The sequence below is a fragment of the Shewanella psychromarinicola genome, assembly GCF_003855155.1.
Classification (GTDB): domain Bacteria; phylum Pseudomonadota; class Gammaproteobacteria; order Enterobacterales; family Shewanellaceae; genus Shewanella; species Shewanella psychromarinicola.
Window position 1 is genome coordinate 2,249,186 of sequence record NZ_CP034073.1, and the last position, 461,373, is coordinate 2,710,558.

The window sequence follows — 461,373 nt, forward strand, 5'->3', positions numbered from 1 at the left end:
TAAAAATTGTTTTTATCCTCAGTTATCCTCTTGCCTAGCTAAAAAAATCCGTGTAGTGTGTGAAAAAATGAACACGTAAATGATAAGTTCATCACTATTCTTTGCTTAAGGTGAGATATGTCTCAGTCAGGTCTTCCTCTTATTGGGGTAGTAGCGTGCAATCAGCAAATTGGTCTGCATCCATTTAACATTGTGGGTGAAAAATATTTGTTGAGTGTGGTCAATGGCGCGAAAGGGTTCCCTTTGGTGATCCCATCACTTGGTGTCGATTTGCCCATTGACGCTATTCTTGCTCGTCTCGACGGTATCCTTTTTACGGGCTCACCATCGAATGTTGAACCTCACCATTACCAAGGTCCTATTAGTGAGGACGGCACTCATCACGATCCTAAGCGTGATGCAACAACCTTACCGCTGATAAAAGCCGCCATTGATGCAGGGATCCCCGTATTCGGTATTTGTCGTGGTTTTCAAGAGATGAACGTGGTGTTCGGCGGCAGTTTGTATCAGAAGCTACATGACGTTGGTAAATATATTGAACACAGTGAAGATAAGAAAGCCCCATTAGATGTGCAGTATGGTATTTCGCATCAAGTTAATCTCGTTGCGGGTGGGCTCCTTCACGATGCATGGGGCTGTGACACTGCAGAGGTTAACTCTGTTCATACTCAAGGCGTGGAGCGCCTAGGTGAGGGGTTGCAGCCAGAAGCATTTGCTCCAGACGGATTAGTGGAAGCATTTTCTGTTAAAGATGCTAAAAATTTTGCATTAGGTGTCCAATGGCATCCTGAATGGAAAGTAACCGAAAATGCATTCTATACTGCAATTTTCGAAGCATTCGGACAGGCCTGTAGACATCATGCGGCAACACAAGTGAGATAAAAATGGATAAGTTAATCGCTTTTTTAAAAGACAAAAAAATTACCGAAGTAGAATGTGTTATTAGTGATATGACAGGGATTGCGCGCGGCAAAATTGCCCCAGTGGATAAGTTTGTCTCAGAAAAAGGCATGCGTTTACCTGAGAGCGTATTACTGCAAACGGTCACAGGTGATTTCATTAATGAGGATGTTTATTATCAACTTCTTGATGATGCTGATATCGATTTTGTCTGCGTACCAGACGAAAATGCGGTGTTTATGTTGCCATGGACCGTTGAGGCTACTGCCCAGGTCATCCATGATTGTTATGATCGTATGGGCAATCCCATTGAATTATCACCGCGTAACGTGCTGAAGAAAGTCCTTAAGCTTTATGAAGATAAAGGTTGGCAACCGGTTATTGCACCAGAAATGGAGTTTTATCTCACCAAACGTTCTGACGATCATGACTTACCGCTTAAGCCGCCTATTGGGCGTTCTGGTCGCCCAGAAGCAGGACGTCAGTCTTTCTCTATCGACGCCGCTAACGAATACGATCCACTGTTTGAAGACATGTATGATTGGTGTGAAATCCAAGGGTTAGATATTGATACCTTGATCCATGAAGACGGTCCCGCGCAAATGGAGATTAACTTCAGCCACGGTAATGCATTGTCATTAGCCGATCAGGTGTTCATTTTTAAGCGTACATTGAAAGAAGCAGCCTTAAAACATGATGTTTGTGCCACCTTTATGGCTAAGCCCGTTACCGATGAGCCTGGCAGTGCCATGCACATTCACCAAAGCGTGCTTGATATTAAAACCGGTAAAAACATTTTCACCAAAGAAGATGGCACTCAAAGTAAATTATTCCTTAGTTATATTGCAGGGTTACAGCAGTACATTCCTGAATTGTTACCGTTAATGGCGCCAAGTCCTAACTCTTTCCGTCGCTTTTTGCCAGGCACCTCTGCGCCAGTAAATCTTGAATGGGGTGTTGAAAATCGCACCTGTGGTTTACGTATTCCTGAATCATCGCCACAAAATCGTCGTATTGAAAACCGTATCCCGGGTGCAGATGCTAACTGTTATCTCTCGATTGCTGCCAGCTTATTATGTGGTTATATCGGTATGGTTGATGACTTAAAACCTTCTACACCTGTGACAGGTAAGTCGAACGATAGCCGAACAAATAATGACAACTGCTTACCTTTGACCTTAGAAGAAGCCTTAGTGGCCATGCAAAGCAGCGATGCCTGTATTGAGTATTTAGGTCAATCCTTTACCACGGGTTTTGTGGCGGTAAAACAAGCGGAGCTTGAAAACTTTAGACGGGTGGTGAGTTCGTGGGAACGTGAGTTCTTATTACTAACAGTGTAATGATGGTTGAGCTCGTTGGCTCACACTATGAATGTTTGTGGATAACAGCAGATAGCAGATACATACGGGTTTGCTATCTGCTTGAAAGGATATAAGTATGACAAACCCATTATCGACAGATGCGATGAAGCAGCAGCACAAGCTTGAGCGTCTGCAAACTGCAGACAAACAGCATTTTATTCACCCATTTACCGACTCAAAGGGGTTAGCCCAAAAGGGAACCCGGGTGATAGAGCGGGCAGATGGGGTGTATTTGTGGGATGTCATGGGTCATAAACTGCTGGATGCCATGGCGGGTTTATGGTGTGTCAATGTGGGCTATGGTCGGCAGTCTATTGTGGATGCCGCCAGCCAACAAATGCAGAAATTGCCTTTTTATAATAGTTTTTTTCAATGCTCCCATCCTCCTGCTATTGAGTTAGCTCAAAAAATTGCTTCGCTAGCACCGGCTCACATGAATAATGTCTTTTTTACGGGGTCTGGTTCTGAGTCAAACGACACCAATTTACGCATGGTGAGGCGTTACTGGGATTTAAAAGGCAAGCCGAGCAAGAAAACCATCATCAGTCGGGTGAATGCTTATCATGGTTCAACCGTTGCGGGTGCCAGTTTAGGCGGCATGTCGGGCATGCATGAACAGGGGGATTTACCTATTCCTGGTGTGGTGCATATCGCGCAACCTTATTGGTATGCCGAAGGTAAAGATTTATCTGTGGAAGCGTTTGGATTGCAAACTGCACAGGAATTAGAAGCTAAAATTATTGAATTAGGCGAAGACAATGTAGCGGCTTTTATTGCTGAGCCTTTTCAAGGTGCGGGTGGAGTCATTATTCCACCGTCAACTTATTGGCCTGAAATAAAACGTATTTTAGCCAAATACGATATTTTATTTATTCTTGATGAAGTGATTAGCGGTTTTGGTCGCACGGGTAAATGGTTTGCGTCAGAGTATTTTGATTTACAACCGGATCTTATTTCTATCGCTAAAGGCATGACGTCGGGTTACATGCCAATGGGCGGGGTGATTGTGGCAGACAAAGTGGCTGACGTAATCAAACAAGATGGTGGCGAGTTTACCCATGGTTTTACCTATTCTGGCCATCCAGTTGCCGCGGCGGCGGCATTGGAGAATATTGCGATTATTGAGCGAGAAAAATTAGTTGAACGTGTGGCTAATGATACTTCGCCTTATTTACAGTCGCGCTTACAACAATTAGCTCAACACCCATTAGTGGGTGAGGTGCGCGGCCTCGGCTTGGTTGCGGCCATCGAGTTAGTTAAAGACAAATCGTTACGGCAGCGGTTTGATGCCAACGTAGGCGTGGGAACCTATTGCCGCGATGCGTGTATCACCCACGGTTTAGTGATGCGTTCAGTCGGCGACACCATGATTATTTCGCCGCCGTTGACCATCAGTCATGCTGAAATTGACGAGCTAGTCACTAAAGCGACGCATGCGCTAGATGATACTTATCAGTATGTAAAAGCGCTTAAATAAGGTTCAGTAACTGAATGGTAATTGTTTTATCGTGATTGTTTAACCCAATGCATTGCAAGGATCTAATCATTGAAAATGTGTTGATAACATTCATATTGAAGGGAAAAGCGATGTTGTTGTAACCATACCGATGCATAGTTAAGTTGTAGCATTGGATAATTTCTTTCATTAGAAAGAAGATTTTACACGCTGGTAAGGCTAGCGAAAAAAACGAATGTCAGTGTCATGCTGACCATTATCCAACAAGGAGAAAGTATGAAGCTACTAACAAAACTATCCACATTGGCCTTAATTACAGCAGGCGTGTTTGCCAGCACTGCTATTCAGGCCGAGGAAGTGGTTAAAATGTACAATTGGTCGGATTATATTGCCGAAGATACCCTAGCCAATTTTGAAAAAGAAACCGGTATCCGTGTTATTTATGATGTGTTTGATAGTAATGAAGTACTTGAAGCAAAATTACTTTCTGGTCACAGCGGCTATGACATAGTGGTGCCGTCTAATCACTTTTTAGCTAAGCAAGTTAAAGCGGGTGCTTTTCAAAAGTTAGATCGCGCTAAGCTGACGAATTATGCCAACTTAAAGCCTGATTTAATGAAGCAGTTACAAAAAGCGGATCCGGATAACGAGCACGCTATCCCTTACCTATGGGGCACCAACGGTATCGGCTATAACATCGACAAAGTCAAAGCCGTATTAGGTGAAGATGCGCCATTTGATTCTTTAGAGCTTATTTTTAATCCAAAATATGCAGAGAAAATCGCCTCGTGTGGTTTTTCGATGTTAGATTCTGCCGACGATATGTTACCTCAAGCACTGATTTATTTAGGCTTAGATCCTAATAGTAAAAACCCTGCGGATTATCAAAAGGCCGCCGAAGTATTGGAAAAAGTGCGTCCTTACATCACTTACTTTCATTCATCGCGTTATATTTCAGATTTAGCTAACGGTGATATCTGTGTCGCGTTTGGTTTCTCTGGTGACGTGTTCCAAGCTGCCGCACGTGCTGATGAAGCGGGTAACGGCAATAAGATTGGTTACTCTATTCCAAAAGAGGGCGCCAACTTATGGTTTGATATGTTAGCCATTCCAAAAGATGCCACTAACGTAGATAACGCCCATAAACTGATTAACTATCTACTTCGCCCTGAAGTGATTGCCCCTATCAGTAACTATGTTGCTTACGCTAACCCTAACGTTCCCGCGCAAGCGCTAGTTGATGAAGCAATCCGTAACGATCCAGCCATTTATCCACCACAATCAGTGATTGATAAATTATACATTGGTGATATTCGTCCATTAAAAATTCAGCGTGTAGTCACACGTGCTTGGACCAAAGTGAAGTCAGGTCAATAATCTAACTCACTAGCACCAGGGCGAGAAGCCTCGCCCTGTTTTTATAGCAGTATTGATGTATTTATTGGCTCATTTAGCCACTTAACAGTTTGTTACGCGTGCCCTAAAACAGGCTGTTCTGTTGCGGTACGCATACTCCAAAAAGGCGGAGCAGTATTATGGTAAACACCTCGGGCGTCACCAATAAACCCACTACAAAGACGCAAGATAAAGTACTGCTTAGGATTGATCGCGTAAGCAAACTTTTCGATGATGTGCGTGCGGTAGATGATGTATCGCTTACCATTAACAGTGGCGAAATATTTGCGCTGCTGGGCGGTTCAGGTTCTGGTAAATCAACCTTACTGCGCATCTTAGCGGGTTTTGAAAAGCCAAGCGAAGGACGTATTTTTCTTGATGGTGTCGACATTACTGATATGCCACCTTATGAGCGTCCGATTAATATGATGTTCCAGTCGTACGCCTTATTTCCGCACATGACAGTTGAGCAAAATATTGCATTTGGACTCAAGCAAGACAAAATGCCCAAAGCCGATATTGAAGTGCGCGTCAAAGATATGCTGAAACTGGTGCACATGGAAAAATACGGTAAACGTAAACCGCATCAGTTATCGGGTGGACAACGTCAGCGTGTCGCTTTGGCTCGCTCGTTAGCAAAACGTCCCAAATTACTATTACTCGATGAACCCATGGGCGCGTTAGATAAAAAGCTGCGTACTCAAATGCAGTTAGAAGTGGTCGATATTTTAGAAGCGGTAGGCGTAACGTGCGTAATGGTGACCCATGACCAGGAAGAAGCCATGACCATGGCCGGACGCATTTCGATTATGCATGACGGTTGGATTGCCCAAACTGGCAGTCCAATGGATATTTACGAGGCGCCAGCTAGCCGCATGGTGGCTGAATTTATTGGTACGGTTAATTTATTTGAAGGTGAAATCATTGAAGATGAAGTCGATCACGCGATTATTAAGTCGCCGACCTTATCGCAGCAATTTTATATTGGCCACGGTATTTCAACCAGCCTAGAAAATAAAAATGTATTTTTGGCCTTACGCCCAGAAAAAACCATTATTAGCCGTCAGAAGCCCGAACGTGAATATAACTGGGCTCATGGCGTCGTTCACGACATTGCCTACCTTGGTGGCTTGTCGGTGTATTACATTAAGTTAGAAAACAACCAAATCGTTCAATGCTCAATGATTAACCGTGAACGCCGCTCCGATAACCCTACATGGGGAGACGAGGTTTACATCAGTTGGGAAGACACCAGCGGGGTTGTATTAAACTCATGAAGAATCCACTGAAGCTATTCAAAGGTCGACATCTCACCATGGGTATTCCTTACCTGTGGTTGTTGCTGTTTTTTGCCTTACCGTTTGCCATTGTATTAAAGCTGAGCTTTTCGACTGCAGCGATTGCCATTCCACCTTACGAGCCAACGTTTAATTATGTTGATGAGGCGCTCAACATATTTGTCAATCTGGGTAACTATTTATTGTTACTTCAAGATTCGATGTATTATATGGCTTACCTCTCATCATTAAAAATTGCCTTTATTGCGACCCTTGGGTGTTTAGTCCTTGGTTTTCCCATGGCTTACGCGATTGCCCGCGCCCCGGTAAAAATACAGGCGGTATTGCTGCTTCTGGTGATGTTACCGTCGTGGACTTCATTTTTGATCCGCGTTTATGCCTGGATGGGTATTTTAAGTAACAACGGTTTAATTAATAATGCCTTGACCTGGTTAGGGGTAATTTCAGAACCGATTCAAATGCTCAATACTAATTTTGCGGTGTACATAGGTATTATCTACGCTTACCTGCCGTTTATGATTTTGCCACTTTATGCCACCTTGGTGAAATTAGATTTAAGCTTAATTGAAGCGGCTTCAGACTTAGGCTCCAGCAGTATTAATACCTTCTGGAAAATTACCCTGCCATTATCTATGGGAGGGGTCATAGCCGGCTCTATGTTGGTATTTATTCCTGCAGTAGGTGAGTTCGTTATTCCTGAATTGCTCGGTGGCCCTGACTCATTAATGATTGGTAAAGTGCTGTGGCAAGAATTCTTTAATAACCGCGACTGGCCAGTCGCTTCATCATTAGCGATTGTGATGCTGGCGTTACTGATTATCCCGATAACCTTATTCCATCGTTATCAATCACGTAATATGGAGAACGCGGTATGAAGAAGTTAAGTTTCTCTAAAGTGATGTTGTGGGTGGGTTTACTGTTTTTATATGCACCAATGCTTATTTTGGTCATTTATTCATTTAATGACTCTAAATTAGTGACTGTGTGGGGTGGTTTTTCTGCTAAATGGTATGGTGAGTTATTTGAGGATCAGCAAATACTCAATGCCGTCTGGACCAGTTTACGCATCGCCTTTTACAGCTCTACCATGGCGGTGATTATTGGTACGATGGCGGCCTTTGTGATGACTCGTTTTCGTCGGTCATGGGCTAAGTTAACCTTGTCTAACATGATCACCGCGCCTTTGGTTATGCCTGAAGTGATCACCGGTTTATCCTTGTTACTACTATTTGTACAAATGTCAGAGACCTTTGGCTGGCCTACTGAACGTGGCATGTTTACGGTGTGGATTGCCCATTCCACTTTCTGTGCCGCTTATGTGGCGGTGGTGGTGTCGTCAAGACTGCGGGAAGTGGATTTGTCGATTGAAGAAGCTGCAATGGATTTGGGGGCAACGCGATTAAAAACCTTCTTTTTGATCACTATCCCTATGATAGCGCCATCACTTATCGCCGGCTGGTTATTATCATTTAGCTTGTCATTAGATGACTTAGTGATTGCCAGCTTTACCTCAGGGCCGGGTTCTACAACCTTGCCTATGGTGGTGTTTTCGTCAGTGCGTTTAGGGGTTTCACCTAAGATTAACGCGCTAGCGACGATTATTATTTTAGCCGTGTCTTTGGTGGCCTTCTTGTCTTGGTATTTCGCGCGTCGGTCGGAGATAAAAGCTAAAGAAGCGATGGAATAACAGCGCTGAATAAACAGACTATAGAAGCCACGCTGATGTCAGTGTGGCTTTTTATTTTTCAGAATTGATTTAAGGTATTCTGGCGATATGAGTGTTTAATATATTCAACAAAGTGTCAAAAATTATATGATAAATGCTAGTGTTTAAATTTGCTTAAGTGTAGGATGAGTGAGTTGTATTACGCTTTAAACCTATAAAGGAAGTGCTATGCCTGCCACACCTCATGCTAGTTCATATTATGCTGCATCGGCTAATGATAAAGTTGAGCGTCCTCGCTTAGAATCTACAATTGAAACAGATGTTTGCATTATCGGCGCTGGATATACTGGCTTGTCTTCTGCGTTACATTTATTAGAAAGCGGCATGAAAGTGGTGGTGCTTGAAGCGGCAAGAATTGGCTGGGGAGCCTCCGGTCGAAACGGCGGCCAAATAGTCAATTCTTTTAGTCGTGATATTGATTCTATTGAAGGCGTTGTCGGCAAAGAGCAAGCTAAGTTATTTGGTCAAATGGCGTTCGAAGGTGGTCAGATTATCCGTGACCGTATTGCCAAATACAACATTGATTGCGACTTAAAAGACGGTGGTGTTTTTGCCGCCATGAATGCCAAGCAAATGGGCCATTTGCAGAGTCAAAAATCATTGTGGGAAGCTCATGGTCATAACAACCAATTGGAGTTACTCGACCAAGATGGCATTCGCAACGTAGTCAATACTGATATTTATGTCGGTGGTTTACTCGATAGAAGCGGTGGACATATTCACCCGCTAAACCTTGCTTTAGGTGAAGCCCGTGCAGTGGAATCCCTCGGTGGACTAATTTTTGAAGATTCAGCGGTCATTAAAGTGGATGACGGTGCATCGCCGGTTGTACACACAGCACAAGGCCAAGTTAACTGTAAATATGTGGTGGTTGCTGGTAATGCGTATTTAGGTAAATTATTGCCAGAGCTACAAGCTAAATCCATGCCTTGTGGCACTCAAGTGATTACCACTGAGCCATTATCCGATGAAATGGCGGCGAGTCTACTGCCGCAAGATTATTGCGTTGAAGACTGTAACTACCTATTAGATTATTACCGACTTACTGGTGATAAACGCCTTATTTTTGGTGGTGGCGTGGTTTATGGTGCTCGCGATCCGGCCAACATTGAAGCCTTGATTATGCCTAAGTTATTAAAGACCTTCCCGCAATTGAAAGGGGTTAAGGTTGATTATGCGTGGACCGGTAACTTTTTAATGACCTTGTCGCGCCTTCCCCAAGTGGGCCGCATTGGTGACAATATTTATTACTCCCAAGGTTGTAGCGGTCATGGTGTTACCTATACTCATTTAGCGGGTAAGCTCATAGCCGAAATGCTCAATGGCCAGGCCACACGGTTTGATGCCTTTGCGGCGTTACCTCATTACCCTTTCCCGGGTGGACATGCACTACGAGTGCCATTTAGTGCGCTAGGTGCGTGGTATTACACCCTTAGAGATAAATTTGGTATTTAACCTACGTCGAGTGCGGGTAGATAGAGTACGAATAGGTTGAGTACAGCGAGTCAGTTTAGGAGAATATTGTGGAATTGAACGATCCAAGTTTATTACGTCAACAGTGCTACATTAATGGGCAATGGCGTAATGCCGATAATGGCCAAACTATTGCGATAGCCAATCCAGCAACCCATGAAGTCATTGGCCATGTCCCAGTGATGGGCAGTGCTGAAACGCTTGCGGCAATCGATGCTGCACAAGCAGCACTCCCTGCCTGGCGTGCATTAACGGCTAAGGATCGTGGCCAAAAGTTGCGTCGTTGGTTTGAGTTAATCCATCAACATAGCGATGACTTAGCGTTGTTGATGACCACAGAGCAAGGTAAACCGCTTGCTGAAGCCAAAGGTGAAGTGGGTTACGCAGCATCCTTTATTGAATGGTTTGCAGAAGAAGCCAAACGCATTTATGGCGTGACGATCCCTGGGCATCAAGCGGATAAACGCATTACGGTGATCAAACAACCTGTAGGGGTTACCGCGGCAATTACACCATGGAACTTTCCTGCGGCAATGATTACCCGTAAAGCGGCTCCAGCGTTGGCGGCGGGTTGTACTATGGTCGTGAAACCTGCGCCACAAACGCCGTTTACTGCACTGGCTTTAGCCGAACTAGCTGAACGTGCTGGTATTCCTGCCGGTGTATTGAGCGTGGTGACCGGTGACTCAATCGCCATTGGTAAAGCCATGTGTGAAAGCCCTATTGTGCGTAAGTTGTCGTTTACGGGCTCAACGCCAGTAGGCATTAAACTGATGGAGCAATGCGCTCCTACGTTAAAGAAATTGTCACTTGAACTGGGTGGTAATGCGCCATTTATTGTGTTCAACGATGCCGATATAAATGCCGCTGTTGAAGGCGCAATGATCGCCAAATATCGCAATGCCGGTCAAACCTGTGTCTGTGCTAATCGCATTTATGTGCAAGCGGGCGTTTATGATGAGTTTGCTAAACGTTTGGCCGTGGCGGTGACTCAGCTCAAAGTAGGTTTAGGTACTGACGCTGGCGTGACAACAGGGCCATTAATTAACGCAGATGCAGTGGCAAAGGTGCAGCGTCATTTAGATGATGCAGTAGCAAAAGGCGCGCAGATTATTGCCGGTGGCAAACCTCATGCTTTAGGTGGCTATTTCTTCGAGCCGACCATATTAACGGGCGTGAATCGTGAGATGTTAGTGGCAACCGAAGAAACCTTTGGTCCGTTGGCCCCCTTGTTTAAGTTTGATGAAGTGGATGATGTGATTAAGCAGGCTAATGACACTGAATTTGGCTTAGCGGCGTATTTTTATGGCCGTGATATTTCGCTAGTGTACAAGGTCGCTGAAGCTTTGGAATACGGCATGGTGGGGGTTAACACCGGATTGATCTCGACAGAAGTGGCGCCTTTTGGCGGCATTAAATCATCTGGATTAGGCCGCGAAGGGTCTAAGTTTGGTATCGAAGAGTACCTTGAAATGAAATATATCTGCATGTCAGTTTAAGAGAGCAGGCTATGACTAAAACAAATGATGGACTAATGGCACGGCGCCAAGCGGCAGTGGCACAAGGTGTAGGGCAAATTCACCCAATCTTTACTGAACGTGCTCAAAACGCCACAGTATGGGATGTTGAAGGTCGTGAATATATTGATTTTGCCGGTGGTATTGCGGTACTTAATACTGGCCATTTGCATCCTAAAGTTAAAGCGGCTGTGGCAGCACAGTTAGATGCATTTTCACATACTTGTTTTATGGTTTTGGGTTACGAAAGTTACATTAGCGTATGTGAAAAACTTAACCATTTAGTGCCGGGTGATTTTGCTAAAAAAACGGCCCTATTTACCAGTGGTTCAGAAGCGGTTGAAAACGCGGTTAAAGTCGCTCGTGCTTATACTAAACGTGCAGGCGTTATTGCGTTTACTTCGGGTTATCATGGTCGAACCATCGCTGCGCTAGCATTAACCGGCAAAGTGGCACCTTATAGTAAAGGCATGGGCTTGATGTCTGCTAATGTGTTTCGGGCTGAGTTTCCATGTGAAATGCATGGCGTGTCTGAAGATGATTCGATGGCATCAATTGAACGCATTTTTAAAAATGATGCAGAGCCTGCAGACATCGCCGCCATTATTTTAGAACCGGTGCAAGGTGAGGGTGGTTTTTACGCGGTTACACCATCATTTATGAAACGCTTACGTCAATTGTGCGACAACCATGGCATTGTATTGATTGCCGATGAAGTCCAAACCGGCGCGGGACGTACAGGTACCTTTTTTGCCATGGAGCAAATGGGCGTTGCTGCAGATATTACTACGTTTGCTAAGTCGATTGCCGGTGGTTTCCCACTGTCTGGTATTACCGGTAAAGCCGAAGTGATGGATGCCGTCACTGCCGGTGGTTTAGGTGGCACTTATGGTGGTAGTCCTATTGCTTGCGCTGCTGCATTAGCGGTGATCGAAGTGTTTGAAGAAGAGCAATTGCTTGCCAGAGCCAATGATGTTGGTGCCATGTTGAAGTCTGTTTTAGGCGATATGCAGGCTAAATACTCGCAGATTGCTGAAGTGCGTGGATTAGGTGCGATGATTGCTGTCGAGTTGATGGAAGATGGTGAGCCTGCGCCTCAGTACAGTGCTAAGATTTTAGCCGAAGCCCGTAACCGTGGACTGATTTTACTGTCTTGCGGCACTTACGGTAACGTTATCCGCGTATTGGTACCGTTAACGGCTCCTGATGAGCAAATCCATGCTGGGCTTGCCATTATGGATGCGACATTTAATAGTGTCTTCAATTAAATTTATCCTGATCTAGTCGTTTCGATAACATCCCGCATTAAGCGGGATTTTTTTTAATCCATGGTTTGGTTGAATATTGAGGGTTGTTGGCGATCGTTCACGACCACAAAGCATTAGGTCGGCAGATATTGCCAAACATACTCGTGAGAGTTTTAATCGACAATATGGCGAAATTAAAAGTGGCGTCACCGCGGTCAATCAAATGAGTGCCACCGCGCTTGAAGTGGCTAAAGCCTCTAAGCAAACTGTGATGGAAACGGCAATGGAAACAGTAATAAAAACAGTAATGGAAACAGGGTCAATGATGGTCAATGTGACAGAGGTCAGACGCGTTTAAGCCAAGCCATGGTGTTTGTTGAAGGTATGTCGACTGATTCGGCTCAAGCTCAATAAGCTGTGGGCATGGTATCCCACAGCAGCGCCAATATTAGCCGTATTGTAGAGGAGATTAGTGCTATTGCTGAGCAGACTAACCTATTAGCGTTAAACGCAGCTATTGAGGCTGCCAGAGTGGGAGAATAGTATCAAAGGTGGCTTATAGGCCACCTTTTCTATTATCATCTTGGCTTAGATAGTTATTACGAAGACATTATGGCCGAATTTATTGCTCCTCCCTGCGATGGGATCATTGAAGTATTATACCAAGATGAACATCTACTGCTGATCAATAAGCCGACAGGATTATTGAGTCTCTCAGGTAAAAATCCATTAAACAAGGATTCTGTACACTACCGTTTAGTGCAAGATCACCCCTCGGCAACGTTAGTGCACCGACTCGACTTCGGCACCTCTGGCATCATGCTGGTGGCACTCAATAAAGTGGTCAATGGATTATTAACTAAGCAGTTTCAGCAGCGCACTATTACCAAAAGCTATACCGCAGTGTTATATGGTGACTTGCTTAATGATTGCGGTGATATTGAATTACCAATAGCCAAAGACAGTGATCATTTCCCGTTAATGAAAATTTGCCACGACAGCGGCAAACCGGCTCACAGTCAATACCAGGTTATTGAGCGACATCAACAAGGATTATCGACGCGGGTGACATTTACCCCAATCACAGGGCGAACCCATCAATTACGTTTACACAGTCAGCAAATTGGTCATCCTATTTTAGGTTGTGATTTGTACCATAATGAACATTCGCAGCAGATGTCGAGCAGATTGATGTTACATGCCAATGAATTATCGTTTACCCATCCTATGACGGAACAAAGGATTAATGCTGTTTGTCCAAGTCCATTTTAACGAGTTAGCTATTTAGTTATTTGGCTCTTTAGATAACAAACTGATTTGAGCCTGATGATAACTGATGCATAATCTATCTATTTTTCTTCTTACATAGGTGAATCAGCATGGTGATTTCATGGTTAGATGCGCTGGCTTTAACGGTATTTTTAGTCAGTTGGTTAGGCTATACCAGTTTTGCTCGTCGTAAAGCAAAAACCACCAATTGCATAGCGCGAGTGATGCATCAACAACGTATTCATTGGATGTCACAGGTGATTGCCAAAGAAATACGCGTGGCTGAAGCGGCGTTATTAGCTAATTTAGAACGCAACATTGCCTTTTTTGCTTCTACAACCTTACTGATACTTGCCGGGGTATTAACGCTTTTTTCTCAAGTTGAAAAGCTTGAAATTGTTATTGGTTCTATTCCCTTTACTGCATCACCTAACCATGCTCTGGTACAAGTCAAACTGGCTCTTTTAGCTGGGATTTTTGTGTTGGCTTTTTTCCAATTTACTTGGTCCATGCGTCAATATGGTTTTGTTAATATTATGATTGGTGCTGCGCCACTGGATAAAACCGGTACCGATAAAAATATGCTCGGCTATGCAAGGCAAATGGCGGTCGTACAAGATCAAGCTGCTCACTCATATAACTATGGCTTACGTTCTTATTATTATTCTATGGCAGCATTGTGTTGGTTTATGCATCCCGGGATGTTGATTTTTGCCAGTTTATTCGTGGTATATACCTTATATCAACGGGAATTTAATTCCCGCGCGGTGCAAGCTATTACTCTTGCACAAGCACATTTAGAGCAAGACCCTGCGTATAGGCTGAATGAATAAAGCGGAGTTACAACGAATTTCAGACACAAAAAAGCCCATTTTTCAATGGGCTTTTTTGTTTTCTAATTGGTGGCCCCTCCCAGACTCGAACTGGGGACCTGACGATTATGAGTCTGATTTCTCGCTAAACTCCAGTGAACCGCAATGTACTTTAACGTGCTATTTTTGATGTGTAACCATCTGATTTAAAGTTATTTAATTTTACGTCCTTTGTTCATTGTAATTCATTGCATATCTTGGTTATACTTTCAATCTGCTACATATTTGCTACACAGGAAGTGTAATGGCTATCTCATCAAAGATTAATGTGACATCGGTAAAGAGTTTAACTGTTGACGATAAACGGTTGAACGATACTGAGATAAAGGGCTTCCATGCTCGAATTTCAGCAAAGGGGGGGATTTCGTATTACCTCTTCTACCGTCACAATGGAAAGCAAGTAAATTACCTTTTGGGTAAGGGGAGTTCAATCACCCCAACTCAGGCTCGTGATATGGCAAAATCACAAGCTGGTAAAGTCGCATCGGGTATTAATGTTCAGTCAGACAAAAAAGTCGCCAAAGCAAAAGAGCTAGCCAAGAAGTTTAACAAGTTTTCAACCTATGTCGAAGATAAATATCACCCTTGGCTCATCGCCAACAGCACTCGAACAGCAGACCAAATTAAAAGTGTTTTACTCAACAATTTTAAAGAACTCGCTGATATGCAGTTATCAGAGATTTCGGCTTGGCACATTGAGCAATGGCGCTCTAAAGCCAAAAAGCTAAAAAAAGCTGAAGCAACGATTAACTATAATGTGAACACATTAAAAGGGGCTTTGAGTCGAGCTGTTGAGTGGGGAGTCATAGACTCTCATGAATTAGGCAAAGTGAAGGCTTATAAGCTCGATAACAACAGAACTCGATATTTAACGCCATTAGAAGAGCAAGCCCTGTTAAGCACCCTGACCGAACGTGACAAGCTAATAAAGTCAAAGCGTTTGAGTGCTAATGAACACAGGTTAAAGCGCGGCTATCCTCAGCAACCATCTCTTAGTCACCATACTTATGCAGATCACATCGAGCCAATAGTAATCCTTGCGATGAATACAGGTATGCGAAGAGGGGAGATCTTATCGCTCAAGTGGTCGAACATAGATTTTCCAGTAAAAGTGTTAACGATTAAGGGGGAATCGGCAAAGTCTGGTAAAACTAGACATATCCCTCTAAACAAAGCCGCTTTCAATGTGCTTACCAAGTGGCGTGAGCAAAACCCGTTTACAGCTTTTGTATTTGAAGGCAGTGAAGGGAAGGCGCTAACCGATTTTAAAAAAGGTTTTTCTAAGGTAGTTGCTGATGCAGAGTTACAGGACTTTCATTTTCATGATTTAAGGCATCACTTTGCAAGTCAATTAGTGATGAAGAGTGTTGATCTAAACACGGTGAGAGAGTTACTTGGCCATGCTGATATGACAATGACTTTAAGGTATGCTCATTTAGCACCAGAACATAAAGCGGCAGCGGTAAACTTGATTGGTTAATACAAGTAAGGGAATGACTTGAAAGCATATTATCGATTATCAGAATTGAATGAAACTTGTGGATTGTCTGATGCGGATATTCAGTATTTAAATACAGATACCGAAGTATCATTTTGCTTATACTGCAAATCAACATATGTGCTTATTGGCGGTTGGGTAAAGGGCAAGTTTAGTTGTTTTGGCCAAGCGAAGTATGCAGGGCTTATTTCGATGACGCAAAATCAACAAGTTGAACTGTTTGAAAACAGCAAAATATATGTGGGCAGTTCGACCATATTACAACAAAACAAAATGGCCCATTATTCGACCGTCTATCCGTTCACTGTTGAAATGCCAAATACCGTTATTGAAAAGTGGTTAGCGACTCCTTTTGATAAGATCCCCTTCGAATATATGCCTTTTTACTTTTACCCTCAAGAGCGTACAAGCATGTTAAAAGAGTTTGAAAACATGTGTAAGGGCATAGCAAGTAGCAGGGATACATCAACGCCCTATGAGCCTCCAAAACCTATTAAGACAGAGTTATTTCATCATAGCCAAAGCTTTACGCTAGACGATGCCTGCATCACTTCAGATGAGCTTAAGAAAGCTAATAGCTATTTTTCGCGCAATATTATGAGCAATTTAGAAGATGATGAGCCAAAACAGCTCGTGAATTCAACTCAAAAAAATAGCCGCCCTATAGACCTTTTATTGCAGACGATGCTTAAGCAATACCCTGATGCGCAAGCAAATCAGGTTTGGAATAAGCTAGGTGAAGACATTTTGAATGAGCCTAGATTGTTTGATACTGATGAGATTATAGATGAAATCGGCAATGACATATTGTACTGGTTTGACACAAGGTCAGAGCTTAAGCAGATGAAGAAAAAGAGCTTTTATAATTTAATTAGGGAATTGAAAAAAACTTAGTCCTAGCACTCCTAGAAGGACTCCTAGGACTCAAAACGCCTTTTATTGTCCTCCATGCACTTAAACGTACATGGAGGCACACATGCCAACAGCAATACCAACAGCAATACCAACAGCAGAAACCAAACGCGCACTATCAGAAATAGAAACAGCTGAATATATCGGTATGAGTCGCTCTTTCCTTCGTCAATCACGTATGGAAGGAAATCGCGAGAACAGAACCCCAGCTCCACCATTTATTAAAATCGGTCGTGCGGTTCGTTACCTAAAGGAAGATTTAGACCAATGGCTTGATGGCTTCTACCGTATGGAACACTTAGGGCAGCAGTGTGCCGTAGGTGGTAAACATGCCTAAGCTAACAAGAGAGCAGAAGCGTTTTTTAATCTGGTTATCGTTAACAGGTACTCATTTTGAAATTTGTCGGGAACTTGGTTACTCCTACCGACAAATGAACGGTCTTGAGCAGTATGTGAATAAACAAGGAGAGCGTTATAAGTTCGATACTAGAACACTCCAAAGGCTTATAGATGCAGATCTGGTTACCAGTGACATAATTTACCCCTTTGGAATAAAATATCAGCGTTATTACGTGACCGAAGAGGGTCGAGCATGTGCAACTTTGTTCAGGCTAGGAGCCTCTTAGCTTGAGCTATTGTAGAGAAAAAATCATCGTAAAGGCGATGAATGGTAATGATGACATTCTATCGCCTTATCTCTCTCGCGTTGATAATGCTGATGGTCGGTTTATCACCGCAAAATTATCGCCATTTTCTAAATTGATTCAAAGTACGATTCTTAAAGAGGCTTTTGATAAGCCTAGTGCCTACGAACGTAACAGGCATATTTTAGATACCAGTACCATGCTCTATAAATTACTGCCCAAAAAATTAACTCACATGTTTTTCTGTTTCGATGATGACATTAATATCAAAGCAAAAGCATGTGCTGACTATTGCAGAAGAATTGCTATCGACCCCAAAGCAATTGAATTTATCCGCCTTCATGATAATTTACCCATTAACGGGGATGTACTCATTAGCGAAGGTGTACCCGTTAATGGGAATGTACCCGTTAACGAATTTCCTACCGTAGATCCCGAACCAAACCGAACTATTACCGAAACCAGTTCGGGAAGTGGCCTAGCTAATCCCGAATTTAACCGAGCTATTACCGAAACCAGTTCGGGAAGTGACCTAGCTAATCCCGAATTTGACCGAGTTATTACCGAAACCATTTCGGGAATTGACCTAGCTAATTCCGAATTTGACCGAGTGATTACCGAAATCAGTTCGGGAATTGACCTAGCTAATTCCGAATTTGACCGAGTGACTACCGAAACTATTTCGGGAATTGACCTAGCTAATCCCGAATTTAACCGAGCTATTACCGAAATCAGTTCGGGAAGTGACCTAGCTAATCCCGAATTTGCCCGAGTTATTACCGAAATCAGTTCGGGAATTGACCTAGCTAATTCCGAATTTGACCGAGTGACTACCGAAACTATTTCGGTAATTGGCCTAGCTAATCCCGAATTTAACCGAGTTATTCCCGAAACCAGTTCGGGAAGTGATCTCGCTAATCCCGCATTAAACCTAACTATTCCCGAAACTAGCCCCGAAATTAACCGAGTCGATTCGGTTCGTTCAATTGGCGAGATGCCTACAGATAAGCAAAAAGTAGCGTATGAGTATTTATCTCGCTATGTAGCAACGTTTAATATTTTGCCTGTTAAGCCAAGCAAAACAGGTAAGCTTTCAGGTTGCATTAAACGCTATGCCGATAATCGCTGGTGGTTACGCAAGTTTCGCAAGCTGATAACTCAGGCAAATGAAAAAGCGGCAATACACCTAAACTTTGTTAATAGCAAAAGGCAGGTTTATGCCAGTAACATAACGACTAAAAACCGCATTGCTCAACGGTTGAGAAATGATGAGTTAATGAGTTCTAGCTTTATCATTAACGAGCTTGGTCAACGCTACTCTTTAAAGGACGTTTCAGACTTAAATGTCTCTAATCCAAAAATCAGAAAAGATGAACTGATTTGTCGTGCTAGAGGTTTTGAAAACCTTGCAAAAGAGGAGGGGCATGAGGCGTTGTTCATTACGATCACTTGCCCGTCTAAATATCATCGAGCCTTTTCTAAATCTGGCGCGCCTAATCCGAAATGGCAAGGGTTAATGCCTGATGAAGCTAACGGGTACTTAAACCACCAGTGGCAAAAAACACGGGCAGAATTTAATCGACAAAACATCAGTCCTTATGGATTTCGTGTGGTTGAACCGCAACATGACGGCACACCTCATTGGCACATGTTGTTTTTTATTGAAGGTGAAAAACTCGAAGATATGCAGAGTATCATTCGTCAGTATGCTTTAGAGGTTGATGGTGACGAAAAGGGCGCTTTAGATAACCGTTGTGACTTTAAGAAAATCGACCCCGCTAAAGGCTCTACTACAGGCTATATCCTGAAGTACATAGTTAAAAATATTGATGGTGAAGGCTTAGGAGAAGATAAATTCGGCAATGACTCACTGCTTGTTGCTCAACGTATTGATGCTTGGGCTTCTTGTTGGTGTATTCGCCAGTTCCAGCAAATAGGCGGTGCTAGTGTCTCTGTGTGGCGTGAGCTTAGAAGAATCCGTACAAAGCTATTTAAGACAGATAAGGAAAACCAAATCTCTGTGCTAGAACAAGCACGTTTTGCCGCAGATAACAGCGATTGGCAAGGCTACACAACGGTTATGGGAGGGATCTCGACCAAACTTAAGGATAGGCCGATTAAATTGCATTACGAACTGAATATTGATGAGGAAACGGGTGAGTGTTACCAGAGTTATTATGACGGTGAGCTTATTAGTAAAGTGAAAGGTTTATGGTTTGCAGGAAAAACCATTGTCACCAGGCTCTACCAATGGAGGATAGAGAAGGCTTAATATCTCTTGGTTAGGCTCTAAACCTAAATCAAAATGAGCAGAGAAGTCTTAGCCCTAAGTGCTGAAAGCTTAATCTATAAAAAGAACATCTCTCATCTGCAGTTTTAGCCAGAAACTAGGCTATATCACGAATCTATAGCTCGAATAGAAAGTACCCGAAACCTCTCTTTAATCTTTTGCTAGTCGCTTGCCAGAATGGCAAAGATGCTTTTACTTGGAGTTCTGTAAATAACTGTACTAAACGCTTCAATCAAACCAAGTTGCACACAACTTGGTTTTCTTCGATGGGGGGCATGAATTAATTTTTCAGAGGACATAAGACCCTGTTTGATTCGCTACAAAAGTTAGCTCAGATACGGCAAAGTTATCTGAGCTAACTTTTGACTTGATTAAAACCTCGGTGTCAAGCTACTTAAAACTGTGGAAGAGGTGGGGGAAGTGGCGGAAAGGTTTTAAACCATTCCTCATGCACTTTACAGTTTTCACTATTTGGTTCAGGTGATGCTTGTTTAATACGGACGTGTAAAGGCATGGCTACACAGTTACCAAAGACTAGTGCCTCACCAGGTACTGACTGTTTAATTTTGTTAGCAAAATCATCTGAGAAATAAGGTAGTATCGAATAAACATAGTTCATATCCACTTCGTTCTGAATGCGGTGAACAATGAAGTTAGAGCACTGTGATAATACGGTTCCAGATAGTTCAGATGGGCGCTGTGAAGATATCAATAAATACAGTGCGTACTTACGACCTTCTCGAGCTATCTGTTCAAAAATGTTCTCTCTCAGAAGATACTTTGAATCTTTTTTAATATAGCGATGGGCTTCATCCAAGACCAGATGGATTGGTTTCTCACGCCTTTCTGAACCTTTAAGCTTTTTCCGGTAAGAAAAATGCAGTCTAGATGTCACAGAAGTTAACGTTTCAAGTGCATCTCTGGAAAGTTCACTCGTATCAATAATAACCATGTTCGTCTGTGAAGGGACGGCACATTTTGACTGCCAAAGCCAATCAAGGTAATCCTCTATCTTCCTAACATTTGGAGGGTTTTTTCTCATGAATAAGCAATTATCGTTATCAAGGAAAAAATCCAGTCGAGTCATCATTGTGGATGTGTATTCTCTGATTCGACCGTTACCTTTAGCATCCTCCTCAAGTAGAGCCATATTTGCCGCTTGCTTTAGGAAACGGTAGTCGAAGAACTCCTCAGTAGTAGCTCTATAATCCATAACCTCACGTACATCATCATCGTTAACTTTTGTTCGAACTGTTTGGAGAGCCTTCCTAAGCTTGTCCTTATTTTCACCAAATGAAATAGTGCAACTCGTAAATAATTCTCGAAGGTCTTCAAAAATACCTTCTTCTCGGCAAGCAGCCTCTAAAGCCTCATCAAGTTTAATTAGCTCCGAAATTCCGTAGATTATACTCTTTGCTGCAGTAATGATCGCTGTTTCGCTATCACCTTGTGAGTGAAGGGTTTGGAGTAAATTGCAAATTTTAAATCTCAGGTAGTTGATTAACTTTTGACGCTCATCCCCTGCTCGCGTTGAGATCATGTAGAATTTATAGCTTTCTTGTAGCACCCTATCCCAGAAAGGACGCTGAGTGGCATCCGTTGCCATCAAGAAGGCACTCCATTCGTCAATATTCATCAGGAAGTGAGGAAGAAAAAAAGGTTCATAACCATCTTCGACAGTTTCAATATTTGGCTTAAGAAATCGTACACTTAAATTTGGGCATTTGTCATGATGTTCAAACGCATTTCGATACTCGCCATTCACATCAAAAATCAAAATCCTAGATCCGATTGCTGAGTTGTCTTTTTTCTTATGGATTTCCTGAATGATATGAGCAATAGTATTCGACTTGCCGCTGCCTGAGTTGCCTAGTACAGCTGAATGGATATTGAAAAACGAATTGATAGATATATCGATTGGGTAATTAATTAAGTTCTTGCTCTCCCCCAAATAAAAGCTTTGGTGAATTTTATCACACAGTTCATTGTTTCTACTGGTTTGAAGTATCAACTCCATATCTTCAAACGTTACTATATTTACTTCACTGTATATAGCGGGAAATATTCCGACCCCAAGATTAAACAGGCCTTTCCTCGAAATAGTGCCGATAGGCTTCAGGAGTACCTCTCTAGTGCTGTCAACGTCATAAGCAGCGCTATTAACTTGCATGTCAGTATCAAAAATAGAAACTACTTCACAGATAAGCTGTTCACCAATCGAGTTGGTAGTTTTTAGATAACTACCAATGTTACCGAAATAGTAGATAACACCAGCAAGGTTAACTGAGTTGCCCCGAACTTCAGTTGAGACCCTAACTTTAAATTGGTTAAAGTTAACTGAGGTGATTGTTCCAATTCTCATTTATCACCTCTTGCTAGCTTAAGTGACCGAATAAAGTCCTCAAGCAAGTCGCTGTCCCGGCCCTTATCTAGATCAGGTATCAGCTTGTTAACGATGTAGTCAAAGTAATGGATCTTTATGGCTTTTGCTTCTTCTTTAATCGTTGGTTCAAACTCTCCATAGATTTGGTAGATACGCCTATCAGTTAGTTTTGTGAGGTTTTCTGAAGGGGAATAATTTCCAAAAATAACTACGCTTAAACTTGGATTCGATGCGAGTGCTGCATAAATAGCATTGTTAATGTGCTCATCGCTAAAGCTATAGCCAATTACAATTAAGACCCCATGTTGGAGTAATAACTTGGTTTGAAACTCCCGAATCAAATCAGCATAAGGTGAACCTAAACTTTTGTTTTGTTTTAAGGGGGTAGGGTAGATAAGGACGTTATTTTTAGGAGGTGTCTGACATGGGGCAACATCGATCTCCTTGATATTGAAAAAGGAGTTATCATCAGACTCAACCCAACTAATCGAACCATGTAGTTTGTAGAGATAAACCATATTCTCTAGTGGTTCATACTTCTCCATACCAGAGTCAATCTTACGGGAAAATGTGTAAGAAAAACGAGCGGGATTAAAGGAACGAGATAGCCCACTACTAAAACCATTGTTGTAGTTTATGTTCAGAAAGCCAAGGGCTGTTTCGCTTAATAGATCATTATTAGTGGTAAATACATTCACTCTAGCAAGGTCCTTGTTTCTCAACGAGAGCTTTTGATAGAGTTTTTTATATAAACTGAATGATTTATCAGCGCCACTTGCATTACAGTCAATGTTAATGGATATATATATCTGGGACTCGATTAGATTGATTAAGTAATCATTAATGTCATCATTTTCCCCAACCCCTTTTAAATAGGAGCGCTTTGAGTACAGCGTTCCCAATATGTTCTCAAGATTTTTAGGTGAGTGCCTCTTAATATTCTGAAATCCATCTTTTAGTGATTGATGACTAAAACTACATTCATCTGCCGCTATACTAGCTTCCGTATCAAGACTATTTACCCTTCCCTCAACTTCTTTTATCAGCGGCTCCATTGCTGGTATGGCATCTGCACTCGCGCCAGCCCCTAAGAGAAAATGAAGATTTTTAATGTTAGTAAGATCAGACATCTTACTTCTGATTTTCTCAAGTCTATCCTCAAGCACATCAGATTCACTGAACAGCGAATCTTGACCTTGTTTGAAAGTTATAAGGTCATTTACGACTTGCTTTTGAGCCATATTTTCAGACATTGCTACGGGTTCCTTTTACTCAGAGCTAGTATCCATAAAATTTCATAATTGAGTTGTTAGACTTTTATTGAGGGTGAATAGCTTACTTCGCGCTTATACATCGTGATAGGTCTAGAGCCAAAGCGTCCGCGACCATGACCAAATAGCATCGCAATTACAACAAATAAAGATATTGTCGTGCTAGCTAGCACAAACCAATTTATAGTAAAACTTTCGCCAAAAGACCGTATTAAATTTTGTTCAATTAAATATTTGAGCCCTATAAGAAACCAAATCAATACAAATACCAGACTTACGATTTCGTTAATTTTAGATACTGAAAAAGTTTGCTGAGGATAAACCGTCTTATAGAGTGGGCCAGTAAATGCATCTTCTAGAAGGTCCACATGTACCTCCCAATGCCGTTGCCAAGACTTGCTGCCAATATTGGTAAGATGCCATGCTAAAGACAGAACGAAGCCAATACAGATTAGGAAATAGACTTCTACATGGTTGAACGAATCTGGCTTTATATAGTTATCAGATGAAATTAATGCAAAATAGCCTACGAATGTACTGGCGATAAATGCCCAAAAATAAGTGGCTCGTTTCCAATACATTTCAATCTCAAAATTTCTCGTTGCCCAAGCTTTCTCAAACGCTCTTTCTGCTTTCTTAGGACAAATATCAACTAATAAACTATTGTATTCCTCCTTAGACAGCTCAGAAAGCGCTGATGGTTTATTCGAATATATATAGTTGAAAACCCCCAAGGCTTCCTCCCCAAAAATTAACAAATTTCAGACAGAAATATTCTATCCTCATCTATTATCCATCTTGATAGCATCAGATTGGTTATTCAAGCTATATTAATAAGTTATGTCATTTTTTATATGAATTTGTCGTCTGGAAGTGCTTTGGTTTAGTATTTAGATTGTAATATTTTGGGGGGTAGTCAGAAAAATAGATACACAGCATAAGTAATGAACTTCTGATCTAATCTGCATGGAGGCAGAGCGCGCAGTGCGTCCTCTTTAGAGTTCTGTCACTATCGGCTGCTTTGTCGTGTTGAGATATGGGAGTTGATTCACTTTCCACAAGCTAGTGTGAGTAGGTAAATTTGCTACATATTTGCTACACAGAACTCCAGATACGAAAAAGCCGTAGTAGGTACTAACCTACTACGGCCTATCTGTATTGGTGGCCCCTCTGTGACTCGAACACAGGACCTGACGATTATGAGTCGTATGCTCTAACCAACTGAGCTAAGGGGCCGACTTAAGATAGTCGTCACTATCGAAAGCGTGTGCAGTATACGAAGTTTATTTGTGGTTGTCACCTCTGATTTTGCAAGAATTCTGTTGAAATGATTCAACTGGTTATCTGTTAATCAGTGCAACTAAATATCAAATAAAATTCTGGCAGATATTGGTCGCAGTTTAAGATGAAATAAATACTTTGATCACAGTTGTGGCTAATGGTTTTTTTTGGTCGAAAAATAATGGGTCAGGGATTATGTCATTCCTTATGGATCTCGGGTGTGAGCGAGTCTATAAAGTCAGTCCCAAATGCGAACCATTCTCAATGCCAGCGTATCGGCACAATGTTGCGAAAAAAAACAATACCCCTTCAATTAAGTAGTGCTGTAACGCATATTTTTGCATGTTCTGTGATGACGATGTGTGTACTTGGGCTTGCTTTGTTAAGTTTTGTGATCATGCGGGGCGACGGTGTTTTAAGATGCGGGTGGCGCTCACGTTAATCGTGCAAATTTCGAGCTGATTTAAAGGTTGAGACTAAGGTCTTAAGTATTTGCAGTATCTTGGGTTTATCTCTGTTAAAAAGGTAGTCAAGGTGTAATTGCGTCAGTCTGTAAACCCATGTACTGCCCCATAATAATGTCTTCTTAATAGCGAGAATGGTTATGGATGCAAGTGACAATTATTTTTATTGTTTTTAGACGAAAAATTGGCTTGAGCTTGAAATCAAGGTAACAACAACACAAGCACGAGTGTAGATTTGCGGTCTTAAATAGTGTGGGAATAAATGCTTGCATGATATCAGTAGAAATGAACATGCGGGAACGTCTGACCAAAAGCTCATCTTGGTTATGTCGAGGTCATCAAGTTTGATGCGTAGTCGGCATAAAGTTTTTTAGATGGGGTCTACTAGGACTCTGTTCACATAGAGATGACATGAATGGGGATACACACATGTTGCAATCTAATTTGAAAGTGCTTGCAGATAAGCTAGGCCAACTCCTTGAGCCTTCAAGAGTCAATACCGATTACATACGCCGCGTGGCATGGGGAACAGACGCTTCTTTCTACCAAAAACGTCCACAAATGGTAGTCCACACTAAAGATGAAGCTGAGGCGTCAAAAGTCTTGGCGCAATGTTATCAGAGCTCTACGCCTGTGACATTTAGAGCCGCAGGTACCGCGCTTTGTGGTCAGGCGATTTCTGATTCAGTTCTGATGGTCGCAGGTCTTCATTGGAATAATTTTAAGGTGTTAGAGGGCGGCAAAAAGGTACAAATGCAGCCCGGAGTGATTGGCTCTAGACTTAATGGTGCACTGGCACCTTTGGGATGGAAGTTTGGTCCCGATCCAGCCACGATTGCCTCGGCGATGGCCGGTGGTATTGTGGCTAATAATGCTTCTGGTATGAACTGTGGTACGCACCATAACTCTTATCAATTAATTGACTCTGCTCGAATTATATTTGCTGATGGTTCGATTTTAGACACCGCAAGCAAGCAAAGTCGTCAAGTGTTTAAAAAACATCACCCTGAGATGATCAAAGGCATTGAAGCCATTCGTGACGAAATCATGGCTGATAAAGAATTAGTTAGTCGTATCAAGCGTAAGTACTCGATTAAAAACGTGACTGGCTTTGGTATGAATTCATTTGTTGATCATCAAGACCCTATCGACATTATCTTACACTTGATGGTTGGCTCGGAAGGTGCGCTCGGCTTCTTATCAGAAATTACCATGAAAAGTGTGGTGAAAAACAAATTCTCTGCGTCGTCTATGGTTTATTTCGATTCACTTCGCGGTGCTTGTGAGGCGATTGTTGAGCTGCGACGAGATGCCTTCAAAGAGACCAACGCGGCGGAGTTGTTAGATAACTTCGCTCTGAAAGCTGTTGCCCAGTCTAAGTATGAAACACCAGACTTCTTAAACAATGTGCACAAAGATGTGACGGCCGTATTATTCGAGACCTTTGGCGATAACCAAAAGCAGATCGATGCCAACGTTGCTAAAATGTCAGCGATTATGGCAAAACATGGTTTGTATCATGACGTCGAGTTCACCCAAGATCCTGCTGTAATTACCAATATGTGGGCTATTCGTAAGGCGATTTTCCCGCTAGCAGGTTCAATGCGTCCGGTCGGCACGTCTTGTATTATCGAAGATATAGCCTTCCCAATTGAAGTGTTGCCGCAGGCAACCATAGATTTACAAAACTTATCTTTTGCCCATGGTTATGATGATGCGGTGATTTATGGTCACGCACTTGAAGGTAACTATCACGTTATCTTCGCACAAGACTTCTCCTCTAAAGCTGAAGTGGATCGTTTCGAAGGCTTTATGCAAGGGATGTGTGATCTTGTTGTGGGATATGACGGCTCGCTTAAGGCAGAGCATGGCACCGGATTTGGTATGGCTGCCTTCGTTGAAAAAGAATGGGGCACAGCAGTCTATGACTTGATGAAGCGAGTCAAGAATACGCTTGATCCAAACGGTATTTTAAACCCTGGCGTCATCATTAATGACGACCCACTTTGCCATGCTAAAGGCTTTAAGCCTATGCCAGCAGTGCATAGTATTGTGGATAAATGTATTGAGTGTGGATTTTGTGAACCGCATTGTGTGGCTCATGGTTTAACTCTATCTCCACGCCAACGTACCGCCGTTGCGCGCGTGATGAAAACATTAGAAGCCACGGGCAATGAGCCTGATGTCTTGGCTGATCTGAAAAAGAACTATCCTTACTTTGCTATTGACACCTGTGCTGCAGATGGCCTGTGTAAACTCGGTTGTCCAATGGCGATTGATACCGGTAAATATATGAAGGTATTGCGAGCCGAAGGGGCCAGCAATATGGATAAGAAAATTTCTGATTTCACTGCCGATCGTTTTGGCACTATGGAATCGGTCGCTCGATTTGCGTTAGGTGCCACCGATATTACCCGTAAAGTGATTGGCGAGTCTGGTATGGGCGCTATAACCAAAATCGTGCGTAAAGTTATGCCAGGTATGCCGGTGCCGTTATGGACTGAAGGGATGCCGACACGAGGCAAAGCCTTGCCAACTCGCAAAACCAATGGTGACATGAAAGCCGTGTACTTCCCTGCATGTTTGAACCGCATGATGGGCACTAGTGCTAAACATGACGATCAGCGCTCTTTACCCGAAACCATCGTGAGCCTATTTGAAAAGGCCAATATTGAGATAATTCTAGGTGAGAAAACCAAAGGTTTATGCTGTGGGCAACCTTGGGAGTCTTATGGTCATGATGATGCGGCCGACCGTAAGTCTGATGAACTCTCGGTGTGGTTGTTAAAAGCCTCTAATAATGGTGAGTATCCTATCCTAGTGGCAACCACTGCTTGTCTTGAGCGGATGCGCCGTGCTTGTGATAGCCGTTTGCAGATGTATGGCCCTGAAGAGTTTGCTTTTGAATTCATGGTTGACCGTATGCAAATAAACAAAGTTGTTGAAAAAGTAGCTGTTCACCCAACCTGTACCACGCGTAAGCTCGGTATGGCAGGCAAATTAACTGAACTTGCCAAGCTTTGCGCCACTGAAGTAGTGGTGCCAGAGAATGTAGGTTGTTGTGGTATGGCGGGCAACCGCGGTATGAATTACCCTGAGCTTAATGAACATGGACTTCGTCATTTAAAAGAAGAGACCAAAGATAAAGGTTGTACCCATGGTTACTCAGTATCTGCAACCTGTGATGTTGGTTTAACGACGCACTCGGGTATTCCATATAAAAACATCTTAACGCTTCTTGATAAAGCCGCGAGCAGAAAACAGCAATAAACCGCTGATTTCATCCTTGATTAGCCCACGCAATAGCGTGGGCTTTTTTTATCTTAAGTTTGCAGGAACAATTGAATTATCATCGCTCACGTCACTTGACGATCTCATCGATGGCATGTGTTGACCAACATGAACTAATGCGGATAGTTTTTTTAAAATATCATCGTTCAAGTCACTTGACTATCTGATTGATGGCATGCTTTGACCAACATGAACTAATGCGGATAGTTTTTTTAAAATGTCGTCAAGAGAGTGTTGTGAAGGCTATATCTTTGCATGGGCATAGGCATGAGCATTTAGGCTTAATCTGATAAGTCATTGTGCCGCGTAAATTATACCAGTTCCATTAATAATGTGCTCAATCAGAGTCACTCAGGTTTTTCAGTTTGAGGCGCATTGTTGAAATAATGGTTGTTCCCTTATAAAACAATGCAACAAAAAAATGGAAAGCCTGAGTGGCTCCCAAGGGCGGTTTTCTGCACCTTCTATACTGCTTAATATGATTTTGACGTACGACTGCATGGATGCAGGAGATAGAGCAACGCAGGAGCTGTTGCCGAGAACAACTATGCCTACAATCCTATTACTTGCCTAGAAGGCGCAGAATTCCCGCTGAATGACCAGATAATTATTAGAATTGGTATTAGATAAAAAATTACAACTAGCAGCTTAGTATGCAAATAAAAAAACCCAGCATATGCTGGGTTTTCATGATCATAGAAGACTAAACCGTCAGTTTACTCGTCTAGGAAAGACTTTAATATTTCAGAGCGAGAAGGGTGACGTAACTTACGTAACGCTTTGGCTTCAATTTGACGAATACGTTCACGTGTTACATCAAATTGCTTACCCACTTCTTCTAAGGTGTGGTCTGTATTCATATCGATACCAAAACGCATACGCAGTACTTTTGCTTCACGAGCGGTTAGGCCTGCTAAGACTTCGTGTGTGGCGTTCTTAAGACTTTCGCTAGTTGCTGAGTCTAGTGGTAACTCCAGCGTCGTGTCCTCGATAAAATCACCCAGATGCGAATCTTCATCGTCACCGATTGGGGTTTCCATTGAGATTGGCTCTTTAGCAATTTTCAGTACCTTACGAATTTTATCTTCAGGCATCATCATACGTTCTGCTAATTCTTCAGGAGACGGCTCTCGGCCCATTTCTTGAAGCATTTGACGAGAAATACGGTTTAACTTGTTGATCGTTTCGATCATGTGTACTGGAATACGAATAGTACGTGCTTGGTCAGCAATTGAACGGGTGATTGCCTGACGGATCCACCACGTTGCATACGTCGAAAACTTATAACCACGACGGTATTCGAACTTATCTACGGCCTTCATCAAACCAATGTTACCTTCTTGAATTAAATCCAAGAACTGTAAACCACGGTTGGTGTACTTTTTGGCAATAGAAATAACCAAACGTAAGTTAGCTTCAACCATTTCTTTTTTCGCACGACGAGCTTTCGCTTCACCGATAGACATGCGACGGTTAATGTCTTTAATGCCTGCGATGGTTAAGTCGGTTTCGACTTCAATAGCCCCCAACTTTGTCACACAACGCGTTACGTCATCGGTGATCATCCGCAAACCTTCAGCATAAGGCTTGGTGCTTGCTTTTTCTTTGTTAAACCAATCTAAGTTTGTTTCATTGCCGGTGAATGCTTTAATAAAGTTTTTCTTTGGCATCTTAGCTTGTTCAACACTAAGCTTAATGACTAACCGTTCTTGAATTCGTACGCGATCCATCATGCTGCGCATGCTTTTGACTAAACGGTCAAATTGTTTAGGGATTAAGCGGAATTCTTTGAATAATTCACCGATAACAAATAATGAGCCTATCGCTTCAGGATGATCACGGCCTTTTTCAGCAATAATACCTAAGCTTTTTTCGTAGGCTTCTCTGAGTTGAGTGAATTTTTCTTTGGCTTGTTCAGGATCAGGCCCTTTGTTGCCTTCTTCCTCTTCATCATCGTCGTCATCATCATCTTTTTTATTGTCAGCCAATTCAGAACCAACATTGGTGGCAGTAGGTGCGACGTCATCGTCGTCAGGATTGATAAATCCAGAGATAATATCAGACAAGCGCAATTCTTCAGCTTCATACTTATCGAATTGCTCTAAGATCATTGCGATCGCTTGAGGGTATTCACTGACAGAACTCTGTACAGTGTTAATACCTTCTTCAATACGTTTAGCAATAACAATTTCGCCTTCGCGGGTAAGTAGCTCTACCGTGCCCATTTCGCGCATGTACATGCGGACAGGGTCTGTGGTTCGGCCTAACTCACTTTCTACGGTTGCGAGAGCTGCCGCTGCTTCTTCTGCAGCATCTTCGTCTGTGTTGTCTTCCGACATCATCATGTCATCGGCATCTGGCGCTTGTTCAAAAACGCGGATACCCATGTCATTTATCATCTGGATAATATCTTCAATCTGATCGGAATCGACCATGTCTGCAGGTAAGTGGTCGTTCACTTCTGCATAGGTTAAGTAACCTTGCTCTTTACCTTTAGCGAGCAACAGTTTAAGTTGCGACTGCGGAGTGTGATCCATAGATATCATCCAATTTTGGGTAACTGTTAAAACGATAGGCCAGTTAGCTTTACTAAGTGGCGCGCAAATCGTCAATTATAGCTGTATGGGCTAACCTTAGCTAGTCCATGGCAATGTTTGTACGCACATTCTTGACGAATAAATTGCGTATTACTTCGCTATGCCTTTCATTATCGAAATCAGCTTTTTTAGCTGCATTTTTTCAACTTTCGTTAAAGCCTGTTTGAGACTCAATTCCTGATATCGTTGTTCAATATATTGGTTGTTTAACCAAATCAGGGTTTGCTTAAACTCTGGCAATACGTTTTCATCCGCCACTTGATGTTCCCATTGGGCTAGCTTAATTAGAGTGCTTTTTTTCTGATGCTCTCTATGCATTTCAAGTAGTTGTGCGCTGTTTAACGTTTGCTCTCGAGTTATATCTAACAAATGATTTAGCAATTCTATGCCGGTCATTTGTAATCGATCTAGTGCTGGCTGTTTTGCCAAACCAAAGCCTAAACTTGGGTTTTGGATCAGGAGGCCAATAGCCAATCTTAATGGCGTGCCACGACCTTGTAAGCCTTTCGCATTTAATGGTTTCTGTTTTGCAGAAAAACCTAACTTCTTTTTCAAGTCATCGGCACTGTTCATGCCTAACTTGTGTGCCAGATTTTCTAGCAATAAATTTTGTAGGACGGTATCTTGTACCTTTTCAATTAGCGAGATTGCTTGCTTGGCTAATGCCCCTTTATCTGTCCCGTGGTTAGCACTTAATGTGTCAAACAAAAACTCGGGTAGTAACATGGCTTTTTGCATTAAGGCTTCAAATGCTTCTTTACCAATTTTGCGGACCATAGTGTCTGGGTCTTCACCTTGCGGTAGAAACATAAACTTGACTTGATCACCCGGTTTTAACAGTGGCAATGCTGTTTCGAGTGCACGCCAAGCAGCTTCGCGGCCTGCACGGTCGCCGTCATAACAACAGACCACCTGTTTTGCACTACGCACTAAAAGCTGAAATTGTTCAGCAGTAGTCGAAGTCCCTAAAGATGCAACCGCATAATCAACCCCAAATTGGGCGAGTGCGACGACATCCATATATCCTTCAACAATTAACACATGCTGTGGATCACGGTGTTTTTGCTTTAACTCATATAAACCATAAAGTTCATTACCCTTATGAAATATGGGCGTTTCTGGCGAATTCAAGTACTTTGGGGTACCGTCACCCAAAACTCTACCGCCAAATCCCACAACACGACCGCGACGATCGCGTATTGGGAACATTAATCTGTCGCGAAAACGGTCATAGCGTTTACCGCTATCATTGGCAATAAGCATGCCTGCTGTCAGTAATTTATCTTGGGCGGGCAAATTTTGCCGGTAACGACCCAATAAACCATCCCAACCATCGGGGGCAAACCCGATACCAAATTGTTCAACAACGTCATTTGATAAACCTCTGAACTCTAGGTAATCAACAACTTTTTGTTTGTCTGTATGCTGCCTAAGTTGGCTTTGATAGAAGAGATTGGCTTCTTCCATCAGTTCATATAAATCGCGACTTAATCCTTGGTCGGGTCTTTTCCCTGTGCCTTGCTCCCGTGGTACGGCAAGACCAAGTTGACCTGCAAGCTCTTCAATGGCGTCAATAAATTCTAGTCGATCATATTCCATGACAAAATCAATGGCATTGCCATGAACACCGCAACCAAAACAATGATAAAACTGTTTATCTCTGCTGACGGTAAAAGAGGGTGATTTTTCGCTATGAAAAGGGCAGCAAGCCGAGTGATTCTTACCGGCTTTTTTCAACGGGACTTTACGATCAATTAGATCGACTATGTCTATTCGAGCTATTAGCTCATTGATAAAATCACGAGGTATCGCCATTGATTGCTGTTGTTCTCGAATTTACTTTATCAACTGATTAAAACAAACAAGCCGTGCAAGTGCACGGCTTATTCAACATTAAAACTTGATTACTTCAATTTAGCGCGGATCATTGTACCAATGGCACTCATATCTGCACGGCCTTGAACTTTAGATTTTAATGCTCCCATTACTTTACCCATATCCGCCATGGATGCCGCACCAACGTCAATGATCGTTGCATCGATAATCGCTGCAACTTCATCTTCGGTTAGCGGCGTAGGCAAAAAGTCTTCGATAACTCGAATTTGTTCTGCTTCTGCTGCGGCCAACTCCGGACGATTCGCGGCTTCATATTGAGCAATCGAATCTCGGCGTTGTTTTACCATTTTGGTTAATACAGCTATTGTCTGCTCATCAGTCAGAGTTTCGCGGGTATCCACTTCAATCTGCTTGATGGCAGAAAGCGCCATACGAATTGTTCCTAAGCGCACTTTTTCTTTAGCACGCATAGCATCTTTCATTTGGTCTTTTAGCTGATCGGTTAAGTTCATAATGAGATTAATATAAACGTACGCGACGTGCGTTTTCGCGAGAAAGCTTCTTTGCTAGACGCTTAACTGCAGCTGCTTTTGCACGCTTACGGGCAGTAGTAGGCTTCTCGTAGAATTCACGAGCACGCACGTCAGCTAGAATTCCAGCTTTTTCACAAGAGCGCTTGAAACGACGAAGAGCTACGTCGAATGGTTCGTTTTCACGTACTTTAATTATTGGCATACGCCATCACCCCTTAGGTGTAGTTATGCTGGATGACTAAATCGACTAAACATTTTTAGTGATTTAGCTCAAACCAAAGGCTATTCAAAATGGTGCGGAATTTTACACCGAGCGACGACCATTTGTAAACCCCTGATTGATTTTCTCTTTAGCTAAGGTGTAACAGTTTCATTTTTAAGATTTTATAAAACGTTATTGGCTTAAATAGTCGCCACTGGAGATAACAAATGCATATCATACAGCCGTTTGCGCCAATAGAGGTCTTGAATCTACTGGCTGTAGACTTGCTATTGACGCATAAATTCGTCTTGTTATCAGCCTAAAATTCAAGTTTGAGATCAAAATAGTCAATGTTAGCTCATTCAAAACAGTTTGTTGATCTCAAATCCCGAGCGGATCTCAAATACTGAGTTGAGATCAAATCCCGAGTTGAGATCAAATACTGAAACATTGGAGTATTTACGCTGAGACGGGTAGAATTAGCGTCCATATTTTTAATGAAGACGAGAGATTATGCGGGTTATCGGTATTGAGACATCTTGTGACGAGACTGGGGTTGCAGTCTATGACGATAAATTGGGCCTGTTGTCAGATGTGCTATATAGCCAAGTTAAATTGCACGCCGATTACGGTGGTGTTGTGCCTGAGCTTGCCTCTCGTGATCATGTTCGTAAAATTGTGCCATTAATTAAACAGGCTTTATCCGAAGCAAATTCGAGTGTAGATGATATCGATGGTGTGGCGTACACCAAGGGGCCTGGGTTAATGGGTGCATTGCTTGTTGGGGCTTGTGTGGGGCGTTCGTTGGCCTATGCGTGGAACAAGCCGGCAATCGGTGTACATCATATGGAAGGGCATTTATTAGCGCCCATGCTGGAAGATAACGCTCCAGAATTTCCTTTTTTAGCCTTATTAGTGTCTGGCGGCCATTCAATGCTAGTACAAGTTGAAGGCATTGGCCGGTATCAAGTGTTAGGTGAATCTCTTGATGATGCTGCAGGCGAAGCTTTCGATAAGACCGCCAAACTAATGGGTTTAGATTATCCGGGTGGTCCACGGTTAGCTAAATTAGCCCAAAAAGGCGTGCCTGCAGGGTATAAATTTCCGCGTCCGATGACGGATAGACCAGGATTAGATTTTAGTTTTTCTGGATTAAAAACATTTACGGCAAATACAATTGCTAAAGAGCCTGATGATGAACAGACACGTGCTAATATTGCTCGTGCATTTGAAGAAGCCGTTGTTGATACCCTAGCCATAAAATGTAAACGTGCCTTGAAACAGACGGGTTATACCCGTTTGGTGATTGCTGGTGGTGTGAGTGCTAATACGCGCTTACGAGAGTCATTGGCTGAGATGATGACTAGTTTAGGCGGTCAAGTGTATTATCCTCGTGGGAAGTTTTGTACCGACAATGGTGCGATGATTGCTTATGCTGGATTACAACGGTTACGTGCTGGACATATAGAAGAACTTGCCGTTAAAGGTCAACCTCGTTGGCCTTTGGATACGTTACCTGCGGTTGATTAACCGATAAGTTTATGCGACTGATTTAAATGATTGTTCTGATCTTCAAATCCATAGAAAACCTAATACTAGTTGGTATTGGGTTTTTTTATCGCTTTTTTTCGTGAGACTTTGCTTTCTTCACCATGACGTAAACGGCCAATATTGTCTTTGTGGCGGATTAAAATCAGGGTTGACAACATGGCGACCGGAAGAATAAAGCGTTCGTCTAACCACCAAGTATACAAGGGCGCTAAGGTGGCGGTTGCCATTGCTGCAACAGATGAATAACGTGTTAAAAGCAAAAATACAATCCAAGTCAGGATTAGGCATATTGCTAAATCACCACCAATGGGCGCCATCGCACCAAAGGCTGTCGCAACACCTTTACCCCCTTTGAAACCAAAAAATATCGGCAATATATGCCCTAAGCAGGCGCTGACAGCAATAAAACCTAATGATACGGCATCAAGTCCCATTTTGTAGCCCAGAAAAGAAGGCAGAGCGCCTTTGAGCATATCGAAAAAAAGTACCATAGCAGCAGAACTTACTCCACCAATGCGTAGCACATTAGTGGCACCGGGATTGCCAGAACCGCTGGTTCTTGGATCGGGTAAACCTCTTATTTTACAAACCAGTACGGCACTTGAGATCGAACCCGCTAGGTAGGCGGCAATGATCATCAAAATGGTGACGGTAACGGCGTTCAAATTGGTTTCCTTACTCTTCTTAGGGTATCATCGCGCATTCATTTGCAAGACAAGTGATTTTCAGTAACCACTAAAGCCGCCTTTGCGTTAACATTAAAGATTTGATTGATGTTAATTGCATAATAGCGCCTATCCTACTGCGTTAACTCATTAGGAAAAAGCTTAAATGTGGATTATTAAGCATATAATCGGTAATAAAGTTTGTTTAGAGTGATCTTGTGGTTTTTTTGCGTCGATTAAGGTAGGAATTTATATGGATAAAGTACTCATCCGTCAGTTAGCGATAGAGACCATTATTGGTATCTATGAGTGGGAAAAAAAACTTCATCAAACATTACTCATCGATTTAGATATGGCGTGGGATAATCGTCTTGCGGCTGCCAGTGATAATTACCAACATGCATTGTGTTATGAAACGGTATCAAATCGTTTAACGACGTTAATTACTGAAAATCCGATTGATCTGATTGAAACGGTTGCCGAAATGATCGCCCATTGCTTGCAAGATGAATTTAATGTGCCGTGGGTTAAAGTCGTGGTGATGAAACCTGGGGCAATACCCCATGCCGTTTCTGTCGGTGTTGAGATTGAACGCGGCAGTATTTAACCTGAACTCGGGATAACAAACGACTCTCAAACAGCCCTTTGCCTTCCTAACGGTGTTGAATCAACTTGCAATAGACTCACTATTGACGCGTTAATTCGCCTTGTTAGTAAAACAAATGGCAAGTTTGATAGATATAATGACTAAGATTTATCTTTATCATTATATTTTCATCTCTTATCCCGAGATCAGGTTATTTAAGTCTTATTTTCTTTTTATTGTTTAGCATTAGGTCAGTCAATGGCACGTATTTACATTAGCTTAGGCACGAATATTTCGCCTGCGCAACATCTTAGAGCCGGTTTGGTTGATTTACAGAAACATTTTGGCCCGTTACAGTTATCGCGCGTTTTTGAGAGTGAATCGGTAGGATTTAAAGGCACTAATTTTTTAAATATGGTGGCGGCCGCCGATACCGAGTTATCGATTACAGAGGTTGTGGCAACATTTAAACAAATTGAACAAGATAACGGCCGTATTAGAGGCGAGAAAAAATTTAGCCCAAGAAGTCTTGATATTGACTTGTTGCTGTATGACGATGTTATTTGTGAAATCCCCGTTGAATTACCCCGAGGCGAAATTTTGTTTAATGCGTTTGTATTATGGCCTTTGGCAGAGTTAGTTCCTAACTTATGTCATCCGGTGACGTTACAAACCTATCAAATACTTTGGCAGCATTACGATAAACAGTGTCAGCAATTATGGCCTATCGCATTTGAGTTCCCAGCAGAATTATTAGCGACTAATCCGTTAATAATTACTCGATAAGTTAATCTCTAACAAGGACAAATATGGAAACGTTTCAAGTTATTCTGCTGGCATTAATTCAAGGGCTTACAGAGTTTTTGCCGATTTCTAGCTCGGCACATTTAATTTTACCATCACAAATTTTAGGTTGGGCAGATCAAGGTTTATCATTTGATGTAGCGGTCAATACAGGCTCTTTATTTGCGGTGATTATTTATTTCCGTTACGAGATTATCGCACTGGCTAAGGCATGGTTTACCAGCTTAGCCAGCAAGCAACAAACTCAAGAAAGTAAACTGGCGTGGTGGATAATTTTGGCTACTATCCCCGCTGTGATTGTGGGATTTACCGCAAAAGAATTTATTGAAACGCATTTTAGAAATACCTTGGTTATCGCGATAACCACCATTTTCTTTGGCTTACTGTTGTGGCTAGCCGATAGAATGTCAAAAGCCCAGTTAAGTGAATTTCAAATGGGTTGGAAAAAGGCGCTATTAATTGGTATTGCTCAAGCAATGGCATTAATTCCAGGTACTTCACGTTCTGGTGCCACGATGACGGCAGCACTGATGTTAGGCTTGACGCGTGAAGCGGCTGCTCGATTTTCATTTCTCATGTCTGTACCCGTGAGCTTTGGGGCAGCGTTATTGGTGACTAAAGACTTAGTCAGTAGTCCAGACCCGATTGATTATCAAGCACTTGGTTTAGGGATTGTCGTATCATTTTTTGCTGCGTACTTATGTATCCATTTCTTTTTAAAGTTTATTAGCAAAATAGGTATGACACCGTTTGTGTTATATCGTCTTGCTCTTGGTGCAGTGTTGCTTGGATTGCTCTATATTTAAGATAAACACTTAAGCGACGTTTTTTTGCATCGCGGGTAGTCTTACCATACTAGGTATTTCTACCCGTTTTGTTTTACTCTCTTTCAATTAACTATCAGTGTAATTATGACTTTATCTTTATTATGTCCAGAGTGTTCGGCTTCACTAAAGCAACATCAAGCTTCATCGGGATTTTATTGTGAGAACAAACATCATTTTGATAAAAACCCTAAGGGCTACTGGCCACTGCTGAGCAACACTAAGGCCAAAACTAAGCCAAAAGTGGAGTCTCGCCAGCAAATGCGTGGGCGACATTTTTTATTGGAGTCAGGTTTGTTTGCACCGCTAATTAAACAACTTCAAACTGTGTTATTAGACTTGTGTGCAGCACGTGGCGAAACTCAGCTACAGCATATCGATTACCAATGTGCTGATGGTTATTATTTGCGCCAGCTTGTGCCTGAGTTAGCTCAAGCAAATGTATTATGTGAGCACTGGGGTATTACCGATGCTGAAAATGCTATCTTTGCAGCCGCTAAAGCTGAAACCCCGGCTAACTTATTATTGTTGGCACTAAAGAAATTACCTTTTGAATCACAATCTATCGATATTGTGACGGTACTTGATTCACCCTTGAAGGGTAAAGAGTGCATTCGTATTTTAAAAGATGATGGTCGTATTGTGTTATTGCAGCCAGGCATTCGCCATTTATGGCAAATCAAGCAGCAAGTGTATCCTGATTTAGTGGAAAAAACACTGCAGCTTAATTTACCCAATGATGTTGAAATTGATGCGCAACAACAAGTGACATTTACGCAGTCGGTGACCGGTGAGCAAGCAATAACATTACTCGACATGTCAGTATTTGGTTGGCGCGCGAATGATCAGCTAAAGCATCAAATTAAATCGACTGCCATTTCGGATTTAGAGTTTGATTGGCAGATTATAACGCTCAAAAAACGCTTATAAAAATGGCAAAATAGAGAACAAGCGTGAAAGCTGATGGAAAGCGATGACAAGCGATGAGAGCGATGAGAGCGTTTACAAGCCTAGGGACTAGGGCGCTTCGCTGCTAGATGCTATAAGAGCTAAGAAGGGTTGCGGGTATTGTGCGATGACAAGCGATAACGAGCGGTGAGAGCGTTTACAAGCCTAGGGGCTAGAGCGCTTCGCTGCTAGATGCTATAAGAGCTAATGCTAGGATTGAACGCTGTGTTAATGGTCAATCCAGATGATATCGGTGAGATTGTTTAAAAAGATTAAATGGTTGAACAATGTATAGATTAAATAGTGAAAAAGCTGGTGTGGAGAAGCTGTAGGTATTTAGATTTTTCGCTTGATACCGCTTGATACCGCTTGATACCGCTTGATACCGCTTGATACCGCTTGATACCGCTTGATACCGCTTGATACCGCTTGATACCGCTTGATACCGCTTACTAATTATTACTAGTGCTTGATACCACTTACTATTGCTTTTCTAAGTGGAGCACAAATAATTAAGGCTTGATGTTGAATGACTACTGCAAGTAGTGGTATCAACAATCAAGCCCTAATAATCAACCTATTAAATAAGCTAATTTATAATAGCAATTCTTACTTTTTGTAAGAAGAAGCCATGTTGTCTAAACGGTCATTAGCACGTTTAGCTTCGGCTTGTGCGTCCATAGAAGCAGCTTTAGCGCCTTTAACATCGGCAGATAGCATGCTTTGCTCAGACTTTAAAGAACCAACTTCTGCTGATAGTTGATCAACTTTGTTACCTAGATTTGCTACACTTTCTTCTAAAGCAGTAGTGTTAGCACAACCACCTAATAAAGCAGTCATCGCAACACCAGCAATCATCAGTACTTTCTTATTCATGGGTAAATCCCTTAATATAGGTTGTTAAATAGTGCAACGGCATGTGCCTTTGCAACGGCGTAATTATGTCACAGATTTTTTTATTTGCTATAGCCAAATAAAATATTGTTCATTTAAAATAGCGAAATAAATGAAAATTGCAAGTCTACTGGGCAAAAAGCATTATTATTTACTGATTTTATATAAATTTTAGTGATTTATTGCTTATTCCTCGCTAAAAAATGCATTTATCCGCTTTTATTCATAAAACGCTAAACAGGCGATCACTAATGAAATGCTAATTACTTAAGGTATTGTATTTTATATGTATTAATCGTTTCTATTCGTTTTAGCTGTAGTTGGTTTTTAATTTGTGAACCTTGGTAGCCCGCGGTAATAATCGACTGCACATCAACGTTGTTTGCTAACTGATAGCAATGTTGTAAATATTCAGCTTGTGGATAGTGTACTTGTTCGGATCCGCTGCGTCCTCTCATGTCGCCATGACAACATAATAATAGCTCTGTTAAGCGTTGAGGTTTACGCCAAAAATCACCTTTATCGAATATTTTTATGATGGTTTCAGCTCTTAGTTCAAATGCATTATGAACATTTTGGTGCTGATCACTGACTAATAGTGCTAGATCGCGATATTCATTGGGTACCCGTATTCGTTCACAAAGCTTTTTAATGACGCTTAAGCCTTTTTGGCCGTGACCATAATGTTTCGGCCAATCTTGTTTTGGCGTTAATGCTTTGCCTAAATCATGTACCAATGCGGCAAAACGTACGGCTTTATTGTCACTTAACAGGCTAGTTTGCTCGAGAACCATAAGGGTATGGATACCCGTATCTATTTCAGGGTGCCACTTTTCTGGTTGCGGTACCCCAAACAACGCATCGACTTCTGGAAATAATACCGCCAATGCTTGGCATTGCTTTAACACGTCGAAAAAGACCTGCGGACTTTGACTCGCTAATGCCTTGTCACATTCCTGCCATACCCGCTCCGGCGTGAGGTGATTGAGTTCATCGCTGTGGGCAATTTTTGTCATCAGTTGTAAGGTTTCGTTAGCAATAGTAAACCCTAAATGATGAAATCGAGCCGCGAAACGGGCCACGCGTAATACACGTAATGGGTCTTCGATAAATGCATCTGAAACATGGCGAAGTACTTTGGCGTTAATATCATCAATGCCATTGTAGGGGTCATATACGTTACCATCACTATCTTGTGCAATGGCATTGATGGTGAGATCGCGGCGCAGTAAATCTTCGGCGAGGGTGACACCTTTATTCGCATCACAGCTAAAACCTTGATAGCCGTTACCTGTTTTTCGTTCCGTTCTTGCTAATGCATATTCTTGTTGAGTTTTAGGATGCAAAAAAACCGGAAAGTCTTTACCGACTTGCTGATAGCCTTGTGCCAACATTTCTTCAATACTGCTGCCAACAACCACATAATCCTTGTCGACAACCGTTTGTTTAAGAAAAGTATCGCGCACTGCCCCGCCTACTAAATAAATCTTCATGGCGTACCACAACGTGTAATAATAAGTAGCTTAAATCTTATCAGAGTTAGATTTTTACAGCTAACTTTTGACAAGCTGTTGTACAAGCATTAACGTTAGTCGTCAGTTTCAAATAAGGATTTTTGGTCGAATGTATAAAGCCTTTTATGGATTAAACGATAATCCATTCTCTATCGCGCCTAACCCTCATTATATGTTCTTAAGCGATCGTCATCGCGAGGCCTTAGCACACTTAACTTATGGGCTAGGAGAAACCGGTGGGTTTGTGTTGTTGACGGGGGAAGTCGGTACAGGGAAAACAACCGTTTCACGTTGTTTGTTGCAGCAATTACCTGAAAATACCGACACCGCTTTTATTCTTAATCCTTCGTTAACAGAGCTCGAGCTTTTAGCTACGCTATGTGATGAACTCGCAATTCAATATGGCGACCACCCGACCTTAAAACAACTGACTGACTTACTCAGCAAGTACTTATTGGAGAATCATAAAAACGGTCGAAATACGGTATTAATTATTGATGAAGCCCAACATTTGCGTTCTGAAGTATTAGAGCAGCTGCGCTTGCTGACTAACTTAGAAACCAATACCAAAAAGTTGCTGCAAGTTATTTTAATTGGCCAACCAGAACTGCAGCAATTATTAAAGCGTCAAGATTTGCGTCAATTAGCCCAGCGTATTACGGCGCGATACCATTTATTACCCTTGGATCATGACGAAGTGGCACTGTATGTGTTGCATCGTTTAAAAGTGGCTGGTCGACAGGAACCTCTTTTTACCCAAAAAGCGATAAAAGTACTGCACAAGCATACCGGCGGCATACCAAGGTTGATCAATTTGTTGAGCGAACGGGCATTAATGGCTGGCTATGGTCAAGCTAAGGTGCCAATCGATCATAAAATGGTCAATCAAGCGGCGGTAGAAGTCTTGGGCCAAATCGATACACCCAACAACAAGCGTTGGCCTTTTGTGGTGGCGGTGGCACTAGTATTAGCGTTTGGATTGTCATTATATTTGTTCAATCGCTCGGCGATTGATAGTCGTTTTATGCCTAATACCGCTGATGCTGCGCAAACGCAAACGCAAGTTCAAACAAAAACGCAATCATCAGTCACTGCGAGTCTTACTCCTGCAGCGGTAAATCAAGTCACAGTACAACAACCTTCAGCAATCAATGCGCAGCAACAACTAATGCGCCAAGCTATGGCGCAAAGTACCAGTATCGAAAATGCCTTTGCTGGTTTATTTGGCTTGTGGAATAAGCAACCTATTATTGGCTTATCTGCTTGTCAGGCGGCGCAGCAGCAGGACTTAGCTTGTTATCAACAGCAGGGGAATTGGCACAGTATCATGCGCCTTAATTATCCTGCTGTCGTGTATTTGCAAGATGCACAAACCAATGTGTTTTATGGCGTAATGGTTGAACGTCAAGTGGATCAAATTTTATTGCAGCTTGGTGAGCAACAGTTTTGGGTGAGCAAAGATTGGTTCGATCGCCACTTTAGTGGCACGTTTGAAATTTTATGGCAACCTGATGCCGTTATTCCACGAGACATCAGCCAGTCTTCGAGCATGGCGCAAGTACAATGGTTAGAAAATAGCTTAGCACGAGTCAATAAACGTCCGGCACGATTGTTAACTCAATTTGATACTGAGCTTGAGCAGCAGTTGATGCATTTTCAACGTCAACATGGTCTTAAACCCGACGGGATTGCCGGGAATCAAACTTTGGTGCAGTTAAACTTGTATTTAAGCCAGCAAGGCCCGCGTTTGAGTGCTTCCGTGGAGCGCAGTTAATGTCGATTTTATTGGATGCGATTACCCGCAATAAACAGCAACAACAAACTAATATTGTTGATGTTGTTTCAACGCCGAGGGCCCATTATCCTTCACAGCCTAAGGTGTCGGCGACCACAAAAAAAATGACAGTGCTGACATTAGCTATTTCGTTGGGGATTGGTGGGGCGTGGAGCGTGAGTCTGTTATTGCAACCTGGGCCATCATCTATACAACTAGCGACATTACCCGTCATTAACCCTAATGTTGACCCGCAAGGGAGCCCCACGGATTTGGTGATGCCTGGCAATGGCAACATTGTTCAACCGTCGAGAGATCAGAGCGGTGATGCTCAGGCTCGTATTGATCAGGTTAGTGCAGATCAAAACCATATTGTTCAAGGCAATGATCAGGTTCGTTTGGCCGGCAAAGTGGCTTTGCCTATCGCACAACCTTATACTCCACGCGTCAACCAAACGGCTATGGGTGTCAATACTGATCCAAACTTCTTAGCTCCAAACGCTTTAGCGCCAAACTCCTTAGCATATAACGACACGGGTTCAAGCAATCAAGCGGTTGACCGTACCAATGTGAATCAGCAGCAAGTGAGTAATCGTGACATTCAAACTGTATCAGCCCAACAAATGCCTGATAGACGATATGAGCGCTCAAATACAGATTTTGCATCAAATCAGAGCCATGCGAACCGAAAAAGCCAAGCTGAAATAGAAGCGTTACGGCTACAAATTAATGCCGCGGCAAATGAAGTCGACTTTGCCTCAGTCAGCGCACCGAAAGTTGATCAAAGTAATAACTTGCTAGCCGCGTTTAAGACGGCCCTTAAAGACGTTGAATACGAACGGTCGGTTAATCAGCCAGTGACGCAGGAAGAACTGGATCCTATTCCTCGGCCTTCAAATCAACAAATTCCCAAATATGGCGATTTGCCTGCGAGTATTCAATTACAAGTGCCTGAGTTTAATATTAATGCTCATGTGTATTCATCAGAACCCAACAATCGTTGGTTAAATGTTGACGGGGTTGAATTACAGCAGGGTGACATGATTAGCAATAAACTGACGATTATTGAGATCCGGCCTAGGGACATAGTGTTAGAAATTAGCGGTGAACAATTTAGAGTGCCGGCAATTTAGACGCTGCTTTTAAGCAGTCTCAACATATCGGTTTCAACATAGCTGTCTCAAAATATGTATATCAACACCTCTATTTTAATTCGTTAATCTCAATAGATAAATAACACCAAGGCGCTTATCGCGCCTTGGTGTTATTGGTTGCATTAAACCGCAATGTTAGCCGTGAATATGATTGGCTAAAAATAAGGTTAATCCATAACCTATGCAGTAGCAAAATAGTAATGCTGGGACATATTTTAAGTAGCTTACGAATGTCAGTTCTTCTACTTTACTCATGGCGATAATGCCTGAGGCTGAGCCGATGATTAATAGCGAACCACCGACGCCGACGGAATAGGTTAATCCTAACCATTGTGCTGTCGTCAGCACGGGATCTGCTTTTAATAATGCTGCCGTTAATGGCACATTGTCTAATAGTGCAGAACCAACACCAGTGAAAAAGTTAGAAATACTAGGGTTATACATACCATAGACTTCGGTTAATAAATTAAGGGTGCCAATCTCTTTAAGCATACCGACGAGTAACAAGATACCTAAGAAGAACAATAGGGTGTCGAATTCAACCTGACGAATATACTCTAATACTTGCACTTCTTCCGTGTTGCTTTTATTGGTGCGCCCGACTAAGAACATCACTGATAAGCCGAATAAAAAGGTTAATACTGGGGGAATGCCAAACAATACGTTAAGTACCATGGTCAAGACGATGGTCGTGAAGAAAATCACCCCGATGACAATATCAACCGTATTGTAATTTTGCTCAATCGGAGTGGTGCTAACATGTCCTTCCGCTTTGAGTGAAAACAATATTGCTAGGATCATGACGCTAACACTTGCGGGAATAAACAAGATTAGTAATTCAGAAATATGCACTTTACCCGCAAGGAAAATCATCAAGGTCGTCACATCACCCGTGATTAATGCCACCCCACCGGAGTTGACAGCAAAAATAATTAACACCGCCATGCGGCGACGCATTTGCTTGTCTAAATTAAAGGTTGTCAGTAACCCCAATGACACCAATGTGGCAGTAACGTTGTCACAAAAAGTCGATAATACTAATGAAAATAATCCTACCTGCATCATCAACATTCTCACTGAGACTTGCTGCGGAAATATTTTCTGTACCAGTACTTGGATCATGCCTTTAGCATTAAGGTAGGCAACAAAGGTCATTGTTGACATTAAAAACAACCATAATGTGGCAATTTCTAATAAATTTTCATTGAGATTTTCACCCACGAGTTTACTTTTCTCTGGGCTCCCAGAGGCAATGAACAAGGTGATCCAAGCAATGCAGCCAAGGAACAGGGTGGTTTTTGCTTTGTTAATATGGGTAACTTCTTCGAACACGATACTGAGTAACGCAAGCACCGCAAGTGAGATAAGAAAGGTATGTAGCATGACTGCAATTCCAACTTTGTGTTGTAGGTAATCAACATCATTACCCTGAATTTTTGCTAACCTAATTCAGTCCCTAATTTTAAGGTTAAATTAAGCTTTTGTTTGGCGGGCCGATCACATCACATAACGAGCGATTTCGCAACTTAGATCACATTTATTTTGCGGGTAATAGACCAAAGTAGCGCATTGAAAAATGGATATATTTGCGCTTTAACGCCCAATTGGGCCATTTACTATTGTTCTGATAGTGAGCATGAGCCAACGTTTGGTTATTGTGATGGATGTAGGGTAAGTCATCTGTCGATAAACGAGTTGTTTATTTGGTTAATCAAAGACCCTCTTTAATTATTAATGAGTCACTAATAAGGCGTCATTAATGGGTCATTTTAACTATGGGAGGTAGATTACGAACACTATGCTTGTTTGTTTATTTATGAGTGTATTTAACACAGCACAAGCATATGACTAAGAGGTGAGAGATTAATGCGGACGTTGAAGCAAATAAAAAGGGATAAACAGCTTAGCTGCTTATCCCTTTTTTATCACGGCTTGTTAGCGGTGATAGATAGACTTATTTCATTGCGGCAAAAATACGATCAACGGCGGCTAAAGTATACTCAATCTCAGCGTCGCCGTGAGCCATTGACATAAAGCCCGCTTCATATGCACTTGGCGCCAAGTAAATACCTTCATCTAGCATGGCATGATAGAAATGACGGAAGTGTTCCATGTTGCATTTTGTTACTTGAGCAAACGACGTCATTGGCGCTTTGTCTTCAGTAAAGAATAAACCAAACATGCCGCCCACATAAGTGATGTTTAATGGAATACCGTGTTTATCTGCTGCGGCTTTAATACCTTCTGCTACACGTTTAGTTTTGTCTGCAAGCGCGTCATACAAACCGGGTTCACACAAGGCATCCATTTGGGCTAAACCTGCTGTCATCGCAATCGGGTTACCAGACAAAGTACCTGCTTGATAAACTGGGCCTGTCGGTGCAATAAACTGCATGACATCTTTACGGCCACCAAAAGCGCCTACGGGCATGCCGCCGCCAATCACTTTACCTAGTGTGGTCAAGTCTGGTGTAACGCCATAATGGCCCTGTGCGCCACTCATAGACACGCGAAAACCGGTCATTACTTCATCAATAACCAGTAACGCTCCGAATTCATCACAAATAGCACGTAAGCCTTGTAAAAATCCTTCAACCGGTGGAATGCAGTTCATGTTGCCGGCAACAGGCTCAAGGATGATACAAGCGATACTTTCTGGATTCTGTTCAAATATAGCGCGGACAGAATCAAGGTCGTTATAGGTAGCGGTTAATGTGTGCTTAGCAAAATCTTCTGGAATACCAGGAGAGCTTGGTTGCCCTAACGTTAATGCTCCAGAACCTGCTTTTACTAATAAGCAGTCAGCATGGCCGTGGTAGCAACCTTCAAATTTTAAAATATTGTCACGGTTAGTAAAGCCACGTGCTAAACGAATTGCACTCATAGTGGCTTCAGTACCAGAACTGACCATACGAACTTGTTCTATTGATGGCACCATAGAAATGACTTTTTCAGCCATTTTGACTTCAAGTTCAGTCGGCGCGCCAAATGATAGGCCATTTTCGACAGCGGCTAAAACCGCTTGGCGGATTTTAGGATGGTTATGGCCTAAAATCATTGGTCCCCATGAACCGACATAGTCGATATACTTTTTACCATCGGCATCAAAAATATAAGCGCCATCAGCTTTTTCAATGAACAAAGGTGAACCACCCACACCATTAAAAGCTCGTACAGGTGAGTTAACGCCACCAGGAATGGTTTTTTTAGCCTGTTCAAATAAAACTTCGGAACGGGTCATGTCTAATCCTTAATATTGTGTGCCAATTATCTATCGGCTTTACGTGAATACCAGTTTACTGGGCACTCATACTTGTCGAGTTGGTTTTCAACCCCAAGTGTTAATGCAAAAAGTGCCATGCGTATAAGTAAGCCGTTGTCGGCTTGTCTGAAAATAGCCAAACTTGGATGGCTGTTTAAATCATTGTCGAGTTCATTTGCTTGTGCGCGTGAGTCACGAGGTAATGGATGCATAATCACCGTATTTGATTTGCAATGCTGCGTATAAATATTGTGATTTAAGCGGAACTTACCGCGGTACTTATTGGCTTCTTCCTGTGAAGGAAAACGCTCTTCTTGAATGCGAGTCAGATACAAAATATCTGCTTGGTGCAAATTATCTTCAAGTTGTTCGGTTATTGTGATCTTATGGCCAGCATTTTCAATGTCGGCGATCACATAGTCAGGCATTGCTAGTTCACTTGGTGAGATCAATGTGAACTTAATGTCTTTATGCATGCAAAGTAAGCGTGATAGTGAATGTACTGTGCGGCCATATTTCAAATCACCCACCATCGCGATATGCATCCCGTCGATACTCATACCGGTTTGGCTTAGCTCTTTTTTGATGGTAAATAAATCGAGTAATGCTTGAGTTGGGTGTTCATTGGGACCATCGCCACCATTGATCACTGGCACGCGGCTGCCTTCGGCAAATTCTTTGACTGAGTATGCGTCGGGGTGACGCATGGCAATCACATCTGAGTAAGTTGATAGCACTCTAGCCGTGTCATACAAGGACTCACCTTTTGATAATGACGATGATGCCATTCCAGTCGTTTCTCGGACATGTCCGCCAAGCAAGTTGAAGGCACAGCCGAAGCTAACACGGGTCCGGGTGCTGGGTTCAAAAAACAGATTGCCTAAAATAGCACCGTCTAATACTTTGGTGCGTTTTTCACGCAAAGCATAAGGGGTCATTTTGTTCGCGACGTTAAAAATAGTGTCAATTGAATCCAGATCTAACTGGTTTACTGAAAGGATGTGTGAACCTTCGAACTGCGTCATCAGCCTGATTTCCAAAGTTTGGGGCAAAATATTCACCAGAACAGCATGCTATTTTACCATATTATTATATAGGGTTTTATAGAGTTTTGTGTAGGGTGGCTGAGGCAAAATTGTAGCAGAAAATAACCGCTAGATAAATATAATAACCGTGCTGAACTTAGAGATTCACTTGCTGCTATAAAGAACATTGTAAGGACTTTAGCCTGTGCGTTAACTCCGCTCACTCATAGGCTTTGTTATTGATTTCGCAGCGAATGAGCTTCACGATCTATGAAATGTTAAGTTAACCTTCACCCTAGCTCGGGATAATAAACGCTTATTCAAGCGCTCTTTGTGCCGCTATCTACTGGGTATTGCCTGTAATAGACACGCAATTGAAGCGTTAAAGTACCTTGTTAACAAATATGCCTGACTTGAAATAGACTGATTTCTATCATTTTATTCCATTGCTTTATTGCATCGCATATAGCAAGTAGAGGATAAACACGCTAATCGAGTATGAGTTTATATTTGCCCAGAACGAATTTCTTGCAATAAATTTGTCCAACTGATCACCCCAACGACGTGTTGATTATCACTGCGGTAGATATACACTTCACCTGTACGTTTAGGGGCCAATGCTTCATAGGCTTCATTTAAGGTGGCGCTGTCGGGCAATCCTAGCATTGGTTGGCGTGACAGTGTGGTTGTGTCTTCAGCTGATTGAATTTCAAGGCGGAGCATTTCGATGACGCCCTTTGCATTACGCACCAGGACAGGCCGACCCGCTGCACGTTTGAGTACTTCAAGCAGCAGTTCGTCATCATCGTTAACAATGACGAAGCGTTTATTCATTAACACCCTAACGCCTTTCTGTTGCAGTCCTTGATTCAGTGGTGCAACCTTGTAACCAAGCTCCATAATATCGAGTTGCTTTAAAAGCATCGAGTTGGTGTTAAAACCTTGGTATGCCACCAAATATGCCGGAATGGTAACAAACATGGCCGGTAAAATAATCGAGGCATCGTTGGTTAATTCAAGTAGCGCAACTAACGCAGCCAATGGCGCACTTAAGCAAACTCCCATCATGGCTGTCATGCCGATCACAGTATATAAACCAATATAAGGCGCAACTGATGGAAACAGTAAACTAATGATTAACGCTAATATCGCCCCGATTAATGCGCCAATACCATAGAGTGGACCGATAAGTCCGCCAGGAACCCCAAAGCCAATGGCGGCGACGGTGGCCAGCATTTTTGCTAATAACAGTGCGATTAAAAACAATAGGCTAGGATGTTCACTAATGGCTTCAGTAATGGCTAAATCACCAGAACCTAAAGCTTGTGGCATGACTAATCCCACCACCGTAGTGATGGCTCCAGCTATAAGCAGTCGATAAAGTAATGGCCAGTGCTGGCCAGTCGCGGTGACTTTGACGAGTGAAAAATTAAACAATGCAGCGGCACAGCCCAAAACTATGCCGCCAATTAACAAAATGGGATAGTGATCGAGTGGAATATGGATCACATTGATCAAGTCGTATTCGTGAATATTACCAAACACCAGTTGACTGGAGACGGCGCCGCAAATAGCGGAGATCATGATGGGGAAGAAATAGTGGATTTTGTATTCTCGAACAATGACTTCAAATACAAATAATACTGCCGCAAGTGGAGCATTGAAGATGGCCGCTATGCCGGCGGCGATTCCACTGGCGCACATAATGCGCACGCTATTATCTGGCAGCGAAAACTTCTCTGCTAGAACACTGGCGCTCACAGCGCCTAAGTGAATTGCCGGACCTTCTTTTCCGACAGAGAAATTGGTCATCAAGGCCATTAATGCTTGAAAAAACTGCCCTGGGGCAGACTGAAGCGGTACTTTACCGTAGTGCAGTTTAAATCGGTGCAATACGTAAGCAATTCCCATGCGTTGATAACGTTTGGACCCCAGTAGTGACAACAGCCAAATCAGTAATGCGCCGAGTATAGGTAAGTATGAACGCCAATCATAAAAAGTTGTGCCAATGTCTATGGCATCTGAATGCAGATATTGTTCTGCCCACACTAAGCTTAGGCGGAATAAGATAATCACCAATGAGGCTATGATGGCAAACAGCAATGCGAGGGCACAAAGTTGCACACTAATTTTGGCCTGAGATAATTTATCTCTAAATTCGTTATGCAGATATTTGCGCGTAGCGCGTTTGGCGTGAATAATAGCGGCTTTATTTATCTTAAATTGCACAGTTTGACTCTAGGGTCTGTTTATCTTTGAGGGTTATATATTGCAATTGTTTATTGATCTTTGGGAAGCGTACTTGTGTCATGCTATTACTCTCCATCAATAAGCGTTGAGTCAGTGCTAAAGGACAACAAACGTTGGCGGAAATTTCACTTGCAGCATCCTGGGCTGGACAATAAAAGTAAGATCACTATCACCTGTGGAGCCATATTAAACATATATGATTGACACAAAAGTTTTGCTTGATAGATGAAATAAGCCTAAGGCGAAGAAGCATTAGCAAGCATACTGTATTTTATTAGAAGGTTGTAACTTAATGTTAAATTATCACCGTTGGTTGGACAGACTGCAAGTTTTAGGACGTAAAAATCGGACATCGAGCATATACTTGATTAGTTTAATGCTAGTGTGCTTTTTACTGGGGGCGATAAGCTTTAATTTATGGCTTTCTTTTGCGCCAGAGGCAACACCCAATAGCGTTAGCGGTAAGCGTAAATTATTGCAAGAACTCGACACACAAGCACAAGCGCTTGCCAGTCGGAATTTAGCATTAAGTATTGCAGAAAATGCCAATAAAGAAATGCAACAGATGTTTAGTCGTCAATTAACTGAGCAAAAAGCGTTAGAAAAAGAATTAGCGTTTTATCGCAGCGTCATGGTGACGGATGCTGATGTTGAAGGCGTGGCGATTCATGGGGTGGAAATGTCCCAAGGGGTGCTGCCAGAACAATATCAATTACGATTAATTCTAACCCAGTTGCAAAAACGCAAAATGAAAGTTAAGGCCCGAGCTAACGTGATGTTGCTCGGTGTTCAAAATGACCACCCCGTCGAGCTATCACTAAGCAAGTTGGTGAATAATAAATTGGATTTCGAGTTTAATTATTTTCAAATTATGGATACTGATTTTGTCCTACCTGCAGGTTTTAATTTGCAAAGGATTTCCGTTAAAGTTAAGGTCTCCGCCAGCCGTGGCGTGAAAGGTGGTGAGATTGAGCAAACCTTTAATGTGCCGGAATTATTAATGGGTGAAAAAGAACTGCGGGTAATACTTGAACAAAATAGTCAGGTAAAGGATAATTCTCAGTAGAATCGAAGTAAGAGGTAGTAATGACTGAACATGTTGATGCAGCAATGCCGATCCAATTTACCGATGCGGCGGCGATAAAAGTAAAAGGGCTGTTGGAAGAAGAACAGAATCCTGAATTAAAGCTACGTGTGTATGTCACAGGTGGTGGTTGCTCTGGTTTTCAGTATGGATTTACATTCGATGAAAAAGTCAACGAAGGTGATTTCACCATTGAAAAACAAGGTGTGCAATTGGTTGTTGATCCTATGAGTCTTCAGTACCTTGTTGGTGGTGAAGTGGATTATACATCAGGTCTTGAAGGGTCACGTTTTTTCGTTAAAAACCCTAATGCCACCACCACATGTGGTTGTGGGGCGAGTTTCTCGGTGTAATAGATTTTATTGCGACGATAACTATTGCGACGATAAATTATTGCGACGATAAACATAGCCACAATAAACATAGTCACTAAAAATTGAGTGTAACCCTGTAATAAAAAGCCGTCTTTCGACGGCTTTTTGATTTCTGAACAATAATAATGAATTGGCTAACCTATGACTAGCTGCTCATAATATTAAGATTCATCCGCGGTTTAAACCACGCCTTCACTTTAGCATTAAAGCTAATCCAAACTTGTATTATCCCCAGTGCAATCAGTACCGAGTAGATCACCCAATCGGCCACTACGGTTTGAAAGAAACCAAAATCAAACGTGGTTGGACCGGCAACTAAATTATCAGGGTCATACATAATAATTGGCAGTACGCTGTATAACAAAAGTTGCAGCACACAATAAACCCGCAGTAAGTATAAGCCGGCTTTTTGGCGCCCGATAATTGCGAGTACCATCATCAAGGTCAAAATGCATAACATTGCACTTAACTCTGATATTGAATTTACGGCCATTAATCCGCTGATGGCCGCGAGGGTATAAATGATCATTAAGCCAATTAACCGTTTAGGTAAATGTGGCTTAACAGGGATCTTGGCTTCATCAACGTGGGTTGATCCAGAGCTGATATCTGTCATTACAATTAATGCTTTTGCTGTATCTTTGGTGAAACACGCTCGTTCACTTCAAACGGAGGTACCACGACACCTAAGTCTTCTTGAACCGGGAATACCGCGACAAATAAGTCATCATCTTCCATGCCGCTAACCCAACGTTCTTGAAACTCGTCTAGTGGAATGGCTAATGGTTCGCAGTCTTTCCATTCATCTACAGCCCAAAGCGTGGCCGTTTCTTCTGTTGGCCACATAGGGATGCAATCTTCATCTTCAGTGGTTAGCATCACGCAACCATCTTGATCTTGAAGTGTCCAGATGACTTTTTCAGATTTAATTTGCTCAACCATATAATCGTAACGACCTTCTGGCGTTAGATTCATTAGTTCAGATATACTTTTGTTTTTGTTGCTCATATTGACTCTCATCTTAAGTTACGGCTTTACTCAATTTCAAACGATTGAGCAAATTTGTGGGCATTATAACATTGAGGCCACAATTGCAAAAGTAAACCGCCCATATTGGTGTCTTTATCTGGCTTTAAAACGACCACCTAACACCGCAGGGCGTGAAGCACCTGTGACGGCCGGTAAATTGGCCGGTAAATCATGGTGATGACGCATCGCTAACCACGCAAAGGCAATCCCTTCAACCCATTTAGCATCAACACCTAAGGCGCTGGTGGTATCGACTTTATACCCCGGTACCAGAGTGGCGAGTCGTTGCATTAAGGCTTTATTTAACGCGCCACCGCCACAAACAAACAATTCACCCTTTGGTGCTAGCTTATTAATATCATTGGCAATACTGTGACAAGTTAAATCAAGTAAGGTTGATTGAATATCTTGTTGATCTAAATGACTGTAGTCGGCGAGTTGTTGCTCAAGCCAAGCTTGATTAAACAGCTCTTTGCCAGTGCTCTTAGGGTAGGCTAATGCGAAATAAGGGTGTAATAATAAGTGTTTGAGTAAGTCTGGATGACTGGTGCCAGAATCAGCCCAAGCGCCGCCTTCATCGAAAGATTGCCCTAGTGCTTGTTGGATAAATGCATCTATTAAGGTGTTACCTGGGCCAGTATCGAAGCCTAACACTTGGTCTTTATTGCCGGGTAAATAGGTCACATTGGCAATGCCGCCAATGTTTAAAATTACTCTTGAATGACCTGGCTGAGCAAACACTTGCTCATGAAATGCTGGCACCAAGGGGGCTCCTTGGCCGCCAAGGGCGATATCTTTACGTCTAAAGTCAGCAATAACATCGATATTAGTTTCAATGGCAATGGTATTTGGATCGCCAATTTGTAAAGTAAAGCCAATTTCTAAATTGGGCATGTGACGTACTGTTTGTCCGTGCGAACCAATCGCGATAACCTCAGCGGCAGTGACCGTCGTTTTGGCTAACAAGTTATTGACCGCTTGAGCGAACAGTTGGCCGACACTGCGATCGAGTCGACCTAAGCGGTTAATCTCGTCGGTTTCAGGTTGGCATAAATGCTGTAAGCCTTTTAATAAATGTTTAGGAATGGCTTCAGCATGACTGGCGATTAAGATTGGCTGCTTGGCCGAAAAATCGACCAATACGGCATCAACACTATCCATGCTTGTGCCTGACATTAGACCGATAAAATATTCTGGCTTAGACATGTGGTTTTTCTCTTGTAGCAGCGATCAAACAGACCATTAATTACTGGCTAATTGCTGTTGTTGATTTGATTTGAGTTGTGCCATCAATTGTTTGCTGAGTGCAGTGAATTTGTTTTTCTCTCTACGATCAATCGGCACCGATTTAGGTAAGTCAATCGTCCTTGGATTGCGATGTACGCCATTGACTATAAACTCATAATGTAAGTGAGCGCCGGTTACTCGACCTGTTTTACCCAAGGTTCCGATTATTTGACCTTGCTTAACCGTTTCACCACGGTTAACTTTGCGCTTGGTTAAATGCAAATACTTAGTGGTATAGGTTTCGTTGTGCTTAATAAACACATAGTTACCATTATACTGGTTATAACTCGACTCAATAACCCGCCCCTTACCCGCAGATTTAATGGGTGTCCCAATGGCCGCCACATAATCTACGCCTCTATGGGCTCTAACTTGCCCTGTGACAGGATGTAAACGGCGTGGATTAAAGTTAGAACTGACGTATTTAAAGTCCACTGGCGAGCGTAAAAATGCTTTGCGCATACTACTGCCATTCTCCGAGTAGTATTCACCATCGGTATAACGAACTGCAGTATAACGTTCACCTTGGTTAATAAACTCAGCGGCTAAAATATTGCCATTACGTAAAAATTGGCCATCGGCGTATTCTTGATCAAACAATAATGAAAAATGATCGCCTTTGCGGATATCGAGTGCAAAATCGACATCCCAACCAAAAATATTGGCTAACTCCATGATGTGGTTACCCGACAAGCCAGCATCGGCAGCGGCGTTCCAAAAGTTACTTTTAATCTTGGCGCTAATAAACGAGGTGCGATTTACAACGTCTTTAGTGTTAACGGTTTCTTTGTATTGGTCATTGTGTTGACTGATCACCAACGTCGACACTTGATCCATCCGATAAGTTAATTCTTGTAATTGACCTTGTGCATTTTTACTAATAGCGATCTCTTCGCCGGGCATAATTCTGAGTAGATTCTTTTTCGCTAGCGGCAATTGAGTAATGTCATAGACATCTTTAGGGCTGAGTCCTGCACGGCTAAATAGGCCGCCTAAGGTATCGCCTTTAACCACTTTATAGTATTCAACGCTATAGCCATCGTTAGCCGCTTGCTGTTTTAATTTGGTTTTTTGAGTAGCAACTTGCTGATCGATATCATTGATCATGCCATCAATATCCGATGTGCTGGTTTGCAACATAGCAAGATGTTGAGCAAAAACTTCATCGTCTGGGGTTTCAGCGGTGATCACATTTTCGCTGTCATTACTTGATATGAAATCAGCTGACTCATCTTGATCAATACTGCTGTCATTATTGACTGGTGTTGGCGCGTTAAAGGCTAGTTGAACAGCATAACGCTTATTCGTTTCTAAGGCGGAGTTGTCATCCGATTGACTCACCGATCGGCTTTGCTTAGATGCCTGAGCATCTTCCGATGGAAACATCAGAATAAATGTCGTTAAAATTACCAATAAAGACAATGTAACTTGATGTGCTTTTGGCAACAATGTGAATAAAGTAAGAAGCTTTGCCATTGACTCAGATACCAATTTTTCTTTCTTGTTATGATCTGCTAAGTGTACACGCTTTCATTTGCTGTGGCTAACAAGTAACATAGACCTCTTTATTTTTTGTGCAGGCCCTGGGAGTTGCGGTAGAGATGGCGAATTTAGATCAAGTATTGGCAGAGATCAAGCGTGGTACCGATGAGATATTACTTGAGGCGGATTTACTTGAGAAACTCAAAGAAGGGCGGCCATTACGCATCAAATTAGGTGCAGATCCTACCGCGCCTGATATCCACTTAGGTCACACGGTTATTTTGAACAAAATGCGTACCTTTCAGGAGTTAGGTCACGAAGTGATTTTCTTGATTGGTGATTTCACTGGTATGGTCGGTGACCCTAGCGGTAAAAACAGTACCCGTCCGCCACTGACTCGTGAGCAAGTGCTTGCTAACGCAGAAACTTATAAAGAACAGGTTTATAAAATTTTAGACCCAGCTAAGACTCGTATCGAATTTAATTCTAGCTGGTTAGAGCCGTTGGGTGCCGCAGGTATGATCCGCTTGGCTTCTCAACAAACCGTTGCCCGGATGATGGAACGTGACGACTTTAAAAAGCGTTATGCATCAGGTCAATCAATTGCGATTCATGAATTTATGTATCCTTTATTACAAGGTTATGACTCTGTCGCACTTAACGCGGATGTGGAGCTAGGCGGTACCGACCAAAAATTCAATTTATTGATGGGTCGTGAACTGCAAAAAGTGGCAGGCCAAAAGCCGCAAACCGTGATCATGATGCCTTTGCTTGAAGGCTTAGATGGCGTTAAAAAAATGTCTAAGTCGGCCCACAATTACATTGGTGTGAGCGAACCTGCCAACGAAATGTTTGGCAAGCTTATGTCAATTTCAGATGATTTAATGTGGCGCTATCTTGAGCTGTTGTCATTCCGTCCCTTAACTGAATTAGCTCAATTTAAGTTAGATGTTGAAAACGGCACTAACCCGCGTGATATCAAGATATTGTTAGCTAAAGAAATTATTGCTCGTTTCCATGACGAAGCACAAGCGCAAGCCGCTCATCAAGCGTTTATTGACCGTTTTCAAAAAGGCGCTATCCCAGATGACATCGAAGAAGTGGTATTAGAAGCCGGTGAAGGCTTAGCGATTGCTAACTTACTCAAAGATGCTGGCCTTGTTGGCTCGACATCTGATGGTATGCGGATGATCAAGCAAGGTGCGGTAAAAATGGACGGCGAAAAAATCGAAGACAGTCGCATCAGTTTTAATGCAGGTCTTGAAGCGGTATTCCAGGTCGGTAAGCGTAAATTTGCAAAAGTTATCTTGAAATAAGCTTAACGAAATAAATAAAAAAACGGCTTATCAATTAAGCCGTTTTTTTATGTCTCATACATGGCTGACCCTGTTTGATTTAAATGGTGACATTACTGAGATTCAAGTTGGTCAGACATGGTTTGATAATCCATTAAGTCCATTTGTTCTATCAAGCGTTCAGTATTATTATCAAATTTAAGTGTGGTCACACCTGGCACGGCTAAATCGATAATTTTACCGGGTTTTCCATATTGATCGCCAGGACCTCGTAATCTGTAACTGCCGATGATCACCACAAGAGAGCCAGTATTAAACATGTGTTCTACGTTTAAACGATACTCTAATACGCCTTCATGAGCGCGTTGTAAAAACGCAATAATATGACGCCCACCGGTATAAGTGGTATTGGCTGTTTTGTCGTAAAATACCGTGTCGCGAGAATAAAATCGACGCAAGACAGTATAGTCATGGTCGGTGAGTGCTTCCATGTATTGCATTGCGAGTTGTTGCTCTCGTGGCATATCGCCAATATTGGCTTTGCTAGGAAAGCTCAATAGCAAACAGCATAATATGAAGATTATTCGCACATTAAATTCTCTTTGTTTTCAAATCAAAAGCCGGTAAAGATAAGTGCCAGCGGATAGCACTCAGACGAATGATTAGCGTGCTGAACATAGCGAACAACACCGATGTCATGCTATCCATGCCGACAATGATGCTTAAGGTATAACAGATCCCTCCAACGATGGAAGCGGTTGCGTAAATTTCTATTCGCAATACCATTGGAATTTGCCGACATAACAAATCACGGATAACCCCCCCCCCAACAGCGGTTATGGAGCCCATTACCACAGCAACCATACTTGATAATCCTAGTGATAAGGCTTTTTCTGCACCAATGACGGTAAACACGGCTAAGCCTAGTGCATCTGCAATAGGTAAAGCATATGTAGGTATTCTATGGGGTTTACGCACTAAAATTAAGCACATTATGACCGTCGCAAGAATGACAATAATATAGTTAGGATCGCGTATCCAAAATACTGGTGTAGCGCCTATTAATGCATCGCGCATACTGCCACCGCCAATTGCAGTAACAAAAGCTAATACGATAACGCCGAATGGATCCATACGATATTTACCCGCCGCTAACACGCCCGCAATTGCAAATACAGAGGTACCACATAAATCTAAAAAGTAGATCCACTGATTCATTTACTTAACTCTTCGAGGTGAATAGTGAGTGCATCAACTGAAATCCGGATCTCGATTACCGATAAAATTAATGAATACAGTAACAATAATAGACTCAATCCAAAGACTATTGAGCCTATTTGATTAAAGCCGATATAAATCAGAATCATACATAAAACGCAAAACGCAAAGCTGCTGACACCGGTTTCTTGCATTTTACGGATGATAATAATGCGTTGGCGTAAGTTTTTAATTTGATCACCTTGCACAGGTTTTTTGTCATTGCTTAATTGACGGATCAATGCAGCCAATGAAAAAAATCGATTAGTGTAGGCCAGCAATAGCAATGAAATAGCCGGGAACAGCAAAGCTGGTGTCGTTAATGATACATGTAAATTGTTGAACAAAATGACATTCCTAAAAAGGTCTGCAAGCAGGTAAGAATCAATATCGAGTGACGATAAGTTTTTTGTTACCAAGATGTAAGCCGCATGTCGACATGATTGTCTCATGTTAACAACTGACTATGACATTAGGTCGTAACAGGTCTATATCAAACGGGCATAGATCCATTATCGCTAAATGATAGCCTGTTTAAAACAAGATTTATATGGTTTACATAAATCTTAATCCGGTCCAAATAAGCGGCAGTAGCAAGGTTAAGCTGATCCAAAAGAGGTTGGCCGTATGAGTTATCGTTATGGCTTGACTGATGTGGCGATGATCAGGCAAAGGGCCGGATTTTACCTTAGGTAAATCAACCCGAATGGATTTGCCGTTTTCAATAAATTGCTGTGGACCTCCAAGTTCTATTTTCAATAATTTAGCCGCCAATGCATAACTGCTGTAATAATTATTTAACTGATTTTTATCCGCTTGGGTCGATATTGGCTGCGATAAAATAGACCTAACACCCAGTTGACCAAACTGAATGGCTAATGAGCAATGCCATAACACGGTGGGAACAAAAAAAATCACTCGATTAAACTGACCGACAAAACGAGAAAAAATATGAAAATGTGGATGATACGGAGGCCAGCAATATTCTAATTGTCTTAACATTCGCACGACTAACGCCATCGTAGCCCCGCCCAAGCTGAAAAATAAGATAGTGGCTAAGGTGCCATAAATCGGAGTGGTAAACAGTTTTTCGATAGTGGTTTTGCTTAAACCCACTATCGATAGCACTTGGGTGTTTTGACTCACCCAAGGCGAGAGTAATTGCTTGGCCTCTTGTTTGTTGCCGGTGTTTATTGCAGCGACCACTTTTTCTGCCACGGGCTTAAAAGCAGAATCACATAAACAGAAATACAAAATGAGCAGTTCAAAAAACCATGGGTAAGCGGCAAAACTGAGTGAAAAACTGACGATAATCCCGCTAGGCACAATCAAAATCAACGTGGCTAAAATCCCGGCGGTAAGTTGTTGACTCATAGTTCGCTCAGGGTGATTCACTTTAGCGGCTATCAGTGTGGCTAAGCGGTTGAACCATAATAAGGGTTGCAGATCTCTGGGAATAGGGGCAAATCGTGCCAATATTAAGGCACAAAATAAAATACAACAGCTTTGCAGTAACCCACCATCTTGGCTAAGTAATTGAGGATTGAATAATTGATTGACCATAGGGACTCAATAGCTTGGCTGTTGTTGATCTATCGGACTTCGTTTGCTCTGCTCAGGTACTATGCAGATTATATAACCTGAGCAGAGCCTAGATGGATTATAGCTGTTGTAACAGTGCGATAACCATCATGGCAGAATGCAAACCCGCTTTTATAATGTAAGAGTCAAAATCAACCGGTGAGTCATTATTGGCATTGTCTGATAAAGAACGAATAACCACAAATGGGATCTTAAATTGGTGACAAACTTGCGCAATCGCCGCACCTTCCATTTCACAGGCCGCCATTGTTGGGAAGTTTTCGAGCATTACTTTAGTCCGCACCGGATCACAAATAAAACTGTCGCCAGTACAAATTAATCCTTCAATGGCGTTGACTTCACCTAACGACGCCACCGCTTTTTTAGCGGCAGTCACTAAGGTGCTATCGGGCATAAATGCTGCTGGTTGTTGTGCCATTTGACCCATTTCATAGCCAAAGGCAGTCACATCGACATCGTGATGGCGCACTTCCGATGAAATGACAATATCACCAATGGCAAGGGTATCAACAAAGCCGCCAGCAGAACCGGTATTAATCACATGAGTAGCGGCAAATTTTTCTATCAATAATGTGGTCGCGATGCTGGCAGCCACTTTACCGATCCCTGAACGTGTAACGATCACTTCTTTACCGGCAATGTTACCGCTAACAAATTCGATCCCAGCAATAGTACTATGCACTGGCGCGACGATGGCTTGGATTAAATGAACAACTTCTGGCTCCATTGCGCCAATAATACCGATTTTCATGAGTGAACCTTAACTGAATGAGCAAATACGAAAGGGCATTAATATATCACGAGCTCGATAAATTAGTGAAAACCCACAATGAATAGTTGGCGGACTGGTTGGCTATTTATACATTCATTCAGTTGTTGGGTTAAATTTCAGCCACGATACAACATTAGTATTGATTTACTTTGGCACAAGCAGTTACTTTTTCGTGGTGAAAGGCATCCACAATAATCCGCTTAGCCATGCGTTTTGTTTTGCATTGGGGTAATCCGTTAACCCAATATCAATTTGGTTATCGGTTTTGCTGGCATCACTAGTATAGGTGCCAAACAAGCGGTCCCACCAAATAATACTAAAACCAAAGTTAGTGTTACTTTCGGCCATAATTTGGCTGTGATGTATCCTATGGAGCGCTTGGGTCACAATGACATAACGAGCCACTTTTTCCAGTGGTTTGGGTAAACGGATGTTGGCGTGGTTAAAAATTGCAAATCCATTAAGCAAGATTTCAAACAGTATGACGGCCTCAGCAGATATCCCTAATAACATAATCGCCAGAGCTTTAATGCCAAGACTGGCGATGATTTCAAATGGATGAAAGCGCAGCGCGGTAGTGCTGTCGACCAGCCGATCTGCGTGATGCACTTTATGTAAGCGCCACAATAAAGGAATGCGATGAAATAGCCGATGTTGCCAGTAAATAAGCAGATCGAGTAACAGTAGGCTTATGGCAATATTTGCCCAATGCGGCAGGCTAATATAATGCAATACTCCCCATTGCTGCTGCGTGGTATACAGGGCAAAACCTGCTAAACCCAGTGGCAGTATTAATCTTGCCATCACAGAGGCAATGACTAATAAGCCAAAGTTGCCAAACCAGCGTGTTGCCATGGTGGCAGTTTGTGGGGTTTTAGCTAGGGTTCTTGCGGGGAATAGCAGTTCTAGACCCATCATCAATGCAAGAATTGTTATAAACACGCCTAATCGGATTGCCGCCATTTCATCTATCATATTCTAGGCTCCTCAATGGCCGTTTCCTTAACGGCAGGTTTGTTAGCTTCAATTTTCTTTGAGCCTGATTCTTTAACGGTATGATTCTTCAATGTGTGATAACCGCCATGTATACGAGTAAAAATGGTAATCGCGCCTAAAAATGCAAAACTGTATGCCAGTTCTGGGAAATAGGCTGGCCATAAACAAAAGGCGACAAAAAAGGCGATGGTTTCTGTGCCTTCGGTTAAGCCATTTAAATAATAGAAACTCTTATTGGCAAATTGTGGTCGAGGCAGATTAAGCTGCTCTGCTGGTATCGCAAAAGCCAAAAAACTTGAGCCGGTACCAATAAATACGGTTAATAAAACCGCTGCGGCTAGGGCATTTTCATTAGGGTTGGCTAAGGCAAATCCTAATGGGATGGCGGCGTAAAATACAAAGTCGACGCAAATATCTAAGAAACCGCCTGCTGCGCTGGTGTGTTTTTGATAGCGCGCGAGGGCGCCATCAAGGCCATCAATAATACGATTGAGGGCAATAAAAAATAATGCCGTATACCACTGCTGCATTACGAGAAACGGCACGGCCAGCATTCCTAAACCAAAACCGACTAATGTCAATTGGTCTGGGTGCACTTTTTGCTTAGCGAGTAACACCACTACCGGGGATAATATTTGTTTAATCACTGGCGTAATAAATTTATCTAACATGGGTCGTTTCCAATTAAGTTGTGGTTTATGTCAAATCAGTGGCTTATATAAATTTAGTTCATATCGTTAACCATAAGGTTAATGACATCAGTACCCTTTATCAAAGTGAAATCACTTTGCCTTGGGCGGCGTCCGCATCGGTTTGATCGTGCGTTACCATGATGGCGGGTAACTGATGTTGGCGTATTTGATCAAACACCAATTGTCTGGTTTCTTGGCGTAATTGACTGTCGAGTTTACTAAATGGCTCATCCAATAAAATGGCTTTAGGTTGACTCAGTAATACGCGTAACAATGCCACTCTTGCTTGTTGGCCGCCAGATAAACTTTGCACACTCCGTTGCTCTAACCCACCCAGACCCACTTGGGTTAATGCTTGGCTAATGGTAGTTTGTCGCTGTGCTTTAGGCCCTTTGGGCATAGCAAAACTAATGTTACCTGCCACGGTTAAATGTGGGAACAGCAAAGGGTCTTGGTACAATAAACCAATACGGCGTAAATGGCTGGCGGTATCAGTAATGTGTTGACCATTTAAGTACAGCTTTCCCGTAGCGTGAAAGCCTTTTGGTAACATACCGGTTAACCAGTTTAACAAGGTCGATTTACCGCTTCCAGACGGTCCCATGATGGTGAGGATTTCACCGCCTTGAATGGTTTCATTTAATGATAACAGCAACTGCTGTTGTCGATATAAGGTTAGATCATCAATGGATAGCGAAGGGACTTCCTCTGAGATCACCGTTGAACGAGTTTGCATTAGTTTCCTTATTCGCGATGTCTAAATAGCATTTTTGGCAGTAACCATGCCAGTAAAAAACCAAGGGCAGGGAGGGCCATTTGCACTAATGCATACACAGCACTGGTGCGACGACTGCCGCCATTGGCGAGCGAAACCGCTTCGGTAGTAATGGTATTAATGCGCCCACCCCCCGCCAGTAATGTGGGTAAATATTGACTAAAACTAATGGCTAATCCTAATGCGCAGGCAATCAAAATAGGCGCTAGCAACATAGGCAGTTTAATTTGCCAGAATATTTTTGCTTCGCTCGCCCCCAAACTGGCGGCGACGGTGCTAAAGCGTGGGTCTAAACGGCGGTAGCTACTGGACAGCGACAAAAACACATAAGGCAATACAAACAACAGATGCGCTAGCACCACATTGATGAAGCTGTGATGGCTGTTGATTTGCTCCAATAACCACACCAAACCAAATAGAAACGCAATGCTGGGGATAAGCAGGGGTAAATAAATGATCACACTGCTTAATCTCGACACCATTTTACCTGTGTATTGCTCAGCCTCCAGAGTAAATAAGGTCAAAATGATTGCCAAGCTGGTGGCACAAACACCAATCAAAACTGTGTCTAGTAATGGCGTGTGCATTTGTTGTAATGCCGACTGCCAATGTAAACTGACAAATTGTTGCGGCAATACCGTAGGGAAATGCCAGAAACCGGCAACAGACCATAACATCATGCCGATTAATGCCAAACCAATGGCACTGATTATCACCACAGTAAGCACATGAGTGATGTTTTGCATAATGGCGCCAGCATACTCACGTTGGCCGTTGATAAGCATGGTTTGGGAGGCTTTTTTTATTAGTTTTTCGAGCAGCCACCAACTCAGTAGCAAGAGTAATGTCAGTACAATTTGTAATATGGCGCCTGCTGACGCTTTTATTCGTAAGCTTAAGTCAACATCATGGAACCACTGCATAATGGCAACGGCAAGTGTCGGTGGGCTATTAGGACCCAAAATTAATGGAATTTCGACACTGGCACTGGCATAGGCGAGCACGGCCAATATCGGTAAGCGTAAAAACGGGTATAAGCTCGGTAACACCACTTTGAAAAAAGCGGTCATTGGGCAATAACCTAGGCTTAATGCCACTCGATGTTGAGCGCGCAAGGTATGACCTAATTCGGGTTGTGCTAATACCCCAAGTGCCATCAGTAATAGAAAGGGGAGTTCTTTTAGCGTCAGCCCAATAATAATGCTCAGGCCCATCGCATCGTGAGGATACAGCCAATCAGGCGGTGCATCCCATCCGCTTAGCCAAGGTGACACAATCCGAGATAACATGCCCGATGGGGTAATTAAAAAGCCAATTGCAATTGCGGCAGCCGCATGGGGGATGACTAAAATAGGCCCTAACAGTCGTTGAATATAGCCGAGCCAAGGGCTAGTAAAGTAACTGCCTAATATTAAAATGGTGATCACAAATGCCAGTAAGGTACTGATAAAACTGGTCGATACGCTGAGTAATGCCATATAGCCAAGACCCGGTGTTTGCCATAGATCGACAAAACCAGCCACGCTGAACTGAGTATGACCTAATACCGGAAACCAGCCAAAAGCAGGCAAAATAACGGCAATTAAGCCGCTCAGTACCGGGATCACCAATAACGCCATCATTAAATATGGACTGCTGCGCACTAAGGTTGTAAATCCACTGGTGGACGTCATCATCGCATTACCCCATAGCGTTGTAGCCACTGGGTTGCGATCACCTTGGTCCAGCTCGGATCCGGTTCGCCTAATGCTGGGCTACTCTCTTGATTAGCCATTTGGGCGCTAGGGTGTGACTGGGTTGGCGGCTGAAACGACGCTTGTTGCGCAGCCGGTAATGGCGATATTACGTATGGACTGCTGCGCACCAGTGTTTTAAATCCACTTGCGGATGTCATCATCGCATTACCCCATAGCGTTGTAGCCACTGGGTTGCGATCACCTTGGTCCAACTTGGGTCCGGTTCGCTCAATGCTGGGCTACTATCTTGGTTGGCGATAATGGCACTGGGGTGAGACTGGGTTGGCGGTTGAAACCAGGCTTGTTGCGTTGCTGGTAATGACGATATTACGTATGGACTGCTGCTCACCAGTGTTTTGAATCCACTTGCGGATGTCATCATCGCATTACCCCATAGCGTTGTAGCCACTGGGTTGCGATCACCTTGGTCCAACTTGGGTCCGGTTCGCTCAATGCTGGGCTACTATCTTGGTTGGCGATAATGGCACTGGGGTGAGACTGGGTTGGCGGTTGAAACCAAGCTTGTTGCGTTGCGGGTAGTTGCGATTGTGCGATGACACTGGTATCGCCCCATACGCTAGGTTGTTGTTTTTTCGCTTGAGCCTCTGGGCTGAGTAAAAAATTAACCGCCAGTTTAGCGCTGTCAATATGCGTCGCATTATATGGAATGGCAATAAAATGGATATTACTCAAGCTGCCATCACGCATGCGATAACTGCGGATGCTGTCTGGCAAGTCAAAGCGCGCCACTGCTGCTGGAACATCGGCGGCTGAAAAGGTAAATGCCAATGCCAATTCGCTATCACCCATTAAGCGGCGCAGCGCCATGCCGCTGGACATAAAGTGTTGGCCTTTACGCCATAAATTGGGATGTAATTTATCTAAATATTGCCAAAGCACAGGTAACAACAACGCTTGGCTTTGCGCTGTGGCAGGTTGATAAAGTAGATTTTTAATCGCCGCAGGTTGTGAACTATTGAGCACAATTAAGGCGTATTTTAAAAAGCTCATAGCCAAAAAGTCAGGCGGCTTAGGATAGGTAAATCGGCCTGGATGTTGTTGTGTCCACTGGCTTAACTGTGGCAATGTTTGTGGCGGCGTTTGGCTAACAAGATTGTCGTAATAAAAGGTTAACGCGGCTTTGCCCCAAGGTGCTTCCATGCCTAATGTAGGCACACCAAAGTCGCGGGTCATGGCAGGATTATTGTCTGGATCGGTTAAACTAAAGTTGGGTAATTGAGGCACCCAGTTAGGGGTGAGCAATTGATGTTTTGCCATCGCGGCAAAGTTCTCGCCATTAATCCACACGAGATCCACTTGACCATTATGGTCGTTAGCAGCGGATTTTTCTGCCAGTACGCGACTGACCGCTTCACTGGTGTCGGTCAGTTTTACATGATGTAATTTGATGTGATATTGCTGGTCAAGCTGATCCGCAACCCACTGAATATACCTATTGATTTGTGGATCGCCGCCCCAAGCATGAAAATACACCTCTTGATTTGCACCACGTGCTTCAATGTCTGACCATGCTGCTTGCTCATTGGTTTTGGCATAAGCCACACCAGCCCCAAAACTGGCGCATATAAAAAAGCCCAATGCGGTTGCTGCAACAATATGCAGTATAGCTTTAGGCCTTTTTATTAAAAAAATGATCTTATCGAGCGACATTAAGCGACCAATCATAATCTAAAAAATCGATATCCAATTGCTGCTTTTCTGCAGTAGTTTGAAGTGCTGGACTGAGCTTTAATGCGCTAGGATACAGTAATAAAAAGGCATCGATCGAATCCGCGCCGCCAAAGCCTTGGGTAAAATCTTCACCATACCATTTAAAAATGGCTGACAAATAGACCGTATCGCCTTTGGCGTAGTTTCGGCTGTTGTCGCTAAGAAAACGCTCAGTTTGTGCGTTTAGTTGCTGCTCAAGCTTGGCGCCTGTGTAAGCTTCTTCACGCAGCGCAGGGCAACCTATGCTGGCACAGTTTACCGCAAAATGAATTCTAGGCTCATTATATCGATCGCTACCGCGGATCAATTTATGTTCAATATCGTTGAGGCTGCGGGTTTTACCCAATAATGGGATAAAGCTTTTATCCCAAGGTGAGCTAAATAATCCGCCCAAGTCTTTGATGGAGTCGATATCAGGGTACTGGGTTAAGATAAGTTCAAGCGACCACGCGTTGTAAGCATTGATTAAAAATGCTAATTGTGACGATTTATCCCAAGCATCGAATTCAGTTTGAGTAATGTGACTGAGTTGTGTCAAATAGCCCTGCAATTTGGCATGGTCTTGTTGCATAGCAGAGTAATCTACCGCGCTACTGTGACCTTGGTTTATGGGTTGTACATGTTGGCTAACTAAGTACTGCCAGTCTTGGTGTAACGTCTGTTGCGCCGCTGCCGCTGCAACTTGGGTCGTAACCGATGGCTGCGATTCAGCGGCAAAACTCAGTGAGTTAAAAACAACAGCGAACATAACCACTGCAGTTGAAAATACCTTTACTATTTTATTCATCATGTTTTGCTCACTTACTGTTTGTGCCATTACTCTTGCCTATTCTGTGTGTACTCATTAATCAGTGTTGTCACACAATAGGCGTCAACTCATCTCTCTTTAGCTGACGCCATAATTTGTTAGCCTCTAAAGCATTGATGTTAATGGGCATATAGCTTCATCAACACTGTCTTTAAACCATTAACCACGACGCCATGTGTGGTATTTTTCTAACCAGCCCAGCACTGTTTCTGGCGCGTGGTTACGCTTCCATTCACCGGCGGCGGATTTGTTACCTTCAGCCCAAGTCGGGTAGCTGTGAATGGTGCCTAAAATTTTATTGAGTCCTAATCCGTGTTTCATTGCTAATACAAACTCAGCAATTAAGTCACCAGCATGCTCCGAGACAATGGTAACGCCTAAGATTTTGTCCTTGCCTTTAGGGGTGATCACCTTAATAAAACCGTCGGTCGCACTGTCGGTAATGGCTCGGTCTAATTCGGCAAAGTCAAACCGAGTGACTTCGTAATCAATGCCTTGCTGCTTGGCTTCGTATTCGTTAATACCGACACGGGCTACTTCTGGGTCGATAAAGGTGGTCCATGGGATGACGCGATAATCGACTTTAAACTTTTTAAATTGACCAAATAACGCATTCACTGCGGCATACCAGCCTTGATGAGCGGCCACATGGGTAAATTGGTACGGGCCAACAATGTCGCCTGCAGCGTAAATGTTGGGGTATAAGGTTTCTAAATATTCATTAGTAACAATGGTGCGATTGGTTTCGATGCCTAATGCTTCTAAACCGTAACCGTCTAAGCGGGCACTGCGACCGACGGCGCACAGAAGCTCATCGTATTCGATTGCCAGTTCTTGCTCTTGATGCTTGACGATAATGAATTTTTTATCATCACGCAGCTCACAACGCAGCGCTTGGTGCGAGGTTAAAATGTTGACGCCACTTTTTTGCAGCGCTTGGGTGGCAAATTCAGACACTTCAAGATCTTCTTTGATCATGATGCGATCGGCCATTTCAATTTGAGTCACTTTGGATCCTAAACGGGCAAAACTTTGGGCCAGTTCAGATCCAATTGGACCGCCGCCGAGGACCACTAATTTTTGTGGTGCGCTATCGAGTTTGGCAAATTCATCCCATAAAGTATCGCTGGTGACATAGCCGACTTCTTCAATGCCAGGTAACGGCGGCACAAACGGACGAGCACCCGTGGCAATCACAATACTGCGCGCGGTTAAGCGGCTGGTGTTGCCGTCTGGGTAGCTAATTTCTACGGTCCATGGGTCGACTAATTTAGCATAGCCTTTTACTACGTCGACACCTAAATTGGTGTAACGCTCAACGCTGTCGTGTGGGGCAATATCGGCCACGACTTGATGCACGCGTGCCATGACTTTTTTAAACGAAAACTCAGGGGTGATGTCTTCTAAACCATAATGATGGGCGTTTCTTATCTGCTGGGCTATCTTGGCGCTTTTAATGATCGCTTTACTCGGCACACAGCCATAGTTTAAGCAATCACCGCCCATTTCACCGGCTTCAATTAAGGTGACTTTGGCTTTCACTGCAGCGGCAATGTAGCTGGTGACAAGACCTCCTGCGCCGGCGCCAATCACAATCATGTTGCGATCAAATTTGGCGGGCTTGGTCCAGTTGCTGTATACGCGGCGTTTTTTGATCATATTAACAATCGCCTTAGCAATCAGTGGGAATAAACCTAATAGTGCAAATGACACAATCAGGTTAAATGATAAAATGTTCGCTAAACTGTCAATTTGTGCCAGTTGAGTTCCGGCATTAACATACACAAAGGTGCCCAAAAACATACCGACTTGGCTAACCCAGTAAAAGGTCCACGATTTAAACCCGGTGACGCCCATCAACAAGTTAATCACGAAGAACGGGAATATAGGCACTAAGCGTAAGGTGAATAAATAAAAGCCACCTTCTCTTTCAATGCCGGCATCAATGGCCGCTAAACGTTCAGGAAAGCGCTGCTTGATGGTATCTCGTAGCAAGTAACGTGACACTAAAAATGCCAGTAATGCACCAATACTTGAGGCAAATGAGGCAATAATTAATCCTTCAACTATGCCAAATAGTGCGCCTGAGGCAATGGTGAGAATGGCTGCACCAGGTAGAGACAATGCCGTCACTGCAACATACAGTAAAAAGAACCCGCCAATAACCAGCAGCGGCGATTGCTCGCGCAATTGGTCGAAATCATTCATTGAGCCTTTTAAGCCATCTAGGGTCAGTAACTGATGTAGGTCAAAATAGAAAAACAGACCCACTAATATTGTGGCAATGAGTAATAAAACAATTTTTTTAAACATAAACAATAGCCTTAAAATGAATGCTGTAAGGTAAGTGTGGCGTTAACCGGTAATTCAGGGAAAACCAAGGTCGAACCGAAATAACCGCCTTCAAATACTGGGCGCCAGTTCTGTTGATTAGTAATGTTATTCACGTCTAGCCTTAAACTTGTTTGCTCGCTAAAGTCATAGCGAGTGTTGATATTTAGCGTGTACTGATCGCGAATATACACAGTCGCTAAATAATCCAATGGGTAACTCTTGGTATATAGACCGGAGAAACCGGCTTTCCATTTCTCAGTAATGGACATTCCGCCATTAATTGTGAACGTTTGTTCAGGTAAGCCTTGTACACGGCGGTCAGACGGTGCAAATGAAGCGAAGTTTGGTGCGCCAATACCTGTGCCTTGAATGATATCGGGACGCGAGTTATCAAAGGTATCGGCCACTTGTACCGTATCTTGGCTACTGGCTGAATCATCATAACGAGCGTCTAAATAACTGTAGCCCGCGCTTAACCAAAATGGGTCGGCATCATAAAAGGCTTGGGCTTCAAAACCTTTAGTGCGAACGCCTGTGTTGCTGCCGTCACGATTTCGCAGACTGCGTTTTTGGTCAAACACTGCCCCGTCGATATACCAAGCACTGTCAGTGGGTGAATATTTAATGCCAATTTCAGTAAGGGTATTTTCGGTGGCAAAATTTTGGCTACTAATCTGGTTATTAGCGCCTAACGTCGTGCCGCCTGCCATGCTATTTGAGGTTGATTCGTTATAACTGGCGCTTGCATAGGTGGTGATATCGTCAGTAATGCGATAGCTCAAACTGATTTGCCCAGATTCAAGCATTTCACTTATCGAATCGCTGGCTGCAACTTGTTCTTGGGGGGCAATGGCATCGCGCGCATCTACATTATAAAAATCGGCACGATAACCTACGCTGGTTGAGAACTTATCGGTCCATTGGCTGTTATGTTGAATGGCTAGACCCGTTTGCCAACTGGTTGAGTCAGTGGTGTCAGATAATGAAAAATCGCCACTGCCATCTGCATTGGTATCGTATTGGGCGCCAGGTGACACAAACACACCAGGGCGCAGTTCAACTAGCCTTGCTTGCTGCTCAGCAGTAAGTGGAATACGGCGGTTTTCAATTGGACCGGTTAAGTCGATAGGTAAGTCAGCCTCGGTGGTAAATTGGCTGTAACCTAACACCTTGTTGTAGCGAATATCGACCGCAGTAATGGTGCTTTGGGCGTCATTCCACTCATAAGCCAGTTCCACTCTGTTTTGAGCGGTATCTGCACCATCAATGATTTCAACAAAACTGTTTTGAGCAATTTCTTCACGCTCTAAGTGTTGATAATAAGTGATGTTTTTAAGCGTGGCCTTATTACTTAGTTTACGCACATAAGTACTGTGGAGTAACAAGGTTTGCGCGTCATTGATATTGTCGGGATCGGTTAATACTTGGCTGCGATCTATCTCAACTAACCCGGTAGGCGATACGATGGCATTGGCGCCAGCAATAGTACTGCCATTAGGCTGTACACCTTGGCCAGTCACGTATAAACCGTTATCGATTAATGCTTGAGTCGGACGGTTAATCCCCGCGTTATCGGTAAACTCAACATCATAGTATTCGACATTAATGTCCCACGTGCTGACATCGTCCGGCAAAAATCTAAATGCGACAAAAATACTGTCGCTTTTAAAGCCTGAATAATCGTAGTAGCTGCCATTATCGATATGTTCTGCACTTAAGCGAACACCGCTTTGGTTGGCGACAATGTCGGTGCCAACATCTATTTGAGCTCGGTAATGATCCCAACTGCCGCCAGAGAGGGTGAGCTTAGTAAATTGCTCGTCAGTAGGCGCGACTTTAGAATGTATGTTAACAAATCCACCATTACGTTGGCTGGTGCCTAATAGCACTGGCGGCGCACCTTTTACCACATCAATTTGGTCGACTGCGTTAAATGACATAGGTACACCAAAGCCATTGTTGCCCGCTTGGCGACGCACACCATCTTGATATAACTCACCTAATTGGCCGCGAATTGTTGGCAAACTTGATGCACCAAAACCACTGGCAGAATAGCTATTAGGGCTGACCTTTTGAATGTCTGATAAGTCAGTAATATTAAGCTGGTCAATCATCTCACTTGTGATGGGGGTAACAGAGCGGGCAATATCTTTAAGTGCTATGCCATCGCCAAATGGGCCATCTACCGTGGTGTTTTTAGGTGATAATCCTTGGTCATTAATCGTTTTACCTGAAACGTGAATGACTTCTATTGACGTGTCTTCAGCCGCCATCGTAATCGATGAATACAAGGCGACGCTAATGGCTAGCGCAATAAGTGAGCGATTTTGGTGACGCTGAATAGACATAATATTTTCTGTAGTGATGAACATGGCTAAAGAGACCTTCTAATTAACGGTTTTATTTCAACGATGTTATGCCTATTTTTACAGTGTTAGACCTAAATGGCATAAATATATGTGCAACATAGTGCCGCTTGACTCGGTCAATTGGTGGCTGATGAAATTTTTCAATAAAAGATCAGTTTAGCCTATTAAAAGCTGATTAGTTTTAGATAGATACCACTTTATTTTATATTTTTAAGGAATTATGATGCAAACAGCACTTAGCGGCGATGTTCAACGTAAATTGCAATGGTCTTTACTCTCTTTACGTCTAGGCGTGTTTTTGGTGTTGCTAGTGTGGACAGTGGATAAGTTTGTTAATCCTGGTCATAGCATGAAGATATTTGAAAAATTCTATGGCATTGGTGGCATGAGTGACGTCGCAGCGTATATTTTGGGTGCACTACAATTATTATTGGTGTTTGCGTTTGTACTTGGGATTAAAAAACGGATCACTTATGGGGTGATCTTTCTCATGCACGGTGCTTCAACGTTATCGGCATTCAATCAATATTTTGATGCCTTTAATAATTTATTATTCTTTGCTGCATGGCCAATGTGGGCGGCGTGTTTCGCTTTGTATATGTTAAGAGAGCAAGATACCAAATTTACCGTAAAATAAGTTCCTAAATTACCTCAACTCGAGTTAAATCGTTTTATCGATATAAAAAGGCTGGCTAAATATTATTAGCCAGCCTTATTTATTGGGACACTCTGGAATTAAACGTTGAACTCCCCGCAAGATTAAACGTTAAAGTGCTTGGATCGATTAAGCTTTAAAGTAGCTGGAATTAGGCATTATTTAGCCTCACGATTACGAATAACCAAAAAGCTAAATAACACTACAATTACCATTTGTGTGGTTAACCCTTGCCACGTTGAGGCTATGCCTAACCAGCTAATCGACACATCAACAGGGAAAGGTGTCAGGTTAATGATGGCAGCTTCTTGTAACGCTGAAATCCCTTTTCCTGCCAAGATAAACGCTAAAATAAGCATGAAGTAAGAGCTGACGGCAAAAAAGCGTGCCAAGGGTAATTTCACCGAATATCGCATCATTAACCAAGCAATAACAGCCAAAATGGCCATGCCAGTTAACAAACCGTAGGCCAAATAAGTGACCTGCTCATTACTGCTGGCGGATCCAATGGCTTGTGTCAGTAACGATTGATAGAATAAAATGGTTTCAAATACTTCTCGATATACCGAAATAAAGGCCAATCCAGTCAGTCCCCATAAGGTTCCGGTGTTTAAATGACGATCGACATTCTTTTTAAGGTAACTTTGCCATTTTGAACCTTGAGTTTTACTGTGCATCCAATAGCCTACATAAAACAGTACTAACGCGGCTAACAGTGCTGCACCACCTTCCATTACCTCCCGAGATGCACCGCTAATGCTGATGAGGTTATCTGCCGCCCACCAGGTTAATACGCCAGCGGCTAATGCAGATATCCAACCAAAATGAACAAATTTAATAGCGTCATGACGTTCGGTTTTGATTAACACTGTCATTAAGGCAATGATCACCAATAGGGCTTCTAAGCCTTCGCGTAACAGGATAATTAACGCCGCCGAAAACATAGCGTTATTTGATAGTGATTGTCCGGTTAAGACAGTGTCGGCTTGATTGAGCTGTGTCAGTATGCTGCTCAACTGTTGATTTACCAGCGTGTTTTGACCTGTTGTTTTCAATAAGTTTCTAAAATTAAGCAGCTTGGTTTCGATTGATTTACGCAGACCACTGTCGTGAGCATCTAAATTGTTTTCAATTAATTCAAAACCATCTAAGTAAGCACTTACCGCCAAGGTTTGTGCTTGTGCTAATTCATTAGCTTGATAGGCTTTTACTGCTGCCTGCAAGTTTGTGCGCGTTACCGAAATAGGTGACTCTGCATGTTGGAATAGCAACTCAGGTTGTGAGCGTAATCGTTCTAGTTGACTGCGATCAATGCCGACATTTTGCTGAAGTAATTGTGTTGGATTACTATTGACCCATTGTTGTAATTCAATATTAGCATCTTGCTTAATGTGCTTCGTTGTGACAGCCGTTGGCTCAAAAGCTAAGCTGCCAACATAGAAAGTCAGAGACCAACGCTGTTGATCATTTAACTCACTAAAAGCACGCATAGCACTGCCATCTAAGCCATCAGAAATCGCATCAAAAAGTCCCAATAACGAACGATTTAATGCCCGTTCTTGGTCAGTAAAATTAGTCGGCTGAGGTGATAAGGATTTAGCGAGTGGCCCATTCCCTTGGCCTAAATCACCATGACAGCTTGAGCAATTTTCAATAAACAGTTGCTTAACATTATCTTTGGCTATCAGCTGTGATGGCAGTACTAAGGCGGGAGACTGGCTTAGTAACTGTTTGCGAATTTTTTGACTAAACTGTTGAATAACATCCAGTGATGATTTGTCTGCTATGGCTTGTTGTAATTGAAGTGCATCTGTCATTAACGAATTTGGCTTATCATTAGCGAGCAGGCTGGTTTTTTCTATGATGATACTGGCGAATTGCTGCATTTCAGCAAACTCATCGGCATTATTAATTTCTCCTGCGCTGATGGCTTCAGAATAATCCACACCAATGTATTCCGCTAATTGGAGAATTTGTCGTGTTTGTTTTAGGCGATCTTGAGATGTCTCTGGTGATATCTCTTGTGACGTGACTGCCGGACTTTGCGCCCATAATGAGGTTGAAAACACCGAACTAATGACAATTAGTAGGCACTTATTGAAGACTGAAGATGTAAGCTGTTGTCGCCATAACGTGATGCTGCTTAAGAAAGTATTCAAGGTATTGCCTTAATAGGAATGAAAGAATTATTCTGTAAACTAATTGAATAAATGATAATGATTAGCATTCTACTTTCTTGTTGGCGGCTTATCAATCATTCTGAAACTGTGCTGGTGAGGGCGGTTAGTGGCAACAAGGGTTATCTGCGAGATTATTGTGGATAGAAAATAATTTAATAATCAGTTTTTGGTTATTATTTATTTTTGAAACAGTGGGTTATGTTTTTTATGGGTGGGTGAGGTGATTCGCTTTGTGACGGATTGATAAACCGTAGTCAGTATCCATTATCACTGTTTAGTATAAGTAACCTCTACTTGAGATAATAACCGCTGATTAAATAGGCCTTTGTTCTGCTGTCGGCATTGACTAAAATAGACACCTAATTTTGCAGCTTGTTAGCAAAACGAATGACATGGTTGATATGACTATCCTGAACATATTTGACCGTTACCTAGTTTCCCTAGCTTTTATTGTGAGTTGAGATTAACTAGAATCAACAAGGCTATTATTATTTTTGAGCTACATCTGATATGTTTACATTATTGATTTTTATGTTTTTTTTGATAAAAAAGAGCGCTATTATGACGAGTTACACTATGGCAGGTAAATGATGAAAAACCCCATAAGCGTTACGTTGTATGAAGACCTTCGCCTGATTGACATAGGCATGGAATTATTCATTGAGATTCATTTTGCCAATGGTAAAACCGTGCAATCACGTTCGAGCATGATTGGATATCAACTGGAGCGTTTTATCTTGATTGAGTATCCAAATAAAGGTTTTTCTGAGGCTTATCAGTACATGCTAGCTAACGCTGAAATTGTTGTCAGAGCGATAACTAATAGTGGCTTTAAAGACATTATTGCTTTTAAGTCGACCATATTATCTGTGGTAAATCATCCGATTAAAATGTTGTGTCTTAGTGTGCCCAAAGCCATCACCAAGAAAAAGGTCAGAGATCAGCCCAGAGTCAATATAGAGCAAGCCGTGTTTGTTATTCACAACGAGAGTAAAGTTAGCGCTACCATGGTTGATTTTTCATTTTCGGGTTGTTTACTGACATTAGATGCTAACGCCGTGAGTATTGAGCAGGGCGAGCAAATGCATGTGGCTATTTCGATTAATACTGATCTTTCTGGCATCTTAACTGGCAGTGCGGTTAAAATTCAACATGTCGACGGTAAACTGCATGTTGGGATTAAATTCTCAGATGAACATCCTGAGTTAACCGACAATATTTTCAGTTATTGTTTGGTGAATTCGACCAAAAAATCGTGATCTAAAATGAGTCATTTTTGCAAAAAAAAGATGAAAAAAAGCGCATCAGAAGATGCGCAAAATTCACAAGCAAACACGTTATGGCGACTTTTATTATCAAGCTAACTTATTAACTTGTTAACCTTTGAACGCTACCCTTTAGCCCATTGCAGGCTAGAGGTTAGTAAGTCGTTAATTTAAATAATTTAAAATACCTAATGCAGCGTCTCGGCCTTCAGCTATTGCTGTAACAACTAAGTCAGAACCCCGCACCATATCACCACCGGCAAACACTTTAGCATTCGTGGTTTGGAAAGGATTATCATCTGTTTTATTAGCTTTAACTAATCCCCATTCGTTGGTTTCGATACCAAACTCACTAAACCAAGATGCAGGACTCGCTTGGAAGCCAAAGGCAATGATCAGCGCATCGGTTGCTAATACTTGCTCACTACCTGCAATGATTTCAGCGCGTTGACGTCCGCTGGCATCAGCTTCGCCCATTTTGGTTTCAACGCACTCAATACCGACCACATGACCATTTTCAGCTTTAATTGCCACAGGTTGACGATTAAATAAGAAATTGACCCCTTCTTCGCGGGCATTTTTTACTTCACGACGTGAACCGGGCATGTTGGCTTCGTCACGACGATAAGCACATGTGACACTTTTAGCACCTTGGCGCACTGCGGTACGTAAACAATCCATCGCAGTATCACCGCCGCCCAATACAACCACATTTTTACCTTCAAGGCTTAAATACGGTGTAGCGTCGTCTTGAGTGCCCATAATATGATGCGTATTACCGACAAGATATGGCAGCGCTTGGATCACGCCTTGCGCTTCTTCATTGGGCAGTTTCGCTTTCATGGCTGTGTAGGTACCCATACCAAGAAAGACAGAATCGTATTCGTCTAATAGACTCTGAAAGCTCACATCTTTACCAACGGTAATCCCCAATTTAAATTTAATCCCCATGCCTTCAAGTACTGAACGGCGAGTCGCCATAACCTCTTTATCAAGCTTAAAAGAAGGGATGCCATAAGTAAGCAACCCCCCAATTTGAGGATATTTATCATATACCACTGCTTGCACGCCATTGCGAGCCAACACATCAGCACAACCAAGACCTGCAGGACCGGCTCCAATAATGGCAACACGCTCTGTGCGTGGTGTCACCTTGGTCATGTCGGGGCGCCATCCTTGCGAGATAGCGGTATCGGTAATGTATTTTTCAACACTACCAATAGTGACAGCACCAAAGTCATCGTTTAAGGTACAGGCACCTTCACATAAACGGTCTTGTGGACACACTCGTCCACAAATTTCTGGCAGAGTATTGGTCTCATGTACCAAGTCTGCCGCTTCCATAATGCGACCTTCTTCTGCCAGTTTTAACCAGTTTGGAATGTAGTTATGCAGTGGGCATTTCCATTCACAATAAGGGTTACCACAGTCAAGACAACGGTCTGCTTGTTGCTTGACTTCAGGTTGCGTATACGGCTGATAAATTTCAATAAATTGTGTAGCACGTTTTTTTGCTTCATGTTTAATGGGGTCTACTCGACCCACTTCGATAAATTGAAAGTCATTGCTCATAATGTTACCCCGCCTTTACCACTAATTCCGGACTCTTCTGCTCAATTTTTAGCAGGTCGGCAACGGCAATATTCTTTGGTTTTACTAATACAAAACAATCCAACCAGTTTTCAAAATCACTTAATATCAGATTGGCATGCTCACTGCCTGTTTCAGCATAATGAGTTTCAATTAACGATTTTAAGTGTTGTTGGTGGATTTTTGATTCTATTTTATGAGTGTCGACCATTTCGGTGTTAACCCGGCGATTAAAACGACCAAATTGGTCGAATACATAGGCAAATCCGCCTGTCATCCCCGCGCCGAAGTTGACCCCCGTTTTACCTAAGATAACCACGATACCGCTAGTCATGTATTCGCAGCAATTATCACCAGAGCCTTCAACAACCGCGATGGCACCAGAATTACGAACCGCGAAACGCTCACCCGCTTGTCCCGCTGCAAACAATTTACCGCCCGTAGCACCATACAAACAAGTGTTGCCCATGATGGCGCTGCGTTCACTTTGGAACGGGCTACCAATAGGGGGGTGAATTACGATCTTACCGCCAGACATCCCTTTGCCAACATAGTCATTGGCATCGCCGCAGAGCTTAAGTTCAAGGCCTGGACTGTTCCACACGCCGAAGCTTTGACCTGCGCTACCACTAAAGGCAAGTGTTAACGGCTGTTTTGCCCCTGCCACGCCTACGGTAGTTGCAATATAGCCTGACAATGTTGCACCCACTGAACGATCGGTATTATTGATTTGATATTGACAAGAGAAAGGCTCTCCAGTATCAACCGCTTTACGACAATCTGCTAATAGGGTTTGGTTTAACTGACCTACGTCTGACGGTGGGTTAGTTTCTTTCCAAGTGAGTGACGAGTTTGGCTGCACTTTAGGTTTATATAAAATCGGCGCTAAATCTAAACCTCGTTGCTTATCTGTTTGACCTTCGAGCGTATATAACCAGTCACTACGTCCGATCAGATCGTCAAATTGTGTCACGCCTAATGCCGCCATCCATTCACGCACTTCTTGAGCCACAAACTCAAAGTAGGTCATCACACGTTCCGGTAAACCGTGGAAATGGTTTTCACGTAAGTTTTTATTTTGGGTTGCCACACCGGTTGCACAGTTATTGAGGTGACAAATACGTAAGTATTTACACCCTAACGCAATCATTGGCACCGTACCAAAACCAAAGCTTTCTGCCCCAAGTAAAGCGGCTTTAATCACGTCGGTACCCGTTTTTAAGCCACCATCAACTTGCAGACGAATTTTATGACGTAAGCCATTTTCTACCAGCGACTGATGCACTTCAGCTAAGCCTAGTTCCCAAGGTGACCCGGCATACTTAACCGAGGTAATTGGACTTGCGCCAGTACCGCCGTCGTAACCGGATATGGTGATCATATCGGCATAGGCTTTGGCGACACCCGTTGCAATGGTGCCAACACCCGGTTCAGAAACCAGCTTGACCGACACTAAGGCTTTTGGATTGATTTGTTTTAAATCGAAAATCAGCTGGGCTAAATCTTCAATTGAATAAATATCGTGGTGTGGCGGTGGTGAAATTAACGTTACGCCAGGACGAGCATGACGCAGCCCTGCAATTTCAACACTGACTTTATGACCAGGCAGCTGACCACCTTCACCAGGTTTAGCCCCTTGGGCCACTTTAATTTGCAGCACATCAGCGTTAACAAGATAGTGTGCTGTTACCCCAAATCGGCCAGATGCAATTTGTTTAATGGCAGAGTTACGCTCGCTATTGAAACGACGCGCATCTTCGCCACCTTCACCAGAGTTTGAGCGTCCACCAAGACGATTCATCGCAACGGCTAAGGCTTCATGAGCTTCAGGGCTTAAGGCACCAATACTCATGGCGGCACTGTCAAAGCGAGAGTAGAGCTTTTCAGCTCCTTCAACGGTGTCTTGTTCCACAGCGTCAAGTTGACCTTTGATGCCAATTAAGTCACGTAACGTTGCCACTGGGCGGTCATCAACTAAGTGAGTAAACTTTTTATACTCAGCATAGTTTTTGTCTTTAAGTGATGCTTGTAGGGTATTGACTACGTCTGGATTAAAACAGTGGTATTCACCGCCTTCAACATACTTTAGCAACCCACCTTGAGGTAACGGCATATGCGCGCGATACGCAGCAGTATGAAGTATCTTTTGGTCATCGGCGATATGGGTAAAGGTGACGCCTTCAATACGGCTAATGACGCCTTTAAAGCATAATTCAATGACATCACTGGCTAAACCCACGGCTTCAAATTGTTGACTACAACGGTATGACCCCACAGTGCTGATACCCATTTTAGACATGATTTTACGTAAGCCTTTTTCAATGCCAAAACGGAAGTTAAGCAATAAAGGCGTTACATCTTCTACTTGACGTGATTTCGCCATTGCAGAGATAGATTCATAGGCAAGGTAAGGGTAGATAGCTGTCGCGCCAAAACCTAGCAGCACCGCAAAGTGATGCGGGTCACGGGCAGATGCCGTTTCAACAATAATGTTGGTGTCGCAGCGTAAACTTTTATCCACTAAACGTGTCTGCACAGAACCCACAGCCATAGCGGCAGGGATGACTTGTGCATTTTCCGCTACTGCACGATCAGACAAGACTAATAATGTTGTGCCACTGCGCGCTAGGCGTTCTGCCTCATCCGTTATACGACGGATCGCCTGCTCTAGGGTTTCGTGGGTATCATAGTTTAAATCAACCATATTAGCGCGATAGTTGGTGCTATCTAAGCCAAGCAGTTGATTAAAGTCACTGAATAATAAAATCGGCGAATTAAACATCACTCGGTAAGCGTTGCCAGTGGTTTCGCTAAATAGATTTTGCTCGCGGCCTACACAAGTGGCTAATGACATCACGTGTTTTTCACGTAATGGGTCAATTGGTGGGTTGGTGACTTGAGCAAATTTCTGACGGAAATAATCATACAATGAACGCGATTTTTTCGACAATACTGCCATGGGAGTATCATCACCCATTGAGCCGACGGCTTCTTCACCTTTACTGGCGAGTACCCAAATAACTTGCTCTAATTCTTCACGAGTAAAACCAAACTGTTTTTGGTATTGCAGCAGTGTTTTAGCATCAAAGCCACTTGAACCTTGTTTGCTGGGAGGCATTTGCTCAGCAGGGATTAAAGTCTGACTATTTTTAGCCATCCATTCTTTATAAGGATGACGACGTTTTAAGTCGTTATCAATTTCAAAAGAGTGGTGCAAATGACCGTTCAAGGTGTCTAATACTAATAATTCACCCGGCCCAACACGGCCTTTTTCAATCACTTCATCGGCTGCGTAATCCCAAATGCCGACTTCAGAGGCTAAGGTTAAGATACGATCCTTGGTTATAACGTAACGAGAAGGGCGTAAGCCGTTGCGATCAACCGCACAGGCAGCATGACGACCATTAGTCATTACAATGCCAGCAGGGCCGTCCCACGGCTCCATGTGCATTGAGTTAAAATCATAGAAAGCTTTTAACTCGTCGTCCATCTCTGGGTTTGATTGCCATGCTGGTGGAATAAGTAAACGCATAGCTCGGTATAAATCCATCCCTCCTGATAACAGCATTTCGAGCATATTATCTAAAGAAGAGGAGTCTGAACCGGTTTCGTTAACAAAGGGTGCCGCTTGTTGTAAATCGGGCAATAAAGGCGAATTAAACTTATAGGCACGCGCTCTAGCCCATTGACGATTACCGGTAATGGTATTGATTTCACCGTTATGGGCAAGATATCGAAATGGTTGGGCTAATGGCCACTTGGGATGTGTGTTGGTTGAAAAGCGCTGGTGAAATAAACAAATGGCACTTTTCAAACGTATGTCTGCTAAGTCTGTGTAAAATGACGGCAGATCGGCTGGCATCATTAACCCTTTATAGACAATCACTTGCCCAGAAAGACTGGCAACGTAAAAGTCTTCATCATCAGTGATTTGCTGTTCAAGTCGGCGACGCGCCATGTACAAGCGACGTTCAAGATCTTTTTCCCGCCAGCCAACTGGCGCGTTGATCAATACTTGATAAATCTGTGGCAAGCTTTCCCGACCAATCTCCCCCAAAACATCAGGATTAATCGGAACTTTACGCCAACCAGCGACACTTAACGTTTCTCGTTGTAGTTCTTTTTCTAAGATAAGTTTGGCTTCATCAGCGCGTTGTTTATCTTGGCTGAGAAATAGCATACCCACGGCAAACTTTCGGCTCAAATGCCAATCATTTTCTGCCGCAATAGCTTTAAAAAAACCTGTAGGCATTTGCATTAATAGACCACAGCCATCACCTGTGCGTCCGTCCGCTGCAATACCACCACGATGCTTCATTCGATCGAGACCATGAATCGCAGTACGCACAATGCGGTGACTCGCGTCACCATCCATTTGTGCAATTAAACCAAATCCGCAATTGTCACGCTCAAAACTGGGATGATACAAGCTCATACAAAAACCCCCTAAACCTCTACTAGATACGACTCGGGGTAAATTCAAAGAATATCCATAGATATGCACCCGAACCATTCAAAATAAACTGAGATTGAATAAAGGTCAAACCAAAAAAATGCAACAAACTGAAATATAATTACTCATAAAACGTAATACCCTACCAACCTTACGTTAACGTAAACTGTGAGATATCACCTATAACCTTATGAATAAAAAGAATTTTAGAAAATGATAAAATGATCAGCTACTTTTTTGCAACAACAACAAAGAAGTGTTTTTGAAACAAAAAGAGTGAATTTTATTTCAAACACAGTCTTTGAGTAAAAAATTATTCTAAATGACTAAATATTCATATCGAGTGTTTTGTAAGTTGATTAAATGGTGTTAACTGTTTTTAGCGTTAGCGCACAAGTTTACTGCCAGCGCCAATAGATAAACTATTTTATTGATTTAGCACCAAGACAGGTGTGTATCGGTTGACTAAACTGGCGAACTTTAAAGTAATGTTGAGAGTAAATTTTGGGTTTAGATGACTACGTTAATACATTTGGTTTACATTGCAAGCAACGTTATGGCCAACGCATAAAAAAATTAACTATAGATGCCCAATTTACTTGTCCTAATCGAGATGGCACCTTAGGCGTAGGCGGTTGTACTTTTTGTAATGTGGCTTCATTTAGCGGAGAACAAGACAGTGCTCAACCCATTGCAGTGCAATTATCCGAAGGAAAAATACGTGCCCAGTCAGCCAAAAAAAGTGTGCTTCCCACTGAAGTAGCCCCAGCGTCGACAGCAAAATATATTGCTTATTTTCAGGCCTATACCAGCACTTACGATGAGTACAAAGTACTCAAGCAAAAATATGATCAAGCCGTTGAAGATACCGATATTGTCGGGCTTCATATTGGTACTCGTCCTGACTGTGTGCCTAATGAAGTACTTGATTTATTGGTTGAGTATCAACAACGAGGCATCGAGGTGTGGCTGGAGCTTGGTTTACAAACGGCCAATAATCAGACCTTAAAGCGGATTAATCGTGGCCATCAATTATGCCAATACCGTCAAACCGTTAAAAAGGCTCGTGCTAGAGGGATTAAAGTGTGCACCCATCTGATACTAGGCCTCCCAGGAGAAACTTCCGTGGACTACTTTAATAGCTTACAAACCGTATTAGGGATAGGTGTTGATGGGCTAAAACTGCACCCACTACATATTGTAGAAGGCAGTATTATGGCAAAACAATGGCGTTATAATCCCATGCCATTGATCGGTCTGGACGAGTATGCTTCAGAGGTCGCAAAACTGATCCGTCACACCCCAAAAGACATTATCTTCCATCGCGTGACCGCTTATGCAAAAAAACCAATGTTGCTTGCGCCTGATTGGTGTGCTTTTCGTTGGGATGGTCTTGTTGCGATTGTTAATGAGTTACGAGACTTTGGCGGCCAAGGTAGCGCTTTAATGTGTAGCCAAAGTAAAACGGTTTAGTGTTAGAGATATCGATAGATTGGTCGTGAGTCAGCTGAATACGATCAAAATAAAGGTCGGTTTTTATGACGTAATACAAGGGTGGTAACGATTATTTACTCATTATTGAATAAAACATTACCAATATGAGGTATTTTTAAACATTGGTAATACCAGTTGATCAGTTGTGTTAGTAAAATGTAATATTTATAATTAAATCGCAGCTAAATATTGGCAAGCCTTGCATAGGGTATTTTACTCGGTATCATATTTAAAATTCTAGAAAGTTATATTATTGATAGAGGTGCCTTTATGGCCACAACGCAGTTAGACTCAATATTGGATCTCAATACGCTTGAGCAATATATCAGTGCCATTGGTGCTGGAACGTTATTGAAAAGCGTAGTGTTATTCGAGCAGCTAATGCCTGAATATGTCAGTAGCCTAGTGAAAGCTGGCGATGCAAATGATAAAGATACGTTATGTGCAGAAGCCCATAAATTTAAAGGCGCTGCGGGATCTGTTGGCCTTAAACGCATTCAGCAATTCTCACAGTTATTACAGCACGGTGAAGAAACCCAATGGGACACTGAGCATAAAGTATGGCTTGCTGTAATTGTTGACCACGCCGCTGAAGATTTACAGCAATTGAAAGCCTATTTAGAAGCAAAAGCGTAATTGTCCGTTATGTAGGTAGCATAATGGATAGATATTAACCTCCATTAGTGCCTAAAAGCGCTTTTTTGAAATGCCTCTTATTAAAGAGGCATTTTTTATGGGCGTCTATTGACTATTACACATAGACGTCTTGTTATTTCGCCCGTTTTAATTCACTATTTGAATTAAAATAGATAAGGGCAATCGTTTATATGAAAAATCTTCCAAGCCTCAAAAACCTTTATTACTTGGTTCATTTACACCAAGAACAGAATTTTAATCGCGCAGCCAAAATGTGTTTTGTCAGTCAATCTACACTATCTAGCGGCATTCAAAATCTTGAAGAGCAACTGGGTTATCAGTTAATTGAACGCGACCATAAATCGTTTATGTTTACCGCCATCGGTGAACAGGTGGTGGAACGTGCTCGAAGTATTTTAACTAATGTTGATGATTTAGTAGAATTGGTTAAAAATCAAGGTGAACCTATGACCGGTGAGGTCCGCTTAGGGTGTATTCCGACTATCGCACCTTTTTTACTCAGTCGAGTGGTCAAGTTATGTCAGCAAGACTACCCTAAACTCAGTTTGTTATTAAAAGAAGACACAACTGAACGCTTATTAGGAGCGTTAGCAAAAGGGGAGTTAGATCTATTGATACTCGCTTTACCTGTCGACACAAGTGGTTTTCACAGCATGAAAGTCGGTATCGATCCATTTAAAATAGTAATGCATAAAGAGGTATCGCAACAATTTTTGCAACCGATTGATTATCAAAAAATGCCCGATGAAAGTATTTTTTTACTGCAAGCAGAACATTGTATTACCGGACACGCGATAACGGCTTGTCAGCTTGGTAATAGCGCTAAAATCAATCCATTTGCTGCCACGAGTTTGCACACTTTAGTGCAGATGGTAAACAGCAAACTGGGGACCACTTTTTTACCGCAAATGGCAATTGATACCGGGATTTTAACCGACACAGATCTTGTCGCAATGGATCCACCGGGTGAGGCACCCTATCGTGAGATTGGATTGGTTTGGCGACAAACGACTAGCCGGATTTCAACGTTTAGAACCTTAGGCCTAGCGATACAGCAAAAACTGCTCGCACAATCATTACCGAACAAACATTAACTAGGGTTGAGACATGGGATAAGTCGATAACAAAAGGTTTATTTACAGTCTCAATATCACACTGGCCAGTTGTTTTACTAACAAGGCGCACCCAGGGGTTAAAAGCCCCATCAACGGATATCTTTTACCCATAAGTCTATGCACAGAGCAGGGCTAAGAGCATTTGATAACCGTTTATTATGCCAAGTTGAGGTTAATTAACCTCAACGCGAGGGGATAGGTGGTGAATGTTATCGACATCAGCACAGTGGCAAGTCTTGTTTAGCAAACTTTCATTGTCTGCAAACAAGGTGCATTAACAAGCGTCTGTCGGTATAAGTGATTGCAGTAACCTAAACTCTCTTCACGCAACCTTGGGCCGTTTGATAACTGTTTATTATGCCGAGTTGAGGTTAATTAACCTCTATGTAAGGTGATAGGTGGGAAAATGTTAGCAACATCAGCACAGTGGTAGGTCTTGTTTAGCAAACTGTCATTGTCTGCAAACAAGGTGCATTAACAAGCGTCTGTCGGTTATAAGTGATGGCGGTAACGTAACCCTATTTACACAAGCTTAGGCCGTTTGATAACCGTTCAATGTCGCGAGTTGAGATTAACTCACCTTAACGAGGGGGATTGGACTGTATCGGGGCAACACCATAGACTTGAGTAGGAAGTTGCTTACCTTTAAGTATTATTGGGCCTAAGTCAGTGAGCTTATATTTGCTGTTTTGTTGCTCAAGCCGATGCACCACATCTCCTGATAACAACATCCTTTGACCTAATGGATTACATTGATCTTGTAGCCGCGCCAAGGTATTAAGGACATCACTAAAAAAGCTAATTTCTTGTTTATGTACGCCAACCACCGCGGCTACCACTTGACCACAATGTGCAGCAGATTTGAATTTAGGCACAAACCCATATTGCTGTTCAAAATACTGTCTTTGCCACTGTAACTGCTGACAAAACTCAAAATAGATATTCATGCACCTATCTTGTTTAATGCCTTGTTCTAACGGCCAGTGAATTAATACGGCATCGCCCATATAGCGGTAAATTTCAGCTTCATTATCTGTCACCGTGTCCGCGAGCAAACTGAAGCTATCTTGAATTAAACGACTAAAACGATAATCACCTAAGGTCTCTGCGTGGGCCGTGGATGACACCATATCAATAAATAAGAACAATTGTTGCTCGTAACGTGGTTTGTGGTATTTACCCAAGCCAATATTAAGTAATACTTTGGGGCCAACCAAGAGTGACATTTGTTCAATAAAAGCTAATCCGACCCGCACCACGACAAGATACACCACTAACGCCTGAAACGATGGGCTGTAAATAATGTGGACGGTGATCATTTGCCGTAACGTTAACATGTGGTTTTCAATCGCCCACATATTTAAAAACTGAGTGACATAGGCCAATGTGGTCGCGCCGAGTAGTAAAAATAACCCTTTAAACACGACGGAGAACAGATAAGGTAGGCGGCTGATGGCGCTAAAGTCTGCAATTAAATTCGACATCCAATGCAAACTGCCAAATATAAACCCCATAAATATTGCTAGTGTGGCTAAATCAGCGTTACCAATAGCCCATTCGGGCAACTGCGATGACTGTGAGTAGCGAAAAAAAACGAAAGAAGCCATTGCTACACACCAGGCAAAAATAGCGAACAATAATTTTTGAGTTTGACGGCGTGCTTTCACGGAGTATGTGGTTGCCTAAATGACCTAGTATATAAGGGTGGTAGTCTATAGAAGTTTTACTTACATGTGATAGTTTATTTGTGATTTAGATCAATAGAAGTGAAAAAATAAGTGCTCTAACGCAATCTTTTTCCAATATTGCTAACAATACCAAGGATTGTTATCGCAACAGATTATGAAAATGCATTGGTTAAAATCTGTTGAGTAAAATCAATTTTGAGATAAAACCCTCGGGGGTTTGATAATTGAATACTGCCGTCTTCGGCGATGCTTTCGGTGAGTATTTGACTATTAGCTGCTTTTGGACGTAATTGAAGTACTTCACCCTGACGCGCGGTAATTTTATCAACCTGACCTAGCGCAATGAGCTCCATTATCTCTTCCCAATCTTGTTGTAATTGTTTGGCTTGTTTAGTGTTGGGTTGCCACAGTATGGGGGTACCTATACGACGATCTCCCACCGGAATGCTTCGCTCCCCTTCAACCGGTATCCATAAAACCCGCTGCAGTTTATGATAAACCACACTGTTTTCCCAGGTCATACCCTGAATGTTTGTCAGTGGTGCGACTGTGACATAAGTGGTTTCAAGTGGTTTGCCTTTATGACCGATAGGGATTGTTTTGAGTTCAACCCCTAAATGGAGAAAGTCTTGCTCAGGTTTTGATCCCGCGAGCGCCCCTAATTCAGATTCAATAAGTTGGCCCACCCAACCTTTATCTCGGCGTAAATCCACCGGCACCAATATACGATTATCGGCTGCGATGTCAGCTAAACGAATACCTGCCATGTTGTGCGCTCTTTCCATTAATTCGCTAAGATTTAAGGGCGATGATTTAGCCATGAATGAGTCTTTGCCTCTGGGTAAATGGATTAGTCGACAATCAAAATCAACAGGTTATGCTATCAAGTAATATTCATCGATACCAAGTTTAGTTAATGTATAAAAAGGTCATAAATTTATACAAGGTTATTAATTTATAATAAGTTTAGTGAATTATCCACGAGCAGGTTATAAAGTAAACTATTATTGGTCACTTCAAACAGCTTGATTGAATTTAGTTCCAAGTTACTGTTTAATATTATATTTTTAATGTGTCGTTGTTTTTTTAATATACTTGTCCCGAGTTACACTCATTTTCCCCCTGTATTTCACACATACTTATCCACAGATTTAATGGATAACTGTCATAAAATGTGTCTTTAACTGATTAAAAACACCAAGTCAACGCAATAAAATGGCTTTTTAAGGGGTTTAATTTAAAATAAGCCTTGTTATTTGTGTATAACTTAAGTTGCTAAATGAGTGATTACCTATCTTAATTAGGCTTGTATGTTTTTTGTACGATAGTGGCGATCGGATATTTTGATAGTTTGTAAATATTTATAAATCATTGTTAATATAGTTTTATTTATAGTTATGTGCTGTTTTTCTTAAAAAAATCTCAATGGTTTTTTACCCTGTTATCAAGCCTCACTAAAGTTTCGAACAGAGATATCCACAGATTTTGTGGATAATCCACAGAGTGGCTTTAATCAATTGTTGATAATTCTGACTTATTAACATTGTTATTCAATTATCCACAGTAAATAGAGGTTTGCCGATAGGCATGCTTTGTGAAACAATCAGACGATATAAAAATTGCTATTTTCGGAGTCCATGTGATTGATAGCGACGGCTTTCGCGCAAATGTGGGCATCATTATCTGTAATAAATTTGGACAAGTTATGTGGGCCAGACGTTTTGGTCAGCATTCATGGCAGTTTCCACAAGGTGGGTTAGATGATGGCGAGTCACCAGAAGAAGCCATGTATCGAGAGCTTTACGAAGAAGTGGGACTCAGACCTGAACATGTTCAAATTCTAATGTCCACTCGTTCTTGGTTACGATATCGTTTACCTAAGCGTTTGGTTCGCCAAGAAAGCAAACCTGTTTGCATTGGCCAAAAACAGAAATGGTTTTTACTACAATTGAAAGGTCACGATAATACCATTAACTTGAATTCTTCTGGTCATCCTGAGTTTGATGATTGGCGTTGGGTCAGTTATTGGTATCCTGTTCGTCAGGTAGTGTCTTTTAAACGCGACGTATATAGAAAAGTAATGAAAGAGTTCGCATCGACGACATTAGCGCTACAAACGCGCGAGTTTAGTAAAAAACGAAGCAAACAACGGAGTTAACTGATTTCAAAGAGGATTGGAACAGTGTTAAATATGCTCAGGGATATCACTCAAGCTGTTGCCAGAGCAAGCAGCCTTGAAAGTGCATTAAATATATTAGTGTCACAAACTCGATTAGCAATGGAGACCCATTGCTGTTCTATTTATATCCTTGAAAAACAAAATCTTGTCTTATCGGCCACTGAAGGGTTACAACAATCTGCTGTGGGCAGAGTCAGCATGCCAATATCAGAAGGCTTAGTCGGCTTAGTTGCAGAACGTGAAGAAGCTATCAATCTCGCTGATGCACGTATTCATCCTCGTTTTAAATTATTTCCCGAAGCAGCAGAAGAAGAATATCGCGCATTTTTGGCTGTGCCGATTATTTTTCAAAAACAGCTTGTCGGCGTTATTGTCGTACAGCAACCTGAAGCCCGTCAGTTCAGTGAAAGCGAAGAAGCATTTTTAATGACCTTAGCCGCTCAACTCGCAGTGATTGTGCGCAGTTTGAAGCACAAAGCGTCAAATACCAGTGTACAACAACAAGTTGTTTTCAGTGGTATTAATGCATCTAGTGGTATTGCGATTGCTCATGGCCTGGTATTAGGTGGTGTTATTTCATTGGAACAAGCCGAGGTGGCTTGTGCCAATATTGATGTTGAGATTCAGCGCTTAAAGTCGGCTATGCAGCGTTGTAAAGACATCCTGTCGTCAATTTCGCAACGATTCGAACAAGAAAAATCGGCTGATGTTGCGTCTATTTTTACCGCATTTCAGTTACTGTTGGATGATTCTAGCCTTGGTGGCGAATATGCCCGTGAAGTCGCTTTAGGTTGGCAGGCTGAGTCTGCAGTAAGCCGGGTTTCATTACGCTATATCCAACAGTTTCTAGAGATGGAAGATCCTTATCTAAAAGAACGCGCAAGCGATATTCGCGAACTTGGGCAAAAGCTACTACGACAGCTTATAGAGCCAGGCAGGTTAGTATTAGAGCCTGAAAAACCGGTAATTTTAGTCGCCAAAGAGGTGGATGCCACTTTACTGGCTGAGTTTCCTCGTCAAAAGCTGGCGGGTATTGTTACTGAGCGTGGTGGCGTTAATGCCCATGCGGCCATTTTAGCGCGTGCGCTGGGTGTACCAGCCATTGTTGGTGTTGATGATGTTTTATCAGTAGATATTGATCAAAAGCTATTAGTTCTGAATGCCAATCGTGGTCAGTTATTGGTGTCGCCATCGCCTGCAGTGATTGAAGAGTACCAACTACTGATCGATGCAGATGTCGAAAAGCAAAAACAATTTTCTGCGGAGTTGAGTCTACCTTCTGTAACCACAGATGGTGAGCGGATACATTTATATCTCAATGCTGGACTATTGAGTGGTATTGATTCTGAAATCGCTGAATGTGCTGATGGTATTGGGCTGTATCGAACCGAAATCCCCTTTATGTTGCATCAACGCTTTCCAAGCGAAAGAGAGCAAATCAATGTATATCGTCAAGTATTAAGTGCAGCAGGTGATAGACCTGTTGTGATGCGTACTTTGGATGTAGGCGGCGATAAACCGTTGCCGTATTTTCCGATTAAAGAAGACAATCCGTTTTTAGGTTGGCGTGGTATTCGTTTATCTCTTGATCATCCTGAGTTATTTTTAGTGCAATTGCGTGCGATGTTGCAAGCCGCTGGCAATGGCAATCAATTGAAAATATTACTGCCAATGGTCAGTAATCTCGATGAAATAGATCAAACATTAAGTTATTTAGAGCAAGCGTTTACTGAACTAAACCAAGAATTAAATACCCGTTTGGTTAGGCCTCAAGTCGGCGTTATGCTTGAAGTACCCGCATTATTGTATCAGTTGCAAGATGTGGCGAAGCGGGTCGACTTCGTATCGGTTGGCAGTAACGATTTAACCCAATATTTACTGGCCGTCGATCGTAATAATCCTAGTGTGAGTTCACTATTTGATAGCTATCATCCTGGTATTCTTCGAGCCCTTAAACGAGCCGTCGATGAGTGTAAACAGTATGACTTGGATGTGAGTGTTTGTGGCGAACTTGCTGGTGAGCCTTATGGTGCATTACTTTTGGTGGCAATGGGTTATAACAAACTCAGTATGAACCAGGGCAGCTTAGCCAGAATAAATTTTTTACTTAGACGAGTATCAAAACAAGAATTAACTGAGTTGTTGGAGTCTATTTTACAACAGTCAACGGGTAACCAGGTTCGAGGGTTATTAGCACATTTCTTGCGAAAACATGATTTATCAGATTTAGTTAACATAGATTAGTCATACGATTGGAGCGGGTTGGGAAATGCTTAGATGATCTTTCGTATGGTTGATAATATAGTCAAACGTCATTTTTAAGGATGTCATCGTGGATAGTTTGCTGCAGGTATTTTTAATTTGCCTTGTTTTAGGTTCCGTAGTGGGTTTTTTAGCTGGGTTGTTAGGTATTGGTGGCGGGTTAATTATTGTGCCTGCACTCTTGTACATTTTGCCCTCAGTCGGGATCGATTCGACACAAATCACTCATGTTGCTATCGCTACATCACTGGCATCAATTATTTTAACCTCAATGTCTTCAGCTGCTGCGCATCACAAACGCGGTAATATACCTTGGGAATTGTTTAAGCCTATTTTCCCTGGCATTGTTATTGGATCGTTAGCATCGGCATTTGTTTCTGAACAAATTGCATCGGATGATTTACAACAGACTTTCGCTATTTTTGTCGTGTTAATGGCAGCACAAATGGCGTTTCCGTTTAAAGTCAAAACAGGTGGCAGTCTGCCTAGTTTTGCCGTGTTATTAACCATCTCAACGGCGATCGCGTTAATTGCTGGCTTAATGGGCATTGGTGGTGGGGTATTACTGGTGCCATTCTTGAGCTATTGCGGTTTACAAATGCGCCAAGCTGTGGGGTTTTCATCGGCTACCGGAATGCTTATCGCGGTATCCGGTACCATTGGCTATATCATTGCGGGCTTTGATGTCCCCAATTTACCTGAGGGTTCGGTAGGGTTTATTTATCTACCGGCATTAATCGGGATTATTATTAGCTCAATGCTGTGTGCGCCTATGGGCGTAAAAGCGGCAAGCACTTGGCCAACACCAGTATTGAAAAAGATCTTTGCTGGTTTGTTAGTCGTAGTGGGATTGAAACTGTTATTGAGTTAACCTCAGTCAGGTTATAGACACGCCTTTGTTCAAGTATTTGAGCAAAGGCGTTTTTTTATTAATTAATAACGCCGTTATTACACCGCGAAAGGATACTTAATGGCGTCGTGATGCTCGTAACCTTCAACGCTAAAATCAGCTAAGGTCACCCAGGTTTCAATGTCTTTTAGGGTTTTAATCTTTGGATTAATTATCAACTTAGGAGAGGCAAAGGGCTCACGTTTAAGCTGAATATCCCGCATTGAGACAAGTTGATCTTCGTAAATATGAGCGTTAACAATTTTATGGTATGCCTTACCGGGCTTATGACCCGTTATTTGGGCCATTAAAGCCAACAATACATAGACTTGTACCATGTTGAAATTCAATCCTAGCGGGACATCACAGCTTCTCTGGGTACTATTGAGATACAGGGTATCACCGAGTAATGAAAAGTGATGCTCGTACATGCATGGACGCAAGCAACCTAGGTCAAATGCGCCTGGGTGAAAGAAGGTTAAAATCTCAGCGCGATTGTCTATGCCATTAGTTAAATCATCGACGATTTGTTGCAGTAAATCGACGTGGCCACCATCATGTTTTGGAAATGCACGTCCTAAAGCGCCATAAATGAGCCCCATATCGTCGGGCCCTTTGCGGTTTGGGTTATCTAGCCAAGCTTGGTTTAGATTGGCATTGGCATCCCATGTTTTAGTGCCTAATGCTCTAAAATCGGCAGCATTTTGATAACCGCGTAAATAACCAAGGACCTCTGCGATGGCCGATTTCCAGAAGCTTTTACGTGTGGTGACTAACGGAAATTGATTGTTTGCAACATCATAAACGAGATCTGCATTTATCACGGTTAAGCATTTTTTGTTAGTGCGAGCATTATTGACCCATTCGCCTTCATCGACAATACGCTGGCACAGATCTAGATATTGTTTCATGTATTTAAATCCTTTTCTCTTTTCGAGATTATACCCAAATGATGGTTAATTAACACGACCTAATCTGTAGATAACGCGTTAATCAGAATTAAGCATCACCATGTCAGCATTACTTACAATAAGACGGGAAACCGTCTTATTGCAGCTTGTTACCTCGGTAATTCCGAGGTAACATCAAGAAAGAATCGATTATTATTGTTTGAGTTTTCTCTATAGACTGAGCGATTGTTTTTTAGGAGTGTTATATGGAACGTACAATTAAAAACTTCTTAAGCCAAGAGTCTGCTGGTGGCATTTTATTAATGATCGCAGTGGCATTGGCGATGATTTTCGCCAATTCACCTTTAGCTGACGTATATCAAGGTTTCTTAGGCACAGAAGTACAGCTTCGAGTAGGTGATCTTGACATCGATAAGCCACTTTTACTGTGGATTAACGATGGCTTGATGGCATTATTCTTTTTATTAATCGGCTTAGAAGTGAAGCGCGAACTACTTGAAGGGGCGTTGTCGAGTGTGGCAAAGGCATCCTTACCCGGCATTGCTGCTATCGGTGGCATGGTATTTCCGGCATTATTTTACTTGGCATTTAACTACTCTAACCCCGATACTCAGATCGGATGGGCTATTCCTGCTGCCACAGATATCGCCTTTGCTCTAGGTATTATGGCATTACTTGGCAGCCGAGTTCCGGTGGCGTTAAAAGTGTTTTTGTTGGCGCTGGCAATTATTGATGATCTCGGGGTGATTGTGATTATTGCGCTGTTTTACAGTACTGATTTATCCATGCTAAGTTTGATTATTGCCGCGGTGTCGATTGTGCTTATGATCGCACTGAACAGAAAAGGGGTCAGTTCGATCCTGCCTTACGGTTTACTTGGTTTTATTTTATGGGTTGCGGTATTGAAATCTGGAGTACATGCGACATTGGCCGGCGTAATTATTGCGTTTTGTATTCCACTTCGTGCTAAAGATGGTTCATCTCCTTCTGAGTCGCTAGAGCATAGCTTACACCCATGGAGCACCTTTATGATCCTGCCTGTGTTTGCTTTTGCTAATGCTGGTTTGTCATTAACGAATATGTCATTGAGTTCATTTGCGGAACCTATTACGCTAGGGATCATCATTGGTCTGTTGTTAGGTAAGCCTGCTGGGGTGCTTTTATTTAGTTATTTAGCGGTAAAACTGAAACTCGCTGAGTTACCTCCGGGAATTGGCTGGAGACACATTACGCCTGTTGCCGTTATGTGTGGGATCGGATTTACCATGTCGGTGTTTATTGCTTCCTTAGCATTTGAACATTCACCTGCTGCATTTGGTGACTATGCAAGGTTAGGGATTTTAACTGGGTCATTATTTGCGGCGGTGATTGGTTATTTTTGGTTGGCTAAGGTACTGCCTAAAAAGGAGAGTTATCATGAAAAAAGTGACTGTAATATCGGGTCTGTTTGTGACCATGATGTCGATGCCAACATTGGCTGATTCATTTAACGTGTGTCAGCAATCACCAGAATCATTAACCTGTCAAAGTTATCTTGAAGGTGTGGTTGATGGGGCATTAATGTATCGCAATGATGCGACCGCAAATCGAATTGATCCCAATGATTATGCCTCCAGAGCATTAAAGTTTCGGGCAGGGAAACGTTATCAAAAAGCGTATTTAAATTATTGTTCCAGCCATGTTCCGGTGAAGTCAGAAATCGTTTCGGCATTAGCGGAACAAGTCTCACTGAACAATGTTACTAACAGTGACGAACTGGAGTCAGTGATTAACAGCTTATTAGATTGTCGCCCTAGCCAACAGTAAGGTTTATGTATTGAACAATACGCCGCATAGACACTGCGTATTGTTCAATATTATTTTTAATCAATCATATTTGGTTGTAGTGATTTTGTTAGGTTATTTATTACTATGCAGCATTTAAATTATAACCATTTATATTATTTTTGGATGGTGCAAAAGAAAGGCTCTGTGACTAAAGCCGCTGAAGTATTATGCCTTGCTCCTCAGACGATTACGGGTCAGATACGCTCATTGGAACAAAGATTGAAAGGGGCGGTTTTTAAACGTGTAGGACGTAACTTGGAGGCCACTGAACTGGGCGAGTTAGTCTTTCGTTATGCCGATAAGATGTTTAGCCTTAGCTATGAAATGCTCGATATCCTTAATTATCAAAAAGATAATTCATTGTTGTTCGAGGTAGGGATTGCTGATGCATTGTCTAAGGCCTTAGTGAGTCGAGTGTTGTTAACCGTTATTCCTAACGATGGTTCGGTAAATTTAGCGTGTTATGAATCAACTCACGATAGCCTTATTGAGCGTTTACGTGAGCATAAACTGGATATGATTTTATCGGATTGTGCTGGCGCTTCATTGAAGTTTCCTGAGATTTTGTCGAAAAAACTAGGTGAGTGCGGTGTGAGCTTCTTCTCTGCTGAACCTATCTCATTACCGTTTCCTGATTGTCTTGAACAGCGAAAATTACTGATCCCGGGTAAACGAACGTCATTGGGACAACAATTACATGGTTGGTTCGCCGAAAAAAATCTTAATGTGAGTATTTTAGGCGAGTTTGACGATGCAGAAATGATGAAAGCTTTCGGTTATTTTAATCGAGGTATTTTTGTTGCGCCGTCTATTTATCGTCATGATATACTGTCACAAGGTATGGTATTACTTGGTGAAACAACCGATATAAAAGAAGAATACCATGTGATGTTCGCCGAGCGAATGATCCAACATCCGGCGGTAAAGTCATTGCTGGCAACGGATTTTAGTGATCTATTTGCTGGACGAGATCAGTCCATAAAAGATTTAGGCAACCGTATAACTAGCTTGTGATATTGACATCAGGAGATTTGTGTTGGAATTAATGAATATAGCGCGTGTACGCTGGGCATGTCGTCGCGGAATGTTAGAATTAGATGTGTTGCTTCAACCTTTTATTGAAGCCCAATATGAAGCAATGACAGACGAAAATAAAAATACTTTTATTCGTTTATTAGAATGTGAAGATCCTGAATTATTTGCTTGGTTTATGGGGCATGAACAATGCCAAGATCCACTGCTAGCTGATATGATAGTCAAAGTCCGTGGAAGAGCAGCACCTTAACCCGCCGATTGACTCCTTGCTCAACACGAGCACTCAAATGCAACAATTTGCGTTGAGTGCTTCGTTTTTACAGCGTGGGGCGTTAATCGTCTCATTAGCGGTTGTGTTAAGCAGTTTTTTAGCTTGGCCCAGTTATCCCTCCCTGATATACCAAATTATCCAAACGTTACTTTTTATTGCCACAATACTGATTTTCATTTTCGAATGGCGCAGAGTGTCTCGCTGGCGTTGCTTGTTGTCTCTGGGCAACAAACAGGCTGGCACCTTATTATATGGTGTTGAGGGTCAATCGGATAACGTCAAGCTTTGTAAAAAACCGTTTATTAGCCCATTACTGTGCATCATTTTTTTGCAGTACACTAAAACCGAAGAGCGTCGGCTATTGCTGGTGTGGAGTGATATGGTAGACGACACAGCATATCGTACTCTGTGTCGCCTGTTATTGAGCCAATAATTGAGCCATTCAGACTGGTTTAATCTTGATAGTGTTTAACGGCTTGGCTGCAATATTGTCGGTTTAGGATTATCGATTTGATCAGGATAATCTGCGTTATAATGTAGGCCTCGACTTTCTTTTCGCTCCATTGCACATCGAATAATCAACTCCGCGACTTGGACTAAATTACGCAGTTCTAATAGATTATTGCTGACTCGGAAGTTTGAATAATATTCTTCAATTTCTTGCTGAAGCATCAAACATCTTCTTAGTGCCCGCTCTAAACGTTTGTCTGTGCGCACTATGCCAACGTAATCCCACATAAAGAGCCGCAGCTCGTGCCAGTTATGGGCAATAACCACTTCTTCATCAGAGTTAGTCACCTGACTTTCATCCCACATCGGTATTGGACTAGGCATAGGAATCTTATGTAACAGACCTTCGATATCTTGTGATGCTGCACGGGCAAAGACTAAACACTCCAGTAATGAATTACTCGCCAGTCTATTGGCACCATGTAAGCCGGTGTAAGCCACCTCACCAATGGCATATAAGCCATTAATATCAGTTTGACCATGAAGATCCGTCATTACGCCGCCGCAGGTATAGTGTGCCGCTGGCACGGCAGGAATAGGATCTTTGGTAATATCGATTCCGAATGTTAGACAACGCTGATGGATGGTCGGGAAGTGCTTAATGATAAAGTCCGCCGGTTTGTGGCTTATGTCTAAATAGACACAGTCAGATCCTAAGCGTTTCATTTCATAATCAATGGCGCGGGCGACAATATCGCGAGGGGCGAGTTCACCTCGTTCGTCAAAGTCAGGCATAAAACGACTGCCATCAGGGCGACGTAAATACGCACCTTCACCGCGTAACGCTTCTGATAATAGGAAGTTTCGGGCGTTGGGGTGAAATAAACATGTCGGATGGAATTGATTAAATTCCATATTGGCGATGCGGCAACCCGCACGCCAGGCCATCGCAATACCATCACCGCTGGCAATATCGGGGTTAGAGGTGTATTGGTACACTTTTGAGCTGCCGCCAGTTGCTAACGCAACAAATTTTGCTCTGATGGTTTCAACATGTTCTTCATCACGATTCCATACATAAGCACCAAGCACCCTGTTACCTGGGCGAGCCAATTTGCGCGTGGTAATTAAGTCAATCGCATTGTAACGTTCTAGTACTTGTATGTTTGGGTGATCGATAGCTTGTTGTTGTAATGTAATTTGCACCGCTTTACCGGTGGCATCAGCAGCATGTAAAATGCGCCGGTGGCTATGTCCACCTTCACGGGTCAAGTGATAATGGGCTGTGCTATCGTCACCGGTAACGGTTTCTTCTTTATCAAATGCGACACCACAATTAATTAACCATTCCATTGCACTTTTTGCGTTTTCTGCGGTGTATGTCACTACAGATTTGTCGCATAATCCAGCTCCAGCGATTAAGGTGTCGTTTACATGTGATTCAATTGTGTCATCTTCATCAAAAACAGATGCAATTCCACCTTGGGCGTACAAGGTTGACCCTTCTGATAGTGGGCCTTTAGAAAGAAGAATTACTTTTGATTTTTCAGCAAGATGTAGTGCTAAAGTTAGTCCTGCAGCGCCGCTGCCGATGACCAAAATGTCAGATTGGTGTTCAACTGCTTGTTTCATCAGGTATCATGATATGGTTTAGTGGTTTGATCATAGTAAAACAAATTTCTTTAGCAGGGTACTTTTACAGCGTATTTTATTTGATTTTGCTTATATATTTTATTTATAAGTAAAATAAATTAACTTTTTTTAATTCAATATCGAACTTTCTTCATATCAGTAGGTCTATTTATATGAACAGGATTCGAGCGACTGAGTAATCAGTGTGACAGATTTAGGAGTAGTCAGCTCGGATGAGTGGACAATATAGTGATCAACAATTAGTTGAGCGAGTGCAGCAAGGCGATAAAAACGCATTTAACCTGCTAGTGCTGAAGTACCAAAATAAAGTGATGAGTTTAATTTCCAGATATGTGCGCAATCAAGCGGATGTTGCGGATGTGACACAAGAAGCCTTTATTAAAGCCTATAGAGCGTTAGCCAATTTTCGGGGTGAAAGTGCATTTTATACTTGGTTGTATCGCATTGCGGTAAACACTGCAAAAAACCATCTTACGTCGCAAGGGCGCAGAGCACCTGCAAACGATGTCGATATAGAAGATGCAGAATATTATGAAGGCAGTGATGCGTTAAAAGAGTTTGCATCACCAGAGCGATTACTAATGAAAGATCAAATGAGTAAAGTGATCTTTGATACGCTCGATACTCTGCCTGAAGAGTTAAAAATGGCCATATCGCTCAGAGAGCTAGAGGGAATGAGTTATGAAGATATTGCCAATATAATGGATTGTCCCGTCGGTACGGTAAGATCTCGAATCTTTCGTGCTCGAGAAGCAATCGACAAACAGCTCCAGCCTTTGCTGGAAAAGTAATAGCCTTAATCTTAGATAGGTGAATAATGCTTAAATCAAGTCAAGAGTGGGTATCTGCATCAGTTGATGGCGAAGTTGATGATAAAACATTGGCACAACTTTCTGCTGACGTTGATTCACATGATGAATGGCAACGCTATCACATGATAGGCGATGCAATGCGCGGTGAGACACCGGCAACCATTGACTTAGACCTTTTTGCTAGCATCGCAGCAGCAATTGAGCTTGAGCCAACAATTATAGCGCCTCAAGCCAAGCAGAGTGAATTAGCCGAGCAAGCTGGAACACAACAGCGAGCTGCATCGGGTTCAAACGTGGTACCATTTTTCAAACAGTTTGGCCAATATGCTATTGCTGCAACGGTTGCCATGGTTGCCATTGTTGGAGTACAAAACTATGATCAAAGTAATGATCCAGAGTCACCATTGCCAGTATTAATGACACGTCCTTTAGTGGGTAGTGTGTCTCCGGTAAGTTATCAAACTGGTGCAGTGAAAAATCAACAAAATTATTCTGATCAACAAGTGATAGAACAGCGTCGCCGTATTAATTCTTATATTCAAGATCACATGCTGCAACAACGTTTAAACCCAGGTGTTGCTGTTGATGATAATCGCGTGCAAGATGCTGCGGTAAATCCATAATCCATCGGCAGAAACCTTGTCTTACCATTTTAGGAGTTAGCTTGCGCCTTATCCTGCTAGCACTGTTAGTGTTAACCTTTCCAACACACGCTGAAGATGATTTATCTGCTAAAGCTTGGCTTAATAATATGAGCCAAGCAATGCGCGTTAAGCAATTTAAAACCTCTATTATTCAGCTACAAGCCGATCATATTCGTCCGCTTGTTTACATTCATGGCATTGTCGATAATAAAGAAATCGCATTACTTGAATACCTAAATGGCCCGCCTAAAAGTGCTGTTAGAGTGGGTAATACGGTTACGTTTATAGAACATGACCAATCGGCTTATAGCGTTCAAGCCCCTCGTATTCAGGGGATTTGGCCTGCTGCTTTAGCGGGAGACTTACACCAGCTCGAAAAAGGCTACCAATTTGTAAAAGGTGGCCGCGGACGTATTGCTGGACGCCCTGGGCAAATGATCCGTTTATTGGCTAATGATGATAATCGTTATGACGCTCAAGTGTGGATCGATATGGACACTTATCTGCCATTACGTTTTGATACCCTTAATAAAGACAAACAATTACTTGAACAAACCATGGTCATTGAGCTGATTGAATTAGCCGAGCCTGCGAAAATTTTAATTGAAGCCGCAAAGCAAGAGTGGCCAGCAGTAATGAACCAAGCGGAACGCACTGATGGCAAAAACTGGCAATTTACTTGGTTACCAGAAGGATTTGATGTCGTTGTTCGCGATCATCATCGGTTGATTGGTAGTCACGAGCCCGTTGAGTATGTTGCCTTAACAGACGGATTGGCTAATATTTCTGTTTATGTTGCGCGAGCGGGAGACAATCCAATGCCGAATGAATTACTTATTCGTAATGGGTTATCTATGGTCGTTGTTAAAGTCGGTACGCTTGAGGTGGTTGCTATTGGTAAAGTGCCTTCAGAGACCTTAGACAAAATTGCCAATAGTTTAGTGTTGAAATAAACCTTAGCTTATTGATTTGTAAGCCGTGACATGATGCTATTGTGTTGCGGCTTACGTGTTTTTATGATGAGCCATGAGCGATATAGCTTAGGCAATAACTGACTTAGCCAATGATGGTCATTGTGCTAAAATACCAACATATTTATTGGTCGAGTGTGTTAAATGAATAAGCATATATCTGAGTCATCTACTTCTTCAATGATGGAAGAAATTGCCCGCGTGGTTGATTATCAACAAGGCTGGGTCACCGTTGAAGTAGAATTAAAAAGTGCTTGTAATCATTGTGCCAGCAGTGAAAATTGCGGTACTTCAACCATCGCCAAGGCCTTTTCGGTTCATACTCAGCGTTTTTCATTACCCAGTGATAAACCTTGCCGTAGCGGTGATTTGCTTAAAATTGGCTTGCCTGAAAGTGTGATCATCAAGGCGGCTGCATTAGTCTATTTGTTGCCATTATTAGGCATGTTTCTATCGGCCATTATTGGGCATATGCTGGCCGCGGGTTTAGGGCTAAGTACCAATGGTTTTGCAATGGCTTTTGGGGCTTCAGGGGCGTTGGTAGCATGGTTTGTCGGCAAACACTTTGCTACCCAACTTGAAGCACTCGCTACGCCTGTGATCATCACCTATTTAGGCCAAGAAGTAGGGATTATTAGCGCGACTCGTTAGTCAGGGGTCATTAGTGATTGTTCATCAGATATTATGACGATATATTTTCGGTGCAGTTTGAATGATCATTAACGATAGGCATACTGCTCAATCGCACTAGCATTCTGCTCAATCGAACTAATTCTGCTCAATCGAACTAATTCTGCTCAATCGAACTAAGAGTATGCTGATCTAGCCATTAATCCCATCAAGAGATGCTTAAAAACTGCTTTTTATGACCAATAAATATACCCAAACAGATACTATTAATTAATCTGATTGGTATTACCCCCCTAATCAGGTACACTTTGTCACCTTAATTTTCATCATTTTAGTAGTAGTCATTGCAGCATAATGAAACACATTAGAAACTTCTCGATTATTGCCCATATCGACCATGGTAAATCAACTTTATCCGATCGCCTTATTCAGGTATGTGGCGGCTTAACTGACCGTGAAATGGCTGCACAGGTTTTAGATTCAATGGATCTAGAACGTGAGCGTGGCATTACGATTAAAGCCCAAAGTGTCACCCTAGATTACCATGCAAAAGATGGTAAAACTTATCTACTTAACTTCATTGATACACCTGGCCACGTAGACTTTTCTTATGAAGTTTCACGCTCTCTGGCTGCTTGTGAAGGTGCATTGTTAGTGGTTGATGCTGGTCAAGGCGTAGAAGCTCAGACATTAGCAAACTGCTATACCGCACTAGAGATGAATTTGGACGTTGTTCCAGTATTAAACAAAATTGACTTACCTCAGGCTGAACCTGACCGTGTCGCCGCTGAAATTGAAGATATTGTTGGTATTGCTGCCATCGATGCAGTGCGTTGCTCGGCAAAGACAGGGGTGGGTGTTGATTTAGTATTAGAAGAAATTATTGCCAAAATTCCACCTCCAGAGGGTGATGAGACTGCACCATTACAAGCGCTGATTGTCGACTCATGGTTTGATGCATATCAGGGTGTAGTGTCTTTAGTCCGTATTAAGAATGGCGTACTTAAGAAAGGTGACAAATTCAAAGTGATGTCCACAGGACAAAACTATAACGCCGATCGCATCGGGATTTTTACACCAAAAGAAAAAGACAAAACAGAGCTTCGTGCCGGTGAAGTGGGTTATGTGATTTCTGGTATTAAAGAAATTCATGGTGCGCCAGTGGGCGATACCTTGACCCATGCAAAAAATGGTGCAGATAAACCTCTACCTGGGTTTAAGCGCGTTAAGCCGCAGGTTTATGCCGGTGTATTCCCAATCTCTACCGATGAATATGAGAGCTTCCGCGATGCGTTGAATAAATTAAGTTTAAATGACGCATCACTGTTTTTTGAACCTGAAACATCCTCCGCGTTAGGTTTTGGTTTCCGTATCGGTTTCCTTGGTCTACTCCACATGGAGATTGTGCAGGAGCGCTTAGAGCGCGAATACGATCTCGATTTGATCACCACAGCTCCCACCGTAGTTTACGAAGTTATTATGAACAGTGGTGAAACTGTTTATGTTGATAATCCATCGGATTTACCTGCGCTGAACAACATCGAAGAAATTCGTGAACCGATTGTTGAAGCCAATATATTAGTGCCAAAAGAATACTTAGGTAACGTGATTACCTTGTGTATTGAAAAGCGTGGTTCACAAACTAATATGGTATATCACGGTAATCAAGTGGCGGTTACTTATCACTTACCGATGGCTGAAGTGGTCATGGATTTCTTTGACCGTCTTAAGTCAACGAGTCGTGGTTATGCATCATTAGAGTATAACTTTATTCACTTTGAACCTGCGGACATGGTGCGATTAGATATTTTAATCAACAGCGATCGTGTTGATGCGTTAGCGATGATTATTCACCGCAGTAATATTCGTCATCGTGGTTTAGCTTTGGTTGATAAGATGAAAGAGCTGATCCCTCGACAAATGTTTGATATTGCGATTCAGGCCGCTGTTGGCAGTCAGATTATCGCTCGTTCAAGCATTAAAGCGTTGCGTAAAGACGTTACCGCTAAGTGTTATGGTGGCGACGTTTCGCGCAAGAAAAAACTGCTTAACAAGCAGAAAGAAGGTAAAAAACGCATGAAGCAAGTCGGTAACGTAGAGGTGCCACAAGAGGCATTTTTAGCGGTTCTGAAGCTAAATAATTAATAATAATTAATTAAGTTAATGTGCAGAATAACGCCGCGTATTGCGGCGTTATCGTTATTTTCACGATATATTATGTAACACTCAACTGGGTGAATGTTTGTACGTTTATCACCATACTTGATTGAGTTATTCTAAGCCTTGGCTCAAGCCATATGGATCCAACACACCCAGCAGGAGATAAATTAGTAATGGCAGCCTATTTTTCGCTTATTTTAGTGCTCGTAACCTTAGTCAGCGGTCTTATTTGGTTAATTGATGTGGTTTTTTTCGCGCCTAAACGCCGTGAAAATTTATTAGTTGCACATGCCAATTCGACGGAGTTGAGTGCCGATGCCATCGATAAAATCATTCGTGAACCTGTGCTAGTTGAAACTGCGCATTCTATTTTTCCGGTGATCGCGTTTGTGATGATTTTACGGTCATTTATTTATGAGCCATTTCAAATCCCATCGGGTTCTATGATGCCAACATTGTTGGTGGGGGATTTTATTCTGGTAGAGAAGTTTAGTTATGGGTTACGCGATCCAGTATGGCGCAGTAAACTCGTTGAAATTGGTGAGCCAGAACGCGGCGATGTTTTTGTCTTTAAATACCCAGAAAACCCAAAAATTGACTATATAAAGCGTGTAGTCGGATTGCCGGGTGACAAAATTATTTACCGTAATAAACAGTTAATGATCCAAGGTCCGTGTGACACAGGCATCGATTGCCCAGCACCAAGAGTCATTGCTCATACTGAAATTAATCGGGGTGAGTTTAGCCAGGATAATGTGCCGCTTATTCGGTTAAGTGAGCAATTAGGCGACGTTAAGCATGATATTTTGATGAACCCGTCACGTCCTGATTTTAGACAACACTTTTATCCTCAAGCTGGCCTTCCTGTGGGTGAGTTTTTGGTGCCTAAAGGCATGTATTTTGCGATGGGTGATAATCGCGATAACAGTACCGATAGTCGTTTTTGGGGCTTTGTACCGGAAGAAAATCTTGTCGGAAAAGCTGTCGCCATTTGGATTAGTTTTGAATTTGATAGTAAGCCGAGTGATTGGTTACCGACGTGGGTACCGACCGGCGTGCGTTTTGATAGAGTAGGTGGAATACATTGATGGAACCCATTAAAAATTTGCCGCGTTTGTGCCGTACTTTAGGTTATGAATTTAGTAATATTGAATTACTTATCCAAGCACTAACACATCGTAGCGCAGCAAATAAACATAATGAGCGTTTAGAGTTTTTAGGCGATTCGATTTTGTCGATAGCCATTTCAGATGCCTTGTATCATCAGTTTCCAAAGGCGACTGAAGGTGATTTAAGCCGCATGCGCGCCACCTTGGTTAAAGGTGACACGCTGACATTAATTGCCATAGAATTCAAACTGGGTGATTATTTGTATTTAGGCCCAGGTGAGCTCAAAAGTGGTGGCTTTAGACGCGAATCTATTTTAGCTGATGCAGTAGAAGCCATTATTGGTGCGGTCTACCTCGATGCTGATATTGAAGTTTGCCGTAAGCTATTACTATCATGGTATAAAGAGCGTTTAGCTGAGATAAAACCGGGTATTAATCAAAAAGATCCGAAGACAATTTTGCAAGAACACCTACAAGGTTTTAAAAAGCCATTACCTGATTACCAAGTTGTAGCGGTAGACGGTGAAGCTCATGACCAAACCTTTACGGTAGAATGTCGAATTAGTGAATTAGATAAAGTTGTCACTGGTGTGGCAAGTTCAAGAAGAAAAGCTGAGCAGCTTGCTGCAGCTCAGGTATTGGAGCTACTGAATAAATGATCAAGAAAACAGACTTGCCAGCAGGTGATAGCCAAGAACCTAGCTTAGATGAACTGCTGGCAAGGATGAACCAAGCAGCACCAATCGCCACGGCGAAATACGATGTGACCTATTGTGGCATGGTAGCCATTGTCGGTCGTCCTAATGTGGGAAAATCGACTCTTTTAAACAAGTTACTTGGCCAAAAAGTCAGTATCACGTCGAAAAAACCCCAAACGACTCGTCATCGTATTATGGGCATTCATACTAATGGCCCAAGTCAAATTGTATTTATTGATACCCCAGGCCTGCACATTGAAGAAAAACGCGCGATTAACCGCTTAATGAATCGTGCTGCTGCCAGTTCATTAGCCGATGTTGCTATGGTTATTTTTGTTGTGGATGGCATGACGTGGACTGCCGATGATGAGATGGTGTTACAAAAAATCCAACATCGTAATGATGATCGTAAAATCATCTTAGCCATTAATAAAGTTGATAATATTAAAGATAAAGAATCATTATTCCCTTATTTAACTGAATTGGCTAAAAAGTTTGATTTTGATGAGATTTTGCCAATATCAGCCACCAAAGGCACCAACGTGCAGCGCATTTTAGATATGGCACGAGAATCATTACCTGCAGCGCCATTTTACTTCCCTGAAGATTATGTGACTGATCGCTCGCAACGATTTATGGCATCAGAAATTGTCCGTGAAAAACTGATGCGTTTTCTAGGCGACGAACTGCCATATGATGCGACAGTAGAAATTGAACAGTTTAAAATGATGGAAAATAGTGTTTACCAAATCAACGCGTTGATTTTAGTTGAACGTGAAGGCCAAAAACGTATGGTCATTGGTAATAAAGGTGAGCGAATTCGGACTATTGCCACTCAAGCCCGACTCGACATGGAAAAATTATTTGATAATAAAGTGTTTCTTGAGGTATGGGTGAAAGTGAAATCTGGCTGGGCTGATGACGAACGCGCATTGAGAAGTCTAGGTTATGGCGAAGACTAAATCGTCTTTAGTATTTTTGATTATTTGCTTTTAGGCATGGCCACCATGAAACGTGGCTATGTGCTTCATCATCGTCAATTTCGAGAATCGAGCGTGATTGTTAATTTGCTGGTCGAGGGCGTTGGACGTGTCGATGCCATCACTCGAGTCGGTTCAGGTAAACGGTCGATTAAAAGTATTTTACAACCTTTTCAACCGCTAATAATCCAATTTAGTGCTCAATCGGAAGCCAGAAACCTAGGTTTAAAAACCATTACCCAAATTGAATCAGCAGCACCAGCTATACCTTTAAGTGGTAATAGTCTGTATTCTGGTTTTTATCTAAACGAGTTATTGGTTCGTCTATTATCGGTGGAACACCAAGCTGAAGGGTTATTTTTAGACTATCACCGTGCGTTACTGGCGTTAGCCAAACAGTTTTGCTCAAGTCACCTGCGTTATTTTGAAATGGCACTGTTATTAGAGCTAGGTGCATTGCCATCTCTTGCCCATGACACTCAAGGTGACTCATTAGATTGCCGTTGTCACTATCGGTTTATTGCACAAAGTGGTTTTATCCCTGTGGTAACAACCCAAGCGTCATCTTTTTCTCATGGCAAAGGCTGTTTATCTGGCTCAATGTTGCTAGCATTGGCATCGCAAGATTTACAACCTGAACAGTTTAATCAAGCCAAAGGGTTAATGCGGTATTTACTGACGCCATTGCTGGGTAATAAGCCACTATTAAGTAGGCAATTGTTCGCTAAGAAAGCCGATTAGTATAGAGAATTTCGTAAACTGAATACGCAAACCGAGCACGATCTCATTCGTGTCTAAACCTTGGTGAGCATATGTCGTTATTGTGTTATTTATTACCTTAAGGAGCTCGATGTGAGCGGAATACTGTTAGGCATTAACATCGATCATATCGCGACACTGCGTCAGGCTCGCGGTACTCACTACCCCGATCCGGTGCACGCCGCGGCAGTGGCAGAGCATGCTGGTGCAGATGGCATTACTATACATCTACGTGAGGACCGACGTCATATTCAAGATCGTGATGTGTATTTGTTAGCAAAAACATTGAAAACGCGAATGAACTTTGAGTTTGCTGTCACGGAAGAAATGATCGCCATTGCCTGTGATATAAAACCTGCTTACGCTTGTTTAGTGCCAGAGAAGCGTGCAGAGCTGACGACTGAAGGTGGTCTTGATGTTGCTGGTCAGTTAGAGAAGGTTAGTTTAGCCGTCATCCGTTTAGCCGCAGCAGGCATTAAAGTGTCATTGTTTATCGATGCTGATAAAAGCCAGATTGATGCCGCCGTTGCTTCTGGTGCACCCTATATCGAAATTCATACGGGTTGTTATGCAGATGCCAAAACCGATGCACAACAGGCTGTTGAATTAGCTCGTATCATCGAAATGGCAAAGTATGCCCATAGCCAAGGATTGGTCGTCAATGCCGGTCATGGTTTGCATTACCATAATGTTAAAGCGATTGCGGCAATACCAGAGCTTTATGAGCTTAATATTGGTCATGCTGTCATAGCAAGGGCGGCAATTGATGGCTTAGACACTGCCGTTAGAGACATGAAAGCATTGATGCAAGCTGGGCGTAGAGGCGAGTAATGGCCATTGTGGGAATTGGGACTGATATTGTTGAGATAGAGCGCATTCGCGAGCAACAAACTCGCTTGGGTGACAAACTGGCCAAAAGGGTGTTAACGCAAGCTGAGTTAGCTGTGTATTGCGCTTCTACATTACCGGAGCGTTACCTTGCTAAGCGTTTTGCTGCTAAAGAAGCTGCTGCCAAAGCCTTAGGTACTGGGATTGGACGTGGCGTATCATTCCAGCATATTCACACCAGCAATGATGAATATGGTGCACCTTTGGTGACCTTCACTGAGGGGGCTGCCAAAAGGTTAGCTTTGTTAGGTGGTGTAAAAGGTCACTTGTCTATTGCTGATGAAAAACATTATGCCATCGCAACCGTCATTTTAGAGTCAGCTGATTAGCGCCATCGGCTGACTAACTATCGTTAACAATGAACCGCCTAGAAATTAACCATTCCCATAGCTGCCATCCGCAGTAATCTTAGTCAATCTTCAGCCCTAAATCTTCAGTGTTAAATCTTCAGTCTCAAATCTTCAGGGATAAATCTAAGCCTGCATCAAGGTTAAGCGACAAATGTTTTATGATGTTATTTACTCAGTAAATAAGCTAAATTAACATTAGTATCGAATAGGGACATTTATATGAGCTTGGATATTCGTGATAATCATAAAGATATGGAGCAATGATGAAATCGGCAGTAGAACAACTTTCAACTTATAAAAGTGTGCACTTAAACCCACAAAATATAAAGACGCATTTTGTTGGTGTGCCGATGATTGTTTGGTCGGCATTTCTAATGCTGGGGACACTTCGCTTTGCATGGCAAGATTATCAAGTCAGTCTAGCGATGATATTAGCTGTGGTGGTGTTGTGCTACTACATGGCGCTTCACATGCGCTTAGCACTTGGTCTAGTCTTGTTTATTTTGCCGGTGTTATATACCACCGAGCAGGTTGTTCATACTTCACACCCATTTATGATTGCCATGGGTATTTTTGTGATCGGTTGGATTATTCAGTTCATTGGCCATAAGTTTGAAAAAGCTAAGCCTGCTTTTATGGATGATCTCAATCAACTACTGATAGGACCATTTTTCTTGATGGCAGAATTGTATTTTATGCTAGGTTTGGAAAAAGAGTTAGCCGCCGAAATAACCCCAATAGCACATGAAAAACGCCGTGCGTTGGAGGCTAAACGTCATCGTTAGCGATGAGGCATTAACCGCAATAAAAAAGGCGCATGCTGCGCCTTTTTTATAAGTGATAACCTATTCGTTATCATCAATGAGCTGTAAATTACTCGGTAACACTCTGACTGTTTTAATCATATTATCCGCAACATCGATGACATCTATTTGATAATCAACTATGCGTAAACTAGTATTTGCTACTGGGATCTCTTCGAGGAATTCAATAATCAGACCGTTTAAGGTTTTGGGACCATCAATCGGCAAGTTCCATTTCATTTCTTTATTAAGATCACGAATGTTAATCGTGGCATCAATGATGAAACTACCATCTTGCTGGATATTAATGTCTTCACTGGCAGTGCTAAGCATCGAGGTTGTAAAGTCACCGACAATCTCTTCCAGAATATCTTCCAAGGTTACTAAACCCTGAATATCACCGTATTCATCGACAACAAGCCCAATGCGTTCTTTATTTTGTTGGAAATTAGTCAATTGTACGTTTAGTGGTGTGCCTTCAGGAATAAAGTACAATTCTTTGACCGCACGTAATAATGATGACTTGCTGAATTGTTCTTTTGATTGCAAGCGCAATGCATCACGTAAATGAATAAATCCTACAGCATCATCAATATTGTCTCGATACACCAGTACTCTGGTGTGCGGACTTTGCACCACTTGCTTATTAATCAACTTAAAATCGTCATTGACGTTAATGGCATAAATATCTGAGCGTGAAATCATAATGTCTTCGACAGTGACTTTTTCTAAATCTAAAATCGACAGTAACATTTCTTGGTGACGCTGTGGGATGAGCGCGCCGGCCTCATGCACAACGGTGCGCAGTTCTTCTTGGCTTAATGCATCATTTGTTTTGACGGTTTTTATACCCATCAAACGTAAAAATATCGTAGTAATTAGGTTGATTGCCTTCACTAATGGTGACAGCAAGATTAATAACCAACCTAATAGAATGCTCGAGGGGAATGCAATACGTTCAGGGTGCAAAGCGGCAAATGTTTTTGGTGTCACTTCAGCAAACACCAGTATCACAAGGGTCAATACACCGGTTGCAATCGCAACGCCCATATCGCCAAATAAACGCATTCCAATAATCGTTGCTATTGCCGATGCCAGAATATTAACCAGGTTATTACCGATGAGAATGAGCCCGATGAGTCGGTCAGGGCGATCAAGCATTTTTAACGCACGAATCGCGCCTTTGTGTCCATTAGCCGCAAGGTGTCGTAAGCGGTAACGGTTGAGGCTCATCATTGCAGTTTCCGAGCCGGAAAAGTATGCAGACATTACGATTAAAACCAAAAGGAATATAAGGAGTGCGCTGGTAGATATAGCGTCCAAAAAAGGGGCCCCATGAAGTGGTGTGAAATTGACCAACAGGCCGAATTGTCATTAATTTAACGGCCATTATTTATTATTGGCCGTTAGTGTCAAGTTATCTTGTTAATCTATCAATACAATAGAATAAGTTAATGAACTTATAAACGGTTAAAATTAGTTTAATATCAACTCTTTAACAATTCTCGCACCAAAATAAGCCAGTGAAAGTAAGCTAGCGCCAGAGAGACTATATATCACTGCGGTACGGATTCTACAGCCAACAGTATATTGTTGCCACAACATAATCGCGTAAACGATCCAAGCGATCATGGATAATATGGCCTTATGCCCTTTACCGTCGCCAAACATATCGTCTAAAAATATAAACCCAGTCACGAGTGACAAGCTCAATAAAATAAATCCAATAATGATGAGATGGTAAAGCTGTTTTTCTACCGTCATTAATGGCGGCATTGCAGGGCTCATCATCATCTGCTTTTTCTTAAGTTTATTTTGGATTAACCACAGTTGAATGGCGTACATTGCCGCTATCATCAAAGCACTGTAAGCCATGAGTGATAAAATAATATGAGCCAGAATTTCAGGGTGCAAATCAAAATGAATAATATATTGCGGTGGTAGTAACCATAAAAGCGCTACCGATAAAATTGAGCAGGCGTAAACAACGGGTACAACAATGATGACTTTAAGTTTCGGCATCGTAATGGTAAACGTTAATGCAATAATCCAGTTAACCAATGAAATCACATTGGTTAAACTAAAATTTTGTCCATCGACGGTAAAAATTGCATTTGAAAGTGCAAAACCATGCATGATAACGGCAATACCAGAAGCCACCATGACAGCTTTACGATTCGGCCCTTTTACGTGAAAAAGTCGGCTCGTCACTAAAACTAACGCTAAGCAGTAAAAAAGCATAGCTGCCGCTGAAAAAATAACCATTTAGAATCAACCTATCATAGTAGTTAATGCTGAAAAACTGCGCCCTGATGGTTGAACAATACTACCAAAGCATCACATTTTCATTATTTGTATTAGATTAACATGATCATGGCCTAATATGGCAGTGACCTAAGACGCAAAATTTAACAGTTTCCTGCCTTTAGGGGCAATTAATTTACGTAAAGTTGATTAGTGTTTAAGTTCTTCGTGTTGCAAGTATCGTAATTTAGAGTGGCTTGGGTATAATGGGCTCAATTATTGATATGCTTAAAGAGCCGCCAATGTTTGAAAATTTATCTGACAGACTGTCAAGCACACTAAAAAACATTAGTGGCCGTGGTCGCTTAACAGAAGACAACATTAAAGAAACCCTGCGTGAAGTGCGTATGGCGCTACTTGAGGCGGATGTCGCTTTGCCTGTTGTTAGGGATTTTGTTAACAGCGTAAAAGAACGCGCTGTAGGACAAGAGGTGTCAAAAAGCTTAAGCCCAGGGCAAGCTTTTATAAAAATTGTTCAAAACGAACTTGAAAAAGCCATGGGTGAGTCGAATGAAGCCCTCGACTTAGCGGCAATACCACCGGCTGTGATCATGATGGCGGGTCTTCAAGGCGCGGGTAAAACAACGTCGGTTGCCAAATTAGGTAAGTTTTTACGCACACGTCATAAGAAATCTGTACTTGTGGTGAGTGCTGACGTTTATCGTCCAGCGGCGATTAAACAGCTTGAAACATTAGCCGCAGAGGTTGAAGTTGAGTTCTTTCCGTCTGATGTTAGCCAAAAACCCGTTGATATTGCTAAAGCAGCAATAAGCTATGCAAAATTAAAATTCATTGATGTGGTGATTGTCGATACAGCGGGTCGTCTGCATGTTGATGAAGCCATGATGGATGAGATCAAACAGCTGCATGCCACTGTCAATCCTGTTGAGACGTTATTCGTAGTTGATGCGATGACGGGGCAAGACGCGGCTAATACGGCTAAAGTATTCAATGAAACGTTGCCTTTAACGGGTGTCATCTTGACCAAAGTTGATGGCGACGCTCGTGGTGGTGCTGCATTATCTATTCGCAGTATCACGGGTAAGCCGATTAAATTTCTAGGTGTCGGTGAAAAAACCGATGAATTAGAACCTTTCCATCCTGACCGAATTGCTTCACGCATTTTAGGTATGGGTGATGTACTGTCTTTAATTGAAGAAGTTGAACGTGGCGTCGATAAAGACAAAGCGATGAAATTGGCTTCAAAAGTGAAATCAGGTGGCAGTTTCGACTTAGAAGATTTTCGTGAGCAATTACAGCAAATGAAAAACATGGGCGGAATGATGAACATGATTGAGAAGTTTCCTGGTGTGGGGCAATTACCACCAGAGGCATTGGCTCAAGTTCAAGACGGTAAGATGACTGGACAAATGGAAGCCATCATTAATTCGATGACATTTAAAGAACGTAAAAATCCAGATTTGATTAAAGGATCTCGTAAACGTAGAATCGCCTTAGGTTCTGGGACTCAAATTCAAGATGTAAACCGCTTGTTGAAGCAATTTACCCAAATGCAGAAAATGATGAAAAAAATGTCTGCAAAAGGTGGAATGAAGAAGATGATGCGCGGAATGAGCGGAATGTTACCTCCAGGAATGAAGTTACCTGGTCGATAATATCAGCATCTTTCAAGTACAAAATTAGTTAATCTTAAATTCAATCAGTAGGTTAGGTTATGCTGTTGACTTTATTGCAACAAAACTGGTGAGTTAAAAAACATCAGATTTGGTTGCATTAGTTCAAAAGTCAGGTAAAATCTTCCCGCTTTCTTTCTGGAACTCTTCGCGAACACGGAGTTCCAGTTTTTATTTTTGCTTCTAGCAAATCATTAGAGGAATAAAACGCATGGTCACCATTCGTTTGGCTCGTGGCGGCGCAAAAAAGCGTCCATTTTATAATATCGTTGTTGCTGATAGCCGCAATGCTCGTGACGGTCGTTTCATCGAACGTGTAGGTTTCTTCAATCCATTGGCTCGTGGCCAAGAAGAAACGTTACGTTTAGATCTTGATCGTGTTGAGCACTGGGTTGCTACTGGCGCTGCAACATCTGAGCGTGTTGCAAAACTGATTAAAGACGCGCGTAAAGCTACTGCTTAATCGCGTATAAGGTATAGATAGATGAGTAGTAACCAAGAACTCGTTGTACTGGGTAAATTAGGCTCCAGTCATGGTATTAAAGGTTGGCTAAAAATCACTTCCTATACCGATTCTGTTGAAGGTATTTTCGATTATTCGCCTTGGCTAATAAAAGAACAAGGCGTTTGGCGTGAAGTTAAGGTCGCTCAGTGGCGTTTTCAAGGTAAAGCTGTTGTGGCTGAACTTGAAGGTGTCGCTACCAGAGAAGATGCGCAAATGCTCACGAATTGTGAAATTGCGATCAACCCTGAGCAAATGAAAGAACTCGATGATAGTGAATTCTATCATCGTGATCTTATTGGCTGCGAAGTGACCAATATAAACGGCTATAACATGGGTATTGTTGAGCAGATCGTGGAAACAGGATCAAACGACGTATTACTGGTTAAAGCTAATGCCAAAGATGCCTTCGGCAAAGCGGAACGTATGATCCCCTTTGTCCCTGAGCAGTTCATCAAACAGGTGGATCTGCAAGGGAAACAGATTTTAGTGGATTGGGATCCTGACTTCTAAGTCGAGGTACAACATATGTGGTTAGGGGTAATCACCCTGTTTCCAGAGATGTTTCGTGCTGTTACAGACTTTGGGGTCACGGGTCGAGCCGTGAAAAACGGCCTGCTTGAGTTGCAAACGTGGAATCCTCGAGATTTCACCCATGATAGACATAATACTGTGGATGACCGACCTTATGGTGGTGGACCTGGTATGTTGATGATGGTGCAGCCCTTGCGTGATGCTATCCATGCAGCTAAAGCAGCTGCAGGTGATAGGGCAAAAGTGATTTATCTGTCTCCTCAGGGACGCAAGCTGGATCAACAAGGCGTCACTGAGTTAGCTAAATCAGAACGTTTGATTTTAGTGTGTGGTCGATACGAAGGTGTTGATGAGCGCATTATTCAAACAGAAGTAGATGAAGAATGGTCAATCGGTGATTACGTACTTTCGGGTGGTGAATTACCGGCAATGACGTTAATCGATTCAGTGGCTCGTTTAGTACCCGGTGTACTAGGTAAGCAAGCGTCAGCAGAGCAAGATTCTTTCTCTGATGGTTTACTGGATTGCCCTCATTATACTCGCCCTGAACTATTGGATGGTCTTGACGTACCTGCAGTGCTATTAAGCGGTGACCACGAAAAAATTAGACTTTGGCGTCTACAACAAAGTATCGGAAGAACTTTTTTGAGGCGACCAGAATTATTTGAAAATCTAGCTCTGACTGACGAACAAACGACTTTATTAGCGCAGTTCGTGAATGAAACGGACAAGTCCGCATAGTCAATGCTCAGTTAATACTAGGATGGAGTAATTATGAACAACATCATTAAAATGCTCAACGATGAGCAAATGAAAACAGATGTACCTGAATTTGGTGCTGGTGATACAGTAGTGGTTCAAGTACGTGTAAGCGAAGGTGAGAAAGATCGTCTTCAAGCTTTTGAAGGTGTGGTAATCGCTAAGCGTAACCGTGGTTTGCATTCTGCATTCACAGTACGTAAAACCTCTAATGGCACAGGTGTTGAGCGTGCTTTCCAGACGCACAGCCCATTAATTGCTAGCATCGAAGTTAAGCGTCGCGGACGTGTACGTCGTGCGAAACTGTACTATTTACGTGAGCGTTCAGGTAAGTCTGCACGTATCCGTGAAAAATTGGCAACTAAAAAATAGTTACCGATACAGAATAAAGATGCAGTGTTCGCACAACAACCCGCCGAAAGGCGGGTTTTTGTTTGTGGCGCTTTTAAAAATGTAAAATCGAGAAAGCGAAAAAAGCGCCAGGAGCGGAAAATAAACTAGGCTACAGCTTAGTGCTTAAATAATTTGATTAATATATCAGTGATTAAGTGATTATTTACGCTTTGGCTAAATAAGCCTTGATCTCATTCATTGCTACAGGCATAGTTGCATCTAAGGTGTAATGGTGTAGCGTTACAAAGGTACAATTTGAACGATCCAATACCTAAAAAATAAATCTATTAGTGACCTTTGGTCAGTCGTCAAAAGAGAGTGATAAGTATGCAACAAGATACCATTAATAATGTGCACATTAGTTCAGAGCAAGTGCTAGTGACTCCTGCAGAGTTAAAGCAAGAACTTCCATTATCAACTCATGCTTATCAATATATTCTTAACGCGCGTAAGCAAGTGTCGGATATTGTTCACAAACGTGATAATCGTGTGCTTGTGGTGACAGGCCCTTGTTCTATTCACGATATTGCAGCGGCAAAAGAGTATGCATTAAAACTTAAAAAGTTACATGATGAACTCAGCGATGACTTTTACATCTTAATGCGAGTGTATTTTGAGAAACCGCGCACAACCGTTGGTTGGAAAGGGTTAATCAATGATCCTGATATGGATGAGTCATTCGATGTGGAAAAAGGACTCAGAATGGCCCGTGAGCTTATGATTTGGCTTGCAGAATTAGAGTTACCTATTGCGACCGAAGCACTTGATCCCATCAGTCCACAGTATTTATCTGAGTTGATTACGTGGTCTGCGATTGGCGCCAGAACCACAGAATCGCAAACTCACCGTGAAATGGCTTCAGGTCTGTCTATGCCTGTTGGTTTTAAAAATGGTACCGATGGTAAGTTAGAAGTGGCGATAAATGCACTTAAATCAGCCGCCAGTAGCCATCGCTTTATGGGGATTAATCAAGACGGTCAAGTTGCGTTACTGCAAACCGCCGGTAATCCTGACGGTCACATTATTTTACGTGGTGGCTTAACCCCTAATTATGATGCTGACAGTGTTGCTGTGAGCGAAGCTCAAATTCATAAAGCTAATCTCAGTGCGCGTTTAGTTGTTGATTGTAGCCATGGCAATTCATCAAAAGATCATCAACGTCAAAAAAACGTTTGTGAAGATGTATTTAACCAAATTGAAGCAGGTAATAAATCGATTATCGGTGTTATGCTGGAAAGTAACCTAAATGCTGGTAATCAAAGTGCAGACAAACCCCTTGCTGAACTTAAGTATGGTGTTTCTGTGACTGACGCATGCATTGACTGGGAAACTACTGAAATCATTTTAAAACAAGGCGCTAGCCAGTTGTCTGCAGTATTACCAACGCGTTTTGAGACGCTGCAGGTTGTCAACGGTTAATGGATAAACACATGAACGAAAAAACCACAGCAGGCTTAGAACATCTTCGTGATTTAATTGATGGCGTTGATCAACAATTACTGCATTTATTACGTAAACGCCTCGATTTAGTGGCACAGGTTGGTGCGGTAAAGCACTCGGCAGGTGTGCCCATCTATGCGCCACAGCGCGAAGCATCGATGTTAGCGAAACGTCGAGATGAAGCGCAAAGCATGAATATCTCGCCTCAATTAATCGAAGATATACTGCGTCGACTTATGCGTGAATCTTACCTAAATGAGAAAGATGTGGGGTTTAAGCAGATTAAGCAAGATCTTGGCCATGTAGTGGTGGTGGGTGGGCAGGGCAAACTTGGGCAGTTATTCAGCCAAATGTTAGTTCTCTCCGGTTATGAAGTGAAATGTATTGATAAAAATGATTGGCAAGATTCCGCCGCTATTTTTGATGGTGCTGGACTGGTCATTGTTACCGTACCTATTAATGTGACCTGCGAGGTGATCCGCGACAAGTTAACCCAATTGCCTGAAAATTGTATTCTGGCTGATCTCACTTCTATTAAAGAAGCCCCTTTAGCGGCAATGTTAGCCGCCCATAGCGGCCCTGTAGTGGGTTTGCATCCTATGTTTGGCCCCGATGTTGGTAGTCTGGCCAAACAGGTGGTGGTAGTGTGCCATGGCCGTCATCAAGATGCATATCAATGGTTGCTACAACAGATTGAGATTTGGGGTGCCCGTATTGTCGAAGCTGAAGCTGAACGTCATGATAAAGCCATGCAACTTGTGCAAGCTATGCGTCACTTTTCAACATTTGTATATGGCGTAAACCTGTGTAAAGAAGAAGCTGATATTGATAATTTATTACAGTTTAGCTCCCCTATTTATCGTTTAGAGTTAGCCATGGTTGGGCGTTTATTTGCTCAAGATCCCGAGCTTTATGCCGATATTATTTTTGCGCAACCTGGTAGCCAACACGCGATAAGTGATTATCTCGACAATTATCGTGATGCATTAATTATGTTACAAACTGGTAATAGGCAAGCCTTTGTGGAGCAATTCCAACGTGTCGCTGCATGGTTTGGTGATTTTGCGCCGCAGTTCCAACATGAAAGTCGCACCATGTTGCAATCGGTTAATGATATGAAAAGTAGTTAACCTCTGCTCGGGTTATAAACGCTTATCAAACAGCATTTTGCTCCGCTATTAACGCGTTAATGTGTCTTGTTAGTAGAACAAATAGCATGTTTGATATTGCCGACTTTAAAGAGACTCATTTTTATTAATTTAACCCATCTTTTATCCTAAATTGAGGTAAGTTAGGCTTAAATGAAGTATTATTAATGGGTGTAAATATTGCGAAATAATGACACAAAGCTTATGTTTAGCTACACGATAGCGTGAATAACGTCGTGTTAGATAGGTAATCTTAGTTACCTTTGGAGGATACCCCATGTCGATGATGCCATCGAATATGCTACCTATTCAACAGGTTGAAGATAATTCCTTAGGGCATTGTCTTTATGGTTTAATGAGTGCTTTTCCATTATTTTTTGTACCCGTATTATTGAGTCTTTGGCTTAATTTGATCCAGAAAAACGTTAATCCAGATTCCGTGCTGGGCAGCCATCTGCGTTGGCAACGCATGAGTATTATTGGTTTATGCCCATTTTTTATTGCGGGTTATTGGATCAGTCCATTATGGCTGAGTTTACCCATGTATATACTGGGTGTTAGCTGGTTTAGTTATCGTATTTTTAAAGGCTGGATTAGCCTTAATGATGGTATTGCTGTTTAAGCAAAGATGATGTGGACAAAAAATGCCGAGATAATATCTCGGCATTTTATTTTGTTGATTTAACCTCAACTTAGGGTAAGAGATGGGCTAAAGCGATAAAAAGGGTTTATTCAAGTTGGCAATATCAAATTTGTCCGTTGTTTTGATCGGCGCTTATTATCCCGAACTGAGGTTGATTTAATCTGTCTGGTATAAGTCATGGATCAGATCAGCATGGGACAATTGGTCTTGATGCAAAATGATAATGCCATCGCCTTTTAGCTGCTTAACGGCAATGGCATGAGTACTGATCAGTGCAGGGTTACTGCTAAAACTAGTATTAACGATAACAGGTAAATGACTGCGAGATTTCACTTCAACCAGTCCAGCTAAATCGAGGCTTAACTGCTCAGGGTGAGTGAAACTACGTACGCCTGACTCACACAAGCCTAGTTGTTGATTACCGTGGCTAAGGACAGTGTCAGCTGCTTGTAACCAATCATTGACACTCGCCATGGTGTTTCGTTCTAATATTACCGGTAAATTGACTGAACCTATTAAGGTTAGCATGTCTGGGTTATACATTTGTTTACCGCTTAAGATCAGCATGTCTGCTAATTGACTCGCAATAATAAATTCTTGTTCTTGATCTATCTGCATTATGCACAATAGACCAGCTTGCTTAATGACCTTTGCATGTTGTTTTAACTGTGGTTCATTGAGTTGTTGTTTCAAATCATTTAATACAATGGCTTGAAAACCTGATTCCTTGATGTTCTTAGCTTGGGTTGCCAGCTCGGTATTATCAATCGGTAAGTTGATTTGGTGCAATGCGCTAAATTGTCCAGCACCTATTTGTAAATGTTGGCAGAACAACTGAGTATCTTGTGATTTATAGTCGCGTGAATGTTTTGCTTGGCTGCTTGGCAAAGGTTTGAGCGGCTCTTGTTTTGAACTACCAGGTTCAATCAACAACTGAGCTTGCGATAATTGTGTCGGCTTAACGGTTTCACATGGATAGCAGCCTAATACTTTGATAAAACGGGTAAGGCGTTCTAGCTCTTTAATCGCTTGTTGTACCTCAGTAGTGGCTAAATTGCCATCGATATCGAGGTAAAACATTTCTTCCCATGGCGTACCAGGGATCGGGCGAGATTCTAATTTACTCATATTTAAATTATGTGCTTTCAGTACCAGTAACGCTTCCACTAGTGCTCCAGGTTTTTGTCCTGTCGCCATAATCAAGGTCGTTTTTGCCGGTAGCTGAGAGGGAACCGCTGAGGCTTTTCTGGCGACGACGATAAAACGACTTTGGTTAATTTTTTGGTTTGCCAAACCTTGTTCAATTGCAATCAGCTGGTATAAGGCTCCGCCTTCAGCACTGCCTATGGCCGCCACAGTATTGCTGTCCGCCTCGATAACTTTAGTCATGGCTTCAGCACTACTAGAACAATATTCGAGTTTAATATGGGGATGCTGGCTTAAGTAACGACTGCATTGGCTGATCGGCTGCGGATGAGCGTAAATAGTCTTGATATCAGTTAGTTTGCTGTCTGGCTTAGTGAGCAAGCAATGACTCACTTCTATTGTGGTTTCGCCCACAATCGATAGCGTTGTATGTTGCAGTACGTCATACACTTCATTGATAGATCCTGAAGAGGTATTTTCGATCGGCAAAAAACCATAATCGGCATGACCAGATTCGACGGCATTAACAATGTCATCAAAACTTTGGCAACCAAAATCAAGCATTTCTACTTGGCGGCGAGAGCAGTAACGGCTGGCCGCTAAGAAAGAATAAGACCCTCGCGCACCTAAGTAAGCAACGGTATATTGCTGCTTTTGAGTGTCAGGATTTGCTCTGCCGTGAAGATAAGTTTGTTGAAATAAAACTGAGTCTTCAATAATGCTTTGATAAAGGGAGATGACAAAGTGAGCATCGAGACCTTGTTCACGTCCTTGTTGCACTAGTCGCTCAAGCAGTTCTTTTTCTCGTTGCGTGTCTCGTATCGGTCTAACATCAATTTCTTTACTGCGTGCAACATTTAAGCTCAATTGGCGGCGTTTAGATAACAGCTCTAACAGCGCTTTATCAAGAACAGTGATCTGTTCGCGAGTTTGACTTAACTCTGGTGGTTTTTGCATATTGACCTCAATGTAACGCTACAAACTGACATATTGGAAGATACGGCAGTGTTAATAAGACAAAAAAGCCTCCCAGTTGGGAGGCTTTAGAATTTTCATTTTCGTTTTTACACAGAAAATCCGCCTCCGAAGGTGGGCTGAATAAAAAAGAAAATAAAAAGACTGAGTATTTGTTTGTTCATGGATTAAAAATAAAGCTCCGACAGACGACTGTCAATGTAAATTTATTCATCAAGGTATTAAGTATCTGATTATAGACAAAAGAAAGCGCACCCGAAGGTGCGCTGGTGAAAGATAAATAATATCAAGCGGCGTTTTCCTCCTTATAGACATACTCAAATTCGCTTTCTGTGTCATTTGGTAATGATACATTACGTTGAGCCTGGGGTTTATGGGTCAGGCGATTTAGCTGTTTTTCCAGCTTTTGTCCCATTGCAGTAATCGCTGCGTATAGGTTTTCTCTTTTTGCCTGGGCGAATAACTCTCCACTAGGTAATCCAACTGATGCCTCTATTTTAAACAACTGCTTTTCTTGGGTGATAATAACGTGCGGGTTAATTAAATGAATATCATGTCGACTTAATTTTTCTAATCGTCCTTCGATACGTTCGCGGATAAGGGCAGTGACTTCAAGTTGTTTGCTAGTGATTTTCAGCATATTTCGAACCTTCTTGTTGTTTGCTTAACTCCAGATTACCAAGATTAACCATGTGAATTGTGATCTATGTCACACTTTTGCCGACTGTAACGTTCGAGTGATGCATATTTGATCGCTTAGACATTTTGGACAAAAAAGACCTAAAATATGCTTGTAATGCTGTGTATATAGGCTCATATTTGAATGGATAAGTTAACACTTAATTAGTCTTCAAAGTCATTGTTACTATTTTGGTAACGACAGTACAAGGGTTAAGTCTGGCCTATTGCTGTTCACAACTGCACTAGATACACATTCTAAGTGGTATTTTTCCGCCATGACAAAAAGGTCTCTGAATTTTTTTTCATTCCTCTTTTCACTGTGTTCTTTCTCGGTAACCCCCCCTATATTTGTCCAGTCGTTAGTCAGATAAAGAAACAAAATCATCATTATGTCTATTAGTTTGTAAACTACTTGCTTTGTTTATTACTGATGAGTTTATAATTTGCCAGCAAAACAATAGTATTAAGCAGGTTATTAGTGAGTATAGAACAACAAAAAATAAAGGTATGGGATTTTCCTACACGCTTTTTTCATTGGGCAATGGTACTTTTACTCGGTGGCTTATGGTGGACAGCTGACGTGGGTGAGATGCAATGGCATCAAGTATTGGCTTATGTATTAATGGGCTTAATCGGATTTAGATTGATTTGGGGACTTGTTGGGAGTGAAACTTCTCAATTTAGACATTTTGTTGTCTTGCCTAAGCAAGTTATCAGCTACGTAAAAGCTCAACCAAAACCTTCGACACTGGGCCATAATCCATTAGGTGGTTATATGGTGGTCGTGTTGCTAAGCATTCTTGTGCTGCAATTAACCACAGGGCTATTTGCCACCGATGAAATCTTTACCGAAGGTCCATTGATGTATCTTGTGTCGTCTGATATTGCAGGGTGGTTAACATGGCTACATAAAACCAATTTTAATCTTATTCTAGCTTTGGCTGCGCTGCATATCATTGCCGTGATAGTGCATGTTTTTAAGGGCGACAATATACTTAAAGCCATGTTCAGTGGTTATAAACAAATCAACAAGCAGGTAACGTCACCAACATTACGCTCACCTTGGATGGCATTAGTGATTGTATTCGTTATCTTTGCATGTATTTGGTGGCTATTACTCGAACCTGTGGTCAGTTACTTATAAGTTCAGCTTTATTACCAGCCAATAAAACGCCCATATACATGGGCGTTAATCATTTTACTATTGAACTGAGTTGTGGTTACTCAAGCTAAACTTACCAATCAAATGAGTGACAGGCTAACTTAGCGCCTTGTCACGTTAGTCTTTTTTGTAGACATCGTGACACCCTTTACAGCTTTTGCCTGTGTTAGTAAACGCTTGTTTAATGTTGTTTTCATCAGTTGTTTTAGCTGCAACGGCTAAAGCCGCGGCATTATCTTGAAATGCTGTCATTTTGCTATCAAAATCGGCCTTATCTTGCCAAATTTTTGCTAGCGCTTCAGTATCGCCTTTATCAGAACCGGCAATAAAACCTTCATGAGGTATTTTAGACAGTGCTGCAACATTATCAGCACGAGCACTAAATACAGCTGCATCAAAAGGCTTTTTACCTTTTAGCATCGCACCCATATCACCAAAGTTATAAGCAATTAAGCCAAAAGCCGCTTGGCGATATTCAATGGCATCTGCAGTTTCTTCGAAATTGTTGGCAAACACTGCGGGGATCATCATTGCGGTTACTGCAACGGTTAGTAATATTTTTTTCATCGTTATCCTTCACTTTTTTGTGGATGGTACCGGTTCCATTAGCACTAAATACCCACTTAGTTATGCTAAATCTTATGCAACTGTGCTAATACTAAATGTTAGCTAAATTTTTAACACTAAGTTATGAGGGTATTTATCCTATTCTACACAATTTTATTATCACTTTGTGATATGTTTTATCAACAGCTTACAACAGCTCTATTCATTTTTTATGACACGTTGATCGGGAGTAGTTTTGCACATCGGCGTTATTCCTTGGTACAATTGTAATGTCTGGGCATTACTAAAAAGAGAAAAATAATGCGTGCCAATTGGAATTTAGTGGTAGAAAAAATATTAACCCATGCAAACGAAGATGATTTGTCTGTGTTGTTTCATTTATTATTAACTGAAGAAGAGCGGAGTGCGGTGTCTGGGCGTTTGCAGGTGTTTCAAACGTTATTAGCAGGGGAGTTGAGCCAGAGACAAATTGCTGCAGATCATCAAGTGAGTATTGCAACGATTACACGGTGTTCAAATTATTTAAAAAATATGCCGACAAATCAAAAAAACTTAGTCAAAAAATTGATTCTGGATTAGCTAAGATGCAAAGTCATAATCCTACCGCAATACCTTGCTAGTGACGATAATGCTAGAGCATCTTTAAGGTCCAGCTCAATAAACATGGTTAATACTGTAGTGTTTAAAAAAATGGGCTACGGCTCAACAAGAGATATGCATACCCCTTTGAGCCTATCGTATGCTGCGAACTACCAATCCAACACCAATCGACTTTAGTTACCCATAGTTGAGCTTAAGTCGCGAGTGATTAATTTATCAGGTGCTAATACCTTTGTTTTACCAAGCGACGCTATTTTCAAAGCGTCATCACAGTAACCGGTTATTGGCTAATGCCTCGCGGTAATCGGTGATGACGATAACTTAAACGACTTAAGAATAGGTATCCGCCATAGGTGGTTAAACACAAGGCAAAAAGTGTGCTGGAATTTTTTGGGTAGAAATTATAAAGACTCGCGGCTATCAATACATAAATAAATGGCAGTAATCCATAGAGTGTTTCAGGCATAAATCCTGATTTTCGCTTACGTTTAGGATCCGTGCGGCGATTTTTTGATCGTAAAGTATAGATATACGCGCCATATAAGTACACCACCACAGAAGCGATCAGTACATAATTGGGCTCAAGCAGGAAAATACTTACGCAGCCTATAATCATGTAAGTGAAAGGCAGCGATTCGTATAGCGGTTTAATTAACATAAGCACTCCGTCGCTATGTATTAATTCTTATATAGAGGTCAATTAATAAGGATTATGCTGCCTCTGTTGTCCCTAACGGCAGCATAATAAATCTTACTAGTTGATATGATTTATGCTCAGACTATAACCTAAACAAAAAGGCACTGCCTAGTAACTAGGCAGTGCCTTACAACGTTTCAATCTTTCTACTGACAAATAGACATTAAATATGGGACGTACAACTTGGTTGTCTATTTATCCGACGATGAGTTAACTACAGCCACAGCCGCCATTGCCATCACAGCCAGGTTTTTCTTCACCGCATGATTCATGGGCATCATCGTGTCCATGGCTACCACATCCGCCTTCAGCATGGATATGTCCATGAGATAGCTCATCTGCAGTGGCTTCTCTTACAGCGAGAACTTCAACACTAAAGTTAAGTGATTGGCCCGCTAGAGGGTGATTACCATCAACAACAATGACATCGTCTTTTACTTCAGTCACTTGAACCGGGCGTTGACCCATTTCAGTTTCAGCGATAAAACGCATACCTGGAACGATATCTTCGACATCACCAAATGCACTGACAGGAACTTCTTGCTTTAAGCTAGGATGATATTCGCCATAAGCTTGTTCCGCAGGGATCTTCGCCTCAATGCTTTCACCAGCAGTTTTACCTTCTAAAACTGATTCAAGTCCAGGAATTAAATTTTCAGTTCCATGTAAGTAAACCATTGGCTCACTTTCAAATGAACTTTCAACTAATAAACCTTGCTCATCAGATAAACGGTAATGAATAGTGACCGCCGCATGTTTTGTAATTTTCATATCGCCTCCAATTGTAATGTGATCATGATAGCGTATTTTGCTATCAGGCTGCGATGGATAACATCAGTTTTTGCTTATTGAATCACAGCTTTTTTTATTTTGTATTGTGCTGCATGTTTTATGGTACTGATGTTGAAATTAACTCATCTTAATTGTGGTACAAGTTGATAAGACTTTTAAATCATCTTGGTAACACATTTATCGGCAATACCTTAACTGTTACATGTTATTCAACCATCTGTATTTATTGTGCTTTATAGATTTTCGCGCCTTGATTGACGTTGACGTTAACGTTAATTGCTGATAGCGGTAATGGTTATTGATACTCAATTCTCATTTTAAATCTGTTGAATATTCAAAAATCAACTCAAGTTCTAAAATAACTGGTAAATAAAGCGTAAGGAGGGGTTGACAACCTTAGGTAAAAAAAGCAATTCTGTTAGCTGAAGTGGATCAGCTATTTAATCGGATTAAATAATATCGGCCGTTAACATTTAATAAAACAAAGAGAATCATCAAATGTTTACCCTCATGCTTGTTGTAATTACTACCATTACAACCACCACTATTACCATAGTGGGGGCGGGCTGATTTCACCCTAAAAGATTTGCATAACAAGCCCGCTTCTCATCACCTGAAGCGGGCTTTTTTGTTTTTAATTATAGTCATTTGATTTTAATTTAATGTTGTCACTAGTATGAGTGACAAGGAGAGCGACATGAAAGTAATGAAATTTGGTGGGACATCGCTGGCGAATTGGCCTCGCTTTTTGATGGCAGCAGACATTATTGCTGACACGGCTTCGACAGAATCAGTTGCTACGGTACTTTCAGCTCCGGCCACAGTGACTAATGCACTTTTAGAAATGGTCGATATAGCGGTTAAACAACAAGACTATCAACCCGTGTTAGACCATATTGACACTGTGTATAGCGAACTCTTTTCTGACGCAGCAGTATCACTTATAACGGCTCATCAGCATGGCTTACTGGTTGAAAAATTAGCTGCGCAGATGCAAGTTTGGAAAGACAAACTTTACGGCATTAAATTATTGGGCGAATGCCCTGATAGTGTTCGCGCAGAAATAGTGGTCACAGGTGAACGTTTATCTGCTGCATTAATGGAACAAGTTATGCTGGCAAAAGACATCACTTCAGCACAATTAGATCCAGTTGCGTTATTTTTAGCGCATGGACAGCCATTGGAATCGGTCGTCGATATTGCCGTGAGCAAACCTCGTTTTTCTGTTCTGCCTTTAGATCAGTATCGCGTGTGGGTTATGCCAGGTTTCACCGCTGCCGATGTTCATGGCAAAGTGGTGACATTAGGGCGTAATGGTTCTGATTATTCAGCTGCAGTGCTAGCCGCTTGTTTAGATGCCTCTAGTTGTGAAATTTGGACTGACGTTGATGGGGTTTACAATACTGACCCTCGTGTGGTCGCAGATGCTAAATTATTGTCACAATTAAGCTATCAAGAAGCCATGGAGTTATCTTATTTTGGTGCGAAAGTATTACACCCCAAAACCATTGGACCGATTGCTCAATATCATATTCCTTGTTATATCAAAAACAGTTTCAATCCATCGGCTCCCGGCACGCTAGTGTCTAATGACGATGATAAAACCGGTTTGCAAGTAAAGGCTATTTCAAATCTCGATAACCAAACCATGTTTAATGTCTCTGGTCCAGGTATGAAAGGCATGGTTGGCATGGCAAGTCGTACTTTAGCGGCCATATCTCGGAGTGGTATCTCGGTATCTCTTATCACTCAAAGTTCATCGGAATACAGTATCAGTTTTTGTGTGGCTACCCTCGATGCTAGCAAAGCTAAATGGGCTTTAGAGCAAGAGTTTGAACTTGAAATTAAAAGTGAATTACTTGAACCAATTGAGTTACGTGAAGGCTTGTCGATTGTGTCATTGATTGGTGATGGCATGAAAACCCACAAAGGCGTAGCGGCTAAGTTTTTTACTGCGTTAGCTAAAGCCAGTGTCAATATTGTTGCTATTGCGCAAGGATCATCAGAGCGCTCAATTTCAACGGTAATCCAGCAGAAAAAAACCAAACATGCTATTGGGGCATGTCATCAAGCCTTTTTTGATGTACAACAGTATCTTGATGTCTTTTTAGTGGGCAGTGGTAATGTTGGCGCGGGTTTATTAGAGCAAATTAAGCAGCAAAGCGCGATGTTAAAAGAGCAGCACATTAGTATTCGTGTTTGTTGTATCGCCAATTCACGTCAAATGCTGTTAAACAGTGACGGTCTTGAGCTTAGTGAGTGGCAATTATTATTGACCGAAAAAGGCCAACCGTATGATTTACCTAAGCTACTTGAGTGGGGGCAAGAGCAACAATTGCTTAATCCTGTATTGGTTGATTGTACTTCAAGCGAGCTAATCTCAGACCGTTATCTCGATGTAATGAATGCCGGTTTCCATGTCGTTACGCCAAACAAAAAGTCGAACACTCGTGATTATGCTTACTATCAAGCATTGCGTAAAACGGCATTAACTCAACGTCGTCAATTTTTGTATGAAACGACGGTAGGTGCAGGTTTACCCGTTATCGATAACCTTAAAAAACTGATGTATGCGGGTGATAAGCTACATAAGTTTAATGGTATTTTATCTGGGTCGTTATCGTATATTTTTGGTATGTTAGACGAAGGCATGAGCCTATCTCAAGCGACCGCGATTGCCCGCGATAAGTGTTTTACTGAGCCCGACCCCCGAGATGACCTCAGTGGTATGGATGTGGCGCGTAAGGTGTTAATTTTAGCCAGAGAAGTGGGTTTACCTTTAGAACTCGATGATATTAATGTTGAGTCTGTATTACCGGCTCATTTTGATGACTCAGGCGATGTAAACCAGTTTATGGCTAACCTTCCTTCATTGGATGCTGACATCTCTGCCCGAGTTGCGGCGGCAAAAGCCGAGGGAAGAGTACTGCGTTATGTAGGCCAAATCGAAGCGGGCTTATGTTATGTCCGAATTGTTGAGGTTGATGCAACCGACCCGCTATACAGCGTAAAAGGTGGCGAGAATGCGCTGGCGTTTTATAGCCGCTATTATCAGCCCATTCCTTTTGTGCTAAGGGGCTACGGTGCAGGCATCGACGTCACGGCAGCTGGCGCCTTCGCTGACGTATTAAGAACCCTAAATTGGACCCGTGAGGTGGGTCTATGAGTCAGGTGTTAAATATTAGTCAGAAAATGCTAACTGTTTATGCTCCTGCATCAATGGGTAATGTTGGCGTTGGCTTTGATTTGCTGGGTGCTGCATTAGCGCCAGTCGATGGGTCATTGTTGGGTGATAGGGTGATGATTAGCGGCGCTGAAGAAGGTGTTCATTTTAGCCAAGTCGGTCCGTGGGCACATAAGTTACCGGCAGATGGCAAGGACAATATCGTCTATCAATGTGCTGAGTTTTTCTTAGATAAACTTCAAAGACAAGATGGGGTAACCGTTTGTCTGGAAAAAAACCTTCCTGTAGGCAGTGGCTTAGGCTCAAGTGCTAGTTCAGTTGTTGCTGGACTATATGCGTTAAATGAATATTTTGGACTACCGTTTGACCAGCAAGCCTTATTAGGATTGATGGGTGAGTTTGAAGGTAAAATATCCGGTAGCGTACATTATGACAATGTGGCGCCTTGCTACTTAGGTGGCATGCAATTAATGCTTAATTCTCGTGACAAAGCCTGTGCCGTTATTCCTAGCTTTGATAATTGGTATTGGGTGGTCGCTTATCCTGGTATTTCATTATCTACTGCCAAAATGCGGGCATTATTACCTGAACAATATGATAAATCTGTTGCGATTGATTTCGGTCGTCACTTAAGTGCATTTGTTCACGCAAGTTATCAGCAAGATGCTGCACTGGCGATTGAAATGCTAAAAGATGTCCTGGCTGAACCTTATCGAGCGGCGTCGATCCCTGGCTATACCGATGCTCGAGCAGCGTTAACTGAATTAGGCATGCTGACGACAGGGATTTCTGGCAGTGGCCCAACACTGTTTAGTGTGACTGACGATTTAGCCACAGCAGAAAAAGCCAAAGATTGGTTAATGGAACATTATATTTCTGAGTCAGGTGGCTTTACTCATGTTTGTAAATTAGATCAGCTTGGCACGCGCTGCGTGTAACTCACACTCTTTGGTATTATGCATATTGAAATTTAAAAGGTAGTCGCAATGGAATTATATAATTTAAAGCACCCATCGCAGGTAGTTAACTTCAGTCAGGCTGTTCAGCTTGGTTTAGGCCAAGATCGCGGGCTATTTTTCCCGACATCAATCCCTGTATTGGCTGATATCGATGCATTATTGGCACTACCCTTTGCTGAGCGTAGCAAAAAAGTGTTGGGCGCTTGGTTAGCCGATGAGCTAGGGCAGGAAAGTGTTGATAAGCTAGTGGATAAGGCCTTTACCTTTGATGTGCCGCTAAGCAAGGTTGATGAGAAACGTGCCTGTTTAGAGCTTTTCCATGGGCCAACATTGGCCTTTAAAGATTTTGGCGCGCGGTTTATGGCCCAATGCATTGATTTACTTGCTGGAAATAAAAAACTGACTATTTTAACGGCGACATCTGGTGATACTGGTGCCGCAGTAGCAGATGCCTTCTATGGCCTAGATAACGTCAATGTGATGGTGCTATACCCAAAAGGTAAAATCAGCGAGCTGCAAGAAAAGATGTTTACCACCTTAGGCAAAAATATTCATACTGTGGCGGTAACAGCTGACTTTGATGCCTGTCAGGATTTAGTCAAACAAGCTTTTGATGATAGTGATGTTCGTGATGATTTAGCGTTAAACTCTGCTAATTCAATTAATATCAGCCGATTACTGGCGCAAATTTGTTACTACTTTGAAGCTGTCGCGCAAGCCAAACAAGCTGGCTATGATGAGATTGTCATGGCAGTACCCAGTGGTAACTTTGGTAACTTAACCGCGGGTTTATTTGCTAAAGCCATGGGCTTACCGATTAAACGCTTTATTGCTGCCACCAACAGTAATGACACTGTACCGCGTTACCTTGTGGAGGGAAAATGGCAACCGCATAAAACAGTGGCAACCATGTCAAATGCGATGGATGTGTCTGAGCCAAGTAATTGGCCTCGTGTTGAAGCTATCTGCGGGCAAATGGGCTGGCCATTGTCTTTGGTATCGGGTTTAGCGTTGTCGGAGGACGATACCTCGGCGGCGTTAGCAGAACTGTATCGTTTAGGTTATCAATCTGAACCTCATGCGGCCATCGCAGCCCATGCATTAACACTCGGTCTTGATGGCAACGAAAAAGGTATCTTTCTTGGTACCGCCCATCCTGCCAAGTTTAAGGATGTGGTTGACCGTGAGTTATCAATTAATTTGCCCTTGCCTCCTGAGTTGGCTGCGGTTGTAGAAAAAGATATTTTGTCAGCACAGTTACCCGCAGACTTTGAGCAACTCAAAGCACATATGTTTGCTGTATTGAAATAGTCTACTTTTTCAAATGTCTACCACTTTATATCAATTTAATCGATATAAGGTGGTAGATATATTTCAATATTATGATCTTGGTCATACCTCAAAAGGTTTATACCAGTGTAGATTAGTAAATAGTGCGTTATTGGCTATTATTTATAGATTGGCGTTTGTAAAAGAGATTACGGGAGAAGACTATGTTGCAACGTTTAATGCAAGATCATAAGCATATTGCCATTTTGTTGAATATTCTTTCCAATAAATTGACTCGATTGGCCGATGGTCAAGGCGTAAATTTTAATCTGGTTAGAGATATTGTTGAGTACATGCAGGGTTATGCTGAACACAGTCATCATCCATTAGAAGATATCATTTTTGATTATTACAGTAATAAAACTGGCCAAGCAAATTGTGGTCAGTTGTATAATGAACATCATCGTTTAGCTGAAACATCAGGCGCTTTAGTGTATAGCTTGAATATGATTTTATCTGATGTGGTGATTTCACGTGAAAAGCTGATTAACGATCTGCAAGAGTATATTGAGCTACAACAACGACATATGCAGTATGAAGAGCGAGAAGTGTTTCCCAATTTTATTAAGACGTTGGACGATAGTGATTGGCAAAAAATCACCGTCTTATGCCAGAAACGGTTAATTGAAGATCCATTATTTAATGACAATGATAAAACGATTTTTGAAGATTTACGTGACTATATTGAACATGCGGATAATAAATGATGCACTTATTCTTGTACTAGAGGGCTTTGATGTCCATTAATGGTCAAGCTGAATAAATCTTGTCAACAAAAAGAGCGCATTAAGCGCTCTTTTTGTTGATTTTATCGTTAAGCTTTCATTGTGATTGGACCCAATTAAAGCACTAATGTGTTGACATCAAAATCGAATGAATCGTCAATATCTTGCAATTCCTTGAGTAAACGCTGTTTATCCTTAATGGCTTCAATTTCACGCCATTTTCGTTTTTTTGACGAGCTTTTTGAACGGCTTGGTCTTTCAACAACTTCGTCTAGCGCACCACCATAGTCTAATCTATCCATGGTAACCTCCCTTGTTATTATGATGTCTCTGTAAATAGATATCATATTTCAACCATAGGGTGCAACATTTACGTTTCATTTGCGTTTCATTTGCATTACTAAATAGTTAAAGTTTAATGCGTTATATCGATGTTTTAGTTAGCCTTTAACGATATTTTTCAATATATATCCTGACAATAAAAAAACACCCCCAACAGTGTTAAAGGTGTTTTTGATAAATAAGTTTCCTATCGAGTGTGTTAAGTCTTAAAGCTGTCCCTGACGATACAGGTTGATTAACGCATTACTTGATGAGTCTAACTGTGTCGCTCCTTCTTTAGCGCCAATACGGTCTAATACGTCATTGCCTAGCTGTTTACCTAATTCAACTCCCCACTGATCAAATGAATTGATTTGCCATATAGCGCCTTGAACAAACGTTTTGTGCTCGTACAACGCAATTAACGCTCCTAATGTCGTTGGCGTTAGTTTGTTCATCAGTAGAGTATTGCTCGGTTTGTTACCTGACATTACTTTATGCTTGGCAATAAGCGCTATTTGAGCATCGTCCAACGGACTATTACTGAGTTCAGCAAGAGCTTCATCATAAGTTCGGCCTTGCATTAACGCTTGGGTTTGGCCAAAGCAATTTGATGCAAGTTGGTCATGATGTTTACCGAGCGGATTATGGCTTTGCAACGGCATGATAAAGTCTGCAGGAATAAGAGCGGTACCTTGATGCAACAACTGATGATATGCATGTTGACCATTAGTGCCTTCACCGCCCCAAATGACCGGGCCAGTGCTGTAATCAACATCTGTACCGTCCAGAGTCACTGATTTACCATTACTCTCCATGTCTAACTGCTGGAAATATGCAGGTAGTCCGCGCAGATTATGATCATAGGTCAAAATGACATGTGCTTGAGCACCATGGAAGTTGCCATATAATACCGACAACATCGCCATTATCACTGGCATGTTTTGCTCAATAGGCGTATTAACAAAATGCTCATCCATTTGATGAGCACCCTCTAACAAGGCTATAAAGTTATCCATGCCGATAAGCAGAGCAATAGGTAAACCAATGGCTGACCATAATGAGTAACGTCCGCCAACCCAATCCCACATTGGGAATATGTTGTTAGCGTCCATCCCAAACTCTGTTGCTTTAGCCACATTGGATGTCACAGCCACAAAGTGTTTGGCGACATCTTGTTGGCTTGCCCCTTGGGCTAAAAACCAATCTTTAGCGCTAAGGGTATTGGTTAGTGTCTCTTGGGTATCGAATGATTTTGACGACATCACAAACAATGTGGTTTCAGCATTGAGGTGGATTAATTTTTCACAAATAGAGCTCGCATCAACGTTAGCGACAAAATGACAGTTAAGCCCATCTCGCCAATAGGGTCTTAACGCTTGAGAAACAATTTTAGGTCCAAGAAATGAGCCTCCAATACCGATACTAACGATATCTGTAATCGCTTTACCGGTATAACCTTTCCAATCACCAGACTGAACCGAGCCAACAAATTTAGCCATTTTGGCTAATGTTTGCTGCACTTCAGGAACGATATTCGCGCCTTCAGCAATAATTGTTTGAGTGGCTTTACTGCGCAATGCTGTGTGTAAAACTGAGCGTTGTTCAGTATTGTTAATCACATCGCCATTGAACATTGCAGTAATCTTTTCACTCAGTTTTGCTTCTTTAGCGAGAGAGAATAGCAGCTTAAGTGTTTCATCGTTCACACGGTTTTTAGAGTAATCTAAAAACAGACCACAAGCCGCAACGCTCATTTGCTCAAAACGTTGTGGGTTTTGAGCAAACAATTCGCGCATGTGAGGAAGTTGACTTGTATGGTTTTTTAGCGCTTTCCAAGTCGTGCTTTGAGTCAGTGTCGTCACGAGTAAAGCCTCCAACTAGCTTAATTTTATTTTTAGCATAACTTCAAGTTTACTTTGGTCGATAGCAAAGTTACGAATACCTTCAGCTAATTTATCAACTGCCATTGGCTCTTCATTAAACGCCCAACGGAATTGTGCTTCAGTTAATGCTGTCGGAGCCGCATGTGTTGATGACGTCGCCACTAATTTTCGGCTAATTTCCACATCAGTATTGGCTAACTCTTCTAATAATGCAGGGCCAATCGTTAGACGGTCACAACCTGCTAATTCGATAATCTCACCTATGTTTCTAAAACTGGCACCCATCACAACCGTGCTATAACCATGCTGCTTGTAGTAGTTGTAAATTTCAGTTACAGAGACCACACCAGGATCCGTTTCAGCGGTGTAATCTTGGCCGGTGTCTTTTTTATACCAATCTAAAATGCGGCCAACAAAAGGCGAAATGAGGTAAGCACCAGCTTCTGCACACGCTCTTGCTTGAGCAAAGCTAAACAGTAATGTTAGGTTGCAGTTGATGCCTTCTTGTTCAAGTACTTTGGCAGCGCAAATTCCTTCCCAAGTGGAGGCTAGTTTAATGAGAATACGTGATTTATCAATTCCGGCTTCTTGGTATAATTTGATTAGCTTGTGCGCTTTGTCAATTGAGCGTTGTTTGTCAAAAGATAACCGAGCATCTACTTCTGTTGAAATACGGCCTGGGACTATTTTTAAAATTTCTATACCGATATTCACGGCTAGTTTATCACCAGCATCTTCAATTTGTTGTTCAATACTGTGGCTTTGCGTTTTGGCCCATTCAATTGCATTCTCAATCAGAAAAGCGTATTGCGGGATCTGAGAGGCTTTTAAAATAAGTGATGGGTTGGTTGTTGCGTCTTGAGGCTGGTACCGCTTAATCGCCTCTATGTCGCCGGTATCTGCAACGATGGTAGTGAATGACTTGAGTTGCGCGAGTGTACTGGTCATGTAAATTTCCTCTCGATAAGCAATGAATATAGATCAATGCCTTTATTAGAAGCGATTTTAGTGATTATTCCAACTTTATTTGTAAAAAAATTACCAAATATTAGGTAATTTTTACTTAATTAACGCCGGTATTGTTGCTAAATAGACAGAATGGGTCGCTTAATATGATTAATACTTCCAGTTCTAGTATCGCAACGTCAGTGATAGCCTCTGCTACACTGTTTTTTACGTTGTTCTTAAAATAAAAAAGTCGCTGCGAGCAGCGACTGTAAAGTATAGCGTATCAATATTAAAATTAACGTAATACTACGCGCTTTTCGGTACCCGTCACGATAGCTTCGATACGACGGTTTACACGGTTAGCTTCAGCTGAACTACCTTGAATAACAGGTTTAGTCACACCATAGCCAATTGAATCAATACGGCTAGTGTTGATCCCGTATTTTTGGTTTAGCGCTTTAGCAACTGAATCGGCACGACGCTCAGAAAGCTTCATGTTATATGCTGCTTTACCTACGTTAGACGCATGGCCTTCAATCGATACCGTGTGTTGTGGATTCTTGTTTAAGAAATTGGCTAATTTATTTAAATCGTCCAATGAACCCTTACGGATAACCGCTGAATCGTTAGCAAACAAAATGCCGCCTAAGTCATGCTTAGTGGTGATGTATTCATAAACACTACAACCTGTCGCATCAACTTTGTGGGTTAAAGGGGTATTCGGACATTTGTCCATGTTGTCTGTTACGCCATCTTTGTCAGCATCACCAGGTGCTGCGACAACCATCGGTGCTGCCACTGGAGCGGCTGCAGGAGCGCTAGTACCAAAACGGTAACTTAGTTCAAGACCCCAGTAGTTGCTTTCCATTGACAGTGTATTCCACTTTTCTTCGTCAAGGTTTTCATAACGACGGTACTTAGCTTGTAACTTTAGATTGTCAGTCACGTTATAACCAATACCAGCACCTAAGTAGGGTGCAATACCGCTATCACTGTAGTATTCAGTGTTGTATTCTTTTTTGTTAGAGATTAAATAGTTAAGTGCACCTGCTTCAGCAGATAAACTCCACTTGTCTGCCAGTGGGTAAAAACCAACAAAACCTAATGACATACCACGAGCACCAACATCATTACGCTTGTTTGAATAATCAGTCCATTCAGCACGGCCAAGGTCACGATAACCCAGTTCGATACCAACATAGTCGTTAAATAAATATCCACCAAATACATCCCATGCATATGGGTCATCTTCACCACACACTTTCATGGTTTTTTGATCGCAATTTGGTTCATAGTTGTTGACGCCTAAACCCCCACCAACGTACCAAGGTGTTAGTTGTTCTGCCGCAGATGCAGCAAAAGGTAATAGAGAGGTAAGTAATACTACTTTTAATGTGTTCTTCATCATATATACGTCCATTGTTATTTTACTCCAAAAATGCATGTAACGGAGTTGTTACTGTTATGCATTACTGACGCTTAATGTGGGGTTTCTTTGTATTTTTAGTCAGCGTCGCAATTATGGGTGGTAATGAGAGGTTTATCTATAGTAAGAAAGATTAATTTTTGGTCATAATTAATTTAATGGCGCTGTTGATAAATAGATGTTTCATTGAAAAAATTGCTAAAAAAGAAACTAAGTATGATTGAGTTTATATTTATAAAATATTGAATAATAATTGTTAAAATTATCTATGTTTTTTACGTTAGTTTCATACGGTCAACATAATTAGTTTTATACGGTCAACATAATTATTTTTTTGAATGGTAAAAGCAAAAATACGCCCTGAAGGCGTATTTTTGTTGTCTAAAGTGACTTCGTTTTAACGAGTCCACACCCAGTTTTCGATCTCTTCTGGGTCAACACCGTTTGCTTTGATATAGTTTTTGTGATCTACCAAGCGTTGTAACATGTCGGTAGTGATGGTCACATGTTGTGTTTCATCAATCACGCCTTGCTGGAACAACTTGTAAGCCATATCGATAACTAAGTGGTAGCGAGAGGTACCGTTACGTACGCCCATATCAAATGGAGTCGTCGTTGAACCTTCTTCTTCATAACCCTTAATACGGAAACGACGGTTACCTTTATAATCGAATACCAGTTTCTTGATGGTATTTGGGTAACCATGGTAGTTAAATACCACGCCTTTGTCTTGGGTGAACACTTCGTCCATCATCCAAGGCTTGCTTTGGAACTTAAGATTACCTAAACCGCTGCTGTGAAGTTCTGACACACTCACAAAACGGATACGCACTCTTGGTAGGATCTCACGGATGAGTACTAGTGAGGCCATACATTCTTGAGTTGCATAGTCGCCACAACCCGCTAATACCACATCTGGATTTTCATCAGAGGCAAAGTCCCACACCATAACGCCGTCTTTAGCTTGCTTACGGGCTTCATCCAGTGATAACCACTGTGGTAGTGACTTTTTACCGGCAACAATAATATTCAATTTGTCTCTGTCAGCATAAGCTTTTTCGGTATAGACCAAGGTGCTGTTAGCATCTGATGGTAAATAAGCAGAGATAATGTTTGGGTGCTTCTCTAACATAGCGCCTAGGAAAGACGGGTTCTGATGAGAATAACCGTTGTGATCTTGACGCTCTAGTAGCGATGATAATACGACGTTACATGCTGGAATTGGCTTACGGAAATGGATCCCTTGGCTTGCATGGACATATTTACAGTATTGGTCAGCCATTGATGACACTACCTGAGAGAAAGACTCGTAGGTAGGGAACATGCCATGGCGGCCCGTTACTGTGTAACCATGTAACATACCAAACAACAAGTTTTCAGATAATAATTCAATAACACGGCCGTCGCGAGACATATCTTGGTCCCAACTTTCTATCGGCCACTGCCATGAACGGTCAGTTTCTTCAAACACAGCTTGTAGTTGATTAGAATAAGTTTCATCAGGACTGAAGATACGTAGGTTTCGTTGATCACGGTTTAGCTTGAACGCATCACGCATCCACTCACCCATTTTCAACATTGAGAAACCACGTTGACCACGAGGCGTTTCTGAACCATAACCTAGTTTACTTAAGTCTGGATTAGCTAAAGCACGAACCACTTCACCGCCGTAGCTTAGACGTTGACGACCACAGCATAAATCTTTTGGTGGCATTAATGATAAAATGTCTTTATCAAATATTAATTCACCGCTTTCAGTAGTTTGTACTAGTTCGTCGAACTTATAGCTCGCTAACCACTTATCAAGTGCTTCAAGGTGCCCTTTATCTTTAGCACAATTGCTCACAATAACTTGGTGAGATTCGCAGTTACCTTCTAGTTTTTTACCCTCATATTCAGCGGTACCCGTCCAACCTTTTGAGGTTCTCATTAAAATAACCGGCCAGCGTGGTTTGACAACATCTTCGCCAGAACGGGCACGGCGTTGAATGTCATTGATCATGTCATAAGACAAGTCCATTGCCGCAGTCATTTGTTCAAAGATATCGGTTTCCATTTCATCATCAACGATGATTGGGTGATAACCAAGACCACGGAATTCTAAATCGAGTTCTTCATGGCTCATACGTCCCATACGGGTAGGGCCAGATATTTTGTAACCGTTAATATGCACGATTGGCAGTACAGCACCGTTGTGCTCTGGTGACACTAAACGGTTAGCATACCAAGACGCAGCTAATGGACCTGTTTCTGCTTCACCGTCACCGATTAAACAGGCGGCAATAAGATTTGGGTTATCTAATACAGAGCCCCAAGCAACTGAAAGTGAATAGCCAAGCTCACCACCTTCTAATATTTGACCTGGCGCTTCTGGGTTTGCATGTGATGGATAACCGTAAGCGGCGGAGAATTTTTTACAGATATCTTCGATACCTGTTTCTGTAAATGGAATGGTCTCTGGATAGAAATGACTTAATGAGCCTTCCATAAATAAGTTAGCTTGCACCGCTGGGAAACCATGTCCCGGGCCTACAAGATAAAGAAACTCACGCTTGTGCTTAACGATTAGACGGTTTACGTTAGCATAAACAAAGTTGATCCCCGGGCATGTGCCCCAATGGCCTAAAAGGCGTGGTTTAATGTCTGTGTGCTCTAAATGGCGTTTATAAAGCACGTTTTGCTTTAGGTAAATTTGTGACGTCGCAAGGAAGTTCGTTGCTCTAACGTATTTCTTCAGCGCGATTATTTCATGTGAGTCTGTCATAGTTGCCTCGTTCAAAGGGAAAAGCATTAATAATCTATCTTAAGAATACTGTATTTGTAATTTAGTTACAATAACGTGGCCTTTATCTAACTTTTGAATAATGAATTTCGCTTTAGAGCGCATTTTGAGAGGTTTGTAGTTAATTAGTTGAAATTTAACTACACTTTTACGAAATTTTAAACATAGAGCATTTAGATGAGAAATGATAAAGTGTGATGGAACTCACTTGTTGCATTTCAATTAAGGTTTTCTGCAGCGCAGAAAAATACATCTAGTCGTATATCGCTTACAAACAAGTGGCCTTAGTATTCTCAGTCCTTGATAATCAATACCTATTTATACGCCATAGGTTGGTTTTTTATGGCAAGTTAGCCAAGGTATTTGAGTTTATTTTTATCGTTAGACTCATAACAGTATAGATTCTGTTTTATTATGTGGCTTATATTCAGTGCAATAGCCTGGACTAAAATAATAATATTATTCACGGGGAAGATTAGACAATATGGCAATGTTAGAAACGATTATTAATTTTATGAATAGCTTGCTTTGGGGCAAGTTATTGGTTTATGGGCTGGTGGGAGCTGGATTGTTTTTTACCATTCGTCTCGGTTTTATTCAAGTAACACATTTTGTTCATGGTATTAAAGTATTGACGATTAGCCGTCGTCCAGGCAAGCATGGCTTATCATCATTTCAAGTTTTTTGTACCAGTATGGCGGCGCGCGTGGGGGCGGGCAATATGGCCGGTGTGGCCGTTGCAATTGGTACTGCAGGCCCTGGTGCGGTGTTTTGGATGTGGGCTATTGCGGTACTGGGTATGGCAACAGCAATGATTGAGTCGACACTTGCCCAAGTCTATAAAGTGACCGATAGTGATGGCCAGTACCGCGGTGGACCTGCATATTATATGGAGAAAGGTCTTGGCCAACGCTGGATGGGCGTGGTTTTCTCTTTATTGTTAATTGTAGCTTTTGGGTTAGTCTTTAATGCCGTTCAAGCCAACACCATTACTGGCGCGATGACTCAGGTTTTTGGTTTTGAGCCATTCGATGTCGGAATTGTTATTGTGCTCTGCAGTGCTTTTGTCATTGTTGGTGGCCTTAAGAAAGTAGCTAAAGTCTCTGAATTAATTGTGCCTGTTATGGCGATTGCTTACATCGCGATCGCATTGGTTGTAGTGGCAATGAATATTGAAAAGTTACCCGATATATTTATGCTGGTAATTAACAGTGCATTTGGCTGGCAAGAAGCCGCTGCTGGTGGTGTTGCCTATAGTGTTGCTCAAGCAATGCAAGCGGGTATTGCCCGAGGATTGTTTTCAAATGAGGCCGGAATGGGCAGTGCGGCAAACGTTGCGGCTAGTGCATCGCCAAACCCTAATCATCCAGCGTCACAAGGTTTTGTGCAAATGATGGGGGTTTTTGTCGATACTATTGTTATTTGTACCGCAACAGCCGCGATTATTTTATTGTCAGGAGATGCTGCAGCGAGTTCTGATGGTATAGCCAAAACCATTAGTGCCTTGACGAGTCATGTTGGCGAGTGGGGTGGTGCATTTATTGCTTTTGCCATTTTACTGTTCTGCTTTACTTCTATTATTGCTAACTATTCTTATGCAGAAACCAATGTGATGTTTTTGTTTGGCAATAGTAAAAAGGCCTTACCGTTATTTCGTGTCGTGGTGTTAGGCATGGTGATGTTTGGCTCGCTAGCCAAAATTAGCTTGGTGTGGGATTTAGCCGATGTCTCAATGGGATTAATGGCCATTGTTAACATTGTTGCACTGGTGTTGTTATCTGGTCTGGCGATCCGAGTCATTAATGATTATCGTGAGCAGATTGATGCCGGTATAGATCCTATTTTTGATACCAGTAAGTTTCCGGAGTTAGCCGATCAGCTAGAAGAAAATATTTGGCCTAATTCCAGTGAACCCGTTAATAAATAAGTTTTGTCTATTAACCTAATCGAAAAAACCATGCGAGTACGGCATGGTTTTTTTACATCAATTTAGTATGATAACAATATGATTTTATCTGGAGCAGACTTATGTTGGTTTTAGTTTCACCTGCGAAAACATTAGATTTCGAAAACCCACCTATTACCAATACTCATACTCAGCCGAGTTTGCTTAAACAAAGCCAAACATTGATGGATGTATGCCGTGCATTAACACCAATGGATATTGCCAGCTTAATGAAGGTGAGTGATAAAATCGCTGGACTTAATGCGGCTCGTTTTGCCGAGTGGCAGCCCCCATTTACGCTCGATAATGCCAAACAAGCTATTTTTGCGTTTAGAGGTGATGTATACACGGGGTTTGATGCAGATAATTTATCTGAGTCACAAATGGCTTCTAGTCAACAGCACCTGCGTATTTTATCTGGCTTATATGGTGTGCTTAAACCGTTAGATTTAATTCAACCTTATCGTTTAGAGATGGGAACAAAATTGACTAACGCTAAAGGCAGTAACTTATATGCTTTTTGGGGGGATATTATTACTAGTGAAGTGAATCAGGCGTTAAAAGAGCAGGGTGACGATATCATTGTCAATCTGGCCTCGAATGAGTACTTTAAATCTGTCAAAGTGAACCAGCTTAAAGGGCAGTTAATTACGCCAATGTTTAAAGATTTCAAAAGCGGTCAATTTAAAGTGATCAGTTTTTATGCTAAAAAAGCCCGTGGATTGATGGCTCGTTATATCGTTGATACCAAACCCGCTACTGTTGAGCAATTAACCGAGTTTGATCTTCAAGGTTATTATTACAGCAAAGCACAATCAACGGCGACAGAACCGGTGTTTTTACGCGATGAACAAAAGTAACTCATTTGAAAATAATAATATTAGGACAAAATGAGTACAATAAAAAAGCCCTTAAATAAGGGCTTTTTGAGTTATTAAGATAGGTTCTTTGTAGAGATAAAACGGATTAGTGCTGTTGTTTTTTCTGGGTAACTGGTCTTAAAGTAATTTCTGATTGCGCCATCATATAAGCAAATTGAGCATAAGCCGCCGCACTTTGTGCCAGTTTTTTTGGATCAATTTTATCCAATGTATCATTCGGCGTATGGTGATAATCAAAGTAATCAGTACCATCTTGATTTAACGACGCGACCGGAACGCCTAATGCTGGCAGCATAGACACATCTGGTCCGCCTGAGGCTTGGTTATTACCGAGTTCAACCCCGTTTAGCGTTATGGCTGAGTGTTGTTGTTTCACCTGTTCAAATGTGGCGGGGTTAACATTAAAATCAATTTTATAGACAGGTCCTGCGCCAAAATCAGATTCTGCAGCAATATAATGCTTGTCTAACTCATCAGCATGCTGCGCTGCATAGGCTTTACCACCGACCATACCGACTTCTTCTGCAGCGTATAATACCACTCGAATTGTGCGTGCTGGCTTTTGTGGTAAGTCTTGGATAAGTTTAGCTGCGGTGGTAACAATCGCGACACCTGCACCATCATCAATCGCACCTGTACCTTCATCCCATGAATCAAGATGAGCGCCGAGAAGGACTATTTCGTCTGGTTTACTGCTACCAGTGACTTCTGCGATAACATTATAAGAAGTGGCAATTCCTAAGTTTTCTGAGGTCATGTTCAAGGATAGCGTGATGTTAGGATCTCGCTTTAACATCGCATTAATTAAATCGGCATCGGGATTTGACATCGCCGCGGCGGGTATTTTAGGCGTCCCTTCTTCATAACGCATCATGCCAGTATGGGCCATTCTGTCATGATCGGTCCCAATAGAACGGATCACGATTGCCACTGCACCTTTTTGTGCGGCAACGATAGCACCACGGGAACGACCACCAACGGCTTCGCCATAACCTTTCCCAGTAATATGGCGTTCAGTTTTGTGGTCGATAAACACAATCTTGCCTTCGATGCGCCCAGGCGAGGCATTGGTTAGCTCTTCTAAGCTATCAAAACGTACTATGGAAGCTTTAAGACCGTTAATGGGCGTTGCGACACTGCCACCTAAGGCTGTGATCACCAACGGCTGTTCATAAGGAGATACTATGCTTGCGCGGGCGGTCCCTCTAGACCAAGCAGGCACTTGGACTGATTCTTTATAAACTCTATCAAATCCGAGTAACCACAGTTTTTCCATGGCCCAATCGACAGCGATAATATCTTTATCTGTTCCAGTCAATCGTGGACCCACTTCGACCGTCAGCGATTCAACAATGTCATAGCTCAAACTCGATGATAAGGCTTGTTTGGCTAACAGCAGACTGATTTGGGCATCATCTGACTGATTAATGATCAGATTATCGCCCACCGTTTTTGATGGTGAGGTTGCTTGGCAGCCAACAATAGCGACAAATACCGCTCCGACGAGAGTGGCTCTGTGATAGTTTTTCATGAGTTTCCTTTGATTATTATAGCTAAGTCTCATTTTTCACAACAATCTAGCAAAAAGTGTGCTTCATGTCCCGACTCTATTTGTAAGGGAACGCTATATTAGAGTGGGGATCGATGAGGAGAAGAGCGCGTGATGAATATAGAAAAAATGCAACATCAAGCAGATCATGCAGTCGTGTTGCTAAAAGCTTTAGCAAATGAACGTAGATTATTTATTTTGTGTCACCTTCTTAATGAAGGTGAAATGTGTGTTGGCGAAATGAATAAGAAGTTGGGCTTAAGCCAATCGGCTTTATCTCAACATTTGGCATGGCTTCGTAAAGACAATTTAGTCTGTACTAGGAAAGAAGCTCAAACTGTTTTCTATTCATTAAAAAGTGATGAGGTAAAAGAGTTAATTCAAGTATTGAACAATATGTACTGTTACTAAATTAACTCCGCAAACGTCTTAACTGATACATCTCATTAATGGTGTCTTAAGTTAAGGCGTTTAGTTTTATTAACGCTGTTATTAACCTTAATAATGTTGTGCGCGTTAATACCCAATAAATTCCAATACGTTTATACCTCATACTACCAATGTGTCAGTATGATAAATACTGTCAACGATCATCTCAAGCGCTTCATTTCAAATAGACATTGGCGAAAGTTTCCATTCTGTCTGCCGCCCACTCTGTACCCTTGCTTCCCTTGTTAAGTCGTTAGATCCTATAAAATCTTAGCCGCGAAGCTGTTCCTATCTCTGAGATGATAAGCGGTAGGGAACGATGACAAGCGATAACAAGCGATGGCAAGCGATGACAAGCGATGACAAGCGATAGCAAGCGATAGCAAGCGATACAAGCGATAGCAAGCGATACAAGCGTTGGCAAGCGTTGGCAAGCGGTGATAAGTGATAACAAGCGATGACAAGCGATGACAAGCGATGACAAGCGATGACAAGCGGTAGCAGGCGATACAAGCGATGGCAAGCGATGATAAGCGATGGCAAGCGTGGCAAGGGTGGCAAGCGGTGATAAGCGATAGCAAGGACAAGATCCTAGCAGTGTAGCGAGCTAGATCCTATAGAGAGGGTAAAATTTAGATATAAAAAAACCGGCCGAGGCCGGTTTTTTGGATCTTAATCTACAAAAAACTAAGCTGCAATAGCTTTGATTTTTGCGTTTAAGCGAGCCTTCTGACGAGCGGCTTTATTCTTGTGAATAATGCCTTTAGTCGCCATACGGTCAACAATTGGTTGTGCAGTAGCAAACGCTTCTGTAGCCGCTTTATGATCACCGCTTTTGATAGCAGCGATGACTCTTTTAACGTATGTACGTAACATAGAGCGACGACTAGCGTTATGCTGGCGACGCTTTTCAGACTGAAGCGCGCGCTTCTTTGCAGACTTGCTATTAGCCAAGGTGCAACTCCTAAAAACTGGATTTGATACTTTTAAGGCCGAGGAATATGCCTGCTTTTTGTCGTCTTGTCAACGACTATAGTTGAATAATAATCATAAAGATAAATTAATCCAACCTAGCATGCCAAACTTCAACCCAACTCGTGTAATATGTGGCGTAATTCTACCAGCTCTTCGGTCTGTGTGACAGCGTTAGAATAGAATATTTATTATAAATCCCATTAATTTCTTAGAAGTGACCGAGTGTCTGGGGGCTGTTTGAGCAAAAAATTATTTAAATCAGGTCTGATTGTCAGTGTTATGACGCTGATTTCCCGAGTATTAGGCTTAGTTCGCGATGTGGTAATTGCAAATTTAATGGGGGCGGGTAGTAGTGCGGATGTATTCTTTTTTGCCAATAAGATACCTAACTTTTTAAGACGTTTATTTGCTGAAGGGGCTTTTGCGCAAGCATTTGTGCCAGTACTGACTGAGTATCAGGAGAACATGACCCCAGAAGATACTCGTGAGTTAATCAGTAAGGTTGCTGGTACCTTAGGCGTACTAGTGACGATTGTGACTTTGTTTGGGGTCGTTTTTTCACCCGTATTAGCGGCCCTTTTTGGTGGAGGGTGGTTCGTCGATTGGCTCAATGACGGGCCTAATGCCGAAAAGTTCGAACTTGCTTCGGTTATGTTAAAAATTACTTTTCCCTATTTGTGGTTTATCACCTTTACGGCCTTAGCGGGCTCGATACTCAACACCCGTGGACGGTTTGCTGTATCAGCCTTTACGCCTGTATTTTTGAATGTTGCAATTATTGCGGTAGCTTTATGGTATGCGCACACCTTAGAAAATCCTGAAATTGGTTTAGCTTGGGGGGTCTTTTTTGGTGGTCTGATTCAGTTTTTGTTCCAAATCCCCTTTTTAATTCGTGAGAACGTGCTCGTTAAGCCAACGTGGGGATGGAATCATCCTGGTGTGGTAAAAATTAGAACCTTGATGATCCCAGCCTTATTTGGTGTGTCTGTTTCACAAATTAATTTATTGTTCGACACTTTTATAGCCAGTTTCTTGATGACGGGATCGATAAGTTGGTTGTATTACGCTGACCGCCTATTGGAGTTCCCTTTAGGATTATTTGGCATTGCTATTGCCACAGTGATTTTGCCTGCATTATCGCAAAAACATGTTAATGCCCAAGGCACTGGGTTTAATCAAACCATGGACTGGGGCGTTAAAGCCATTTTGCTATTAGGCACTCCGGCGATGTTAGGGTTAATTATTCTGGCCAAACCTATGCTGATGGTGTTGTTTATGCGCGGAGCCTTTAGTCTTAATGACGTTGAAATGGCGTCCTACAGCTTGGTTGCATACGGTTGTGGCTTATTGAGTTTTATGATGATTAAAGTGTTAGCGCCGGGATACTACTCGCGTCAAGACACTAAAACACCAGTTAAATATGGCATTATTGCCATGGTCAGCAATATGGTGTTTAACCTTATTTTTGCTATTCCATTTGGCTACGTGGGCTTAGCCATTGCGACATCAATGTCTGCACTATTAAATGCGAGTTTGTTATATCGCGGTTTACACAAAGCGGGCGTTTATCAAATGAGTCGACAAACGTTATTTTTCTCATTAAAAGTGATCATTTCTACAGCCTTAATGACCATTGCCATTATTTATTTTATGCCACAACAAAGCGTATGGCTTGAATGGCAAACCTTTGAACGTATGTTTATGTTGATTGAGCTTATTGTAGGCGGTGCAGTTATTTATTTGTTGAGTTTACTGGCATTGGGCGTTCGGCCTTGGAAAATTAAACGCCAGGGATAATTTCCTAAGGTGAACCACCGACCGAGGATCGGCAGGTTATCCTAAATCCTGTGTAATAATCTGAGCCTGAAACTCGCATCTAACATTGGTTTGGGTATATAATCTGCCGATTTGCTATAGGCAGTATTGAGCGTAATGGAATTAATCCGCGGTATACACAATATTTTACCTTCTCATCATGGTTGCGTTTTGACCATAGGGAATTTTGATGGTGTCCATCGTGGTCATGCGCAGGTGATCTGCTGCTTGGTTAGTAAAGCGCATCATTTTCAATTACCTGCAACAGTAATGACCTTTGAGCCTCAGCCACAAGAACGCTTTCGTGGTGCTGATGCTCCCGCTCGTCTCAGTCTTCTGCGCGATAAAATTAGATTACTCGATGAGCTTAAAATTGACCAGCTACTCTGTATCAATTTTACTGCCGCTTTTGCTAATCAACCTGCTGAAGCGTTTATTGAAGAGTTATTAGTCAAAAAACTCGGGGTTAAATATCTCGTCGTGGGTGATGACTTTTGCTTTGGTAAAGGCCGCGAAGGTACTTTTGACATGCTCGTTGCTGCAGGTAAGCAATTTGGTTTTACGGTTGTCAGTACACAAAGCTTTGTGGTTGGGTCGTCGCGAGTAAGTTCTACGGCTGTAAGAGAACAACTGGCGTTAGGGAATTTAGAACAAGCAAGACGTTTATTGGGACATCCGTTCATTTTAAGTGGTAGGGTTGCTCACGGACAAAAATTAGGCCGTACAATCGGTTTTCCAACGGCAAATATAGCATTAAAGCGTAACGTTGTGCCTGTTCGAGGGGTATTTGCTGTGCGTTTGTATTGGGATGGCAGCGATATTTATGACGGTGTGGCTAATGTAGGGTTCAGGCCCACTGTAAATGGCCAAACCTGCAGATTAGAAGTCCATTTGTTTGATTTTAGCGGTGATTTATACGGCAAACGAGTGGAAGTAGAATTAATAGCAAAAATCCGTGATGAGCAACCCTTTGAGTCATTGGATGCGCTAAAAAAACAAATTTTAAATGATGCAAATGAAGCTCGCGCTTTATTTAGCAACGATGCTAGCTGAAATGAATCAGCTTTAATAATGGTATGGGATCAATGAGCGACTATAAATTTACTTTGAATTTGCCGGAAACAGAGTTTCCGATGCGCGGTAATTTGGCAAATCGCGAGCCAGAAATGTTAACTCGCTGGACGCAAGATGGACTGTATCAACAGATCCGTGAAAGCCGAATTGGCCGTAAACCTTTCATACTGCATGATGGCCCTCCATACGCTAATGGCAGCATTCATATTGGTCACTCTGTTAATAAAATTCTTAAAGACATTATTATTAAGTCAAAAACCATGTCTGGTTTTGACGCACCCTATATCCCTGGTTGGGACTGTCATGGATTACCGATTGAGCTGAAAGTTGAGCAAAAAGTCGGTAAGCCTGGTGTCAAGATTTCTGCAGCGGAATTCCGTGAAGAATGTCGTAAATATGCTGCTATCCAAGTTGACGGTCAACGTGATGACTTCATTCGTTTAGGGGTATTAGGCGATTGGCAAAATCCTTATTTGACGATGGATTTTTCAACTGAAGCGAACATTGTTCGTTCACTGGCAAAAGTGATTGATAGCGGTCATTTGCACAAAGGTGTTAAGCCAGTGCATTGGTGTACCGACTGCGGTTCGGCACTCGCTGAAGCGGAAGTAGAATACGAAGATAGAAAATCTCCGGCTATTGATGTCGCTTTTGTGGCGGTTGATAGTCAAGCTGTTGCCGCTAAATTTGGCGTTGAAAATTATACTAAACCAGTAGCGATGGCAATTTGGACTACTACGCCGTGGACCATCCCTGCTAACCGTGCATTGTCGTTAAACGCCGAGTTAGATTACAGCTTGATTGAGTTTGTTAAAAACGGTGAAACCACAACATTGATTTTGGCTCAAGTGCTTGTTGAGTCATGTCTTGAACGTTACGGCGTTGAAAGCCATCAATTATTAGGCGAAGTTAAAGGGGCTGAGCTCGAGTTAATGCGCTTTAACCACCCATTCTATGCCTTTGATGTACCAGCTATTTTAGGTGACCATGTCACCACAGATGCGGGTACTGGTATTGTACATACCGCCCCAGGTCACGGTCAGGACGATTTTATTGTTGGCCTGAAATACGGTTTGGAAGTGGCCAACCCTGTTGGCGATAACGGTGTTTATAAAGCCGATACTGAGTTTTTTGCCGGTCAGCATGTCTTTAAAGCTAACGCCAATGTGGTTGAGCTGTTAAAAGAGAAAGGTGCGTTATTACTTCATGTTGCTTACCTTCACAGCTATCCACATTGCTGGCGCCATAAAACACCGATTATTTTCCGTGCGACACCACAGTGGTTTATCTCTATGGATAACCACGATCTGCGTTCGCAAGCATTACAAGAAATAAAGCAAACCAAATGGATCCCTGATTGGGGTCAAAGCCGTATTGAAAAAATGGTAGAAAACCGCCCAGACTGGTGTATTTCACGTCAGCGAACTTGGGGCGTACCGATCACATTATTTGTTCACCGCGAAACGGATGAGCTGCATCCCGACAGCGTGTCATTAATGGAACGAGTTGCGCATCGCATTGAACAGCAAGGTATTCAAGCTTGGTGGGATTTAGATGCAAGTGAATTGTTAGGTGATGAAGCAGATCAGTACCGTAAAGTCACTGATACATTGGACGTATGGTTTGACTCAGGCTCATCATTCTCTTCAGTTGTTGCTGCGCGTCCAGAGTTTCAAGGACATGAAATTGATTTGTATTTAGAAGGTAGCGATCAGCACCGCGGTTGGTTTATGTCATCATTAATGATTTCAACAGCGATGAATGGTAAAGCACCTTATAAGCAAGTATTGACTCATGGTTTTACCGTTGATGGTAAAGGCCGCAAGATGTCAAAATCTGTCGGTAATGTGATAGCCCCATTACAAGTGATCAATAAGCTCGGCGCTGACATTTTACGCTTATGGGTTGCTGCAACCGATTACAGTGGCGAAATGACAGTCTCTGACGAGATTTTAAATCGCAGCGCTGATGCGTACCGTCGTATTCGTAATACTGCCCGTTTCTTGTTAGCTAACTTAAATGGCTTTAACCCAGAAACTGACATGATCCCGTCTGAAGACATGGTCGCGTTAGACCGTTGGGTCGTGCGTCGTGCCGCTGCACTGCAACAAGAAATAATTGAAGCGTATGATCAATACAACTTCCATTTAGTGACTCAAAAGCTGATGCAGTTCTGTTCAGTAGAGTTAGGCAGTTTTTATCTTGATATTATTAAAGACCGCCAATACACAGCTAAGCAAGAAGGTCATGCTCGTCGGAGTTGCCAGTCAGCGCTTTATCATATTGCAGAAGCAATGGTACGTTGGATGACACCCATTTTAAGCTTTACTGCTGATGAACTATGGCAGTTGCTACCAGGTAAGCGTGAAAAGTATGTGTTTACCCAAGAATGGTACCAAGGTTTAGAAGCGGTGACACTTGACAGTGATTTAAGTGATGATTACTGGGAGAAACTATTAGCTGTCCGTAACGAAGTTAACAAAGTGCTTGAACAAGCTCGTCGTGATAAACGTATTGGTGGTTCATTAGAAGCGGAAGTGACATTGTTTGCTGATGCTGATTTAGCCGCTGAGTTAGCTAAAGTAGGTGATGAGTTACGTTTTGTACTGATCACCTCTAAAGCTGCTGTTGCCGATATGTCACAAGCGGGTAGTGACGCCATCGAAACTGAATTAAGCTCGCTTAAGTTAGTGGTTGCTAAAAGTGCGGCACACAAGTGCGAGCGTTGCTGGCACTATCGCGAAGAAGTTGGCACCATTGAAGATCACCCAACATTGTGTCAACGCTGTGTGACCAATATTGAAGGTGAAGGCGAACACCGCGACTTTGCTTAAGGAAGCATATACATGAGTTCTGTACCATTAACGTGGAAAGACAGTGGCTTGCGTTGGTATTGGGTAGCTGCATTGGTGTTTTTAGCCGATCAGCTCTCTAAACAATGGGTGCTTGCCAATTTTGATTTGTATGAGTCTATACAGCTTTTACCCTTTTTTAATTTCACTTATGTGCGAAACTACGGAGCGGCTTTCAGTTTTTTAAGTGACGCAGGGGGCTGGCAGCGGTGGTTGTTTACCGTTATTGCTCTCGGTTTTAGTACCTTGTTAACGATCTGGTTACGTAAGCAGTCTTATTCGCTATGGCGCAGCAACCTCGCTTTTACGTTAGTTATTGGCGGTGCATTAGGTAATTTGATTGATCGTTTAATGCATGGTTTCGTGGTTGATTTTATCGATTTTTACTGGAATACCAGTCATTATCCAGCGTTTAATATAGCCGATGCGGGGATCTTTATGGGTGCCGCATTGATCATTTGGGACTCATTTAGACCCGAGACAAAGCCATTGAAGGAGCAAGAGTAACTATGACAGATTTAACTAAACAAGATAGTCGTTCATTGTTGTGTCATATGAATATTGTACTGGAAGATGGATCTACAGCTGAAAGTACAAAATCATCAGGTAAACCTTCACGCTTAAACATTGGTGATGGTAGCTTAAGTCCGGCTTTTGAAGACCAGCTTAAAGACTTAAATGAAGGTGATAAGCACCAATTTACCTTAGCGGCAAAAGATGCATTTGGTGAATCCAATCCAGATGCGGTTCATTATATGGACAGAAGCCGCTTTCCTGCAGATATGGAGCTTGAAGAAGGCGTTATTGTCAGTTTTGGCGGTCCTGGTGGGAGTGAAATACCGGGTATTATTCGTGATACTGCTGGCGATTCAATTACCGTCGACTTAAACCATCCACTAGCAGGACGCACGATAACGTTTGAACTTGAAGTTGTCAGTGTCATCACTGAGTAAAAAAGGTATCACATGCTAAAAGTTGATCCAACGTCTCCTGAGCTTAATATTCTACTCGCCAACCCTCGCGGATTTTGCGCAGGGGTAGACCGCGCCATCAGTATTGTAGAACGTGCTTTAGAGTTATTTGAACCGCCAATTTATGTACGCCATGAAGTCGTACATAATCGTTATGTGGTCGAAAACCTAAAACAGCGAGGTGCTATTTTCGTTGATGAACTTGAGCAAGTACCAGACAATAGCATTGTTATTTTTAGCGCTCATGGTGTATCACAGACAGTAAGAAAAGAAGCAAAACACCGTGGTTTAAAAGTGTTTGATGCGACATGTCCTCTAGTGACCAAAGTACATTTACAAGTGACCCGTGCAAGTCGCAAGGGTGTTGAGTGCATTTTAATTGGTCATGAGGGACATCCAGAAGTTGAAGGCACCATGGGGCAATATGATAACCCTAACGGTGGTGTTTATCTTATTGAATCTCCTGAGGATGTGAATAATCTTCAGGTCAATAACCCAGATAACCTCTGTTTTGTCACTCAAACTACGCTTTCTGTCGATGACACCTTAGATATCATTACTGCACTAAAACAGCGTTTTCCTTCCATTGAAGGACCTCGTAAGGATGATATTTGCTACGCGACACAAAATCGCCAAGATGCGGTAAGAAGTATGTCTGCTGAAGTCGATTTATTGATTGTTGTCGGTTCCAAAAATAGTTCTAATTCAAATCGTTTACGTGAACTGGCTGAAAAGACCGGTACTCAATCTTATTTAGTTGATACCGCCGCCGATGTTGAAGCAATCTGGTTTAACGGGGTGAAGAAAGTGGCAGTAACAGCCGGGGCATCAGCGCCCGAAGTGCTAGTGCAACAAGTTGTTAACGCGATAGCGACACTTGCACCGAGTGTGATAACTGAAGTTGAAGGTCGTAAAGAAGACACTGTGTTTGCAGTTCCGGCGGAATTACGTTAATTAACGCCAATAAATGCTGTAAAACTTACCCGCATGCTATTCTAGTTTGCGGGTTTTTTGTACTAAAAAATAAACCGAGTATAGTGCTGATAAATCGATTAATCTATAAACTATAGTTAATATACAATATTGATACTATCTGATTACATTTAAGTCAGCTATGATAAGTTTGTTTTATAAAAGTTTGACTCATCTATGTTAAGTTTGTTTTATATAAATTTGTCTTGTAGTGTCAATCTAAATAAGAATAATAAAGATTTTAAAGGTAAAGATAGTTTGATTTTTATCTTTCGGGAGGTTTGAAGCTCATGTCGCCAAAAAGGAATGGATTTTCCTTAATCGAAGTTATGGTCTCACTGGTTATTCTAGTGATAGGCCTTATAGGTATTTTTAATCTTCATTTAGTTGCCAAGAAGGGCAGTTTCGAATCTTTTCAGCAAACTCAAGCGTCATATTATGTTAATGATATTATTAATCGTATGCGCATCAATAGCGGTCAACTTGCGACTTATGCTGGTACCTACACAGGTACAACGATTACATCAGCTACGTCTTGCGATGTTGCAGTTGGTGGTAATGTCAATTGTACTAATATTGAAACCAGAAACTGGGACCTGTACCAATGGGAACGGGCATTTTTAGGTGAAAATGAAAAATCCTCTGACAATAAAAATGTAGGTGGTTTAGATTCGCCTACGGCCTGTATTGATATCGACGCTAGCAATAATGTCACCGTAGTTATGACTTGGAAAGGCGTTAGATCTTCATCAGATGGTACTGCAGACAAAAGTGCTTTTATTAAAGGGTGTGGTTCTAGTAGCGATAGACGACGAGCATTGGTTGTCAATACGGCGATTATAATATGATAAAAGCATTTCATAGTCAGCGAGGCATGTCGCTAGTAGAGTTAATGGTCGCTATGTTAATCAGCTTATTTTTAACGGCTGGTCTTTTTACTATGTTTAATATGTCTTCCAGTAATGTAACAACAACTAGCCAATTTAATCAATTACAAGAAAATGGCCGAATCGCATTAGCGATTATGGAACGCGACTTAAGCCAGCTTGGTTTTATGGGTGACATTACGGGGACTGATTTTATTGTTGGCAGTAATACAACGTTATCTGGCACCGCAGTAACGGCTGATTGTGTGGGTGCAGGGTTAAATAATGCCAGTTTTCCTAATACACAACTTTCTCATTTCAGACGCTTGTGGGGATACGAGCAAGGCGTAAGTGCAGAATCATTAGCGTGTGTTTCACCTAATAACGCCACGGATGTCATCCAAATTAAACGCTTAATAGGGCCACCAGCAACAGTTCTCACCGCAACACGCTATTACGCAGCATCTGAGAAAAATGAAATCATATTTTTCAATGGCAGTGCCGCTGCCCCTGGGTTAGCGAATAGCCGCATTTGGGAATACCAGCATCATGTCTACTTTGTTCGTAATGACGGCACCACTCCCGTTTTAAGGCGTCGGACGTTATCAATAAATAACGGCATGAATAACGAAGAACAGCTCGTAGAAGGCATAGAAAATATGCGTATTTTATATGGTTTTGATAGTAATGGTGATGGCACAGCAGACAGTTATATGCCTGCGCAAAACGTAACAACGTTAATGTGGGATAATGAACAGTTTCAGCGTTTAGTTGCCTTAAGGGTATTTTTATTGGTTCGTTCAAGCGAAGAAGACAGAAGTTATACAAATGATAATACTTATAAGCTAGGTGACAAGACCATTGGACCACTTAATGATAACTTTCGTCGAAAAATAGTTTCAAGCACTATTGTTTTAGAAAATCCAATTTTAATCAACCAATAATATCACAGCTCATTTCGTAATTTTTTTGAGTGGATGCAGGAAAGGTAGGTAAATGATCACATCAATAAAGACGCAGCAGGGAATTGTGTTGTTTTTTTCGTTAATCGTCCTAGTGTTAATGACCTTGATTGGTGTGGCATTGGCAGTCAATTCGACCCAGTCATTGAGAATGGCTGGTGCGGGTTCAGAAAGAATTGAAGCGATGGCTTCAGCTAAAGGCGGACAAGATAAAGTTATTTTGGCAAATACAGGCAACACTTTCACAAGTATGACAGCTATTTCTCAAATAGTTGATAATGACTTAGGTGTTACAAATACCATAACACCATTGATTGTAGGAGATGTAGGTTGTCAACGAAATGTAAAAGGCAATTCAGTTGCTATACTTTGTCGTCGATTTGAAATTTCGAGCGCTTCAACATTTGGCCGCAATAATATGGGGCTAGTGACAGTGGTTGTTGGTATTGAACAAGAAGTTAACTGAAGGAGTTGGTCATGTTTTTTAAACAATTATTTTATACATTGCTATTTGCAATTTTGGCTTACTCATCCATCAGCTTCGCCGATGATACTGAGTTGTATGTGCTTGAGTCTACCGCTCGTACGGGTTCTAAACCGCAAGTACTGATTATTTTTGATACCTCCGGTAGTATGGATACAAGCTTTAATACAGATGATCCTTACGAACGCGGAAATGAAAATGTCAATAGTAATGGGCGTTTAAGGACGAATACTAAATTATTTTTTACGCGTAATACTAGTAGCATACCATTGGCATCCAGTAATCAATATTTTTTAAATAGTAAAAATGGCTGTAATGTCGGAGAAGGTTACTTAGAAAAATATGGTTTGTTTACTGGGTATATACGTGAACATAAATATATAGGTGAAAATGGTGAATGGTCTGAATTACCTTTAACTGATGGAACGAGTATTCAATATACCGATTGTTATGAAGATATTGCGGAAAGAGATTATATTAATCGTTCAGTAACTAATGGTTTTCCAGTTGATGGATTAGGTACATCAACATCTCCCCAAAGACATACACCTATTAATGGTTCTTCCTCTACTGCGCAAGTTGATGCTGCAATAACTACAGCAAAACTAACCAATTTTGGTATTGGTCAGCCCATTACTCTGTTTACCGAAAAATATGTGAATTGGCATCACAGTACAAAATCCAAACATGATTATTCGCGATCACAAGTAGCGAAACGCGTTATAGAAGATACTATTGTCACAACTCCCAGTGTTGATTTTGGTTTGTCAGTATTTAACTTCGATGAAGGCGGCCGTATCGTTTATGGTATTACGCCCAATAATGAGACAAATAAACCCAGTTTACTTTCAACAATTAGTTCACTTCCCGCAAACACTTGGACACCATTATGTGAAAGTCTTTATGAGGCTTATCATTATTTTGCAGGTAAAAGTGTTTTATATGGCAATGTAGACCCCTCTAGAACGCCTCATAGAGATACTACAATAGAATCTAGTGGAAGTTATATATCTCCATTTGTGGGTAAGCAATGCCAAGACAAAGCTTATGTTATTTATATTACTGATGGTGCGCCCACTAGAGACAGTGGCGCTGATGATTTAGTTAAAGATCTTTCTGGTATTTCTGATTCAGATAAATACTCTGGTAGTTTCTTGCCTGCTCTTGCTGGTTGGTTAAATAAAAATGATGTCAATACCAGCCTTGATGGCACTCAAACTGTTTCAACTTACACCATCGGTTTTGGTTCTGATGCAAATTCAGTCGCGGCTATTTTAAAAGAAACGGCATCACGTGGTGGTGGAGCAACTTACACAGCAGCTAATGCTCAAAAGTTACAAGAAGCATTACAATCGATTTTCTCTAATATTTTAGAAACTAACTCTAGTTTTACTTCGCCATCGATTGCCAGTAATAATTTTGATAGAACCCAAACATTAGACTCGGTTTACTACGCAATGTTTTTACCTAATGAAGGTCCTCGTTGGGTGGGTAACTTGAAAAAGTTCAAAGTGACTGGGTCGGGTGATATTGTAGATAAAAATGGTAATGACGCCATTGGTGATGATGGTAATTTGGCCTCGTCTGCATGTTCTTATTGGACATCGGATGCTGTCTGCAGTGCCACAAGCGGCGGCGGTGATGGTAATAATGTTGAAATCGGTGGTGCATTAACTAAGCTTCAATCAACGCCGAGTCGCACTTTATACGGGAACTTTGGTACAGGTGGCGCTATTGAAGCTTTCACTAAGTCAAAAGCTGCAATCAGTCTTGGCAGTGAAACAGCGTTAGCAACCTTTATGGGTGTCGATAAAACTGAACTCACCAAATTATTTGATTGGACGATTGGCATCGATGTTGATGATGAAGATAAAGATGGTTCAACAACAGATAAGCGCTCAGATATTATGGGTGATCCACTGCACTCTAAACCGTTAGCAATTAACTATGGTACTGCGGGCTCACCCGATATACGTATTTTGCTTGGTACTAATGCAGGCTTTTTACACATGTTTAAAGACAATGGTGCGAGTGTTGAAGAGTCATGGGCATTTATGCCGCAAGAACTATTACCTAACCTTCGTGAGTTAAGGGCAAACGTACCAACAGGAGTTCATTCTGTTTACGGTATGGATAGCCCACCTGTTGCATATGTAAAAAGAAATGCATCAGGTGCAATTGATAAAGCTTGGCTATTTGTTGGTATGCGCCGCGGGGGAAAATCGTATTATGCCCTTAACATCACCAACCCTGATTCTCCACAATTTATGTGGAAAGTTGATCCGAGCTCAACAGGGATGAGTGATATGGGTCAGTCTTGGGCAGAACCTGTGGTCACGTTTATCCCTGGCGTACCTGCAGGCAATACCTCCGCAGATACTGCCTCTCCAGTGGTTATTATTGGCGGTGGATATAACCCTTCAACTAAAGATGGTGCAGGGGTTGGTACTGATGACACTACCGGCCGCAGTGTTTATATTTTAAATGCTGAAACTGGAGCCCTAGTGTATCGATTTGGTACAGGCTCTAGTGGCACACAGTTACCTGGTATTGTTGATAGCATCCCAAATAGTATTGCAATATTAGACAGTAACGGTGATAGATTGACTGACAGATTATATGCAACTGACACAGGGGCTAATATTTGGCGTATGGATTTACCCAGTGCTTCACCGACGAGTTCTACTAGTCCGTGGACTGCATTTAAGTTTGCGAGTTTAGGCGGATCTACACAAGCAACCGATAAACGCTTTTTTGCCGAACCTGCAGTGGCGCAAACGATATTTAATAATATTTCTCAAGTGTCGGTTACTGACTCGTCTAATAATACAACCACGAGCTTAACGTATCAAAATATCCCTTATGATGCCGTTACGGTGGGCAGTGGTCATAGACCGCACCCTTTAGATACTACGCGTTCAGATAAGTTTTTTGTGTTACAAGACCGTAATGTAGTGACTAAATCGTTTACTGGCGCTACAGGTAAAGAGATCCCGGCTGTGTTAGCGTTAGTAAATCTTTATGATGTGTCTTCTACACCTCCTACAACCGAAGCGCAGAATATAGAATTTGGTCAAAAACGAGGTTGGTATTATAACTTTGCTGCGAAAGGGGAAAAAAGTTTATCGGCCTCTACAATCATTAATGGAAGAGTGTTCTTTACCTCTTATGTTCCAGGAGATAATACATCTGCGAACCAATGTTTAGCCATTGGTCAAGGGAGATTGTATGGCTTTGATTTACATAAAGGTACCCGTTCGTATACTCAAGAATATTTAGAAATGGGCGCACGAGTACCTGATACGCCTCAGTTAGTCATACCACCAAATGGTACATCAGATAGTTATATGTATTTAATTGGTATTGGCTCTGCTGGTGATGATATGGATAAAGTGGATGATGATGATGATGATGGCTGTGCTGCTGGTGATAATAAATGTATCCGTGGTGGGCCAGGCGTGAATAAAATTTATTATCATATTGATGAGTAGAAAAGAGTATAAATAATGAAGCAGTTACAGTCCGGATTTACATTAATTGAAGTGATGATCACTGTCGTGATAGTGGGCATTTTAGCTTCAATTGCTTATCCAAGTTATACTCAATTTGTCGCTAAAGGAGCTCGAGGTGATGGCTTGGCAGGTGTTATGCGTGTTGCTAATTTACAGGAACAATTTTATTTAGATCGTCGTAGCTTCACTACTGATATGACAGAACTTGGTTTGTCTGTAGATCCTTGGGTTGTTGAAAATACTTATTATAACGTCGATACAACCTTGAGTGGAGATGATTACACAGTGACAGCCACTGCCGTTGGTGTACAAGCGACTCGTGATAGTGCTTGTGCGACAATATCGTTAACCTCAACGGGTGCTAAGTCACCTACGGAGTGTTGGAAATGAGAACAGTAATACCTTTTGTTCTATTATCAATATTTATATCTGCTAATGCTTCATCTGCGGATGATGCAGTAACGACATTAACACCTTATAAGTGCCATATAGAAACGGCTAATGGTGCTAACATAGCATTGTTTGAGTGGGATAAAGCGCTCGTTATACAAGAACAGAGCGCTTTGCTTGCAGAGTATGTTCCAACTATCTCAGATGAGCGGCTTATGGTTAAAAGAGTGGTTGAGTGCATAGCGGAAGATAAAGTTTTTAAAGATGTATTAGTGCGTGAGCTTGATGCACAAAGAACGTATTAGTATCCTATTGAGAAGATAGTGCAAAAAGGCTTACTTATTTACATAAGTATGCCTTTTTTGTTAGCTAACTTGAACTTGGGAGAAGGGATGCATATGCTATTAAAAATCAATATGTTAAGCAGAATCCACTTTCAAGTTTGTTATTTTTTATACTAACAAGGCGAATTGACGCGTCAATAGTTAGTCTATTGTAAGTCGGTTCAACGCAGTTAGTAGGGCAAAGGGCTGCTTGAAAGGCGTTTATTATCCTTAACTCAGGTTAGCTACACGCCACTGTTGTAGTTACTTTTGAAATTCGCCCTGAGGAATTGATATTTAATGCTTCAGAAGAACTGCTCGTTACTTTGCCAGGGCAATATCTAAATACGCTACTGCCGCCATTAGTGCCCATACCATCAGGGTTAAAGCTATATCTTGAAAGATCTGATTTAATAAAGTCATTACTATTAAACGCATCCACTTTACGTAGAACCACATCAGCAATACCATTGGTTGTATCCATTGAGCCAAGAGTACCATTATCAATAAATACACTAAATCCTTTTGTCCAGTCACTCCCACACGACGTTGTTGTCATAGGACAGATAGAAACTCTGCTTCCGTAACTAACGGCTTGACTACGGGCAAATACAAACGAGGATTCAATGGTGCTGATAACACTTCTTGCTCTTATACCTTCATAAAGGCTGGTTAACGACGGCACGCCAATAGCTAACAGTATTGCAGCAACGGTAATGGTCACCATCAATTCTATTAGAGTAAAACCAGATTGTATTTTTTTCATGCGCAATTCCTCTGCTATATAAAACAGAGTATAACCAAGCGCAACATGAATGACAGTGTTTAATTGACTATTTGCAGACATCACTGCTAATCAATTCTTTATCAATAATCTTTATTATTTTATATTTTGTCATTTTACATTTTGTTAAAATTTACATTCTATATTTTTCTTGTTTGATACTCTTACCCTACCAGCTTGATTAACAATTACCGCTTTTGAATAAGGACTGTCAACAGAGCCTGGGCAATACGTTAATGTTCCATTAGTGCCTGAAGCTAATCCATCGGGTTGAAATCTAATCGCGGGACGATTGTAGTCAATGTAATCATTTTCATGAAAAGGAGATGTTTGTTGGAGTAAGCTATCACTGGCATCAAGTTGGTTTTTTTGCCCACGGTCAATAAATACACTTAACCCAATACTCCAATCCGATGAACACAAGTTGTCGACTAAAGGGCAAATTGTTACCCTCGAGCCATAACTGATTGCCATATTTCGGCCTAATTGAATGGTCTGTTGGATCACTTTAATATTACTACTTGCCCTGACTTGTTCAATTAATGCAGTAAATGAGGGAATTGCGATGAGTGAAATTAGTGTGGCAATCAGCATAGTTACTATTAACTCAATCAGACTAAAGCCTTTTATGTGATTAAAATGAGGCATACTGGTTCATCCTTAAACGTTGTCGGCTGCGTCCTGCAGTAAAACTTAATCTAGTATAGAAAATGAACAGCAAGTTTGCTGCGAAATATCTTTTCATAAATACGTAAAATAGCCGCGACAATTGGCTGCGCTTTCAAGTAAGATATTTGAATGATATTAGTAAGCATATAAACTGTAATCAGGACAAATGCTTAATCAACAACTTAGCCGATGACAGGAGTATTTAATGAAAAAAGTCGAAGCGATTATTAAGCCATTTAAACTTGATGATGTGCGTGAGTCACTTGCTGAAATTGGCATTACGGGTATGACAGTGTCTGAAGTCAAAGGTTTTGGCCGTCAAAAAGGTCATACCGAGCTTTATCGTGGCGCAGAATACATGGTGGATTTTTTACCAAAAGTAAAAATCGAACTGGTGATCCAAGATGACCTTCTTGAGCGAGCGATTGATGTTATTGTTGATATCGCCAGAACAGGAAAGATTGGTGATGGAAAAATATTTGTAACCGACGTTGAACGAGTCATTCGAATTCGTACCGGTGAAGAAAACGAAGAAGCAGTATAAGGCCTACAGGGCCTTTTTTTTCAATTGTACATTTTGTTTAGTTAACCTCAACTCTGGATAAGAGATGGGATAAATTGTTAAAAACGGCTTTATTTCAAGTCTACAACATCAAAATCGCCATGCGTTTGCTAGTAAGGCGTATTGACGTGTCAATAGCGGGCCCATTTTAAGTAGGTGCAACTTTGGCCGCGCAGCAAAGGGCTGTTTGATAACCGTTTATTATCCACAGTTAGGTTACATAGTCGCTGGCATAAGGTATCTCTGAGGTAATGTATGGTTCAACGAATTGTTATTGTGGGTGGCGGAGCTGCAGGGTTAGCATTGGCCTCCAAATTGGGACGGAAGTTTGGTAAAAGTCCGTTAATCGATATTAGTCTGATTGATAAAAATACCATCCATATTTGGAAACCCAAGTTACATGAAGTTGCCGTTGGTGTGATTGATCAATCAATTGAAGGCCTGCAATATCGAGATCACGGATTAAAGAATGGCTATCGATATATTCGAGGTGCCATTGAACAATGCGACCCAAGCACTAAGCAAATTCAACTTGCTCCAGTGTATAACGATGAAGGCGAGATGATCATTGCCGCGCGCAGTATTGAATACGATACTCTTGTGCTTGCATTAGGCGGGGTTTCAAATAGCTTTAATACACCGGGTGCTGAAAAACATTGTATTTTCTTAGACAGTTTAGACAGTGCAAATCTTTTTCACCATAAGCTTATGGATGCACTCTTACAGCTTAATGAAACACAAGACCAATTAGGTATCGGTATCGTAGGTGCCGGTGCAACAGGCGTCGAGCTGGCCGCTGAACTCCATCATGTTATTGAGTCTGTAAGGGAGTACGGTTATCAAAATATCTCCAAAGATCATTTAGATATAAACCTAATTGAAGCATCCACTAAAATCCTTCCCCAATTACCTGAACAAGTCAGTTCGAGGGCACAAACTGTACTGTCAAAATTAGGGGTAAAATTGCACTTAGGTGTGCAGGTTAAAGAAGTGACTAAAGAAGGCTTCGTTACTGCGACAGGTGAGACGATTAAAGCCAATATAAAAGTATGGGCAGCAGGTGTTAAAGGTCCAAAGGTCTTTGAAAATTTCACCCAATTACCTATTACGCCACGTAATCAAATCGATGTAGATGAGTGTATGCATGTTAAAGGCCTTAATGATATTTACGCCTTAGGTGACTGTGCTCAATTAATTTTACCATCAGGTAAACCCGTACCACCCAGAGCCCAAGCAGCTGCCCAAATGGCCGATCGCCTATATGACAATATTTGTTTAAAGATGAAGCTTCAACCAGAAAAACCTTTCGTTTATAAAGACTATGGTTCATTGGTATCGCTCAGTCGTTTTTCTGCGGTTGGAAATTTAATGGGTAACCTTCGTTCGGGAGACTTTTTTGTTGAAGGTCACGTTGCACGTTTGATGTATATCTCGCTTTACCAACGTCATTTAGCCAGTTTATATGGCTGGTTCTCCGCTTCTGTATACCGTATTGCGCAAAAGCTACTTCGCTGGCAACGTCCTAAACTGAAATTGCATTAGGTGATTACCCGGCTAATAAATCGATAATCAGCGCCCATTGTATTCTTTTTTATTGAATACAAAGCTTTTTTGGACAAGAATTGGTCACTTGGTGATTATTGACGCAATTTAGCCTAAATGTACTTGAATTTAAGATTTAACTTGGTAGTTTCAGTTATTAATTATTTGTTAACCTAAGGTATGACAATGATGTTGTACTTAAATCAGAGAAGATAATCAGTGCTTCAAGGAGCCAAGATGCCCAACGAAATTACATTATTAGAACAAACCAAACATGGTGATTTAAAACTGACTCCAAGTGATTTTTTACACGTGGCAGAACAGCACATTGTGCCTGTAACCTTACATGAAATTAATCGCGCTGCCACTGAATATCCTATCGTATTCGTTAAAAATAGTGACACAAACGAGTTTCAATCAGTTGCTATGCTAGGGTTAAAGCCTGGTCAGAATCTAAGTGTAAAAGACGGCAAATGGCAAGGCTTGTATATTCCTGCGGTTGTACGAGATTATCCTCTTGGCTTAGTCGTTAACCCAGACGTTAAAGATAAAGTGTGGATTGGCATTCGTGAAAATGCTAAAGAAGTGACTAAAGAAGACGGCCAAGCATTATTTGAAGAGGGTAAAGAAACCCCATTTTTAGAAGCGCGTAAGCAAGCATTGATTAGTCACTATGAACAAGATCAAGCTACACGGGGTATTTTGAGCTTTTTAGATGAAAAAGGCTTGTTGATTAATCAGACTCTAACTGTTGATGTCGCCGGTGAAAAACGTAATATTAATGGTTTATATCTTATTGATGAAGCTAAATTAAATGCACTAACCGATGAAGAGTTCATTGAGCTTAAAAAGCGTGGTTTACTCGGTCCTATATACGGTCATTTAGGCTCACTTAACCAAGTTAATCGCTTAGCTCGAATTGAAGCGCTGGGTCGATAGTGTCGTAAGGTTATATTAAAACAGGCACTCAATTGAGTGCCTGTTTTGTTTTAAGAAGCTAAAATGCAATAAATAGAGCGCTTAAATCGAATACATTTCAGATACAAAAAAGCCACTCATTGAGTGGCTTTTTTGTTTTTATGGTGCCGGCACCAAGAGTCGAACTCGGGACCTACTGATTACAAGTCAGTTGCTCTACCAGCTGAGCTATGCCGGCTAAATTGTGGTGCCCGAACCCGGAATCGAACCAGGGACACGAGGATTTTCAATCCTCTGCTCTACCGACTGAGCTATTCGGGCAACTAACTAAGTGTCAGTTAACTACTACAGACTAAGTATTAACTTGGTAATCAATACCTGTCTCGTCTGGAGTGCGCACATAGTATAGTGATGGTTTTTATCGTGCAAGTGGTTTTTCAAATGTTTTCACTCGTTCGGCTAGTTAATGTGCAAACGGGTGGTTTTTTATAAGTAATTGATGATTTTTAACGCGAAGGGGGGAATTAATATACTAAGGCCTGTTGATCTTTCAATGTTGTTTTTGCAGCGAATTGTAGCTCATTACTTAACATGAGCTACAAGGCAGGGGCTTTGTGGTGTAGTTATGCTACATAAAAAGCCGATAACGCAGTAGAAATGACCAACAAACGCTGCCCGAAGGGGTCGGCTAAAAACGTTTTACCCTTTGTTGAGTGAGTCTTTGATAAGCGAGTGTTGCTTAGATTGCTAGGCAGCAATCCACTCGCCTCGATTAAAACGTTTTTATCTCGAACAAAATTATCTCGAACAAAATTTAACCAGCGAAGATCAACAGGCCCTAGTCATGCAGTATATCGGTGAGCGTAACTGTGTCAGTTTCCTATAAAGAAAGGCAAAACCCAGCTAATAGCAGGCATAATCCATTTACTGATTTTCTTTAAGCCATTTTGAGGTTAACCATAGTCGTTAATAGCATTAAGAGGGGGGAGCGATATAAGACATCCTAAGTAAGATGCGTTTAAGCGCTGACTTTGCTTGGCTCTATAAGCTAAAAAGACAACTGTTATTACCTCATACTTAACGTTGAGTACTCGCTATTAACCTTGTATACCCCATATATAGAGTGTTCAATTCCCATTGTGGGTTCGTTTTCTATCCTAGTTAACCGGACTCGAACCAGTAACGGACAAGTGTATGCGTTGTTTCTTACTATAATGGGTATTTACCGCTCTTGTACCGACTTAAACGGTTAATCATCCTCACAGATAATATTGGTTAACAATTCATTTCTATTTTATCGAATGAATACTCCTATATTTAGCAGTTTTCTTTACTAAAAATGACGTTAATATGTTGTGAGTTTATTGAGGAAGGTAACATGTTAAAAAACACTTCAGCTGGCTATGGATTAATAACCATTTTGACCCATTGGTTGTCCGCCATCGCAGTTATTAGCCTTTTTAGTGTAGGTTATTGGATGGTTGATCTTACGTACTACAGTAGTTGGTACCAAACTGCGCCATATGTTCATAAAAGTATTGGTCTGCTGTTACTCGGATTAACCTTGTTAAGATTAGTGTGGCGAGCTATGTCACTAACGCCTAGTGCATTACCTAACCATCAGCCATGGGAAAAACGTATGGCAACCTGGGCACATGCTAGTCTTTATACGTTAATGCTGCTGATTATGTTTTCAGGAATTATGATTTCTACAGCAGATGGTAGGGATATTTGGATTTTTGACTGGTTTGCCGTGCCGTTTCCTAATGCTTTTATTGACGAACAAGCTGATATTGCCGGTGTTATACATCAATACCTTGCTTATAGCTTAATTGGCCTAGTTGTGTTGCATAGCGCAGGTGCGATTAAGCATCATATTATAGATAAAGATAATACTCTGAAAAGAATGCTTATTCCCAACCGTGTTCGTTAACAGTTGTATTGGTTAACAATCTAATTAATCGTCGGTTCAGCTAACGGTTATGTTCGATGATGATGACTCTATTTATTAACTCTACCTATTTACCATTAACGCTTAATTTAAAGGAATAAAAATCATGAAAAAACACCTTATTGCAGCCATAATCGGTTCAACGCTTATGTTACCCGTTGCAGCTAATGCGGCCGACTATGTTATCGACACCCAAGGTGCACATGCATCGATTCAATTTAGTGTTAACCATTTAGGTTATAGTTTTGTGGTAGGACGTTTTAATGAGTTTTCAGGTGACTTTAGCTTTGATGCTAACAAATTGGCTGATGCCAAACTGAACGTCAAAATTAACACTAACAGTGTTGATTCAAATCACGCCGAACGTGACAAGCATTTGCGCAGTGAAGACTTTTTAAATACCAGTAAATTCTCTCAAGCCACTTTTACGTCGACATCCATAGTGGATAAAGGTAATAACCAGTTTGTGATTAATGGTGATTTTACCTTAAATGGCGTGACCAAACCCCTAACCATAGATGCCGTTGCCATTGGTGAAGGTAAAGATCCATGGGGAGGTTACCGTGCAGGCTTTAGTGGTACAACGACATTTGCGATGAAAGACTTCGATGTCAAAATGGATTTAGGTCCTGCTTCTGCTAACGTTGAATTAGCATTAGTAGTGGAAGGCATTAAGCAATAATGAACACTATGAGTTCACTAACTGGCATCAGGTAGAGTAATAAATGAGCGCCCACCGACGCCACTTCGTGTCGAACAACGAGGTTTTTCGATGAAGGTGATATAATAAAGCCGCTTAGTAAAGCGGCTTTATTTTTAGGTAAAACAATTGATTATATTGACTGGTTACTCGTCTTCAGCTGGCGGAACATAGCCTTCAATTTCAACGTCTTTACCTTCAAATAAAAAATTAGTCATTTGCTCTTCAAGAAATTTACGGTCATCAACATTCATCATATTGAGTTTTTTCTCATTAATGAGCATGGTTTGCTTCTGTTGCCATAAGCCCCAAGCTTCTTTACTGATATTATCAAAAATGCGCTTACCCAATTCGCCAGGGTATAGCTGAAAATCTAAGCCGTCAGCGGATTTGTTTAAATGTTGACAGTGAACGGTGCGAGCCATGATGATCCCTTACTAACTTTAATTACGATAAAAATTAATGTGTCGCGAAAAGTACGGCTAAATTAGCCAAAATACGTTCTGTGGCAGCTGCCAACCCGACTTTCGCAGGTTGTTCTATGTTATACCAGAGTGCCGAGGTTTGTTCCATGATACCGCTAGCGAGATCTGGAGATAGTTCAACTAATACCGGGTGAATATCCAGATGAAAGTGACTGAATGTATGCCTAAATCCTGCAAGCCCTTGCTCTGACTCTGTCAAATTATGCAGGCTTAAATAATCATTTATTTCTGCTTGGTGCTCAAATTGCGGAAAACACCATAATCCCCCCCATATCCCCGCGGGTGGACGTTGAATAAGCTGAACTTTTACTGAATCTTCGCTGCTATCGACTAAAACCAGCATAAAAGCAGATTTTTCTGGAGTGATTTTTTTAGGTTTTTTACCTGGATATTGACTTTGAAGACCGCTTTGTTGAGCCACACAATCAATTGCCACAGGGCAAGCTGCGCAATTGGGTTTACTGCGGGTGCAAACACTTGAACCAATATCCATCATTGCTTGGTTAAATTTTTCAACATCTTTGACTGGCGTTAATGTGTCGGTTAATTGCCATAATTGCTGCTCAACGTTTTTTTGTCCAGGCCAGCCTTCAATAGCACCATGTCTGGCCAATACCCGTTTTACATTACCATCTAAAATAGGGTGGTGTTGTCCGAGCGATAAGGATAAGACTGCGCCAGCAGTCGATTTACCTATTCCAGATAAAGCCACTACATCATCAAACTGAGTAGGGAACTCGCCGTTAAAGGCATCGCGAATATGCTGAGCTGCTTTATGTAAATTACGTGCTCTGGCGTAATAGCCTAAGCCCGTCCACAAATGCAGCACCTCATCTTGATGAGCATTAGCAAGATCTATAACGCTAGGGAAACGCGCTATAAATTTTTGGAAATAGGGAATCACAGTTGCGACTTGAGTTTGCTGGAGCATGATCTCCGACACCCAAACACGGTAAGGCGTTTTATTGATCTGCCAAGGCAGTGATTTACGACCATGTAGGTCATACCAAGCGATGATACGCTCAGAAAATGGAGTCAGATTTTTCATGGGCGCAGTGTAGCCATAGGCATTTTATTACACAAGTAGCCAGGCTATTTTAAATCACTCGTTTACACCAAATTAGCGTAAACATGTGCAATCAGTTTAGGTATAATGGCCCACTGACTTTAAAAATGATCTGTTACAGATAACAATTGCGTAATGTGCAGCTAAAAAGTGGCTACCATGGCATTTAGCCACTAACCCATTTAATCACTCGCTATAACAGCACAAGAAGTACGCAGACAATGAGGCAAAGATGAGCGACGTTACCACAGCTGAATTTAACGAAGACGGTAAATACATTCGTAAAATCAGAAGTTTTGTTTTACGTGAAGGCCGTTTAACCAAAGGCCAATCTCAAGCAATTGAAGCACATTGGCCAGCAATGGGACTTGATTACACTCCACAACCGTTGGATTTAAACCAAGTGTTTGGTCGCGATGCTGATACCGTTCTAGAAATAGGTTTTGGTATGGGTGCATCATTAGTGCAAATGGCAAAAGCAGCCCCAGAACAAAATTTTATTGGCATAGAAGTCCATAAGCCTGGCATTGGTACGTGTCTTTCTGAGGCCGGTGCTGCTGAAGTTACTAACTTACGTGTATATCACCATGATGCAATGGAAGTGCTAGAGCACAGTATTCTTGATGGTTCACTTGCGCGGGTACAATTGTTTTTCCCCGATCCATGGCATAAAAAACGTCATAACAAGCGTCGGATTGTACAAGCTGAGTTTGTACAGCTAGTCCGTCGTAAGCTTAAAATTGGTGGTGTGTTTCACATGGCAACCGATTGGGAAAATTACAGCGAGCATATGTTAGACATAATGAATGCTGCTGAAGGTTATAATAATCAATCAACAACTGGTACAGTTGTCGAACGTCCAGACCACCGTCCGCTTACAAAGTTTGAAGCAAGAGGCCACAGACTTGGTCACGGCGTATGGGATATCATGTTTGAGCGTATCGCTTAATCACTACTACACTTTTTAGCAATCGGAGAATACACCATGGCGCAAAATCGCAGTCGACGTTTACGTAAAAAATTACGAGTTGATGAATTTCAAGAATTAGGTTTCGAAATGAACTGGACATTTAATGAGTCAGTTTCTGAACAAGATATCGATAGTTTGGTTGATCAGTTTATTGCTCAAGTGATTGAACCACGTCAATTAGGTTTCCACGGTGGTGGACACAAGCAATGGGAAGGCATTATGGCTACCCAAACTATCGGTAAATGTACTGATGAAGATATTGCAGCAGTCAATGCATTCTGGAAAGACAAGCCAGTTTCTGACCTTGAAGTCAGTGATTTATATGATATTTGGTGGGGTTAAGCTAAATTGCCAGAGCAATTATTACTTCAAGACGCTGTCGATAAAGTAAGATCGCTATTGGGTAAAGGTAAGGTGGCAGGATATATTCCTGCTCTTGCCTGCGTTGACCCCAACAAAATAGGTATTGCAGTTACCACCATTGACGGTCAAACAATTGGTGCGGGTGATTATCTTGAACCTTTTTCCATTCAAAGTATTTCTAAAGTCTTTAGCCTGACTCAGGCACTTAATTTATATACAGAAGAAGAAATCTGGAGTCGAGTGGGTAAAGAACCTTCTGGGCATTCATTTAACTCGCTTGTACAGGTTGAATTAGAGCGTGGCAAACCACGGAATCCATTTATTAATGCTGGCGCGTTAGTCATTGCGGACTTGTTGCAAGCACGCTTGGGTGCACCTAAACATCATATGCTTGAGGTGGTGCGTCAGTTGAGCCAAAATACCACATTAGCCTTCGACAAAGTGGTAGCAGATTCTGAGTATCAATTTAGTGCACGTAATGCTTCTATTGCCTATTTAATGAAGTCATTTGGTAATTTTAATGGCGACGTGAATACCGTACTTAAAAGCTATTTTCATTATTGTGCGTTAAGGATGAATTGTGCAGATTTGTCCCGGGCGATGTTTTATTTGGCCAATCGTGGTAAGACACTCGATGGCGATAGCTTAGTCTCACCAGTGCAAACTCGGCAGCTTAATGCATTACTCGCAACGTCTGGATTATACGATGGCGCAGGCGAGTTTGCTTACCGAGTGGGTATGCCGGGTAAAAGTGGCGTAGGCGGCGGTATTATTGCGATTATTCCTGGTGACATGTCTATCTGTGTGTGGTCGCCTGAACTCGACAATAATGGCAATTCATTGGCAGGTACAGCCTTACTTGAGCATTTAAGCCAGCAGTTAGGTCGTTCAATTTTTTAATTCCACATCACTTTTTTTAATTTCACATCACTACTCGTAAAATAGACTACTTTTTGGTTTATTTTACGAAGAGGGTGGTGTTTTTTGTTCATTTAGTAGATGTTAAATTTTAAATTTTATAAAAACCACTTATAAATCAAGCGACTATACTTGTTGGCATGACTAGTGCTTTATTGTGCTATAACTAATTATATTGAATAGATTTTATCGATATTCGTTTAACAAAAGGATTTTTATCATGACCAAACAGAAGTTAATTTGTGGTTTAGCGTTAACCAGCATGTTATTCACTGCAGGGGCATTGACTCCAGCCATGGCAAAAATGTCAATTAATGATGAAAAGTGTAACGTGACATTAAACTATGACGTGACCGTTGAACCGAAAAGTTTACAGGTCAGTGATAATGGCAGCGAGAAATATCGCGTTCAACTGGGTCAATTGTATGTCGACGGTAAAGAAGTCGCATTAAATGACAAGCAACGGCTGTTATTAACTCAATATTCTGATGAGCTATCTCGCCAAGTTCCTGAAGTGATTGATTTAGTCACCGACGTTGTGTCGATGGCATCTCAGGCTGTCAATATGGCGCTAACACCAATATTTGGCGATGCCACAGGCGTTCAGATTGATAAGATGATGACAGGTATTCAACAACGCATTGATACTATGGCTTATCAACAAGGTGATAAATTTTATTTAGGCTCAACTGAATCTTCAATGGAACATGCCTTTAATGAAGAGTTTGAGCAAGAAATAGAGCAAATGGTAACGAACTCAATGGGCTCATTAATGATGACATTAGGTAGCCAGATCATGTCTTCTGAAGGTGGTTCGTTTGAAGAGAAAATGAATACTTTTTCACAAAAAATGGACAACGTCGGTAAAGACATCGAGCAACAACTTGAGTCGCAATCTCAAGGTCTGGAGCAACGCGCGACTGAGGTTTGTGATAATTTTGAAGGATTATTAGTGTTAGAAAGTCGAGTGCGTAAAGCCATCCCAGAACTTGCACCTTACACCTTAGCTACGCTAGGCGATATAAAAGAGTAACCTTGTTCAAGCTGTCTTCCCGGACACCTGACCTTCCCCTGTGCTTTTTTAAAGACACAGGGGCTTTTTTTTTCCGCCTATTTTAGCTATTTTGCCGCTATAGCTAGTGTTGCTTTGTTCTGATAAAAAAATTGTCAATTATAAATATACAGCCCGACAGGCTTTTTTTGTTATACTAATAAAAACTATAACAAAATTGCACTCTATTTTTGGATGTGGTTATATTTCGGAGTAGTCATTTGTTTGTGTTGATTTACAGTATTGGTTTGTTTCGGTGCTCATTGAGCATCAACACTATTAATAACTGAATGTTGATATTGTGCTTAGCAAGGTTTAGTTACCAGCAATGGCAAACAGACATCTGAAATTTTTATTAATGTCGTAACCAGCTTAAGGCGACTTTCATGTTAGAACTGTTAGAACCTATCGCAATTTTTACTCATGTTGCACGTGCAGGAAGTTTTAGTGCTGCAGCCAGACGTCTTGGCATTTCTAAATCTAAAGTGAGCACTCAAGTTGCAGATCTTGAACATAAACTTGGCGTTCAACTTATTCAGCGTACAACACGCAGTTTAAGTCTTACCGAAGCCGGCAATCTATTATATCTTCAAGGCGAAGAACTACTTCGAGATGCAGAACAGGCAGTATCAAGTGTTCACAACTTAAATGATGCCACTCGTGGTGTATTGAAAGTCGGGATTTCGCAATCATTTGGTACTATGCATATTATTCCTGCTTTACCAGAATTTATGGCGAGACACCCAGATCTTGAACTACAAATCAGTTTGCTTGACCACAAAGTTGACGTTGTCAGCGAAGGTTTAGATCTGTTGTTAACCATGTCTGAGCAATTACCGCTGGGTATGGTGGCAAGGCCGTTAATGAAATGTCAGTTTTTGTTAGTCGCATCACCAGGCTATGTTGCCCAGCACGGAAACATTAGCCGGCCTGAACAATTGGTTGAACACAATTGTTTGGTGTATCAAGGCGAGTGGCATGAGCACAGTATGTGGCAATTTAAAAAGGGCGATGATTATTGTGAAATTGGCGTATCAGGCAATTTCCGTGTTGATAATGCGCCGGCATTAAAATCGGCCGCAGTGAGTGGTTTAGGTATTGTTTACTTAGCCAGTTATTTGCTGGAAGATGAAATTGCTGAAGGAACATTGGTTCCTTTGTTACCTGATTGGCAGTTGACCCATAATCTTCCATTACAAGCGGTGTATCCGCGTCGTAAACACCTGGCTCCAAAGGTGAGTGCGTTTATTGATTTTATTAAAACGCACATTAGTAGCCCACCTTATTGGGACGCTAAGTTTGAAAATTTGTACAAACAGCGTAAATAGCCTCAACTCTGGATAATAAACGGTTATCAAACAGCCCTGTGTTGTGCTAGCTGCATTGTATCGACTTACATTGGCTGGCACATAGTTATTGAGGCAGCGCTTAACGCGGCTCTTAACATAGCGATTAATACGTCAATCCGCCTTGTTAGCAAAACACATGGCAAGTTTGATACTGCAAACTTAAAAGACATCCGTTGTTAACTATATATTCCCACGCCTGTTTAGAGTCGATGCTAGGTAAAAGCGGAAACACTGTTTCCTTTTTAAAACAAAGCCAAAAATTATCTTGCAGTTTAATATTAAAGTTATATTTATCAGTTTATTAAGATTTTAATTTATTAGTTATTCATTAGGTAGCTAATCAAGGGGGCAGCGAAATACCAGAGTTAAGTTGTTGAAGTCTGTTCTGATATCAATACAATAGTTATTAGTTGATTCGAAATGATTTGAAGCATGCGTTTTCTGAGAAATGACCCCTTTTCAGTTAAGCGTACAAATCGGCAAGGTAGCAAATTTTGAATCAGTACTGGCAGTAGTTTTGAACTAATATAATGCCAGTCTTGAAACCATCATCCTAGTTTATTTGGTTACCCCAGACGTTGAGCTGGGGTTATTTTTTTGTGGCATGATGAAAGTAAAACCATAACCATAATCATAATCATAATCCAAGCTTGGTGCTTTACTTTATCCTGTACCAATAACCAACGCTAAATTACTGCGACTGAACCCGTTTAATCCACTTATTTACCTGCTCTGCAAGAATGTCTAATGGCAATGGCCCATTTTTCAAGATTGAGGTGTGAAATTCACGAAGATCAAACTTGGTGCCTAATTCTTTTTTGGCATGTTCACGTAGCTGAAGTATGTTAATCATTCCCACTTTATACGCGGTTGCTTGTGATGGCATAACAATATGGCGCTCGACCATTTTAATGGCATCAGATTGCGCATTTGGTGTGTTATCGACGTAATAGGCAATAGCTTGCTCACGAGTCCACTTTTTAGCGTGTATTCCAGTGTCAACGACTAAACGACATGCGCGCCACAGTTCCATTGATAGACGGCCAAAGTCTGAATAAGGATCTGCATATAAGCCCATTTCTTTAGGAAAATATTCAGAGTAAAGTCCCCAGCCTTCAGTATAAGCAGTGTAACTGCCAAATTTACGGAATTTTGGAATGCCTTGCAGTTCTTGTGCAATAGCAATTTGCATGTGATGACCAGGGATCCCTTCATGGTAGGCCAGAGCCTCCATTTGATATTTTGGCATCGCTTCCATTTTATATAAATTAGCGTAATAGGTGCCTGGACGAGATCCGTCTGGTGCTGGTTGATCGTAAAATGCTTTACCTGCCGACTTCTCTCTAAAAGCCTCCACCTTTCGTACCACTAAAGCGGCTTTAGGCTTAATGGTAAATACTTCATCTAAACGAGACTCCATAGTATCGATCAGAGACTTGGCTTGGGTGAGATATGCTGTTTTACCTTCATGAGTGTCAGGGTAATAAAACTGTTGGTCATCGCGCATGAAAACAAAAAACGCTGCTAAGTTGCCGTCAAAATGCACCTTTTTCATAATGACACGCATTTCATCATGAATACGCTTAACCTCGTTCAAGCCGAGTTCATGTATGGTGTCTGCTGTCATGTCAGTGGTGGTGGTGCGGGCGAGGGCATTATTGTAAAACGCTTCCCCGTCAGGCAGTTTCCAAACACCATCTTGAGTATCAGCAAGTGCTTCAAGTGACTTTGTATAGTTGATTAATTGCTCATAAGCAGGCTTTACCTTAGTAAGCAGAGCCTGTTTTACTTCGGCTAATAAGGCTTGTTTGTTGTCATCACTTATATCGAGTTTATTTATCTTACGGTTCGCGTCAGCCCATAACGCGCTGTCCTTTCCCGTATTGGCAAATGGGGCACCAGTAATAATATTTTTGCTATCAGAAATCACATATGAGAATACAAATTTTGGCGCGATAATATACTTTTCGGCACGAATTTCTAATGAGGTTTGTAATTGTGATAACAGTGTCGGTATGGCGTTTAAACGACTGATATACGCTTTTGCATCACTCTCATCTGTTATTTGATGTTGATTAATCAGCAACGAGGCCACCATTGAGTGAACACCGTTCATTTGGTTAATCGGATAGGTGTGATAACGCCATTTATCATCGCTAATACTGTGTTCTAAACTGGCTTTTAATAGTTCAAAACTGAGTGAGGCCTGTTCATCGAGCTTAGTCGCATCAAGGCGGTTTAATCTTGTCAGTTGCTGTTTACTGCGGGCTAAATTTGCATCGGCAGCGGCTTCTGATAAGTCATTCCACTTGCCATAATCTTGTTTGATCCCAAGGTAAGTTTGGTTAACTGGACTTGCCATAACATTTTCCATAAAAATGGCTTCAAACAATGCATTGGCTTTTGCTGATTCGGTTTGCTGGTTTGTTGTTGCTGTACTTTCTTGTGAGCTTAATTGCGGCATGTTATGCAGCTGTGCAATAGCTGATGTAGCGAATAAACTTGATAACGCAACAGCAATCAGAGTTGTTTTTGTTTTAATAGACATTGATATCATCCCAAAGTTATAAGGGCACATCCTAATCAAGCTTTAGCTAAAGGTGTAAATATAAATGTTAGAAAATGTGTATGTAAGGCAGAGGTAATGGCGCGGTTATGTCGCTATTTGGGTTTGCGACTCGCAGCATCTGGGTATAACAGTAAGCTGCGAGCCATATTTTTCTATTAAATCCAGTAATTAAATCTAGTGATTAAATCTAGTGATTAAATCTAGTGATTAAATAAACTGGGATAGCAAATCATTGACAAACATGTGGCCTTTTTGCGTTAAGTGCCAATGTGTTGTGGTCTCGGTCAATAATCCGCGTTCAATTGATTTTTGCATCCCTTGCTTGACCACATCTGCCGATTGCCCTGTTCGCTGCTCAAATTCAGTTTTAGGGATTGGCGTCATCAATCTAAGACGATTCATTAAATACTCTAATGGGCGATCGTCTTCAATCACCTCTGTGGTTTCAAAGGTATATTTATCTGCTGCGAGGTAGCCTTTGGGGTGCTTTATTTTAACGGTACGGACAATCCGATTTGAGTCGGGCAGGGTGATTTTACCGTGGGCCCCGCAACCGATGCCAAGGTAATCGCCAAATTGCCAATAGTTAAGATTATGGCGACATTGGAATCCAGGTTTTGCATAGGCTGATATTTCGTATTGCTCATAACCTAATGCGGCTAAACGTTGCTGACCTTGCTCGTAAATTTGCCACAGGTTCTCATCGTCTGGTAATTGTGGCGGTTTTGAATGAAACAAGGTGTTGGGTTCAATGGTGAGTTGATACCAAGAAAGATGCGGTGGGGCTAAGGCTGTTGCCGTGTCGATATCATGCATGGCTTCATCAAAGCTTTGGTTCGGTAAACCATGCATTAAATCGAGATTGAAACTTAAATAATCAGCTTGCTTGGCTTTTTCAGCCGCCACTTTCGCTTCATCTTCGTTGTGGATACGTCCGAGTAAATTAAGTTTTTCTTTGAGAAACTTTGCACTCCAATAGATAAGCGCGTGACACCCGCAGCACGGTAAGCACTAAAGTCATCGTGCTCTAATGTACCTGGGTTGGCTTCCATAGTGATTTCAATATTATCTTCAAAAGGGATCAATGCTTGCGCCCCTTCTAGTATGCGTTGAATTTGGCTCGCATCAAATAACGATGGCGTGCCACCGCCGATAAAGATGGTATGCACCTTTCTACCTTGAACATAAGCCAAGTCTTGTTTTAAATCGTCTAATAACGCATCGACATATTGTTGCTGTGGTAACTCACCATTTTGGCCGTGAGAGTTAAAATCGCAATAAGGGCATTTTTGTACACACCATGGGATATGGATATACAAGCTAAGGGGGGGCAATTGCAATGTCATTTATTGATTATCATCCGTAGTATTGTTCGATGAAATGATACCTTGCGCTTTCATTGCACTCACTAAAAGTTCAAGTGCTTTGCCTCGATGACTGTGGGCATTTTTCTGCTCACGAGTTAACTCTGCTGCCGAGCAATCAAAACCTTGCGGGATAAATATCGGGTCATAACCATGGCCTTGCTCGCCTTGTGGGGCATGGTTTATGGTTCCTTCCCATGAGGCTTGGCAAATAATGGGCGTTGGATCTTTTGCATGGCGCAAGTACACCAGCACACATTGAAAGCGGGCATTACGAAGCGTTTCACCTTGCAGTGCATCAAGTAATTTAAGGTAATTGCTGGTTTCAGTGGCACCGGGGCCAGAATAGCGTGCTGAATATATGCCTGGTTGGCCTTGTAATGCATCAACTTCAATACCCGAATCATCTGCAATAGCCGCTTTACCGGTAATTTGTGCGGCATGACGAGCTTTTATTATAGCGTTTTCAACAAACGTGGTGCCTGTCTCTGCAACCTCAGTCACGTTAAATTTATTCTGTGGTAATACTTCAATATTAAATGTTGTCAGCATTTGATCAAATTCGGCAAGTTTGCCTTTGTTGCCACTGGCAAGAACAATTTGTTGTTTCACTGGGGTATGCATAAGTTTTTTTTGAGATGAGGATAAATTTGCGGTCATTATACGCTAACAAGGTTGCGATGCGCTACGCTGCTAAGATCCTAGGCCGCTACGCGGATAGTGCGCTTCGCTTCTAGGGCGTGACTTCGTCACTGCTAGGGACAGCTTTCGCTGCTAAGATCCTAGGCCGCTACGCGGATAGTGCGCTTCGCTTCTAGGGCGTGACTTCGTCACTGCTAGGGACAGCTTTCGCTGCTAAGATCCTAGGCCGCTACGCGGATAGTGCGCTTCGCTTCTAGGACGTGACTGCGTCACTGCTAAGGACAGCTTCGCTGCTAAGATTCTAGGCCGCTAGGCGGATAGTGCGCTTCTAGGACGGACTGCGTGACTGCTAAGGACAGCTTCGCTGCTAAGATTGAGTCGCTGGGCGACTAGGCTGTTGATTTTATAGCCTCTAGCCGCGTAGCGTCCTAGCAGCGCAGCGCTCTAGGCTCTTTCGCTCGATATCGCTCGTTATCGAGATTTTAGGCCTTAATCTACATAGAACTTCTGTTTGAATTTCACCGAGGTATTTAATTGATTTTTGTACTTAATGGCAATGGTGAAATTGACATCTTGATCGTCGCGGTAAGGCACTTCTGCGATGTAATAGATGGATTCGCCTTCACGGATTTCTTTAAAATCAAGCGTCATGCGTGCATCAATTAAGTTATTGGCGATGCCTGAAATTTCGACCGAGACTGCGGGATGTCCTTCTTGGCTGGTATTTAGCACGGTAATATTGACTAATCCATTGTAACTGCTGCGTTCTATGCCGTAGGTTTTAGCTATTTCTGGGGTAATAAAGGTGCTACTAAGCGCCATGTAATGAATATCAAAATTACCCACTTGTTGCTTTTGTTCTGCGTGAGCATTGCCAATATTGCTGATTGCGATGACTGACAACAACAATATTTGTAACAGTGAGCGAGATAAACGCAATGATTGAAACATAATCTGTCCTTAGTGTGCTTGAGCAATAACGTTATTATAGATGAGTCGGCTATAAAAGCGCGGCTATTTCCGCTGGGATAACTTTGGGTTGGCATATTTTAATTTGCTTATGACGACCTTGTTCACCTTTGAGAATATGTACCTGACTTTTAGGGACTTTACAGGCTTTTGCGAGGTACTTAGACAAATAAGCATTTGCTTTACCGTCAATGGGTGGCGCTGTTATGGCTATTTTTAATTCGTTACCGTGTAAGCCGACAATTTGATCGCGGCTTGCTTTGGGTTGTACATAGACAAAAAGCAGCAAGTCTCCTTGCTGCTCATCGTTAATATAGCTTACTGGGTTCATTTTTTAACCTCAGCTCGAGATATTAAATTGTTGAAATGGGCTAATTTTAGTTTATTTACCCCAACTCTTAACCCGAGTTGAGGTTGTTTAATTCGACAACTAAATAATTGACCAAAAAGGAATATATTGTGCACACAGCATGTTAATGAAGTTCATTGCAATAAACACCACCAATACCGATAAATCCAAGCCACCCATTGCAGGTATTATTCTACGCACTGGCGCTAAAACCGGTTCTGTTAATTGCGCAATAACCATAACAATAGGGTTATTGTTTTGATTGAACCAGCTTAATACTGCACGAATAAGTAACATCCAAAAAAACAATACGCCCGCTTGTTTTATCACAGAGATAAATGAGAACAATAACAAGGTAAGAATGTCTACAGCAGCACCTGCAATCAAAGTAAGTACTAACATTTTAACTAACACGACAATCAGTGCCAGTAAGATTGATGAAGTATCGATACGTCCTATCGAAGGTAATAGTCGACGCATTGGTGCGATAATAGGCTGTGTCGCTTTAATCACAAATTGACTAAATGGATTGTAAAAATCCGCTCTTGCAAGCTGCAGCATAAAACGAAGAATGACGATCATTAGGTATAAGTCAAACACGGTGTTGACTAAAAAACTCATTGCATTCATGGATATTGCCTTACGTTTATGTAAATTAGTGCCTAAGTTAGTACCTAAATTAGTGCTTAAATAAATGCTTAAATTAACTGATCGCATATTTAACAGTTCAGTTAACTCAGCTGCAATATACCCGATTTTCACTCAGATTTCGTGCGTTTAAGCTGAGTTTTTACTAAAAACTATTTTAGCACTAAAGAGGTTAACGTTAAGTTAAATAATCATTCATCCCATAGCGTTAAAATGTTTTAGCCATCTCTTGGGCTCTGGCAACGCAGTTTGTCATGGCTTGGTCTACCAATTCAACTAAACCGCCTTGCTGGAGCGTTTCAACCGCTCTGGCTGTGGTGCCACCTTTTGACATAACATTCTGACGTAATTCTGTCACCGATAATTGTTGGTTTTGGATCACCATTTGCGCGGCACCTAAAGCGGCCTGTTCAGCAAGGAGTCTTGCTTTGTCCTCAGCCATGCCCATATTGACGCCAGAAGCGATCATTGACTCGATAAACAAGTAGAAATAAGCAGGAGAACTGCCCGCAAGCGCAATCACTTGATCTAATTCTGCTTCTTTATCAACCCAAACTACTTTGCCACCACTTTGCATTAATGTTTCGCAAATGGCCTTATGTTCGGCAGAAATACTGTCATCGGCATAAATACCCGTCATACCATAGCCAATTTGAGTTGGGGTATTAGGCATAGTGCGGATAAGCTTGATAGGTTGATTAAAATAGACCGGATAACGAGACGCCGGAATACCTGCAGCGATAGTGATGATTAACTTATCCGCTAAATCCAGTGAACTTAAGTCTTCACAAACAGATGCCATTAATTGAGGTTTTACGCTTAACACGATCACCTCTGCTGCTTTGGCTGCTGCGTGGTTATCATGGGAAACCTCAATAGCAAAATCTTGCTGCAACGCATCCAATTTACCTTTGCTTGGATTGGTAGCATGAATAAGATCACTAGGATAGCCATGTGTAACTAAGCCACTGATAATGCTACGAGTCATATTGCCCGCACCGATAAAACATACTTTTGCTTGAGTCATTAAGTCTGTATCCAATAAAAGAGTGAATTTATGTCCAATTGCTGTGTATGTTACCTAATTCAGCTCTAGGACGCTACGCTTCCAGGTTCTAGGGTCGCTACGCTGCTCGGTTCTAGTGTCGCTACGCTGCTAGGGCGGACTACGTCCTGCTAGGATCTAGGGCGTGACTTCGTCACTGCTAGGGTCGCTGCGCTGCTAGAACGGACTACGTCCTGCTAGGCCGCTGCGCGGATAGAGCGCTTCGCTTCTAGGGACAGCTTCGCTGCTAAGATTGAGTCGCTGCGCGACTAGGCTATTGATTGTATAGAATCTAGCCGCGTAGCGTCCTAGCAGCGCAGCGCTCTAGGCTGTTGCTATAGATTGTATAGAATCTAGCCGCGTAGCGTCCTAGCAGCGCAGCGTTCTAGGCTCTTGCTATAGATTGTATAGAATCTAGCCGCGTAGCGACCTAGCAGCGCAGCGTTCTAGGCTGTTGCTATAGATTGTATAGAATCTAGCCGCGTAGCGTCCTAGCAGCGCAGCGCTCTAGGCTGTTGATTTTATCTTTGACCAAAGATAGCACTGCCGATGCGCACCATGGTTGATCCGTTGGCGATGGCGATATCCATGTCACCGCTCATGCCCATAGACAGAGTGTCGACGCTAGGATATTGCTGTTTAAGCTGGTCAAAAAGTTGCTTTAATTGGCTAAATTCTTGTTGCTGAAGTTGTACATCATCAGTGGCGGTTGGGATCGCCATTAATCCGCGCAGTTTAAGGTGGGGTAAGGATGCGATAGTAAGTGCTAACGTGGCGACATCTGCAAAACTTGCAGAATTGATACCCGACTTAGACTCTTCCTGGCTAATATTGACTTGAATACACACGTTTAATGGCGACTTGTCGCTCGGCCGCTGTTCATGCAAACGTTGGGCTATTTTGCCGCGACTTAAGGTGTGCATCCAATCAAAATGCTCGGCGACAATTTTTGTTTTATTCGATTGCAGCGGGCCTATAAAATGCCATTCTATATCCGGGTAATCTGCCTGTAAGGCGTTAATCTTAGTTTCGCCTTCTTGGACATAGTTTTCCCCAAATAAACGCTGCCCCGCTTGATAAGCTGCAATAATGTCACTTATGGGTTTGGTTTTGCTCACCGCCAGTAGGTTTATCTCATCTGGAGAACGTGAACAATTTTGCGCCGCTTGATTAATTCTGCTCTGGGCGATTGATATTCTGTCTGCTATTGTTGTCATAATGTTGGTTTAATGGATGTCTCTACAATGGAAATCACTGAATTACTGGCCTTTAGTGTCAAACACAAAGCATCAGATCTACATCTTTCAGCAGGCGTATCCCCCATGATCCGTGTTGACGGTGAAGTGAGGAAAATTAATTTACCTGCGTTAGATCATCAAGGCGTTCATAGTCTTGTTTATGACATCATGAATGATAAACAACGTAAAGACTATGAAGAACACTTAGAAATCGATTTTTCATTCGAAGTCCCCAATCTAGCTCGCTTTCGTGTTAACGCATTTAATCAGTCTCGTGGTGCAGGCGCGGTATTTCGTACCATTCCTTCTGAAATTTTATCTCTTGAGCAACTTGGTGCACCAGAAATTTTTAAGAAAATTGCCAGTTACCCACGTGGATTGGTATTAGTGACAGGGCCAACGGGGTCGGGTAAATCGACCACATTGGCAGCGATGGTCGACTACGTTAATGAAAATCGACATGAACATATTTTAACCATTGAAGACCCGATAGAATTTGTCCATCAAAACAAACAATGCTTAATCAATCAGCGCGAAGTTCACAAACATACACATAGCTTTAATGCGGCGCTGAGAAGTGCACTGCGTGAAGACCCTGATGTTATTCTTGTGGGTGAAATGCGCGACCTTGAAACCATTCGTTTAGCCATGACGGCCGCAGAAACGGGTCACTTAGTGTTTGGTACTTTGCATACCACCTCGGCAGCCAAAACCATTGACCGTGTGGTCGATGTATTTCCTGAAGGTGAAAAGAGCATGGTACGCACCATGTTGTCAGAGTCACTTCAAGCCGTTATTTCGCAAACATTGATTAAGAAAATTGGTGGTGGCCGAGTGGCCGCACATGAAATTATGATGGGTACACCCGCGATCCGAAATCTTATTCGTGAAGACAAGGTCGCGCAAATGTATTCAGCCATTCAAACGGGTATGTCTCACGGCATGCAAACCCTTGATCAATGCCTGCAAAATTTGGTCAATCGTGGCTTAATTACCCGCGAAGATGCGATGCAGAAAAGTTCGAATAAACAAGCTAATTTCTAAGGAACTGGATCATGGATGTTCGTCCGTTTTTAAATATGATGGTTGAGAAAAAGGCGTCTGACTTATTTATCACCGCCGGTTTTCCACCGAGTGCCAAAATTGACGGTGAGTTACGTCAGCTATCTGAAGACCGATTAACACCAGAGCAATCGCTGATGTTTGTTGAGTCGTTAATGAGTGATATACAAAAGAAAGAGTTTCACGACAGCAGCGAATGCAACTTTGCTTTTGCGGCAAAAGATTTAGGCCGTTTTCGTGTCAGTGCCTTTTGGCAGCGAGAATCAGCCGGTTGTGTTATGCGCCGTATCGAAACCCAAATTCCAGAAGTGGATGACTTAAAACTTCCCGCCATTTTAAAAGATTTGGTCATGAGTAAACGTGGTCTTATCATCATGGTCGGCGGAACCGGTACCGGTAAGTCAACCTCGCTAGCTGCGCTGGTGGGCTACCGAAACGCTCATTCTCGGGGGCATATTCTGACCATTGAAGACCCGGTTGAATTTGTGCATAACCATCGTAAAAGTATTGTTACTCAACGAGAAGTGGGTATTGATACCGACTCATTTGATGCCGCGCTTAAAAGCTCACTGCGCCAAGCGCCAGATGTGATCTTAATTGGTGAAATTCGTACTCAAGAAACCATGGAATTTGCACTGTCGTTTGCCGAAACCGGTCATTTATGTATGGCGACGTTACATGCAAACAATGCCAACCAAGCACTCGATCGTATTATGCATTTGGTGCCAGAAAGTAAGCACAATCAGCTGCTATTTGATTTGTCATTAAATTTACGCGGTATTGTGGCGCAACAGCTTATTCCTAAATCAGACGGAACCGGACGACGAGCCGCCATTGAGGTGTTAATTAATACTCCACGTGTGGCCAGTTTGATTGCTAAAAACGAGTTGCATTTACTGAAAGAAACCATGGCTAAGTCTCGCGAGCAAGGCATGCAAACGTTTGACCAGGCATTGCTTGATTTATATCTAGAAGGTGAGATCAGTTACGCCGATGCATTACATCATGCCGACTCACCTAATGATTTGCGTTTAATGATTAAATTGCAAAACAACGAAGCGGCTTCATCGGGCGCCATGGAAGGCATTACACTCGATATGGACTAGTCGTGATATGAACAAAATGTTCAGATAGTAAGCCAGTTGGTGGTTTTTTAGAGGTCAAGCGTCACATAATGTGTGTTTTTTTGTTATAATCAACGTTGGATTGTCATTACAGATGCTGTAATGATAAAAGAGGGTTAAATTTTCAGCGATTAATCCACTTCGTGTAATTACATTATACGTTACTAATTTTTATCACGTTTTATAACAATATGTATCAAGGATGTATTATGCAGTTATGGCAAAAAGTCACTGTTTTATCTTCGCTAATCTTGTTTCCATTTTCGGCTTCGGCTGTAAAAGTTACTGATGAAGTCGATATTGGCGGCGCAGTAAGAATCAACTACGGTTGGAAAGATTACGATAATAACTCCAAACTTAAATTTGAACTGTTCCGTGCCGATGTCAACTATAAGAGTAAAGATGGCTTGTTCGCCTCAGCTCAGTACCGTTGGTACGAAAGCATGGATGTAGTGCATCATGCCTACATGGGTTATCAATTTGACGAAGCACAATCAGTACAAGTGGGTGTAACCCAAGTACCATTTGGCTTATTACCTTACGCAGCACATTCATTTTGGTTTGGTGCAACGTATTATCTTGGTTTTGAAGATGATTACGATGCAGGTATCCATTACAAAAATGAAAAAGATGGTTGGCGCTACGACCTAGCTTACTTTAGTAATGATGAATACGGTAATGGTGCGCGTGTCGATCGCTATTCATTTGACGTTGCTACAACGGATCAATCTCCATATGAAGAGTCAGGCCAAATAAACGCCCGAGTTGAGCGTGAATTTACTTCTGGTGACGTCACTCATAAGTTAGGTGGCTCATTACAGTTAAGCCAATTAGATTATATGGCTGATATCTCTAGCGTAGATGGTGAAGATGTCGATAGCCTTGCAGCTGCAGCTCATTGGCAACTTGACTGGAAAAAATGGCAATTACAGTTACAGTATATTCATTACGACTATGACGTAAAAGACAGTGAACGTATTACTCTTAGTGCGTTTCAGTTTCCATTCGAAATTGCTGCTGAAGCCGATGTTGCGACAGTTAACTTAGCTAAATCGTTTGATGTCGACTGGGGTCCAATCACTAATGTAAATTGTTACAACGATTACAGCCAAGTAATGGCATCAGGCGACGGGCTAGATGATTCTGTCCAAAACGTGACGGGTTGTGCCATCACTGCTGGTAAGTTTTATTCTTATGTCGACTGGATTGCCGGTAAAAATATGTGGTTTGTTAAAGGCCCAGGTGTGGGTATCGATAATGGCGACACAGCATGGCATTCTCGTTTGAACATCAATGTTGGTTTCTATTTCTAAACATTTTTGATCTCAATAAAAAAGTATTACGTACAATAGTGTGATATTTCATTAGGCACCGATAAAGTCATTTATCGGTGCCTTTTAACTTTGAGTCAAGGACAAACTAAAAATGATTAAATACCTAACAGCCATTGGCTTATTCACATTAAGTTCTGCTGCTTTTGCCACCAATTGTCCTGACTACCTCAATGTTGAAGCGCGAAAATTACACTCAACAGAAAACGTTAATTTATGTGAACTCACTCAAGGCAAAGCGGTGTTAATTGTTAACACGGCTTCCCATTGTGGCTTTACACCTCAATTTGAAGCACTTGAAACATTACATAAAGAGTATGCTGATAAAGGATTAGTGGTCATTGGCTTTCCTTCAGATGATTTTTTCCAAGAAGAAAAAGATGAAGCCAAAACCGCCGATGTTTGTTTTATTAATTATGGTGTCACCTTCACCATGGTGGCAACATCAGCCGTTAAAGGCAGCAGTGCTAACTCAGTATTTAAATACCTAGGCGACAACAGTGCTGAACCAAAATGGAATTTCTACAAATATGTTATCTCAGGTGATGGTCAAACCGTACAGCAATTTAATTCGCGGGTTAAACCTGATAGCGATGAACTGAAAAAAGCGATTGAATCAGTTTTGTAATCATTAACTCAAGTGAGTTATTTTACCGCATTCTTTAACTGAGCTCTTTCACTGAGCCCTTTCAATCAGCCGTCTAGCTTAAATAAATATTTACAGAGTGCGGGGTATTTTGATATAAAATCGATACCCAGCACTCTTTATGTTTTAAATGAATGCGATACAATTTTAATTTAACCTCATGAGTTATTCAGCGTGAGATATATTTGTCGATCCAAATCAATAACGGAGAAGATACTTTGGCTAGATTTTCAGGGCTAGATAAAGACACCGGCCATAAAGCACGTGGCAAAACTGGCGTATTACTATTAAATCTAGGTACACCAGATGCGCCAACGGCATCTGCTGTTCGCATTTATTTGGCTGAGTTTTTGGCAGACCCTCGAGTGGTGGAAATTCCAAAACTAATATGGATGATTATTCTTCACGGCATTATTTTGCGTATTCGTCCGGCTAAATCAGCAGCGTTATATCAAAAAGTATGGACCGATGCGGGTTCGCCTTTACTCGATATCAGCCAACGTCAACAAGCAAAACTAGCCAAACAATTACAAGCACAAGGCTACGATGCCAGTGTGCATTTGGCGATGCGTTATGGATCGCCATCAACGTCTAGCACCTTGCAAGCTATGCACAAACAAGGTGTAGACAACTTAGTGGTTTTGCCTTTGTATCCGCAGTATGCTGCGCCAACAACCGGGTCTGCGTTTGACGCTTTAGCCAAAGAACTGATGAAATGGCGTTATATTCCGGCACTGCATTTTATTAATACCTATCATGACAACACTGATCTTATCGATGCCCTTGCCGCATCCATTCAAAAAGACTTTGATGAACACGGTAAGCCACAAAAATTGGTGATGTCATATCATGGTATGCCAGAGCGAAATCTGCATTTAGGCGATCCCTATTACTGCTTCTGTTTGAAAACGACTCGTTTAGTGGTCGAAAAATTAGGCTTAAGTGAAGACGATTACGTCGCAACATTCCAGTCTCGCTTTGGCAAGGCTAAATGGTTACAACCTTATACCGACGCAACAATAGCCAGCCTACCAGCCAAAGGTATCACTGATATCGCCGTCATCTGCCCAGCATTTAGTGCCGATTGCCTAGAAACCTTAGAAGAAATCAAAGGCGAAAATCGTCACGTATTTGAAGATGCCGGCGGCAAAAACTTCAGATACATTGAATGTTTAAATGATAACGATGACCACATCAACATGATGGCCAATCTGGTAAAACCTTTCTTGTAATTATAGGGCGCTGCGCTGCTAGAACGGACTTCGTCCTGCTAGAACGGACTTCGTCCTGCTAGAACGGACTTCGTCCTGCTAGAACGGACTTCGTCCTGCTAGAACGGACTTCGTCCTGCTAGAACGGACTTCGTCCTGCTAGAACGGACTTCGTCCTGCTAGAACGGACTTCGTCCTGCTAAAGTCGCTTCGCTATGCTGTTTGCTTTTATAGCCTCTAGCCGCGAAGCGTCCTAGCAGCGCAGCGCTCTAGGCTCTTTTGCTCGCTACCGCCTTTCACTGCTCGCCTCTGCTTTTATGATTTGTTAAACTCAAATAATGTTTCGTCGTTAAAGAAATAATATGAGAATAGATCCCAATATCGCATTAGTTTATAGCACTGATAAAGGTCGTATTGATCAACCTAAACCACAAGCTGAAATTCCAACTGGTGACGGCATAGTGCGGATCCACAAAGATACTAAAGGTCGTAAAGGTAAGGGCGTGAGTGTGATAAAAGGGCTCGCATTAGATGACAAAACCTTAAAAGATCTTGCGCAAAAACTGAAGAAACAATGTGGCTGCGGTGGTACAGTAAAAGACTTCTGCATTGAAGTACAAACCGACAATCGCGAACAAATAAAATCCATATTAGAAAAGTTGAATTTCACAGTGAAATTAGCGGGTGGATGATACATATCGCTGAGACACGATTTGGGAGAGTATATGGATAGCTTCAAAGACCACTTTTTAATTGCCATGCCATCACTAGATGAGACATTTTTTGAACGTGCGGTGATCTACATTTGCGAGCATGATCAAAAGGGTGCCATGGGAATCATGGTTAACCGACCCATTGGCGTTGAAGTTGAAGATCTGCTTGAACAAATGGAATTATATTTATCGCCAGAGTTTTCATTCTCCTTAGACAATCAAGTACTCATAGGCGGCCCTGTGGCGCCCGAACGTGGTTTTGTGCTGCATACGCCTCAAAAACATTGGATCAATAGCACTGAGATCAGTGAAGAGATAATGTTAACTTCTTCACGGGATATATTAGCCGCGATTGGTTCAGATAAATCTCCCGAGCAATTCATTGTTGCCCTTGGCTACGCTGGTTGGAGTAAAGATCAGCTTGAACAAGAAATTGCAGACAATACCTGGTTAACGATTAAAGCCACACCAGAGTTACTTTTCAACATTGATCATGAACACCTGTGGCAAATGGCGACTCAACAACTTGGTTTTGATATTTGGCAAATGTCTAGTCAAATAGGCCATGCTTAAAAATAGCTCGCTACGCTTCTAAGATTTTAGGCTGCTTCGCTACAAGGGCGGACTACGTCCTGCTAGGATCTAGGGCGTGACTTCGTCACTGCTAGTGTCGCTACGCTTCTAGGGCGGACTACGTCCTGCTAGGATCTAGGGCGTGACTTCGTCACTGCTAGGCCGCTGCGCTGCTAGAACGGACTACGTCCTGCTAGGATCGCTACGCTTCTAGGGACAGCTTCGCTGCTAAGATTGAGTCGCTACGCGACTCGGCTGTTGATTTTATAGGCTCTAGCAGCGAAGCGTTCTAGGCTGTTGCTTTTAAAGCGATTAAACAAAGAGATAAACATGCAACCACAAACCGTTTTAGGGTTCGACTACGGCACCAAAAGTATTGGTGTCGCTATAGGTCAAGCCATTACTGCTAGTGCCACGCCTTTACTATCAATTAAAGCGGTTGATGGGATCCCTAATTGGGATGATATCGATAAATTATTAAAAGAATGGCAACCAGACCTTGTCGTCGTCGGCCTACCGTTAAATATGGATGGCACCGAACAAGAAATGACTCAACGAGCACGAAAATTTGCTAACCGAATTAACGGTCGTTTTGGGGTTAAAATTGCCACCCAAGATGAACGCTTAACCACTGCCGATGCTAAAGCTCGCTTATTCGAACTCGGTGGCTTTAAAGCGTTAACCAAAGGTCAAATTGATGCGGTTTCAGCGGTATTAATTATCGAAAGTTATTTTGAAAATCAATTTTAATCTAGATCCTAGGCCGCTAGGCGGATAGTGCGCTGCGCTTCTAGAGCGGACTTCGTCCTGCTAGGGACAGCTTCGCTGCTAAAATCCTAGGCCGCTACGCGGATAGTGCGCTGCGCTTATAGAGCGGACTTCGTCCTGCTAGGGACAGCTTCGCTGCTAGGATCCTAGGCCGCTACGCGGATAGTGCGCTGCGCTTCTAGAGCGGACTTCGTCCTGCTAGGGACAGCTTCGCTGCTAAGATTGAGCCGCTACGCGGCTAGGCTGTTGATTTTATAGAATCTAGCCGCGTAGCGTCCTAGCAGCGCAGCGTTCTAGGCTTTTTTCGCTCGCTACCGCTCTAGGCTTTTGGCTCGCTACCGCTCTAGGCTTTTTTGCTCGCTACCGCTTAATTCGCACCAACATGGTGCAACCGTTTGTCTTTGTTGCACAATTATCAGGCTTATTCTCCGCACTACTTTTCATATCATCACTTGACGTGTTTTAAATACGTTATATATATCAAAGGCTAAAGTCTATTTGTGCCATTAAGGTGCAAAGTCATTATGCTTGGCACATATCCTGAATCAATCCATAACTAAATCAATAACTAAATCGAATAAGTGTGAGGTCGCTTAGTTACTAGGGCGGACTTCGTCCTGCTAGGTCGCTACGCGGATAGAGCGCTGCGCTTCTAGGGACAGCTTCGCTGCTAAGATTAAGTCGCTGCGCGACTAGGCTGTTGATTTTATAGCCTCTAGCCGCGAAGCGTCCTAGCAGCGTAGCGTTCTCGGCTGTAGCTAAGATTGAGTGACTAGATTCTAGGCCGCTTCGCTACTATGCTTTAGTTTTTATAGAGTCTAGCCGCGAAGCGTCCTAGCAGCGCTCTAGGCATCGAGATCCTAGGCCGCTACGCGACTAGGCTGTTGATTGTATAGAATCTAGCCGCGAAGCGTCCTAGCAGCGCAGCGCTCTAGGCTGTTGATTTTATAGCGTCCTAGGCTTTAGCGAAGCGTTCATTGGTTAAAAGGGAGATGATATGACAACACGACCACTTATCTTTACTGACATAGATGGCACTTTACTTGACCATTATGACTATAGCTTTAGTCATGCAATAGACGTGATTGAAGCATTAAATGAACGGCATATTCCTATTATTGCCAATACCAGTAAAACCTTTGCCGAAATGGAAAAGCTCCAACAAACCATTGGTTTTAATTCACCGTTTATTTCAGAAAATGGTGCGGTAATTTATATCCCTATTGGTTACTTTGACCAACAGCCACAAGATACGTTTACCCAAGGATATTATTGGGTAAAAGAGTTTTGTCAGCCGCGAACATATTGGCTCGAATTGTTAACAGAGCATGCACCAGCCTTTGACGATGACTTTATTGGTTTTTCAACGTTGTCGGTTGAAGCGTTATGTGAAGTCACCGATCTGTCACCAGACAATGCCAAGCTGGCATTAATCAGGCACTACGGCGAACCACTACTTTGGCAGGGTGATGAAGCCAGTAAACAAGCCTTTATAGCGTTGATGACCGGTGTTGGTGCTCAAATGCTCCAGGGCGGACGATTTCTACATGTTGGCGGTGATACCGATAAAGGCAAGGCCATGAAATGGTTAGCCGATGTGTATGTCAAGCAATATCACGCACCTGTTATTACCATTGCACTGGGTGACAGTGGTAATGACACGGCCATGCTCGAAGCTGCCGATATTGCCATACAAATTAAGTCACCTGTTCATGACTTTCCTGTATTAGCGACAAAAAAACAAAGTATTAAAAGCAGTCTATACGGTCCTAAAGGGTGGGCTGAATGTATAACCCAAACGCTATTGTCGTCATCGGATGAATCACAGAAAAACCAACTAACATTTGGAGGGGCGTAATATGGCCGATTTTTATCAAAATGGCATTGTCACCACAATGCACAATTTAACCCGACGTACCCATGAAGAGCTTGAAACAGAGTTAATTAAGTTTTCAAAAACACGGCCATTAGGATTAATACTGCCCTCTCTTTATTCTGAGTTAGAAGGTGACGCGCTTAAAGATATTGTTAGTAAATTGAAAGAGGTACCCTACTTAAACGAAATTGTGATTGGATTAGACCGAGCCGATCTCAAGCAATATAAACATGCACTGCGCTTTTTTGGCGATTTACCCCAACATCACCGCATTTTGTGGAATGACGGCCCACGTTTACAAGCGCTGGATGCAAAACTGCAAACCTTAGGTTTAGCGCCTAAAGAATTGGGTAAAGGCCGTAATGTTTGGTATTGCATGGGCTATATTCTGGCCTCTGGAAAAACTGAATCGGTTGCCTTGCACGACTGCGATATTGTCACCTATGAAAAGTCATTGCTGGCACGTTTACTTTATCCTGTGGCCAACCCGAAGTTTAATTACGAGTTTAGTAAAGGCTATTATGCGCGTATTTCCAATGGGCAAATTAATGGCCGAGTGTCACGGCTGTTAGTCACTCCGTTGATTAAAGCGCTTAAAAAAGTGGTCGGTTATAACGAATATTTAGACTATATGGACAGTTTTCGTTATCCATTAGCGGGCGAGTTTTCATTTAGACGCGATGTACTCAACGACCTACGGATCCCAAGTGACTGGGGATTAGAAATTGGTGTGTTATCAGAAATGCAGCGCAATTATGCCCATAATCGTATTTGTCAGGTCGATATCGCCGACAATTACGATCATAAACATCAAGACCTATCATTAGATAACGAAGAAGAGGGTCTGTCTAAAATGTCGATTGATATCACCAAAGCCTTCTTTCGTAAACTTGCCACTCAAGGCAATACTTTTAGCACCGAATCGTTCCGAACCCTTAAGGCGACTTATTACCGTATCGCCCTAGATTATGTCGAAACCTATCATAACGATGCGATAATGAACGGCTTAACCACGGATATTCATTTAGAAGAAAAAGCCGTTGAAATGTTTGCCCAAAATATTGTAACGGCAGGGCAGCGCTTTTTAGATAACCCAATGGAAACCCCCTTTATGCCAACATGGAGTCGAGTAGTCAGTGCCATGCCAGATGTACTTGAGCAACTAAAAGCCGCCGTTGAAGCCGATCACGCCGAGTTTAGTTAACCGGATCACGACTTAATCGTTGGGATAATAATAGCCGGGATAATCGTTGGGGGTAATCGTCGAGTTAACCGTTGGGTTAACCGTTGGGTTAACCGTTGGGATAATAGCCGGGATAATAATCATCGAGTTAATAGCCGGGTTAATCGTTGGGTTAATAGCAGTGTAAATAGCTGCATCTAGATCTGGCCTATTGTAAGTCAATGCAATCAAACCTAACGAAGATGGCGGGGAGGATTGCTGAATAAGCAGCTGTTTAATGACGCTTTATCACCATAAGTCGAGGCTGGAACCTCGAACCTCGAACAACAAGGACACCTTATGTCAGTAATGGAAGTATTACAGCAAAAGCTGCAGCAACAACTTAGCTGCATTTACAATGATATCGACCTCGACATGAGCACCTCAGAGTTGGCGGTTCAACTCATCGACATCATGCGCATAACTGAGTATTGCCAAGTACCAGCACCTTTTGTTAATCATTGGTCTGAAAAAGACATCATTATGATCACTTATGCTGACAGTGTGCTCCAACAAGGTGAGCGTCCACTCACAACCCTGGCGCAATTTATCGACAGCTATTTAAGTTGCATCAATGCGGTGCATATATTACCGTTTTTTCCCTACAGCTCAGACGATGGTTTTTCCGTTATCGACTACTCAAGCATTAACGAAGGTCTAGGCTCGTGGGCAGACATTAGTGCCATTGCCAGCAAGCGACGATTAATGTCAGATCTAGTCATCAATCATTGTTCCAGCCGCAGTTTATGGTTTGAACATTTTTGTAAAGGTGAGGGCGTGGGTCATGACTATTTCTTTACCGCCGATCCGGAGGATGATTTAAGCGCGGTGGTTCGGCCCAGAACCTCAGCCCTACTCAGGCCAACTGAGACACCTAACGGCACTCAACATGTATGGTGTACGTTTAGCCACGACCAAGTCGATTTTGATTTTCGTAATCCACAAGTGTTAATTGAGTTTGTACGAATAATTCGGCAATATTTAGATGCTGGGATCAGTATTTTTCGCCTAGATGCGGTGGCTTTTTTATGGAAAATAGTGGGCAGTAAATCAATTAACTTACCGCAAACCCATGAAATAGTCCGTTTGTTGCGTACATTAATCGAGCATGCCCAACAAGACGCCATTATTATTACCGAAACCAATATCCCTAACACCCAAAACTTGACCTATTTTGGTAATGCTAACGAAGCACACAGCATTTATAACTTTTCACTGCCACCATTGTTAATCAACAGCCTTATTACCGGTAGTTGCTTGTACTTAAAGCGTTGGCTTATGAGCATGCCGCCCGCACAAGATGGCACAACCTACTTTAATTTTATTGCCTCCCACGATGGCATCGGCCTTCGTCCAGCAGAGGGGTTACTCGACGACGATGAGATAGATACACTCGTCGACACCATGCAACAATTCGGTGGCCAAATATCATCACGAACCACAGAAGATGGTCAGCAAAAACCATACGAAATGAACATAGCCCTGTTTGATGCGCTGCAAGGTACCACTAAAGGCAAAGACGCTTGGGGCATGCAACGTTTTGTGTGTGCCCATACCATTATGTTAGCGCTAGAAGGTATTCCAGGTATTTATATTCATAGTTTATTGGGAACCCGCAACGACTATGAAAAGCTGGCAAACACGTCACATAATCGTGCTATTAACCGTCATCGTTGGGATCTCAATCAATTAACTGAGCAGCTAAGTGATACCAATAGCGACCATAGCCAAGTGTTAACCGCGCTGACTCATTTAATTAATATTCGCACCCAGCAAAGTGCTTTTCATCCCAATGCCACCCAGTTCACCCTGCACTTAGGCTTACAATTATTTGGTTTCTGGCGTCAAAGTCGTAACCGTAAACAGAGCATCTTCTGCGTCAGTAACGTATCTGATCAAGTCACCACGCTACCCATTAATGAACTTAATCTTACTATTGCCGACTACTGGATAGATCTATTAACCGGCCAACAGATTGAAGACATCACCCAACCCATGCAACTGCAACCCTATCAAACAGTGTGGATCAGTAACTAGTGTCGCTGCGCTACTAGGGCTGACTTCGTCCTGCTAGGATCGCTGCGCTGCTAGGGCGTGACTTCGTCACTGCTAGGATCGCTACGCTGCTAGGGCGTGACTTCGTCACTGCTAGGATCGCTACGCTGCTAGGGCGTGACTTCGTCACTGCTAGGATCGCTACGCTGCTAGGGCGTGACTTCGTCACTGCTAGGATCGCTACGCTGCTAGGGCGTGACTTCGTCACTGCTAGGATCGCTACGCTGCTAGGGCGTGACTTCGTCACTGCTAGGATCGCTACGCTGCTAGGGCGTGACTTCGTCACTGCTAGGATCGCTACGCTGCTAGGGCGTGACTTCGTCACTGCTAGGATCGCTACGCTGCTAGGGCGTGACTTCGTCACTGCTAGGATCGCTACGCTGCTAGGGCGTGACTTCGTCACTGCTAGGATCGCTACGCTGCTAGGGCGTGACTTCGTCACTGCTAGGATCGCTACGCTGCTAGGGCGTGACTTCGTCACTGCTAGGATCGCTACGCTGTTAGGGCGGACTACGTCCTGCTAGGACAGCTTCGCTGCTAGGGCGTGACTTCGTCACTGCTAGGGACAGCTTCGCTGTTAAGATTTTATAGCATCTAGCCGCGAAGCGTCCTAGCAGCGAAGCGCTCTAGGCTGTTGCTATTGATTTTATAGCATCTAGCAGCGAAGCGCTCTAGGCTGTTGCTATTGATTTTATAGCATCTAGCAGCGAAGCGTCCTCGAAGACCGCAGGTCGTCCTAGCAGCCGCAGGCGCCCTATTCCTAGCATCTAGCCGCGAAGCGTCCTAGCAGCGCAGCGCTCTAGGCTCTTGGCTATTAGCAGGCTTTTGCTTTTTACAATGTCTTAGCTCATTATAAGCTTATAAGCATATACACATTGTTATTGGAGCCTGTATGAAAAAACTATTTATAGCCGTTGCGGTATTAGCGTTGAGCGCATGTAGTACCTTAAAATCGACTTCAGACTTCGATCCATCGGTATCATTTGATCAATACAAAACCTACTCATGGGTAGTGAAGAAAAATAACGATGCGGGTTATCATTTAGACGGACTCATGGATCAACGTATCCGCGCCGCTATTGAAAGCCAATTAAACCAAAAAGGTATCAGTAAAACAGACAAGCAAACCGCAGATTTATTGGTTAACTACATCACTAAAGTCGATAAAAAAATTAATATCGACACCTTTAACAGTCATTATGGCTATAACCCATATTACGGTCCTCGTTGGGGGTTAGGTGGTAGCATACAAACTGAAACCACAGTGCGCGAATATGAAGTTGGCACCTTAATGGTTGATTTAGTGGATAATAAAACCGGAAAATTGATTTGGCGTGGCACTGTTGCCGATACAGTACGAGAACAGAATACGCCGGAACAACGGATTCAAATCATCAACAAAGCTATTGATGCTGTAATGATGAATTATCCACCCAAGCCAACTCAGTAACCTCTAGGTCCTAGATTTTAGGTCCTAGGCCGCTACGCGGATAGTGTGCTTCGCTTCTAAGATCCTAGGCAGCTTCGCTGCTAAGATCCTAGGCCGCTACGCGGATAGTACGCTTCGCTTCTAGGACGGACTTCGTCCTGCTAGGGACAGCTTCGCTGCTAAGATCCTAGGCCGCTACGCGGATAGTGCGCTTCGCTTCTAGGGCGTGACTTCGTCACTGCTAGGGACAGCTTCGCTGCTAAGATCCTAGGCCGCTATGCGGATAGGCTCTGTGCTTTCAGCTTTTATAGCATCTAGCAGCGAAGCGTCCTCGAAGACCGCAGGTCGTCCTAGCAGCCGCAGGCGCTCTATTCCTAGCATCCTAGCAGCTCGGCGCTCTAGGCTTTTGCTAAGATTGTATAGCATCTAGCAGCGAAGCGTCCTCGAAGACCGCAGGTCGTCCTAGCAGCCGCAGGCGCCCTATTCCTAGCATCCTAGCAGCGCAGCGCTCTAGGCTTTTGCTAAGATTGTATAGCATCTAGCAGCGAAGCGTCCTCGAAGACCGCAGGTCGTCCTAGCAGCCGCAGGCGCTCTATTCCTAGCATCCTAGCAGCGCAGCGCTCTAGGCTTTTGCTAAGATTGTATAGCATCTAGCAGCGAAGCGTCCTCGAAGACCGCAGGTCGTCCTAGCAGCCGCAGGCGCCCTATTCCTAGCATCTAGCCGCGCAGCCCTTTCTAGAATAGACTCAACATGCCAGTGCGATGAAACATAAAATAAAATTAACCAAGCTGCGTGTATTAAAGACGTCAAGTGTACGTCGAATGATAAATCAATTAGTTACTCCAAGATTCAGATCACAATTGATAGTGTTTTTGCTTAATATAAAACCAATTAATGACTTAAACGCAGTATTTATAGGCATTAAGGCTTAAAAATCCATTCAAATAGGTCAAGATTTTTGCTACTATCTTTGGCCGTGAATGGGATGTCACATGTTCAGACTAATGAGCAAATTTAAACAAGCGAGTCATAATGAAATCTTGGTATTTACTGTATTGCAAAACGCGTCATGAAATACGTGCACAGCAAAATTTGGCGTTGCAACAAGTCGATAGTTATTTACCTATGATCACCCAGCAAAGAACGGTACGTAACAAGCAAAAAATGGTTACGGCGCCTCTTTTCCCTAGCTACCTGTTTATCTATTTCGATCCTCAAATCACTAGCGTGAGCAAAATCCACAATACCCGTGGCGCTAACCGCATTGTTGGTTGTCGAGAAGTGATGACGCCCATTGACGAAAGAATTATTTCAGCACTTAAACGACGAGTTCAAGATTATGTACCAGAAGAGGTAAAACCATTAGGCAAAGGCGATAAAGTCAAATTTGTCGACGGACCGTTTAAAGACCTTGAAGCCATATTCGATGAGAACAACCCAGATAAACGTTGCCATGTGTTATTTAACATTATGGGACAACAGAAACGAATTTTAGTCGAACTTACCAATTTACAAGCTACATCAAAAAATGACCCAGCAACTTAAATGGCTAAAGTAGCAGACAATCGCGATGTTTTTTGTAGGATATTGTCCATTCGTAAAATGAGTATGGGCAATTAACTGAACGATTTTAAGCTAGAGAGGTTGAATTTTAACCGTTCAGGCGATGTGGGTACTATTTTAGAAAAAATTACCACGGTTAGCGACTTTTACTCAAGCATCCAAGTCGATTTTTGAGTATAATCTTGCGCTCAATTATTGACTGCTATGGTGTTTAGCCAATAAAAATGAATATTTCGCATAGCGAAGGGCACTTTGGAAGCCGTAATCTATGGGCGGTAGCGTGCCTTTAAATCGATGACAGCCTAGAGCGCTTCGCTGCTAGGACGCTACGCGGCTAGAGGCTATAAAATCTTAGCAGCGAAGCTGTTCTTAGCAGGACGTAGTCCGCTCTCTGGCGAGCCTGCGAGTTCCTAGATACTAGCAGGACGAAGTCCGTCCTAGAACTTAGCAGGACGAAGTCCGCTCTAGAAGCGAAGCGCACTATCCGCGTAGCGGCCTAGAACCTTAATTACAATAATAATATTGGAGATACCTGGTGTTACATAAAACCAAAAACGCATTGATAGCAGGCATGACAGCCTTTATTATTTTAACCACCCAAGCGCAAGCCGTCACCCCAACGCCGCAAATGATTGAGCAGTTTAAACAATTGCCCAAAGCAGAGCAGGAGCGAGTGGCAAAACAGTATGGTATAGACCCTTCAATACTCTCAGGCAGTGCTAACAATTCAGCTGCTGTGACAAATCCTAATGTTGTTGAACCACGTCAAAATCAAACAAATGGACAATCAGCAACAACTAAAACAAGCGAGTTTGATTTTAATGAAGACAGCGATAAAGACGCTTTAAAACGTTTCGGTTATGAAATGTTCGAAGGTGAACCAACCACTTTTGCACCCGTAACCGATGTACCTGTTCCAAGTGAATATATGGTCGGTCCTGGCGATGTCATTAAGGTTCAGTTATACGGTAAAGAAAGTAACGAATACAGTTTAACCATTAATCGTGATGGCACAGTGCAAATTCCCGATTTAGGCCCAGTATCGGTTGCCGGATTAAGTTTTGCCGATTTACGTCAAGAACTGTCAAAACGCATACAGCAGCAAATGATCGGCATCGAATCGAATATCACTATGGGTGAATTACGCTCAATTCGCATTTTTATCGCCGGCGATGCCTACAAGCCAGGTTCGTACACAGTATCGAGTTTATCAACCATTACCCAAGCGCTATTTGTCGCCGGTGGTGTTAATGAAATCGGTAGCCTGCGTAATGTGCAAGTTAAGCGCAACGGTAAGTTAGTAGGCGCATTTGATTTATACGATTTACTGCTCCGTGGTGATGCCTCTGGCGACATTAACCTTCGTTCAGGTGACGTAGTATTCATTCCATCAATTGGTGGCTTAGTCAGCGTGGCGGGTGAAGTACAACGTCCGGCAATTTACGAGCTGAAAAAGCACGAAACCATTAGTGATGTTATCAACATGGCAGCGGGCATCAAGCAAGGTGCGTATCCTAAAAATAGCAGTATTGAGCGTTATAATGCCAATGGCTTAAAAACCATTATCAATGTCGATTTAACGTCTGCACAAGGCAACAACACCTTAGCTAAAGCGGGTGATTATATTCGGGTTAAAAATGCCTCTAATCAATATGAAGATGCTATCACCATTGTGGGTGCCGTCGTTCGTCCGGGTAAATACCAGTGGAAGCAACAGCGAATAAGCGATCTACTGCCGTCTATTTGGGGCGATTTATTATTATCTGCCGATTTAGATTACGGTTTGATTGTGCGTGAAATAAACAAACATGGCGACATCGAAACGCTGCAATTTGCCCCTGGCGAAGCCATTACGTCACCCAATTCTGTGCAAAACCTGCGCTTACAGCCTCGCGACAAGGTGATGATATTTAATGTTAATGATGATACTCAAAATCGCTTTGAATTAAATGCACTGGTTAAAAAACGGGTTAATAAAGTGGAATCCCTTAGAGGTGACTCATTACTGGATGCAGACCTTTTTAAAGCAGGATTTGAAACCTTAGACAGTACGGTAACAAGCAAATATACCAATCAAATAGCGGGCGTGGTATTAAATGTAGACACATCTGCAGAGCAAACGCTGGTTGGCAGTGAAGTGTCTCAGATGCTGTCAAATTTATTTGAGGACAGAGACTTAATTAAACTCAGTCATGTTATGTCACGCAAAGAATTATTGTACCCCATAGTGACCAAACTTACCCAGCAGGGTGATGCACAACAAGGCATGCAAATTGTCGCCATCAGCGGTAAAATTCGACACCCAGGGGTATACCCGTTAACAAACTCTGCAAAAGTTACCGACTTAATTAAAGCGGCTGGTGGTCTGTTAGAAGGTGCTTATACTGAGCGAGCAGAACTGACACGTACCCAAGCCACGGCAGCAATATCCGATATCATTCACAAGCAAATTAACCTTCATGCTGCCATTAATGGTAATCAACAAGAAAATATAGAACTTGAAGGTCGCGATATGGTGACTATTCTTACCACGCCAGAATGGCAAGAAAGAAAAGTTATCGAAGTCAAAGGTGAAGTTAAGTTCCCGGGTACCTATAACATCAGGCGCGGTGAGCGATTATCGGATGTTATCGCTAGAGCCGGTGGTTTTACCGAATACGCTTATCCTTATGCCGCGGTATTTGTCCGTGAATCCGTACGGATGCAAGAACAGCTTGAAATTAAAAAGTTAGCCAATCAACTACGCCGAGATCTGGCCACTCGTGGCATTTCAAACGATGGTTCAAGCATTAATTATTCCGAAGCACAGTTGATGTTAACTGACTTAGAAAACATCCAAGCAGTCGGTCGATTAGTTATAGACTTAAATGCACTTAAATTAGGTATTAAAGAAGCGGATGTTCAACTTGAAGACAGCGACGTATTGTACGTGCCAACCATTAAGCAAACCGTCGCCGTTATGGGCGAAGTTCAACACCCTACAACGCATCGATTTAAAGACGGCTTAACCTTAGACGATTACTTATTGATGTCTGGTGGCTCAAGAGAACGTGGCGATGAAGATAGAGTCTACGTCATCAAGGCCAATGGTTCGGTGATGATGCCGACTCACAATAGTTGGTTTAGCAATGAATCACAAATCTCCGCCGGTGATACTGTGATTATTCCGCTAGACACTGAGTACAAAGATAAATTAACCCTTTGGTCGCAAGTCACCCAGATTATTTATAACTCTGCTGTAGCCTTTGCTGCTATCTCAGGGATCTAGCCCGAAGGGCTAGATAGGACGGACTACGTCCTGCTAGGATCGCTTCGCTGCTAGGCCGCTACGCGGATAGTGCGCTTTGCTTCTAGGACAGCTACGCTGCTAAGGCGTGACTTCGTCACTGCTAGAGTCGCTTCGCTGCTAGGACGTGACTTCGTCACTGCTAGGATCGCTTCGCTTCTAGGGACAGCTTCGCTGCTAAGATTTTATAGCAGGCCGTAGGCCGCTCTAGCCGTGAAGCGTCCTAGCAGCGCAGCGCTCTAGGCTGTTTATTTTATAGCGTCCTAGACTCTAGAACCTAGATTTTCAACTTCAGAAGGAACTGATATGCGTTTCGAACAACTGGATGTGTGGAAAAGAGCTTCTAGATTGTCTTGTCAAATTTATCAGTTGACGGAATCAGTCAGTAACTGGGGTTTTAAAGATCAAATTACACGTTCAGGATTATCTGTTCCCTCAAACATCGCGGAGGGAGAGGAACGTGAAACCCTAAAAGAAAAGATAAGGTTTTTGTATTACGCAAAAGGGTCTCTAGGTGAGCTTGTAACTCAGTTATATATCGGAGCGGAAATCGAATACCTTGATAAACAAATGGCTATGTCGATGGTAAAAGAAGCTAAAGAGTTAGCCAAAATTTTAGGTGCTCTTATAAAACAAAAACAAGCACAGATTAAAGAAGATAACGCCGATTACCAAACAAAGTGACTAATACGCAAGCTTGTGCTTTCCGCTTGTATAGCAGCGAAGCGATCTAGCCGCGTAGCGTCCTAGAATCTAGGCTTTTGCTTTGCTTGTATAGCAGCGTAGCGCTCTAGCCGCGAAGCGTCCTAGAATCTAGGCTTTTGCTTTGCTTGTATAGCAGCGAAGCGATCTAGCCGCGTAGCGCCCTAGAATCTAGGCTTTTGCTTTTATGACATCTAGAAGCGAAGCGAGCTAACCAGTAAAAACTCAAAACTTAGCAGATATCTGCTGACATCTTTTGACCTTATAGCAGCGTAGCGCTCTAGCCGCGAAGCGTCCTAGAATCTAGGCTTTTGCTTTGCTTGTATAGCAGCGTAGCGCCCTAGCCGCGAAGCGTCCTAGAATCTAGGCTTTTGCTTTTATGGCACCTAGAAGCGAAGCGCACTGCTTCCCAACAGACAAGAAATGATGAATAACAAAAACAAACAATTAAATCCTGATGCACAATTTCAACCTTATGCCACTCAACCAATGGGAAGCGCTCAAGACGACGAAATCGATCTTCGTGAGCTTTTTTCTGTAATTTGGCAAGGTAAGTGGTTAATTATTGCCATCACTGCAGTGTTTGCTATTGGCTCAGTTATTTTTGCCATTAATCAGCCGAATATTTATAAGTCAGAAGCGCTATTAGCGCCTGCTGACTCAGAGCAAGGTGGCGGTGGTTTAGGTGCGCTGGCCGGACAGTTTGGTGGTCTAGCCAGTATGGCTGGCATCAACTTAGGTGGCGGTGGTGGTGTTGATAAAACCCAAATGGCAATTGAGGTGATGAAATCACGTCAATTTACCAGTGACTTTATTCAAAATCACAATATTTTGCCTGACTTAATGGCGGCTAAAAAATGGAACATAGCAGATAACAGCATCAGTTATGATGAAGATGTATACAACGCTGCCGACAATAAATGGTTACGTGAAGTTCAGCTGCCTTTTAAACCTGAGCCATCAATGCAAGAAGCTTACAAAGAGTTCAGTAAAATTATTGCCGTTAATGCGGCAAAAGATACTGGCATGGTTACTGTGTCAGTAGAGCATCTATCCCCTCAAGTTGCACAGCAATGGGTTAATTGGTTAGTTGCGGACATCAATAACGAAATGAAGCAACGTGATGTTGCTGAAGCCAATCGAAGTAAAGCTTTTTTACAAACACAGATACAACAAACGAATGTCGCGGATATACGCACAATTTTGTACAAATTAATAGAAGAACAAACAAAAACAATCATGTTTGCAGAAGTGCGTGATGAGTATGTGTTTAAAACCATCGATCCTGCGTTTGTTCCAGAAGAAAAAGCCAAACCGAAGCGCGCATTAATCTGTGTTCTAGGCACCATGCTAGGCGGAATGTTGGCTGTAATGTTAGTGTTAATTCGGTATTTTGTCAGAAAAGATTAACACTCTTTGCTTTTATAGTTTCTAGCAGCGAAGCGCTCTAGCAATCTAGGCTCAACTCTTTTTGCCGCCTATTGGGACGGTTTTCAAGAAAACCGTAAAACCTAGGCTTTATGCAGGTTAGCGAAGATTGACCTGTCTCAAAATGGATTAAAAGCGTCTCAGCTTGGTTCGAAAGGCTGAGATCTAAAATTGTAAATATTCAATTCACTTCGCCTAATAAAATCAATATTTAGGCTATTTAAAGTACATTCGGAAACATAAAAATGAAAATTCTAGTTACAGGCGGAGCAGGCTTTATTGGCTCTGCAGTAGTGCGTCATATCATCAATATTACCAAAGACAGCGTCATTAATGTTGATAAATTGACCTATGCCGGTAACCTTGAATCTTTGAAAAGTATCGAGTCAAATGACCGTTATGTTTTCGAACAAGTCGATATTTGTGATCGTGCTGAATTAGATCGGGTTTTTAGTACTCATAAACCTGATGCCGTTATGCATCTTGCAGCCGAATCTCATGTTGACCGTTCAATTACCGGGCCATCAGACTTTATTCAAACAAATATTGTTGGTACCTACACACTCCTTGAAGCGACAAGAGAGTATTGGAATACTTTAGCTGATGATGCTAAAAAAGCATTTCGTTTCCATCATATCTCAACAGACGAAGTATATGGCGATTTACCTCACCCAGATGAACAAGATGGTCAAAGTTGTAATGAAGCGCTGCCATTATTTACCGAAGAAACTTCTTATGCGCCAAGCAGTCCTTATTCAGCATCTAAAGCTTCAAGCGACCACTTAGTTAGAGCTTGGTTACGTACGTACGGTTTACCCACCATTGTAACGAACTGCTCTAACAACTACGGTCCGTATCACTTTCCTGAGAAGTTAATTCCTTTAGTAATTCTAAATGCGTTAGAAGGCAAGTCACTTCCAATCTACGGCAAAGGTGATCAAATACGTGATTGGCTCTATGTAGAAGACCATGCTCGTGCACTTTATAAAGTAGTGACCTCCGGTAAAGTCGGTGAGACTTACAATATTGGTGGTCACAACGAGAAACAAAATATTGAAGTGGTCAAAACTATTTGCAGTATTCTAGACACCCTAGTGCCTAAAGATGCGTTATACGCTGAGCAAATCACATATGTCACAGACCGCCCCGGTCACGACCGTCGTTATGCGATTGATGCCAGTAAAATGAGCAATGAGCTTAACTGGCAACCAGAAGAAACATTTGAAACGGGTTTACGTAAAACCATTGAATGGTATCTGACTAACCAGACATGGTGTCAACATGTGCAAGATGGTAGCTACCAACGCGAACGTTTAGGTATTTAGCCTGCTCTTACAATTTTTAGAGTCCAAGTTTTATTTTCTAGAACCTAGAACGCAGGACCTCTTCACCTAGGAACTTTTTATATATGAAAGGCATCATTTTAGCCGGTGGCTCAGGTACAAGATTACATCCAATAACAAAAGGCGTATCAAAGCAATTACTGCCTATTTATGACAAACCAATGATTTACTACCCATTATCGGTATTAATGCTGGCCGGCATTAACGAAATTCTCATCATTACTACGCCAGAAGAACAAGATGGATTCATCCGTTTATTAGGTGATGGCAGCCAGTTTGGCATTAACCTAACTTATGAAGTTCAACCATCACCAGATGGCCTTGCTCAAGCATTTATTATAGGTGAATCATTCATTGGTTCAGACGATGTATGCTTGGCATTGGGCGACAATATTTTCTTTGGTCAAGCATTTGGTAAACAATTAAAGCATGCAGTTCAAAACCTATCTGGAGCAACGGTATTTGGCTACCAAGTCATGGATCCAGAACGTTTTGGCGTAGTAGAGTTTGATGAAAAATTTAAAGCATTATCAATAGAGGAAAAACCGATAACACCTAAATCAAACTGGGCTGTTACAGGGCTATATTTTTACAATAATTCTGTTGTCAATATTGCTAAAAATGTTAAACCATCTATACGCGGTGAGCTTGAAATCACCTGTGTTAATCAAGCGTATTTAGAGCAAGGTAACCTAAACGTTGAGCAATTAGGTCGTGGTTTTGCATGGCTAGACACCGGTACTCATGACTCATTGTTAGAAGCATCACAATTTGTTCAGACGGTTGAAAAAAGACAAGGTTTCAAAATTGCTTGTTTAGAAGAAATAGCCTTATTACAGGGTTGGTTAACAAAACAGCAAGTACGCGATATTGCGCAAACCTTAGCTAAAACTGGTTATGGTCAATATTTATTGAACATCACAAAATAAATTCAAAAAGAAACCAATATGAATATTATTAAAACAAAAATTAAAGATTTGTTAATTATTGAACCCAAAGTATTTGGTGACGATAGAGGTTTCTTCTATGAAACATTTCAAGCTGAACGTTACAAAGCTGCGGGAATAGATGCTGACTTCGTCCAAGATAACCGCTCGCGCTCAAGCCAAGGTGTCCTGAGAGGTTTGCATTTTCAAAAAATGAAACCTCAAGGGAAGTTGGTCACGGTAACTGACGGTGAAGTCTTTGATGTTGCAGTAGATTTACGTCCAGGGTCTGAAACATTTGGACAACATGAAGCGATAATTTTAACGGGACAAAATAAACTCCAATTCTATGTCCCTCCAGGTTTTGCACATGGCTTTTGTGTTCTCAGTGATACCGCAGATTTCCAATATAAGTGTACAGATTATTATGATCCTACGGACGAGAGCGGGTTGTTATGGAGCGATCCTGTTTTAGCTATTGATTGGCCTACTATTGAGCCAATACTATCCGAGAAAGATATGCTTCAACCTACACTGTCTTCAATTAGAACTAAATTAATTAATGGCTGGAATTGCTAAATGGCATTATTTACAGTTTTTGGTGGTAGGGGATTTATAGGCTCTGCAATTGTGAGTCAATTAGAACAAGATGGGCATGCAGTACAAGTGCCAGAAAGAGGAGATAAAAGGATATACAAGGAAACACTGGGTACTGTCATTTACGCCGCAGGATCTGGTGACTGCGAGAATGATCCTGTAAATGTAGTCCAAGCCAACTTGAATCTTCTTAGTGAAATAATTAACAATTCTTATTTCGAAAAGCTAGTTTACCTTTCCTCCACTAGATTATATTTAAATCAATATGAAACTAATGAGGCGGTAGACTTAAATATATCAATAAATGATAATCGTAGATTATTTAATCTGACAAAAATAGCTGCTGAAGAACTTTGTTTGAAAAGCAAAAGAAATTTTTTAATTATTAGACCAAGTAATGTTTATGGTTTAGCTGTAGATAGTCCACTTTTCTTACCATCAATTGTTAGAAATGCATTACTTAACAATAATGTCGATATGTATGTAACCCCAGCATACAGTAAAGATTATGTTTATGTAGGTGATTTGGTTAGTGCCATTTTGAAGTTATTAGATAAAAGTATCACAGGAATTGTGAATATAGCTTCCGGTGAAAATACATCAGCAAAGGAAATTGCAAATATTCTTGAGTTACAAACTAATTGCAAGATTAATTGGTTGGTTAAAAATGATGTGGATTATTTTCACCCTATAGACATATCTAAAATTAAAAGTTTTATCAATTATGAACCAGTAAGTGTTGTTGATAATTTAAATAAAATGGTGTGTGACTTTAAGCTATACTTTGATAATAAGAATAGTTAAGGAATGAAATGGCTAGGAGTGAGCGAAAATTCGGTGTTGTTCTCACGTACGTAAATATCTTTCTTAATACATTTGTTATGCTAATTTATACACCTTTTATACTAAAATATTTAGGACAGTCTGAATACGGTTTGTATGCGTTAGCTATGAGTATCTTGACTTATCTGGCCTTGTTAGATTTTGGGTTTGGTAATGCAATAGTAGTTTTAACTTCAAAGTATATAATAAATAACGAACGAAAAAGTCAAGAAGTTTTATATAGTACAGTTTTCACATCCTATTTATTCATAAGTTTTTTATCTGTTATAGGAATGGTAGTTTTTTATTATCTTTCTGACACTATTTTTGCTAAGTCAATGAGTGAAAGTGAGGTTGGTATTTTTAAAATTTTAATATTAATACTTGCTTTCAACATAGCGATTTCAATACCTGGAAATATGTTTAGAACAATACTTACTGCTTATGAGAAATTCATATTTATAAATGGGTTAAGTATTATAAGAGCTTTAAGTATTCCTCTTCTAACTATAGTTGCTATATTTTTTGAATACCGAACGATAGCTATGATTGCTTCAGTTACAATAGTTAATTTGCTATTTCTGTTTGTTCAATATGTTTACTTTAGAAAACATGTCAGTATAAGTGTTGGTTTTGGACAGTTTGACGTTAAAGTATTTAAACTAGCATTTAGTTATTCTATATTTGTTTTTATCGCTACTATTGTTGACCAAGTTAATTGGAATTTTGGTCAATTGGTTGTTGGCGCTTATAGAGGTACTAGTGAAGTTGCTGTTTATTCAATAGCACTCTTGTTTAATACAACATTTATTATGTTATCTACAGCGGTTAGTAATGTGTTGTTACCAAAGGTTTCAAAAATGATTTCTGACGGAGCAACAGATAATGATTTGTCTCTGGAAATGATTAAAATTGGACGTCTCCAGTCATATATAGTTTTGTTAGTGTTATTCGGCTTTGCACTTTTTGGGAAAGTTTTTGTGGTTTTCTGGGCTGGAAAAGAATACGAAGATGCTTACTATTTAACTCTAATTATAATGGTCCCATTATCTATACCGCTTATGCAAAATTTGGGGTTAAGTATATTAAAGGCAAAAAATAAGTTTGTATTTAGAGCCATGTCTTCACTTATTATGTCTTTTTTTACAATTTTAATGTCGTTGTTGTTAACTAATGAATATGGTTATTGGGGGGTAGCAATTTCTATCTCTATAACATTCTTTTTATTAAATGGCGTTATAATGAATGTCTACTATAAATATATTGGCCTTAACATACTCAGTTTCTGGAAACAAATTTCGATAGTTATTTTAGTTATGCTCAGTGTATTTTTCTTGTTTTTTATGTATATCCAATTAATTGAAATAGATTCAATTTTTAAGTTGGTTTTTAACATTCCAATATTTATTTTTATTGTCTTTGTTACTTTATACCTGTGCGTGATGAATGAGTATGAAAAAGGGATTATTAAAAGTATTACCAACAAGACGTTTTTTTGATTGTTTATATTGAGTATGCTAAATGCTACACTGTATGCCTTTTAATTGTGGTTTATGTATTTTTAATTCAATAATTTAATTTTTAAGTTGTTACATAGAATGTGAGAGAAAGTAATGAATGTAAGAGAGTTTAATAAAAAACGGATTTACAGCGAAGTTAGCGGAGTTACTGCATTTGTTGAACCCAAAATAAAAATTAGACTCAACGATTTTGGATTATACGAAGAGTTGATTAATGCTCCTGAAGATTTTATATTAAACCCTTTAGTTGAAAAAGTCTCACCTTATTTAAATGCGACAAATAATGAAAGTTTTATAGCTGAAGAATTATATTCTAAAGTAGAGGACATTTGTTATGATAAACGAGTTGGATACTATGATTCCCTGTATGTTGGGCATGTAGTTGAAGGCGATTACCGTAAAAATGCTAGTTCAGGTGGGATGGGCACATGGATATTTAAGGCATTACTGGATGAAGGGGAAATTGATGGCGTCATCCATGTTAAGAATAATAGTGATAAAAACTCTAAAATATTATACAAGTACGAAATTTCTAGAACGGTCGAAGAAGTTTTAGAAGGAGCAAAAACAAAGTATTATCCAGTTGAGTTATCAGAAGTCCTTAACATAATAAAAGAAAACAAAGGGCGTTATGCAATCGTTGGTATTCCCAGTTTTATCAAAGCTATTAGACTTGTTTGTTTATATGACCCCATCATTAACGAAAGTATAGCTTTTACTGTAGGGTTAATATGTGGTCATCAGAAAAGCTCAAAGTTTTCCGAGTATATGGGGTGGCAAGTTGGTATAGAGCCTGGGAACTTGAAGGCAATAGACTTCAGGCATAAGCTCGCTGACAGACCCGCCGACTCTTATGCAATAAGTATGACTGGTTATATAAATGGTAAACTATCTACTGTAATTAAAGCCAAATCTGAGTTAGATGGACAAAATTGGGGTTTAGGTTATTTTAAACCATTAGCTTCAGATTTTACTGATGATGTTTTTAATGAGACCGCAGATATCGTTATCGGTGATGCTTGGCTTCCTGAATACACCTCAGATAGTGGTGGAAATAATATCGTTATTGTAAGGGACCAAGCTATAAGTAGGATTTTACTTAATTCAATAGAGACTAATAAATTAAGCATGAAGCCAGTCGGCGTTGATAAGATCTTTTCCTCTCAATCTGCGCATTATAGACATACTCATGATGAATTAGCTTATCGGTCACTTAGTCAGAAAAAGAAAAATATCTGGTTTCCTCAAAATCGTGTTTCGCAATCTAATGAAATAACTTATCTACGAGGTAAAGTACAAAACTTAAGGATGGATATAGCAGAACAGTCACATAGTATTTATCAAGAGGCTGTTAAGCGTAAAGATTTGAATTATTTTTCTAATAAAATGAATGGTTTGAATTTTAAATATAAACTAGTTTATTACGTAATGGCTATAAAAAACAAAGGATTCAAAGGCTTGTTGGATAAGGTCTTTAAAAGAGAAACCTAAAAATGTTTTTATTTAGCTCTTTAATAAAAAAGTTTTCTATTTTGGGTTATGATCGAATTTTTAAAATATCAATTTCTAATATTTAAGGTCTTAAAATGAAAGTTGCAGTAATCACTTTTCCTTTAATTAATAATTATGGTGGAATTATTCAAGCGTTTGCTATGATGAGGTTGTTAGAGGATTTAGGTCATGAACCTGTACTAGTTAATTTTCAATCAGAAAGTAAATTAAAGTCGATAAGTAAATTTATAATTAAGAAATATTTTTTATTTTTCATGAGTCGTTTCAAAAATGTTACACTTACTTTGAAAAATAAAGAACTAGCTAAGTTCGTCGATGTGTATATAAGTCCAAAAACTGACCCAATTTATAATAGCCAAGATCTTAAAGATTATTTTCGAAATAATAACTTTGATGCATGTGTAGTTGGTAGTGATCAAGTTTTTGCAAAAATGGGCTATACACACTTTGATAATGATTATTCACTTGGTTTTGTTAAAGATGATGTTATTAAACTATCTTATGCGGCCTCTTTTGGAGCAGATCGATATCAAGGTGATAGTCAACAGATAGAGTTCCATAAAAAAAACCTAAATAGATTCTCTGGTGTATCAGTAAGAGAAGAGAGTGGTGTTAACGTTTGTAAAGAAACTTTTTCCGTAGACTCAATACATGTTTTAGATCCTACAATGATGATATCGTCATCTTACTACTTAGATATAATCGCTGCAGATAAAACAGAACTTTCAAATAATAACGAATTATTTGCTTACGTTTTAGATTCTGATGAAGTTAAAACTAATGCCATTCAAAAATTTGCTAAGAATAAGAAATTGTCCATGAGACAAATAAATGATGGTAATGCTTCGGCTGACGTTATATCTATGGAAAAATGGATTGGCTCAATCTATAACGCAAAGCATGTCATTACAGATTCTTTTCACGGCTGTGTATTTTGTATTATTTTTAATAAGCCATTCCATTGTTATATTAACCGAAAGCGCGGTGCTGATAGATTTTTCTCTCTCTTGAAGATGTTTGGTCTTGAAAGTCGTATTATTGGTGATAATATCTCTGACGAAATTATAGATTGGAGTACAGTTAATGCTAAGTTAGAAGTAAATAAGTCTAAATCTCTAGCTTTTCTAACGATTCACTTAGTTTAGGGCGGGTGATTTTTTCTAAATATAATATTTTCATTTTAGTTGTATAATTTTTTATCTGCTATTAATATCCGTTTGATACGATGATTTAGCCTTGTAGGAGAGTTCTTTAAAGATGTATTGGTTTTTCTGGGCTTCTGTCTATTGTTGAAAATGAAGTTGTAGTTAATTCAAAGCTAAAATTGTAAAATACTCTTTTTGTTCTTCAGCCATTTTTAGAGTACTGTTACAGCATGTCACCAATTTTTGGCATATAAATTTCTTATTTTGATATCTATTTTGTGCACTTATTCGAACTGTTTTATTATTTTTTTAGGTAGTAATAATGATTACATACCATATTATTTTCATTTTGTTAATTCTGTTTTGGATCCTAGAACGCTTCAACCTACTGGTTTCAAGATATGTCCCTATTTTTTTCTCATTTATATTTGTTCTGCTTTTTACTAGCTTAAGGGGCGATGTAGGTCAAGATACTTCTAATTATTTAATTATGTTTAACTCTCCATTAGAATATAAGAGTCATGTAGAGTTAGGTTATTACTTGTTTTCTAGCTCTGTAAGTTATCTAGGGCTTAGTTTTAATTCTTTTTTATTTCTAATTGGTTTTTTTTCATTGTCATTTTATTATGTTTCTATATCAAAATTTGTGCCAACAGGTTTTGTTGTAATTGCTTTTTCAATTATATTCTGTGATATGTATATGTACTTTAATATTAGTGGTCTTAGGCAGGGTGTCGCCCTCTCTATTTGCTTATTAGCTGCATACTATGTCATTAATGGATATGTTATTAGGTTTTTTATTTTACTTTCATTGGCAATTCTTTTTCATAAGAGTGCATTTGTATTTATTCTAGCTTACCCAATATCTAAATTGAATGTTAAATATGATTCCAAGCATCTTTCGTTTCTGTTTTTAGGTGTTTTATTACTTTCCTATATCGTTAATTTTAAATTAGAAAGTATGGTTTTCCTTAATCAAATTAAGGGGGCTGCAATGTATTTGTCAGAGTCTTATAATGAGTTCTCATTTACTTCATATCTCATAGGTATCGTTCGTAGAGTTTACCCTATTATTTTGTCCATTATATTTTTCAGCAAGTTGAAAAGTGACAAAACTGCTTTGTTTGTATTTAATATTTATGTTTTTGGTTTCCTTGCGTATACTGTTGGCTATCCAGTTCTTCAAGATGTAACCGTAAGGCTTACTAGTTATTTCCTTATTTTTGAATCAGTTTTAGTCGTGCTCATATTGTCGAAGTTAAATCGTCACGCTAATGTATCATTATTGGCAATTGTTATTTTCTTACTTGTCTACCTGAAGATTATGGTATACGCAAATCTACCAGCTTTTGAGTACAAATATATTGAAGGTATACTTTGAACCTGTTCATTCCCTCTTATAAATAGTAATAAAAATGAAAAAAATAATTTTGTATATTAGTAGTATGAAGCCCGCTGGAGGTATTGAGCGAGTAGTCTCTACTTTAGCTAATGAGTTATGTAACGATTATGAAATAACTTTGCTTGTTAAAGACAATGGTGAATCTTTTTATTACTTAGATAAAAGGATTGAAGTATTAAGTTTAAATTGCGCACTAGACTTGAATATGAGGTCAAGATTTTCGAGAGGTTTAGGCTTATTGAGGAACTTGTTCGTTTCGGCATATAAGTTAAGGGCGCTATTTTATAGGTGCAATTTTGACTATATTTATGTCACAACTCCAGTATCTTTTTGGGAGTGTTTTCTTACAGGTAGATGCAACAATAAAATTATCGCATCTGAGCATGGAGCAAGAGTTAACTATAATATCATCTACAGGGCCCTTAAGGTTGGGTATAAATTTTCTCATTCTTATATGATACCAACGAAAACTGATTTTGATTATTATATGAACAGCGGGTATCCTGCTGTTTATATCCCACATCTTCGGCCTGCATTACCTTACTCTATTAGCAAGAATGACGTAAAAAAAGTAATTAATGTCGGAAGATTTACGGCTGATAAACAGCAGTTAGCTTTAATCAGAATGTGGTCCGAGTTAATAAAGGAAAAAGATCACATAGACGAGTGGGAATTGATTCTGGTTGGTACTGGTGAGTTAGAATATGAAATTATTTCTCTCGTTGAAGAACTGGATTTATCTAACTCTGTTAAGTTAGTGCCTCCTAGGAAAGATATTGAAACAATTTATTCGGATGCTTCTATTTTTGTACTGACATCAAGCAGTGAAGGTTTTGGAATGGTTGTCTTAGAGGCTTTGTCTTTCGGGTTGCCTGTAGTGAGTTTTGATTGTCCTTCTGGCCCCCGGGATATAATTGACGATAATCTTGATGGGTTACTCGTTGACTTGAATGATTTTGAAGGCTTTAAAATCAAACTATATTCTTTAATGTGTGATAAATCATTGAGAGAAAAAATGTCTCTTCATGGATTTTCTAAAGCAAGTGTTTGGAATCAAAGTAACATTTTATCAAAGTTTAAGGGTTTATTCTAAATGATCACTATCATCCTACCTGTGTATAATGCTTCGAAAACAATTTTAGCTACATTGGTATCCGTAAAAAACCAAGATATATCAGATATTAATGTAGAGTTGATAATCATAAATGACGGATCGACAGATGATAGTGAAAAGTTAATAACACAGTTTATATATGAAAATAAACATATGGATATAACTTATATATTTAAAGAAAATAGTGGGGTTTCGAGTTCTCGCAATTTAGGTATAAGTAAAGCTAAATATGATTGGGTTGCTTTCATCGATTCCGATGATGTCTGGGCTGATAATAAATTAGCTGAGCAGATACTCATTATCAACAATTCAGCATTCAATATAGACTTTATCGGTTGTGCTAGGAATGATGAAATCCTAAGTCTTTACGGTAATAAAATTAATAAATTACATAAGGCTTGTTATAAAGAGCTGTTGATTAAGATGTTTCCGCAAACTTCCACAGCAATGGTCAAGAAATCAGTATTAGATAGAGTTGGTGGTTATGATGAAACTATGACTCACTCTGAAGATGGTGATTTATGGATCAGGATTTGTTTTGAATATGATTTTTATTATATGTCAGAATCGTTAGTTGTAACCGGTGGTAATAAACATAATTTTGGTGAGTCTGGCTTATCAGCGAACTTATTGGCGATGGAAAAAGGTGTTCAGTATACTCTCTTGAAGTTGTATAATAGTAAAAAGATAAGTATATTTTTTTATGTTTTTTTGAGAGTTTTTTGTTATTTAAAATATGTTAGAAGATTACTTATTTCCTCTTATATTCGGAGGGTGAATAGTAAACCTAAAGGGGATTTATAATGGTGTACCCTAAATTTTTTTGGGCTTTTAGGTTATTTGTTTTATCTATTTATTATAAAAATATAAAGTTTCCTGGTTATTTAGGGAAACCTATAATATTACTCGGTATCAAAAATATTCGAATAGGTCGGAAGGTTAGGATATTCCCTAATTCAAGAATAGAAGTACATGGTGAGAATGCTTATATCAATATCAATGATAATGTTACTATAGGACAAGGTTTTCATGCTACTTCCGGTGGTGAATTGAATATAGGCTCTGATACTGTAATCACTGGGAACGTAGTTGTAACTAATATCGATCATGAATATAAGAACATCCATTTGTCTGTTCTTGAACAACCTAATCTAATTAGTTCGACCTCAATTGGCGAAGGTTGCTTTATTGGGTTCGGAGCAATAATACAAGCTGGTACAACTCTTGGTAAACATTGTGTTGTAGGTGCTAACTCGGTTGTTCGTGGTAAGTTTCCTGATTATTGTGTGATAGTTGGCATCCCGGCTAAAATTGTAAAACGATATAATATCGATAGTAATTCATGGGAACGGACGAATTCTAAAGGTGAGTTTATAAAGCATTAAGCTTAGTTTATTCATATTTTTAACACTTATTTATAATGGTAACCTTTTTTGTGGAAATTTTTATATTAATTACGAACTGTTATATGCGATGCTTACCTTATGTTAAAGAATAAAAAAGTTTTACTGATAGTTCCTTCTTTCTTCGGTTACGAGCTTGATATTGTTAAAGAAATGGTAGCGCTAGGTATCGAGGTTGACTATTTTGACGAAAGGCCTTTTAAGTCTTCCATTGCTAAAATAATAAATAGGCTAGACTTGAAGTTTATTATGCGGCGTTATATTAGTCGTTATTTTGAAAGTATACTGAAGCAAAGTGTTAATAAAAGATATGACTACCTATTGGTCATATCACCTGAAACGATAGGGACCAGTTTTGTAAGTGAACTCAAAGCTATTAACCCGAACATTATTTCTATTTTATACATGTGGGACTCATTTGGTAACAAAGCTAATGCAAGAAAATTGTTGCCATTTTTTGATCATATTATTTCATTTGATCCTGGTGATAAATCGATAAACACTGACATTCAGTTTTTACCTCTTTTTTTTAACAATGACTTCAATGCCAGCTATAATGAATTAATTCACGAACAGCTTTACTCAGTATCTTTTGTTGGCACAGTGCATAGTGATAGAGTTAAGTTAGTTAAACAGATTATGAAGCAGTTCGAAGATCGAGGAGTTAAAACATTTAGTTTTTATTATTGTCCTAGCAAACTGTTATTTATCCTAAAAAAACTGTTTACTAAAGAGTATGATTTTATATCTTATTCCGAGGTTTCTTTCAAGCCTATGTCAAAAACTGAAATAAAGACTATTTTTTTACAGTCTAACGCAGTCATCGATATTCAACATCCAGCCCAAAAGGGGTTGACGATGCGTTCTTTAGAAATGCTGGGCTTAGAAAAGAAACTTATAACGACTAACTGCGATGTTAGAAGTTATGATTTTTTTGATGAAAGAAATATTTTGGTGATTGACAGGATTAACCCTCATATTCCAGATGATTTTATTAACATGAAATATACGCCTCTTAGTCACGAGTCCCGCTTGAAGTATTCGCTACGTAGTTGGATTTATTCTGTTTTGAACATAACCTGAGGTTTTTGCAGTGAATAGTTATCTAACTTCTCATGAACCTGAACATATTTTGTTAACTGGGGCAACTGGCTTTATTGGTTCTCATGTAAATGAGCTACTAGACTATCGGTGCACTGTAGCGGTTCGAAAACCCGTTATTGAGTCAAAAAATAGTAAAACTATCATTTTGTCCAAAATTCTTGATACTGATTCAACGGTAAATTATTTTAAAGATATCAATGCAATAATCCACTTAGCTAGTATTGCACATAAAAAGCACATCGACTTCGAAGAGTTGCAGAGTGTCAATGTTGAAAATACTTTAAAATTAGCTAGAAATGCATTAAAACATAATGTGAAAAGGTTTGTCTTTGTCAGCTCTATTGGTGTCAATGGTTTGTCTACATTAGACAAGCCATTTTCAAATTTGAGTTTGCCGGAACCACACAATCCCTATGCTAAATCTAAGTTGGATGCTGAACTAGCTTTAAAAGAGTTAGCTCGTGAAACTGCTTTAGAGCTCGTAATTGTACGACCTACATTAGTTTACGGTGCACAAGCTCCTGGCAGCTTTGGTTCGTTAACCAAGCTTGTTCATCTATTACCATTCTTACCTTTTGGTTTGGCGAGTAATAAGCGAGACTTTATTTACGTTCAAAATTTGGCCAGCTTACTAATAACTTGTGCTAAGCATCCAAATGCAGCAGGTCATACTTTTTTAGCTTCTGATGGTGAAACTGTTTCTATTAAAGAGTTCACTAATGAGATAGCAGGGGGGTTAAATAAAAATTTAATTCAACTTCCTTTTCCTGTTAGTCTTATGAGGTTATCTGCTCGTTTAATGGGTAAATCCGCAATGGTGGAACAATTACTAGGTAATTTACAGGTGGATTCATCTAATGCTCAGGAAGTTTTAGGCTGGACTCCCCCTTACACAATGAAGCAAGCAATGGCTTCACTTTCTGAGAAAACAAAATGATTCGTGTATTAGATTTTTTTGCTGCATTCTTCGGTTTACTTCTTTTATGGCCTGTTTTACTGGTTGTTACCTTTATTGGCATGTTTGATACTGGTTCACCCATTTTTGTTCAAACTCGTGTAGGCAGAAATAAAAAACCGTTTAAATTGATAAAGTTTCGTACTATGTCGGTTGAAACACAATCAGTAGCTAGTCACTTAGCCAGTAATGCTTCGATTACAAAATTGGGGGATTTTCTGCGTAAAACTAAAATTGATGAGTTACCACAACTGATTAACGTGGTTAAAGGTGAAATGAGTTTAGTTGGTCCTCGTCCTAATCTTTTTAATCAAGAAGAGTTAATTAAAGAGCGTGATACATTAGGTGTTTATGATGTATTGCCTGGCGTGACGGGGTTAGCACAAGTTCAAAATATTGATATGTCAACGCCAAAGCTTTTAGCTCAAACAGACAAGCAGATGATTGATACGCTGAATATCAAAAACTATTTTAAATACATCTTGATGACGGTCACGGGTAGTGGTTCTGGCGATGCTGTAAAATAGGTCTATCTATTGGTGAACAGTTGCTAAGTGATTAACCTGATTAGGGTTGTTTGCCTTCACTGTGTCTCAATGTCACCGAAACAGTGAAAAAGGTGTCTCAGCGGCTTCTTTCATCATTTATCAAAAGGTTGTTGAGTCGTTATTTGCTATGATAGTTTTAACTGGCTTAACGCTATCATTAGCTTTACGCCTTATTGCACAGAGATAAAAGCATCTTGTGCTAAACTCACCCAGCTCATTTTTCCCGTAGTCTAGCCGTGTTGTAAGATGTAATACATTATGAAATTGATTAATTTGGAGCTAAAAATGGATTTTTTGCAACGTATATTTTCTTTACCCCGCAATCAAAAACGTTTGGTCAGTTTAACGATCGATTCGGTATTTTTAATTTGTGCTTTTTGGGGCGCCCTTTTAGTTCGACTTGATGATATCAGTGTATTGAGTAACAGTACCTTTTGGTCTGTTATTTTAGTTGTTATGCCGATCAGTTTAGTCGCCTTTGCTAAATTAGGTTTGTACCGTGCAGTGCTTCGTTACATGGGATTACAAGCCCTGGTAGCTATTTTAGTCGGTATTACTGTTTCAACTATTTCACTAGTGCTAGTGTCTTTTTATGCTGAAGCGAATATCCCCCGCACTGTTCCACTGATTTATGCTGCATTTTCACTTGTGTTTATTGGCGGTTCAAGAACGATCGTTCGATCTATTGTCGGTTCTGGAATGAAGCGCAGTGGCGAGGCGGTGATTATTTATGGTGCTGGCGTGAGTGGTAGGCAGTTATTGACCTCATTAGTACAAAGTCACGAATATTATCCATTTGCCTTTGTTGATGACGATGTGTGCTTGCATGGTACTGTTATTCAAGGTGTTCATGTTCATTCGCCTTCTATAATCCGTAAATTGATTAAACAAAAATCGGCAACTAAAGTGTTACTTGCTATGCCAAGTGCTAGTCGTGCAAAGCGCCAAGAGATACTCACTCGACTCGAACCGTTAGCCATCCAAATATTGACCATTCCCGCAATGGCCGATTTAGTTAATGGCACCAAGCTTTATAGTGATATTAAAGAAGTGGAAATTGATGACTTACTTGGCCGTGACGCAGTAAATCCTCGCGAAGACCTTTTGTCTGCCAATATTAAAGATAAAGTGGTCATGGTGACGGGTGCCGGTGGTTCAATTGGGTCTGAATTATGTCGACAGATTTTAAAGCAGTCGCCTAGAAAGTTAGTTCTTTTCGAGTTGTCTGAATTTGCCTTATATGCCATTGATCGTGAATTAAATGCCACAGCAAAAGAGCTCGGACTAGATGTTAGAATTTTACCTATTATGGGTTCTGTTCAGCGGGAAAATCGAGTACAAGCTGTTATGCAGTCGTTTGGGGTACAAACGGTTTATCATGCTGCTGCGTATAAACATGTACCTTTAGTTGAACATAATGTGGTTGAAGGCGTGCGTAACAATGTATTTGGTACGCTTTATACCGCTAGAGCGGCGATTGCAGCAAAGGTTGAGAAATTTGTGCTGGTTTCAACGGATAAAGCCGTGCGTCCGACCAACGTGATGGGTACGACTAAACGCATGGCAGAATTAGTATTACAGGCGTTATCTCGTGAGCAAAATAAAACGCGTTTTTGTATGGTGCGCTTTGGTAATGTGCTCGGTTCATCGGGTTCAGTGGTGCCTTTGTTTAGAACTCAAATCGCTAATGGGGGGCCGGTTACGGTCACACACCCTGAAATTACTCGTTTCTTTATGACCATACCTGAAGCTTCACAATTAGTTATTCAAGCTGGAGCCATGGGCAAGGGCGGCGATGTATTTGTGCTGGATATGGGTAAGTCAGTAAAGATTGTTGATTTAGCTGAAAAAATGATCCGCTTAAGTGGTTATGAAGTTCGCAGTGATAAAAACCCAGAAGGTGATATTTCAATCGAGTTTAGTGGTTTACGCCCTGGTGAGAAACTATACGAAGAACTGCTTATTGGTGATGATGTAACGGGTACTGAACATGAACGGATTATGACTGCAAATGAATTGTATTTAACATGGGCTGATTATTCGGTGATTTTAGATCGTTTAGATTTGGCTTGTCATGAATTTAATCATGAAGCTATTCGTGACATTTTACTCAAAACCCCTACAGGTTTTGCGCCTACTGATGGTATTTGTGATTTAGTTTATCAGCAAAAAGCTAAAAATCTTGCCGCTGCCAAAAAAGTCATTAGTTTTGCATCTTAAATTCTATTATGACTTTGATGCATTTAATTCATCGCTAATTAATCACTAACTATAGGGTTAGCCTGAATCTAAATATTAGATTTAGGCTCATTTTGACAAGGATTTTAAATGAAAGTTGTTATTCCTGTTGCTGGTCTTGGTACCCGTATGTTGCCAGCCACTAAAGCGATCCCAAAAGAAATGTTACCATTGGTTGATAAGCCGCTTATTCAATATATTGTCAATGAGTGTGTTGCTGCCGGTGTGAAAGAGATTGTGCTGGTGACTCATGCCAGTAAAAATGCCATTGAAAACCACTTTGATAAATCCTATGAGCTTGAGTCCACTTTAGAGAAGCGCGTAAAACGTCAGTTGCTTGAAGAAGTGCAAGCGATTTGTCCTAAAGACGTGACGATTATGCAAGTGCGTCAAGGTGAAGCCAAAGGCTTAGGTCACGCGGTGTTGTGTGCTTACCCATGTATTGGCAATAATGCATTTGCAGTTGTATTACCCGACGTGGTGTTAGATGAATATACCGCTAATCAAAAAACTGAAAACTTAGCTGCGATGATAGCGCGCTATCAAGCGACATTTGCCAGCCAAATTATGGTGGCCCCAGTACCTGAAGAAGATGTGAATAAATACGGGATTGCTGATTGTGGTGGTGTAGATATCGCCCCAGGTGATTCTGCTAAAATTAAAGCTATGGTTGAAAAACCTGATGTTGGTGAAGCACCGTCAAATTTAGCCGTAGTGGGCCGCTATGTGTTGTCTGAAAAGATTTGGCGTTTACTGGCGAAAACGCCTGCCGGAGCCGGAGATGAAATTCAGTTAACTGACGCCATTGATATGCTGATTGAGCAAGACACGGTTGAAGCTTTTAACATGACCGGTAAGTCGCACGATTGCGGTGACAAACTAGGCTATATGAATGCTTTTGTTGAATATGGTCTACGCGATGCAAAGCTAGGCGCAGACTTCAAACAAAGCGTTGAGAAGATGCTGCTTGATCAATAACACTTAATTATCATGTACTTTTAAACCAACTCTTGTGTAGTTGGTTTTTTGCTTTTTTGAATTGGCTAAAAGCCTAGAGGCTAGAGCGCTGCGCTGCTAGGACGCTTCGCGGCTAGAGGCTATAAAAGAAAACAGCATAGCGAAGCGACTCTAGCAGGACGAAGTCCGACTCTAGCAGCCGCAGGCACTCTATTCCTAGACCCTAGCAGGACGCAGTCCGCTCTCTGGCGAGCCTGCGAGTTCCTAGAATCTAGAACCTAGCAGTGACGAAGTCACGCCCTAGGTACTTAAATTTTTTATATTGGAGTTTTTATGTCTCGTAAGTATTTTGGCACCGATGGTGTGCGTGGGAAAGTAGGGACGTTTCCGATCACCCCTGATTTTGCAATGAAGTTGGGTTGGGCGGCGGGTAAGGTTTTAGCGTCTACTGGTACCCAAGAAGTGTTGGTTGGTAAAGATACCCGCAGTAGCGGTTATATGTTTGAATCGGCTATGCAGGCTGGGCTATCAGCTGCGGGCGTAAACGTGGCACTCGTTGGCCCTATGCCAACGCCAGCGGTGGCGTATTTAGCCTCGACCTTTAGAGCGGATGCGGGTGTGGTGATTAGTGCATCACATAATCCTTTTTATGATAACGGCATTAAGTTTTTTTCCAATGATGGCACTAAGCTAAATGATGAACAAGAGCTCGCCATTGAAGCGCTGTTAGAGCAAGCCCTTAATCATAATGCTATGCAGTGTGTGGCGTCTGAAGATTTGGGTAAAGTAAGGCGTATTAATGACGCGGCAGGTCGTTACATTGAGTTTTGCAAAGGGGTATTTGCTAAAGGCTTAACCTTAGCAGGGCTTAAAATTGTGGTGGATAGTGCTAATGGTGCGGCTTATCATATTGCGCCCAATGTGTACCGTGAGTTAGGTGCTGAGGTGATTAGCATTAATGATAAACCTAATGGGGTTAACATTAATGACCGTTGCGGCGCGACCCATTTAGACAGTTTGCAAACGGCTGTGATGGCACATGAAGCTGATTTAGGTATTGCGATGGACGGTGATGCTGATCGGGTTATGTTTGTTGATCACAATGGCCACATAGTAGACGGCGACCAAATTTTGTATATTTTAGCCAAATCGGCTAAACAGCAAGGCACAATGGCAGGCGGTGTGGTTGGCACGTTAATGTCTAACCTCGGCCTTGAGATTGCCTTAAAAGCACTGGATATTCCGTTTAAACGCGCCAAAGTGGGCGACCGTTATGTCGTTGAACAATTAAAACAGACTGGCTGGCGCATTGGCGGCGAAGGCTCTGGGCATATCTTACATCTTGACCATGCCTCTACGGGTGATGCGGTAGTGGCGTCGTTATTAGTGCTGCAAGCGGTATTACATTCCGAGCAATCGTTGGCCGAGATAGTATCGGGTATGAAAAAGTTACCTCAAGTACTGCTCAATGTTCGATTAACCGCTAACAATGCTGATGAGATATTAGCATCAGAAGCCGTAAAACAAGCAGTGATTGAAGCCGAAGCAATACTTGCCGAAAATGGCAGAGTATTATTACGTAAATCTGGCACCGAACCGCTTATTCGTGTAATGGTTGAATCAACCGATCCTGAAATGTCACTAGTACAAGCAGAGCATATCGCTAATGCAGTTCGCGCCTAACAAGAGCGGACAGCATTGTCTAGGCGCGCAGTTAAGCTATGACGTTAGCGTTTAGTTCGCGTCGGTTAGGTGATTAACCACCGCTATTTGATTATAAAAAAGCAGCAATCTATTTGCTGCTTTTTTAATGCTTGTAATGCCTCGTTTCAGTGATCACTTTTTAATGGCATTTAAAGTGTTTTTTAAGGCGTAAATTGAGTATACCGTTCGGTTACATTCGTTATTTTACATCTCAATTTATATGGGGTTTGATTCAGTCAATCAGATAGTTAAGGTTGATTGGGTATCGCAACCCATAAATAGACTATCCGTTTTTGACACACTTCATCCGCCTCAACGCCGTGATTTCCGTTATAATTATCCATTAAAGTTATGTCGGACTGATATTTAGGTCATTAAACAGATCTTGGAAGCATTTTAATGAAAATTCTAGTCACAGGTGGCGCTGGTTTTATCGGCTCTGCAGTAGTGCGCCATATCATCAATAGCACTCAAGATAACGTCATTAATGCTGATAAACTGACCTATGCAGGTAATCTTGAATCGTTAGCGAGTATAGCGTCAAGTGATCGATATGTTTTCGAGCAAGTCGATATTTGCGATCGTGCGGAATTAGACCGAGTGTTTAAACAGCATCAGCCAAATGCCGTAATGCACCTCGCAGCAGAATCTCATGTTGATCGCTCCATCACTGGTTCATCAGACTTTATCCAAACCAATATCGTTGGCACTTATATGCTGCTTGAGGCGACGAGAGAGTATTGGAATACCTTGTCATCTGACGCTAAGCAAGCATTTCGCTTTCATCATATATCTACCGATGAAGTGTTCGGTGATTTGCCTCACCCAGATGAGTTGCAAGGCCATAGTCCAAATGAAGCGTTAGCATTATTTACTGAAAACACTGCTTATGCGCCAAGTAGCCCTTATTCTGCATCAAAAGCATCAAGTGACCACCTAGTGAGAGCATGGTTACGCACCTACGGCTTACCTACTGTGGTGACTAATTGCTCTAACAACTACGGCCCTTATCACTTTCCTGAAAAATTGATCCCATTGGTGATCCTTAATGCGCTAGAAGGCAAGCCGCTTCCTATCTACGGTAAAGGTGATCAAATTCGTGATTGGCTTTACGTTGAGGATCATGCCCGCGCACTTTATAAAGTGGTCACCAGTGGCAAAGTCGGTGAGACCTATAATATTGGTGGGCATAACGAAAAGCAGAATTTAGAAGTGGTACAGACTATTTGCACCATCTTAGATGCTCTAGTGCCTAAAGACACGCCTTACGCTGAGCAAATCACTTATGTGACAGACCGCCCCGGCCATGATCGACGATATGCCGTTGATGCGAGTAAAATCAGTAATGAATTGAACTGGCAACCACAAGAAACTTTTGAAACGGGTTTACGTAAAACCATCGAGTGGTATTTAACGAATCAAGATTGGTGTCAACATGTCCAAGATGGAACTTACAAAGGCGAGCCGTTAGGCATTTAATCTCATTACTGCAATTATTGATCTGTTGTCCTAGATTTATGATCCAAAACCTAGGGCCTTTTCATCTAGGAACTTATTTACACATGAAAGGCATTATTTTAGCGGGCGGCTCAGGGACTCGTTTATACCCACTCACGAGAGGGGTATCCAAACAGTTATTGTCCGTGTATGACAAGCCAATGATCTACTATCCATTGTCAACATTAATGCTGGCTGGGATAAGAGACATATTGGTTATTACCACTCCAGAAGACAGCGAAAATTTTAAACGTTTACTCGGTGATGGTTCTGATTTCGGCATTCAGTTGAGTTATGCATTACAAGTATCACCAGACGGTTTAGCGCAGGCATTTTTAATTGGCGAAGAATTCATTGGACAAGACAGTGTTTGCTTGGTGTTAGGTGATAACATCTTTTATGGGCAATCCTTCAGTAAAATATTGCAGAATGCCGCTAGCAAGGACGGTGGCGCCACAATATTTGCCTATCAAGTTAAAGACCCTGAAAGATTTGGTGTGGTCGAGCTTGATGTCAATATGAACGCTATATCGATAGAGGAAAAGCCCGCTAAACCTAAATCAAATTATGTTGTGACGGGTTTATATTTCTACGACAACAGCGTTGTTGAAATGGCAAAACAAGTTAAGCCATCACATCGCGGCGAGTTAGAAATAACCACGTTAAATGAAATGTATTTAACCAAGGGTAACTTGAAGGTAGAGTTGCTTGGTCGTGGTTTTGCATGGTTAGACACAGGCACATATGATAGCTTGCACGAAGCGTCTTCTTTTGTGCGTACTATAGAGAATGTGCAAGGGCTTAAAGTGGCCTGTTTAGAAGAAATAGCCTGGCGCAACGGTTGGTTAAGTACGGATGTTCTTGCTAAATTGTCTGCACCGATGATAAGCAGCAACGATGGTCAATATTTAGCGAATTTAGCTGGTTCGGTTTACGAGGCTTAAGTATGAACATATTGGTCACAGGTAAAAATGGCCAAATTGCTAGGTGTTTAGTTAAGCAACTTAGTACTCTACCAGATGTCACCTTGTTTGCATTAGATCGTGATCAGCTTGATATAACAGACCCTATTAAGGTCAATAAGGTTATTGCTGAGTTTTCACCCAATATCATTATCAATGCAGCTGCTTATACCGCAGTTGATAACGCGGAACAAGAAAGCGCATTGGCCTATGCAGTTAATCGTGATGGCCCTAAATACCTAGCTGTTGCAGCGCATCAAATCAATGCCATTATTGTCCATATTTCGACCGATTATGTTTTTGCTGGTGACAGTCTTGCCGCTTATGTTGAGACTGATAACACCGAACCTCAAAGTGAGTCTGGCCGAAGTAAACTCGCTGGTGAACAAGCGGTTGCACGAGCGTGTTCGCGGCATATTATACTCAGAACCAGTTAGACATTTGCTGAGCATGGGCATAATTTTGTCAACACTATGCTGCGTCTTGCTAAAACCAAAGCGTCTATAGGGGTTGTTGCCGATCAGTTTGGCGGCCCAACCTATGCGGGTGATATTGCCAATGCCATAGTGACAATTGTGAAACAGCTCGTTGATGGTCATCAAGCCTACGGGATATACCATTATTCCGGTTTTCCTCATGTCAGCTGGCATGCTTTTGCGACAAAAATTTTTGACCTTGCGGTAGCGCAAGGCGTATTGAAACAGCCCATTCAAGTTACCCCTATCACAACGCTAGACTATCCCCTCCCCGCAAAGCGCCCAGCAAACTCACGTTTAAATTGTGATAAAATCAATCAAGAATTTGGTCTTGTGCAAAGTGATTGGCAAGCCGCATTAGTCAACATTGGAGAGTATTCACGATGAACGTCATCACTACACAAATTCCAGATGTGAAGATTATAGAGCCCACCGTGTTTGGCGATGATCGTGGCTTTTTTATGCAGACGTGGAGCCAGCAACAGTTTGAAGCACTCGTGACAGGCAAGCCTACCATTTTTGTACAGGATAACCATTCCAAGTCGAACAAGGGAACATTACGCGGTTTACATTATCAAACACAACACACTCAAGGAAAGCTGGTACGTGTCGTGGGCGGTGAAGTGTTTGATGTGAGCGTCGATATTCGTAAAGGCTCACCTACCTTTGGTCAATGGGTCGGTGTTTACTTATCTGCCGCCAATAAACGCCAGTTGTGGATCCCTGAAGGCTTTGCCCATGGTTTTTATGTAACAAGCGATCAGGCTGAGTTTATTTACAAATGTACTGATTATTATTGCCCTGGATCTGAAGAGAGTATTGCCTGGAATGACCCCGCTATTGGCATTCAATGGCCGTTAACTAACCCACCTTTATTATCAAATAGAGATGCTCACCAAAGTGTATTGCTCAAGCACGCACAATGTTTATAACATTGTGCTGCGCTTCTAGGGCGCTTCGCTGCTAGGACCTAGGGCCTATAACCTAGAACCTAGCAGGACGTAGTCCGCTCTCCGCTCTCTGACGAGCCTGCGAGTCCGTCTTCGGCACTTTTTTATTTTTGGAGTTTTTTAATGTCTCGTAAGTATTTTGGCACCGATGGTGTACGCGGTAAGGTGGGAACATTCCCTATTACGCCTGATTTTGCAACTGCCCATGCTTTTAAGTAGCCTACTAGCAGCTTTAGGCGCGGTAATGGCTTTATTACTAACGTGCGTTTTTTTACTTGCCATCACTGCCGTACTGGATGGGTTCAAGGTTAAGAGGATATTGGCCACCTCAAACTTGATTGGTTAAAAAATACGGACCGTTTGAGGCTTATATACCAAAGTATTGTACCAGACTCAATTTCAGGCAATTATTGTGGCACTGTCAGTTAAATCAGAGCATAAGTCGTCGAGGTAGTGGTTGGATTAATTCTCCGATGGAGCGATTCTTCAGAAGCTTGAAACGGAATGAATCTAACCACTAGCTCCACACTGCTAATCTAAAGCGGGTTCAGCCGTTAATTCGGCCACCCTTGTCTCGTTGTTGGAAGACAGAGTTTTTATCGCCCAAATACCAACAATAATAAACAGAAAAATTCCCACTTCAACACCAACAACAGCTCTAAAGCCATCATGCCATAACAGTATAATCTGCTCACTAAACATCAACCAATCAGCCAGTAAGGTCAGTATTAATACTGCAACTGTGGCAAAAATCACCTGTCCGAGATAACGCCTTTTACTATCCACTCTATAAGCCAATAACATGGTTGCCACTAAGCTGATAACAAAGGCATAGACCATCACGTCGGAGCGCATAGATATAGACGCTGGTATTATCCGCTCACACAAAAAGGCCACAGCGGTCGCCAAGACTAAACCACCACACCCACCCACCGATAAACCTCTTACAAACCTAATGCTGCGAGCCGATATGTTCTGCTGCAAGCTGCGTTTATCAAGCCATAGCATATTACCTGCCACTATCATCACGCAAATGGCGATAGACAATATGAAGTAAAGAATACGTACATCAACTCCGGCAAAGTCGCCAAAGTGCAGAGTGGCGATAATCTCACGCCCTTTACGAAATACGTTGTAGTTATTGATGTCTGTTTTATTCAGTAACTCGCCGGTTTTAACGCGATAGAAGAACTCATCATTTTGTGAAAAATGAGAGAGGTTTTCTCCTCGAATTTGGATGATGGCTGCCTCATCTCCGTAGTTATAAAAGATGACATTACTGATATTGAAGTCATCTCTTTGTCTCGTCTCGGCGATGATTTTGTAGGCCGGTGTCATATCCAGTGGCTGCTCTATGCGTTGTTCATCAAACAGAGTAAAACCCGCATCTTTAAATAAGCTATCTTGGTCTCCTTGATAGATAAAAATCACAAAAGCTATTTGGTAAACAATGGCTAAGTTAAATACTAAGCCACTTAAGGCATACATCAAGGTGAACGGCAGAGTCATCACTCCCACCACATTGTGTAAATCCAGCAATTTATCTCGGCGATTCTTATCTGTGCGGTACTGAAAAAAGTGACGGTACAATTTTTTCGCATGAATAAAAATGCCTGACGCTAGGGCAAAAAAGAAAAACAAACTGATAATCCCTACGATATAAGTGCCCGCCGGCAAGTTCAGGTTGTAGTGCAATTGATATAAAAAATCACCTAAGAAAAAATCTTCTTTATTCGCTACCGTTTTACCAGATTGGCTATCAACAAGTAGCGAAGCCACTTCACCGTGATCATCCTCATTACCCTCTTCGCGAACAAGGTCGAGATAGACTTTATAGTAAGGATCATAGTGGGACGGCATTTGCACCATCAAATGCTCTTGGTAATCAAAGGGGTACATCGCTAACTTTGCTTCAACTATCTGCTGCAATGGCATTGCTGGCTGTTGCATCGATACCGGAAATTGCGGTGCCACGGCCCATTGCTTGACCTCTTCATAAAATAGCGTGACAGCGCCAGCCCAAAAAATAAGAAACAATAACGGGGAGATAATTATCCCTATCCAACTATGTGACTCGGTTAAGTTTTTAATCACTTTATTCGGTGGTGTATTTGGCATTTTGGCATTTAAAGTTCGAGTATTCATTTTGGTTACTTCGTCAAAAATAGAAAGGTGTTAACCGCCACTGAAAGTAGTAGTAACTTAATGCAAGCAATACCAGAGCCTTTGGCGCTGTTATAGCTAAAGTAGTAAACCATTGCTCCAACCCAGATAAGGAATCCAGCAATCAAGCCAAGCAACAATTTTACATCCGTTGCGAATGGGGTTAACAGATATAAACTCAACATAATACTCACTGACAGTGCGAACCCGCCGAAGAATGCCGTTATTGATTTAGGCCACATCACTATCTAATTCCTAATAAAATAACACCTGAAAACAAACTAATTCCAAGCGTTCCAACGAGCATTAACTTGTGATTAATATGGGATGAAACAATCACCAATAGCAACCACATTGTCATAATGAGCAATACACTGTTCAGCGCCGCAACGACAAGCCCGTAGCGGTATGTAAAGCAATATGTTGCCAGTAATATACACATAGCAAACAATGACCAAGCAGGTAATTTTTTAATATTTTTTTTATTAAGCTTCTGTTTATTCGAAGATAAATAGCTCAGCAAGCAACCTATCCATAAAAGAGATATCCCGATAAAGATCATACAACCAACCAGTAAATACAAATGACAATGATTTGTATTTATTATCGTAAATACGTTACCGAATTACAAGTAGGTTGTGATACCATTTTGCACCAATGCAAACAATAACCATTACTATTTGAGTCATATAATATGTTTTCATCTAAATTAAATTCAATTACCAGTGCAATGCGCTTAGCCGTACTCGTTCCCGCTACGTTTGCTTGTTTGTCAGTTTCTGCTGATGAAGCAGGTGAAATCGACACCACTAATATTGAAAGGATCATGGTCACTGGGCAAAAGATTGCCAGAAGTGTCCAAGAAACAACCACCAGTGTGGCAGTGTTAACCGAGAAGCAGCTTGAGCAAGAGAATATTAATGACTTTCGTGAAGTGCTGATCAATACAGCCAATACTCATACTTCTGAAAATCGCAGTTTTAGTATTCGTGGTATTGATGGCTTTAATGTCTCTGGCGGCGGCAATAGTTTCTTAGCCAGTGTTTATGTAGATGGCGCTCCTCTGCCGGAGAGGATGATTTACGGTGGTGGATTTTCAACATGGGATGCTAAACAAATAGAAGTGCTGCGCGGGCCGCAATCAACATTGCAAGGTCGCAATGCTCTGGCTGGCGCGGTGATCATGACGACCCAAACACCCACTCAAGAGTGGGAAGGTAAATACCAACTTACTGCGGGTCAAAATGGCCAACAAGAGATTGGAGTCGCCATTGGCGGTGGTTTAATTGAAGATGAGCTCGCTTTTCGTTTTAGCGGTGAGAAAAAAGAAATTGATGGTTACAATGAAAACCTAACTCGTAATGAGACCGCTGATTTTCACGATGATGAAACCTATAGGCTCAAGTTTCTCTATCAACCTTTGGCGTTACCTGAATTTTCAGCTCAGCTAGGCTACACCTACGCCGATAGTACCTACGGTAATACCGCCATTGAAATAGCCGAAGGCGAAGATCCATTTAGCAATCGTCATAGCTTTAACAATGATGAAAGAAACGAAACCATTAACGCTAACATGCTGGTTTTGGAACTCAATTATGACTTGAACGATATCTGGAGCTTAGGCTCATATACCTCTTGGTCAGCTGTGGATACTGATTATAAATGGGATTCTGATTTTCTTGCTCTTGCAGGCAGCGTGTTCCCCGAAGATACTGGTAGTTCCACCTACTATAAAAACACCACTGACTCACTCAGCCAAGAACTTAGGCTTACTTTTGAATACGACAATTTAAGCGGTGTGATCGGCGGCTACTTCTTTAAAACAGAAATAGACGACAACACCAATGGCTTGAGTAACTTAAAGCTGAACCGCTTAGGTCTTACTAGCGATGTATTACAAGCTCGCTACGGGCTAAGTGAACCTATCGCCGATCTGGTTGTTGGCCAATATGCCGAATTTAATCCAGCCCACACTAGCCAGCTGTCATCATCGCAACAAACTATTTCAAGTTATGCATTGTTTGCCGATGGAGTTTGGAATGTCACCGATAAATGGGATATTTTTGCTGGTCTTCGTTTTGACCACGAAAGCCAAGAAACTCAAAACGGTGCAAAATATGTCATCTTAAATAAAGACAAAATGCCAGATCCTGCCAATTACATTGGCACTCCTTACGAGGCTATTTCGCCCCTTATCGCGGGCATCAACAAGATGTTTACCGATCTAGCAAGCAATGCCTCACAAATGACACCGCAGATAGATACCGACTTTAATACCGTGCTGCCTAAGATCGGCGTCAGTTATAACTGGTCAGAAGATTTAATCACTAGCGTGTCCTTCCAGAAAGGGTACCGCTCAGGTGGAGTCGGCATCAACGGCGCACGTGCTGAAGTATTTGAGTATGATCCCGAGTTTACCTACAACTATGAGTTTTCATTGCGTTCAACTTGGTTAAATGGCGACCTTGTGGCCAATGCCAACCTGTTCTATGTTGATTGGCGTGATCAGCAAGTCGCAGTGCAACTGTCGCCAAACCGTTACGACACCAAAACAGTCAACGCGGGCCAATCAAGTGTTAAAGGTTTTGAGGTCGAACTTAACTATCAACTGAATGACGAATTAGCTTTGTATGCCTCTTTCGGCCAAGCTAAAAGTGAATTTATTGATTTTGTCATCAGTATTCCTACTGAAACAGGTGCCATTGTTAACGATCTATCTGGTAGACAATTTACCGCGCCGGAATGGACTGGCAATGTGGGCGCGACCTACACTGCCGATAGCGGTATCTTTGCCAACTTAAATGCCAACTATGCCAGCGGTGCACCCAACCGTGTTAATCCATATCGTAATGGGCTCAAAGAGGGCGATGCGGAATTTGACCTACAAAATGACAGCCGTACCTTGGTTAATATGCAACTCGGTTATGAATGGCAAGATATCGGCCTTTACCTCCAAGGTAAGAACTTGTTTGATGAGGAATATATCACCACTAACTTTACCCGTACCCCGAGCCTAGGAGCCCCTAGACAAGTTGCGCTAACACTGCGCGGCCAGTTTAGTTTATAGCTTTAGTTTATAAGTAGCAGCTAGATGCAAAAAATAGCCAGCTAACATTACTGCAGACGCTTATTGGCAGCTGATATAGCTGCTACCATAAGTAAAAAGCGAACCTAAAAGGTTCGCTTTTTTTATGGCTAACGTTATAGATAGAGCGAGTGCTACAGAGAAACTAGCGACAAGATTAATCAGTTAGTTACAAATACATTTTGCCGATTGCTCACAAGGCGCTGCAGCGGCAATAGTGCACATACCACTGCTGTTACCAGTGCCAACGCACCAAGCATTACAATCGAATTTATCTGGGTGATGAGATAGACGCTCCCTAATGGAGCGTCAATACGCCGAGCTGATGTTAAGCAAGACAGTTACTTAAGGAGCGTGCACTATGAAAATTACCACTATTGCGATTGATTTGGCAAAGAATGTATTTCAAGTCATGGAGATGGATAGTCATGCAAAAAAGTCTTCAATGACTGTTTAAATCGAATTTAACTAACCGAATTTATGTTCCAATAATCCATTTGTGATGCGGTCTTCCAGGCATGTTCTTCATCCCATTATTTGAGGCGTAAGTTTATCGCTATGAGGCATAACGTTAAGTTCTGTCTGGCCAAGAGCAGTTAACTCGGCTGAGCGACAAGAACCGCAAGATAGTCCCTCAAATAAACACCAATGTTATTGTTAACAATGAAGAAATAGATTTTTAGTTAATGAGTATAATAATACTAGAACTATACTAACAAAAATTCGTAAGTTAGACATTAAGAGGTAATTGGGTTTAATCCATACTGCAACCGTCCCGTTTTTGATCTCTATCAGGATGTGCCCGTGTGGCTTATTTTGATAGAAAATCGATGGTTCCTTTCCATGTTTTCTTAAGTTTCGACAACACCTTCTGCATTATCGATTCTATAAGCGGGTGAATTACCCCGCGACTTCGCTTCGCTCTGATCACGGGGCTTCTGCAATCTAGCTTTTAACGACTAAGCTGCTTCTTTTTTCTCAGTTCCCACACCAAACTTTGATAGCTCAAAGACTTTCGTTTTAATCGATGTTTTCTGCTGAAATTTGGGGGTTACCCTGGCGACTATCCCAGTCGCCATTAAATCATTTTCGCCTGTGTTTTCGATAGACTTAGCTGCCGCTAAATCTCTGCACTGGACTAAACCGCAGCTTTCGCAGGCAAATTCTCGCACGATAAGGCCAAACTTGTGCGGGTGTTTGCATTGATAACAAATGCCTGTCGATTTCACAAACCGACCAATTTCATGGTAAATACCGCCATTCAATTCAACTTTGTATTTAGTCAGCGAAGTGATCATACCCATCGCGTTATCGTTCACCATATGACCGTTAAATTGCTGCATACCTTTCACGTTTAAATCCTCAAACACTATGATATCACTGGTCTTGGCTATCGAACATGATACTTCGTGAGCGAACGCTAGGCGTTGGCGTGAGATTTTTCCGTGAAGTGTATTTAAGCGGGATTTGGTTTTATGCCAGCGACTAGAGCCCTTTTCCCTTCGGCTCAACTGGACTTGAATTTGCTTTAGCTTTGTTGATGAACGTTTAAGAGCTTTTGGGTTTTTAACGTACCAACCGTTCGAACCTACAACCGTATGCTGACTGTTAATGTCGTAGCCTACAATTGAATGCAAGACCCGCTTCGCGGTCTTGCATTCAACCTCTTGGGTGAGCGATACATTCCATTTACCATGTGATAGTTGGACAGTAACCGTCTTGATTTCACTGACTAATTTACGGTGTAAAACAATCGGTACTTTGCCAATTTTCGGAATGCTGACCGCACCATTTTCGATGCGGATACAGTTCGAGTTATTTACACACCTAAAACTGTTATTGTGCAGTTTTTTCTGTTTGAAGCTGACTTTACACGTCGGGAATTTTTGCAACCGACTCTTAGAAAAGAGTTTTTCAAAGCCGTATCCAGATCCCTTGCCACTTGCTGTGCAGCCGCAGAATCAAAGGATTTTAACCAAGAGAACTCTTCGAATACCTTTAACTCTTTAATTAATTTTGACATTTCTGGATAGAACAAAAACGTTTTGTCGTACCTATAACGACGCAGATTTTCTGACAACAACAAATTCCACAACCCACGAGCATATGAGCCAAACTCAATGAGTTTGGCTTCCTGTTCTGCTGTCGGTTTGAGCCGAAAGTTATATCTGAGCGTTTTTTTCATATACTGTATAGACTACTGTATAGCTTGAGATTATCAAGTGGAATACCAAACTAATTCACACTGTAAGTATCTCATTGTGCTGCACTTAATACTGGTTGTTAAATATTGAAAGCAACTACTACATGGTGAAGTTGGCGAGTTTATGAAGAGAGCTGTTCTAGATATTTCGCAGAAGTCTGACTTTTCAGTTGAAGAGATCGAAATAGATAGGGATCACATACACATTCTTTTGAGGATTTCGCCAAGATATGCTGTTGGGCAGCATGTTAGAAGAATTAAGCAGCAAACCAACAGATTAATTTGGAGTAGATATCCGAACCTTAAAAAGCAATTTTGGTTGGAGAATACTTTTTGGTCTGATGGATATTTTGCTTGCTCAGTCGGCAATGCCTCCGCTGATACAATTCGAAAATATATTCAAGAGCAAGCTTAGTTTATCGATTCATCCCCGCGACTTTCGCTACGCTCGGATCACGGGGTTTGCTCGACAGATTAGATAAAAAATGCGCTAATGAAAGCGCATTTAATTAACGAACCTCACCCCGGGTTAAGATATGAGGTTAGTATGCCAACTAAATGATAAATTCATTCAGCCAAGTAAGTGAGTTAACTGAATGAGACATTTACTCACTTAGCCAGGTATTCATTTAGTCTTTTGTAGTGACTTAGTCCCGCACTAGCTTGGTTAAGTCTGCAGGACGGTAATAAACTGACTTTAAGACTTTGCCTTGGCGCACTACTTTACCTGCCATTTCGACGTCTTTAGCGCACTTAGCAATAATAAACTCACCTTTAGTACTACCGACAATCTCGACACTTTGTTTAGCGTAATGCGCAATGGTTTCGTCGAGTTCTTTCTGGTTGCGGCATAATTTACTCATGTTGCTTGAGTGCACTTCATCCCAGCATTGAATAAAATCAATTTGACGGTTTTTAGCGACGTTGAGTAATAAATCGATAATGTAACTGATCTCAAGGCGATCGCTTACTTGAGTGGCGCCTAGATGAACTAAGCGGCCCATTAACACATAAGCAGAGTCAACAATCGCATCGGCTTGTTCGATGCGAGAGTCGGCTTCAGCAAGCTCGGTCATTTCTTCAATAATCAATGAAGTGTGTAAGGTATCGGCTTTATCATCTAAGCTATTATGATCATTAACGGCTAAGTCAAAGGTACTGCGAAACTCAAAAATGTCGCGGTATAAATGGTCATAAATAGGTTGCGTTAATTGACTGAGTTGCATTGGATTACCTTAACAATAAATGTGGGCTAGTTTTAAAGAATTGACTAACATAATACAAAAAATTACCTAATGCTTATAGCCGTGGGGCAATAACTCTGTTTATGCACCAAAGGTATGACGTAGTTCTTGAGCTTTGTCTGCATGGTTTTTAATATTTAATGTCGCAATTTCAATAACTTTTAAGCTAGCAAGGTTACTATGGCTTAATTTAGTAATGGTATGGATATTATTGGTTATCTCTGCAGTGACCACTTTTTGTTGTTCTATAGCGACAGTGTTTTGCTGAGTAAATTTATTTATTTCACTCACACTTTGATAAATAGTTTCAAATTGTATTGAGGAAAATCCTATATCACTGGCACATTTTTCTGCTTCAAGTTTGCTAGCTTGCATTTGTTCGGTCCAATTACTGAGCATGGTGTGCATGGATTGAACGCTTTTAGAGATTAACTCCGTTGAGCGTTGAGTCCTACTTGATAAGGCCCGAACTTCATCCGCTACGACGGCAAACCCACGACCCTGTTCGCCAGCCCGTGCTGCTTCAATGGCTGCATTGAGTGCGAGTAAGTTGGTTTGCTCTGCAATGCTTTTAATTTCTAGCATGGCATTAGAGACATTTTCGGCTTCTTTATTTAATAAGTACGCATCGGATGCCGCTGCTGAAACGGATGTAGCTAAACACTCAATACTGTTGCGATTAGATTGCATTGCCGCTCTGCTATCAAGACACACCTGCTGTGCGTGATTAACATGATTTGATGTTGATATTGCATGTTGTGCCATCTCGGCGACAGTAGAGTTCATTTCATCAATGGCCGTGGCAATTTTATCTATTTTATTTTTTTGCTGTTCAATACTGTGGTTGGTTTCTTGTGCGGAGTCGACTAGTTCATTTGCGATATGGTTTAAGTTGTTACCTTGATCTTGAGATCGACCAAGAATGCCTTGCATTTTTGCTTGATTCAGAACTTGCTGGAATTCAAGCACTGAAATGCCGTCATTACCACAATAAACTAATCGACTGACTGAGTCATATTGTTGTTGATACAGGCTAATTTTCTGAGGTATTGAGAAAAGTTCTTCGGTAAATAATATGATGTTAATCAGTGATAAAGACATTATGATTGCCGCAATCGTCCAATTAAAAAGTAAACCGAACCCAATGCAAGCTGTCAAAGTGATCATTGCACCTAGCCATCTTTTTTGTTGGCTAGATATATTACAAGTGATGGTTTTACCTTGTTTTATTTGGCGATAAAGTTTTTGAGCACTAGTTATGTATTCTGGTTTGGCTTTAATGCGTACGGATTGATAACCCGTAATTTGGCCTTTTTCGTATAGAGGAGAGATAAAGGCATCTACCCAATAGTAGCTACCATCTTTACAGCGGTTTTTTACAATTCCACGCCAGGATTCACCCGCTTTGAGCTTATCCCACAATTCCTTAAAGGCTTCTGCTGGCATATCAGGATGTCGGACAAGATTGTGATTGTGAGTGACGATTTCTTGTTCACTGAAACCTGATATTCTAATGAATGTCTCATTGGCATAAGTAATGATTCCACGTTTATCTGTAATTGATACTAGCTCGTCATTGTTGTTAAGACTGACTTCTCGATCTATTACATCCTTGTGTCTCATTGTAATACTTCCATTATTATTAGTTTTTAAAAGGCAGATTGATTTTGAATTCCCTGACAATTATAAAGGATTACAAGATACGGGTCATGCTAATAATTAGGCGTAGTCACAACTGGATACAAAATAACTGGCGCTGTTGTAGGTAGATGTTGTCTACACTTAATGAGTGAAGCTAACTGATTGAGGGTAAAGGAAATGAAAGCAAAATTATTTGTGAGTAAACTTAACCAGATAACAAAAACATTTATCTCTATGACTCCAGCTCAGAGAGATGTTGTTCACCAGTCAAATCAAGTATTAGATACCGAAATCCCTACAGATGAGCTGATTCAACCACTTTTTTATGTTGTTATACGCTCTTATCTCCTCGAAAAAATGCTGAATAGTTTCACCATTACAAATGAAGTTGGGTTGGGTTGCGGGTAAGGTCTTAGCCTCAACCGGTACCAAAGAAGTGTTGATTGGTAAAGATACTCGCAGCAGTAGTTATATGTTTGAATCGGCTATGCAGGCAGGCTTGTCTGCTGCAGGTGTCAACGTGGCCTTTATTGGCCCTATGCCAACGCCGGCGGTGGCGTATTTAGCCTCGACCTTTAGAGCCGATGCCGGGGTGGTGATCAGTGCATCGCATAATCCTTTTTATGATAACGGCATTAAGTTTTTCTCAAATTCGGGCTCTAAGCTCAATGATCAGCAAGAGCTTGAAATTGAAGCGTTACTCGACCAAGCCCGCCGAATTAATGATGCTGCAGGTCGTTATATTGAGTTTTGTAAAGGTGTTTTTGCTAAAGATTTAACCTTAGCTGGCCTTAAAATTGTCGTAGATAGTGCTAACGGTGAGGCATATCATATTGCGCCGAATGTATATCGTGAATTAGGTGCTGAGGTGATTAGCATTAATGATAAGCCTAATGGCACTAACATTAATGAGCATTGCGGCGCGACTCATTTAGACAGTTTGCAAACAGCGGTTATGGTACATGAAGCTGATTTAGGCATTGCGATGGACGGTGATGCTGACCGAGCGAATGTGATTAACGACTCGGCTCTTAAAACGAGGTATTTTGTAAACTCGCTACTCTGATTAATGCCCATTGTCCCATCTGCCTACAGCAAGTGAGTGCGCTATAGTTTATCTATAATTACGCATCATAATACCTCTTATGATATACAATAACTAATCACTCTTGTGTTATTTTGGTTAGGGTGATATGTTTTTATATATAATTTTTCTTTAGTGATGCATTAAGACGTATTGAAATGAGCTATGTAACAGAGCAGATATTAGAAAGCCTTCGAGACGCTCGGGTACGTAAGGGGTTTAGCCAGAGAGAGCTGAGCGCTCGTTCGGGTGTACCGCAAAGCCATATATCGAAAATCGAGTCTGGTGGCGTTGATTTAAGAATGTCCAGTTTGATTGCACTTGCCCGTGTACTCGACCTAGAGTTATTTGTCGCACCTAAAAAGTCTGTTCCTGCCATCAAGTCGATCATTCGAAGTAGTAACGGTACTCATAATAACGGTCTTAGCGATGAAAGTGAGCAAATGTCGCCAGCATACCAGTTAGAGGAAGACGACGATGACTAATAACGTCTCTACGTTAAACGTTTTGCTCTATGGTGAAGCCATCGCAACGATCACTAATGTGGGCAATGACAGAACGCTATTTGCCTTTATGGATTCGTACATTAATGACGAATCACGGCCCGTGTTAGGGCTTGGCTTTAAAGATTCGCTAGGTGGCTTGCTGACCAACTTCAAACCTACCCAAACCAAGTTAACCCCATTTTTCTCTAATCTTTTGCCAGAAGAAACCATGCGTAATTACCTGGCAGAGCGTGCTGGTGTGAACCCTGCGCGGGAATTTTTTCTATTGTGGGTGCTAGGGCAGGATTTAGCTGGCGCGATCACGGTTGAATCGGCCGATGGTGAAGCGCTGCCGCCTAATGTGCATCAAGACATTGAAGGTGAAACGAAAATTGAAGCTCCAATGCGCTTTTCATTGGCGGGTGTGCAGTTGAAGTTTTCAGCCGTACAACAAGTAAACGGCGGTTTGACCATTCCTGCTACGGGCACCGGTGGCTCTTGGATTGTGAAATTGCCGTCGTCTCGATTTGAGGCTGTACCAGAAAATGAATATTCGATGATGGAATTGGCTCGAATGTTGGGAATGGAGGTGCCAGAGACTCAGCTACTTTCCATTGACCAGATTGCCAATATTCCAGAAGGCATTGGCAAATATGGCAGCTCTTTTAAAAATGCTCAGGCTTTTGCGATCAAGCGTTTTGACCGTGCAGATGGTCAAGCTGTGCATATTGAGGACTTTGCGCAAGTTTTTGGTGTCTATCCTCAAGATAAATACAAAAAAGCTAGTATGCGGAATATTGCTCAGGTTATCGGCATCGAAGGTCAAGACGAGGACATCGCAGAATTTACTCGCAGGTTAGTGTTCAATACGTTAATTGGCAATGCCGATATGCATTTGAAGAATTGGTCTGTGATTTATAAAGACAAGCGCACCGCATCGATTGCACCTGCTTATGACTTTGTCTCGACCATTCCTTATATCCCAGATGATAGTGCGTCGCTCAAGGTTAGCCGTAGCAAAAAATTCAGCGATTTCACGTTGGATGAGTTATCACACTTAGCCGCTAAGGCCATGCTGCCAGAAAAATTGGTGTTAGATACCGCCAAGCAAACCCTAGCAGGCTTCCATGAGGTATGGGCGAAAGAAAAAGCGCATTTACCACTTACCAAGTCGATGATTGAAGCAATCGAGACACACTTACGAAGCATACCGCTACGCTAAAATGAGAACCGACGCGTACAGAAATGCATAGGCGTCGGTCATATTGGGTTGAAGATTATGTTTAGTGACTTGTTTTGTCAATCATTGCCCCTGGTTGCCCCATTCCTTGGGGCGTTCGAGCTTCATCTATCCATCCTCTAAAGCTTGCGATATAAAGCTTTGCCCCATTGTCCCAACTACCCACAGTAAGTGAGCAAATGGTGGGTAGGCTAGTTTCTCCTGATTGGCTTTTTTGGCATACGGCTGCGTTTACCATCTGTAACCATCCCTTATATCGATCATATTTTAAGAAAGTTTTCCTCATTTATCCGCTGACGCAATTTGGGCGGTAAATCAGTCAGTGATCCATGCGCCATCGGCCAAGTTCAACAAACATTTTATGCCTTGCAAACTCAAGACAAGAAAACACTAAAGTGAATTAATAAGCTTGGCTGCTTGGCTGCTAGGTTCTAGGGCGCTGCTCGATTACGTCGTTCCGGTAACGCTGTTAAAGCCGGAACCCAGGTGTTCGCTTTTAATTGTTCAGGAGATGGGGCGCTGCAAAGGGGGAAATTGAAAGTAAACGGTGGTGACAATTACTGCGCCCTGTACGTAACTGTTACATACATTTAGTCACCAAGAACCTAGTCTGTAATGGTTGATGAAAACGGCATCATTCTTGATAATACACTCACTGAAATCAAAAAAACTTCAATACGGTACTCTGCATGACATTAATGACCATTATCGACAATTCTGAACTCAACACATCTAACAAACAGTGGCAAAAGCTCGACAAATTGTGGCAAGATGTTGAGAAAAAACAAGTGCGTAATCAACGCTATCGCGCAAAATTAGATGGTTTTTATGAAGAGTTTAAATCGCTAATCGAGTCAAAAGAGCATGTTGTGTGTGCTGCGACCGGAAAGTGGGTCCAACATTTACTAACGTTTGTGCCACGCAAAACGATTAAGGGTAACCAAAGGGTTGAACTTTATGGTTGGATTGAAGAAGAGCTCACTATACTTGAGGCCAACCCATTTAATCCCATTGGCACAACTGATTTGCGAGAGCTTTTTACATCGTTATTGATTGATTTTCAATCGGCTATGCCAAAGCAAACGGTGAGTGATGATGAACTTGAGGCTCTACGGGAAGATCTGTTTGGCATGTTCGGTGAGTAGTTGCCTTTAAGTGATGATGAGCTGACTGACATGATCCACAATCCTGAAGACTTTCAAGCTTATATTGAAGAAATGCTCAGCCAAAGACATAAGGCTGAAGCACAAGATGAAGGTGAGGATGAAGGTGAGTGGGATGAGCCCGCCTGGGGGAATATGGGAGATGACTTTTCATTCGAAAAGCGTGGATCTGACCAGACGATGAGCTCAGCGCTATTTGAAAATAAAGCGATGACGAAACTGTATCGACAACTCGCGAATCAACTTCATCCTGATAAGGAGCAAGATCTTGAGCAAAAAGCCTTAAAGAAGGACTTAATGCAGCTTCTTTCCCAGGCTAAAAAAGATAAAGATGCGCTCGCGTTGTTGATGATGGCACAGGAACATTTGCCCGAATATAAACTCATCGCTGATGAGGACATGATAAAGCGAGTTGAAGCCGCGTTATATTCAAAAATAGTGTCATTAAACCAAGAACATCAATTTATGCAGCATGGCAACGACATTAAATCGGAAATTTGGCGTCGTTTTGGCGGTGGCGGAAAGGCGTCGCGCGCAAAAACGTTGCAACAGTATGGCGATCTGCTGATCATTGAAGCTGAAGCATTATACGCTAAGATCAATAACGTCACGACGGTGCAAGCCCTGCGTGAACAGTTAAGTCAGCGAATGCATCAGCAGGAATTGAATGACATGATGAATTATGGAATGTTTGAAGGTTTTTTGGATTAGATTTTGTTTGTCGAGATGTCATCGCTGACGTTTTAAGCGTTTGGCATACTCACTTCATCTATTATGATGGGGTCTTAATCCAAGCCACTATCGACCCTTAACAGCATCGATAGTGGCTAAGGTTTTTTAGCCCAGTCCCTCGCTTTTCATCAATGAGTCAAATGCACTACCATCAAGGCGAGAAGCATTGGCAACATAGGGGGCGTAGACTTCAAACAGTAGTCGTGTGTCGCTGTGTCCTAACATGTGCGAAATGTAAAGCGGGTTCTCATGAGCCGCAATATGCAGCACTGCGGCGGTATGGCGTGTTTCATAAGGTCGACGGAGTTTTAAGCCTGCGGCTTTTAAGGTGGGGAACCACAATTTACGACTTATAAAATGCGTTGAAGGTGGTAAGCCTGTCGGCGCGATAAATACAAAGTTAGATCGTCCGGTTTTAACGGCTTGAATACGTTTAAACGCATCAAATACGGTGTCACACATCTTAAGCTCACGGCGTGATTTTGGTGTTTTTACATCACCCACTTCACCATTAACCCAATTTTGACGAACGCGAATTAATCGATGGTCAAAATCAATGTGGTCCCACTCTAAACCATGCACCTCACAGCTGCGCATGCCCGTCCAGAAGCGAATGATAAAATAGTCTTTCCATTTTTGTGGAACCTTCACAAGAAACTTGCGGACCTCATCGATGGTCATCGGATTCGATTCCGCTTTTTCTTCTTTGAAGGCCTTATAACGTCTCAGTGGATACTCAAACTTATACTCTTCTGCTGCTAAGCTGATAATGGCAACCAAAGGCCAGAGGATAAAATTAATTCGCCGATTAGACAACAAACGAGAACCGTCTTCTTTTACTCCTTCACTTAAGTCCTGACGGAAGTAATCCACCTGTGACAGCGATAGTTCGTTGACTAATGTATTGCCGAAGTGGGGGATAAGGTATTTATCCAATGCACTGCGCACCGTATCTCGATAGCTGTTTTTCCAGGTGGCTTTTTTTCGTTCAAACCACTGGTTCGCAAATTCATCAAAGAAGGGGTGTTGACGGTCGGGGTGAGTGGCGCGTTGCAGTTGTTCAAACTTGACCACTTTTTTACTCTTGGGGAAATAATCACGGTATTGAAAGGTGCCTAAATCAATTTCCGCATTCATTTGTTTGAGTGTGGCTTTGGCTGTCGCGAGGTTTTTAGGGGTGGCCATCAATTGACTGCCTTCACGAAAACGGCAGCCATAAAGATGAAAATCGAACTGAATACGCCCGTTGGGGCGAATACGAATATGGACCATGAAAGGCCTCCATTGATCTCAGATCGTTAAATAGATCTGTCCCTTACCAATGGAATTCGTTAGAATTTAGCCATCGGCTGGGCTTGGGTTAAAAGTCAGGGCAGCCGGTACGGGGGAGAGTGGTTGCCGCCACTCTCTCCCAACTGCTATTTAAGGGTAACTCAACTCACAAAACGTGCAAGTCAATCACCTCAGTGTGTCTTCCCAATAGGCTAAAAATATAGCTTATTAGTTAACCAGTTCTAGTTATATACCCAGTACTGTGTATTTGTCCAGTGTTTTATTGTACTTATTCAAACAACACATCAACATAATGCAGCACGCCCGTTTTATTCCGAAATCAAACATCCTTAAAACCAAATAAATCATCCTGGGTATGTGTATCGCCATCAGCATTCTGCTGTTTTAGCATGATCTCTAGTCTGGCTTTCGACTGCAGTACCAGTTCCATTTTCGGGGAAGCATATTCGATATCTGTGATACTTTGGTAAGGCTCGGCATTATCTCTGTCGTTATAAAACCCCAACTTTAGCCCTCCTTGCTCATTAATTAATACCGCGATTTTCATTTGTTCAGCATTGGTAATATCTTTAATTCGCACATGATTTAGCTGACTCAGATTGATGCTGTATAACGAGGGCTTGTGACAATCGATGTGTTTTGTGCGAATAAAACGGTTACTGCCGGTCTCTTCAACTAAGCTGGCAAGCATGACATAGTCTTTATCGATATAGAGTAGTGCTTGATTGGCTTTTTTGAGTGGCGTAATCGACAAATATTTTTTGAGATCTTCTTTAAAATCATAAATGTTGATGAAAATTTTTACCTCGACCCGATACGCTGTTTCTTTTTTTAATCGATATTCACGCAGTGATGCTAACGAGCTTGAGTTCACGCTGTGACCATCACTAAATATTGCGCGTTCATCATCTAGATAATACAGGATCTGTTCTGCATCAGTGTTATGACAGATCCGTTCTAGTTGTACCACGCTATCTTTGTTCAGCAATATGCCATGTGTTACTTCCATATTCTCTGGTAGCGCACAGGTCTGAATATTGTTGTCACGCTCAATACGGACTTTTTGTAGCTCTTTATTGAGCTCAAACACATCAAACGGCTGATGGGCCTCGGCGACGTCAAGGATCACCCTCGCCGAATCAGTAGGTAATGACTGGTAAGCTTGGTTTTTATGCTGTTCAAGAAAAGCAAGATGCTCCTCGATTGGCGGTTTAGCTTGAATGTATAGACGAGATACTTGTGCCATCAGGCCATTGAGTATCGGTAACTTTTGCTGTTTACCATACTCGACTTCGATAGTGATTGGGTTTCTATTTAACGTGTTATCTAGTTCAGCCCGCCACCATGTAACGAAGCTACTTGCACATAACGACCATTGACCTTTTTTGAGTCCCCAGTCACTGCTAAGTGGCAATTGAACCATAGAGGGGAAATCGCTCTGACCTCCGATTAAATAGCCCAGTTCTTTGTTCTCTATCACCACAGTGACATAAGGAATAGGATCTCTATCACTGATAGCGTTAACCAGGTGGCTAATGCCTTGTTTACGGTCTGCATTGAATTCAAGTTTTGGCATGGTGGGATCCTTTTAAGTCGTGATAGTTAATAGATCAGCAAAATACTGCGCTAGTGGGCGTTTGAATATTATTGCTGAAAATGGTGTGTGCAATATGATGTTAAGACTGGTGTCACCAACTGGTATAACGTTATGCAACACTGTGTCTTGCTTGCGAGCAAAGTGGCTTTTGATCAATTCAAGCTTATGACTGTTAAGGCTTTTTCGATTTTGCACTAAAGTCAATTTTGCATTGAATGATTTGAGAAACCCTTGATGACATAAGCTCTGAAATGCTTTAAGTGTTCGTTGGTTGCAGGGGCAATTAAATACAATATCTAGCTTGCCTGGCTCATCCGGTCTTGCTAAGTGTTCACTTATGAACGCTTCAGCAATCGTTGCTCCGCCTAAGTGCTTCATCGCGGTGCATTGCTTTTTATCCAACACTAACCCTTGGTGTTGCCCCAACAGCATCCACGCTTGGCTCAGGGACCTCATTGTAAGCTCTCCAGTTGTTAACTTGCGCATTGCTTGACCATTTATAAGATGAAATACTTGCCCGTTGTGCCATTGTCTTGGTGCGTTAGCAGTCCAAATTTTTAACCATTCATTGTCATCCCATTGCTGTTTAAGCATGGATGCTGGCTGTTTTGGGACGATTCTTTTTAGCAGTTGCGCTTCGCTATAGTAGGGGCGGTAACATTTTTTAGCTTGTTCAGGCAATGAGGCGTATTGAGGACTAAGTTCAGCAAGCACCCTGGATATATCATTTGAACCGGTTGGCATATCTAAAATGAAGCGTAATTCATCACGACTGTAGTGACATTTGTGTGGCTTAAATAGTGGAATGATCCGCTCAAGTCCATGTAAATAATGACGCCGTGTGGTTGCATAGTGGGCATGGCCAAATTGGGCGCTAATCACATCAAAAAGCAAGCAGTCGTTTATCTCGCTAAAATCACGCCCCTCTAGCCAAAAACTAAAGCGTGCTAAGCAGTTCTGTTTAGTCAGCATTGTTTGCATCGCTCTATCATCGAGCAAACAGGCCAAATGGTTATCTTCTCGCTCATAGGCCAAATGCAATCCTTGCAGATAGGTGAGTTCAACACCTGAATGGCGTAAATGATGAAAACGTACTTGCGTGCCAAACAGTCCTTTGAGCACCTGTGTTACCGGGTATAAATAATGACTTGCGCGTGACGCAATGGATTCACCACATAATGCCAATAGCGGTTGTGCGTGATCACTCTCTGCATGGATTTTAATGACAATACGTACAAGTTTGGCTGCCACTTCAGGCATGACAATATACACATGGCGAGTTTGTCGATTTTTAGTTCGGCCTTCAGCAGTTTTTGTGATGGTGAGCTGAAAATGGTTATTCTGATTGAAGGCTTGACGAATATCCCCCACACGAAGGCGTAATACCTCGCCACGACGTAACGCACCATAGAAGCCAAATAAGGCTGCGACACTGGCAAACAGTCGTTGCAGAGCGTGGCCATTTGATGAAGATAGTAAGTGCTCGATAACTAGGTGTAACTGAGCAACACTCAGCCGAAAGGGATCAACTCGAGCAGGTAAACTAGGCTTTTCAAATTGACTCAAATCAAGGTGATCGGTCAATGGCTGTTGGGACACACTGCGTAAAAACTGGTAGAAATGCCAGGCCTGAGAGTCTTTGTCATTAAGGGTTTCAAATGCTTGCTGCGCCCATAGTGCTAATTTATCGGGCTCGCAAGCCGCTTGATACGTTAACGGAGCAAGGTTTTTGTAAAAGTTGCTGTAGCGGTCGACTGTGTCTGCTGGTAGGTTGTCACGTTTAACTCCGCCCTCAATAAATAACGACTCGCAGAAATGAAACAGAAGCTTAGGCAAGATGTTATCTTGAGTCCAACTGGGCACTAATGGGATTACTGCGGATGCGTTTTTTTTACGGCGGTAAGATTTGATTAATTCTTTGTGTGGCCAATGAGGCTTCCCCGACTTTGAATGAATGGCATCTTGGTTTTCTTGTCGCTGAAATACGATAGGTTGGTAGAGTGATTTTTTGATTGTGAGTGGCAACGTTGGGCTGAAATGTTGAGGTAACGTCGCAACATGGCGTAGAGGATCTGAAATATCGCGCAACAGTTCGGCAGGTACTTGATAATGATGGTGCCACAATGACTGAAACGTTCGTTGCCACTTCGCTTCTGAGCGCGGAGCAAGATAATAAGGCTGCGCAGATAATGCACTATTTAATGCTTTTAAAAGGGCACTTTTTGTTGGTTCCTGAGTTTGCTGTAGCATATATTGTTGTAATAGCCGATAAGCAAACAGTGGCAGTGGTAACCGGGTAAAACTAGGCTGAGTGTCGTTAGCAAATGCCGCGATAGGCGCTGGGTGTGGCACCTTTAGGGTATATTGACCTTCAAAAAATGTGATTGGATCAGTACTACAGAGCACCGCTTGCCAGTAATTTAATGGCAGGGGCGCTACTTCTATGTAGAGCACGACCAGTAACCAAGCTAATTCACTCTGAGATCTACTTTTGGGGGCGGCGAGAAAGCGCTGGCGTTGCTGAGAGTAGCCTCGTAGTACTCTGCCAGCATCGTCGTTGAAGATTTGTATTTCACGCATCCACTCGAGTGCACGATCTTGACACCGCGCCTCTTCTTTTCGAGGCAGCACCCAATCACAGACTTCATAAAGAAATTGTAAGACTTGAGCTTTTGCTCGTTTGAGCCGACGTTGTCGCCCAGTTGGAATGTTGCTTATGGCATTATTTATTTGCTTGAGACTGACTTCACTGAGTTGACGTTGGCTGGCGTGTTGCTCAATCTGTAGACATACCCAATCGATATCGCTGCGTTTTTCTATCACTAGCCCCAAGTCATCATAGTAGCGCTGTAATGTACTGTAATTGAACATATCACTACTCCTCCATGATTGGCGCTAGCTGTAAAAAATCACTGATGCCGTTAAGGTGTTTTTTGAGTTTTCTTTGTGATGCTGGGAAATGCATATCACTGCCAAGGTGCTCACCGAAGGAGGAGTGTCCCATTAGTTGATCAACATCTTGAGTCGATAAGACTGGATCGAGTGATGCCCTTGCGTGCTGAGCAAAAAAATGCCGTAGTTGGTAGGGCACAACCTGAACACTTTGTATGCATTCAGACCAGTACTGCCTCATAAAATAACGCAGTGTCTTTGCTGTGAGAGGCTGCGGTTCACCCATTTCATTGATCTCAAACCACACCATTGGTGAGGGGGTAAACTTTGGGAAAAATTGATTGAGTTGGTGTTTGAGCTGTTCAAATCGCTGGATTGCTTGCTGCAGATAATCAGGGAGCATAATACTGCGCCAGCGTCCCTTGTCGCTAACAATAGCGTATTGAAAGTTAAAGCAGTAAGCCTGTTCAAGCGTAATCGCATGCGTCGGGCGAGCACCTGTTAATACGATGAACAGTAATGCGAGTTCATTCGCGCGAAAATTAACTAACTCACGTAAGGCGCTCGTGGTGTACTGCGGGCGTGTCAGCTGTCGCCCTTGTTGATGTAAATAACGGAAAAAATGCCTTACTTTATCCACCTCCAACATCCGCTGTGACCCAATAGCAAGTGCTGGCATTTTGACATAGGTTTTGGTTGCTTTAGTGAGATCGAGGTGAAACTCTGCAATGCGGCCCGCTACGAGTAAATGTTCAGGCAGAGGGTCATTTCTATGTAGCAGTGAACGTTCGTTAGCGGTGATGGGAAGCGGCACACTGAGCATCGGTTCGAGCTTCGGATCCATCAGTACTTGACGAAGTCTATCGAGATATCGGGTTTGTGCGTGAAAGATCTCGTAACGTAGCTGATCGCTGTCTTGGGATTGATAGGCACTGGCAGAGTGATGATGCAAGCCTGCTTCACCGAGCAATGTTCGTTTACTGAGTGTCGATAGGCTACTATCAAGATTGGCTAACGTTTTGAAGTAACCAAAAAGTCCATCACGGCGCATGCGGTATCGGCCTGATAATGAGGGTGGGGTTCGCCATTTTGTCGTTACCCAATCAATAAAAGCCTCTTTTTCATGAACGGATAGATCCCAATGCTCGATAGACTGGGTTAAGGCATGGCTAAAGTAAGCATTGAGCCCGTTCGGTAACGGCTGCCACTGCCATTTAATGCCATGTTGTGTGTCGTGTGCCAATGCATACTCGACCCATGAAATATTATTCATACGCACTCGCCGTAGCGCATTGGCTCTGCATGGTTCACTGCCAGTGAGAATGTCTATCGTGGGGATATCGTCAATAGTTTTGCAGTCCACAAGTTCGCCAGTGAGCCAAAGATAGACAAAATAAAACAAATGTCGATCGTAAGGGCTGATCTTTTTGTTAACGCTAGGGTGTCTTTGCGATTTTAATCGATGCAGAGCGGTAAGTAATGTTAACGCTACGCTCATCGACTCAGGGAAGACTCCACCGCTATTTCGTTGACGTGCTTTACGTTTGATAGCACTTAGTTTACTCATGCTTTGCCTTTGCTCTTATCATCATTGCGGGCTAGCTTCTTGTTGTCTAACCGTATTGCAGATGGCGATACCCCTGCAAATAGTGCTAAGCGGCTTTTCTTTGGCAGAGTATTGGCTGATATCGAATGGGTTGACTTAGCATTATTGAGTCTAGAAGCCAGCGTTTTTAGGTGTGAAGATTGATAGCTGTTTTGCAATGCTGGAAGGGTGAACATTAATGTCGTGATTGTTTGCTCGATGTTATCTGCTGAATGTTGGTATTCACATAAGCTCACTTTTTGTGATTGAGCACAGGGATGTTGTCTCAGTAGAGCAAACAATGGTTCGGGCGTTAAAAGTAGAAAATGCTCACGAGTTACAGATATGACATTCAGAGTTATTGTTTTCAGCAAGATATGTATTTCACGCTCATGAAGATGGTCAATCACGCCGGCGGGGGACGGCACCGTTATCTCCTCGCGGAGTAAACTTGCGACCAAAGGATGGTACTCAAGGGTAAAACTGTTAATTAAGCGCTGTTTTGTTTTCATATTTACCATATTTTTATTCTTCATGCGCATATAGATGACGCTTACCGAAATTAATTTTTCACGTCTCTTATTTACTGTCTATTTGTACAGTAATTATTGGTAATTACAATAGATATACTATTTATATTTATTAATAAATCCTTTACTATTCATGATATTACACAACAAAAATGTTGTTTTTTATTGTGTAATAAACGATTTAGGTGATTTTGATTCATATTTTGGCGAAAGATAAATTGATTGGGATGATGAATTTAAATTGATGTGGATGCACTTATAGATTGTCATTGAGCTTGTCGTGGAGAGTAAATTGATAGTATCCCCCGAACCAATTATTGGCATCTCTGAATGAAATGGCATTACACCTTTTTGATTTTAAAAGTCTAATACAACGAAAATTACCTGATCACATTGTGGAAAAAGCGGTTCCATCATAGTATTTTTTAACATTAGCAATCGTGGATTGCACCGTGCAAAAGCACAAATTTTTCAATACGAATAATTGATTACGGTATTTCTAGTCGAGGCATGATTATTCGCAAGATCCGCTAGAGCTGCGTTAAAGTCGATTTGACGACAAACAACAATTCACTGCACAACATAAAATCAAGGTCTCGACCTTTTTTGTTTTTGTTTGTCGATCTTGTGCACCAGTTTGCTTGGGAGTCTTTGACAGGCCTATGGTGATTGCAGACTATTAATTAGTTTCTTACTTAGGCTGTTGTTGAATAATGTTAACTTCTTGACCTTTTAAATACTGTGGATGATATGGCTGATATGGCTGATATGGATGATATGGTTGATCGGTAAGCAATGGAATGGACACAACCTCACCCATTCGTCCCATATGCTGACAATAGAGTAAACTAGCAGCAGGAGTCTTTTTTATAACCAGTGAGGTTTTTATGAAAAACACGATAAGAGTCGGTGTCGATTTAGCCAAGAACGTTTTCCACATTCATGCTGTTAATGAAAGTGAAGATATTATCTGGCAAGGAAAATATAATCGTACTAACTGGATGAAGGCCATTGTTAAGCGTGTACCGACAACGGCAGTCATTGGCATGGAAGCTGTGGCTCTGCAAATTATTGGGCTCGAGAGCTTCATCTATTTATCCTCTAAAGCTTGCGATATAAAGCTTTTCCCCATTGTCCCAACTACCCACAGTAAGTGAGCAAATGGTGGGTAGGCTAGTTTCTCCTGATTGGCTTTTTTGGCATACGCGGGGGTACGGCTGCGTTTACCATCGAAAAAGGCCAATACTCTGAACTAATAAAGTGATTCTTCATAACTCAGGCTACACGTTGGGCGTGCAAGCGCGATTAGCCCCTGTTTGCGTCCTAGGCTGACAATCACGAAGAACGTGAGCTTTAGCGTAAGCCCAGGGGCGAGTACCACAAATATCATCATGCAATATCGGGTAATTGCATAGCCTAAGCCATGTGGCTGTTCGAGTAAGGCAATGCCAATACCAATACACCAACCAAGGCCTGCCAGAATGGCTATTGGAAAGGTAATAGGTGCGAGTCGCATCATAAATTGCATGTTATATCCTTCCTAATTGGATCCGCAGCAGTGTTGGCTACGTTCGTTGGTAATCCCCCCTAAAAAAACCTATTCCACTAAGTGGACGTCTCTATACTTCAATATAAGGTATTTCAACTGCTTGAGCTTTTAAATACTCGGTTCTTGTAAGTATGTTGTCACTCAGTTGCTGAAAATACTTTATATCATTAGCAGAAAAATGAGATTGAGTTTTCAGACTTTCAATCAACGATTCAGTAGATAGTTGTTTTATCACTTTATTTGCCAATTCAGTCAATAACCTAGATAACAGTTTCTTATCGATACCACATGTTTCTGCGAAATCAGCCAGTTGATACGCGTGAATATCATTGGGGTCAAACTCATCTCCCATAGCCATCGCCAACATGTGTTTAAATTGAGGGAACAAAGCGATATTGACGAGATCATAAGCTGGAGTGAATCGTGCGTTATTTCTATCAAAGAATAGTGAAACGTTCTTGCCGTGACTGTCGTAGTTGCTGATCATTAAATTAAACAGTTGCCAGTTTATAAGCCATTGCTTACTTTCAATTGGCGAAGACATATGTTCAGTGAATTCAAATAGCTTTACTAAGCTAGCTCCATCTCGAATATGTTGAATATCTCTTCCGTCACCCAAGTTTCGCTCATATTTGTAGTCTCTTGGTAAATTCAATGCTTGGCAGCCATCGATAACATGACGTCTCATTACTTTGTTGGAGTTGGCAACATATTTGCGGTCAAATCGTTTTACGATGAGCGATGGGTGCGGTCCAAAATGTCTATACTCAACATCAGCAGTTGGCAATCCAACTGCACTAGAGAGCTTCATACAAAAGAATTCGTTCAAGACGAGATTAGGACAGTTTCTCTTTTCAAATTTTAAAATATGGGTAGAACAGAGTGAGCCATCACCAAAGCCAATAGTGCCTTTCTCATCAATAAAAACATTTAATTTATCTTGAACTCCGGCCACGCTGAGACGTGGCTTATCGTCCCATATGAGTAGGCCAAATTCTTCTTTATTGTCGAGTCTTGTAATTAACTCTTCTTCTTCAAGTATTCTAAAAGACGGCTGGTTGTGTTCTTCTTCTAATGACGGTAAAAATGTCACAGCGCCTGCTAAGTCATTTCCAATGGCACGGACTTGTGAATAAACATTTTTCTCTGAAATACCCAGATTTTCAGCCAATAGCTTTCTTGCTTCACCTTCAGGCAAGGCATTATCTAGAAAGTTGTAAGCGACTTCTGGTGAGTGTTGATTATCCAGTGATAAATGGGGTGAGATAGCAAAACCTTCGTTTTGCCACTGCGGTGAATAACTAAGTTTTAATAAGTTGGTAGTGTTATCTAAAGATAAATTTCCAATCACTTGATCAGCGTATTTGATGCCTAGCCTGTATGTGTAAGCTTTTGTCATATCTAAACCCAGTCATCGTGAGGTGATGATATCTTTTCTAAAGGGGTTAATTCTTTAGAGGTTAGCTTAATACCTAATCCGTTTAAAATAGAAAATACCGCTGATAAAGTGCAGTTTGAATTTCCGTTTTCAATACGTGATAAAGTATTAATACCAATTCCGCATAGCGCGGCACAGTCTGCTAATTTTAGGCCGAGTTCCGTTCTTTTTGCTTTGATGAGTTGGCCCAGAACTTCTGCATTATCTATGAATGCAGAGCTAGGCATTTTCGAAGCTGTTACTTTCTTAGCCATCAATCGAACCTTACTAAAAATTAATCACCGATTTCAGTGATTATAGAACGATTCCAGTAACTTTTAAATATATTCACCGATAAAGGTGATTATATTACTCTCGTGAAATGTATCATCAATAAATAACCGATAGTGGTGATTATTTGACTAGTTAACAAACAATCATCACAGCGGCAATCTATTTCAATGTTGATTTTTGTTGAGTTGCTTTAATATGTCTCTCATCTCAATTATACGCTGGGGCGAGTACGCTCCTGTTCTCATCACTGCAAATTCAGCGAGTGTTAATTCGAAAAGATTTGGATTATGCTCAATAATGTAACAACTACCGCTATGTGTTATTACCTCCAATTTTTCTCCTTTAATTTGTTTAGTCACTATTTTGGATGTCACTATTTGTTGGGACTCGCCAAATGACTTGTATTTCGATTTTTAAAATTGAAGGGAACTGACGTTTAATAAAGGTTCTAGAAGGTTTGGAGTTACCGTCATGACCCTGTTTGATAGTTACATGACGGTAAGTGAATGCTTGTAACCCTTTGTAAAGGTTAGTAATTTCCGCTCTATACTCTGGCTCTGAATGTGGTGCAGCTTTTGATTTTAGCTTTAATTCAATGTGTTATTGGTGTTTTATTTTGTGATAAATGCATTTAGTCACCACTTTAGTACCACTTTGATTGGTCTGTAAGCTGATATTCTTATGGGCAAACTCCCCCTTAGTATTTCTTTTTTATTCATTCATATTTTTTGAGTCAGTCTCTTTTATGGCAACACGCGTTAGTATGTAATCACATATTTAACGGCTGTAGCGTGTAAATATTACTTTAACGGTTATAGCGTGTAAAACTTGATCTACCTGCTATAGCGTGTAAAGTGTTATTGGAACTGTTTATATAGGTAAAGTGATTATGAAGGTGACGAACTCAAAGCAGCTTAGCGCGTATCTTAAAGATGCACGGCTGAATATGAAGCTATCGCAAAGTAAAGCGGCTAGTAAGGTCGGCATTCGTCAGGATACGGTTTCTAGTTTTGAGCAGAACCCTGACTCTACTAAAATAGAAACACTGTTTAAGATATTATCGGCATTAAACCTTGAGCTAGATATTAAAGTTAGAAATCCAGAGTTAGGGTGTGAGCTTGTAGATGATAACGCTATACCGACTGAGCAAGAATGGAAGGAGGAGTGGTAATGGCTATCCTTGATGTTTATATGAATGGTTACCTAGTCGGAGAGTTAACTAAATCGACCACAGGCTCCCATCTGTTTAAGTATGAACAGCAATGGTTAGATACCTCCAGTAGTCGTCCCATCTCTTTGTCTATGCCACTGCGTAAGCAAGCGTATAAAGGTGATGAGGTTTACAATTTCTTCGATAATCTACTCCCAGATAATATAGAGGTGAGAAACAGAATTGTTGCTCGCCACAATGCTAAATCGACCCAAGCGTTCGATTTATTGGCTAAAGTCGGCCAAGACAGTGTCGGTGCATTGCAACTTGTACCACATGATCAACAGCCGTTTGATATCAAAAAGATTGAGTCTAAACCCTTATCAGATAAAGAATTGGAAAGAGTGTTAAAGGGTTATCAGTCGGATATTCCATTAGGCATGTTAACCGATGAAGATGACTTTCGAATATCGATAGCAGGTGCCCAAGAAAAAACCGCCTTACTTAATCTAGATGGACAGTGGCGGCTTCCTATTAAGGCGACCCCGACAACGCACATCATTAAGCTGCCCATAGGTTCGATACCGAGTCATTCACATACTCTTGATATGTCTGACAGCGTTGAAAACGAATACTTATGTATGATGATTGTGAGGGAGTTTGGTTTAGATGTACCACAATGCTCTATCATTAAGGTGGGTGATGTTAAGGCGCTTGCTGTGGAACGCTTTGACCGTAGGCTCTCATCTGATGGTAAATGGATTATGCGTTTGCCCCAAGAGGACTTTTGCCAAGCATTAAACATTCCGCTAGCGAGAAAATATGAAAGCCACGGCGGCCCCGATATTGAGCAGATTATGTTGTCTTTATTAGGCTCCACCAATTCAGAGCAAGATCGAGTTAACTTCATGAAGTCTCAGGTGCTGTTTTGGCTATTAGCGGCAACCGATGGTCACGCTAAAAATTTCTCACTTTTTATTGAGGCGGGTGGCGGATATCGACTAACCTCTTTTTACGATATTTTATCTTTGTATCCTGTGCTCGGCGGTAAAGGGGTAAATATTTGCGATGCAAAGCTGGCTATGGGGCTCAAAGCGACAAGAGGTAAGAAGTACCAAATAGGACAGATCTTCCCAAGGCACTTTATTCAAACCGCAAAAGCCGTAGGTTTTGATCCTGCAACTATGGCGGACATCATGAATGAGATAGCCAATTCAGTTGACTCAGTCATCACTAAAGTTAACTCTCAGTTACCTCAAGATTTTCCAGTGCATATAAGAGATACGATTATTGATGGCTTAAAGGATAGATCTAGACGACTACTTAACTAGCAATTGGCTTCTTGTTGGTCTCGCTTAAATAACACTCATACATACTCATACATAATAGGTGCTTCATTTGCCTGCCTAATAAACCCCACCAGAGTGCTTATCAGAGCACAAAACAGCTCCCATCTGACTTACGCTTAAGCCATCCACGTGAGATGCCTCATCCTACAGCCTCAGATAATGGCGTCTCAATGGCTGATGTTTTGGCGGTTTTTAGTCTCACCGGTGTATGAGTGATGGTAAAAAGTTGATTTAAATCAGTGAATTAGTTTTTGGTTGGTCTCTCGGTAAAATAGGCCCAACCTATTCGCGCAAAGTAGTTTTAAATCAATCGTTTAGTTGTTTTTGTTGAATGTGGTTGGCGGTTTAATCGCCTATCCACTCAAAGAAAGTAAGCCACAATGTAATATCTCTGATGTCGATTTCAATGCGATTTCTGTTATGGCTTAAATCGATCTGAGGTGACTTAACGTCTGAATATTGGTTTCGTGTAAATCAGCGAGTTTACTTTGATAAGTATTTTAATACGATAGGCATTAAAAATCACCCTTTAGTAAACTTACGCAACAAACTTATAATGGTTATTTGCAACCCAATGTTGAGTAAACTAAGCCGATCGAATGTCTGTCTGCGTTAAAGGTTAGTCGGAGTAAAAAATTCAGTGAGTTTACTTTGGATGAATTATCGCATTTAGCGGCCAAAGCCATGTTGCCAGAAAAGCTGGTGCTGGATCCTGCCAAGCAAACAGTGGAAGGTTTCTAAGAAGTATGGACGAAAGAAAAAGTGCATTTGCCGCTGACCAAATCTATGATTGAAGTCATTGAAAAACCCTTGCGAGATCTGCCATTAGGCTAATAGAGGAAGATCCAACACAAGCCATTCAATGTCATGTAACACCCAACCTATGGCACAGTTACTTGTCGATCAATCCACAAGTTAACCGTTATTTTGTATTGGACTCATTTTCTGAACAAATCATGCATCTTCATGAGCTGTAAGAGGTTGAGCGGTCATCTCATTCTTACCTAAACCCATTAAAAGGATCACAGTTAGGCGTAACTTGACAGAGAATGCTGTCCCCCTCACATCTAGCTCAAAAATTGCTCTTCATAGGAGCAAACAATTCTAACCAACTCATCTAGCTCATTTCCCAGTTCGGTATTAGGTTCTGCATTCCATATTTGCTCAATTCGCTTCAAGGCTAGCTGATGCTTGGCAGAATTCGATATCTGGCATGTCGTCAAAATTTCTCTGATACCAATACACATATCTGAGCTTTCTTTGAGACAAATCGCTTTATCCTCATCTACAACGTCAAAAATATTATCGAATAGTAGCCCCTCGCAAGTACTTAAGTCTTGAGCGTTTGCTATCTTAATGTTTAAAGCGTTCATCGATATCGGCTTTTTACTCATGTTAGATATACCCAATATAAAATGTATTTATTACCAGTATAGTGACTTTGTGGCTGACCTCATTGTGCTACTTAACTAAAAGTGGCTAAGCCGGCTTGTAATGAATGAACCTTGTTATTAAACTCACAATAACCGTCATGTCTCATTAATTCAGTGCCATTCAGCACTTTTGCGGTGTTAACAATAATTGTCAATGTCGTCGATAGAGTCTCCAACAATAAGTGAGTGTCAGTTTGTTTTGGTTGGTGGTGGTCCAACCTAAGCATACCCACCCATTTGAATTGACTTTATATAATCGATCAACAATTTACCATCGCCACTAACACAAACCCCTAAAGCTGTGATATTACCGAATGCGGGTATAGGCTCTTGAGTAAACCAAGAGATGACCTTATTGGCATCACCTGAAAAACTCAGTAATACAGGGATCAGGTAATCTTGGTCATCAATTGTAAAATAACACTCAAGAAGTGCTTTGAGTTGTTGATATGAAGCTTCTTGGGTCGTTGTCATCAGTAGTTCCTTAACATGTTCATAATATGATGTTCGAAAGCGATGATACTGTCATGGTAAATACGAGTGCTACCATCATTGTTCTTTATCAATAACGGATAAGTCGATTTTGATTGGCCGTACCATATTTAGCTTTGACTTGCCTTAGCCATCCAGCATTAGCATAAAAATGTGCATATTTTATTAGTATTGTTTTGATTTAGAATGAACCCAGTCGCTCACTCTTCCTAATAAGCATTATTTTTAGCACTCAACATCAAACTCATTATCTTCCTACTTCTAAGCAGGCATTATACCTTTTATAAACTCAGCAAACGGCGCAACATTACTATCTATCGAGGCACTCTCCAGCGGATCAAGGTACTTGGTACGCTGAGTTACAGGAATAATTGTCCAATGATAACCTCCGAGCAAGAACATAAAGTTCATCAAAAACCTGCTAGTTCTTCCATTTCCATCTGGGAACGGGTGTATGTACCCCAAGAAGAAATGCCCCAGTACAAAATAAAAGGTGGGGACAAAGCCAAAAGATGGCGGTTAGCCCCTTTAAACGAAAAAACCCACAACAGAAGTCGTAGGCTTAATCTTTATCTTTATCTTTATCTTTATCTTTATCTTTATCTTATGACTTTGGTGGGCTGCCGAAGCAGGAATATCCAAAGTGCTCAGAGTCATATTAGTACAAAACTGACGGTATCGACAATATTAATCGATCTTAGGACTTTCAATGCCACATGAAGCAATAGAGCAAACGTTATCGATAAGTCGCTTTGCAACATATAGAAACGCTGTTTGTACTTCTCCAGGGAGAAAATATCAACCAAAACAGAAGATTAAAGTAGAAGTGGCAAACATTCCAGCCTATATGAAAGAACCACAACCGCTTCAAATAAACTATGATTTTTTGCCTGATGCAAACAGTGCAATGCATAAATGACTAAAACGTTAGTTGCCTTATCAATATCACATGTCCAATTAGCTGTACAACTTAAACGTATAAGGCTATACTTGTGCAATTAAATGTACATGTGGAGGTTCATATGAAGATCGTATCTTTTACTGAAGCTAGAAACAGTCTCAAAGCCGTTTTAGACGGTGTCGTTAATGATGCTGACACAACCGTAATAACTCGCCGTGACTCGGAAGATGCAGTGGTTATGTCTCTAGACTATTACAATAGTCTTATGGAGACAGTTCATTTACTTCGCTCGCCTGAAAATGCCGAGCATTTAAATCGTTCCATAGCGCAGTATCGTGCTGGTAAAACAACAGCACGAGAGTTAATTGATGAGTAGTCGCATGCGTTTACTTTCCTGGACTGACGATGCTTGGAATGACTATTTGTACTGGCAAACTCAAGACAAGAAAACACTAAAGCGAATTAATAAGCTGATCAATGATGTTAAACGTTCGCCATTTGAGGGCATAGGTAAACCAGAGCCACTAAAGGAAAACTTATCTGGCTTTTGGTCGCGTCGTATTGATGACACAAATAGGCTTGTTTATGCTGTTGATGATCACGCTATCACGCTAATTTCGTGTCGTTACCACTACTAAAATTAGCTTCATCGCTAAGCAACTAAATAACGTTGATAGCGGTAGGTTTTATCGTCATGATAAAATCGACCTTTTTTGACAGAGTCTTACTCTATACTAAAGCGAGTTTAGTGGATGGTAGCATTATCGTTAAAAAGCAGCGTGATCTAACATTTCTTATCTATTAAACCTTTATGTATCAGGTTAAATACAAGAAAGAAGCGGTTATGACAGTTAGTTCGCAGAGGAAACCCTGTTCTGGTTATGGAATACAAGAGGACCAATGTAAAAATACCAGAAAACCATAATTCTGTGGGGAGCGGCCTTTCCTGAAGCTTACCCGACGCTTTATTGCCCGTAATCATTAATCAAATGGTACGCCCCAACCTAGTGTTAAACTCCAGTTTGTCTGGTTAATAAAGAAGAGGTGAGTATCAGTGCCATTGCAGTTTATGCTTAATGACAGTGTGTATCCGCTAAACCTCACCTGTGATGTGGTTTAATTGATACGACTGATCGGCGGGAGTCGCTGGACGATGAAGCAAGCTGCACGAGAATTTAACAAATAGAAATCAAATTGACAACAAATCGTTTGGGTGAACGATTAGTATCAGTTATATTATTCGCCAAACAGGGAGTCTTAAATTGTATTCCACGAAGGTGTGGCCACTCTGTATTTAATCGGTGTTATTCCTATTTTTATAAACTTAACATGAACTTTTTGATGGGGCTTTCCCTTTCACTGTTCAGCTCGATCATATTAAGGAAGAGATATGAGAACGACAAAATGGATGCTAACTTCGTCATTCACCTCAATACTATTATTAGGATGTGGTGGAGGCAGCGGCGATGATGCAGGAACCACCAACTCGGGTGAACCATCAAACAATCCAATCAATACACAACTTACGCTCAATACCGTTGTGACGAATAAATGTAATGTACAATCGCCCAAAGCGGGTGTAGAAGTTCTTTTTCATAATGCACAAGGCGACGTGATTGCAGAGCATGTAACAGACTCAAATGGTCTGTTAACTACTGCATGGCCGAGTGATGCTAAACATATCACTACGGTTGCGCTGAATTATTTTACCCGCAATTATGGTTTTAGAACGTTGAGTATTGATACCATTATGGATACGAAAGGGGGAGATTTAGGTGTCATTCATTTCACTAATTTGAGCTATGCACCTGATTGTGGTTGCAAGGATGTCACATTTTTTGTTCAAAATTTGATTGAGTCCTCCCCTGATAGCAAACTTAATATCAACGGTGGACAGGGATATTTAACACCCTATACGGCAGATTACTTTCTTGAATGGTGTGATGTGCAAGGGCCCATAGATATTCAGTTAGTGGCAGCTGATCATCAATCGAGTCAAGCTGGACAGATTGACTTAACCAATCTGGATGAATACACCTTAAGTCTCAATGATTTTACTCATGAAGGAGTCATGGTTAACGATCCGATAAATAGCAGTGAAGATGATATACATGCTTATTCTTCAGGTGGCTGGGATAGCTATAACTACGCCAATGAGCCCATCTTTATTTATCCGACTATTGGAGGACATTATTACGTGTCATCTAATATAACTAAACAAATTAATGTTTACGACACTGTGGGTTATTCTGCCAATTCGGCCATTCGTAAGCTGGATCAGCAAGGTAATGCTTCAAGCGAAATGGTATTGGATGTTAATAACGCGTTTTCTACAGAGGCATATTCATTATATGAAACAATACGCAGCCAACAAGCCCCTTATCAATATGATTTTTCTAATGCCAGTGATGACATTGCTTTTGGTCAAATAGTCCTCGGTGGGAGAAACGGTGATGGTGGTGTAGTGTGGCGGTTGCATGGTGGGATCAGGGGAACCATACCTAACTTCAGTTTCACCCCCTCGCTGGACGCGAGTATTAACGTATTAGGTGATCGGTATATCCAATTTTTGGCGACAAGTTATGGTGATAAAAAAACGTTGGATGAATGGCGAAGGTTAGCGGTTGAACAAAGTCGAATGGCTGATCCTGATCTCAGTCCGTTATCAAAAGGAAGTGATGTAATGAATTTAGGCTTCTATGACGTTGAATATACTTATTAACGTCATAGTGCCTAAGCATTAAACCATTTATTGTAGTGTGTGCATAATCATTGAGCGCTATGCGAGGGATTGATGTCACAGTGAGTAATGGCCTCACTCCGTCCAACTGGGTTTTGATGTCCACTCGGCCTGACGTTAAGTCGCAGCAAAAATCTATTGCCGTGACTGAACGTCAGCCTTTTTCTGCGAAGCCACATGGCTTTCAGTCATCGATAAATGGGCTTACCAGAGTATAAAACAGATCCCATCTGACTTACGCTGAGGCCATCCACGTGAATGTCTCATCCAACAACCTCAGAAAAATGTGTCTCAATGGCTGATGTTTGAGTGGTTTTCAGTCTCACTGGTGTATGAGTACGGATAAAAAGCAAATAAAGTCAAATGGTAGAGGATGGTTGGGATATCGGTAAAATAGGCTCGAAATATTTTGTTAAGCTATTGATTTTAAGGTTTTTTGTTATTTCCCTTTTGGGGTAAGACGTTCTATTACGACGAGAGCTGCGCGGGCTGTTGCTTTGGCTCGGGAGACTCCTCACCTCTAGCGTTTTCAAGATCGATAAAGACGATTGATTGAGCATGTTCCATGTTAGCCTCAACACAACGAGCAGTGGCTATTTGCTTTTTACTGCCCACAAATGCACTTATTTAACGGGCTAAACGGTGTTCATTTGCGATTGTTTGACAGAATCTAGGTGACTTAAGGCGCTCTGTAGTCACAAACTGGTTTTAATTTTTTGAGTCGAAATCGTGTCAATAAATGATGTAATAGCTATTTAATGTGCTAATATTGTTTCAATAAATTGGTTTTACACTCATTATTGAACCGAAATGGATACATAATGTCTAAAGCAATTACGATTCAAATTAACTACGCTTTTGAGTGGCATGATGTTGCGACTATCGAGTTTGCTGAACACCTTGAGCCAAGCTTTTGTCGGCTGGACTATGAAATAGATCATGTGTTTGGACACTATAATGATTTTGCAGAAACAGCAGCCAGCGTTACTTTGCCAAACGACAGCATGCCCTATCGAAATCATAAAAACTGGTTTCGTTTTTTAGATGACATTATTCCCTCAGGCTCAAGTCGTAAATACTGGCTACGAACACTGCGCTTGCTCGATGAAGATAAGTTTACCAGGAATTTTATCTTGTTATCTCAAGGTACTATCGCACCGATAGGCAATATCAGGGTGAAGGAGTCGGTACCTAAAACGATGATTAACCCAATACCGGTAACGTTTAGCGTTGACGATGTTTGTAGGCTTGAAGTCGACTTTATCGAATACGCACAGGCCAATGGAGCCGCTGCTGGCGGTGCGTCTGGTGCAGGTGGTGCTGCGCCTAAATTACTTCTTCGTTGTGATCCAGATGACAGAGTGTGGATCGATACCTTTCAGGATAATCCAAGCAATCTAGACACCCGATACTTAGTCAAATTTCCAAGAGGAAGCGCAAGTATCGACCACGATATTTTAAGGGCTGAGTTTCACTTCTATCACGAACTTAAAGCACTTGGTTTCGATACTATACCCACTGATGAAATGCGCTTGATAGAGAGCGAGCGAGGTCCATCACTTTGGTTGCCGAGGTTTGATGTTGCAACAATAGGCAATAAACAGCAACTGCTTGGTATGGAGTCAGTTTACTCTGTGTTAGATATTGCTCCTGCTACTATGATGGAGCATGGCGAGGTGATCCGCGCTTTAATAGAAGTGTTTACTTTAAAAAACGATAACAGTGAAACAACAACGTTTCTCGATGCAGAGAATGGAATCGCAGCGTTTGTTATCGAGTGGGTTCGCAGGGACTTGCTTAATATTGCTTTTGGTAATTCCGATAATCACGGTCGTAATACGTCATTCATCAAGCAGAACAACTGTGTGTCCCTGGCGCCTATTTATGACTTTGCCCCCATGAAAGCCGATCCAGAAGTGATATCAAGGACTTTTGTATGGGGAGGAGGACTTGAATTAGGTGGACAATATGATTTTGTTAACATCGCCAATAGTCTTGCTGATCTTATTGAACCAAAAGCGCTTTTAGATGCATTGGCTCAGACAGCAATAGAATTACTTGATCTCAAGCAAAGGCTTGGAAACCGAGGTGTTCCCCAATCTATTCTCTCTTCCCCAAGTATGGGGTATGAACATTTAGAGAAGAAATTCAAAACTTGGAAATTACTATGACAGAAAAGGCCAAAATGCTAGCCCAAGATAATCGTCATGGCCGACTACCACTTGCTGCAAAGCGTCAAAAATTGCCGAGCTCTGTCAAAGATGAGCTTATGAAAAGTATTTGCATTGAGCTTATGACCAGTCAGATCACGACGGGTAAGGCTTTACAGAGATTGCGTACTGAAATGCTGTTCGCTAATCAAGAGCAATATGCCAAAATGGTTGGCATAACAAGGAAGGCATTATCTGAGATTGAAGGAGATAAATCGAAAGCTAGCGCTTTAGTGTTAGGCAAAGCACTTAGGGGGGTTGGGTTGGAGTTATTAGTCTTACCCAGAGATAAGTTTTTACAGGGTGAAATCATCGGTTATAAAAAGCGCAACTGACAGTTCTGGCGCAAAAGTATATCGAAATGATGATTTGTAGGAGTCCGGTGTAGAAGATGATTATGATATTCGTAAAGCGATAAGAGAGTTAGACAGCGCTGAAACTGAAGTAAAAAAAGCGCTGAGAGAAATCGAATAAATAAAATATTTAAACCCAACCCCCTTTAATGAGCTTTTTTCTGACGAACGTTTCCTATATCCCTAATCCCAAGGCCGCTAATAATGCGGCCTTGCTGCTTTATCGGTTGCCATTTAGATAAATAAAGCCCAGTATAAACGCAAGTTAATAACTATATTTGCGTTTATGAATGGTAGACCACTGGTTAATGGTGAACTGTATGATCCACTGATTAGCCGAAACTTTGGCCGAACAACTGAGCTAAAACATAGAAATAAATTACTCTTGCTAATGGCTGCTATTCTAGGCTTGAGAGAGCTTGAACTAACTCTGGTAACTGTAAGTGTCTTTATTGCACCTGACGGCTCATTTCACGAGTTTGCGGTACTTCCTGACACCATAACTCGTGACGGCGCAGAGCGGCCTATTGTGCTGGCTAACGATGAGCTAAAAAGGGCGTTCGAAAAGTATATTAAATGGCTGGTTGAATTGAGGATCAATACGATACCTCACAAGCACTACCGGAGCCTAAACCCAAACGCCCCGTTATTTGTCGATGACAATCTCAAGCCGTTCACTGTGCAAAATAGAGGGGAAAGCATCAGCCCACACGCAATGAACAGGCTGTTAGATCAGTTAATTAAAAATGCAGGGCTCTGGGATGCAGGTGTAAGGCGTCTATCACTTGTTAGAACGTGCGTTATTGAGTCATATAAAGCAGGAATGAGCACAAATGATATCATGATCACAACAGGCTTTAGTGATGATTCCATTAGCAAGATCCTCGCAATGGATTATACGGCTTTTAGTCCGATTGCAGAGTGGTTTATCAAAAGAAAAGCAACAAAACAAAAAAGGTTAGAATCCTTCAAGTTGAGAAGAAAGTGGATGATATGACAAATAAAGAACAAGGCGAATTTTCAAAGTATTGCAAAGCTAATTGTGGCCTAGATGCAACAGAAGTCGCAGATCTCGCCCAGGTTCCACGCCGTACCTTTTATGATTGGTGGAAGACCCGCCGCCGCGCCGTTGAATTGATAGTGTTGGGTTTGAAAATAGAACGTGATAGCAAATAGTGTGCAGTATTCGCTCAAAACAACGTTGCATGTGAGCGGAAATCGCTCATAATAGTTTTAAGTTAATCAGATAAGGCGTACAGATGAGTCCAGCAATTTACCTAGAAAGAGGGTTTAAGTTCTTCTTTTTTTCCAATGAAGAAGCAAGAATGCATGTTCATGTCGTAGGGCATGAAGGCGAGGCAAAGTTCTGGTTAGAACCTGAAATTGGCTTAGCCAGCAGCTACCACCTTTCAGTTAAAGAGCTTTCTAAACTTGAGCGCAGCGTTAAGGATCACGAAGATGAAATCAGAGCAGCTTGGAATAAACACTTTGGCTAAGGTCTTGGGAGTTACTCCCCATGGTCTTTGGCTGTTTGCTAAAGGGGAGGAGCACTTCTTAAGTTTTGAAGCCTTTCCTTGGTTTAAGGATGCGGCTGTAAGCGCCGTCTTTAATGTTGAAGAGCAAGGTCGAGATGGTTTTTGTTGGCCAGATCTTGATGTGGACTTATCTATGGACGGTATTAAACACCCTGATAAGTACCCATTGAAAGCCAAGCACTGACAAAGGAAACAGGCACATGGAAATTGAGGGGGTAATTAGCTCTTTACGCTCGACTGATAGGTATGTTGAAACCATATTTCTTGAAGGTGGGTGTTACCAATTTCACCAGTTTCTGGCCGCTCTGTTTCCTGAAGCCAAAGCCCTGATTAATGTGGGGCGAGATCACGTTGTTACTCTACTAAATGACACTTGCTATGACATTACTGGAAAGGTTGAAAGCGCTGGGTATCATGAGTTGTCAAGAGAGGATTTATCGCTTGTAGAGAGCTGGAGCTTTTCAAGGACAAGACATAGGGGATATTTCCTGAATAAAGTAGGGAGAGCATTGTGCTGCACTGCCTGCATTGTGCTGCACTGCCTGCATTAGATTACTCAACAGCCTCTTCTACTTTGTAGTTTTCTTTCCAATGCCTCGCGAGAGGCAGCATTAAAATGTGAAGAGCAAGCCACCATAAATACTTCGGAGCAGTTCCCCAATAGTTTGATGCAGGCATATACCCATGAGATAGCTGGTTTCTGAGATCTCCGTACATTTTATCTAACAGGATCACTTGCAGGTTACTTGTAATATCAGAGCCAAGCGTATCTATAATGGCTTGGTGTCCTAGCAATGCTTTTATGCTGCGTAATAACATGAAACCGATCGCTCAATAACATTGAAGACGATCACTTTTTTGTTTTCCAGTAGACCTAGAGTGTGAAAAACTGGGTTCAGCTAAACCAGCCGACTTGGGGGAGTCTGTAAGGCTGCCAGAATAAAAGCTATACCGTCACTAATAATGCGTCACTAGCTTATCGAAAAGAAACTGTTCAAAAATGCCTGTTTGCCCACCACTTGCCTATGGCTTTTACTCAATTTTAGTGGAGCTTCTTGGTTATGAGTACGAAAAACAGTGGTGTTTTCACTTTGCTGTTAGAGCTAAAAAATAGCCGTTTTGAAAGGCTTTATCGAGTAAATTTTCAATACCTTTTCTATTAATGGATACAATAGTGGCTATTTTTGCTTCTTTACCGCTACAATGGATATAACTGTATCCACTGAGTCGTTGCGGATGAATTTTACCTTACTTGATGATACCGATGTGAGCCAAGCCTATGCTGCTTATTTGCGTGAGTTACGCCAACGCGCAAAACTATCACGAACGGCATTGGCAGAACGCAGCTGCGTGCCTGCGTCCACCATTAAGAAATTCGAGCTGACAGGGCAAATTTCATTTCGCCAATTGCTGTTGCTTTGGCAGACTCTCGACTCATTGGATAGGCTTTATCAGCTCACGCAACCTAACAAAGAGCGCGTTGCTACCCCCATTAGCATTGATGAGGTCCTAAAAGATGAGTTTTAAACCCATTCAAAAACTCACCGTAACCCGCACGTTAAGCTCAGGTGAGCAGGTATCGGTAGGGGTCTTGGCTCAGAACCGGCAAGGCGTTTTTTTTCAGTATGCAGACAGCTATTTGCAGCAGTTTGGCAATTTATCGCCTTTTACTTTACAAGCTCATACGCAAGTTCAAGCAGCACCTAAACAACCGCATCAAGGTGTGCATGGCGTATTTGGGGATTGTTTGCCCGATGGTTGGGGCATGCTGTTACAAGATCGTATTTTTCGGCAAAAAGGGATTCTGCCTAATCAATTAACAGCGATGGACAGGCTGGCCTTTGTTGGTGATAAAGGCATGGGGGCGCTGTCTTTTTCTCCGGAGTCTGAGTTTTCAACCTCGACGCACGCTGATATTGATTTAGCAACCTTGGGCTTAGAAGCACAAACGCTGTTCGATTCTTCAATGTCAGGTTATATGGATGACAACAACGATGATTTAGATGGGCATACTCAACAAGTGTTGGCCGCATTAGTCGCTGGGGGGAGTTCGGGTGGAGCAAGACCAAAGGCGCAGATTTATATGCCTGCCGGGGAAACTCAGCATTGTCGAACCGTAGCCCAATCCGGTGATGAAGCTTGGCTGATTAAGTTTACCTCGAAAAATCTAGCGCTCGGTCATGAAGAAGGCTTGTGTGAGGCGGTCTATTTGCAAATGGCCGAGCAAGCAAAGTGCCAACCGCCAATTTGGCAACTTATTGAAGCACCAAATACAAGCGGTGCGCCTGCTTGGTTGGCGCTCAAGCGTTTTGATTACGTCACTGAACAGACCCATTTAAGCAGCAAGCGCAGTTCAGGCCGCTTGCATATGCACAGCGCCTGCGGGCTGCTGGATACAGACTTTCGAACGCCAAGTTTAGATTACATTGACTTGATCAAAGCCAGCCGTCAGCTGTGTAAATCTCCAGCCGCTGGGCAACTGCAATTTCGCCGCGCCATTTTTAATCTACTGTCGTCTAACCAAGACGACCACAGTAAAAACTGGGCGTTTTTGCAAGCTGATGATGGCCAATGGAATCCTGCACCTTTTTACGATGTTACGTACAGCCCACATCCATTTAACGAACACGCCACTGCATTCGGAGGTTATGGCAAAGCGCCACCGATTAAGGTGATGCAAAAACTTGCGAGCAGTGCAGGCTTTTCGAATTGGAGTGATGCAAGGCAAGTTATTGAAGAAGTTGCTGAAGCACTCAGCCAATTTACTTATCTTGCACAGCAACAAGGGACCAGTAAAACGACAGTATCTGCGATTGCTAAGACATTGGAGCAGCGCAAACAGGAAAACGCAGTGCTTTTTCTACAATAATAAGAAGGGACACAACAATGAAGCTTGGTCGTAACGATCTTTGCCATTGTGGCAGCGGTAAAAAATTTAAACGTTGTTGTATGAGCAGCCTCTCCAAACAACATGCCCAAGTCTTTGATGATGTCGACGCCATGCTGGCAATGAAACCAAATTTGAGCCTTGATGAACTCAACGCTGCTTTACAGCACAAAGTCCAGGATCGCAATAATCAACCTCATCCCGATTTTTGTGGTGTGACACCAACGCAAATGGCCAATTGGCTTTATGCGCCTTTCGATGAATTACAGTGGGTGACAATCAGCACACCATATGAGCTGTTGGCCAGCCCGGTGATGCGTTATCTAGCTCTCATTCTTGATGAGGCCATGGCGCAAGATGGATCATTCAAAGCCACGAGCAAAGGCAACTTACCGGCTAAATTGGTCAAACAGGCCAGTGAGTTATTGCCTGAGTTTGCCGTTGCTCAATTCGAGCGTCACATTAGTATCAGTGAGTTTGCAGGTAGTAACGAAGATAAGTTTAATGCTTTGCACTACACCAGAGTGCTAGCCGAAATTAGTGGCATTATTTATCGACGCAGCGGCCGCTACCATGTGAAAAAATCAGCGCAAAAACAGTATCAGGCCGAAGGTATACAAGCATTTTTCAAACCTATGTTAGAAGCTGCAATCAGCAAATATAACTGGGAGTATTTGGACGGTTTTGAATACGATATCGACTTGCGACCCTTTTGGTTGTTCATGCTGTGGCGTATTCAAAGCCACAACAGTGTGGATCAGCTGGTTGAAGAGGTTATGACGGCTTTCCCCGATTTACGACAGTCTTTCCCTACGGAAGATGACTTCTCGCCAGAAAGAAGTTTAAGCATACTCATTGAATCACGTTTTATTGAGCGATTTTTACAGTTTTGGGGATTTGTGACCATTGACCCAAGACGTTATTTAAACGCTGAACCCGTCGCCAGAGTGGTTCAGGTACAGCCTTTGTTAAAACACACCTTTCAATTCACCATTAACGCATAGCAAGGTCATCGTGAGCGAATATCAATACTATAAATTCGAGCTATTGGATGGGTACTTGGATGCTAAGGCACGCCAATCACTCAGAACCGTTTCAAGCCGCGCTGAGATCAGCGCTACGTCCTTTCAGGTGTATTACACCTACAGTGACTTAAAGGCAGAACCCGCTGAGCTGATGTTAACATACTTCGACATTGGTTTTTACTATGCCGATTGGGGCACAATCGATGCTTACATCAAGCTACCAGCAGGAACTCTTCCTGATGCGTTACTTGGTTTTTCACGTGATGGGTTTCATGTACACGAAAGTGAAGAATGGCAATTGCTGATTTTTTCCCTCGAGGAGTATTATGAATATTTTGACGATGAAAATGCTAACGACTTTTTCCAGTATTTAGCTGGTTTACGCAGCGAGTTAATCCAAGGTAATTGGCGCCTTGTGTACTTTATGTGGCTCAAAGCGTTAGATTGTAATGACGAACTTGAGGAAATACCTTTAATTCAATTCGATTTTGAGCATCTTAGTGAGGAATTACAGGCTTTTTCTGCGTTGTATGATATTTCCTTAGCTTGGGTTAAAGCACTTGCGATGGTACTGAACGAACAACCACGTCACCAAGCAAAACAAGCCCAATTTCAGTATGATGTGTGGCTGCATAATCTCACGGAAGCGGAGAAAAACACGCTATTAAGCACGCTTTTTGAACAAGGCCAGCTAACCCGTCATCAAGCCTTAGCGATGACGCGAAAAGAATCTGCCAACAAAGACGAAACCTATCAGTATTGGTTAACCCCCGACGTGATTTCTTCTTACTTTGAACAAGCTCAAAGCCAATTACAGCAGGAGCAAGCCGCAGCGCTCGCAAAAAAAATGGCGATTGAAAAAGCGGAAAAAGAGAAGATGTTGACGGATCTCTACAATCAGCGTGAGCGCTGCTGGCAGCAAACACAAGAGCAAGCGGATCGAACTTGCGCCAGTGGTTACGATGCGGCATCACGCGATTTGCATCAGCTGAACGAAGCCTATCAGTTCAAAGGGGATCGTCCTGCTTTTGAACAGAGTTTCAAATGCTTCATTGTGGCTAATAGTAGCCGTAAAGCGCTGTTAAACCGGCTCAAAGATCTACTTTAATAGGGCGTCCCGTTTCGCCCCTTTCTGTAGTACAAACATGTGATAGCCAAACTCGCCTAGTTAGCGTCAATCACCCTAAGCAGCAATACACCCACCTCGTCAGCAGCGGGTTTTGCGTTTGCCCGAGGTGAAGGTAAAAACTGGTTTTGGCCGCAGTACCATATTATGCCCCTGTTTATACAAAGAGAGAGGCCAACGGTGAATTTCCTCTTTGCTGAGCATCCTGTCTTTACTAGACTCAACGCCACGGGCATCATCTACTGTAAATGGATTATGCGTTTGCCCCAAGAGGACTTTTGCCAAGCATTAAACATTCCGCTAGCGAGAAAATATGAAAGCCACGGCGGTCCCGATATTGAGCAGATTATGTCATCTTTATTAGGCTCCACCAATTCAGAGCAAGATCGAGTTAACTTCATGAAGTCTCAGGTGCTGTTTTGGCTATTAGCGGCAACCGATGGTCACGCTAAAAATTTCTCACTTTTTATTGAGGCGGCAGGTGGGTATCGACTAACTGTGGTCGAGTAATAAAGTGCCATACCAAGTATTAAAGTATCATACTGGTTTCTCAGCGGTTCATTTCTAACGGATTTCCCCGAAGTTGTTATTTATCTAATATGTCGAGAAAACAGCCCTTTAACCATAAAGCCAGACTTTAACCATTGTTCCTAGGTTCATCTGGTGATACAGATGGTTCACTCAAAAGCGGTGAACAGCGTTTCATACGACCTCACGTCGCACGCCCCAATGTGAGCTACGGCTCAAGTTGTGTTTTTTGGGGGGGGTTACTGATTTTAAAATACAAAAAGTAATGGGTGATAAGAGGCAACACTTGACCTCATTGTCTTGCGCGAGCTACTCACCTCAGCTAGCCTTCAAGCACAAAAAGGCCGCTATTAAGTGGTTTTTTGTATCTTAATCCAATTACAATAGTTAATTTGATGTATCCTTTTTAAGATACAAAATCATAATTAGTATCTATAATCTCATACGCCTAACAAAATATGTATCTTAATTAAGATGCATTTACTGTTAATCTGTAATCAAAACAAATGCAATACAAAATATTACGTATCTATTATGTGATACTAATATCAAATTTGTGTCATCATATTGAAATACGCAAAATGGAAAGTGTATCTAATTTCGATTATGCTTAAGACATAAACAATGGAAAACGAGGTTACTATGTACTCTTTTCGAAGCAATCCGCACAAGCAACAACCCGTTAAGAAAACGGTTTTAAGACAGTACAGAGAACTGGTTGATGCAGTTAAGGGAACGCTAATCCCCTCAATACCTAAAGAGGGCTGGATTAGAACAGTAAGAAAAGCTCTGGATATGTCAGGCGCCCAGCTAGCAGATAGAGCTGGCATGACAAGAAATAGAATTTCAGTCCTTGAAAGGCGCGAGGCTGATGGCGACATAACTCTAAATCAGTTAAGGCAACTGGCTGAAGCTCTAGACTGTGACTTCTCATACACTCTAAAACCTAAAAAGGCTGTTTCTGACATAATGCAAGAGCGTGCGCTGATGATTGCGACAATAGAAGTAAAGAAAGCATCTAAAAATATGTTTCTAGAGGCGCAATCAGTTAGCAAAGAGAAAGAAAATATCTTAATAAATGAACTAGCCGAAGAAATTATGCGTGCCGGTGGGCGTAAGCTATGGGGTAAAAATATGGAAGACAAAGTATTTTGATTATTGATGAACCAGAAGCTGCTACACCGCTTGATCCAGATGATATGGAAGGGTTGAAACACCCACACGTAACAACAAGAGAACAACTTAACGAACTTGAACAATCCAATATACTAGCAGGCCAGCAATGGGTTAGTGGTATCTCTGGCCTAACGCTGGATTCTATTTTCTCGGCTGAGTTCGTTCTTGCCCTCCATCAGCACCTATTTGGTGATGTATGGACCTGGGCTGGGGCCACTCGAAACAAAGAGTTAAGCATTGGCTGTGATCCCTTCCAAATCAGGCCCAAGCTCCACAACTTTCTAGAAGATGCTAAGTGCTGGGTAAAGTTCAAACACTACTCACATCTAGAGCTCAGCGCTCGCATACAGCACAAGCTTGTTGAGATTCACCCTTTCCCAAATGGTAACGGCAGGCACTCGCGTATATTTACCGATGTTGTTCGCATGGTTTTACTAGAAGAGCCACCGCTTAACTGGGCAGAGGGCAACCTAGAGAAAGTGAGCGAAGAGCGCAAAGCTTATATCTCTTGCCTTAAGGAAGCTGACAAAGGTGATTTTGCTCCGTTCGTTAAATACCTAGAGAACCTTGGCAATTAACTTAAACAACAGACACAAAAATGTATGGTCCGCCTCGTTATTGCAAATGATATTGTCGATAACGAGGTTGGTTTGCGCTAATTTATTCGGAGTCTTCATTAGGTGCTTCACCACCCGCTCCACGATGAGTTCCGCGCTAGATTGTCCTCAAAAAGCCCAAAGCAGAAAATCGAAAATCGTTATCCAATGCCACCCTCTCAGATAACAAAGTAGCGTTTTCCACATAGTGGAAAATCGAAATTCGTTATCTCAGCACCTCACTCAGTTAACAAAATAGCGTTTTCCACATGTTGGAAAATCGAAATTTGTTATCTCACGACACCCTCTCAGTTAACAAAATAGCGTTTTCCACATAGTGGAAAATCGTTATCTCAGCACCTCACTCAGTTAACAAAATAGCGTTTTCAACATGCTGGAAAATCGAAAATCGTTAGCTCCGAAAAGGCGAACACCTATTGCTAATGTTCACTGGGTTACCCCATCGCCCTTGCTAACGGTATCAATGAGGTACTCTTTTAACTCAAACTAAGCCGATTTCAGCGTCTGTAAAATACTGCAATCCTTTATCTGATGGCTTTTACAGCAGCTCGCGAGTGCCGCTAATGATTGTTCTAGTAATGCCAACTCTCGCTGGGTTTGTTGAATGCGGGCAAGTTGTTCGGCAATGATATTGTCGACTAGTGCGCACGACGATTTTGGGTCTTGTTGTGTATCAACCAAGCGCTTGATGTCATCGAGTCCTATGTTTAATTCTCTGCATCGCCTTATAAACACCAATGTCTCAATGTCTTTTTGTTGGTAATGACGATAGCCATTACTGGTACGGATTGGCGGAGAGAGTAAACCAATTTGCTCATAATATCGGATGGTTTTAACCGATACCTGGGCAATTGATGCCAATTCACTTATTTTCATATTGACCTTCCAGTGGCTGTAACCTTTAAGCTTAAGCATATCATTTTCGGTAATGTGTTGTTAAAAGGAAGTTGTATGTTGAGTTATTCCGCGGCGTCATTAATTTTGTCGCTAGGTGTTATTGGGGTGAGTGAAGCCAGTGTGGTGGATGAGTCGATAAATACGTCTGGACAGAGTGCAAATCACAGTGAGAATGACAGTAAGAGCCACACTGAAAACCATGAACATTCTGAGCATGATGCCCCAAAAGCGGATGTCGATGAACACGAGCCTGAACACGAAGATGAAATGGAAACCATTGTCATACAAGCCACTCGCTCTGGGCGAATTGCCGATGAACAACCTATTCGAGTTGAGGTCATTAACCGCGAAGAGATTGAAGAAAAAGCAGCGATGAGACCGGGTAATATTTCTATGCTGGTGGCAGAAACGGGTGGGGTAAGATTACAAACAACTTCACCTGCGTTAGGCAGTGCTAATATTCGCCTACAAGGCTTGTATGGTCGTTATACCCAATTACTGGCCGATGGTCTACCGCTGTACGGTAATCAAGCAGGATCGATTGGTTTGTTGCAAGTGCCGCCGACTGATTTAAGTCGCGTTGAAATTATTAAAGGCTCGGCGTCATCACTTTATGGTGGTTCAGCACTCGGCGGGGTAATTAACCTTGTGTCTCGAACGCCTAGTGATGAATTAAGCGGTGAAGTGTTGGTCAATGCAACCACGCGCGATGGTCAGGATGTGACCACCTATTTTGAGTCACCATTGAGCGAGAATGTAAAAGGGTCGGTGACGGCAGGTGCTCATTATCAAGACAAGCAAGATATAGATAATGACGGCTGGATCGATCTGGCAGGTTATGAGCGATACACTGTACGTCCTCGATTATTTTGGGAAGGACAAGAAGGACAAACACTGTATGTGACTAGCGGGTTTATGACCGAGCAGCGTACTGGCGGTACTTTAGGTGATAATACGGTCGCTGATGGAACTTCGTTTGAGCAATCGCAAGATTCAGACAGGCTTGATGGCGGCCTTGTGTTTAGTATGCCGTTATTAGAGTCATTGACGTTTAATACTCGCGCATCGGCGATGGTACAAGATCATGTGCATGTTTATGGTGCCGATATAGAAGAAGATCAACACGAGAGTTATTTGCTTGAAAATAGCATCGCAGGTTATACCGATAACAGTGATTGGGTTGTTGGTTTAGCCTATCAGTCTGAAATCTTTGCCTCTGAGACTTTTCCTGAGTTTGATTATTCTTATAAAGTGCCGGGTGCATTTGCTCAACTTGATTATGAGCTGACAGACCAAATCACCACTTCTTACAGTGCGCGCATTGATGATCACAGTGAATATGGTACTCAATTTAGCCCAAGAGTGTCGGTGCTTTATCGCCCAAGTGACTTAACCATAAGAGGCTCTTATGGGGAAGGGTACTTTGCTCCTACACCGTTTGTTGAAGAGATTGAGGCTGCAGGATTATCAAGGTTAGCACCAATTGACAACTTACAAGAAGAGCGCGCTAAAACGGCATCGCTTGATGTTAGTTATACCTTTGATGATGTGGAAACTAGTTTGACCTTGTTTGGCTCGAATGTAGATAACGTCACGGGTTTACAGGCTTTCTCTGTCAATAACGATGGTTCCTTAGACGCTGTTAGGTTGGTTAATGCACCCGGCGAAAGTCAGATCCGTGGTTCTGAAGTGTTGCTGCGTTACTATTTAGGCGATGTTAAGTTGACCGCAAGTTACTTGTATCTAGATGCAACTGAAGTGTCACCCGACGGGGACGGCAGAAGAGCCATTGCCTTAACACCACGTCATTCTGGTGGTTTTGTCGCTATGTGGGAGCAACATGGCAATTTTAGAGCGGGCTTTGAAGCTTATTATACCGGCACTCAAAACGTTAACGATAACCCTTATATTGATGAAACCAATCCTTATTGGCATCTTGGTTTAATGGGCGAAATTACTGTTGGCAGAGTCAGTTGGTTTATTAACTTAGAAAACTTACTCGATGTAAAACAAACCGATGAACATCCTATGTTACTGCCTAATAGATCGCCAGGCGGCCAGTGGACTACTGATATCTGGTCACGTAATGATGGGTTTATTGCTAACGCAGGTGTCAGAGTTAAATTTGGTCATTAACTTGTCATCTCACCGGTGAACTGTTTTTGATTGCCGTTTGGTGTTGTTACGCTTTACCGATCTCAATCTCTGCCATGGGTAACAATGCTTGATATGCTGAGGCCAACGCTTGTTTAGCCTCATCATCGCCATGAACAATACGAATATGTTTAGGTTTGTGGTGCATGCGTTTAACAAAATTGATGAGGTTGTGTTGGTCTGCGTGAGCGGAGTAACCACTGATGGTGTGAATAGTGGCGTTAATATCAATCTTTTGTTCGTTGATATATACTCAAGTGAATTCAAACTGCAGGTTTTAATTTCTGAAAGTTATCATTAATTGTATCACCGAGTGTATCGGCAATATCGGGGAGGGTGATGCTAAAAAAGTCAGTGATTTTTCGTCGGAATTCTTTTGTCGTTGCGAAGTATTGCCCATTCCTCGCATGCTTATTCATTACCTTCCACAATCGTTCTATTGGGTTTAAATTTGGACTATAAGGTGGCAGGTAATGCAATGTTATATTCAGATTTTTAGCCTCTTTAACCACTAAGGCATTTCGATGGTATCCAGCGCCATCAAGCACCAAATGGATAACACCACTTGTTGAGTAACGCGCTCTAATTTGGTTTAAAAAATCGATGATGGATGCACCGTTAACCGTTTTGCTATATTGCTCAATGACCGCTTCTGTTAAGTGACCAAGTCGGATTGCACCAACCACGTTAATACGGGTTCGGCTTCCCGTCGTTTCTATCGGTTTATCAACGCCTTTTTTTATCCAGCCAGCGGTGATTTTTGTGGCTTGGGTCGGATGAACCGCATCCATAAATAATAACGGTTCATCAGGGGTTAACGAGGATTTTAGTTGCTCATAATATTCAATGAAAGCCGTTTGTTTGTCTTCATCAAATTTGTGAGGAACCCCTTTAGGGTTTTTATAGCTGAACTGATGTTTATGCAGCCATTTATTGAGGCCTGACACTGTGTACTTAATCTGAAATTGTTCTGAGATATAAGCGACTATTTGATGGCTATGCAAGTAGGTCACCTCACACAGGTGTGCAATCAAGAGTTCAGTTTGCTCTTGACTCAGATAACTTAAGGAGCCGCCACTATTACACGTGAGTTTTTGGTCGTGAGCATAGGCATCAATGTATCGAACTACGGTCGTTTCGTGAATACGTAACGCTTGGGCAATCATTGGCGTTGGCCAATTTTCATCGCGTAGTAAAATGGCTTTAATGCGATCACACTCACGCCTATCACTCGAGCTTTTATGTCGAGTTTCCAATGCTACTTTTTGTTCTGGCGAGAGTGTAATTTGTTTCATAGGGCTATGATGATCCCATTTGGGACAAAATCAAGCATTTTCAATGATCACGGGTATATATTACTTAGGTGAGCAAACTGCGTTTAAATCTCGCTTAGTGATTTTTAAACGCAACGCTAAAGGGCGAAAAGACAAAGTGGCTACAGGTGATAAAGCTAGACGGAGTAAACAGTCACGAACAAGTGCCGAGCGAGAAAAAGAGCCGTGGTTACTGGCAACATCGCTATGCAGTAGAAGAGATGCTGCTAAAAGAGTCGTTAAAATTTATTCGACGAGGATGCAGATAGAAGAGAGTTTTAGAGATGTTAAAACAGGGTTAAAACAGGGTTAAAAATGAATGATAGCGGAACAAGGATTCACCGTAAATTAGGCGTACTCCTGCTCATAGCTTGCTTATCACAATTTATACTTTACCTGCTTGGTTTGGCAGTAAAATCAGCTGATAAGCACAGGCAATATCAAGCTAACTCAATAAAGCATCGCAACGTGCTCTCAAACCAATTTATAGGATTAAGGGCCTACAAAGATAAGTCTTTGAGGCTACTGAAGTCTCACGGACTAGCAGGAATTAAGACGCTACAATCGTTAATCAAGGATCCACAAGCATGCTATTAAATTCGTGGGGATCCCTCAGGTTTTGAGTCAATTGATGTCGAGTAGTGGATAAGTTTTTCATTGAAGTTTCTCTTCATTTTAATTTCCTGTAACTAAAAAAGTAGAGGCGACAACAATCCTGACACAAGGGGGAGTTGTCTAATAATGAGTACTGGACTCTATGTAACCTGTGTCTTTAGCCATTCGATTGCTGTAACTAAGGTCATCGGTTTTGCAAAAAGATATCCCTGACCAATGTGGCATCCATGATGTAATAAAGTTTCCATTTGACCTTTTGTTTCAATACCCTCGGCTATTACAGAAAAACCGAATCTATTGGCAAGGTTAATAATAATATCAACGACACGGTAACTAGATTCTTCAGTTTCAATATTGGTTATAAACGACCGATCAATTTTTATTGATGTAGCCGCCAAGCGAGTAATATGCGCCAGAGATGAGTAACCAGTTCCAAAATCATCTATGCTGATTTTAATTCCAATGTCTCTTAGCTGTAATAATATAGGATTTATTTCATCATAATCTAACATGGCTTGAGATTCTGTTATTTCAATTTCAAGTAATGATGGGTCTACTAGACCGTTTTCGACAGTAGAAATAATGTTGCCTATATATAGGGGGTCTTTAAGGTCGTCACAGGTTGTGTTGAACGAAATAGGAAGATCATAACCTAAATCACTGAATAAATTGGCTATTTCTACTGACTTTGTGAAAACAAAACTGTCTAATTGGGTAATTAAACCCGACTTTTCAGCGATAGGAATGAAAACAGATGGAGGGATATTAGTATTTTCTGATTCCCACCTCAATAATGCTTCAAAACCTATAACCTTCATATTAGTCATATTAATTTTAGGTTGAATGACTACAAATAAGTCACCTTTCTTGATAGCATCTCGTAGATCAAACATCATCATTGATTCAGATTTAATATCTTCAAGGTATTCAGGGGTATAATGTATTATTGATTTAGATTTTTCCCTTGCGATATGAAGCGAACTAAGCCCGAGGTATAAAACTTTCTCTGGCGGAAAATCAATAAGGAAATTCATATTCATGCGGACTATTGTCAATTCTAAAATATGTGGTACACCATGAATAACTACAGGTTTACTGACTAGTGATTTAAGTGCGCTTTCTGAGGGTGAATCCACTTTAGTACAAATGACTGCAAAAGTATCTATTTCAATTCTAGAGATTAAGTATTTATCTGAAAATATTTCTTTAATAGCATTATATAACCCCTTAATTAATTCATCTGCATGCTCTTCTCCAAAAGTAAGTACTCTCGACGTAAAGTGATTAACATCAAATATTAGCAATTCACTTTTACCTTTATTTTTTTTACTCATAGATTTTATCTCCCTATGTAACCAATTTCGGTTATGGATTTTTAACATAGGATCTTGATAAGCCAGCTGACTTAAACGATTGATTAGCGATATATTAGTAAAACCACTACTTATATTTTCACCAAATACTTTGAGTAAATTAATATGATAACTTGATAATGGATTTTTACTTTGAACGAGGATAATAAAGTATTCAGCAAGATTATTATCACCTTCAAAATACAGTGCTGAATGATATTCATCAAACTGGTGAGTCTGCGTTTCTAGTGCTTTAGAACTGATTTTACCAAAGATTTCTTGGATTTCTTTGTCAAAAGGCAGACCTATAAAATTAGTAGAATCTTCAGTCGCTGCAGTCACAGTTGCCACGGCTAATGAAGCATCATCTGAACAGCTTTTCTTCAGCTTTGAAATACATACAATGCCTTGAGGTGTCGTATCAATAACTCGTCCAATTTCAGTTAACACAGTATGCGTGAATGATGATATATCATAAAGGCTGTTAAGGCCTCTTGCTGCATCTACAATCATCTGTAAGCCTAAACACGCTTGCTTAAGATCTCGAAGGGATTCCCAAGTTCTAATATGAGCGGTTAATACGGTAATTAAAAGTTCAAACTGAACTTCAGATTTATTCCAATATTCATCAATGTCGTATTGCTCCATAACGGATTTACGGGAAGTAGAATCTGGTTTTTCGGTTAATAAGATTATTCTAACGGATGCGTTCCCTTGCACGTTCCTAATTGTGTCAACTAGACGTATTCCTGAATCATCGTTCTCCATAATAGCATCAAGTAAAATAACAGCTATATCTTCATGCTTTACTAACATTTCAGCAGCTTTTTCAGTAGAATTCACAGTCAAAATTTGTACAGGTCTTGATTGTATAACTAGGCCTCTTAATCCATGCAAAAGCGCCTGTTGGTAACTAAGATCGCCTTCAACGCTCAATATCTTCCACGGTAAAAAGCCAACTTTATTTTCCTTACATTGTTTATCCGTTCCCGTTTCTGGTGCGAATAAAAATTCTTTTTTTGTTGTCATATATGTAATCCATTAACTTATGATAAATTTAATATAGATTACTTTTTATTATTTTTCTAGCTAGCAGATTAATAGGTACTTGAAATACTCTTGTTTAGACTCTAGAACGCTACAGTGAACGAAAACATTTTATCCCCGAATACTCTAAATAAAATAACAACTAATGTATACAACAAACCACAAGAAACAAACCAAGATAACCAAAAAATCTAGTTAACCTATTCGTCATGTGAAAATCTAGTTATTAAACCTTATTTTAATTTACCGTTGTTATATATCCAGAATACAAACTGGTAATATTAACCTTTGACCTTATACTCTCATACAACTCACCACGCCCTACAAAAGTAAAATATATTTAACTTAAACCTGTTGATCCTCTCTACGCATAATTTATCTGCGATAAATCTGAAGCCATAATTAGATCAAATGCCATAGATGCTATGTAGGCCATAAGTAATGATATGCTAAAAGAGCATTATCTACAGTTATTCAAGAAGCTGACATTACCTTATCCCACAAAGAAAATTTCGTATAAACAAACACTATGATTCATTAGGAATATTTTAGTGGCTATTTGCAAATAAAAAAATCTCTGATATATTTAAGTGGTAATGTTAACAATTTGATGCCAAGTTGTTAACAAAGCGTCATAAACAGTCTCGATGTAGTAATACTTTGGCAAACATACTATTTTTTACAAGAATATAACTGATACCGGGTCAAGGAGCGTTATGCGTACAGGAGTTCATATTTACCCGCCAGTGCTGGGGATCCTTGGTAGTATTCTTTTATTATCACTTTCTCAAATTACCTTGGGGATCGCTATCAGTGCACTACTCTTAGTTGGGTTAGGCCTGCTCTCTGGCCATTGGGTAGAACAATCATTCAGCTCAATTAATGCACAACTTATCGTGCAGCAATCTCACACTACAACTGAAATTAATTCTAAGAAAATCATGAGCAATATAGACAAGCTCTGTGTCGAAGTATTCCCTATTTGGAGCCGTCAGATTGAAACAACCAGAGCGCACACAGAAATTGCAACAACAGATCTTGCCAATAATTTTAGCTGTTTAGTTGATCGTTTAAGTCACGTTTTTCCCATTCATGACGATTTAAGCAACGATAAGCATGAAAAAAATTCTATTGAGAGTACTTTTACTGCCGCAGAACAATCTCTTCACAGCGTAATAGCCTCACTGCAAGCCACTCAACACGATAGAGCAGCCATTTTAAATGAAGTTCGTATGCTGACCACCTACACTGATCAATTAAAAAATATGGCATCTGAAGTCGATGCTATCGCAGGGCAAACTAACTTGCTAGCTCTCAATGCCGCCATCGAAGCGGCTAGAGCTGGTGAAACAGGGAGAGGCTTTGCCGTAGTAGCCGATGAAGTGCGAAAACTGTCATCATTATCGAGCGAAACTGGTAAAAATATGACTAAAAAAGTCAATGTCATAAATGCTGCAGTCAATAGTGCATTTTCCTTGGCGGAAAAAGCCTCCGAAGATGATGATGGCATAATGGCGAGGGCCGAGCATACAATAAAAGAAGTCTTATCTAGCTTTTCAGCCACTGTCGATGATTTAGCTAAATCTAAACAAGCCATGCAACAAGAAGGACAGCATATACAACAAGAAATAGCTGAAATGTTGGTCTCTTTGCAATTTCAAGATAGGACTAGCCAGATTTTAACTCAAGTTAATAAAAGTATTGAAGAGCTAAGCCTGACCATCAATCAAGCACATAATAACCTACAAATCGGACAAGAATTTACCGATAAAGATCTCAACCATTGGTTAACTAAAATGGAAAAAGGCTACGCAATGCTCGAACAGCGAAAAAATCATGGCTCAGATAAAAAGCAACTTCATGTAACTGAAAATATTACTTTCTTTTAATGCTGAAAGCACTGAGAACATTAGTATCAAAATAATAATAAGGATGTGGGAGATACAATGGCTAAAACAATATTGATAGTGGATGATTCAGCAAGTTTAAGGCTAGTAGTGAGTATTGCGCTTAAAGGAGCTGGTTATAAAACAGTGGAAGCCTGTGATGGCGTCGATGCCCTCAAAAAGCTAGCCAGCAACCAAATTAACTTAATTATTAGCGACGTTAACATGCCAAACATGGATGGCATTAGCATGATAAAAGAAGTTAAAAAACTTTCAGCTCATAAGTTTACTCCTATCATAATGTTAACAACTGAATCTCAGACCGGAAAAAAATCTGAAGGGCAAGCTGCTGGCGCCAGAGCTTGGGTAGTTAAACCTTTTCAACCTCAACAAATGATTGTGGCTGTAGCCAAGTTAATTTAATTCTTATAATTTAATAACCCAAGGTTTCATTACATAAATACTTTACGACCCCAGTGTTAATTAAAAGGACTTAACCACCATGCTAACATTTGCACAAACAGAAAAAGGATGCATTGCTCGTATTGAAGGGCCAATGACGATAAACAATGCAATGGAATTAAAAAACCAATTTATTAGCGCCTTAAGAGCTAGTCAGGACCTAGAGTTAGATTTAGCTGCCGTCACGGATATTGATACTGCAGGATTACAACTCCTGATAATGGCAAAGCAACAACAAATTTTCGTCCAGCATAATCTTACCTTAATACATCACAGTAAAACTGTATTTGAAGCCTTTGAAATACTGGGTTTAGTCAGTTGGTTTAATGATCCTATCGTCATAACTCGACAGTAGAACGACAACAAGAGACTAAGCACTGTAATTAAGGAATAGGGATATTGCGATGGATGAGCTCGAACAAGTATTAGGTCTGTATATTTCAGAAAGTAGAGAACTGCTAGACGAAATGGAATCCCTGTTACTTAATCTAGAACAAGAAGAAGATAAGAATGAAAGCCTCAGTGGTATTTTTCGTGCAGCCCATACAATTAAAGGATCGGCAGGTATTTTTTCGCTTGATGACGTTGTCAACTTCACTCACGGAGTCGAAAGTTTACTCGATAAAATGCGTGACGGTAAAATCAAACCTAATACGGAGCTCACATCTTTACTTTTAAATTGTAAAGACCATATTAGTTTACTCATAGATAACGTCGAGCATAAAACTAGTCAGACCAAATATGATGAGCTTAATGGTAAAGCTCTACTACAAACCTTAACTACCATGGGTGAACTAGGTAGCACCGACACTACACAGGAACAGCCTATTGTCAGTACCCAAATAACGGCTACAGCTGCAGTCGAAAGAGTCAATAGTCCAGAAGTTACAAGTGATAATTGGCATATTTCAGTTCGTTACCATCCAGACTCTTTCCGTTTTGGTATGGATCCGTTAGCCATTTTACGTTATCTAGCTACGCTAGGTAAGATAGAGTCTATTACCACTTTATTTCCAAATTTCCCCAGTGCCTTTGAGATGGATCCAGAAACCTGCTATCTAGGTTATGAGATCAACTTCAATAGTCAAGCTGACAAACTAGAGATTGAAGGGGCATTTGAGTTTATTCGCGACGATAGCCAAGTCCATATCCTGCCCCCTAGCAGTTGTATCAGTGACTATATTGCACTTATTAAAGCGTTACCTGAGCAAGATTTTCAATTAGGTGAAATTTTAGTGCAATCAGGTTCATTAACCCCTAATGAACTTGAATACGCTTTGGGACTTCAAAGAGATCTGAAGAGTCAGTCAATTAATATGCCTCTCGGGTCTATCGTCGTCAATAATGGCTTAACACCTCAACCCGTATTGGAATCGGCCATCGTCAAGCAAAATCAAATCAGAGAAGTCAAAACGATAGAAATTCAGTCTATTAGGGTAGATGCCGAAAAATTGGATCAGCTAATTAACCTGGTCGGTGAGCTAGTTATTGCCGGAGCAAGTTCTAGCCTTCATTCCCAGCATTCTGGAGATCGCATCTTGATTGAGTCTTTCTCAATACTAACTCGCCTAGTAGAAGAAGTACGAGACGCTGCATTGCAGCTACGTATGGTGCAAATCGGCGTCACCTTTAACCGTTTTCAGCGGGTGGTTCGTGATGTTGCTAAAGAGTTAGGTAAGGATATTGAGCTCGTGATCACTGGGGCCGAAACAGAATTAGATAAAACCGTTGTTGAAAAGATTAGCGACCCATTAATGCACTTGGTCCGGAACTCTATGGATCATGGAATTGAAGCGCCTGATGTTCGCATGGAAAAACAAAAGCCTCCTAAAGGTCGACTTTGCCTTAATGCTTATCACGATTCGGGCATGATAGTGATTGAAGTATCAGATGATGGTGCTGGTCTGAATCATGAAAAAATCCTCAAAAAAGCTCAAGATAGAGGCCTAATTAAGGATGGTGAAGCTATTGATATTAAAGAAATTAATAACCTTATTTTCGAACCAGGTTTCTCGACTGCTGATGCCGTGACTAACTTATCAGGCCGCGGTGTGGGTATGGATGTCGTCAAACGTAATATAACCGCCCTTCGCGGCACCGTTGAGGTGCAAAGTGCCTTTGGAAAGGGGGCGATTTTTAGCATCCGCCTGCCTTTAACCTTAGCTACTATTGAAGGCTTTCTCGTCGAGATTGAAAATTCGTCCTTTGTTATACCGTTAAATATGGTGCTTGAGTGTGTTGAATTAAACGAAACAAACTCAGATATTAACGCTAACTGCCAGCAAAGTTACATTAACCTCAGAGGAGAAGTCCTGCCTTTTATCCGCCTAAGGCGGATGTTTAACTTAGGGGGGAATACCCCAAATCGTGAAAATGTCATCGTTGTCTCTTACCTTGGCAGTAAGGTCGGTTTAGCTGTCGATAAACTTGTGGGTGAATTTCAAACGGTGATTAAACCTCTAGGTAATATATTTAGCCATATACAAGGCATAAGCGGTTCAACTGTCTTAGGTAGCGGTGAAGTCGCCCTTATCCTTGACGTCCCAAGTTTAGTACAAAAAATACTCACAATAGAATCAGCCAAAGCCGTTTACAGCCAAGTTTGATTTAGGATTTCTTCACTTTAAGGAATATATGGATGTTTAATAACATGAAACTAAGCATGCGCCTCGGTGTCACCTTTGCGCTTTTAATTGTCCTTATGCTAATCATCATAGGAATAAGCCTGAAAGAGTTATCGATGGTTAATGGCATTACCTATCGTATAGTTACTGACGACTGGCGAAAGACAGTACTAGCTAATGAAATCATAGGCTTAGCCAATGGAAATGTTAAAAACCGCTTAGAATTGCTCATTAATGACAGTCCAGAAGAACAAAAGCGCCTTCACGATGTACTAGCCAGCAATAAAATAAGTATAGATCAAAAAACCGCAGAACTTGATTTAATGATTAAGCTACCTGAAGGCAAGGCCAAAATGGCTGCACTCAAAGAGATGCGAGTTAATTTTCAGAACGAATTTAACACAGTGAATGGTCTCATTGAGAAAGGACTAAAGCTAGAAGCTATTGCTGTGATGCTCGATAAAGCAATGCCTATCCTTAATGCGTACTTAGCAGCAGCAGGTGAACTGGTCAATTTTCAAGGCTCTGTTTTAGAAGCGTCAAGTGACGTATCTCAGCAAAGCTATGAAGACGCTGTTTTAGCAATGGGAATTTCTGGAATATTTGTCTTCATTGTCGCTATCGGTGGCGCTGTTTTAGTTACTAAGTCTATTATAGGTCAACTCGGTGGCGAACCCAGCTACGTTACAGATGTAGTTAGCCGAATTGCCAAAGGCGACTTGCAAACTAAAGTCAATGTAGAACTTAACGACACGAGCAGCATGCTCTTTGCTGTCAATGTTATGGTGACTAAATTGTCTGACATCATCGCCAGTATACGCACCTCAGCGGATAACCTTTCAAGTGCTTCAGAGGAAGTATCGTCCACTGCACAGAGTATGAGTCAAGGAGCAAGTGAGCAGGCAGCAAGTGTAGAAGAAACATCTGCATCGATAGAGCAGATGTCAGCCTCAATTAGCCAGAATACCGAGAATGCCAAGGTGACTGATAGTATGTCATCAAAAGCTGCAAAGGAGGCTGATGAAGGCGGAATTGCAGTACAGAAAACTGTGAGCGCAATGAAATCAATTGCTGATAAAATAAGCATTATCGATGATATAGCCTACCAGACTAACCTATTAGCACTAAATGCTGCCATCGAGGCCGCTCGGGCTGGCGAGCATGGTAAAGGCTTTGCTGTCGTAGCAGCAGAAGTCAGGAAACTGGCAGAACGTAGCCAAGTTGCCGCACAGGAAATCGGAGGTGTTGCCACTAATAGTGTAGGCCTAGCAGAAAAGGCAGGTAAGTTACTGGATGAAATCGTTCCGTCTATCAAGAAAACTGCTGAGCTCGTCCAAGAGATTAGTGCTGCCTCGGAAGAACAATCCTCTGGAGCGGATCAAATTAACATAGCAATGGAGCAGCTTAGCCAAATTACTCAGCAAAGCGCTTCTGCATCTGAAGAGCTGGCTGCCACTGCTGAAGAGATGAGTAGCCAAGCAGAATTACTACAAGAGGTAATCAGCTTCTTTAAAGTCGATGTAGCCAATACGCCGAATACAATAAATAAAAGAATCCCCCCACAAAATCAAACTGAAACAGCTAAACCCCAGACCAAAACAAGAACGATAGCTAATAGTGAACTAAACTTTGTTCGTTTTTAGGAGGACATTATGAAATTTCCCAGTACAAAAACCAGCAACATGGAGCTTCCGGTCGAAGATGACAGACAATATCTGACCTTTAACCTAAAGGACGCGATGTATGCTATTGGAATCTTAAATATTAAGGAAATTTTAGAATATAGCAATGTTACCCCCGTCCCTATGATGCCCCATTTTATTAAGGGCGTAATTAATCTCAGAGGAGCCGTCGTGCCAGTTATCGATCTATCGGCTCGTTTTGGCAATAACCAGAATTGTATAGTAAAACGCACTTGTATCATTATTATTGAAGTGCTTAACGAAGAGGGAATGCAAGACATTGGTGTGATGGTCGATGCTGTGTCGGAGGTTATCGAGATAAGCCATAGTGATATAGTCCCTGCACCTGCATTCGGCGCACAAATAAGAGCCGATTTCATTCAAGGAATGGGTAAGATCAATGGTGATTTCGCGATTATTTTGCAAGTTGATAAAGTATTATCAGTAGAGGAGATCTCTATGATGAGTAACTTGGTCCACGAACAATCTACTGACACTAAACACGCCTTAGATCAAAGGATCATGTAAGGATTTTACCGGGATTAGCTGCATTTTCTAACCACAGCTAGTGAGCTTAAGCCAACTAGCTTGGTAGAAAATGGATCGCTGAGCTATGTTTGTTAACCTTGGTTTTATATATATGCCTTTATCGTCTCTATTGAAGCGACACCAGCTGTCAGTAAACAAGCTAGGAGTTCAAAAGTGAAGTCAGCTACCAATAAGCTAAAGACTGAGTGACTTGTAAAGTGACATACAGGATAGGTTTTAGGCTTACTTAAATCTTTTAGTCATTTTGGTACTACACATGATAGAGATATCGATGAAACGAAGTATATTCTCTCGGTCTGGCATGACCGTCCAGTATAAAGAATCCGCAACTATAAATAGCAAGAGGATTACACGCATTACGACAGTGCTATGCTGAAACTGACATGTAGTCATAGCTTATTTTAGGCGTTTTGGTTTCGAGGATAAATATGGATATTTTGCACCTCAGCGACAAAGAGTTTTCCCTATTCAAACACATGATTTACGATATTGCAGGTATCAATTTATCAGATAATAAAAAGGCTCTCGTCAAAAGCCGTCTGGCGAAACGGGTAAAATATTTTGGCCTTAATAGTTACCGTCAGTATTTTGATATGATACAAAATCAAACTCATAATGAATACCAAATCGCTATTGATTTGCTGACGACTCATGAAACTTTTTTCTTTCGTGAGCAAAAACACTTCGATTTCATAAAAGACATGATCATACCCACTTGGAATATGTGCCAACATCGTGTGTGGAGTGCTGCCAGCTCATCGGGAGAAGAAGCATTTTCACTTGCAATGGTGTTAGCCGAAAACTTAAGAAATAGAAATTGGGAGATTATCGGTACGGACATAAGTACGAAAATTTTAGAGCAAGCTCGTGGTGGCCATTATGCTATTGAAAGAAGCGGAAATATTCCAAAACACTATTTAAAGAAGTACTGCCTAAAAGGAGTAGGCCAAGAAGATGGGACCTTTATTATCTGCCCTGAGCTTAGAGGAAATGTGCAGTTTATTCATGCAAATTTAAAGAATAACTTAAGTCACCTAGGTAGTTTTGATATTATATTCCTTCGTAATGTACTAATTTACTTTGACGTAAAAACAAAGGAACAAATAGTATCTCAATTACTTAAGCAATTAAAACCCAACGGTTATTTTATCGTTGGGCACTCAGAAAGCCTAAGCGGAGTGGTCGATAACCTTAAAACCATTGTTCCTTCAGTGTATCAAAAACAATGAATACTTGCTCGGCTATGCCAACTATTAAACAAGTCACCCTACAACCAGGGGAGTTTCATTTCAGCCAAGGCCTGGTTAAAATAAATACCCTACTTGGCTCATGCGTTGCCATCACCCTGTGGCATCCTCAAAAGCATTTAGGGGGTATGTGTCACTATATGCTGCCTTGCAGTAGCCCATCAAAAAACCTGGAACTGGGATTTTTTGCTGATGGTGCTATTTTAATGTTTTTAAATGAAATTAAGAAACACCACACCCACCCACGGGACTATCAAGTAAAACTATTTGGTGGCAGCAATATGATTCATCAGCCTAATAGTAAACATCACTATTTCAATATAGCAGAAAAAAATATTACCGCGGGAATATCATTATTAGCTACACATGGATTTAACTTACAAAACATGGATTTAGGAGGGTCAGTTCACAGAAAAGTATCTTTAGAGTTATGGAATGGGGATGTATGGGTTAAACACGGTGATATTGAAGTGAGTAGAGAAACGCTATGAAAACAATAAAAGTGATGATAGTCGATGATTCAGCCATCGTTAGGCAAGTTCTACAAGCTGTACTAAACAAAGATCCTTGTATTGAAGTAATCAGTGCGGTCTCAGATCCTCTGTTTGCGATGACCCGTATGGCTATTCAATGGCCCGACGTCATAGTGCTTGATATTGAAATGCCTAGAATGGATGGTGTTACCTTCCTCAAAAAAATCATGGCTAAGCGCCCCACTCCCGTTGTGATCTGCTCAACACTAACAGATAAAGGGGCTGAGACAACAATGCAGGCCCTTTCGGCTGGAGCGGTTAGTATTGTGACTAAACCTAAAATTGGTCTGAAAAACTTTATTCAAGATGCTGCTAATGACATTACCAGTGCCGTAAAAGCTGCTGCTAAGGCAAATATGAGTAATATGCGTATGCCCAGGGCTGCAGTAAAAGTAAGGGAAAAACATGGCGTAGAAAATGTCATCCCAAGCGGTGCATCTGCCATGTCTAAAACCACTGAACATGTAGTTGCAATAGGAACATCAACCGGGGGGACTCAAGCTTTAGAGTTTATTTTAAAAGCCTTACCCACTAATTCTCCAGGTATTGTTATTGTCCAACATATGCCAGAAAAGTTTACAGCCACCTTTGCTGAGCGGCTCAATAACATTTGTGATATTCGTGTCAGAGAAGCTCGTCATCATGATCGGGTCTTATCTGGCCAAGCTCTCATTGCTCCAGGTGGAAAACATATGATGCTTAAACGCAGCGGCGCACAATATTTAGTCGAAATCATTGATGGACCCTTAGTCAATCGTCACAAGCCTTCGGTGGATGTATTGTTTAGATCGACAGCAAAATGCGCAGGTAAAAATGCCGTTGGTTTTATTTTAACGGGTATGGGAGATGATGGCGCAAGGGGGCTAAAAGATATGTGTGATGCTGGTGCATCGACTGTAGCTCAAGACGAACAATCTTGTGTCGTGTTTGGTATGCCTAAAGAAGCCATCGCATTAGGGGCCGCCAACAAGATATTATCTCTGAATCAAATCCCACAAGAAATTATGCGCTATGCTTATTTAAAGATCTAGAGTTTCTAACTTCAAAATTGTCAGGTGAACCGTAGGAGCTTAAACACCAAAGTGTTTCTGGATATCAGCCTGAACTGGCGGATAACCGTTCACTTTGCTGTAATAATAAATAAACGCGAGGTATTGGCCTTGCTTCACGTTAAATGCAGGGTTAATTTTTTTCTCTGACTGCCACACAGGCAGCTTAGAAAATTCATCAATGCTTGTGCTGCAATAATGTTTTGTTCACTGCCACACAGGCAGCTTAGAAATGATAAACTTCCGAAAAGCGTTGTAGTTTAGGTTCACTGCCACACAGGCAGCTTAGAAAGTGATTGTGGACACTAACACGCAACACCTCTGGTTCACTGCCACACAGGCAGCTTAGAAATTTTCTTTTCAACGCAGCAACGATAATCTATTGTTCACTGCCACACAGGCAGCTTAGAAACTGCCATCGCCACTATTTTCTGCTGATTTTAGGTTCACTGCCACACAGGCAGGTTAGAAAACAATCATACTGATTTTTAGAACCTGCTCGAAGTTCACTGCCACACAGGCAGCTTAGAAAAAATGGTGAAGAGTTAAACCAATAATGCACCCATTTACCACCAAGTCAAATTGTACCGATACTTGCTGATAAAGGGATATATATAGGGTCTGAATCGAGTATTTACAGAATATTAAAGAATAAAAAGCAGCTTCAGCATCGTTTAAAAAGCAAGTCTGCAAGAACGGTAATTAAGCCAAAGGCATTAACTGCAACCGGCCCCAATCAGGTGTATATACTCAAGTGAATTCAAACTGCAGTTTTTAATTTCTGAAAGTTATCATTAATTGTATCACCGAGTGTATCGGCAATATCGGGGAGGGTGATGCTAAAAAAGTCAGTGATTTTTCGTCGGAATTCTTTTGTCGTTGCGAAGTATTGCCCATTCCTCGCATGCTTATTCATTACCTTCCACAATCGTTCTATTGGGTTTAAATTTGGACTATAAGGTGGCAGGTAATGCAATGTTATATTCAGATTTTTAGCCTCTTTAACCACTAAGGCATTTCGATGGTATCCAGCGCCATCAAGCACCAAATGGATAACACCACTTGTTGAGTAACGCGCTCTAATTTGGTTTAAAAAATCGATGATGGATGCACCGTTAACCGTTTTGCTATATTGCTCAATGACCGCTTCTGTTAAGTGACCAAGTCGGATTGCACCAACCACGTTAATACGGGTTCGGCTTCCCGTCGTTTCTATCGGTTTATCAACGCCTTTTTTTATCCAGCCAGCGGTGATTTTTGTGGCTTGGGTCGGATGAACCGCATCCATAAATAATAACGGTTCATCAGGGGTTAACGAGGATTTTAGTTGCTCATAATATTCAATGAAAGCCGTTTGTTTGTCTTCATCAAATTTGTGAGGAACCCCTTTAGGGTTTTTATAGCTGAACTGATGTTTATGCAGCCATTTATTGAGGCCTGACACTGTGTACTTAATCTGAAATTGTTCTGAGATATAAGCGACTATTTGATGGCTATGCAAGTAGGTCACCTCACACAGGTGTGCAATCAAGAGTTCAGTTTGCTCTTGACTCAGATAACTTAAGGAGCCGCCACTATTACACGTGAGTTTTTGGTCGTGAGCATAGGCATCAATGTATCGAACTACGGTCGTTTCGTGAATACGTAACGCTTGGGCAATCATTGGCGTTGGCCAATTTTCATCGCGTAGTAAAATGGCTTTAATGCGATCACACTCACGCCTATCACTCGAGCTTTTATGTCGAGTTTCCAATGCTACTTTTTGTTCTGGCGAGAGTGTAATTTGTTTCATGGGGCTATGATGATCCCATTTGGGACAAAATTAAGCATTTTCAATGATCACGGGTATATACCCATGATCAATGAAGATGCTTGATTTTTTACCAATAAAGATCACCATACCCTCCCGCCTTACAGCCCTAATTTAAACCCAATAGAACGTTTGTGGAAGATAATGAATGAGCATGTGAGAAATAACAAATATTTTGCAACGGCGAAAGAATTCAGGGATAAAATTGATGAACTTTTTAGTCAAACACTTCCCCAGATAGGTGATATTTTAGGAAGTAGAATTAATGACCATTTTCAGGCGTTAAAACATGCACCTTGAAAAATGATGGGTATATACCCGTAGATTTAATTGATACCGTGCTGTTTCTGCACGATATCAAGTCCGAAAAAACTGATTGTTATCTCATAATTCGCTCGTACTAATTCGCTGATACTAATTTAGGCTGACAAAATTGTCGCCACGCAACATCTGGCTGCCAATTTTCCGCCCATAGAGGAATATCTTTAGCCATCATCGGCCTCGCAATCCCATACCCCTGCGCCAATTCACAGCCTAATTGCAATAGCGCAACACCATGGGCGATGGTTTCTACTCCCTCGGCAATAACGTCACGCTTAAATGTCTTGGCCAATACCACCACGCTCTCGACAATCGACAAGTCATCGGAGTCAATCAACATATCACACACAAAGGTCTGGTCTATCTTAATCAAACTCGCGGGCAAATGCCTGAGGTGACTCAATGAAGAATAACCCGTACCAAAATCATCTAATGCAAAATTAACCCCCAGCTTAATACAGGCGAGCATGGTCTCAGAAACCTGCAACAAATCACCTATCGCACTCGTTTCAAGGACTTCTAATTCTAAAGCGCTAGGAGCAACCTCGGGGAATGCGGCCAATAACTCAGCCAAGCGAGTGGCAAAATCATCACTCTGTAATTGAATCGCGCTAATGTTGACACTGACGGGAATATTCACCCCCAGTGTTTGCCACGCCTTAATTTGACTCAGTGCGGTGCCAATGACCCATTCGCCTAGCGCGATACCGAGAACATGCTCCTCAATGACAGGCAAAAACTCATTAGGGCCGATTAAACCACGCTCGGGGCATTGCCAACGAATTAACGCTTCAACGCCAATCATTTCCCCTGTTTTCATATTGACCTTAGGTTGGTAATAAAGTAAAAACTCATTCCCGTCCAATGCCTTACGTATGCGTTGCAACTCTTTATGCTGATTAACCATCTCCGTATTATGTGCAGAATCAAACAAGCGATAGCGGTTCTTTCCCTGTTGCTTTGCAACATACATGGCTTGATCGGCATGGCGTATGAGTTGGTCTGCATCGACGCCATCTTGCGGATAAATAGATACCCCAATACTGGCAGATACTTCCAACCTAACGCCCCCCACTACCACAGGATCCGATGCAGCCAGCAATAGTCGCTCTAAGATAGGCTCACAATCCGTCATTGTTTGTATATTTTCCATCACAGCGACAAACTCATCCCCGCCTATACGAGCCAGCGTATCTTCATTACGCAGGGCTTCCTTCATGCGAGATGAGACCACAATTAATAATTCATCACCAACGATATGACCGTAGGTATCATTAATTTTTTTGAATCTATCCAAATCAACAAAGGCGACTACTAATAATGAGTGTTGATGTTGGCTGTGCTTCATGGATTGGGTTAGACGGTCTGCCAATAATGTACGATTAGGTAAGTTTGTTAACATATCATAGTGAGCAATACGTTCTAATTGTCCTTGGTGATCTTTAATGGCGGTAATATCGTTGAATAGGGCAACGTAGTTTTGCTCCACGCCAATATCATCGAGTACCGAGCTTATGGTAAGTATCTGCGGATAAACCTCGCCATTCTTACGCATGTTCCAGACTTCACCTGTCCAATAGCCTTTTTGTCGCAAAGAGGCCCACATCTCTTTATAGAACTCTGGTAAATGAAGTCCCGATTTAAACATTCGCGGATTTAGTCCTATCACATCACCGCGTGAGTAGCCGGTAATATCACTAAAAGCATCATTAACGTCTATGATGATACCGTTGGTATCAGTGATGATGATCCCTTCTTTGGCGTAGGTAAATACGCTGGCGGCAAGTTTGCGCGCGTCTTCAGATTGCTTACTCTTGGTGATGTCTTGATGTGTGCCGGACATTCGCAATGGCTTGCCGTCGATTGTCCACTCAACTACCCGGCTACGATTGAGGATCCAGACCCAACTACCATTATTGTGCTGCATCCGAAATTCGCATGCTAAAGATTCAGTCTCACCCTTGAAACAATCCTCTATCAATTCATTGGTCTTATTGACATCATCAGGATGTAGCAGTGCCTCCCAAGTATCAACGCTAGTGGGTTCAAGCTTATTAAGACTGTAGCCCAACATCTCGGCCCAGCGTTCATTTAACACGTTTTTACCCGTTTCTACATTCCATTCCCAGGTGCCAATATTAGCGCCCCAAATCACTTCAGCATAACGCTGACTTTGCTCGCGAAATTTTTTCTCAGTCTCCTTTAAGGCTATTTGGTTGCGCCTATTTTGGGTAACATCTTGGATTAATGATATCACCCCTATAACGTCACCGCGGTCACCGATAATTGGCGTGTTATGCCATTCACAGATAATAGTTCGGCCATCTTTTGTCAAGTTGTTACTGATGTTTATTGAATCTTTATTGTTTTCTGACAATGACTTACAGACATTTTCAATATTATTTCTATTTTCTTCAGGCACCAATAAATCTAATAGCGAATGCCCTCTAGCTTCATCAGCAGAGTAGCCGAATATGGCTTCGGCTGATTTATTCAACTCAATACAATTTGAGTGTTGATCCCATGAAATGTACCCGAGCGGCGTATTTTGAACATGGTGGGACAGCATCGCCTCACTCGCCTGTAATTTCATCGCGGTTTTGTTGCGGTCGGTGACATCCCGAATGAAGCCCATGTAGCCCTGAATTTGGCCATCAACATCTTTAATCATAATTCGACTGGTTTCGCCAACAACAATACCGCCGTCCTTGTGGCGGTAATTAGCTTCATAAGGTTTGAGTTTCTCTCCTGCGGCGAGATTAAAATACATTCGACCTTGTCGCTCATATTCTTCATTGCTTGCATAAATAATCGATGTGGTATTCCCAACAAGCTCATCAGAGCGATACCCTAACAAGAGTTCCATTCCCTGATTTATCGATATAATTCGGCGATCTGGGTCCGCGAAAATGAAGCCGTCGGTTACACAATTAGAAATTGAGGTAAACCACCTTTCGTTATTAACGGATGCTGTTTTCGCTTTATCAAGAGCGCGCAATGTTTGTTCGCGTTCACCCAGCTCCCTTGGAAACCAACGCTTGAGGAGAAGCCAGATGACCAGCAAGCCAGCAGCAACATTGATTAATTGGGGAATAATGAGCCAAGAAGGTTGCGACAACAGCTCGTTGATAGCTTGCGGGATAAACCCGTACAGTGAGGTAAAATACAACCCCAAATAGACACTTTCAATGATGGTCCTGACGGCATCAATGCCAAGGATAACAAGAAGAACGGCAACCGTTCCGCCAACGGCCCCATCAAGGGTTGTTAATTTTCTACGTTTAAGCAGACAAATGCCGATAATAACCAACCATAAGGTGGTCAATATCCAATATGATATCGGGGTGATAAGTTCAATAATATTCATTCATATCTAATTAATTGACTTGCAGGCAAACAGGATAATTGCTGTTGGGAAAGATAAACAAGCGCATCACAGAGACGCGCTTGATTATCAATTAAGTATAGTTAAATTTTAAATTGATCAACCAACTCTTTTAGCTGCTCAGATAAAAGTGCAATCTCAGCAGTAGAGGCTCTTGTCTGGTTTGCAGCCACCGCATTTTCTTCGGCAATATGTTTTACATTAATCACATTTTCATTAATGCTTTCTGCAACAGAGCTTTGCTGCTCAGATGCACTTGCAATCTGAATATTCATGTCATTAATCACACTGATAGCCTGAGTAATTGCTTGTAATGCACGCCCCGTTTCATTGGCTTGATCCACACTCTCTGCCGCTTGAGTTCTCCCTTGGGTCATTACCGCTACCGTGCTTTGGGTTCCAGCCTGAAGCTGCTCAATCATATTTTGGATTTCTTGGGTAGACCCTTGGGTTCTCTGAGCAAGTGAGCGAACTTCGTCGGCCACGACGGCAAAGCCGCGTCCATGTTCGCCAGCACGGGCAGCTTCAATTGCAGCATTGAGAGCCAGTAAATTAGTCTGGTCGGCAATCCCTCGGATAACATCTAAGATTTTAACAATATTAAGGGTTGCGTGTTCGACTTCACCTAACTTCTCAGAAGATTCATTAACCCTGTCAGCAAGGTTATTGATTGCTAAAATCGTTTTTTCAACCACCTGGCTACCACTACTCGCGTCATTGTCTGCTTGATTAGCCGCACCAGCCGCATTACTAGCATTACTAGCAACATCATTAACTGTCGCAGCCATTTCGTTCATTGCTGTTGCAACCAAATCTGTTTCAGTCTGCTGGTTTACCACCCCTTGGCTTGACTGCTCTGTCACCACCGCCAACTCTTGTGAGGCGGATGCAAGCTCAATACTGGCGCCTGATATGGTCGCAATAATATTTCTCAGGTTAGTGGCTGTCCCTTGAATGGATGCAAGTAACTGCCCAGTTTCATCGCGGCTTGAACTTGTTACTTCGATGGTTAAGTCGCCCTTTGCTAGCTGATTAGCGGCCTTAACTGCCTGACTTATTGGACGAGTGATGGCGATAGTCAACAAATACGCCGCAATGGAGCCCATAAGAATGGCAACAAAAGACAGAATCAGAGTGAGGTTAATACTGTCATTAGTATTTGTTTTTATCTCTGAGCCCAATATATCTTGCTCTGCCATAACAGACAGTTTGACGTCGTCTACACTTTTCGCCACCTGCGGGCCAATTTTTTTCAGTGTATTATTAATCAGTTCGTTTTTGTCTTTGATAAGCTGATGAACGTCATTAAGGCCTCGTACATATTTCTGATGCGCCGTTAAAAATTCTGATAATAGTGATTGATGAGTAGGATTTGACAAGTATTGTTTGAGCTCGGTTGCTTTTTCTAACAGTTTAGTATCTATCGAGTTGATAGCAACACCATAATCTTGCTGAGTATTAGAGGTCAGAAACTTGCTAGCATACAAGCGTCCAAACAACAATTTCTCTTGAACATGAGAAGCGTGATAAATGATTTTGGCATCATTATCATCATAGGCCGACTTAATTATTGCAGCGATAGCCTCTCCCATCACCTCTCCCTGAGGCACGAGTTGGTCATTGAGTATGCTGTTTTGTTGTTCCGTTAATGACACGACGCTAGAAAAAGCATTTTTATACTTGGTTATCGATGTCTCAAGGCTCTTTATAATTTGCGCACGTTCTGGTTGTTGGATTTCCTTTCTACTCTTAACCAAGAAGGTATCCATTTTATCAAGGTAGGCTTTATATTGGGTTAAATTATTGTCATTTTGAGTGTCGAGATAGCTCAACACATTCATGCGAACCATTAACATATTCGCCTGCAAAAGCCCTGAAAAATTGGTTTCTCTCGCAAGACCTTCGTATCGAGTGATCCCTTCATCCGCTTTTTTAAGTGCGATAATACCCACACCGAGTACTACCGAAAGAAGAGCTAAAACCACAAAAAAACTTAAGCCTATTTTTAATCCTAATCGTAAATCCCTCAACATATATCCCCCCCTAATATCAATACATTGTAAACTAACATTTAAGTTTGCAGAACGATGTGCTGAATAAAAACCAATAAACTCAGTAAGTTACTCTAACATGTTGGTTTTTGTGATTTATCGAGTTTGATCACGTTGCATGTTAATAATGTTGAAATTGTGATAGATGTTTAGCTTTCTCATTTGTTAACGTTAATTTTTGATAGCAGGAACGACAATCGTCAGCGGGCAGCACATGCGAGTTGATACAACTTCATTTGCCGTTCAAAGAGCTGTTTGATAACGGTTTATTATTCCGAGTTAAGGTGAAATAAGCTGAGCTGCCCATAAGCTTTGAACTAAAAGCCCGAAGCGCACTCCACCGATTATCAAGGATCATCAATCGCATAGGACTTGGGCATAAATAATGTAGAGACTTTTTGTCAAATTTTTGTGCCGAGTTGGCACAAACACCTCAACTATCCAGACCTCAATTCAGCGAAATAAATCTTCACCTCTTGATATCGGTGTACAGATCCATGAAGCCACAATGAGATTTATCCGCTAAAAAGTGTCAGGATTTTTTACACTTTTAATTTTGTTTCGGGGATGTGGAAGGAAACATCCTCTGGTTGACTGTTCTGGGGTAGGTGCAAACCTTTATTGTTCCGAAAAAAAAGCGGTCCCATCATTGTGTTTTTAACATTAGTCTACGTGGATTGCACCGTGCAAAAGCAAAAAAATGCCGCAATACAAATAACTGATTGCGGCATTTTTATCTAATCTGTAGAGAAAACCCCGTGATCAGAGCGAAGCGAAGTCGCGGGGATGAATCGATAAACTAACCTTGCTCTTGAATATATTGACGGATCGTATCAACGGAAGCGCTGCTAGTTGAGCAAGCAAAATATCCATCAGACCAATAATTGTTCTCCAACCAAAATTGCTTTTTAAGGTTCGGATATCAACTCCAAATTAATCTGTTGGTTTGCTGCTTAATTCTTCTAACATGCTGCCCAACAGCATATCTCGGTGAAATCCTCACAAGAATATGGATGTGATCCCTATCTATTTCGACCTCTTCAACTGAAAAGTCAGACTTCTGCGAAATATCTAGAACAGCCCTTTTTGCACATTAGCCAACATCTCCTTGCAGTAGTTTCTTCCGATATTTAACGACGAGGATTAAATGTAGTGCTTGTAATGAGAATTAGTTTGATATTCCATTTGACAAACCCTATTCATACAGTAGTTTATACAGTATATGAAAAAGACGCTTAGATATAATTTTAGGATAAAACCAACGCCAGAGCAGGAAGCCAAACTTATTGAGTTTGGCTCATATGCCCGTGGCGTATGGAACTTGTTGCTATCTGAAAATATGCTTCGATATCAGTACGATAAAACGTTTGTGTTTTACCATGAAATGGCTGGGCTGATTAAAGACTTGAAAAAATTCGAAGAGTTTCATGGCTTAAAGCCTTCGATTCTGCGACCTCACAGCAAGTCGCTCGTGATCTTGAAGCAGGGTTGAAAAACTCATTCACGAAAGGTCGTACTCAACAATTTCCGACATTTAAGGTCAGTTTTAAACAGAAAAAACTGCACAACGACAGTTTTAGGTGTGTAAATAACTCGAACCGTATCCGCATCGAAAATGGTGCGGTCAGCATTCCGAAAATTGGCAACGTACCGATTGTTTTACACCGTAAATTAGTCAGTGAAATCAAGACTGTTACTGTCCAACTATCACATGGTAAATGGGAAGTTTCGCTGACTCAAGAGGTTGAATGCAAGACCGCGAAGCGGGTCTTGCATTCAATTGTAGGCTACGACATTAACAGTCAGCATACGGTTGTAGGTTCGAGCGGTTGGTACGTTAAAAACCCAAAAGCTTTTAAACGTTCATCAACAAAGCTAAAGCAAATTCAAGTCCAGTTGAGCCGAAGGAAAAAGGGCTCAAATCGCTGGCATAAAACCAAATCCCGCTTAAATACACTTCACGGAAAAATCTCACGCCAACGCCTAGCGTTCGCTCACGAAGTATCATGTTCGATAGCCAAGACCAGTGATATCATAGTGTTTGAGGATTTAAACGTGAAAGGTATGCAGCAATTTAACGGCCATATGGTGAACGATAACGTGATGGGTATGATCACTTCGCTGACTAAATACAAAGTTGAATTGAATGGCGGTATTTACCATGAAATTGGTCGGTTTGTGAAATCGTCAGGCATTTGTTATCAATGCAAGCACTCGCACAAGTTTGGCCTTAGCGTGCGAGAATTTGCCTGCGAAAGCTGCGGTTTAGTCCAGTGCAGAGATTTAGCAGCAGCTAAGTCTATCGAAAACACAGGCGAAAATGATTTAATGGCGGCTGGGATAGTCGCCAGGGTAACCCCCAAATTTCAGCAGAAAACATCGATTAAAACGAAAGTCTTTGAGCTATCAAAGTTTGGTGTGGGAACTGAGAAAAAAGAAGCAGCTTAGCCGTTAAAAGCTAGATTGCAGAAGCCCCGTGATCAGAGCGAAGCGAAGTCGCGGGGTAATTCACTGCGTTAATTATTCATATTTCGCAACAAGATTTTTAATCTTTGGATCTATCTCAGAGTGATGGTCGGAAAATTTTTCAGTTTTAAATCGGCGTCAATCACCTTTGACGGAGATTGTTGCTCGGCGGCTTTTGTCCTTAAGCTTACGAATTGGAGAGTATTGAAAGCTATTCTTTTCTTCAACATTAACCCAGTCTAGCGCTTTGACGGCATCTTTAATAACAGCAAAATATCAATGCCATTAATTGGTGGAAATATATTTATTGCGTACTCCAGAATTAAAATTAGCATGAGTGTAGTTTTTCTGGCTATATTGAGTTTAAGTCATGCGATGAGGTCAAAATTGGCGAGTTTCTTGTTAGGAATCTAAGTTAGGGGAGTTTGCTTTAAATGTACTGTAATCTTCCATGTGTTCTCCCGAACGCTTTTTCAAATAACGAGAAGTCCTCATAATCTGTTCGATCATTAATCGATTTACGGCGCATATTCATCATCATTGCGAGGATATCGTCTTTGCCATAGGCCTCAATCACCCGTTTGCGGATCAGTTCTTCTGACATAACTTCGATGAGAGCTTTTATAAATCACCTTCTTTCAATAATCGCTATCGTTTCAGCAACAGCAACAGCGGCAAAAAAGTCTGCGAGTCGCTTTACACAACTCTCGAACCGGTGCTTTTCAAGATGGTTGTCACATATTTACGCCAAAGTGGATATTGATGGTCTAAGAGCATTAGCCATGCCCGGGTGCACGAAACATTGTGAGACATATGTGAAACATAAATCAAAAGAAAATATGACACAACGATGTTCCATAACTATTTGGTAATAGGAAATAAAGTGATCACTTCGGATTTAGCTAGGGCACGAACTTCTCTTAATAGGGGGGGGGGTAGAAATATTAACAGCTCTCAATAGGCATTATTTTCATAGCTGGATTAATTTTAAGAAAAAGCGCAGTTTGGGACACGTTTACCGAGGTGTAAATACTTATGCTGCAGCCACTGAAATTTTCGTTCTGAGGCGAGCAATGTCACAACACATCCTATCTGTAGCCAGCTTAATTAAAAAAGATAAAGCGGCTATTGGGCTAACCTGGTTAATGTTAGCGCTAGAAAATATTTTAATGGCACTAATTCCTTTATTTATCGGCCTATCCATCGATGGTCTTCTTGTTAATGATTTAGGCCCCTTAGGATTATTTGCCATGACGATGGCTGGACTTATTTGCGTGAGTGTGCTCAGGCGGATGTACGATACTCGGGTGTACGGCGAGATGAAAGTAGAGCTAGGTAAAGATCTAGCCCCTAGACTGCATGGTATGCCTGTGTCCATTAGTAACACCCGCCATAGCCTAGCAAGGGAGTTGGTCGACTTTTTAGAAAACGACTTACCAGAAGTATTCTCCTCCCTTATCCAAATAACTATATCAGTAATAGTACTTGTCAGCGTCAATGCCTTACTGGGCTTTGCCTCTGGAGTACTACTTGTGAGCATGCTACTCATTTATGGCTTGGGTCATGGGCGTTTTTATCGTTACAACGCAGGGTTGAATTCTCAAATGGAGCAACAGGTCCATTTACTCAGCAAGCCTTCCTACAGGGAAGATCGTCAATACGGGGCATTTTTCCGCCATTTAAAACGGCTGAAGCGTTGGGAGGTGAAACTGTCAGATATGGAGGCCTGGATCTACGGTGCCATATTTTTACTGGTGGGTCTATTTATTTGCTGCAACCTTTGGGTTGGTGCCCGGCTACCTGGAATTTCATCGGGCCAATTGTTCACCATTATCAGCTATTCATGGGAGTTTGCCGAAGCGGGCATCGCACTGCCCATGGCACTGCAGAGTTGGACTAGACTTCAGGAAATCTCAAGCCGTCTAAATCAAGCTATTCAAGTACCTGCCAAGACCAATGCTGCCAACGCCATTAGTAACAAGGTCAGTAATGAGGAAACACCATGTCTATAACTCTCAAACCTAATACCTTCGGCTTGATAAAATGTCACTCAGGACTGTTTGTGGCCTTCGCTATTTTTATTTTCACTGTCTTGATTGTGTTATTGACAGAAGAGCCAGAGGCATACACTGAAGCAAATGTCATTTCCCTACCCAAGGTCTCTGTAGTTGTGGCTTTGTCTCAGGTATTTAATGCCCCTATAGAATTAGTGGGTATTACCCATTCTCGCTGGCATACGAATATAACGAGTGCTCTTGAAGGAAGCCTTGAATCCTCAGTGGATGCCCTTGAACCTGGGACTCGAATTAAAAAAGGTCAAGTGTTAATCCAATTGGCTCAACATGCCTACCAAGCAGATGTTGATTCTGCGCTTAGCCAAGTTGCCAATACTGAGCTTGAGCTAGTTAAAACTCGCTATGAGCAGCAAGTGGCTTTGCAGATGGGCGGCGCACTTAAGACAAAGTTTTCACGTTTAGAACCGCAAATAACCTTTGCAAAGGCAGAGGTAAACGCGGCAAAAAGTCACCTTTCCCATGTCAGGCAGCGTCTTAAAGACACTCAAATAACAGCGCCTTTCGATGCCATTATTTTGCAGCGAAATATCACCCCAGGGCAGAAGGTACAAATTGGTGAGCCTTTACTGACTATTGCTGCTGTGGACGTGCTCGATATTCAAGTGTCGCTCTCCCAAGGGCAGTGGCAAAAGCTGGTAGCGGTAGGATCTCAGCTTGAGCTAAATGCATTGATCACTCGCGCCGATGGTAATAGCTTGCCATTATCTTTACGGTATGTTGAACCCAAGCGAGACCCTGTTAGTCATCAATACAGCTTAGTGTTCACCCTCAATGGTACCTTTGTTGAAACAGGGTTATTACCAGAACAGCAAGTAAACCTTGTGGTTACAAGTGTAAAGCACTCTATGGCTTACTCTGCACCAGCCTCAGCCTTAACCCAAGATGGTCAAGTCTGGTTGATGGATGAAAACAACAGGATCAAGCCTGTTTCTGTGACGCTGTTATCCCAAAAAGGTGACCAGATTTGGTTTGATCTATTGGGTTATGAGTCGCAACAAAAGGCCATAGGTGTATTGCGCTACCCGATGTCTCATCTTATTGCTGGGCAACAAATATCGCCTGAATTGACAGATGGTGCCGCAATACTTGTAACATCTAGTCAGAAGCCTATGTCTGACAGCAGTATGCCAGCGAGGGTAAAATAATGAAGTGGCTAACCCATTGGTTTATCCATCATAAAATTGCCGCTAACTTATTGATGTTTTTGGTTATGGCGGCAGGGATTTTATCCCTGAACACTATTCGTGTTGAAAGCTTTCCGCAGATCCCAACGAGTCAGTTGAAAATCAGTGTCGTCTACCCAGGTGCTAGCCCTGAGCAAGTAGATGAAGGGGTGACCCAGCGAATAGAAAATGCCATTAGTGGCATTGCCGGCATAGGCAAAATAGCCAGTCAATCGAGCAGAGGCTTCGCCCTAATTCAAGTGAAGAAGACAACGGGAACAGATCTTACTGTTCTGATGGATGATATTCGAAATGCCGTTAATGGCATTGTCGGCTTGCCCCTTAGGGCTGAGCAGCCACAATTAACCCGCGATGAATACACCAATTTGGCTGCCTATGTGATGTTATACGGTGATGCCGATACCCAAGCAATGCAGCAGGCTGCCATTAAAGTTAATCAGGCGCTAAGACGTCATCCATTGATATCTCAAGTGACTGATTTAGGTAAATTAGAGCAAGAGCTTGTGGTAGAGCCAGATAGAGATACCTTAAGAAAGTATAAGCTCACTTTGGGGCAGCTTGCCGAGCAGATGCAGTCTTGGTCATTAGAGTATCGCAGCGGGTTATTGAAAACAGCCCAGGGCAATATTGTGCTTCGCGGTGACAATAATGCCGATACCTTACTTAAGCTTGCCGCCATACCCGTGATAGTGACAGACAATAGCCAAGTACTCTTAGGAGACATAGCCCAGATTAAACGGGGCTATGAAGAAGTCGATGGCATAGTGCGTTATCAAGGTAAGCCTGCTGTGTCTCTAATGGTTTCAACCAGTAAAAAAGATAACTTGCTCGATGTCAGCGATGCCATCCACCAAGTAGTGCAAGAGCTAAAAACGCAGCTGCCGCAAAATATTAAGCTAGATGTGATGGCGGATATGTCCCCTTATATCAAGGAGCAGTTGTCATTACTGGGCACTAACGCCTGGCAAGGGATATTAATAGTGCTGGTGCTGTTAGGTTTGTTTCTCAACATTCGAATCGCCTTCTGGGTCGCTCTAGGCATACCGATTTCATTGGCCGGAACTCTTTGGCTTATGGGACCGCTGGGCTACACAATCAATGACATCACACTGTTTGGCTTTATTCTAGTACTTGGGGTCTTAGTGGATGATGCGGTTGTGGTGGCAGAAAGCATTTATGAGAGCCAGCAGAACATGGCCGATCCTAAACTTGCCGCTGAAGAGGGAGTCAATAAAGTGGCAACGGCGACGGTTTTTGGTGTGCTGACTACTATTGCCGCTTTTAGCCCCATGCTGTGGATTGAAAATGAACTGGCGCGCATGCTAGCAGGTTTCTCAGCAGTTGTGATCTTAGCACTGATTTTCTCACTCATCGAAAGTAAGTTTATTTTGCCCCATCATTTGGCCAACATGAAACAAACCGATGACACAGGCCCTGTTGCAAAGCTTCGTCGTTATTGCTTGTCATACTTAGACACATTCTACGCAAACTATTATCAGCCGGTATTATCGAGCGCCTTGAATAATAAGTTTGCTAGCCTAGTTATTTTTTCAAGTGTGATGCTGTCTGCCTATGGTTTTATGGCAACAGGGGCCATTAAGAGCGCGTTTTTTCCCGATATTCCCAGTCGCTTCTTAAGTGCCGATATTATTATGAGACAAGATGCGCCACTGTCTCTGACGTTAGAAAATGTCAAAAAAGTTGAGCAAGGACTTATCGAGACGGAAAAAACATTAATGAGTCAATATCAGTTAGATGAATCTCCTATTATCAGGCGTTTAGTGTCTACCGAGGGGAGTCATAGAATCGAGTTGGTAGCAGAGCTTTCCTATAGCGCCCTAAGTCTGTTACCAGCGCAAGAAGTGCTCAGTGCTTGGCGTAAAGCCGTTGGCTCCTTAGAAGGCGCCTATGCTCAGCGTTACAAGGCCACAGATGATGTCGCCGGTAGCACAGCCTTAACCATCACAGCACCTACATCGGCCCTTGCCAAAGAAGTCAGTACTCAACTTAAGCAAAGTCTTGCCCTTATGCCGGGGGTGAATGATATTTATGATGATAATCAAGGGGGCAGGAGGGAAATACAATTTATGCTTAATGACTATGGCCGTCAACTTGGGCTGACTCAAGCAAAGCTTGCTGAAGTCGTTGGCGGCGGTTTTGGTGAACTTGAAGTGCAACGATTAATGAAAGATGCGGAAGAAGTGAGGCTACTTATCCGTTTTACTCAAACGGTGCGTAGCTCCTTGAGTCAGCTATTAGCCACGCCGATCCAGGTGAAACAAGGTAAATATGTGTTACTCGAAGACGTGGTCGAACAGAACACATCTCGTCAGAGTGATGTGCTATATCGCTTAAACCGCGAGAGAGTCGCGACCCTATATTGGCGTCAAAACCGCAGCATAAGCCCACCCGAAGCCGTGCTCGAAGGCTTAACTGAGCCGATAGCACAACTTATGTTAATCTATCCTGAGGTTAAAATTCGCGCTAGCGGTGAATTTGAAGAGTTAGCCGAAGTGCGAATTGGCTTTAAAAAAGCCATGTTACTGACCTTAATCCTTATTTTTGCCTTACTGGCTATTCCGCTGCAATCCTATGTGCAGCCTTTGATTATTATGGCGGTGATCCCCTTTGGTTTTGCCGGGGCGATAATAGGGCATGGTTTAATGGATTTACCCGTGAGTATCTTGTCATTATTTGGCATGATGGCCATGACAGGTATAGTGATTAACGACTCGCTGGTATTGATGACGCGCTTTAATCAAAATATCGAACAAGGCATGGCAAGTGTGGCAGCAGCGCTAGAGGCTGGAAGAAGCAGGCTCAGGGCTATTTTTCTTACCACAGTCACCACTGTGTGTGGCTTGCTGCCTTTGATGCTTGAAAGCTCAGAACAGGCCCAGTACCTGAAACCCGCCGCCGTTTCTTTAGTGTTCGGCGAACTATTGGCAACGCCTATCACTCTGATTTTATTGCCTATTTTATTGGTTATGTGTCAAAGAGATCCCAAAGGTTGCAACAATGATGCAGGGCAGCAAGCCGCGCTTGTATTTGATAAAGGTCCCCATTGAGTTGGAATTATCCATGAAAAATGAAAAACCATTCGTACTGCATGACTTAGCGCCGGAAGCCCATTTAGTGGCAAGCTTGCCGCCAAAATGGAAGCAGAGGTTTGAGTTCGCGATGGCGAGCATGGAGAAGATGCTTTTTGAGGGGAATAGTCTCACCTGGGAGGAGATTGCCAAACAAAGCGCGATTTCCCCCCACCATTTTCACCGCATGTTTGCCTTAGTGTTTAATGAGACACCGGGACAATACCTAAGCCGAAAACGCTTGGGTTGGGCTGTAGATTTAATGATAAGTGAGCCAACACTGACTGTGACAGAGGTCGCCTTGGAAGCGGGTTTTTCCTCTTCGCAGGCGTTAGCAAAGGCGCTAAAACGCAGCTTAGGGCTTACGGCAAAAGAGATTAAGCAAAAGCAAAATCAACTAGACTTCTTCGATGATTTGATGCGCCGTCTTGGGCAGCCTATGAAGATGTTACAGCAAAGCCTAGAAGAGAAAATGGCCGCTAAAATAGGGTTTGAAGTGCGAGAGTACCCTAGTCGCTCCCTAGTGACTAAGGGGCTAAGCACCAGCAGCATAACGAAAATGTACAAGGTATGGTGTGAAATTAAGCCTAAAGGCGAAGGATTAGCCATGGTGAACTTAATGCAGCTGAGCATTAAGGATCAACAAGTGGATGTGGGGCAGTTTGAAGTCGGCTATTTTTGCCAGCGGCCTGAACAAGCCAATCTCATTTTAGAGGCCGGCAGTTATCTATGTGGTAGGGTAAAAGTAAACAACTTCTCTGCCTATTTTTCGGCTTGGGATGCGCTTTTTATGTATTTATTAACCCATGATTTATTTATAGATGACAATACTAAATGTATAGAGGTTATAGAGAAACCAGAGAGTTTACTGTGGGAGGATACTGAGTTAATCATCAGTGTCCGCTTGATAAACTAGACCTCATTTTTCACAAGTATCTCATGGGTGGTTCGGACTACTGGCAATAACCAATCATGCTTAGCTCTTTTCTTGAAGATAGCATAGCTGCAATTTATTTCGGTGTAAGGGCTAAAACGCGATTTCCGAGAATAGTGCAGATATACCTACTTATCGTGCCAAAATGAGAAAAAAAGAATTTTTAATGTTATTCGATGAAATCAAAAAAGCTTAATCAGTGCGCCTAAAGTGGCACACAGAATTTAGCCACTTGATTAGAGGTCGACCACTACAGTTTCCTGGTGTTTCCGATTTTACCCATATTTATTGTAATGTGAACGGTAGAATTTAGACCTTTGACTTTAGCAAGTTTCTGACCAGAAATGTGTCTGAAGTCATCTTATTTTTTAGATGCCCTTTTTTGAAGCTGTTTACGATACATAGCACCAGTAACAAGCAGTAGTATAGGAAGTATACCCACTAATAATAAAGCTATTTTAAATACTATACCCCCAACATTTGCAGTATGAATGGGATAAATCCTTTGATACCAACGTAATCCAGCACCGATAAGATGAGTATCTTTTACTTTCTTAATTTCAGCCGTATTTGGATCTAAATAAACAAAATTTCGTCCATATTGGTGCCATTCATCAGCTTGCTTAAACCGTAAAACGACTAAGTCATCTGTACTTTGTCGAATATAAACCCGGGTTAGTTCAGCCCCTTTCATAGTTTCCAATTTACGGGCACTCGAAAGCCACTTATCCCACTGTTGATTTCCCAGTGCTCTAGGGCTACTTTTTGTTGCTAACGTCGCTTTAGTCATCACGGGATCATTAAACAACAGCTGTAATGTTTTAATACTTGGCTGCTTATAAAGCATGCCAATACTGGTTAATATTGGGATCAATAAGAATAAAAATCCAATACTAGCCATTACGGTATGCCATTGCCTAAATATGCGCAGATTAAACTGAAAGTTAACACGAAATAAACGTCTACTCCAATGTTTAGGCCACCAACTAATTAAGCCAGTAATAATGAGAAATAACGATAATAATGAGATAAAGTTAAGTAATTGATATCCGATATCATTGAGCAATAAATTCATATGCCATTGTTCTAAAACACTGATGAAATCAGATAAATAATAGCGAGTGACTATAAACAAGCCATTTTGATCCCAATAATCGATATCACCATTAGCATCAAAAGCTTGATAATAAGGTGCTTCGGCTGAAGGAAACATAATAGTTTGGTAGACTTTACTTGTTGTAATGGTATTAAGTACAGCAGCTTTGGAAACGCTACTACTTACTGAAGTGAGCATTTGAGGGTATTGCCAGTGCAAGAATGTGCTTTTAAATAATAAAAACGAACCACTGAGGCTGATTAATGCTAACCAGCCTCCAACAGTCCAAGCTAAAAACTTATGAAGCTTAACTTGTTTCATTTTTAAAAATTAAATTCATAGCTCAATGAGTAGTTACGTCCTTTACCTGAAAAGTAATAAGATGGATGCTTTCTGATCTGACTGAAATAGCCAACATAAAATTTATCCATTACGTTCTCTACGGCAAAGGTTAATCGACCATATTTTTGCAGATCATATTTTATAGAAGCATCAACAAGGGTATAACCGTCAAACTGCTGTTCTTTATCGTTGTTTTCTGAATCCATAAGCGTATTTACTTGAATACGAGTAGATACGTTATCTGTTGCATCAAAGTTTGCTGCAAACATGAATCTGTCAGGGGATATGTTTTTCAAATCCATATCACTGTCTACACTGCCATCACTATTACTGTCGACTTCACCTTTAATGGTTGAATAAAGTGCTTGCAGTGACAACTGCTCATTTAATTGATATTTAGCGGTAAATTCAGCACCGGTTATTTCAGTACGTTGACGAACCACATCATATGTTCCACCTGAATTTAAGGACAAATTAGCGCCATCTTTTGCTAATGAATAATAGGTTGAAGCCGTTACTCGCCATTGGTCATCGGTATAGTTAAGACCAATTTCGTAGTTATCAGTCACTACAGGTTTAACTGCAGGCATAGTATTAAAGTCAATATTAATATCGCCATTAAGAGGTTGACCTTGATCGCCAATCCAATTACCTCGTAGTACACGACCAATGTCAGGCAAACCAAAACCTTGATTAAAGCCAGCAAAAACATTCATCTCATCAGTTAATTCATAGACTGCGCCTAGGTTAAAAACCAACTCATTAAAATCTTGTTCGCCACCAATAATATCAACTTGCCCATGAGGGTTGCCATCTTCATCATACAAACCATAACTATAAAGTGTTTGATCATTCTCAACATCAACAGTGGTAGTTTCATAACGTAATCCACCGGTAAGTCTTAGAGCATCATTTACTAATATATCGCCTTGAGCGAATGGGGATACACCTAGGTAAGACATTTCAGGGGTAACCCCTAAACCTGTAGCCACTAAACGTTGCTGTGTGCTGTCATCTAATACGTCAATACCAAATACCCAGCTATCATCTAAGTTCAAAAGGTCAATTTGTGAATACGCCAGCTTCACTCCTTTTTTCGTTGAGGTAATAATGCCTTGATCTCTAATCACTGTTGGAGTGGCTCGCCAGCTTGCTTCCCCATAAATAGCGTCAAACTCCTGATAGAAAAACTGCACCGTTAAGCCGCCATCGGCTAGATTATCATGACTATAATTTATGTTATATGCCTCAACTTGGTTAGAAATTGGCTCGCCAGTAGAGGCTCCTTTTTCAACAGTACCGACAATGCCATCATTGAAGTTACCTTTAATTGGCACATAATTATTATTGCTTTCTAATTCATAGTGATTGGTTGAAAATTCGAGTCGTTGTTCACCAAAATTCACCCCCGTTTTAAGGAAGAAGTTGGTCGCGGTTGAATCTTGAGTTTCTCCTTGAATAGAGTTCATCCCTATCGGGTGACCATTTCCATCATAATAAATACCTTGATCATGCCAAGAAGCAGCAGCGACAATATCAAATTGTTCGTCAAAATGACGTAAGTTGTACCATGTTTTTGTACTGGTTGAATCGCTACTAAAACTGTCGTTAATACGCAGTCCAATTGTTTGCTTAAAATTATCACCTTCTTTAGCTGACATAGTAATGTAGTTAATCAAACCACCGGTAGCGCCCATACCATGAACAGCACTAGCACCATTAACGACTTCAATTCTCTCTAATGTAGAAGAATCCACTGGATAGCCATAACGATTACCATTCCTTAATGGGTTATTTTGTGGTACGCCATCGACTAAAATTAACGCTGTGCGGCCACGTAGATTTTCACCTTGATTAGACAGTTTTTGCCTAGAAGGAGTCATACTGGGAACAAGGTTGGCTAAAACGGATGTTAAATCATCGCTAATACTAATTTGTTTTGCGATGTCATCTTCGGTGATAACTGTTATCGCACCAGGAATTTTATCAACATCTTGTTGATAGCGAGTAGCCGTTATTACAATAGTTTCGCCAGCAAATTTTTGGGTATTTTCGGTGTCGATAGCTGAATTAGCAACCGCTTGGTTAACAGAAAGGGCAATAAGTGATAATGGCAATACAATTGCCAAAGAAAGAGATTTCATATCTAGCCTTAGTTAATTCTTATTTCATAGTAAAATTACCATTTCGCAGATGGTAATGGCTATCATTACCGTTTTCAATAGTGAATTTATATTTATAAAAATAAGATTGCTAAACTTCGATCAAGATCAACTATAAAAATGTTATATCGACAACATAGGCACGGCAAGAACATTAAAAATCATGCCTATGCATCTGACTCAGTTCTGGCATATTCTTAGTGAGCTTACGGCAGCATAGTTCAACTTCTATCTTGTAAACTGATTTAATGATCGCAACTCAATAATCAGGATGCAATCATGTCAACATTAGATCCCTTATCAACCCTCACAACAGCTTTTGAATGCTGGCGTAGCAACAGGAATAGTCGTCAAGCTCCAACCCCCAATACATTGCGTGAACACGCCGTCGGATTACTCGAACATTATTCATCTAGCAAAATAACATCCGCACTACGGATTAGTGGCGGCCAGCTTAAATAGTGGCGAAATAGCGTAAATCCTCAACTCAGTCCCCACCAGTTTGTGCACCTACCCATTTCAACATCATCTGCTCAAACCACTTTTAATGTAGTGATCCAATTTGCTCACGGAGATACGATGTCTTTATCAGGCGTTGATGATCCACAAACCCTTATTTCGCTGATCAGGGCGTTGAAATCATGATACATCTTACCTCTGAGACGCATATCTTAATCGCCATTGCACCTGTCGACTTTCGTCAGGGAATGGATGGTTTAGCGGCACTATGCCGTTATACATTAGCGGCTAACCCTCGCTCTGGCTCGGTGTTCGTCTTTATTAACCGCAATAAAACCATGGTACGTGCATTATCATATGATGGCAGCGGCTTTTGGTTGATGACCAAGCGGTTGTCAAAAGGCAAGTTTGTACATTGGCCAGGCTCAAAGCAAAAAATTGAACCGTTCATCGCCAAGCAGTTACGGCAGCTGTTGCTGAACTGCGATCCAATGTGGCAAAAACACGATCTTATTTAAGTCAAAAAAACAGCAATATTAGTGCTTGATTGTTAATGTTATCGGATCATAACCCTTCCCCCAGCAACCTCGATTTCAGCCTAAACGATGTGGATAAACCGTGAGTAAACCCTTTACCGATATTGATGGACCCGCACTTGAATCGTTGATATCGCGAGTCAGTGAGGCCAAAGAGAACAACCTCGCGTTAAGTCCAGAGGATTGTCAGTTATTACTTGATGCGTTGCTGACGTTAGCGAGCATGCAAGACCGGTTAGCCCACCATGATGTCACAGTGCATAAACTGCGAAAATTGTTGGGTATTGAAAAGTCATCTGAAAAGCTTGCCAGTGTACTTAAGCAAGCGAGAGCATCCGGTAAGAAAAGCAAAAACCGTCAACACGATGAAGGTGAAGGTTTTACACCTGTTAAGCCCGTCGTTATCGTTCACGCAATGACAGATGTGGCTAAAGGTGATACCTGTACGGAGTGCTTAACCGGTAAAGTGTATAAAACTGAGCCTGGTAGCTTACTGCGTATTACAGGGCAAAGCCCGTTCAAGCCTGAGCAGCATGTGATGGAGCGTCTTCGCTGTAATACTTGCGGTGCTTATTTCAGTGCGCCTCTGCCGGATGACGTCTTAGTCGATGGTGAAAGCCAGCAAAAATATGGTTACTCTGCGCGGTCATTGATGGCCATTTACAAATACTTTGCAGGATTGCCTTTTTATCGTCAGTGCAGTATTCAAAAGCTACTGGGGGTAAAAATTACCGCTTCAACGGTCTTTGACCAAGTTGAGCGGGTTTGTAATGATATTTACCCTGTGTACCAGCAGCTTTTTAATGTAGCCTCAGACGCCGAACATTATTATCTGGATGACACGACGCACCGCATTTTAGACGCTAAACCGGTCGAGAAAGCCGTCCGCAATAGCGATAAAATACGACTGCGTAGCGGTATTTATACCTCAGGGGTTATCGCCACACTGAAAGATAATAATACCATCGTCTTGTTTGAAACCAACATCGGCCACGCAGGTGAATTCATTGACAGCATTTTGCATAAACGCAGTCAGTTATGTGATAAGCCCGTCATCATGAGTGATGCATTACCGAGTAATCGTCCCACGGCAAGAGAGGCTACAATGTCACTGTGTAACAGCCACGCCAGACGACAATTTGTCGATGTGATTAATCATTTTCCTGAGGAAGTTGAGTATGTGCTCAAACGCTATGGAGAAATATGGGGGAATGATGATTTTGCTAAAAGCGAAAAACTATCCCCTGTGGCCAGGCTTGCTTATCATCAGGCTCACTCATTGCCCATCATGGAAGACATTAAATCATGGGGCGAAGCGCATATCGCCAACGAAACGGTCGAAGAAAATAGTGGTCTGGGCAAAGCAATCCGCTATTTCCTTAAACACTATGTTGGCCTCAGTTATTTTTGCAGCATGAAAGGCGTGAAAATCGATAATAACCGTATAGAATCGATGCTAAAAATCATCGTGCGAGACAGAAAAAATGCGATGTTCCACAAAACATTACTGGGGGCAACGATTGGTGATGTGGTTACCTCAGTTATCGCAACGGCAAGTGAAGCGGGTATTAATGTCTTTGATTACTTCACCACATTGCAGCAGGAAAGTGCGCAGGTAAAAGCCCACCCAGAAAATGACTTACCGTGGAATTATATCACCAAAAGTTAAGTCATTTAGATAAACCCCACCTAAACAGATTAACGTAGGCTTAACCGCCTAGGTCAAGCTGTGCCTGTAAATTGATGTTGTCACGCTATACTGCCGTAAGCTCACAGTACAATGGTCGAGAATGCTGCTTGTATGATGAACTACTCGTAGCTAAAGCTATCGAGTTTCCAAGACAAAAACTAAGTTAATGTCCCTTGTTGTAAGAAAGCTTGGTACACAGCGTGCCGCCTGATGGTGGTCTTACGTCGGCTTGTTTGCGTTAGCAAACAAGGTGACATTTCCGAAGAAACAGCCTCTAACTTTCCTGATTTTTTAACTGATGACAGTTCGCTCACCAGTGGCGGTGATACCGCCTTTTTCTTCCTGATTGCAGTATTCTTACGAGTTTTTGCTTTATCAGCAAACTTAGACTCTTTGATGTAAGGTACTGCACGTTGTGCTATTACTATCGCTGCATTTTCGTCAGCGTTAAATGTACCACACCCGTTTAGACAAACCAGCGTAGCTTGGTTTGGTCTGACGGTGTGTTTCTTTTTGCAAATGTGACACGTTCGTGACGTGTAAGCAGGGTTTATTGCTACGACGGCTTTGCCGTAGTCGTTCGCTTTGTACGTAATAAACATACCAAGCCTGCCGAGAGATACATTAAGTAAAGAGCGGTTTAGACCACTCTTTGCTCTACCATTATTCTTGATAAATTTACGACCTGTTGAGTCACGCTTAGGCTTCGCCTTGCGCGTCATATTGGTCAGCTTTAAATCTTCTAAGCTAATAATAGGTTTGGCTTGTATAACAATTTCTTTAGAAATTGTATGGCAAAAGTTCTCACGAACATTAGCTGTTTTGCTATCTAATTTAGAAATTTTAGTCGCTAAATTTTGTTGTGACTTAGACTCACAGCGGTGCTTGTTTTTATTTTTGTTTAAGCGTTTTTTACTCGCTAAAAGGCGCTGATAATGCGCTTTTTTCTTAGCGATAGCTTTCAGTTTAGCAACTTGTGCTGGATTATAAGCGTAGCGTGCGCCCTCACTTGTACAAGCAGGGAGAACAACACCACGGTCGATGCCCGTGATTTGCGCAAGCAAATCATCGTCATTGTATTCTACAAAGCCATTAAGTAATTCTTCGTTTGTGGGTGAGTCTACACCGTCGTTATACGAACCCGAGAAAGTAAACTTATTGCCTAATCTTGAGATCCTAAACTGTTTATAAAGTTGATCTGGTACGTAATCCAGTTGAATTGAAAACAACTTTTGCCGTTTCTTGGTCGCATTATCAAAGATGGTTAAGAGCGTTTTACTTTCGCCTAACGGCTCAAGCATAAACAGCTCTTTTGTGATCAAAGCACTGCGTTTTTTGCCGCGCCCCTTTTGCTTAGGAAACTTACGTAAACCTTTGCGTGAAGCTTCTACGTCAGCAAATACAAGGCTTGCTGCGTTACGCATTATCTGCACAGGAATTGCCTTTAAAAAAGGCAGTTCCTTATTTGTGCGTATGTGGCTGTAGGCTTGATTAATCTGGTCGCCCTTGCTTTCAGCAAGCAGACCAACATACTCTGATCTTTTTTGATTACGCATTACGTTAGAAGCACCGATCCACTGAGCAAAACAAGTAGCCTGACGGCTACTTGTTTTGTCAGAGATATTGATACTAAAACCGCGTATTGCCATGCGTAAGCTACCTTGTAATGTGTTTATAAACAGACTAGACTACTTTGCATAGCAAATCAAGCGTGAGGTTTATATGTACGAGTGGAGAACAGGACGCAGTTGCATCTATAAAAACCAAGTCCATCTAGTCTTTGTTGCGAAATACAGAAGAGCGGTTTTTACTTTAGAAATGGGAGAGCGTCTTCGAGAGGTGTTTTCCGAGACTTGCCTACAAATGCAATGTGAGTTAATGGAATACAGTTTTGAAGCTGACCACGTACACTTAATGGTGCAGGTACACCCCAAAGTGGCTGTATCAAATCTAGTTGGAAAACTAAAAGGTAAATCTAGTTATGTACTTCGCAGAGAGTTTTGGGAAAGTATTCGTACCAAACTTTGGGGTAGTAAATTTTGGTCACCAAGCTATTGTGTAGTTTCATGTGGTGGCGGAAATTTGGAACAGGTAGGTGCTTATATTGACAATCAGAAGAAGCCTCCCTCTGATAAATCCATTAAGCAAAGCAAAGCAATAAGCAAACAGTAAAGCTTCGCTTTACGCAAGGCTTAACTCGCAGCTAAAGCAAGCGAGAATGCGCCCTAAAAATGTTCAATAGCGCAATAGAATCAAGTATTTTGATATCTATCATCATACCAGTAACGATTTAATAAGAGGGGCTGTAAACATTTATTCTTCACCATTAATCTAGCAATCAAAAAGTTTCATCATTTTTCCACAATGGATAAAAATAACGACATTTATCCAGCGATTACTGACAGCGTTAGTACATATCAGACTGGCATCTAACAATCCTTCGGTAATCAGCTTGCCACAGCTGGCTTGGCTCAAATCAAGACAAAACCCAGAATATATAAACTCGTATTTTATTGTCTTTTTAAATCAAGTTATCGGTTTTCTCGATCTTTCGACAGCTATTTAACGACTGTTTTTTGAATAACAACTCAGTATATTAAAACGCTAGTATACCTATATTAGTATCTGGTCAATTTGGAGAGAGCAATGGAACTCAAGTCGACATGGCACGACCAAAGTACTGACAGCGTGGCGTCTTCGTTAGCGACAAACGTTAAAGAAGGTCTCAGTTTAGATGAGATTATTGAAAGGCGCGAGCAGTTTGGCCACAACAAAATTACTGAGCATAAAGGCACCGGTCCGCTGAAACGTTTTTTACTACAGTTTAATCAACCGCTTGTTTATATTTTACTGGCGGCATGCGTGGTTACCTTGCTGCTGCACGAGTGGGTTGACTCGGCCGTTATATTTGCAGTGGTTTTGGTTAACGCTATTATTGGCTTTGTACAAGAATCGAAGGCCTTAAATGCAATAAATTCACTTTCTAACTCGGTAAAGACAAAAACAACCGTATTACGCGCTGGCAAACGTCAAGAAATATTAGCTGAAGAATTGGTGCTAGGCGATGTTGTCATATTACAAGCAGGCGATAAAACACCTGCAGACCTTCGCTTAATCAAAATACGCGACTTAAAAATTGATGAATCGTCACTTACTGGCGAATCGTTACCGACCGAGAAAGACGTATCCACGTTATCTGAAAAATGCTTATTAGGCGATAGACGTAATATGGCCTTTTCTTCTACACTAGTGACCTACGGCACTGGCATAGGTGTTGTTGTGCACATCGGTGATAATACAGAAATCGGTAAAATTTCTGAAATGATTGCCACCACTGAAACGCTCGATACCCCACTTACCAAACGAATTGCGAGTTTTAGCCATGTGCTGCTTTATGCCATTCTTGGACTAGCGTCCCTCACCGTATTTATTGGCTGGCTCCACGGCAGACCCCTAATTGATACCTTTATGGCAGCGGTTGCACTTGCCGTAGGTGCGATTCCAGAAGGCCTGCCCGCTGCGGTGACTATCATGCTGGCAATTGGCGTATCTCGAATGGCAAAAAAAAACGCCGTAATACGCAACTTACCCGCGGTTGAGACTTTAGGCAGCACCACGGTAATTTGTTCCGACAAAACCGGTACCCTTACTAAAAACCAAATGACGGTTACCGATATATGGGCTGGAGGCCGCAGCTTTAGTGTTAGCGGAAGTGGTTATGATCCACACGGAGAATTTAATGACGGCGGTAAGGTAGCAACTTTGCCTACTATTTCAGCCGGATTCACCACCTTAAAAGCGGGTTTTTTATGTAATGATGCGCTAGTCAACGCTCCTGACCTTACGCTCGAAAAATCGCATCAGCAATGGACTATTACTGGTGACCCTACAGAAGCTGCTTTAATTGTTTCGGCTGCCAAGGCGGGTATTAACGAAAGCCAGCTTACGCAGAATCGTTTAGACATAATCCCTTTTCAATCAGAATATCAGTACATGGCAATTTTAAATGCTGAAGAAGAAGGTAATGTTGTTTACATGAAAGGCTCTATTGAGAGTATTTTACCAAAATGTATTTGTATGCTCGATCATAATGGTGAACAGGTTGAACTTGCCAATGATCGTATTCATCAGCAGGTGCAAGAAATGGCCAGTCGCGGCTTGCGCGTGCTGGCGTTTGCACGCAAGCGAGTAGACTCAAATAGCAGTAGTATTAGCCACGAATTTCTAGCTCAAAATTTAGAGTTTCTGGGATTACAAGCGATGATAGACCCGCCTCGTCCAGAAGCGATAGAGGCCGTAAAAGCCTGCTACCTTGCTGGTATTGATGTGAAAATGATCACCGGCGATCATGCTTTGACGGCTACTAGCATCGCTCATCAGCTTACTATTGTAGACAACGCTAGCGGCAATGCCACTATTACAGGTCAAGAGCTGGCACTGCTTACGCATGACGAACTGATGAAAGCCGCACTAACATTCAAAGTATTTGCTCGGGTCACTCCTGAAAATAAATTACAACTTGTAAAGGCCCTACAAGCGCAAGATCAAGTGGTTGCAATGACCGGCGATGGTGTAAATGATGCACCTGCATTGAGGCGTGCTGACATTGGCGTTGCCATGGCATTAAACGGCACGGAAGTAGCACGCGATGCGGCCGACATGATGCTTACCGATGACAACTTTGCAACCGTAAGAGATGCTGTAGAAGAAGGACGAGGCGTTTTTGATAACTTAAAAAAATTCATCGTATGGACGCTACCGACCAACGGCGGCGAAGGCTTAGTCATTCTTGTCGCTGTTATTTTAGGTGTATCGCTACCGCTGTTGCCCGTACATATTCTTTGGATAAATATGACGACGGCTATTTTCTTAGGCTTAATGCTTGCTTTTGAACCGAAAGAAAAAGGTATTATGCTGCGCCCACCTAATATCCCAAATGCGCCTATTATCGACAGTATATTATTATGGCGTATTGTGTTGGTGTCATCTTTATTGTGCATCACGGCTTTTGGTCTTTACGAATTAGAGTTGAGTCTGGGTGCCAGCGAAGAGCAAGCCCAAACCGTGGCGGTTGCCATGTTTGTGGTCGGCGAGGCCTTCTATCTATTGAACTGTCGCTCGTTTGAACGGTCGATTTTCTCAGTGGGTTTATTTAGCAATCCTTGGATTTGGTTTGGTATAATCATTATGGCAGTACTTCAGGGCTTGTTTACCTATTTGCCGATAATGAATGCATGGTTTAATTCTGCCCCAATAGACCTCTATTCATGGATTCGAGTGTTCTCCTGTGGTGCCCTTATATCCGTTATTGTGGGCGCCGAGAAGCGCTGGCGTTTTACAAAGAAACACCAAGTAACAACAGCGGTAACAGCAGGCTAAAATGTTAAATCATGCACAGATCATTAGCAGAGCAGTCGCGTTAGGTGCGAGGCAAGATAGGGCATGTGAAGTTTGGGTTATCAACAACAACCTTACCGCATTGGCGAGTAGAAGGTTCAATTGGCTCAGAGAAAAGGCTTGCAGCGATGAGGCCGGAGCCGTTGAATAAACTAAGCGAGAGCAAAAGAAAGGCAGTGACTGACCTTGGTAATGAGAATGAGTTTGCCTCATTACCACTATAGCTAACAGATGAGAGTATATCGCCTCGAGATCTGAGTTTTATTGTATATTGAAATCGGCTATATATGCTGCACCACCGAGGCAAAGCTCAACCGTGAAATAACAATAAAAAACCGATGAGCTACACGGCTAAAAAAGCGAATGAGGTGTGGAGTTGGGATACCAGCTGCTTACTGACAAGGTTTTTGGGTCAACACTATTATCGGTATATGACAGAAGATATATACAGCTATAAAGTGGTTGGGAAGTGCACCACAATGAAACAGGTGACCACACTGTAGGGCTACTAAACGTTGAGTTTGGACAGAAACATGGTTGAAGAGAAATTTGGTGTTGCATTCAGTTAACCGTGCGCCCGTGAAAAGCTTAACGATGCGAGCCAAGATATACGATTTAGGTGTTGTTACCTCTCGCAATCACCCTCGATGGCCATCAGAAGGTTTTAACAGAAAATGGTTAAAAGAATTTGTCAGTAGGTACAACAAATACTTCTTTTTTTGCTAAACTCTCAAATTCTTTGGTTAAAACTTTTTTGAAGAGTCGCCTTACGTAAATCTGATAATTTTTGACTGCCGGTTAAAAACATTGCCCAGCGTAACTGTTCTTCAACAATCGAAATTTTTTCGATAACAGCTTCTGTTGATATTAAGGCTGGAGCTAGAAATGGTTGAGCTAAAGCTGTCATCTTTGCTCCTAATCGAATACAAATAGCTATATGCAAGCCATTACGCACTCCACCTGAGCCAATGAAATTTAAGCTTGGGCACGCTGCATGCACTGCAGGCAGTATTTCAACCGTGTCCATACCCCATTCAAGAAAGGCACTCGCGATTTCTCGTTCTCGTTCAGATCCGTTTCGACTTAATTCAATACTTGCCCAGTTAGTACCGCCGCGTCCAGCAATTTCAATCCATTTAATACCAGCATCCATTAACTTTTTAACGCTATTAGGACCCATACCTGCACCCACTTCTTTAACGATGACAGGTACGTTAAGTTTGTCAGCACAGTGTTGAATCGCTTCTAATACCTTATTCCAATCCCGATCGCCATCTGGCTGTATTAGTTCCTGAAGAGGGTTGAGGTGGATGACTAGCGCATTTGCTTCGACCGAGTCCACCGCACGTTTTGCTAAGTCTAAGCCATGTTGCTGCAATTGAGTGGCACCTACGTTGCCAAGCACAATAGCTGAAGGAGCCCATCGCCTAACATTTTGTGGTAAACCGCGTTCCAGTGCCGCTCGTTGAGAGCCGAGTGACATTGGAATGTTACAAGTCTGAGCAGCTTCGGCGAGATGTTGATTAATCATCTCACCATTATCGCAACCACCTGTCATGGCGCCAATCATAAATGGCGCCGCCACGCGTCTGTCTAAAAAATCGCTGTTGAATTCGACATCTTGGAGAGATATTTGGGGGAGTGGATTAGGCTCAAATCGTATACGATCAAACCCAGCACCTTGGCTAGCCTGATGTGAAGACTGTAATGCAAGTGCAATATGGTCTGCTTTGCGGGTACTAATATCCGTCATAGTGGTCTTCCTCTAGTGTAGTATTGCCTATCAGCGTAATCGACAAGTAGCATGTGGGGTAAGGTGAGTGCTGCCAGACCTATAAAGGTAACCTTTATTAATGTAATAGAAGAGGGTTCTTGATAAGAGTAAAAAATAAATCCTGCTGCTAGCCAAGAGATTACGGTATATATTGCCGCCTCAACTGCACTGCGGCGTCGCTCAGTTACGTCTAAACTATGCCACAGACGAAGTGTATGACCTTTGCTGTGCCAGAGGCAAAAGTATAACGAGAAACTAATTAATGGCGGAAGTATAAAAACTAACCCTACTAGCACCAGCAGGTTAATTAACGATTTACGATATTTAACCTGCCAATAAGCGAAGAAACAGTAACCTATTAGGCTAAGTAACCAAGGAAAAAATAAGCTGGTGATGCAGTTCATCAATAGGCTAGCATTATCCGCACCAACCAGAATGGTAAAAATAGGCTCAACCAATATGGGATGAAGGTTGGGAATAACAATACCAACTAAACCGCCATGAGCAGCCCAAGGTAGTAAATCAGTGCCTATATCAACAATATCACTAGCACCAAAGTGCAGTGCTGATATTAATAAGAATACGCCGAGACTGGCCAGCGGGAATAACCACCAAAGCAGGGTAACTAAAGCGGCTAAAATAATATAAGTAAAGTGAAAAAGACACCATGATTGAATACCTGATGACCAACCAATACGACGCGCAACAGCACCATCTAGCCCGCCATGGGGTACGCCAAATAATAATACAGCGCAAATAGCGAGCATATCCCAGCTTGTCATTGACGAAAAATCTGTTTTAAAAATGATACTTTTGGCATAGCTAAAATGACTTTAGCCCAATCAATTAATGTAGCCGAACCGAGCATGAAGCGCGCAAAACCATCAGCATCTAACGCTTTTGCCGTGCGCATCATAATGGTAACGCCGAGCTCAGGGTGTGCCATCAATACTCCATTAAATATCTTATCCATATGGTTTAAAAATGGGTGAATAGGTGCAGGAACTGAAAAATCGCCACAACTGATACACTCAGCCAATTTACTTATCTGTTCCTGAATACTGGCAAATGCATAACCTGAGGAAAGCCTAACTGCTCCACTTGCAGCACCAATCGCTCCAGATTTTATATCTAATGGGTTTATTGATTGCATGGGAATAATACCCGTTTCTTCGGCTAATGTTTCCTCTATTTCAATTTCTTGCTCCTTAAGCCATTGGTAAATAGCTTGGCGATACCACTCTTTGTCTTCCAATTTTTTAGATATCATAGTCGACTCAATTAACAAGCGTCGATCTGAGAAAGGCAGAACATATATAAAGTGGAGCCCGCGAGATTGGTCTACGCGGAAATCCATTAAAGTTGCAATTTGGGGATCACTGATTGGGGCTTTTGTACGAATTTCCCAGCCTAAAAAATGCTGCTTTAAGCTGTCTTCAGAAACCTTTAGTGGTCGACTGTCATAAATTTTTTCAGCTTTATATTGTTGACCTCCGGCGCTAAATGAGCCACCTATTCCCTCAGTAAGAATATCTTCTGCCGTAGCACGAATTAAATCAACACCTTCGGCTAAATTCTTCTCACACTGTCCCATATATTTAGCTGAACTTAGGCTAATATAATGGAACTGGTCACTACTGTGGAGAACCTCAGTGTGGTGGTCAGTCACTCGCCACTGCTGCCAGCTACCTTTAATAGCGGTCTGAAATTGTGTTTTTTGGGCGTAATTAGCCCATAAGGCCCAGCTACAATCTCGCTCAATCGGCGTTCTGGGTTCTACAACAACCGCAGAGACATTGTTCAGCTTGGCAGCAAGACTTATGCCTGCACTGCCGCCGCCAATAATGGCGATATCAAGTTTGGTTATTTTATTCAAATTATTATGAAGACGCGACACCTTATACCCCCTTTAAATGTCGATGCAATTGCTTGTTATGAGACGGCACTTTTGTGGGTATTAAATCTACAATACTGCGCAAACTTAATAAGGCTTTCTTTGGCGTCGCGACATAAACTCTACCATGCCACCAACAAAAATCACGTTCCCTTAGTGATATACCAATTTGCCGATAAACGCGTAAGGCGACAGTAATTGAAAAACGCGACCGAAAGGGCAGCAATTGGATGCCAAGTAGAGCGCTTTCATAGTAATCCTCGGCAAGATCGAGTATACGCTTAATGGCTAAAGCGACAGGCTCATGACATGTGGCATTCATACCAGCAATTTCAGAAGCCGTTAAGTTTACCCAGCACGCCGGCAGGTAACGGCGTGCCATCTGAGCATCTTCTAAGACGTCTCGAGCAATATTGGTCAACTGCATTGCAATACCAAGGTCTATAGCAAAGCTTTCTGCACGTTGTTCTTTACAGTTTAGCACTCGGCACATCATAATCCCTACGGTCCCTGCAACGGCATAACAATAGCGCAGTAATTCTGCTTCACTCTCAAAAGTAGTTGGCGTTTGATCACTCAACATACCATCTAGTAATTCAGTTGCCGCTGTAAGAGGGATATTATGCTTGGCGGCCAGATTTAAAAAAGCGTCTATTTCAGAACTTGCAGGTTGATTATGGCCATTGAGGCAGGCGCGAATGTTCTCTAGTAATGCTTGACGGTCTGGAATATCTCCATCTGCTAAGTCGTCAACAAAGCGGCAAAATTTGTAAAGTTGCGCAGCACTGTTAGCTAAGTTGGAACCAAGAAATAGGCTGGCCCAATAAAATGATTTGCCATGACGAGCCATTAATTTTTTTGATGATATATTATCTGACTGCGAATTATCCATCATCTATCCGCCCGATCCAACTTCAACGCCTGTCAGTAATTCTTCTACTACTTTCGCAGAGCTTATAACACCGGGAAGACCTGCACCTGGGTGAGTACCGGCGCCGACAAAGTAAAGATTAGAAATAGCGCTATCGCGGTTATGAAATCGGAACCAAGCTGATTGGGTAAGTCGTGGTTCAATAGAGAAACCTGCACCATGCATAGAACGATAGTCCTTAGCAAAATCCTCTGGAGTCATCCAAAATACTTCCTCAATTACAGATGAGAGCTCAGGTAATATAGTCTCTTCTAGTGCCTTAACAATACGATCGCGCAATACTTCTGCTTGGGTGCTCCAATCTACGTTACCTTGTAAATTAGGTACCGGACATAAGACATAAAAAGATTCACATCCCTCTGGCGCAAAACTTTTATCTGTCGCAGTAGGGCGATGTACATACAAACTAAAATCTTCACTCATCTTTTTATCATCGAAAATTTCGGAGAGTAACTCTTTAAAACGAGGACCCATCCAAATGCTGTGATGAGCTACATCTGGATATAATTTTTTAGTACCAAAATAAAGCACATAAAGCCCCATGCTATACTGTTTCTTAATTTTGGGCAGGCTAAGTTTGATTTTAGGCAGTAGATGTCGATAGCAAGTCTCAGGATCTCCAGCAAAAACCACTAAGTCAGCATTAATTGTCTGGTTGTTATTCAGTCGAACTCCAGTAGCAGTATTGTTGGTAACAATAATTTCATCTACATCAGCATTGAGTAAAATATCGATACTCTGGCGCTCCATAAGTGCACCTAATTCATCAACCAACTTTCCGGTGCCACCCATACAGAAAAATACCCCCCAGCGGCGTTCTAGGTAATGAATTAAGGTGTAAATAGCTGTAGTTTTAAACGGGTTTCCACCCACCAATAAAGGATGTATTGAAAATGCTTGGCGTATCAAAGGATGCTTTAAATGATTATTTACCATCTGTGAAACAGTTTTGTAACATTCTAAGATCAGCAGAGCGGGGATCTGTCTGACCATATCCCAAACATGGGTAAAAGGCCTGTGAACAAGTTTTTTGAACGCTACGTCATAAACCTTTTTAGATTTATCTAGAAGCTTTAAATAGCCATCTGCGTCTTCGGGACTAAAGCGTCTTATCTCAGTTAGCGTATCTTCGATACTAGCGCAATAGTCAAATTGGCTGCCGTCGGCAAAATGAAAGCGATAGAAAGGATCCAAAGGAACAAATTCTAAGTGTTCCTCAATTTTTTCATCAAAGAGTTCAAATAACTCATCGAATAAAAAAGGTGCGGTTATAACCGTTGGACCCGCATCATGGCGATACCCACCACGCTCAAAGACCTGAGCCCTACCACCTAAACTATCGAGTCGCTCAAGTAATGTTACCTGATACCCTAAAGCTCTTAGCCTTAAAGCAGTAGCTATGCCAGCGAAACCTGCACCAATCACTACTGCTGTTTTATCGGTTACCTTTATTTTTGAATTCAACCGGACCACCCCTGATATTTAATCACTATTTTTTGTTTTACTGATGCAACCAATCCACAAGCCACTGGCTGAAGTTGGGTGGGCAACCGATTAACAAGCAGCTCTGCTTTTACTAACCAGTAATCAACAAATTCATTAGCTTGTAGAATCGCTTCACTCGAGGCGATACGTCGTTGCCAATGCGTTAATAACAAATTATCGCTGGACATGTACCAGGCATTAAAATTATCTCGACCTAGAGCTTCTTGAGCGAATAAGCTAATGACCAAGTTGGGTTTTCGCCCGTCTAGATCACTTGATCGATGGCTTGATGGCACAATATCATCGATGTCGTTACGACCTTGATAAGCAAGACCACAGAAACCCACTAGGGTTTCTAGAGATTTTAAACTGTCTAAATTGCTACTGAAGCCTGCGGCTAAAGCAGCTCCTTTAATTGGAGCAATTAGAAGCGGTGCTGTTTTACCTTTAGCAATTCGTTGCCACTCGTCTAATTCAGCACACTGACGCTGAGTGATATCTGATATTTGACCACTACATGTTTCCTGCATAGATTGGGCAAGTAGTCCGACAAGTGGACCGCCGTAACCACTATTTCTAGAAGCTAGCTCAAAAGCTTTAGCGACCATCCAATCACCCAAACATAAAGCCATATCAGAACCGAAATGCTTATTAATACTTTCTTGACCGCGCCGATGAGTACTAGAGTCGCTAATATCATCGTGTATTAGTGATGCGTTATGCAATAGCTCGCAAGCTGCTGCCCAATGTAAATTGTCATGCTCGTTTAGACCTAGTGCTGCACCACTTGATAATGCAAGCTGCGCTCGAAAAGATTTCCCTGGATTTTTAAAATGATATCTAGCTGCCTCAGTTAGACGACTGTTTGAATTTGGCATTTCATCCTTATAAAAGGCATCCAAGTTTTTCAATGTTAGAACATTATTTGTGTTTGTTGGGAACATTATTAGTACCCTTAAAATATGTAACCTATAAATGATTACTTTATTATTTTACTTTTTAAAAAGGAGAGTCAGAAATCGACTCTCCCAATTTTTTAGTCTATCTAGCTTGTTTTAATCGATGATGCTTGTTTTGAGTCTGTGTCAGCGACTGCCGCTGCCCAGATAACAACACCAAAAGCTATTTTGTTCCAGAAGTCGGCTACGTTATAAATAATATTCATAGTACCGGCGTCTGCGCCATTCGTGAAATAACCCACAAAATAACCTAGTGGATAAATAGCCCAACCAACTGTGACCAGAAGCGTCATTGTTTTATAGGCTTTTTGTACATGAGGATTTGCTAATCCAGCATTAATCCGGCTTGCTTCACCTTTAAATATTTCCCAGATTATGAAGCCCCAAGCTGCCATTGATGGCCAAAATGCTATTTTCGCACTCATTAATCCGGTTTCACCAGCGTAACCGAAGCCCAACATAACAATAGAACCGATAAGTAAACGCCAGAAAACACCAGCAGGAACTTTAGCAACTGCAGATAGAATCAAATAAAACTCTACCATCAGTAGTGGTACGGTCAACAACCAGTCAATGTATCGAAATGCTGTTGGTGATTCACCGGTAGCGACCCAAACATCGCGCATGTAAAAATAATGCACTGCCGCAATTAGCGTAACAAGCCCTGACACAGTCAGGGATGTTTTCCATTTGCCTGCCACGCGGTCGCGCTCAACAAAGAAAAAAGCTGTGGCAGCAACAAGTGCCATAGATATTAGCCAAAAAGACATACCGACTGTATCGCCGGAAGATAAGTTGTGTGTCATTTAAAACCTCTGCAAATAAAGCGTGAATATTATTTTTAGTGTCAAAATGTCCACTACAAGATGACATATGACACTTGTTTTTTATCTGTTTCAGAATCTATCTTTTAGATAAAAACTAAATATCTGACCTATAATTTCATTACCCTTAAAATATATTAAATCATCATACTTAAGTGGTATGAGCCTAAAGATGTGTTTCATACGGAAGAAGTGTTAAAAAAGTTTAACTTATAGAGTGATTATTTTTAACTTTGTATATTAATCTACATCAGTAAATATAAGTCATTGATAATATTTGTTAAAAAAATTACTTTAAGGGTTGGTTTGTTTAAGATAAATTGAAATTTTCATTAAAGCGGTTAATTTGGTCTAAAAAATATAAGTAATAGCATTAAAATAATGGCTATTTTTCGTAAATAGTGTAAAGCCTGATGCAATATAAGAAGGAAAAGCCGGTTATTCGTAAGCGGTCAATTAACTCCACATACCAATAAGAATAAGACTTTGTCATAGTACTTTCTCACAAAGGAGGCACTATGAATCAACCCTAAAAACATGACCACTGGACTCAAATGCTCACTGAGTTCAAACAAAGCCAATTACCCATCAAGCAATTTTATTCTGAACGGTAAATCAACTATCAAACGCTTCACAATTGGGTCAAAAACTCAATGCAAAAGAGACCAAGCAGCAGGTTCAGCCTATTGTCTTTGAACATGGTGGCACCAATGTTGTGGTGCTGTCATTGCCTAATGGTATTCGCGTTGAATTCCCTTCAACACTCAGTCAAACTCAAATTAACCATTGGGTTGCAGCGCGACTATGACACCGACAGGCAATGTTTATTTAGTGTCAAGTGTCACGGATATGCGAAAATCGATTGATGGATTATCATTAATTGTCTCGGACAGGGTGGCTATGACAACTTCGAGTACATTTCTATTTCGTCGCTACTTAAAAGCACTAAGAACAGATATGCTCGCGCTTTTGTTAAGAGTGAAGTAGATGAGTTCGATCTTACACATTTCATCGATTTTAATATGGGTATTATCATTCGAGCTCTGGAAAGTTTCACAACGTTTATGCAGAAGAAAATTGAACAGATTGAGAGAACTAGGTTGGACCTGTATAAGTCTCCATACTTTAGAGAGTTTAAACACGCACACATCACGATTATTAAGAAGGCACTCGAAGACGCAGGGCGGGAATTCACAGTTAAGGAATGGCAGACATAGTTCAATGTTACGGCAGCAGCTTCCAGAGGCTATCTGGATAAGTTAGTAGATCTGAACTTACTAATTAAGAGCAAAGAGAAAGGTAGTAGACAGTACAAATATTTAGCGTCACGAAATTTGAAAGAGAGGTTGAAAATTTATTGATGTAATCATACAACTGTGTGGTCGCACGCTAAATTCATCATACTTATGTGAGCTTACGGCAGCATAGTTCAACTTCTATCTTTTAAACCACATTCATATGTAGGTACGTAAGCCTGTTTTTTGAACAATGCTTAAATATCCACCAGTGAAATTACACCAAATTGATAAAGTCCATCCTTTAAATCTCGCTTCGGATGGGCTCGTTTACATAGCTTAGCGATCATATCAATGGATTCACGCAGTACTTCTTTAAGTGATACGCCCACGCTAATTTTTTCTACCATTAACGATAGCCAATGCGGGGCAGTTCGTGCCGTTTTTTGTGTCGATATCAAGCATGATTTCAATGCTTCTGTACTGTAAGCCATTAATCGCTTGAGCAAAACCGTAATAAAACTCGCATAAATAAGTATGGTGACAATAGGTTTATTCTCTGTACTGAATATCTTTAGGTTGCAATACGATTTTAACTCTTTAAAGAGTCATTATATTTGCCATCTCAGGCGATATAATTCAACAACATCTGAGGCTGGCACTGTTTCTCCGGCTAGATTGGTAACCAAATAGCCAATACGTTTTTTCTTTTTATACCAAAAGGCGATCACACGAAAATCAAAGTCATATCCCGACCAGCGGACGCTTAAATCTAGTGTGCTATTTTTATTCTTTAATTTTAACGTGTTAAGTTTTTTTCCCACGGCAGATTTTATGATTTTTCCTTGAACATTATAAGCTGCTTTAACGATAAGATTAATACTACAAGCAGCTTGAGTGATGGTATAACCGCCTTGTTGCTCAATGCTGATTATCTTTTTTCGATCAAAATAACCTGCATCCGTCAGTAATAACATACCGTTTAATGATGTAGCTTTGGGCGCGTGCGGCCTTTCTGTCTCGGTATCTGCACCGATGGATAAATAATCGATGCTGCCGCTTAATAGATCCATAGTAACGTGAAGTTCAATCGCAGCGGGGAAGCGCTTCTTAAAGCGGCCAGGATATGTTTCCTGTAAGCCATCATGTACTTGAAATGAACAACCATCATGTAATTTTATCTTTGAAAATAGGAACTTAGCGCCTGTTGGTAGTGATGTGAGCTTGAGTGATTGAAGTACCCATTGCTGCATTATGTTTTCAAAACAGCTTTTAAAAAACTCACTACATTGAGGCTTTTTGAGCTGATTATGAAAGAGTTTGTAGTTAATTGGCATACCACTAATACGTTGATAATTACGATGGATATCAGCTAGGTTAGTTTTTGATTGGCAGTCTAAAGTATTGGTGATTGAGAGTAATAACTTCAGGGGGTTGATCTGACGAGCACGCAGTATAAATTTCTTTTCTCTGGCTAAATGAAATAGTTTTTTAGCGTTAAAAATAGTGCTTATTTTTTCTGTTAATAATGTAAGGTTCGTCATCTTCGTGTTTCAGTTACTTTTTAGTTTTGGCGAACCAATAAGATCATAAATGAGGCACGAAGACACCTTTTTCATGCTAAATATTGATAAATATTCTGACCGACCCCTTAAGATCCTACATATGAATGTATCTTAAGTTATTAAAAAATAATAATAAAAAATCACATTGATAGTGATATTTATCACACTCTTTATTCTCTATCCCTAGCAGCCAATACTTCTGCATGACTGGCATAAATAGCCGTCATAGAGAGACTGATGTGCTTAAACTGGTGTTTCAAAGCAGCCAGAGACACTAAGCCATTTCCCACAACAAAATGAGCAATGGTTCGTCTCAGTGAGTGAGTTGAAAAATGCCAGTAAAATTTGCCATTTCCTCGCTCTCTAATAGGATTGTATTTAGAGGGCACAACTGGATTCAGCAAGCGATACACCTCATCCATTTCATCGGGTTCATATGTAATATCACGGTGTTTCGAATAAAACTTTAATAGTTCGCCAAGATTTGATGTATTTAACACCACATCTTTCAATTGACGGTAAATGTTGTTACCACCCCTGCCATCAAAGCGAAATCGTGGAGAGCAGTGAATATCTCCTTTTCTTGAGCGATATTGGTCATTAAGCACAGTTAAGACCTTCAGTGCCTTTTTACAGATGAGCGCACACGCCCACGCATCTTCTCTTGGTAATTTCTCCAACTTGCGAGTCCATGAGCGCAAGGTACAGAGCTTCAAACCGTCAAGGTCAATTTCTTTGTAAGACGTAGATTCCATTGCCTACAATTGATTGGTGTTGTGCAACAAAAACAGGGTAAATGTTCAGTACAATAATGTGGGGGGGGGGTGGCATTTACGTGTAAAGCTAAACTCATTGTTGGATAGAATAAGTTTGGATAACCCTAATTTAAGCAATGGTTGGACATCAATTAAAGTGTGCCTCCCCCTTGGCTAACCACAGGGTTTGACGTATTTTCAAATGAGATGAAGTAGTTGAATACACCTACCTCACAGACACTAAATTTTGATACGGTATCAAGTGATTCGTTTGAACAAACTAAGTACTTTTCAATCGTCCTACTCAACACACTTTTTGCGACGCTTGCGCAATATTCAGTTTCTACTGTTGCACCAAATTCGTCATGTAACCCATTGGGCGTTAAAAAAGATTTGCTATACACCATTGATTTCAGAATGTCATTGTTATGCGAGATAAAAACGTCATTGAGGTCGTCATAGCTTCCGCCCAAAAGTACGGGTTTACAGTTTGGCTTGGATTTCAAAAACATGAATGTGTTTAGCGATGTTGTTACACCCGTAAATGAAACGTCTTGGTTAATCATGTCTATTAGTTGACCATTGTATTTTCCGCTGTCAAAAAAAACTACATCTTCAGAAAAAATCAACTCAGAAATCAACTTAGTACTTTCTTCCATGCTACTGGAAGCCTCCACGTTCAATATATTTTTATTGGTTTCTTTTCTGACATAGCCGCCATAAGACTCTATACCAAAATTCGAAGCATAGTCAGAGTTAAGGTCTCGTCGAACAGTCATCTCAGATACCTCTAGGAGTCTAACCAGCTCTTTAATATGAATTTTATCTTGGTGGTCTAAACAAGACATCATTCTTCTTAGCCGCTCTAACCGCTTGGAAATCATTTTTCAGCCTTAAAATATATCTGCAATTCTCATTCATACAATACTGACATGTTAAATGTATTAACAAATGTGATCTATGGTTTTGTGACTGAACGCATTAAAATAATAAATTGTTATAATTATAACATTAATGAGTGACGTGTATCACGCCATATCACGCTTTTATGTGTATTATCTGTTGCCATAAACACAGTAAAGCGAACATAATATCACTTAATGTTCGTATGATAACAGTGCGGATTAAGATAATAATATATGTTTGAATAATAACATGGGGCGTGACATGAAGAAAATTGCAGTTATAGGTTCAACCAACGTAGATTTAATTACTTACGTTGATAGATTACCTAAAGAGGGTGAAACACTAGAAGCACCGGCTTTTCGTATTGGCCGTGGCGGTAAGGGGGCAAATCAAGCGGTGGCGATTGCTAAGCTGGGATCCAATGTGGTGATGCTCTCTAAAGTGGGTGACGATACATTCGCTGACACTTGCATTCAGAACTTTCAATCATACGGTATCGATACTAAGTATGTGATTAAAGTGCCTCATAGCAGCACGGGTGTAGCCCCCATATTCGTAAATACTACGACGTCACAAAACTCAATTCTTATTGTTAAGGGTGCAAATAACTTCCTTAAACCTGAAGATATCGACAGAGCCGAAAAAACCCTTAAAGATGTCGACTTGATTGTACTTCAATTAGAAGTTCCACTAGAAACTGTCTATTACGCAATCGATTTTGGTAACAAATACGGTATCAAGGTTCTGTTAAATCCTGCTCCTGCAGTGCCAGAACTATCAATTGATTACGCCTGTAAATGTGATTTTTTCATTCCAAACGAAACAGAACTAGAGATCTTAACCGGTAAACCTGTCTCTACCATCGACGAGATTAAACAAGCTTCGAAAGTACTGTTAGATAAAGGGCTAAAGAACCTTATTGTTACCTTGGGTTCACAAGGTTCTTTATGGTTCTCCAAAGACGGTATCGAAAAAATGATCGAGCCACTTAAGGTTGATGCGATGGATAGCAGCGGCGCAGGGGATGCATTTATTGGTTGTTTCTCTCATTTCTACTGCAATACCGGTGATGTAGAAACATCAATGAAAAAAGCATCGGTGTTCGCCGGGTTGAGCGTTACAGAAAAAGGCACACAGTCTTCATATCCAAGCATTGAACAATTCGACGAGTTTGTCGCAACGCATTGCTAATCAATCCCCAAATTCTAATAAAGATTGAGACCAATAACTAAATAACAAAGGAATGATATGTTTATTAAAAATAATACCAAACAACATAAAGATGGTTATTTGGATAAAACGCCTATTTTTCAATTTATCCTATTATCAATGGTGTTCCCATTATGGGCTGCGGCTGCGGCACTTAACGACATTCTTATTACTCAATTTAAGTCTATTTTTGAATTATCAAACTTCGCATCAGCATTAGTTCAATCAGCATTCTATGGTGGTTATTTTTTGATTGCGATTCCTGCATCTATGGTTATCAAGAAATCATCTTATAAATTAGCCATCTTAATTGGTTTAGTTCTGTATATTGGCGGTTGCATGATGTTCTATCCTGCATCAACGGCTGCCACCTATACAATGTTCCTTGCTGCAATTTTCTGTATTGCGATTGGTTTATCATTTCTGGAAACGTCTTGTAATACCTACTCTTCAATGATTGGAGAGCCACAACGTGCCACATTGCGTCTAAATATCTCTCAAACGTTTAATGCACTTGGTTATATCGTGGGCATACTCATGGGTAAATACTTGGTTTTTCAAGAAGGTGTAAACATTGGTGAAATGATGCAAACCCTATCTGGAACAGAGCTAGAACTGTTTAAACAGCAAGTGCTACAACACACGTTAACGCCTTACAAATGGCTGGTGGGTGTATTGGTGGTTATCTCTGTTTTGATTGCCATCACTGAGTTTCCTAGCTGTAAACCAAGAGCTGAAGGTAAAACTAAACAGCCCTCTTTTGGTGAAACAATTAAATATCTGTCAACTAACAAGCGCTTTAAAAATGGTATTGTTACTCAGTTTGCTTACGTAGGTATGCAAGTTGCTGTGTGGAGTTTTACCATTCGTCTAGCACTCGAAATGGGCAACATGACAGAGCGCGATGCGGCAAACTACTTGGCATACGCATTTGTGGCTTATTTCATCGGTAAATGTGTTGCCAACTACCTTATGACCAAAATAACACAAGAAAACGTGCTACTAGGTTATTCTGTTATCGGAATAGCGTGTCTGCTTTATGTGTCTTTTGCTCCAGACTTTAGTGCGGTATGGGTTGCTGTTTTTGTATCGGCTTTATTTGGTCCGGGTTGGGCGACTATCTTCGCGTCAACATTGCAATCGGTAGAAACAAAATATACCGAAACAGCCGGTGCGATTGTTGTTATGTCCATTATTGGTGGTGCTGTAATGCCTGCTATTCAAGGGTTACTTGCTGACCATGTGGGAATGCAGCAATCCTTTATCGTTAACGTCATTTGTTTCGGGGTGATTTTCTCTTACTTTGCCACTGAAAAGAAACACAAAGCAACGTTAGCACTGGCTAGACAACACGCGTAAAAAGTCAATAATGACCATCTGTAATAGGGTGGTCATTTTCTTTAAAGGAAAACATCATGTTTACTATTCCTCTACACAAAGATCATTTCAAAAAAGAAAAAACCAACGTTATCAAATCAGACGATTTTGAAATCAACACTTTTATTTATAATTCAGGCGTTCACGCTGTTGAGATGAAGAACAGTCAAGGCCATTTGGTTATTTTGCCTTTTATGGGGCAAATGATTTGGGACGCCGAGTTTCTGGGTGTTGATTTATGCATGAAAAATGCCTTTAACGAACCCAAGGTTGCCGATCAGATTGTTAATACTTACGGTTGCTACTCATTTCATGCGGGTTTACTTCGAATGGGTTGCCCAACACCACAAGATGATCATGTCCTTCACGGTGAATTCCCGTGCGCATCAATGGACTATGCCTGGTTAATGGTTGATGAAAATAGCATAACACTAGCGGGATCTTATGAATACATCATGGGCTTTGGTGATCATTACATCGCAACACCAACAGTGTTGCTCCAAAAAAACGCGGGTATTTTTGACATTACGATGACGGTCCAAAATCTTGCCACCACAAAAATGCCGTTACAATACATGTGTCATACTAACGCTGCTTTCTTCGAGGGAGCAGTGATGACGCAGAACATTCCAGATTCAGCGATTAAACTTCGTGAAAGTGTTCCTGCACACGTTCATCCAACCAAACAGTGGTCCGTTTACAATGATAGCTTGAAACATTCGGCACCGATCAGTGTGTTGGAGAACAAGGAAATGTATGATCCTGAAATTGTTTATTGTATGGACGACTTATCTACACATGTAGATATTGCTAAGTTCGAAATGATCATTTCAGACCACCATAAGCTTACAACTGAATTTAATACGGCAGAGTTTAATAGTGCAACACGCTGGATTCTGTTTAACGGTGACCAGTCTGTCGGTGCCAATGTTTTACCTGCAACCTGTCGTCCAGAAGGGTTTATATCAGCAACAGAAAAAGGCACGGTTATTTACTTAGAACCTAACGAAGTGCGGACTTTTAAAGTAACAAAAGCCATCGTTAAGATGTAATACATCAACGTTTTAATTGTATCAGCCTGAGGCTCTTGCTGTTCGACATAACCGCTCTTAGATAAACATTGAATTACCACCCTTATCACCAATCAAGAGGCCTAGATTACTCTAGGCCTCAATTCTCCGAGTCCCCCTGTGTCAGGATCTGACTCTTATACACAAATAAATTAGGCTTCAATTGAACTTTATTTATATCAGTCGATCAGATCAGTTATAACGAAAACACCGATTGAATTTAATTATGATGCTGATAAAAGACACTGAAGAATGGGCTAGTCATTTGTTTAAACATGCTGAATTAGGTGATGTACGGCGCACTAAACGCCTGATAAAAATAAGTCATCAAATGGCGAGTAACATAGGAAGTTATATTGTGAACGCGTCTGGCTCACAGGCCTCTATTGAAGGCGCATATCGCTTTCTTCGTAATGATAAAGTTGACGCTGATAACATCGCTACCGCCGGTTTGAATTCGCTGTTACCTGCACTAACACTGTCAAATACAATCCTTGCGCTAGAAGATACATCAACATTGTGTTACCGACACAATTTGACTAAAGAGCTCGGACATACTGGCGCATATAAACAAAGCTCTTCTAAAGGGATGTTAGCGCACACTGTCCTTATGGTCGATGCAGAAACAGAGCATACTATTGGCTTGGGTGCACAGCATCGTTGGTGCAGAAAGATGAAAACTTTGGTACTGCTAACGACAGAAAACGCCGCAAGTACGAAACGAAAGAAAGTTATAAATGGCAACGCTCGTCGGAAGAAATGAGTACCCGATTTGCAGATATGATGGATAATATCATAAGCGTTTGTGATCGAGAAGCTGATATGTTTGAGTATATTGATTATAAAACAACAAATAATCAACGGTTTGTAGTGAGAGCCAAGCATGAGCGGGTTGTGAATACAGACGGCGATAAACTAAGTCCCTACATTGAAAATCAATCTAGTGAAGCTTCATATTCGGTTAAGATAAAGCAAAAAGGAGGCCGAAAAGCACGCATTGCAAAAGTAGCCGTACGTTATGCTTACATTACTATTTATCCGCCTAAAAGTGAGCTTACGGCAGTATAGCGTGACAACATCAATTTACAGGCACAGCTTGACCTAGGCGGTTAAGCCTACGTTAATCTGTTTAGGTGGGGTTTATCTAAATGACTTAACTTTTGGTGATATAATTCCACGGTAAGTCATTTTCTGGGTGGGCTTTTACCTGCGCACTTTCCTGCTGTAATGTGGTGAAGTAATCAAAGACATTAATACCCGCTTCACTTGCCGTTGCGATAACTGAGGTAACCACATCACCAATCGTTGCCCCCAGTAATGTTTTGTGGAACATCGCATTTTTTCTGTCTCGCACGATGATTTTTAGCATCGATTCTATACGGTTATTATCGATTTTCACGCCTTTCATGCTGCAAAAATAACGGAGGCCAACATAGTGTTTAAGGAAATAGCGGATTGCTTTGCCCAGACCACTATTTTCTTCGACCGTTTCATTCGCGATATGCGCTTCGCCCCATGATTTAATGTCTTCCATGATGGGCAATGAGTGAGCCTGATGATAAGCAAGCCTAGCCACAGGGGATAGTTTTTCGCTTTTAGCAAAATCATCATTCCCCCATATTTCGCCATAGCGTTTGAGCACATACGCAACTTCCTCAGGAAAATGATTAATCACATCGACAAATTGTCGTCTGGCGTGGCTGTTACACAGTGACATTGTTGCCTCTCTTGCCGTGGGACGATTACTCGGTAATGCATCACTCATGATGACGGGCTTATCACATAACTGACTGCGTTTATGCAAAATGCTGTCAATGAATTCACCTGCGTGGCCGATGTTGGTTTCAAACAAGACGATGGTATTATTATCTTTCAGTGTGGCGATAACCCCAGAGGTATAAATACCGCTACGCAGTCGTGTTTTATCGCTATTGCGGACGGCTTTCTCGACCGGTTTAGCGTCCAAAATGCGGTGCGTCGTGTCATCCAGATAATAATGTTCGGCGTCTGAGGCTACATTAAAAAGCTGCTGGTACACAGGGTAAATATCATTACAAACCCGCTCAACTTGGTCAAAGACCGTTGAAGTGGTAATTTTTACCCCCAGTAGCTTTTGAATACTGCACTGACGATAAAAAGGCAATCCTGCAAAGTATTTATAAATGGCCATCAATGACCGCGCAGAGTAACCATACTTTTGCTGGCTTTCACCATCGACTAAGACGTCATCCGGCAGAGGCGCACTGAAATAAGCACCGCAAGTATTACAGCGAAGACGCTCCATCACATGCTGCTCAGGCTTGAACGGGCTTTGCCCTGTAATACGCAGTAAGCTACCAGGCTCAGTTTTATACACTTTACCGGTTAAGCACTCCGTACAGGTATCACCTTTAGCCACATCTGTCATTGCGTGAACGATAACGACGGGCTTAACAGGTGTAAAACCTTCACCTTCATCGTGTTGACGGTTTTTGCTTTTCTTACCGGATGCTCTCGCTTGCTTAAGTACGCTGGCAAGCTTTTCAGATGACTTTTCAATACCCAACAATTTTCGCAGTTTATGCACTGTGACATCATGGTGGGCTAACCGGTCTTGCATGCTCGCTAACGTCAGCAACGCATCAAGTAATAACTGACAATCCTCTGGACTTAACGCGAGGTTGTTCTCTTTGGCCTCACTGACTCGCGATATCAACGATTCAAGTGCGGGTCCATCAATATCGGTAAAGGGTTTACTCACGGTTTATCCACATCGTTTAGGCTGAAATCGAGGTTGCTGGGGGAAGGGTTATGATCCGATAACATTAACAATCAAGCACTAATATTGCTGTTTTTTTGACTTAAATAAGATCGTGTTTTTGCCACATTGGATCGCAGTTCAGCAACAGCTGCCGTAACTGTTTGGCGATGAACGGTTCAATATTTTGGCTTGAATCAGGCCAATGTAAAAACCTGCCTTTTGATAATCGTTTGGTCATCAACCAAAAACCGGTGCCGTCATACGATGATGCACGGACCATGGTTTTATTGCGGTTAATAAAGACGAACACCGAGCCAGAGCGAGGGTTAGCGGATAATTTATAGCGGCATAGTGCCGCTAAGCCATCAATCCCCTGACGAAAGTCGGCAGGTGCAATAGCGATTAATATATGCTTATCAGCAGTCAGATGTATCACGATTTCAACGCCCTGATCAGCGAAATAAGGGTCTGTGGATCGTCAATGCCTTATAAAGACATCGTATCTCCCTGAAAGAACTTGAGCTCTACGTTAAAAGTTGTTTGCGTAGACGGTGCTAAAATGGGTAGGTGCACAAACTGGGGGTTATTTACAGGAGGGCTAATGCTATTTCGCCACTGTTTAAGCTGGCTGCCACTTATCCGTAGCACGGATGTTATTTTGCTAGAAGAATAATGTTCGAGTAATCCAACGGCTTGTTCACGTAATGTATTTGGGGTTGGTACCTGACGGCCATTTCTGTTGCTACGCCAGCACTCAAAAGCAGTGGAGAGTGTCGATAATAGGTCTGAATTTGACATGATTGCATCCTGATTATTGAGTAGCGATCATTAAATCAGTTTACAAGATAGAAGTTGAACTATGCTGCCGTAAGCTCACTGCTTAGCGCCGGTGTTGATACCACGGTAATAGCGATGTGGCTTGGACATGAATCTACACAAACGACACAAAGATACTTACATGCTCATATGGCACTGAAGGAAGCGGCATTAGCGAAAGTAGCGCCATTTAATAAGCACAGTGATCTTCACTATAAACCGAGCGATAAGTTGTTAGGTTTTCTCACCAGCCTGTAGTTCTAGGATTAAACTATGCCGAATAGAAACTGGATCCTTACAGTTAAATGACAGTAATACCAGCACACTTATGAAATTGGGCAGCATGTGTTCGGCATAGTTTTTCTTTTGTTATAAACCGCCAAAGCCAACGGCTTAATCCCTTTCGATTACATCGAACACTGTCTGGAACAACTATCGTACGCTAACTGCGATCTCAATAAGCTCTTACCCTGGAATATAACTCTAGCCAAGGCGTAGTTCACCGGACTCTCACTAGATAGTTCACATAACGTTTATATTAAAGTTAACAAACAATCCAACAATAGCACTTTGGTGAAAGGTTTTTGTAAAGTAGCATCAATTATCGTTGTCGAAATAAGTCCTTGTGCGGAGTAGGGGTCACCACTGATCAGCACTCGCTTAATACGGGGAAGTTGTTGTTGAAGTTGCAGTAAGATTTCTGTACCAGTGACCTCTGGCATCTGTTGATCAACAGCAATAATATCTAACTCATTAAGTCCTGGATGTTCAAATAGTTGACGACTATCTGACAAGGTATAGCATTGAAATATTGAGTTCCTCAACATTCGCAGATAGGCGTCTAGAACGTATGGTTCATCGTCTACAAATAGTATCTTAGGCATCAGACACTAAATATGTGCTTAATACAACGTTAATTTGAGCTTCTAACACAGGCCAGTGAACTGATATCTCAAACATTAGTTGTGCAACTGCTACCTCTTGTTTAGCTTTAGCGGCTAGCTCTAATTGATGGCTAAGCGAGGCTAAACGTACTACGCCAGTAAGACCACAAATACTTCTTAAACTATGTGCCCCGGCAGACACCGCAGATAAGTCATCTGCTAAAAACGATTGCTGTAAAGCTTTAAGGTACAGTTTAGCAGCTTGAGAAAAACCCGATAGTGTCGCAACAATGGTACCAGAACTATCATCATCGTAAATATCAGTTAAAACTTGTAGATTAAATATCGTTAGGTCATCTTTTTTCATTGTCATCTGAATCGTCCGCTTTTTGGATTAATGGCCTGTTGCACGTTTGCATCCACCACAAAGCTAGTTTTTTTAGCAATGCTAAAACTTGGTTATTATGTTTTAAATTGACTGAGGCTACTTCAGCCATTATAGTTTGGAGATTATATAAACATATCTGAAATGCGCCCCAAAACTCAGGCCGATCCTCAAATTGCTGAAGATTTTTTACAATGTGCTCCAAATAATCTGCGGAGGCACATGCACGTTTACGTGCTGTATGTGCCGTAATAAGCTGGCCATTATCAATGAATACATTATTAAAATAACTAATGGTAAAAGCCAAATTTTTTAGTCGCCGATCCAATTGATGATAACCCGTTGTAACACCTTCTGGCCAACATAAGAAATCATTATTATCTACTGTGCTAACGGCTCCATCCAGATTTTGATTAATTTCTAATATTTTTTCCTCAAGTTCCAGTACTATTGATACACTCCGCTTTCCACCTTTTTTCGAAACGTTAAGCTCTGTTAGTTTCTCCATTAAGTCTACATAATAGCTGACGGGTTGTATAAATTTCTCACATTGTAAATGCTCTAGGATTTTGTTTTTCAGCTTTACGGCTGAAATAGGTTTAACTAAAAAATCATTCACATCAAATAAGATACATTGCTGGATTACATCTTTATAGCTGTTAACGGAAAGAACCAAAATTGGAATGTCATGGGCTGTTTGGCTAAAAGCACCGCATCTAATCTTGGACAGGAGATCAATGCCACTTGCATTTTTTAATTCAATATCAGTGATCAATAGATCAATAACTTCAGACTCTAAGATATCTTCTGCTGTTTTGTAATAAAGCGATTTAAAAGCGCTACAGCCTTGGATTTCATTGGTAACGCCATATAAAAAATTGCACATTAAAACAACATCGTCGACTAATAGAACATTAAAGTTTTTAATCAGCATAAGTCAAGGCCGTCCTTATTTCAGCTACTCTAGCTGCTGGGGGTAGCAAATAATGGTAAAATATAATGTTTAATTTTACCATTGAATACCTTTCTTAATATTATGGCATTACAACTTAAATACTGTTTTATATAGCTATTTTTTTAGGTGGCGTCATCAATAACATGTTGAGATACATTGCCTATAGGCAGTTTGACGGTAAAGCAACTGCCGATGCCAGGTTCACTTATGACTTCAAGTACCCCTAAATGTTTATCTATAATCTTGCGAGATAAAGCGAGCCCAAGGCCCATGCCTTGATCTTTGGCTTTAGTTGTATAGAACGGCTGAAAAATCTGCTCTAATTTATTTTGTGGTATACCAGACCCGTTATCCTTCACGCTAAACCAGACCCAATGCTCGTCACTACCAGTATTTATTGTTATTATCCCACGTGTATCGGATGCTTGAGCCGCATTTAATAACAAATTGAGGAGCACTTGGTTTACTTGTGATGGAACACATCGGACAAGCGGTAAGTCAGAAAAAACTTTTTGCACTTCAGCTCTATATTTCAGCTCATTGTCAATCAGATTCAGCGTGCTATGGATACCTAAATGTAAATCGATTTCAATAAATTCGGCATCATCAAGATGGGAGAAATCTTTAAGATCGCTTATTATTTCAATAACTCGGTTTAATCCATCTCCCGACTGGGCTAATAGTGTTGGTAAATCCTGCTTTATATACTCAAAATCATACTGTTGCTTTAAATTATGAGCTTGGTCTATTGGCAGCAGTTCACTTATCTGTTGAACCAACATCATAAGATTACCGGTATATTCATTTAGGGAAACTAGATTTGAAGCAACATAACCAATGGGGTTATTAATCTCATGGGCGACACCTGCCGTTAGCTGGCCTAAAGATGCTAATTTTTCATATTGCATTAATTGCTCAGTCAACTGCTCAACTTTCAGTCTAAGCCCCTCAATTTCTATTTGATCTACTTGCATGTATACCCACTTATTATTTACTATTTCCGCTTACTCTGTTGTTGATACAACCAGAATGCGGCTATTACCTCTTTTCTGAAGTTATCATCGTGCCAAGGTTTAGTAATAAACTTATGAATAGATCCGTGATTAATAGCATCTGTAATTGACCGAAGATCGGTATATCCAGATAATACTAATCGAATCGTATCTGGGTACATTTCCTTCACTCGACTAAAAAATTCAGTCCCACTCATTTCTGGCATTCTTTGATCGGACACGATTACCTGTACGTTGTGCAAGGCCATTAGATCAAATGCTTCCATTGCAGAATGACAAGTAAAAATATTAAAAGACTCCTTGCGCAAAATTCGCTTAAGCGAATGCAAGATATTATCTTCGTCATCAACAAGTAAAAGGTTTTGTTTTTCAACATCTGCATCGGAGCTTCTAGCAGGTAAGTAGCTGACTCTTCTACACAAGTATAAAAAATATTGAACTTCTGGGGTGAACTGTGATCAGATCAAGTAACTTCAGTTACTTAGAGAAAAACCATGTCAATATTCAACGCAGAGCAATGGTCATACAATCACTTTAAAAACGGTTCATTTGGTGACTCGCGTCGCACTGACCGTGTCATCGAAGTCGCTGCCGACATGGCGCGTTGTGGCGGTAAGTCAATCGCTTTATCATGTCGAGGTAATGAAGCTAAAGTTGAAGGGGCTTATCGATTGATCCGTAATTACAACATTTCTCCAGAAGTGATTAGCGCTTCTGGTTTTCAACATACTGCAGAGCTTGCCCAGCCCTATGCTGAGATATTAGCCATTGATGACACCACTGCGTTGAGTTACAAACATCAAGTAGCACAAGAGCTTGGCAAACTGGGGACGACGACAGATAAATCACGTGGTTGGTGGGTTCATTCAACCCTGCTATTAGACAGCTTCACGACTCAGACTATCGGGCTCATTCATCAAGAATACTGGCTTCGTCCTAATAATCCTGAAGATGCTGACGAAAAAGAAAGTGGTAAGTGGTCAGAAGCCTCCTATTTCTGCCGTCAACGCTTGGGAGACATCATGTCACGGGTCATTTCAGTGTGTGATAGAGAAGCAGACATACTGAGTTATATTCAAGATAAACAGAAGCATAATGAACGTTTCGTTGTTCGAGCGAAACATTCTAGAGCGCTGATAGAGACTAACTCTACGTTATTTGAACATCTTGAATCACAAGCCGAACGGGGTGAATACACTATCGATATCGCCCAGAAAGGGACAAAAAATAGTAAAGGGAAGCCTGTAAACCGCGTGGCAAGAAAAGCCAAGCTAACAATTAAAGTGGCACAGGTTACGTTCAAAACGAAAGGTGAGACTAAGCCAGTAAACGTGGTGTACGCTCAAGAAAAAACATCAAAAAGCGTTACTGAGCCGTTGCGCTGGGTGCTATTAACAACAGAGCCAATCGATACGTTAATTCAAGCACTTCATATTATTGATATTTACACAGCAAGATGGCGAATTGAGGATTTTCATAAAGCATGGAAAACGGGTGCAGGAGCTGAGCGCCAAAGAATGACAGAGCCTAAGAACTTAGAAAGAGCGGTTTCAATCTTAGCTTTTATCGGCGTGCGTTTACTGCAACTCAGAGAAGCCATCACCCTCCCTTATTATTTACGTAAAAAAGGGCTGGTTGAGGAGGCCAAAGCAGTGGAGGCTCAACGCTGTGACACGGTACTCGAAAAAGATGAATGGAAGGTGCTGATGCGGTTTAATAAGCCTAGAGGGCATAAAGATAAAGGCGCGCCGAGTCTGAAATGGGCGTATCACTCAATCGCAAAGTTGGGTGGTTTCACCGATACCAAACGAACAGGGATCGCAAGCTGGACGGCGGTTTGGGAAGGTTGGAGTACATTACAGTCTCATGTTGTAGGCTACCGAGTCGCGAGAGAAATGATTGCTGATGGCGAGAGCTTATGAGATCTGATCAAGAGACAGGGTGTGTTGCGCCATTACCTTTTCGATACAAGAAATTTCTACATTTGAAGTCATTTTTTCAGGGGAGGATTACCACAGCGATGGATACAAGCTATCTAGAAGCGGTATTGTTACAGAGAAGCAACACCGCTAAGCAATAATTGAACACTTATGCTCTTGTCGTGAGTATAATAGGAAGTGATATTTAAAGACTGAATTAGGAGGTTAATTTAATTTGGTAACCAATTCGTGGGAAATGAACATAAACTTCCCCTGCACGCTCATCATTTCGCTTAATAGCGACCTCATCAGTCAATGATAAGACTAGTTCACCGATAACCGGAACTAATCCATAATCGATAGGCTGCACCGTCACCAAATCACCATATTTTAAGCCGTCTAGCTCCAAAAACTCATATTCTTCATTGCTGGTCCATTCTGCTAATCTAGCTTCATCAATAGCATCTTGACCTGTAATGTTTTCAAAAGTACCATGCCCGATTGCTGTCATAGAGTCCAGCCATCTCAACAATGCAGGGTAGGGCACTAAATGCGACCGACCAACCGCATTATTATTGATAAACCACAGGCAGTGATATACCGAAAAATCAGCAATGGTGAGTTGTTGACCAAGAAGATACGGACCACAATTTAGTAACTGTTGTTCAAAATGTTGTAAAAAAATAGGTAATTGAGACTGTATTATTTTGGGAGTATGAGCGCCTCGCCATAAGTCTTCCCGGTCTTTTACCAGAGCAGCTACGACAGGAGGTGGTATATCTTTCGTCAAGTCAGCAAAACCCTCAGGTGAAAAAACCAAAGATACTACAAGAGCAAAGAGATGTTGATCGGCCCATTGTGCAATGATATTGGCACTCGCAACGAGATCCTTCGGATAGAGTGTTTTCTCAGGAGCATATTTATCTATTACACGAGATATTAAGCGAGTGTCACAATATACATGCGCTCCTTGCTGCAAAACAGGAGTCTTACGATAACCTCCTGTCAGAGCGGTTAAGTCTGGCTTAGGCATGATAATAGGTATTGTCACTGCTCTATATGATAAACCTTTAAATCCTAATATTGTGCGTATTTTTTCAGCAAATGGAGAAGGCTGATAATGATGTAATATGAAATTGCTCATGATATTTCCTTATAGTAACAAATATTAAATGGTGATTTACTATTTAAGCTAGTCATAGATTATTTGAAGTCAAACCCTCTTATATTTATAAAATCCATTAGAAATTATTTAAACATATTATTAGATGTTTTTTTCGAGATCTTACATTGCGATATATACAAATTAAATATCCCGTTTATAATCGGAAAGTATGCATTTTGATAAGGATGTAATATATGCCATTTTACTGTTCTTTCGAGCTCAACACCTATAGACAAAGATAAAGATTCATACTGATTTAAACTGTTTAGGTTACACTCATTTAATATTTTAATGATATACATGAAATAAAGCTCTATAACTAAAGATGCATCACTTATTTCCTTAAATGCTATGTAATTTATTTCCGAAAAACACGAAGAAACGACTATGTTGTTTAGTTCTTCTATAGAGATATTCCCAGTAAAAAAACTTTTTATCTTCCCGTCTCGATAGAGAAAACCATTGGCGATTTTAATTAAATCTGATTTCAGATATATTTCTTTCATCAAAAAACGTTCCATAATATACTCTTTAAAGACTAGGCAGTTATACAGCATGGTTTATAATATCTCTTGAAAAGATCCTTATCAATTCGTTGTAATAGAATGTCTTTATTCAATATATATATTTTACCTACCTTCTTTATGACAACACCTTCAACCTCTAACCGATAAACTACCTTATTTGCATATTGCCGGGTACATCCTGTCACCCTGCTCAATAAATCAACCGTAATAAAGTTTTTCTCTATTACGCTGCAATTAGATGTACAGTAAATTAAAATAAAAAACTCAATATAGTATTCCGCACTTAGCACCGTTCTAAGTAGAGCCAGTTCACGAGAATAGGATATAAAAAAGTCATATATCCGATCTATAAGAATATCCATTTCGCTAGAAAATGAGGCTAACTCATTATTTTTTCTTGGTATTACAAATATAGAAGTATCAGTTAATGCTTCATATCGCATATTCTCATTTTTAAGATGTTTATCTATTTTTTTATACGGAATAACTGTGCCAGGAGTAAATAAGCTCGCGCAAATTTCGTAATCTTTAGCAAAATCAAAAAACTCACCAACAAGACCGTGATCTATAGAGGCCAAATAAGTTTGCTCATGCTTTAATTCAAGCAGATCTCCTTTCTGTAGATCTACTTTGAAAATATTTTTCACTAAGATATCAATGTCCAAGTGAGGTATTGACCATGATTCCATTAAATTTCTTAACGTATATATGCACATATAAGCACCATTAAGTATTAGCATTATGATTGCGCACAACTGAGTTGCGCGCAATCTATTTGAGTAATATACATCACAGTAATTGCTCCTGTATATCTTAATAGGTAACTTATGTGATCAGCATCACTCAAATAATTATACGCATCGAAATTCGAAACATATAATAACTAAGGTGCCTATCATAGTGAAAATGCATGATTGATCAATAACGGCTCAATGTGATGACGGAGCACTAGATTGCATTAATGGACTGTTATTTTATCAGAAAGCACACTAATAATGATTATTTATCAAGCATATTTGGGTGAAACCGTTAATATGTTGCCTTGAGAGTTTAAACTATGCATACCAGTGCACTTGTTCAACGTCGATCTCAAGCTCCTCCTCCCAATAATTTACATACTGCTCTGCTAAAGCGGCAATTGATTGATAGAATTCCGTAATCGCTCTAGTCTTCATCAGATAGATAAATCGATAGAACCATGGTAATAAATGTTCCCTCATTAACTCAACTACGTTATCAAGGTTATAGTCAGTACAAGCTTTCTCAAATAAAACCGATAGAACACTGAATATAACTCCTATGTGGTCTAGTGGTTCATTAACTTCCAGCTCAACGGAAACATTACTTTTTCTGCAGAACTCTTTGAATCTCAATGTGGATTCACCAAACATTAGATTATCTTGATCCGTATAAACAGAACCCCATGGATATGCTAATTTTTTTTCGCTTCCTATAAATAATCTAAAAAAGTCTGATTTAACAGAATCAAAACTTTCATTTTCGACGCTATCTCTAAGTTTTTTTAATACTTTTTTTTGCTTATTCGAATATTCAGGCCACATTACTTCAAATTTATTTTCTTTAAGTATATCTATAATATCTTGAGATGGTCTTTTATAAAACAATGTAGAAAATAATTTGCAGCATGCTGCAGACATCATATAATCTTGTTCTGGTTGCATTTTTTAACCTCGGAAAAATCCGCCAAAACTTCGGCGGATTATCTATTTTTATACTTCAGTAATATTGGCTATATTGCCATCGGTACTACCAGTTCCACGCCCAACTCGACTTCTAGTAATAAGTAAACTAGGAGTAGTAATTGATGGATCTGGTAGAGGTGCAATATCTCCTCTAGTAGCATTTGGATATTTGGCCTTCAACTCATCCATTACTCCAAAATCAAGAGCACGCTGAGGACAACCGGCTACGCATCGAGGTTTCTCTCCTCGGCTAACTTCATCCTCACAACCATCACATTTTGTCATGACTTTCCGTACAGGATCCATTTGGGGAGCGTCATAAGGACAAGCTCTTGAACAGCTACCACATCCAATACACAAGCTAGCCTCAATTTTTACTAAGCCGTTACTACTTTGCTTATGGCAAGCCCCTGTTGGGCATGCTTTTACACAAACAGGCTCAGAGCAATGATTACATCCTATTGATACATAATAGGCAAAAACACTGCTAGATACTGTGTTGTCGCTATTTTCGGTTACAGAGCCACCAACATACTCATAAACTCTCCTTGTATTCTGGGTTGGTTTTGCATCAAATTTTGATTTACAAATAATATCGCAGGCTTTACATCCACTACATTTGCTACTATCGAAATGGAAACCTAATTGGAAACTATCAGCCATTGTAATATCCTCCTCATGCCTTATAAATTCGGACGCGATTTGAATTAACACCGGTCCCTTTTGCAACAGTGCTAGTCATTGTGTGTGAAGTTAGACTATTGAAGTTGCCACCAATATCTAAATCACCAACCGGAGTGAATTTAAAACCCTGCCCATATGAAATAACGCCTGGCATTACTCGTTGAGTAACTCTTGCTTCGACTTGTATTTTGCCAAAAGATGATTCGATGACAATCTGATCGCCATCTTTAAATCCAGAGGCATCAGACGGATTTACCCATGCAGCTCTTCGCATAGCATCTTTAAGCCACTGAGAATTAGTATACCCAGAGTGTACGTTCGATTTTGCATGGAAATTTACTAATTGGAGAGGATAATTACTCACTAAATCAGAATCTTCATACCCACCAGGGACAACCATATACTTAGCTATTGGGTTAATGTAATCAGTACTCCGCCAATAATCTGGTATTTGATTCTTTTCAGCTAGTTCTCTAAGTTTGTGCGAATATATATCAATTTTTCCAGATGCAGTATTAAGCAACCCGCCATTAGTGACGTACTCATACATAGCACAATGCCTTATTGCAGAGGACTCAGAATCATCACATGGATTAGCAAATTTAAAAATTTGCTTTTCCTGCATTTCTGATAATGTCGAAGGTAATTCAGGGTGAAACATTCTTAATACTTGATACCCATGTTCGAGCACTTGGGTCGGAGTCATTCCCATGCTGAACTCTGATTCAATGCCTAAAACTTTTGCGATTCCCTCACATATTTCCCATGTTGACTTAGTATCACCAATTCTTGGAATTCCAGTAGTTGCTATAACAAAAGGCATCGAACCTGACTGTAGATTTGACCAAGGTAAATCAGTCTGCTCATACCATGTCATTTCTGGCAAGACATAATCACTGTACATAGCGGTTGAAGACATGTGGTTTTCAATATTTATAATCAGTTCTACATTCGTCTGATCTTTTAATTCTTTTGCTATCTTAAATGTGTCTCCTTGTTGACCTAGATGATTACCCCCTCGCACCCAAGCACATTTAATATTAGCACCAAGTTTCCCATCTCCACGGCTATCGATCTCATCCGGTGGTAGGATAATATCATCCTTAATCACAGTCATATTCTCGCCATCAAGAATTGCACGAGGCCATGCTGCCATTCTTACTTTTGCATTTTTTTCATTAGCTGGCACTGACGGCAAAACGAAAAATGCATTAGTCGTTGCAATCTCAGAAAACGCCATATCACCATTAGTTGTACCACGCTTACCTACAGCACCTACCATTAGCGAAAGTGTACTAATTGCTCGGATATTATCCTCACCATTAAGCTGTCTCTGGATACTCCAACCAGCTATCACAAAGGGGGCTTTTGCTTGGGCTAATCGATTAGCTACTTCACGAATAGTTTCGGCTGGAACACCTGTAATTTTAGAGCCCCATTCAGGTGTCTTAGCAATGCCATCTTTAATACCAAGAATATGTGCCTCATAGCACTCTTCGTAAGGTACCGCTGGAAGCGTTAACGATGGATTATGAGGATCTGGCATTTCTGGTTCAGCCCAAAAACCGTAGCACTTCTCTTTTAAAAAAGAAGTATCAACCTGATCAGTGCTTATTAAATGATGAGCCATAGCCTCACAAAGAGCTGCATCCGTTCCTGGTCTGACAAAATAATGACTCTCTTCTCTCCCTAGCATGGAGTCAGTATACCTAGGGTCAAAGCAGATTACTGGAGTGTCACCTTTCACGTGCTGCCATTCAAAACCGTAACCAGCACCACTAGCTCCAGTCTCTAAGGGATTAAAGCCAAAAAATAAATATAAATCACTAAATTTTGACTCCACGATAGAAGAATATGGTCTTGTCCCATACATATACGGCATTATTTTTTCAACTTGGCTGAAGCTCATCGAGCTGAATAAGCCTGTATATCCTCCCATTACATTCAATAAATTATTAATAGGTGTAGGAGAATGGATAGCACCCAGTGATGATCCTGCAAGATTAAAGACAGATCTTGAACCGTAAGTGTCGTATATATTCTTTAGCTTAACTCCAATTTCTGAAAATGCCTGGTCCCAACTAATCTGTTCAAACTGGCCACTTCCCCTTTCACCAATACGTTTTAGGGGATGTAGAATTCTATCTGGATTATAAATCTTTTGTTTTGCTGAGTGTCCTCGGGCGCAAGGACGTTGCTGGCGAATTACAAACCCATCCTCTGAGTCGATAGTAGTTGTTTCTGGTGTAACTTTTGTGATGATGCCATCAACGGTAGTAATAACTAGTGGGCAAGTTGCTTTGCAATTTACATTACAACTTGACATTGTGGTTACTTCTTCAGGCGCTAACTCTTTGACCTCTTCACTATCTTCTGAAGTTGTATTACAAGCAGTTATACTGCTGAGAGCTGCGATGCTAGCGCTTACTTTTAGAAAATCACGTCTTTCCATTTTAATCACCTTCTTTAAAACATGCAGTTAATGCTCATCATTAACAGATGTGCGTTGTAGTTATGGTTCTGCTCACCTAATGTTGTGAGCCTTGTTATTTCATCAATGCCAACAAGACCATCATCTGCATCGTAATAACGCTCATAACGATAGCTAAGCTTCAGTCCTACATCTGCATTTAATGCATAACTGCCATATAACTCTATGCTGTGCCTATAATCGTAGTAGTCACCATAGTCACTATCATCAATTGCTGTATTACTCTCTGAATTTGCAAATAAATAGTCAGCTCCAACTGTCAGATCATCCGACCATATCCAGCTAACTCCAGCACCTAAATTAATGAACGTATCTTCAACATGTCCCAGCCAATTTGAATAATTATCAAAACTGGAACCTGACATATCCGAGTTAATCCACTGCTGACTTGCAAGAGCATATAAATGCAACTTGTTACTTGGATTAATACCTAGAGTAATGTCATATCTATAATCTTCAGCTTCAGAAAGACCTAAATCTGTATTCTGATATTTGTCTCTGGAATAACTTCCATTAATACCAATGTTCAGCCAATAAAGAGGATTATGGTTAATATTTAACTCCACGCCACTACGCTCACGATCAGCCAAATAATACTTTCTTAACAGAGGATTTTCTTGGGGAGCCGTTATTCGAGATGAATCATAGAGAGATCCCCCTCTATTTTCATATATCCCTTTAATACTGAATTTCAATTTATCTATTGCATGAATAGTAATTTTTGACCAAAATTTATTTTCTCGATTTATTTCGCGTTCTAAATAATTTCGTTCAGTTTCTTTAAAATCATAGCCAGAACTTAGTCTATACTGGCTACTAAATCTGTAACTTGTCTGTAATGAACCACCCGTCCGAGAAATATCAAGTGGTACATTCATCTTAAAAGCACCACTAATATTGTCCCACTCTAACTGAGCGAAATTATCTACGGAACTCTGATTATCACGGTCACTAAAACTAAATTTACCATTCACTCGCCATCGAGCATTAAGAAGACTACTAAACCCTATACGAACATCACGGGTATCGACTTGCCCATCCCAATTGACTAGAGGATTTCCAGCCATAGGGATCAGTCTTGAATCTTGGATCATACGCCCAGCACTGATCGTGCCATTTAGAGCTGTATTCAAAAATACGGACTGCCCACTAAGAGATATGATATGCGCACTATTATCAGGAGTTGCCGCATAAATATCCTCATTGTAGATTAGTGAAAGATTATCTATATCGTCCCGATAAAAACTACCATTATATTGCAGAGTACTTGACCAGGTATTGCCATTATAAGTAATACCTGCGTGGACCTCTTCGGTACTGGAACTGATAGGTTCAACAAAATTTACAACACCAATAGCATCGACGAAACTAGCTTCTTTATTACCAGATTGTTTTTCGTAGCTGTAATCTAAGAAAGCTTTATAGTCCTGATATAAATACTCAAAACCAGCACCAACTTTTTCTCTTTCTTTTATAATCGAAGTGTTAAAAATGCTATTAGCCGCTTTATCTATAACATTATTGCTAATAAAAAATGGACTTTGAACTTTTCTACCGTAAGTAGTCTGCAAACGGTAATCGATATTAGTTTTAAACTCGTCAGTTTTGTTTACCTGAAGATGAAAACGACTGCTATCTAAACCTAAATTGTGGGCATTGACTTTAGTATCTAGCCCATCACTACTTCGCAGCCTCATATCACCACTCACTGCGCCTACTAAGCCATTACGATCTTTCCCAAACTCATTACCGCTGTATGCATCATCACTGTTAATTAAACCCAAACCTATTGAGACTTGCCCATTCAAAGAAGGATGCTCAATACAACGATTACATTGGTATTTATTAGTATCGACTTGAGTAGTATTAGCATTGTCAATACCAAAGTCAGCAGCTAGTAGTGGATCAGAAATTACTATTAACATCGTAGTAATAATATTTAATTTAAAATACATATGACTTACCTCAACTATCAATGACTAAAATTGCTACCTGCAGGATGATTAGAACCATGAATCTGGCTATGACAATTGAGACAACTTCTGCCACTGCCAAATGCATCTATACCAGGTTTATTAGTGATTCGACTCGCATGCCCATCATCCATGTGGCACTGTTGACATAATAGCGGAGCTCTTTGTTTTAAAAGGTTATCATTAACGCTGCCATGTGGGTTGTGGCAACTAGTACAATCTTCAGTCACAGGTGCATGTTCCCACAGAAATGGGCCACGTTTATCCGCATGGCAGCTGTAACATGTAGTGTTTATACTTGTTGTGTTTAAAGATTTTTCGTTATTAGAACCGTGAGGATCATGACAATCAATGCAACTCATATCTCCCCACTTTAATGGATGAGAAGAACGCATATTCATATCCGCTTTTTCCTGCAGATGACAGCTACTACATAAATCATTAGTACCTTCGAGGCTTAAAGCTGGATCGCTAGATGTGTGGATTTCATGGCAAGAAACACAGGTGACTTGTTCCAAATTATGCATACTGCTATGCCAGCCGTTCCCCTTATCACTTTCATGACAACCTAGACAAATACTATTTTGGCTATCAGAAGAAAGTTTACTCTCGGACCCGAAACTAATCATAGGCTCTTTCCCCCCCCGATTATGCTTGCCAAGAGGGCCGTGACACGACTCGCATTGCAACCCCGCCATAGGAGATCTACTGTTATCCAATAATCCATGCGTAGAACTAAAGATTGCCATCACTTTTGTATCTTTTTTATGACACATTAAGCATGAATCGGCCCCCTTTGATGAATACTTTCCTTCAACAAACTTGGTCTTTAATTGTGATTCTAACTGCTCAGCACTCAATTCATTCCATGGTGAAGCATGCACAATTGGAATTACGAAAAGGGTAAAAATCATTATAAATCTAAAAAGTATTTTCATAACTTAGTCCGGCATATTTACTTTGATGAGCATATGTTACTAAGTTATGAAATTGTGTCACGCAACTAGTTTACAATTGTTATGCGAAACTTCACGAAATTAGTATTATAATATTGAGTAGTTTACTGAGAGTTAAGGTGGATATGAAATGTAATCAATATTGTTCTATTTAGGTTTCAATAAATGTAATAATGGCTACGTAAATCAATAATAACTTTGTTAGTATTTTTGATTTAATATTGTACTAAGATTAATAAAGTGTTTTTACTATCGAAAAGTGGGAGAGAGGAGATGTTTAAAGTAATATTTTAGTAGTGTATCAGCTATCGATTTTATTTTATTTTGATAGTGTATAAGACTAGCTCTATAATTTGAATAGGGCAATAATTTAATAATTATACAAATAATATAATAGATATTACGCATGATGCTAAGCCTACTTTTGAAAATAGATCAATAATATAACACCATACGATTACAAAGTTTTCAGTTATAACATTATTGGAGACTACCTAATTACATTATAATTTTGTAAAAATCCTACATGTCAACTCCACCGCCCATCAAAACATTTAACTCTGCTAAAGCGGCAGATTCCTCAGTTGTTAGTGTTTCCATTTTTGTGCAACGAGGGTCAACTTTCTGTATAGCCCTAGTCATAACATGTGTTAAAGGTAGTGGGTCACATCCATGCCCTGTTTCACAAACAAAATCCCATTGAGGGTCTGCTTTGATATGGCATGCAAAACAGTTCCCTCCAAATTTATTTTTAACATCTACAAAGCCTCTGGTTAAGATTTTTGATCCTTTTGAAGAGACATCAAGTTCAAAGAACTCCCAGTCATTAGTTACTGGGCTAAACCCTTTATCACGCTTAACCATGACTTCAGTTGGGACTAACTGTATAATACTACCTACAGGATACATTTCTCCCAAAGGGTTATTTGCCGCTTTAACAGTTAATTGTAATTCTTCTGCCCCTATAATATTATCGACATAAAAGTGTCTAATAGGCACCATATCCCTAATACAGCGGAAGTCAGGAATAACAGTCGAAATATCTCCTGCAAGTGCTTGACTACATGTTAATAGCATAATACATAGGATAGAGGCGTTTACCAATCTCATTTTTCATAGCTCCACGTCATTGTCAGATATTAATCTAGGTTTCTTGCTGACATTGAATTATTAAGAAGTACATTATTTATAAAAATCCCATAGCTGGAACATATTTATGACATTAAGATTAGATTCTATAATTCATTATGTAAACATGATAATTAATTAATTTAGTAAAGTTAGAACTGTAACGTAAGAAATGTAAACTTGTTTCATTTCTATGGCCAGAAAAAGTGGTATTATTTAGTTCACGATACAAAGATAGTTGCTATAAACTATATTTTTAACCAGTAGTTAACTATTGAGTTTGTGATTTTGGCATTGTAACTTATTAATGTTACGTGCTTTTTATTGGCATGCATGTGTCTTATTTTGTATATAAAAATCACTATAAACTTAAAAGGGTTATATTCGATGGTATTTTTTTGTTATTTTGCAATTTTCTTTTACTGCCTTGCGTTTATATTAGTATCTGTTCGACTAATGCATCCCAATGGCCCCAACCGTTTAGCTGTGAGTATTTCAGCTGCAATTGCGGTCATATTACATGCATGTATCTTAGGTCACGTTATATTTACAGCGGATGGGCAAAATTTCAGCCTTACCAATGTTATTTCTTTGGTCATGTGGATAATAACATTCATTTTTACCATACTTATATTTAGACTAAGACTCATGATGGTTGTGCCAGTAGTTTATGCTTGCTCAGTAATGTCTGTCGTATTGCTTTGTTTAGTCCCGCCAGCCTACATTACACACTTTGATTTACATCCTAAGATCTTTGCTCACGTAATTATGTCACTGATGAGCTACAGCACATTATTGATCGCTGCACTATATGCAATTCAATTATCAGCTATTCAGAATAAACTTAAAAATAAAGAATTTATTCGAAGCACTATCACTCCACCACTATTAACCGTGGAAAAAAAGCTTTATCACTTAGTGATTACCGGATTTATGCTACTTAGCATAGCTATTGCAACTGGATTTATATTTTTAGAAAATAATTTTTCTAATGGTACTGGTCATAAAGCAGTTTTATCTATTATTGCTTGGCTTGTTTATGCTGCAATGTTATTACAGCATAAGACTATTGGTTGTAAAATACGTACAGAGTTGATTTATACTTTAACCGGTGCTTTAATATTAACTATTGCCTATTTTGGTGCACGCACAGTTAAAGAACTAATTATAGGTTAATTCAACAATGTATTGTATCTCCGCAGGATAAATAACTTCGAACGTTGGGTTTCTTCTTATATTTTTGTTCTGGCAGTGCTATGCCGCAGTTTGTAGTGGCACACTGAATTTGGCCATTTAGTAAGAAGTATAGACTTTACTTATAACAATTTAGGATCTCTGTAAATTCATAGCAATTAAATGATACTGGTTCTGACTTCAGTTATATTAAAGCGCTTTCTCTGCTGATACGACGAGTGAAGGATTAAAGACTGATAGATATTTGACTGTTTATGCATAATTAGCTGCATAAGCTGAATTATACACGAGTTTGTCATGCGCAAAGCACGTAGTTTAAGCTATAAAACTCACTGAAAATGCACTTTAATAACTATTAAAGAGCACTTTTAGAGCAGAAGCGATAAGATTGTACATAATCATGATGAACTCTATCAATATCAGTTTAAGCTGCTGATGGTAAATAAAAAGTGTTTATAAGTCTCAGGCCTTCCCACATATATATATTAGAATGACTCTAAAATCGTGGCTAATTTAACTTGACCACTACAATGACAGCTGCAACTGTCAGAAATAGCATATTAAAAAAAAAGGATGAGTTATTTTATTCGTTTGGCGTGGATCATCGATGTGATTAAAGTGCTCGGAGAAGCCAGAAAGACTCATGTAATAATCTATAAAAAAGAGTATAAGATCACAACAGTATTAACGCTGACTCTTCTACACAAGTATAAAAAATATTGAACTTCTGGGGTGAACTGTGATCAGATCAAGTAACTTCAATTACTTAGATAAAAGCCATGTCAATATTCAACCCTGAACAATGGGCCAAAGATCATTTCCAACATGCCAATTTAGGCGACCCGCGAAGAACAGAACGATTGGTCGACATTTCAGCCGCTATGGCAAGTCATAGTGGTAAATCGATGGCTGTGTCCTGCAAGGGAGATGACGCCGCGCTTGAAGGGGCTTATCGGTTCATTCGCAATGATAATGTGTCGGCTGATGTGATGCGAGCGGCAGGGTTTGCCCATACCGCATTGCTAGCCAAAGAGACCCCAGAAATCTTGGCACTTGAGGATACAACGTCCCTGAGTTATAAGCACCAAGTGGCAGAAAGCCTAGGAAAACTGGGCAAAAAAACAGATAAATCACGTGGGTGGTGGGTGCACTCCACCTTATTACTCGATAGCAAGACCACCCGTACGTTAGGGCTCATTCATCAAGATTGGTGGTGCCGTCCTGACGATATCAGTGATGCTGATGAAAAAGAGAGTGGTAAATGGCCCGATGCCTCCTATTTCTGCCGTCAACGCTTAGGCGATACCATGGCGAACGTCATTTCAGTCTGTGATCGAGAAGCCGATATTTTAAATTATATAGTAGATAAACAATCACATAGAGAAAGGTTCGTGGTGAGGGCTAAACATCCACGTAAAATAGAAGAGTCTGAATTAACGCTATTTGACTACCTAGATACACAGGCTGTCATAGGGGGTTACTCGTTAGATATTCCCCAAAAAGGATTGAAAAAACCCAATGGCCAGCGAGTAAATCGCCCTAGCAGGCAAGCGCAATTATCGGTCAAGGTTGCGAGCATCACACTTAAAGGCAAAGTCACCACACAAAGCATTAATGTGGTGTTGGCCCAAGAAACTAATACCGCAGCAGAGAGTGAGCCATTACGCTGGGTATTGTTAACCACTGAGCCGGTTGACACCTTGGCTAACACCCTAAAAATCATCAATATCTACGCCGCAAGATGGCGGGTGGAAGATTTCCATAAAGCGTGGAAAACGGGTGCTGGAGCGGAAAGGCAGCGGATGACTGAGGCAGATAATTTAGAACGAGCCGTATCAATCTTGGCCTTTGTAGGGGTAAGATTACTGCAACTAAGGGAAGCATTAACGTTACCTTTTTATCTGCGTAAACAAGGACTTCAAGAAGAGGCTACTGCGGTTGAAAGTGAGTCATGTGGTGCAGTGCCCCCTGTGTCAGGATTGTTGTCATCCCTTAAAATCATCCAATAATTAAATAGAGGGGGCGGTCAATGAGAGCTCAATGGCACGATATTCATCTGAACGTAAAAAAGCAGTTTTAAAGAAGTTATTGCCTCCCCACAATATGACCGTCATGGAAGTGGCACGTAGTGAAGGGATCGCCTACCAAACCCTGTATCATTGGCGCGATAAAGCTAAAAAAGAGGGTCGCCCAGTGCCAGGTAAAAAATTGACCAGTAATGATTGGTCGGCCGAAGCTAAGTTTGCCGTTCTCATTGAAACAGCGCCAATGTCTGAAGCTGAAGTAAGCCAATATTGCCGAGAAAATGGTTTGTTTCGAGAACAAGTTCAGCAGTGGAAACAAGATTGTTTAGGGGGCTTTACGACAAGTGAAGTTCAAGCCAAAATGTAATGGTCAAGTATTTCTGGAGAGATTTTAAGCCGCTTTTTTTAACTCATTATATTTCTGATGTGGCGTCTTATAATCTATTGCCGAATGTCTGCGTTTGTAATTGTAGAACTGAATATATTGCTCAACCACGCTCACTACTGCGCTGTGATTGGTAAAAGCTAAACGGTTTAATCTTTCAGTCTTTAAACTCCTAAAAAATCGTTCCATCACCGCATTATCCCAACAATTTCCTCTACGACTCATACTTTGTTCAATGCCTAAGTGCTTTAGCTTTTCTCTGAACACCTTAGCTGAGTACTGACAACCCTGGTCTGAGTGAAACATCAACTCCTGTGTATTTGGCCTCTGACGTTGTATCGCGTTATTTAATGCCGCTGTCGCTAACGCTGCATTGGGTTGGCTTGATAAGGCATACCCAACGATTTCTTTGGTCCCTAAATCAAGTACACAGGCTAAATAACTCCACCCCTGATGTGATTTTATATAGGTAATATCACCCACCCAATGGGTATTATAAGTCGTAGGGTTAAACTGTCGTCTAAGCAAATTAGGTGCGTAAACTTGCTCCTCACCTTGATTTGGATAGTAATGCTTTTTCTTTGGCTTAATCGCTATTAATCCCAATTTTTTCATTACGCTAGCTATGGCGTAAACCCCAACCTTACAATTTAAATCTAATAAATCAGCCTGTATTCGACGTTTGCCATACGTCGAGTGTGACTCAGAGAAAGCTTGCTCTATCAATTGTATCTGAGCCTGTTTTTCAACGCTTTTTGGGATCGGTTTGTAATAGAGACTACTACAACTGATCTCGAATACTCGGCATAATTCACTCATTTTAAAGCCTGGGTTTGCTTTCTTTACTTCGCGCATCATTTTAAGTTTTGATTGTCTCGAATGAAGAAAGCTGCAGCCTTTTTTAAGATATCATTATCCCTCATGGCTTGTTTTAGTTGGGCTTCTAGAAGCTGTATTCTTCGTTGTTCTTCAGTTAATGCTTTGACATTTTTCGGTGTTTTACCGGCTAATTCAGCCTGGTACTGCACTTTCCATCTAGACACCGCAGATTTACCTGCACCTGACATATCTTCAATTTGCTTGTTCGTGTAACCCTGTTCGACCATCAGCTTGGCATATTCTAATTTTTGAAGAGGGCTGACAGTGATTTTAGTTTTTCTAATCATAATAAATACCTTTAAGATTTTGCTTATTTTAAGCTATAAATCTCTACAGTTTCATTAGACCATTACAGACAGGGTAAGTAGTGCTGTAAAAAAATTTCTAACTTGTCCGTAGGTAATGGTTTTGAGAAGAAGTATCCTTGTAGTTCGTCACACAAGCTTTTATGAAGTAAGGTTGCCTGGGGTTTCGTTTCGATACCTTCGGCTATCACTTTTAAGCCTAATTGGTGGGCTAATGCAATGATGGCACGGGTAATAGCCGCATCTTTTTGATCAGTTACTAATTCACGAATAAATGATTTATCAATCTTAAGTTTGTCTATAGGTAAGCGTTTTAAGTAGCTCAAACTTGAATAACCCGTACCAAAGTCGTCGATTGCGATACTAATGCCTAGCTGTTTAAGATGTTGTAACTTGTATACGACTTCTTCAATATTTGCTAGTAATAACGACTCTGTCAACTCTAGCTCGAACCATTTCGGTGCTAGTTTTACCCTTTTTAGCGTCTCTTCTAGTTGTTCTACAAAATCTTCTTGTTCAAATTGTAGGGATGACAAATTCACTGCCATAATGAGTTTAACCAGCCCTCGCTCTTGTAATGAACGATTATAGGAGGCGGCCTGTTCGATTACCCACTGGCCTATCTCAACAATTAACCCCATTTCTTCTGCTATCGGAATAAATTCGTCGGGGCCAATAAGACCTAAATCTGGTTGGCGCCAGCGCAATAAGGCTTCTAAGCCAATCAAACGGCCACTGCCTGCTTCTACTTGTGGCTGGTAATACAATTCAAATTCTTGATTTACAATAGCCTGTTTTAACATAACTCTTAGATTCTGTCGTTTGTTCAGCGATGTTTCCATCTCCTCGTTGTACCACTGTACATTATTGCTCCCAAGTTGCTTTGCCTGATACATAGCCAGACCAGCCTGTTTAACCAGTTTCATTGGCTCATATATGTCATCATCAGAAATACTGATACTGATACCGATGCTCGCTGTTAGTTGCAACTCCTGTCCATTTATATTGAGCGGTGTTGATACCATGGTTAACATGCGTTCTGCTGCTGCGTTAAGCTGATTAATATCTTTATGATCGGCCATCAATAAAACAAGTTCGTCCCCGCCCATACTGGCTAGCGTATCGTCTGAGCGAATTTGGCTATTGATCCGAGTACTTATTTGATGAATAACGTCATCACGATTTAAATGACCTAGGTTGTCATCCATCAAATGAAACCCATCCAAGTCAATGCAAAGTATCGCTACTTTCTGATTGTGCCTGGCACTACTCTTAAGACTTTTTAATAATCGGTCCCTTAATAGGTTTCGATTAGGTAAACCGGTTAGGAGATCATGAGAGGCGTTAAATGCCAACTCCTGTTTGAATTTTATCTGTTCCGTTATATCTGTTTGAATACCAACGTAATGTGTTATTACACCGACGTCATTAGGGACCGGAGATAAAAATAAGTTATTCCAGAATACGCGACCATCTTTACGATAATTCTTGAGTATAACTCTAGTCTCTTGTTTTGATTGGATAGCAGACCGAATTTGTCTAATCGCCAACGGGTCACGTTCTTTACCTTGCAAAAACTGGCAGTCTCTTCCTACCGACTCTTCCAGGCTATATCCTGTAAGCTTTTCAAAAGCATTATTAACGTAGACAATCGGTTTGTCTGACTTCGTAATTTCGGTTATGGCCACGCCATTAGAGCTAGCATCAACAGCCCTTTTGAATAATCTAAGTTGTTTTTCTGTTTGTAAGCGCTGCGTGATATCTTTGCCTATGCCTATCACACCTGTGATTTTCCCACCAATCAAGGTGGGTATTATCGTAATTTGTAATTCATGTTGTCTACCAGAACGGCTAAGAATACTAGTGTCAAAGCTCATAGATTCACCCGATAAAGTGCGGGCAAAGTATTGTGACACCTCTCCGAGTTTTTCATTGAAGATAACTTGGTTAAAATGCATGCGTTTTAACTCGGGTAACGGCAATTCCAACAAGTTACAACCTAGCTTATTCATATTGGTGAAATAGCCTTGATCATCCAAAATAAAAACAGAATCAGGATTCAACTGACATAGCGAACGAAAGCGTTGTTCGCTCTCAATTAGTAATTGTTTTTGTAACGATCGCTCTATAGCATTCGCGGTAAAATGACAGCAGATTGTCATTAGCTCTAACTCTTGTGAACTCGGGGCTCGGGCACTTTTGCAATAGAGCGCAAAGGTACCTAAAATATTTCCGTTATCTAATAATATCGGCATAGACCAGCTGGCATGTAATTTTTCGGTTAACACAACGTCTGCGTATGAAGGCCTCTTAGGGTCGGTGGCAATATCTTCAATAATAATCACACTCTTTCGAAAAGCTGCCGAACCGCAAGAACCTGAATTATTGGCAATAGGTACGTCAGCTAGGGCTGAATGATAATTTTGACTAAACGAAGGAGCAGAAGCAATTTCTAGGTGTTGTTCTACCTTGAGCATTACACAGGCTTTAACAGCTGAATTATTTTCCTCAGCCATTAAGCAGATTTGCTTTAATATTTTAACGACAGGCGCCTCAACAGAGATGAGTTGTAAGATATATTGTTGAGCCTGCTGAAAACGTTCCGCTTTAACAAGGTCACTGATATCTCTTGCGACACCATACATTGTTTGAAGACCTGGCTCATAGCGAGCAGACCACATCAAGTGCACTACATTACCGTCCTTCCTTATGTATCTATTCCGGAAGTGTTTGGTCTTTTGACCGCTAGTTATTGTCTCAGCTTCATGTCCGGTCATGCCACGATCATCGGGGTGAACAAAATCCATGAACATGCGACCGTTAAGTTCTTTTGCAGGATAGCCTAGCACCCAAAAGCTCGAGTTACTCACTTCTACAAATTTACCATCAGTATCAATAATGCATAAAAGATCTGCCGAGTTCTCCATAATCTGTAGATGGTGAGTTTGGAATTTGTGTTGTAACGTAAGGCTATTTCGTAATTTTGTATAGCCTGCTAGTAAACGCTTTTGCTGCCATTGTATTTTATTTTGATATTGATGAGATAATAGAGCTAGAAAGCATGCTAACCATCCAGTCATTAAAACAACCTCAGAGACTTGCATTACATAATTTAGCTCAATGTCAAAATCTCGGTAAAGCTCTAGGTCCCAGTTTATAACACTTAGAGAGTTAACATCATACGCCCCTAGTCGAAAATATTTTTGTTGTGAGTCAAGCTGGTTAAACAATAATTTCTCTTTTTTTTCATAAGCTAACGTAATAGCATAACCTGTTGGAACTATAAAAGGTATAGTTGACTGCATGACTTGTTTGAAGTTTATGCCAGCAATAATGGTGGACAGATCGAACGCATTTGGTTGGGACAGTTGCACTCTGACAAAGGTATAATCTATTTCATCGTTATAGTAAAAGCTGATATCTTCAGGGGCTCTCGAATTAGCTCTCGTAGACAATAAAGGATACTCAGAAACTAGATATCTGTCATACCATTGCTTGATAGCTTTACTTTGAGCAGCGGAATAATACACATTACCAATATTGTCCAAGACAGCAATATAATCGAAATAATTAAAATCACGTAAATATGTATTCAAATCCAAACTTAGTTGTTGTGGCTGGTAGGTAACATTTGATAATGAGAGACGATCCCCTAGTCGCGCCATTAATCCTTTTTGCCTATCTAAAAGTTGTTCAGTTTGTTGCTGAAACTTTAATATTGTTTGATTTACTATTTTCTGATTACTAACTTCTAATTGGTGCATGAAATTCAACCAGAGCAATATGGTAGAAACCGTGAGTAACACAGCTAGCCAACTCCCGAAACTGCGGCTATGTTCTACTATGTTGAAACATAAAATCGATGGAACCGTAAATCCTGCTATAGAAGAAAAGAGAATAAAAATTGCAATATTGATTGACTGAGGAGGACTCACCCCAAATTGCAGATTCCCCAAGGTACTACTATTAGTCAACAGTAAAGCCAACATTAATGATGCTAAAATAGCGAAGCTTACCTGACTTAACCAATTCCAAACAAAGTGAGTTTTCTTAAACCTACCAGTCAAACCCAAAATAAGAAGTATCCAACTGACCAACTGCAGATAAGGCATGCTGAAATTTAGTATTGAATTACTCGATACGAAAGGCAAACTTAAAAACAATATTATGAGCATAATACTAAGATTAGACACTAAAAGTGCAGTATTTTTTCGAATGATTGCAATCAGTGATAAAGCGGTGCAAGCCAGTAATAGTATTGCATTAAGAGGTAAGGTAACGTTATAGATATCTTCATTGGGAGCAAGTAGTGTTCTCAACAAAGCAAAAAAACTTCCAACAGATAAAAAAGCTAAACTACTAAGAAAAATACTGGAACAGACCACTTTTCTAAGATTATTCTTTAACCAAGTTCTCATAAATCCCTCAAAAATTTCTATATTAAAGCGAACAAGGCAGTCTTAGTAAAAGACTTTTTTTAGGTGTTTCATGTATAGCTATTATTGTAATTTATAAGATATTCTGTCCAAAAGAATAATTTTTTTAAAGCCTACGTGTAGCCAGGGCGACCGCATGAGTGCTTAATAATTCACCTATGTGATGAAGGTGGACTCGATTGCATTAATCCGCGCTTGTTTTCAGCTTAACGGCCGTACAATTATTGAATGTTTATCGGACAATTTGTGAGTAAAAAACGTTCATGCGGTTGCCCTGTACGTGCCGCTTTTCCTACACAATGACTTTTATCTAAACTTGTCATTTATAGCTTTAATCTTAATCGAACCGGACTCAGCTGCTTTAAAACCAACATGTGAAGCGTTAGGTGTGTTAAAATCATCCCTTCTTGATTTAGTCATAACTGTCACCATTTGATAAATTTATGCGGATCAATTGCAGTCTATTTGGAGACTATATTTATACTATAGTTTCAGAGTGGACTTGTATAGCATAGCTATCCACATAAATAGAGTGGTAAAGTTAACTACTACCGGGATCGTCATATCTTATATAAGAGCGAAAGGAAGAGTATCCAAAATTAAACTTTAGGTATTAAATAAATTCAGCAGTACTCGAGAATATAATGTGAATAAAAATGGATTATACTTTAAAGTTGATGTAAGAATGAAAGCTGGGTTAGAGGTATTGTGATAAATCGACTTCAGTCAGAAATTGCCCTTAAAAAAGAGGTAAGAGCAAAACGAGTGAGGGTGATACTAATCAATTTTAAAGGTTAAATTTGGCAAATGATTCTCATACAATTGCCTCTGCTCTTTGCTCCAACATTCTAAGTGCTGATTTATGTCAAAATGAATAGTTGACTAATCAGGGATTAATAAGAGCAACTGAAGACACATTAGCCCAGATACTTACAGCCTTAAGAAAGTTAAGTTATATAATTAGCAAATATTAAGTTAGACAATAGTTATATGGAACATAGTCAATGTAGTGAACTTACATTGTGAAAGGTATGGTCTTTCTGTGGATTAAAAATTTACAACGACTCCAGCGATAATTCATACTTTAAGCTCTCATATACGAACATTTGTTATTTCTTCTTGAATATGTTAATACTATATAACGGTAAAACATTATTGTAGTTAAGTGGTTGGATCTCAGATAATATCTTAATAGAAATAATTAATCGCAAATCTAGAGAAATCTAGAGACGCAAAACTACAGGGCCTGTAAAATGGCAGCCAGCTGCAAAAAGTGTTTAGACACTTTTGTTTTTGCGCTAATTTTTATATATGGTCCTCTTACGAAGGCCTTTTTTTTTGCCTGAATTCCATTCTTCATGTTGAAAAAAAGAATAAGGACGTCACTCATCACATGAAAAAATACCTGCAACTTTTTACCGCACTATTTTTATTCGCTTATTCGATCAGCGGCTACAGTGCCTTTATGGTCACTCAGACTAGTTTTGGTGTAGATCTTGACCACCCAGTAACCAAAGACACTACTCTAATCAATCAGAGCAATAAACCCGTCCGGGTAAGAATAGATTTTGCAAAACCGCAATGGGCTAAAGATAAGTACTATCTTGGCGACCAGCTTGTGGCCTATCCTAAAATTGTAGTTATTCCACCGCAGGGTAAGGTAAAAGTGAAGGTAGCACCCCGGATAAAAAAAGAGTTACAAGATGGAGAGTATGTAGCGCTATTGGTATTTAAGGAGCTGCCGTCGCGCAAGAGTGCCGACCAAGTAACCATGTTGATGAATATCGGGGTGCCCTACTTCGGTAGAAAAGGCAAGCTTAAAACCGAAATGGATTTTGACAATTTACAAATAGCGAAAATAGAGAATGGCTATCAGATACAGGCCGAGGCACAGAATAATGGCAATTTTTCCTATCCGCTTAATATTGTTGCTAAGTTTTACCTGAACAAGAAATTACTCAAAGAAGAAAGCTTGAAACAGGGGTTCTATCGCGAGCATCTGGTAGAACTAAGAAAATCAATAGTCATGAAGAAAAATGCCGATTATGTGGAGATTGTTTTTGCCAATGAAAAAATTAATTTTTACCAAGAGTTCAGCTTTATTCTCTGAGATAAATAAAGCTGTTTTTATTCTGCTATTTTTATCAATTTTTCCAACTTTATTAAGGGCCGCTGAACCAATATCTTTATCGCTTGGTGTTAGCGCTATCGACTTTGGCGATGTCTATATGGATAGCGATGTGGACAACGTTGTAGTGGATTTTACAGTCAAGGCCGAAAATGGCTATGACTATACGGTAAAGATAAGCAATGACGACAGCAGTGGTGCCTTACAGTTTTCCCGCACCGCTAGCGGTGGATATACAACAGGCAGCATCACCTATATAGCGGCGGCCACAGGGAATAACCAGGCCCATGAATTTTATACAGACCTCGACACAGCGAATATGAGCAGCGACCTTTCCGCTACCATCACAGTGCTCGTGGCCTACAACGATATCGCCGAATAAGCTTCTGTTTTTGAAAGAGGAGGTTTGTTCATTTTAAAGCAAACTAAGAGAGAGGTAACAAAATGAAAAAATTATTATTAGCAACATCAATAGTGGTAATGTCATCAACGGCAATAGCTGCAAATACATCTCAATTGCTAGATACCGCGGTGACAGATACTTTAACAGTTACCGCTAAGTATGTAACGCCCATAGCTGTAGAGCTAGATACAACAGCAATCGACTTTGGAGATGTTTGGACTGATTCAGTTATTCCGACTGTGTCAGTTGTCGCTACAGTAACGGGTGAGGCTGATGAAACATTCACATATTCAGTTACAGGTGATGCCATAGTCTTACTGACTGGTGACATTGCTGGTACAGCGACCGCTTTTGTTACGTCAGGAACAACACAAGCGCTTACTTTTAATGTTGGTCTAGATACATCAGGAGCTACGACAGGTACAACTGTCAATGAGATTGTTACAGTATCTGTTATCTATGATGCCATTGCAGATACAGACACTACACGAGAACCAGTAGTTTAATCATTATTCTGGCAGCCTGAAGGCTGCCTTTTCTAATCTGGCAGTAATACTATGAATAATATTTTCTTACAACTGTTTATCTATTCGAAGTCGGTTTTTTCGCTTGAGATTGTCGAGACCGAAAATGTCAAACAAAAAGATCTCTTCCTTTATAACGGCAGCAGACTGAGGTTTACCCTTAAGTAAGGGGGTCCTGTTTCTGTAAAACAAAAACGAGTCAATATTGACATTAAATTAAACGGTGCGGTTTATCTTACATAAGAGCCAACATTTCAGGCCTTCGGGTTCGAAATCCTATTACTACACTGGACAAATACGAGGAAGAATTTTGCTATCAACTTCTCGTTACTAAGGGAAAATAATGTCAACGGTCAATATAAAAAACTAATCAAATACTAAATTGACTATAGCGATTGAGTCGTTAATCCTGCAACACTCTGGTTAACATAATGCTAACAAAAGAGAATTCTTTTAAAATTATATATGGGTGATCTCCTTTGCAAAAATTATCCTATAAGATCTCTGCTTTATACCGTTTTACCTCTCCCATACAATTTATTGCAGCTAAAAATAATTTTGGTTGAACTTCCTTATCGCATCAACCTATTTATATTTGCCATTAAAAAAATGGCGATAATCTTGATAAGCCCTGTGCTAATTATCATAAGCAGCCTGCTTTTTTTTAATCCCACTTTTGCTGTCGCGCAGAATGAGTATTTTGACAATATGATCACCCTCAAGGTGGGTCGATACCTGGAGCAGGACTTCTATGAGGTAAAGAGCGATTTTGACGGAGGCATCTATATCGACATCAGAGATTTTCTGGCGCTTACCGAGCTAAACCAATATAGCCGACTTTCCATAGAAGCCGGAAATATAAATTTGTTTATGGCGGGTAGTCTCTTTAACGATACAAACGAAAGACACATCCAAAAAGCGCTAAAAAACCTCAAAAGCATAACGATAGATGACCGCGTCTATCTGGATAAACAGGCCATCAGTGAACTGTTTCCCCTGAAGAAGGTAAATTGGTTGGCGGAGAGTTACACTCTGGAAATATTACCGGATTTTAACCTACCGCTGGACTACCGGGTTGCTGCACAAAGAAGAAAGTGGGAAATCGAAGAGAACAAAAACAATCAGCAAAGTGCGCGACTGACAGATCTGTTTATGCGGGAGGACAGGATGGCAGTCAACCTCGGTATGCTTAAGTTACGATATGATATTGATGATATAACGAATAATTTTGAAAATGGATCTGAAAATAATAAGGGAGACGTAGAGATAGAGTATAGCTCGCAGCTACTTTACGGCGATTTAAATATCAGGCAGAACCTCTACGCCACCGGAGAACTTGAATATATAAGCCTGAAATATCCCTACCTTTTAAAGGACAAGACGGTTGCTCTCGGGGATAATTTTATACAAGGCAATGATATTCTCGGATATGACAGTAAGATCCGCGGGATATCTGTCAGTGAGAATGGTTATACGGTCAATCGTTCAGGCAGGGACGTTACCATCAGGGGGGAAGCACCAAAAAATGCAATGGTCGAAATCTATCAAAACGGTAAGGTTGCCGATTATCAGCGTATCGAGAGAAGTGAGTATGAGTTCACTCTTAAGATGAGAAGTAACAACGATGAGTTTAGGATAAAGGTATATGACCGAAACGGTGTATTACTAGAAGAGAGAAGTGTCAATGTGATGCAGGGCCGTGGTTTCCTTACTAGGGGGAAATGGGACTACAATTTTTTCTACGGACAAAATCCGCAAGGAGACAGTAACGCCTGGGATGATCGCAAATATGGTATTGCCTACGGGCTAACAAACAACCTCAGTTATTCCTTAGACTATTACGATACGCGCGATGAAGACACGCTCTATCGTTATGTAAAGCAACAGGCTGGATACCGTTTTTCTAATTTATTTATCCCCTTAGTGACTCACCTTTCCTATTATGATTCACTTGCAGATAGGAGTGAGGGATACATTAGCGAGTGGGAAAGTGAGATCTTTTCCCATAAATTATCATACCGCTATGAGAATTATAGCCACCTATTGGCTGAAGATGAAAGCAAGGACCTTTACCAGGAAGCGGAGATAAGCGGAGATTATGGAAGAAGCGATTATTTTTTCAGATTTTCAAATAAAAATTATCGAGATAGAACTCAGAATAAATATGATACCGGATTAAGCTATGATATTAGCAACTCTATACGCATGGATCTAGATCTTGGCAGGAGCGTGATAAAAGAAGCTGATCGGCAAGCTAACTATACAGGAAAGATAGCCGTTAATTATGCCCGGAACGATTTCACCTATAACGTAGAAGCAGCTTATAATGATGGACGCCATGCCCGCTGGCGTTATAGCGCCAGGCTGAGAAAGAGGCTTAGTAGGAACAATAAATATTCTTACAACATTGAGGTTAATTATAATACAAATGATCTTTTTAACCTGACAATAGGTTTTGAATATAAATTTGACGTTTTTTTAAAAATCGACTACGACTACAAAAGCGAAAGGGATGACATACACCGGGTGGGAGCAAGCTACGAAACCGTTCTCAATATGAAAAAACCCTTTATGCCCAATAATGCCAGAAATCCAGATAATAGTTACCTAGAGGGGATCGTGTTTATCGATAAAAATGGTAACGGCAAAAAAGAGAGGGGCGAAGAGCCGCTTGCTGGCGTTGGCGTCAGCATAGGTCAAAGCCAAGTAAAAACAACTCAAGAAGGTACTTTTTATCTTAGCGATATTTCACCCTATAGAAGTCACAAACTTGTTTATGATTATTCAGACATTATGCTAGATCCTACACTGAGGGTGAATGCGACTCAAGGTATGGTACTGATCCCAGCATCGGGTAAAAAAATAGCAGTGGGACTGGTGCCCTTATCTTTGATAATGGGCTCTATCTCCCTACCTGGAACAGATACTAAAATAAGTAAGAAATTTTTTAGTTATGTTGAGATAGTCGTGACAAAAGACGGTACCTATTATAAAAACATCAAACCGGAATACGATGGATTCTTTGTAGTTCAGGACTTAACGCCAGGTGAATATTCTTTAACGATAAATCATTTGGGCAGTGAAAATATTAAGCTTCAAAAAGAGTTTTTTGATGTAAGGGTACTCTCCGGAGAGACAGGTGGTTTCTATGAGGGTGTTGATTTTGTGGTCTCTGAAATAAAAAAATAAGGCGACAACTCCCTTGAAAAACACCGTCAGTCAGATAACATTGCGCTTGTGTCAACCGACGACCTGTATAAGCAGCTGGAGAGCGCGCGGCGTTTTGTGTGGTCGTTGAGTGTTAAAAATGACGATCCGGCGGAGCAACTTATTGTGTTCGGCGGTGATTGTCATCAAACACCTGCCCGAATTTTGATTGAAGATATTGATAACGAATCTTTTGTTAGGTTATGGCCAAAAGAAATAAAAGCGCCACTGAAGAATATTGATTATGAGGCGCTAATGCTGGAACCGGGCGATGGTGCGGTAAGTAAGCAATCATTATTGGCCAAAACCTCGCTGGATCCGCTGCAGCCAAGACACCAATACAGTTACTTCCCGTTGCAATACGCGGTCATGATTTGCGAGCAACATAGCCGGTTGCCGGGCAATATTACTTTTCAGGATAATTTGCTGCATATTTTGCTGACAAAAGACTAGAGAATGATGGCGAGCGGTAACGAGGGATGGCAAGCGATGACAAGCGGTAGCGAGCAAAAAAGCCTAGAGCGCTTCGCTGCTAGGACGCTACGCGGCTAGAGGCTATAAGATCAATAGCCTAGTCGCGCAGCGACTCAATCTTAGCAGCGCAGCTGTCCCTAGCAGGACGCAGTCACGCCCTAGATCCTAGCAGGACGCAGTCCGTCCTATTGCTAAATTTCCAGACGCAAATTTGTGTTTATTTCATTTATGAGTGTTTTTGGAACATCCCACGCTTCGGCAAGATTACGCCAACTTGATACATGCTCGATAGTTTCATCAAGGATGTCGTCAATCTTTCTTTTGCTAAAGAGTGGGCTTAGTTTTTCTAAGCTGTAGAAATCAGAACGACTAAAATTATCTCTTTTCCCATTTAAGCTCATCCAGTGGCTATTGACCCATTTGCTGCCGGGCTTATAGCTGTATGCAAGATCATAAGCTGGAGCAAGTGACCATTTGTCATTTTTTAGAATAAAGGCGACGTTTTTTGAGTGATCGTCATGATTTCGGGCAATTATGTTAAAGGTCATGCGTTTTAGTAGTTGTTCAGCTTCAGGTGCAGAGAGTTTTAACTGTCTGGCTATACCAAGTAATTCAGCATAAGAGAATGAGCCAGGCTTTTTATAGTCCACGTGTGCTATGCCATTAAGCGTTTGTACGTGTACCTTTTTATTTTTCATTCGATCAAATCGTTGAGTAATAAAATGTCTTCGATTGCCTTCTTGAAGCAAGCGACATGGCATCATATCGACACTGCACTTTTTAGCTATTAAGTGATAGACAAACTCCATAGCCCCATAGCCAAGAGGGTCGCCAAAGGTTTCTTGGTTTTTATTATGTTCACTTACGCCATCAAATTTTATTAGGTAATGAGTAAAACCATCAGGGACGGTGGCCTGGCCAGAACGAACCTGAGTAAAATCCTCATTGAAGGCCAATACCGCTTTGGGTCTGGCTCCTCCTGCGCTCATGCCTACAGAGAGTAAAGACATCATTGCTTCTCGTTCTTCTTGGCCATGTTGTTTTAACTCAACGTCGTAATGGCCACGGGAATCCAAGATTTCTTGTGCGATCGATACTAGCGACTTGATTTCTACTTGCTGCGAAGCATTGAGACTGCGTAATTGTGTTGCTGGCGCATACTCCAATGCTCCCATGCCTCGCTTACCAGTATATTGAAGCCGTTGCAGTGGTGTGATGTCATTTGGTGAACGACCTTGCCCAGCAACCCATGCGTTGAGAACTGCATTACCAAAGTCGTCGGGTAATGAATCTGCAATTAGTCCGGGTAGCCCTTTGAACGTATTGAAATCTAGTTCAGGGAAGCTATAAATGCGCTTAGATAATGGCATTTTGATAGGAGACAGTTCGATTCCTTTTTTCACAAAGCTAGGGTCATATTCAAATGCGCCCATGCCTTTGTCGGTATCAAAACTCACCGCACCAACCTCATGTTCTTGGTATATGATCTTGATGACTTCCATTACCATTCGGGCGTTTCCTCATCTGCGTCGCGGCGTTGTCCAGATGCTCTTTGCCTTTTCTTTCCTTGTAATTTAGCCAATTGTAAAGGGGAAATTTCTTGTTTAGGAAGAAATCGGTCTATCTGATCTGTCAGATCTAGTGCCATCATAATGGCGATCAAAATCTCTAGTTGTACTTTACCTTTTTCAGCATTCAGTACCGTTTTACGTGCTACACCAGAAAGAACGGCGACCTCTGATTGAGTGAGATCTCGATTAAGACGCGCTTGCTTCAAGCGCACACCGATCTCTTCAGCAAAAGCTGATGCGGTCATGTTGCTCATTTTTAAAGTCCTTAAATGGTTACCTTAAATGAAATAAATCCACCTAATGTATTTAATTTAGGACTTTAAGTTTACCTTGTCAATGCTACTATTGATGACTCTTGTTAATGTGCAAAAATGGTTACATTATGTAGTGAATAATAGATTTAAGTAACCAAAACTGGATATTGTGTAGGCGCCTGTAATAGGGGCTGGTGGGCAGGGCAAGAGTATGAAAACTCACCTGCCAAATATAATCGTTTCAAGGTAGTGGGGATTGCGCTTGGCTTTCATTTGTTTTGTTCCATGGCGGACATTCAAAGTTCACTTTTAAGTATTAATAACACGGAACTAAATCGGTCATTTAGTACACCCGATCCGGCTCATAGTGCCGTCATTAATTAATTGCGCCTCTTTTTGCCACACTTATCTGCACAGAATTCAAGGACGAACGAATGTGCTGCCATTACAACAAAGTGAGAAATATAAGCGCCATCGGCCAGAAACTACCTTGCTTAATCAGTTGGTCGAACGATAATACCCTGACTTTACAGCGTAAGCGATCATTACAGGCCGTATTCCATCCCCTCCAAAATCCTCTAAAATAATGCCATTATTCACTCACAGATAAAACAAATGGCAAATGTCCACAGAACGCCTAAGCAATGGCAAGCAATAATCGAGCAGCATGCACCAAGCGAATTGCAAGTCGCTACCTTCTGTAAACAACAACAAATTACCCTCTCAAGCTTTTATGCTTGGCGTAAACGGTTAACAAACCAGCCATCACTTCCTTCAATCACTAGTAAACCTATCATTAGCGAAAGTGCTCAGGACGATTGGCACAGTATCAGCCCAGAGCCGAACGTCGCAGCGTCACCTTGGGATATTGAATTATCACTACCTAACGGCGTAGTTTTGCGCATGATGAATACTTGATGTTACTGCAAGAGCCCAACTTATCGGTATGGCTTTACGCTCATCCCGTTGATATGCGCAAGCAATTTGATGGGTTAGCCGCATTGGCGCAATCAAAACTCAAGCGACCAGCCAGCAGTGGTGAGTTGTTTGTGTTTATCAATAAGCGGCGAACTCACATCAAAATTCTTTACTACAGTCGTGGCGGTTACTGTTTATGGAGCAAACGCCTTGAGCAAGGTCAGTTTCATCGCGTTACCAGTGATGAAGATAAAATGTCACTCAATTGGGCGCAATTACAGTGTTTAATTGAGGGGATTAATTGGCAAAAAGCACTCAAAAGTAAGCGCTATAGTCGGTAGTTTTTGTTATAATACTTGGTATGAAAATTACCGAAATCAATCAGTTACAGCAAACTAAAATTCAAGCACTCGAAGAAGATATTCTTGTGTTTAAACAGCAGTTGGATTGGTTTAAACGTCAACTTTTTGGTCGTAAATCAGAAAAACAATTATTCGATAAATTGGGCGCTCAGGGCTCATTATTTGCTACAGATAAAGCTGTTGTATCAATCGATACCTCCACCGACATCAAAGCCCACAAACGCAAATCAAACAAACAACTCAATGGCGATGAAGTCAATGACACGGGTTTACGTTTTGATGCGTCTGTTCCGACTAAAGTTATCGATATTCCCGCACCTGAGTTACAGGGTGATGACGCTGAGCACTATGAAATCATCGGCTATAAAGAAACTAACCGCTTAGCGCAACAACCCGGCAGTTATACGATATTAATTTACCGTCGTCCTATTGTTCGCCATAAACGTGAGCAAACGGTGAAAACGCCATCAGCACCGAGTAATGTACTTGAGGGATGTTACGCCGATGTTTCCCTGATTGCAGGACTTATGGTTGATAAAGGGGTGTATCATCTGCCACTTTATCGGCAACACCAACGGATGATTGATTCAGGTGTTCATATCAGCCGAGCCACCTTAATTAACTGGGTACAAAAAGGCATTGAACTGCTCCGGCCTATCTACCAGGCTAATCTAAAGTCTATTATCAACAGTCAAACCCTTGCCATGGATGAAGTCCCCATAAAAGCAGGCAGAAAAAGCAAAGGCAAAGGCAAAATGAAACAAACCTATTTCTGGCCGATGTTCGGTGACAACAATGAAATCGCCTTTACTTGGTCGAGTAGCCGAGGCTTTTTGCATGCCCAAAATCAGCTCGAAGGCTTTACCGGCACTTTATTGACCGATGGTTATGCCGCTTACAGTAAAACAGTGGCAAAATTGAATGAAAAAGAAAAAACGGTTACGCATGCTACTTGTTGGGTACATGCAAGGCGTTATTTTGATAGAGCGTTACTGATTGAGCCAATAGCAGCACAGGCGGCTATTGATAAAATAGCGCAACTTTATAAAAATGAAAAACATATCAAAGACAAGATAACCGAGGTAAGCGATGCATTAGCCTATCGGCAAAAGCACAGCGAGCCACTTGTTACTGAATTTTTCAACTGGGTTTATGAGCAACGACAGCGAACCGATTTAACACCCCAAAACCCCTTAAGCAAAGCCTTAAATTATGTGAATGAGCGCCAAGTTGAATTGAAAGTGTTCTTGTCAAATCCCGCTGTTGCCATGGATACCAACCACCTTGAGCGGGCATTGCGTGTTATCCCTATGGGACGCAAGAATTATTTGTTTTGTTGGAGCGAATTAGGCGCAGAGCAGCTAGGTATTTTACAAAGTTTGCTTGTCACTTGTCGTCTACAAGAAATCAATCCCTACCACTACCTTGTTGATGTATGTAATGGTCTAATGAAACTGTAGAGATTTATAGCTTAAAATAAGCAAAATCTTAAAGGTATTTATTATGATTAGAAAAACTAAAATCACTGTCAGCCCTCTTCAAAAATTAGAATATGCCAAGCTGATGGTCGAACAGGGTTACACGAACAAGCAAATTGAAGATATGTCAGGTGCAGGTAAATCTGCGGTGTCTAGATGGAAAGTGCAGTACCAGGCTGAATTAGCCGGTAAAACACCGAAAAATGTCAAAGCATTAACTGAAGAACAACGAAGAATACAGCTTCTAGAAGCCCAACTAAAACAAGCCATGAGGGATAATGATATCTTAAAAAAGGCTGCAGCTTTCTTCATTCGAGACAATCAAAACTTAAAATGATGCGCGAAGTAAAGAAAGCAAACCCAGGCTTTAAAATGAGTGAATTATGCCGAGTATTCGAGATCAGTTGTAGTAGTCTCTATTACAAACCGATCCCAAAAAGCGTTGAAAAACAGGCTCAGATACAATTGATAGAGCAAGCTTTCTCTGAGTCACACTCGACGTATGGCAAACGTCGAATACAGGCTGATTTATTAGATTTAAATTGTAAGGTTGGGGTTTACGCCATAGCTAGCGTAATGAAAAAATTGGGATTAATAGCGATTAAGCCAAAGAAAAAGCATTACTATCCAAATCAAGGTGAGGAGCAAGTTTACGCACCTAATTTGCTTAGACGACAGTTTAACCCTACGACTTATAATACCCATTGGGTGGGTGATATTACCTATATATACTCAAGTGAATTCAAACTGCAGTTTTTAATTTCTGAAAGTTATCATTAATTGTATCACCGAGTGTATCGGCAATATCGGGGAGGGTGATGCTAAAAAAGTCAGTAATTTTTCGTCGGAATTCTTTTGTCGTTGCGAAGTATTGCCCATTCCTCGCATGCTTATTCATTACCTTCCACAATCGTTCTATTGGGTTTAAATTTGGACTATAAGGTGGCAGGTAATGCAATGTTATATTCAGATGTTCAGCCTCTTTAACCACTAAGGCATTTCGATGGTATCCAGCGCCATCAAGCACCAAATGGATAACACCACTTGTTGAGTAACGCGCTCTAATTTGGTTTAAAAAATCGATGATGGATGCACCGTTAACCGTTTTGCTATATTGCTCAATGACCGCTTCTGTTAAGTGACCAAGTCGGATTGCACCAACCACGTTAATACGGGTTCGGCTTCCCGTCGTTTCTATCGGTTTATCAACGCCTTTTTTTATCCAGCCAGCGGTGATTTTTGTGGCTTGGGTCGGATGAACCGCATCCATAAATAATAACGGTTCATCAGGGGTTAACGAGGATTTTAGTTGCTCATAATATTCAATGAAAGCCGTTTGTTTGTCTTCATCAAATTTGTGAGGAACCCCTTTAGGGTTTTTATAGCTGAACTGATGTTTATGCAGCCATTTATTGAGGCCTGACACTGTGTACTTAATCTGAAATTGTTCTGCGATATAAGCGACTATTTGATGGCTATGCAAGTAGGTCACCTCACACAGGTGTGCAATCAATAGTTCAGTTTGCTCTTGACTCAGATAGCTTAAAGAGCCGCCACTATTACACGTGAGTTTTTGGTCGTGAGCATAGGCATCAATGTATCGAACTACGGTCGTTTCGTGAATACGTAACGCTTGGGCAATCATTGGCGTTGGCCAATTTTCATCGCGTAGTAAAATGGCTTTAATGCGATCACACTCACGCCTATCACTCGAGCTTTTATGTCGAGTTTCCAATGCTACTTTTTGTTCTGGCGAGAGTGTAATTTGTTTCATGGGGCTATGATGATCCCATTTGGGACAAAATCAAGCATTTTCAATGATCACGGGTATAAAATCACATCAGGGGTGGAGTTATTTAGCCTGTGTACTTGATTTAGGGACCAAAGAAATCGTTGGGTATGCCTTATCAAGCCAACCCAATGCAGCGTTAGCGACAGCGGCATTAAATAACGCGATACAACGTCAGAGGCCAAATACACAGGAGTTGATGTTTCACTCAGACCAGGGTCGTCAGTACTCAGCTAAGGTGTTCAGAGAAAAGCTAAAGCACTTAGGCATTGAACAAAGTATGAGTCGTAGAGGAAATTGTTGGGATAATGCGGTGATGGAACGATTTTTTAGGAGTTTAAAGACTGAAAGATTAAACCGTTTAGCTTTTACCAATCACAGCGCAGTAGTGAGCGTGGTTGAGCAATATATTCAGTTCTACAATTACAAACGCAGACATTCGGCAATAGATTATAAGACGCCACATCAGAAATATAATGAGTTAAAAAAAGCGGCTTAAAATCTCTCCAGAAATACTTGACCATTACACCTCGTTGTCGTCCTCCCAAAGCGCATTGAGCTTTTTTCTAAGCACCAGTAAAGCCGCTGTTTCTGCTAACGCCTTCTCTTTGTAGCGTAGCTCTCGTTGCAGGGATTTGATTTCTGCTTTGTCTGATTTGGCTTGCTGCTTAATCGTTTTGGCTTGAACTTCACTTGTCGTAAAGCCCCCTAAACAATCTTGTTTCCACTGCTGAACTTGTTCTCGAAACAAACCATTTTCTCGGCAATATTGGCTTACTTCAGCTTCAGACATTGGCGCTGTTTCAATGAGAACGGCAAACTTAGCTTCGGCCGACCAATCATTACTGGTCAATTTTTTACCTGGCACTGGGCGACCCTCTTTTTTAGCTTTATCGCGCCAATGATACAGGGTTTGGTAGGCGATCCCTTCACTACGTGCCACTTCCATGACGGTCATATTGTGGGGAGGCAATAACTTCTTTAAAACTGCTTCTTTACGTTCAGATGAATATCGTGCCATTGAGCTCTCATTGACCGCCCCCTCTATTTAATTATTGGATGATTTTAAGGGGTGACAACAATCCTGACACAGGGGGGCTCGTTGTTGTACCAATAAACAAATTCTTTTACCCATTTGCGCGTTAATCTAACGAGTTAAAACCTTCACTAGGCCAACGTGGATGATACTTTATCGTTCTAAACAGCGATTCTGAGTCCGGATTGTCATTACTGACTCTTGGGCGACGTTGTGAGGTCACAACGCCTAAATCGTACATCTTAGCTCGCATCGTCAGGCTCTTCATGGGCGCGTCATTATCAGAGTGCAACACGACGTTTTTCTTCAAGTATTTCTCTGCCCAAACGCTACGCTCTAGTAGTGCTGCCGCTTGCTCACCTGTTACGTTGCCGTGAACTTCTCAACCGACGGCTTTGCGACTGTAAATATCTTTAATCATATACAGATAATAGTGTTTTTCTATCCCTGCTTTAGTGTACTGGCTCACATGATTTTGCCTCTTAATTAGAGGCCATATCCACAGCAGTGCGAAAGGGTGATGTTGTGTCCATTGCTTACTAATTATTGGTAAAGGGAACATTTTTATCGACCACAAATCGAACCTTATCATCTTAAGTCTCTGTAATTGTTAAATAAAATTCCGTTATTTGATTTTCGTTGGCCTACCGCGCTTACCTTTTTCAGGTATCGGTGGAGGACTTTATTTTTCTCCTTCTTTTAAAATAGCTTGATAGTGACGAATGTAGGTGGCTTGTCTCTCTTTGCTGATAACACCACGTCATCGAGTACTGATTGTAAGAATAGGCGCATTATTCCAGCCCATACTTGATCATCTTGTTCATTGGATTTTGTTAATTCGCGTAAATGATGTGCATTGCTTAATGAGTGTAGGCAGTCATAACCATAATAAGGCTTCTAATGGTCGTGACACATAATGTCATTAATATGATGTAGGATGTCGATGTAATCTATTGCATTATGTCTTCGTTTTTTATGTGCCGCTAGATAAGTCCATTTTAGTGATGAAGCATTATGCAACCACTGCCGCTTTCCATTACTTTTGAACACTCTACTAAATGACGATATCTATCGAAACAATTTAACTATTCAATTTTTTTATATAATTTCTGAGTAGAATTAAATAATATTTATCATTTAATTCGAAGTAGAACTTAGTTTTACCTCATATTGTATTGTGATTTACGGATCGGCTTGTTGTTTGATGATTTGTTTAGCAATGTTTTGCTGGCACACCATGGCATCAAGCGTAATAATACTGTTTTCGATATCTAATATGGCGAGTAACTCAGGGATTACAGTAATCTCATTGGTTTTGTCAACAGTTGTTTGCCCTAGCATTAATTGGTGTTGGCAACTCCACGCGCTAACGGTATGCAATGCAGTTTTTCTGTCTTTGGTGGTAAATTAACGTCGAGCCATCTTCCCATAAATGGCGATGATATCTGCTCCTGTCGTTTCTATCAGTGATGAAATCCAAGACTGAAATACTTTTCTATTTCATCTGATTTTAATCGACAGATAACACGTACGATGGTGTCATGCTCTAGTATACCAGCCTCGAAAGTACCATATTTTTTTTACCAATCAAGTTTGAGATGACGAAAGTCCTCAATATCCTCCCAACCTTCAGCCCCAGACAGCACGGCCATGATGGCGAGTAAAAGGATATCGAGGAGTTGATGCTTTTTACAGCGTTCAATACGAGGATCTGTATTCGAATTAAAATGTGTCAGAGAAATATAGTACTCATTGTCATCTACCAAGGAAATTATTATCTCTTGATCTGATCAAGACTTGTTTTAAAAGTTCAATTTATAATGATCTTGCTTTGGGTTACTAGCCGTATCTACTGTTGTGATGTTGATTTCTATCCAGTTCCATCTCATGCTATCAGTACTAGGTACTGCAACAGAAGCTTATCAAATAGCTGAAGAGATTTAGTGAACAAACCATGGTAGTGATGACAATCCGTTAATTAAAAATATTTGAATAATCGGTAACTAGGGGCTGTTGATCCCTGTTTAAAATAGTTGTAATGGTCACAAATCATACAAAGATCAACAGACCCAAATGCAGTCATTTATTTAACTTAAACTCAGTCTTTTTTGCTGAGTTTAAAAGATATAACAATGTAATCAAGATATTGAAATCACTACTACTAAAAGACAGGAAAGATCTATATGTCAGATTTTGAATTGAAACACAAAACAGCCTCCAAACTATCGGAACATGTGGCATACAAAATCACACAGTGCCTCAAGTTTCTTTTAAATATATTTTATGGAACAAAATACGCTAAGCGTGCGGTGATTTTGGAAACTATTGCCGCGGTACCGGGGATGGTGGCGGGCATGTTTAATCATCTAAAAGCCTTACGCCGGATGAAAGATGATGAAGGATGGATCCGTGAATTGTTAGATGAGGCAGAAAACGAGAGAATGCATCTGATGATATTCTTGGAGGTTGCAAAACCAAGCTGGGTTGAACGAGCGTTAGTACTGCTTGGTCAAGGTGCTTTCATTATTGTTTTTAGCCTGATTTATTTGCTGTCTTCTAAGATTGCGCATCGTATAGTTGGATATTTTGAAGAAGAAGCTTGTAAAAGCTACACTGAATATCTAGACAAAATTGATGCTGGTGAAGTGGAAAATGGGGGAGCCCCTAAAATTGCCATCAAGTATTACAAGTTACCGTTAGATGCTTCATTACGAGATGTGATTGTTAAAATCCGTGAGGATGAATCTAAACATCGAGATCGAAATCATTCATTTGCTGATGCGTACGAAAGTAATAATTTGCCTGCACATCAGAGTTAATTTCCTGTTTTATTGTACCTAGCAGAGTTTGATAGTCGGACTTATAACTGTTTGTTCAAACTGTAGTTGAATCGCTCATTTGGCCAAAAACTACATAAAATGCTGGACATAACGCTTGTTATGGTTGATGAGGGTGAAGGGGACAGCTAGATCCCTTCACTTACCCTGTATAATATAACCTGTATTACCATCGTTTAATGCAATGACCCTAACAATGTCAATATGATGTTTATGCATTGTGATACTGTTATCGTGGTTGCAGGAGCTCAATATCGAAGCAAATCAGATCTTGTCATAGTACGAACTGATCTAGCTTACGTTGAGATTGAAAAGCTTGAAGACATAACGTATCCAATCAAAGCAGATCAGCTAAGCTTTTATCGAATCTGTCGAGAAAACCCCGAGATCCAAGCGTAGCGAAAGTCGGGGGCTCGACGAATATCGCGCCAAGGATTTCCGCAAATCTTCAGCTCGTCAAGAGTTTCAATTTCAATGAATTCATTTCAGTCGTAGATAGTGATTGTTACAGTAATGTCTTTTCTGGTGTGATAATCAAACTGAATCAGTTTGGTTAATATTATGTATTTCAGACTGTGCCCTAATTTTGTCAGGGAGTAGCCAGCAAGAATCAGGCCGTCAGGGATCATTATGTTAGTTGTCATGGCTATGCTCCAAAATGTTTTCTGAAGTATTAAAGCGCATTGAATGAATTTAATCACGACCAAAAATGTCTATAAGTCTCAAGCCTTACCACTAAGCTAGTGATCAGCTTTATTGCTAAATCTTACTTGTAGGAGAATTACTCACAGTTTTGAACTAAACAAGCGTGTTTGACATAAGAAAAGTTATTTAAATTCACCGCAAAACATTGCTTTTGGGCTTATTTAATCCCCATATTCGATTCATTATCTTCACATTGGGTCATCAAATTAGCAAATTATTTCAATATGTTATGAATGGTGTATAGCATCCAGACAAAGCTAATGATGCTCATAAATTGCGCAGCACAATCACTGAGTAATGTATCGCCAACATTCGCTTGCTCATCAACCATTTTCTTTATGGCTTCTTGGAATAGCATTTCTGATAATTGGCCTGGCAATGCCCCGTTCAGATAGCTATAAACTTGCTGTTACATTGTGCATCAAACCACCCGGCCTCTTTAGCTGCAGATTCATCACCAAAAGTAATGCTTTCAGAAACGTCTTACATAAATTCTGGATCGCCCATCATCGAACTGGCAAAGTCCACTGTCGCAGTAGCGCCTGAATTCCACTAGTGTTGCCTTTATCTATATACCAACACTCAGGCCAAACCTTTGTTTGACATCAACTCAACACGGCTACTGGATCATCACTAAAGTGCTATTGCGGTGACTTATCGAGGCATTTTGTGGGTGTGTAAAATGGCTTTTCTATCCTCGATAATGAGCCCATGTGTGCGTTTATATTAAAGTTTGATAATTCTTAATAGTGTTTGATCATTTATAATATAGTTTGATATTTTTTGGTTGAGTACTGGTGATCCTACATTAAATACTGGCAGTTATTCTCAAGTGATAAAAAAGTTGATGATTTTGCAGTAAGGTATTGAAAAAAATCTACAAAAAAGATTAATATATAACCCTCAAGTACAGACTTGGGTAACCTCGAACACAATCATCGAGCACGCCATTTAAACATGCTCCTATCAACGCCCCTATAACCCCAATAGTTAAAAGCCTAGAGCGCTGCGCTGCTAGGACGCTTCGCGGCTAGAGGCTATAAAATCAATAGCAACAGCCTAGAACGCTACGCTGCTAGGACGCTACGCTGCTAGGACGCTACGCTGCTAGGACGCTACGCTGCTAGGACGCTACGCTGCTAGGACGCTACGCTGCTAGGACGCTACGCTGCTAGGACGCTACGCTGCTAGGACGCTACGCTGCTAGGACGCTACGCTGCTAGGACGCTACGCTGCTAGGACGCTACGCTGCTAGGACGCTACGCGGCTAGAGGCTATACAATCAATAGCAACAGCCTAGAACGCTACGCTGCTAGAACGCTACGCTGCTAGAACGCTACGCTGCTAGAACGCTACGCGGCTAGAGGCTATACAATCAATATCAACAGCCTAGAGCGCTTTGCTGCTAGAACGCTTCGCGGCTAGAGGCTATACAATCAATAGCCTAGAATTTAGATGACAAACGGTGGCGAGCGATATCAAGCGATGACAATCTAAAATCTTAGCAGCGAAGCTGTCCCTAGAAGCGCAGCGATCCTAGCAGTGACGGAGTCACGCCCTAGATCCTAGCAGGACGCAGTCCGTTTAAAATAAGATAATTAACCTGCAGACCTGTCTGTGATTTTATGCTCTTTTTTGAGGGCATACATATCAATATCGACAGGATCCAACACCACTTCAGCATCATAAAAGATCATTACCAGCCAGACTTTAAGCATACTGTTAATGCCAGTCAAGGTTGACTGAACATTGCCGTTTTAGCTATCGTTTCTGAGTGTTGCTGTCTTTTGAAGGATCGCCTCTGAGTATATTGAGCGAATGTTGCGATAACATTTCCCACTTCACTCCACTTCACGGGACGGTTTGGGTGATGAAATGGGCATTGCTCTTCTCCCGGCTGACATCCAATACCCAGTGCCGACGATGTTCGATTCGTGAACCTATTTCTTTACGGGAATATCTTTAAGCAGCTTTATGATAGTGGGATTGTTGGTGACTTCGGCTAAGTCAATGAGATAGCTTTTTTCAAGATCTTGCATCGGTTGGTCTGCCAACAATTCTTTTACTAACTGCTCTTCACCATTCGCTATAGCGGTTTTTAAGGCCGCAAAAGTGGCGATACTGTGTTTATGCTGATCAGTATTATTAGATCCCATGAGTGGCGCTCCGTCAATTATTGGTTATTAAAGTCATCGCTTACGGCTAACACTAACAATATGACCGTGTATGTTGCAATGTATACATGCCAAAAGCGAAAGCCTAGAGCTAGGTAATGAGCGACAGCGATCAAAAAAGCCTAGAGCGCTGCGCTGCTAGGACGCTTCGCGGCTAGAGGCTATAAAATCAATAGCAACAGCAACAGCCTAGTCGCGCAGCGACACTAGCAGGACGAAGTCCGTTCTAGCACCTAGTCGCGCAGCGACTCAATCTTAGCAGCGAAGCTGTCCCTAGCAGGACGAAGTCCGCTCTAGCAGCGCAGCGATCCTAGCAGTGACGAAGTCACGCCCTAGATTCTAGCAGGACGAAGTCCGTCCTAGAAGAACCTAGAACCCGATAACAAATAAGTCCATAAAGCGGTTTACTGGCGTGGCCTCTAGCGTGGTTTGATCTTTACACACAGTGAAGATCGTTTGGCACTGCTGGTTTGGGAAACGTGATGCTAAGTTCGCTTTGAATTTCAGCTCCAATAGCGGCATTCCTTCTTTACGACGGCGGCGATGACCCACTGGGTATTCTACAACCACTTCTTCTGTACTGCTGCCATCGTTAAAGAAAACCTGAATAGCATTGGCGATAGAGCGTTTATCCGCTTCTAAATACTCTGCCGTAAAGCGCTTATCTTCGACAATTTCCATTTTGTCACGCAGCTCATCGATGATGGGATGTGTGCCGTGAAAATCGTCTTCATAATGGTCGGCGGTCAAACTGCCGAACACCAACGGAACCGCAATCATGTATTGCAAGCAATGGTCGCGGTCCGCAGCGTTGGCAAGTGAACCCGTTTTTGAAATAATGCGAATGGCCGACTCGTGGGTGCGGATCACGATCTTGTTAATTTCTGCCAAACGAGATTTTACCTGAGGATGTAGTATAACCGACGCTTCTGCGGCGGTTTGCGCGTGAAACTCGGCAGGAAAGGAAATCTTAAACAAGATATTTTCCATCACATAAGAGCCATAGTCTTGGGAAAATGAAAACTGGCGTTCAGCCTGGGGTTTGAGCGCTTGGTCTTTATTGGTTTTCGAGAAAGACACATCATAAAATCCCCATTGTGGCGTGGTTAACACGCTTGGTATGCCCATTTCTCCGCGCATTGACATGTTGGCCAAACAAACCGCTCGTGAGGTGGCATCGCCCGCAGCCCAAGATTTACGAGAGCCCGCATTTGGTGCGTGACGGTAGGTGCGCAGTGCACCACCGTCGGCCCAAGCTTGAGATATTGCCGCCATGATTTGCTCTCTGTTGCCGCCCATCATTTTAGTGACAACCGCAGTGGAGGCCACTCGTACTAATAAAACGTGGCATAAACCAACCCGATTAAACGAGTTTTCTAGCGCGATCACGCCTTGAATTTCATGTGCCATGACCATGGCTTCAAGTACTTCTCGCATCATGAGAGGCGGCTCGCCATTAGACAGTCTAACTTGAGATAAATGATCCGCCACGGCCAGAATGGCGCCTAAATTATCCGATGGATGCCCCCATTCAGCAGCTAACCAAGTGTCGTTGTAATCGAGCCAACGAATGATACAACCAATGTCCCACGCGGCTTTTACCGGATCGAGCGTCAGCGATGTTCCTGGCACTCGGGCGCCATTTGGCACCAGTGTGCCTTGTACGATAGGTCCGAGGTGTTTGGTGCACTCAGGAAAGCGCAGCGCGAGGAGCCCACAACCTATTGTGTCCATTAAACAGTTACGAGCGGTGTCGAGAGCTTCTTCGCTGCAGACTTCAAACGTTAATACATAATCAGCGATATCTTGGATGACATGGTCGTAATCGGGGCGATTGTTAATATCTACATTACTACTCATTTTGAATCCTTATTCGTTTGATTTGTTATTTGCTGCTAGAAGGCTATAAAATCAATAGCCTAGAATTTAGATGACAAGCGGTGGCGAGCGATATCAAGCGATATCAAGCGATATCAAGCGATAACAATCTAAGAGCCTAGAGCGCTTCGCTGCTAGGACGCTACGCGGCTAGAGGCTATAAAATCAATAGCAACAGCAACAGCCTAGAGCGCTGCGCTGCTAGAACGCTTCGCGGCTAGATGCTATAAAATCAATAGCAATAGCAGTTTCAGTCCTTACGTCCGACGAATGCCCTTTCATTAAACAGTTTCAATTTCTTATCTATCAATTTTATCTGCTCAGCGCCTGGGTGACGCCCATTAACAACAATGATTGATTCAAGTCCATCTGGCGTCGCAGCGCTAGGCACAATAAGTCCGGCATTTAAGTTTAAATCTAGCCACTCACTGCCAAGCTTGCGAGTCGAGCTGGGATAAGGGTACACGTTCCAATCATCAGGCAAGAGCGAAAGATCAAATTGCGATAATAGCTGGTCTGGTATCTCGTAAATACCTAACATGAAATTTTTTGGGATGAATTTTGGCAGCGGGTAATAGTTTGCCATTTCGAGCATAGCAACTGATGCTGACATGGCAAAGTACATAACCGGATAGCCTTTGTTATTCCATCTGGCGCCGTCTAAGTAACTCGCGCCTAAGCCATTATAGCTCTCTAGGTGTTTTTCTGAGGTGATCCGATAAATACGCATTTATGAAAACTCACCCCATTTCATTTTATTGAGGACTTCCTTTACTAATCGACGTCCGGCAAAGGAATCGAGTAGATCAACCGGCTTCTGGTTGTTGAGTGCCGGAATAGGCGTTTGTAGCAGCTCATTTGCTAAGTCGATATCATCATACAGATGATATGCAGCATCATAGACACTGATGATATCGAGCGTTTCTTCTGATTGAGTTTTGTTTAGCGCTTTGAGTTTATAAAGTCTGCTGACGTTACCACTGGTTACCCCCAATGCTTTACAGATGAATGCCCGTTGCTGCGGCATTCTATCAATAAGTGACTTAACCACAGTGCCCGCAACCCCAATGTTAATCGCATTAATGTACTTAAACTGATCTTGGAATAAATCTTCACTTAATCCAGCTCTAGCTAACGGTGAGTTATTCATAATTTGCTCTCCTTAATGATACCTCAAGATGGCATCAATTTGATGCCTAGTCAACATCGCTGTGACGGGATGCAAGGAAAAAGCCTAGAGCGCTACGCTGCTAGGACGCTATAAAATCTTAGCAGCGAAGCTGTCCTTGTACCAGAGATGGCAAGCGGTAACGAGCGATGACAAGCTAAGAGCCTAGAGCGCTACGCTGCTAGGACGCTACGCGGCTAGATGCTATACAATCTTAGCAGCGAAGCTGTCCCTAGCAGGACGAAGTCCGCTCTAGCAGCGCAGCGATCCTAGCAGTGACGAAGTCACGTTCTAGCACCTAGTCGCGCAGCGACTCAATCTTAGCAGCGACACTAGCAGGACGAAGTCCGCTCTAGAACCTATCAAAAACAGATGCATTTATAAGCCATTTTTGTCACACTGTGGCGCATAAAAAGTTATATGAAATCAGCAATAATAACGAGAAAAGGACGCTTCATGAAAGCTTTTACACTGGTTTGTACCAGTTTAGCCATGGCTATTTCAGGCATAGCTCACGGGGCTGAAATTGATATTAGCCACATTCAGCGCTTAGGCCCAGTCATTCAACTGACTGCGACACCATTATCAAAAAGTGCTCAAGCAGATGCTTTGCGTGCCAACTTAGTGACCAACTTAGTTGCCAAATTAGCGGTTAACGTAGTAGAGGGATCAGGTCTTAAAAAGTCTAATTCGATACAAGTATTTAACCAACAACTGACTTGGCAAGCGGCTTCATCAACAGCTGAAGGTGAGGGCTGGTTAGCGTATCAACTGCCGGTATCTACCCATCGATTTACCCAAGGTACGTTGACGGTAAAAGGGCTTGATAACCCACAGGTGTATGTGAATGGCCAATTAGTGAAGTCTGCTAATGAGGTCTCGCTAAATTTAACTAATGGCGACTACCAAGTTTTAGTATTGGCCGATGGTCTGCAAAAAGAGGTTCCTTTTAGCTTGGATTGGCAGGGGAAAAGCGATGTTGATCAGCTCGATTTTACCCAGCAAAAATCACAACGTGTGTCTGCGCAGCAGCTATTTGATGCCAAAGTAATTAACAGTTTAACCCTGTCACCCAATGGTAAATACCTGCTGCAATCGACGATTGAATACCAGGCTAGCCAAGGTGATACCGCGATTGAAGTGACCGAGTTACGCAAGGTGTCGGACAACAGTGTGATGTATCGCTGGCAAGACAATCGACCAAGCAGCGCCGTGTGGTCGGGTGATAGCAAACAATTGGCGTTTGTGGCCAATAAACAGATTCAATTACTGAATGTGGCGGAGTTAACTATCCAAGTTGTTGCGAGCGATATCGACAATGTGTCTGGTTTGCATTGGTACGGTGACAGCGTGTTATTTAACTGGGAAAAACCCTTTAAAGCCGATGAAAAAGCCACCTCAAAGCGTTTTCGCGCATTGGAAGACCGCTGGAGTGACTGGCGTAACAACAGCCAAATTTATCAATTAGATGTGGCTTCAGGTTTTATTCGTCAGCTAACCGATAACAAGATCAGCAGCTCATTTCTAGATGCTAGTGTCGATAACGGTACCTTGTTACTGACTCGCTCTCCGGTCGATTATGCACAGCCTGCACATGGGTTAACTCAGTTAGTTGAATTGAATCTAAACGCGTTAACTGAAACTGTTATTGGCCAATATCGTAGCTTTAGCAGTGCGTTATATGCCGATGACGGCATGTACATTACCGCTGGGCCACGCTTTATGGATGGTGTGGGAGTCCAGGATAAAACCATCGAAGTGAATGATTATGATGGCCAGTTATATTGGCGCGATGGCAAAGGCAATGTGAGCGCGTTAAGCAAAGACTTTACCCCTGCTATTGGTAGCATGACCAAGCTAGAAAATGATGATGTAATATTAACGGTAACCGAAGGTGACCGCTCACCACTGTATTTATTTGATAAAAGCAAAAAACGTTTTAGTAGAATAGACACGGGCGTTGATATGGTTGACTACTTTAGTGTGGCAATCGAGCCATCTACGCCAACGATTGTGTTTGCGGGTACGTCGGCCACCGCGCCGCAAAAAACCTTCAAAATGACATTGAACTCCAGTGGTAAGCAGCTGTTGTTCGATAGTCAGCAACAAAGCTATGCCAATACCCGTTTCGGTGATATTCAAGATTTTGATTTTACCAATAAGCATGGCCACAATATTGATGGTCGGGTGTATTTACCCGCAGACTTTGATGCCAGTAAAAAGTATCCCGCATTGGTATATTACTATGGCGGCACCTCTCCTGTAGGGCGTCACTTTACCGGTCGTTGGCCATTTAATTTATGGGCAGCCCAAGGTTATGTTGTGTATGTACTACAACCCAATGGTGCAACCGGTTATGGCCAAGCATTTAGTGGACGTCATGTGAATGCATGGGGTAAATACAGTGCTGAGGACATTATTGAAGGGACTAACGCATTCTTGGATGCACATGATTTTGTTGACCCTAAACGAGTGGGTAACATGGGCGCGTCATATGGCGGCTTTATGACCATGTATTTAGCCACCAAAACCGATATTTTTGCCGCGTCAATGTCCCATGCTGGGATCAGCAATTTATCTTCTTACTGGGGACATGGCTGGTGGGGTTATGGCTATTCTGGTGTGGCCAGTCGAGGCAGTTTTCCGTGGAATAACCCTGAGCTCTACGTTGAACAAAGCCCGCTATATCATGCAGATAAAATCACCACCCCGTTATTGTTAATTCACGGTAATGCCGATACTAATGTGCCAGTGGGTGAAAGCCATTACATGTACACCGCCCTTAAATTATTAGGTAAAGAAGTGGAGTTGGTTGAGTTTAACGGCCAAAACCATCATATCAATACTCGCCAAGCACGATTCGACTGGTGGGATACCACTATGGCCTGGTTTGATTTAAAGTTAAAAGACCAGCCTGAGTGGTGGAATAGTCTTTACCCTGAGACAACAGAGCAACAGTAAATGTTAATTTGATCCGGCCTCGCATTGCGGGGCTGTTTTTTACTGAGTGAGCACAAGGTATGCCAATGGTAGCCAGTGATAGCCAGTGATAGCCAATAATAATCATCTGGTGATGGGGGAGGCTAACCTCGCACTATCCAGCATTGAGATCTGGTGATATCTTAAGATTATGATCAATGAAGTTTGCCCCAAAGAGCATCTGTGTAATAACAATGAATATTTCCGAGTTAGGGTAAATTAGCTAAGATTTAGCTGCAGATTACTTTTGCTGCCAATATTATTGACTTAATACTGTGATCGACTGCGATGTAACGGCCAGAAAATAGTCGAAGTATTGACTTAACTATATAGTCAACTACAATAAACACAAACGTAATGATAGGTATTAGCGAATGGGCCGTAAAAGCGATGGCAGAGAACGCCTGCTACAGGCAATATCCGATCTGATGTGGGAGAGCAGTTATGGCACTCTCACGATTGATGTTATTTGTGAGCGCGCCGGCGTGAAGAAGGGCAGTTTCTACTATTTTTTCACCTCTAAGTCCGACCTTGCCGCCGAGTCGATCCGCGAGGGATGGGAGGCAAAGAAACCGAAAATGAATACCTTATTTTCGGCGACTCGACCGCCTTTAGAGCGACTGAAAGCTTATTTTGACGATATACGACAAACACAGTTTGAGGCGCTCGAGAAACACGGTCGTGTCCTTGGTTGTCCCAATTTTAGTGTGGGTGCTGAGATCAGCGGTACCGCGCCTGAACTGGATAAGAAGTTACAGCATACGTTTAGCGATTTGCTCAAATACATTGAATCTGCCATTCGTGATGCCCAGTCTGAGGGGACGATTAACGTCGCCGATCCAGCGATGAGCGCCCGTTGCGTACTCGGTTTTTTTGAAGGGGTGTTGACCCATGCCCAAGTCCGCAATGATCCGACTTTATTAGATGATATTTGGCCAGGAACCCTGCAAATGCTGGGTATTGCGCCGGATGCCGCTTAGAGTGTGATTATTTTTTCGGTTACTAGTTGACCATCTGGCTACTTTTATTGAAACAAGGTTTCAAAGCATTATCATCTAGGAACTGCAGCTGATTATTTGTCAATTTGTGTTTATTGTCTTTGTTCGCGGGGCGGGCAGCTTCGACGCTAATCGTTAACCGAGACACTAGTATATTTGCCTTGTTCTTGGCCGATCTATTGCTGTTATCACGCCAGTGCTATTTGGTTGATACCGATAACATACACAGTTAGGGTTTACGAAAAGCGCCAGTATGAGTTAGCAAACCTATGGTCAATCAGCGCAAACTTTTTTAATAACAACAAGACTATTGGCAGGCAGTGATAATGAGTAGGACGTGAAAGCTAATTGGGTCTTGATAAAGCTGAATTTCAACGGCAAGCGTTGTGAACTCGACGTGATAGATCGCCCCCTATACTCTGAGCCAGGCCTTTTACTCTGAACCCTAGTATTTACTCTGAGCCTGGTCTTTACTCTGGACCCTAGCCTTTTATTCCAATCCTTAGCATTTACTCTGAGCCTGGTTTTTACTCTGGACCCTGGCCTTTTATTCTAATCCCTAGTCTTTACTCTGAACCCTAGCCTTTTATTCTAATCCCTAGCCTTTACCCTAATCCCTAGCCCTTTATTCTAATCCCTGGCAGTGTGTGGATTTTATCGGTGCCAAATTGGAAAGTCTATTACTAGTATGTTAGTATAGCTAAACAGTCAACTATGATTAGTGTTATTTAACGTAAAGCACCAATAGCGCTTTCAATTCAGCGCTTTCGATAATCTAGAAGCTGCGGCAGAAGAGGGCGGCAAGTAAGATACTTATCCACTCTCGTGCACTCTACGTGATAAAAAATCGCTCACACCGCAGTCCAGGACTTAATATCAGGTCTAACATATTCAAGTTGAATTTATACAAACGATTGACCTAGTTTTATAGTTGACTATCTAGTAAAGTATTAGCAAGAGAATAACGTGAAAATAGGAAGCAAGTGAATACCAGCAGCGTGTTGTATGCCATCCAAGTCATTGCCATCGAGCGGAACTATGGTTACGGACGTTCTGCCGATGACCTTAGTGAACGAGCCGTTATGTATGGTCGAGGCCACAAGCTTTAGCAGCAAACGTGCAGCAGCAAACGTGCAGCAGCAAACGTGCAGCAGCAAACGTGCCACTCATACCAAAGCGCTGTTTGCGCTTGGCCATTTATATTTTGACAGCGTGATGGACCTGACGGCCAAACCGCTTCCAATCGACAACACTCGACATCACTCGTCATCACCGCCTCGTTAGCAGGGCATGGCCGAAGAAGATGCAGTCGCTAATTAAAGCAACGCATCAGGTCTAGCCCCATATTTGAACGCTAGGCGCAAAAACATTGATGTACGCCTGCACAGGCGTACACCTGTACATTGAAACAGAAGGAAATTTAGATAATGAAAAACTTTGACTTTCACAACCCGACAAAAATTCTTTTTGGTAAAGGCCGTATTGCGGACCTGAACGATCATGTTCCAGCAGACGCAAAAGTGTTGATTATCTATGGCGGCGGCAGCGCGGAACGAACCGGCGTCCTAGGGCAAGTGCGCGCAGCACTTTGTGATCGCACATTCATTGAGTTTGGCGGTATAGAGCCGAACCCACGTTATGCCACTACGCTTAATGCTGTCCAAGCGATCAAGGATAACGACATCACTTTCCTACTTGCCGTTGGCGGCGGGTCTGTTATCGATGCGACCAAATTCATTGCAATGGCGGCGTTATATGAAGGCGACCCTTGGGAGATCCTTACTTCCGGCAGCTCGAAGGTGACGGCAGCGATGCCATTAGGCTCTGTGCTGACGCTACCTGCGACAGGTTCAGAGATGAACAATGGCGGTGTGATCACCAACCCTGAGAAGATAGCGAAGCTTCCTTTTAGAAGTCCACATTGCTACCCCGTCTTTTCTGTGCTCGATCCTGAGCTTACTTATACTCTGCCTGCTCGTCAGATTGCCAACGGTGCGGCCGATGCCTTTGTACACATCGTCGAACAGTATCTTACTTACCCAAGTGCCTCACACGTTCAGGACGGTTTTGCCGAGTCCCTACTGCGCACGCTGATCGATCTTGGTCCTAAATCGCTTGAGACACCTGAAGATTACGATATCCGCGCCAGTCTGATGTGGACAGCAACGCTGGCCCTGAACGGATTAATTGGTGCCGGTGTGCCGCAAGATTGGGCTACTCACATGATTGGACACGAGATCACTGCGCTCAATGATACCGACCACGCGCGCACCCTTGCGGTTGTGCTGCCGTCTCTGTTGAGCGATCAGCGCGGCCACAAATACGAAAAATTGTTGCAATATGCCACTAATGTCTGGGGTATCAATGAGGGATCCGATGACCAGCGGATTGATGCTGCAATCGACGCAACGCGAGCGTTCTTCGAGAAACTCGGGATCAAGACTCGGTTGAGTGACTATGGCATTGCCGCAGCCGAAATCGAGCTTATCGTTACGGCCTTGCAGGAACATGGTATGACCGCCCTTGGCGAACACAATGACATCACCCCTAGCGATGTACGTCGTATTCTCGAGGCGTCACTTTAGCGGATATTGGGCACGACACAGACAAATATAACGAACCGGTAATGGGTTCTGCCCGCCCGAAGGGCGAAACCAAGAAAGACTCGTTAACTTTGATTGAGGCCGCGATCCCTGTGGCTGGCGACAATCAGATGGTACTGACTTCGCCCTAGGGCGTTAGCTTTTGCAATACAAGATCGGGGGCCGGTTCTCAAACACCTATCCCCCGGTTGGTAAATTACCCAACAAAGGTAACTATTATGACTTATGAAACACGTAACCCCTACACGGGCGATCTTCTGGAAACATTCCCAGACGCAACCGACTCTGAGGTTAACCAAGCGATTGAAAAAGCGCACACTGCTTTTTTATCGTGGAAGGAAACCGAGTTTGTTGAGCGCGCACGCGTGATGCATGCCGCGGCTAAAATATTACGCCGTGACGTTGATTATTTCGCCAATCTGCTCACTGTTGAGATGGGCAAACTTGTGCCCGAAGCTAAAGCCGAAGTTGCGCTGTCGGCGGATATCTTCGACTACTATGCAGAGAATGCACAGACGCTGTTGGCACCTCAAAAGCTGCCAGTGGCTGAAGGCGAAGCGGTAATTTACGCTGAACCGCTGGGCGTATTATTGGCGATAGAACCATGGAACTTCCCGTTCTATCAGGTAGTCCGCATTGCCGCACCACAAATGTCGGCAGGTAATACCCTGTTGCTCAAGCATGCGTCCAATGTTCCGCAGGCTGCTGCTGCGTTCGAAAAATTGATGCTCGATGCTGGTCTGCCTGAGGGTGTGTTTAAGAATCTTTATGCCACACGGTCGCAACTCGAAACCATTATCAATGATCCGCGCGTCCACGGCGTGGCATTGACTGGGTCGGAAGGCGCCGGTGCAGTCGTTGCAGCGCAGGCAGGCAAGGCGTTAAAAAAATCGACACTTGAACTTGGCGGTGCAGATGCATTCGTGGTTCTCGCCGATGCTGAGATGGAAAAAACCATTGACTGGGCGGTCTTAGGGCGGCACTGGAATGGTGGCCAAGTCTGTGTGTCCTCTAAGCGGATGATCATTGTTGATGACGTCTATGATACGTTTCTTGAGGGTTATATCGCCGGGGTTGCGAGACTCAAAGCGGGTGATCCGTTTGAGCCAACCACCACCTTGGCGCCACTTTCTTCCAAGGCGGCCGCAGAAGAAATTAAGGACAAGATACGCCAGGCGGTTTCTTTTGGTGCTACGGCAACGGAAGTAGGGCCAATCGTTCCCAATTCAGGCAATTTCGTTCAGCCGACCATTCTGACCGATATTTCACAAGACAACCCTGCGCGCTATTGGGAATTCTTCGGTCCGGTCTCTATGTTGTTTCGTGCCAAGGATGAAGATGACGCAGTGCAGATTGCAAATGATTCACCGTTTGGTCTGGGCGGGTCTGTTTTTACCGCCAATCCAAAGCATGGCGCAGAAGTGGCTAAGCGTATAACCACGGGTATGGTGTTCGTCAATCACCCTACCATGGCCAAGGCGGACTTGCCCTTTGGTGGCGTTAAACGTTCAGGCTATGGCCGTGAACTTGTGGGTCTGGGCATCAAGGAGTTTGTTAACCATAAACTCATTGCCGTGGTTGATATAGACGCCCCTTTCTAGTCAATCGCTTCTAGATTCCTGGCAGCTTGGCTGCTAGGGCTATACAAGCCAAGAGCCTAGAACGCTGCGCTGCTGGGACGCTACGCGGCTAGATGCTATAAAATCTTAGCAGCGAAGCTGTTCTTAGCAGGACGTAGTCCGCCCTAGAAGCGAAGCGCACTATCCCCATAGCGGCCTAGGATCTTAGCAGCGAAGCGACACTAGCAGGACGTGGTCCGTCCTAGCATTTAGATGAGCGATGACAAGCCAAGAGCGCTGTATTATCGCTTGTCACCTCTCAATATCGCTTGTCACCTCTGTCACCATTATAGGGTTTGAAAAAACTATGTTTTTCAATGTCTAGCTTGTAAAAAACTCTTTTGTCGTTCACAGTTAATCCTCATAACTTTTAACAACTAATAAACATGACTAGACTATCGAGTTACAAAAATGCGCTTAAATTGGCTATTGGAGTATTTACTTCTGGCTTAGTTATTAGTTTTGTTACAGCCCTGAGTGTTAATCATCAAAATAAATCCATCATTACTAGCTCTCTTGAAGCGGTGACTGAGCAAGTTGCCAATAATATTGTTGATCGTATCGTACTATATCAATATGGTTTACGAGGTGCTCGAGGGATTATTTATACGGTTGGTGAAGATAATATTTCACGTGAACTCTTTAAAAAATACAGCTTAACACGTGATTTTAAAGGTGAATTCCCCGGTGCTCGAGGGTTTGGTTACATCCGACGAGTGCCTGCAGCTGATGAAGCGAATTTTGTTGCCAAAGCCAAGCTTGATGATTGGCCAAATTATAGTGTCAGTCAGCTTAGCCCTCATGATGATGAACGATATTTGATTGACTATATCGAACCCGTTGAGCGTAACCTTGCCGCCGTTGGCTTAGATATTGCCTCTGAGAAAAACCGTAAAAATGCGGCACAACAAGCATATTTAACCGGGGAAGTACGGTTAACGGGGCCGATCACGTTAGTCCAGGCGACAGGTCATCCGTTACAAGCTTTTTTAATTCTAATGCCCATTTACCGTACTGGTTTTACCCCTGCGACCCCTGAGTTAAGGGCGGCAGAAGCATTTGGGTGGAGTTATGCTCCCTTAGTGGCTAATGAGGTTTTTGAGGAGATCAATTTATCCCGTCAGAAGTCTAAGTTATTGATCAATGATGTGACCGATGAGCAAAACAATGTCTCGTTTTATGAAACCCATGTTGGTGATGCCAATCCGTTATCGTCTTATTCCGCGGCATTAGATCGCGATATATTTGGGCGTAAATGGAACATATCATTAGTGGCTTATCCTGAATTTGTCAGTGGTTTACATTTAACGTCACCTAATATTGTCTTTAGTTATGGCTTAATTGTCAGTTTGTTATTGGCTGGGTTGCTTGGGTTTTACGGCTACGCATTAGGACGTAAAAATCTGATTTTAAAGGATAATGAAAGGCGTTCTAATATTTTAGAACATTCGCTCGATGCCATTATAAGTTTCGATTGTAATGGTATCATCACCAGTTGGAATGATGGTGCGGTAACGATTTTTGGTTATGAAAAACATGAGGTGATTGGCTTCAAGAAAACCGCATTTATTGTACCCATAGAGGGCTATGATGCAGAAGCTGAACAGTTTAATCAGGTGCTTGACGGTAAATCATTATTAAATTTTGTTTGTGAGCATAAACGAAAAGACAATGTATTACTGTCGACCTCGATGACGTCACTAGCTATTTATAATGAGTTCGGCAAAATCATCGGAGTCAGCCAGACTATTCGAGATATCACAGCACAACATAATGCGGAAAAACAAATTTTAGGCATCAATGCCAGTCTTGAGCGTAAGGTGTCCAAACGTACTCATGCGTTACAACAAGCACTATCAGAAAATAAAACCTTACTTGATAATATTAATAAGCAGTTACTTTATTCTGAGACGGATAAAAATGGCGTTATTTTGGCGGTAAATGATTATTTTTGTCAAACATCTGGATTTACTCGCGAACAAATGGTCGGTAAAAAACATTCTATTATAAAGTCGAATGAACATGATGATGCGTTTTGGAAACACATGTGGCAAACCATTAACGCTGGCCAGACTTGGCATAATGAAATTTGTAACCATGATAGCCAAGGCAATGTTAAATGGCTTGATACTGTAATTGCGCCAGTTATGGATGAGAAGGGTAATCTTGATCGCTGTATTGCTCTGAGGATTGATATTACTGAACGTAAAAATGCTCAACTTGAAAAGAATAAACTCGCTTCTTTACTCACTAATGTGCTTGCTGCAGCAACAGAAATTGCCATCATTTCAACTGATAATGACGGTATCATTACTATTTTTAATCGTGGTGCCGAGTTATTACTCGGGTATCAGGCTGAAGAGATTGTGGGTAAACAAAGCCGTGGGATAATGCATCTTGCTGCTGAAGTCCACCAACGCAGTAAAGCGTTAAGTGAAGAGTTTGGTGAACAGATTAGTGCTTTTGATGTGTTTGTTTATAAGCCAAGAACCCAAGGGCCTGAAACGCGCACTTGGACCTATATCCGTAAAGATTTGTCTCAGTGCCAAGTGTCGTTGTCGGTTTCGGCTATGCGTGATCAAAGCGGAGAGATTATTGGCTATTTAGGCGTTGCAGTGAATATTGATACGATGCTTAAGCAACAAGAAGAGTTAGTGTCTGCCAGTAATCAACTGATCCAAGCGGCTGAGGTAGCAGAGTTGGGTATTTGGAATTTAGAGTTAGATACTAATATCTTGCAGTGGAACGATCGTATGTTTGCAATGTACGATTATCCATTAGCACTCAAGGAAGAGGCGTTAAGTTACCAGCATTGGAAACAACGAATTCATCCCGATGATATTGATATGGCTGAACTTGCTTTACAGCAAACCATCGACTCAAACAAACCTTATGAGCCGACATTCCGAATTATTACCCGCTCGAATCAAATTCGCTATATACAAGCGGGAGGCCAAATTAGTTACGACAAATCAGGTAAGCCGTTGCGCGTGATTGGGATTAATCGTGATATTACTGATCAACGCGAATTAGAGCAAACCTTGCGTTTAGCCAAAGAAGCTGCAGATGCAGCCAGTGCCGCAAAATCAGCTTTCTTAGCCAATATGAGCCATGAAATACGTACCCCGATGAATGCCGTGTTAGGCATGTTACAACTTATTCAGCATTCAGAGATGAGTCGCCAACAAGCTGATTATGTCACTAAGGCCGAGATTGCTGCTAAGTCATTATTGGGACTGTTAAATGATATTTTAGACTTTTCTAAAATTGATGCAGGTAAGCTAGAACTTTATTTGCACTCGTTTCAACTCGAAACGTTAATGCGTGAGTTAGCGGTGATGTTGGCGACCAATGCACACAGTAAAAATGTAGAAGTTATTTTTGATTTAGATCCTGCTATTCCATACCTGATTGAAGGTGATGAGCTTCGTTTGCGTCAAGTGTTGTTAAACCTTGCGGGTAATGCGATTAAATTTACCTCAGAAGGTCACGTGATTGTCAGTGTGCACTGCAATAAATTTGATGCAAACCAAGTGAATTTAACTATTTCTATTACAGACACAGGCATCGGCATTAGTCAGGATCAAGCAAATAAAATTTTCCAAGGTTTTGTTCAAGCAGAGTCATCAACCTCAAGACGATTCGGTGGTACAGGATTGGGATTAGCGATTACTAAACGCCTAGTGGAGTTAATGGGCGGTAAATTAGCCCTAACGAGTCATATTGGCGAGGGAAGTCGATTTTGGTTTGATTTGACGTTTAATATTGTTGAAGTAAACAACCACGATTTTGATATCGATTTGCAGGGTAAGAATATTCTGCTTGTTGATGACAGTAAGATGAGCCGTAAAATTTTATCAAAAACCTTAATGACCCATGGCGCTTATGTTAATGAAGCTAAGAACAGTAAACAGGCTATCAATCTTGTTGAGCAAAGCGTAAATGCCACTAACCATTATGATGTCATTATTATGGATTGGCGCATGCCAGATAAGAATGGCTTAGACACTGCCAATCACATTCAAACGATGTTTGCTGCCGGTAAAGCCCCTGCCATTATTATGTTGACGGCTTATGGCGCTGAAGTAATGGAACAAACCAAGCAATATCATCAACAGCCGTTTGTGAGTTTGTTGGTCAAGCCGGTGACGGCCAATTTAATGCTTGAGACGGTTTACCAAGCTATTAATGGTGTAGACCGACCTATACAATCTAAAAAAATAACCCATGTGGCATTAAAAGGTGTCAGGGTATTAGTGGTTGAAGATAACCAGCTTAACCGTCAAGTTATTGATGAATTATTGCGACTACAAGGTGCGATTGTGACATTGGCTAAAGGCGGTATTGAGGGCGTAGAGTGGGTGACTAAGTCGAATAATCAATTTGATATTGTGATCATGGACATGCAGATGCCCGATATGGATGGGCTTGAGGCCACTCGCCTTATTCGTGCTGATGGCCGATTTAATGATTTATCTATTTTAGCCATGACGGCCAACGCATCTCTTGCCGATAAAGTATTATGCCTTGAGGCGGGTATGAATGATCATATTGGTAAGCCAATAGATATGACGAGTTTATTACCTTGTATGCTTAACCTGTTGAACCAAGAAAACAACGCTTACTATCATCTGCCTATGACGTTACCTGAAGTGTTTAACGAGGGCGACGATGATCTGATTATAGAAAATCCCGATTCTATTTTACGTCGTTTTGGTGGTGAACGTGGGTTTATTATTGATGTGAAACATCTTTTTGCATCAGAAATGTCAGATCAATTACTGGCGCTTACTCAAGCGTTTGCACAACATGATGACAATCTTATCGGTAGTATTGCCCATACTATTAAAGGTACCTCGAGCAATATTGGTGCTAAGCGACTGGCCGCTTTTGCCGCTTCGCTGGAGCAAAATATAAACAATGGCATTAATGTTGATTCAGTTGATTATCTGAGCCAAATGCAAGACCTGATTAATGATAGTTTGCAGATGTTAGATACTTTATTTCCAGACGATAGTGCTGCACCCTAGCAGGACGAAGTCCGCCCTAAAATCTAGATGACAGGCGATGACAGGCGATGACAAGCCAAGAGCCTAGAACGCTACGCTGCTAGGACGCTTTGCGGCTAGAGGCTATACAAGCAAAAAGCGCAAAGCCTAGAACGCTACGCTGCTAGGACGCTTCGCGGCTAGAGGCTATACAATCAACAGCCTAGTCGCGCAGCGACTCAATCTTAGCAGCGAAGCTGTCCTTAGCAGGACGCAGTCCGCCCTAGAATAGGGTGTTAAAATTTATGGCGATAACCTAAGGTATAAGCTATGTCAGCAGTGTTATCCATGTTTAAAACGTTCTCAATCATGGTGATCTCGAGTGCGCTACGATTGAAATAATAACGATAACCCAGTAAAGCTTCATTAGACGCTTCGGAGAAGTTTTCATCCCAGCTCACCATCCCATCATAGCGGTGGTATTCAGCTAACCAGCCATGACGGCCTGTACGGTATTCATAACCCAGTCCCAGCATTAAGTAATGTGATTCATAGGCGTTTTGCGAGAGTGGGTCTTTACTGTGCAGGAAACTAACACCTAGGGTTGAATTAACATGGTGATTGCCATTATGGAAGCCGTAATTAATTTGTACGCTTTGCTGAAAACTTTTATCGGCAAATGGGCCCGAATCGACATATTTGTAGTACAAGGTACCCCCAACGGAAATACCATGATGCTCATTTTGTAATAATTGATAACCTAAATATGCACTAAGAGCATTATTGAGAGTTTCGCCACTAAAATTATCAATATCGATAGCGTATTTTTCAGATCGGATTTGATTTTGGTGTTTAGCTTGCTGGTTACGACCATTTTGATCAAAACCAGCAGCATCGTGGAACCACATCGTTAATGAGTCTAGATGATTATCACCGCTAAACTGCCAAGTGTAATTGGCATCAAACAGTAAATCGTCTGTGATTTGCCATTTAAGACCGCTGCGAATCGCATTTTGATAGTAGTCTGCTAATAGTTCGTCTGATTCTGACCAGATGCTGGCCGCATTAGCTGTGATGTACCATTCTTTTTGCCCTTGAGGCAACGAAAAGCCAGAGCGCATAAGTGGACTGAGATTGAGAGACTGCATTGGTGATTGTGCATATACCTGTAAAGGTCCGTAATCATCAAAACTCACCACTTGAGCATATGCAGGAAAGATAGACGAAATACTCAGTACAGATATCAATTTAAGGTGGGTCTTCATCGCTATTTCTCGTGTTAACGCTTCAGTTAATATCTGAATTTGTCTTAGAATCAGTATGTTATTAATTGAAAAGGTGAATTTTATTACTCATTTAAGCCCTTTCTTAGGTTGCTAACTGGTGAAGTTGTACCCTTTATAATGGTATAAAATCAGAATTTGAATGTCCAAACTGGAAACTGTGAATCTGACTTACCCATTGGTACTGGGTTAACCTCTCTAAACCATTAACCTATTTAACCTCAGGCTATGTTGGCAGCACCTTTTAAGCTTGAGCGACAATTTTTTGATGAAGAGTATTCCATTGTTCAGGGAATTTCCCCTCCAGCATGTATACAAATGCAATCAGCTCTGCGATCAATAAATACAGCTCTTTAGGCACTTCGTCACCTAATTCTAACAGTTGTAAAAACTCACTTAAGTGTGGATCTTGATGAATATGGATCCCCGCGTCTTTGGCGATTAATATCATCTCTTCGGCAACTAAATCCTTACCTGTAGCAGTAATTTTAGGAGCACTTTTACCATCAAAACTAAGTGCAACAGCTTGCTGAATTTTTTGGGAGTCATCTTTCATCATGTTCTCTATTAGGCTCTAGTTTTGACTAAATAGTGATCGCCAGGTAATAAGGTTGCTGGAATTTGGGCCAACTGAGTAGTGAGTTTTCCGGGGGTAAAACCTATTTGAGTTATTTTATCTGATAATGCTTGGTTAAAGCTTTCTACTTTCGCCAGTAGCATTTGGTTATTGCCTTTAAATTGAATATCCAGCACTTCAGCTTGTTTATGCGCACAAATCAATAATGACCCTTGAGCTAAGTTAAATTTGAGTTGCAGTTTCCATCCTGCTTTTTTATCTTTGTCTGGATCATTTTCTTGTTCAAACTTACCTTCAAATTGCTCATCGCGTTGGTTAATTGAGTAGGGCAGGGCAAAGTACCATGTTATGGCTTGATTGGGATCGGTGCTTGCCTGTTGGTAAAGTGCAATACTACTTGCTAATTGTGCCATCGAGTCTGCGCCACCTAGCTTGTCTAATGCCGCTAATAATCCTGAATTAGCGCTGAGTTTACTCAAGGTCCGTTGTTGCAATTGCGCAAAGTGGGCCTGAAGTTTTTCGCTGATCCCCGCCCCTGTTGATTTTGATTTCACCCCTAATAGTAATTGGAATAGGGTTGTGATGGCACTACCAGAAAAGAGTGGTGAGGGGTGTGAGCTCCCTGAATGACTCAGCGAGGTGTGGGCGAGGTTTAGCGCCGCTAAACTGTGCAGTTCACTGCTGAGTAATGCCGGATCGCTTAATGCGCTTAATGGGTGAGGGCTTATTTGAGGTAAGTGTTTAAACAGTTCGCTGGCGAGATTATGAGGAATTTGTTGAGCTAGCTGCTGTTTTATTGGCATCGCACCTGCTTTTGATAAGGCTTTATTCAATACTTCTATTGGTGCTGGATCGCTACTTAACGTGTTGGGTAGCTCATTTTTCGCGCTATTTAGGATGGCGGGTGCGGTATTAGCCTTGGGTGTGTGCTGTTGCGCTAATAATGTTATCGGTAGCGTGACTTGTTGTGCCGTGTTGGCGGTAGTGTTGGGTCGATTAGCTTGCTGTGCCGTATTGGCGTTAGTGGTGTTGGTTAGACTGGCTTGCGGTGCCGTATTGGCGCTAGTGGTGTTGGTTAGATTAGTTTGCTGTGCCGTGTTGCTAGTGGTGTTGGCTAGATTTGCCTGCGGTGCCATGTTGCTAGTGTTTTTGGTTAGACTCGCTTGCTGTGCCGATAGTGTGGATTGGCTTTGTTGCTGTGTTACCGTTGCCGCTGTTTTTACTGCGCGACTATCGGGGGCTATTTTTGGCGAAGACGCAGTTAATCCATAGGGAACTTTTTGTTGGCTATCATTTCCTTTAATCGCATTATCAATTTTTGGCAATGGTGTTGATTCTAGTTTTTTTAGAAACTGGCTGAGGATTTGTGCCGGTTCATTTTTAGTGATGATGATGTTTGTCGCTTGAGGCGACAGGGCTGCTTGCGGCGTTGTTGTGAGTTTAGTTAAATTTACGCTTACTTCTGCAATGACGGGTGTTAGAGCAAGTTGTAGTTGCTGCTGTTGCACCACGACTTTGGCTAAATATTGGCCCGGATGTAGAGCGGTATTTGGTGATAGTTTGATGCTTGTGCCACCGGCAAACGTTAGTTGATTTTGGTCTTGGTCTATTACGGCTGTAGGCAGTGGATAACCTTGAGGCCTTGTTGCTAACGTTGTAAGCTGTTGTGTTGAAACACCATTTTGTTTTGCTAGTTCCTCAAACGCTTGTGGTAAGGCAAGCTGAATGGGTTGTGCTAAAAGCACTAATTGAGTCGCGACCGTTTGGGCTGGCGATGTGATGGTTGACCCCGCTGAAGCCGTCAGAGGTGTTGGCGCAGGAACTGGGTTATTAATGACTTCGACTTGGCCCTGGGGCTGATTTACGCTGGACGCGGCGCGTGCCAAAAGTTTAGCTTGATCGCTTGCAATCACGACTTGGGCTGTTTGTTGTAATAATTTTTGCAGTTCAGCGGTTTTGTTTAGTTGATAGTGTTGATTTTCAATGGTGATGCTGACTTGTGCGCTTGCTGGTGGTTGCAAAACCTTGACCGCTAGTAATACTGGGGCTAAATCTGATTTTGTGGAAGATGACGTGGATAAAACGGATTTTTCATTTGACGTTTGCACAGGCAAAGAAGCGCTATCAGTTTGAGTTTGTTTACGATCTGACAGCGGTTTCTGACTTGCATCAGCAGGTTTAAATGTGTCGGTATTAACCGCTTTTTTGGGAAGCGTTGTTGGCACTGTCATATAAATCCTATCAAACGAATATGTTTATCTATCGAAATCAACCAAGATGTCAGTGAAGAATATCAACTTCATTTACAATTTTTTGATTGATATTGTCAAAAGGCGCACTATCCTTAGCCCCCTGTTACCATTATTGGGGCAACTCATATGGTTTAATTACCATGATAATGAACGATTGCTGGCAACAGACACGTATAAGCAAGGACTGACTGTTAAATATTGTAAGATATCAGCCTAACATTTGCTTGCTAAATTATATCGACTTGAACAAAAATTGCTTTAATAAAAAGATAGAAATGGCAGTTTGTTGAGTGAGACCTTTTGTTATTTTAAAGAGAGTTATATGAAGTATAAATGGATATTACTTCAGGTGATCGTTGCTGTTAGCATGCCAGTGTATGCCGAAGCCGAAGCACCTCAAGTTGACACATCAACACTCGCTGCGGTTGAGTTCAAATATAATGATCCTCTCGATCCATTTGAAGGGATTAACCGCACAATGTGGGATTTTAACTATCTGCTTTTAGACAGATATATTATCCGCCCAGTCGCTCATAGTTATAAAAATTATGTTCCAAACCCAGTAAGAACAGGGGTCAATAATTTTGTTTATAACTTAGAAGAGCCTAGCTCTCTAGTGAATAATACCCTCCAAGGTAAGTGGAAGTGGGCAGCTAATGCTGGCGGGCGTTTTACGGTTAATACCACCATAGGCTTACTGGGTTTAGTGGATGTTGCTGACATGATGGGGATGCATCGCAAACAAGACGATTTCAACGAAGTGTTAGGTTATTATGGTACGCCAAATGGTCCTTATTTTATGGCACCATTTTATGGCCCAATCGTGACAAGAGAAATCGCCTCTGATTGGGTGGATGGTCTATACTTTCCTTTATCGGAATTAACGATGTGGCAGTCAGTACTAAAATGGGGCTTAAAAGGTTTGGATGCCCGCTCTAAAGCCATTGATCAAGAAAGATTATTAGACAATGCTCTTGATCCTTATGCTTTTGTAAAAAATGCCTATTTACAGCATATGGATTACAAAGTTTTTGATGGTGATGTTCCATCATCTCAAGCAGATGATGAGTTACTTGATGAGTATTTAGATGAGCTTGAATAGTCGAGGCATACAGGCTCCTCGACAGTTATGTCTGCGGGGGTGTTGTATGTCTGTGAGGTTGTTGTATGGCACTAACTGATGTCGAGATCCTCTTTGTTGAAGATGACCCGATATTTCGCCATGTCGTTGCTGATTTTTTACAGCAGCAAGGTGCTCGGGTTCAACAAGCATGTGATGGAAATGAAGGCATAACCCTTTTTTCCCATGCTATCTTTGATATTGTTATTGCTGACTTAAGCATGCCAGGCCTTGATGGTTTGTCTATGCTTAAGCAAATGCAAGTTATTAATCCTGCTATACCCGCTATTGTTATTTCTGGTAATGATGTGATGTCTGATGTTGTAGATGCATTGCGCCTCGGTGCCAGTGACTATCTGATTAAGCCTATTGCTGACTTATTCATTATTGAACAAGCAATCGTTCAAGCGATGCATTCAGCCGCTACGCCGATGAATGCATCAGGGCAATCGCATTTACAAGAAATGAATGATTTATCTTACCAAGAGCTCACTGATAATTTATACCTCCTTGAGCAAAATTCTCATGCTGCCAAAAGTGTTCAGCAGCAATTATTTCCTGCGTCGCATATTTATTATCCTAAAGCGGATATTAATTACAGTCTGTTTAAAAATAATGATGTTAGTGCTTACTTTATCGATTCGACTATGGTGGGCGATCATCACTTAGTGATGTATATGGCGCATTTTTTTCCTGAAGATAATAGTGCTGCTTTTGGCTGTGTATTATTGCGCAGCTTTATTAATCAAAAACTTAAGCTGTTTAGAAATGGGTTAAGTAATACCTTAATCGAGCCCAATAGTATGCTGTCTTATCTTAATGATCGTATGGTGAAATCTGGGTTGCATATTAGTACGGATATTATTTATGTGTGCATCGATTTGACTCGCTATTTATTATCAATAGGACAATCAGGTAAAGGGCTAAGGTGTTATTTACGCAATGGTAATAACCTAATGCCTTTGGCATTGCCCGAATCCGCACCTCTTGGTAGTGCGCATTGGAGTAAGCCGAGTATGCAAATTCGTACCTTATTACGGGATGAACAAATTTGTATCGGTACCAATTATTATGAGCATAAACAAAAACTACTTGAGGACCATTATACGGGCCTAGTTTATCAATCAGATATCAAGGCGGGTGGCTTTATTCAGTTGGCTTGTAAGTAATGTGGGATATACCCAAGCCACTTCGTCACTGCTAAGAACAGCTTCGCTGCTAATCAAGCGGGCAAGAGCGATAACAAGCGAACGCTGCGCTCACGGATAAAGCGGTCTCGCGGCTAAGCTCTTGGCTTGTGATCGCTCGTCATCGCTCGTCATCGCTTGTGATCGCTCGTCATCGCTTGATATCGCTTGTCACTGCTAGTGTTGCTTCGCTGCTAAGATTTTATAGCATCCTAGCAGCGCTCTAGGCTTTTAGCTTTTATAGCCTCTAGCCGCGTAGCGTCCTAGCAGCGTAGCGCTCTAGGCTCTTGCTAAGATTTTATAGCCTCTAGCAGCGCCCTAGTTTATCAATAAAAAATCCCCTCACAAGTGAACTTGGAGGGGATTTTTAGTGGGAATAGCTGTTACATCAAAACGGATTAACGTCTAATGGCTTCGTGGTCAGCCGTGACGCCAATTTCTTCTTCTAAAGCTTGTTCTTCAGTTTCATTTTTTGTTTCTGCACCATGCATCCAATCAACAAGTTTGTTTGACATGAAATATAAAATGACTGCAGATATTACCGCTGTAATACCGATCCCAGCAAAAATTGCCATCGCGTTTGCTAGCTGGTCTTCCACTTCGCCGCCATGGCCGATTAATGAACCAATAACACCACCAAGTTTATTTGCCGCTGCAATAAAGAGGAACCAAGTACCCATCATTAATGATGCGATACGCAGTGGAGCAAGTTTAGTCACCATAGACAAACCAATGGGTGATAAGCATAATTCACCCATGGTATGGAAGAAGTAAGCCCCTACTAACCACCACATGCTTGATTTAGCTGAAGCATCGCCGCCCATTTCTAACACCGCGCCAATCATGAATAAGAAACCGACGCCGAGTAAAACCAAACCTAAAGCAAATTTAACTGGAGAGTTAGGTTCATTTTTACCAAGACGGATCCAAATAGCGGCTATCACTGGAGCAAAAATAACAATGAACATCGCATTAAGTGATTGGAACCAAGTGGTCGGTACTTCCCAAGAGCCAATCATACGATCAGTGAAATCGTTAGTGAATAGGTTCATTAAGCCGCCAGCTTGTTCGAAGCCAGCCCAAAATATGATGGTAAATAAGCCCATCACCATAATAACTTTAATGCGGTCACGTTCAATTTTTGTTAACGGCTCTTTGCGGACTTCACCTTTAGCTTCATTCTTGAGTTTTTCAGCTTTAGCTGCGGGAACCGTGCCAATGTCACCCAAGAGTTTTTGGGCGAAAAGGTATTGGATTATCAGTGCTAAAATCATACCGATACCGGCGCAGATAAAGCCTGCTTGGAAGTTACCATCGTAAGCGGCTACTACAAACCCGACAATAATACCCGACAAGAATGCACCTACGTTGATGCCCATATAGAAGATGGTGAATGCACCATCGCGGCGATGATCGCCTGGAGCGTATAGATCACCCACCATAGTTGAAATGTTTGGCTTAAATAGGCCGTTACCTAAAATAAGTACTCCTAAACCTAGATAAAACATTTCAATATCCATTCCTGGCACCCACGCATGAGGTGTACCCAGAATGAATTGGCCTGCAGCCATTAAAAAACCACCAATGTAAATGGCTTTTCGTTGACCTAAATAGGCATCCGCTAACCAGCCACCGATAAGCGGCGTAAGAAATACTAAGCCGGTGAATGTTCCGTATAGCGAAATAGCATCAGCTTGTGACCAGCCGAGGCCATGACCACCATCAGTTTGTACTCTATCAACAAGATAAAGCACCAAAATGGCGCGCATAGCGTAGTAACTAAAACGTTCCCATAGTTCTGTTGTAAAGAGTAAGAACAACCCTTTAGGGTGTCCAAACAGTGTACCTTGAGGTTTTGCGTCACTCATTAAGTCTTCCACCTTAAGCTTGCGATTGCCTGTGAGGAAATATCGTCACAGAAATAATTGTTGTGAGAGTTGTCTATGATTGCTAAATCAGTTAAAGCCCGAAATAACGGGCATTTAAACAAGATGATGCAATACTGAGCAACTTTATTGTCTATTTTTTATAATAAATAATGTCTGTTTGATGTCAAATGCTAACCAAACATCAAAAAGCTAACCTTGTATACCCTTTCCAAGGCGATAAAGTCAATGTTAATGCGGGGAACAGAGAGGTTAAGCTTGTTATAAATTGTGTCAAAGCAATCAAGTAACCTAGAGGCGCGTTAATGATTTGTTTTGTTTTTGTTGACTGGTAAGTTCGGGTTTAATAAGATTTATTGGCATCGAGCCAATATCAATATCATGCTTTAATAACACTCTACTGAAGCCATTTTTCGCAAGGTATTGATTATAAAGTGTTGTCTTTTAATTTATGCAATAAAGAGTTAAAATATGAATTATTAACAGATTTCGATGTCGTGTCGAAGAGGTGTTTATGGCTATCATTCGAACGGTGACATTGATCTTAATGGGATGTTTTATCTACACAGCCCAAGCTTGGGTTGATACCGATTTTGACGGTGTACCAGATAAAAAAGATGCTTGTAATGATACTCCAACTAACAGTGTTGTTATGGCAAATGGTTGTATTGATAGTGAGTTTTTGATTGTTGATGAAGATGCCGAAGATGATGGTGAGTTTGATGAAGCAGAATTAGGCGCAACAATAACCAATAATGCGGCACTTATTGCTGAGCAATGTCGTCAACAGCGAGACGTTTCTGTAGCAGTAGATTGTTTTGGGTCTATACTCCAACCTGTGTATTTTGATTTCGACAAATCAGCGGTGTTGTTAACTCAGCGACCAACATTGGTTAGGGTACAGCAATACATTGAGCAACACCCAGAAGTGCTCATTCGTTTAGATGGTCATACTGATAATGTTGGCAGTGATGCGGTTAACGAGGCCTTGTCTTTAAAACGTGCTGCTACGATTAAAGACTTGCTGGTCAATGAGTACCAATTTCAACCCACGTCGATTGAGATTATTGGGCGGAGTAACTACAAGCCGGTAGCCGATAACGCCACGATAGAAGGTCGTCAGCGTAATCGGCGGGTAGAGTTTATTATTTTGGCAGAGTGATTTTACTATTTTAAAGGAACTGAAAATGGAAGACCTAGCAGGTTTGGACAGTTTAATTCAACAAGCACCAGAATTTCTTATGACCTATGGTCTTAAGGCTCTCGCTGCCATTGTTATTTTTCTTATCGGTAAATATTTTTCCGGTGTCGCAAAACGGTTAACCACAAAATTACTTAACAATCGCAAAGTCGACACTACAGTGGTTTCATTTGTGGCCAACTTAGCGTGGACCTTGGTATTTGTATTTACTATTGTCGCTACACTTGGCCAAGTTGGGGTGCAAACGGCGTCATTGGTTGCGGTTATCGGTGCTGCAGGTTTAGCGGTTGGTTTAGCATTACAAGGTTCGCTTTCTAACTTTGCGTCAGGCGTGTTAATGGTGCTTTTCCGTCCATGTCGCGTGGGTGACTATATCGAAGCGGCTGGTACTGCGGGTACTGTTGATGAGATTACTATTTTTTCAACCCGTTTACGTACCGCTGACAACAAAATGATTATTGCACCTAACTCAGCCATCATGAACAGCACTATCACCAACTATTCTGCTCTAGAAAAGCGTCGTATCGATTTAACGATAGGCGTATCTTATACTGCTAATATCGCGAACACCAAGAAAGTAATAGCGGATATTCTAGATAACAATCAGTTTGTATTAAAAGATCCTGGTTACTTTATCGGTCTCGCTGAGCTGGCTGATAGTTCAATTAACTTTGTCGTGCGTCCGTGGGTTAACACACCAGACTATTGGACTGCACGTTTTCTATTACTTGAGCAAATCAAGAATGCCTTAGATGCAGCAGACATTGAAATTCCATTCCCACAAATGGATTTACATGTGAAAGAAGTTCCAGCAAAATAATATTGCAGGCAAGTTAATATTTTAAGAAACCAGCAAATGCTGGTTTTTTTATACAAGGAGTTTTCCATGAAGCTATTTTCAACCTTTGCAGCGATTACATTATTATCCTCATCTGTTATAAGTACACACAGTTTTGCAGGCGAAAAAACCATGATTACCATGGGGGGGAATCCCGTTGCTTTAGAAGGTAAAATGCCGAGCATCAACATGGCCGCGCCATCATTTACTGTGGTAGATGAAAAGTTTAATCCAGTTAGTTTAAGTGACTTTAAAGGCAAGACGGTGCTGATTAGCGCAGTACCGAGTTTAGATACTGGGGTGTGTGCGTTGCAGACGAAGCGGTTTAATAAAGCGTTTACTAAATTTGATGCTGAAGTGGTGATGTTGACCATTAGCGAGGATTTACCGTTTGCGCAAAAGCGTTTTTGCCAAACCGAAAATATAGATAAAATTAAAGTCTTATCAGATTCAGTATGGCGTGACTTTGGTGAAAAGTACGGTTTGTTGATCAAAGATCGTGGTTTGTTAGCGCGCTCTATTTTTATCATTGATGCCCAAGGAATGCTGAAGTATCAAGAGTTAGTGAATGAAGTCAGTGATCATCCTAACTATGATGCTGCTTTAGCGGCATTAACCGAAATATCATCAGCGGCGAAGTAGTGGCGTCGTTTCAGCGAATATTGAGTAATGAGGATAAAGATGCAGCATGATTGATTTTCGAAGTGATACGGTTACCCAACCGACAGAAGCAATGCGTTTAGCCATGTCTAGAGCAGAGGTCGGTGATGATGTTTATGGTGATGACCCTACCGTCAATAGCTTACAAGATATGGCTGCAGAGATGTTTGGTTTTGATGGGGCCTTGTTTGTGAGTTCTGGCACCCAAGCTAATTTACTGGCGTTAATGTCCCATTGTGATCGCGGAGATGAGTACCTTTGTGGCCAACAAGCCCATAACTATAAGTTTGAAGGTGGCGGGGCGGCAGTATTAGGCAGTATTCAACCTCAACCATTGAACAACCAAGCCAATGGCAGCATTTTACTGAGTGATATTGAAGCTGCGATTAAGCCTGATGATGTGCATTTTGCTCGAACTCGGTTATTGAGTTTAGAAAATACGATTGGCGGTAAGGTATTAAGCCAAGATTATTTAGCCCAAGCACAAAGCCTTGCGTTTAATCGTGGTCTTAAAATCCATTTAGACGGTGCTCGGGTTGCTAATGCTGCGGTTGCACAGGGCATTGCCATTGCCGATATTACCCAATACTTTGATTCAGTATCAATTTGTTTATCAAAAGGCCTGTGCGCGCCGATAGGTTCGATTCTGTTAGGCGATGAGCGGCTAATTGGTAAAGCTACACGTTGGCGTAAAATGCTCGGTGGTGGAATGCGCCAAGCAGGTATTATCGCTGCGGCAGCTAAGTTAGCGATAACTGAGCAGGTCGACCGCTTGGCCGACGACCACCACAATGCTAACACTTTGGCTTTATTATTGGCCGAAATGACTGAATTTACTGTCGATGTTAGCTCAGTGCAGACCAATATGGTATTCGCCACATTAGCAGAACATATTGACCCTAAAGTGTTTGCGGCTACATTGGCAGACAAAGGCATTATTATTAGCCCTAGTCGTCAATTACGTTTAGTGACTCATAAAGATATTACCGCCAACGACATCAGTTTTTTTGTGAATACGGTTAAGCAGGTTATTGGTTAATCATCGAAAGTAAATCAATTTATCAAAGGCCGCACTGAGTGTGGCCTTTACTTTTTTGGTGCAAAGGTGCATTTGTTTTGGGCGTTCTAGTGGTGTTTTTATTGGATATTTATTTTATCTACATGATTATTAAAGGCTAATATACTTGGCTTGATCATTGCTAATAATTTAGAGGTATATACCTACCGCCGCAAAATTAATGAGTCAGATAATGAGGTCACCATGAAATATTTCTCACGTCATATCGTTATGCCTGTTCATCTCAATAGTGGTCAGAGTTTATGTTGTGGTCAACTATTAAGCTGGTTAAACGAAGAAGCCACTATTTTTGCCAGTTGCCAAATGCGCAGTAAATTTCCCATTACCAAAGTGATATCTGAAATTAACTTTATGGCGTCGGCACAAACCGGTGACATCATTGAGTTTGGATTTGAGTTGGTGAGCCTAGGGCAAAGTTCTGTGACGGTTCGTTGTAAAATACGTAATAAAGTGAATCATGCGCCGATTGCCTTTATCGATAAGATAGTGTTTGTTAACGTGAATGAAAAGGGCTTACCCATTCCGCATGGTGCGCGTGCTAATGCCGCTTAATTGCGTTGACTGTTGCTATGATAGGCGAGAGAGAATGGTGACTGGGACTGTTAAGTTGAACCAGCAAAAAAGCATAAAAATAAGGAGCTATAATAGCTCCTTAATGTTAACGGGAAATACACTCGCTATATTATTCGATTTTTGATATACGTTGTTGATAATCATCGATTAAATGCTCCATAATTTCATTAGGAGAGGCATTTTGGCAGCAGTCGTCTAAAATGATTTTAAAGGTGACAAGGGCATGACCATCGTGCTTAAGGCGGCTACTTTGCATAGCAAAATAAGCTTCTTCATTATCGGCTTTTCTAACAACAAAATCTTTTAGTTCGAATGATTTAGTGCCGGAGATATTGTGCCATTTAGTGATACGGTCTAGTGCAATTTCACAAGATTGGTTTACTTCGATATGGTTGAGCCATGTTGCAGGTTGTTCGTTTTCTTTATAATGCGGGCATCGAACGGTGTAATTATATATATGAGTAATTGCTGTCATTGCTTACCTACCTATTCGCTATCTAAGTGTTTTCATCATAGACCTTATTTTTTATATTGGTCAATCCTTATTTCAAGAACTTAGATCTAAGCATCACTTTTTACTAAATTAAAAATAAGCTGTTGTCATTGTTGGTTTTTTACATTAAACGCTAGGCAAAAAAAAACCGCAATTAAATACGGGCTTTAGGCTTTTTTATCAAAGATATCATAACGCGTTAGTGAAAATTTGGCAGATTTCTGCGTGTGTTGCCTGTTTAGGGTTGGTAAAACCACAAGCATCCTTGAGTGCGTTGTCTGCTAAGGTTGGAATATCTTCTGCTTTTACGCCTAATTGGGTTAAATTTTCTGGAATGTTAACGACTTTAGCTAGTTGCTTAATCGCGTCTATTGCCGCTTTAGCGCCTTGCTCGTCTGACATTGCCGTTGTGTCGACACCCATTGCCTTAGCTACGTCAGCTAGGCGTGCTGGCACCACTTGGGCATTATAGCTTTGTACGTGGGGAAGCAATAATGCATTACATACACCGTGTGGTAAATCATAGAAACCACCAAGTTGATGCGCCATTGCGTGTACATAGCCAAGACTCGCGTTATTAAAAGCCATACCCGCGAGAAATTGCGCATAAGCCATGTTTTCTCTTGCTTGGATGTCATCTCCCTGGTGAACGGCATTAATTAAATTGGCTTGGATAAGCTCGATTGCTTTGATTGCGCAAGCATCGGTGATGGGATTTGCGGCAATAGAGACATAGGCTTCAATTGCATGAGTCAGTGCATCCATTCCTGTCGCAGCGGTGAGTGATGCAGGCTTTTCAAGCATGAGTTCAGGATCGTTTACGGAAAGGATAGGCGTGGTATTTTTATCGACAATGGCCATTTTAATGTGCCTTGCTTCATCGGTAATAATACAAAAACGGGTCATTTCACTTGCTGTGCCCGCGGTGGTGTTAATCGCGACTAACGGCATTTGTGCTTTAGTTGATACATCCACACCTTCATAATCTTTAATATTGCCGCCGTTGGTGGCGACGAGTGCGATCCCTTTGGCGCAATCATGCGGTGAACCGCCACCCAATGAAATAATTACATCACACTGATTACTTTCTAATAGATCAAGACCTGCTGCAACATTACCTGTTGTTGGGTTAGGTTGTACGCCATCAAAAATAACCACTTCAATGCCGTTGGCATTGAGTTTATCGGCAACTTTTTTAACTAGACCTATTTTTACCAATGGTTTGTCGGTGACAATTAATGCTTTAGTAAAGCCAAATGCATTAATGTCTTTAATTGCTTCATCTACGCTGCCTTGACCAAGAATGTTGACGCTTGGAATAAAGAATTTAGTCGCCATGTTGATTGTCCTCTATGTGAAATTGAATTTTCTCTGTGGTAAACGTACCTATATTCCGATAGCGATTATGTGACGTGGAGCCAGTTAGCATTCAATGAATAACAACAAATGGCCAATTCTATTACAAATACGACACTTTTAAAGGAACTGTGATCTTGCTTGATGTTGTTTTGATTTAGGAGGTATATTGGTAGGTAATTAACTCTTGTATTGGCGTGGTTTTGGATGCTATTCAAGCAGGACGCTTTGCTGCTAGGACGCTTCGTGGCTGATTCTATAAAAGCAAAAAGCACAGCGACCGCTAGGATGCGATTTTTACTTGTTAAGGATGAATCAGGGAAATGTATAGATGTTTAATCTAAATGTTTTTTTGTTAATTTTAGAAAATGCCGCGCTATTGCTCGCGTTAGTTTATGTTTACTCACTCTCACCTACGGATCAACGTAAGGCGATCCCTGTCCTATGGACATTTTTTGTGGGTGCACTTATCGGTGTTATTGGTGTCATTATCATGATGGACCCGCTGGTTCGTCAACCTGATATGTTGTTTGATGCCCGCTGGGTCGTGCTCTGTTTAAGTGGATTATTCTTTGGTGCTATTCCTACCGTCATCGCAACCCTAATTATGGCGCTATATCGTTATCACTTAGGTGGTGTAGCGGTATGGATTGGTATATTGATGTTGATCAGCAGCGCGATATTAGGCTTGATTTGGCGTCGATTTCGGCTGCATAAATTAGATCGAATTGGCTATCTTGAGTTTTATCTTTTTGGTTTTGTTGTGCATGCAATATTGCTTCAATGGCTATTTTTATCTAATCTGTATAGAAAATCCCGTGATCAGAGCGAAGCGAAGTCGCGGGGATGAATCGATAAACTATCCTTGCTCTTGAATATATTGACGGATCGTATCAACGGAAGCGCTGCTGGTTGAGCAAGCAAAATATCCATCAGACCAAAAAATTGTTCTCCAACCAAAATTGCTTTTTAAGGTTCGGATATCAACTCCAAATTAATCTGTTGGTTTGCTGCTTAATTCTTCTAACATGCTGCCCAACAGCATATCTCGGTGAAATCCTCATAAGAATATGGATGTGATCCCTATCTATTTCGATCTCTTCAACTGAAAAGTCAGACTTCTGCGAAATATCTAGAACAGCCCTTTTTGCACATTAGCCAACATCTCCTTGCAGTAGTTTCTTCCGATATTTAACGACGAGGATTAAATGTAGTGCTTGTAATGAGAATTAGTTTGATATTCCATTTGACAAACCCTATTCACACAGTAGTCTATACAGTATATGAAAAAGACGCTCAGATATAATTTTAGGATAAAACCAACGCCAGAGCAGGAAGCCAAATTTATTGAGTTTGGCTCATATGCCCGTAGCGTATGGAACTTGTTGCTATCTGAAAATATGCTTCGATATCAGTACGATAAAACGTTTGTGTTTTACCATGAAATGGCTGGGCTGATTAAAGACTTGAAAAAATTCGAAGAGTTTTCATGGCTTAAAGCCTTCGATTCTGCGGCTGCACAGCAAGTCGCTCGTGATCTTGAAGCAGGGTTGAAAAACTCATTCACGAAAGGTCGTACTCAACAATTTCCGACATTTAAGGTCAGTTTTAAACAGAAAAAACTGCACAACGACAGTTTTAGGTGTGTAAATAACTCGAACTGTATCCGCATCGAAAATGGTGCGGTCAGCATTCCGAAAATTGGCAAAGTACCGATTGTTTTACACCGTAAATTAGTCAGTGAAATCAAGACTGTTACTGTCCAACTATCACATGGTAAATGGGAAGTTTCGCTGACTCAAGAGGTTGAATGCAAGACCGCGAAGCGGGTCTTGCATTCAATTGTAGGCTACGACATTAACAGTCAGCATACGGTTGTAGGTTCGAACGGTTGGTACGTTAAAAACCCAAAAGCTTTTAAACGTTCATCAACAAAGCTAAAGCAAATTCAAGTCCAGTTGAGCCGAAGGAAAAAGGGCTCAAATCGCTGGCATAAAACCAAATCACGCTTAAATACACTTCACGGAAAAATCTCACGCCAACGCCTAGCGTTCGCTCACGAAGTATCATGTTCGATAGCCAAGACCAGTGATATCATAGTGTTTGAGGATTTAAACGTGAAAGGTATACAGCAATTTAACGGCCATATGGTGAACGATAACGTGATGGGTATGATCACTTCGCTGACTAAATACAAAGTTGAATTGAATAGCGGTATTTACCATGAAATAGGTCGTTATGTGAAATCATCAGGCATTTGTTATGAATGCAAACACACGCACAAGTTTGGCCTTAACGTGCGAGAATTTGCCTGCGAAAACTGCGACTTAGTCCAGTGTAGAGATTTAGCAGCAGCTAAATCTATCGAAAGCACAGGCGAAAATGATTTAATAGCGGCTGGGATAGTCGCCAGGGTAACCCCCAAATCTCAGAAGAAATCATCTACTAAAACGAAAGTCTTTGAGTCGTCAAAGTTTGGTGTGGGAACTGAGAAAAAAGAAGCAGCTTAGCCGTTAAAAGCTAGATTGCAGAAGCCCCGTGATCAGAGCGAAGCGAAGTCGCGGGGTAATTCACTAACCATTAATTCGATCGTCCGAACAAAATCACAGGCTGCGCGATACGTGGCGTTATTTTTTGATATTACCGAGAAAAAGCAAACTGAGGAGTTGATATGGCGCCAAGCCAATTATGATGCACTCACCGGTTTGCCTAATCGTAGGATGTTATTAACATTTTTAAATCAACAGGTGTTGAGTTCTGATCGGCAGCATAATCATTTTGCATTGATGTTTTTAGATTTGGATTTCTTTAAAGAGATTAACGACACCTTGGGCCATGACATGGGTGATGTGTTGTTACTTGAAACAGCAGATCGTCTAAAAAAATGCGTACGAGAGACCGATATCGTCGCCCGCCTTGGTGGTGATGAATTTACCATTGTGTTGACGGCCCTTGAGGATACTCATGGTGTGGACCGTGTTGCACAGCAAATACTTAACCGACTTGCAGAGCCTTATTTCTTGGGTGATCAAACCGCTTACATTAGTGGCAGTATTGGTATCACCTTATTTCCTGACGATGCAAAGACCACAGAAGCATTGTTAAAAAATGCCGATCAAGCGATGTATTCGGCCAAAACGCATGGCCGTAATCGATTTAATTATTTTACCTCCACAATGCAAGATAATGCACAAAAGCGGATGATGCTGATCCAAGATCTCAAGGTTGCGATTACCCAACAGCAATTTGAGTTGTATTATCAGCCTATTGTGGATTTAAGCAGTCAGCAGGTCATCAAGGCTGAAGCATTATTACGTTGGAAGCACCCGACCATGGGGTTAATTTTGCCTGCAGATTTTATCTCTATTGCCGAAGACACCGGCATGATAATCGATATTGGTAATTGGGTATTTTATCAAGTCAGTGAGTTAGCGGCTCAATGGAAGACACAATTTAATTGTGATATTCAGATCAGTATTAATCTGTCGCCTGTTCAGTTTAGAGACGGGTCGACCGGGGTTAAAGATTGGCTTAAACACATGTCGACACTCGCAATGTCTACCAATAATATTTGTATCGAAATTCCTGAAAGTCTATTACTTGAAACTGAGCCAAATGTCGAGGCTAGGTTATTAGCTTGCAGTGATGCGGGTATGCAAATGTCGCTCGACGATTTCGGAACGGGTTATTCATCGCTTTCCTATTTAAAAAAAATCAAGATTGATTACCTTAAAATTGATCAACGTTTTGTGCGTAATGTGACTGCAGAAAGTAATGATCTGTGTTTGTGCGAAGCGATTATCGTGATGGCCCATAAACTCGGGATGAAAGTGATTGCCAAAGGCGTTGAAACTGAACAACAACGACGTTTATTGGTGTTGGCAGATTGCGATTATGCCCAAGGATATTTATTTTCGAATGCATTATGTCGACACGATTTTGAGCAAAAGTATCTGGTGGTAAAAAGTGGCCTCATTGCCAGTTAGTCAGCTGATATCCCGTTAGTGCGGTTATTAGTTCAAAATCTGCGTGACTGCTGTGATGTTATGGCTAATGTCATACTAGTGCCATCACTAATGTAATAGTTAATGGTGTTTAGATTAGTATATAATAGTGGCCTATTTTTATTTGTTTTATTGAGTCTGTTATGTCATTTACGTCGCTAGGGTTACCGCCATTATTACTAGATGCGGTTAACCAATCTGGGTATCAAACTGCTACTCCTGTCCAACAAGCGGTGATCCCACTAGCGCTAGATGGCCGAGATGTGTTGGCCAGTGCCGAAACCGGTACCGGAAAAACAGCTGCTTTTGCGTTACCTTTGTTAAGCCATTTAATGGCACAAGATCATTTGGACTTATCGCCATCGCACCGTTTACGTGCATTAATCATGACGCCGACACGTGAGTTAGCGATTCAGATTGAACATAATTTAGTTAAATACAGCCAGTTTATCAACCTGACCAGCTTAGCCGTTTATGGCGGCGCGAGTATCAATCCCCAGCGTAAGGCATTAGAGCAAGGCGTGGATGTGTTGGTGGCAACACCAGGACGATTGTTCGATATTATTGGCCAACATGAACTGGATTTATCATCAGTGACCCATCTAGTGATTGATGAAGCTGACCGGATGCTTGACCTTGGTTTTGTTAAAGATATTGAAAAAGTGAAGCGTTTAATTGCCAGACAACATCAAACAATGATGTTTTCTGCGACCTATTCTGAACTAGTTAAAATGCTTGCAGCTAAAATGCTAAACGATCCTGAATATGTGCATGTTGAAACCCAAACTACAGCCGCCAATGTTGCTCAGCAAGTGTATAAAGTGGATACCCGCCGTAAAGCTGAGTTATTATCAGAATTAATTGGCAAACATAATTGGCAGCAAGTGATGGTGTTTACCAGCCGTAAAGAAACGGCAGATCATTTACACCGTGAATTAAGCCTAGACGGTATTAAGTCATCGGTATTTCATGGTGATAAAAGCCAAGGAGCACGCAACCGTGCGTTAGAAGAATTTAAAGCGGGGCAGTTACGGGTGTTGATTGCCACTGATTTGGCCGCTCGAGGGCTTGATATCCAAGCGCTACCAAGGGTCATTAACTTTGAATTACCTGAAGAGTGCGAAGATTATGTTCACCGCGTTGGGCGTACAGGCCGTGCTGGACTTGGCGGTGAAGCGATTTCGCTGGTGAGCCCACAAGAGCTAGAATTACTTGCCGCAATTGAGCAACTCATTGAGCAATCATTACCGACTTTGGTGCCAACAGGGTATGAAGAAGGGGCGCCATTACCTGCAAGGTATCGAGATGTAGCGCCAGAAAAGCCCAAAAAAGTGCTTAAGTACAAACGAGGCAAACCGTCGCAAGCCGATGCTAAGCCTACTCGAAAGGGCAAATATGCTAAAGCGAAAAAATGATCACCAAGCCGATTAATACTAATATTATTACCGGCTTTTTGGGTGTGGGTAAAACCACGCTCATTGGCCAGCTATTAGCTCATAAGCCTAAAGGTGAAGTGTGGGCTGTGCTGGTTAATGAATTTGGCGAAATAGGCATAGATGGCGGGTTGTTAAATGCGACTGTGGCTGGTGGTGATAATCTTGCTACTGAGTCGGGGATGACACAAACAAAGAAGGCGGGTGTCGTCATAAAGGAAGTGCCAGGTGGTTGCCTATGTTGTGTGTCTGGCTTGCCAACACAAGTCGCGATAAATCAGCTTATTCAGCATACTAAACCAGACAGATTGTTGATAGAACCTACTGGGCTTGGTCATCCTGCCGAAATTGCAAAGCTGTTAACATCTGAATATTATCAGCATGTTATTACACTACAGACTAGTGTGTGCCTAGTTGATGCCCGAAAGGTCAGTGATCCGCGCTATCAACAGCATGATACGTTTACTCAACAATTAACAATGGCTGATGTGTTGCTGGCCAATAAAGCACAAGATTATACCGAAACTGATCATCTGCAATTACAGCAGTTCCTCAGCCAATTACACTTGCAACACACACCGCTTATTACGGTCGATAATCACTTTACCGATGTTGAGCTGATCCAGCAGATATTATTGCGCTTAAATACGCCGACAAAATATCAACCGCTTAATACTTCTCAACGACTACTGCGTCAAAAATCGCTTACCCAGACATGGCTTTCTAGCGCACCACCGCTGAGTGATATCGATACCCCTGAGTTTTCACCGGCCGGGTTTATTCATAAAACTAATCAAGGCGAGGGCTGTTACAGCAGTGGTTGGATATTCTCTGCGGCGCATTGTTTCCAGTTTGAACGATTTATGGCGTGGGTAGACACGGTTAAATTGGATAAGGTGCTGAGGTTAAAAGCCATTGTTATTACCCGCGATGGGGTGTTGAGCGTGAATATGGTGGATAATCAGTTAAAGCTCGATGAACTTGATGATGCGCTAGATACACGGGTTGAAATTATTAGTGATATGCCACTCGATGATAAGCTTTTGCAACAACAATTGCTGGGGTGTTTATTGGTTTAGTTTTTGCTATAACTTCGTTTTTGTAATGATTTTAGTTGCAGGTAAGCGTTTAGTTATCCGTATTCAATAAATCGTTGGCAGTATTCAATAAAATAAGGGCATTGATATGATATCAATGCCCTTATTGTTTATGCTATTTACTGTGATGGTCCGTTAGTTTAACGAGTACATTCTTCTAGTAAATAGGCTAAATGGCGGTAAGAAATACCACTGTGTTGGGTTAAGCCGACTTCACACATACGGTTGGAGTAGTAACCTTCTTTAATTTCCGCAGGAATAAGCTTTTTAATGTTGCGCAATGCGCTGGCGTTAATTTCTGGCTTGTACAAGCCTTTTTCGCCAGCATAACCACAACAGGTAATACCTGCAGGTAATTGCACATTTTGAGCACAGGCGTCAGCAATAGCTTGCTGATGCGGCTCTAGCTTCATCTTACGAGCACTACAACCTTGATGTAAGGTGATGTTGCTAGTTTTCTTCGTGATAGTCATGTTAGGTAACATCTTGTCGTGCATAAACTCGACTAAATCGGTAATTTGTACTTTAGGATTACCGGTTAATGTGCGATAGGTACAAGACGTTCCATCAAGGATCACAGGAACTTTGCCATTGTCAGACTGTTTACTCAGTGCTTCAATGAGTTCATCGCGCTTAGCATCGGCATTTTTGAAATCACCTTTTGATTCCCACATCTGACCGCAACATAAATGACGGGTATTGTCTGGGACGATCACATTGTAACCTGCACGTTCGAGCAAGGTGATAACCACTTCAGGTAGCGTGCGGTTATCAGGATCTTTCGGGGTTGGGCCAAATGTTCTGCCGCCACAAGCAGGGAAGTACAGCACGCTTGGCTGTCCCGGTATATGCTTGGATGGCTTAGCCACTTTGCCACCTTTAGGGAAGTCTGGATTCCAATAAGGCACTTCTTTAGTAATTAAACGACCTGCTTTCATTAATGAGCCGGTGATGCTATCCCCCGTCACTTTATGCAGAATGCCTAAAATATCAAAACCTGTGCTGATCACTTGGTTTACCGCACCAAAATGATTGGCTTGGAAGTCGAGCACTTTTTGTTCTGTGGTGGTGATGTAAGGTGTGCGCAGTTTACGCACCAAATTACCCATGCTGTTGTCAACTGGGCAGGCTATAGTACATAGCTGACAGGCTGCACAGGTATCAACCACATCATATTTGGCACTGGCACGCATTTCTGCGGCGGCTTTTTTATCACCCGATTGCTCTAAACGTTCAATTTCACGCAGAACAGCAATACGCTGACGAGGCGAGAAGTTCAGGGCTGTTGTCGGACAGGTCTTTTCACAAAAACCACACTCAATACATTTATCAACAAAGTCATCAACGACTGGACAAGGCTTAATATTTTTAACGTGTACTAGCTTGTCATCATTGAGAAGAACCCCAGGGTTTAACAATTTACTTGGGTCGAAAATCTGCTTGATTTGCTTCATTAAGGTGTAAGCGTCGCTGCCCCATTCCATTTCAACAAAGGGAGCTACGGCCCGGCCTGTACCATGTTCGGCTTTCATCGAACCATCGTACTTATTGACCACCATTTCAGCGACATCTTGCATGAAGTCTTGGAAACGATTGATATCGTTTTGTGAGGCAAATGTCGGCGTGATCATAAAGTGGAAGTTACCGGCTAATGCATGGCCATAAATCACCCCTTCTGGGTAATTGTGTTTATGGAATAGTGCAGTTAAGTCTGCCGCAGCACTGGCTAAGTGTTTTACTTCGAATGCAACATCTTCAATAATGACCGATGTGCCCTTAGGTCTTGCGCCGCCAATAATTGGGAACAAACCAGAACGCATTGCCCAATATTTGCCATAAACAGCTGCATCATTGGTGAATTCAGTGGGACGTTCGGTGTCAATGTGGGCGATTTTTTTAATCACATCTTTAGTGTATTGTACTAAGGTCTCTGGATCGTTAGCACGAGACTCGATTAATAAAATAGCTGAGCCTTCTGGTAAACTACTTAGCCACTCAGGCATGCCCGTTTTACCGGTAACCGATTTAATTGATGCCCAGTCGAGCAATTCTGCTGCAGCTACGCTATCGCCTATAATCAGTGGTATTGCGCTTGCGGCATCATCCATGCTGAAGAATACTGCCATGGCAGAAGCTTTAAACTTGGCTTCTTCAACCGTGTGATAAGTCACTTCATTAACAAAAGCGAGCGTGCCTTCTGAACCGACAATCAAGTGATTAATCAGCTCAAAGGGATCACTGAAGTCTGTGAGGGCATTAATACTGTAACCCGTGGTGTTCTTAATTGAGAACTTTTTACGGATGCGGGCAGACAGGGTTGGATTCTGTTGAGTTAATTGCGCTAGACTAGTTAATGCGGTAATTAACGTAGCATGTGACTGGCTAAACGCCGCTTTAGACTCTGGGCAACCCGTATCGAGTTCAGTCCCATCGGCAAATATTAATTTAGCCGACTTAATGGTTTGATAACTGTTTTGCGCCGTACCACAACACATGCCAGAGGCATTGTTCGCCACTATACCTGCAATTTGCGCCGAGGCTAATGTGGCCGGGTCGGGACCAATCTTTTTATTAAAGGGTTTTAACGCCAAATTCGCGTCAGAACCATACACCGCAGCCCCAAGGGTTATTGAGGTTCTATCTTCACTGATATCAATGTTTCTAAAACCATCATGGCCCAAAATAAGTAAAATGCCTTCACCAATTGCCTGGCCCGATAAACTCGTACCCGCAGCGCGAAAGGTCACTGGCACATTATGTATTCTGGCGATGTTAAGGGTTATTTTAACTTGTTCCGGAGTATCTGCGTGTACCACAATTTCAGGTACGATACGAAAGTAACTGGCATCAGTTGACCAAGCAAAACGACGCACAGGATCATTAGATACGGCGTGTTTGCCTAGTTGTGACGTTAACGTATCCATCACTTCTTTATAATTAATAGTCATAACATGCTCTCTTAACACTCGAATGAATAGCAGGCACTGCATGCCTGCTGCTGTTGTTGTTGTATTGCTATCGTTAGAATAGAAGCAACTTTATTGTGAATTAAAATCCACCCCAGAAAAAAGCAATAGTGCCTGCCACTAAGGCATAACCTAGTGCGATAGGCATTGTTTTACGAATAATTTCAGACTCTCGTCCTGCCATTCCCACCACAGTTGCCGCAGCAACGACGTTCATGACACACATCATGTTGCCCGCATTAGCACCAATACCTTGTAAGGCTAGGGCCATTGCATGTTTCATCCCGATATTATCGGCAACAGTATATTGCAGGCCTGAGAACATCATGTTTGAGAACGTAGCAGAACCCGACAAGAATGCACCAAAGATACCCACAATAGGTGAAACCCAAGCCCAAACTGAGCCCATGCTGTTGGCAAGTAAGTCTGCTAATGCAACCGGCATTGACGCTAGACCTGCGCCATTCTCACCTGAATTTAAGAATATTTTCACCATAGGTACAGACGCACCTAATGAAATAATAGTCGGTAGCATTGATTTGCAAGACACTGTGATTGATTGCTTCATGGCGGTAGGTTTCATTTTGAATAATACGAAACTAATTAAGCATACAATAATAAAGAAGGCACCTGGAGCATATAGCGTGGCAAAGCCTGCTTTAAGCTCTGTACCTAATAAACCAGTCCAACTAATGTTAAAGCTTAGTAACCAGCTCTTAAATGGAGCAATAACACGAGATAAGACTAACAACGCAGCCATAATGATGTATGGAGACCAAGCGGCAAGTTGTGTGAATTTTACCGGTGTTTGGTTAAGTGCTGTATCTTCATCTGATTTATTGTCATTTTCGCTAAAGTCACACCAAGGTTTTGATGGTAGTAACCAGCCTTTTCTAGCGACAGGAATAACTAACGCCATACCCACAAGTGCACCAATAACAGAAGGGAACTCAGGACCGGCAACATAGTTAATTAACCATGCTGGTATGGTAAAGGCAAAACCAGCAAATAAGGCAAATTTCCAAACTTGTAAGCCTTCCATGATGGATTTATTACGACCGAAGAAGCCGGTCAATACACAAACCATCACTAACGGAATTAATGAACCGGTAATTAAGTCAATGGTGATCATATGTTGAGCGATATACTGTGCATAACCTGCAAAGGTACCACCATGTTCAGCAATTTGAGCAGCAGCCATGTTAACGCCGCCCTCAGTTAGACCTTGATCCATACCAAACAATACCGGTAAACCAATCGCCCCAAACGATACGGATGTAGAGTCACCAATTAACGCGACAACTGCTGCGCCAATAGGTGGTACACCTAATAATACCAGTAGTGGTGCACCGATTGCTGCCGGAGTACCGAAGCCAGCTGAGCCTTCAATAAACGAGCCAAACAACCAGCAAATAATGATTACCTGAACACGGGAATCAGCGCTGATGTTAGTAAAACCTGCGCGGATGGTGTCCATAGCACCAGAATATTTAAGCGTATTTAACAAAAACACTGCGCCAAAAATGATGGTAAGCGGTGTTAATGCTGCGAGAAGACCTTCGACCACGGATGCCGCAAGAAGTTGCGTATCCATTTGCCAAATAAACAATGCTGCAAGGCCCGTAACAACCATAGATATGGGCATTGCTTTGGACGCTGGCAAGCGCATTAGAACTAAAAAGACCATTACGCTAATAATGGGCGTTAAGCTTGCTAGTAACTGTAATATTGTCATGCATACCTCTGCCTATAAGTGGGTATAAGTTGTTATTATTTGTTAGCATTTCGCTAACTAGGGCGTAATAGACGTTATTTAAGTGTTAAATGTGTTGATCGAGATCATTTAACATACGAGAAAGTTTGTTGGCCGATGAAATTGTGAGGCTTGTCATGTATAGGGTTGCATGCGAGTGTTCAAGGTCACATCTTTTGAGGGCACAAAAGTTCATATACGGTAAAACCAAACGAGTCATCGATTGGGTTTACAATATAATTAATTAGTGGTTGTTAATGTGAAGAAGCTCACTAGAAAAGAGAAAGTGTTGTGACGGGAGTCAAATGTTAGAAAAGTTTACTTCCCCAACCTAATTTGTTACGTAACACATGGAAGTAATTGTGTCCTTTGGGATGGATGAGTCTTAGGCGTTCGTTCGAGCGGCGAATAAAGATTTCATCACCAGGTAATACCGCTAAATGGACATGGCCATCACAACTGACTTCGAGATTTTCCCCATTATCAGGCGATACCACTAATTTAATGATGCTACATGCATCGACGACAATGGGTCGACAAGATAAGGTATGAGGAAACATAGGCACTAAAATAAGCGCCTGAAGATTAGGGGTTAAAATTGACCCGCCAGCTGACAAAGAATAAGCCGTAGAACCTGTTGGCGTGGAGACAATCATCCCATCAGCGCGCTGGCTATACATAAATTGCTCATCGATATAAACTTCAAACTGGATCATATGAGCAATTTTACCAGGGTGAAGCACTGCTTCATTCACCGCGGTATTGCTGGAGGTTATTTTACCGTGGCGGTGAACTTCAGCCTCAAGTAAAAAACGATGTTCAGTTTCAAATTCTCCACCCAATACTTTAGATAAGGCTTCTTCGAAGTTATCGGGAGGTAAATCGGTTAAAAAGCCTAAATTGCCGCGGTTTACGCCAATCACTGCAACATTGAAACGAGCCAATACCCGGGCAGCACCTAGCATGTTACCATCACCGCCAACCACGATGGCTAAATCACAATGCTCACCCATTTCAAGTAGGTCCATTGAACAAACATCAGGGTCTAGCTCTGCAGATATTCGTCCTTCAACGATAACCTTAAAGCCCTGCATACTTAACCAATGATGCAATCGAGTTATGGTTAGGTTAGTCCCTTGATGATGTGGTTTACCGATGAGTCCGATTGTCTTGAACATTTTAGTCATATTCGCGTTTGTTATGCCTTTAGGCCTTGAAACATAAGAATTGATCCCCATAATATACTCAAACTTATTATAAGTGTGAGTTTTGCTGTTAATTTCTCAGTAAATGGACACTTTATTTATTGTCGTAGAATACCAAATTACGCATTTTTTAGCTGGAGTGAAAATGAGCAACGAATCGAACAACACATCGCAAGATCAAGTGGAAGACGTGGAAACACCTGAAGTCGTGGCTGATGACGCAAGTTTGATAGATGAATTAACCCAAGCAAATTTTCGCATTGAAGAATTAGAGCAACTATTGGCTGAGTCTGAAACTGCGTTAGCTGAGCGTAAAGATGTTGAAGTGCGCGCGGCAGCTGAAACACAGAATATTCGTACTCGCGCGGCAAAAGATGTTGAGCAAGCACGTAAGTTTGCCTTGGAAAAGTTTGCTAACGAACTGTTACCTGTCATCGATAATATGGAACGTGCCTTACAGGGCACTAATCCTGAAGATGAGGCGACCAAAGCGATTTATGAAGGTGTCGATCTGACCATGAAAGGCTTTTTAACCTCAGTTGAGAAGTTTGGTGTGACTCAGGTTAATCCACAAGGTCAAGCATTTAACCCTGAACATCATCAAGCTATTGGTATGCAGCCCAGTGCTGAGTATCCTGCTAACACTGTCATGATGGTAATGCAGAAAGGTTACTTATTAAATGATCGTTTATTACGTCCTGCTATGGTGATGGTATCTCAAGGCGGCGCAAGTGTGGATGTTGAAGCTTAACGCGTTGACGTCAACATTTTCTGCTAGAGACGAGAACCATTAGCACTAGATGAATAAACACTAGTGCAATAGACACAAAAAAGGACTGAATTTCAGTCCTTTTTTATCTAATCTGTCGAGAACCCCCCGTGATCCGAGCGTAGCGAAAGTCGCGGGGATGAATCGATAAACTAACCTTGCTCTTGAATATATTTTCGAATTGTATCAGCGGAGGCATTGCCGACTGAGCAAGCAAAATATCCATCAGACCAAAAAGTATTCTCCAACCAAAATTGCTTTTTAAGGTTCGGATATCTACTCCAAATTAATCTGTTGGTTTGCTGCTTAATTCTTCTAACATGCTGCCCAACAGCATATCTTGGCGAAATCCTCAAAAGAATGTGTATGTGATCCCTATCTATTTCGATCTCTTCAACTGAAAAGTCAGACTTCTGCGAAATATCTAGAACAGCTCTCTTCATAAACTCGCCAACTTCACCATGTAGTAGTTGCTTTCAATATTTAACAACCAGTATTAAGTGCAGCACAATGATGTACTTACAGTGTGAATTAGTTTGGTATTCCACTTGACAATCTCAAGCTATACAGTAGTCTATACAGTATATGAAAAAACCGCTCAGATATAACTTTCGGCTCAAACCGACAGCAGAACAGGAAGCCAAACTCATTGAGTTTGGCTCATATGCTCGTGGGTTGTGGAACTTGTTGTTGTCAGAAAATCTGCGTCGTTATAGGTACGACAAAACGTTTTTGTTCTATCCAGAAATGTCAAAATTAATTAAAGAGTTAAAGGTATTCGAAGAGTTCTCTTGGTTAAAATCCTTTGATTCTGCGGCTGCACAGCAAGTGGCAAGGGATCTGGATACGGCTTTGAAAAACTCTTTTTCTAAGAGTCGGTTGCAAAAATTCCCGACGTTTAAAGTCAGCTTCAAACAGAAAAAACTGCACAATGACAGTTTTAGGTGTGTAAATAACTCGAACTGTATCCGCATCGAAAATGGTGCGGTCAGCATTCCGAAAATTGGCAAAGTACCGATTGTTTTACACCGTAAATTAGTCAGTGAAATCAAGACTGTTACTGTCCAACTATCACATGGTAAATGGAATGTATCGCTCACCCAAGAGGTTGAATGCAAGACCGCGAAGCGGGTCTTGCATTCAATTGTAGGCTACGACATTAACAGTCAGCATACGGTTGTAGGTTCGAACGGTTGGTACGCTAAAAACCCAAAAGCTCTTAAACGTTCATCAACAAAGCTAAAGCAAATTCAAGTCCAGTTGAGCCGAAGGGAAAAGGGCTCTAGTCGCTGGCATAAAACCAAATCCCGCTTAAATACACTTCACGGAAAAATCTCACGCCAACGCCTAGCGTTCGCTCACGAAGTATCATGTTCGATAGCCAAGACCAGTGATATCATAGTGTTTGAGGATTTAAACGTGAAAGGTATGCAGCAATTTAACGGCCATATGGTGAACGATAACGTGATGGGTATGATCACTTCGCTGACTAAATACAAAGTTGAATTGAATGGCGGTATTTACCATGAAATTGGTCGGTTTGTGAAATCGACAAGCATTTGTTATCAATGCAAACACCCGCACAAGTTTGGCCTTATCGTGCGAGAATTTGCCTGCGAAAGCTGCGGTTTAGTCCAGTGCAGAGATTTAGCGGCAGCTAAGTCTATCGAGAACACAGGCGAAAATGATTTAATGGCGACTGGGATAGTCGCCAGGGTAACCCCCAAATTTCAGCAGAAAACATCGATTAAAACGAAAGTCTTTGAGCTATCAAAGTTTGGTGTGGGAACTGAGAAAAAAGAAGCAGCTTAGTCGTTAAAAGCTAGATTGCAGAAGCCCCGTGATCAGAGCGAAGCGAAGTCGCGGGGTAATTCATTGGCATCAACTATCAATCATCATCACAAAAGCATTAAGCTATAAACGCTTGGATCTGCGCTAAAATCCCTGCAGCATCAAGTTGCAGTTCTGCAGTAATTTCATCTGGTGCGCCGTGTTGAATAAACTCATCTGGCAAACCAATTTGTAGTACAGGCTTTACGATACGCATTTTGTGTAATGCTTCAAGCACTCCAGAACCTGCGCCGCCCATAATGGCGTTTTCTTCAACGGTAATGATAACATCATGGCTATTTGCGAGCTGTTCAAGCAAGCTTAAATCAAGTGGCTTAACAAAGCGCATATCGGCGACGGTCGCATCCAGTTTTTCTGCTGCGTCTGTCGCTGCGGCAAGTGTGGTGCCAAAGTTTACAATGGCAATTTTTTGCCCTTGACGCGTTAAGACCCCTTTACCGATAGGTATTTTCGTCATATGTTCAACTTGTTCTGCACCGGTCGCAAAACCTCGAGGGTACCGCACTGCGGTAGGGCCATCTTGATAACAATAACCGGTATAGAGCATTTGACGGCATTCGTTTTCATCTGATGGCGCCATAATGATCATATTGGGAACACAGCGCATAAAGCTTAAATCGAACGCACCTTGATGTGTAGGGCCATCAGCGCCAACAATGCCACCACGATCGATCGCAAACAATACAGGCAAGCGTTGCAAAGCCACGTCGTGGATAAACTGGTCATATCCGCGTTGTAAAAAAGTTGAGTAAATCGCCACTACAGGTTTTAACCCTTCGCAGGCAAACCCTGCAGATAACGTTACTGCATGCTGTTCAGCAATAGCCGCATCGAAATATTGTTTTGGGAATCGTTGTGAAAATTCAACCATCCCAGAACCTTCACGCATAGCCGGTGTAATCGCGACTAACTTGTCGTCTTGTTCCGCCATGTCGCATAACCATTTACCGAACACTTCCGAGAATGTCGGTAAACCTGGTTTAGTTGTGGGTTTTTTAAATTGGCTTGGATCGAATTTAGGCACCGCGTGCCAGCCAATCGGATCTTTTTCCGCAGGCTCATAACCACGACCCTTTTTGGTCATGATATGCAACATTTGTGGGCCTTTGAGGTTGCGCATATTGCGCATAGTTTCAACGAGCGAATCGACATCGTGACCATCAATTGGGCCGATATAATTGAACCCTAACTCTTCAAATAATGTTGCGGGCACCACCATGCCTTTAAGATGTTCTTCAGTGCGTTTAGCCATTTCTTTAATGACAGGCAGGCCTTTAAGCACTTTTTTACTGTTTTCTCTAATGGTGGTGTAAAAACGACCTGACATAAGCTGGGCAAGGTGATTGTTGAGTGCGCCAACATTTTCAGAAATCGACATTTCATTATCATTGAGCACCACAAGCATATCATTGTGTAAATCGCCCGCATGATTCATGGCTTCAAATACCATACCGCCTGTCATGGCACCATCGCCAATAACGGCCACAACTTTTCGCCCAACCGCTTCTTTTTCTGCGGCTATCGCCATCCCCAATGCTGCACTGATAGACGTGCCTGAGTGACCGACACTAAAGGTGTCATATGGGCTTTCCTCACGCCATGGGAATGGATGCAGACCATTTTTTTGTCGAATGGTGTGCATTTGTTCGCGGCGATCAGTGAGGATTTTATGTGGGTAAGCTTGATGTCCTACATCCCACACTAACCGATCAAATGGGGTGTTGTAGACATAATGAAGTGCCACAGTTAATTCAACTGTGCCTAAGCCAGAAGCAAAATGTCCGCTTGAAATACCAACGGACTGAAGTAAGAATTGTCTCAATTCATCAGAGACTTGTGGAAGTAAACCTTGAGGTAACTTCCTTAATTCTTCTGGTGTATTAGCTTTCGCTAGTACTGGAAATTTAGAAATATCAAAAATCATAGCGAGATTTTCTGACTCTTTATTATAATCTTCGCTCAATAATATAGTGGGCGAAGTCTGCAATTAACTGACTATTATATGGTAATTTAGTCAGCGCTGATAGTGCATCTTGTATTAGTTGTTCTGCACAGGCTTTGGCACCATCGAGACCTAATAGTTTAGGAAAAGTGCTTTTGTTGGATTGTTCATCACTGCCTTGTGGTTTGCCTAACTCTTCGGTGCTTGCGGTAATATCTAAGATATCGTCTTGCACTTGAAAGGCCAATCCAAGGCTTTGGGCGTATTTCATCATCAGTTGATAGTGCTCATCGGGTAAATCTGCCGCAATTAAAGCAAGTTCGACGGCACAACTGATTAACGCGCCGGTTTTTTTATTATGTAATTCGGTTAATCGGTCTAAATCTATACGGTGATCGGTGGCACTCAGATCAATCGCTTGCCCACCGCACATTCCTCGATATCCAGAGGCTTTTGCTAATGCCCTGACCATGGCCAATTGTTGTTCAGGTCGTAAATCGTTACACGGTGCGGTGATTATTTCAAAGGCCAATGTTTGCAGCGCGTCACCAGCTAAAATGGCGTTAGCTTCATTAAATGCAATATGAACCGTGGGTTGACCGCGTCGGAGTGCATCATTGTCCATGGCCGGTAAGTCATCGTGTATTAACGAGTAAGCATGAATACACTCAATGGCTGCGGCGGCTTTATCAAGTGCATTAATATTGACGCCAAGCATGTCACCCACACTATAGACCAAAAATGGCCTGATGCGTTTGCCGCCTAATAATGCACCATGAAGCATTGCCGCCTTTAAGTCTGGTGCAGCACCATCAAGCTGGCTTAAATGCTCGTTAAGAATAGTATTAACGCGCTTTTGGTATTTTGTTATCGCTTTAGCTAACACGTATCAAGACCTATTATTCAATAACACTATGTTGACGATTATTCACTTTCTATAGTGAACGGTGCTAATTCAGCATCATCTTCATTTAATAAGATAGAGACTTTTTGCTGTGCTTGTTCAAGCTTTCCTTGGCTTTGACGGACTAACTTAATGCCTCGCTCAAATTGTTTAAGCGCGTCATCGAGCGACACTTCACCTTGCTCTAAATGAGCAACAATGGTTTCAAGCTCAGTTAATGATTGTTCAAAACTGAGATTTTCTGGTTTTTTAGCCACGATTATTATTCCTTTCATTCAGCGTGAGACAAGGTATATCAGCCCAGCGTATCGGTCAAATACAGTCGCTGGTTATTTGCTCAACAGCACGCTTTGTTATTGAATTTTGTTTAGAATGTGCAAAACAGGCTAAACTTGCGCCAAGTTTGACCGATAAGACGTTAGGGTTTGAAATAGATAGCGTAAATTAGTATTGAATTTTTTACTGTAATACATAACGATGGGCAATGTGATTTGTATCAATAGATGCCAGAATGTTCGACTTATTTAATTTGTACGACTAGCGCGATAAAATAGCACAAAGAAGCAGCGTGATGACTGCGATTGAGGAGAGGTTGTGGATTTAGCTACCCTAATAGGTATTATCGGTGCTTTTGCATTTATTATTGGCGCGATGATCACCAGTGGAGGTCTCGGATTATTTATCAATGTACCGTCAATTTTGATTGTTGTAGCAGGCTCTTTATTTGTTGTGATGATGAAATTTAACCTACAGCAATTTTTGGGTTCGATAAAGATTGGTATGAAAGCCTTCATGTTTAAATTAGATAAACCTGAAGATTTGATTGAGCAGTCTGTCACTATGGCAGATGCTGCCCGTAAAGGCGGATTTTTAGCACTAGAAGAGGCGGTCATTACCAACAGTTTTATGCAAAAAGCTATCGATATGCTAGTTGATGGTCATGATGGGGATGTGGTGCGTAACGCGCTTGAAAGAGATATAGCGTTGACCGAAGACCGCCACAAAACTGGGATTAGTATTTTTAAAGCCATGGGTGATGTAGCCCCCGCGATGGGAATGATTGGTACGCTGGTTGGTTTGGTGGCTATGTTATCTAACATGGACGACCCAAAATCGATTGGACCCGCAATGGCGGTTGCATTGTTAACCACTCTTTATGGCGCGATAATTGCCAACATGATCGCCATCCCAATGGCGGATAAATTATCATTGCGTATGAATGAAGAATTGCTTAACCGTAATTTAATTATGGACGCGGTATTAGCGATTCAAGATGGACAAAACCCCCGGGTGATTGAAGGTTTCTTGAAGAATTACTTGGCTGAAAAATCGCGTGAAATCGATACAACGGACGGAGAGTAACTCATGGCTAAGACCAAGTGTGATTGTCCACCTGCGGGTGCCCCTATGTGGCTGGCCACCTTTGCTGACCTAATGTCTTTGCTGATGTGTTTCTTCGTGTTGCTGTTAGCGTTCTCTGAAATGGACGTAATGAAGTTTAAACAAATCGCCGGCTCAATGAAGTATGCATTTGGGGTGCAAAACAAAGTTGAAATAAAAGACATTCCTAAGGGGACATCGGTTATCGCGCTTGAATTTCGCCCTGGTAGACCCGATCCCACGCCAATTGAGATCATTAATCAACAAACCAATGAAATGACTCAACCGACCATTGAATATCAGGCCGGTGAAGAGGACAGTGCGGGGGGTACTCAAAAGCAAAGTGGTGAACAGCGTGGTGGTAATGCCGCTGCTACGGCTCAGCAAGAAGCTGAAGCTATTAAAAAAGCGGCCGCATCTGCGCAAGAAAATATAAATGATCAAGTGAAAAGAATGGCTGAGAAGCTCAACGAAGAAATTATTGATGGTGCCATTGAAATTGAATCTTTAGGTCAGCAAATTATAATTCGTATTCGTGAGAAAGGCTCATTTACTTCTGGTTCTGGCTTTTTACAACCTAAGTTTAAACCGATTGTGCGTTCAATTGGTGAGTTATTAAAAGATGTTCCTGGGATTGTTACGGTATCGGGTCATACTGACGGTGCTGATATCAGTAATGAGCTTTATAGTTCAAACTGGGCGCTATCAAGTCAACGCGCTGTTTCGGTGGCTCATGAATTAAGAACAGTCACTGGTTTTGATGAATCAAGGATGAAAGTGGTTGGAGAGGCTTCTAATCGACCTTTGGTACCCAATGATTCTAAAGAGAATCAAGCTCGAAATCGGCGTGTTGAAATTGCCATTGAACAAGGTAAAGCGAAACAATCGAATGAAATTATAGTGACTCAATAGCTCGTCATCAAAGGATAGGCATAAGCGCAATCTTTGCAGGTTACAGAGATTGTGCTTTTTTGTATTAGAAATGTGCTGTAACAGCGGTTTTGCTGAGAAATAACAGATAAAAAAGTGAATATGTTTGGTTAATAGGCATCATTTGGTATGATCCGCGAATTATTGCTTACGCTTTGCTATATGCTGGATTACCTATGTTAATCAAGTAGACAAGGTTTTGCTATTTTTTTTAATTTATTATCAAAGTGTTACCATCTTTTTGTCTAGCAATGCTGAATGCTGAGCTATTGTGGTGGTGATACCTGCGGACGCCCCATGAAGTTTATTGTAAAGCTGTACCCTGAAATTATGATGAAGAGCAAGTCGGTAAGAATGCGCTTTACCAAAATGCTCGAAACCAATATCCGTAATGTACTTAAAAAAGTGGATGACGATGCCAAAGTACAACGTTTATATGATCGTATTTTAGTTAATGTACCTGCCGATAAACCGGAATTATGTGATGCTTTTGCAGAGCGTTTAGCTTGTATTCCAGGTATTGCTCACGTTGTGCAAGTGAGTGAGTACAGTTTTGATTCGATAGATCATATTTATCAGCAGGCTTTACCAAGGTATCGTGATGAAATTGCAGGTAAAACATTTTGTGTTCGCGTAAAACGTTCTGGTAATCATGATTTTAATTCAATCGATGTTGAGCGTTATGTGGGTGGGGGGTTAAACCAGCACACAGAGGCGCTTGGGGTAAAGCTTAAAAACCCTGATGTGACCGTTAATCTTGAAATCAATCAAGATAAGCTTTACATGGTCGAGCGTCGTATTGAAGGACTAGGCGGTTTCCCTATGGCGACCCAAGAAGATGTATTGTCGCTTATTTCGGGCGGTTTTGATTCTGGCGTGTCGAGTTTTCAGTTTATTAAGAAAGGCGCCCGTACCCATTACTGTTTCTTTAATTTAGGTGGCGCTCAACACGAAATTGGCGTTAAGCAAGTGGCTTATCACTTGTGGAAAAAGTATGGTGAGTCGCACAAAGTACGTTTTGTGTCAGTGCCATTTGAGCCTGTGGTTGAAGAGATCCTTGAACGTATTGATAACGGTCAGATGGGGGTTGTACTTAAGCGTATGATGATGCGCGCTGCAACGCGTATTGCGGACAAATTCGGCATTCAAGCGTTAGTCACGGGAGAAAGCTTAGGTCAGGTATCGAGTCAAACGCTGACCAACTTGAATGTGATTGACCGCAGCACTGAGTTATTGATTTTACGCCCACTTATCGCAATGGACAAACAAGACATTATTAATCAGAGCCGTGTGATTGGCACTGAAGAATTTGCTAAGTCTATTCCTGAGTATTGTGGTGTTATTTCACAAAAGCCGACGGTTAAAGCGGTATTGTCTAAGATTGAAGCTGAAGAGCTTAAGTTTTCTGAAGACTTGATTGATCGCATCATTGAGTCTGCAGTGGTGATGGATGTTCGTGATATTGAAGCGGAGATGGATCAACAAGTGACTGAAACCGAAACAGTTAAAGATGTGGCGTCAGGCGAAATCATTATTGACGTTCGTGCACCTGAAGAAGAAGAAAAAGATCCATTATCAATTGATAATGTGATGATTAAAGCGATCCCATTCTTTAAATTAGCGACCCAATTTGCTGATTTAGATAGCTCTAAAACGTATCTATTATATTGTGATCGTGGGGTAATGAGTAAACTGCAGGCCTTATACCTTGTTGAGAAGGGCTATACGAACGTAAAAGTGTATCGTCCTTAGACTTTGTGTGAGTGATGCTGTCGATTATGACCGTATCCACCCTAATCGCCCGCATAAAAAACCGCATTGAATGCGTTTTTTTTATGCGGGCGATACGACCATGTCGGCGTTATTTAAATCGGTAAGTTAATGTACCTAAATGCTGGCTAATAAACGGTTATCACCTTCGAAGACGCTTCGCTGCTAGATGCTAGAAATAGGGCGCCTGCGGCTGCGAAAATTTAGATGACAATTTAAGAGCCTAGAGCTCTACGCTGCTAGGACGCTACGCGGCTAGAGGCTATACAATCAACAGCCAAGCAGTGCTAGATGACAAGCCAATATCCTAGTCGCGCAGCGACTCAATCTTAGCAGCGAAGCTGTCCCTAGAAGCGCAGAGATCCTAGCAGGACAAAGTCCGCTCTAGCAGCGAAGCGAACCTAGCAATGACGAAGTCACGTCCTAGAAGCGCAGCGATCCTAGCAGGACGAAGTCCGCTCTAGCAGCGCAGCGACCCTAGTGATGTTGTCAATGATGCTAATTTACCCAAACACAGTGTGCTTTACAAACGACATAAAAATAACGATAATCATTAGAAAAACTAATTAAAAATGAGGGGTTGATCACTATGTCTAAACGATTACCGCCTTTGAATGCTGTTAAAGCATTTGAAGCTGCAGCAAGACATTTGAGCTTTACCCGCGCCGCAGAAGAGTTGTTTGTCACTCAGGCTGCAGTGAGTCATCAGATTAAAGCATTAGAAGATTTTTTAGGGCTAAAGCTGTTTAGACGTAAAAATAGATCCTTATTGTTAACAGAAGAAGGCCAAAGTTATTTTCTGGACATTAAAGATATTTTTATTGAGCTAGGGGAGGCGACTAATCGTCTGCTTGCCCGTAGTGCGGTAGGATCGTTAACGGTCAGTATGTCTCCAAGTTTTGCTATTCAATGGTTAGTACCACGTTTAGCTAAGTTTAGCGAAAAAAATCCTGATATTGATGTGCGTATTAAAGCCGTTGATAGTAATGCTAATTCGTTAACCGACGATGTAGATGTTGCCATTTATTACGGCCAAGGTAATTGGCCTGGATTACGCGCCGATAAACTGCGTAACGAAGTGTTGATCCCTGTCTGTTCGCCATTATTACTCAATAGTGCTAAACCGTTAGCTCAACCCAGTGATTTAAAATTCCATACCTTGTTACATGATTCAAACCGTCAAGATTGGCAGGCATGGTTTAGACAGTGTGGCGTGAGCGATATTAATGTCAATCAAGGGCCTATATTTAGCCATTCCTCATTAGTGCTTCAAGCAGCGGTGCATGGCCAAGGTGTGGCATTAGGTTATAGCGTACTTGCCAGACCTGATATCAAGGCTGGGCGCTTAGTGTGCCCGTTTTCTGAGGTGTTGGTGAGCAAAGAGGCTTATTACTTAGTGTGTCAACAAAACCATTCTGAGATAGGTAAAATTTCAGCCTTTAGAGAATGGATGTTGGATATGTTTGCAGAGGAGTCGCGAAGTGAGTTGCTTAGCGGATAATACGCCTTTGTTAGCCCATGATTATCTGTTACAAGGTCCTAAAAGTGACACTTTGATTGTTTTTGCTCATGGTGCTGGGGCTAATATGCATCATCAATATATGACTTCGATGACCGATAAGTTAATCGCTCAAGGCTATCAAGTATACCGATTTAATTTCTTGTATATGCAAGCCAATATGCAAGATGGTAAACGTCGTCCGCCTGATCGAGCGCCTAAATTACTCGCGCACTATGAACAAGTTCTCATGGATATTGAGCAGAAGATGGCGCTTGGCCTGATCAATTGCCAGCGGATTATCCTGATGGGTAAGTCAATGGGCGGTCGTATGTCGGCGATATTGGCCAGCACAGATCATCAACTACAGCAGCCACTTATTGCCGATGTCGTCAATAAAATTACTGCAGTAGTGTGTTTGGGATACCCTTTTATTCCGCTAAAAGGTGGCGAGCCACGACTTGCGCCGATTCAACACAATTCTCACCCGATGTTAATTGTTCAAGGTGAGCGAGATAAATTTGGCGATCTTCAACAAGTACCCAATTGGGCTTTGGGTGAACATGCAGAAGTCTGTTGGATTAGTGATGGCGATCATAGTTTGCAACCGCGAAAATCTTCTGGTTATACCCTTGAGGGCAATCTTAATCATGCCATCGAGAATATTAGTCAGTTTATTACCCGAGTAGGTTAATGCTGTAACGCTATGTTTTACGCATATGCGGTGTCTACTTTGCTGATAGCTTGATCAACCCCGGCATCAATATTAACACTACATGAATACTAACGGTGATGGTTTAAGTCACGAAAATCAGCTTGCTTCAATAGTATGATGCATTGTCGATTTATGTTGTATGAGGTTAAGTAAAATGAATAAAGGTCTATTATTATTTGCCACATTAAGTGGTTTTATGGCTGTAGCACTGGGTGCTTTTGCTGCTCATGGGCTTAAAACTATCGCACCACCGGAATTAGTGAGTATTTTTAAGTTAGGAGTCGATTACCAGTTTTATCATACCTTCGGACTGATTGCATTGGCATTTTCCGCCCATTGGATCCCGTCAAAATTGATTAATTGGGCCGCTTACAGTTTCATTGCTGGGATCATATTGTTTTCTGGTTCATTATACCTTTATGCCTTTACTGGTGCTAAATGGATTGGCCCAATAACGCCAATAGGTGGTTTATGTTTCCTCGTGGGTTGGTTGTTATTTGCCGCGGCGATTTGGCATACAAAATCAGTAGAATAATGGCTTGGCTAAATTCTCCCTCCTCGAGCATTTTTGAGTATAATAGCGTGATTATTGTCTCGCTATTATGCGAATATCCTTACGCTAAGGCTCCAAATGAAAAAACTATTCCTATTTTGCCGCTCAGGCTATGAAAAAGACTGTGCAGCAGAAATTCAACAACGTGCCGCTGAGTTAAATGTTGATGGTTTCGTTAAAACCAATATCAACGATGCTTATGTGATATTTCAATGTTTTGACAAAAATGGTGCCGATACTTTAGCTAAGGAATTAGAACTTGGATCATTGATATTTGCTCGGCAAATGTTTGCTGCGGGCGAGTTATTGATTGATTTACCTGAGCAAGATCGTGTGGGACCGATAGTCGCCTCACTAGCCGATTTGTCGAAGTGTGGTGAGTTGCGTGTTGAAACGCCTGACACCAATGAAGCCAAAGAATTATCCGCATTCTGTCGGAAATTGACGGTACCGTTACGCCAAAGTTTAAAAAAGATCGGCGCGCTACTGAGTACTGAAAATGGCCGTCGTCCGATTATTCATGTGTGTTTTATTGCACCGGGTAAAGCGTACACAGGTTATTCGTTAAGCCATAATAGTTCACCTCATTTTATGGGGATCCCTCGCTTAAGAATGGCTGCAGATGCTCCGAGTCGCTCAAGCCTGAAATTGGATGAAGCATTTGGCGTGTTCTTAACTAAAGAAGAGCAAGAAACACGTTGTCGCAGTGGCTTAAATGCAGTTGATTTAGGCGCTTGCCCTGGAGGGTGGACTTATCAATTGGTCCGCCGCGGAATGATGGTTGCTGCAGTCGATAACGGTCCGATGGATCCTAAATTAATGGATTCGGGCCAAGTAAAGCATTACCGTGCTGACGGTTTTCGTTTTGAACCACCACGTAAAAATATTTATTGGTTGGTATGCGATATGGTTGAAAAACCGGCTCGGGTTGCAGAACTGATGGAAGCATGGGCGATTAATGGTTGGTTTAAAGAAGCGATTTTTAATCTTAAATTACCCATGAAGAGCCGCTATAAAGAAGTCAGCGTTATTTTAGAAACGATAGGCACCATTTTAACTGAAAATGAAATCGATTTTAAAATACAGTGTAAGCATCTTTATCATGATCGTGATGAAGTAACGGTTCATTTATGGATTTTCCCTGAAAAGGGCGTGAGCTACGCATAACTTTGCTAGCGCACATCTAACAAAAAGCCCCATATGTCATGCATATGGGGCTTTTTAGTCATGACTTATAAGATAAATAAGTCATTAACCTAATCATAAAGAATTATGCTAAACGATCAAGCACTGCTTGAGTGAAGTCGGTTGTACCGTGAGTGCCACCTAAATCGCGAGTGGTACGGTCACCTTCTTCAATAACAGCAGCTACAGCACTGCGGATCATCTCAGCTTTATCTGACATGCCTAAGTATTCTAGCATTTGAATCGACGCTAAAATAACTGAGGTAGGGTTCGCTAAATTTTTACCTGCAATATCGGGTGCACTACCATGTACCGCTTCAAAAATAGCAGCATTGCGACCTATGTTTGCCCCTGGAGCCATTCCTAAACCGCCCACAAGACCGGCACATAAGTCAGATAAAATGTCACCAAATAGGTTAGTCGTTACGATAACATCAAAGTTTTCAGGATTCATAACCAGTTTCATGCAAGTGGCATCAACAATCATTTCTTCTGTGGTGATGTCTGGATAACGCAGACTCACTTCACGTGCCACTTTTAAGAACAAACCAGAAGTTGATTTCATGATGTTAGCTTTGTGAACTATGGTCACTTTTTTGCGATTTTCTTTGCGTGCAAGCTCAAAAGCAAACGTAGTGATCTGTTCTGCGCCATGACGAGTAATGATACTGGTCGCTTCTGCAGTTTGACCATCATCAGATATTTTTTGACCTAAACCAGAGTACATACCTTCGGTATTTTCACGGACGGTAATAATATCAATGTTTTCATAACGCGCTTGAGTCCCCTTAAATGAAATCACCGGGCGCACGTTAGCATAAAGACTGAACTGTTTACGCAAGCTCACATTGATAGAGGAAAACCCTTCACCGACAGGTGTGGTTAACGGACCTTTAAGCGTAATACGATTTTTTTCGATAAGGTCTAAAGTACGTTGGGGTATAAGTTCACCGTGCTTTTCTAACGCCGTTAACCCAGCATCTGCAAATTCATATTCAAAGTTACATCCTGCTTTGTCGAGGATTTTTAATGCTGAATCGATAATGCTTGGTCCAATCCCATCACCTGGGATCACGGTTATTGTACGTTTTGACATGAATAGTCCTTCCACGGTTGTGGTTACTGCAATTGTTAGACCGCATACATGACACGGCTAGGTGACGATAAAAACCGTCGTTTTCTGCGGCGTATTTTAACGACTTTTAATGTTTATTTACAGAAAATAGTGAGTATTATCACATTATTTCCGTTATTTTTAAGTCAATCCTAATCTGATTGATTTACTATGAACTTTTATTACAAATCGTTTACTTGTAAACCATCTAAGTTTGAAAACATGTCGGCGATTCTATATTTTATTGGCGAGCATTAGCTTATTCGGTAAACATATTTTATATAGACGACTTTGGTCGAATGTAATGCTTGGTGTTTATTATTTATTGCTGGTTAAGATTATAGATAATCCATTACTGCGATCTATTACGGGAACCATTAGAGGAAAACTGTGAAATTATTCAATTTAATTCCATTGGCAGTCTGTCTGTCATTTAGTGCCCATGCGGCCCCGCAACGTGCTCTGTCCCTTGATGACATTATGCATTTTGAAACCTTACAACAGCCGATTATTTCTGATAATGGCAAAGTGATTGCGGTACAGGCTACACCTGATAGGGGCGATAGTCGTGCATTAATTCGTTTTAGTGATAATCGCAAACAATATGAAATTGTCAATGGCACGGACGTTAACGTCAGTGCCGATGGTCTATTTGTATTGGCGACAATCGAAGCGACTTTATTTGACCGAGAAACCAAAGAGAAAGACGATTTACCCCATGAAGTGGTATTACTCAATACCAAAAATGGCAATCAGCAACGATTTGACAAGGTCGATTCCGCTTCATTTAGCGATGATGGCCGTTTTTTAGTGGTGAAGTTTAAGGTTAGCAAGCCAGAGTCAACTGATCCTGAGTCGACAGATCCTGAATCAAAAGTGTCTAAATCAACTACTGCTGGATCGGCAGAGTTAGCGCAGACAGCTTCAGAAACGACGGCTTCAGAGACGAAAAACACCAGTGAAACAGAACATGATAGTACGCAAGCTGAAATTGAGGAGGCCGATAAAGGGGCAGATATTCGCTTAATTAATTTGGCTACTAACCATCAAACACAACTATCGGATGTGACTCAATTTGCTTTTGATAAAGCCGTACATCATTTCGTTGCTGTGGTGAATAAAGTTGAAAATCAGCAGCATCAAGTGGTGTTAGTGACATTATATAGCCAAACACAGCGTCAGCTTTACAGTAGTACTGATGAACATATTGAAGCATTAGCCATCAGTGATGATGGCCAATATGTTGCAGTAACGAAAGGCATGGCGAGTTCAATACGCTATGGCCGTGAGTACAATATGTTGTTACTGGATGTACAACACGATAAACAACGCCAGTTTGCTCAGTCTGAAGGGTGGACTTATAACCAGCATGCCAGCTTACTGTTTTCAAAAGATGGCCAACGTTTGTTTGTGGGACGAGTGCCAAAGGTTGCACAACAAGCTGCATTAGCTGATTTTGAAAATCCAAGTGATGTGTTTAATCCAGACATTATTACCGCTAAAAAACAGTTACGTATTTGGCATGGTGATGATGCCAAAATTAAGCCCCAAGCAGTTAAAGAATATGAGCAAGAGTTAAAACGCACCTATTTAGCGGTTTTACACCTTGAGTCAAATAAGTTAATTCAATTAGCCGACCAAGCGGTTCCTGATGTCACTTATGGCGAGCAAGCACGTTACTTATTGGCCAGCTCCGATGTGCCCTATCAGAAAATGGTTACCTGGGCAGGCTTTTATCGTGATGTGTATTTGGTTGATGTCAAAACAGGCCAAAAAATCCTCGTATTAACTCAGCAACCTAGTGATGCTATGCCGACGTTGTCACCTCATGGTAAGTTTTTAGCTTATTATCAACAAGGTAATGTCTATCTTTTTGATATAGCGTTAACGCGCAGGGTTAATTTAACCGCGAATATTGCGACCCCTTTTGCCAATGAAGATCATGATTATCCCAGTGCGGCACCCGGTTACGGTTTTGGCCCTTGGTTGGCCGATGACAGTGCTATTACGGTATATGATAAATATGATATATGGCAGTTTAATACCGCAGCGCACAATGGGTTTATGTTGACCAAGGGCGAGGGGCGAAAACAGAAAACTCAATTTAGACTGGTTGGTTTAGCCCAAGAGAAACCGTTACCCGCGGTAGTCAATGATGCTGAAACAGTGCTATTACAAGGCTATAGTCATCAAACAAAAGCGGACGGCTTTTTCAGTGCCAAGATAGGTGTGGCTGGCGTGAGCCGCTTAACTCAAAGCAAGGCTAAATTAACCTTGCTTGCTAGAGCCAATAAAGCCGCTGCAGTGGTGTTTTCAAAGCAGCGTTATGATTTGTATCCAGATTTATATATTGCAGATATTACCTCGCCACAGAATGCGCTGCAGCTTACCGAGCTGGACAAGCAGCGTGACGCGTTTAAATGGGGCAATGCTGAATTAGTGCATTGGCGAGATGGTGACGGCATTAACACCGATGGGGTATTAATTAAACCAACCAATTATCAAGCCGGTAAACAGTATCCAACCTTAGTCTATTTTTACCGTTTTATGAGTGACAGATTACATGCTTTTCCTGACATGAAGCTCAACCACCGGCCTAACTTTGCTTGGTATGCTGATAATGGTTACGCTATTTTTCTACCGGATATTCGTTTTGAGATTGGCTATCCAGGAATTTCATCAGTAAAAGCGCTGACGGCAGGCGTGCAAAAGTTGATAGCGATGGGGGTTGCCGATCCCAATGCTGTTGGTATTCAAGGGCATTCTTGGGGCGGCTATCAGAGTGCATATGCGGTAACCCAAACCAATATCTTTAAAGCGGTAGTGACAGGTGCTCCGGTGTCGAATATGACCAGTGCTTACAGTGGTATTCGTCTTGGGTCAGGTTTAGCCAGGCAATTCCAATATGAAACAGGTCAAAGCCGGATCGGAGAGAGTCTGTTTAAGGCGCCACAGAAATACATTGAAAACTCGCCCATTTTCTATGTTGATCGCATTCAAACCCCAATGATGATCATGTTTGGTGATAAAGATGATGCAGTGCCTTGGGAGCAGGGGATTGAGTTGTATCTAGCAATGCGTCGTGCAGGGAAGGATGTGGTATTTTTACAATATGAAGATGAGCCACACCATTTGAAAAAGTATCCCAATAAGCTTGATTACAGCATTAAAATGAAACAGTACTTTGACCATTATTTAAAAGGGGCACCAGCCCCAGATTGGTTACGCCAGGGTGAAGCCTATCGGGAGTATAAAAAAGCAGATTAAAACAGCGTAATTTGATTGTTTTAAATGAGATTTCTGCGCCCTATGCTGATACCGATAGGGCGTTTTATCGTAAGCCTATTGATCGACACTTAGTGGCTCTGTGGGGCGTTCACTGTCGATAGAAGGGGGTGTTATTGCGGAGATACTTGATCGGTTATCGGCACTGAAAAGTATTGTTCTTGTGTATCTTGTCCCCATGCTATCAGAAGATTATCTCTAAATAACAATGGCGTGCATTCTTCTTTAGTGGTTTCGCCATCTGATTTTATATGGTGAGTACGGTAATACATCACTTGATATTGTCCATCAAAGCCGGTTTTTGCTTCGACAAAATCAGCACTGCCTAATAACGTTCGGATCTCATCAAGGCTTTGACCAAAGTGGATATCACTCATTTTTTGTAAATTGAAAGCTTCACGATCATCCCATGCCCTGTCTTCTGGTTGCGGTTCGTAAACAAAAATCACCACAGCAACAAACAGTAAATAGGCAGTGAATATTCCACCGATGATATAAGTCACTTTTGAGTTCATAATGTGTTTAATCCGTTATGGTATAAATACGTTTGCTGTCTGTATTTCTTATTATCTCATTGTCACATTATTACATTGTTTGTTATTAGTTTGGTCTTAAATTGGTTCTAAATTGTTTCAAATTAATATTTAGTGGCATATCGCATTGCAGCTGCGCCAATTTATAGCTAATTCGCGCTATCTCTTTTCCTTCGGCTAATTTATGTGCCTGCTTGGCGCCAAGATTGTCTAAAGAACGATATAAATTAGCTAGTGTTCTGAATTTATTCAGTAAGTCGGCTGCTGATTTTGGTCCGATCCCCATAATACCCGGAATTTTATTGCCACTGTCGCCCGCTAGCGCAATAAAGTCGAGCATTTGATATTGCTCTATGCCGAGTTTTTTTTCATATTGTTGAACATCAAAAACATGCTGGTTGAAGTGATCCCATAAGGTGAGATTTTTTGTGGGTAGCTGACTAAAGCCTTTGTCGGTTGAAACAATGACCACTTCACCATTGTTGCTGATCATTTTCATCGCGATGGTGGCGATAACATCGTCTGCTTCAGATTGGGCATCAAAAGAGTGGATGTCGTGTTCTGCCAGTGTGGTTTTGATGTTAGCCAAGCCATCACTTAATGCCGTTGGCATGGGCTTTCGGCCTTTTTTGTAATCGCTATACAGCGTTTTACGCCAAGAGGGCTCACTGCCATCCCAGACCACAATGCAATGGGTTGGTTGATGCTGCACCAGCATTTTTTTAGATGCAGCTAAAACCCGTTCTTGTACGCTAGTAATATCGTTTTCATCAGGTAGCACCGCATGAATACGGCGTACTAGATTGAGCCCGTCAATAATAAGTAATTTATTCATTGGTTTTTATTATGTTGTAGCAGGGCACGTAAGCGCTTCCTGGCAGTTTCATTCGTTGTTGTTTAACAAAAGCGTTTAATAGCTTATCCATCATGAGCATAAGTTTAGCATCACCTTTAATGTTAAAGGGACCAAACTGTTCGATCAACTTAATGGTAGCGCCTTTTACATTGCCGGCGACAATACCTGAAAACGCTTTGCGTAAGTTTGCGGCAAGTTCAGCTTTATTGTCCTGAAAGTTAAGGTTTAAATTTGCCATAACTTCATGGGTCGGATCAAAGGGTAATTGAAATTCGGGTTCAATTTTTAGCGACCATTGATATTGGTAAGCATCACCTTTTTCTTTTCGATAGGTTTTTACATCTTGCATACCTTCTTTCATTATTTGTGCCACTTTGATAGGGTCATCAATAATGATTTGATACTTGCTTTGTGCTTCGGTGCCTAATGTAGTCCCAATAAATTCATCAATTACCGTGAAGTAATCAGCACTTTCTGCCGGTCCTGTTAGCACCAGTGGGAATGACATATTGCTATTGTGATCATTTAATAAGATACCAAGGAAATAGAGTAACTCTTCAGCGGTACCCGCGCCGCCTGGGAAAATAACGATACCGTGACCTAAACGCACAAAGGCTTCTAGACGCTTTTCTATGTCGGGTAAAATAACTAATTCATTGACAATTTGATTGGGTGGCTCAGCGTTAATAATGCTGGGTTCTGTTAAGCCTATATAGCGAGCATTGTGAACTCGTTGCTTGGCATGAGCAATTGCCGCGCCTTTCATTGGACCTTCCATTGCGCCGGGTCCGCAACCCGTACAAATATCTAATCTGCGTAACCCAAGTTGGTAACCGACATCTCGGGTATATTGATATTCGACTGCGTTGATGCTGTGTCCTCCCCAGCATACCACCACATTAGGATCTTTCATTGGCGATATCGCTTGAGCATTACGCAGTATGTCAAATACGACGTTGGTAATGTGGCTCGCATTACTTAAGTCAATGTGTTTTAAATTATCGTATTTATTACTGATGTAAATAATGTCGCGCAGCACGGCAAACAAGTGCTCTTGAATACCCGCAATAATTTCACCGTCGACAAAGGCTTGAATAGGGGGGTTGATGAGTTCAATCAGTATGCCTCTTTCTCGCTGTAAAATATTAATACTAAAGGATTCATAGCGACGAAACAGTTCTTCAGAGCTGTCGCTTATGACACCCGAGGCTAATACTGCTAGCGAGCAATTTCGATATAGCTGATACAAGTCGCTTTTTGCGCCTTGTTTTAAGCGTTCGACTTCTAATTGAGAAAGTTGATCTAAGCTACCACGTGGACTAATTTTTACGATCATAAGCAACTCCTTTGGACTCGAGTGTCTGATGCCGAGTCCAAAGAGAAAAGTCTTGGGATGGGCTAGATATCAATAACGACTCGGTCTCTGCCGTTGTTTTTTGCTTGGTATAATGCCGCATCGGCTCTTTCGAAAGCTTCTTCAAGCGTTTCATTTTCCATAACTTGTGCCGCACCTATAGATAATGTAACTGTAATTCTCTGATTTTTAAACTTAAACGGAATATTTTTAATTTTTTCTCTCACGCGATTCAATAATTGAGAGATATGTTCATCAGTAATATCAGGCAATAAAAATACAAATTCTTCGCCACCATAACGAGCCACAAACTCACTATCACGTAATGAATTTTTTAAGGCCATTGAGATGACTTGCAGGGTTTTATCGCCGGTGCTGTGACCAAAGTTATCGTTAATAACTTTGAAGTGATCTATGTCTGTAATCGCGATCCATAGTGGCGTTTTAAAGCGGACATGGTTACGGTATTCTTGCTCCATGCGGTCTTCTAACGCGCTACGATTTGCCAATTGGGTCAGCGGGTCAAGGAGGTTGAGCTTTTGATGTTCAAATAGCTTTTCTTTATAATTATTAGATTCTTGGCTCATTGAATTGAGTTCTTTACGCATCGATTCAATTGACTTGCGTAAGAGTGTTTGTTCACGTTGTTCTAGCGCTTCTTTACGAGAGAGTGCATCGCGAAGCGAAGATAACTGCACCGTCAGTCGGATCTTTAATTCGTTAAGACTATCGGCATCAATAATTAACTCATCAGCGGTATTGACGCGTAAATTTATCTCTTTATTTAATTGGCCTTTAAGCTGCTCACTGCGTTGGTTGTTATTGTAGGTATTATTGACCACATCGCGCACGATTATCAGGGCATCATTGAGGGCAAATAAAAAGTCTTGTGATGCGCTTTTTTCGCGAGCGATATTCTCTAACAGTAAACTCAATATCGATTGGTAAGAATCGAGCAAGTTGCTTAAATTGAGCTCACCAAGCAACACTTCTTTTATGACTAGAATTTGGTCTCGTTGATCTTTTCTAAATTCAATTTCAGCGATCTTAGCGGCAAGCTCTTTGGCTAGCTGGATATGCTGAGGTAAAATTTGGTAATCGTCGGCATCGGCAAATTCATGCTTCAAAATTTCTTCATAGAAAAAAATAAGTTTTTCTACTTTGGGGATGTATTCCCATACGGTATGGAACGGTTTGCTTAGTTCTTGTTTAAAATAGGTGATTTCTTTTTTTAGTTTGTCTGGCGCGGCATTAATTCGTTGGATCTGACGGATCACTCGATTGAGTCCATTACGACTATCTTCTAAACGAGTCATGGTATGGCTATATTGGGACCTCAATAATCGTTCAATATCGACCAGTTCTGGTAGCGCTTCGTCTATTTGTTCAAAATTGTGCATATGGTGGCGCAATTTTGCCAGTTTGTTGTCGAGCTCTAAATTTTGTCCTTTGCAAGCAAGACTGAGATGAGAAATAAATTGAATCAGTGTTTTCAATTTGTCATTGCGATCGATATTAATCTCTTCGATAGCAAGTTTAGCTGCATGCAGCTTTTGCTTCATTAACGAAATTTGAGTTATCGCGGTATTTGACTCTTCCATTTTGCAGTGCCTACTCTCATTTGTCATCTAAAGGCATTGATTGCCATGTCTGGGACATCAATGTGGACATCAATTGGGATTTTTTTGAGATTGTCATTAATTAACGTTAAGCATTTAATTGGTTGATATTTAATCGGTTAACATTTAATATTGTAGTACTGTTATATCAATAATATTGTGCAGTAAATCCAATTACCGCACAAAACAGTTTAATTATCTATAATTATTAGTTTATAAAACAATTAGTGCTTCGGCCAGTTGATCTCTTGGGTATTACGATTACTTTCTGCACGAATGATGCCCCGGTTAAGTGCTTGAGTCAGATTTAAATAAAGTGGCCGCATAAAAATAGCCGCGGGAGCAAAGTTAAGTGGTCGCAGTGAAATATATGCGGGTTGCTCCGTTATTTCCATAGCCGCAGCAAGTGCGTATTGCAGCGCTTCAAATTGCAATTCTGCACTGATGTTAACATCAGGGTTGTCAAGTAATGGTAAACTAATGTGGCCAATGCTGGCACATTGCTCTGTTGATTTACGAGCAAAGTTAGGAATGGTAAATTGAGTTGTTTGTAATTGTTTAAGGCTCTTTATTACGGCATTTAAGATAATTGCTGCGTCATACTGCTTATCGAAATAACATCCAATCAACCCGGGACGGATGATAAACACTTCAGTGTCTAGGTGCTTACTGAACTGACTATTAAAGTGCTGCATCAATACAACTGATTCAGTGTGTCCAAGTCGAATATCAATATTGTTCAATTCATTAATGTTCACTAGCGCTAATGCTTTAGGCTCTTGGTGTTTTAAGGTGTTGATCCGTTGAATAAACGCCCTGTAACCTTGTGCTTGTGTTATAGGATCTATTGTGTTCAAACGTTGGGCGTTATGGTACAAGATATTGCGGTGTTGAAATTTTCTGTAGAAAAAAACCATTAGTATGAGCGTAATACTAAACACAATAATCAACCCTAAAATGATAAATTGATTGTATTTATTTTTAGCGGTTTGCTGTTCTAATTTACTACTCAATAAACCCAGTTCGAATTTTAATTTTTGTTCAGTGAGTTCAGGAAAATCATTGGTTTGTTGTTTTTTTTCTTGTGATTTATTGATCAATTCAACAATGACATCGACAGTTTCAAGTGCTGCATTGAGGTTGTTGGTTTTGCGATATGCTGTAGATAAATAACCTAATGCTTCAGTTTGAACTTTAGTTAAATGTTTCTTTTTAGCCAACTCAATGGCTTTACTTGCGTGCTCAATAGCTTCAGGCCACATGCCTTCGCTGGTACATATTTGAGCAAATAGTAGCTCGTTATAGACTAAGTAATGCTCTATTTTTCGTGCCCTAAATATATCATTTGCACGTTGCATTACGTTCAATGCGGCTTGGGAATTATTTAATTTAAAATAGGCTTCACCTAAATTGTGATATGTGAGACCTATTGCAATTTCGTTTCCCATCCGCTCATTGACTTGCTGGACATTTAAATAATAATCGATGGTTTTATTCCATTGATCTTGGCCTGCGTAAATCATTGCGATGACAGTCATTGTTTCGGCTAAGTAAACATCTTGGCCTATCGCTTGAAGTATTTCTGCTGCATTATGGGCATATTTTAGTGCATCATCCCATTGTTCTAAATCACGGTATGTTCGGGCAAGATTGAGCTGTGTATGGGCTTTAATTCCCGGATAATCTAAGTTGTTAGCTAACCGAAATGCTTCACTATAATGCTGTAATGACTTTGCCTGATCCCCATTAAGATTGTAATAACGACCGAATTGCGTTTCTGCATCTGATATTAAGTAATTATTGTGTAATTGATAAGCGATTTGGCGGTAACGATTTAAGTGAGATAACGCGGGTGTTGGTTGAAGTAACAATGAGTGTAGCATGCTCAATTGATCATGAAGTGTCAATTTGAACAGCGTGCTTTCTAGGCTTACATCGGTGTTAACCATATTCAAAGCATCATTATATTCAACTAACACCTGATTATATTCTTGGTTTTTACGCCCCTTAATCCGTGCTTTAAGCATAACCATTAACGCTTTTTCAAGTGTTGTTGATGCGATGGCGTCTAATTGTGTTATGAGCAATTCGGCATCTTGATATTTAGTTGGTGAGTTAAGTTTTGCTTCTAAATTCAACCGAGCAAGTAGTTCTAAGTCGCGATGAAGTTCATTTGGTTGGTAACTTAGTTCACCAGCGACTTGTTCGAACTCCGCTCTATTCGAAAATTTCAAAGGAAACTCGGTTGCCCTTATTAGTTTGGTATAAAGCTTCTGTGGATTTTCTTTGAACAATATTTCTTGCTGTTCAATATCTCTTGCACAAACCGCTGAACTAAATAGTATCGAACATAATATGACAAGAGTAAAACATCGCAGCATAGTAATAGAGACCTTTATAGTTAACGTGGACTTGATTGTACACAAAATGCAAAGCCAACCTCTATTAGGTTGAGGTAGCTTATGGGTTTTTACAATCAAGTTGTAATTTACCACTGTGTTAATGAGTCTAGATCGTTATAATTGTTTGGAATTTAAAATAAAAACAATAGAATCATACCAGAAGGAACCTAGAGTGAAACCTACTTCTCTTGCAATTTTTACCAGCAGTGCCATTTTTTCGATGAGCTGGACAACGCCAGCAATTGCTGATGTCGATTACCATATCGATATTAATCAACCCGCGCACCATTTAGCTCAGGTGAGTGTTTCATTTCCTCAAACTGACTTAAAAGTGTTAACCGTTAATTTACCAGTATGGCGAATGGGTCGTTATCAAGTATTACCCATTGCTGATGGCATAAGATTGTTTAATGCGACCGACAGCAAAGGTCAGTCATTACCTTGGAAGCGCACCGCCAGCGGAGAATGGCAAATAGCATTAATCAAACCCACAGCCGTTAAAGTGACTTATCAACTACATGCCAATGAGCTTGGTGACCGTTTGCGTCACATTGATAATAGTCATGCCTTTTTAGATGGCAGTGGAGTATTTATGTATAGCCCAGCATTTAGTCAGCAACCCGTTACGGTTAATATGGCAGTGCCTAAAGGTTGGCAGAGTTATTCCGGCATGGATAAAGGCAGTACGTCACATTCATTTAAAGCGCCCAATTATGATGTATTAGTTGACTCGCCAATTGAAACTGGAATAAACCAGCATTTTAGTTTCGAGGCTGACGATCGTCAATATGAAGTGGTATTTTGGGGTGAGGGTAATTATGACACGACTCAAATTCTTACCGATTTACGTAAAATAAGCGGCCAGGCCTCGACTATTTGGGCTGATTATCCGTTTAAACGCTATGTTTACATGGTGCATGCAACCAGCGGTGCAAGTGGCGCAACAGAGCACCTCAATTCTACAGTTATCCAGCTACCACGATTTAACTTTCGTGAGCGCCAAGATTATTTACGTTTTATCAGTACCGCCTCTCACGAGTTTATTCACTCTTGGAATGTAAAATCCTATCGCCCTCAAGGGCTGGTGCCTTATGATTACCAGTCAGAAAACATGACGGATTTACTGTGGATGGTTGAAGGCTCCACCAGTTATTTCCAAAATCAATTATTGTTGCGGGCTGGCGTGATGACAGCTAAAGAATTTTTTGACGATTTAAGTAAACGGATTGTGCTTAATCAGCATAATCCTGGCCGTGAAATCCAATCTGTTGCAGAAGCCAGTTTAGGTCAATGGAGCAGTACTTGGGGCGACTATGCGGTCAACCACAGTGTCAACATATACTCTGAAGGTTATTTGGCTTCAATGGCGCTCGATTTTAGCTTACTGAGTGATACCCAACTTGAACATTCTTATCGTGATGTTCATAAAGCACTTTATCAGCAATATAAAGTGCCAATGGGCTACAAGGTTGCAGATGTGCAATCAATTTTGAAAACGCTATCTGGTAAAGATTATCAACCCTGGTGGCAAGAATTTGTTAATCAACCGTTTAGTTTGCCGTTTGATGAATTACTCGCCCATGCAGGGTTAATCACCACCTATAGTAAAGCCCCTAAAACCGTTATCGATGCGGGAATGACCCTGTCTGAGTTACACGGTGACTTGACGATTGCTAATGTGTTAAAACATGGCCCAGCATGGAATGCTGGTATTGCTGCAGGTGATGAAATAGTGGCGGTTAATGGATTAAAAGTGACTGCGGATGGATTCACTAAACGCCTTAACGATTTTAATGTCGGCGATAAGATTAAGCTCAGTTTATTTAGTGATGATCGTTTAAAAGAGGTGAGTCTACAGCTGACGGAACAACCTAAAGGCGAGTTGTCGATTGAAGCTGTGGCTGAGGTCTCCGATGCTCAGAAAGCATTCTATCAAGCCTGGCTAGGTGTTGATTGGCCTTTTGATGACAAAGGCGATTGGATTAAATCCACTGACTAAAATGTTGATTTGCATATACCCAAACGACCTTGAAATGCAGGATGCAGCATGTGGAGATGTGACGCTTCAGAAACGATAACAAGCGAACGCTGCGCTCACGGATAAAGCGGTCTCGCGGCTAAGCTCTTGGCTTGTTATCGCCCTTTCGCTCGTCACCGCTTGTTACCTCAAGCGATAGTGACAGCTTCGCTGTGCTGTCCGCTTTTATAGAATCTAGCCGCGTAGCGTCCTAGCAGCGCAGCGATCTAGGTTTTAGGAATAGTGATATTACAAGGGCGTCACCATTCTCTTCAATCACGGCCTTGTTCAGTTATCCTAAGGGGCTTTGAAACGAGCATGTTGAAGTGGCTTGGTTGTATATCTCATTCAGTATTGAGATGCGAGCCGTTATGATAAATAAAATGCCCTGAGAACAGGGCATTTTTATGTGACGATTACGCAGGAGGAGCTGTTTCGATAAAAAATGGCTCTTTTTCTATTGCCGCTAAAAAAAGTGTTAATTTAGGATAATCTTCGATATTAATCCGTTGGCGGAAAACCGCCCAACTTAAAAAACAACCCAATCGCAATTGCACATCATTAAACGGTCCGTGCAACGGTAGCTCAAGTTTTTCAAACTCTGCTAATGATGTTTTAATGCGTTGTGCTTGTCTTATGGTGTAATCAACACGCTCAATATCAACGCCATCACGAGACAGAAAAAATAAGTTAATTGAACTGTCTAGCGCAGTATTTATCATGCAAAATTGATCAAGTTCTATCACAGTGTCAAGACAGGTTTTTGATGACTTTTGACGGATGTAGCGCAATATTGCGCTGGAATCAGTTAATGATAACTCTTCATCGTGTAAAAATGGCACCCGTTTAGTTGGCGATAGCTTTGCGCTACTGACTTGATCTGTTTCAATAAATTGACAATCTAATCTCGACTCCAATAAGGCAATTCTGCAATGGCGTACATAAGGAGACGTGAAGCTACCATAAAGTTTCATCGGGCATCCCTACGGGGGTTAAACACTCTGTTCTAAAGGACCAAATGCTTGATTAACCGCATTGATGAAGGCCACTAATTCGCTGCCCATTAAGGAAAAGTCAGCATCTAAACGAGCCAGTGGATCTTCGGTACCGACTTCATCATTACCGGCTCTAAATTCTTCAGAAAACTTAAGTCGTTTAATGCTGGCATCAGACTGCATTAAAAAGGCAATCGACTGGCCAAAATGTAAGGCTAATTTATGCACTTGTTTACCTGTTGCAATGTGGGCAAGTACTTCGTCTTCTTGGAGTACTTGTTGCTTAAAGCGCACAATGCCGCCTTCGTCTGAATCTGACTTAAGTTCGGCTTCATCTTGCATTTCAAATGGCGCCGGCGCTGCACCCGCTTGTAACCATTGAGTTAAGGTCGACTCGATTGGAGTGGCATAGCTTAGTGGGATAACGGGTAAGCTGCCTATTGCTTTACGAAGTAACGCGAGTAACTCTTCGGCTTTAGTCGCACTTGAGCTGTCGACTAAAATCATCTCTAGCTCAGGCATGATGAGTGCATGAGTTTGACTACGACGAGAAAATGCTCGAGGTAAAAGCGTGGTAGTGATTTCATCTTTAATGGTGTCTTTTTCTTTCTTGGTGACTTTGCGGCTTTCTAGCTCTTCAATTTGGGCCACTTTTTCATCTAAAGCTTCTTTGATCACTTGGCCTGGAAGAATTTTTTCTTCTTTAGTGACGCAAATTAAATGGCGATTCTCAGCGCTGTGTACTAATGCTTGGCCTTTTCTACCAAGGGCATTTGAAAAACCAAATTTACTGATATCTTGGCTTGAACAAGGTGAGAAAGTGAAATCAGCTAAGGCCGTTTCTAATGTTTCAGTGTCTGTTGTAAAAGGCTTATTGAAACGATACAAGGTGAGATTTTTAAACCACATAGAAGGCTCTCGTTAATTAAAGAAGAAAAATACAATGGTGCAATTCTACGGGATAGAAGCTAAGCGGTAAACCTCCAAAAAAAGCTGTCAGCTAGGCTAAATGCAATCACTCAAGTCAGAATTCATCAAATTGTCACAATTCATTAAACTACCCCGAAACCACTGTTATAGCTATATTTAGGGCTTTTTCTTAGAAGATATTACGATGAATATTAATATTTAATTGACCAATGAAATATTTCTGCAACATTACCGAGGCAGACTTCAGCTCGTTCCAACCAAATAACAATGACGAATTTAGCGTCGAAAGGATGAAATGATGAATGTATTTTGTAAAACTCTATTAGCCTCTGCAATAGCAGTCTCAGTCGCTTCAAGTGCGTACGCAGCAGATCCTCTTCAAGTTTACGGTAAGTTAAATGTCACAGCACAGTCAAATGATGTTGCTGATGAAACAGAAACGACTATTCAAAGTAATGCTTCACGCTTTGGTGTGACGGGTGAGTTTGAGTTAAGTCACTCATTAGAAGCCTTCTACACTATCGAGTATGAAGTAGACACCGGTGACGATACCAAAGAAAACTTTAAAGCACGTAATCAGTTTGTGGGTTTAAAAGGTGATTTTGGTGCGGTATCTGTTGGTCGGAACGATACTATTCTTAAAATTTCACAAGGTAAAATAGATCAGTTTAATGACCTTGCAGGCGATATAAAGACCATGTTCAAAGGTGAAAATCGCATGGCACAGACGGCAACATACTACACGCCAATGTTGGGTGACTTCCAAGCGGGTGTGACTTATGTCGCATCTGGTGATTCGGATCAAGTTGTTGGTGACAATACCACTGGTGAAGATGGCGTGAGTATGGCTGTTATGTATGGTGATGCAGGCCTAAAAAGCACACCAATATATGCATCGATTGCCTACGATTCAAAAGTAAAAGGTTATGACACTGCTCGTGCCACGGTACAAGGTAAAGTTGCAGGTCTTGTTATTGGTGGTATGTACCAGCAACAAGAAAAGCTAGACAGTGGTATCAAAGGTGATGGTTTCTTATTAAGCACGGCTTATGGTATCAATGATGTTACCTTAAAAGCCCAATACCAAGACATGGAAAACAAAGGTGATTCATGGTCAGTCGGTGCAGACTACAAGTTAGGTAAACCAACCAAGTTATTTGCTTTTTACACTGCAAACTCATTTGATTCAAACGATCAAGATGATACTTATATTGGTATTGGTTTAGAACATAAGTTTTAATCTGAATGAGCATGTTGATTTAGATAGTAATTTAAAAGGGCTTAGGCCCTTTTTTTGTTACATAACTTACACCTGGGATAAGAAACAGGATAAATCGTTAACAATGGGCTGCTTGATAAGTTCAACTTTGGATTAAGAAACGGGATAAATGAAAGTAATTAGCCTATATGAGCCTTTCATATCACAGCTGTTATTTGTGTGCTAGCAAGGCTTATTTACCCGCGAAGAGCCGGCCTATTGCAAGTGAATGCAACACTGTTAGCGGGCCAAAAGGCTGTTTGATAATCGATTATTATCTTGAGTTGAAATTGCATCATATTAACAGCAATGAAGTTTTTGTGACAAAAAGGCGTATTTAATGCCAGAATTAGCCGTTAGATCATAAATCTGTAACAAAAGTGTCCAATAATGGCTTTGTGGCAAATTAACGTAGAAACCCAATATGACAGCTAGGATTTTAATAGTAGAAGATGAATCAGCAATCCGTGAGATGCTGACATTTGTGATGGATCAACATGGTTTTACGACAGTTGCAGCTGAAGATTTTGATTCAGCGATTGAGTTACTTAAAGAGCCATATCCAGATTTAATTTTATTGGATTGGATATTCCCTGGAGGGAGTGGCATCCAATTAGCTAAACGCTTAAAGCAAGATGAGTTTACGCGTCAGATACCGATTATTATGCTGACAGCCCGTGGTGAAGAGGAAGATAAAGTTAAAGGCCTTGAAGTGGGGGCTGATGACTATATAACTAAGCCCTTTTCGCCTAAAGAACTTGTTGCAAGAATTAAAGCCGTTTTGCGCAGAAGCGCTCCAACTCGCTTAGAAGAAATCATTGATGTGCAAGGATTACAACTTGACCCTGTTAGTCATCGAGTGACAGTCGGTGATAATGTGCTCGACATGGGGCCAACAGAATTTCGCTTGTTGCATTTTTTTATGACCCATCCAGAGCGTGTCTATAGTCGAGAGCAGTTACTCGATAACGTTTGGGGCACCAATGTGTATGTTGAAGATCGGACTGTTGATGTGCATATTAGACGTTTACGAAAAGCCGTAGAAGAGGCTGGGCATGATAAATTAATCCAGACTGTTCGTGGTGCAGGCTACCGATTTTCAACCAGAATGTAATTTTTATTGGCGTCTCGAAGGGTTCTGACATGATAAGCAGAACTTTTTTAAAACGCTTTTTTTGCTGTCTAGCCATAAGAGTCTATTTAGGCTATCTTGTGGTTCTTCGTTAGCCCTAATAATCAGTAACGGCACTAAATTGAGTTGGTGGCGGTACGTTCGCATTTAGGTAGCCTATGTTTATCTCGTACTCTGGATATCGTTTATTTTTTCGGTTTGCTTTACCACTTGTTTTATTTATGCTCATTGGAGCCTTATTCGATCAAGTTGTTATCGTTATGCTATTTGGAACGATTGCATTACTTGTGTGGCATTATCGTCAAATCACTCGTTTAAGCTTTTGGTTATGGAAGGATAAAAAGCTCACGCCTCCACAAGGGCGTGGAAGTTGGGAGGGGGTGTTTAATGGAATATATCGTCTGCAGGGGAAAAATCGTCGTCGAGTGAGCAAATTATCCACTTTATTAGCACGTTTTCGTCAAGGTGCGGAGGCCTTACCTGATGCGGCGGTGGTTCTTGATGCCGAGCACAATATTTTATGGTGCAACAAACTGGCGCAGTTAATTTTAGGATTTGTTTGGCCTCAAGATAATGGTCTTAGGATCGATAACCTCATTCGTCATCCTAATTTTTCTACTTATTTAAAGAAAGCACAATACAACGAACCATTAGAAATCCCATCTCCTGTCTCAGATAAGCGTTTACTTGAAATTCGAGTAATAGGTTACGGTGACCGACAATTGTTATTAATTGCTCGTGATATCACTCGTATTCACCAATTAGAAGGTATGCGCAAAGATTTTGTCGCCAACGTTTCCCATGAGCTTAAAACCCCGCTAACGGTATTGCAGGGTTATTTAGAAATTATGCAAACAATGGAAGCACCTGATTCACCTAATCACAAACCACTATCAATGATGCAACAACAAACGACTCGGATGCAGTCGATGGTTGAGCAGTTGTTGGCGCTGTCGCGTATTGAAGATGCCGTGGATATCGATTTATCGCAAACGGTCAATATGGCTTTGATGATGGATACCCTCAAAGAAGAGGCCTATGGACTGGCGGGAACCGAATATACTTTAGAGTTTAATTGCGAGCCTGGCTTAAATACTCATGGTAATGAACTGCAATTGCGCAGTGCTTGTTCAAATTTAATTTCTAATGCGATTCGTTATACTGTTCCGGGGGGGACCATTTCGGTGACGTGGCGCAGTGTAGCCACTGGAGCACTGTTTTCAGTCAAAGATACCGGTGTGGGCATTGCTCCACAGTATATCAACCGATTAACTGAACGCTTTTATCGGGTCGATAATGCCCGTTCGAGTAAAACCGGTGGTAGCGGTTTGGGATTGGCCATTGCAAAGCATGCTTTAAATCATCATTACAGTGAACTTAACGTGACGAGTGAGTACGGCAAAGGCAGTATTTTCAGCTTTATCATTCCTTCGCATTTGTTAGTACGACAATAGCATCTGGTCGTTTGGATATAAATAAACAGCATTTTTGCTGTTTTTTTTTGACTGATGATTGTCAACTCAAACGTGTTGTGCCAACCCAATCCATTCAGAACCTCTTAGGTTGATAAATAACCTCAATTCTGGATAATAAACGGTTATCAAACAGCCCTTTGTTCCGCTACCTGCGTTGTATCAACTTACAATAGACCCGCTATTGACCCATCAATACGCCTTGTTAGCAAAAACACATGGCAAATTTGATATTGCAGACTTGAAATCAATCCGTTTTTAACGATGTATCCCATCTCTTATTCCATCTCTTATCCAACGTTGTGGTTAACGATAAAGCCTGTTAATTGAAGTGTGATAGTTTGAATTGTTCACGACCTTACTCGGATGGGATCACTCATATCATTACGACTAGTATAAAATTTATGCGATTATGAATGTCATAATGCTGTCGTTTTAGGTTTTTCTTAACTAAGAATGACCTGTTTTTTACTCTGATCTGTGTTTTACTTTCATTATATAGCGCAGTGTTGTGATAGTTTATTTTTTTAAGATATTGATATAAATCATATTAATTGTAAACTTTCGAAATAAGACAGTTTTACTACCATTGTCACACAACTGTCACGTCAAAGTCATAGACTTGTCATCAATGGGGTCGATACTGACTACGTTTTAAAAACTTAGTACGCTTAATTCTGGAGCATTATAATGAAACTGAAAAAACTTGTCGGCGCCATCACACTTACAGCCGCTGGCGTATTCTCTGCAGCATCTGTGGCTGCTCTTGATCCAAATTTACCTGCATATGAAAAAACAAGTGGTGTTTCTGGTAACTTGTCTTCTGTCGGTTCTGATACATTAGCAAACATGATGACATTATGGGCTGAAGAATTTAAACATATTTATCCTAGCGTTAACATTCAAATTCAAGCTGCTGGATCTTCAACTGCGCCTCCAGCATTAACTGAAGGCACTTCTCAGTTTGGTCCAATGAGCCGTGAAATGAAGCCTAATGAAGTTGAATCATTTGAAAAGCATTTTGGTTATAAACCGACTAAGATCCGTGTTGCTATCGATGCGTTAGCCGTATTTGTACACAAAGATAACCCAATCACGGGTCTAAGTATTGAACAAATTGACGGTATTTTTTCTGCTACCCATAAGTGTGGCTCCGAAGAAATTAATAACTGGGGAGATGCTGGCTTAGATGGTAATTGGACAGCGAAAGACGTTCAGCTTTACGGTCGTAACTCAGTGTCTGGTACATACGGCTACTTTAAAGAAAAAGCGTTATGTAAAGGTGATTTCCGTCCAAACGTAAATGAGCAACCTGGTTCTGCTTCTGTGGTTCAGTCTGTTTCTCAGTCACTGAATGGGATTGGTTATTCAGGTATCGGTTACAAAACGGCTGGCGTCAAGGCGGTTGCAATCTCTAAGAATGGCGGTAAGTTTATCGAAGCAACTGATGCTAATGCTGCAGACGGTTCTTACCCACTTTCACGTTACTTATACGTTTATGTAAACAAGCACCCGAACAGAGACTTAGCTCCAATGGACCGTGAATTCTTACGTTTCGTATTGTCTAAGCAGGGTCAACAAATTGTTGAAAAAGATGGCTATGTTCCATTACCCATCTCAGTTATTGCTAAAGATTTAGGTAAAGTGGGTGTTAAGCTTTAATTAACTCACTTTCAGTAAACTTAAAAAGGCCTCTTGGAGGCCTTTTTTGTTTTTTAACGTTAAAAAAACATAAAAAAAAGCAACCTAACTAAGAGGTTGCTGCTATTGCTAAGGGCAATACTGTTGATAGATTTTTACAACTATCGAATAGGAGAATGATGATGAACAAAAATAAGCTACTTGGTACAAATAAAAAGTATTTCAAATTCGGTTCATATAATATGACTCATCATTTTTGAGTTAGTTCCCTTGAATATTAAAAAAGATGAGTTTTTTATTCAAAAGTGATATTTACCAGCTTGGCTGTAAAAGACCTACCACGGCGAGTGACAGCATATTTATGATGATACCAATGTTATTATCCTAGAACGTTTAGGTTGTTTTCTAACAAGTAAGGATTGTTTGTGACTGCAAAATGGAATGTAGAACACGATTATCATTCAAGTGCCAACACTGATGCTTTATGCGTCTATCATCTTGAGCTCAATCTTGTGGTTGATTTTGACTTACAACAACTCAGCGGAATTGCTAAGCTGCAATTTACTCGAAAAATGTCTGCACTTTCATTAGTGTTGGATTGTCGAGATTTGATCATAGAAGGTATCACTGACAGTCACGCTAATCAGTTGCCGTATCAAGTGAGTGATGTGAATGCCATATTAGGTCAAAAACTAGTCATAGATGTGGGTGGTAATTTAGATGAAGTGGTTATTCATTATCATACCTCTACAAACGCTCAAGGACTCCAATGGCTTACGCCTGAGCAAACCTTAGGCAAACAATTACCGTATCTATTTAGCCAATCGCAACCCATTAATGCTCGTAGCTGGATACCTTTACAAGACACCCCTAAAGCCCGAATCACCTTTAATGCGACAATCACCGCCCCACATGGTTTACGTGCGGTAATGAGTGCCGAAAACATCCCTGATTTGCCGGATAATGGTGTGTTTGAATTTTGCATGAACAAACCGATCCCAACCCATTTATTAGCCATTGCCGTTGGAGAGTTAAGTTTTTAAGCCACTGGACCTCGTAGTGGTATTTATACTGAACCCGGTATGCTTGTTGCTGCGACCAAAGAATTTGAAGATACCGAGTCAATGATCCAAATGGCAGAGTCCATATTAGGGCCCTATGCTTGGGGTCGCTTTGACATGATTGTATTGCCACCAAGCTTTCCTTTTGGTGGCATGGAAAATCCCATGCTGGCATTTATGACTCCCACACTCATTGCTGGGGATAAGAGCCTTGTGTCCACGGTTGCCCATGAATTAGCTCATTCATGGACCGGTAATTTAGTCAGTAATGCGACCTGGCGAGACTTGTGGCTTAATGAGGGATTTACCACTTACTTTACCAATCGTATTGTTGAAGCCGTGTATGGTAAAGAGCAGGCAGAACTTGAATGGGTTATCGAGTACGGTCGTTTGCTGGAGGAAATACAATCGACTCCCTTATCCAGCCAAACCTTACCTGCCAATGTACAAGACCGTGATCCTAATCTGGCATTTAATCGGTTTACCTACGATAAAGCGTCGATGTTTGTTCATGAACTTGAACGCCGCTTAGGTCGGGCTGCATTTGATCGGTTTTTGTTCCAATATGTGGAACATTTTTCTTTTAGTGCTATCACCACCGAAACTTTTATTGATTATGCAAAGCAAACATTGCTGGTAGAACATCACGATAAGTTGA

At 41.5% G+C, this 461,373-nt stretch carries 380 protein-coding genes, 4 tRNA genes, 27 pseudogenes, 1 CRISPR repeat array, 1 riboswitch and 1 other annotated feature (1 of these 414 running past the window's edge); of the genes and pseudogenes, 244 read left to right on the forward strand and 167 right to left on the reverse strand.

The window, feature by feature from the left end; translation table 11 throughout:
- Positions 1-117: 117 nt before the first annotated feature.
- The 14 genes and pseudogenes from EGC80_RS09845 (at position 118) to EGC80_RS09910 (ending at position 14,475) form a co-directional block, all read left to right on the forward strand.
- Positions 118-882: a gamma-glutamyl-gamma-aminobutyrate hydrolase family protein gene (locus tag EGC80_RS09845; RefSeq protein ID WP_124012286.1), complete on the forward strand. Its 765-nt coding sequence runs from the start codon at positions 118-120 to the stop codon at positions 880-882.
- 2 nt (positions 883-884) lie between these two features.
- A complete protein-coding gene (locus tag EGC80_RS09850) occupies positions 885-2,240 on the forward strand; it encodes a glutamine synthetase family protein (RefSeq protein WP_124012285.1) in 1,356 nt (451 codons plus the stop codon).
- Positions 2,241-2,337: 97 nt separating this feature from the next.
- Complete coding sequence (locus EGC80_RS09855) at positions 2,338-3,738, forward strand: aspartate aminotransferase family protein (protein ID WP_206191824.1); 1,401 nt, start codon at positions 2,338-2,340, stop codon at positions 3,736-3,738.
- 255 nt (positions 3,739-3,993) lie between these two features.
- The gene (locus tag EGC80_RS09860) at positions 3,994-5,094 is read left to right on the forward strand and encodes a polyamine ABC transporter substrate-binding protein (protein ID WP_124012284.1); all 1,101 of its coding nucleotides are present in this window, start codon (positions 3,994-3,996) and stop codon (positions 5,092-5,094) included.
- A 158-nt stretch (positions 5,095-5,252) separates the two neighbouring features.
- Positions 5,253-6,389, forward strand: a complete 1,137-nt coding sequence (gene potA / locus EGC80_RS09865; RefSeq protein WP_101034469.1) for a polyamine ABC transporter ATP-binding protein — start codon at positions 5,253-5,255, stop codon at positions 6,387-6,389.
- The gene (locus EGC80_RS09870) at positions 6,386-7,285 is read left to right on the forward strand and encodes an ABC transporter permease subunit (protein WP_124012283.1); all 900 of its coding nucleotides are present in this window, start codon (positions 6,386-6,388) and stop codon (positions 7,283-7,285) included. The genes potA and EGC80_RS09870 overlap by 4 nt, the downstream gene beginning before the upstream one ends.
- On the forward strand, positions 7,282-8,097 hold the full coding sequence (locus EGC80_RS09875; protein WP_101034471.1) for an ABC transporter permease subunit: 816 nt from the start codon (positions 7,282-7,284) through the stop codon (positions 8,095-8,097). Before EGC80_RS09870 ends, EGC80_RS09875 begins: the two co-directional genes overlap by 4 nt.
- A gap of 207 nt (positions 8,098-8,304) precedes the next feature.
- Positions 8,305-9,591 carry an NAD(P)/FAD-dependent oxidoreductase gene (locus EGC80_RS09880; RefSeq protein WP_124012282.1) on the forward strand — a complete coding sequence of 429 codons (1,287 nt, stop codon included), beginning with the start codon at positions 8,305-8,307 and terminating at the stop codon, positions 9,589-9,591.
- Positions 9,592-9,659: 68 nt separating this feature from the next.
- On the forward strand, positions 9,660-11,108 hold the full coding sequence (gabD, locus tag EGC80_RS09885) for an NADP-dependent succinate-semialdehyde dehydrogenase (protein ID WP_101034473.1): 1,449 nt from the start codon (positions 9,660-9,662) through the stop codon (positions 11,106-11,108).
- Positions 11,109-11,119: 11 nt separating this feature from the next.
- Entirely contained in the window at positions 11,120-12,394 is a 1,275-nt protein-coding gene (gene gabT, locus EGC80_RS09890; RefSeq protein ID WP_124012281.1) for a 4-aminobutyrate--2-oxoglutarate transaminase, read from the forward strand.
- A 76-nt stretch (positions 12,395-12,470) separates the two neighbouring features.
- A complete protein-coding gene (locus EGC80_RS22970) occupies positions 12,471-12,731 on the forward strand; it encodes a hypothetical protein (RefSeq protein ID WP_124012280.1) in 261 nt (86 codons plus the stop codon).
- Between the two features lie 110 nt (positions 12,732-12,841).
- Positions 12,842-12,913, forward strand: a pseudogene (locus tag EGC80_RS22975) (methyl-accepting chemotaxis protein); the annotation flags it as partial.
- Between the two features lie 72 nt (positions 12,914-12,985).
- A complete protein-coding gene (locus EGC80_RS09905; RefSeq protein WP_124012278.1) occupies positions 12,986-13,645 on the forward strand; it encodes an RluA family pseudouridine synthase in 660 nt (219 codons plus the stop codon).
- 107 nt (positions 13,646-13,752) lie between these two features.
- Positions 13,753-14,475, forward strand: a complete 723-nt coding sequence (locus EGC80_RS09910) for a DUF599 domain-containing protein (protein WP_124012277.1) — start codon at positions 13,753-13,755, stop codon at positions 14,473-14,475.
- Between the two features lie 67 nt (positions 14,476-14,542).
- Here EGC80_RS09910 and EGC80_RS22420 read toward each other — a convergent pair.
- A tRNA-Met gene (locus tag EGC80_RS22420) sits at positions 14,543-14,606 on the reverse strand.
- Positions 14,607-14,758: 152 nt separating this feature from the next.
- Here EGC80_RS22420 and EGC80_RS09915 point away from each other — a divergent pair.
- From EGC80_RS09915 to EGC80_RS09930, 4 genes are all read left to right on the forward strand, one after another.
- Positions 14,759-15,994 (forward strand): site-specific integrase, encoded by a 1,236-nt coding sequence (locus EGC80_RS09915; RefSeq protein ID WP_124012276.1) that lies wholly within the window; start codon positions 14,759-14,761, stop codon positions 15,992-15,994.
- A gap of 18 nt (positions 15,995-16,012) precedes the next feature.
- Positions 16,013-16,906, forward strand: coding sequence for a hypothetical protein (locus tag EGC80_RS09920; protein ID WP_124012275.1), 894 nt, complete (start codon positions 16,013-16,015; stop codon positions 16,904-16,906).
- A gap of 82 nt (positions 16,907-16,988) precedes the next feature.
- A complete protein-coding gene (locus EGC80_RS09925; protein WP_124012274.1) occupies positions 16,989-17,261 on the forward strand; it encodes a helix-turn-helix transcriptional regulator in 273 nt (90 codons plus the stop codon).
- Between the two features lie 290 nt (positions 17,262-17,551).
- The gene (locus tag EGC80_RS09930; RefSeq protein ID WP_124012273.1) at positions 17,552-19,840 is read left to right on the forward strand and encodes a replication endonuclease; all 2,289 of its coding nucleotides are present in this window, start codon (positions 17,552-17,554) and stop codon (positions 19,838-19,840) included.
- Between the two features lie 412 nt (positions 19,841-20,252).
- Here EGC80_RS09930 and EGC80_RS09935 read toward each other — a convergent pair whose 3' ends face one another.
- The 4 genes from EGC80_RS09935 to EGC80_RS09950 form a co-directional block, all read right to left on the reverse strand.
- Positions 20,253-22,220 (reverse strand): ATP-binding protein, encoded by a 1,968-nt coding sequence (locus EGC80_RS09935; RefSeq protein WP_124012272.1) that lies wholly within the window; start codon positions 22,218-22,220, stop codon positions 20,253-20,255.
- Positions 22,217-23,494: an SIR2 family protein gene (locus tag EGC80_RS09940; RefSeq protein WP_124012271.1), complete on the reverse strand. Its 1,278-nt coding sequence runs from the start codon at positions 23,492-23,494 to the stop codon at positions 22,217-22,219. The genes EGC80_RS09935 and EGC80_RS09940 overlap by 4 nt, the downstream gene beginning before the upstream one ends.
- A gap of 56 nt (positions 23,495-23,550) precedes the next feature.
- On the reverse strand, positions 23,551-24,246 hold the full coding sequence (locus tag EGC80_RS09945) for a RipA family octameric membrane protein (RefSeq protein ID WP_124012270.1): 696 nt from the start codon (positions 24,244-24,246) through the stop codon (positions 23,551-23,553).
- A gap of 425 nt (positions 24,247-24,671) precedes the next feature.
- Positions 24,672-24,748 (reverse strand) — tRNA-Ile (locus tag EGC80_RS09950).
- Positions 24,749-25,686: 938 nt separating this feature from the next.
- Here EGC80_RS09950 and EGC80_RS09955 point away from each other — a divergent pair.
- Positions 25,687-28,527: an FAD-binding and (Fe-S)-binding domain-containing protein gene (locus EGC80_RS09955; RefSeq protein WP_164839446.1), complete on the forward strand. Its 2,841-nt coding sequence runs from the start codon at positions 25,687-25,689 to the stop codon at positions 28,525-28,527.
- 737 nt (positions 28,528-29,264) lie between these two features.
- On the opposite strand, the gene rpoD is transcribed toward EGC80_RS09955, so the two are convergent.
- From rpoD to rpsU, 4 genes are all read right to left on the reverse strand, one after another.
- Entirely contained in the window at positions 29,265-31,085 is a 1,821-nt protein-coding gene (gene rpoD / locus EGC80_RS09960; RefSeq protein WP_101034478.1) for an RNA polymerase sigma factor RpoD, read from the reverse strand.
- Between the two features lie 150 nt (positions 31,086-31,235).
- Positions 31,236-32,960 (reverse strand): DNA primase, encoded by a 1,725-nt coding sequence (gene dnaG / locus EGC80_RS09965; RefSeq protein ID WP_101034479.1) that lies wholly within the window; start codon positions 32,958-32,960, stop codon positions 31,236-31,238.
- Positions 32,961-33,049: 89 nt separating this feature from the next.
- Positions 33,050-33,493, reverse strand: coding sequence for a GatB/YqeY domain-containing protein (locus EGC80_RS09970; RefSeq protein ID WP_101034480.1), 444 nt, complete (start codon positions 33,491-33,493; stop codon positions 33,050-33,052).
- Positions 33,494-33,500: 7 nt separating this feature from the next.
- Entirely contained in the window at positions 33,501-33,716 is a 216-nt protein-coding gene (rpsU, locus tag EGC80_RS09975; protein WP_006080725.1) for a 30S ribosomal protein S21, read from the reverse strand.
- A 513-nt stretch (positions 33,717-34,229) separates the two neighbouring features.
- On the opposite strand from rpsU, the gene tsaD reads away from it, so the two are divergent.
- Positions 34,230-35,246, forward strand: a complete 1,017-nt coding sequence (gene tsaD, locus EGC80_RS09980; protein ID WP_124012268.1) for a tRNA (adenosine(37)-N6)-threonylcarbamoyltransferase complex transferase subunit TsaD — start codon at positions 34,230-34,232, stop codon at positions 35,244-35,246.
- Positions 35,247-35,311: 65 nt separating this feature from the next.
- On the opposite strand, the gene plsY is transcribed toward tsaD, so the two are convergent.
- The gene (plsY, locus tag EGC80_RS09985; protein ID WP_372491467.1) at positions 35,312-35,905 is read right to left on the reverse strand and encodes a glycerol-3-phosphate 1-O-acyltransferase PlsY; all 594 of its coding nucleotides are present in this window, start codon (positions 35,903-35,905) and stop codon (positions 35,312-35,314) included.
- Positions 35,906-36,185: 280 nt separating this feature from the next.
- Here plsY and folB point away from each other — a divergent pair, with 280 nt between their 5' ends.
- The 4 genes from folB (at position 36,186) to EGC80_RS10005 (ending at position 39,076) form a co-directional block, all read left to right on the forward strand.
- The gene (gene folB, locus EGC80_RS09990) at positions 36,186-36,539 is read left to right on the forward strand and encodes a dihydroneopterin aldolase (protein WP_101034483.1); all 354 of its coding nucleotides are present in this window, start codon (positions 36,186-36,188) and stop codon (positions 36,537-36,539) included.
- 237 nt (positions 36,540-36,776) lie between these two features.
- Entirely contained in the window at positions 36,777-37,304 is a 528-nt protein-coding gene (folK, locus tag EGC80_RS09995; RefSeq protein WP_101034484.1) for a 2-amino-4-hydroxy-6-hydroxymethyldihydropteridine diphosphokinase, read from the forward strand.
- 23 nt (positions 37,305-37,327) lie between these two features.
- A complete protein-coding gene (locus EGC80_RS10000) occupies positions 37,328-38,128 on the forward strand; it encodes an undecaprenyl-diphosphate phosphatase (protein WP_101034485.1) in 801 nt (266 codons plus the stop codon).
- 105 nt (positions 38,129-38,233) lie between these two features.
- Positions 38,234-39,076: a class I SAM-dependent methyltransferase gene (locus tag EGC80_RS10005; protein ID WP_124012266.1), complete on the forward strand. Its 843-nt coding sequence runs from the start codon at positions 38,234-38,236 to the stop codon at positions 39,074-39,076.
- Between the two features lie 627 nt (positions 39,077-39,703).
- On the opposite strand, the gene EGC80_RS10010 is transcribed toward EGC80_RS10005, so the two are convergent.
- Both EGC80_RS10010 and EGC80_RS10015 read right to left on the reverse strand, forming a co-directional pair.
- Positions 39,704-39,970, reverse strand: a complete 267-nt coding sequence (locus tag EGC80_RS10010) for an Lpp/OprI family alanine-zipper lipoprotein (RefSeq protein WP_101034488.1) — start codon at positions 39,968-39,970, stop codon at positions 39,704-39,706.
- A 281-nt stretch (positions 39,971-40,251) separates the two neighbouring features.
- Positions 40,252-41,481 carry a multifunctional CCA addition/repair protein gene (locus tag EGC80_RS10015; protein WP_101034489.1) on the reverse strand — a complete coding sequence of 410 codons (1,230 nt, stop codon included), beginning with the start codon at positions 41,479-41,481 and terminating at the stop codon, positions 40,252-40,254.
- 130 nt (positions 41,482-41,611) lie between these two features.
- On the opposite strand from EGC80_RS10015, the gene EGC80_RS10020 reads away from it, so the two are divergent.
- Together EGC80_RS10020 and EGC80_RS10025 are read left to right on the forward strand one after the other, a co-directional pair.
- The gene (locus EGC80_RS10020; protein ID WP_101034490.1) at positions 41,612-43,276 is read left to right on the forward strand and encodes an ExeA family protein; all 1,665 of its coding nucleotides are present in this window, start codon (positions 41,612-41,614) and stop codon (positions 43,274-43,276) included.
- Positions 43,276-44,409 (forward strand): general secretion pathway protein GspB, encoded by a 1,134-nt coding sequence (locus EGC80_RS10025; RefSeq protein ID WP_124012265.1) that lies wholly within the window; start codon positions 43,276-43,278, stop codon positions 44,407-44,409. The genes EGC80_RS10020 and EGC80_RS10025 overlap by 1 nt, the downstream gene beginning before the upstream one ends.
- 156 nt (positions 44,410-44,565) lie before the next feature.
- Here EGC80_RS10025 and nhaD read toward each other — a convergent pair whose 3' ends face one another.
- From nhaD to EGC80_RS10045, 4 genes are all read right to left on the reverse strand, one after another.
- Positions 44,566-45,813 (reverse strand): sodium:proton antiporter NhaD, encoded by a 1,248-nt coding sequence (gene nhaD, locus EGC80_RS10030; protein ID WP_124012264.1) that lies wholly within the window; start codon positions 45,811-45,813, stop codon positions 44,566-44,568.
- A 571-nt stretch (positions 45,814-46,384) separates the two neighbouring features.
- Positions 46,385-47,671: a glutamate-1-semialdehyde 2,1-aminomutase gene (hemL, locus tag EGC80_RS10035; RefSeq protein WP_101034493.1), complete on the reverse strand. Its 1,287-nt coding sequence runs from the start codon at positions 47,669-47,671 to the stop codon at positions 46,385-46,387.
- Between the two features lie 26 nt (positions 47,672-47,697).
- A complete protein-coding gene (locus tag EGC80_RS10040) occupies positions 47,698-48,717 on the reverse strand; it encodes an aspartate carbamoyltransferase (RefSeq protein ID WP_124012263.1) in 1,020 nt (339 codons plus the stop codon).
- Positions 48,718-49,221: 504 nt separating this feature from the next.
- The gene (locus EGC80_RS10045) at positions 49,222-50,946 is read right to left on the reverse strand and encodes a chloride channel protein (RefSeq protein WP_124012262.1); all 1,725 of its coding nucleotides are present in this window, start codon (positions 50,944-50,946) and stop codon (positions 49,222-49,224) included.
- A gap of 313 nt (positions 50,947-51,259) precedes the next feature.
- Here EGC80_RS10045 and EGC80_RS10050 point away from each other — a divergent pair, with 313 nt between their 5' ends.
- Together EGC80_RS10050 and erpA are read left to right on the forward strand one after the other, a co-directional pair.
- The gene (locus EGC80_RS10050; protein ID WP_124012261.1) at positions 51,260-52,033 is read left to right on the forward strand and encodes a DUF6776 family protein; all 774 of its coding nucleotides are present in this window, start codon (positions 51,260-51,262) and stop codon (positions 52,031-52,033) included.
- Positions 52,034-52,053: 20 nt separating this feature from the next.
- The gene (erpA, locus tag EGC80_RS10055) at positions 52,054-52,404 is read left to right on the forward strand and encodes an iron-sulfur cluster insertion protein ErpA (RefSeq protein WP_101034497.1); all 351 of its coding nucleotides are present in this window, start codon (positions 52,054-52,056) and stop codon (positions 52,402-52,404) included.
- Between the two features lie 166 nt (positions 52,405-52,570).
- Here the strand turns inward: erpA and EGC80_RS10060 are convergent, their stop codons facing one another.
- The 4 genes from EGC80_RS10060 to EGC80_RS10075 all read right to left on the reverse strand — a co-directional run bounded on the left by EGC80_RS10060 (position 52,571) and on the right by EGC80_RS10075 (position 56,217).
- Positions 52,571-53,041 carry a hypothetical protein gene (locus EGC80_RS10060; RefSeq protein WP_124012260.1) on the reverse strand — a complete coding sequence of 157 codons (471 nt, stop codon included), beginning with the start codon at positions 53,039-53,041 and terminating at the stop codon, positions 52,571-52,573.
- Positions 53,042-53,046: 5 nt separating this feature from the next.
- Entirely contained in the window at positions 53,047-53,433 is a 387-nt protein-coding gene (locus EGC80_RS10065; RefSeq protein WP_101034499.1) for a DUF2750 domain-containing protein, read from the reverse strand.
- A 114-nt stretch (positions 53,434-53,547) separates the two neighbouring features.
- Entirely contained in the window at positions 53,548-54,660 is a 1,113-nt protein-coding gene (locus tag EGC80_RS10070; protein WP_124012259.1) for an anhydro-N-acetylmuramic acid kinase, read from the reverse strand.
- A gap of 36 nt (positions 54,661-54,696) precedes the next feature.
- Positions 54,697-56,217, reverse strand: coding sequence for a peptidoglycan DD-metalloendopeptidase family protein (locus tag EGC80_RS10075; protein ID WP_124012258.1), 1,521 nt, complete (start codon positions 56,215-56,217; stop codon positions 54,697-54,699).
- 125 nt (positions 56,218-56,342) lie between these two features.
- Here EGC80_RS10075 and tyrS point away from each other — a divergent pair, with 125 nt between their 5' ends.
- Positions 56,343-57,539 (forward strand): tyrosine--tRNA ligase, encoded by a 1,197-nt coding sequence (tyrS, locus tag EGC80_RS10080; protein WP_101034502.1) that lies wholly within the window; start codon positions 56,343-56,345, stop codon positions 57,537-57,539.
- Between the two features lie 92 nt (positions 57,540-57,631).
- Here tyrS and EGC80_RS10085 read toward each other — a convergent pair whose 3' ends face one another.
- From EGC80_RS10085 to EGC80_RS10155, 15 genes are all read right to left on the reverse strand, one after another.
- On the reverse strand, positions 57,632-58,042 hold the full coding sequence (locus tag EGC80_RS10085; RefSeq protein WP_081430168.1) for a nuclear transport factor 2 family protein: 411 nt from the start codon (positions 58,040-58,042) through the stop codon (positions 57,632-57,634).
- Positions 58,043-58,109: 67 nt separating this feature from the next.
- Positions 58,110-58,736, reverse strand: a complete 627-nt coding sequence (locus tag EGC80_RS10090; protein WP_124012257.1) for a trimeric intracellular cation channel family protein — start codon at positions 58,734-58,736, stop codon at positions 58,110-58,112.
- Entirely contained in the window at positions 58,733-59,122 is a 390-nt protein-coding gene (locus EGC80_RS10095) for a DUF2721 domain-containing protein (RefSeq protein WP_101034505.1), read from the reverse strand. Before EGC80_RS10095 ends, EGC80_RS10090 begins: the two co-directional genes overlap by 4 nt.
- Positions 59,123-59,330: 208 nt before the next feature.
- Complete coding sequence (locus EGC80_RS10100; protein WP_124012256.1) at positions 59,331-60,338, reverse strand: cobalamin biosynthesis protein; 1,008 nt, start codon at positions 60,336-60,338, stop codon at positions 59,331-59,333.
- A gap of 97 nt (positions 60,339-60,435) precedes the next feature.
- A complete protein-coding gene (locus EGC80_RS10105; RefSeq protein WP_101034507.1) occupies positions 60,436-61,128 on the reverse strand; it encodes a 5'-methylthioadenosine/adenosylhomocysteine nucleosidase in 693 nt (230 codons plus the stop codon).
- 183 nt (positions 61,129-61,311) lie between these two features.
- A complete protein-coding gene (locus tag EGC80_RS10110; RefSeq protein WP_101034508.1) occupies positions 61,312-62,124 on the reverse strand; it encodes a sterol desaturase family protein in 813 nt (270 codons plus the stop codon).
- A complete protein-coding gene (locus tag EGC80_RS10115) occupies positions 62,121-62,816 on the reverse strand; it encodes a CDP-alcohol phosphatidyltransferase family protein (RefSeq protein ID WP_124012255.1) in 696 nt (231 codons plus the stop codon). The genes EGC80_RS10110 and EGC80_RS10115 overlap by 4 nt, the downstream gene beginning before the upstream one ends.
- Before the next feature lie 100 nt (positions 62,817-62,916).
- Positions 62,917-63,573 (reverse strand): ATP-binding cassette domain-containing protein, encoded by a 657-nt coding sequence (locus EGC80_RS10120; protein WP_124012254.1) that lies wholly within the window; start codon positions 63,571-63,573, stop codon positions 62,917-62,919.
- A gap of 8 nt (positions 63,574-63,581) precedes the next feature.
- On the reverse strand, positions 63,582-65,288 hold the full coding sequence (locus tag EGC80_RS10125; protein ID WP_124012668.1) for an ABC transporter permease: 1,707 nt from the start codon (positions 65,286-65,288) through the stop codon (positions 63,582-63,584).
- Positions 65,285-65,509 carry a hypothetical protein gene (locus EGC80_RS10130; RefSeq protein ID WP_124012253.1) on the reverse strand — a complete coding sequence of 75 codons (225 nt, stop codon included), beginning with the start codon at positions 65,507-65,509 and terminating at the stop codon, positions 65,285-65,287. The genes EGC80_RS10125 and EGC80_RS10130 overlap by 4 nt, the downstream gene beginning before the upstream one ends.
- Positions 65,506-65,730 (reverse strand): hypothetical protein, encoded by a 225-nt coding sequence (locus EGC80_RS10135; RefSeq protein ID WP_206191823.1) that lies wholly within the window; start codon positions 65,728-65,730, stop codon positions 65,506-65,508. Before EGC80_RS10135 ends, EGC80_RS10130 begins: the two co-directional genes overlap by 4 nt.
- Positions 65,727-67,019: an ABC transporter substrate-binding protein gene (locus EGC80_RS10140; protein ID WP_124012252.1), complete on the reverse strand. Its 1,293-nt coding sequence runs from the start codon at positions 67,017-67,019 to the stop codon at positions 65,727-65,729. The genes EGC80_RS10135 and EGC80_RS10140 overlap by 4 nt, the downstream gene beginning before the upstream one ends.
- Positions 67,006-67,827: a DUF547 domain-containing protein gene (locus EGC80_RS10145; protein WP_124012667.1), complete on the reverse strand. Its 822-nt coding sequence runs from the start codon at positions 67,825-67,827 to the stop codon at positions 67,006-67,008. Before EGC80_RS10145 ends, EGC80_RS10140 begins: the two co-directional genes overlap by 14 nt.
- Before the next feature lie 219 nt (positions 67,828-68,046).
- On the reverse strand, positions 68,047-70,200 hold the full coding sequence (locus EGC80_RS10150) for an FAD-dependent oxidoreductase (RefSeq protein WP_124012251.1): 2,154 nt from the start codon (positions 70,198-70,200) through the stop codon (positions 68,047-68,049).
- 11 nt (positions 70,201-70,211) lie between these two features.
- Positions 70,212-72,494, reverse strand: a complete 2,283-nt coding sequence (locus EGC80_RS10155; RefSeq protein WP_233768654.1) for a TonB-dependent receptor — start codon at positions 72,492-72,494, stop codon at positions 70,212-70,214.
- Between the two features lie 319 nt (positions 72,495-72,813).
- Here EGC80_RS10155 and EGC80_RS10160 point away from each other — a divergent pair, with 319 nt between their 5' ends.
- Positions 72,814-73,227, forward strand: coding sequence for a hypothetical protein (locus EGC80_RS10160; protein WP_101034513.1), 414 nt, complete (start codon positions 72,814-72,816; stop codon positions 73,225-73,227).
- Positions 73,228-73,403: 176 nt separating this feature from the next.
- Here the strand turns inward: EGC80_RS10160 and EGC80_RS10165 are convergent, their stop codons facing one another.
- Positions 73,404-75,404: a cytochrome c/FTR1 family iron permease gene (locus EGC80_RS10165; protein WP_233768629.1), complete on the reverse strand. Its 2,001-nt coding sequence runs from the start codon at positions 75,402-75,404 to the stop codon at positions 73,404-73,406.
- Between the two features lie 668 nt (positions 75,405-76,072).
- On the opposite strand from EGC80_RS10165, the gene EGC80_RS10170 reads away from it, so the two are divergent.
- On the forward strand, positions 76,073-76,684 hold the full coding sequence (locus EGC80_RS10170; RefSeq protein WP_164839448.1) for a flagellar brake protein: 612 nt from the start codon (positions 76,073-76,075) through the stop codon (positions 76,682-76,684).
- Between the two features lie 171 nt (positions 76,685-76,855).
- Here the strand turns inward: EGC80_RS10170 and EGC80_RS10175 are convergent, their stop codons facing one another.
- A complete protein-coding gene (locus EGC80_RS10175) occupies positions 76,856-78,262 on the reverse strand; it encodes an FAD-dependent oxidoreductase (protein ID WP_124012249.1) in 1,407 nt (468 codons plus the stop codon).
- Positions 78,263-78,266: 4 nt separating this feature from the next.
- Positions 78,267-82,715 (reverse strand): glutamate synthase large subunit, encoded by a 4,449-nt coding sequence (gltB, locus tag EGC80_RS10180; protein ID WP_101034516.1) that lies wholly within the window; start codon positions 82,713-82,715, stop codon positions 78,267-78,269.
- A gap of 522 nt (positions 82,716-83,237) precedes the next feature.
- Here gltB and EGC80_RS10185 point away from each other — a divergent pair.
- From EGC80_RS10185 to oxyR, 3 genes are all read left to right on the forward strand, one after another.
- Positions 83,238-84,206 (forward strand): TIGR01212 family radical SAM protein, encoded by a 969-nt coding sequence (locus tag EGC80_RS10185; RefSeq protein WP_124012248.1) that lies wholly within the window; start codon positions 83,238-83,240, stop codon positions 84,204-84,206.
- Between the two features lie 291 nt (positions 84,207-84,497).
- Entirely contained in the window at positions 84,498-84,863 is a 366-nt protein-coding gene (locus tag EGC80_RS10190) for an Hpt domain-containing protein (RefSeq protein WP_124012247.1), read from the forward strand.
- Positions 84,864-85,054: 191 nt separating this feature from the next.
- On the forward strand, positions 85,055-85,978 hold the full coding sequence (gene oxyR, locus EGC80_RS10195; protein WP_101034519.1) for a hydrogen peroxide-inducible genes transcriptional activator OxyR: 924 nt from the start codon (positions 85,055-85,057) through the stop codon (positions 85,976-85,978).
- Positions 85,979-86,580: 602 nt separating this feature from the next.
- On the opposite strand, the gene EGC80_RS10200 is transcribed toward oxyR, so the two are convergent.
- Together EGC80_RS10200 and mutH are read right to left on the reverse strand one after the other, a co-directional pair.
- On the reverse strand, positions 86,581-87,606 hold the full coding sequence (locus EGC80_RS10200; RefSeq protein ID WP_232772184.1) for an adenylate/guanylate cyclase domain-containing protein: 1,026 nt from the start codon (positions 87,604-87,606) through the stop codon (positions 86,581-86,583).
- A gap of 233 nt (positions 87,607-87,839) precedes the next feature.
- Entirely contained in the window at positions 87,840-88,508 is a 669-nt protein-coding gene (gene mutH / locus EGC80_RS10205) for a DNA mismatch repair endonuclease MutH (protein WP_124012246.1), read from the reverse strand.
- An 818-nt stretch (positions 88,509-89,326) separates the two neighbouring features.
- Here mutH and rppH point away from each other — a divergent pair.
- The 3 genes from rppH (at position 89,327) to EGC80_RS10220 (ending at position 92,999) form a co-directional block, all read left to right on the forward strand.
- Positions 89,327-89,845 carry an RNA pyrophosphohydrolase gene (rppH, locus tag EGC80_RS10210; RefSeq protein WP_101034833.1) on the forward strand — a complete coding sequence of 173 codons (519 nt, stop codon included), beginning with the start codon at positions 89,327-89,329 and terminating at the stop codon, positions 89,843-89,845.
- Positions 89,846-89,869: 24 nt separating this feature from the next.
- On the forward strand, positions 89,870-92,110 hold the full coding sequence (ptsP, locus tag EGC80_RS10215) for a phosphoenolpyruvate--protein phosphotransferase (protein ID WP_124012245.1): 2,241 nt from the start codon (positions 89,870-89,872) through the stop codon (positions 92,108-92,110).
- 88 nt (positions 92,111-92,198) lie between these two features.
- Positions 92,199-92,999 carry a sulfite exporter TauE/SafE family protein gene (locus tag EGC80_RS10220; protein WP_124012244.1) on the forward strand — a complete coding sequence of 267 codons (801 nt, stop codon included), beginning with the start codon at positions 92,199-92,201 and terminating at the stop codon, positions 92,997-92,999.
- 77 nt (positions 93,000-93,076) lie between these two features.
- Here EGC80_RS10220 and EGC80_RS10225 read toward each other — a convergent pair whose 3' ends face one another.
- A complete protein-coding gene (locus EGC80_RS10225; RefSeq protein WP_101034524.1) occupies positions 93,077-93,928 on the reverse strand; it encodes a thymidylate synthase in 852 nt (283 codons plus the stop codon).
- A gap of 245 nt (positions 93,929-94,173) precedes the next feature.
- Between EGC80_RS10225 and nhaA the strand changes: the two genes are divergently transcribed.
- The 5 genes from nhaA (at position 94,174) to EGC80_RS10250 (ending at position 97,494) form a co-directional block, all read left to right on the forward strand.
- Positions 94,174-95,409, forward strand: coding sequence for a Na+/H+ antiporter NhaA (gene nhaA, locus EGC80_RS10230; RefSeq protein ID WP_124012243.1), 1,236 nt, complete (start codon positions 94,174-94,176; stop codon positions 95,407-95,409).
- Positions 95,345-95,734 (forward strand): hypothetical protein, encoded by a 390-nt coding sequence (locus EGC80_RS10235; protein WP_124012242.1) that lies wholly within the window; start codon positions 95,345-95,347, stop codon positions 95,732-95,734. Before nhaA ends, EGC80_RS10235 begins: the two co-directional genes overlap by 65 nt.
- 105 nt (positions 95,735-95,839) lie before the next feature.
- Complete coding sequence (nhaR, locus tag EGC80_RS10240) at positions 95,840-96,769, forward strand: transcriptional activator NhaR (protein WP_124012241.1); 930 nt, start codon at positions 95,840-95,842, stop codon at positions 96,767-96,769.
- Positions 96,770-96,791: 22 nt separating this feature from the next.
- Positions 96,792-97,040, forward strand: a complete 249-nt coding sequence (locus EGC80_RS10245) for an FAD assembly factor SdhE (RefSeq protein ID WP_101034528.1) — start codon at positions 96,792-96,794, stop codon at positions 97,038-97,040.
- A 37-nt stretch (positions 97,041-97,077) separates the two neighbouring features.
- Positions 97,078-97,494: a protein YgfX gene (locus EGC80_RS10250; RefSeq protein ID WP_124012240.1), complete on the forward strand. Its 417-nt coding sequence runs from the start codon at positions 97,078-97,080 to the stop codon at positions 97,492-97,494.
- 35 nt (positions 97,495-97,529) lie between these two features.
- Here EGC80_RS10250 and nadB read toward each other — a convergent pair whose 3' ends face one another.
- Positions 97,530-99,143 (reverse strand): L-aspartate oxidase, encoded by a 1,614-nt coding sequence (gene nadB / locus EGC80_RS10255; RefSeq protein WP_124012239.1) that lies wholly within the window; start codon positions 99,141-99,143, stop codon positions 97,530-97,532.
- 233 nt (positions 99,144-99,376) lie between these two features.
- Here nadB and rpoE point away from each other — a divergent pair, with 233 nt between their 5' ends.
- From rpoE to EGC80_RS10315, 12 genes are all read left to right on the forward strand, one after another.
- On the forward strand, positions 99,377-99,955 hold the full coding sequence (rpoE, locus tag EGC80_RS10260) for an RNA polymerase sigma factor RpoE (RefSeq protein WP_011638383.1): 579 nt from the start codon (positions 99,377-99,379) through the stop codon (positions 99,953-99,955).
- Positions 99,956-99,981: 26 nt separating this feature from the next.
- Entirely contained in the window at positions 99,982-100,599 is a 618-nt protein-coding gene (locus EGC80_RS10265) for a sigma-E factor negative regulatory protein (RefSeq protein WP_124012238.1), read from the forward strand.
- 41 nt (positions 100,600-100,640) lie between these two features.
- Positions 100,641-101,573, forward strand: coding sequence for a MucB/RseB C-terminal domain-containing protein (locus EGC80_RS10270; RefSeq protein ID WP_124012237.1), 933 nt, complete (start codon positions 100,641-100,643; stop codon positions 101,571-101,573).
- A 198-nt stretch (positions 101,574-101,771) separates the two neighbouring features.
- Positions 101,772-102,242, forward strand: coding sequence for a SoxR reducing system RseC family protein (locus EGC80_RS10275; RefSeq protein WP_164839552.1), 471 nt, complete (start codon positions 101,772-101,774; stop codon positions 102,240-102,242).
- A gap of 333 nt (positions 102,243-102,575) precedes the next feature.
- Positions 102,576-104,366 (forward strand): translation elongation factor 4, encoded by a 1,791-nt coding sequence (lepA, locus tag EGC80_RS10280; protein ID WP_101034534.1) that lies wholly within the window; start codon positions 102,576-102,578, stop codon positions 104,364-104,366.
- 188 nt (positions 104,367-104,554) lie between these two features.
- Positions 104,555-105,469: a signal peptidase I gene (gene lepB / locus EGC80_RS10285; RefSeq protein ID WP_124012664.1), complete on the forward strand. Its 915-nt coding sequence runs from the start codon at positions 104,555-104,557 to the stop codon at positions 105,467-105,469.
- Complete coding sequence (gene rnc / locus EGC80_RS10290) at positions 105,469-106,149, forward strand: ribonuclease III (protein ID WP_124012235.1); 681 nt, start codon at positions 105,469-105,471, stop codon at positions 106,147-106,149. Before lepB ends, rnc begins: the two co-directional genes overlap by 1 nt.
- A complete protein-coding gene (gene era / locus EGC80_RS10295; protein WP_124012234.1) occupies positions 106,146-107,150 on the forward strand; it encodes a GTPase Era in 1,005 nt (334 codons plus the stop codon). The genes rnc and era overlap by 4 nt, the downstream gene beginning before the upstream one ends.
- A gap of 45 nt (positions 107,151-107,195) precedes the next feature.
- A complete protein-coding gene (gene recO / locus EGC80_RS10300) occupies positions 107,196-107,909 on the forward strand; it encodes a DNA repair protein RecO (protein WP_164839450.1) in 714 nt (237 codons plus the stop codon).
- A 111-nt stretch (positions 107,910-108,020) separates the two neighbouring features.
- Complete coding sequence (gene pdxJ, locus EGC80_RS10305) at positions 108,021-108,758, forward strand: pyridoxine 5'-phosphate synthase (RefSeq protein WP_101034537.1); 738 nt, start codon at positions 108,021-108,023, stop codon at positions 108,756-108,758.
- Positions 108,758-109,144 carry a holo-ACP synthase gene (gene acpS, locus EGC80_RS10310; RefSeq protein WP_124012232.1) on the forward strand — a complete coding sequence of 129 codons (387 nt, stop codon included), beginning with the start codon at positions 108,758-108,760 and terminating at the stop codon, positions 109,142-109,144. Before pdxJ ends, acpS begins: the two co-directional genes overlap by 1 nt.
- A 284-nt stretch (positions 109,145-109,428) precedes the next feature.
- Positions 109,429-109,950, forward strand: a complete 522-nt coding sequence (locus EGC80_RS10315; RefSeq protein ID WP_124012663.1) for an Mpo1 family 2-hydroxy fatty acid dioxygenase — start codon at positions 109,429-109,431, stop codon at positions 109,948-109,950.
- A gap of 60 nt (positions 109,951-110,010) precedes the next feature.
- On the opposite strand, the gene EGC80_RS10320 is transcribed toward EGC80_RS10315, so the two are convergent.
- Both EGC80_RS10320 and EGC80_RS10325 read right to left on the reverse strand, forming a co-directional pair.
- On the reverse strand, positions 110,011-111,291 hold the full coding sequence (locus tag EGC80_RS10320) for an HlyC/CorC family transporter (RefSeq protein WP_101034540.1): 1,281 nt from the start codon (positions 111,289-111,291) through the stop codon (positions 110,011-110,013).
- Positions 111,292-111,444: 153 nt separating this feature from the next.
- Positions 111,445-112,233: a cytochrome C assembly family protein gene (locus tag EGC80_RS10325; RefSeq protein ID WP_101034541.1), complete on the reverse strand. Its 789-nt coding sequence runs from the start codon at positions 112,231-112,233 to the stop codon at positions 111,445-111,447.
- A 281-nt stretch (positions 112,234-112,514) separates the two neighbouring features.
- Here EGC80_RS10325 and ffh point away from each other — a divergent pair, with 281 nt between their 5' ends.
- The 8 genes from ffh (at position 112,515) to EGC80_RS10365 (ending at position 119,304) form a co-directional block, all read left to right on the forward strand.
- Positions 112,515-113,888, forward strand: a complete 1,374-nt coding sequence (ffh, locus tag EGC80_RS10330; RefSeq protein ID WP_124693472.1) for a signal recognition particle protein — start codon at positions 112,515-112,517, stop codon at positions 113,886-113,888.
- A gap of 229 nt (positions 113,889-114,117) precedes the next feature.
- On the forward strand, positions 114,118-114,369 hold the full coding sequence (rpsP, locus tag EGC80_RS10335) for a 30S ribosomal protein S16 (RefSeq protein ID WP_101034542.1): 252 nt from the start codon (positions 114,118-114,120) through the stop codon (positions 114,367-114,369).
- Between the two features lie 21 nt (positions 114,370-114,390).
- Positions 114,391-114,921 carry a ribosome maturation factor RimM gene (gene rimM / locus EGC80_RS10340; protein ID WP_101034543.1) on the forward strand — a complete coding sequence of 177 codons (531 nt, stop codon included), beginning with the start codon at positions 114,391-114,393 and terminating at the stop codon, positions 114,919-114,921.
- Positions 114,922-114,936: 15 nt separating this feature from the next.
- Positions 114,937-115,683 carry a tRNA (guanosine(37)-N1)-methyltransferase TrmD gene (trmD, locus tag EGC80_RS10345; RefSeq protein ID WP_101034544.1) on the forward strand — a complete coding sequence of 249 codons (747 nt, stop codon included), beginning with the start codon at positions 114,937-114,939 and terminating at the stop codon, positions 115,681-115,683.
- Positions 115,684-115,716: 33 nt separating this feature from the next.
- Positions 115,717-116,073, forward strand: coding sequence for a 50S ribosomal protein L19 (rplS, locus tag EGC80_RS10350; RefSeq protein ID WP_101034545.1), 357 nt, complete (start codon positions 115,717-115,719; stop codon positions 116,071-116,073).
- Between the two features lie 348 nt (positions 116,074-116,421).
- Positions 116,422-117,513, forward strand: a complete 1,092-nt coding sequence (locus EGC80_RS10355; protein WP_101034546.1) for a 3-deoxy-7-phosphoheptulonate synthase — start codon at positions 116,422-116,424, stop codon at positions 117,511-117,513.
- A gap of 11 nt (positions 117,514-117,524) precedes the next feature.
- The gene (gene tyrA / locus EGC80_RS10360) at positions 117,525-118,664 is read left to right on the forward strand and encodes a bifunctional chorismate mutase/prephenate dehydrogenase (protein ID WP_124012230.1); all 1,140 of its coding nucleotides are present in this window, start codon (positions 117,525-117,527) and stop codon (positions 118,662-118,664) included.
- A gap of 295 nt (positions 118,665-118,959) precedes the next feature.
- Positions 118,960-119,304, forward strand: a complete 345-nt coding sequence (locus tag EGC80_RS10365; RefSeq protein ID WP_101034548.1) for a hypothetical protein — start codon at positions 118,960-118,962, stop codon at positions 119,302-119,304.
- Between the two features lie 177 nt (positions 119,305-119,481).
- Here the strand turns inward: EGC80_RS10365 and EGC80_RS10370 are convergent, their stop codons facing one another.
- Together EGC80_RS10370 and hpf are read right to left on the reverse strand one after the other, a co-directional pair.
- Positions 119,482-121,428, reverse strand: coding sequence for a chorismate mutase (locus EGC80_RS10370; protein WP_124012229.1), 1,947 nt, complete (start codon positions 121,426-121,428; stop codon positions 119,482-119,484).
- 58 nt (positions 121,429-121,486) lie between these two features.
- Positions 121,487-121,608, reverse strand: a sequence feature (Phe leader region).
- A 124-nt stretch (positions 121,609-121,732) separates the two neighbouring features.
- Positions 121,733-122,086, reverse strand: coding sequence for a ribosome hibernation-promoting factor, HPF/YfiA family (gene hpf, locus EGC80_RS10375; protein ID WP_101034550.1), 354 nt, complete (start codon positions 122,084-122,086; stop codon positions 121,733-121,735).
- A gap of 519 nt (positions 122,087-122,605) precedes the next feature.
- Here hpf and EGC80_RS10380 point away from each other — a divergent pair.
- Positions 122,606-123,271: a cytochrome b/b6 domain-containing protein gene (locus EGC80_RS10380; protein WP_124012228.1), complete on the forward strand. Its 666-nt coding sequence runs from the start codon at positions 122,606-122,608 to the stop codon at positions 123,269-123,271.
- Positions 123,272-123,406: 135 nt separating this feature from the next.
- Here EGC80_RS10380 and EGC80_RS10385 read toward each other — a convergent pair whose 3' ends face one another.
- The gene (locus tag EGC80_RS10385) at positions 123,407-123,856 is read right to left on the reverse strand and encodes a c-type cytochrome (RefSeq protein WP_124012227.1); all 450 of its coding nucleotides are present in this window, start codon (positions 123,854-123,856) and stop codon (positions 123,407-123,409) included.
- Between the two features lie 300 nt (positions 123,857-124,156).
- On the opposite strand from EGC80_RS10385, the gene trpR reads away from it, so the two are divergent.
- Positions 124,157-124,435, forward strand: coding sequence for a trp operon repressor (gene trpR / locus EGC80_RS10390; RefSeq protein WP_101034553.1), 279 nt, complete (start codon positions 124,157-124,159; stop codon positions 124,433-124,435).
- A 301-nt stretch (positions 124,436-124,736) separates the two neighbouring features.
- On the opposite strand, the gene EGC80_RS10395 is transcribed toward trpR, so the two are convergent.
- Together EGC80_RS10395 and slyD are read right to left on the reverse strand one after the other, a co-directional pair.
- Entirely contained in the window at positions 124,737-125,114 is a 378-nt protein-coding gene (locus EGC80_RS10395) for a hypothetical protein (protein WP_101034554.1), read from the reverse strand.
- A 249-nt stretch (positions 125,115-125,363) separates the two neighbouring features.
- Complete coding sequence (gene slyD, locus EGC80_RS10400; RefSeq protein WP_124012226.1) at positions 125,364-125,924, reverse strand: peptidylprolyl isomerase; 561 nt, start codon at positions 125,922-125,924, stop codon at positions 125,364-125,366.
- Between the two features lie 718 nt (positions 125,925-126,642).
- Here slyD and thrA point away from each other — a divergent pair.
- From thrA to EGC80_RS10420, 4 genes are all read left to right on the forward strand, one after another.
- Positions 126,643-129,111, forward strand: coding sequence for a bifunctional aspartate kinase/homoserine dehydrogenase I (thrA, locus tag EGC80_RS10405; protein WP_124012225.1), 2,469 nt, complete (start codon positions 126,643-126,645; stop codon positions 129,109-129,111).
- Positions 129,108-130,067 carry a homoserine kinase gene (gene thrB / locus EGC80_RS10410; protein WP_206191822.1) on the forward strand — a complete coding sequence of 320 codons (960 nt, stop codon included), beginning with the start codon at positions 129,108-129,110 and terminating at the stop codon, positions 130,065-130,067. Before thrA ends, thrB begins: the two co-directional genes overlap by 4 nt.
- Before the next feature lie 48 nt (positions 130,068-130,115).
- Entirely contained in the window at positions 130,116-131,399 is a 1,284-nt protein-coding gene (gene thrC, locus EGC80_RS10415) for a threonine synthase (protein ID WP_124012224.1), read from the forward strand.
- Between the two features lie 182 nt (positions 131,400-131,581).
- On the forward strand, positions 131,582-132,124 hold the full coding sequence (locus EGC80_RS10420) for a hemerythrin domain-containing protein (RefSeq protein WP_124012223.1): 543 nt from the start codon (positions 131,582-131,584) through the stop codon (positions 132,122-132,124).
- 134 nt (positions 132,125-132,258) lie between these two features.
- Here EGC80_RS10420 and EGC80_RS10425 read toward each other — a convergent pair whose 3' ends face one another.
- The 5 genes from EGC80_RS10425 to EGC80_RS10445 all read right to left on the reverse strand — a co-directional run bounded on the left by EGC80_RS10425 (position 132,259) and on the right by EGC80_RS10445 (position 139,487).
- The gene (locus EGC80_RS10425) at positions 132,259-132,444 is read right to left on the reverse strand and encodes a DUF3545 family protein (protein ID WP_101034559.1); all 186 of its coding nucleotides are present in this window, start codon (positions 132,442-132,444) and stop codon (positions 132,259-132,261) included.
- Between the two features lie 246 nt (positions 132,445-132,690).
- Entirely contained in the window at positions 132,691-134,328 is a 1,638-nt protein-coding gene (gene pgi, locus EGC80_RS10430) for a glucose-6-phosphate isomerase (protein ID WP_124012222.1), read from the reverse strand.
- 15 nt (positions 134,329-134,343) lie between these two features.
- Positions 134,344-135,297: a transaldolase gene (gene tal, locus EGC80_RS10435; RefSeq protein ID WP_124012221.1), complete on the reverse strand. Its 954-nt coding sequence runs from the start codon at positions 135,295-135,297 to the stop codon at positions 134,344-134,346.
- A gap of 295 nt (positions 135,298-135,592) precedes the next feature.
- Positions 135,593-136,705 (reverse strand): OmpA family protein, encoded by a 1,113-nt coding sequence (locus tag EGC80_RS10440; protein ID WP_164839451.1) that lies wholly within the window; start codon positions 136,703-136,705, stop codon positions 135,593-135,595.
- 415 nt (positions 136,706-137,120) lie between these two features.
- On the reverse strand, positions 137,121-139,487 hold the full coding sequence (locus EGC80_RS10445; RefSeq protein ID WP_124012219.1) for a phosphoketolase family protein: 2,367 nt from the start codon (positions 139,485-139,487) through the stop codon (positions 137,121-137,123).
- 508 nt (positions 139,488-139,995) lie between these two features.
- On the opposite strand from EGC80_RS10445, the gene EGC80_RS10450 reads away from it, so the two are divergent.
- Entirely contained in the window at positions 139,996-141,432 is a 1,437-nt protein-coding gene (locus EGC80_RS10450; protein ID WP_101034838.1) for an alanine/glycine:cation symporter family protein, read from the forward strand.
- Positions 141,433-141,533: 101 nt separating this feature from the next.
- On the forward strand, positions 141,534-142,310 hold the full coding sequence (gene yaaA / locus EGC80_RS10455) for a peroxide stress protein YaaA (protein ID WP_124012218.1): 777 nt from the start codon (positions 141,534-141,536) through the stop codon (positions 142,308-142,310).
- A gap of 106 nt (positions 142,311-142,416) precedes the next feature.
- Here the strand turns inward: yaaA and EGC80_RS10460 are convergent, their stop codons facing one another.
- Entirely contained in the window at positions 142,417-143,862 is a 1,446-nt protein-coding gene (locus EGC80_RS10460; protein ID WP_101034565.1) for a M20/M25/M40 family metallo-hydrolase, read from the reverse strand.
- A gap of 132 nt (positions 143,863-143,994) precedes the next feature.
- Here EGC80_RS10460 and EGC80_RS10465 point away from each other — a divergent pair, with 132 nt between their 5' ends.
- Positions 143,995-144,291, forward strand: a complete 297-nt coding sequence (locus EGC80_RS10465; RefSeq protein ID WP_101034566.1) for an ArsR/SmtB family transcription factor — start codon at positions 143,995-143,997, stop codon at positions 144,289-144,291.
- A gap of 705 nt (positions 144,292-144,996) precedes the next feature.
- Here the strand turns inward: EGC80_RS10465 and rpsT are convergent.
- Positions 144,997-145,263: a 30S ribosomal protein S20 gene (gene rpsT, locus EGC80_RS10470; protein WP_101034567.1), complete on the reverse strand. Its 267-nt coding sequence runs from the start codon at positions 145,261-145,263 to the stop codon at positions 144,997-144,999.
- Positions 145,264-145,521: 258 nt separating this feature from the next.
- Between rpsT and murJ the strand changes: the two genes are divergently transcribed.
- The 12 genes from murJ to EGC80_RS10530 all read left to right on the forward strand — a co-directional run bounded on the left by murJ (position 145,522) and on the right by EGC80_RS10530 (position 159,487).
- On the forward strand, positions 145,522-147,081 hold the full coding sequence (gene murJ / locus EGC80_RS10475; protein ID WP_124012217.1) for a murein biosynthesis integral membrane protein MurJ: 1,560 nt from the start codon (positions 145,522-145,524) through the stop codon (positions 147,079-147,081).
- A 135-nt stretch (positions 147,082-147,216) separates the two neighbouring features.
- On the forward strand, positions 147,217-148,152 hold the full coding sequence (gene ribF / locus EGC80_RS10480; protein WP_124012216.1) for a bifunctional riboflavin kinase/FAD synthetase: 936 nt from the start codon (positions 147,217-147,219) through the stop codon (positions 148,150-148,152).
- 32 nt (positions 148,153-148,184) lie between these two features.
- Positions 148,185-151,007 carry an isoleucine--tRNA ligase gene (gene ileS / locus EGC80_RS10485; RefSeq protein WP_124012215.1) on the forward strand — a complete coding sequence of 941 codons (2,823 nt, stop codon included), beginning with the start codon at positions 148,185-148,187 and terminating at the stop codon, positions 151,005-151,007.
- Between the two features lie 12 nt (positions 151,008-151,019).
- Positions 151,020-151,532 (forward strand): signal peptidase II, encoded by a 513-nt coding sequence (gene lspA / locus EGC80_RS10490; RefSeq protein ID WP_124012214.1) that lies wholly within the window; start codon positions 151,020-151,022, stop codon positions 151,530-151,532.
- 2 nt (positions 151,533-151,534) lie between these two features.
- On the forward strand, positions 151,535-151,978 hold the full coding sequence (gene fkpB, locus EGC80_RS10495) for an FKBP-type peptidyl-prolyl cis-trans isomerase (RefSeq protein ID WP_124012213.1): 444 nt from the start codon (positions 151,535-151,537) through the stop codon (positions 151,976-151,978).
- 12 nt (positions 151,979-151,990) lie between these two features.
- Positions 151,991-152,950: a 4-hydroxy-3-methylbut-2-enyl diphosphate reductase gene (gene ispH, locus EGC80_RS10500; RefSeq protein ID WP_124012212.1), complete on the forward strand. Its 960-nt coding sequence runs from the start codon at positions 151,991-151,993 to the stop codon at positions 152,948-152,950.
- Positions 152,951-153,258: 308 nt separating this feature from the next.
- A complete protein-coding gene (gene pilV, locus EGC80_RS10505; protein WP_124012211.1) occupies positions 153,259-153,816 on the forward strand; it encodes a type IV pilus modification protein PilV in 558 nt (185 codons plus the stop codon).
- Positions 153,813-154,778 (forward strand): PilW family protein, encoded by a 966-nt coding sequence (locus EGC80_RS10510; RefSeq protein ID WP_124012210.1) that lies wholly within the window; start codon positions 153,813-153,815, stop codon positions 154,776-154,778. Before pilV ends, EGC80_RS10510 begins: the two co-directional genes overlap by 4 nt.
- Positions 154,779-154,842: 64 nt before the next feature.
- On the forward strand, positions 154,843-155,262 hold the full coding sequence (locus EGC80_RS10515) for a pilus assembly PilX family protein (RefSeq protein WP_124012661.1): 420 nt from the start codon (positions 154,843-154,845) through the stop codon (positions 155,260-155,262).
- A gap of 11 nt (positions 155,263-155,273) precedes the next feature.
- A complete protein-coding gene (locus tag EGC80_RS10520; protein ID WP_124012209.1) occupies positions 155,274-158,771 on the forward strand; it encodes a pilus assembly protein in 3,498 nt (1,165 codons plus the stop codon).
- 15 nt (positions 158,772-158,786) lie between these two features.
- A complete protein-coding gene (locus tag EGC80_RS10525) occupies positions 158,787-159,182 on the forward strand; it encodes a type IV pilin protein (RefSeq protein ID WP_124012208.1) in 396 nt (131 codons plus the stop codon).
- Positions 159,179-159,487, forward strand: coding sequence for a TapY2 family type IVa secretion system protein (locus tag EGC80_RS10530; RefSeq protein ID WP_124012207.1), 309 nt, complete (start codon positions 159,179-159,181; stop codon positions 159,485-159,487). Before EGC80_RS10525 ends, EGC80_RS10530 begins: the two co-directional genes overlap by 4 nt.
- Positions 159,488-159,746: 259 nt before the next feature.
- Here the strand turns inward: EGC80_RS10530 and EGC80_RS10535 are convergent, their stop codons facing one another.
- Complete coding sequence (locus EGC80_RS10535) at positions 159,747-160,271, reverse strand: GspH/FimT family pseudopilin (protein ID WP_124012206.1); 525 nt, start codon at positions 160,269-160,271, stop codon at positions 159,747-159,749.
- A 144-nt stretch (positions 160,272-160,415) separates the two neighbouring features.
- Entirely contained in the window at positions 160,416-160,937 is a 522-nt protein-coding gene (locus EGC80_RS10540) for a GspH/FimT family pseudopilin (protein WP_124012205.1), read from the reverse strand.
- Between the two features lie 226 nt (positions 160,938-161,163).
- On the opposite strand from EGC80_RS10540, the gene EGC80_RS10545 reads away from it, so the two are divergent.
- From EGC80_RS10545 to EGC80_RS10555, 3 genes are all read left to right on the forward strand, one after another.
- Positions 161,164-161,502 (forward strand): P-II family nitrogen regulator, encoded by a 339-nt coding sequence (locus EGC80_RS10545; protein ID WP_124012204.1) that lies wholly within the window; start codon positions 161,164-161,166, stop codon positions 161,500-161,502.
- 273 nt (positions 161,503-161,775) lie between these two features.
- Positions 161,776-163,062: an NAD(P)/FAD-dependent oxidoreductase gene (locus EGC80_RS10550; RefSeq protein ID WP_124012203.1), complete on the forward strand. Its 1,287-nt coding sequence runs from the start codon at positions 161,776-161,778 to the stop codon at positions 163,060-163,062.
- Between the two features lie 237 nt (positions 163,063-163,299).
- The gene (locus tag EGC80_RS10555; protein ID WP_124012202.1) at positions 163,300-164,001 is read left to right on the forward strand and encodes a SapC family protein; all 702 of its coding nucleotides are present in this window, start codon (positions 163,300-163,302) and stop codon (positions 163,999-164,001) included.
- Positions 164,002-164,142: 141 nt separating this feature from the next.
- On the opposite strand, the gene EGC80_RS10560 is transcribed toward EGC80_RS10555, so the two are convergent.
- Together EGC80_RS10560 and EGC80_RS10565 are read right to left on the reverse strand one after the other, a co-directional pair.
- Positions 164,143-164,218 (reverse strand) — tRNA-Thr (locus EGC80_RS10560).
- 7 nt (positions 164,219-164,225) lie between these two features.
- A tRNA-Phe gene (locus EGC80_RS10565) sits at positions 164,226-164,301 on the reverse strand.
- Positions 164,302-165,358: 1,057 nt separating this feature from the next.
- Here EGC80_RS10565 and EGC80_RS10575 point away from each other — a divergent pair.
- Both EGC80_RS10575 and EGC80_RS10580 read left to right on the forward strand, forming a co-directional pair.
- Positions 165,359-165,913 carry a cytochrome b gene (locus EGC80_RS10575; protein WP_124012201.1) on the forward strand — a complete coding sequence of 185 codons (555 nt, stop codon included), beginning with the start codon at positions 165,359-165,361 and terminating at the stop codon, positions 165,911-165,913.
- Between the two features lie 124 nt (positions 165,914-166,037).
- On the forward strand, positions 166,038-166,613 hold the full coding sequence (locus EGC80_RS10580; RefSeq protein ID WP_124012200.1) for a YceI family protein: 576 nt from the start codon (positions 166,038-166,040) through the stop codon (positions 166,611-166,613).
- Positions 166,614-166,777: 164 nt separating this feature from the next.
- On the opposite strand, the gene EGC80_RS10585 is transcribed toward EGC80_RS10580, so the two are convergent.
- On the reverse strand, positions 166,778-167,056 hold the full coding sequence (locus EGC80_RS10585; RefSeq protein WP_101034585.1) for an oxidative damage protection protein: 279 nt from the start codon (positions 167,054-167,056) through the stop codon (positions 166,778-166,780).
- Between the two features lie 34 nt (positions 167,057-167,090).
- Entirely contained in the window at positions 167,091-168,164 is a 1,074-nt protein-coding gene (gene mutY / locus EGC80_RS10590) for an A/G-specific adenine glycosylase (protein ID WP_124012199.1), read from the reverse strand.
- A 250-nt stretch (positions 168,165-168,414) separates the two neighbouring features.
- Here mutY and trmB point away from each other — a divergent pair, with 250 nt between their 5' ends.
- From trmB to EGC80_RS10615, 5 genes are all read left to right on the forward strand, one after another.
- Positions 168,415-169,131 (forward strand): tRNA (guanosine(46)-N7)-methyltransferase TrmB, encoded by a 717-nt coding sequence (trmB, locus tag EGC80_RS10595; protein ID WP_101034587.1) that lies wholly within the window; start codon positions 168,415-168,417, stop codon positions 169,129-169,131.
- 36 nt (positions 169,132-169,167) lie between these two features.
- Positions 169,168-169,494: a YggL family protein gene (locus EGC80_RS10600; protein WP_124012198.1), complete on the forward strand. Its 327-nt coding sequence runs from the start codon at positions 169,168-169,170 to the stop codon at positions 169,492-169,494.
- A gap of 6 nt (positions 169,495-169,500) precedes the next feature.
- Positions 169,501-170,415 carry a glutaminase B gene (glsB, locus tag EGC80_RS10605; protein WP_101034589.1) on the forward strand — a complete coding sequence of 305 codons (915 nt, stop codon included), beginning with the start codon at positions 169,501-169,503 and terminating at the stop codon, positions 170,413-170,415.
- A gap of 238 nt (positions 170,416-170,653) precedes the next feature.
- A complete protein-coding gene (locus tag EGC80_RS10610; protein ID WP_124012197.1) occupies positions 170,654-171,466 on the forward strand; it encodes a YggN family protein in 813 nt (270 codons plus the stop codon).
- A gap of 404 nt (positions 171,467-171,870) precedes the next feature.
- Positions 171,871-172,812 (forward strand): LysR family transcriptional regulator, encoded by a 942-nt coding sequence (locus EGC80_RS10615; RefSeq protein ID WP_101034591.1) that lies wholly within the window; start codon positions 171,871-171,873, stop codon positions 172,810-172,812.
- A gap of 712 nt (positions 172,813-173,524) precedes the next feature.
- Here the strand turns inward: EGC80_RS10615 and EGC80_RS10620 are convergent.
- The 8 genes and pseudogenes from EGC80_RS10620 to EGC80_RS10655 all read right to left on the reverse strand — a co-directional run bounded on the left by EGC80_RS10620 (position 173,525) and on the right by EGC80_RS10655 (position 181,636).
- A complete protein-coding gene (locus tag EGC80_RS10620; protein ID WP_124012196.1) occupies positions 173,525-175,381 on the reverse strand; it encodes a DUF885 domain-containing protein in 1,857 nt (618 codons plus the stop codon).
- A gap of 228 nt (positions 175,382-175,609) precedes the next feature.
- Positions 175,610-176,748 (reverse strand): annotated as a pseudogene (hemW, locus tag EGC80_RS10625) (radical SAM family heme chaperone HemW).
- A complete protein-coding gene (gene rdgB / locus EGC80_RS10630; RefSeq protein WP_124012194.1) occupies positions 176,749-177,426 on the reverse strand; it encodes an RdgB/HAM1 family non-canonical purine NTP pyrophosphatase in 678 nt (225 codons plus the stop codon).
- Between the two features lie 471 nt (positions 177,427-177,897).
- Entirely contained in the window at positions 177,898-178,359 is a 462-nt protein-coding gene (locus tag EGC80_RS10635; RefSeq protein ID WP_124012193.1) for a DUF4426 domain-containing protein, read from the reverse strand.
- Between the two features lie 49 nt (positions 178,360-178,408).
- Positions 178,409-178,708: a DUF167 family protein YggU gene (gene yggU, locus EGC80_RS10640; protein WP_124012192.1), complete on the reverse strand. Its 300-nt coding sequence runs from the start codon at positions 178,706-178,708 to the stop codon at positions 178,409-178,411.
- A gap of 99 nt (positions 178,709-178,807) precedes the next feature.
- Complete coding sequence (locus EGC80_RS10645) at positions 178,808-179,356, reverse strand: YggT family protein (protein ID WP_101034842.1); 549 nt, start codon at positions 179,354-179,356, stop codon at positions 178,808-178,810.
- A gap of 226 nt (positions 179,357-179,582) precedes the next feature.
- Positions 179,583-180,401 (reverse strand): pyrroline-5-carboxylate reductase, encoded by an 819-nt coding sequence (proC, locus tag EGC80_RS10650; RefSeq protein ID WP_124012191.1) that lies wholly within the window; start codon positions 180,399-180,401, stop codon positions 179,583-179,585.
- 539 nt (positions 180,402-180,940) lie between these two features.
- A complete protein-coding gene (locus tag EGC80_RS10655) occupies positions 180,941-181,636 on the reverse strand; it encodes a YggS family pyridoxal phosphate-dependent enzyme (RefSeq protein ID WP_124012190.1) in 696 nt (231 codons plus the stop codon).
- 27 nt (positions 181,637-181,663) lie between these two features.
- Here EGC80_RS10655 and EGC80_RS10660 point away from each other — a divergent pair, with 27 nt between their 5' ends.
- The 10 genes from EGC80_RS10660 (at position 181,664) to EGC80_RS10705 (ending at position 192,165) form a co-directional block, all read left to right on the forward strand.
- Positions 181,664-182,701, forward strand: a complete 1,038-nt coding sequence (locus EGC80_RS10660; RefSeq protein ID WP_101034598.1) for a type IV pilus twitching motility protein PilT — start codon at positions 181,664-181,666, stop codon at positions 182,699-182,701.
- An 11-nt stretch (positions 182,702-182,712) separates the two neighbouring features.
- The gene (locus EGC80_RS10665) at positions 182,713-183,825 is read left to right on the forward strand and encodes a PilT/PilU family type 4a pilus ATPase (RefSeq protein WP_101034599.1); all 1,113 of its coding nucleotides are present in this window, start codon (positions 182,713-182,715) and stop codon (positions 183,823-183,825) included.
- Between the two features lie 227 nt (positions 183,826-184,052).
- Positions 184,053-185,156, forward strand: coding sequence for a hypothetical protein (locus EGC80_RS10670; RefSeq protein WP_101034600.1), 1,104 nt, complete (start codon positions 184,053-184,055; stop codon positions 185,154-185,156).
- Positions 185,157-185,268: 112 nt separating this feature from the next.
- Positions 185,269-185,802: a glutathione peroxidase gene (locus tag EGC80_RS10675; RefSeq protein ID WP_124012189.1), complete on the forward strand. Its 534-nt coding sequence runs from the start codon at positions 185,269-185,271 to the stop codon at positions 185,800-185,802.
- A 236-nt stretch (positions 185,803-186,038) separates the two neighbouring features.
- Positions 186,039-187,052 (forward strand): ferrochelatase, encoded by a 1,014-nt coding sequence (gene hemH / locus EGC80_RS10680; RefSeq protein ID WP_124012188.1) that lies wholly within the window; start codon positions 186,039-186,041, stop codon positions 187,050-187,052.
- A 341-nt stretch (positions 187,053-187,393) separates the two neighbouring features.
- Entirely contained in the window at positions 187,394-187,723 is a 330-nt protein-coding gene (yciH, locus tag EGC80_RS10685) for a stress response translation initiation inhibitor YciH (RefSeq protein WP_124012187.1), read from the forward strand.
- Positions 187,724-187,756: 33 nt separating this feature from the next.
- A complete protein-coding gene (locus tag EGC80_RS10690) occupies positions 187,757-188,317 on the forward strand; it encodes a YqgE/AlgH family protein (protein WP_124012186.1) in 561 nt (186 codons plus the stop codon).
- A 330-nt stretch (positions 188,318-188,647) separates the two neighbouring features.
- The gene (gene ruvX, locus EGC80_RS10695) at positions 188,648-189,067 is read left to right on the forward strand and encodes a Holliday junction resolvase RuvX (protein WP_059744132.1); all 420 of its coding nucleotides are present in this window, start codon (positions 188,648-188,650) and stop codon (positions 189,065-189,067) included.
- Positions 189,068-190,082: 1,015 nt separating this feature from the next.
- Positions 190,083-190,943: an HAD-IIB family hydrolase gene (locus EGC80_RS10700; RefSeq protein ID WP_124012185.1), complete on the forward strand. Its 861-nt coding sequence runs from the start codon at positions 190,083-190,085 to the stop codon at positions 190,941-190,943.
- A gap of 1 nt (position 190,944) precedes the next feature.
- Entirely contained in the window at positions 190,945-192,165 is a 1,221-nt protein-coding gene (locus EGC80_RS10705; protein WP_124012184.1) for a glycosyltransferase family protein, read from the forward strand.
- Positions 192,166-192,177: 12 nt separating this feature from the next.
- Here the strand turns inward: EGC80_RS10705 and EGC80_RS10710 are convergent, their stop codons facing one another.
- A complete protein-coding gene (locus EGC80_RS10710; RefSeq protein WP_124012183.1) occupies positions 192,178-192,366 on the reverse strand; it encodes a hypothetical protein in 189 nt (62 codons plus the stop codon).
- Positions 192,367-192,483: 117 nt separating this feature from the next.
- Here EGC80_RS10710 and EGC80_RS10715 point away from each other — a divergent pair, with 117 nt between their 5' ends.
- The 27 genes and pseudogenes from EGC80_RS10715 to rfbC (EGC80_RS10845) all read left to right on the forward strand — a co-directional run bounded on the left by EGC80_RS10715 (position 192,484) and on the right by rfbC (EGC80_RS10845) (position 225,804).
- Complete coding sequence (locus tag EGC80_RS10715; RefSeq protein WP_124012182.1) at positions 192,484-194,220, forward strand: sugar phosphorylase; 1,737 nt, start codon at positions 192,484-192,486, stop codon at positions 194,218-194,220.
- Between the two features lie 910 nt (positions 194,221-195,130).
- Positions 195,131-195,688: a DUF4136 domain-containing protein gene (locus tag EGC80_RS10720; RefSeq protein ID WP_124012181.1), complete on the forward strand. Its 558-nt coding sequence runs from the start codon at positions 195,131-195,133 to the stop codon at positions 195,686-195,688.
- Positions 195,689-196,700: 1,012 nt separating this feature from the next.
- A complete protein-coding gene (gene rfaH, locus EGC80_RS10725) occupies positions 196,701-197,213 on the forward strand; it encodes a transcription/translation regulatory transformer protein RfaH (protein WP_124012180.1) in 513 nt (170 codons plus the stop codon).
- A gap of 553 nt (positions 197,214-197,766) precedes the next feature.
- Positions 197,767-200,499 (forward strand): SLBB domain-containing protein, encoded by a 2,733-nt coding sequence (locus tag EGC80_RS10730; protein ID WP_124012179.1) that lies wholly within the window; start codon positions 197,767-197,769, stop codon positions 200,497-200,499.
- Positions 200,500-200,823: 324 nt separating this feature from the next.
- Positions 200,824-201,201: a four helix bundle protein gene (locus EGC80_RS10735; RefSeq protein WP_101034611.1), complete on the forward strand. Its 378-nt coding sequence runs from the start codon at positions 200,824-200,826 to the stop codon at positions 201,199-201,201.
- 441 nt (positions 201,202-201,642) lie between these two features.
- Positions 201,643-202,629: a Wzz/FepE/Etk N-terminal domain-containing protein gene (locus tag EGC80_RS10740; protein WP_124012178.1), complete on the forward strand. Its 987-nt coding sequence runs from the start codon at positions 201,643-201,645 to the stop codon at positions 202,627-202,629.
- 263 nt (positions 202,630-202,892) lie between these two features.
- On the forward strand, positions 202,893-203,972 hold the full coding sequence (rfbB, locus tag EGC80_RS10745) for a dTDP-glucose 4,6-dehydratase (protein ID WP_124012177.1): 1,080 nt from the start codon (positions 202,893-202,895) through the stop codon (positions 203,970-203,972).
- Positions 203,973-204,055: 83 nt separating this feature from the next.
- On the forward strand, positions 204,056-204,919 hold the full coding sequence (gene rfbA / locus EGC80_RS10750) for a glucose-1-phosphate thymidylyltransferase RfbA (RefSeq protein WP_124012176.1): 864 nt from the start codon (positions 204,056-204,058) through the stop codon (positions 204,917-204,919).
- 18 nt (positions 204,920-204,937) lie between these two features.
- Positions 204,938-205,495, forward strand: a complete 558-nt coding sequence (rfbC, locus tag EGC80_RS10755) for a dTDP-4-dehydrorhamnose 3,5-epimerase (RefSeq protein WP_124012175.1) — start codon at positions 204,938-204,940, stop codon at positions 205,493-205,495.
- Entirely contained in the window at positions 205,496-206,317 is an 822-nt protein-coding gene (locus tag EGC80_RS10760) for an NAD-dependent epimerase/dehydratase family protein (protein WP_124012174.1), read from the forward strand.
- An 8-nt stretch (positions 206,318-206,325) separates the two neighbouring features.
- Positions 206,326-207,834, forward strand: a complete 1,509-nt coding sequence (locus tag EGC80_RS10765) for an oligosaccharide flippase family protein (RefSeq protein ID WP_124012173.1) — start codon at positions 206,326-206,328, stop codon at positions 207,832-207,834.
- Positions 207,835-207,948: 114 nt separating this feature from the next.
- Complete coding sequence (locus tag EGC80_RS10770) at positions 207,949-209,346, forward strand: Coenzyme F420 hydrogenase/dehydrogenase, beta subunit C-terminal domain (RefSeq protein ID WP_124012172.1); 1,398 nt, start codon at positions 207,949-207,951, stop codon at positions 209,344-209,346.
- Positions 209,347-209,441: 95 nt separating this feature from the next.
- Complete coding sequence (locus EGC80_RS10775) at positions 209,442-210,512, forward strand: polysaccharide pyruvyl transferase family protein (RefSeq protein ID WP_124012171.1); 1,071 nt, start codon at positions 209,442-209,444, stop codon at positions 210,510-210,512.
- A 322-nt stretch (positions 210,513-210,834) separates the two neighbouring features.
- The gene (locus EGC80_RS10780; protein ID WP_124012170.1) at positions 210,835-211,893 is read left to right on the forward strand and encodes an EpsG family protein; all 1,059 of its coding nucleotides are present in this window, start codon (positions 210,835-210,837) and stop codon (positions 211,891-211,893) included.
- Between the two features lie 34 nt (positions 211,894-211,927).
- On the forward strand, positions 211,928-213,007 hold the full coding sequence (locus EGC80_RS10785) for a glycosyltransferase family 4 protein (protein WP_124012169.1): 1,080 nt from the start codon (positions 211,928-211,930) through the stop codon (positions 213,005-213,007).
- Positions 213,008-213,832: a glycosyltransferase family 2 protein gene (locus EGC80_RS10790; RefSeq protein ID WP_124012168.1), complete on the forward strand. Its 825-nt coding sequence runs from the start codon at positions 213,008-213,010 to the stop codon at positions 213,830-213,832. It abuts the gene before it with no gap.
- Positions 213,832-214,413: an acyltransferase gene (locus EGC80_RS22900; protein WP_124012167.1), complete on the forward strand. Its 582-nt coding sequence runs from the start codon at positions 213,832-213,834 to the stop codon at positions 214,411-214,413. The genes EGC80_RS10790 and EGC80_RS22900 overlap by 1 nt, the downstream gene beginning before the upstream one ends.
- A 99-nt stretch (positions 214,414-214,512) precedes the next feature.
- Positions 214,513-215,514: a CgeB family protein gene (locus EGC80_RS10800; RefSeq protein WP_124012166.1), complete on the forward strand. Its 1,002-nt coding sequence runs from the start codon at positions 214,513-214,515 to the stop codon at positions 215,512-215,514.
- A 10-nt stretch (positions 215,515-215,524) separates the two neighbouring features.
- Positions 215,525-216,472: an NAD-dependent epimerase/dehydratase family protein gene (locus EGC80_RS10805; protein ID WP_124012165.1), complete on the forward strand. Its 948-nt coding sequence runs from the start codon at positions 215,525-215,527 to the stop codon at positions 216,470-216,472.
- Positions 216,469-217,017: a sugar transferase gene (locus EGC80_RS10810; RefSeq protein WP_124012164.1), complete on the forward strand. Its 549-nt coding sequence runs from the start codon at positions 216,469-216,471 to the stop codon at positions 217,015-217,017. The genes EGC80_RS10805 and EGC80_RS10810 overlap by 4 nt, the downstream gene beginning before the upstream one ends.
- Before the next feature lie 306 nt (positions 217,018-217,323).
- Positions 217,324-219,258 (forward strand): polysaccharide biosynthesis protein, encoded by a 1,935-nt coding sequence (locus EGC80_RS10815; RefSeq protein ID WP_124012163.1) that lies wholly within the window; start codon positions 217,324-217,326, stop codon positions 219,256-219,258.
- A gap of 108 nt (positions 219,259-219,366) precedes the next feature.
- Positions 219,367-220,254 (forward strand): UTP--glucose-1-phosphate uridylyltransferase GalU, encoded by an 888-nt coding sequence (gene galU / locus EGC80_RS10820; protein ID WP_124012162.1) that lies wholly within the window; start codon positions 219,367-219,369, stop codon positions 220,252-220,254.
- Positions 220,255-220,566: 312 nt separating this feature from the next.
- Positions 220,567-221,916: a phosphoglucosamine mutase gene (gene glmM, locus EGC80_RS10825; RefSeq protein ID WP_124012161.1), complete on the forward strand. Its 1,350-nt coding sequence runs from the start codon at positions 220,567-220,569 to the stop codon at positions 221,914-221,916.
- 420 nt (positions 221,917-222,336) lie between these two features.
- Entirely contained in the window at positions 222,337-223,416 is a 1,080-nt protein-coding gene (gene rfbB / locus EGC80_RS10830) for a dTDP-glucose 4,6-dehydratase (protein ID WP_124012160.1), read from the forward strand.
- A gap of 83 nt (positions 223,417-223,499) precedes the next feature.
- The gene (gene rfbA, locus EGC80_RS10835) at positions 223,500-224,378 is read left to right on the forward strand and encodes a glucose-1-phosphate thymidylyltransferase RfbA (protein WP_124012159.1); all 879 of its coding nucleotides are present in this window, start codon (positions 223,500-223,502) and stop codon (positions 224,376-224,378) included.
- Between the two features lie 2 nt (positions 224,379-224,380).
- Positions 224,381-225,259: pseudogene (gene rfbD, locus EGC80_RS10840) on the forward strand (dTDP-4-dehydrorhamnose reductase).
- Positions 225,256-225,804 carry a dTDP-4-dehydrorhamnose 3,5-epimerase gene (rfbC, locus tag EGC80_RS10845; RefSeq protein ID WP_124012158.1) on the forward strand — a complete coding sequence of 183 codons (549 nt, stop codon included), beginning with the start codon at positions 225,256-225,258 and terminating at the stop codon, positions 225,802-225,804. The pseudogene rfbD and the gene rfbC (EGC80_RS10845) overlap by 4 nt, the downstream one beginning before the upstream one ends.
- Positions 225,805-226,353: 549 nt before the next feature.
- Here the strand turns inward: rfbC (EGC80_RS10845) and EGC80_RS10855 are convergent.
- Both EGC80_RS10855 and EGC80_RS10860 read right to left on the reverse strand, forming a co-directional pair.
- Positions 226,354-227,967, reverse strand: coding sequence for a PepSY-associated TM helix domain-containing protein (locus tag EGC80_RS10855; RefSeq protein WP_124012156.1), 1,614 nt, complete (start codon positions 227,965-227,967; stop codon positions 226,354-226,356).
- Positions 227,968-227,972: 5 nt separating this feature from the next.
- A complete protein-coding gene (locus EGC80_RS10860; protein WP_124012155.1) occupies positions 227,973-228,230 on the reverse strand; it encodes a hypothetical protein in 258 nt (85 codons plus the stop codon).
- A 449-nt stretch (positions 228,231-228,679) separates the two neighbouring features.
- On the opposite strand from EGC80_RS10860, the gene EGC80_RS10865 reads away from it, so the two are divergent.
- Both EGC80_RS10865 and EGC80_RS10870 read left to right on the forward strand, forming a co-directional pair.
- Positions 228,680-231,052 (forward strand): TonB-dependent receptor, encoded by a 2,373-nt coding sequence (locus EGC80_RS10865; RefSeq protein WP_124012154.1) that lies wholly within the window; start codon positions 228,680-228,682, stop codon positions 231,050-231,052.
- 379 nt (positions 231,053-231,431) lie between these two features.
- Positions 231,432-231,661 (forward strand): annotated as a pseudogene (locus EGC80_RS10870) (IS110 family transposase); the annotation flags it as partial.
- Between the two features lie 146 nt (positions 231,662-231,807).
- Here the strand turns inward: EGC80_RS10870 and EGC80_RS22670 are convergent.
- From EGC80_RS22670 to EGC80_RS22675, 3 genes and pseudogenes are all read right to left on the reverse strand, one after another.
- A pseudogene (locus tag EGC80_RS22670) lies at positions 231,808-231,992 on the reverse strand (IS4-like element ISMps1 family transposase); the annotation flags it as partial.
- Between the two features lie 37 nt (positions 231,993-232,029).
- Entirely contained in the window at positions 232,030-232,962 is a 933-nt protein-coding gene (locus EGC80_RS10875) for an RNA-guided endonuclease InsQ/TnpB family protein (protein WP_233768630.1), read from the reverse strand.
- Complete coding sequence (locus tag EGC80_RS22675; RefSeq protein ID WP_233768631.1) at positions 232,890-233,255, reverse strand: helix-turn-helix domain-containing protein; 366 nt, start codon at positions 233,253-233,255, stop codon at positions 232,890-232,892. The genes EGC80_RS10875 and EGC80_RS22675 overlap by 73 nt, the downstream gene beginning before the upstream one ends.
- A 121-nt stretch (positions 233,256-233,376) precedes the next feature.
- On the opposite strand from EGC80_RS22675, the pseudogene tnpA (EGC80_RS10880) reads away from it, so the two are divergent.
- Positions 233,377-233,688, forward strand: a pseudogene (tnpA, locus tag EGC80_RS10880) (IS200/IS605 family transposase); the annotation flags it as partial.
- 232 nt (positions 233,689-233,920) lie between these two features.
- Here the strand turns inward: tnpA (EGC80_RS10880) and EGC80_RS10885 are convergent.
- Positions 233,921-234,499: a nucleoside triphosphate pyrophosphohydrolase family protein gene (locus EGC80_RS10885; protein ID WP_124013246.1), complete on the reverse strand. Its 579-nt coding sequence runs from the start codon at positions 234,497-234,499 to the stop codon at positions 233,921-233,923.
- Between the two features lie 99 nt (positions 234,500-234,598).
- Positions 234,599-236,140 carry a methyl-accepting chemotaxis protein gene (locus tag EGC80_RS10890; protein ID WP_124013247.1) on the reverse strand — a complete coding sequence of 514 codons (1,542 nt, stop codon included), beginning with the start codon at positions 236,138-236,140 and terminating at the stop codon, positions 234,599-234,601.
- 195 nt (positions 236,141-236,335) lie between these two features.
- Here EGC80_RS10890 and EGC80_RS10895 point away from each other — a divergent pair.
- The 4 genes and pseudogenes from EGC80_RS10895 to EGC80_RS10910 all read left to right on the forward strand — a co-directional run.
- Positions 236,336-236,482: pseudogene (locus EGC80_RS10895) on the forward strand (IS1595 family transposase); the annotation flags it as partial.
- Between the two features lie 40 nt (positions 236,483-236,522).
- Positions 236,523-237,179: pseudogene (glmM, locus tag EGC80_RS10900) on the forward strand (phosphoglucosamine mutase); the annotation flags it as partial.
- A 221-nt stretch (positions 237,180-237,400) separates the two neighbouring features.
- Positions 237,401-237,727 carry a helix-turn-helix domain-containing protein gene (locus EGC80_RS10905; RefSeq protein WP_124013248.1) on the forward strand — a complete coding sequence of 109 codons (327 nt, stop codon included), beginning with the start codon at positions 237,401-237,403 and terminating at the stop codon, positions 237,725-237,727.
- Positions 237,720-238,949, forward strand: coding sequence for a type II toxin-antitoxin system HipA family toxin (locus tag EGC80_RS10910; protein WP_124013249.1), 1,230 nt, complete (start codon positions 237,720-237,722; stop codon positions 238,947-238,949). The genes EGC80_RS10905 and EGC80_RS10910 overlap by 8 nt, the downstream gene beginning before the upstream one ends.
- Positions 238,950-239,010: 61 nt before the next feature.
- On the opposite strand, the gene EGC80_RS10915 is transcribed toward EGC80_RS10910, so the two are convergent.
- Positions 239,011-239,205, reverse strand: a complete 195-nt coding sequence (locus EGC80_RS10915) for a hypothetical protein (protein ID WP_124013250.1) — start codon at positions 239,203-239,205, stop codon at positions 239,011-239,013.
- A gap of 451 nt (positions 239,206-239,656) precedes the next feature.
- Here EGC80_RS10915 and EGC80_RS22680 point away from each other — a divergent pair, with 451 nt between their 5' ends.
- Positions 239,657-240,112 carry a hypothetical protein gene (locus EGC80_RS22680; protein ID WP_233768632.1) on the forward strand — a complete coding sequence of 152 codons (456 nt, stop codon included), beginning with the start codon at positions 239,657-239,659 and terminating at the stop codon, positions 240,110-240,112.
- On the forward strand, positions 240,113-240,841 hold the full coding sequence (locus EGC80_RS22685; RefSeq protein WP_233768633.1) for a J domain-containing protein: 729 nt from the start codon (positions 240,113-240,115) through the stop codon (positions 240,839-240,841).
- Between the two features lie 126 nt (positions 240,842-240,967).
- Here EGC80_RS22685 and EGC80_RS10925 read toward each other — a convergent pair whose 3' ends face one another.
- The 5 genes from EGC80_RS10925 to EGC80_RS10945 form a co-directional block, all read right to left on the reverse strand.
- Positions 240,968-242,134: an Arm DNA-binding domain-containing protein gene (locus EGC80_RS10925; protein ID WP_124013251.1), complete on the reverse strand. Its 1,167-nt coding sequence runs from the start codon at positions 242,132-242,134 to the stop codon at positions 240,968-240,970.
- 340 nt (positions 242,135-242,474) lie between these two features.
- The gene (locus tag EGC80_RS10930) at positions 242,475-243,731 is read right to left on the reverse strand and encodes a hypothetical protein (protein WP_124013252.1); all 1,257 of its coding nucleotides are present in this window, start codon (positions 243,729-243,731) and stop codon (positions 242,475-242,477) included.
- 12 nt (positions 243,732-243,743) lie between these two features.
- Positions 243,744-246,623: a site-specific integrase gene (locus EGC80_RS10935; RefSeq protein WP_124013253.1), complete on the reverse strand. Its 2,880-nt coding sequence runs from the start codon at positions 246,621-246,623 to the stop codon at positions 243,744-243,746.
- A gap of 4 nt (positions 246,624-246,627) precedes the next feature.
- The gene (locus tag EGC80_RS10940; protein ID WP_124013254.1) at positions 246,628-248,211 is read right to left on the reverse strand and encodes a site-specific integrase; all 1,584 of its coding nucleotides are present in this window, start codon (positions 248,209-248,211) and stop codon (positions 246,628-246,630) included.
- Positions 248,208-248,741: a hypothetical protein gene (locus EGC80_RS10945; RefSeq protein ID WP_124013255.1), complete on the reverse strand. Its 534-nt coding sequence runs from the start codon at positions 248,739-248,741 to the stop codon at positions 248,208-248,210. The genes EGC80_RS10940 and EGC80_RS10945 overlap by 4 nt, the downstream gene beginning before the upstream one ends.
- Before the next feature lie 905 nt (positions 248,742-249,646).
- On the opposite strand from EGC80_RS10945, the gene EGC80_RS10950 reads away from it, so the two are divergent.
- Positions 249,647-249,916, forward strand: coding sequence for a hypothetical protein (locus EGC80_RS10950; protein ID WP_124013256.1), 270 nt, complete (start codon positions 249,647-249,649; stop codon positions 249,914-249,916).
- Positions 249,917-250,011: 95 nt separating this feature from the next.
- Here the strand turns inward: EGC80_RS10950 and EGC80_RS10955 are convergent, their stop codons facing one another.
- The 3 genes from EGC80_RS10955 to EGC80_RS10965 all read right to left on the reverse strand — a co-directional run bounded on the left by EGC80_RS10955 (position 250,012) and on the right by EGC80_RS10965 (position 252,000).
- On the reverse strand, positions 250,012-250,287 hold the full coding sequence (locus tag EGC80_RS10955) for a hypothetical protein (protein ID WP_233768634.1): 276 nt from the start codon (positions 250,285-250,287) through the stop codon (positions 250,012-250,014).
- Between the two features lie 91 nt (positions 250,288-250,378).
- Positions 250,379-251,707 (reverse strand): HipA domain-containing protein, encoded by a 1,329-nt coding sequence (locus EGC80_RS10960; RefSeq protein WP_124013257.1) that lies wholly within the window; start codon positions 251,705-251,707, stop codon positions 250,379-250,381.
- A gap of 2 nt (positions 251,708-251,709) precedes the next feature.
- Complete coding sequence (locus EGC80_RS10965; protein WP_124013258.1) at positions 251,710-252,000, reverse strand: helix-turn-helix domain-containing protein; 291 nt, start codon at positions 251,998-252,000, stop codon at positions 251,710-251,712.
- Positions 252,001-252,908: 908 nt separating this feature from the next.
- Here EGC80_RS10965 and EGC80_RS10975 point away from each other — a divergent pair.
- The 3 genes and pseudogenes from EGC80_RS10975 to EGC80_RS10985 all read left to right on the forward strand — a co-directional run.
- Positions 252,909-253,190: a helix-turn-helix domain-containing protein gene (locus EGC80_RS10975; RefSeq protein ID WP_124013259.1), complete on the forward strand. Its 282-nt coding sequence runs from the start codon at positions 252,909-252,911 to the stop codon at positions 253,188-253,190.
- Complete coding sequence (locus tag EGC80_RS10980; protein ID WP_124013260.1) at positions 253,190-254,500, forward strand: type II toxin-antitoxin system HipA family toxin; 1,311 nt, start codon at positions 253,190-253,192, stop codon at positions 254,498-254,500. Before EGC80_RS10975 ends, EGC80_RS10980 begins: the two co-directional genes overlap by 1 nt.
- Positions 254,501-254,839: 339 nt before the next feature.
- Positions 254,840-254,947, forward strand: a pseudogene (locus EGC80_RS10985) (IS982 family transposase); the annotation flags it as partial.
- A 638-nt stretch (positions 254,948-255,585) separates the two neighbouring features.
- On the opposite strand, the gene EGC80_RS10995 reads toward EGC80_RS10985, so the two are convergent.
- The 3 genes from EGC80_RS10995 to EGC80_RS22980 all read right to left on the reverse strand — a co-directional run bounded on the left by EGC80_RS10995 (position 255,586) and on the right by EGC80_RS22980 (position 256,908).
- Positions 255,586-255,912: a hypothetical protein gene (locus EGC80_RS10995; protein WP_124013261.1), complete on the reverse strand. Its 327-nt coding sequence runs from the start codon at positions 255,910-255,912 to the stop codon at positions 255,586-255,588.
- A 258-nt stretch (positions 255,913-256,170) separates the two neighbouring features.
- Positions 256,171-256,425 carry a hypothetical protein gene (locus EGC80_RS11000; RefSeq protein WP_124013262.1) on the reverse strand — a complete coding sequence of 85 codons (255 nt, stop codon included), beginning with the start codon at positions 256,423-256,425 and terminating at the stop codon, positions 256,171-256,173.
- Between the two features lie 279 nt (positions 256,426-256,704).
- The gene (locus EGC80_RS22980) at positions 256,705-256,908 is read right to left on the reverse strand and encodes a Fic family protein (protein WP_164839453.1); all 204 of its coding nucleotides are present in this window, start codon (positions 256,906-256,908) and stop codon (positions 256,705-256,707) included.
- A 244-nt stretch (positions 256,909-257,152) separates the two neighbouring features.
- Here EGC80_RS22980 and EGC80_RS22550 point away from each other — a divergent pair, with 244 nt between their 5' ends.
- The 11 genes from EGC80_RS22550 to EGC80_RS23085 all read left to right on the forward strand — a co-directional run bounded on the left by EGC80_RS22550 (position 257,153) and on the right by EGC80_RS23085 (position 264,733).
- Positions 257,153-257,362, forward strand: coding sequence for a hypothetical protein (locus EGC80_RS22550; protein ID WP_206191861.1), 210 nt, complete (start codon positions 257,153-257,155; stop codon positions 257,360-257,362).
- Between the two features lie 103 nt (positions 257,363-257,465).
- Positions 257,466-257,720 carry a type II toxin-antitoxin system Phd/YefM family antitoxin gene (locus EGC80_RS11015; RefSeq protein ID WP_124013263.1) on the forward strand — a complete coding sequence of 85 codons (255 nt, stop codon included), beginning with the start codon at positions 257,466-257,468 and terminating at the stop codon, positions 257,718-257,720.
- Positions 257,713-257,982: a Txe/YoeB family addiction module toxin gene (locus EGC80_RS11020; protein WP_124013264.1), complete on the forward strand. Its 270-nt coding sequence runs from the start codon at positions 257,713-257,715 to the stop codon at positions 257,980-257,982. The genes EGC80_RS11015 and EGC80_RS11020 overlap by 8 nt, the downstream gene beginning before the upstream one ends.
- Positions 257,983-258,734: 752 nt before the next feature.
- A complete protein-coding gene (locus EGC80_RS11025; RefSeq protein WP_124013265.1) occupies positions 258,735-260,066 on the forward strand; it encodes a hypothetical protein in 1,332 nt (443 codons plus the stop codon).
- 839 nt (positions 260,067-260,905) lie between these two features.
- Positions 260,906-262,255, forward strand: a complete 1,350-nt coding sequence (locus EGC80_RS11030; protein ID WP_124013266.1) for a type II toxin-antitoxin system HipA family toxin — start codon at positions 260,906-260,908, stop codon at positions 262,253-262,255.
- Positions 262,252-262,629, forward strand: coding sequence for a helix-turn-helix domain-containing protein (locus EGC80_RS11035; RefSeq protein WP_124013267.1), 378 nt, complete (start codon positions 262,252-262,254; stop codon positions 262,627-262,629). The genes EGC80_RS11030 and EGC80_RS11035 overlap by 4 nt, the downstream gene beginning before the upstream one ends.
- Before the next feature lie 304 nt (positions 262,630-262,933).
- Entirely contained in the window at positions 262,934-263,644 is a 711-nt protein-coding gene (locus tag EGC80_RS11040) for a site-specific integrase (RefSeq protein ID WP_124013268.1), read from the forward strand.
- Complete coding sequence (locus EGC80_RS11045; protein ID WP_124013269.1) at positions 263,641-263,823, forward strand: hypothetical protein; 183 nt, start codon at positions 263,641-263,643, stop codon at positions 263,821-263,823. The genes EGC80_RS11040 and EGC80_RS11045 overlap by 4 nt, the downstream gene beginning before the upstream one ends.
- Before the next feature lie 83 nt (positions 263,824-263,906).
- Positions 263,907-264,143: a DUF4160 domain-containing protein gene (locus EGC80_RS11050; RefSeq protein ID WP_124013270.1), complete on the forward strand. Its 237-nt coding sequence runs from the start codon at positions 263,907-263,909 to the stop codon at positions 264,141-264,143.
- Positions 264,106-264,366: a DUF2442 domain-containing protein gene (locus EGC80_RS11055; protein WP_124013271.1), complete on the forward strand. Its 261-nt coding sequence runs from the start codon at positions 264,106-264,108 to the stop codon at positions 264,364-264,366. Before EGC80_RS11050 ends, EGC80_RS11055 begins: the two co-directional genes overlap by 38 nt.
- A 16-nt stretch (positions 264,367-264,382) precedes the next feature.
- Entirely contained in the window at positions 264,383-264,733 is a 351-nt protein-coding gene (locus EGC80_RS23085; protein ID WP_443729203.1) for a hypothetical protein, read from the forward strand.
- 1 nt (position 264,734) lies between these two features.
- Here EGC80_RS23085 and EGC80_RS11060 read toward each other — a convergent pair whose 3' ends face one another.
- Complete coding sequence (locus EGC80_RS11060) at positions 264,735-265,001, reverse strand: DUF4209 domain-containing protein (protein ID WP_124013272.1); 267 nt, start codon at positions 264,999-265,001, stop codon at positions 264,735-264,737.
- A gap of 417 nt (positions 265,002-265,418) precedes the next feature.
- Between EGC80_RS11060 and EGC80_RS11065 the strand changes: the two genes are divergently transcribed.
- The 7 genes and pseudogenes from EGC80_RS11065 to EGC80_RS11100 all read left to right on the forward strand — a co-directional run bounded on the left by EGC80_RS11065 (position 265,419) and on the right by EGC80_RS11100 (position 271,502).
- Complete coding sequence (locus EGC80_RS11065; RefSeq protein ID WP_124013273.1) at positions 265,419-265,709, forward strand: helix-turn-helix domain-containing protein; 291 nt, start codon at positions 265,419-265,421, stop codon at positions 265,707-265,709.
- The gene (locus EGC80_RS11070; protein WP_124013274.1) at positions 265,699-267,051 is read left to right on the forward strand and encodes a type II toxin-antitoxin system HipA family toxin; all 1,353 of its coding nucleotides are present in this window, start codon (positions 265,699-265,701) and stop codon (positions 267,049-267,051) included. The genes EGC80_RS11065 and EGC80_RS11070 overlap by 11 nt, the downstream gene beginning before the upstream one ends.
- A gap of 17 nt (positions 267,052-267,068) precedes the next feature.
- Complete coding sequence (locus EGC80_RS11075) at positions 267,069-268,073, forward strand: YecA family protein (protein WP_124013275.1); 1,005 nt, start codon at positions 267,069-267,071, stop codon at positions 268,071-268,073.
- A gap of 10 nt (positions 268,074-268,083) precedes the next feature.
- The gene (locus EGC80_RS11080; protein WP_124013276.1) at positions 268,084-269,202 is read left to right on the forward strand and encodes a hypothetical protein; all 1,119 of its coding nucleotides are present in this window, start codon (positions 268,084-268,086) and stop codon (positions 269,200-269,202) included.
- A 267-nt stretch (positions 269,203-269,469) separates the two neighbouring features.
- Positions 269,470-269,718 (forward strand): annotated as a pseudogene (locus EGC80_RS11090) (HipA domain-containing protein); the annotation flags it as partial.
- Between the two features lie 654 nt (positions 269,719-270,372).
- The gene (locus EGC80_RS11095; RefSeq protein ID WP_233768636.1) at positions 270,373-270,903 is read left to right on the forward strand and encodes a mobile mystery protein A; all 531 of its coding nucleotides are present in this window, start codon (positions 270,373-270,375) and stop codon (positions 270,901-270,903) included.
- Entirely contained in the window at positions 270,900-271,502 is a 603-nt protein-coding gene (locus tag EGC80_RS11100) for a mobile mystery protein B (protein WP_124013277.1), read from the forward strand. Before EGC80_RS11095 ends, EGC80_RS11100 begins: the two co-directional genes overlap by 4 nt.
- Positions 271,503-272,027: 525 nt before the next feature.
- Here the strand turns inward: EGC80_RS11100 and EGC80_RS11105 are convergent.
- The gene (locus tag EGC80_RS11105) at positions 272,028-272,417 is read right to left on the reverse strand and encodes a Cd(II)/Pb(II)-responsive transcriptional regulator (RefSeq protein WP_124013347.1); all 390 of its coding nucleotides are present in this window, start codon (positions 272,415-272,417) and stop codon (positions 272,028-272,030) included.
- Between the two features lie 75 nt (positions 272,418-272,492).
- Between EGC80_RS11105 and EGC80_RS11110 the strand changes: the two genes are divergently transcribed.
- Positions 272,493-274,574 carry a TonB-dependent receptor plug domain-containing protein gene (locus EGC80_RS11110; RefSeq protein ID WP_124013278.1) on the forward strand — a complete coding sequence of 694 codons (2,082 nt, stop codon included), beginning with the start codon at positions 272,493-272,495 and terminating at the stop codon, positions 274,572-274,574.
- A gap of 46 nt (positions 274,575-274,620) precedes the next feature.
- On the opposite strand, the pseudogene EGC80_RS11115 reads toward EGC80_RS11110, so the two are convergent.
- Both EGC80_RS11115 and EGC80_RS11120 read right to left on the reverse strand, forming a co-directional pair.
- Positions 274,621-274,845: pseudogene (locus EGC80_RS11115) on the reverse strand (MBL fold metallo-hydrolase RNA specificity domain-containing protein); the annotation flags it as partial.
- Between the two features lie 10 nt (positions 274,846-274,855).
- Complete coding sequence (locus EGC80_RS11120) at positions 274,856-275,887, reverse strand: IS630 family transposase (RefSeq protein WP_124013279.1); 1,032 nt, start codon at positions 275,885-275,887, stop codon at positions 274,856-274,858.
- 52 nt (positions 275,888-275,939) lie between these two features.
- Here EGC80_RS11120 and EGC80_RS11125 point away from each other — a divergent pair.
- A pseudogene (locus EGC80_RS11125) lies at positions 275,940-276,502 on the forward strand (transposase); the annotation flags it as partial.
- 158 nt (positions 276,503-276,660) lie between these two features.
- On the opposite strand, the gene EGC80_RS11130 reads toward EGC80_RS11125, so the two are convergent.
- A complete protein-coding gene (locus tag EGC80_RS11130) occupies positions 276,661-278,901 on the reverse strand; it encodes a sensor domain-containing phosphodiesterase (protein ID WP_124013280.1) in 2,241 nt (746 codons plus the stop codon).
- Positions 278,902-279,635: 734 nt separating this feature from the next.
- On the opposite strand from EGC80_RS11130, the gene EGC80_RS22695 reads away from it, so the two are divergent.
- The 10 genes and pseudogenes from EGC80_RS22695 to EGC80_RS11180 form a co-directional block, all read left to right on the forward strand.
- On the forward strand, positions 279,636-280,808 hold the full coding sequence (locus tag EGC80_RS22695) for a methyl-accepting chemotaxis protein (RefSeq protein WP_124013281.1): 1,173 nt from the start codon (positions 279,636-279,638) through the stop codon (positions 280,806-280,808).
- Positions 280,809-280,865: 57 nt separating this feature from the next.
- Positions 280,866-281,228 carry a response regulator gene (locus EGC80_RS11140; RefSeq protein WP_124013282.1) on the forward strand — a complete coding sequence of 121 codons (363 nt, stop codon included), beginning with the start codon at positions 280,866-280,868 and terminating at the stop codon, positions 281,226-281,228.
- A 79-nt stretch (positions 281,229-281,307) separates the two neighbouring features.
- On the forward strand, positions 281,308-281,622 hold the full coding sequence (locus EGC80_RS11145) for an STAS domain-containing protein (RefSeq protein WP_124013283.1): 315 nt from the start codon (positions 281,308-281,310) through the stop codon (positions 281,620-281,622).
- Positions 281,623-281,671: 49 nt separating this feature from the next.
- Positions 281,672-283,873, forward strand: a complete 2,202-nt coding sequence (locus EGC80_RS11150) for a chemotaxis protein CheA (RefSeq protein WP_124013284.1) — start codon at positions 281,672-281,674, stop codon at positions 283,871-283,873.
- Positions 283,874-283,905: 32 nt separating this feature from the next.
- Positions 283,906-285,534 (forward strand): HAMP domain-containing methyl-accepting chemotaxis protein, encoded by a 1,629-nt coding sequence (locus EGC80_RS11155; protein WP_124013285.1) that lies wholly within the window; start codon positions 283,906-283,908, stop codon positions 285,532-285,534.
- A 9-nt stretch (positions 285,535-285,543) separates the two neighbouring features.
- Positions 285,544-286,101 (forward strand): chemotaxis protein CheW, encoded by a 558-nt coding sequence (locus EGC80_RS11160; protein WP_124013286.1) that lies wholly within the window; start codon positions 285,544-285,546, stop codon positions 286,099-286,101.
- Positions 286,102-286,550: 449 nt separating this feature from the next.
- Complete coding sequence (locus tag EGC80_RS11165; protein WP_124013287.1) at positions 286,551-287,351, forward strand: CheR family methyltransferase; 801 nt, start codon at positions 286,551-286,553, stop codon at positions 287,349-287,351.
- Positions 287,352-287,365: 14 nt separating this feature from the next.
- A complete protein-coding gene (cheD, locus tag EGC80_RS11170; RefSeq protein WP_164839454.1) occupies positions 287,366-287,860 on the forward strand; it encodes a chemoreceptor glutamine deamidase CheD in 495 nt (164 codons plus the stop codon).
- Positions 287,857-288,933: a protein-glutamate methylesterase/protein-glutamine glutaminase gene (locus tag EGC80_RS11175; RefSeq protein WP_124013289.1), complete on the forward strand. Its 1,077-nt coding sequence runs from the start codon at positions 287,857-287,859 to the stop codon at positions 288,931-288,933. The genes cheD and EGC80_RS11175 overlap by 4 nt, the downstream gene beginning before the upstream one ends.
- Before the next feature lie 163 nt (positions 288,934-289,096).
- Positions 289,097-289,483: direct repeats of the CRISPR family, unit length 28 nt; unit sequence GTTCACTGCCACACAGGCAGCTTAGAAA.
- Between the two features lie 31 nt (positions 289,484-289,514).
- Positions 289,515-289,697, forward strand: a pseudogene (locus EGC80_RS11180) (IS3-like element ISPpr7 family transposase); the annotation flags it as partial.
- A gap of 14 nt (positions 289,698-289,711) precedes the next feature.
- Here the strand turns inward: EGC80_RS11180 and EGC80_RS11185 are convergent.
- The gene (locus tag EGC80_RS11185) at positions 289,712-290,743 is read right to left on the reverse strand and encodes an IS630 family transposase (protein WP_124012054.1); all 1,032 of its coding nucleotides are present in this window, start codon (positions 290,741-290,743) and stop codon (positions 289,712-289,714) included.
- Positions 290,744-290,836: 93 nt separating this feature from the next.
- On the opposite strand from EGC80_RS11185, the pseudogene EGC80_RS11190 reads away from it, so the two are divergent.
- Positions 290,837-291,061 (forward strand): annotated as a pseudogene (locus EGC80_RS11190) (transposase); the annotation flags it as partial.
- A 100-nt stretch (positions 291,062-291,161) separates the two neighbouring features.
- Here the strand turns inward: EGC80_RS11190 and EGC80_RS11195 are convergent.
- The 3 genes and pseudogenes from EGC80_RS11195 to tnpA (EGC80_RS22985) all read right to left on the reverse strand — a co-directional run bounded on the left by EGC80_RS11195 (position 291,162) and on the right by tnpA (EGC80_RS22985) (position 297,587).
- Positions 291,162-294,449, reverse strand: coding sequence for a PAS domain S-box protein (locus tag EGC80_RS11195; RefSeq protein ID WP_124013290.1), 3,288 nt, complete (start codon positions 294,447-294,449; stop codon positions 291,162-291,164).
- A 101-nt stretch (positions 294,450-294,550) separates the two neighbouring features.
- The gene (locus tag EGC80_RS11200; RefSeq protein ID WP_124013291.1) at positions 294,551-296,500 is read right to left on the reverse strand and encodes a methyl-accepting chemotaxis protein; all 1,950 of its coding nucleotides are present in this window, start codon (positions 296,498-296,500) and stop codon (positions 294,551-294,553) included.
- Positions 296,501-297,317: 817 nt separating this feature from the next.
- A pseudogene (gene tnpA, locus EGC80_RS22985) lies at positions 297,318-297,587 on the reverse strand (IS200/IS605 family transposase).
- Between the two features lie 153 nt (positions 297,588-297,740).
- On the opposite strand from tnpA (EGC80_RS22985), the gene EGC80_RS22705 reads away from it, so the two are divergent.
- Both EGC80_RS22705 and EGC80_RS11210 read left to right on the forward strand, forming a co-directional pair.
- Complete coding sequence (locus EGC80_RS22705; RefSeq protein ID WP_233768637.1) at positions 297,741-298,010, forward strand: helix-turn-helix domain-containing protein; 270 nt, start codon at positions 297,741-297,743, stop codon at positions 298,008-298,010.
- Positions 297,932-298,966 carry an RNA-guided endonuclease InsQ/TnpB family protein gene (locus EGC80_RS11210; RefSeq protein ID WP_233768657.1) on the forward strand — a complete coding sequence of 345 codons (1,035 nt, stop codon included), beginning with the start codon at positions 297,932-297,934 and terminating at the stop codon, positions 298,964-298,966. The genes EGC80_RS22705 and EGC80_RS11210 overlap by 79 nt, the downstream gene beginning before the upstream one ends.
- A gap of 448 nt (positions 298,967-299,414) precedes the next feature.
- Here EGC80_RS11210 and EGC80_RS22425 read toward each other — a convergent pair whose 3' ends face one another.
- Positions 299,415-299,588, reverse strand: a complete 174-nt coding sequence (locus tag EGC80_RS22425) for a hypothetical protein (RefSeq protein WP_164839455.1) — start codon at positions 299,586-299,588, stop codon at positions 299,415-299,417.
- Positions 299,589-300,057: 469 nt separating this feature from the next.
- On the opposite strand from EGC80_RS22425, the gene EGC80_RS11215 reads away from it, so the two are divergent.
- The 4 genes from EGC80_RS11215 to EGC80_RS11230 are packed head-to-tail and all read left to right on the forward strand — an operon-like array spanning position 300,058 to position 306,248.
- Complete coding sequence (locus EGC80_RS11215) at positions 300,058-300,996, forward strand: ABC transporter six-transmembrane domain-containing protein (protein WP_124013292.1); 939 nt, start codon at positions 300,058-300,060, stop codon at positions 300,994-300,996.
- A complete protein-coding gene (locus EGC80_RS11220) occupies positions 300,987-302,204 on the forward strand; it encodes an efflux RND transporter periplasmic adaptor subunit (protein WP_124013293.1) in 1,218 nt (405 codons plus the stop codon). Before EGC80_RS11215 ends, EGC80_RS11220 begins: the two co-directional genes overlap by 10 nt.
- Complete coding sequence (locus EGC80_RS11225) at positions 302,204-305,311, forward strand: efflux RND transporter permease subunit (RefSeq protein ID WP_124013294.1); 3,108 nt, start codon at positions 302,204-302,206, stop codon at positions 305,309-305,311. Before EGC80_RS11220 ends, EGC80_RS11225 begins: the two co-directional genes overlap by 1 nt.
- A gap of 13 nt (positions 305,312-305,324) precedes the next feature.
- Positions 305,325-306,248 carry a helix-turn-helix domain-containing protein gene (locus EGC80_RS11230; protein WP_164839456.1) on the forward strand — a complete coding sequence of 308 codons (924 nt, stop codon included), beginning with the start codon at positions 305,325-305,327 and terminating at the stop codon, positions 306,246-306,248.
- 379 nt (positions 306,249-306,627) lie between these two features.
- Here EGC80_RS11230 and EGC80_RS11235 read toward each other — a convergent pair whose 3' ends face one another.
- Both EGC80_RS11235 and EGC80_RS11240 read right to left on the reverse strand, forming a co-directional pair.
- Positions 306,628-307,683: a PepSY-associated TM helix domain-containing protein gene (locus EGC80_RS11235; RefSeq protein ID WP_124013296.1), complete on the reverse strand. Its 1,056-nt coding sequence runs from the start codon at positions 307,681-307,683 to the stop codon at positions 306,628-306,630.
- A gap of 2 nt (positions 307,684-307,685) precedes the next feature.
- Complete coding sequence (locus EGC80_RS11240; protein WP_124013297.1) at positions 307,686-309,848, reverse strand: TonB-dependent receptor; 2,163 nt, start codon at positions 309,846-309,848, stop codon at positions 307,686-307,688.
- 297 nt (positions 309,849-310,145) lie between these two features.
- Here EGC80_RS11240 and EGC80_RS11245 point away from each other — a divergent pair, with 297 nt between their 5' ends.
- The 3 genes from EGC80_RS11245 to EGC80_RS11255 all read left to right on the forward strand — a co-directional run bounded on the left by EGC80_RS11245 (position 310,146) and on the right by EGC80_RS11255 (position 312,530).
- Entirely contained in the window at positions 310,146-310,328 is a 183-nt protein-coding gene (locus EGC80_RS11245) for a hypothetical protein (protein ID WP_124013298.1), read from the forward strand.
- A 179-nt stretch (positions 310,329-310,507) separates the two neighbouring features.
- Entirely contained in the window at positions 310,508-310,843 is a 336-nt protein-coding gene (gene tnpB / locus EGC80_RS11250; RefSeq protein WP_124013299.1) for an IS66 family insertion sequence element accessory protein TnpB, read from the forward strand.
- Between the two features lie 100 nt (positions 310,844-310,943).
- Positions 310,944-312,530: an IS66 family transposase gene (locus EGC80_RS11255; protein WP_124693473.1), complete on the forward strand. Its 1,587-nt coding sequence runs from the start codon at positions 310,944-310,946 to the stop codon at positions 312,528-312,530.
- A gap of 179 nt (positions 312,531-312,709) precedes the next feature.
- Here the strand turns inward: EGC80_RS11255 and EGC80_RS11260 are convergent, their stop codons facing one another.
- A complete protein-coding gene (locus tag EGC80_RS11260; RefSeq protein ID WP_124013300.1) occupies positions 312,710-314,200 on the reverse strand; it encodes an RNA-guided endonuclease InsQ/TnpB family protein in 1,491 nt (496 codons plus the stop codon).
- Between the two features lie 73 nt (positions 314,201-314,273).
- On the opposite strand from EGC80_RS11260, the gene tnpA (EGC80_RS11265) reads away from it, so the two are divergent.
- From tnpA (EGC80_RS11265) to EGC80_RS22710, 3 genes and pseudogenes are all read left to right on the forward strand, one after another.
- Complete coding sequence (gene tnpA, locus EGC80_RS11265) at positions 314,274-314,723, forward strand: IS200/IS605 family transposase (RefSeq protein ID WP_124693474.1); 450 nt, start codon at positions 314,274-314,276, stop codon at positions 314,721-314,723.
- A 474-nt stretch (positions 314,724-315,197) separates the two neighbouring features.
- Complete coding sequence (locus EGC80_RS11270; RefSeq protein ID WP_124013302.1) at positions 315,198-317,930, forward strand: cation-transporting P-type ATPase; 2,733 nt, start codon at positions 315,198-315,200, stop codon at positions 317,928-317,930.
- 10 nt (positions 317,931-317,940) lie between these two features.
- Positions 317,941-318,653 (forward strand): annotated as a pseudogene (locus EGC80_RS22710) (IS3 family transposase); the annotation flags it as partial.
- Positions 318,654-318,678: 25 nt separating this feature from the next.
- On the opposite strand, the gene fni reads toward EGC80_RS22710, so the two are convergent.
- The 7 genes from fni to EGC80_RS11305 form a co-directional block, all read right to left on the reverse strand.
- Positions 318,679-319,701 (reverse strand): type 2 isopentenyl-diphosphate Delta-isomerase, encoded by a 1,023-nt coding sequence (fni, locus tag EGC80_RS11275; RefSeq protein ID WP_124013303.1) that lies wholly within the window; start codon positions 319,699-319,701, stop codon positions 318,679-318,681.
- On the reverse strand, positions 319,698-320,504 hold the full coding sequence (locus EGC80_RS11280) for a Brp/Blh family beta-carotene 15,15'-dioxygenase (protein WP_124013304.1): 807 nt from the start codon (positions 320,502-320,504) through the stop codon (positions 319,698-319,700). Before EGC80_RS11280 ends, fni begins: the two co-directional genes overlap by 4 nt.
- A complete protein-coding gene (locus tag EGC80_RS11285; protein WP_124013305.1) occupies positions 320,501-321,619 on the reverse strand; it encodes a lycopene cyclase family protein in 1,119 nt (372 codons plus the stop codon). The genes EGC80_RS11280 and EGC80_RS11285 overlap by 4 nt, the downstream gene beginning before the upstream one ends.
- 1 nt (position 321,620) lies before the next feature.
- Positions 321,621-322,511 carry a phytoene/squalene synthase family protein gene (locus tag EGC80_RS11290; RefSeq protein ID WP_206191855.1) on the reverse strand — a complete coding sequence of 297 codons (891 nt, stop codon included), beginning with the start codon at positions 322,509-322,511 and terminating at the stop codon, positions 321,621-321,623.
- Positions 322,512-324,011: a phytoene desaturase family protein gene (gene crtI / locus EGC80_RS11295; RefSeq protein WP_233768491.1), complete on the reverse strand. Its 1,500-nt coding sequence runs from the start codon at positions 324,009-324,011 to the stop codon at positions 322,512-322,514.
- A complete protein-coding gene (locus tag EGC80_RS11300) occupies positions 324,008-324,910 on the reverse strand; it encodes a polyprenyl synthetase family protein (RefSeq protein ID WP_206191856.1) in 903 nt (300 codons plus the stop codon). The genes crtI and EGC80_RS11300 overlap by 4 nt, the downstream gene beginning before the upstream one ends.
- Before the next feature lie 167 nt (positions 324,911-325,077).
- Positions 325,078-325,797, reverse strand: coding sequence for a bacteriorhodopsin-like (locus tag EGC80_RS11305; RefSeq protein ID WP_124013307.1), 720 nt, complete (start codon positions 325,795-325,797; stop codon positions 325,078-325,080).
- Between the two features lie 655 nt (positions 325,798-326,452).
- Here EGC80_RS11305 and EGC80_RS22430 point away from each other — a divergent pair.
- Both EGC80_RS22430 and tnpB (EGC80_RS22990) read left to right on the forward strand, forming a co-directional pair.
- Positions 326,453-326,623, forward strand: a complete 171-nt coding sequence (locus tag EGC80_RS22430; protein WP_164839457.1) for a hypothetical protein — start codon at positions 326,453-326,455, stop codon at positions 326,621-326,623.
- Positions 326,620-326,802 (forward strand): IS66 family insertion sequence element accessory protein TnpB, encoded by a 183-nt coding sequence (gene tnpB / locus EGC80_RS22990; protein ID WP_124013308.1) that lies wholly within the window; start codon positions 326,620-326,622, stop codon positions 326,800-326,802. The genes EGC80_RS22430 and tnpB (EGC80_RS22990) overlap by 4 nt, the downstream gene beginning before the upstream one ends.
- A gap of 505 nt (positions 326,803-327,307) precedes the next feature.
- Here tnpB (EGC80_RS22990) and EGC80_RS11315 read toward each other — a convergent pair.
- The 4 genes from EGC80_RS11315 to EGC80_RS11330 all read right to left on the reverse strand — a co-directional run bounded on the left by EGC80_RS11315 (position 327,308) and on the right by EGC80_RS11330 (position 330,254).
- Entirely contained in the window at positions 327,308-327,544 is a 237-nt protein-coding gene (locus tag EGC80_RS11315) for a hypothetical protein (protein ID WP_124013309.1), read from the reverse strand.
- Between the two features lie 117 nt (positions 327,545-327,661).
- Positions 327,662-328,594 (reverse strand): IS4 family transposase, encoded by a 933-nt coding sequence (locus tag EGC80_RS11320; RefSeq protein WP_124013310.1) that lies wholly within the window; start codon positions 328,592-328,594, stop codon positions 327,662-327,664.
- Positions 328,595-328,785: 191 nt separating this feature from the next.
- Positions 328,786-329,295, reverse strand: coding sequence for a site-specific integrase (locus EGC80_RS11325; protein ID WP_233768492.1), 510 nt, complete (start codon positions 329,293-329,295; stop codon positions 328,786-328,788).
- Between the two features lie 227 nt (positions 329,296-329,522).
- Entirely contained in the window at positions 329,523-330,254 is a 732-nt protein-coding gene (locus EGC80_RS11330; protein WP_124013311.1) for a DeoR/GlpR family DNA-binding transcription regulator, read from the reverse strand.
- 283 nt (positions 330,255-330,537) lie between these two features.
- Here EGC80_RS11330 and rbsK point away from each other — a divergent pair, with 283 nt between their 5' ends.
- The 5 genes from rbsK (at position 330,538) to EGC80_RS11355 (ending at position 335,000) form a co-directional block, all read left to right on the forward strand.
- On the forward strand, positions 330,538-331,467 hold the full coding sequence (gene rbsK, locus EGC80_RS11335) for a ribokinase (RefSeq protein WP_124013312.1): 930 nt from the start codon (positions 330,538-330,540) through the stop codon (positions 331,465-331,467).
- A gap of 57 nt (positions 331,468-331,524) precedes the next feature.
- Positions 331,525-332,844 carry an L-fucose:H+ symporter permease gene (gene fucP, locus EGC80_RS11340; RefSeq protein ID WP_124013313.1) on the forward strand — a complete coding sequence of 440 codons (1,320 nt, stop codon included), beginning with the start codon at positions 331,525-331,527 and terminating at the stop codon, positions 332,842-332,844.
- Positions 332,845-332,900: 56 nt separating this feature from the next.
- A complete protein-coding gene (locus tag EGC80_RS11345; RefSeq protein WP_124013314.1) occupies positions 332,901-333,914 on the forward strand; it encodes a DUF4432 family protein in 1,014 nt (337 codons plus the stop codon).
- A gap of 232 nt (positions 333,915-334,146) precedes the next feature.
- On the forward strand, positions 334,147-334,695 hold the full coding sequence (locus EGC80_RS11350) for an IS4/Tn5 family transposase DNA-binding protein (RefSeq protein ID WP_124693475.1): 549 nt from the start codon (positions 334,147-334,149) through the stop codon (positions 334,693-334,695).
- Positions 334,692-335,000 (forward strand): hypothetical protein, encoded by a 309-nt coding sequence (locus EGC80_RS11355; protein ID WP_124013316.1) that lies wholly within the window; start codon positions 334,692-334,694, stop codon positions 334,998-335,000. The genes EGC80_RS11350 and EGC80_RS11355 overlap by 4 nt, the downstream gene beginning before the upstream one ends.
- Positions 335,001-335,085: 85 nt before the next feature.
- Here the strand turns inward: EGC80_RS11355 and EGC80_RS11360 are convergent, their stop codons facing one another.
- From EGC80_RS11360 to EGC80_RS11370, 3 genes are all read right to left on the reverse strand, one after another.
- Positions 335,086-336,672 carry an IS66 family transposase gene (locus EGC80_RS11360; RefSeq protein WP_124693476.1) on the reverse strand — a complete coding sequence of 529 codons (1,587 nt, stop codon included), beginning with the start codon at positions 336,670-336,672 and terminating at the stop codon, positions 335,086-335,088.
- Positions 336,673-336,772: 100 nt separating this feature from the next.
- Positions 336,773-337,108 carry an IS66 family insertion sequence element accessory protein TnpB gene (gene tnpB / locus EGC80_RS11365; protein ID WP_164839458.1) on the reverse strand — a complete coding sequence of 112 codons (336 nt, stop codon included), beginning with the start codon at positions 337,106-337,108 and terminating at the stop codon, positions 336,773-336,775.
- 50 nt (positions 337,109-337,158) lie between these two features.
- Positions 337,159-337,470, reverse strand: coding sequence for a hypothetical protein (locus EGC80_RS11370; RefSeq protein WP_124013318.1), 312 nt, complete (start codon positions 337,468-337,470; stop codon positions 337,159-337,161).
- 54 nt (positions 337,471-337,524) lie between these two features.
- Here EGC80_RS11370 and EGC80_RS11375 point away from each other — a divergent pair, with 54 nt between their 5' ends.
- Positions 337,525-337,746 (forward strand): site-specific integrase, encoded by a 222-nt coding sequence (locus EGC80_RS11375; RefSeq protein WP_124013319.1) that lies wholly within the window; start codon positions 337,525-337,527, stop codon positions 337,744-337,746.
- Between the two features lie 117 nt (positions 337,747-337,863).
- Positions 337,864-337,986, forward strand: a pseudogene (locus tag EGC80_RS22995) (transposase domain-containing protein); the annotation flags it as partial.
- A gap of 35 nt (positions 337,987-338,021) precedes the next feature.
- On the opposite strand, the gene EGC80_RS11385 reads toward EGC80_RS22995, so the two are convergent.
- The 5 genes from EGC80_RS11385 to EGC80_RS23000 all read right to left on the reverse strand — a co-directional run bounded on the left by EGC80_RS11385 (position 338,022) and on the right by EGC80_RS23000 (position 341,147).
- Positions 338,022-338,372 (reverse strand): response regulator, encoded by a 351-nt coding sequence (locus EGC80_RS11385; RefSeq protein WP_124013320.1) that lies wholly within the window; start codon positions 338,370-338,372, stop codon positions 338,022-338,024.
- A complete protein-coding gene (locus EGC80_RS11390; protein ID WP_124013321.1) occupies positions 338,365-338,745 on the reverse strand; it encodes an Hpt domain-containing protein in 381 nt (126 codons plus the stop codon). The genes EGC80_RS11385 and EGC80_RS11390 overlap by 8 nt, the downstream gene beginning before the upstream one ends.
- Positions 338,726-339,691, reverse strand: coding sequence for a response regulator (locus EGC80_RS11395; RefSeq protein WP_124013322.1), 966 nt, complete (start codon positions 339,689-339,691; stop codon positions 338,726-338,728). Before EGC80_RS11395 ends, EGC80_RS11390 begins: the two co-directional genes overlap by 20 nt.
- A 143-nt stretch (positions 339,692-339,834) precedes the next feature.
- Positions 339,835-340,686: an ATP-binding protein gene (locus EGC80_RS11400; protein WP_124013323.1), complete on the reverse strand. Its 852-nt coding sequence runs from the start codon at positions 340,684-340,686 to the stop codon at positions 339,835-339,837.
- 20 nt (positions 340,687-340,706) lie between these two features.
- Positions 340,707-341,147, reverse strand: a complete 441-nt coding sequence (locus tag EGC80_RS23000) for a response regulator (RefSeq protein ID WP_124013324.1) — start codon at positions 341,145-341,147, stop codon at positions 340,707-340,709.
- A gap of 72 nt (positions 341,148-341,219) precedes the next feature.
- On the opposite strand from EGC80_RS23000, the gene EGC80_RS11410 reads away from it, so the two are divergent.
- Positions 341,220-342,647 (forward strand): IS4 family transposase, encoded by a 1,428-nt coding sequence (locus tag EGC80_RS11410; RefSeq protein ID WP_124013325.1) that lies wholly within the window; start codon positions 341,220-341,222, stop codon positions 342,645-342,647.
- Positions 342,648-342,861: 214 nt separating this feature from the next.
- Here the strand turns inward: EGC80_RS11410 and EGC80_RS11415 are convergent, their stop codons facing one another.
- From EGC80_RS11415 to EGC80_RS11455, 9 genes are all read right to left on the reverse strand, one after another.
- Positions 342,862-343,788, reverse strand: a complete 927-nt coding sequence (locus EGC80_RS11415; RefSeq protein ID WP_124013326.1) for a glutathione S-transferase family protein — start codon at positions 343,786-343,788, stop codon at positions 342,862-342,864.
- A 104-nt stretch (positions 343,789-343,892) separates the two neighbouring features.
- Positions 343,893-344,330, reverse strand: coding sequence for a hypothetical protein (locus tag EGC80_RS11420; protein ID WP_124013327.1), 438 nt, complete (start codon positions 344,328-344,330; stop codon positions 343,893-343,895).
- Positions 344,331-344,347: 17 nt separating this feature from the next.
- Entirely contained in the window at positions 344,348-345,025 is a 678-nt protein-coding gene (locus tag EGC80_RS11425; protein ID WP_124013328.1) for a cyclic nucleotide-binding domain-containing protein, read from the reverse strand.
- Between the two features lie 366 nt (positions 345,026-345,391).
- Complete coding sequence (locus EGC80_RS11430; protein ID WP_124013329.1) at positions 345,392-346,018, reverse strand: TorD/DmsD family molecular chaperone; 627 nt, start codon at positions 346,016-346,018, stop codon at positions 345,392-345,394.
- A 48-nt stretch (positions 346,019-346,066) separates the two neighbouring features.
- Entirely contained in the window at positions 346,067-346,702 is a 636-nt protein-coding gene (locus tag EGC80_RS11435; protein ID WP_124013330.1) for a DMSO/selenate family reductase complex B subunit, read from the reverse strand.
- 13 nt (positions 346,703-346,715) lie between these two features.
- A complete protein-coding gene (locus tag EGC80_RS11440; RefSeq protein WP_124013331.1) occupies positions 346,716-349,175 on the reverse strand; it encodes a molybdopterin-dependent oxidoreductase in 2,460 nt (819 codons plus the stop codon).
- Positions 349,176-349,189: 14 nt separating this feature from the next.
- Positions 349,190-351,169 carry an MtrB/PioB family decaheme-associated outer membrane protein gene (locus EGC80_RS11445; protein ID WP_124013332.1) on the reverse strand — a complete coding sequence of 660 codons (1,980 nt, stop codon included), beginning with the start codon at positions 351,167-351,169 and terminating at the stop codon, positions 349,190-349,192.
- A 17-nt stretch (positions 351,170-351,186) separates the two neighbouring features.
- Positions 351,187-352,125 (reverse strand): DmsE family decaheme c-type cytochrome, encoded by a 939-nt coding sequence (locus tag EGC80_RS11450; protein ID WP_124013333.1) that lies wholly within the window; start codon positions 352,123-352,125, stop codon positions 351,187-351,189.
- A gap of 540 nt (positions 352,126-352,665) precedes the next feature.
- Positions 352,666-353,253: a hypothetical protein gene (locus EGC80_RS11455; RefSeq protein WP_124013334.1), complete on the reverse strand. Its 588-nt coding sequence runs from the start codon at positions 353,251-353,253 to the stop codon at positions 352,666-352,668.
- Between the two features lie 405 nt (positions 353,254-353,658).
- On the opposite strand from EGC80_RS11455, the gene EGC80_RS11460 reads away from it, so the two are divergent.
- From EGC80_RS11460 to EGC80_RS11470, 3 genes and pseudogenes are all read left to right on the forward strand, one after another.
- Positions 353,659-354,447: a cytochrome C assembly family protein gene (locus EGC80_RS11460; RefSeq protein ID WP_124013335.1), complete on the forward strand. Its 789-nt coding sequence runs from the start codon at positions 353,659-353,661 to the stop codon at positions 354,445-354,447.
- Positions 354,448-355,235: 788 nt separating this feature from the next.
- Positions 355,236-356,429 (forward strand): annotated as a pseudogene (locus tag EGC80_RS11465) (IS4 family transposase); the annotation flags it as partial.
- Positions 356,430-356,505: 76 nt separating this feature from the next.
- Positions 356,506-356,850: pseudogene (locus tag EGC80_RS11470) on the forward strand (transposase); the annotation flags it as partial.
- Positions 356,851-356,880: 30 nt separating this feature from the next.
- Here the strand turns inward: EGC80_RS11470 and EGC80_RS11475 are convergent.
- Both EGC80_RS11475 and EGC80_RS11480 read right to left on the reverse strand, forming a co-directional pair.
- Positions 356,881-358,040, reverse strand: a protein-coding gene (locus EGC80_RS11475; RefSeq protein WP_407695556.1) for an IS3 family transposase whose coding sequence is annotated in 2 segments (ribosomal slippage) — positions 356,881-357,767 and positions 357,767-358,040 — 1,161 coding nt in all. Because the reading frame shifts where the segments join, the coding sequence is not laid out codon by codon here.
- Positions 358,041-358,102: 62 nt separating this feature from the next.
- Positions 358,103-362,476: a bifunctional diguanylate cyclase/phosphodiesterase gene (locus EGC80_RS11480; protein ID WP_124013337.1), complete on the reverse strand. Its 4,374-nt coding sequence runs from the start codon at positions 362,474-362,476 to the stop codon at positions 358,103-358,105.
- Positions 362,477-363,690: 1,214 nt separating this feature from the next.
- Positions 363,691-363,766: riboswitch (cyclic di-GMP riboswitch) on the forward strand.
- A 121-nt stretch (positions 363,767-363,887) separates the two neighbouring features.
- On the opposite strand from EGC80_RS11480, the gene EGC80_RS11485 reads away from it, so the two are divergent.
- The 5 genes from EGC80_RS11485 (at position 363,888) to EGC80_RS11505 (ending at position 369,209) form a co-directional block, all read left to right on the forward strand.
- Positions 363,888-364,604, forward strand: coding sequence for a fimbrial biogenesis chaperone (locus EGC80_RS11485; protein ID WP_124013338.1), 717 nt, complete (start codon positions 363,888-363,890; stop codon positions 364,602-364,604).
- On the forward strand, positions 364,561-365,004 hold the full coding sequence (locus EGC80_RS11490) for a hypothetical protein (RefSeq protein ID WP_233768493.1): 444 nt from the start codon (positions 364,561-364,563) through the stop codon (positions 365,002-365,004). Before EGC80_RS11485 ends, EGC80_RS11490 begins: the two co-directional genes overlap by 44 nt.
- Positions 365,005-365,066: 62 nt before the next feature.
- Positions 365,067-365,531: a hypothetical protein gene (locus tag EGC80_RS11495; protein ID WP_124013339.1), complete on the forward strand. Its 465-nt coding sequence runs from the start codon at positions 365,067-365,069 to the stop codon at positions 365,529-365,531.
- Positions 365,532-366,014: 483 nt separating this feature from the next.
- The gene (locus tag EGC80_RS11500; RefSeq protein ID WP_233768494.1) at positions 366,015-368,738 is read left to right on the forward strand and encodes a fimbria/pilus outer membrane usher protein; all 2,724 of its coding nucleotides are present in this window, start codon (positions 366,015-366,017) and stop codon (positions 368,736-368,738) included.
- Positions 368,739-368,786: 48 nt separating this feature from the next.
- Complete coding sequence (locus EGC80_RS11505; protein ID WP_124013340.1) at positions 368,787-369,209, forward strand: hypothetical protein; 423 nt, start codon at positions 368,787-368,789, stop codon at positions 369,207-369,209.
- Between the two features lie 212 nt (positions 369,210-369,421).
- On the opposite strand, the gene EGC80_RS11510 is transcribed toward EGC80_RS11505, so the two are convergent.
- The gene (locus EGC80_RS11510; protein WP_124013341.1) at positions 369,422-370,738 is read right to left on the reverse strand and encodes a type II toxin-antitoxin system HipA family toxin; all 1,317 of its coding nucleotides are present in this window, start codon (positions 370,736-370,738) and stop codon (positions 369,422-369,424) included.
- Positions 370,732-371,055, reverse strand: coding sequence for a helix-turn-helix transcriptional regulator (locus EGC80_RS11515; RefSeq protein WP_124013342.1), 324 nt, complete (start codon positions 371,053-371,055; stop codon positions 370,732-370,734). The genes EGC80_RS11510 and EGC80_RS11515 overlap by 7 nt, the downstream gene beginning before the upstream one ends.
- Before the next feature lie 615 nt (positions 371,056-371,670).
- Between EGC80_RS11515 and tnpA (EGC80_RS11520) the strand changes: the two genes are divergently transcribed.
- The 4 genes and pseudogenes from tnpA (EGC80_RS11520) to EGC80_RS11535 form a co-directional block, all read left to right on the forward strand.
- Positions 371,671-371,973: an IS66 family insertion sequence element accessory protein TnpA gene (gene tnpA / locus EGC80_RS11520; protein ID WP_124011557.1), complete on the forward strand. Its 303-nt coding sequence runs from the start codon at positions 371,671-371,673 to the stop codon at positions 371,971-371,973.
- On the forward strand, positions 371,973-372,314 hold the full coding sequence (gene tnpB / locus EGC80_RS11525) for an IS66 family insertion sequence element accessory protein TnpB (RefSeq protein WP_124011556.1): 342 nt from the start codon (positions 371,973-371,975) through the stop codon (positions 372,312-372,314). Before tnpA (EGC80_RS11520) ends, tnpB (EGC80_RS11525) begins: the two co-directional genes overlap by 1 nt.
- A 20-nt stretch (positions 372,315-372,334) precedes the next feature.
- Positions 372,335-373,795, forward strand: a complete 1,461-nt coding sequence (gene tnpC, locus EGC80_RS11530; RefSeq protein WP_206191989.1) for an IS66 family transposase — start codon at positions 372,335-372,337, stop codon at positions 373,793-373,795.
- Between the two features lie 43 nt (positions 373,796-373,838).
- Positions 373,839-374,554, forward strand: a pseudogene (locus EGC80_RS11535) (IS3 family transposase); the annotation flags it as partial.
- A gap of 1 nt (position 374,555) precedes the next feature.
- Here EGC80_RS11535 and EGC80_RS11540 read toward each other — a convergent pair.
- Positions 374,556-375,587, reverse strand: a complete 1,032-nt coding sequence (locus tag EGC80_RS11540; protein ID WP_124693477.1) for an IS630 family transposase — start codon at positions 375,585-375,587, stop codon at positions 374,556-374,558.
- A gap of 46 nt (positions 375,588-375,633) precedes the next feature.
- Between EGC80_RS11540 and EGC80_RS11545 the strand changes: the two are divergent.
- A pseudogene (locus tag EGC80_RS11545) lies at positions 375,634-376,101 on the forward strand (IS3 family transposase); the annotation flags it as partial.
- A gap of 28 nt (positions 376,102-376,129) precedes the next feature.
- On the opposite strand, the pseudogene EGC80_RS11550 reads toward EGC80_RS11545, so the two are convergent.
- The 3 pseudogenes from EGC80_RS11550 to EGC80_RS11560 all read right to left on the reverse strand — a co-directional run.
- Positions 376,130-376,623: pseudogene (locus tag EGC80_RS11550) on the reverse strand (transposase); the annotation flags it as partial.
- A gap of 47 nt (positions 376,624-376,670) precedes the next feature.
- Positions 376,671-377,077, reverse strand: a pseudogene (locus tag EGC80_RS11555) (transposase); the annotation flags it as partial.
- Between the two features lie 749 nt (positions 377,078-377,826).
- Positions 377,827-378,380, reverse strand: a pseudogene (locus EGC80_RS11560) (ISAs1 family transposase); the annotation flags it as partial.
- 441 nt (positions 378,381-378,821) lie between these two features.
- Between EGC80_RS11560 and EGC80_RS11565 the strand changes: the two are divergent.
- Positions 378,822-379,457 (forward strand): alternative oxidase, encoded by a 636-nt coding sequence (locus EGC80_RS11565; protein WP_124013985.1) that lies wholly within the window; start codon positions 378,822-378,824, stop codon positions 379,455-379,457.
- A 937-nt stretch (positions 379,458-380,394) separates the two neighbouring features.
- Here EGC80_RS11565 and EGC80_RS22435 read toward each other — a convergent pair.
- The 5 genes from EGC80_RS22435 to EGC80_RS11585 form a co-directional block, all read right to left on the reverse strand.
- A complete protein-coding gene (locus EGC80_RS22435; protein WP_164839459.1) occupies positions 380,395-380,538 on the reverse strand; it encodes a hypothetical protein in 144 nt (47 codons plus the stop codon).
- Positions 380,539-382,120: 1,582 nt separating this feature from the next.
- Positions 382,121-382,336, reverse strand: coding sequence for a hypothetical protein (locus tag EGC80_RS11570; protein ID WP_124013984.1), 216 nt, complete (start codon positions 382,334-382,336; stop codon positions 382,121-382,123).
- Between the two features lie 387 nt (positions 382,337-382,723).
- Positions 382,724-384,214, reverse strand: coding sequence for a 2-methylcitrate dehydratase (gene prpD / locus EGC80_RS11575; protein ID WP_124013983.1), 1,491 nt, complete (start codon positions 384,212-384,214; stop codon positions 382,724-382,726).
- A gap of 268 nt (positions 384,215-384,482) precedes the next feature.
- The gene (locus tag EGC80_RS11580) at positions 384,483-384,962 is read right to left on the reverse strand and encodes an RES family NAD+ phosphorylase (RefSeq protein WP_124013982.1); all 480 of its coding nucleotides are present in this window, start codon (positions 384,960-384,962) and stop codon (positions 384,483-384,485) included.
- Positions 384,963-385,382: an antitoxin Xre/MbcA/ParS toxin-binding domain-containing protein gene (locus EGC80_RS11585; protein WP_124013981.1), complete on the reverse strand. Its 420-nt coding sequence runs from the start codon at positions 385,380-385,382 to the stop codon at positions 384,963-384,965.
- Positions 385,383-385,856: 474 nt separating this feature from the next.
- On the opposite strand from EGC80_RS11585, the gene EGC80_RS11590 reads away from it, so the two are divergent.
- The 6 genes from EGC80_RS11590 to EGC80_RS11615 all read left to right on the forward strand — a co-directional run bounded on the left by EGC80_RS11590 (position 385,857) and on the right by EGC80_RS11615 (position 398,629).
- Positions 385,857-388,361 carry an alpha/beta hydrolase family protein gene (locus EGC80_RS11590; RefSeq protein WP_124013980.1) on the forward strand — a complete coding sequence of 835 codons (2,505 nt, stop codon included), beginning with the start codon at positions 385,857-385,859 and terminating at the stop codon, positions 388,359-388,361.
- A 392-nt stretch (positions 388,362-388,753) separates the two neighbouring features.
- Positions 388,754-389,359, forward strand: a complete 606-nt coding sequence (locus tag EGC80_RS11595) for a TetR/AcrR family transcriptional regulator (protein WP_124013979.1) — start codon at positions 388,754-388,756, stop codon at positions 389,357-389,359.
- Positions 389,360-390,415: 1,056 nt separating this feature from the next.
- A complete protein-coding gene (locus tag EGC80_RS11600; protein WP_124013978.1) occupies positions 390,416-390,661 on the forward strand; it encodes a hypothetical protein in 246 nt (81 codons plus the stop codon).
- A 143-nt stretch (positions 390,662-390,804) separates the two neighbouring features.
- On the forward strand, positions 390,805-391,962 hold the full coding sequence (locus tag EGC80_RS11605) for an iron-containing alcohol dehydrogenase (protein WP_124013977.1): 1,158 nt from the start codon (positions 390,805-390,807) through the stop codon (positions 391,960-391,962).
- Between the two features lie 236 nt (positions 391,963-392,198).
- Positions 392,199-393,581 (forward strand): NAD-dependent succinate-semialdehyde dehydrogenase, encoded by a 1,383-nt coding sequence (locus tag EGC80_RS11610; RefSeq protein WP_124013976.1) that lies wholly within the window; start codon positions 392,199-392,201, stop codon positions 393,579-393,581.
- A gap of 404 nt (positions 393,582-393,985) precedes the next feature.
- Positions 393,986-398,629, forward strand: a complete 4,644-nt coding sequence (locus EGC80_RS11615) for a PAS domain S-box protein (protein ID WP_233768495.1) — start codon at positions 393,986-393,988, stop codon at positions 398,627-398,629.
- A gap of 254 nt (positions 398,630-398,883) precedes the next feature.
- On the opposite strand, the gene EGC80_RS11620 is transcribed toward EGC80_RS11615, so the two are convergent.
- The 3 genes from EGC80_RS11620 to EGC80_RS11630 form a co-directional block, all read right to left on the reverse strand.
- Positions 398,884-399,852: a DUF3187 family protein gene (locus EGC80_RS11620; RefSeq protein ID WP_124013975.1), complete on the reverse strand. Its 969-nt coding sequence runs from the start codon at positions 399,850-399,852 to the stop codon at positions 398,884-398,886.
- Between the two features lie 262 nt (positions 399,853-400,114).
- On the reverse strand, positions 400,115-400,426 hold the full coding sequence (locus tag EGC80_RS11625) for an EscU/YscU/HrcU family type III secretion system export apparatus switch protein (protein WP_124013974.1): 312 nt from the start codon (positions 400,424-400,426) through the stop codon (positions 400,115-400,117).
- Positions 400,427-400,437: 11 nt separating this feature from the next.
- Positions 400,438-402,678, reverse strand: a complete 2,241-nt coding sequence (locus EGC80_RS11630; RefSeq protein WP_124013973.1) for a flagellar hook-length control protein FliK — start codon at positions 402,676-402,678, stop codon at positions 400,438-400,440.
- Between the two features lie 343 nt (positions 402,679-403,021).
- Between EGC80_RS11630 and EGC80_RS11635 the strand changes: the two genes are divergently transcribed.
- Both EGC80_RS11635 and EGC80_RS11640 read left to right on the forward strand, forming a co-directional pair.
- Positions 403,022-403,801 carry an MlaA family lipoprotein gene (locus EGC80_RS11635; RefSeq protein WP_124013972.1) on the forward strand — a complete coding sequence of 260 codons (780 nt, stop codon included), beginning with the start codon at positions 403,022-403,024 and terminating at the stop codon, positions 403,799-403,801.
- A gap of 65 nt (positions 403,802-403,866) precedes the next feature.
- Positions 403,867-404,988, forward strand: coding sequence for a response regulator (locus EGC80_RS11640; protein WP_124013971.1), 1,122 nt, complete (start codon positions 403,867-403,869; stop codon positions 404,986-404,988).
- Positions 404,989-405,404: 416 nt separating this feature from the next.
- Here EGC80_RS11640 and EGC80_RS11645 read toward each other — a convergent pair whose 3' ends face one another.
- Positions 405,405-406,874, reverse strand: coding sequence for a peptide MFS transporter (locus EGC80_RS11645; RefSeq protein WP_124013970.1), 1,470 nt, complete (start codon positions 406,872-406,874; stop codon positions 405,405-405,407).
- A 532-nt stretch (positions 406,875-407,406) separates the two neighbouring features.
- Here EGC80_RS11645 and EGC80_RS11650 point away from each other — a divergent pair.
- The 5 genes from EGC80_RS11650 (at position 407,407) to EGC80_RS11670 (ending at position 411,221) form a co-directional block, all read left to right on the forward strand.
- Positions 407,407-408,054, forward strand: coding sequence for an OmpA family protein (locus EGC80_RS11650; protein WP_124013969.1), 648 nt, complete (start codon positions 407,407-407,409; stop codon positions 408,052-408,054).
- A 25-nt stretch (positions 408,055-408,079) separates the two neighbouring features.
- The gene (locus EGC80_RS11655) at positions 408,080-408,913 is read left to right on the forward strand and encodes a mechanosensitive ion channel family protein (protein ID WP_124013968.1); all 834 of its coding nucleotides are present in this window, start codon (positions 408,080-408,082) and stop codon (positions 408,911-408,913) included.
- A 66-nt stretch (positions 408,914-408,979) separates the two neighbouring features.
- Positions 408,980-409,573 (forward strand): thiol peroxidase, encoded by a 594-nt coding sequence (gene tpx / locus EGC80_RS11660; protein ID WP_124013967.1) that lies wholly within the window; start codon positions 408,980-408,982, stop codon positions 409,571-409,573.
- Positions 409,574-409,619: 46 nt separating this feature from the next.
- Complete coding sequence (ltaE, locus tag EGC80_RS11665; protein ID WP_124013966.1) at positions 409,620-410,630, forward strand: low-specificity L-threonine aldolase; 1,011 nt, start codon at positions 409,620-409,622, stop codon at positions 410,628-410,630.
- A gap of 222 nt (positions 410,631-410,852) precedes the next feature.
- Complete coding sequence (locus EGC80_RS11670; protein WP_124013965.1) at positions 410,853-411,221, forward strand: acyl-CoA thioesterase; 369 nt, start codon at positions 410,853-410,855, stop codon at positions 411,219-411,221.
- A 130-nt stretch (positions 411,222-411,351) separates the two neighbouring features.
- Here EGC80_RS11670 and EGC80_RS11675 read toward each other — a convergent pair whose 3' ends face one another.
- Entirely contained in the window at positions 411,352-411,717 is a 366-nt protein-coding gene (locus EGC80_RS11675; RefSeq protein ID WP_124013964.1) for a cytoplasmic protein, read from the reverse strand.
- 207 nt (positions 411,718-411,924) lie between these two features.
- The gene (gene yiaY, locus EGC80_RS11680; protein WP_124013963.1) at positions 411,925-413,073 is read right to left on the reverse strand and encodes an L-threonine dehydrogenase; all 1,149 of its coding nucleotides are present in this window, start codon (positions 413,071-413,073) and stop codon (positions 411,925-411,927) included.
- A 349-nt stretch (positions 413,074-413,422) separates the two neighbouring features.
- On the opposite strand from yiaY, the gene EGC80_RS11685 reads away from it, so the two are divergent.
- Positions 413,423-413,941 (forward strand): LytS/YhcK type 5TM receptor domain-containing protein, encoded by a 519-nt coding sequence (locus tag EGC80_RS11685; protein WP_124013962.1) that lies wholly within the window; start codon positions 413,423-413,425, stop codon positions 413,939-413,941.
- Positions 413,942-413,950: 9 nt separating this feature from the next.
- On the opposite strand, the gene EGC80_RS23005 is transcribed toward EGC80_RS11685, so the two are convergent.
- Together EGC80_RS23005 and EGC80_RS23010 are read right to left on the reverse strand one after the other, a co-directional pair.
- Positions 413,951-414,073, reverse strand: coding sequence for a transposase (locus EGC80_RS23005; protein WP_206191880.1), 123 nt, complete (start codon positions 414,071-414,073; stop codon positions 413,951-413,953).
- Between the two features lies 1 nt (position 414,074).
- A complete protein-coding gene (locus EGC80_RS23010; RefSeq protein ID WP_206191879.1) occupies positions 414,075-414,221 on the reverse strand; it encodes a transposase in 147 nt (48 codons plus the stop codon).
- A 153-nt stretch (positions 414,222-414,374) separates the two neighbouring features.
- Here EGC80_RS23010 and EGC80_RS11695 point away from each other — a divergent pair, with 153 nt between their 5' ends.
- The 4 genes and pseudogenes from EGC80_RS11695 (at position 414,375) to EGC80_RS11710 (ending at position 419,607) form a co-directional block, all read left to right on the forward strand.
- Entirely contained in the window at positions 414,375-415,601 is a 1,227-nt protein-coding gene (locus EGC80_RS11695) for an RNA-guided endonuclease InsQ/TnpB family protein (protein WP_124693478.1), read from the forward strand.
- Between the two features lie 63 nt (positions 415,602-415,664).
- Positions 415,665-417,077, forward strand: a pseudogene (locus tag EGC80_RS11700) (putative bifunctional diguanylate cyclase/phosphodiesterase); the annotation flags it as partial.
- Positions 417,078-417,238: 161 nt separating this feature from the next.
- Positions 417,239-418,510, forward strand: coding sequence for a DEAD/DEAH box helicase (locus EGC80_RS11705; RefSeq protein WP_124013961.1), 1,272 nt, complete (start codon positions 417,239-417,241; stop codon positions 418,508-418,510).
- The gene (locus tag EGC80_RS11710; protein WP_124013960.1) at positions 418,507-419,607 is read left to right on the forward strand and encodes a CobW family GTP-binding protein; all 1,101 of its coding nucleotides are present in this window, start codon (positions 418,507-418,509) and stop codon (positions 419,605-419,607) included. The genes EGC80_RS11705 and EGC80_RS11710 overlap by 4 nt, the downstream gene beginning before the upstream one ends.
- Positions 419,608-419,765: 158 nt before the next feature.
- Here the strand turns inward: EGC80_RS11710 and EGC80_RS11715 are convergent, their stop codons facing one another.
- The 3 genes from EGC80_RS11715 to nadK form a co-directional block, all read right to left on the reverse strand.
- The gene (locus EGC80_RS11715) at positions 419,766-422,573 is read right to left on the reverse strand and encodes an FAD-binding and (Fe-S)-binding domain-containing protein (RefSeq protein ID WP_124013959.1); all 2,808 of its coding nucleotides are present in this window, start codon (positions 422,571-422,573) and stop codon (positions 419,766-419,768) included.
- Between the two features lie 100 nt (positions 422,574-422,673).
- Positions 422,674-424,326, reverse strand: coding sequence for an L-lactate permease (locus tag EGC80_RS11720; RefSeq protein WP_124013958.1), 1,653 nt, complete (start codon positions 424,324-424,326; stop codon positions 422,674-422,676).
- A 326-nt stretch (positions 424,327-424,652) separates the two neighbouring features.
- A complete protein-coding gene (nadK, locus tag EGC80_RS11725; RefSeq protein WP_124013957.1) occupies positions 424,653-425,531 on the reverse strand; it encodes an NAD(+) kinase in 879 nt (292 codons plus the stop codon).
- 163 nt (positions 425,532-425,694) lie between these two features.
- Here nadK and grpE point away from each other — a divergent pair, with 163 nt between their 5' ends.
- Positions 425,695-426,300: a nucleotide exchange factor GrpE gene (gene grpE / locus EGC80_RS11730; protein WP_124013956.1), complete on the forward strand. Its 606-nt coding sequence runs from the start codon at positions 425,695-425,697 to the stop codon at positions 426,298-426,300.
- 170 nt (positions 426,301-426,470) lie between these two features.
- Here grpE and tnpA (EGC80_RS11735) read toward each other — a convergent pair.
- Positions 426,471-426,782 (reverse strand): annotated as a pseudogene (gene tnpA / locus EGC80_RS11735) (IS200/IS605 family transposase); the annotation flags it as partial.
- A 121-nt stretch (positions 426,783-426,903) separates the two neighbouring features.
- Here tnpA (EGC80_RS11735) and EGC80_RS11740 point away from each other — a divergent pair.
- Positions 426,904-428,130 carry an RNA-guided endonuclease InsQ/TnpB family protein gene (locus EGC80_RS11740; protein WP_124693479.1) on the forward strand — a complete coding sequence of 409 codons (1,227 nt, stop codon included), beginning with the start codon at positions 426,904-426,906 and terminating at the stop codon, positions 428,128-428,130.
- Positions 428,131-428,227: 97 nt separating this feature from the next.
- Here the strand turns inward: EGC80_RS11740 and dxs are convergent, their stop codons facing one another.
- Genes dxs through xseB form a run of 3 tightly spaced genes read right to left on the reverse strand, consistent with a single transcriptional unit; the run spans position 428,228 to position 431,272 of the window.
- Positions 428,228-430,093, reverse strand: coding sequence for a 1-deoxy-D-xylulose-5-phosphate synthase (dxs, locus tag EGC80_RS11745; protein WP_124014131.1), 1,866 nt, complete (start codon positions 430,091-430,093; stop codon positions 428,228-428,230).
- A gap of 22 nt (positions 430,094-430,115) precedes the next feature.
- A complete protein-coding gene (gene ispA / locus EGC80_RS11750) occupies positions 430,116-430,997 on the reverse strand; it encodes a (2E,6E)-farnesyl diphosphate synthase (RefSeq protein WP_124014130.1) in 882 nt (293 codons plus the stop codon).
- Between the two features lie 38 nt (positions 430,998-431,035).
- Positions 431,036-431,272: an exodeoxyribonuclease VII small subunit gene (gene xseB, locus EGC80_RS11755; RefSeq protein WP_124014129.1), complete on the reverse strand. Its 237-nt coding sequence runs from the start codon at positions 431,270-431,272 to the stop codon at positions 431,036-431,038.
- A gap of 337 nt (positions 431,273-431,609) precedes the next feature.
- Between xseB and pomA the strand changes: the two genes are divergently transcribed.
- The 7 genes from pomA (at position 431,610) to rlmM (ending at position 439,028) form a co-directional block, all read left to right on the forward strand.
- Positions 431,610-432,377: a flagellar motor protein PomA gene (pomA, locus tag EGC80_RS11760; protein ID WP_124014128.1), complete on the forward strand. Its 768-nt coding sequence runs from the start codon at positions 431,610-431,612 to the stop codon at positions 432,375-432,377.
- A gap of 3 nt (positions 432,378-432,380) precedes the next feature.
- On the forward strand, positions 432,381-433,307 hold the full coding sequence (locus EGC80_RS11765) for a flagellar motor protein MotB (RefSeq protein WP_124014127.1): 927 nt from the start codon (positions 432,381-432,383) through the stop codon (positions 433,305-433,307).
- 315 nt (positions 433,308-433,622) lie between these two features.
- On the forward strand, positions 433,623-435,077 hold the full coding sequence (gene thiI, locus EGC80_RS11770; protein ID WP_124014126.1) for a tRNA uracil 4-sulfurtransferase ThiI: 1,455 nt from the start codon (positions 433,623-433,625) through the stop codon (positions 435,075-435,077).
- 607 nt (positions 435,078-435,684) lie between these two features.
- Positions 435,685-436,596, forward strand: coding sequence for a transcriptional regulator GcvA (locus EGC80_RS11775; protein WP_124014125.1), 912 nt, complete (start codon positions 435,685-435,687; stop codon positions 436,594-436,596).
- Positions 436,577-437,287 carry an alpha/beta family hydrolase gene (locus EGC80_RS11780; protein WP_124014124.1) on the forward strand — a complete coding sequence of 237 codons (711 nt, stop codon included), beginning with the start codon at positions 436,577-436,579 and terminating at the stop codon, positions 437,285-437,287. Before EGC80_RS11775 ends, EGC80_RS11780 begins: the two co-directional genes overlap by 20 nt.
- A gap of 175 nt (positions 437,288-437,462) precedes the next feature.
- Positions 437,463-437,843 carry a DUF423 domain-containing protein gene (locus tag EGC80_RS11785; RefSeq protein WP_124014123.1) on the forward strand — a complete coding sequence of 127 codons (381 nt, stop codon included), beginning with the start codon at positions 437,463-437,465 and terminating at the stop codon, positions 437,841-437,843.
- Between the two features lie 96 nt (positions 437,844-437,939).
- A complete protein-coding gene (gene rlmM, locus EGC80_RS11790; RefSeq protein WP_124014122.1) occupies positions 437,940-439,028 on the forward strand; it encodes a 23S rRNA (cytidine(2498)-2'-O)-methyltransferase RlmM in 1,089 nt (362 codons plus the stop codon).
- Between the two features lie 103 nt (positions 439,029-439,131).
- On the opposite strand, the gene EGC80_RS11795 is transcribed toward rlmM, so the two are convergent.
- Positions 439,132-440,142 (reverse strand): isocitrate dehydrogenase, encoded by a 1,011-nt coding sequence (locus EGC80_RS11795; protein ID WP_124014121.1) that lies wholly within the window; start codon positions 440,140-440,142, stop codon positions 439,132-439,134.
- A 408-nt stretch (positions 440,143-440,550) separates the two neighbouring features.
- Here EGC80_RS11795 and EGC80_RS11800 point away from each other — a divergent pair, with 408 nt between their 5' ends.
- Positions 440,551-443,427 carry a prolyl oligopeptidase family serine peptidase gene (locus EGC80_RS11800; RefSeq protein WP_124014120.1) on the forward strand — a complete coding sequence of 959 codons (2,877 nt, stop codon included), beginning with the start codon at positions 440,551-440,553 and terminating at the stop codon, positions 443,425-443,427.
- Between the two features lie 131 nt (positions 443,428-443,558).
- On the opposite strand, the gene EGC80_RS11805 is transcribed toward EGC80_RS11800, so the two are convergent.
- The 5 genes from EGC80_RS11805 to EGC80_RS11825 form a co-directional block, all read right to left on the reverse strand.
- A complete protein-coding gene (locus tag EGC80_RS11805; protein WP_124014119.1) occupies positions 443,559-443,960 on the reverse strand; it encodes a DUF3192 domain-containing protein in 402 nt (133 codons plus the stop codon).
- An 85-nt stretch (positions 443,961-444,045) separates the two neighbouring features.
- Complete coding sequence (xni, locus tag EGC80_RS11810; RefSeq protein WP_124014118.1) at positions 444,046-444,813, reverse strand: flap endonuclease Xni; 768 nt, start codon at positions 444,811-444,813, stop codon at positions 444,046-444,048.
- The gene (gene ppnN / locus EGC80_RS11815; RefSeq protein ID WP_124014117.1) at positions 444,806-446,170 is read right to left on the reverse strand and encodes a nucleotide 5'-monophosphate nucleosidase PpnN; all 1,365 of its coding nucleotides are present in this window, start codon (positions 446,168-446,170) and stop codon (positions 444,806-444,808) included. The genes xni and ppnN overlap by 8 nt, the downstream gene beginning before the upstream one ends.
- 62 nt (positions 446,171-446,232) lie before the next feature.
- A complete protein-coding gene (locus EGC80_RS11820) occupies positions 446,233-447,789 on the reverse strand; it encodes a GGDEF domain-containing protein (protein ID WP_124014116.1) in 1,557 nt (518 codons plus the stop codon).
- A 242-nt stretch (positions 447,790-448,031) separates the two neighbouring features.
- Positions 448,032-450,041: a tetratricopeptide repeat protein gene (locus tag EGC80_RS11825; RefSeq protein WP_164839460.1), complete on the reverse strand. Its 2,010-nt coding sequence runs from the start codon at positions 450,039-450,041 to the stop codon at positions 448,032-448,034.
- Between the two features lie 340 nt (positions 450,042-450,381).
- On the opposite strand from EGC80_RS11825, the gene EGC80_RS11830 reads away from it, so the two are divergent.
- The gene (locus tag EGC80_RS11830) at positions 450,382-452,208 is read left to right on the forward strand and encodes a M61 family metallopeptidase (RefSeq protein ID WP_206191887.1); all 1,827 of its coding nucleotides are present in this window, start codon (positions 450,382-450,384) and stop codon (positions 452,206-452,208) included.
- A gap of 434 nt (positions 452,209-452,642) precedes the next feature.
- Here the strand turns inward: EGC80_RS11830 and EGC80_RS11835 are convergent, their stop codons facing one another.
- Together EGC80_RS11835 and rdgC are read right to left on the reverse strand one after the other, a co-directional pair.
- Positions 452,643-453,200, reverse strand: coding sequence for a glutathione S-transferase family protein (locus EGC80_RS11835; protein ID WP_124014114.1), 558 nt, complete (start codon positions 453,198-453,200; stop codon positions 452,643-452,645).
- Positions 453,201-453,218: 18 nt separating this feature from the next.
- Complete coding sequence (rdgC, locus tag EGC80_RS11840) at positions 453,219-454,130, reverse strand: recombination-associated protein RdgC (RefSeq protein WP_124014113.1); 912 nt, start codon at positions 454,128-454,130, stop codon at positions 453,219-453,221.
- Positions 454,131-454,446: 316 nt separating this feature from the next.
- Between rdgC and EGC80_RS11845 the strand changes: the two genes are divergently transcribed.
- The 5 genes and pseudogenes from EGC80_RS11845 to EGC80_RS11865 all read left to right on the forward strand — a co-directional run.
- Complete coding sequence (locus tag EGC80_RS11845) at positions 454,447-455,391, forward strand: porin (protein WP_124014112.1); 945 nt, start codon at positions 454,447-454,449, stop codon at positions 455,389-455,391.
- Between the two features lie 442 nt (positions 455,392-455,833).
- On the forward strand, positions 455,834-456,523 hold the full coding sequence (gene phoB / locus EGC80_RS11850; protein ID WP_124693480.1) for a phosphate regulon transcriptional regulator PhoB: 690 nt from the start codon (positions 455,834-455,836) through the stop codon (positions 456,521-456,523).
- A 176-nt stretch (positions 456,524-456,699) separates the two neighbouring features.
- Positions 456,700-457,995 (forward strand): phosphate regulon sensor histidine kinase PhoR, encoded by a 1,296-nt coding sequence (phoR, locus tag EGC80_RS11855; protein WP_124014110.1) that lies wholly within the window; start codon positions 456,700-456,702, stop codon positions 457,993-457,995.
- A 708-nt stretch (positions 457,996-458,703) separates the two neighbouring features.
- On the forward strand, positions 458,704-459,675 hold the full coding sequence (locus tag EGC80_RS11860) for a PstS family phosphate ABC transporter substrate-binding protein (RefSeq protein ID WP_124014109.1): 972 nt from the start codon (positions 458,704-458,706) through the stop codon (positions 459,673-459,675).
- A gap of 404 nt (positions 459,676-460,079) precedes the next feature.
- Positions 460,080-461,373 (forward strand): annotated as a pseudogene (locus EGC80_RS11865) (M1 family metallopeptidase); it runs 488 nt beyond the window's last position.

What these genes read in the sequence shown, in the direction of transcription:
- tnpC (WP_206191989.1), top strand. Translation starts at nt 372,335, where the DNA reads ATGAAAATTACCGAAATCAATCAGTTACAGCAAACTAAAATTCAAGCA.
- EGC80_RS09880 (WP_124012282.1), top strand. Translation starts at nt 8,305, where the DNA reads ATGCCTGCCACACCTCATGCTAGTTCATATTATGCTGCATCGGCTAAT.
- EGC80_RS10445 (WP_124012219.1), bottom strand. Translation starts at nt 139,487, where the DNA reads ATGACAGACTCACATGAAATAATCGCGCTGAAGAAATACGTTAGAGCA.
- EGC80_RS11130 (WP_124013280.1), bottom strand. Translation starts at nt 278,901, where the DNA reads ATGACAACAAAAAAAGAATTTTTATTCGCACCAGAAACGGGAACGGAT.
- trmD (WP_101034544.1), top strand. Translation starts at nt 114,937, where the DNA reads ATGTGGTTAGGGGTAATCACCCTGTTTCCAGAGATGTTTCGTGCTGTT.
- EGC80_RS11050 (WP_124013270.1), top strand. Translation starts at nt 263,907, where the DNA reads ATGAGTCCAGCAATTTACCTAGAAAGAGGGTTTAAGTTCTTCTTTTTT.
- EGC80_RS10315 (WP_124012663.1), top strand. Translation starts at nt 109,429, where the DNA reads ATGAAATCGGCAGTAGAACAACTTTCAACTTATAAAAGTGTGCACTTA.
- EGC80_RS11040 (WP_124013268.1), top strand. Translation starts at nt 262,934, where the DNA reads ATGAATGGTAGACCACTGGTTAATGGTGAACTGTATGATCCACTGATT.
- EGC80_RS10935 (WP_124013253.1), bottom strand. Translation starts at nt 246,623, where the DNA reads ATGTTCAATTACAGTACATTACAGCGCTACTATGATGACTTGGGGCTA.
- EGC80_RS09925 (WP_124012274.1), top strand. Translation starts at nt 16,989, where the DNA reads ATGCCAACAGCAATACCAACAGCAATACCAACAGCAGAAACCAAACGC.
- phoB (WP_124693480.1), top strand. Translation starts at nt 455,834, where the DNA reads ATGACAGCTAGGATTTTAATAGTAGAAGATGAATCAGCAATCCGTGAG.
- EGC80_RS11685 (WP_124013962.1), top strand. Translation starts at nt 413,423, where the DNA reads ATGTTTAATCTAAATGTTTTTTTGTTAATTTTAGAAAATGCCGCGCTA.
- rpoD (WP_101034478.1), bottom strand. Translation starts at nt 31,085, where the DNA reads ATGGATCACACTCCGCAGTCGCAACTTAAACTGTTGCTCGCTAAAGGT.
- tnpA (WP_124011557.1), top strand. Translation starts at nt 371,671, where the DNA reads ATGGCAAATGTCCACAGAACGCCTAAGCAATGGCAAGCAATAATCGAG.
- EGC80_RS11430 (WP_124013329.1), bottom strand. Translation starts at nt 346,018, where the DNA reads ATGCAACCAGAACAAGATTATATGATGTCTGCAGCATGCTGCAAATTA.
- EGC80_RS10010 (WP_101034488.1), bottom strand. Translation starts at nt 39,970, where the DNA reads ATGAATAAGAAAGTACTGATGATTGCTGGTGTTGCGATGACTGCTTTA.
- EGC80_RS10690 (WP_124012186.1), top strand. Translation starts at nt 187,757, where the DNA reads ATGGATAGCTTCAAAGACCACTTTTTAATTGCCATGCCATCACTAGAT.
- EGC80_RS11785 (WP_124014123.1), top strand. Translation starts at nt 437,463, where the DNA reads ATGAATAAAGGTCTATTATTATTTGCCACATTAAGTGGTTTTATGGCT.
- mutH (WP_124012246.1), bottom strand. Translation starts at nt 88,508, where the DNA reads ATGGCTAAATCATCGCCCTTAAATCTTAGCGAATTAATGGAAAGAGCG.
- EGC80_RS11590 (WP_124013980.1), top strand. Translation starts at nt 385,857, where the DNA reads ATGAAAGCTTTTACACTGGTTTGTACCAGTTTAGCCATGGCTATTTCA.
- EGC80_RS11795 (WP_124014121.1), bottom strand. Translation starts at nt 440,142, where the DNA reads ATGTCAAAACGTACAATAACCGTGATCCCAGGTGATGGGATTGGACCA.
- EGC80_RS10575 (WP_124012201.1), top strand. Translation starts at nt 165,359, where the DNA reads ATGTTAAAAAACACTTCAGCTGGCTATGGATTAATAACCATTTTGACC.
- EGC80_RS10925 (WP_124013251.1), bottom strand. Translation starts at nt 242,134, where the DNA reads ATGGTCCATATTCGTATTCGCCCCAACGGGCGTATTCAGTTCGATTTT.
- EGC80_RS11140 (WP_124013282.1), top strand. Translation starts at nt 280,866, where the DNA reads ATGGCTAAAACAATATTGATAGTGGATGATTCAGCAAGTTTAAGGCTA.
- EGC80_RS11570 (WP_124013984.1), bottom strand. Translation starts at nt 382,336, where the DNA reads ATGGGATCTAATAATACTGATCAGCATAAACACAGTATCGCCACTTTT.
- EGC80_RS09870 (WP_124012283.1), top strand. Translation starts at nt 6,386, where the DNA reads ATGAAGAATCCACTGAAGCTATTCAAAGGTCGACATCTCACCATGGGT.
- EGC80_RS10420 (WP_124012223.1), top strand. Translation starts at nt 131,582, where the DNA reads ATGTTGCAACGTTTAATGCAAGATCATAAGCATATTGCCATTTTGTTG.
- EGC80_RS09955 (WP_164839446.1), top strand. Translation starts at nt 25,687, where the DNA reads ATGTTGCAATCTAATTTGAAAGTGCTTGCAGATAAGCTAGGCCAACTC.
- EGC80_RS10075 (WP_124012258.1), bottom strand. Translation starts at nt 56,217, where the DNA reads ATGGCAAAGCTTCTTACTTTATTCACATTGTTGCCAAAAGCACATCAA.
- EGC80_RS22680 (WP_233768632.1), top strand. Translation starts at nt 239,657, where the DNA reads ATGACATTAATGACCATTATCGACAATTCTGAACTCAACACATCTAAC.
- xni (WP_124014118.1), bottom strand. Translation starts at nt 444,813, where the DNA reads ATGAATAAATTACTTATTATTGACGGGCTCAATCTAGTACGCCGTATT.
- EGC80_RS23085 (WP_443729203.1), top strand. Translation starts at nt 264,383, where the DNA reads ATGGAAATTGAGGGGGTAATTAGCTCTTTACGCTCGACTGATAGGTAT.
- EGC80_RS11630 (WP_124013973.1), bottom strand. Translation starts at nt 402,678, where the DNA reads ATGACAGTGCCAACAACGCTTCCCAAAAAAGCGGTTAATACCGACACA.
- EGC80_RS10950 (WP_124013256.1), top strand. Translation starts at nt 249,647, where the DNA reads ATGAAAAACACGATAAGAGTCGGTGTCGATTTAGCCAAGAACGTTTTC.
- EGC80_RS11315 (WP_124013309.1), bottom strand. Translation starts at nt 327,544, where the DNA reads ATGGCTTACAGTACAGAAGCATTGAAATCATGCTTGATATCGACACAA.
- EGC80_RS10160 (WP_101034513.1), top strand. Translation starts at nt 72,814, where the DNA reads ATGCAAACAGCACTTAGCGGCGATGTTCAACGTAAATTGCAATGGTCT.
- EGC80_RS10700 (WP_124012185.1), top strand. Translation starts at nt 190,083, where the DNA reads ATGACAACACGACCACTTATCTTTACTGACATAGATGGCACTTTACTT.
- thrC (WP_124012224.1), top strand. Translation starts at nt 130,116, where the DNA reads ATGGAATTATATAATTTAAAGCACCCATCGCAGGTAGTTAACTTCAGT.
- EGC80_RS10905 (WP_124013248.1), top strand. Translation starts at nt 237,401, where the DNA reads ATGAGCTATGTAACAGAGCAGATATTAGAAAGCCTTCGAGACGCTCGG.
- EGC80_RS10620 (WP_124012196.1), bottom strand. Translation starts at nt 175,381, where the DNA reads ATGTCTATTAAAACAAAAACAACTCTGATTGCTGTTGCGTTATCAAGT.
- dxs (WP_124014131.1), bottom strand. Translation starts at nt 430,093, where the DNA reads ATGATTTTTGATATTTCTAAATTTCCAGTACTAGCGAAAGCTAATACA.
- EGC80_RS10520 (WP_124012209.1), top strand. Translation starts at nt 155,274, where the DNA reads ATGTTTTTTAAACAATTATTTTATACATTGCTATTTGCAATTTTGGCT.
- EGC80_RS10050 (WP_124012261.1), top strand. Translation starts at nt 51,260, where the DNA reads ATGTTAAATTATCACCGTTGGTTGGACAGACTGCAAGTTTTAGGACGT.
- EGC80_RS10790 (WP_124012168.1), top strand. Translation starts at nt 213,008, where the DNA reads ATGATCACTATCATCCTACCTGTGTATAATGCTTCGAAAACAATTTTA.
- EGC80_RS11440 (WP_124013331.1), bottom strand. Translation starts at nt 349,175, where the DNA reads ATGGAAAGACGTGATTTTCTAAAAGTAAGCGCTAGCATCGCAGCTCTC.
- EGC80_RS10655 (WP_124012190.1), bottom strand. Translation starts at nt 181,636, where the DNA reads ATGACAACAATAGCAGACAGAATATCAATCGCCCAGAGCAGAATTAAT.
- rfbB (WP_124012177.1), top strand. Translation starts at nt 202,893, where the DNA reads ATGAAAATTCTAGTTACAGGCGGAGCAGGCTTTATTGGCTCTGCAGTA.
- rpsP (WP_101034542.1), top strand. Translation starts at nt 114,118, where the DNA reads ATGGTCACCATTCGTTTGGCTCGTGGCGGCGCAAAAAAGCGTCCATTT.
- lepA (WP_101034534.1), top strand. Translation starts at nt 102,576, where the DNA reads ATGAAACACATTAGAAACTTCTCGATTATTGCCCATATCGACCATGGT.
- rimM (WP_101034543.1), top strand. Translation starts at nt 114,391, where the DNA reads ATGAGTAGTAACCAAGAACTCGTTGTACTGGGTAAATTAGGCTCCAGT.
- EGC80_RS10955 (WP_233768634.1), bottom strand. Translation starts at nt 250,287, where the DNA reads ATGCAATTTATGATGCGACTCGCACCTATTACCTTTCCAATAGCCATT.
- EGC80_RS11625 (WP_124013974.1), bottom strand. Translation starts at nt 400,426, where the DNA reads ATGAAAGATGACTCCCAAAAAATTCAGCAAGCTGTTGCACTTAGTTTT.
- EGC80_RS11020 (WP_124013264.1), top strand. Translation starts at nt 257,713, where the DNA reads ATGAGTAGTCGCATGCGTTTACTTTCCTGGACTGACGATGCTTGGAAT.
- rfbB (WP_124012160.1), top strand. Translation starts at nt 222,337, where the DNA reads ATGAAAATTCTAGTCACAGGTGGCGCTGGTTTTATCGGCTCTGCAGTA.
- EGC80_RS11655 (WP_124013968.1), top strand. Translation starts at nt 408,080, where the DNA reads ATGGAAGACCTAGCAGGTTTGGACAGTTTAATTCAACAAGCACCAGAA.
- EGC80_RS11145 (WP_124013283.1), top strand. Translation starts at nt 281,308, where the DNA reads ATGCTAACATTTGCACAAACAGAAAAAGGATGCATTGCTCGTATTGAA.
- EGC80_RS11245 (WP_124013298.1), top strand. Translation starts at nt 310,146, where the DNA reads ATGTCAACATTAGATCCCTTATCAACCCTCACAACAGCTTTTGAATGC.
- EGC80_RS10635 (WP_124012193.1), bottom strand. Translation starts at nt 178,359, where the DNA reads ATGTTTCAATCATTGCGTTTATCTCGCTCACTGTTACAAATATTGTTG.
- EGC80_RS10155 (WP_233768654.1), bottom strand. Translation starts at nt 72,494, where the DNA reads ATGGCGGCTGAAGACACGTCAATAGAAGTCATTCACGTTTCAGGTAAA.
- EGC80_RS10020 (WP_101034490.1), top strand. Translation starts at nt 41,612, where the DNA reads ATGTATAAAGCCTTTTATGGATTAAACGATAATCCATTCTCTATCGCG.
- cheD (WP_164839454.1), top strand. Translation starts at nt 287,366, where the DNA reads ATGCCAACTATTAAACAAGTCACCCTACAACCAGGGGAGTTTCATTTC.
- EGC80_RS11435 (WP_124013330.1), bottom strand. Translation starts at nt 346,702, where the DNA reads ATGGCTGATAGTTTCCAATTAGGTTTCCATTTCGATAGTAGCAAATGT.
- EGC80_RS10980 (WP_124013260.1), top strand. Translation starts at nt 253,190, where the DNA reads ATGGCTATCCTTGATGTTTATATGAATGGTTACCTAGTCGGAGAGTTA.
- EGC80_RS11675 (WP_124013964.1), bottom strand. Translation starts at nt 411,717, where the DNA reads ATGACAGCAATTACTCATATATATAATTACACCGTTCGATGCCCGCAT.
- tal (WP_124012221.1), bottom strand. Translation starts at nt 135,297, where the DNA reads ATGACCAGTACACTCGCGCAACTCAAGTCATTCACTACCATCGTTGCA.
- EGC80_RS11200 (WP_124013291.1), bottom strand. Translation starts at nt 296,500, where the DNA reads ATGTTGAGGGATTTACGATTAGGATTAAAAATAGGCTTAAGTTTTTTT.
- EGC80_RS11045 (WP_124013269.1), top strand. Translation starts at nt 263,641, where the DNA reads ATGACAAATAAAGAACAAGGCGAATTTTCAAAGTATTGCAAAGCTAAT.
- lepB (WP_124012664.1), top strand. Translation starts at nt 104,555, where the DNA reads ATGGCAGCCTATTTTTCGCTTATTTTAGTGCTCGTAACCTTAGTCAGC.
- EGC80_RS10370 (WP_124012229.1), bottom strand. Translation starts at nt 121,428, where the DNA reads ATGCAAAAACCACCAGAGTTAAGTCAAACTCGCGAACAGATCACTGTT.
- EGC80_RS11670 (WP_124013965.1), top strand. Translation starts at nt 410,853, where the DNA reads ATGAAATATTTCTCACGTCATATCGTTATGCCTGTTCATCTCAATAGT.
- EGC80_RS09910 (WP_124012277.1), top strand. Translation starts at nt 13,753, where the DNA reads ATGGTGATTTCATGGTTAGATGCGCTGGCTTTAACGGTATTTTTAGTC.
- EGC80_RS11215 (WP_124013292.1), top strand. Translation starts at nt 300,058, where the DNA reads ATGTCACAACACATCCTATCTGTAGCCAGCTTAATTAAAAAAGATAAA.
- EGC80_RS10450 (WP_101034838.1), top strand. Translation starts at nt 139,996, where the DNA reads ATGTTAGAAACGATTATTAATTTTATGAATAGCTTGCTTTGGGGCAAG.
- EGC80_RS10670 (WP_101034600.1), top strand. Translation starts at nt 184,053, where the DNA reads ATGCAGTTATGGCAAAAAGTCACTGTTTTATCTTCGCTAATCTTGTTT.
- EGC80_RS11270 (WP_124013302.1), top strand. Translation starts at nt 315,198, where the DNA reads ATGGAACTCAAGTCGACATGGCACGACCAAAGTACTGACAGCGTGGCG.
- EGC80_RS10740 (WP_124012178.1), top strand. Translation starts at nt 201,643, where the DNA reads ATGATGAATAACAAAAACAAACAATTAAATCCTGATGCACAATTTCAA.
- EGC80_RS10120 (WP_124012254.1), bottom strand. Translation starts at nt 63,573, where the DNA reads ATGCAAACTCGTTCAACGGTGATCTCAGAGGAAGTCCCTTCGCTATCC.
- EGC80_RS10675 (WP_124012189.1), top strand. Translation starts at nt 185,269, where the DNA reads ATGATTAAATACCTAACAGCCATTGGCTTATTCACATTAAGTTCTGCT.
- rnc (WP_124012235.1), top strand. Translation starts at nt 105,469, where the DNA reads ATGGAACCCATTAAAAATTTGCCGCGTTTGTGCCGTACTTTAGGTTAT.
- EGC80_RS09850 (WP_124012285.1), top strand. Translation starts at nt 885, where the DNA reads ATGGATAAGTTAATCGCTTTTTTAAAAGACAAAAAAATTACCGAAGTA.
- tnpB (WP_124013308.1), top strand. Translation starts at nt 326,620, where the DNA reads ATGACACCGACAGGCAATGTTTATTTAGTGTCAAGTGTCACGGATATG.
- pilV (WP_124012211.1), top strand. Translation starts at nt 153,259, where the DNA reads ATGTCGCCAAAAAGGAATGGATTTTCCTTAATCGAAGTTATGGTCTCA.
- EGC80_RS10735 (WP_101034611.1), top strand. Translation starts at nt 200,824, where the DNA reads ATGCGTTTCGAACAACTGGATGTGTGGAAAAGAGCTTCTAGATTGTCT.
- EGC80_RS11065 (WP_124013273.1), top strand. Translation starts at nt 265,419, where the DNA reads ATGAATTTTACCTTACTTGATGATACCGATGTGAGCCAAGCCTATGCT.
- EGC80_RS11165 (WP_124013287.1), top strand. Translation starts at nt 286,551, where the DNA reads ATGGATATTTTGCACCTCAGCGACAAAGAGTTTTCCCTATTCAAACAC.
- fucP (WP_124013313.1), top strand. Translation starts at nt 331,525, where the DNA reads ATGTTTATTAAAAATAATACCAAACAACATAAAGATGGTTATTTGGAT.
- yggU (WP_124012192.1), bottom strand. Translation starts at nt 178,708, where the DNA reads ATGAACCCAGTAAGCTATATTAACGATGAGCAGCAAGGAGACTTGCTG.
- ppnN (WP_124014117.1), bottom strand. Translation starts at nt 446,170, where the DNA reads ATGATCGTAAAAATTAGTCCACGTGGTAGCTTAGATCAACTTTCTCAA.
- trpR (WP_101034553.1), top strand. Translation starts at nt 124,157, where the DNA reads ATGCGTGCCAATTGGAATTTAGTGGTAGAAAAAATATTAACCCATGCA.
- EGC80_RS10015 (WP_101034489.1), bottom strand. Translation starts at nt 41,481, where the DNA reads ATGAAGATTTATTTAGTAGGCGGGGCAGTGCGCGATACTTTTCTTAAA.
- hemL (WP_101034493.1), bottom strand. Translation starts at nt 47,671, where the DNA reads ATGACCCGTTCCGAAGTTTTATTTGAACAGGCTAAAAAAACCATTCCT.
- tnpA (WP_124693474.1), top strand. Translation starts at nt 314,274, where the DNA reads ATGTACGAGTGGAGAACAGGACGCAGTTGCATCTATAAAAACCAAGTC.
- EGC80_RS11220 (WP_124013293.1), top strand. Translation starts at nt 300,987, where the DNA reads ATGTCTATAACTCTCAAACCTAATACCTTCGGCTTGATAAAATGTCAC.
- EGC80_RS09905 (WP_124012278.1), top strand. Translation starts at nt 12,986, where the DNA reads ATGGCCGAATTTATTGCTCCTCCCTGCGATGGGATCATTGAAGTATTA.
- ffh (WP_124693472.1), top strand. Translation starts at nt 112,515, where the DNA reads ATGTTTGAAAATTTATCTGACAGACTGTCAAGCACACTAAAAAACATT.
- EGC80_RS11025 (WP_124013265.1), top strand. Translation starts at nt 258,735, where the DNA reads ATGAGAACGACAAAATGGATGCTAACTTCGTCATTCACCTCAATACTA.
- EGC80_RS11385 (WP_124013320.1), bottom strand. Translation starts at nt 338,372, where the DNA reads ATGCCTAAGATACTATTTGTAGACGATGAACCATACGTTCTAGACGCC.
- EGC80_RS11650 (WP_124013969.1), top strand. Translation starts at nt 407,407, where the DNA reads ATGGCTATCATTCGAACGGTGACATTGATCTTAATGGGATGTTTTATC.
- nhaR (WP_124012241.1), top strand. Translation starts at nt 95,840, where the DNA reads ATGCAGCATTTAAATTATAACCATTTATATTATTTTTGGATGGTGCAA.
- EGC80_RS10815 (WP_124012163.1), top strand. Translation starts at nt 217,324, where the DNA reads ATGGATTTTTTGCAACGTATATTTTCTTTACCCCGCAATCAAAAACGT.
- EGC80_RS22900 (WP_124012167.1), top strand. Translation starts at nt 213,832, where the DNA reads ATGGTGTACCCTAAATTTTTTTGGGCTTTTAGGTTATTTGTTTTATCT.
- EGC80_RS11035 (WP_124013267.1), top strand. Translation starts at nt 262,252, where the DNA reads ATGACAGAAAAGGCCAAAATGCTAGCCCAAGATAATCGTCATGGCCGA.
- EGC80_RS11175 (WP_124013289.1), top strand. Translation starts at nt 287,857, where the DNA reads ATGAAAACAATAAAAGTGATGATAGTCGATGATTCAGCCATCGTTAGG.
- EGC80_RS11370 (WP_124013318.1), bottom strand. Translation starts at nt 337,470, where the DNA reads ATGTCAAATTCAGACCTATTATCGACACTCTCCACTGCTTTTGAGTGC.
- EGC80_RS11155 (WP_124013285.1), top strand. Translation starts at nt 283,906, where the DNA reads ATGTTTAATAACATGAAACTAAGCATGCGCCTCGGTGTCACCTTTGCG.
- EGC80_RS10395 (WP_101034554.1), bottom strand. Translation starts at nt 125,114, where the DNA reads ATGTTAATTAAACCGCTATACGAATCGCTGCCTTTCACTTACATGATT.
- EGC80_RS11610 (WP_124013976.1), top strand. Translation starts at nt 392,199, where the DNA reads ATGACTTATGAAACACGTAACCCCTACACGGGCGATCTTCTGGAAACA.
- EGC80_RS10760 (WP_124012174.1), top strand. Translation starts at nt 205,496, where the DNA reads ATGGCATTATTTACAGTTTTTGGTGGTAGGGGATTTATAGGCTCTGCA.
- EGC80_RS10025 (WP_124012265.1), top strand. Translation starts at nt 43,276, where the DNA reads ATGTCGATTTTATTGGATGCGATTACCCGCAATAAACAGCAACAACAA.
- EGC80_RS11185 (WP_124012054.1), bottom strand. Translation starts at nt 290,743, where the DNA reads ATGAAACAAATTACACTCTCGCCAGAACAAAAAGTAGCATTGGAAACT.
- acpS (WP_124012232.1), top strand. Translation starts at nt 108,758, where the DNA reads ATGGCCATTGTGGGAATTGGGACTGATATTGTTGAGATAGAGCGCATT.
- EGC80_RS11455 (WP_124013334.1), bottom strand. Translation starts at nt 353,253, where the DNA reads ATGAGATTGGTAAACGCCTCTATCCTATGTATTATGCTATTAACATGT.
- phoR (WP_124014110.1), top strand. Translation starts at nt 456,700, where the DNA reads ATGTTTATCTCGTACTCTGGATATCGTTTATTTTTTCGGTTTGCTTTA.
- EGC80_RS10890 (WP_124013247.1), bottom strand. Translation starts at nt 236,140, where the DNA reads ATGAGACACAAGGATGTAATAGATCGAGAAGTCAGTCTTAACAACAAT.
- EGC80_RS10465 (WP_101034566.1), top strand. Translation starts at nt 143,995, where the DNA reads ATGAATATAGAAAAAATGCAACATCAAGCAGATCATGCAGTCGTGTTG.
- EGC80_RS11410 (WP_124013325.1), top strand. Translation starts at nt 341,220, where the DNA reads ATGTCAATATTCAACGCAGAGCAATGGTCATACAATCACTTTAAAAAC.
- ileS (WP_124012215.1), top strand. Translation starts at nt 148,185, where the DNA reads ATGAGCGACTATAAATTTACTTTGAATTTGCCGGAAACAGAGTTTCCG.
- fni (WP_124013303.1), bottom strand. Translation starts at nt 319,701, where the DNA reads ATGACGGATATTAGTACCCGCAAAGCAGACCATATTGCACTTGCATTA.
- folK (WP_101034484.1), top strand. Translation starts at nt 36,777, where the DNA reads ATGGCACGTATTTACATTAGCTTAGGCACGAATATTTCGCCTGCGCAA.
- EGC80_RS11345 (WP_124013314.1), top strand. Translation starts at nt 332,901, where the DNA reads ATGTTTACTATTCCTCTACACAAAGATCATTTCAAAAAAGAAAAAACC.
- gabT (WP_124012281.1), top strand. Translation starts at nt 11,120, where the DNA reads ATGACTAAAACAAATGATGGACTAATGGCACGGCGCCAAGCGGCAGTG.
- EGC80_RS10610 (WP_124012197.1), top strand. Translation starts at nt 170,654, where the DNA reads ATGACCAAACAGAAGTTAATTTGTGGTTTAGCGTTAACCAGCATGTTA.
- EGC80_RS11225 (WP_124013294.1), top strand. Translation starts at nt 302,204, where the DNA reads ATGAAGTGGCTAACCCATTGGTTTATCCATCATAAAATTGCCGCTAAC.
- EGC80_RS10915 (WP_124013250.1), bottom strand. Translation starts at nt 239,205, where the DNA reads ATGGTAAACGCAGCCGTATGCCAAAAAAGCCAATCAGGAGAAACTAGC.
- mutY (WP_124012199.1), bottom strand. Translation starts at nt 168,164, where the DNA reads ATGAAAAATCTGACTCCATTTTCTGAGCGTATCATCGCTTGGTATGAC.
- EGC80_RS10555 (WP_124012202.1), top strand. Translation starts at nt 163,300, where the DNA reads ATGCCCAACGAAATTACATTATTAGAACAAACCAAACATGGTGATTTA.
- EGC80_RS10265 (WP_124012238.1), top strand. Translation starts at nt 99,982, where the DNA reads ATGCTTAAATCAAGTCAAGAGTGGGTATCTGCATCAGTTGATGGCGAA.
- EGC80_RS10235 (WP_124012242.1), top strand. Translation starts at nt 95,345, where the DNA reads ATGAAAAAAGTGACTGTAATATCGGGTCTGTTTGTGACCATGATGTCG.
- ispH (WP_124012212.1), top strand. Translation starts at nt 151,991, where the DNA reads ATGCTAAAAGTTGATCCAACGTCTCCTGAGCTTAATATTCTACTCGCC.
- nadK (WP_124013957.1), bottom strand. Translation starts at nt 425,531, where the DNA reads ATGACTAAAATGTTCAAGACAATCGGACTCATCGGTAAACCACATCAT.
- EGC80_RS11055 (WP_124013271.1), top strand. Translation starts at nt 264,106, where the DNA reads ATGAAATCAGAGCAGCTTGGAATAAACACTTTGGCTAAGGTCTTGGGA.
- lspA (WP_124012214.1), top strand. Translation starts at nt 151,020, where the DNA reads ATGAGTTCTGTACCATTAACGTGGAAAGACAGTGGCTTGCGTTGGTAT.
- rpoE (WP_011638383.1), top strand. Translation starts at nt 99,377, where the DNA reads ATGAGTGGACAATATAGTGATCAACAATTAGTTGAGCGAGTGCAGCAA.
- rfaH (WP_124012180.1), top strand. Translation starts at nt 196,701, where the DNA reads ATGAAATCTTGGTATTTACTGTATTGCAAAACGCGTCATGAAATACGT.
- EGC80_RS10275 (WP_164839552.1), top strand. Translation starts at nt 101,772, where the DNA reads ATGATGGAAGAAATTGCCCGCGTGGTTGATTATCAACAAGGCTGGGTC.
- EGC80_RS10365 (WP_101034548.1), top strand. Translation starts at nt 118,960, where the DNA reads ATGTCGATGATGCCATCGAATATGCTACCTATTCAACAGGTTGAAGAT.
- EGC80_RS11390 (WP_124013321.1), bottom strand. Translation starts at nt 338,745, where the DNA reads ATGACAATGAAAAAAGATGACCTAACGATATTTAATCTACAAGTTTTA.
- EGC80_RS10510 (WP_124012210.1), top strand. Translation starts at nt 153,813, where the DNA reads ATGATAAAAGCATTTCATAGTCAGCGAGGCATGTCGCTAGTAGAGTTA.
- EGC80_RS10065 (WP_101034499.1), bottom strand. Translation starts at nt 53,433, where the DNA reads ATGAGCAACAAAAACAAAAGTATATCTGAACTAATGAATCTAACGCCA.
- fkpB (WP_124012213.1), top strand. Translation starts at nt 151,535, where the DNA reads ATGACAGATTTAACTAAACAAGATAGTCGTTCATTGTTGTGTCATATG.
- EGC80_RS11120 (WP_124013279.1), bottom strand. Translation starts at nt 275,887, where the DNA reads ATGAAACAAATTACACTCTCGCCAGAACAAAAAGTAGCATTGGAAACT.
- EGC80_RS10460 (WP_101034565.1), bottom strand. Translation starts at nt 143,862, where the DNA reads ATGAAAAACTATCACAGAGCCACTCTCGTCGGAGCGGTATTTGTCGCT.
- potA (WP_101034469.1), top strand. Translation starts at nt 5,253, where the DNA reads ATGGTAAACACCTCGGGCGTCACCAATAAACCCACTACAAAGACGCAA.
- EGC80_RS11500 (WP_233768494.1), top strand. Translation starts at nt 366,015, where the DNA reads ATGGGTGATCTCCTTTGCAAAAATTATCCTATAAGATCTCTGCTTTAT.
- EGC80_RS10440 (WP_164839451.1), bottom strand. Translation starts at nt 136,705, where the DNA reads ATGATGAAGAACACATTAAAAGTAGTATTACTTACCTCTCTATTACCT.
- EGC80_RS10810 (WP_124012164.1), top strand. Translation starts at nt 216,469, where the DNA reads ATGATTCGTGTATTAGATTTTTTTGCTGCATTCTTCGGTTTACTTCTT.
- yciH (WP_124012187.1), top strand. Translation starts at nt 187,394, where the DNA reads ATGAGAATAGATCCCAATATCGCATTAGTTTATAGCACTGATAAAGGT.
- EGC80_RS10940 (WP_124013254.1), bottom strand. Translation starts at nt 248,211, where the DNA reads ATGAGTAAACTAAGTGCTATCAAACGTAAAGCACGTCAACGAAATAGC.
- ltaE (WP_124013966.1), top strand. Translation starts at nt 409,620, where the DNA reads ATGATTGATTTTCGAAGTGATACGGTTACCCAACCGACAGAAGCAATG.
- EGC80_RS11695 (WP_124693478.1), top strand. Translation starts at nt 414,375, where the DNA reads ATGAAAAAGACGCTCAGATATAATTTTAGGATAAAACCAACGCCAGAG.
- EGC80_RS10535 (WP_124012206.1), bottom strand. Translation starts at nt 160,271, where the DNA reads ATGAAAAAAATACAATCTGGTTTTACTCTAATAGAATTGATGGTGACC.
- yiaY (WP_124013963.1), bottom strand. Translation starts at nt 413,073, where the DNA reads ATGGCGACTAAATTCTTTATTCCAAGCGTCAACATTCTTGGTCAAGGC.
- EGC80_RS10720 (WP_124012181.1), top strand. Translation starts at nt 195,131, where the DNA reads ATGAAAAAACTATTTATAGCCGTTGCGGTATTAGCGTTGAGCGCATGT.
- EGC80_RS10965 (WP_124013258.1), bottom strand. Translation starts at nt 252,000, where the DNA reads ATGGCTAAGAAAGTAACAGCTTCGAAAATGCCTAGCTCTGCATTCATA.
- EGC80_RS10600 (WP_124012198.1), top strand. Translation starts at nt 169,168, where the DNA reads ATGGCGCAAAATCGCAGTCGACGTTTACGTAAAAAATTACGAGTTGAT.
- EGC80_RS11230 (WP_164839456.1), top strand. Translation starts at nt 305,325, where the DNA reads ATGAAAAATGAAAAACCATTCGTACTGCATGACTTAGCGCCGGAAGCC.
- prpD (WP_124013983.1), bottom strand. Translation starts at nt 384,214, where the DNA reads ATGAGTAGTAATGTAGATATTAACAATCGCCCCGATTACGACCATGTC.
- EGC80_RS11030 (WP_124013266.1), top strand. Translation starts at nt 260,906, where the DNA reads ATGTCTAAAGCAATTACGATTCAAATTAACTACGCTTTTGAGTGGCAT.
- EGC80_RS11585 (WP_124013981.1), bottom strand. Translation starts at nt 385,382, where the DNA reads ATGAATAACTCACCGTTAGCTAGAGCTGGATTAAGTGAAGATTTATTC.
- EGC80_RS10910 (WP_124013249.1), top strand. Translation starts at nt 237,720, where the DNA reads ATGACTAATAACGTCTCTACGTTAAACGTTTTGCTCTATGGTGAAGCC.
- EGC80_RS10995 (WP_124013261.1), bottom strand. Translation starts at nt 255,912, where the DNA reads ATGAGTAAAAAGCCGATATCGATGAACGCTTTAAACATTAAGATAGCA.
- EGC80_RS10175 (WP_124012249.1), bottom strand. Translation starts at nt 78,262, where the DNA reads ATGAGCAATGACTTTCAATTTATCGAAGTGGGTCGAGTAGACCCCATT.
- dnaG (WP_101034479.1), bottom strand. Translation starts at nt 32,960, where the DNA reads ATGGCGATACCTCGTGATTTTATCAATGAGCTAATAGCTCGAATAGAC.
- ruvX (WP_059744132.1), top strand. Translation starts at nt 188,648, where the DNA reads ATGCAACCACAAACCGTTTTAGGGTTCGACTACGGCACCAAAAGTATT.
- nadB (WP_124012239.1), bottom strand. Translation starts at nt 99,143, where the DNA reads ATGAAACAAGCAGTTGAACACCAATCTGACATTTTGGTCATCGGCAGC.
- glmM (WP_124012161.1), top strand. Translation starts at nt 220,567, where the DNA reads ATGTCTCGTAAGTATTTTGGCACCGATGGTGTGCGTGGGAAAGTAGGG.
- EGC80_RS11060 (WP_124013272.1), bottom strand. Translation starts at nt 265,001, where the DNA reads ATGTTATTACGCAGCATAAAAGCATTGCTAGGACACCAAGCCATTATA.
- EGC80_RS10775 (WP_124012171.1), top strand. Translation starts at nt 209,442, where the DNA reads ATGAAAGTTGCAGTAATCACTTTTCCTTTAATTAATAATTATGGTGGA.
- EGC80_RS11710 (WP_124013960.1), top strand. Translation starts at nt 418,507, where the DNA reads ATGATCACCAAGCCGATTAATACTAATATTATTACCGGCTTTTTGGGT.
- tnpB (WP_124013299.1), top strand. Translation starts at nt 310,508, where the DNA reads ATGATACATCTTACCTCTGAGACGCATATCTTAATCGCCATTGCACCT.
- EGC80_RS11305 (WP_124013307.1), bottom strand. Translation starts at nt 325,797, where the DNA reads ATGACACACAACTTATCTTCCGGCGATACAGTCGGTATGTCTTTTTGG.
- EGC80_RS10145 (WP_124012667.1), bottom strand. Translation starts at nt 67,827, where the DNA reads ATGTTCGCTGTTGTTTTTAACTCACTGAGTTTTGCCGCTGAATCGCAG.
- EGC80_RS10110 (WP_101034508.1), bottom strand. Translation starts at nt 62,124, where the DNA reads ATGATAGATGAAATGGCGGCAATCCGATTAGGCGTGTTTATAACAATT.
- EGC80_RS09845 (WP_124012286.1), top strand. Translation starts at nt 118, where the DNA reads ATGTCTCAGTCAGGTCTTCCTCTTATTGGGGTAGTAGCGTGCAATCAG.
- EGC80_RS11515 (WP_124013342.1), bottom strand. Translation starts at nt 371,055, where the DNA reads ATGAGCAACATGACCGCATCAGCTTTTGCTGAAGAGATCGGTGTGCGC.
- EGC80_RS10250 (WP_124012240.1), top strand. Translation starts at nt 97,078, where the DNA reads ATGCAACAATTTGCGTTGAGTGCTTCGTTTTTACAGCGTGGGGCGTTA.
- tpx (WP_124013967.1), top strand. Translation starts at nt 408,980, where the DNA reads ATGAAGCTATTTTCAACCTTTGCAGCGATTACATTATTATCCTCATCT.
- gltB (WP_101034516.1), bottom strand. Translation starts at nt 82,715, where the DNA reads ATGAGCTTGTATCATCCCAGTTTTGAGCGTGACAATTGCGGATTTGGT.
- slyD (WP_124012226.1), bottom strand. Translation starts at nt 125,924, where the DNA reads ATGAAAATTACAAAACATGCGGCGGTCACTATTCATTACCGTTTATCT.
- EGC80_RS10130 (WP_124012253.1), bottom strand. Translation starts at nt 65,509, where the DNA reads ATGATGACATCCGCAAGTGGATTTAAAACACTGGTGCGCAGCAGTCCA.
- EGC80_RS11705 (WP_124013961.1), top strand. Translation starts at nt 417,239, where the DNA reads ATGTCATTTACGTCGCTAGGGTTACCGCCATTATTACTAGATGCGGTT.
- rbsK (WP_124013312.1), top strand. Translation starts at nt 330,538, where the DNA reads ATGAAGAAAATTGCAGTTATAGGTTCAACCAACGTAGATTTAATTACT.
- EGC80_RS11765 (WP_124014127.1), top strand. Translation starts at nt 432,381, where the DNA reads ATGGCTAAGACCAAGTGTGATTGTCCACCTGCGGGTGCCCCTATGTGG.
- EGC80_RS10580 (WP_124012200.1), top strand. Translation starts at nt 166,038, where the DNA reads ATGAAAAAACACCTTATTGCAGCCATAATCGGTTCAACGCTTATGTTA.
- folB (WP_101034483.1), top strand. Translation starts at nt 36,186, where the DNA reads ATGGATAAAGTACTCATCCGTCAGTTAGCGATAGAGACCATTATTGGT.
- EGC80_RS11400 (WP_124013323.1), bottom strand. Translation starts at nt 340,686, where the DNA reads ATGCAAGTAGATCAAATAGAAATTGAGGGGCTTAGACTGAAAGTTGAG.
- EGC80_RS10225 (WP_101034524.1), bottom strand. Translation starts at nt 93,928, where the DNA reads ATGAAACAATATCTAGATCTGTGCCAGCGTATTGTCGATGAAGGCGAA.
- EGC80_RS10140 (WP_124012252.1), bottom strand. Translation starts at nt 67,019, where the DNA reads ATGTCGCTCGATAAGATCATTTTTTTAATAAAAAGGCCTAAAGCTATA.
- EGC80_RS11740 (WP_124693479.1), top strand. Translation starts at nt 426,904, where the DNA reads ATGAAAAAACCGCTCAGATATAACTTTCGGCTCAAACCGACAGCAGAA.
- EGC80_RS10550 (WP_124012203.1), top strand. Translation starts at nt 161,776, where the DNA reads ATGGTTCAACGAATTGTTATTGTGGGTGGCGGAGCTGCAGGGTTAGCA.
- EGC80_RS11070 (WP_124013274.1), top strand. Translation starts at nt 265,699, where the DNA reads ATGAGTTTTAAACCCATTCAAAAACTCACCGTAACCCGCACGTTAAGC.
- grpE (WP_124013956.1), top strand. Translation starts at nt 425,695, where the DNA reads ATGAGCAACGAATCGAACAACACATCGCAAGATCAAGTGGAAGACGTG.
- era (WP_124012234.1), top strand. Translation starts at nt 106,146, where the DNA reads ATGATCAAGAAAACAGACTTGCCAGCAGGTGATAGCCAAGAACCTAGC.
- rfbA (WP_124012176.1), top strand. Translation starts at nt 204,056, where the DNA reads ATGAAAGGCATCATTTTAGCCGGTGGCTCAGGTACAAGATTACATCCA.
- EGC80_RS11195 (WP_124013290.1), bottom strand. Translation starts at nt 294,449, where the DNA reads ATGAATATTATTGAACTTATCACCCCGATATCATATTGGATATTGACC.
- thrA (WP_124012225.1), top strand. Translation starts at nt 126,643, where the DNA reads ATGAAAGTAATGAAATTTGGTGGGACATCGCTGGCGAATTGGCCTCGC.
- EGC80_RS11260 (WP_124013300.1), bottom strand. Translation starts at nt 314,200, where the DNA reads ATGGCAATACGCGGTTTTAGTATCAATATCTCTGACAAAACAAGTAGC.
- rplS (WP_101034545.1), top strand. Translation starts at nt 115,717, where the DNA reads ATGAACAACATCATTAAAATGCTCAACGATGAGCAAATGAAAACAGAT.
- EGC80_RS10770 (WP_124012172.1), top strand. Translation starts at nt 207,949, where the DNA reads ATGAATGTAAGAGAGTTTAATAAAAAACGGATTTACAGCGAAGTTAGC.
- EGC80_RS10060 (WP_124012260.1), bottom strand. Translation starts at nt 53,041, where the DNA reads ATGACAGATATCAGCTCTGGATCAACCCACGTTGATGAAGCCAAGATC.
- EGC80_RS11820 (WP_124014116.1), bottom strand. Translation starts at nt 447,789, where the DNA reads ATGGAAGAGTCAAATACCGCGATAACTCAAATTTCGTTAATGAAGCAA.
- EGC80_RS11620 (WP_124013975.1), bottom strand. Translation starts at nt 399,852, where the DNA reads ATGAAGACCCACCTTAAATTGATATCTGTACTGAGTATTTCGTCTATC.
- EGC80_RS11835 (WP_124014114.1), bottom strand. Translation starts at nt 453,200, where the DNA reads ATGAAACTTTATGGTAGCTTCACGTCTCCTTATGTACGCCATTGCAGA.
- oxyR (WP_101034519.1), top strand. Translation starts at nt 85,055, where the DNA reads ATGAAAAATCTTCCAAGCCTCAAAAACCTTTATTACTTGGTTCATTTA.
- EGC80_RS10960 (WP_124013257.1), bottom strand. Translation starts at nt 251,707, where the DNA reads ATGACAAAAGCTTACACATACAGGCTAGGCATCAAATACGCTGATCAA.
- EGC80_RS09860 (WP_124012284.1), top strand. Translation starts at nt 3,994, where the DNA reads ATGAAGCTACTAACAAAACTATCCACATTGGCCTTAATTACAGCAGGC.
- EGC80_RS22435 (WP_164839459.1), bottom strand. Translation starts at nt 380,538, where the DNA reads ATGCTATTCCAAGAAGCCATAAAGAAAATGGTTGATGAGCAAGCGAAT.
- EGC80_RS11105 (WP_124013347.1), bottom strand. Translation starts at nt 272,417, where the DNA reads ATGAAAATAAGTGAATTGGCATCAATTGCCCAGGTATCGGTTAAAACC.
- EGC80_RS09875 (WP_101034471.1), top strand. Translation starts at nt 7,282, where the DNA reads ATGAAGAAGTTAAGTTTCTCTAAAGTGATGTTGTGGGTGGGTTTACTG.
- EGC80_RS11480 (WP_124013337.1), bottom strand. Translation starts at nt 362,476, where the DNA reads ATGAGAACTTGGTTAAAGAATAATCTTAGAAAAGTGGTCTGTTCCAGT.
- EGC80_RS11280 (WP_124013304.1), bottom strand. Translation starts at nt 320,504, where the DNA reads ATGACAAGCTGGGATATGCTCGCTATTTGCGCTGTATTATTATTTGGC.
- EGC80_RS11075 (WP_124013275.1), top strand. Translation starts at nt 267,069, where the DNA reads ATGAAGCTTGGTCGTAACGATCTTTGCCATTGTGGCAGCGGTAAAAAA.
- EGC80_RS11720 (WP_124013958.1), bottom strand. Translation starts at nt 424,326, where the DNA reads ATGACAATATTACAGTTACTAGCAAGCTTAACGCCCATTATTAGCGTA.
- EGC80_RS11095 (WP_233768636.1), top strand. Translation starts at nt 270,373, where the DNA reads ATGGAAAACGAGGTTACTATGTACTCTTTTCGAAGCAATCCGCACAAG.
- EGC80_RS10930 (WP_124013252.1), bottom strand. Translation starts at nt 243,731, where the DNA reads ATGCCAAAACTTGAATTCAATGCAGACCGTAAACAAGGCATTAGCCAC.
- EGC80_RS11485 (WP_124013338.1), top strand. Translation starts at nt 363,888, where the DNA reads ATGAAAAAATACCTGCAACTTTTTACCGCACTATTTTTATTCGCTTAT.
- EGC80_RS10665 (WP_101034599.1), top strand. Translation starts at nt 182,713, where the DNA reads ATGGATGTTCGTCCGTTTTTAAATATGATGGTTGAGAAAAAGGCGTCT.
- EGC80_RS10100 (WP_124012256.1), bottom strand. Translation starts at nt 60,338, where the DNA reads ATGGTCAATCAATTATTCAATCCTCAATTACTTAGCCAAGATGGTGGG.
- EGC80_RS10200 (WP_232772184.1), bottom strand. Translation starts at nt 87,606, where the DNA reads ATGGCTTCTTTCGTTTTTTTTCGCTACTCACAGTCATCGCAGTTGCCC.
- tsaD (WP_124012268.1), top strand. Translation starts at nt 34,230, where the DNA reads ATGCGGGTTATCGGTATTGAGACATCTTGTGACGAGACTGGGGTTGCA.
- EGC80_RS11845 (WP_124014112.1), top strand. Translation starts at nt 454,447, where the DNA reads ATGATGAATGTATTTTGTAAAACTCTATTAGCCTCTGCAATAGCAGTC.
- yaaA (WP_124012218.1), top strand. Translation starts at nt 141,534, where the DNA reads ATGTTGGTTTTAGTTTCACCTGCGAAAACATTAGATTTCGAAAACCCA.
- rpsU (WP_006080725.1), bottom strand. Translation starts at nt 33,716, where the DNA reads ATGCCAATAATTAAAGTACGTGAAAACGAACCATTCGACGTAGCTCTT.
- EGC80_RS11290 (WP_206191855.1), bottom strand. Translation starts at nt 322,511, where the DNA reads ATGATGGATAATTCGCAGTCAGATAATATATCATCAAAAAAATTAATG.
- nhaD (WP_124012264.1), bottom strand. Translation starts at nt 45,813, where the DNA reads ATGCTACATACCTTTCTTATCTCACTTGCGGTGCTTGCGTTACTCAGT.
- recO (WP_164839450.1), top strand. Translation starts at nt 107,196, where the DNA reads ATGAAACGTGGCTATGTGCTTCATCATCGTCAATTTCGAGAATCGAGC.
- EGC80_RS10645 (WP_101034842.1), bottom strand. Translation starts at nt 179,356, where the DNA reads ATGAATGCAATGAGTTTTTTAGTCAACACCGTGTTTGACTTATACCTA.
- EGC80_RS10800 (WP_124012166.1), top strand. Translation starts at nt 214,513, where the DNA reads ATGTTAAAGAATAAAAAAGTTTTACTGATAGTTCCTTCTTTCTTCGGT.
- EGC80_RS11510 (WP_124013341.1), bottom strand. Translation starts at nt 370,738, where the DNA reads ATGGTAATGGAAGTCATCAAGATCATATACCAAGAACATGAGGTTGGT.
- EGC80_RS09855 (WP_206191824.1), top strand. Translation starts at nt 2,338, where the DNA reads ATGACAAACCCATTATCGACAGATGCGATGAAGCAGCAGCACAAGCTT.
- EGC80_RS10115 (WP_124012255.1), bottom strand. Translation starts at nt 62,816, where the DNA reads ATGTTAGATAAATTTATTACGCCAGTGATTAAACAAATATTATCCCCG.
- EGC80_RS11600 (WP_124013978.1), top strand. Translation starts at nt 390,416, where the DNA reads ATGGTTACGGACGTTCTGCCGATGACCTTAGTGAACGAGCCGTTATGT.
- EGC80_RS11320 (WP_124013310.1), bottom strand. Translation starts at nt 328,594, where the DNA reads ATGACGAACCTTACATTATTAACAGAAAAAATAAGCACTATTTTTAAC.
- EGC80_RS11420 (WP_124013327.1), bottom strand. Translation starts at nt 344,330, where the DNA reads ATGGAACGTTTTTTGATGAAAGAAATATATCTGAAATCAGATTTAATT.
- EGC80_RS10190 (WP_124012247.1), top strand. Translation starts at nt 84,498, where the DNA reads ATGGCCACAACGCAGTTAGACTCAATATTGGATCTCAATACGCTTGAG.
- EGC80_RS09915 (WP_124012276.1), top strand. Translation starts at nt 14,759, where the DNA reads ATGGCTATCTCATCAAAGATTAATGTGACATCGGTAAAGAGTTTAACT.
- EGC80_RS11775 (WP_124014125.1), top strand. Translation starts at nt 435,685, where the DNA reads ATGTCTAAACGATTACCGCCTTTGAATGCTGTTAAAGCATTTGAAGCT.
- EGC80_RS11490 (WP_233768493.1), top strand. Translation starts at nt 364,561, where the DNA reads ATGAAAAAATTAATTTTTACCAAGAGTTCAGCTTTATTCTCTGAGATA.
- EGC80_RS11235 (WP_124013296.1), bottom strand. Translation starts at nt 307,683, where the DNA reads ATGAAACAAGTTAAGCTTCATAAGTTTTTAGCTTGGACTGTTGGAGGC.
- rfbC (WP_124012158.1), top strand. Translation starts at nt 225,256, where the DNA reads ATGAACGTCATCACTACACAAATTCCAGATGTGAAGATTATAGAGCCC.
- EGC80_RS11425 (WP_124013328.1), bottom strand. Translation starts at nt 345,025, where the DNA reads ATGGAATCATGGTCAATACCTCACTTGGACATTGATATCTTAGTGAAA.
- rdgB (WP_124012194.1), bottom strand. Translation starts at nt 177,426, where the DNA reads ATGACCGCAAATTTATCCTCATCTCAAAAAAAACTTATGCATACCCCA.
- EGC80_RS11860 (WP_124014109.1), top strand. Translation starts at nt 458,704, where the DNA reads ATGAAACTGAAAAAACTTGTCGGCGCCATCACACTTACAGCCGCTGGC.
- EGC80_RS11330 (WP_124013311.1), bottom strand. Translation starts at nt 330,254, where the DNA reads ATGATTTCCAAGCGGTTAGAGCGGCTAAGAAGAATGATGTCTTGTTTA.
- EGC80_RS11805 (WP_124014119.1), bottom strand. Translation starts at nt 443,960, where the DNA reads ATGAACTCAAAAGTGACTTATATCATCGGTGGAATATTCACTGCCTAT.
- EGC80_RS10885 (WP_124013246.1), bottom strand. Translation starts at nt 234,499, where the DNA reads ATGCAACTCAGTCAATTAACGCAACCTATTTATGACCATTTATACCGC.
- EGC80_RS10325 (WP_101034541.1), bottom strand. Translation starts at nt 112,233, where the DNA reads ATGGTTATTTTTTCAGCGGCAGCTATGCTTTTTTACTGCTTAGCGTTA.
- EGC80_RS11645 (WP_124013970.1), bottom strand. Translation starts at nt 406,874, where the DNA reads ATGAGTGACGCAAAACCTCAAGGTACACTGTTTGGACACCCTAAAGGG.
- EGC80_RS11540 (WP_124693477.1), bottom strand. Translation starts at nt 375,587, where the DNA reads ATGAAACAAATTACACTCTCGCCAGAACAAAAAGTAGCATTGGAAACT.
- EGC80_RS11580 (WP_124013982.1), bottom strand. Translation starts at nt 384,962, where the DNA reads ATGCGTATTTATCGGATCACCTCAGAAAAACACCTAGAGAGCTATAAT.
- tyrA (WP_124012230.1), top strand. Translation starts at nt 117,525, where the DNA reads ATGAACGAAAAAACCACAGCAGGCTTAGAACATCTTCGTGATTTAATT.
- EGC80_RS10425 (WP_101034559.1), bottom strand. Translation starts at nt 132,444, where the DNA reads ATGGATAGATTAGACTATGGTGGTGCGCTAGACGAAGTTGTTGAAAGA.
- EGC80_RS10105 (WP_101034507.1), bottom strand. Translation starts at nt 61,128, where the DNA reads ATGAAAATCGGTATTATTGGCGCAATGGAGCCAGAAGTTGTTCATTTA.
- EGC80_RS10660 (WP_101034598.1), top strand. Translation starts at nt 181,664, where the DNA reads ATGGAAATCACTGAATTACTGGCCTTTAGTGTCAAACACAAAGCATCA.
- EGC80_RS10715 (WP_124012182.1), top strand. Translation starts at nt 192,484, where the DNA reads ATGTCAGTAATGGAAGTATTACAGCAAAAGCTGCAGCAACAACTTAGC.
- EGC80_RS11565 (WP_124013985.1), top strand. Translation starts at nt 378,822, where the DNA reads ATGTCAGATTTTGAATTGAAACACAAAACAGCCTCCAAACTATCGGAA.
- EGC80_RS10705 (WP_124012184.1), top strand. Translation starts at nt 190,945, where the DNA reads ATGGCCGATTTTTATCAAAATGGCATTGTCACCACAATGCACAATTTA.
- trmB (WP_101034587.1), top strand. Translation starts at nt 168,415, where the DNA reads ATGAGCGACGTTACCACAGCTGAATTTAACGAAGACGGTAAATACATT.
- EGC80_RS11495 (WP_124013339.1), top strand. Translation starts at nt 365,067, where the DNA reads ATGAAAAAATTATTATTAGCAACATCAATAGTGGTAATGTCATCAACG.
- EGC80_RS11605 (WP_124013977.1), top strand. Translation starts at nt 390,805, where the DNA reads ATGAAAAACTTTGACTTTCACAACCCGACAAAAATTCTTTTTGGTAAA.
- EGC80_RS11160 (WP_124013286.1), top strand. Translation starts at nt 285,544, where the DNA reads ATGAAATTTCCCAGTACAAAAACCAGCAACATGGAGCTTCCGGTCGAA.
- EGC80_RS11150 (WP_124013284.1), top strand. Translation starts at nt 281,672, where the DNA reads ATGGATGAGCTCGAACAAGTATTAGGTCTGTATATTTCAGAAAGTAGA.
- EGC80_RS11715 (WP_124013959.1), bottom strand. Translation starts at nt 422,573, where the DNA reads ATGACTATTAATTATAAAGAAGTGATGGATACGTTAACGTCACAACTA.
- EGC80_RS11445 (WP_124013332.1), bottom strand. Translation starts at nt 351,169, where the DNA reads ATGTATTTTAAATTAAATATTATTACTACGATGTTAATAGTAATTTCT.
- EGC80_RS10150 (WP_124012251.1), bottom strand. Translation starts at nt 70,200, where the DNA reads ATGTTTAAAAAAATTGTTTTATTACTCATTGCCACAATATTAGTGGGT.
- EGC80_RS22695 (WP_124013281.1), top strand. Translation starts at nt 279,636, where the DNA reads ATGCGTACAGGAGTTCATATTTACCCGCCAGTGCTGGGGATCCTTGGT.
- EGC80_RS10530 (WP_124012207.1), top strand. Translation starts at nt 159,179, where the DNA reads ATGAGAACAGTAATACCTTTTGTTCTATTATCAATATTTATATCTGCT.
- ribF (WP_124012216.1), top strand. Translation starts at nt 147,217, where the DNA reads ATGGAATTAATCCGCGGTATACACAATATTTTACCTTCTCATCATGGT.
- EGC80_RS11460 (WP_124013335.1), top strand. Translation starts at nt 353,659, where the DNA reads ATGGTATTTTTTTGTTATTTTGCAATTTTCTTTTACTGCCTTGCGTTT.
- EGC80_RS10090 (WP_124012257.1), bottom strand. Translation starts at nt 58,736, where the DNA reads ATGAATCAGTGGATCTACTTTTTAGATTTATGTGGTACCTCTGTATTT.
- EGC80_RS10040 (WP_124012263.1), bottom strand. Translation starts at nt 48,717, where the DNA reads ATGACGCAGTTCGAAGGTTCACACATCCTTTCAGTAAACCAGTTAGAT.
- rfbA (WP_124012159.1), top strand. Translation starts at nt 223,500, where the DNA reads ATGAAAGGCATTATTTTAGCGGGCGGCTCAGGGACTCGTTTATACCCA.
- EGC80_RS10385 (WP_124012227.1), bottom strand. Translation starts at nt 123,856, where the DNA reads ATGAAAAAAATATTACTAACCGTTGCAGTAACCGCAATGATGATCCCC.
- EGC80_RS10355 (WP_101034546.1), top strand. Translation starts at nt 116,422, where the DNA reads ATGCAACAAGATACCATTAATAATGTGCACATTAGTTCAGAGCAAGTG.
- EGC80_RS11395 (WP_124013322.1), bottom strand. Translation starts at nt 339,691, where the DNA reads ATGCTGATTAAAAACTTTAATGTTCTATTAGTCGACGATGTTGTTTTA.
- galU (WP_124012162.1), top strand. Translation starts at nt 219,367, where the DNA reads ATGAAAGTTGTTATTCCTGTTGCTGGTCTTGGTACCCGTATGTTGCCA.
- EGC80_RS22705 (WP_233768637.1), top strand. Translation starts at nt 297,741, where the DNA reads ATGAAAAAGACGCTTAGATATAATTTTAGGATAAAACCAACGCCAGAG.
- EGC80_RS11615 (WP_233768495.1), top strand. Translation starts at nt 393,986, where the DNA reads ATGACTAGACTATCGAGTTACAAAAATGCGCTTAAATTGGCTATTGGA.
- rdgC (WP_124014113.1), bottom strand. Translation starts at nt 454,130, where the DNA reads ATGTGGTTTAAAAATCTCACCTTGTATCGTTTCAATAAGCCTTTTACA.
- plsY (WP_372491467.1), bottom strand. Translation starts at nt 35,905, where the DNA reads ATGATCATTGCCGCCTACCTAGCGGGTTCGATCTCAAGTGCCGTACTG.
- EGC80_RS11000 (WP_124013262.1), bottom strand. Translation starts at nt 256,425, where the DNA reads ATGACAACGACCCAAGAAGCTTCATATCAACAACTCAAAGCACTTCTT.
- EGC80_RS10125 (WP_124012668.1), bottom strand. Translation starts at nt 65,288, where the DNA reads ATGATGACGTCCACCAGTGGATTTACAACCTTAGTGCGCAGCAGTCCA.
- EGC80_RS11635 (WP_124013972.1), top strand. Translation starts at nt 403,022, where the DNA reads ATGAAGTATAAATGGATATTACTTCAGGTGATCGTTGCTGTTAGCATG.
- EGC80_RS11450 (WP_124013333.1), bottom strand. Translation starts at nt 352,125, where the DNA reads ATGAAAATACTTTTTAGATTTATAATGATTTTTACCCTTTTCGTAATT.
- EGC80_RS10780 (WP_124012170.1), top strand. Translation starts at nt 210,835, where the DNA reads ATGATTACATACCATATTATTTTCATTTTGTTAATTCTGTTTTGGATC.
- erpA (WP_101034497.1), top strand. Translation starts at nt 52,054, where the DNA reads ATGACTGAACATGTTGATGCAGCAATGCCGATCCAATTTACCGATGCG.
- EGC80_RS10785 (WP_124012169.1), top strand. Translation starts at nt 211,928, where the DNA reads ATGAAAAAAATAATTTTGTATATTAGTAGTATGAAGCCCGCTGGAGGT.
- EGC80_RS10540 (WP_124012205.1), bottom strand. Translation starts at nt 160,937, where the DNA reads ATGCCTCATTTTAATCACATAAAAGGCTTTAGTCTGATTGAGTTAATA.
- EGC80_RS11595 (WP_124013979.1), top strand. Translation starts at nt 388,754, where the DNA reads ATGGGCCGTAAAAGCGATGGCAGAGAACGCCTGCTACAGGCAATATCC.
- EGC80_RS22550 (WP_206191861.1), top strand. Translation starts at nt 257,153, where the DNA reads ATGCCACATGAAGCAATAGAGCAAACGTTATCGATAAGTCGCTTTGCA.
- EGC80_RS10170 (WP_164839448.1), top strand. Translation starts at nt 76,073, where the DNA reads ATGGAATTATTCATTGAGATTCATTTTGCCAATGGTAAAACCGTGCAA.
- EGC80_RS10000 (WP_101034485.1), top strand. Translation starts at nt 37,328, where the DNA reads ATGGAAACGTTTCAAGTTATTCTGCTGGCATTAATTCAAGGGCTTACA.
- proC (WP_124012191.1), bottom strand. Translation starts at nt 180,401, where the DNA reads ATGACTCAAGCAAAAGTATGTTTTATCGGTGCGGGCAATATGACTCGT.
- tnpB (WP_124011556.1), top strand. Translation starts at nt 371,973, where the DNA reads ATGTTACTGCAAGAGCCCAACTTATCGGTATGGCTTTACGCTCATCCC.
- EGC80_RS10525 (WP_124012208.1), top strand. Translation starts at nt 158,787, where the DNA reads ATGAAGCAGTTACAGTCCGGATTTACATTAATTGAAGTGATGATCACT.
- rfbC (WP_124012175.1), top strand. Translation starts at nt 204,938, where the DNA reads ATGAATATTATTAAAACAAAAATTAAAGATTTGTTAATTATTGAACCC.
- EGC80_RS09970 (WP_101034480.1), bottom strand. Translation starts at nt 33,493, where the DNA reads ATGAACTTAACCGATCAGCTAAAAGACCAAATGAAAGATGCTATGCGT.
- EGC80_RS10765 (WP_124012173.1), top strand. Translation starts at nt 206,326, where the DNA reads ATGGCTAGGAGTGAGCGAAAATTCGGTGTTGTTCTCACGTACGTAAAT.
- EGC80_RS10545 (WP_124012204.1), top strand. Translation starts at nt 161,164, where the DNA reads ATGAAAAAAGTCGAAGCGATTATTAAGCCATTTAAACTTGATGATGTG.
- tyrS (WP_101034502.1), top strand. Translation starts at nt 56,343, where the DNA reads ATGGCGAATTTAGATCAAGTATTGGCAGAGATCAAGCGTGGTACCGAT.
- EGC80_RS10085 (WP_081430168.1), bottom strand. Translation starts at nt 58,042, where the DNA reads ATGCCACGAGAGCAACAACTCGCAATGCAATACATGGAAGCACTCACC.
- EGC80_RS11415 (WP_124013326.1), bottom strand. Translation starts at nt 343,788, where the DNA reads ATGAGCAATTTCATATTACATCATTATCAGCCTTCTCCATTTGCTGAA.
- EGC80_RS10005 (WP_124012266.1), top strand. Translation starts at nt 38,234, where the DNA reads ATGACTTTATCTTTATTATGTCCAGAGTGTTCGGCTTCACTAAAGCAA.
- EGC80_RS10865 (WP_124012154.1), top strand. Translation starts at nt 228,680, where the DNA reads ATGTTTTCATCTAAATTAAATTCAATTACCAGTGCAATGCGCTTAGCC.
- nhaA (WP_124012243.1), top strand. Translation starts at nt 94,174, where the DNA reads ATGGAACGTACAATTAAAAACTTCTTAAGCCAAGAGTCTGCTGGTGGC.
- EGC80_RS10975 (WP_124013259.1), top strand. Translation starts at nt 252,909, where the DNA reads ATGAAGGTGACGAACTCAAAGCAGCTTAGCGCGTATCTTAAAGATGCA.
- EGC80_RS22425 (WP_164839455.1), bottom strand. Translation starts at nt 299,588, where the DNA reads ATGTCAGAAGAACTGATCCGCAAACGGGTGATTGAGGCCTATGGCAAA.
- EGC80_RS11640 (WP_124013971.1), top strand. Translation starts at nt 403,867, where the DNA reads ATGGCACTAACTGATGTCGAGATCCTCTTTGTTGAAGATGACCCGATA.
- EGC80_RS10615 (WP_101034591.1), top strand. Translation starts at nt 171,871, where the DNA reads ATGTTAGAACTGTTAGAACCTATCGCAATTTTTACTCATGTTGCACGT.
- EGC80_RS11110 (WP_124013278.1), top strand. Translation starts at nt 272,493, where the DNA reads ATGTTGAGTTATTCCGCGGCGTCATTAATTTTGTCGCTAGGTGTTATT.
- thrB (WP_206191822.1), top strand. Translation starts at nt 129,108, where the DNA reads ATGAGTCAGGTGTTAAATATTAGTCAGAAAATGCTAACTGTTTATGCT.
- EGC80_RS10070 (WP_124012259.1), bottom strand. Translation starts at nt 54,660, where the DNA reads ATGTCTAAGCCAGAATATTTTATCGGTCTAATGTCAGGCACAAGCATG.
- EGC80_RS11355 (WP_124013316.1), top strand. Translation starts at nt 334,692, where the DNA reads ATGAGTACCCGATTTGCAGATATGATGGATAATATCATAAGCGTTTGT.
- EGC80_RS09940 (WP_124012271.1), bottom strand. Translation starts at nt 23,494, where the DNA reads ATGTCTGAAAATATGGCTCAAAAGCAAGTCGTAAATGACCTTATAACT.
- EGC80_RS22675 (WP_233768631.1), bottom strand. Translation starts at nt 233,255, where the DNA reads ATGAAAAAAACGCTCAGATATAACTTTCGGCTCAAACCGACAGCAGAA.
- EGC80_RS10585 (WP_101034585.1), bottom strand. Translation starts at nt 167,056, where the DNA reads ATGGCTCGCACCGTTCACTGTCAACATTTAAACAAATCCGCTGACGGC.
- EGC80_RS11240 (WP_124013297.1), bottom strand. Translation starts at nt 309,848, where the DNA reads ATGAAATCTCTTTCTTTGGCAATTGTATTGCCATTATCACTTATTGCC.
- EGC80_RS09935 (WP_124012272.1), bottom strand. Translation starts at nt 22,220, where the DNA reads ATGAGAATTGGAACAATCACCTCAGTTAACTTTAACCAATTTAAAGTT.
- EGC80_RS10945 (WP_124013255.1), bottom strand. Translation starts at nt 248,741, where the DNA reads ATGAAAACAAAACAGCGCTTAATTAACAGTTTTACCCTTGAGTACCAT.
- hpf (WP_101034550.1), bottom strand. Translation starts at nt 122,086, where the DNA reads ATGCTGAAAATCACTAGCAAACAACTTGAAGTCACTGCCCTTATCCGC.
- EGC80_RS11015 (WP_124013263.1), top strand. Translation starts at nt 257,466, where the DNA reads ATGAAGATCGTATCTTTTACTGAAGCTAGAAACAGTCTCAAAGCCGTT.
- EGC80_RS10135 (WP_206191823.1), bottom strand. Translation starts at nt 65,730, where the DNA reads ATGATGACATCCGCAAGTGGATTCAAAACACTGGTGAGCAGCAGTCCA.
- EGC80_RS11300 (WP_206191856.1), bottom strand. Translation starts at nt 324,910, where the DNA reads ATGCCAAATTCAAACAGTCGTCTAACTGAGGCAGCTAGATATCATTTT.
- EGC80_RS10855 (WP_124012156.1), bottom strand. Translation starts at nt 227,967, where the DNA reads ATGAATACTCGAACTTTAAATGCCAAAATGCCAAATACACCACCGAAT.
- thiI (WP_124014126.1), top strand. Translation starts at nt 433,623, where the DNA reads ATGAAGTTTATTGTAAAGCTGTACCCTGAAATTATGATGAAGAGCAAG.
- rlmM (WP_124014122.1), top strand. Translation starts at nt 437,940, where the DNA reads ATGAAAAAACTATTCCTATTTTGCCGCTCAGGCTATGAAAAAGACTGT.